The following is a 429,619-nucleotide window of genomic DNA, read 5'->3' as shown; positions in this document are numbered from 1 at the left end:
GGGGGAGCGGTTCGTCGGTCGGTCGACCGACGGGATCGGCCCTCGCGTCGTGACCCTGACGCCCGACGCGGAGCGACGGCGACGCTAACAGCCCCGTCCACAGCCCGGCAACGCCGTGGCCGATCCTGCGGCGGGTCGCTCCCGGCGGCCGGTGCGTGCGGGGTCCGGATCCTCCGGCGCGCCGGAGCGGCCTCGCGGGTCCGGCGGGGAGATCATGGGTGGTCGCGCCCGCGGGTGGTCGCCGGGACGTCGCGATCCTCGGCTATGCTGGGCCGAGTCTGTGGACGGGTCTGCCCGTCCTCGTCCGCTGCAGCGTGCCTGCGCCGGTCGGGTGCCGGTCGTGGCCGTCCGCAGTGTCAGCTTCCGGGGTTCCGGGGAGGGCCGTCGTGCCGCTCCGCCACCCTGCGCGCGCCCGTCCACCGACGGGGGCGCACCGCCGATGTCGTGTAGTGGGAGTACCTCGTGAGCAAGCGCACGTTCCAGCCGAACAACCGGCGCCGGTCCAAGGTCCACGGCTTCCGGCTGCGGATGCGTACCCGCGCGGGCCGGGCGATCCTCGCCACCCGTCGGCGCAAGGGCCGCGAGAAGCTCTCCGCCTGACGTGCTGCCTGCGCAGGCACGCCTGCGCCGGCGTCCGGAGTTCACCGCCGTCGTCCGTTCCGGCCGACGCGCCGGGCGGCCGACCATGGTGCTGCACTACCTCCCCGAACGGCCCGAGCAGCCGGCCGGCGACTCCACGTCGCCGGCGGTTGCGCGGGCCGGTTTCGTGGTCGGCAAGAGCGTGGGCAACTCGGTGATCCGCCACCGGGTGACCCGGCGGCTGCGGGCCGTCGTCCGTACCGAGCTGGATCGGCTGCCGGCCGGTGCGGACCTCGTCGTGCGGGCCCGCCCGGAGGCCGCCGCGGCCGATTCGTCCACGCTGCACCGCGATCTGTCCGCCGGCCTGGACCGGTTGCTCGGCGACCGGGCCCCCGCCCGATGAACCCCGCTCCCGGAGGGGCCCGGCGGCCCTCGCCGACCGCCCGCGCCCTCCTGGGCGTGGTCGGTTTCTACTCCCGCGCGGTGAGTCCCGCCCTGCCGCCGCGCTGCCGGTTCCACCCCACGTGCAGCGCCTACGCCGCCGAGGCGGTGGCCGTGCACGGCGCCGGGCGCGGCAGCCGGCTGGTGTTGATCCGCCTGCTCAAGTGTGCGCCGTGGCACCCGGGGGGCGTCGACCTGGTGCCGCCCGCGGCCGTGGTGCGCGGAACCGGTGGGGCCGCCCGCTCGTCCAGCTCAGGGGCACGCCCGTGCGGCGCGCTGTCCGATGATCCCGGCCGCGAGGCCACCGTGCCGGCCACGTGCCGGACCCCGCAGGAGGAGTCCTCCGTTGTTTGACCCGCTCTACACTGCCATCGCCTGGGTGATGGCCCGGTGGCACTCGCTGTGGAACCTGGTCTTCGGTGATCCGGCGCCCGAGACCGCCCTCGGCGGCCTGAGCTGGGTGCTGGCGATCGTGTTCCTGGTCATCACGATCCGGGTGATCCTCTTCCCGCTGTTCGTGAAGCAGATCAAGTCGCAGCGGGCCATGCAGCAGCTCCAGCCGGAGCTGGCCAAGCTGCGCAAGCAGTACGGCAGCGACCGCCAGGGCATGGCCGTCGCGATGCAGCAGCTCCAGAAGGAGCGCGGGGTCAATCCGCTGGCCGGCTGCCTGCCGATCCTGCCGCAGATCCCGGTCTTCTTCGCGCTCTTCCACGTGCTGCGCTACATCGCGCCGGGCGCGGAGGCGCACTACAGCCTGAGTGCCGAGCAGATCGCGGAGGCCGCCCGGGCGCAGCTGTTCGGGGCACCGATCTCGTCGTCGTTCAACATGGACGGCGCCAAGGAGCAGGCGATCCTGGGCATCCAGGGCGTCACCTACACGAACATCCGCATCGTCGCGTTCGCGCTGATCGTGGTCATGTGCTTCACGACCTACTTCACGCAGAAGCAGATCATGGCGCGCTCGGGGCCGGTCGAGGGCCAGGCGGCGATGGTGCAGAAGCTGATGCTCTACGGCATCCCGATCAGCCTCTTCATCTCCGGGTTCATCTTCCCGATCGGTGTGCTCATCTACTGGATGACCAACAACCTCTGGACCATGGGCCAGCAGTTCTTCGTCCTTCGCAAGATGCCGCCGCCCGGGTCCGACGCCGCCAAGGCCAAGGCCGCCGCCGAGAAGCCCGCGATCGACCCGAAGACGCTGGCCCCGAAGCCCGGCGCCAAGCCGGTCCGCCCGAAGCAGGGCCGTCCGGTGGTCGACCCCGAACCGGTCACCGACGTCACCGGCAGCACGGTCGACGGCAACGGTGCCGGTCCCGCCTCCGGCGGCAACGGTGCCGGCCCCGCCTCCGGCGGCAACGGCGGCTCCACCCGCGCCGGTGGCGGCTCCCGCCCCGGTGCCGGCCAGGGCCCGGCCAACCGCGGCAAGCGGAAGCGTCGCTGAGCTCCGTCCGACCGCACCCCCCGCCGGCCCGCCGGCACACCGACCACCGGGGCAACCCGGCCGCCGCACCGAACTGGGAGGAACACCCGTGAGTGCTCCGCAGCAGCCCGTGACAGAGAATCCGCCCGCTCTGCCCGATGACGACGCCGCCGGCGACGACGCGGTCGTGGAGCCGATCGAGGTCGTGACCACCGGGGCCCGTGGGTCGGGTGGGGTCGGTGACGATCTGCTCGTGCGTGAGGGCGACGTGGCCGGCGACTACCTCGAGCGCCTCCTGGACATCCTCGACGTCGACGGCGACATCGATCTCGACGTGGAGGGCGACCGGGCATCGGTGGCCATCGTCGGAGGCCGCCTCACCGACCTCATCGGTCCCGACGGCGCCACCCTGGAAGCCCTCCAGGAGCTCACCCGGCTCGCCGTCGCCCAGTCCACGGGCGTGCGGAGCCGGCTGATGCTCGACGTCGGTGGCTACCGCGCCAAGCGCCGGGCGGACCTGACCGCGCTGGCCGCGGAGACCGCCCGACGGGTGTCCGCCAGCCGCCAGCCGGAGCGGCTGAGCCCGATGAACCCGTTCGAGCGCAAGGTCGTCCACGACGTCATCGCCTCGGTGTCCGGGGTGCACAGCGAGTCGGAGGGCGAGGAGCCCAACCGCCGCGTCGTGGTCCTGCCCGACGCGTGACGGTGGGGCGGCCGGCGTCCGGGCCGGCTGAGGGAGCACCTCCGGCGCCGCCGGCCGCGGCGGCGGAGGTGTTCGGCGCCGCGCTCCCGGCGGCGGAGCGCTACGTCGCCCGGCTCGCGACCGACGGGGTGACCCGGGGCCTGATCGGGCCCCGGGAGGTGTCCCGGCTCTGGGAGCGGCACGTGCTCAACAGTGCTGCCGTCTCGGAGGCCGTGCCGGCCGACGCCCGGGTGGTGGACGTCGGGAGCGGCGCCGGCCTGCCCGGCATCCCGCTCGGCCTGGCGCGGCCCGACATCGCCCTCACCCTGGTCGAGCCGATGGCCCGGCGGGTGGAGTTCCTCGAGGAGACCGTGGCCGAACTGGCGGCTGACGCCCGTCAGCCCTGGCGGGTGATCCGCGGCCGCGCCGAGGACCGCTCGGTGGTCTCGTCCGCCGGCAGGGTCGACGTGGTCACCGCGCGGGCGGTGGCGCCACTCCCCCGGTTGGTGAGCTGGTGCCGCGGGCTCCTCCGGCCGGGTGCGCAGCTGGTGGCCCTGGTCGGCTCCCGCGCCGTGGAGCAACTGCCGGCGCTCCTGCCGGAACTCCGCGCCGCCGGGATGGAGAACATCGAGGCGCGAGCCGTCGGTTCATCTCTGGGGGACGCTGCCACTACCGTGGTGGTCATGACGCGTGGACACCGCTGACGATGCTCTCGCGCGAACGCCCCGTCCTGTTCCACGTGGAACAGGCGCAGCTGCCCGACCCGTTCCACGTGAAACGCCGGCACAGGAAGGATCCGCGATGACCGACCCGGGCGAGCGGCTACGGAGCAGTCTGGCCGCTGACCAGTCGCCGACCGCGTCGTCCGCGTCCTCCGGGGGTCTGGCGGACTTCGACAGCCCCATCGCGATGGAGGCGCTGCGGGCCACCCGCGTCCTGCACGCCTCGGACCAGGAGCCCTTCCCGGCTCCCGGCCGGATCCGGGTCATCACCATCGCCAACCAGAAGGGCGGCGTCGGGAAGACCACCTCCACGGTGAACCTCGGGGTTGCTCTCGCCCTCTACGGGCTCCGCACGCTGGTGATCGACCTCGACCCCCAGGGGAACGCGAGCACGGCCCTCGGCGTGGACCACACCGTGGGGACGCCGTCGATCTACGACGCCCTCGTCGGGGACAGCACGCTGTCCGAGGTGGTGCACCCGACGACGGCCAGCCCGAACCTGCTCTGCGTCCCGGCCACCATCGACCTGGCCGGTGCCGAGATCGAGCTGGTCTCGGTCGTCGCCCGTGAGCACCGGCTGCGCCGGTCCATCGAGTCCTACGTGGCGGCCCTCCCCCAGGAGCGCCGGCCGCACTACGTGCTGATCGACTGCCCGCCCTCGCTCGGGCTGCTCACCCTCAACGCCCTCGTCGCCGGGGACGAGGTGCTCATCCCGATCCAGTGCGAGTACTACGCGCTCGAGGGCCTGGGGCAGCTGCTCAACAACATCGACCTGGTGCGCCAGCACCTCAACCCGGGGATCGCCGTCCGCACGATCCTGCTGACCATGTACGACGGCCGGACGAAGCTCGCCGACCAGGTCGCCGACGAGGTGCGCAACCATTTCGGCGAACTGGTCCTGGGCGCCGTGATCCCGCGGAACGTCCGGGTCTCCGAGGCCCCCGGTTACGGCCAGTCGGTCCTCACCTACGACCCGGGCTCCCGCGGCTCCACCAGCTACGTGGAGGCCGCACGCGAGCTCGCACACCGTGGTTCCGCCCTGCAGCCGCTCGACGGCGCCGCGGGCAGCAACGGAGCCACACCGGTCGGGGCGCTCTCCTTCGGTGAGACGGCCGTCCCCTTCCGCACCCAGGATTCCCAGTGAGCACCCGGTCCAGCGAGGAGCAGTCATGACGAAGCGAGGCGGTCTGGGTCGCGGACTGGCGGCGCTCATCCCCACCGGTCCGGCTCCCACGCCACCCCCGGCCGTGTCGCCGATCGTCGCTCCGGCCGTGGAGCCCGCGGACCGCGACGACCGCCCTGGCGAGCAGTCGGCGCCGGTGTCGGGCCCGGGTGCCGACGCAGCCGCCTCGGCGCCGTCCTCGCCGGTGAGCCTGGTGCCTCCCCCGGTGACGCCGCCGGAGACCGGGGCGGTGGGCGTGCCCGGTGCTCAGCTGCGCGAGGTCGCCGTCGACGACATCGTCCCCAACCCGAAGCAGCCCCGGCAGGTCTTCGACGACGAGGCGCTGGAGGAGCTCACCCACAGCATCCGGGAGTTCGGGCTGCTCCAGCCGATCGTCGTCCGCGAAGCGGGCGAGGCACGGTACGAGCTCATCATGGGCGAGCGGCGGTTGCGCGCCGCGCGGGCGGCCGGGCTGGAGAGCGTTCCGGCGATCGTCCGCGACACCACCGACGACGCCATGCTCCGCGACGCCCTGCTGGAGAACATCCACCGGGTGCAGCTGAACCCGCTGGAGGAGGCAGCCGCCTACCAGCAGCTGCTCGAGGAGTTCGGCGCGACGCACGAGGAGCTGGCCGGCCGCATCGGCCGCAGCCGGTCGCAGGTCACCAACACGATCCGGCTGATGAAGCTGCCGGTGAAGGTGCAGACCCGCGTCGCCGCGGGCGTCATCTCCGCCGGCCACGCCCGTGCCCTGCTCGGGCTGCACGACGCCGACGCGCAGGACGCCCTCGCCACCCGCATCGTCGCCGAGGGCCTGTCGGTCCGGGCCACGGAGGAAGCGGTCGCCATGGCTGCGGCCGAGCAGCCTGCCGCCAAGCGGCGGGCGCGCAACATCAGCGCCCCCGGCGTGGAGGAACTCGGCTCGCGCCTTTCCGACATGTTCGAGACCAAGGTCAAGATCCAGATCGGCCGGGCCAAGGGGAAGATCGTCGTCGAGTTCGGGTCGGTCGATGACCTGCAGCGGATCATCGGCGTCATGGCGCCGGAGATCACCGGGCGCCATCCCGACGCCTGAGCGGGATCACCACGGAAGGGCGGGCCACCCTACGTCACTGACGAAATTCAGTGGTTGTCGTGCGCGGGATGCGTGCCGTCCACTGTCATGGGATTTGTCCGATTGATCGGTGAGCTCAATGGTTGGAGCGGGTCGCCCGCGGCAGTCCTCTCCGCACCATGAACTCCACCGGGCCAGCCATGCCGAGGGGTACGACTGTCGTCCGGGGATTCTGCGACGGCCAGACCCGGAACACTTCGTCGACGAAGCCTTGGCCCACCTCCTCGACGCCGGCGAAATCGACGCGGACCTCGCGAAAGCGTTCCAGTCCCCGGAGCAGTCGCTTGGCTTCGGAGCGGCTGACGAACCGGACCCCGTAGCCGAACAGGCGGACGGTGGTCCTTGTCTGCGTGAAGGCGTGGTCCTCGTCGGTGTACTCCGCGAAGACGTCCGTCAGGGATCGGTCGGTAGCCGGGTCGAGTTCCCATCGCACGCGGGTCCCGCGGGCTACGTCGCTCACTCCCACCGCCTGGTCCTGTCGGACATTGTCCACCGTCCAGACGATCCCGTCAGATTCGAGGCTGAACACGTCGACTGCTCTGGATGTGAAGAAGATGCCTTTCCCGGTGTGGCGATCCGGGTCGGTGGTCGTCTTGCCCTTGGTCAGGTCTCCTAGGGCGTCATACAGGTCCGGAAGGCCGAAGACCTCGCGGATGTGCCCTGTGCCAACGCTCCGCGGCCGGTGTCCCGGATCTCGAAGCGAGCCTCGAACCGTCCGACCCAGGCAGACACTGTGACTCGCTCGGCCTCCGAGTGGTCGATCGCGTTGTTGAGCATCTCGGTGAACGCAAAGCCCACGATGGAGCGCGCCTCGGTTCCGAGACGGTCCTGGACCAGGTCGGCGGCGAGGTCACGCCACACGAGGTCCTCCCGCAGGTCTGACAGGTCCAGAGACCGCTGCCAGTCCGGACTCGACCACCGTCCTTCGACCACCACACTGGTAGCGACGCGCGTCAAGGCCCTACGAACCTGGCCGGGATCGAACACCCGATGGCCGCCGGGTGAGCGCTCGAACGGGATGACGCCGGTATCGGCCAGTTGCCGCACCTGGGATGGTGACAGGCCGAACTCACGACCGATGTCTCCGATCCGGACGAGGCGCGCCATATCGCAGGATCTACTCGAGAAAGCAGAATCTCAGCGTCGTCACCGGCAAGAATCTCTCCGGTGACGCAGATTCCGTCTCACTCAGCCCGCTGAGAATCTCCGTTGCGGTACCGGTTTCCGCCCAGCGGTCCTCAGCGGGCCCCACTTACCGCCCGGCGGACGCCCGGCGGGCGAGGAGCCGCGCGAGGACGTCGCCCAGCTCGTGGCCGGCCGCCTCGACGGCCATGGGGAACATCGACGTCTCGGTCAGGCCGGGAGAGACGTTGACCTCGAGGAAGTGGACCTCCCCGTCGGGGGTGACGATGGCGTCGGTCCGGGAGAGGTCGGCGAGGCCCAGCACCTGGTGCACGCGGACGGCGACCTCGGCGGCCCGGGCGGCCGTCTCGTCGGGGATGCGGGCGGGTGCGTGGTACTCGGTGAGTCCCGGGGTGTAGCGCGAGGCGTAGTCGAAGACGCCCGACTCAGGTTCGATCTCCACGGCGGGCAGCGCCTCCGGCCCGTCGCCGAGGTCGACCACGGCGATGGCCAGCTCGACCCCCTCGACGAACCGTTCCACCATCACGGTGTCCCCGTAGGCGAAGCAGCTGACCATGGCCGCTGGGAGGTCCTCCACCCGGCTCACCTTCTGCACGCCCAGGGCCGATCCCCCGGATGCGGGCTTGACCATCAGGGGCAGCCCCAGCCGCGCCACCATCAGGTCGAGCACCGCGCCCGCACCCAGCTCGCGGAAGGTGCTGTGCGGCAGCGCGACCCAGTCCGGCGTCGTCACTGCGGCCGACCGAACCACCGACTTGGCCGCGGGCTTGTCCCACGCCAGCCGGCAGGCGGCGGCGGGCGACCCGACGTACGGCACCCCGGCCAGGTCGAGGACCGCGCGCAGTGCTCCGTCCTCCCCCGTGGCCCCGTGCAGGGCGATGAAGACGGCGTCGGCGGGTGCGGCGGCCAGCCCCGGCAGGAGCTCGGCGTCGGCGTCCCGCAGTTCGGCATCCAGCCCGGCGCGGGTGAGCTCTTCGACGACCTGGGTCCCCGAGGAGAGGCTGACCTCCCGCTCGAAGGTCAGCCCACCGGCGAGGACGACGGCGCGCAGCGGGTGCGGTGCGGTGCCGCCGGTGGTGTCGGGTGCGGGGGCCGTCTCGCTCATCGCGGGTCCTCGTAGGTGTCGCTGTTGGCGGGTCCGACGATTCGCTCGGCCTCGCGCCCAGGTGTGCCGCGGACCGCCCGGAACGTGCCGGTGTCCACCTTGTCGAAGGTGGAGTGCAGGTCCAGCTCGGCCTCGACCACACGGGCCAGCCGCCGTACGCCCTCCCGGATCTGGTCGGGCTCGGGGTAGCAGTAGGACAGGCGCATGTACTCCTGGCCGTTCCCGTCGGCGAAGAAGCCGATACCGGGCACGTACGCCACGTGGGCGGCGACGGCCCGTGGCTGCATGAGCTTGGCGTCCAGCCCGGCCGGCAGCTTCAACCACACGTAGAACCCGCCCTCGGGCTTGGTCCACGCGGTGCCGGCGGGCATCAGCGCGGCCAGGGACTCCAGAGTGGCGTCGCGGCGCTCGCGGTACAGCTCGGTGAACGTCTTGATCTGCTCCCGCCAGGGCTGGGTGTCCAGGTACCGGGCGACGGCGTACTGGGTGAGCGACGGCGGGCAGAGCACCTGCGCCTCGGTGGCGAGCACCAGCTTCTCCCGGACGGCGAGGGGCGCCAGCACCCAGCCCACGCGGAGGCCCGGGGAGAAGGTCTTGGAGAAGGAGCCCAGGTAGATGACCCGCTGGCTGTTCCGGGCCCGCAGGGCGCGCAGCGGCTCGTGCTCGAACCCGAGCAGGCCGTACGGGTTGTCCTCGATGATCAGCAGGTCGTGCTGCTCGGCCAGCGCCATGACGGCCTCGCGGCGCGGCTCGGACAGGGTGACGCCGGCCGGGTTGTGGAAGTTCGGCACGGTGTAGAGGAACTTCACCCGGTCACCGTTGGCGCGGCAGTCGGCCAGCGCCTCCTCCAGCGCCTCCGGGATCAGGCCGTGCTCGTCCATCGCCACGTGTCGGACGCGGGCCTGCGCGGCCTGGAAGACGCCCAGGGCACCGACGTAGGACGGGCCCTCGGCGAGGATGACGTCACCGGGGTCGACGAAGACGCGGGTCACCAGGTCCAGCCCCTGCTGCGAGCCGACGGTGACGACGACCTCGCTGGCCGAGGCGTCGGTGATGCCCTCCAGCGCCATGACGTCGCAGATCCGCTCACGCAGCCGCGGGTCGCCCTGACCGGAGCCGTACTGCAACGTCTGGGCCCCCATGCCGGACACCAGGTCGCCGATCATCAATCCGACGGCGTCCAGGGGCAGCGCGGTGACCGCGGGCATCCCGCCGGCCAGGGAGACGACCTCCGGCCGGCTCACGACGGAGAACAGGGCCCGGATCTCCGAGGACTTCATCCCGTGCGTCCGTGCCGCGTAGCGGTCGGCCAGCGGGTCCAGCCGCGGGTGACGCGGGACGACGTGGGGATGGGCACCGTGGGTCAGGTGCGTCCCCGGCTGACCGGGACCGGCAGGCGAGCCGGGCGGAGGAGTGACCACCCTGTCGAGTGTAGGCAGCGGGCCGCGCAGCGTTCGCAGGGACGGACCCGTCCTCCCGCTCCCGGGCATAGGAACCTATGCATACGGTTTCGACCGCGAATCCATATGCATAGGTTCCTATGCCGGTGATGGGTCAGGGCAGGACGAACGTGCCCGTGGGCGGGTCCGCGTCGGCGGGCAGGTAAAGCCGCTGGACGGCGGCCAGGACGCCGTGCGCGATGGCGCTGCGCACCCGGGCGTCCAGCAGCAGCAGCCGGTCGACCGGGTGGGAGAGGTAGCCGCTGTCGAGCCGGACCGACGGCATGCGGGTCATGCGCAGCAGGTCCCAGGTCTTGGGGTGCGAGCCGAGGTCGAGCATGCCGGTGCGGGCCACGACCTCGCGGCGGACGAGGTTGGCGAACTGCTCGCCCACGGTCGAGGACGCACCCGACCCGGTGCCGTAGTAGTAGCTGGCCACTCCGCGCGCGTGCTCGGAACTGTGCGCGTCCATGTGCAGGGAGATGAAGAGGTCGGCGCGGGCGTCGTTGGCGAAGGCGGTGCGCTCGGCCAGCGCCGGGCCCTGCGCGCGGCCCCGGGTCAGGTAGACCGTGGCGCCGGCGGCGGCCAGCCGGCCCTCGATGCGGGACGCGAGGTCGAACACCAGGTCCGCCTCGGTCGTCTCGCCCTCCGTGAAGCCGGTGTCGTCACCCCCGTGTCCGGCATCGACGACGATCCGCCGGCCGATCAGGTGCGGTCCGCTCTCCACGAAGGAGGCGCTCTGGCGGAGGAGCTGCGGTCGGCCGCCGGTGACCTTGCGGCCGAGCTGCCGCAGCGCTCGGAGGGTCGCAGGGCCGCAGGTCCCGTCGGCGGTCAGCCCGTAGTCGCGCTGGAACGCGCGCAGGCCCGCCTCGGTCTCCGGGCCCAGGATGCCGTCGGCGCGACCGGCGTCGTAGCCCAGCTCCAGCAACCGCTCCTGGAGGTTGGTGACGTCGTCGCCGCGCATGGGGCGCTCGGGGTCGTAGCGCAGCAGCCGGTCCCCCAGCGACCAGCGTGCCTCGCTGAGCGCCCGGTAGGTCTCCTCGCCGACCCGTCCGTCGACGGAGAGTCCGCGCACCTGCTGGAAGTGGCGGACGGCGAGCTCGGTCCCCGAGTCGTACTCCGCGGACTCCAGGCCCGGCTCGAGGCCGTCGGAGCCGGCGGGCGGGAGGAGGCCCAGGCTGCGCAGGGCGGCGTGCACGTCGGCCACCGCCGGTCCGCGGTCCCCCGGCCTCAGGGGCTGCATGCGGCTGTCAGTTCCCATTCACAGCTCCGCTGGGGAACCGGAAAGCTTCGCCGTTGTCATCATCGTGTCACCGATTGTCGCCCGTCCGGCCGGGGATGGCCCACCGGGGGCAGGGGCATCCTGCTCCCGGTCGCGGCGAAGGCCCACCCGTCCGGTGGACGAGTGGGCCTTCGGCCTACGGAGCGTGACTGGATTCCCGTGGCGGGGCTCCGGATCCCCAGCGGAGCTGCGATCGACAGGAATTCCGGTTCCCCAGCGGAGCTGCGTTCAGATGTAGTCGGCCAGGTCGCTGAGGATCGCGCCCTTCGGCTTGGCGCCGATGATGCTCTTGACCGGCTTGCCGCCCTGGAACACCGTCATGGTCGGGATCGACATGACCTGGTAGTCGCGGGCGATCTGCGGGTTCTCGTCGATGTTGAGCTTGGCGATGGTGAGCTTGTCGCCGTGCTCGGAGGCGATCTCCTCCAGCACGGGGGCGACCATCTTGCACGGGCCGCACCACTCCGCCCAGAAGTCGACGAGCACGGGCTTGTCGCTGCCCAGCACGTCGGTGGCGAAGCTGGCGTCGGTGACCGTCACGGTGTTGCCTGCCATGGTCGTTCTCCCTCTCGGTCGACTGGCTCGTGGGTGATGCTGACGAGGTTGCCTGCCGGCATAACCGGCGCCCGGCGCCGGTTATGCCCGGTTCAGCGCTCGTCGAAGGTGTCGGCGAGCCACCGCTCGGCGTCGATCGCCGCGGCGGCACCGGTGCCGGCCGACGTGATCGCCTGGCGGTAGATGTGGTCGACGACGTCGCCGCAGGCGAAGACGCCGTCGATGGTGGTGCGGGTGGTGGGGTGGTCGACGACGATGTACCCCGCATCGTCCAGCTTCAGCTGGCCGGCGAACAGCTCGCTGCGCGGGTCGTGGCCGATGGCGATGAACAGGCCGGCGGCCGGCATCGTCTCGGTGCCGCCGGTGGCGGTGTCGGTGAGCTCGACGGCGGAGACGGTGTTCTCACCGATCACGTCCGTGACCTGCTTGCCCAGGGCCCAGCGGATCTTCGCGTTGTCCTGCGCGCGCTTGATCATGATCTTCGAGGCCCGTAGCTCATGCCGCCGGTGGACGACGGTGACGCTCTTGGCGAAGCGGGTGAGGAAGGTGGCCTCCTCCATCGCGGAGTCGCCGCCGCCGACGACCACGATGTCCTGGTCGCGGAAGAAGAAGCCGTCACAGGTGGCGCAGGCGGAGACCCCGCGGCCGAGCAGTCGCTCCTCGTTGTCCAGGCCCAGGTACCGGTACTTGGACCCGGTGGCCACGATCACCGCGTGGGCGCGGAAGACCTCGGCCCCGACCTTGACGATCTTGGGCTCGGCGGTGAGGTCGACCTCGGTGACGTCACGCGGCTCGAGCTGGGCACCGAACTTCTCGGCCTGCGTCCGCAGGTCGTCCATCAGCTGCGGGCCCTGGATCCCCTCCGGGAAACCCGGGAAGTTCTCCACTTCGGTGGTGGTCATGAGGGCGCCGCCGAACTGGGAGCCCTCGAACACCAGCGGGTGGAGGTTGGCGCGGGCGGCGTACGTGGCCGCCGTGTACCCGGCGGGCCCGGACCCGATGATGATGAGGTCACGGACGCCGTCGTGTTCTGCCGGCGGGATCGTGGGGTGCTCGATCTCCTCCGTCGTCACAGCGGGGCCAGGGGTCGGGGAATCACTCACGGGCGGCACAACCTCTGATCGTAGGGTGCCCATTCCCGTGCGGTCCCGTCCCGGGGCCGTGCTCAGCCGGCGGTGCGGACCTCGACCTCGTCCACCTGCGCGGAGAACCCGTTCGGCACGTCGACCAGACCGGTCAGCCACACGAGGACGTAGCGGGCGGTCACCGGCTCGTCGAAGGCGAGCTCGGCGGACTCCCCGAGGGTCCCGTCGGCGGCGACGGCGAAGTCCTCGAGGGTGGCGCCCGCGGACTCGCTGGTGCGCACCTCGACGGTGGCGCCGGTGGAGGGGCTGTCGAGGGCGACGCCGGCCAGTTGCTGGACGCTGCCGAGGTCGTAGACCACCCCGACGCCGGGCTTGAGGTTCCCGAAGGCCGGCGATCCCCGGTAGGTCAGCGTCGACCAGCCGGTTGCCGGGTCGCCGTCGTAGGACAGCGGCACGCTGCCGTCGTTCTCCGGCTCACCGTCGCCGAACGGGTCGAACACCTCGGCGGCCGCGATCGTGGCTGCCGGACCCGGGGCGACCGGACCCGGGGCGGCGGCCTCCGGCGTCTCCTCACCGGTGGCGGGAGCGCTGACCGGCGGAGGCGTGGAGCCTTCGATGCCCCCGTCGACGGAGTCGGCGACGGACAGGACGCTGGAACCGAACCACCACGCGAGGGCGATCACGACCGCGACGGCCAGCAGGGGCAGGCCGACGACGAACAGCCGGTGCCTGCGGGCGGCGTCCGCGTCCTCGCCGTCGGCGTCCGGCTCGGCCGGGTAGTCCCCGTACTCGTCATCGGCGCCCGGGTCGTCGGCATCCAGCACACCGAACGGGTTGTCCTGGTCGGGGGCACCGGGCGCGCCCCCGGCGACCGGTCCGACCGTGCCGGCGCTGACGGTGTCCACACCGAGTACGGCGGCGGAGAGCGGCTGCGGGACCGGGCGGACGGGCGGCACCGGGGGCAGCGCGCCCGGCTCCAGCCGGACGGGTGCCTCGGCGTCGCCCCGGCGGTCGCGCGGACGTCGCCGCCGGCCGCCGTCGCCCTCTCCGGAGCGGGAGGGGGTGATCGACTGGGTCGGGCCGGTCCGCGGTCGCTCGGCGAGGAGGGCGGCCATGGCGGCCACGCTGGACAGCCGCTGTCCGGGCTCGGTCGAGCGCGCCCGGCGGGCCAGGGCGACCAGGTCGGACGGGCCGGACATGGGGCGTGCGCCCGGGCCGACCCCGGACAGGCACGCATCCAGGAGCGCGCCGAGGGCGGCGATGTCGCCGTCGATGGTGCCGGCTGCGGCGGGAACCGCACGCAGCCCGACCAGGCCGTTGGGCCGCAGGACGACGTTCTCGAGCGACAGGCCGCCGACCGCCAGACCGACCCGGTGCGCCTCCGCGACCCCCTCGGCCAGACGCCGGAGGACCAGGCGCACCTCGCGCTCGGGCATGGGGCCCGAGCGCAGCCGGTCGGCCAGCGTCTCGCCGTCGATCCACTCGTTGACGACGTACGCGGCGGAGACGTCGACCTGCTCGTCCGCGCCGTCGTCGCCCGGCCGCCCCACGCTGCCCTCGGAGGCGTCGTAGACCATCGCCAGCGCGGGGGTCGCCAGGCCGCCGGCGGTGAGCGCCCGGGTGATCCAGGCGTGCGCCGCGGGACCGGCCGGGATGTGCACCCGGATGGCGACGTCCCGGTTGAGCACGCGGTCCTTCGCCCGCCAGCTCTGGATGATGCCCGTGGGGGTGACCTCGTCGGGACCGAGCTGGTCCAGCGGCCGGTAGCGGTCGGGCAGGCCGGTGGTCGTGGACGCCATCGACACTGTCGACTCCCTGTGCTGCTCCTGCCGCCGAGGCGGACGCTCCGGCACGGTCGGCCCCGGTGGGCGGTCGTCGGTCACCCGCGTCCCAGCCGGGCCTTGACCGCGGTCAGGGGCTCTCGGACTTCCGGAACACGGGCCACCACCAGACCGACCAGTGCGACGCCGCCGATGACCACGGTACCGATGAGCACCTGCAGGAGCGACCCTGTGGTCGACCGTCCGAGCAGGTCGTCGGTCACGATCTGGACAAGACCGCCCACCAGGCCCGCCGCCAGGGCCACGGCGGCGATCCGCACGACCGGGCCGAACGTCTCCCTCGTGCGCAGGCCTCCGAGCCGGCGGCGCAGCGCCAGGTCCCCGAGGGCCCACCCGGCGACGTAGGTGAGGCTCGTGGCCAGCATCAGCCCGGCGACGACGTGCTCGGCCTCGACGACAGCCGGCACCAGCAGCAGCAGCGGCACGCGGACGGCGACCATGCCGATCTGGATGAGGGTCGGCGTCCGGGCGTCCTTCATCGCGTAGAAGACCCGTAGCTGCAGCAGCGTCACGGCCATCGGCAGCAGGCCGAACGCCCCGACGGCCAGCGCGGTCCCGATCGCCTGCGCCTCGTCGACGGAGGTGTTCCCGCGGGCGAAGGCGAGGACGCCCAGCGCCGGGCCGAGGACGGTGAGCAGGGCGGTGACGGGCAGCAGCCCGACCGCCGACAGCCGCGTGCCCAGGGCCAGGTCCTCGATGACGCCGGGGACGTCCGAGCGCGCCGCGGCCCGGCTCATCCGCGGCACCAGCGCGGTGAGCAGCGCGACGCCGATGATCCCGTAGGGCATCTGGAAGAGCAGGCTGGCGTACTGGAAGGCCGACGAACCCAGGCCGCCGTCGCGCTGTGCCTCGTTGGCGATGCGGAGGGCCACGAGTACCCCCACCTGGCTCACGGCGACGTAGCCGATCACCCACAACCCGAGCGTGCCCGCCTCGCGGAGCCCGGTGTCGCGCACGCCCCAGCGGGGGCGCAGCGGGATGCCGGCCCGGCGGAGCAGCGGCACCAGCACCAGCGCCTGAACCGCGATGCCCAGCACCGTGCCCGCGCCGAGAAGCCAGACGAGGCCCGGCGCGATCGTGGCCGGCTCGAGGGGGCCGGGGCCGCTGGCGGCGAGGAACACCAAACCGGTGGCGATGACGACGACGTTGTTGAGCACCGGGGCCCAGGCGGGGGGCCCGAAGACGCCCCGGGAGTTGAGGAGTGCCTGGGCGAAGGCACCGAGCCCGTAGAAGACGATCTCGACCAGCAGGATCCGGGCCAGCCAGTTGGCCAGCTCGTACTGCGCGGGGTTCTCGTCGAGGCCGTACAGCGAGGTGAGCAGGGGCGCGGCGAGCACGGCCAGCACCGTCATGACCAGCAGGCCGGCCATCGCGAGCGTGGCCAGCCGCTGCGCGTAGCCGACGCCGTCGTCGCGGTCGCGCTCCTGCGCGTGCACCAGCAGCGGCACGATCACCGAGGTGAGGACGCCGCCCAGCAGGAGTTCGTAGACGATGTTCGGCAGCGTGTTGGCGGTGTTGTACGCATCGGCGACCAGACCGACGCCGAGCGCCGCGGCCAGCACCATCGTGCGCAGCAGCCCGGTGATCCGGGAGACCAGCGTCGCGACCGCCATCGTCCCGGCGGCCCGCAGGATGCCTCCGCTCGCGCCGGGGGCGCCCTCGCGCCGCTCGACGTCCTCATCGGTCTCCTGCTCGGCCCGGGGCACCGGTGGGAGCACCGGCATCGGGAAGACCTGGGTCTCGTCCGCGGCCGGCACCCAACGGTGCCGCAGCGGCGGGAGCGGCGGGACCGGGGTCGCCCGCCGCGGCGGCGCGGCCCGGTCCGCCGCAGGTGGGGGGACCGGCGGGAGCGCGGGCGAGGCCCGCACCGGCGGCGGGACGGCGCTGTCGGTGGCCGCCTCGGCCGGCCCGCCGTCGGCGACGGGAGGTGCGGCGAACACCGCGTCGCTCGGCGGGGTCGCCAGGTAGGGGGCGGGCGGCAACGGCGTCGCCGTTCCCCACGGACGACGCTCGCCCGGGGTACGGGGCGGCGGAGGTGGCAGGCGGGCCGGCTGCGGGCGCACGGGAGCCTCGGTACGGGGCGGTGCGGAGTCGTCTGCGGAGGGCCGGGAGTCGTCGCTCACACGGGGCTCCGTGCCGGCGGCGCCGCCAGGCCGGGCGCCACGGGGCCGGACGCGTCGGCGCCGGCGGCCGCCCCCCGGCGCCGGCGGAGGACGAAGTGCACGAGTCGGCGCAGGAACAGCAGCCCGAGCAGCGACGCGGCGCCGACGGTGATGATCAGCGTGATCGGGCCGTACGCGGTGCTCTTCACCTGGATCTCGACCGGATCGCCCAGCGGTCTGCCCGACGGCGTCGTGACCTGGGCGGTGACCGAGAAGCCACCCGAACGCCGCAACTCGGTGGGCACCTGGAGCGTGGTGAGCTGCTCGGGGGCCAGCGTCTGGACGCCGATGTCGCCGACGGAGAGCCCACGGTTGCCCGGCGTCTGCACCTGCAGGCGTACCTGGACCGGAAAGGGGAGCGGGTTGTCCACCGTCAGCACCAGCGGTGCGTTGCTGGAGGCGAGGCTGTACGTCCCGTCGACCGGTGCGACGACGGTGACCTGCTCCCGGAGAGCGGCCACGGTGGCCCGTGCGTCGACCGCGGCCTCGGCGAACTCCTCCGGGGCGTCCCGCCGGAGCACCGACGCGGCCCGGGCGATGCCCGCGTCGTAGGGCCGCAGCGCCAGGTCGCCGTCCCCGGCCACCGCTGCGGCGAGGTCCTCCCGGGCCGCCACGGCCTCGCCGAGAGTGGCCATCCCCACGCCGCCCAGCCCGGTCTCCTCGGCCGGTTCGGCCAGCGACCCGGCATCGGCGGGCGGGACGTCGCCGAGCCCGGCCACGCTGCCCGCGCGCAGCCACGGCAACCCGACGGTGTCGGAGATCATCGCCCCGGCGCCCTCCAACCCGGCCACGAGGTCGCGCGGCGGGGCGACCAGCACGGTCTGCTCGCTGCCCGGGGGCCCCTGCAGGGTCAACGCGGCCAGCTCGGCCAGGTAGCGCTGCTCGGCGATGCGCGGGCCACCGGGCGTCACCCCGGCCGCGCCCACGACCGCGCTGAGCGTCGGATCGGCGACCAGCACGTCCAGGGCGTCATCCCCCTCGCCGACGGCGGTGCGGGCCACGGCGTCCGAGCCGTCGAGGCCGACGGCGGAGTTCCCTTCGGAGAGCGCGCCGCTGCCCAGCACCACCCGGTCGATCCCGCCGTCGCGGAGGATGTCCAGCGTCTGCAGCTCGTAGGATCCGTCGGCGGCCCAGGCCAGGTCGGTGACGGGGGTGACGCCCAGGACGTCGGCGAGGATCTGCGCCCCGGCACCGGTCGTCGGCGGCTCGACGGGGGTGGGAGGAGTCGCACCGTCCCCGGCCGCCGGGTCGGGCCAGGGGGCCGGCCGGGCCTGCGCGGTGCCCTCCGGTGTTCCGGGCAGGCTGCGGGTGATGACCTGTCCCAGCCCCGCGGACTGCAGGCCGTCGGCGTCGACGTCGCCGTAGGGCAGTGCCACCACCGGGTGGCCGGCGGTGAGGGCGCGCAGGCGCTCGAGGAAGGCCTGGGCCTCCTCCGTGCCGGTGCCCGCGCCCGCCACCCCACCGACGGCGTACGGCCCGTCGGCCATCAGGGCCAACTCCTCGACCAGCGCCGGGTCCAGGGCCAGGGTGACCGGCAGCCGGGTCGCCTCCCCGGTTCCGCCGGCGGGCGGGCCGGCGGGCAGCCGCTCGAGGACGGTGAGGGCGCGGTCGAGCCGGCCGCCCGAGCTGATCTCCTCGGTCAGTCCGTCGTCGACGAAGGCCCCCGCCGCGTTCCGGTGGCTGGGCTCCGACAGGGGCCACAGCCAGGCGACGGTGGTGCGGGACGAGGGGACCACCGGCTGCTGCACCAGGAAGGTGGACAGCTCCCCGACCCGGCGTTCGAGGTCGCCGCCGACGGTGCCGTTGACGTTGAACAGTGCGGGGTAGACGCCGTCCTGCTCGAGCCGCAGTTCGGCGGAGTCGAGCGTGTAGCTGAACTCCATGCTGGCGCCGGGGGCGAGCGCGCCGGGCAGCGGGACGAAGGGGGGTTCGACGGTCGTGGCCGGATCGGGTTCACCGACCGCCTCGGCGAGGTCCTGCCGGCCGGTGAGCACGGAGCCGCGCTGCAGCCGGACGGCGAGGTCGGTGATCGGCTCGGTCCCGGTGTTGGTGAGGGTGCCGGTGACGGTGATCAGCGATCCGGGCGTCACCGTCCGCGGCTCGAACCGCGCGACGTCGATGCGGACCTGGCGGTCGGCGTCGGTCACCTGCTCCGCCGCCGTCGAGCCCGGTGCGGCGGCCGCCGTGGCGGGCACGGTGACGGCGGCGAGCCCGGACCCGGCGACGGCCAGCGCTCCGGCCAGCAACGGGGCGAACGCGGCCGCACGCCGGGCGGCACCCGGCCGGGCGGACGATGCGGCGGCGGGGCGGCCGCCGGCGCGTGCGGCAGCCGGCCGTGTCACGCGCTGTCGGCCAGGAGTCCGGGCGCGCGCTCGACCAGCGCCCGCTCGTCGGCGTAGGCCAGCCGGGTGCTGAGCTCGTCCAGGGGCACCCAGGCGACCTCGGTGACCTCGACGTCGGCATCGGAGAGCGCGCCGCCGACCGCCCGGAGCAGGAAGTGGTGCACGGTCTTGTGCACCCGCCGGCCCTCGGCGACGAACCAGAAGTCGATGATCCCGAGGGGCGCGACCACTTCCCCGATGATGCCGGTCTCCTCGGCCACCTCGCGGACGGCGGTGTCCTCGGGCGTCTCGCCCGCCTCGATGTGCCCCTTCGGCAGCGACCAGAGCAGCCGGCCGCGGCGGTCGGTGCGGCCGATCAGGGCGGCACGGGGCCCGGTCACGCCGTCGTCAGCCACCACCAGGCCCCCGGCGGAGGTCTCGTCGACCCGGCGCAGCCGGCGGCCCGGGCGTCCTCGCCCGCCCGATCCAGCCATGTCCAGGAGGGTAGCGCGGCTCTGCCATCAGCTCCGGGAGCACCGCAGCGGCGAACAGGCGCAGGGCAGCCGACCGGCGGCGCGGCGCACCGGACGAAGTCGCTCCGCCGCCGCACTACGCTGGCTCGTCGTGTCCGCCACCCCGCCGAGCCCCGCCGACCCCGACCCGGTGCCGCCCGCGGTCCAGGAGACCGTCCGGAAGCTCGTGGAGTTCTCCCCGGTGCTCACCGAGCTGGGGGAACGGTTCGCGGCCGCCGGTCACCAGGCCCACCTGGTCGGCGGCTCGGTGCGGGACGCGCTGCTCGCCGCCGGTGCCGGTGGGCCGGGCGTTCCCGGGGATCTCGACGTCACCACCGACGCGCGCCCGGAGCAGGTCCTGGAGCTGCTGCGCGGCTGGGCGCGTTCCACGTGGAACACCGGCATCGCGTTCGGGACCGTGGGAGCCGACGTCCGCGGGACCCGGGTGGAGATCACCACCTTCCGGGCCGACCGCTACGACCGCGAGTCGCGCAATCCGGAGGTGGCGTGGGGCGACTCCCTGGTCGACGACCTGGCCCGCCGGGACTTCACGGTCAACGCGATGGCCGTCTCGCTGGGACCGGACCGCACCGTCACCGACCCCTTCGGTGGCCTCGGGGACCTGCTCGCCCGGAGACTGCGCACGCCGGCGGCGGCCGTCGAATCCTTCGCCGACGACCCGCTGCGGATGCTGCGCGCGGTCCGGTTCGTGGCTCAGCTCGGCCTCGCACCGGACGACGCGGTCGTCTCCGCGATGACCTCGCTGGGGGGCGACCTGGCCCGGATCACTCCGGAGCGGGTCAACGCCGAGCTCTCCAAGACGCTGCTGCAGGACTCACCGCGCGCCGCCCTGGAGCTGTTCGTCTCCACCGGGCTGGCCGACGTCGTCCTGCCCGAGCTGTCGGCGCTGCGCATGGAGATCGACGAGCACCACCAGCACAAGGACGTCTACACCCACTCCCTCACCGTGCTGGACCAGGCGATCGCCCTGGAGCTGGCCGATCCGGAGCACGAGTCACCGGACCTGGTGCTGCGCCTGGCGGCGCTGCTGCACGACATCGGCAAGCCGGCGACCCGGCGGCACGAGCCGCGGGGGCGGGTCTCCTTCCACCACCACGAGGTGGTGGGCGCCAAGCTGGTCCGCAAGCGGCTCACCGCCCTGCGCTACCCCAAGGACGTCGTCGAGGCCGTCGCCCGGCTGACCTTCCTGCACCTGCGCTTCCACGGGTACGGGGAGGGCCACTGGACCGACTCCGCCGTCCGCCGGTACGTGACCGACGCCGGGAACCTGCTGCCCCGCCTGCACAAGCTCGTCCGGTCGGACTCGACCACCCGCAACAAGCGGCGCGCCGCGGCGCTGTCGGCCACGTACGACGCCCTGGAGCAGCGGATCGCCGAGCTGGCCGAGCAGGAGGACCTCGCACGGGTCCGGCCCGACCTCGACGGCAACGCGATCATGGAGCTGCTCGGCCTGCCTCCCGGCCCCGAGGTGGGGGCGGCCTGGCGCTTCCTCAAGGACCTGCGGCTCGAACGCGGCCCGCTGGACCGCGACGAGGCGGAGGCGGCGCTGCGGGAGTGGTGGGCCGGCCGCGCCGGCTGACGTCCGCCGCCGGCGCGGAACGGGCGGCCCGTCGTGGGCGTTGCGCGCTCCAGGAGAGGGGGGCGGTGCCGACATGACGGGTGTGCACCCGCAGGAGCCCGGGAACGACGTCCCCCGGATGCCGACGTCGCCCAGCGGGCGGACCCCGCAGTGGGTCGTGGCCGAGGCGACCGGCACGGTGACGCCCGTGGCGGCTCCGCTGCCCCGCCGTCGTCGGCGGGGCCGCTGGGCTGTTCCGCTGGTCGTCGCCGCCGTGGCCGCAGGCCTCGCGTTCTCCGACCCGCCGGCCTGGTCCTGGACGCCGGGCGCACCGGCGGCCGTCCAGGCCCCACCGGCCGCCACCGCCCCGGCGAAGCCGACCGACCGGCCCACGCCGGCCGGGGCGACGACCCCGCTGGGTCGCCCGCCGCTCCCCCCGCCGGCCGGCGGGGCGTACGCCTACGCCTCCCTGCAGGACGACGGGCTCACCCCCGTGAGCTACGACCCGTGCCGGGAGATCCACTACGTCCTGCACCCCGAAGCGGCTCCGCCGGGCACCGACGGGCTGGTGCACGACGCGGTGGCCCGGATCACCGAGCTCACCGGGCTGCGGTTCGTCTTCGACGGCTACACCGACGAGCCGCTGTCCGCGGAGCGCCCGCCGTTCCAGCCGGAGCGCTACGGCGACCAGTGGGCCCCGGTGCTGATCGGCTGGCAGGACGAGGCGCAGAACCCCGCGCTGGTCGGCGACGTGGTGGGCGAGGGCGGCAGCACCGCCGTGTCCCTCGGGGACGGGCCGCGGGTCTACGTGACCGGCACGGTCAGCCTGGACGCCGTCCAGGTCCCCGACATCCTCGCCGAGCCGGACGGCGCTGCCACGCTGCGGTCGGTGGTCCTGCACGAACTGGCCCACCTGGTGGGGCTCTCCCACGTCGACGACGACCGCGAGCTGATGTTCCCCGAGGCGCGCCGGGGGGTCACCGACTTCGCCGACGGGGACCGCACCGGTCTGGCGACCCTCGGCCAGGGGACGTGCGTCCCCGAGCTGTGACCGGTGTTCAGCGGCGGACCATGCGGCCGTGCAGGACGGCGGTGGCCACGTATCCGACGCCGACCACGAGGAGCAGCGGGCGGGAGACCCCCGACGCCGGCAGCACGAACGCGCCGGCCATCAGGGCCACGACGTACCCGACGTTGACCAGCGTGTCGTAGACGGAGAACACCCGGCCGCGGTGGTCGTCGTCGATGCACTCCTGCAGCGTGGTGTCCACGCAGATCTTGACGCCCTGGCCCATGAAGCCGAGGACGAACCCCGCCGCCACCGCGGCCGGCGGCTGCAGCAGCAGCCAGAGCCCCACCTGAGCGACACCGCCGGTGGCGAGGAGCAGCCCGATCCAGCCGGCCTTGCCGATCCGGTGCACCGCCGCGGGCGTCACCGCGGCGGCGGTGAGGGTGCCCACGGCGCCCGCGGCGACCACCAGGCCGAGGCCCACCAGCCCACCGGGGAACGGTCCGGACGCCTCGACGAAGGTGTTGCGGTAGAGCAGCAGCGCCATGAGGGTGAGGAAGCCGTACCAGATGCGGTGCAGGCTGATCGCGGTCAGCGCGGCCGCCGCGGGGCGGTGCTGCCAGGCGTGCCGCGCGCCCGAGGCCATGCCGGCCAGCACCTGCCCGGCCGAGAGCCGCGCGGAGCGGGCCATGTGGTCGGGGCCCAGGTGGCCGCGGGAGAAGCCGGCGACGACGACGGCGGCCGCGAGGTAGGGCAGGGCGGCGGTCAGCGCCAGGGCGGCGTAGCCGGCGTCGTCGGAACCCGTCCACTGCAGGAGCCCCAGGGCGGCCCCACCGCCGGCCACCGTGGCCACCGCGCCCGACGTCGTCGACACCGCGTTGGCCGAGACCAGCGACGCCTCGTCGGTGGTGTGCGGGAGGCCGGCCGACAGCGCGGCCAGGATGAACCGGTTCACCGAGAAGACGGCGAGCCCGGCCGCGTAGAAGGCCGGGCCCTGCACCCCGGCCAGGACGAGGGCGGCCACCACCGCCACCAGGCCGGCGCGCAGCACGTTGGCGCGCAGCAGCACCTGGCGCCGGCTCCACCGGTCCAGCCACACGCCGGCGAACGGCCCGACGAGGGAGTAGGGCAGCAGCAGGACGGCGAAGCCCGCGGCGACGTCGACCGGGTCGGCGGCCCGCTGGGGGTTGAACAGCACCGTGCCGGCGAGCGCCGCCTGGAAGACCCCGTCGCCGAACTGGGACAGCAGCCGGGTGCCGAGCAGGCGGCGGAAGTCGGGTCGCACCAGCAGGCCGCGCACGGTCGTCCCCGCCTCGGCCACCCCGTCACCCTAAGGCGATCCGCGCCGCCCCCACGGTCACCGCCACCCCGGACGCCGGGGCGACCGCGCCGCCGGCACGCAGGCGGGCGCCTGCGGCGGCGGGCCGGGCCCGCGGGCGGGCAACCCGGGCCCGTCCCCGCCGGCCTCATCTGGGGCACACTGGGAAAGATGTCGTCGGTGCCTGCGTCGCCCGAACCCGAGTCCGGCCCGCCCGTGCGGCCCGCGGCAGGACGTCGACGTGCCAGGGCGGTGCCGGCGCTGTCGGTGGGCGGTCTGGACGACGTCGCCCAGGGGTCCCTCCTGGTGGCCATGCCGGTCCTGACCGACCCGACGTTCGCCGGGGCGGTCGTGTTCGTCCTCGACCACTCCGACTCCGGGACGGTCGGCGTCGTGCTCGGCCGGCCCAGCCAGGTCGAAATCCGGGACGTCCTGCCCGGCTGGTGCGATCTCGCCGTCCCGCCCGGCGTCTTCCACGTGGGAGGTCCGTGCGAGACCGACACCGCGCTGTGCCTGGCGACCGCGCCGTCGGGGGACCCGGCGGCCGGCCTGCGCCCGGTGGCCGGCGACGTCCACCTCGTCGATCTGGACGGCGACCCGGAGGCCCTGGTCGGGCACCTGCAGGGGCTCCGCGTGTTCGCGGGCTACGCGGGCTGGTCCGCAGGTCAGCTCGCCGGTGAGATCTCGGAGGGAGCCTGGGCGTGCGTCCCCAGCCGGCCCGGCGACGTGCTCAGCGAGCTCCCGGGGCCCGAGCTGTGGCGCCGGGTGATGGGCCGCCAGACCGGCCGGCTGGCGGTGCTCTCCTCCGCGACGGCGGACCCGACGGTCAACTGATCCCGGCGCGCCGAGCGGCGTGATCTCCGGCGATCTGGTAGGAAAGAGCCCGGGAAGGGGCGGTCTGGGGAAGAGGCCGCCCCTTCCCGCTTGTCCGGGCGCCGTTCTCGGTCCCGTCCCGGGTACCGCCCCGAGCGGGCGAGGGGTGGCGAGGACGGGGTCCTTCCTCTAGATCCCGAACGTGCCGGCGATCCCCGGGTGGTCCGCCGCCGCAGCGGTCTCCTCCTCGGTGGGCAGCGCGAGCCTGCGGTCGCCGTGGTCGGCCAGCGTGATCGTCAGCTCCGGTCCGCCGTCGCGGAGCGGGCTGCGGTACTGCACCAGAGTCGCGTCGACGTCGTCGACCGCGACCGTGCGCCCCTCCCGCAACCGGTAGACGGTCGTGGGCCGGCCGTCGATCGCCTGATCGCCCTGCCACCGGTACGGGCCGGCCAGGAACGTCTCCGGCTCGTCGGCGGTCTCGGCGGTCAGGTTCTGCAGCGCCTGCACGACCACGTCGATCAGCGGGGACTCCGGCGTTCCGGCGGGCAGGGGCCGGCGGAGGTAGCTGGCCGCCGGTGCGCCGTCCCCGGCCAGGGCCTCGGTCAGTCCGGGCAGGTCGCCGGTCCAGAGGCCGTCCCGGTCGAAGAAGAGGGTGCGGGTGTCGACCTCCTCCTCGTCCACCGTCGTCACCGCCTGCGCCTGCCCGGCCCCGCGGCGGAAATCGATCTCACCGGTGAGGGTCAGGAGCGCGTCCTCGGAGAACGGCACGGTGGCGACGAAGTCCGCCCCGCCCTCCTCGTGGTTGTGGTGCAGCAGCTCGGCCAGCACGGCGGCGTCCTCCGCCGTGATCGGCTCGCCGGCCCGCCGTTCCTCGGAGCCGCAGCCGGAGAGCAGGACGGCGGCCAGCCCGGCCGCGCCCACCCGGCGCAGGAGCGGTCGGGAGGCGGGCATGGGGTGCAGCGTATGCAGCCGATCGTCCCGGACCGGGCCCGACGCGACGGAGGCATAGGAGGCTTTACCTACGTCTCTGGGGGCCAGGACGTAGGTAAAGCCTCCTATGCCCGGTCAGGCCTCAGCGCTCGGCGTCGCCCGCGATGAACGCCTCGACCATGTCGCGGGCCTCGCTGTCGCGGTACTGCACCGGCGGGCTCTTCATGAAGTACGCCGACGCCGACAGGATCGGGCCACCGATCCCCCGGTCCTTGGCGATCTTCGCGGCGCGGACGGCGTCGATGATGATCCCGGCGGAGTTGGGCGAGTCCCAGACCTCGAGCTTGTACTCCAGGCTCAGCGGGACGTCGCCGAACGCACGGCCCTCGAGACGCACGTAGGCCCACTTGCGGTCCGACAGCCACGGCACGTGGTCCGACGGGCCGATGTGCACGTTGCCCACGCCCATGTCCCGCTCGATCTGGCTGGTGACGGCCTGCGTCTTGGAGATCTTCTTGGACTCCAGGCGCTCTCGCTCCAGCATGTTCTTGAAGTCCATGTTGCCGCCGACGTTGAGCTGCATGGTGCGGTCCAGCTGGACGCCACGGTCCTCGAACAGCTTGGCCAGCACCCGGTGCGTGATGGTGGCGCCCACCTGGCTCTTGATGTCGTCACCGACGATCGGCACACCGGCGGCGGTGAACTTGTCCGCCCACTCCTTGGTGCCGGCGATGAAGACCGGCAGCGCGTTCACGAAGGCGACACCGGCGTCCAGCGCGGCCTGGGCGTAGAACTCGGCGGCCTGCTGCGAGCCGACCGGGAGGTAGCAGACGAGGACGTCGGCCTGTGCCTGGCGCAGGGCGGCGACGACGTCGACCGGCTGCTCGTCGGACTCCTCGACCATCTCGCGGTAGTACTTGCCGAGTCCGTCCAGGGTGGTGCCGCGCTGCACGGTGACGCCCAGCGGCGGCACGTCGCAGATCGTGATGGTGTTGTTCTCGCTGGCGACGATGGCCTCGGAGAGGTCGCGGCCGACCTTCTTGGCGTCGACGTCGAACGCGGCGACGAACTCGATGTCGGAGACGTGGTACTCGCCGAACCGGACGTGCATCAGTCCGGGCACGGACGCCGTCTCGTCGGCATCCCGGTAGTAGTGGACGCCCTGTACGAGCGAGGCGGCGCAGTTACCGACGCCGACGATGGCGACCTTGACTGACCCCATGACTCCCCTTCTCCTGGACCGCGGTGGTCCGGTGGACCGGACCGTGACCGGTCCGGTGATGTGTGCGGACGCAGGCCGTGACCCCGTCGCCTGCTCAGGTGGTGCCCGGCGGATCCCCGTCGGGCGGATCGGGCAGCGCTGCTGCACCCGACGTTCCGGACGCCTCCCGGCGCGCTGTGCCGGGCTCCGACGCCTCCCGGCGCTCGCTGTCGATCAGTTCCGAGAGCCAGCGGACCTCCCGGTCCACCGACTCCAGGCCGTGGCGCTGGAGCTCGAGGGTGTAGCGGTCGAGCCGCTCGCGGGTCCTGCTCAGCGAGGACCGCAGCCCCTCCCGCTGCCGCTCGACGGTGCGCCGGCGGCCCTCGAGGATCCGCAGCCGCGCGTCCTGGGCGGTGTGCCGGAAGAACGCCAGGCGGACGCCGAAGAGGCCGCCGTCGTCGTACGCCTCGGGCCCGGTCTCGCTGACCAGTTCGTGGAAGCGCTCCTTGCCGTCCGCGGTGATCGTGTAGACCACCTTTCCCCGCCGGCCGGTGAGCGGCGGGGCGTCGGCCGGCAGCAGTGCACGCGGTGCGGGCTCATCGGTGGTGATCAGCCCAGCCGCCTGCATCCGCCGCAGCGCCGGGTACAGCGACCCGTAGGAGATGCTGCGCAGTCCCCCGAGCACCTGGGCCAGCTGCTTGCGCAGCTCGTAGCCGTGCATGGGGGCCTGCTGCAGCAGGCCGAGGATGGCGAACTCCAGCATCTCGCCGTCCCCCTCCCCTGGCTGCGCCGATGTATCGAGACGATACATCGGATGCGCGGGATGCGTTCACCCGGAGTCGTGGGACGGGTGGGCCGGGCGGGACGTCGATCCTGCTCGGGAACCGCACGGACGGAGGGCCGGTGCGTACATTGGCCGCCGTGCCCGGACGTCGTTCCGTCGTGGACTACTCGCTGCAGCGGCGAGCCGTCCTCGCGGGAGTACATGCCGGTCGCACCGGGTTGTTCGAGGTGTGCGACGCCAGCCCTTACCTTTCCCGGGCCGCCAAGTACCACGGGCAGCCGACCGATGTGGCCTGCCCGGTGTGCCGCAGGGAGCGCCTCACCCTGGTGAACTACGTGTACGGCGAGCACCTCGGGCCGGTGGCCGGTCAGGCCAAGACCGAGGCTGAGCTCGCCCGCATGGACGCCGCCCAGGACGAGTTCTCCGTGTACCAGGTCGAGGTGTGCCGCGGATGCGGCTGGAACCACCTGGACTGCTCGTACGTCCTGGGTGCCGAGCCGGAGCCGGGGCGGCAGCCCCGCCGCGGCCGGCGCCGGACGGCCACCGAGCAGTAGCCGGTCGACCGGCAGACGGCCCGCGTGACGCGCGGGCCGGGGATCGCACCTGGCGGTCCCGCCCGCTCCGCACAGCTGAAGAGAACCGCGCGTCCGGGCAGGTGCCCGGCGTCGACCGAGACAGTTCAGGAAGGGGTGTGTTCGTGCCCAGCCACGACGAGACCTCGCCCGTAGCACCGCGGGCCGGCTCGGTCCGACGGTCGCCGACCGCCCGTACCCGCAGCACCGGAGGCGGAGGCGGCTCCGGCCGTCCCCCCGCCGGCGGCTCGGGTCGTTCTCCGGTCCCGGGGCGCCCGGCCTCGCGTGGTGGCACCTCCGCCTCCCGGGGCGGTGCTCCCGCCTCCCGCCGCCCGCCGGCGTCCCGCGGTGGCAGCGCCGCCGGCCGCCCGGCCGGCAAGGGCAAGGGCACGGCGGCCCGCAGCAAGAAGCAGCGCCGCAACCGTCGGCTGAAGATGGCCGCCGGCGTCATGGGTGGCCTGTTCGCGCTGCTCTGCGTCTTCGTCGGCGTCGTCTACGCCACCACCGAGGTGCCGAGCCCCGACTCCGTCTCCACCAAGCAGACCACGGTCCTCCACTACGCCGACGGCGTCACCGAGATGGCCCGCCTTGGCGACGAGAACCGGACCAACGTGCCGCTGGCCCAGGTGAGCGAGGCGGCGCAGCGCGCGATGCTGGCGGCGGAGAACCGCAGCTTCTACACCGACCCGGGCATCTCCTTCACCGGCATCGTCCGGGCGGCCTGGAACAACCTGACCGGTGGCGAGACCCAGGGTGGTTCGACGATCACCCAGCAGTACGTGAAGAACGCCTTCCTGACGCACGACCAGACGTTCAGCCGCAAGTTCCAGGAGCTCTTCCTCGCCATCAAGCTGGACAACAACTTCTCGAAGGAGCAGATCCTCGAGAACTACCTCAACACCATCTACTACGGCCGCGGCGCCTACGGCATCGAGGCCGCGGCCAACACCTACTTCGGGGTTTCCGCCGCCGAGCTGACCCCGCAGCAGGGCGCCGTGCTCGCCGTCCTCGTCCGCAGCCCGTCCGGCTACGACCCGGAGACCAACCCCGAGGGTGCGCAGGACCGCTGGGGACTGGTGCTCGACGCGATGGTCGAGGAGGGCTGGCTGACCCCGGAGGAGCGGGCGGCCTCGGTGTACCCCGCCGTCCTGCCCCGGACCGGTAGCTCCCTGGGCATCCCCGAGGGCCCCGAGGGCCTGGTCGTGCAGCAGGTGATCGAGGAGCTGCTCGGGAAGGGCTACGACGAGCAGCAGATCAACGCCGGCGGCATGCAGATCACCACGACGATCAGCAAGCCGGCGCAGGATGCCGCGGTGGCCGCCGTGCAGCAGGTCATGGAGGGCGAGCCGGAGAACCTGCGGGAGGCGCTGGTCTCCGTCGATCCGCGCACCGGCGCGGTCATCGCGTACTACGGCGGCCAGAAGGGTGCCGGCCAGGGGGTCATCGACTACGCCATGGCGCAGCGGCAGCCGGGATCGTCGGTGAAGCCCTACGTGCTGGCCGCCGCCCTGGAGCAGGGGATCGGCATCCAGGCGCGCCGCGACGGCAGCTCGCCGCAGGAGTTCCCCGACCGGCCGGGCCTGCCGGTGACCAACTCCGGCGACGCCAGCTGCGCGGCGTGCACGCTGACCGAGGCCATCACCAAGTCGCTCAACACCACCTTCTACGGCCTGGCCTTCGAGGTGGGCCCCGAGAAGGTGCGCGAGGTCATCCGCACGGCCACCGGCCTGCCCGATGTCTGGGAGTCCGGGATCCTGGCGGACAGGAAGGTCCTGGTGAGCGGTGAGGGCTCGACCGGTTCCTCGATCGGCATCGGGGAGTACGAGCTCCGCCCGTTCGACCAGGCGCAGGGCTTCGCCACCCTGGCCGCCGGCGGCGTCTTCCGCGACGCGTACTTCGTCTCCAAGGTGACCGACGGCGCCGGCACGGTGCTCGACCAGCAGCCGGGCCAGGCGGGTGAGCAGGTCCTGCCGGCGAACGTCGTCAACGACGTCACCGTGGCGCTGAAAGAGGTCGCCTCCTACTCCCGTCGGGACCTGGACGGTGGCCGGGAGGTCGCCGCCAAGACCGGTACGCAGGGGCTCGACCGGGAGAACAACTCCGACGCCTGGATGGTCGGATACACCCCGTCGGTCGCCACCGCGGTGTGGATGGGCAACGACTCGCCTCAGGACCCGATCATCGACTCGAGGGAGCGGATCATCTACGGCGCGGGCCTGCCCGGCGCGATCTGGCAGGAGTACATGAACGCCGTCCTCGCCGGGACGCCGGAGGAGGACCTGCCCGACAAGGCGCTGATCAAGGGTGACACGGGCGACGGCGTGGAGCTGCCCGAGCCCGAGCCGGCGCCCCGGCCGGCGCCGGAGCCCGCGCCCAGGCCGGTGGTCGTCGACACCGACGGGGACGGCGTCCCCGACAGCAGGGACTACTCGCCGCGAGACCCCTCCGTGACCACGAAGCCGGTGGACACGGACGGGGACGGCGTCCCGGACGACAAGGACTTCGCTCCGAACGACCCGACGGTGACCAAGAAGCCGGAGCCGAAGCCCGAGCCGGAGCCCGAGCCGGAGCCGGAGCCGGTCATCGACGCCGACAAGGACGGCGTGCCCTTCGGCACGGACCCCGATGACAACGACCCCGCCGTTCCCGGGACCGCACCCGGCTCCCCCGCCCTGCCCCCCAACGGCAACGGCAACGGCAACGGCAACAACGGTGGCTGACCGGCGCACGGCAGACTGATGCCGTGACCGGGCCGCTCGACGAGGGCACCCCCACGGACCCCTCCGGAGTTTCTCCGGAGGGGTCCGTGGTCGTTCCACGTGGAACGCGGCCACCCGAGCGGCGGGACCGGGTGATCCCGTCGTGGGACGACCCGGTCGCCCGCCAGGCCAGCGAGGCCGTGGGCGGGCCATGGGGCCGGTTCGCCGTGACCGGCCGCGCGCTGTTCTGGACGCCGCTGCGGGTGTGCCTGCTCCTCACCACGCTCGCTGCGGCGGTGGCCTGGCTGAAGCAGGCGCCGTGCTCCGACGGCAACTGGGCGGGCTTCGTGCAGTACACCCATCTCTGCTACTCGGACGGGGTCCCGCTGTTCGCCCTGTACGGGCTGGACGAGGGGGCGGTCCCGTACCTGGACTCGGCCGTCGAGTACCCGGTCCTCACCGGTGGGTTCATGGCCGTCGCGGCCGCGCTGTCCGGCCTGTACGACCGCGCGGCGGCAGCGTCCGGCCTGCTGCCCGCCGTCCCGGCGGTGCAGAGCTACTACGCCGTCACCTGCCTGCTGCTGACGGCGTGCGCCTTCCTCGTCGTCCGGAGCACGCTCGCGCTGGCCGGTCGCCGACCCTGGGACGCCGCCATGATCGGGCTGTCCCCGCTGGTGGTGGTGCACGCCTTCACCAACTGGGACTTGTTCGCCGTGGCCCTGGCCGGACTGGGCCTGTGGGCCTGGGCCCGCTCTCGCCCGGTGCTGGCCGGCCTCCTCCTGGGGCTGGGTGCGGCCGCCAAGCTCTACCCGGTGTTCCTGCTGTTGACGCTGTTCCTGCTCTGCCTGCGGGCCGGCCGGCTGCGCACGTGGGTGCGGACTGCCGCGGCGGCCATGGCGGCCTGGTCGGCGGTCAACGTGCCGGTCGCGCTGGTGGCACCGGAGGGCTGGTCCCGCTTCTTCACCCTCAACCGCACCCGGCCGGTCGACCCGGACAGCCTCTGGAACATCGCCCTGCACCTGAGCGGGAACCGGCTGCTCGACGGCCCCCTGGCGGAGGGGGAGGCGCCCACCGTGCTGAACGCCGTCGTCGCCGTCGCCCTGCTGGCGGGCGTGGCCGCGGTGGCGCGGCTGGTCCGCGTCGCACCGGTCCGTCCGCGGGTGGCCCAGGTGGCCTTCCTGCTCGTCGCGGTGTTCCTGCTGACCAACAAGGTCTGGAGCCCGCAGTACTCGCTCTGGCTGCTGCCCCTGGCGATCCTGGCCCGCCCCCGGTGGCGGTCGCTGCTCGCCTGGCAGGCCACCGAGGCGCTGCTGTGGGTGCCCCGCATGCTCTGGTACCTCGGCACGGAGAACAACGGCGTCGCCGTGGAGTGGTTCTTCGTCGCGGTGACCGTGCGGGACGTCGCCGTCGTCGTCCTCATGGCACTGGTCGTGCGCGACGTGCTCGACCCTGACCGGGACGTCGTCCGCACCAGTTGGCCCGGCGTCGACGACCCGGCCGGAGGGCCGCTGGACAGGGCACCCGACCGCGTCCTCCCGCGGACGGCTCGCCGGGACCAGGTCACCTGGTCATCGATGGTCCTCCCTCGGCGTGGACCGTGAGGGTGGACGCCCCCAGGTGAGGAAGGACGGAGGCTAGGCCAGCGCCGCGCGCAGCAGGGCGATCTCCTCGGCGTGGCTCGCCGCGTCGCCGGGCGTCTCCAGCACGATCGGGCAGTCGGCGCGCCGTGCGACGTCGAACAGCAGGTCGGCCGGGATCTCGCCGTCGGTCAGGGGTGCGTGCCGGTCCCGCCCGGAGCCGGCGGGATCGCGGCTGTTGTTGAGGTGCACCAGATCGATGCGGCCGGTGACCGCGCGCACCGCCTCGACCACGGTGGACAGGTCCCAGCCGGCGGCCCAGGCGTGGCAGGTGTCCAGCACGAAGCCGGCACCGAACTCGCCGACGGCGTCCCAGAGCCTGCCGATGGCGTCGAGGTCCCGGGCCATGGCGTTCCCGCCGCCCGCCGTGTTCTCGATCAGCACCGGCACCGGGAAGCCACCCTGCTCCACCTGGCGGGCGAACGTCTTGCGCCAGTTGTCCGCGCCGGCCGACGGGTCGTCCTTCGCCAGCACGTGCCCGCCGTGCACGACCAGGCCCCGGGCGCCGACGGCGGCGGCCGCCCGCGCGTGCTGGTCGAGCAGCTTGCGGCTGGGGATGCGGATGCGGTTGTTCGTCGACGCGACGTTGAGCAGGTACGGCGCGTGGACCACGACCATCACGTCACCGGAGCTCAGTTCGCCGGCATCGGGGCGGGGCTCCGGCGCCGCGTAGCTCTGCGGATCGGTGAGGAAGATCTGGACGCCGTCGGCGTCCACCTCCGCCGCGCGGGCCAGGGGACCCCCGTGCTCGAGCTGACCCTCATCGCTGAGCCCGGCGCCCACGTGTACGCCGATCGGGTGCAGACCCATGCTCGACTCTCCCTCTTCGGATCGGTTCGGGTTTACCCGTATCGCGTGCGTCACATCATCGTTTCCACCGTGACGAGGCTTACTCACCGGTAGGGGTGGGACGTCGACGTGGAGGTAGCGAAACATGGCAACGGGTCGCATCCGTCGCACGGCCCGCCGCGGCATCGCCGTGGCGGTGCTCGCCTGGCTGGGCGTTGCCGGGGCCTCCCTCGTGGCTCCCCTCGCCGTCGCCGCTCCCTCGGTCACCGTCCCGATCCGGGACGTGACCCCGCCGGTGGTGTCCGTGGACGCCGGCGGCTCGGTCACGTTCGTCAACGAGATCCAGGACAAGACGGTCCAGGTCGGTGGCGGGGGGCTGCTGCCGGCGCTGGTGGACGTCACGGCGTCCACCGAGGTCACGCTGGGTCTGCCCTCGGGCACGAAGGTGCTCACCGCACCCGGGACCCCCGGGGCCTCGGTCACCGAGCGGTTCGACCGCAGCTGCGCCACCTGCACCCTCACCTACACGTACGCGTTGACGAGCAACGGCTCGCTCACCGCGCCTCTCACCGACGCCGCGCTCGAGGCCCTCCCGTCGCTGCCCGCGCCCACGCCGTTCGTCGTCAACACGATCCTGCCGGACGTGCCGGATGTGCAGGGGGCGAACCTGCCCCCGCTGCCGGCGGTCACGCTGCCGCCCCTACCGGTCCAGCCGCCCGCGCCCCCCGCGCCGCCCGTCCCGGGCGAGGACCGGGAGGAGACGGTCGTGGACACCCCGCCGGCCGCGCCCCCGGTGATGCAGGACCCGCCGGGCGACCCGTACACGTACGGCGCCGGTGCCGGTGCGGTCCGGCTCTCCCCCTCGAGCACCACGGCGGCGGCGGCCTTCGACCCCTCGCGCTTCGCGGTGCCGGGCCAGGGCCCCGGCGGTGCCGGCCGGGCCGGCTCGTCCGGCGCCGGTGGGGTCGCCGGTTCCTACGACGGCGCATCCGTCCCGGTCTTCGGTCAGCTGGCGGGCCTGGACTTCGCGGCCCTGGACGAGGGGAGCGCGAGCGAGGTCGTCACGGCGTCGGAGGCCCGGCCGCTGACCCTGCCGGCCGCCGCGCTCGCCGCCGTCGTCGCCCTGGCCGCGGTCACCGCCGCCCTGGTCCGGACCTCGGCGTCGACACGGCGCCCGGGGGGTGACGGCAACACGGTCGTTTGGTTAGGACGATCGCGCTGATCTCTCAGAGGTGACCCCTGAGAGATTGGAGAAGACTAGTGGTTGCCACCGTTGAAAGGTCGGGGGTCGGTGGTGCAGGCGGTGGGGTCGTTGAGGCAGAGGCCGCAGGCGCAGTCGAGGGCTTCCTCGGCGGTGCCGCTGGATGAGCCGGTGGGCAGGAAGTTGTCCTCGTAGTCGTCGTGGCTGGCGCGGTAGATGGCGAAGCCCCAGGTGGTGGCGGAGCCGACGTATCGCAGCCGGCACAGTGGCAGGATCTCGCCTCCGGAGAGGATGCCGTCGACGTAGGCGAGGCCGGTGCGGTAGCGCATGCGGACCTCGGCCAGGTCCGGCCAGCGTTCGCGGGCGCGGGTGGCCAGCCGCCAGTGCAGCGAGTCCTTGGTGGAGTCCGGGATCTTCGGCATCGCCTCATCCTCGCCGTCGGTCGGCGTGGCGCCGACCGAACCAGCGTCGGCGGGGAGACAAACGGCGATGGCGATGGTGACGCCCTACCTGATGGAGTTGACCGACGCCGACCGTCGCGTGCTTGAGCCCCCTGGCAGCGCAACTACGGGCTCCCGAATGTCATCACGGTCGCAGCCACCAACTCCGACCGGAAGTTGGCCCGGTTCTCCAACTTCGGCTCCGGAGTCGAAGTCGCCGCTCCTGGAGGCGTGCAGCCACACGACCCAGAGGGTGGCATCTGGAGCACCACCATCGGCGGCAAGGGTGTCGCGGACATCGGCATCGTGCCTGATGCTCCCGGCTGTCGGCGGCCACGGCATTCTGCCCGGAGACGGCCACGAAGTTGCCCGCTGGCGGACATGAGAACTGCCCGCTGATGGTCACGGGATCTGCCCAACACGACGTCGTCTGCCTCGCCGCCTGCGGCGGTTGAGGCCCCTTCTCGGGTGCGCTGGCGGTGCTGAAGCGCCGCTCACCCGAGAAGGGACACCGTGAAGTCTGCAGGGGAGATCATGGAAATTCTGGAAGCGTTCGACCTGACCGGGTCCTACCGCGATGCCGGCGAGCTGGCCGGCTGCTCGCATCACACCGTCGCGCACTACGTCGGGCGGCGTGAGGCCGGCGGGATCAGCGATCGGCCGGCGGCGCGCCCGCGGCTGATCGATGAGTTCCTGCCCAAGGTCGAGGAGTGGATGGAGCGCTCGAAGGGCACGATCCGCGCGGACAAGGCCCACGAGAAGCTCGTTGCCCTCGGCTACACCGGCTCGGAGCGCACCACCCGCCGCGCGGTCGCGGAGGTGCGGACAGCGTTTCGGGCCGGGCGGGTGCGGGTGCACCGGCCGTGGGTGACCGAGCCGGGCATGTGGCTGCAGTACGACTTCGGCGACGGCCCGCTCATCGGCGGGGCGAGGACCACGCTGTTCTGCGCGTGGCTGGCCTGGGCACGGTTCCGGGTGGTGCTGGCGATCCGGGACAAGACCACCGCCAGCGTGTTCGCCGCGCTGGACGTGACGCTGCGCCGCCTGGGTGGGGCGCCGACGTACGTGCTGACCGACAACGAGAAGACCGTCACCGTCGAACACGTCGCCGGGATGCCGGTGCGCAATCAGCAGACCGTCGCCTTCGCCCGGCACTACGGGATCACGATCCACACCTGCGAGCCGGCCGACCCCGCCTCCAAGGGCGGCAGCGAGAACACTGTGAAGCTGGCCAAGGCCGACCTGGTGCCCACCGACACCAACCTGCGGGAGGCCTACGGCTCCTTCGCCGAGCTGGAGGCCGCCTGCGAGGCGTTCTGCGACCAGGTCAACGCCCGGATCCACCGGGTGACCCGCCGTGCTCCGGTGGACATGCTGGCCGAGGAGCAGCAGCGGCTGCACCCGATCCCGGCCGCGCCGCACACCGTCGCGCTCGGGGTGACCCGCACGGTGGCGGTGAACACGCCGCTGGTCACCTTCGACGGCGGGCAGTACTCGGTGCCGCACACCCTGCTGAGCGCCACCGTCTGGGTCCGGGTCCACGGGCAAGGCTCCGGTGAGCGGGTGGTGATCGTGCACGTCGGTGACGCCGGGCCGGTCGAGGTTGCCCGCCACGCCCGCGCCACCCCGGGCAGCCCGCAGCTGATCGATGAGCACTTCCCGCCCGCACCGGTCGGCGCGCTGGACCGCCAGCCCAAGCCGAAGACCGCCGCCGAGGTGGAGTTCCTGGCTCTGGGCGACGGGGCCCGGCTGTGGTTGACCGAGGCCGCCGCGGTGGGCACGACCAAGATGCGGGTCAAGATGGCCGCCGCGGTGACGATGGCCAAGCTCGTCGGCTCGGGCGAGGTGGACTGGGCGCTGGGGCACGCCGCGGTGCATGCCCGCTTCGCCGAGGCCGACCTGGGCTCGATCCTCGAACACCGGTCCGCCGGCACGAACGGGACCAGGCATTCCGCGGCCGAGGACCGCAGCCTGACCCAGGGCACCGCGGGCTGGGCCGCCCTCGGCGCCGCACCGACCACCGGTCCCAGCGCCAAGCCAGGCGCCGCCCCCGACACCGACGCCGACGCCGAGGTGACCCGATGACCGCCGCCACGAGGTCGGCATCCGCGGTGGCGGTCGGACCGGCGGTCGGGACGCCGGCGGCACCGGCGCTGCCGGATGATCTGGAGACGCTGCTGCGCCGGCTGCGGCTGCCCCACGTCCGCCGGCATGCCGCTGACGTGCTGGCCACGGCCAAGGCCCAGCGCTGGGACCCGGCCGAGGTGCTGCGCGTGCTGCTCGGGGAGGAGGTCGCCGGCCGGGACCGCTCGGCGTTGGCCACCCGGCGGGCCGCCGCCGCGTTCCCCACGGGGAAGACTTTCGACGCCTGGACGCCGGAGGCCAGCAGCATCCCTGCCCCAACGCAGCAGGCGCTGCGGACGTTGGAGTGGCTGCACCGGCGGGAGAACCTGGTCATCTGCGGTCCCTCCGGCACCGGGAAGACGTTCCTGCTCGAGGCGCTGGGCTCCTCCGCGGTCGAACAAGGGCTCAAGGTCGCCTGGTTCACCCTGGAGGACCTCGGGCTGCTGGTCCGCCGGCACCGCGCCGATGACACCGTCACCAAGGCCATCGCCCGCGTGCTGCGCGCCGACCTCGTGGTGATCGACGACATCGGCCTACTCCCGGTCGCCACCGACGCAGCCGAAGGGCTCTACCGACTCGTCGACGCCGCCTACGAGAAGCGCTCGGTCGCCGTCTCCAGCAACCTGCACCCGGCAGCCTTCGACGAGCTCATGCCCAAGACCCTCGCCACCGCGACAGTCGACCGGCTGCTGCACCACGCCCACGTCTGCCAGACCAGCGGCGACAGCGTCCGCCTCTCCCAGGCCCTGGCCGGGCAGGGGGTGAGGCCACTGACCTGACACCGGACTGGTGATGGCCAGCCTGGGCAGATCCCATGGCCATCACCGGGCAGAGCGAGTGACCGTCAGCGGGCAGGTCTCACGACCGCCGCTGGGCAGAACCTCATGGCCCTTGACACCCGGCTGCGGCTTCTTCGGCCCGGCGATCTGCGGGACCTACCACCAGACCTACGGGATCTCCATGGCGGCACCTTTGGTCGCCGGTGTGGCGGCGCTCGCCCGCAGCGCCAATCCGGAACTGTCGGCGGCGGACATCGGAAGTTGCATCGTCTCCACCGCTGGTCGCCGGACCGGCACCGTAGCCGAGCGCGGGACCGTTCCCGGAACCGGAAACGCCGTCCTCGACTTTCCGGTCGTAGGTGCGCCGTCGCTGCCGATCGTGGATGCCGAAGCAGCCGTGAAGTGCGCCCAGGGAGGATTGGACGGCGGCGGAATCCTCGTCCTCGGGGCAGGTGACCGCACTGGTTCCGGGGATGGCAGCGACCTCGGCGACCTCACCCAGCGGCTCACCGAGGAGGGCTACGAGGTCTCCACGTCGCAGACCATGCCCGCCGACCTGAGCGGGTTCGACCAGGTGTGGCACATCGACACCCAACCGCTGACCGGCAGCGAGGTCGACCGGCTGGCGGCGTTCGTGGAGTCCGGCAGGTCGGTGTATCTGACCGGCGAGTGGGGCTGCTGCCCGATCGACCAGTCCACCATCGGACTGATCAACCGGCTGACCGGCGGGAACGTCGGCCATGGCGGTGAGAACGGAACGAACACCGTGCCGGTCAACTCTGACGCGATCGGCAACATCGACGGCACCGACACCCCCAACCAGGTGTCCACGCTCCAGGTCGCTACCTCCGGCTCCCTCCGGGGAGTGCCTGCGAGATCCATCGTCGCCGCCGTGCCCGGTGACCCGACCAGGGCTGTCTGGGCCGCCTGGGACTCTTCCCAGGTGACCGGGGGCGGGAAGGTCGTCGCCCTGATGGACATCAACTGGTTCGCCCACCAGTACCGCGGTGACACCTGGGACGAGGTGACGGCGAACATCGCCAAGTTCCTGTCCTGACCTTCCTGGCCACCCCCATGCAGGCACCCAGGCAGGTGGCGGTCCTGGGTGCTTCATGGATTTCAGAAGCGTGAGCGCTGGTCGCACCCCTTACGGGATGACGAGGCGCGCCAGTTCTCGTCGGAGTCGGTGATCAACTCCGAAGAGAACTGGCGGCGTCCCGCCCATGCGTCAAGCAAGGCTGCATTGCAGCAAGACTGCTTGACGGCAGGGTAGGAAACCCTGACACTGGGTGCTATGGCTGTCAGGACGCGTAGGGCCGAGAAGGCTGAGGAGTGCTTTCACGGCTACGTGACCGTGCAAGGACGCGGCACCGTCGCACTCCCCGTGGGCCTTCGCAAGCGCTACCACCTGGACCGCCCGGGCGCCCAAGTCGAGATCACCGAGCGGGAGGACGGCGTGCTGGAACTCCGGCCGACCCTCGCGGTGCCTGTGGCTGAGGCGTGGTTCTGGGAGGAGCGCTGGCAGGCCGGGGAGCGCGAGGTAGACGCGCACGTCGCCGCTGGCGCGACCACGCAGCACGAGACGGTCGACGACTTCGTGGCGCACCTCGACGCGCTCGACGACGAGTGAGGTTCGAGACCACCCCGCGCTTCGACTCGGACTACAAGGACCTGAAGGCCGAGCACAAGCGGCAGTTCCGCGAGGTCCTGCCTGACTTCATCAGGGCGTGTGATGCCTACGCCGAGGCGTACGCGGTCTCCCGGGACAAGGACGCGGTGAAGGAGAAGGTCCCGGCCTATCGGTGGCCCGCGGCCCTGCGGGTGTCGCCAATGAAGTCAGCGCCCGGCATCTGGGAGATGACCTGGAGTTTCGCCAGCCCGGACGGGCGTGCGACGTTCGAGTTCGTCAGTGACGACCAGGGCTTGATCCTGCGGTGGCGGCGGATCGGCGATCACAGCATCTACAAGCGTCCCTAAGCCGCGTGATTGGAGGCTGTGGCCACGCACAGCCCCCAGGGCCCTCGCTTCGATCCTGCTGCTCGCCGACGAGCACGAGTACGTCCGCTGTGTCGCCGATTGGCTGCAGACCGCCGAGGACCTGGCCGAGGAGCCCGCTCTGACCGGCCAGCCGGTGATTGATGCGCTGGTGGCTGCAGCGGCGGAGCATGCGGCAGCGCAGGCCGAGCGTCCACGGCCGGAGTGGACGCGCACGCGGGCCCGTGTCCGTCGGCGTCCGTGGTGGGCCGGGAGGGTGATCGATCGGCGCTGGCTGCGCTGGGCCTTGGAGCGTGCGCCGAAGCGCGTTCTCCCCGCGGCATGGCGGCAGCGAAAAGCCCGAGCCCACCTCTACCGATGGTGCAGGGCGACCACGCCGGTCGCAGGCGGCCCGCGAGCCGCGCTGAGCCGGGCAGCTCCCTCCCCGCCCCGCGGCGCTGGTAGGGTGTCGACAGCGCGTTCCGGCTCCTGCCGGGGCGCGCGACGCGTGTACGACCCTCCTGCTGCAGATTCCCTGCAGCCGCTGAGACCAGAGGAGGTGGGGTTCTCCGTGCGTCACTACGAACTGATGGTCATCCTCGACCCCGATCTCGAGGAGCGCACGATCGCGCCCTCGCTCGACCGGTTCCTGACCGTCATCACCAAGTCCGGTGGAACGGTCGCCAAGGTCGACATCTGGGGCCGTCGCCGCATGGCCTACGAGATCCAGAAGCAGGCCGAGGGCATCTACGCGGTCATCGACATCGATGCCGAGCCCGCCGCCGTCTCCGAGCTCGACCGGCAGCTCAACCTGAACGAGTCGGTCCTGCGCACGAAGCTGATGCGGCCCGAGGTCCACTGACCATGGCCGGCGAAACCGTCATCACCGTCATCGGCAACCTGACCGCCGATCCGGAGCTGCGCTTCACGCCGTCGGGCGCTGCCGTCGCGAACTTCACCGTGGCCTCCACGCCGCGGACCTTCGACCGTCAGTCGCAGGAGTGGAAGGACGGCGAGGCGCTGTTCCTCCGCTGCAACGTCTGGCGGCAGGCCGCGGAGAACGTGGCCGAGTCGCTGACCCGCGGCTCGCGGGTCATCGTCAGCGGCCGGCTGAAGCAGCGTTCCTTCGACACGAAGGAAGGCGAGAAGCGCACCGTCATCGAGCTCGAGGTCGACGAGATCGGCCCGTCGCTCCGCTACGCGACCGCGAAGGTCACCAAGGCCTCGCGCGGCGAGGGCGGCGGCGGCTTCGGCGGAGGCGGCGGCGGTGGCGGTGGCGGCTTCGGTGGTGGCGGCGGCGGGGCGAGCGACCCGTGGTCGACGCCCGCCGGTCCGTCCGACGAACCGCCGTTCTGATCCCCCACTTCCTCTTTCACTGAATCTCTCTGGAGAACCAGGTGCCCAAGCCCCCTGTTCGCAAGCCCAAGAAGAAGGTCTGCCAGTTCTGCAAGGACAAGGCGACCTACGTCGACTACAAGGACACGACCCTGCTGCGGAAGTTCATCTCCGACCGCGGCAAGATCCGTGCCCGCCGCGTCAGCGGCAACTGCAGCCAGCACCAGCGTGACGTCGCCACGGCCGTCAAGAACAGCCGTGAGATGGCGCTGCTGCCCTACACCTCGACGGCGCGCTGATCATGAGCACCATGAAGCTGATCCTCACGCAGGAGGTCACCGGTCTCGGGTCCTCCGGCGACACCGTCGAGGTCAAGGGCGGCTACGGCCGCAACTACCTCCTGCCCCGCGGGCTGGCCATCCAGGCCACCCGGGGTGCCGAGAAGCAGGTCGAGTCCCTGCGCCGGGCGCGTGCCGCCCGCGAGGTGGCCTCCCACGAGGAGGCGCAGGCCCTGGCCGGCCGCCTCACCGGCCTGACCGTCCAGGTGCCGGCGCGCGCCGGTGACGGTGGTCGCCTGTTCGGCCGCGTCACCACCGCCGACGTCGCTGCTGCGGTCACCGCGGCCGGTGGCCCGGAGCTCGACCGTCGCCGGATCGAGCTGCCCAGCAGCATCAAGACCACCGGCCAGCACACGGTCACCGTGCGCGTGCACCCGGAGGTCACCTCTCAGCTGACGATCGACGTCGTCGCCGGCTGAGTCGAGGACCCTCCTGCCCCCACCGCTCGCACGCTCGCGGCGGGACCCTGCAGGAGGGCCTGACGCGCCCTGGTGGCGCATCGTCCCCGAGGGGCGTCGGACTGCGGTCCGGCGCCCCTCGCGGCGTTCTGAGCCGTGCAGACGCGTCGCGGGTCAGGGCGGGGTCCGGGCGGCGCGTCGAGGGCCGAGCGGTGGAGCTGGGGGCGTTCGTGGGACGTGGAGGTCCTGCCCGCACACCCACCTGGGCGAGCGACGCCCACAGAGCGGGCCCGGACCGCGCCGGTCGCCCTCTGCGCACCGCTGTGACTCGTGGTGCGATGCGGCCGGAATTTTTTCGGGAAATTGTGCGTCCACACCCCGCGGGCGGCGTCCGTGCAGGTCAGCCGGGTCACCGGTGCACCGGCCTGCTCCGCGTCCCCCGACCTGTCCACATGTCGACACGCCTCCGTCCACCGACTTGTCCACAAGTTGTGCAGATCGGGGTGCACAGCGGTGGTGGACTCCCCCGCCGCAGCTTCCTAACGTCCTCCCTGGCCGCCGGCGGGACGGAACTGTCAGTCCCCTCCGGTAGGCACTGATCGAACGAACGTTCGGTCCGGCGTCGCCCGCCGAGCTCGCGTACTTCCCCTGCGCGCAGTGGTGATGCGAGCGCGCCCGCAAGGAGATGGAGGTACCCCCGTGGCGGTGGCCGACGAGTTCAGCCGACCGTCCCCGACGGCGCCGGAGTACGACCGGCAGCCGCCGCAGGACGTCGCGGCGGAGCAGTCGGTGCTCGGCGGCATGCTGCTGAGCAAGGACGCGATCGCCGACGTCGTGGAGGTCTTGCACGGCAACGACTTCTACCGGCCCGCGCACCAGGTGATCTTCGACTGCATCCTCGACCTCTACGGGCGGGGTGAGCCGGCGGACGCGATCACCGTGGCCGCGGATCTCAACCGCACCGACCAGCTGTCGAAGATGGGCGGCGCGGTCTACCTGCACACGCTGATCGCCTCGACGCCGACGGCGGCCAACGCCGGCTACTACGCGGCGATCGTCGCCGAGCAGGCGGTGCTGCGCCGCCTGGTCGAGGCCGGCACCCGCGTGGTGCAGCTCGGGTACGGCGCCGCCGGCGGCAAGGGCGACGTCGACGACATCGTCGACCGCGCCCAGCAGGAGATCTACGACGTCACCGAGAAGCGAATGAGCGAGGACTACTCGCGCCTCGAGGACGTCCTGCAGCCCACGATGGACGAGCTGGACGCCATCGCGTCCCGCGGCGGCACCGCCCGCGGTGTGCCCACCGGCATCCGCGACCTGGACGAGCTGACCAACGGCCTGCAGGCCGGCCAGATGGTCGTCATCGCGGCCCGGCCCGGTGTCGGGAAGGCCCTCGCGCTCGACACTCCGGTCGCCACGCCGTCCGGCTGGACGACGATGGGCGAGATCCGAGTCGGTGACCAGGTCATGGGGTCCGACGGCCGCCCGACCACGGTCGTCGCTGCCACGGACGTCATGACCGACCGGCCCTGTTACGAGGTGCACTTCTCCGACGGTTCGGTGATCGTCGCCGACGCCCAGCACCAGTGGCTGACCGAGACCCGGGCCAGCCGGAAGTCCGCCCAGGCGGCGGCTACCGGCTACAACGGCTACCGGAACCAGCGGACGTTCGCGGAGGTGCGGACCACCGAGGAGATCGCGCGCACGGTTCGCTGCGCCACCAAGGACGCCCGGCTCAACCACTCGGTGACGAATGCCGAGCCGCTCGATCTGTCGCCCGCCGATCTGCCGTTGCCTCCCTACGCGCTCGGTGTGTGGCTCGGCGACGGCACGTCCGTATCGGCGCACTTCACCAGTGCGGACCCCGAGATCGCCGTCTACATCGAGAGTGATGGCCTGGTCGCGCAGGCGACGGGGACGTATCGCCGGTACGCGTTGCGGCTGCCTGCCCGGATCACGGCCGACTCGCGAACCTGTCCCTTGTGCGGCGAGCACTTCCTGCCGCGGACGTCGCAGGTGCAGACCTGCGGCGACAGGTGCGGGGCCGGTCTGCGCGCCAGCGGCGGTTGGGGGCGCCAGGCGACCTGCGCCGACTGCGGCGGGCCGTCCTCGGGGCTCGTGCAGTGCAGGACGTGCCGGGCCTTCCACGGCACCGTCACGGCCCTACTGCGTGGTCTGGGAGTGCTGGGCGACAAGCACATCCCCGTCCGATACCTGCGGGCGTCGATCGCGCAGCGGAGGGCGCTGCTCGCCGGGCTGCTGGACACCGACGGCACGGTCGCTCCCAACGGCGTCGTGCAGTTCGCGGTCACCAGCCGGCGACTGGCCGAGGACACGCGGGAACTCATCGCGAGTCTCGGCCACCGGGTGCGCATGACTACCCAGCGTGTCCGTGGCCGCAGCGAGGAATCGTCGACCTGCTACACGCTGAGCTTCAGCACGGACGACGAGGTGTTCCGGCTGGAGCGCAAGAAGCTGCTCCACAAGGAGCGAGGTGCGCGCACCTTCACGGCGCGCGGGGTCAGGTTCATCACCGACGTCCGGCCGATCGACAGCGTGCCGGTGCGGTGCATCCAGGTCGATGCCCCGGATTCGCTGTTCCTGGCGGGGCGGAGCTTCATCCCCACCCACAACTCCACGCTGGGACTGGACATCGCGCGGTCGGCCACGGTGAAGCACCAGATGCCGGCCGTCATCTTCTCGCTAGAAATGAGCAAGCACGAGATCACCATGCGTCTGCTCTCGGCCGAGGCGAAGGTGCCGCTGCACCACATGCGCGCCGGTACCTTGTCCGACGAGGACTGGGCGAAGTTGGCCCGCCGGATGGGCGAGGTGGCCGACGCGCCGCTCTACATCGACGACTCGCCGAACATGACCATGATGGAGATCCGGGCCAAGGCTCGGCGGCTCAAGCAACGCAACGACCTCAAGCTCGTGGTCATCGACTACCTCCAGCTGATGACGTCGGGGAAGCGCGTCGAGAGCCGCCAGCAGGAGGTCTCGGAATTCTCCCGTGCATTGAAGCTTCTCGCCAAGGAATTGGAAGTTCCGGTCATTGCGATGAGTCAGCTTAATCGTGGCTCAGAACAGCGACAGGACAAAAAGCCAATGCTTTCCGACCTTCGCGAATCGGGTTCGATCGAACAAGATGCCGATATGGTCATGATGATTCATAGAGAAGACATGTACGAGAAGGAATCCCCGCGGGCGGGCGAGGCCGACATCATGCTGGTCAAGCACCGTAACGGTCCCACGGCCAACGTCACGGTCGCCTTCCAGGGCCACTACAGCCGCTTCGTGGACATGGCCAACTAGCGCCGCAACTCCGAATCCCAGAGGCCCAGAACCGGAATCGGTTCTGGGCCTCTGCGGTTCATCCACCGCTCGGAGCGGCGTCCGTGGCGGTCGGGGGTCAGCCCATGGCGACGTCCCCGGCGGGGACCTCCAGGTGGTAGCCGAGCTCGGTCAGCGCGGTGGCCTGCTCCTCGGGCAGGCCGAGCTGCTCGACGAAGCCGTCGGCGTTCGGGACCAGCTCGGCGGTGAACGACACCAGGTCGTCCGGATTGATGTTGATGGGCGACTCTCCGGCCTCGGTGAGCTGGACCCAGATGCGCTCGGTCTCCGTGCCGATCCAGAAGCCCTCGTCAGCGGGGACCGCGAGCACCGGAACGAGGGTTGCCGTCACCGGCTCGCTGGCCAGCGGCTCGAGCTCGGCCGCGGGATCGGCCGCCCCGAGGGCGTCGAAGACGGAGGCATCCCCGGCGAGCAGGGTGCCCGGCTCACCGGCGGCCGGATCGGCCGCGGCCGCGTCCTCGTCGGCCATGGCGTCGGTCTCCTCCGCCGCGGTGTCATCCTCCAGGACGTCCGTCTCCTCCTCGACGACGGCGGCTCCGTCGTCGACGGCCGCCTCCTCGTCGCCGCAACCGGTGAGCACGAGGGCCAGCGCGGCGGCGCCGGTGACCGGCACGGACACCAGGCGGCTGCGGCGGCTGGTCGGGGTGGAACGGCGGAACAGTCGGGTGGAACTCGACAAGACGATCTCCTCACTACGGCCCGCGGAGCAGGCCGGACGTACGTCGATGCGGTGCTGGAGCGGCCGTCCGGTCATCGGCCGCCGCTACCGGAGTGCCCACTGCCCACCGTCGTCGCCCCGAGGACAGCCCGACGTCATCGGATCGACATCCGTCGACACGGGCCTCCACCACGGCCCTCGTGCGGGACCTCAGCGTCTCGTTCGACGACGTCCGCCTGGCCGTCGAGGGCTACTACGTCTCGGCCGGCATGGGCCCCGACGTGATCAGCGCACGTGAGTTCACCGAGATGGTGGCCGAGACAACGGGCGACATGGAACGGATCGCCCGTGCGGTGCCCGTCGGCGCTGTCGTGAGGCGCCGGCTGAACCACCTGGTCTGGCGGTCGGAGCCCGGCGAGGTCGGGAGGCAGTGACGGCAGAGGCCCAGAACCATGGCGGTTCCGGGCCTCTGCCGTTCAGCGGTGCTGCTGGGTCAGGCGGCGCGCATCAGCTGGCGGCGGACCTTCTTGCCGCCGGTCGTCATGCGGACCAGCTTCACGACCTGCGCCGGGGCGTTCTTCGGCGTGGTCTCGGCCAGCCAGCCGTTGGGCAGCGACAGCCGGATGACCTTGTGCCAGGCGCTCGCGACCTGCTTGTAGAGCGGGGCGGAGTGGTAGGTCAGGCCGTAGCGGTCGAAGATCTCCTGCGCCCGCGGGGCGATCTCGGCGTACCGGTTGCTCGGGATGTCGGGGAACAGGTGGTGCTCCACCTGATGCGACAGGTTCCCGGTCATGATGTGCATGGCCTTGCTGCCGGAGATGTTGGCGGAGCCGAGCATCTGCCGGACGTACCACTCGCCGCGGGTCTCGCCGTCGATCGAGGTCTTCTCGAAGGTCTCGACGCCCTCGGGGAAGTGGCCGCACATGATCACCGAGTGCGACCAGAGGTTGCGCACCACGTTGGCGGTGAAGTTCGCGGCCAGGGTCGGCAGGAACGACGGGCCGGACAGCAGCGGGTGGACGACGTAGTCCTTGGCCGCCTGGTTGCGGATCTTCTTCAGCACCTGCTTGGTGGCGGCCTTGAACTTCGGGTCGTTGCGGCGCTTCTTGGTGGCCAGGTTCTTGCCGAGCTCGAGGTCGTAGGCGGCGATGCCGTACTCGAAGAAGCAGGCGTTGATGAAGTTCCACAGCGGCTGCGCCAGGTACATCGGGTGCCACTTCTGGTCCTCGTCGACGCGCATGATGCCGTAGCCGAGGTCGTTGTCCTTGCCGATCACGTTCGTGTAGGTGTGGTGCAGCTCGTTGTGCGAGTGCTTCCACTGCTCGGCCGGGCTGGCCATGTCCCACTCCCACGTCGTGGAGTGGATCTTCGGGTCACGCATCCAGTCCCACTGACCGTGCAGGATGTTGTGCCCGATCTCCATGTTCTCGAGGATCTTGGCCACCGAGAGGCCGGCGGTACCGAGCACCCAGGCCGGCGGGAACTTCGAGAACAGCAGGACGGCGCGGCTGCCCAGCTCGAGCTTGCGCTGGACGTCGATGACCGTGCGGATGTACTTCGCGTCGTCCTCGCCGAGGCTGTCGCGGATCTCCTGGCGGATGGTGTCGAGCTCCTTGCCGATGAGCTCGATGTCCTCACGGGTGAGGTGCTCGATCGGGCTCTCGGGCTTCTTCTGGATGACGGTCATGTGTCTCGCTCCTCTTCTCGGGGCGGTCAGTGGTCGGGGGAGCTGGACTCGGCTCAGTGGTCCACGGTGCAGGCGCCGGCAGCGGCGCTCACACAGGTCTGGATGAGGACGCCGTCCCCGGGAGCGGCGGTGGTGATCTCGCCGTTGCGCAGGTCGCGGACGGCGCCCTCCCGCATGGGGAGCACGCAGCCGTAGCAGATCCCCATCCGGCAGCCGCTCGGCATCAGGACGCCGGCGCCCTCGGCGGCGTCGAGGATCGGCGTCGCGCCGTCGGCCTCGATCGTCGTGCCGTTCTTCGTGAACGTGACGGTGCCGCCCTCGCCGGTGACCAGGATCCGCGGGCGGAACCGCTCGGTGTAGAGCCGGTCGGAGATGCCCACCGACGCCCAGTGCTCCTCCAGCGCCTCGAGCATCCCCACCGGGCCGCAGGCCCAGGTGGCGCGCTCGTGCAGGTCGGGCACCAACTCGGCGATGGAGCGGGCGTCGAGCATCCCGGCGGTGTCGGTGTGCTGCTCGATGAGCCGGATCTTGCCCTCGGCGGCCAGGCGGCGCAGCTCCTCGCCGAAGACGACGTCGTCGGCGGTGGGGGACGAGTGGACCAGCACCGTGTCGGTCAGCTGCTCGGCGTGGTTGCGCAGGATGCCCATGACGGGCGTGATCCCCGATCCGGCGGTGACGAACAGCGCCTTGGCCGGCGCCTGCTCCGGCAGGCAGAACTCCCCGGTGGCCTGGTCGAGCTGGATGATCGTGCCCGGGCGCGCCCGGCGCACCAGGAAGTTGCTCACCAAGCCGCTCGGGATGGCCTTCACGGTGACCGTGAAGCAGCCGTCGGCCCGGTCGAGGATCGAGGTGATCGAGTAGGCGCGCCACTGGCGCACGCCGTCCACGTCGATGCCGATGCGGACGTACTGGCCCGGCACGTGGGGGAGCCAGTCGCGGCCGGGGCGGATGACGATCGTCGCCGCGTCCCGGGTCTCCGGCTGGATGGCCTCGATCCGGCCGCGCAGGGCGGCTCCGGAACGGAGCGGGTCGAACAGGTCGAGGTAGTCGACGGGCAGCAGCGGGGTGGTCACCAGCTCGGCGAACTTGAGCACCCGGTCGCGCAGCGCGCTCCGCGCCGGCGGACGCGGGGCAGCGGGACGGGGGGCGGTGGCTGTCATACACATAGCTTTCCCAGGGCGGCAGCCAAATACCTGTGCCCCCGACGTGAATCGGCGGGTAGGTTCTGTTCGCCGAGGACAAAGGAGCCCCGATGACGCCGGACCTCGCTCCGTTCCCCGAGGCGGTGGCGGAGGCGATGCGTGCCGAGCTGCCGAAGGTGGCCGAGCGCGCGGTCGAGGAGATCATCGTCGCGGTGCCGAGCTACGCCGACGCGTTCCTCGGCCCCATGGGCCGGAAGATCTCCTCCGCCGTCGAGCTGACCCTGCGCGGCTTCCTCCAGCTGGCGGCCGCCGGTGGCAACGCGGACGCGGCCACCCCGGGCGGGTCGGTGGTCGAGGCCGCGTACGCGCTGGGGCGGGGCGAGGCGCGCAGCGGCCGGTCGATGGACGCCCTGCTGGCCGCCTACCGCGTCGGGGCGCGGGTCTCGTGGCGCGACATGAGCGCCGCCGCGGTCGCCGCCGGCCTTGGGCCGGAGCCGGTGGCCCGGTTCGCCGAGCTGGTGTTCGCCTACATCGACCGGCTGTCGGCGGCGAGCGTCGCCGGGCACGCCGACGAGCTCGCGTCCAGCGGCCGGGCCCGCCAGCGGTTGCTGGAGCGCCTGGCGCACGGCCTGCTCACCGGCAGCCCGCACACCGAGCTGGCCGCGATGGCCGAGCGCGCCGAATGGGTCCCGCCCCGCACCCTGACCGTCGTGCTGCTCCCGGAGGGCAGGGCACGCGGCGCGCTGGTGTCCCTCGACCCGCGCACCCTCGTCGCTGCCGAGGACGTCCCGGACCTCGACCGCACCGGCGATCTCGCGGTGCTGCTGGTGCCCGACGCGGAAGGCGCCGCGAGAGGCGCCCTGCTGCGGGGTCTCGGGGGCCGCGAGGCGGTGGTCGGGCCGGCCCGGCCCTGGCGGAACGCGCAGGCGTCCTACGGCCGGGCGCTGCGCGCGCTGCGCCTCGGGATGATCTCCGTCGACGCGGGGCCGCTGGACACCGACGCCCACCTCGCCGAGCTGGTCCTCCGTGCGGACGAGGAGGCGCTGGCCGACCTGCGGGCGCGGGTGCTCGCCCCCTTGGAGTCGGTCGGGCCCACCGCGCGGGAGAAGCTCACCGAGACGCTGCGCAGCTGGCTGATGCACCAGGGCCGGCGGGACCAGGTGGCCGCGGCCCTGTTCGTGCACCCGCAGACGGTGCGTTACCGGATGACGCAGCTGCGCGAGCTGTACGGGTCCAGGCTGGAGGAGCCGCGCACGGTCCTGGATCTCACCGTCGCCCTGGGAGTCGCGCTGCCCACTGCGGCGCCGCCGGACGACGTCCGATGACGCGGCCCCTCCCGCCGGCCGCCGCCCGCCTGGTCGACGAGGTGGCTCGGGCGGTCGGCGGCGGAGCGTGGGAGGACCGTCCGGTCACCGTGGACGGCGGTACGGGTCTGGCCGGGCCGCTCGCCGTCCCCGAGCTGGCACTGGGTGCGGTGGCCGCCCAGCTCATCGCCGCCCGCAGCTCGGCCGAGACGCCGCGCGGCGCGCTGCGGCTCGACGCCGGGCACGTGGGCGCGGCCTTCGCCAGCGAGCGGCACGTGCGGTTCCACGGGAAACATGTGGGTCCCGGCTTCGCCCCGCTGTCGCGGTTCTGGCCGACCGCCGACGGCTGGCTGCGGCTGCACGGCAACTATCCGTGGCACCGGGCCGCCGCTCAGGCAGTCCTCGGCGACGACGTCCCTGCGGCCGCCCGGGAATGGCCGGCCGAGGAGCTGGAGACGGCGGTGGTCGCCGCCGGTGGCGCGGCCGCGGCGGTGCGGAGCGCGGCCGGGTGGGCAGCGCACCCCCAGGCTGTGGCGGTCGCCGGGCTGCCCCTCCTGGGCGTGGACCGGCCGGTGGCCGGCCCCGCGCGCCCCGTGACGCCCGCCGGACTGCGGGTGCTGGACCTGACCCGGGTGATCGCCGGGCCGGTCGCCACCCGGGCACTCGCCGCGCAGGGCGCCGACGTGCTGCGCGTCGACGGGCCCCGGCGGCCCGATCACCCGGGCGGGCTGCTGGACACCGGGGCGGGCAAGCGGCACGTCGTGCTGGACCTCGCGCGTCGGCACGACCGGCGGCTGGTCGAGGAGCTGTTACCGCAGGCGGACGTCGTGGTGCAGAGCTACCGGCAGGGAGCGCTCGACGCCTTCGGGCTCGACCCCGCGGCCCTGATCGAGCGGCATCGCCACCTGGTGGTCGTCCGGCTGTCCGCCTGGGGGCTGGTGGGCCCGTGGCGGCAGCGCCGGGGGTTCGATTCGCTGGTGCAGGCGGCCACGGGCATCGCCGACCGGTACGGCGACTTCCGGGCCCCCGGCGCGCTGCCCGTGCAGGCGCTCGACCACGCCACCGGATACCTCGCGGCGGCCGTGGCGCTGGGTCTGCTCGGGCGGGTGCGCGACGAGGGGGGTGGCTGGACCGGGGAGCTGTCTCTCGCCCAGACGGCGCACTGGCTGCTCGGCTCCGGCGACGCCGGTGGCGAGCCCGACGCGGCCGCTGTCGACCCGGCGCCGTACCTGGTGGACCTGCCGGCCGCTGGCGGGCCGGTCACGGTGGTCGGGCCACCGGGCGCGCCGCCGTGGCCGACGGCGGCGCGACTACCGCCGGACACCCGCCCGGTCTGGTGCTGAGCGGGCACCGGGCGGCAGGGTGACGTGGTGACCGTCGACCTGGCCGCCGCCACCGAGTTCCTCGCCACCTCCGCCCGGGTGCTGGACCGCCGCCGGTTCGACCTGCTGACCGGTGCGGGCGGGCCCGAGCCGGTCCTGGCCGCCCTCGACGGCTACCGGAACCCCGACGGTGGGTACGGCTGGGGCCTCGAGCCGGATCTGCGCTCGGCCACCAGCCAGCCCGGCGGGGCGCTGCACGCGCTCGAGGCGTTCGCGGACGTCGTCCCGGCCACGACGCCGCGGGCGGTCGCGCTGTGCGACTGGCTGTCCGCGGTGAGCCTGCCCGATGGCGGACTGCCCTTCGCTCTCCCGGTGCCCGATCCGGTGGCGTGCGCCCCGTTCTGGGCCGGAGCGGACGCCGGCGCCTCCTCGCTGCAGATCACCGCCGTCGTGGCCGCGGCCGCGCACCGGGTCGCGGCGGTCGATCCCGCGGTGGCCGGGCACCCGTGGCTGGCCCGGGCGACGGAGTACTGCCTGACCGCCATCGGCGGGCTCGGGGACGATCCGCACGCGATGGTGCTGGCCTTCAGCGCCCAGTTCCTGGACGCCGCGGCGGCGAGCGAGCCGCGTGCGGCCGACGCCGTCGACCGGCTGCGGAGCCACCTTCCAGCCGACGGCGTCCTGCGCGTGCCCGGTGGAGCCGAGGACGAGTGCATGCGGCCGCTGGACTTCACGCCTCTCCCGGGCGGGCCGGCCCGCGGCCTGTTCGCTGCCGACGTGGTCGAGGCCGAGCTGGACCGGCTGGCAGCGGCTCAGCAGCCGGACGGCGGGTGGTCGGTCGACTTCGTCAGCTACTCGCCGGCGGCGACGCTGGAGTGGCGTGGGCACCGCACCGTGCAGGCGCTGGTCCTGCTGCGGGCCAACGGCCGCCTCTGAGGTCCGCGGCCCGGCGCTGGTGAGGGGAGAGCCGTGCCGGGCTCAGGCGGGTCGGAGAACGGCGACCAGGAAGTCGGAGGCATCGGTGAACGGCCGCAGGTCCCAGCTGGCCAGCAGCAGGTCCGCCTCCCAGCCGGACGCGCGCGCGTCGGCCAGGAACTCGTCGAACTCGTAGCCCCGGCCGGCCCCGAATCCGATGGCCGCCCGCCCCTCGGGCAGCAGGTGGGCCCGCATGCGGCGGAGCACCTCTCGCCGCGTGGAAGGCGCGAGGAAGGTCATGACGTTGCCGGCGCAGATGATCGCGTCGAACGGCTCTGCGATGCCGCGCCCCGGCAGGTCGAGTTCGGCCAGGTCGCCGACCAGCCAGCGACCCCCGGGGTGCACCGTCTCCGCCTCGGCGATCAGGGCCGGGTCGCCGTCGACCCCGACGACCTCGTGACCCGCGTCGACCAGGAACCCCGAGACCCGGCCCGTCCCGCATCCCGCGTCGAGCACCCGGGCGCCGCGCGACAGCATCGCGTCGACCAGCCGGGCCTCACCGGCCAGATCCATCCCCTGGGCGGCGAGGTCCTTGAATCGCTGGATGTAGGCGGCCGAGTGCTCCGGGTTCTCCTCGGTCAGCCGCGTCCACATGCTCGGTTCGGTCATGACGCCGTTCTACACGGCGTCGATCAGCACGCCCGGGTTGAGCAGCCCGGCGGGGTCGAGAGCGGCCTTGGCGGCCCGCAGCGCCACGGCGAACGGCTCCGGCCGCTGCCGGTCGTAGCCGGGCCGGTGGTTGCGGCCGACGGCGTGGTGGTGGGTGATCGTCGCGCCGAGGCGGCCCAGGGTCTCCATCGTCGCCGTCTTCACCTCGTCCCACATCGCCACCTCCGAACCGGGCCGGCCGGTGGCGACGACGGTGAAGTACGGCGCCGCCCCGTCCGGATAGACGTGGGTGAACCGGCAGGTGATCCGCCCCGGGCCGCCGGTCACCTCGCGCACCGCGGCTCCGACCTCGGCGCCGACCGTCGCGTAGAGCTCGGCCACCCGGTCCCAGGTGCAGGCCGTCTCGAACGTCTCCACGATCGCGCTCATCCGGGCCAGCCCGTCGCGCACGTAGGGCATCCGCAGGAAGGCCGTCCGCCAGGTGTCGGCGGCGGTGTCGCCCCCACCCACCCCGCCGGCGTCCCGGCCGCCATCGGCCACCGCTCCCCCGCAGCCTCGGGCCAGGTCGGTCAGCTGGTCGAGCCGGTTCGCCACCGGGTGCGCCGCCGACTCGACCCCGAGCACCAGCACCCACTCCCCGGTCGACGTCCCCGCCAGCTCCGCCTCGCCCGGGTCGAGCAGCCGGCAGTTCGCCGGGTGCAGCCCGGACTGCGCGATGGTCCGGACGGCGTCCAACGCGGCGCCGGCCTCGCGGAACGTCACGGACGCCGATGCCTTGAACCGGGGCCGGCCCTGCAGCCGCATCCAGGCCTCGGTGATCACGCCCAGGGTGCCCTCCGAGCCCAGGAACAGCCGGTCCGGCGACGGGCCGGCCCCCGAGCCCGGCAGCCGCCAGGACTGGCTCACGCCGGCCGGGGTGACGACGCGCATGGACTCGACCAGGTCGTCGATGTGGGTGTGCAGCGTGGCGTAGTGCCCACCCGCCCGCGTGGCCAGCCAGCCGCCGAGCGTGGAGAACTGGAAGCTCTGCGGGAAGTGCCGCAGCGTGAGGTCGTGCGGCCGCAGCTGGTCCTCCAGCACCGGGCCCAGCGCGCCGGCCTGGATGCGGGCCGCCCGGCTCACCGGGTCCACCTCGAGCACCCGGTCCAGGCCGGTGAGATCGAGCGACACCCACGGCCGCTCCCCGCGGTACTCCACGCCCCCGACCACCGAGCTGCCGCCACCGAAGGGCACGACGACGACGCCCGCCGACCCGGCCCAGTCGAGGACGTCGACCACGTCGCGCTCGTCCCGCGGGAAGGCGACGGCGTCCGGGGCGCCTGCCAGCTCGCCCGAGAGCGCGCGGACGACGTCGCGATAGGCCTTGCCGTAGGTGTGCCGGGCCCGGTCCGGCACCGAGCCGGACAGCGGCAGGGACGACGGCGGGGACAGCCGCGACGCCGGCAGGGCGAGGTCGCTCAGGGTCGGCACCGGTCGCGGCCGGTCGGGGAGGCCGGGCAGGAGCGCCGCCGTCGCGGCGCACTCGTCATCGCCCAGCGCCCGGTCGGTGGTGCCCCAGCCCCACCAGGAGCGTTCCGCGGTTCCGGTCACTCGGTCGTCCTCCAGTCGGGTGGCTCGGCGGGTTGCAGCAACGCGTCGTCGGCGGCCAGCGTGCGCACGGGCCCGGGCGCCGTCAACGGCCCCTCGAAGCGGACCGTCACCCGCCCGAGCCCCCGGCCCCACACCCAGCCGGCCCCGAGCTCCTCGTGGCGCACGTCCTGTCCCGGCCACCAGCGCTTCTCCGTGGGCAGCTCGGCCGCCTCCGGCGCATCCTCCGGCTCCGCAGTGGCAACGGCCTCCGGCTCCGGCCCGTCGTCGGCCGCGAACAGGTCACCCTGCGCGTAGAGCGACAACCCCGAGACACCGACGCCGAGCAGCCGCAGCCCGCCCGCGGCGCCGGCCTCGGCGAGCAGCCGGCGGGCCGTGGTGGCGATCAACCGGGCGTCGTCGGTGGGCTGGGGGAGCGTCTGCGAGCGGGTGAGCGTCGTGAAGTCGTAGCGGCGCAGCTTGACGGTGACGGTCCGCCCGGAGTACGCGGACTTCCGCAGCCGGGCCCCCACCCGCGCGGCCATCGAGTCGATCTCCCGGCCCAGGACGTCGAGGTCGGTGAGGTCGCGCTCGAACGTCTCCTCGTGCGAGACCGACTTCACCTCCCGGTCGGGGACGACGGCGCGGTCGTCCTCGGCACGGGCCAGCGCGTACAGCCCGGCGCCGTGGGCCCGGCCGGCCAGCGCCACCAGATCGGGCAGCGACTTCGCCGCCAGGTCGGCGACCGTCGTCACCCCGACCTGGTGCAGCCGCTCCGCCGTCGCGGGTCCGACGCCGCCGAGGCGGGTCACCGGGAGCGGGTGGAGCACGACGAGTTCCTGGCCCGGCGGGACGGCGACCAGCCCGTCGGGCTTCTGCAGGTCGGAGGCGATCTTGGCCATGAGCTTCGAGCTGCCGATGCCCACCGACCCGGTGACCCCACCGGTGGCCGCGGCGATGCGCTCCTTGAGCCCGCGGGCCAGTTCCGTCACACCGGAAACCGACAGGTCGTGCCGGGAGCCGGCGGCGAGGTCGACGTAGGCCTCGTCGATGGAGACCGGCTCCACCAGGGGCGAGAGCTCCCGCAGCAGTTCCATGACCACGTCGGAGGTGCGCCGGTAGGCGGTGAACCGCCCGCCGAGGAACGCCGTCCCGGGTGGGCAGCGGCGGCGGGCCTCCGCCGTCGACATCGCCGAGCGCGCCCCGTACGCCCGCGCCTCGTAGGAGGCCGTGGCGACCACGCCGCGCCCGCCCACGCCGCCGACGACGACCGGCCGGCCGCGCAGCGACGGTTTGTCGCGCTGCTCGACCGCGGCGAAGAAGGCGTCGAGGTCCAGGTGCAGGATGCTCGCCTCCCGCCGCATGCCTCCGATGATCGCCCAGCGGCCCGTCGGCTGGGCGTAAGCCCCGCCGTTCGCCCCGGCGAGCGACGTCCGCGCCCGGACGGTCACTGACCTGCCAGGCTGCCGTGGACGACGACGAGGCTCCGGGGTGGACGGGCAGGGACGAGGTGATGCGGCGGTCCGGGCGGGCCGGCATCGCTTGCCACCGCCGGGGACCCCGCGCACCCTGGGCCGATGACGCACAGCGGCACGAGCGTGGGCACGGTCATCCGGTGGGACGACGACGAGTGCGCCGGCCTGATCGAGGCGCCAGATCTCCCGGGCGGCTGCTGGGTGGAGGCGACAGCGCTGGATCCCAGCGCCAACGGCGGCCTGCGCTCGGGACAGGTCGTGGAGGTGGACTGGACCGAGACCGGGGCCGGCAGCCATCCCGTGCGTGCCGACCGCGTGACGCCACGGGACGATCTGCAGGCCACCCCCGGCGCCTGACCCCCGGTGGCCCACCCTGGGCGGTCAGGCGTCGGTGAGCGCGGCGGCGGGCAACCAGTCGGCCTCGAGCAGCTCGGCGATCTCCCGGAGCGAGGCGGTGGAGCCGCTGACCGCCAGCCGCTCCACCATCACCCGGGCCACCTGCTCCTCCACGGTGTCCGCCGCGAACGCCACGCGCCACGGCGAGGTCTTCCCGTCCCGGTGAGTGCGGCCGGTGACCTGCCGGGCCTGGATCCCGGAGAACCGCGGCTGGTGGAACAGCCCCACCCGCGGCGCCTCCGACGCCGTCGCCCCGTCCGGCAGCAGCTCACCGGCGTGCAGGCTGATCGACGCGGTCACGGTGAACACGCAGACCGCCGCCTCCCCCCGCTGGAACCGCAGCCGCTCGGCCTCGACGTCGAACCGATCGCGGCCGTAGATCCCGGCGACCGGGATCCCCGCATCCAGCAGCGCCGCCCGGATGGGGTCGGCCGCCGTCTCCACGAACTCCACCGACACCGCCACCTGCCGCTCGGCCTCCACCTGCGCCTTGATCCAGTCGACCGTGGCCTGCACCCGGATCAGCCCGGCCTTCTGCCGGAACCGCAGCAGCGCCGCCCGGCCACGGGCGGTCTGCCGGCCGCGCCGGGCCAGCTGCATCTCGGCCCGGAACTCCGACCACTCGGCCTCGTACTGCGCCCGCTCGGCGGGGGTGAGCAGCACCGGGGTACCGGTGACCGAGACCGGGCCCCACGGCGCGGGCCGGTGCAGGGTGGCCGGCGGGTCCGCCCGGGCCAGCCACTCCTGCAGCCGGGCGAGGTCGGCCCGGCGCTCGTCGGCGTCCTCGGTCCACTGCCAGCCGTAGCGGCCACGTTCCACGTGGAACCTGTGCCGGTCGAGGGCCGTGGGCAGGTCGGCCCACTCCTTGATCGACTCGCCGTGGCGGGCGGCGAACTCCGGCGCCAGGTAGGGCAGCTCGAGCGGGGTGTGCGCCGGGGTCGCCGTGGCGGCGAGGACGTACGGCGTCCCCTTCACGCGGGCGGCGCCCGAGACGGCCTTCCAGTGCTTCCAGCGCCGGGTCGTCGTGTGCCGGACCATGTGCGCCTCGTCGGCGACGACGACGTCGAACCGCAGCTTGGCCACCTTGCCCAGCCGGTCCCACGTGGTCACGCACCAGCGCAGCCCGCCGTCGCCGAACCCGGCGATCGACCGGGCCCAGTGCGGGATGGTGATCGCGGCCGGCCGGTCGGCGATGACCAGGACGGTGCGGACGTCGCGCTGCTCCGCGACCGCCTTCACCGCGAGGATCGCGGTGCCCGTCTTGCCGACCCCGGGGTCGTCACCGAGCAGGAACACCCGGCCACCGGCCGCGGCGTGCGCGGCGATCACGTCGGCGCCGTCGCACTGCTGCTCCCGCGGGGTCAGCGGACGCGCCGGCGGGATCGGGCGGGGCTCGACGTTCAGCTCGTCCTCGAGGAACCGCTCCAGGCTGTACGGCGGCGGGTCGTAGGGCACCAGCTCCGGGGGCAGCTCCCGGCCCACCCACACGTGGGCCTGCAGCCCTGCGTGCCAGACGGCGCCGGGCGCCGGCGCGCGGAACGGCACGGCCAGCACCCACACCCGCTCCCCCGGCCCCGCGGTGGGCAGCTCGGGCGCGGCCTTCGTGGGTGCGGCCTTCCGCGGGGACGCCTTCCGCGGCGCGGCCCTCGTCGTCGTCCCTCGGGTGTGCGCGGTGCGGCCGCTGCCGGCCTTGCGGCGTCGTCCTGGCATCTGCGCCCCCTTCGTCGGTCCTCCGGCACGGTAGAGGTGGGGAGTGACGCCGCGGCGGAGGCACCGAGCGCGCCGCCGGTCCATCGTCGCCGGACCCCTTCCGGCGTGGGGTCCGGATGCGGTAGACCAGTCCGTGTCAGAAGCTGGTGCCGACCGATCGGTGGGTGATCCGCCCCACGCCGGAGGGCCTCGTGACCCGAGCCGCTCGTCTCTTCCTCGCCGTCCTCGTCGCGCTGGCGGCGGTAGTGCTTGTCCCGTCCGGCGCCTCGGCGGCGGAACGGACGGTGACCTACACGGTGTCTTCGCGCGGTGGGGTGGCCGGCGACCTCGGCCACTTCGCGGCCGTCGCCCGCGAAGCGCTCACCGATCCCCGCGGGTGGAGCCTCGGGGGCTCGCTGGCGTTCCAGCAGGTGGGGTCGGGCAGCGACTTCGACCTGATCCTGGCCTCGCCCTCGGTGATCGCGGCGGCATCTCCCGGCTGCAGCGCCCAGTGGAGCTGCCGGGTGGGGCGCTCGGTGTACATCAACGACGAGCGCTGGCGGTTCGGCACGGGCGCCTGGCCGCACGGGCTGGGCCACTACCAGCGCTACGTGATCCTGCACGAGGTGGGGCACTGGCTCGGTGTCCCGCACACCGACTGCCCCACCCCCGGCCGCACCGCCTGGGTGATGCAGCAGCAGTCGATCTCCCTGCAGGGCTGCCGGGCCAACGTCTGGCCGGTGATCGCCGAACGCGAGCGGGTCGCGCGCACCCAGGGCGTCGGGGTGATCTGGACCGGTATCGAGCACCGGTACCGGCAACTGGGGCAGGAGGCCGGGCTGCTCGGGGTGCCGGTGACGTGGATCCGGCCGGTCGGCGACGGGAGTGGCTGGTTCCAGACATTCGCCGGGAGCCACGGGGCGTCGATCTTCTGGTCGCCGCGCACGGGCGCTCAGGAGACGCACGGCGCGATCCGCGCGCTCTACGGGCAGCTCGGCTGGGTGTGGGGGCCGCTCGGGTACCCGACCAGCCCCATGGTCCAGGTCGTCGACGGCGGTTGGTACCAGCACTACGCCGGCTCCGGAGGCGGCTCGATCTTCTGGACGTACGGCACCGGCGCCCATGAGGTCTACGGTCCGATCCGGGATCGCTACCGGCTGCTGGGTTGGCACCGGGGCGAGCTCGGCTACCCGGTCAGCGGCGTGTACGCCGTCGACGGTGGCAGCCGCACGGACTTCCAGCGCGGATACATCCGCCTCGACGCCTCGACAGGGCAGACGGAGGTCGTGCGCACCGGCTGACCACCGGGTCTGGTGGAATCGTCGGGTGACCGAGCAGCGCGAGAACGACGAACGCCTGGCCGCACGCACCCTGGGCGAGGCCGGTCCGCGCGTCGTCTTCGTGCACGGGCTCTTCGGCCAGGGCAAGAACTGGACGACGATCGCCAAGGGCCTGGCCGACGACCACCGGGTGACGCTCCTGGACCTGCCCAACCACGGCCACTCCCCCTGGACCGAGCGGGTCGACTACGTGGACATGGCCCAGCTGCTCGCCGCGGAGCTGGCGTCCTACGGTGAGCCGGTCACCCTCGTCGGGCACTCGATGGGCGGCAAGGTCGCGATGCAGCTGGCGCTGCGCCGGCCCGAACTGCTGCGGGCGCTCGTCGTCGTGGACATCGCGCCCGTCGAGTACCCGCTGCAGGGCGGGCGGACCGAGGACCCGGACGAGGAGGCCTCGCCGTTCGCCGCCTTCATCGCCGCCATGCGGGAGGTCGACCTCGCCGCGCTGGAGTCCCGTGCCGACGCCGACGCCGCGCTGCGCGCCGCCGTCCCCAGCCGCATGGTGCGCAGCTTCCTGCTGCAGAGCCTGAGCCGGGAGGATTCGGGGGAGGGCTGGCGGTGGCGGCTGAACCTCGAGCTGCTCGAGCGCGATCTCGGCGAGCTGCGCGGCTTCCCCGAACCCCCGCCGGGCGCCACCTTCGACGGCCTGGTGCTCTGGGTGGGCGGGGCGAACTCGCACTACGTGCTGCCCGAGGACCGGCCGGTCATGGACGCGCTGTTCCCCAGCACCCGGCTGGTGAAGATCAAGAACGCCGGGCACTGGGTGCATTCGGAGCAGCCGGAGGTCTTCCTGGAGACGCTGCGTCGGTTCCTGGACCAGGTCGAGGAGTGACGGTCGCCCGGTCACTGGCCCTGTTCGCGCTCGCCGCACTCGCCGAGATCGGCGGTGCCTGGCTGGTGTGGCAGGGCGTCCGTGAGCACCGGGGGTGGGCCTGGATCGGCGCCGGGGTGATCGCGCTGGGGCTGTACGGCTTCGTCGCGACCCTGCAGCCCGACGCCAACTTCGGCCGGATCCTGGCCGCCTACGGCGGGGTCTTCGTCGCCGGCTCGCTCGCCTGGGGCATGGTCGTCGACGGCTTCCGGCCCGACCGGTACGACGTCGGCGGCGCGCTGATCTGCCTCGTCGGCGTCGCGGTCATCATGTACGCCCCCAGAGGCGCGTGACCGGGCCCGGTGACGGGCGGGTGCCTGCAGTCAGAAGCCGGAGTCGCCACAAGGAGTGGTGCGCTGGTTACGGGACGATCCGGGTCATATCGTGTGCGGCGGTATGACAGGCACGGGGGAGGACATCCAGCTGACGGCGGAGCAGCGCGCCCGCGTGCTCATCGACCGGCAGCTGCGCGCGGCCGGCTGGGCAGTGCAGGACAAGGCGCAGGCCAACCTCACCCTCCCCGGTGTGGCCGTCCGCGAGGTCATCATGGCCGGCGGGCACGGGCGCGCGGACTACGTGCTCTACGTCGACAAGCGCGCGGTCGGGGTCATCGAGGCGAAGCCCGAAGGCTCGACGCTGTCCGGCGTCGAGTGGCAGTCGGCGCGGTACGCCACCGGCCTGCCGCCCGAGGTCCGCCTCCGAGCGCTCACGCTGGACGACCGCCTGCCGTTCGTCTTCGAGGCGTCGGGCTCCGAGGTGCACGCCACCTTCGGCTACGACCCCACGCCGCGGGCGCGCAGGCTCTACACGTTCCCGCGGCCCGAGACGCTCGCACGGACGATCCGCGACGCGGAGACGGATCCGTCAGCGGCCACCTGGCGGGCGAAGGTGCGTTCCATGCCGGTGCTCATCACCGAGGGGCTGCGGCCGGCCCAGATCACCGCCATCGAGGGAATCGAGCGGTCGCTGGCCGACCAGCGGTACAGCCGGTCACTCGTGCAGATGGCCACCGGCGCCGGGAAGACGTACACCGCCGTCACCACCTGCTACCGCCTGCTGAAGCACGGTGGCTTCCGGCGCATTCTCTTCCTGGTCGACCGGAACAATCTCGGCTCGCAGACGCTCGCGGAGTTCCAGAACTACGCGACGCCGGACGACGGTCGGCGGCTCACCGAGATCTACAACGTCAACGCGCTGACCAGCGCCGGGATGCTGGACTCGTCGTCAGTGGTCATCTCGACGATCCAGCGGGTCTATGCGGCTCTGCAGGGCCGGACGGTCGAGGACGTCGACGACCCCGGCATGGACAACTACGTGCCCGATGCACCGGTCGACGTCTCGTACAACCCGCAGATGCCGCCGGAGTCCTTCGACCTGGTCATCGTCGACGAGGCGCACCGGTCGATCTACGGCGTCTGGCGAGGGGTGCTCGAGTACTTCGACGCGCACGTCGTCGGGCTGACGGCCACGCCGGTGAAGCAGACGTTCGGCTTCTTCCAGCAGAACCTGGTGTCGGAGTACACCTACGCGGAGTCCGTCGCGGACAACGTGAACGTCGACTTCGACGTGTACCGGATCAAGACGCAGATCTCCGACGCCGGCTCGACGATCGAGGCCGGGACGGTGGTGCCCAAGGTCGACCGGCGGACGCGCGTCCAGCGATACGAGTCCCTCGACGAGGATGTCGTCTACACACCCGGGCAGCTCGACCGGGCGGTGACCGCGAAGAGCCAGCTCCGCCTGGTGCTGGAGACGTTCCGGGACCGGCTGTTCACCGAGATCTTCCCGGGCCGGTCGACCGTGCCGAAGACGCTCATCTTCTGCAAGGACGACAACCACGCCGAAGAGGTCGTGACGACGATCCGCGAGGTGTTCGGCGAGGGCAACGACTTCGCCGCCAAGATCACCTACAACGCGAAGGACCCGAAGGGCGCGCTCAAGGCCTTCCGGACGTCGCCGACGCTTCGCGTGGCCGTGACGGTCGACATGATCGCCACGGGAACTGACGTCCGCCCGCTGGAATGCGTCTTCTTCATGCGCGACGTGCGGTCGGCCTCGTACTTCGAGCAGATGAAGGGCCGCGGGTCGCGGACGATCTCCTCGACGGACTTGCAGCTGGTCACGCCGGACGCCACGACCAAGGACCGGTTCGTGCTGGTGGACGCTGTGGGGGTCACCGAGCACCCGCACGTCGATGCGACGCCGCTGGAGCGGCGGAAGTCGGTCTCGCTGGATCGGCTGCTCGACAAGGCCGGGATGTTGACGCTCGACGAGGACGAGACGGCGTCGCTGGCCTCGCGGCTGGCCAAGCTGGAACTGGACCTGACCCCGGCCGAGCGGGCGGAGCTCGACGAGGTGGCCGGCGGCTCCTTGCGGGCCATCGTGCAGGGCCTGGTGCGGGCCGTGGACCCCGATGAGCAGGCGAAGGCGGTTGCTCTCCGACCCGAGGACCCTGCGTCCGCTGTGCAGGAGCTCGTCGACGCGGCGGTGGAGCCGCTGGCCGCGCGGCCGGAACTACGGCAGCGGATCAAGGAGCTGCGCAAGCAGCACGACCAGGTGATCGACGAGGTCAGCGTCGACGTGCTGCTGGGTGCGGGCGGGGTGGTCGACACCGACAAGGCGCGCTCGGTGGTCACCTCGTGGGCGCAGTACCTGGAGGAACACCGCAGCGAGATCACGGCGCTGGAGCTGCTGTACTCGCGCCCCGAGGGCAAAACGGTCACGTTCGCCGAGCTCCGGGAGCTGGCCGACCGCATCAAGCGGCCGCCGCACAACTGGACCCCGGACCTGATCTGGCAGGCATACGAGGCCATCGAGATCGGCAAGGTGCGGCACGCCGACCGGCATACGGTGACCGACCTCGTATCGCTGGTGAGGTTCACTCTGGGCGCGGACGAAAGGCTCGAGCCCTTCGCCGAGAAGGTGAGTGAGCGCTACCAGGCCTGGCTCGCGCAGCAGGAGCAGGCCGGTGCCACGTTCACCGAGCGGCAGCGCTGGTGGCTGGACCGCATGGCCGACGTGATCGCCGCGTCGGCAGGCATCACGGAGGACGACCTGGACAACGTGCCCTTCACCGAGCACGGCGGCGTGGACGGCTTGATCCGCGACCTTGGCGACAAGGCGGGGGTCTACCTCGCCGACCTCAACCGCGAGCTGACTGCGTGAGCATGCTTCCGGAGGGCTGGCGGGAGCTGTCGCTCTCGCAGATCGGCGAAGGCGGTCTATTCAGCGACGGTGACTGGGTCGAGACGAAAGACCAAGATCCCCATGGCCCGGTCCGCCTGACTCAACTCGCGGACGTGGGCATTGCGCGCTTCCGAGACAAGTCGGACCGCTGGATGCGCCGGGATCAGGTGGCGGCTGTGGGGGGAACGCTCCTGAAGCCTGACGATGTGCTGATTGCTCGGATGCCAGACCCGATTGGTCGAGCCTGCCTATTTCATCCGGGCTGGCATATGACGCTGTTACCGCGGTTGACGTCTCGATCCTGCGAATCACTCGTTCAGACATCGATCCCGCGTACGTCATGTGGGCTATCAACTCTCCCGGCTTTCATGCACGCGTGGTCGCTCAACAGTCGGGTACGACGCGGAAGCGGATCGCACGAAAAAAGCTCTCAGCGTTGACCTTGCCCGTACCGTCGCTGCCCGAGCAGCGGCGCATTGTCGACCTGCTGGAGGACCACCTCTCCCGCCTCGACGCCGCCACAGCTGGCCTGGAGAGCGCATCACGTCGTCTGGCCGTTTTCGGTCGAGAGTCGGTCCAGCGGGCGGTCACGGCAGGGACGACCACGGAAGTCGCACTGGGGTCGTTGATCGAGCGCGTGGAGGCCGGCAAGTCGTTCGGTGGCTCGGCGCCACCCGCGACGAATGATGACTGGGGCGTCATCAAGGTGAGCGCCATGACGTGGGGTGAGTTCCGTCATCAGGAGAATAAAGCGGTCCCAGCGGCCCTCGTGAATCAGGCTTACGAGATTGCGCCTGGTGACATTCTCGTCAGTCGAGCCAATACGACGGCCTACGTGGGCGCACCCGTGCTCGTGAGGTCGACCCCGCGTCGCCGACTCCTGAGCGACAAGAGTCTCCGTCTGATCCCGCGTAACGAGGTGAACCGCGAGTGGTTAGTTGCGGTCCTGTCTGCACCGAACACCCGTCGGCAGATCTCCGCGATCGCCACCGGAACGAGCGACTCGATGCGTAACGTCTCGCAGAAGAATCTGCTGAGCGTTCGAGTCCCATTGGCGTCGCCAGAGGAGCAGCGGAGCATCGTTCGGCGGCTTGCCGATGTACGGGTTGGCGCCGACCGCCTTGCCTATGAGCTCAACCGGGGACGAGCACGGGCGGACGTCCTTCGTCGGGCCGTACTGGAAGCTGCCTTCTCGGGGCGGCTGACCGGGCGCAGCGCCGACGCCGAGGTCGTCGGGGAGTTGGCCGAGGTCGCCCCGTGATCCCCGATTTCCAGTCGTTGATGCGCCCGTTGCTGGAGGCGCTCAGCGACGGTTCGGTACAGCGGACCCGCGAACTTGTCGACCTGATGAGCGACCGCTTCGGACTCACAACCGAGGAACGCGACGCGATGCTGCCGAGCGGTCGCCAGCGCCTGATGCACAACCGGGTGGGCTGGTCGATCACCCATCTCTTCCAGGCAGGTCTCCTCGAGCGGCCAACTCGCGGCCACATCGTCATCACAGAGTCCGGACGGGAGGCCTTGGCGACCCACCCGGACCGCGTGGACATGTCTGTTCTCCGCGGATTCGCGTCCTACCGCGAGTTCCGTGCCCGCAGCAGCGCCCGGGATTCGCCCGACGACGGGTCGGCCACCGCCGAGCCCGATGTGGATGCCGCTTCTCCGCAGGATCTTCTGGCGCAGGCCGTCACCGAGAACCGAGCGGCCGTCGAGGGAGAACTGCTCAAGCGAGCGCTGGCTCTGTCTCCCACCGAGTTCGAGCGACTCGTCCTCCGGCTTCTGGAGCGGATGGGGTACGGCCGCTCGGGTGGCGTCGAACATTCGGGTCGTAGCGGGGACGCCGGGATCGACGGCATCATCAGCCAGGACCCGCTCGGGCTCGACCGCATCTACCTGCAGGCCAAGAGGTACGCGCCGGACCAGTCGGTACAGCGGCCGGCGATCCAGGGATTCGTCGGTGCGCTCATGGGCGCGCAGGGCGACCGTGGCGTCTTCATCACCACGAGCAGCTTCTCAGCCGGAGCCCGAACAGAGGCAGAACGCGTCAACGCACGGATCGAGCTCATCGACGGGTCACGGCTCGCCGAGTTGATGCTCCGGCACGGCGTCGGCGTGCAGGCAGAGGTCACCGTAACGCTGCACCAGCTGGACGAAGACTTCTTCGAGACCCTGTGATCCGGCGGATTCCGGTCTTCGGCGTCTACACGGGCCAGCTGAGACTCGCCAGGCTCTCGCAGCGGACGACCTGCTCGGACTCCACGACCCAGTAGCTGCAGACGACCACCCTGCCGTCGTCGTGGAAGGTCCCGGGCACGGCGCCCCACCACAGGTTCGTGAACTCGGGGAGTAGCTGCAGACGACCACCCTGCCGTCGTCGTGGAAGGTCCCGGGCACGGCGCCCCACCACAGGTTCGTGAACTCGGGCTCCCGTTTTCACGCCCTGGTACGGATCGTAGAGCCGGCTGAAGATCCACTCGACGACGAACAGGCGGAGGTCATCGTCCGGGCGTTCGAAATCATCCCAGGTCTGCAGACACTGCTCGAAGCCCTGCGGCGTCCAGGTGGCGCCGCGCTCAGCCACGACGGGGAAGGTAGCGCCGAAGGCCCTCGACCGTGTCCTGGGGCTTGGGACGTGTGGCGTTCTCCGGATCGACGCCTGCCAGCCAGTTCCGCACCGACTGAGAGTCGGGTGGCGGCGTCGCGTCGTCGTCCTCGCAGTCGTCCGACGCCTCGAAGTAGCTGCGCAGCGCCTGCTCGGGGATGCGAACGCTCTCGTGCGGGCGCCGGTCGCGGTCGGCGTCCAGCCACGGGCTCTCGCTGTGCGTCAGGTGCTCGAGGTCCGTACCTGACAGGGCGCCGTACCGGCTGACGACGTAGCCGATGGTGTTGAGCTGCGCCTCCGTCAGCTCCTCGGACATCGTCGGGAGCGACGGGACACCCGTCTTCTCCTCGTACCAGAGCTGACCGACGACCGGCCCCATGTCCCACGCGGAGACGGACTCGCGGAACAGCGGCTTCCCGACGGCGGCCAGGTGGTGCCCTTGGCAGTAGTAGAGGAGCTTGTGCTGCTTCTTGCTGCCCAGACCCGGGACCCGCCGGCGCAGTTCGGCTGCGACCGTGCGGGCGCTGACCGGCATGGACGAACGGTACCGCCGCACGACATCCGTATCCGTTGCCCATAGAGACATGGCTTCGCTGATCGTCATCCCGGCACCGTTACCTTGGCGGGAGCACCTCAGGGCCTGTCAGGGGTCACGGGCAGCAGTGAGTGACCGGTCGCGGTCGCGACACGTCAGCACACGCGCTGGCAGGGCGGCGGCAGGGCCGCCAGGTGGTCAGGGACCGGCTCGGCTGAGGACCTCGCTGCCGTCGGGCCGGTAGGTGTGCCAACGGCCGGTACCGGGATCACGACGGATCGTGAACCCGCCCTCGTGGCAGCAGGTGTGGTGCCGCTCGCAGAGAAGAGCGCCGTTGTCGCAGCTCGTGGGCCCGCCGTGCGCCCAGTGGACGACGTGGTGGTAGTCGCACCACTCGGGCGGGGCGTCGCAGCCGGCGAAGATGCAGTGCCCGTCGCGGATCTCGATCGCCCGGCGGATGGCCGTGCTGGAGCTCCGCTGCGCGCGGCCGACGTCCAGCGGGAGCCCGTCCGGGCCGGTGATGATCCGCGCGACGCTAGCGTCGCAGGCCAGTCGGCGCGCCGTCTCCGGGTTGATCGGCCCGGCCCATCCCAGGGAGCCGCCCGCGACGCCCGGGGCGCCACGCTCGGCGCACAGCGCCATCCAGTCGATCGTCACGCGGACGTGCGGCCGTTCTCCGCGTACATCCGGCAGGGATCCGCCATCCAGGGCGCCTCGTGCGAGGGCGACGAGCGCGTCGGCCTGCCGCTCGGCGTAGCTGCGGGTGTCGCCCGCCGGGCGGTCGCCGTTCATGAAGGCGGTGAGTGCGCTGTGCAGGTACTCGCCACCGGTGGCGTCGAGGTCACCGCGCAGGTGCACCCGGCCATCGAGGCCCGACGCCATGGTGAACCGGCGCCGGGTGTCGGCGGCGTCGTCCAAGGTTCCGTCGGGGTCCACCCCGGCGACCCACTGCTTGACGCCACGGGCAGTCTCGTGCGGCGCCGTTGCCCGGGCCAGACCGGCCAGGATGCGGTCGGTCTCGCCGAGGTCGATGCCGGCCTCGGCGGCCTTGGCGATCCGGCCGGGTGTCATGGCCATGGTGATGACGTGGGCATGCGCCGCGCCGATCTCGCCGGCGGCGAACGCCGCTGCGGTCTCCGGCAGGTGCTCGAGCCGCCGCCCCGTGGAGACCGTCGCCGTCGCCTGCTCGGGAGCCATCCGGCAGCTGCCGCGCAGCCAGGCCTTCATGGAGACCGCGCCGTCCCGCCGGTAGGCCTCGCGCCGGTCGGCGGCGCGCACGGCGGACGTGAGTGCCGCAGCGACGCGGTTGGCCGTGGTGCTCAGCTCGCCGACGAGGTCGAGCAGCGTGTCGTCCGACAGTTCGGCGAGGTCGATCCCCGCAAGGTCATCGAGGGCGGAACGGAGCTCGGACACGTGCTCGCTCCCTTCCCGAACGGCCTTGCCGACACCCCGACTCTAGAGCGGGGGTACGACAGAAAAGTGCAGCTCAGAAGCGATATGCCGCTACCTCTCGATGAGTTGGAGGCTCGGTCCGACGCGCCGGGCCGAGCAGCGCGGTGCGACGGCTCGGCAGCGTGCGAGCATCGACGGCGGCACGCGGGCAACCGGCCCCGCCGACACGGGGAGTGCAGTGACCGAGGCGCGGCGGCTGGTCGACAAGCTGTGGAGCTACTGCAACGTGCTCCGGGACGACGGCGTCTCGACCATCGAGTACACCGAGCAGCTCACCTACCTGCTGTTCCTCAAGATGGCGCACGAGCGCGAGACCCGGCCGCTCAAGGCTGAGCGCATCGTGCCCGCGCACTGCTCGTGGCAGCGGCTGCTCGACGCCGACGGCGACGACCTCGAACTGACCTACCGGCACATGCTGGAGGACCTCGCCCGGCAGCCCGGCGTCCTCGGTGTGGTGTTCCGCAAGGCGCAGAACCGGATCCAGGACCCGGCCAAGCTCAAGCGCCTGGTCGTCGACCTCATCGACAAGGAGAACTGGTCGGCGTCCGGCACCGACATCAAGGGTGACGCCTACGAGTCGCTGCTGGCCAAGGGCGCCGAGGACATCAAGTCTGGCGCCGGCCAGTACTTCACCCCTCGGCCGCTGATCCAGGCGATGGTCGACTGCCTGCAGCCCTCGGCGTCCGACACGGTCATCGACCCGGCCGCCGGCACCGGTGGCTTCCTGCTCGCGGCGCACGAGTACGCCGCCCAGCACGCGCAAGCCATGACGCCGGAAGAGCGCGACCACCTGCGCGACGCCTTCGTGCACGGCGTGGAGCTCGTGGACGGGACGGCTCGCCTGGCCGCCATGAACCTGATCCTGCACGGCATCGGGAAACCGAACGGGCAGAGCCTCATCGAGGTGAAGGACGCGCTGCTCGCTGACCCGGGTCAGCGCTACTCCGTCGTCCTGTCCAACCCGCCGTTCGGCCGCAAGTCCTCGATGACCATGGTCGGCGCGGACGGCCGGGAGGCGCGGGAGGACCGCGAGATCGAGCGCGCCGACTTCGTCGTCACGACGGCGAACAAGCAGCTCAACTTCCTGCAGCACATCGCCACGATCATGAAGATGTTCGGCCGGGCGGCGGTCGTCCTGCCGGACAACGTGCTCTTCGAGGGTGGTGCCGGCGAGACGATCCGTAAGAAGCTGCTGCGCGACTACGACGTCCACACCCTGCTGCGCCTGCCGACCGGCATCTTCTACGCCCAGGGCGTGAAGGCGAACGTGCTCTTCTTCGACAAGCGGCCGGCCGCTGACCATGCCTGGACCGAGCGGCTGTGGGTCTACGACCTGCGGACCAACCAGCACTTCACGCTCAAGCAGAACCCGCTGCGGCGCAGCCACCTGGACGAGTTCGTGGAGTCGTACCTGCCGGGGCGTCCGCGCACCGAACGTGTCGAGAGCGAACGGTTCCGCTCCTTCTCCTACGACGAGCTCATCGCCCGGGACAAGGCCAACCTCGACATCACGTGGTTGAAGGACGCCTCGCTGGAGGATCTCGACGACCTGCCGGCTCCGGAGGTCATCGCCCGGGAGATCGTCGACGACCTCACCGCCGCGCTCGCCGAGTTCGAAGCCGTCGCGCTGGCCCTCGAGGAGGCCGGTGGTCCGACCGTGCCCGCGTCCCTGGAGACCTGAGCAACCGGCTGCCATCCTGGCCGCATGCGGCAGGAGTCGGTGGGGCACCGCCCGCACCCCGCGCTGCGCCCGTACGTCGCCGCCGCGGTCGGCTACCGGCACGAGGGCTTCCCGCCCGGGCAGCACCTGGGCCTGCCCTCGCCCTGGCTGACCGTCGTCGTCACCCTGGACGACCCGCTGGAGATGGCCGCCCACCCGGACCCGGCGCAGCCGCCGGGCCGGTTCGAGGCGCTCGTCGGCGGGCTGCACACCCGGCCGGCCCGGATCGTGCACCCCGGCCGGCAGGCGGGCATTCAGCTGTCGCTCACGCCGGCCGGCGGCCGGGCGCTGCTGGGCTGCCCCGCCGGGGCGCTCGCATCGCTCGACGTGTCGCTGGCCGATCTCCTGGGGGCGGCCGGTGGCGAACTGGTCGAGCAGGTCCGGTCCGCGGGGAACTGGCCGGCCCGATTCGCGGCGCTGGACGGCGCCCTGCTCGAGCGGCTGCGCCCGGACCCCGGACCGCCGGCGGAGGTGGCGGAGGCCTGGCGGCTGACGACGGCGACCGGGGGCCGGCTGAGGGTGGCGGAGCTGGCGCGCAGCGTCGGCTGGTCGCCTCGCCACCTGGAGCAGCGGTTCCGGGCCGAGACCGGCCTGGGTCCGAAGCAGGCGGCCCGCGTGGTCCGCTTCGACCGGGCGCGGCGCGCGCTGGCGGCACGGGTGGCCGCGGGGAGGGCACCCGACCTGGCGGGCCTGGCGGTGGCCGGTGGCTTCGCCGACCAGGCGCACCTGACCCGCGAGTGGCGGGCCTTCTCCGGCCTGCCACCCACCCGGTGGCTGGCCGCGGAGTTCGGATACGTACAAGACACCCGGGCCCTGACCACGGCACTCTCGGCGCCATGACGACCTCCCAGGAGACGACCACCCAGCAGACCGCGCCGCCCCCACAGGTGTGGCCGGCCTTCCGCGCCCGCGACGCCCGCACCCTCATCCGCTTCCTCGTCGACGCCCTCGGCTTCGAGGAGACCGCCGTGTTCGGCGAGGGCGACCGGGTCGACCACGCCCAGCTGTCCTGGCCCGAGGGTGGTGGCGTCATGTTCGGCTCCGTGCGCGACGACCCCGACGACGCCTGGCCGGCCCGGCCGGGCACCGCTGCGTGCTACGTCGTGACGGCGGACCCCGAGGCGGTGCACTCGCGGGCGGTCGCTGCCGGCGCCGAGATCGTGCGGGACCTCTCGGGCACCGACTACGGCTCGCGCGAGTTCTCCGCCCGGGACCCGGAGGGCAACCTCTGGTCGTTCGGGACCTACCGGGGAGAGCCCCGCCGACTCCGCTGACCTCCGGCGGGGAACGTGGTGCACCACCTGCGTCGCGCCGCCGCGGGGGAGACCATGGACTGCTGCGTCGCGCTCGTGCCATAGTCGGCCGCCGGGGGCTCGCGGGAGCTGCCGCGCCACCCGTCCGCGGTCCGTCCCCGGGAGATGTCCATGCGCGTGCGCCGACTGCTGACCTGTGCCCTCGCGGTGGTGACCGTAGGAGCGCTGGGCACCTCGCCGGCGGCGGCGATCGCCAACGGTGCGGTTGCAGAGGAGGGGCAGTTCCCCTACGCGGTCAAGCTGACGATGACCGGCATCCAGCCCACCGGAGGGACGGCCTACGACAGCGCCTGCTCGGCGGCGTTGATCTCGGAGACGTGGATCATGACGGCCGGGCACTGCTTCCACGACGGCGACCGGAACCGGGTCAGCGGCGAACCCCGATACGGGGTCACGGCCACCCTGGGGACCGCGAACACGGCGTCGAACCCCGGCCAGACCCGCTCGGTCACGTGGGTCGAGCAGTCGCCGGAGAACGACATCGCCGTGGCCCGGCTCTCCGAGCCCGTGACGGACCTCGCGCCGGTCGCCCTCGGCACCCGGCAGCCGGGCAGAGGGCAGGTGCTGTCCTTCGCCGGTTGGGGCGCCACCTCCAGCAGCGGCACCTGGAGCGAGCAACTGCACTGGGGAGAGGTGAAGGTGAGCAGCGTCCGGCCGACGACGGTGCTGGTCAAGGGGTACTGGCCGGCCAAGGACACCAGCGCCTGCCCCTACGACTCCGGCGCCCCGTACGTCGACACGTCGGGGCCGGCGCCCGTGCTGGTCTCCGTGGAGAGCGCCGGCCCGGCCTGCCCGCACCGGCGGGACGAGACCACCGCGCGCGTCGACGTCGTCGTCGACTGGGTGCGCACGGTCGTCACCGACCTGCGCTGAGGACCGCCTCGATCGGGTGCGGCGGCCGGTCCCCCGGCGCCCCGCACCGAGGGACGGGCGGGGGGCTTCGGGTCGCGGCCGAAGCGGTGAGCACGCCAAGATCCACGGCATGAGCGACGCACGTGCCGGACAGCCCGCCCAGCCCTCCGACCTCATCGACGTCGCCGCGCTGGTCACCGCCTACTACACCCGGGAGCCGGATCCGGCCGATCCGGCGCAGCAGGTCGCGTTCGGCACCAGCGGGCACCGCGGGTCGGCGTTCGACTCGGCGTTCAACGAGGCGCACATCCTGGCCACCACGCAGGCCATCTGCGAGTACCGGAAGACGCAGGGCTTCGACGGGCCGCTGTTCCTCGGTCGCGACACCCACGCGCTCTCCGAGCCCGCGTGGTCCAGCGCACTGGAGGTGCTGGCCGCCAACGACGTCCTGGTGCTCGTCGACGCCGCGGACCGCTACACGCCGACGCCGGCGGTCAGCCACGCCATCCTGCGCGCGAACGCGGGCCGCACGTCGGGTCTCGCCGACGGCATCGTCGTCACCCCGTCGCACAACCCGCCGCGGGACGGCGGGTTCAAGTACAACCCGCCCAGCGGGGGCCCGGCCGACACCGACGCCACCGGCTGGGTCGCCGACCGGGCGAACGCGCTGCTGCGGGCGGGGCTCAGCGGCGTCCGCCGGGTGCCGCTCGACCAGGCCCGCGCGGGTGCGGAGACCTACGACTTCCTCGGCAGCTACGTCGACGACCTGCCCGGGGTGGTCGATCTGGAGGCGATCCGGCGGGCGGGCGTGCGCATCGGTGCCGACCCGCTCGGTGGGGCCAGCGTCGACTACTGGTCGGCCATCGCCGAGCGCCACGGCCTGGACCTGACCGTGGTGAACCCGCTGGTCGACCCCACCTGGCGGTTCATGACGCTGGACTGGGACGGCAAGATCCGGATGGACTGTTCGTCGCCGTCGGCGATGGCCTCGCTGGTCGACCGGCGGGCGGAGTTCCAGATCGCCACCGGCAACGACGCCGACGCCGACCGGCACGGCATCGTCACCCCCGACGGCGGGTTGATGAACCCCAACCACTTCCTCGCCGTCGCCATCGCCTACCTGCTCAGCCACCGTCCGGGCTGGTCGAAGGAGACAGCCGTCGGCAAGACGCTGGTGTCCAGCTCGCTCATCGACCGCGTGGTGGCCGACATGGGGCGCCGCCTGGTCGAGGTGCCGGTCGGCTTCAAGTGGTTCGTCCCCGGTCTGCTCGACGGTTCGGTCGGCTTCGGCGGCGAGGAGTCGGCCGGGGCCTCCTTCCTGCGCCGCGACGGCAGTGTCTGGACGACGGACAAGGACGGCATCCTGCTGGCGCTGCTGGCGAGCGAGATCCAGGCGGTGACGGGCCGGTCCCCCTCGAAGCTGCACGCGCAGCTCACCCAGCACTTCGGGAAGTCCGCCTACGCACGGATCGACGCGCCGGCCACCCGCGAGCAGAAGGCGGCGCTGGCCAAGCTCTCCCCGGAGGACGTGACCGCCACGGAGCTGGCCGGCGAGCCGATCGTGGCCAAGCTGACGCGGGCACCGGGCAACGACGCCCCGATCGGCGGTCTCAAGGTGGTCACCGAGAACGCCTGGTTCGCCGCGCGGCCGTCGGGCACCGAGGACGTGTACAAGGTCTACGCCGAGTCGTTCTCCGGCCCCGAGCACCTCGAGCGGGTGCAGCAGGAGGCGCAGGCCGTGGTCAGCGCGGCGCTGGGTCGCTGAGGTGGCAGCCGCAGGCCTGGACCGGGTCGCGCTGCTGCGGGAGCTGGTCGGCCGGGTCACCGTCTCCGGGGACTCCGGGGCGCAGCGTGACGCCATGGGGATGGTCACCGAGGTCGTGCGGGAGGGGGCACCGCACCTGGAGGTCACCACGGGTCCGGACCGCCATCACCCGTGGACGCTGCTGAGTACGCCGACCGATCCGGCCCGTTCCCGTCTCCTGCTGGCCTGTCACGTCGACACCGTCCCGGCGGCGGATCCCGGCAGCTGGCAGCGCGACCCATTCGGGGCCGACCTCGACGGTGGCCGGGTGTGGGGCCGCGGGACGAGCGACATGAAGGCGGGCGTGGTGGCGGCCGCCGCGGCCCTGGCCGCAGCGGACCCCGAGACGCCACTGGCACTCCTGTTGACCAGCGACGAGGAGATCGGCTCGCACGGGGCGGCGGCCGCGGCGGCTGCTCTTGCCGGGCACCGTGTCGGCGCGGTGGTGATCCCCGAGGCCACCGGCAACCAGGTGGTCCTCGGCCATCGCGGAGCGCTCTGGCTTGCGGTCCGGACGGCCGGACGGGCTGCGCACGGCAGCACTCCCGAGCGCGGCCACAATGCCGTCCTCGACCTGGTGGCGTTGCTCGCGCGCGTCCAGGGTGCGCTGCCGCTGCGCACGGATCCGTTCCTGGGGAGCGAGACGTGGAACCCCGGGGTGGTGGCCGGAGGCAGCGTCCCCAACGTCGTCCCCGACGGAGCAGAGGTGCTGGTCGACATGCGCACCGTGGGGGACGGGCGGCAACTGCTCGCGTGGTGGCGCGACCAGCCGGAGGTCAGCGATGTCGAGGTGCGCGTCGACCTGCCTCCCGTGCGCACCGCTGCCGATGACCCCTGGGTCTCCGCTCTGCCTGCGCCGGTCCTGGCGGATCCGGCTACCTACTTCACCGATGCCTCCGTGCTCGCACCGGCGGTGGCCGGCGCACCGATCGTGGTCTGGGGTCCGGGCACGCCGGCGGTCATGCACGCCCGGGACGAGTACGTCGAACTGGCTGAGCTGCACCGGGCGACCGCGCTGTTCGCCGAGGTGGCCGCCCGCTGGCCCGGCTGAGCCACGCCCGGTCGCCCGGAGCGTCGCTCAGTCGCCGCGGCCCGTGCTGGCGCGCACCACGAGCGAGGGCGCGAGGGCGATCCGTTCGTGCGGACCCTCGCCCGGGCCCAGGGCCCGCTGCAGCAGCCGGACGGCCTCGGCGGCGATCTGCTCCTGGGGCTGGTGCACCGTGGTCAACGGCGGTGCGGACAGGGCCGAGAAGGGGATGTCGTCGAACCCGGTCACCAGGACGTCGCCGGGGACGTCGATCCCGGCCGCCGCGCAGCCTTCCAGGACGCCCAGGGCGATCAGGTCGTCGGCGCAGATGACGGCATCCGGCAGCGGGCGGTGCTCGACGAGCAGGGCGGCGGCCTCGCGGCCCCAGGCGATGGAGTACTCGCCCAGCAGGATCTGTCGCTCGTCGACGGCGATGCCCAGCCGTGCCGAATGCCGTCGTAGCCCCGACAGGCGCAGTTCCGTGGAGGAGTTCGTCAGCCGGGAGCTGACGAACGCCGCCGTCCGGACCCCTTGCCCGGCGAGGTGGTCGGCGATCAGGCCGAGCGCCGCGTCGTCGTCGACCCCGACCCAATGGCTGTCCACGCCGGTCACGTAGCGGTCGACCTGCACGAGGGGTAGCCGGCCGGCGGCCCAGGCCACGGCCGCCGTGCTCTCGGTGCCGTGCACGGGGCTGATGACGATGCCGTCGACCTGACGGGCGACCAGGGTGCGCAGCCGCTGCGCTTCCAGTCCGGGGTCCGAGCGGGACGAGCAGAGGAACAGCTGCTGGCCGGCCTCCTGCAAGGCGTGCTCGGCGCTCTCCACCAGGGCGGTGAAGAAGGGGTTGGCGATGCTCGGGACGACCATGCCGACGGTGTCGGTGCGGCTCCGGCGCAGCGCGCTGGCGATGCCGTTCCCGGAGTAGCCGAGCTCTTCGGCGGACCGGCGCACCTGCGCGACGACTTCCGGCGACACCGGACGAGCCCCAGACAGGGCCCGGGACACCGTCGCCGTGGAGACCCGGGCGTGGCGGGCGACGTCTCGGATCGTGACGCGCGGCACGGGCCTCCTCGGGCGGGTGGAGCGCTGGGTGCGCGAGGGGGCACCGCAGTCGCAACCGGAATGTAATCGATTGCTCTTGACGTGTCCTGCGTCACGGGCGTTAGGTTCAGCACCTCGGTAATCGATTACATGGAGCCGCCGCGTGTCCCAGCCATTCGGGGTCTTCCCGTCCAAGCCCTCTGCCATGGGCAGCCTCTTCGGGGACGGCACCACCCTGATCGGTGCGGTCCACCTGCCGCCGCTCCCCGGCAGCCCGGCCTACCGCGGGCAGGCCGTCGCCGACCTGTGCCGGTTCGCCATCGAGGAGGCGCACGCCTACGTCGGCAACGGGTTCGACTCGGTCATCGTCGAGAACCACGGCGACCTGCCCTTTCTCAAGCCCGGCCAGCACGGGTACGAGGTGGCCGCCACGATGGGCGTGGTCACCGCCGCCGTGGTCGCCGAACTCGGGCCTCGGGTGGGCGTGAGCGTGCTCTCGAACGCTGGGGAGTGCTCCGTGGCGGCCGCCTGGGCGGCCGGGGCGGGATGGGTGCGGGTCAATCAGTGGGCCAACGCCTACGTCGCGAACGAGGGCATCATCGAGGGCCAGGCCGCCCGCACCACCCGGTACCGGCACGGCATCGGCGCCGACGACATCAAGGTCTTCGCCGACGTCCACGTCAAGCACGGCGCCCACGCGATCGTCGCGGACCGCACGCTGGCCGAGCAGACGGAGGACGCGGAGTTCTTCGACGCCGACGTGCTGATCGCCACCGGGTCGCGGACCGGCCACGCCACGTCCGTGGACGAGGTGGTCGGCATCCGCGACCACACCCAGCTCCCGGTCATCATCGGGAGCGGGGTGGACCCGACCAACGTGGCCGCGCTGCTGGCCGAGTGCGACGGCGCGATCGTCGCCTCGGCGGCGAAGGAGAACGGCCGCTGGTGGGGCCGTGTCGCGCCCGACAAGGTGCGCACCCTGGCGCGGGCGGCTGGCCGGTGATCGTCTTCTGCGGGTACGCGAACCTCGACGTCGTCGCGCGCGTTCCCGAGTTCCCCCGCCCGGACGGGCGGGTCCACGCGACCGGGATGGAGCACCTGCCCGGCGGCATGGCGGCCAACGCAGCGGTGGCCGCCGCTCGCGCCGGCGCCGGCACGGTGTTCTCGGGGGCGGTCGGTGACGACGTCCTGTCGCGTCGGTTCCTCGAGCAGCTGGTCGGCGAAGGCATCGACGTGAGCTGGACCGACCGGTCCTCCTTCCTGTCGACCGCCGTGGTCCTGGTCGACCTCGAGGGCCGCCGGGCCGTGATCAGTCAGGACGACGCACTCGGGGCCGAGCACGTGCTGGCCACGGCCGAACGGCTGGGCGCTGCGGGGGGCGGGCTGCTCTATCTCGACGGCTACCGCGCCGAGCAGGTGGGCGTGGCCGCGCGCCCGGGGGTCACCGTGGCCGTCGACCTCGATGGCTGCGAGGACCGCACGCAGGCGCTGGCTGCGATCGGGTCGGCGGGACACGTCGTGATCGGCCGGCGCAGGCTCGAGGAGCTGCTCGACGTCCCGCGCGAGACCTGGGCCGGTCTGGCCGCGACGACCGGCACCCACCTGGTGGTCACCGACGGCGCCCGCGGCTGGATGCTGCACGAGCCGGGCGGGACCGTGGTCACCAGCGCGGCCCTCCCCGTCGCCGTGGTAGACGACACCGGCGCAGGGGACTGCTTCACCGGCACGTATCTGGCCGGTATCGACGCCGGGCTCTCCCCCGCGCGAGCGGCCGCCCGCGCGGGGGTGGCGGCGAGCCTGTCCTGCAGCGTCCACGGCGCGCGCGGAGCCCCCCGCCCGGCGGACGTCGACACCTCCCTCCTGCGCGTCCCCACGACGGACCGGGAGGAGGTCCCGCGAACCGGATGACCGGCACGGCACGGCATCAGACGCCCGCGCGGCGCCCGGCGCACCACCGCCCCGGACTGGGCGACAGGCATTCCCACGTAGGCCCCTGCAACTGCACCGTCACCCTGGAGGAACCATGAGAAGGACCCTCGCCCTGGCCGCCGGCATGTCGATGCTGGCCCTGAGCGCGTGTGACAGCGCCCCCCCGGAGGCGGCGAACCCGGCGACCGCGGAGGGAGATGCGGCCACCACCGGCAGCTCGCTGCCTGAACCGAGCATCCAGCCGGAGGGCTGCGAGAACGTCGACGAGTTCGAGATCGGGCTCGTGACCATCAACCTGCAGGCGCTCTTCTTCAATCAGATCAACGACGCGGCCCAGGCGATGGCCGACGAGTACGGCGTCGACCTGCAGATCATCAGCGGCAACGACGACTCCGTGACGCAGGCCAACGCCATCAACACCCTCGTGGCCGACGGAGCCGACGCGATCATCGTGGCGGCGGTCGACACCGAGGGCATCAAGCCCTCCATCCGGGCCGCCGACGCGGCCGGCATCCCGGTGATCGCCGTCGACGCGATCGTCGAGGACCCGGCGGTCGACGCCCAGGTCGGGACGGCCAACGCCGAGGGCGGCGCCCAGATCGGGGAGCTCCTGCTCGAGCAGGCGGGTGGGCAGGGCGAGGTCGGCATCGTCGGCGCTCTCAACAGCACCATCCAGCTCGAGCGCCAGAAGGGCTTCGAGGAGGCGGTCACCGCCGGTGGGATGACCATCGGGACGGTCGTCGACGGCCGCAACATCCAGGAGAACGCCCAGACCGCCGCGGAGAACCTGCTCACCGGCAATCCCGACCTGGAGTACGTGTACGCGACCGGTGAGCCGGCGCTGGTCGGCCTGGCCGCCGCAGTGCGCAGCCAGAACGCGCAGGACCGCATCACCGTCGTCGGCTGGGACCTGGCCGAGCCCGTGGTGGAGGGGCTGGAGGCCGGCTGGATTGCCGGCGTCGTGCAGCAGAACACCTACGAGTTCGGCTACCAGGCGATGGCTGCGGCCATCGATGCGGCCTGCGGCAACCCGGTGCAGGAGGAGTACCCGGTGGACACGCAGATCGTGACCCCCGAGAACTACGAGGACTACCTCTACTACCTGGAGGGCTGAGACATGGCTGACGAGACCGAGGGCCTCCTCGTCGAGCTCAGGGGCATCACCAAGTCCTACGGGCCGGTGCAGTCGCTCCGAGGGGTCGACCTGACCCTGCGTCGCGGGGAGGTTCTCGGCCTCGTCGGCGACAACGGGGCCGGCAAGTCCACGCTCATGAAGGTGCTGGCCGGTGCCGTGCAGCACGGTGGCGGGGAGATCCGCGTGCACGGCCGGCCGGTCCGCTTCGCCAACCCCGCGGACGCCCAGGCCGAGAAGATCGGCATCGTCTACCAGGACCTCGCGCTGTGCGACACGATCGACGTCGCCGGGAACCTCTTCCTCGGCCGGGAACCCCGCAAGGGCCCCTTCATCGACCGCCGGACGATGCACCAGCGGGCCGCTGAGATCCTGTCCGACCTGCATGTCAAGGTGTCCTCCACGCACCAGGAGATCGGGACGCTCTCCGGGGGGCAGCGGCAGACGGTCGCGATCGCCCGGGCGGTCTCGTTCGATCCCGACGTGCTGATCCTGGACGAGCCGACGGCGGCCCTCGCGGTCGCCGAGGTGGAGTCGGTGCTGCGCCTCATCACCGACGTCGCAGCCCGAGGGGTGGGGGTCATCCTCATCACCCACCGCCTGCAGGACCTGTTCCGGGTCTGCGACCGGATCACCGTGATGTACGAGGGGGAGAGCGTGGACGACGTCCCGATCGACCAGCTCGACATCGAGAAGCTGGTCGCCCTCATCACCCGCTCGGAGCCGCAGAAGGCACGGAAGGAGGTGTCGTCATGACGGCGACCACCGCACCGGCGTCCACGGAGACCAGCCGGCAGCTCGCCCGGCAGCAGTCCTGGTGGGAACGGTCGAACAAGGCCACGATGGTCATGGCCGGCGTGACGGCGGCCGTGTGCGTCTTCTTCGCGCTCGCGTCGGACACCTTCCTGACGTTCGCCAACGTCTCCAACCTGGCGACCCAGGTGGCCCCGGTCCTCATCGTCGCCGTGGCGATGACGTTCGTGATCACGGCGGGTCAGATCGACCTGTCCGTGGGATCGATCATCGCGTTCGTCTCTGCCGTGTCCGCCCAGTTGCTGGCCGCCGGGTGGGACTCGTCGCTCGTGCTGATCGCGGGCCTGGTCATGGGCGCCGGCTGGGGGATGGTCAACGGCTGGTTCGCCGCCTATGCCGGCATCCCGGCGTTCATCGTCACCCTCGCGACGCTGTCGGTCATCCGGGGCATCGCCCTGCTCACCACGCAGGGCTTCTCGGTGCCGATCGACTTCGACACCTTCTTCGCCCAGCTCGGTTCGGCGCGGTGGCTCGGGCTCTCCAGCAGCGCCTGGATCGCCCTGGTAGTGGTCGTGCTCGGTCTCGTGGTCCTCCACCGGACGCCGTTCGGCCAGTACATCGTCGGCACCGGCGCGGCCGAGGAGTCGGTCCGGCGAGCCGGGGTGAACGTCCGCCGGGTGAAGATGATGGCGCTGACACTGTCCGGCCTCGCCGCCGGTATCGCCGGGATCCTGGTGGCCGCGCGGCTCGGCTCCGGGTCGGCCAACTCCGCCCAGGGCTTCGAGCTGACAGTCATCGCCGCCGTCGTCCTCGGCGGCACGAGCCTCTTCGGCGGCCGGGGCACGGTGGTGGGCACGCTCATCGGCGCCATCCTGATCACCGTCATCGCCAACGGCCTGACGCTCGTCGGGGTCAGCCCGTTCCTGACGCCGATCATCACCGGCACCGTGCTCCTCGTGGTGATCTGGGTCAACCTCCGCGGCAAGGACATCGGCCAGGCGCTCCGCTCGCTGGTCGCCGGGAGATGACCGTCGTCCGGACGGTGCTGGGCGACGTACCGTCGTCCGACCTGGGGATGGTGCTGCCGCACGAGCACCTGGCGAACGACAACGGAGCCGCGTTCCGGCCGGCCGCCGACCCGTGGGTCGCCGCCCTGCTCGACCGACCCGTCACGGCCGAGCTGGCGTGGCTGCTCGCCGACCACCCGTACGAGTCGCGGGACAACTGCCGCCTGGACGACGACGACGCCATGGCCGTTGATCTTCGTTCCTTCGCCGCAGCTGGGGGCCGGACGGTGATCGATCTGACGCCGCCCGGCATCGGCCGGGCACCCGAGCGGCTCGCTGCGCTCTCCCGGGCCACCGGGGTGCAGGTGGTGATGGGCTCCGGGTGGTATCTGGGGCACACCCACCCGGACCACCTGGTCAGGGCGACGGAAGATGGGCTCGCGGCAGAGCTCGTCGCCGAGTTCGACCACTCCCGCGACCTGCGGCCCGGCGTGATCGGGGAGATCGGGGTCTCCCCCTCGTTCACGACTGACGAGCGGAAGGCCCTGCGCGCGGCCTGCGCGGCGCAGCGGGTCGTCGGCGTGCCGCTGTTCATCCATCTCCCAGGCTGGCAGCGGTGGGCGCACGAGGTGCTCGACGTGGTGGTGGACGAGCAGGGCGTGGCACCCGCGGCCGTGGTCCTCTGCCACCTGGACCCATCGGGAGCCGACCGTGGATACCAGTCGTCGGTGGCCGACCGTGGGGTGTCGCTGGCCTTTGACATGATCGGGATGCCGTTCGACTTCCCTGGCGAGGGCCTCTCCCCCACTCCCGCGGAGAGCGCGCGTGCGGTCGTCGAACTGGTGGCGGCCGGCCACGCCGAGCGGATCCTGCTCTCCCACGACCTCTTCCTCAAGGCCATGCTCACCCGCTTCGGCGGCAACGGGCTGGCCTACGTCCCCGTGGTTTTCGCCGACCGTCTCCGTCGGGCGGGTCTGCCGGCGGACCTCGTGACCGCACTGATGACCGACAACCCGCGACGGCTATTCGAAGCCGCCACGGCCACCCCCGCACCGGAAGGGCCCTGAGCTACCCATGGCACGCATCCTCATCGCCGGCGAGAGCTGGATGACGACCTCCACGCACGTGAAAGGGGTCGACGAGTTCTCCGTGCACTCCTACGTCGAGGGAGTGGGGCCGCTGCGGGATGCGCTGACCGCCAGCGGCCACGAGGTCGTCCACCTGCCCGCGCACCTGGTGCCCACGGACTTCCCGGGCACCGCCGACGCCCTGTCCGCCTACGACCTCGTGGTGCTGTCCGACATCGGCGCGAATTCCATCCAACTCGCCCCCGCGGTCTTCGAGCACTCCCGGCCGGGCCACGACCGGCTGGCCGCACTGCGGGACTGGGTCGAGAGCGGCGGAGCTCTGCTGATGATCGGGGGCTACCTGTCCTTCAGCGGCTTCCAGGCACGAGCCGCCTTCCGGCAGACGCCGATCGCCGATGTCCTGCCGGTTCTCATGCTGCCCGAGGACGACCGCGTGGAGTGCCCGGCCGGCGTCCGTCCCGCTGTGGTCGATGCCGAGCATCCGGTCGTCCATGGCACAGGCGGCGACTGGCCCCTGCTACTCGGTTACAACCGGGTCGTCGCCAAGGAGAACGCCCAGGTGCCCGTGCGGGTCGGTGCCGACCCCCTCGTCGCCGTCGCCGACTACGGGCGCGGTCGCGCGGGTGCCTTCACCTCGGACTGCTCCCCGCACTGGGCGCCCCCGGCCTTCTGCGAGGAGTGGCCCGGTTACGGGCGGTTGTTCGACGGCCTCGTGCGCTGGCTGGTGAGGCAGTGACCCACGCCCAAGGTCGATCAGCCGCCCTCGTGGCGAGGCAGGCCGGTGCGCTGGACGCCGCCTGCGGCTGCCGATTCATCCGTGACGCCGTCGGCGGCACCCTCTCCGATGACGACTTCGCTCGGTACCTCCTCATCGAGGAGTCCTTCGTGCTGACCGCGGCACGCGTTCTCGGGCGGGTGGTGTGGGACTCGACCACCTGGGAGACGCTCCTCCCGAGCGCTCGGTCACTCACCAATCTCGTCACCGACCAGCGGTCCTACTTCGGTGCGCTGCGTGACCGATGGCCGGTATCCGAGGATGAGGCGACGAGGACGGCGGCGCGTGCAGCGGTGCTCTCCGACGTCGTTCTGGCCCAGGTGCGCGAGGGCGGCCGCCCGGCCGCGGTCACCGGGATGCTCGCCGCGGAAACCATGTACGCCCGGTGGTGCACAGCCGCCGCTGCTGCTCCGCAGGCCGCCCGGTCGCGGAGGCAGCCCGACCTCCAGGCATGGATCGATCTGCACACCCAGCCGGAGTTCCTCGGGCAGGTGACCGCGCTGGAGGCGGATGTCGACCGGTTGGGCGAGGACGTGGCGGACGACGGTGACCTCGACCGTTGGTTCGCCGGTGTGCTCGAGGCCGAGATCGCATTCCACGACGCCGTCCGCAGCTGAGTCGCCCGGCGGCCGCGGCTCTCCGGCTGCCGCGGCCTCGTCGGCGACGTGCCGTCCTCGTAGACCTGCTCCGGTTCTTCACAGCCCTGCGCCGGGGCCCGCTACCGCCGGCAGGTGACCATGGGGTCGGACGCCGGATCGTGGGTAGGGCGGAGGAATGTTCGATCCGGCCGTCAGCGACCAGTGGTGGAAGAACGCCGTCGTCTACTCCGTGGACGTCGAGACGTTCATGGACTCCGACGGCGACGGGATCGGCGACTTCCGGGGCCTGACCCATCGCCTGCCCTACCTGTCCGGTCTGGGCGTGACCTGCCTGTGGTTGCTGCCCTTCTATCCCACTCCGGGTCGGGACGACGGCTACGACGTCAGCGACTACTACACGGTGGACCCTCGGCTGGGCACGCTGGGCGAGTTCGTCGAGTTCGTCCGCACCGCCCGGGACCTCGGGATCCGGGTGGTGATCGACCTCGTGGTGAACCACACCTCCAGCGAGCACCCGTGGTTCCAGTACGCGCGTCGCGACCGGAACTCCCGGTACCGGGACTGGTACGTCTGGGTCGACGAGAGGCCGGAGGACGAGGACAAGGTCATCTTCCCGGACAAGGAGGACAGCAACTGGGAGTGGGACGAGGAGGCGGGGCAGTTCTACCTGCACCGGTTCTACTCGTCGGAGCCCGACCTCAACATCGCCAACCCCGACGTGCGCGACGAGATCCACCGGATCATGGGGTTCTGGCTGGAGCTGGGCGTCTCCGGTTTCCGGGTGGATGCCGCGCCCTACCTCATCGGCGGCACCGGGATCGAGAACGAGATGCCGCAGGACCCGCACCTGATCCTGCAGGACATGCGCGGCTTCCTCTCCCGCCGGCGCGGGGACGCGGTGCTGTTCGGCGAGGTGAACCTCGACCCCGGTGATCGCGAGACCTTCTTCGGTGACGACGGCGACGAGATGACCGGGCTGTTCAACTTCATCCTCTCCGGCGCCGTCTTCACCGCGCTGGCCCGGGGCGAGGCCACGCCGCTGGCCGAGCACCTGCGACGGACGCCGTCCCCGCCCCGGACCTCGCAGTGGCTCAACTTCCTGCGCAACCACGACGAGCTGAACCTCTCCCGGCTGCCGGCCGACGAGAAGGACGAGGTGATGGCCGCCTTCGCACCGGACCAGGACATGCGGATCTACGGCCGCGGCATCCGGCGGCGGCTGCCACCCATGCTCGGCGGCGACCGCCGGCGCCTCGAGCTGGCGTTCAGCCTCCTCCTCACCCTCCCCGGCACGCCGGTGCTCCTCTACGGGGAGGAGATCGGGATGGGTGACGACCTGGCGGTCGAGGGGCGGAAGAGCGTCCGCACGGTCATGCAGTGGACCGACGGACCGAACGGCGGCTTCTCCAGCAAGCGGGACGGCGATCTCGCCGCGCCGGTCGTCGACGACGGACCGTTCCGCTACCAAGAGGTCAACGTGGCCGAGCAGCGACGCCGCGAGGACTCGATGCTCAACCGGGTGGAGCGGGCGATCCGGGTGCGCAAGGAGTCCCCGGAGTTCGGCTGGGGCGCCTGGACGGTCCTCGAGTCCGGGGACCCGCGGGTGCTCGTCCACCGGTGCGACTGGCTGGACGGCACGGTGCTCGCCGTGCACAACCTGTCCGGCGACGACGTGGAGACCCGGATCGACCTGGCCGACGGCAACCGGCTCGAAGAGGTCAGCGACATCTTCGGCAACGACCGCTACGAGCCGCTCGACCTGGACGATCCCCGCGTCCCCCTCGCGCCCTACGGCTACCGGTGGCTGCGCGGGAGGCGCCCGGGTACGGGAACCGCCCTGTGACCGGACGGCAGGGCCCCGGTGAGCCGGCCGCCCCGTGGTGGCGCAGCGGCGTCGTCTACCAGGTCTATCCCCGGTCCTTCGCGGACGCCTCCGGGGACGGCATCGGGGACCTGGACGGGATCCGGAGCCGGCTGGACCACCTGAGCTGGCTGGGCGTCGACGTGCTGTGGCTCTCCCCGATCTACCGCTCCCCCATGGCCGACGCCGGCTACGACATCGCCGACCACTGCGAGATCGATCCCCTGTTCGGCGACCTGGCGGCCTTCGACCGGCTGCTGGCCGACGTCCACGACCGTGGCATGCGGCTGATGCTGGACTGGGTGCCCAACCACACCAGCGACCAGCACCCCTGGTTCCTCGACTCGCGCAGTTCCCGGAACTCCGCCCGCCGGAACTGGTACCTGTGGCGGAACGGCGACCCGTCCACGCCACCGAACAACTGGCTGGCCCAGTTCACCGGCGGCCCGGCCTGGACCTGGGACGACGACACCGCGCAGTGGTACCTGCACCTCTTCCTCCCGGAGCAGCCCGACCTCAACTGGGCCGAGCCCGCCGTGCAGGAGGCGATGCACGACGTCCTCCGATTCTGGCTGCGTCGCGGGGTGGACGGCTTCCGCGCGGACGTCGTCCACCTGATCGGCAAGGACCCGGACCTGCCCGACCACCCGCCCGAGCTGGTCGGTACGAACATCGTGCACAGCCACGACCTGCCGGTGACCCACGAGCTGCTGCGCGGTATCCGGGCGGTGCTCGACGAGTTCCCCGGGGACCGCGCGATGGTCGGTGAGGTGAACCTGCGCTCCCCCGCCCTGATCGCTCCCTACTACGGCGCGGGCGACGAACTGCACCTGACCTTCAACTTCGTCCCGCTGTCCGGTCCGTGGGAGCCGTCCTTCTGGCGAGCGGCCATCGAGGAGACCCTGGCGGCGCTGGGGCCCGGCGGTTCCTGGCCGACCTGGGTGCTGTCCAACCACGACAACCCCCGGCACCGCACCCGTTACGGCGGCTCGGAGGCCCGGGCTCGCGCCGCCGCGGCGCTGCTGCTCACCCTGCCGGGAACGCCGTTCCTGTACGCGGGCGAGGAGCTGGGGCTCGAGGACGCCGTCGTCCCGCCGGACCGGCAGGTCGACCCGGGGGGCCGCGACGGGTGCCGGGCGCCGATCCCGTGGACGGCGGACGACGGCCACGGCTGGCCTCCCGAGCCGTGGCTGCCCTTCCCTCCGGACGCCGCCGCACGCAGCGCCGCGGCACAGCGGGAGGACCCGGCCTCGATCCTGCACCTCTACCGCCGGCTCCTGGCCGCCCGCCGTCGCTCGCCCGCGCTCTCCGCCGGTGCCTGGAGGGCCGTGCCGGCTCCCGACGGGGTGCTGGCCTACGAGCGGCAGGCCGGCGCCGACCGACGGGTCGTCGCGGTGAACTTCACCGATGCGCCGGCCCGGTTCCCGCTGGACGAGCCCGCGACCGTGGAGGTCTCGTCGACCGGTACCGCGGAGGGTGCTGCCTGGACCGGCGCTCTGGGGCCCGACGAGGCCGTCCTGCTCGCCCCGGCGAGGACGGGCACCGGGTGACGGCGTCAGCAGCTCAGCTGACGTCCTCGTCCACCCAGTCCAGCGACTTGGTCACCGCCTTCTGCCAGTTGCGGTAGTTCCGCTCCCGCTCCTCGGCGGGCATCCGCGGCTCCCAGCGCCGGTCCTCCGACCACTTGGCGGTCAGCTCGTCCAGGTCGGACCAGAAGCCGACGGCCAGGCCCGCGGCGTACGCCGCCCCCAGTGCGGTGGTCTCCGCGATCCTCGGCCGGATGACCGGGACGTCGAGCAGGTCGGCCTGGAACTGCATGAGCAGCTCGTTGCCCACCATCCCGCCGTCGACCCGGAGCTCGGTCAGGTCGACGCCGGAGTCGGCGTTCATCGCGTCGAGCACCTCGCGGGTCTGGTACGCGGTGGCCTCGAGCACCGCCCGGGCGAGATGCCCCTTGGTGACGAAGCGGGTCAGGCCGACCACCGCGCCGCGGGCGTCGGCGCGCCAGTGCGGGGCGAACAGCCCGGAGAAGGCCGGCACGACGTAGGCGCCGCCGTTGTCCTCGACGGAGCGGGCCAGGTCCTCGATCTCGGGAGCCGCCGAGATCAGCCCCAGGTTGTCGCGCACCCACTGCACGAGCGATCCGGTGACGGCGATCGAGCCCTCCAGCGCGTACACCGGCTTGGCGGTCCCGAGCTGGTAGCACAGCGTGGTGAGCAGGCCGTTCTCCGACCGGACCGCTTCCTCCCCGGTGTTGAGCAGCATGAAGTTGCCGGTGCCGTAGGTGTTCTTGGCCATCCCGCGCGCGAAGCAGACCTGCCCGAACGTCGCCGCCTGCTGGTCGCCCAGCGACCCGGCGATCGGCACCCCGGCGAGGAAGCCGGAGGGGCGCCCGCGGCCGTACTCCTCGGAGTTGGAGCGGATCTCCGGGAGCATCGACACCGGGATGCCCATCTCCTCGGCGATGGACTCGTCCCAGGCCAGCGTCCGGTAGTCCATGAGCATGGTGCGGGAGGCGTTGGAGACGTCGGTGAGGTGCTGCCCGCCGTCGGGGCCGCCGGTCATGTTCCAGATCAGCCAGGAGTCGATGGTCCCCATGAGCAGCTCGCCGCGCTCGGCGCGCTCCCGGACGCCGTCGACGTTGTCCAGGATCCAGCGGACCTTCGGGCCGGCGAAGTAGGTGGCCAGCGGCAGGCCGACGGTGTCCTTGTACCGGTTCGCGCCGCCGCCCAGGCGGCCCAGCTCCTCGATGATCGTCGTGGTGCGGGTGTCCTGCCAGACGATCGCGTTGTGGACCGGCCGGCCGGTCGCCCGGTCCCAGACCACCGCCGTCTCGCGCTGGTTCGTGATGCCCACGGCGACGACGTCGGCCGGTCCCACGTCGCTGCGCGCGAGGGCCTGGCCGACCACCTCCCGGGTGTTGCCCCAGATCTCCAGCGCGTCGTGCTCCACCCATCCGGCCCGCGGAAAGATCTGCTGGTGCTCCTTCTGGCCGACCGACACCACCGCACCGTCGTGGTCGAAGATCATGCACCGGGTGCTGGTGGTGCCCTGGTCGATCGCGGCGACGTACTGGCTCACGGGGCGTTCCTCTCGGCCGGGTCGGAGCTCGACGGGTGACAGGGCCGCGCCGATCAGCGGGCCGACGGAGAGGGTGGCCGACGCCGGCGCGTCAGCGGCGCCGGGTCCGACGGCGGCGCGACTTGTCGGTGTACATGTCGTCGTCCGCCTCGCGCACGACCCGCTCGTACACCGTCTCGGGCTCCTCGCCGCCCCGCACCGTGCCGATGCCGATGCTGATGCCCACGGGCACGCGGGTCCCGTCGAGGTCGAGCGGCTCGGTGACCGTGGTGCGCAGCCGGTCGGCCAGCGCCACGGCGTCGGCCCGCTCGGTGTTCTCGCAGACGATGCTGAACTCGTCGCCGCCCAGGCGGGCCGCGGTGTCGCTGGCCCGCAGCACCGACTGCAGCCGCTCGGCGAAGGAGACGAGCACGCGGTCACCCATCGGGTGGCCCAGCTCGTCGTTGATCGCCTTGAAGCCGTCCAGGTCGATGATCAGCACGCAGGTCGGGGTGTCCTCGCGGTGTCCCCGGTCCAGCGCGTGCCGCAGCCGGTCCTGGAACAGCAGCCGGTTGGGCAGCCCGGTGAGCGGGTCGTGCAGCGAGCGGTGGACCAGCTGGGCCTCCAGCGCCTTGCGCTCGGTGATGTCCTCGACGATCAGCACCAGGTGCGCCGGCTGCCCCTCGGGGTTCTCCGGCACCCACGACGCGGTGATCTGCACCGGGACCTCGGAGCCGTCGGCACGGACCAGCCGGGTCTCGAGGCGCAGCGGCCGATCGGGCGCGGCGGTGAAGACTGCGTGCGCCTGCCGCGCGGCGGCGACCACGTCCCGGTGCACGAAGTCCAGGACCGAGCGGCCGCTCAGCTCCTCGGGAGCCCGCCCCGTCATGTCCGACAGCGCCGGGTTGACGTCGACCAGGAGACCGGCAGGGGTCGTCAGCGCGATCCCCATCGGCGCGTTGGCGAAAGCACTCCGCCGGTCCGCCGGGGGTAGCGCATCCGCCACCTCCACCACTTCCCACCTCCCGTACCTGCACACATCTTGGTGGACCGGGCGCCGGATGTGCTCCCCGGGCGGGTCGGATCCGACCCGGAACGCCTGATCGAGGGAACGACCGGGGCGGGGTGGAGGATTGCGGGCGTAGCCGATCGCCGCACCGAGGAGACGCAGATGTTCGAGTTCGACCTGGTCCTGCCCACCTCGGTCGACGTGCGCGAGGTGGGCATGCGCGACGGGCTCCAGCTGGAGGCCCCCGTGCCGCTGGAGGCCAAGCTGGCGATGCTGGAGGCCCTCGTGGCCACCGGGGTCCGCCGCATCGAGGCGACGTCGTTCGTGTCCCCGAAGGCCGTGCCCGCGCTCGCCGACGCCGACCAGGTGGCGGCCGAGCTGACCCGTTGGCCGGAGGTGCACTGGTCGGCGCTGGTCGCCAACCCGCGCGGTGCCGTGCGGGCCGTGGACGCCGGCGTCGCCCACCTCGAGTACGTCGTCTCCGCCTCCGACGGGCACAGCCGGGCGAATGCCGGGCGCAGCACCGCCGAGGCGGTCGCCGCGGTCAGCGAGATCGCCGGCCTGGCGCACGGCGCCGGGGGATCCCTCGAGGTCATCATCGCGACGGCGTGGGACTGTCCGTTCGACGGCCGGACCCCGGTGGCCCGCACCGTCGACGTCGCCCGGGCGGCGGTCACGGCCGGCGCCGACCAGCTCTGCCTCGGCGACACCATCGGGACGACGACGCCGCTGCGCGTGGTCACCCTGGTCGGCGCCGTCCGGCGCGCGTGCCCGGGCATCGCCGTGGGCGTGCACTTCCACGACACCCGCGGCACCGGCCAGGCCAACGCGCTGGCGGCGGTGCAGGCCGGCGTCACCCAGCTCGACGCGTCGGTGGGCGGGCTGGGCGGCTGCCCGTTCGCCCCCGGAGCCAGCGGCAACATCGCCACCGAGGAGCTGGTCTACATGCTCGAGGAGTCCGGCGTGCGCACCGGCCTGGACCTGGATGCGCTGCTGGCCGCCGCCCGGGTCACCGAGGACGCCGTCGGCCACGAGCTGCCGAGCTCGCTCTACCGGGCCGGTGGCCGGTCGGTCCCGCGCCCGGCCGGGGCGAGCTGATGGTGGCCGACGGAGCCGCGGGGCCGACCCGGATCGTCGACCCCCGGCTGATGCGCGAGGTGCTCGGCCACTTCGCCTCCGGGGTCACCGTGGTCACCGCCGACGCCCCCGAGGGGCCGATCGGGTTCACCTGCCAGTCGTTCAGCTCCCTGTCCCTGGACCCGCCGCTGGTGGCCCTGGCGCCGGCCCGGACCTCCCGCACGTGGGCCCGGCTGCGGGACATCGGCCGGTTCTGCGTCAACGTGCTGGCCGAGGGGCAGGACGCCGTCTCGCAGAACTTCGCCCGGTCGGGCGCTGACAAGTTCGCCGGCGTGCGGTGGACGCCGAGCGCGCACGGTTCCCCCGTGCTGGAGGACGTCGTGGCCTGGATCGACGGCGAGCTGTGGGCCGAGTACGACGGCGGCGACCACACCATCGTCGTGGCCCGGGTGCTCGACCTCGATGCCGCACCGGACCGCCGTCCCCTGCTGTTCCACCGCGGCGCGTACGGGCTGCTGCGCAGCGACGAGGCCTGACCGGCGGTTCCTGACGCCGGATCCGGGGCACCTCCGGCACCAGGTTCGCGTGCCACCGACGCGAGGAGGGACTCCGATGGGACTGCTCGACCGGCTCTTCGGCCGCAGGCGGCAGCACGACGACCGGCGCTACGCGGGCTACGACGACGGGTCCGAGCCGGGCTACGCTCAGCCCCCGCCGCCGTCGGCCGACCAGCAGGCGATCGAGCGGTACCGGTACCTGCTGCGGACCGCCCCGCCGGACCAGATCGAGCAGGCGCACGCGGAGGCGTTCGCGCAGCTCACCCCCGACCAGCGGCGGGAGGTGCTGGCCCAGCTCAGCGACGCCGTCCCCGCCGGTGAACGGCCGACCGGCGACGACCCGCGGACCCTGGCCCGGACGGCGACCCGCGCCGAACTGCGGCAACCCGGCTTCATGGAGCGCACGTTCAGCGGTCCGGCCCGCGGCGGCTACGGTCCGGGATCCCGCGGTCCCGGCATGGGCGGGATCATCGGCGGCAGCATGCTCGGCACCATCGGCGGGCTCGTCGTCGGCACCGCGGTGGCCGACGCGCTCTTCGACACCGGCCTGGGTGACAGTGGGCTGTTCGGCGGCGGCGACGAGGAGGCCAACGCCGCCGGTTACGAGGACGGCGCGGGTGCCGGCGGCTACGAGAGCTACGACGGCTACGACGGGGGCTTCGGCGGCGGCGACTTCGGGGGCGGGGCTTCGGGGGCGGGGACTTCTAGTCCGCGGTGCCGCGCCTGCGTCGCAGCAGGAGCAGGCCCAGCACCGGCAGGACGAGCGGGATGAACAGGTAACCCTGCCCGTAGGCCGACCACACCGTCTCGTCCGGGAACGCCGCCGGGTCGACCACGGTGAGGGTGCCGACGCCCAGCACGCCGGCCAGCTCCACGCTGATCGCCACCAGCGCCGTCCGCCGGCCGCCGTTGCCGCCACGGGCCAGCCCGGCCGCGGCCACCAGGTAGACCGCGGCGGCGAAGGCCGACAGCAGGTAGGCCAGCGGCGCGACGTCGAACCGGGTGCTCAGCTGCACGACGGACCGGGCGCCGGCCGCCAGCGCGAACACGGCGTAGACGACGACGACCGCGCGGGCGGGCCCGGCGCCGGATCCGCCGCGGGCGGCGGGGGCGCCCAGCAGGTTCCGCTCAGGCACCGGTGGCCTCCCAGAGCTGCAGCAGCCGCCACACCATGACGCCGGCCGCCGCCGAGGCGACGGCGAGGATCGTGCCGGCCCAGCGGGTGGGCTCGGACCGCGCCCACAGCACACCGGCCACCGGGATCAGCAGGACGCCGAACAGATAGCTGAGGAACGTCGGGGTGTCCGCTGGTGCGTCGCCACCGGCCATGGCGATGCCCGCCACCACCGCCTGCACCACCAGCAGCGCCTCCAGCACGCCGGCCCCCGCGAGGTGCAGCAGGCCGATGCGGCGGCCGGCCACCGTCGAGGCCAGGCCGAGGAGGGTGACCACGCCGGCGACGACGGTCGCGGCGACCACGAGCACGAGCGTCACCGCGCCCGCCCGGGACGCGAGGAGAGGAGCGGCACGCGCTCATCCTCCCGTCGGGTGCACCCGCGGCCCGATGCGGGGCCCCGGTCCCGGGACGGCGCCGGCGGGTTCGCGCGTGCGCACCCGGCTCCCTGCGGGGTTGCCCCCTCCCCACCATTCCGGGGCCCCCGACGTGGACCGCGCAGGGCCGGTCTGGCAGGTCAGGGCCGCCTCACCACCGTCGGCCTGGTCATCGCCACGGCGATCGTGGTGGGTCTGCGTGGCAGATGCGGATGCTGCGCGGCATGGCCGACGAGCTCGGCCGGACCGTGGTGCTCGTCGTCCACGAGGTCGACGTCGCCGCCGGGTATTCCGACCGGATCGTGGCGATGCGCGACGGGCACCTGGTCGCGGTCCCCTGGAGGTGACCGTAACTCCGCAGTAACCCCTACGGCGCAGCCTCGTTGTCCGGGCACGTCCGCCGGATACCGCGAGGAGCGCTCATGAACCCGTCGTCCCGCCGCCTGCTCGGGGTGGTGTCCGGCGCCGTCGTCGCCGGCGCCCTGCTCGCCGCCCCCGCCCAGGCCCAGCCCTCCGGTCCGCCGCTCGCCCCGGTGCAGGAGTTCCTGGCCCACCAGCTCACCTCCCTCGCCGCGGCGACGCCGACCACGGTGCTGGTGCACGGCACGGACATCACCGCCGCACGGGCGGCCGTGACCGCCACCGGCATGCGCCCGGTCACCGAGTTCGAGCGGATCGGCGTCGTGGTCGCCTCCGGCACCGCTGCCCAGATCCAGGACGCCCGCAGCCGGCCCGGCGTCACCTATCTCGAGGGCAACACGCCCATCGAGTTCACCCAGGAGACCTCCGGCACCGCCACCCGCGGCGCGGAGGCGGTGGCCACGCTCACCGGCGCGAACGGTCAGCCCCTCGACGGCAGCGGCGTCTCGGTGGCCGTCATCGACTCCGGCATCGACCCGAGCCACCCGTACTTCCGCAACCCCGACGGCAGCAGCGCCGTCGTCGCCAACCTCAAGAGCCTGTGCCTCGTGGAGGCCGGCGCCACCCTCGACTGCGTGGTCCCGGTCCCGGGCGTCGTCGACACCGACACGCTGGCGGTGGGCGGGCACGGCACGCACGTGAGCGGGATCGTCGCCGGCCGGCCGACGACGCTGACCGACGGCGGGCAGCTCACCGGCGCGGCCCCCGGCGCGAGCCTGGTCTCCATCTCCACCGGGGCCGTGCTGCTGATCGTGGGGGCCGACTCGGCGCTGAACTGGGTGCTGGAGAACCACGAGGCGCCCTGCGGCGACGGCGTCCCGGCCGAGGTCTGCCCGCCGATCAAGGTGACCAACAACAGCTACGGGCCCAGCGGCGGCGGCGAGTTCGACCCGGACTCGGCCACGGTGAAGCTGCAGCGCGCCCTGGCCGCCGAGGGCGTCGTCACGGTCTGGGCGGCCGGCAACGACGGCGGCGACGGGTCGGCGTCGCTCACCAACCCGCCCGGCCAGGACCCGACCGGCGGCATCCTGTCGGTGGCCTCGTACCACGACCAGGACACCGGCACCCGCGACGGCGTGGTCAGCGAGTACTCCTCCCGCGGCGCCGCGGCCGACCCCTCCACCTGGCCGGACCTCGCCGCGCCCGGCGAGGACATCACCTCCGCCTGCCGCCCGTACCTGCCGATCTGCTCGACCGGCCTGGACTTCCGCAACGGTCCGGGGCTGCTCGATCTCGGCACCTTCAACACGATCAGCGGGACGTCGATGGCCGCCCCGCACGTGGCCGGCATCGTGGCCCAGTTGTTCCAGGCGGACCCGACGGCCACCCCGGCCGAGATCGAGGTCGCGCTGAAGAGCACCGCCCACCGGTTCACCGACGGCGCGGCCTACCAGTCCGTCGGCGGCTACAGCAGCTCCTACGACAAGGGCACCGGCCTGGTCGACGTCGTCGCCGCAGCGCAGGCGCTCACCGGGTCCACCGATCCGGCGGCCCAGCAGCAGGGACGGCGACCGGCGCACGCCGGGCCGAAGCCCCGGGGTTGACCGCCTGGGCCCCCGCCGTCGTTCCACGTGGAACCGTGAGTGACCTGCGCCACGCATCCCCGATCGGAGGCACCCCCCCGTCGCGGGGACCGAACGACGCGAGTTAGATCGTTCCGTATGTGCGGCCTCAGTGGCGAGATCACGTTCGACGGCTCGATGGCCGATACCGCAGCGGTCGTCCGCATGGTGGAGTCGATGGTTCCCCGCGGCCCCGACGGGCAGGGGTTCTGGAGCACCGGCCGGGTCACCTTCGGGCACCGCCGACTCTCGGTCATCGACCTCTCCACCTGCGGCTCCCAGCCGATGGTCGACTCCCAGCTCGGCCTGTCCGGGGTCTTCAACGGGTGCATCTACAACTACCGGGAGCTGCGGGCCGAGCTCGAGGGCCACGGCTACCGCTTCTTCTCGCAGAGCGACACCGAGGTGATCCTCAAGGGTTACGCCCACTGGGGCACCGACGTCCTGCGCCGGCTGCACGGGATGTTCGCCTTCGTGATCCACGAGCGGGACACCGACCGGATGGTCATGGCCCGCGACCGGCTCGGCATCAAGCCGCTCTACGTGTCGGAGACGCCGGGCAAGCGGCTCCGGTTCGCCTCCACGCTGCCGGCCCTGCTCCGTGCCGGGGACGTCGACACCTCCATCGACCCGGTCGCCCTCCACCACTACCTCACCTGGCACGCGATCGTCCCGGCGCCGCGGACGATCCTCAACGGCGTCCGCAAGCTGCCCCCGGCCACCGTGCGGGTGATCGAGCCCGACGGCACCAGTCGCGAGCACCGCTACTGGGAGGCGGCCTACGAGCGCCGGCCCGAGCACGCGAACTGGTCGGCCCGCGACTGGGAGGACGCGATCGAGGAGGCGCTGCGGGTCGCCGTCCGCCGTCGCCTGGTCGCCGACATCCCGGTCGGCGTGCTGCTCTCCGGCGGGCTGGACTCCAGCCTGATCGTGGGCCTGCTGGCTCAGGAGGGGCAGACCGGCCTGGCCACGTACTCGATCGGCTTCGAGTCGGTCGGTGGCCGGGAGGGCGACGAGTTCCAGTACTCCGACGTCATCGCCGAGCACTTCGGCACCGACCACCACCGCATCCGGGTCGGGTCCGACGAGCTCGCCGGTTCGCTCGGGCACGCCATCAGCGCGATGGCGGAGCCGATGGTCAGCCATGACGCGGTCGCCTTCGACCTGCTGAGCGAGCGGGTGTCGCAGTCGATCCGCGTCGTCCAGTCGGGGCAGGGCGCCGACGAGGTCTTCGCCGGCTACCACTGGTACCCGCCGCTGGCCGGCGTCGGCCGCGAGCAGGCGGTGCAGACCTACGCGAAGGCGTTCTTCGACCGCGACCACGCCCAGATGGGCCGGGTGGTCTCCGACCGGTACGCGTTGGCCGAGGACCCGAGCCTCGCCTTCGTCCGCGCCCACATGGAGGCGCCGGGCGCGGAGACCGCCGTCGACGCCGCGCTGCGCCTCGACAGCGAGATCATGCTGGTCGACGACCCGGTCAAGCGGGTCGACAACATGTCCATGGCCTGGGGCCTGGAGGCGCGGGTGCCGTTCCTCGACCACGACCTGGTCGAGCTCGCCGCGATGTGCCCGCCGGAGCTGAAGCTGGCCGACGGCGGCAAGGGTGTGCTCAAGGCGATCGGGCGCCGGATCATCCCGCCGGAGGTCATCGACCGGCCCAAGGGCTACTTCCCGGTCCCGGCCATCACCCACCTCGAGGGCAAGGTGCTCGGCCTCGTCCGCGACGCCCTGTCCAGCGACGCCGCCCGCGACCGCGGCCTGTTCCGGCCGGAGTACGTGCGCGAGCTGCTCACCGACCCCAACGGCGAGCTCACGCCGCTGCGCGGCAACAAGCTGTGGCAGCTGGGCCTGCTGGAGCTGTGGCTCCAGACCCACGGTGTCTGAGGAGCGGACCATGGCACCCCGGTTGGCCGGTCACCGCCGCCGCACGGCGGTCCCGTCCACGCCCGAGCTGACCAGCCGCTCCTGGCACGAGCCCTCGGCGCACGAGATCGAGGGGATGGCCCAGGACGTCGTCCTGGACCTCGGCTGGGGGCAGCTGGCCTTCGGCCAGACCTTCCGCGACCTGCGCCGCATCGTCGACGTGCTGCGCGCCGAGGAGACCGGACGGCGGGACATCTGCGTCTACCCGCGCGACCCGCAGGTGCTCGTCGGGATGGCGCCGGACGAGCTGTTCATCGACCCGTCGCTCACCTACCGGCTGGACCTGCACCGCTACCGCCCGCGGGCCGAGGTCATCCGCGGCGTCTTCGTCCGGACGGTGACGTCGCAGGCCGAGATGGTCGCGATCAACGAGCTGTACGCGCGCAACGGCATGGTGGCCGCCGACCCCGCGACGATGTGGGCCAACCACCGCACGCGCACCTTCACCTACCTCGTGGCCGAGGACACCCGCACCGGCAAGATCGTCGGCACCGTGACGGGTGTCGACCACCCGCTGGCCTTCGACGACCCGGAGGGCGGCACCAGCCTGTGGTGCCTGGTGGCCGACAAGCAGGACGCCCCGCCGGGGACCGGTGAGGCGCTGGTCCGGGTGCTGGTCGAGCGGTACGTGGCGCGCGGCCGGGCCTACCTGGACCTCTCCGTCATGCACGACAACACCGCGGCCATCACGCTGTACCGCAAGCTCGGTTTCACCCGGGTCGCCGCCGTCTGCGTGAAGCGCAAGAACCCGATCAACACGCCGCTGTTCGCCGCACGGCCCCCGGGCCTGGAGCAGCTGAACCCGTACGCGCTGATCATCGCCGAGGAGGCGCTGCGCCGCGGGATCCGCGTGGAGGTCACCGACGCCGACTGGGGCGAGATGAGGCTGACGCTGGGTGGCCGGTCGGTGCTCACCCGGGAATCGCTGTCGGAGTTCACCACCGCGGTGGCCCTCAGCCGCTGCGACGACAAGCGGGTCACCCGCCGGATCATGCGGCGCGCCGGGGTGCGGGTCGCGCAGGGCGCGCTGGCCTGCGAGGGCGACCTCGACGACGCGACGACGCTGCTGCACGCCGCCGGCGACGTCGTGGTCAAGCCCGCCCGCGGGGAGCAGGGCCGCGGGATCACCGTCGGTGTGAAGGACGAGGCCGGGCTCGAGCGGGCGGTCGCGCTGGCGCTGCAGTTCTGCCCGGACGTGCTGGTCGAGGAGCGGGTGGACGGCCAGGACCTGCGGGTGGTCGTGATCGACCGGGAGGTCGTCGCCGCCGCCGTCCGCCGACCGGCGGAGATCGTGGGCGACGGCCGGCACGCCGTCGCCGACCTGGTGCGGTCCACCAGCCGGCGGCGGGAGCGGGCCACCGGTGGGGAGTCGCGGATCCCGCTGGACGAGGCGACCGCCGAGGTGGTCGCCGAGGCGGGCTACGCGATGGACGACGTGCCGCGCAACGGGGAGCGGGTGTCCGTCCGGCGGACGGCGAACCTGCACACCGGCGGCACGATCGAGGACGTCACCGACCAGCTGCACCCGAACATCGCCGAGGCGGCCGTCCGCGCGGCCGAGGCGCTGGGCATCCCGGTCACCGGCATCGACTTCCTCGTGCCGGCGGTCGACGCTCCGGAGTACGTGTTCATCGAGGCCAACGAGCGCCCCGGTCTGGCCAACCACGAGCCGCAGCCCACGGCGGAGCGGTTCGTCGACCTGCTGTTCCCGGAGACCCGCCGCCGCTGAAGCCCTGGTCTTCAGTCACGTTGAACCGCCTGATCGACCGGTAGGCCGCACCATGGCGCGGTTCCCCGGTCGGGCGAGCGGCTTGACCCCGTCCTGCGGCGGCGGCCGGCGGTCCCGCCACCCCGGGCCGGACCCGCCGCCGGGAGCGGGGTCGTCTCCTGCGCGGACGGAAGCCGGTCTGCACGGGTGGTGGCAGCATCAGGACGCCGCTCGACAGCCAGCATAGCACTTGTGCTACATTCGACTGATGGACGTTGTGGGACTGCGGGAACTCCGCCAGCAGGCATCCGAGTTGGTGCGGCGGGTCGAGGCCGGGGAGGAGGTCACGATCACCGTTGCCGGTCGAGTCAGCGCGCGGCTGGTTCCGGTGCCTCCGCGTGCCTGGCGGCGGTGGAGCGAGGTGGCCGAGCTCTTCACCGGCCCGGCAGATCCCGCGTGGGAATCCGACCGTGCCCGCGTGGACCAAGAGCTTCGCGATCCCTGGGACGCCGGGTGAGAGCGCTCCTGGACACCAGCGTGCTCATCGCCACCGGCGTGGGTCCACTGGAGGGTGAGCTGGCGATCAGCGCCGTCACGTTGGCCGAGTTGCACTTCGGCGTCCTGGTGGCGGGCGAGCCGGCGGTGCGGGCCGAGCGTCTTCGCAGGCTCTCCGTGTTGCAACGGAAGTTCGACGCGCTACCCGTGGACGATGCGGTGGCGGTCAGCTACGGCCAGCTGGCCGCCGCCGTCGTGGCTGCCGGCCGACAACCTCGCGTTCGCGCTATGGATCTGCTGATCGCCGCGACGGCGCATGCGCACGAAGCCCGCCTGTACACCCGTAACGCAGCAGACCTCGTCGGGCTCGACCACCTGCTGGACGTGGTACCGGTCTGACACACCGCTCGTCGCGGCGCGCCGAGGCAGAGCACAGCGGGGCCCGGCGGACCGACTCGGGCCGTCCGGCAGCATCGCGGAGTCAGGCGTGGCCGATCGCGCGAGGCGGTCGCCCCGAGGTTCGTCGGCTGTCCAGATCGTCGACCAGGACGTCGGCGACCCGCTCCTCCTCGACCACCTGGCCGTAGGCCGTCATCGCATCCGTGAGGGTTGGGTCCCACCCGGCATCGACCGGCCTGCCGGCGAGGGCTCGGCCACCCTGTCGGCCATCCAGCCGGGCGCCCGCGGCGGCGATCGGCATCCCCGCAGGGCGTGGCGCGGACTCCCGTCGTCGTCCGTCCCAGCGCCAGTGCGATACCAGCACCTCGGTGGCGTGGATGCGAACAGTAGAAGAGCGGGCTGACAGTTTCGCCCGACTACCGCAGTCCCAGCTCCGCGAGGATCTCCTCGTCGTGCTGCCCCGGCGCGGGAACCGAGCCCACGGCACCCGGGGTGACCGAGAAGCGGGGGGCGACGGCGGGCTGCCGCACACCGTCGACCTCGACGAAGACCCCACGCTCGGTGTTGTGCCGGTCCTCGGTCGCCTCCAGCAACGACCAGACCGGCGCGACGCAGGCGTCGGTGCCCTCGAACACCTGCCACCACTCCGCGCGGGTGCGGGCCGCGAACGCGTCGGTGAACCGCTCGCGCAGCGCCGGCCACTGGCGCGGGTCGTTCCGGTCGGGCAGCGACTCGTCGCCGCTCAGGCCCAGGCCCTCGAGCAGCGCGGCGTAGAACTGCTCCTCCAGCGCACCGACGGCGAGGAACTGCCCATCGGCGCAGCGGTAGACGTCGTAGAACGGGGCGCCGGTGTCGAGCAGGTTCCGGCCGCGCTCGTCGGTCCAGGCGCCGGCGCCGAGCATGCCGTGGATCATCGTGGTCAGGACGGCCGTGCCGTCGACGATCGCCGCATCCACCACCTGTCCCTCCCCCGTCGCGCGGGCGCGGATCAGCGCCGCGAGCGCGCCGAGCGCGAGGAACACCCCCCCGCCGCCGAAGTCGCCGAGCAGGTTCAGCGGCGGTGCGGGGCGCTCGTCCGGGCGCCCGCTGGCCCCGAGCACGCCGGTGAGCGCGATGTAGCCGATGTCGTGGCCGGCGCTGTGCGCGAGCGGTCCGGTCTGGCCCCACCCGGTCATCCGGCCGTAGACGAGAGCGGGGTTTTCTCCCAGCAGTTCGTCGGGACCCAGCCCCAGCCGCTCCATGACCCCGGGACGGAAGCCCTCGAGCAGGACGTCGGCCCGCCGCACGAGAGCCCGCACCACATCGACGTCGGCGGGGTCCTTGAGGTCGAGCGCGATCGACCGCTTCCCGCGGTCGAGCAGGGAGGTCGCGCCGAGCGAGCCGAGCAGCCCGCCGCGGGCGCCCCGGCGGTCGATCCGGACGACGTCGGCACCCAGGTCGGCCAGCAGCATCCCGCAGAACGGCCCCGGTCCCAGCCCGGCGAACTCGACGACCCGCACACCCGCCAGCGGTCCCACGGCGTCCTCCCCTGCCCCGGGCCGACGGCGTGCGACCCTCCCGGGGGCACTCTGCCCGACGCCGGCAACCGAGGGAGGGCCAGGTCACAGATGGCGTATCTGCTCGCGGCGCTGGGCGGCGCCCTCGGCGCGCTGGGGCGGTGGGCACTGGCCGAGGTGCTGCCCTCCTCCCCCGCCGGCTGGCCGTGGGCCACGCTGCTGGTCAACCTGATCGGCTGCTTCCTGATCGGCGCCCTGCTCGCCGTGCTGGCCGCCCGCTCCCCCGAACCGACCTGGGTGCGGCCGTTCCTCGGCGTCGGTGTTCTCGGCGGTTTCACGACGTACTCCGCCTTCGCCGTCGAGGTGGTCCGCCTCGTCGACGGCGGCGCCCTCGTGCTCGGCGCGGGGTACGTGCTGGCCTCGGTCGTCGGGGGGATCGCGGCGGTCGTGCTGGGGACGTCGGTCGTCCGGCGGCCGGCCCGGTGACGCCGCTCCTGGTGGCCCTCGGCGCTGCGGTCGGGGCGCCGCTGCGCCTGCTGGTCACCCGGGTCGCGGGCCGGGACGGGCGAGACCCCGCGCCGGGCACGCTGGTGGTCAACGTCGTCGGCAGCGTCGTGCTCGGCGTGCTGCTGGGACTGGCCGACGTCCCGGCCGCCGTGCTGGCGCTCGTGGGCGGCGGCTTCTGCGGTGCGCTGACGACCTTCTCGACGTTCGGGGTCGACGCCGTCCGGCTGCGGACCGAGGGAACGTCGGGCCGGTCGCTGGCGTACGTGGCGACGACGCTCGTCCTGGGCATCGGTGCCGCCGCCGCCGGCTACCTGGTCGCCGGCGCGCTCTGACGGGGGTACCGGGGCATCCCACCGCCGGCCACCGCGCCGACCCGGAGGGCGGAGTCGCGACCCGATGGATAGGGTCAAGACGGTATGGCCGAGAACACGGATCAGAGGGTCGGGGCGGACAGCCCCGTCGTCGTGGTGGCCAACCGCCTCCCGGTCGACCAGGTCACCGACCCGGACGGCACCGTCCGTTGGCAGCGCAGCCCCGGCGGGCTCGTCACCGCCCTGGAGCCGTTCGTGGCGGGGCGAGGTGGGGCCTGGGTCGGCTGGTCGGGGTCGGCCGGCGAGGCGCCGGAGCCGTTCGAGTCGGGCGGGATGTCGCTGATCCCCGTCCCACTCACCGAGGAGGAGGTCGACCGCTACTACGAGGGCATGTCGAACGCCTCCCTGTGGCCGCTCTACCACGACGTGGTGGAGAAGCCGGAGTACCACCGGCACTGGTGGGACACCTACGTGCAGGTCAACAAGCGGTTCGCCGAGCGCGCCGCGGCCGTGGCGGCCGAGAACGCCATCGTCTGGGTGCACGACTACCAGCTGCAGCTGGTGCCGGCCATGCTGCGGCAGGCCCGGCCCGACCTGACCATCGGCTTCTTCCTGCACATCCCGTTTCCGCCGTACGAGCTCTTCACCCAGCTGCCCTGGCGGTCGGCGATCATCGAAGGGTTGCTCGGCGCCGACCTGGTGGGCTTCCAGCGGCCGTCCGCGGCGGCGAACTTCGTCCAGCTCGCCCGCCGGCTGCACGACCTCGACTGCCGCCGGAACCAGATCGACTACGACGGGCGGGTGGTCATCGCCCGGGCCTTCCCGATCTCCATCGACGTCGCCGCCTTCGACGACCTGGCCCGCTCGCCCGAGGTCATCGCCCGCGCCGAGGAGATCCGCAAGGAGCTGGGCAGCCCGAGCAAGATGATCCTCGGGGTGGACCGGCTGGACTACACCAAGGGCATCAGCGTCCGGCTGGAGGCCTTCCAGGAGCTGCTGGAGGACGGCGCACTGGAGGCGCCCGACACCGTGCTGGTCCAGGTGGCCACCCCCAGTCGCGAGCGGGTCGAGCACTACGTCCACATGCGGGAGACGATCGAGCAGCAGGTCGGCCACATCAACGGGGTCTACGGATCCATCGCCGGGCCGGCGGTGCACTACTTCAACCAGTCGATGCCGCGTGAGGAGCTGGCCGCGCTCTACCGCGCGGCTGACGTCATGCTCGTCACGCCGTACCGCGACGGCATGAACCTGGTCGCCAAGGAGTACGTGGCCGCGCGCGGCGATCTGCGCGGTGCCCTGGTGCTCTCCGAGTTCGCCGGCGCCGCCGCGGAGCTCAAGCAGGCATTCCTGGTGAACCCGCACGACATCGCCGGGGTCAAGAACCAACTGGTCCGGGCGCTGCGCATCGAGCCCGCCGAAGCGGCGAAGCGGATGCGGGCCATGCGCCGGCACCTGTTCAAGAACGACCTGGAGCACTGGGCCGGGTCCTTCTTCGATGCGTTGCGCAGGCAGGCGTGACCTCCTCCCCCGCCCTCGACGACGCCGTCGCGGCCATCGCCGGTCGACGGCCGCTGCTGGTGGCCAGCGACTACGACGGCGTCCTGGCCCGGCTGCGGGACGACCCTGCGGCCGCGGTGCCCGAGCCCGGTGTCGCCGAGGTGCTGGCGCGGCTCGCTGCGGTGGAGGGAGTCACGGTCGCCCTGGTCAGTGGTCGCGGGGCGGACGACCTGCGTCGGACCAGTGGTCTGTCCGGTCCGTTCCGCTGGATCGGCAGCCACGGCGCGGAGTACGACGGCCCGCTGGTGGGCGAGTTGGCCGGACGCCGGGACGAGCTCGCCCGGCGGCTCGAGCCCCTGGTCGCCGGCACGCCCGGCGCCCGGCTCGAGGTCAAGCCGGTCGGCGTCGCCGTCCACGTCCGGCAGGTCGCCGACCGCGAGCGGGCGGCCGCTCTGCTGGCCGAGGCCCGGCAGCACGCGGATTCGTCACTGACGATGAAACCGGGCAAGGACGTGCTCGAGATGGCGGTGACCGACGCCGACAAGGGTTCGGCGCTGCGCCGGCTGGTCGTCGACCTCGGTGCGGCTGCGGCGGTCTACCTCGGTGACGACGTGACCGACGAGGACGGATTCCGCGCCCTCGGGCCCGACGACGTGACGGTCAAGGTGGGCGCCGGGGACACGGCGGCCCGGTTCCGGGTCGCCGGCCTCGCGGACGCCGTCGCGCTGCTCGGGAAGCTGGCCGACCGACTGGTCTGACGCGGGGGCCCGGCGCGGCGGCGTAGCGCCGGACCGGACATGGCCGGCGCCGTCGCTCGCGGTCGGTGCACCGGATGTGTCGACAATCCCACCGGCGCACTCCCACGCAGCCGACGAGGCGTCGGAATAGCGATCGGTGACCATTCCTGCCGTGTCGACACATCGGCTGTGCACATCGGCTGATGCGGCTCATGCATCACGATGTGGAAATGGCGCGCGTGGACTGCGTCATTCCGAGAGTGGAGTCACCACACTGACCACGACGTCACATCCGGTGCAACGACCACTTCCTCTTATTGGACGGTAACTCGTGAACAGCCCTCCCCCTTCTCTCGCCGCCCCTCGGCGCTCCGGATGGTTCGCCGACCGCCCACTCGCGGTGAAATTCGGCATCCTGGTCGGGGTCGTGGTCCTCGCGTTCAGCGGTTTGGTCACCGCCGTGCTGGTCGGCAACGCCTCGGTGCAGGACGCCAACACCGAGCTCCGGTACCTCAACGAGGCCGAGGAGCTGGTGCTGCAGCTCGACACCCGGGCCAGTGAGCTCAAGGTGGACGGCTTCAAGACCATCGTCCGAGCGGACCCCGAGGCTCAGCTCGCCGAACTCGCCGACGACATCGCCACGCCCGAGGGCATGCTCGCCGAGCTGGCCACGATCCCGATCACCGGCCCCGCCGCCGAGTCGGTGGCCGGCCTGGCCGACAGCTTCCGCGCCTACACCGACGCAATCTCCGCCTGGGTGGACCTGGCCGTCGTCGACCCCGTGACGATGCGGGGCCGCTGGGAGGAGATCCAGGCGGCGAACGATCTGACCGACGGTGCCGTCAGCGAGGCCAAGGACGTGCTGGCGAGCGAGAGCGACGCCGCACAGGTGCGCCTCGACGACGCTCTCGCGCAGGCCGAGCTCATCGCGATCGCGGCGGCGGTCGCCGGGGTGCTGGTGATCATCGGGATCAGCGTCCTGACCATGCGCTCGGTCACCCGGCCGGTCGCGCGGGTCAAGACCTCGCTGGACGCCCTGGCGAAGGGGGACCTCACCGTCGTCACCGGAGTCACCTCCCGCGACGAGGTGGGCCAGATGGCCGCGTCCCTCGACGCCGCCCAGGCGAACCTGCGGGCGGTGCTGGCCTCGGTGTCCGACTCGGCGACCGCCGTGGCCGCCAGCTCCGAGGAGCTGTCGGCCTAGTCGGCGCAGATCTCGGCCTCGGCCGAGGAGACCTCGGCGCAGTCCGGTGTGGTGTCCGGTGCCGCGGAAGAGGTCTCCCGCAGCGTGCAGACCGTCGCCGCCGGCGCGGAGCAGATGGGTGCCTCCATCCGCGAGATCGCCAGCAACGCGGCCGAGGCCAGCCAGGTCGCCGCCCGTGCGGTGGACGCCGCTGCGGCCACGACCGCCACGGTCGCCAAGCTCGGTGACTCCTCGGCCGAGATCGGCAACGTCGTCAAGGTGATCACCTCGATCGCCGAGCAGACGAACCTGCTCGCGCTGAACGCCACGATCGAGGCGGCGCGTGCCGGCGAGGCCGGCAAGGGCTTCGCGGTCGTCGCGAACGAGGTGAAGGAGCTGGCGCAGGAGACCGCGAAGGCCACCGAGGACATCGCCAAGCGGGTGCTGGCCATCCAGGGTGACACCACCGCGGCGGTGGCCGCGATCGAGGAGATCAGCTCGATCGTCGCGCAGATTCTCCGACCGGCAGACCACGATCGCTTCGGCGGTGGAGGAGCAGACCGCCACCACCAACGAGATGTCCCGTTCGGTCCAGGAGGCCGCCGGCGGCACCACGCAGATCGCCGAGAACATCACCGGTGTCTCCGAGGCGGCCGGCTCCACCACCCAGGCGCTGAGCCAGACGCGGGTGGCGGTGGACGAGCTGTCCCGGATGGCCGCCGACCTGCGCACGAACATCGGGCAGTTCACCTACTGATCGCGCGAGGAGCGAACCGGCGCTGATCCGGACACCGGAAGGAGCGCACGACCGTTCGGGTCGTGCGCTCCTCCTTCATGCCCGGCATGGCCGCCGCGGCCCGGCCACGACTGCTCAGACGCGCAGCAGGTCAGCGGCGGGCAGCCCGGTGGCCGCCGGGCCCGGCCGGGCGAAGAGGAACCCCTGGGCGTACCTGCAGCCGAGCCGCCGCAGCACGTCGGCCTGTTCGGGCCGCTCGACCCCTTCGACGACCACGTCCAGCCCGAGATCACCGCCCAGGGCCAGCAGCGCGCGCATGAACCGCTCCGTGACCGGGTTGGTGTCCAGGTCACCGGTGAAGCCGCGGTCGATCTTCAGGTACTGCATGGGGATCTCGCGCAGGTGCACCAGCGAGGAGTATCCGGTGCCGAAGTCGTCCAGCGCCAGCCCCGCGCCGAGGCTCCGGAGGCGTGCAGCCACCGCCCGGGCGACGGGTAGGTCCGCCAGCAGGGAGTCCTCCGTGATCTCCAGGACCAGCTGTTCCGGGGCCAGCCCGTGCCGGGAGATGACGCCGGCCACGGCGTCGGGGAAGGCCGGGTCGGCGATGATCGCCGGCGGGATGTTGACGCTCATCCTCAGCCGTCGGTGGCCGACCTCCACCGACCAGCGGGCCAGTTGGGCGCCTGCCACCTCGAGCACGTGGGCCGTGAGCTCCGGCAGCAGGTCGGCGCGGGCCGCCATCGGCACGAACACGTCCGGAGGGATGTCCTCGCCGTCGTGCCGCCACCGGGCGAGCGCCTCGAAGGCGACCGCTGCACCGCTGACCAGCTCGATGATCGGCTGGTAGACGACGTCGATCTCGCCCGCGCCGACCGCTCGTTCGAGGGGGCCGCGCAGCGCCAGGTCCCGCGCTCCGGGCAACGTCATGATCGGGTCGTAGCATGCGATGCGGTGCTTGCCGGCCCGCTTCGCGGAGTACATGGCGATGTCGGCGTGGCTGAGCAGGACCTCGGCGGTGACCGGTTCGTCGTGCCCGGCCAGGTCTGCCACGCCCATGCTCACCGCGGCGGTGACCTGCGCACTGCCCTGGGCGATCACGAACGGCTCGCGCATGCTGGCGAGGATCCGCCGCCCGGTGACCAGCGGATCGCCGCCGTCCTCGAGCAGTACGGCGAACTCGTCCCCGCTGAGCCGAGCCAGGGTGTCCCCCGCACGCAGGGCGCCCAGGACGCGTTCCCCTACGCGCACGAGCAGGTCGTCGCCCGCGGCGTGGCCCAGGCGGTCGTTGACCGCCTTGAAGTCGTCCAGGTCGAAGAGCAGGACCGCCACCGGCCGGTGATCCCGGCGGTGCAGCTGCACCGCGTGCTGCAGGCGGTCGAGGAACATCGCCCGGTTGGGCAGGCCCGTGAGCTGGTCGTGCAGGGCGAGCCAGCGCAGTTCCACCGACCGGTCCTCGGCTTCTGCCCGAAGGGCCTCGGCCTCCAGCACCCGGCCGAGCAGGTCGGCGAGGAGCCGGAGCACGGGTGCGTGATCCAGCAGGCTCGCGGGCTGGATCTCCGGGTCCAGCCCGCAGATGGTGCCGAAGAGGCTGCCGTCGCCCGCGCGGATGGGGACGCCGACGTAGGCCCCGATCCGCATCTTCCGGGTGACGCCGGCGGCGGCGAACGGGGAGACCGCCATCGCATCAGGTGCGATCTGCGGGGCTTCACCGGTCACCATGAACTGGCAGTAGGAGTCGGACCAGCCGTGGGAATCGCCGACCGTCCGGCCGTACACGTCGTCCTGCACCGAGACGTAGACCTGCCGCCCGTTCTCCTGCCGGCTGACCGACCAGAACCCGAGGGGAACGGACGCCTTGAGGTAGCGGACCACCTCTGCGCACGCTTCCTCGAAGCTCATCAGCGGCAGCGACGACTCCAGCCGCATGGCACTCTCCCCTGTCGTTGGGGACCCGGGAACATCCCGCATCCGGAACGGAATCGGCCTCTGCGGGCGGCTGGTTGAGCGGAACCACCCCGGGGGAGGGAGCCGCGCCCACGAGCGGTCCTGAACGGCCGCCGACCTGCGCACCACCGTGGGGGCTTCACCTACTGGGCCGCCGGCACTCCATCAGCTCCATCGCACGAAGGCGCGGTGACCGGATTCCCGGTCACCGCGCCTCTCTGCCCCCGCATCACTCGGGCAATTCCGTCATCCTGTCATTCCGTCGCAGCACCGACGCATTCGATGGTCGCCACCCGGTGCCGCCAAGTCGACACGAAGAATCCGGTCACCGACCTTTCTTCCCGCCGACGCCGACACGCCGGAATTGCGGCCGATCTCGGTCCAATTGCCGCTCTACATTTCTGTTGTCACTACCGCCCCGGACCGGCGATGAGCGTCGGGCGAGTTCGGTGCCGAACACCCTCTTTCTTCCTGGAGCACCACCATGTCTGCATCCACCACCGCGCCACGCGCCGGGCGCGCCGGCTGGTTCGCCAGCAAGCCGGTCGGCCTGAAGATCGGCGCAGCGCTGACCGTCCTCGCACTCGTCGCGGTCGGCCTCACCACGCTGGCCGTCCAGCGCATCGGCACGCTCGCCGATGCGGGCGACACCCTGTACACCGACTCCATCGAGCCCCTGGTCCGGCTCAACGAGGCGCAGCGCACGTTCCAGGGCATCCGTGCCCGCAACAACATCTACGGCCCCGCCGACCAGGCGACGCGGGACAGCCTGCGCGCCGACATGCAGGACCGGCGGGATCAGTTCGAGGCGGAGGTGGAGACCTACGTCGGCACGCTCGGCAATCCGGCCGACTTCGCGCCGGTCCACGAGGCCATCGACGCCTACTTCGCGGTGGTGGACGAGCAGTACCACCCGGTTGCCGATGCCGGTGACACGGCCGGAGCGCTGGCGCTGGCCACCGGTCCCCTCGCCGACGCCGGACGGGCGCTGTCGGACGCGTTCGGCGCCGAGCAGACCCGGCAGGCCGAGGACGCCGAGGCCGACGCGGCCGCCGGCCAGGACCTCGCGACCACGGCGACGTACACCCTGTGGACCGCCCTGGCCATCGGCATCCTGGCCGCCGGCGCCCTCGCCATGTGGGTGATCCGGCAGATCGTCCGCACGGTCCGCTCGGTGCAGGCCTCGGTGGACGCGCTGGCCAAGGGTGACCTGACCGTGCGGCCCGAGGTCAGCTCGGACGACGAGCTGGGGCGGATGGCGCAGTCGCTGGCCTCGGCGCAGGACAGCCTGCGCACGGTGCTGGGTTCCGTCGCCGAGTCGGCGGACGCTGTTGCCGCCTCGTCGGAGGAGTTGAGCGCGTCCTCGGCGCAGATCTCGGCGTCGGCGGAGGAGACCTCGGCGCAGTCGGGTGTGGTGTCCGGGGCGGCGGAGGAGGTCTCGCGCAGCGTGCAGACCGTCGCCGCCGGCGCGGAGCAGATGGGTGCCAGCATCCGGGAGATCGCCAGCAACGCGGCGGAGGCCAGTGAGGTGGCGGCGCGTGCGGTGACGGCTGCGGAGACGACGACGGCGACCGTGGCGAAGCTGGGCGAGTCCTCGGCGGAGATCGGCAACGTGGTGAAGGTGATCACGAGCATCGCGGAGCAGACGAACCTGCTGGCGCTGAACGCCACGATCGAGGCGGCGCGTGCCGGCGAGGCCGGCAAGGGCTTCGCGGTCGTCGCGAACGAGGTGAAGGAGCTGGCGCAGGAGACGGCGAAGGCGACCGAGGACATCGCCCGCCGGGTGCTGGCGATCCAGGGCGACACCACGGCGGCGGTGGCGGCGATCGGGGAGATCAGCCAGATCGTCGCGCAGATCTCCGACCGGCAGACCACGATCGCCTCGGCGGTGGAGGAGCAGACCGCGACGACCAACGAGATGTCGCGGTCGGTGCAGGAGGCCGCCGGTGGGACGACGCAGATCGCGGAGAACATCTCCGGGGTCTCGACCGCGGCGGATTCCACCACCCAGGCGCTGACCCAGACCCGCACCGCCGTCGACGAGCTGTCCCGGATGGCCGCCGACCTGCGCAGCAGCGTCGGGAGGTTCACCTACTGACGCCCAGCGGCCGTTCCCCGGCCGGGTGGTCGGTCGTGGGCTCCTGACTGCCGATAGCACCACTGGCGAGCGCCGCCGGCGGGTTCACCTGGACTCGCCGGCGGCCTGCCGATGACCCCATGGGGCCGACTGCGCCCCTTGCAACCAGAGAGAAGGCAACACAGTGGACGGTCTGGACGACATCGTCGAGGAGTTCCTCGTCGAGAGCCACGAGAACCTCGACCAGCTCGACACCGACCTGGTCGCACTCGAGCAGGAGCCCAACTCCCGCGAGCGGCTGTCCAGCATCTTCCGGACCATCCACACGATCAAGGGCACCAGCGGCTTCCTGGCCTTCAACCGGCTGGAGGAGGTCACCCACGTCGGGGAGAACATGCTCTCCCGCCTGCGGGACGGCGAGCTGGCGCTCACCCCGACCCGGACGAGCGTCCTCCTGCAGATGGTGGACACCGTCCGGTCGCTGCTGACCTCGATCGAGGCGACCGGTGGCGAGGGTGGCGTCGACGTGTCCGCGGTCGTCGCCGCGATCAGCGCCGCGATGGAGAGCGACGCGGCTCCCGCGGCCGCCGAGCCCGCACCCGCGGCCGCCCCCGCGCGGAAGGCGCCGGCGAAGGCCGCCGCCACGAAGGCACCCGCCAAGGCCGCCGCCCCGGCCAAGCGCGTGCCGCGCGCCAAGGCGGCCCCGAAGCCCGCTCCCGTCGTGGAGCAGCTGGTCGAGGATCTGCACGATGACCTGACCGTCGAGCCGGCTGCCGCCGCCGAGGAGCACCCGGTGCCCGAGCCCGCCGTCGTCGACCTCCCTGAAGGGGAGGCCGCCGCCCCCGACGCCGCCGGTGGGCAGACCCGCCGCGCCGTCGCCGACAGCACGATCCGGGTCGACGTCGACCTGCTCGACGAGCTCATGCTGCTCGTCGGCGAACTGGTGCTCACCCGCAACCAGATCGTGCAGAACGTCGCCCGGCAGACCGACACCGACCTGATCCGCGCCTCCCAGCGGCTGAACCTGATCGCCAGCGAGCTGCAGGAGGGCGTCATGAAGACACGCATGCAGCCCATCGACCACATCTGGTCCAAGCTGCCGCGGGTCGTCCGCGACCTCGGTCTCCAGCTGAAGAAGTCGATCCGCCTGGAGATGGAGGGCCGGGACACCGAGCTCGACAAGACGCTGCTCGAGGCGGTCAAGGACCCGTTGACCCACCTGGTGCGCAACTCGGTCGACCACGGGATCGAGATCCCCGAGGACCGCAAGAAGGCGGGCAAGCCGGCCGAGGGCGTGCTGGCCCTGCGTGCCCGGCACGAGAGCGGGCAGGTCGTGGTCGAGGTGGCCGACGACGGCGCCGGCATCGACCCGGTCAAGCTGGGTGCGAAGGCGGTGCAGCGCGGGCTGCTCACGCAGGACGCGCTGAACCGGATGAGCCCGGCGGACGTCCTCCAGCTGATCTTCCTGCCCGGCTTCTCCACCGCCGCGGCGGTTACCAACGTCTCCGGCCGCGGCGTCGGCATGGACGTCGTGAAGACCAACATCGAGTCCATCGGCGGGACCATCGAGGTCGAGTCCGACGCCGGCGTGGGCACCGTCTGCCGGCTGCGCATCCCGCTGACCCTGGCGATCGTCCCCGCGCTCACCGTCGAGTGCGCCTCCGACCGGTACGCCATCCCGCAGATCAGCCTGCAGGAGCTGGTCAGCCTGGACGCCGAGAAGGCCGCCAACGCGGTGGAGGAGGTCGGCGGCGCACCGGTCTACCGGCTGCGCGGCGAGCTGCTGCCGCTGGTCCGGCTCACCGACGTCCTCGGGCTCACCTCTGAGCGGCACGACGGCCACGTGGTCATCGCGGTGCTGCGCTCCGAGGGACGGCGCTTCGGCCTGGTCGTCGACCGGGTGATCAACACCGAGGAGATCGTGGTCAAGGCCGTCGGCGGCCAGCTCAAGGCGATCGGGCTCTACTCGGGCGCCACCGTCCTCGGCGACGGCACCGTCGCGCTCATCCTCGACGTGCAGGCGCTCGCCCGGCGCGCGCTGCGCACCGAGACCACCGACCGCCAGGAGGCCCGCGCCGGCTCGTTGCAGACCGCGGCCACCGAGACCGACCGGCAGCGGATGCTCCTGGCCGCCATCGGCGGCGGCCGCCGGGTGGCCATCCCGCTCGACACCGTCACCCGCCTCGAGCAGGTCCGCACCGAGGCGGTGGAGAAGGTGGGCAACCGCGAGGTGGTGCAGTACCGCGGCGCGATCCTGCCGATGGTCCGGCTCGACCGGCACCTGGGCGCCTACGGCGAGAGCGATCGCGAGGTGCTGGAGGTCATCGTCTACGCCGACCGCGGGCGCAGCGTGGCCATCGTGGTCGAGGAGATCCTCGACATCGTCGACGGCGAGGCCGCAGTGCGCAGCGACATCGACGACATGGGCCTGCTCGGTTCCGCCGTCCTCGGCGACAAGGTCACCGAGCTGCTCGACGTCCGCGCCGCGATCCTGGCGGCCGACCCGCAGTTCTACTCGGCCGGCCCCACCGCCCTCGCCCACCCGACCGCCCTCCACCCCACCTCGGCGCCGTCCGGCGTCTCCGACTCCCTGCTGGAGGTCTGACGTGACCGCCCCGACCGGTGCCCTCTCCCCCAAGAGCACAGCCCCCGCCATCAGCGGGCAGCTGGCCACCTTCCGCCTGGACGGTGACCTCTACGGCATCGAGGTCGAGCACGTGCAGGAGGTGCTGCGCAGCCAGCAGCTCACCCGCGTGCCGCTCGCCCCGACCGCCGTCGCCGGGCTGATCAACCTCCGTGGCCAGGTGGTGACCGCCATCGAGCTGCGCGAGCGTCTCGGCCGGCCGCCGCGGCCGGAGGGCACCGACCCCGTCGTCATCGTCGTCCGGCTGCACGGTGAGGCCGTCAGCATGCTGGTCGACTCCATCGCCGACGTGGTCGACGTGGACGCCGGCGACTTCGAGGCACCGCCGGACACCCTCGAGGGCCAGGCGCGCGACCTGATCCGGGGCGCCTACAAGCTCGACGGGAAGCTGCTGCTGGCCCTGGACGTCCAGAAGGCAGTCAGCGCGTAACCCAGGCGGGTCGTGCGGACGGAACGAACGCCGAAGCGGCGGGGGGAGCACGACTCCCGCCGCCGCTCAGCCGTTTCCGGCCCCGAGGGACATCGTGACGGTCAGCCCGCCGTCCGGGCCGCTGCCGGCCGTGACCGCCCCGCCGTGCGCGGTGGCGACCGCGGCCACGATGGCCAGCCCGATGCCGGCGCCGCCCCGCTCGTGCCGGGCGTCGTCCACGCGGCTGAACCGGTCGAACAACCGCGGCAGCCGGTCGGGCGGCACGCCGGGGCCCGTGTCCTGCACGGCGATCTCCGCGCTGTCCGGGCCGGTGGCGCGCACCTGGACGGTCACGGTGCCGCCGTCCGGCGTGTGCCGCAGGGCGTTGTCGACGAGGTTGGCCACCGCCCGCTCCACGCCCGCCGCGTCGCCGCGCACGACCGCGGCCCCCTCGGCCCGCAGCCGCACTCCCCGCCGGGTCGCGAGGGTGCCGAACCGGGCGACCACCCGGTCGACGAGGTCGTCCAGGTCCAGCGGCCGGGACGCCTCCAGGTGGCCGGTGTCGGCCCGGGCCAGCACCAGCAGGTCGTCGACCAGGCCCGAGAGCCGGCCCGCCTCGGCCAGTGCGGTGTCCAGGCCCCGGCGCACCGACTCGTCCGCGGACCGGTCGCGGGCCAGCTCCACCTCCGCGGCGAGGATCGCCAGCGGCGTACGGAGCTCGTGGCTGGAGTCGGCGGTGAACGCCCGTTCCCGCGCGACGGCGGCCGCCAGCCGGTCGAGCATCCCGTTGAGGGTCTGCACCAGCCGCCCCACCTCGTCCGGGTGCGCGGGCGGTGACAGCCGTCGGGACAGGTCGGCCGCGCTGATCGCCAGTGCCTCCGCGGTCGCCCGCCGGACCGGTGCGAGCCCCCGGCGGGCGATGCCGTAGCCGAGGAACCCGGCGAGCACGGTGGCCAGGCCGGCGGCCGGCACGAACCCGGCGACGAACGCCTCCTGGGCGTCCGACACCTCCTCGAGCTCGGTGGCGACGACGGCGACCGCGTCCCCGTACGGGACGGCGAGGACGCGCAGCTGCTCGCCGTCCGCACGGACCGTCCGCAGCACGGCGTCACCGTCGCGCGCCCGGGCGAGGGGGGCGGCAGCCAGCAGCGGCCGGCCGGCCACGTCGTCGCCGGCCGCACCCACCACCCGGCCGCCGTCGACGATCTGCACCGTGCGGTCGTCGAGGTCGAGCCCCAGCCCGTCCTCGCCGACCTCCCGCCCCACCAGGTCCTCCGGCAGGGCGGCCGCCAGATCGGCGAGCCGCTGGTCGACCCCCTCGCGCAGCGCGGTGCCGAGCAGCAGGTGCACGACCACCCCGACCAGCACCAGCAGTGCGGCGAGCGAGGCGGTCGACAGCGCCGCCAGCCGCACGCTGATCGGCAGCCGGGAGACGGCACTCACTCCGCGCACGCCACCCGGTAGCCCGTGCCGCGCACGGTCTGCACCAGATCCAGGCCGAACCGCCGGTCGATCTTGTCGCGGAGGTACTTCACGTAGACGTCGACGACGTTGGACTGGCCGTCGTAGTCGTGGCCCCAGACGTGCTCGAGGATCTGTGCCCGGGAGAGCACGTGCCCGGGGTGGCGCAGCAGGAACTCCAGCAGCGTGAACTCGCGGCGGGAGAGCTCCACGACCTGGCCGCCGCAGCGCACCACGCGGGCCGCCGGGTCCAAGGAGAGCGGGCCGCAGCCGAGCACCGCCGGCCGTGGCGGTGCGCCGCGGCGCTGCAGGGCCCGCAGCCGGCCGAGCAGCTCGGTGAAGGCGAACGGCTTGACCAGGTAGTCGTCGGCGCCGGCGTCCAGCCCGTGCACCCGGTCCGGCACGGCGTCCCGGGCGGTGAGCATGAGCACCGGCGTCCACACCTGCCGGTCGCGCAGCGCCGCGCAGACGGCGAAGCCGTCCATGCCGGGGAGCATCACGTCGAGCACCACGGCGTCGTAGCTGCCGGTCGCGGCCCGGGCGAGCCCACCGGGCCCGTCGGCGACGGCGTCCACGGCGTGCCCGGCTTCGGTCAGGCCGCGCACGAGGACGTCGCGCATGTTGCCGTGGTCCTCGACGACCAGCACCCGCATGACCGCAAGGCTGGCACGGCCCGATGAGGGGACGGTGAGAGCGGCACCCGCCGCCCTCACCTCGCGGTCGCCGTCCTCGCGCTGCACCGTGAGGACGGCGGTCCCGCGGTGCGGATCGCGGTGCCCGCCCGGCGGACACCGCGTCGGCGATGAGAGGGCGGCTCAGGTGCGGCTCATCGGATCCTCATCCGGGGCGGGCACCGTGGTCGACGCACCCGGCACGTGGCCGGATCGTCGAGGAGGAACTCTCATGCGCATCACCAAGCGAGCTGCCGTCATCACCGCGAGCACCGCCGTCGTCCTGGCCGCAGCCGGCGGTGTGGCGGTCGCCACCGGCGGCGGCGACGAGGGCGAGGAGCTGAGCCGCCCCGGCACGGTGACGGTCGACGAGGCGGACCTGCCGGAGGACGACGCCGCCGAGCAGGAGGCGCTCGCGGAGCTCGCCACGGTCGACGAGGCGGACGCGGCGGACGCGGCGGTCGGGTCCCTGGGCGGCGGCGAGGTCGTCGGCGCCGAGCTGGAGGACGAGGACGGGTACGTCGTCTGGGAGGTCGAGGTCCGCGCCGCGGACGGCTCCCTGCACGAGGTGACCGTCGACGCCGGGGACGCCGGCGTGCTGGGCAGCGAGCTCGAGGACGACGACGAGGACGAGGCCGAGGACGACGGTCAGGACGACGACTGACCCACCACCACAGGGCAACGCCCCGTCACACAGCGTCATGCATCGCTGACCGTGCATGGCGTGACACGCGCAGTAGGGGGAATGGCCCTCCAGCGAACGGGTGACGGACGCATGGTGCTCCGGGGGCAGGGCAGACAGCATGGGTCCGTCCCGTTCCCGGAGCCCGTGGAGGCCTGCCGTGCCCTACTCGCTGGTGAGTGCCGCCACCCTCGGCTTCGATCTGGTGCGCCTGCCCGCAGGCCGGGCCGTGGCCGAGGTCCTGCTCACCGGCCTGGGGGCTGACGAATCCGCCCTCACCCGGCTGGCCGCCACCCATCCCTGCCGCGGGCTGGACCGGGACCAGCGCGGGGTGCGCGCCGTCCGGTCGCGCCGGGCACGCGAGATGGCCGCCGGCGTCCCGCACATGCGCTCCGCCGCCGAGGCCGGCCAGGGCGGTGGGGATCGCGTCGCCCTCCTGGTCGCCCAGCTCGAGCAGGGCACCATCGGGGACGCCCCCACGCTGGAGCGGTTGCTCCGGGAGGACGTCCTCGGCCACGAGCACGGGCTCCACGGGCAGACGGACGCCGACGAGTGGGACGAGGCCGCGGACGTCCTGGCCGACGCGGCCGTGGGCTTCTGGGCGGCAGGGGTCCTGCCGCCGCTGGTCCGGCGGGACCTGACCGCGGCGTTCGACCGCGCCCTCGACGCCGGCCCGCTGGCGGCGCCCGGCGCCTGGGGCCTGGGGCCCGCCGCCGACGAGCTGACCGCCTTCCTCGCCACCGTGCGCGACCTGGACGAGGCCGGCCGGGCGCGCTGGCGGGTCGCCGTCGACGAGAACCGGGCCGGGCACCGCCCGTGGGCGACCGCCATGCACGAGGCCTCGTGGGGGGCGCACGTCTCCGGGCGGATCCGGCCACTGGCCGCCGCTCAGCTGCTCGCCGTCCAGGCCTTCCTCGACGGGGGGTTCGACCTCCACGACGGCGCCGCCGGGGTGTGGAACGCCGTCGCCGGGTGCGTCCAGGTGATCGTGCTGGACGACCTGCTGAACGGGGACGCCGTCGCCGTGCTGCGTGGCCCCGGACGCCGGGTCGCCGCGCTCTCCTGACCCACCCGCGGCCCGCGCGGCCAGGTGCCAGGCGCGCCGCTCATCCGAGGGCCGTGCCGACAACGGGAGAACGGGTCGCCGCCCCCGACGTCGTCGATCTCCACCGATGGCCGAGAGATAGGGCCACGCCTTCTGCGTGTCGGCTGTAGTCAGACCGTTCCCCGCCGAAAATCTCCAGGTCGCACCAGCCCGCCCGAGCCGCCGGCAGCGCGGCCGCGCGGCGCTGGGGCGTCCCAGAGCACGGCGTTCCACGCCGTCCGGATCCGGCCTGCCGCCATTCCCCGGAATGTCGGTCACGGTCGCCGGCCGGCAGTTCCGTCGCGTCCTGCCGCCATGCCGCGGCATCCCCTGTCGTCCACCTTCCGCCCGGCCGGGAGTTGCCGGGTGCCGTACCGCCGGAGGGCTCAAGCCCGACGCGGAGATGCCGATACAGAACAACGAGCCCGCCGGTCGACGGGGGCAGGGGCCAGGAGGACGTGTGAACCCGATCAGGGTGATGGTGGTCGACGACTCGGTCGTCGTCCGCAAGATCGTCACCGATGTGCTCTCCGCGGACCCGGGGATCGAGGTCGTGGGCACCGCCGTCAACGGCAAGGTCGCCCTGGCCAAGCTCGAGCAGCTCAAGCCCGACCTGGTGACCATGGACATCGAGATGCCGGAGATGAACGGCATCGAGGCGGTGCGGGCCATCCGCGGCGGCGGCGCGGGACGAGGGCACAGCCGCCTGCCGATCATCATGTTCAGCACGCTCACCGAGCGCGGCGCCACCGCGACCCTCGACGCCCTGTCGGCAGGGGCCAACGACTACGTCACCAAGCCGGCCAACGTCGGCAGCGTGGCCCAGTCGATGGAGAGCGTCCGCGAGCAGCTGATCCCCAGGATCAAGGCGCTCACCGGCCGCCCGGTGACGACGGTGGCACGCGCGGCCGCACCCGTGGCACCGCCGCGCCCGGCCGCCCCGCGCACCGCCCCCGGCAAGAAGCCGGCCGTGCTGGTCATCGGTTCCTCCACCGGCGGCCCCGAGGCGCTGGCCCGCGTGCTGCCGGCCCTGCCGGCCAACCTGCCGGTGCCGGTCCTGCTGGCCCAGCACATGCCGCCGGTGTTCACCCGTCAGTTCGCCCAGCGCCTGGACCGGCTCTGCGCGCTGCGCGTGGTGGAGGCCGTCGACGGGACGCCGCTGGTGCCCGGCACCGTGCACCTGGCGCCCGGCGACCACCACCTGGTCGTGCGCGCCAACGGCCGGGCGTCCTACGCCACGTCGCTGAACCAGAGCCCGCCGGTGAACTTCTGCCGGCCCGCGGTCGACCCGCTCTTCCGCTCGGCCGTCGCGGCCTACGACGGTGCGGTGCTCGGTGTGGTCCTCACCGGCATGGGCGCCGACGGCCGCAACGGCTGCGGGGAGGTCCGCGACGCCGGCGGCACCGTCGTCGTGCAGGACCAGACGACCTCGGTCGTGTGGGGCATGCCGGGCGCCGTCGCCCAGGCCGGCTACGCCGACGAGGTCCTGCCGCTCGACCGGGTCGCCGAGGCCATCCAGCGGCACCTCGCCGGTGCCGCGCCGCTGAACGCAACAACCGCTATGGCCGTGGGAGGTCGTCGATGAGCCTGACCGCGACCAGTTTCGACTGGGTCCGTGAACTCGTCCGCAAGGAGAGCGCGATCGTGCTCCAGCCGGGCAAGGAGTACCTGGTGGAGGCCCGTCTCCTGCCGCTCGCCCGGCAGATGGGCCTGACCGACGTGTCGAAGCTGGTCGAGACGGTGCGGATCCGCCCCGATGCCGACAACAACCGCAGGATCGTCGAGGCGCTCACCACGAACGAGACGTCCTGGTTCCGTGACGGCGACCCGTTCACCGCGCTGACCTCCACGGTCCTGCCGTCGCTGCTGTCGGCCCGCGGGGCGAACGAGCGGCTGCAGATCTGGTCGGCGGCCAGCTCCAGCGGCCAGGAGCCGTACACGATCGCGATGCTGCTGGACGACGCCCTGCCCAACGCGACCTCCCGGGTGTCGATCACCGCGACCGACCTCTCCCGCGAGATGGTGCAGCGCACCCGTGCCGGCCGGTTCAGCCAGCTCGAGGTCAACCGTGGCCTGCCGGCGCCCATGCTCGTCCGGCACTTCAGCCGGGTCGGCAACGAGTGGGAGGTATCGGCCAACCTCCGCCGGATGGTCAACGCCGGCGAGTGCAACCTCGCCGCTCCGCTGCCGCGGATGGGCCCGTTCGACGTGGTCTACCTGCGCAACGTGCTCATCTACTTCGACCTGCCGACCAAGCAGACGATCCTCCGCCGCGTGCGGGACCTCATGCGCCCCGACGGGTGGCTCTTCCTCGGCGCCGCCGAGACCACCCTCGGCGTCGACGACTCCTGGGAGCGGGTCGTGATCGGCCGCAGCTCCGCCTACCGCCCACTGAAGGGGGCCTGACATGCGTGCCCTGGTGATCGACGACTCCCGCGCCATGCGCCGGATCGTCACCAGCATCCTCACCGGTCTCGGCTACGAGGTGCGCGACGCCGGCCACGGCCGGGAGGGGCTCGACGTCCTGGACGAGGGCTGGATGCCCCAGCTGGTCTGCGTCGACTGGAACATGCCGGTGATGGACGGGCTGCAGTTCGTGTCCGCCGTCCGGTCCAACCCGGCCTGGCGCTCCGTGACGATCATGATGGTCACCTCGGAGAGCGAGCACACCCAGATCGTGCGGGCGCTCGCCGCCGGCGCGCACGAGTACGTGATCAAGCCGTTCACCGCCGACGCCATCCGCGACAAGCTCGCGCTGCTCGGCCTGCTCCCCGAAGAAGCGCTCGTAGGGCATCAGGTTCCCCTGCGGAGCAGTGACGAAGCGCGCGTAGTGGTTCCGGTTCCCCTGCGGAGCAGCGACCAGGAGGTCGCCCTGTGAGCACGATCGACACGAGGAAGCGTCGCCGCGCGAGCGACGCCCGTCCGGTCATCACCGATCTGATCGACGAGGCCACCGTCCTCTCGATCGCCGAGGAGACCTGGGTCGCCCTCGTCGGTGAGGACGAGGTCCTCGTCCCGATCCCCGGTGCGGCCCCGGTGGACATCGTGTCCAGCTGGGTGGACGTCGTCGGCCCCTGGACCGGCAGCGTCGTCCTCACCACCGGCCGTGGCACGGCGGAAGAGCTGTCCCGCGCCCTGCTGCGCGAGGCCGTTCCTGAGGTGCTCGAGCACGAGGACGTCGAAGACGCCTTCGGCGAGATCGCCAACGTCGTCGGCGGCAACGTCAAGGCCGCGCTGCCCGGCCCGTCCGGCCTGAGCCTGCCCCAGGTCGGGAGCGCCCCGGTCGTCCGCAACCCCGTCGACGTGTGCCGCGTCGACGTGGTCTGGCGCGGCGAGCCGGTCTCCATCTCCGTGCAGGGCGCCCTTCCGCCACTGCCGGTGTCCTCCCCCACGCGCGAGAACGAGGTGTCACTGTGAAGATCCTGATCGCCGACGACAGCCGCGTCATGCGGCAGATCGTCATCCGCACGCTGCGTCAGGCCGGGTACGACGACCACGACATCGTCGAGGCCGAGGACGGCGCCGACGCGCTGGCCAAGGTCGGGTCCGAGAGGCCGGACCTGGTCCTGTCGGACTGGAACATGCCCAACATGACCGGCATCGAGTGCCTGCAGGCCCTGCGGGCCAGCGGTTCGGCCGTGCCCTTCGGGTTCGTCACCTCGGAGGGCTCGCCGGAGATGCGCGAGAAGGCGGCGAACGCCGGTGCGATGTTCCTCATCGCCAAGCCGTTCAACGAGGACATCTTCAAGGAGCACCTGGACGGGGTGATCGCATGACCGCCGCCGCCGTGCAACTGCCCGCCGCCAAGGACGTCCGCGACATGCTGACCGGTCTGGTCGGCAAGCCGGTCGCCGTCTCCCCCGGTGCACCGGTCACCCCGACGCCGGACAAGCCGGTGTCCGTGGCCGTCTACGTGGACCCGTACATGAACGTCAACGCCCTGTGCCTGATGGACCTGGGGGCGTCGGCCTACACCGGCTCAGCCCTGGCCCTGCTGCCGCCCGGCGGCGCCCAGGACGCGGTCGAGGAGGACGGCGAGCTCACCGGCATGCAGGTCGAGGCGCTGCACGAGGTGGTGAACGTGCTCTCCGCGCTGTTCAACACCGCCGGTGCCCCGCACTCGAAGCTGCACAAGCTCTACGCGGCCGGTGAGGACCTGCCCGGTGACATCGAGGGCATGCTCGCCGCCTTCAACCGGGTGGACCTCGCCATCGAGGTGCCCACCTACGGCAAGGGAGCGATCTCCTTCGTCATCCCGTGAGGATGAGCGCCGAGCGCTGAACGACGGAGGCCCAGGACCGGACCGGTCCTGGGCCTCTGCGGTGCACCGCACTCCGCGAGCCGGTCAGGCGATCGCCCGGGCCTGCTCGTCGCCGCTGGTGGGCAGGCAGGCCCAGACGTGCTTGCAGCCGTCGTCGACGTACCAGCCGTGCGCCACCGACAGGCGGGCCACCAGCTGCAGCCCCATTCCGCCCTGCGCGGGGTCCCGGTCGACGGTAGGGGCCGGCATGGCCTCCGGAGCGCGGTCGCTCACGTCGAGCAGCCAGCCGCCGCTGCCGGCCACGACCGTGGCCACCACCGGTGACTCGCCGTGGCGCAGGGCGTTGGAGGCCAGTTCGTCGAACGCGAGCACCAGCTGCTCGCTGCACTCGTCGGCCGGGTCGTCGGGGAAGCCGAGGCCCCCAAGATGGCTGCGGAGGGAGGCGCGGGCGGGGGGCAGTTCGGCGAGTGCACCGAGTCGCCACCGCCAGACCTCGCCACGCCCATCGGGCAGCGGGCGCAGCGGCCATGCGAGTCGCGCCATGCTCTCCCCCTCGAGTCCTGGTCACCGACGGATCCAGGGGTGCCCCGGTCCGGGCGGTGTCAACCCCGCATGCGTCCGGTTCCGCAGATCGCCGCGTCGAAGGCGGTTGATTTCACGCGGTGAATCCGTCAGGCTGGCTCGTCGGGCTGCAGGCCGGTACAACCCCGTGGGGCGGGGCCGACGCCGGGTAGCCACCTAGTCCGGATGGCGCAGCAGGTAGCGGCCGAAGTGCGGCACGGTGAAGGCGATCTGGCCCCGCTCGGCCGAGTAGACCAGCCCCTTCTTGATCAGCGAGTCGCGGGCCGGGGAGAGCGAGGCGGGCTTGCGCCCCAGCGCGACGGCGACCTCCGACGTCGCCACCGCCGCGCCGGCGTCCCCGCCCAGCTCCGCCATGGCGTGCATGTACTCGCGCTCGGCGGGGGTGGCGCGGTCGTACCGCGACCCGAAGAAGCCCACGGCGAGCTCGGCCTCGGCCACCGGCGCGGCCATAACGACGTCCGCGGCGGTGATGGGGGAGGAGGCGGCGACGTCCCAGGTGACCTTGCCGTAGGCCTGGACGAAGTAGGGGTAGCCGTCGGCGGCGTCGTAGAGCGCATCCAGGGCGTCGGGCTCGAAGGTGACGTCCTCGCGTTCCGCGGGGGCCAGCAGGGCCCGGTCCGCGGCCTCCCGGTCGAGCCGGTCGATGCGCAGGTAGCGGAAGAGTCGCTCGGAGTAGCTCTTGGACGCGGAGAGCACCGCCGGCAGGTGGGGGAGGCCCGCGCCGACGACGATCAGCGGGGCGCCCTGCTGGGAGAGCTCGTGGCAGGCGGCGCAGATGGCCGAGACGTCGTCGGGCTGGATGTCCTGCATCTCGTCGATGAACAGCGCGATACCGCTGCCGATGTCCGCGGCCACCCCGGCGGCGTCGGTCAGCAGCTCGACCAGGTCGATCTCCATGTCGCCGGAGTCGGCTCGCCCGCTCGCCGCGGGGACGTCGATGCCCGGCTGCCAGCGGTCGCGCACCTTCGCCTCCGCCGGATTCACCCTCTGGGCGAACGCCTTCACCACACCCAGCACCTCGGCCACCGACTCCTGGTCGCCGTGCCGCGGCCCGAGTTCGCGCAGCGCCATGTGCAGCGCCGAGGAGACCGGCCGGCGCAGCGACTGCTCGGGGCGCGCCTCGATCTTCCCGGTGCCCCAGCCGCGGGCGATCGCCGCCGACCGGAGCTGGTTCAGCAGCACGGTCTTGCCGACGCCGCGGAGCCCGGTGAGCACCAGGGAACGCTCGGGGCGCCCGCGCGCGATGCGTTCCAGGACGACGTCGAACGCCGACAGCTCGCCGTCGCGGCCGGCGAGCTCGGGCGGCCGCTGCCCGGCGCCAGGGGCGTAGGGGTTCCGCACCGGATCCATGTCGACCACCGTATGGGCTTCTCTAGCGTCCCGTCTAGAGACCGGTAGAACGGCCTAGCGTGTCGGGCGGAGCCGCCGATCCAGCGATCGGGGGACCCGTCGACCGCTGTCTGGAGATCTCTAGCTCGATGTCTAGAAATCGGTAGAGCAGGTGAGCGTCGAGGGTGCGCTGGTCGGTACGTCGCCGGCGGGGTGTTCCCGCTCTCCTGATCGGAGGACAGGTCCATCTGCAGTTCTCTAGCTCCGACGCTAGACCGGGATAGACCCGGCGAGATCCCCCAGTCGGCGACGTCGCGCCGCTAGCGTCGCCGCCGTGATCAAGTTCCTGCTCAAGGTCGTCGTCTTCGCGGCGGCGTTCTACGTGCTGACCTCCTTCGACGTGCTGCCGGGGCTGGAGGTCGTGACCGACCCGGGCGGCCCGCTGGGGGAGTACGGCGCCTACCTGTGGATCGGCCTGATCTTCGGCGTGGTCAACGCCGTCGTCGGCCCGGTGCTGCGGCTGCTGTCGCTGCCGTTCCTGCTCCTCACCCTGGGCCTGTTCCTGCTGGTCATCAACGCTGCGCTCCTCGCGCTGACCGCCGCGATCACCGAGCACCTCAGCGTCGACGGCTTCGGGACCGCCGTGCTCGGTGGCCTGATCTTCGCCGTCGTCGGCTGGGTGGCCGACCAGCTGCTCGACCACTGACCGCGGCCGGTCCGGCGTCGCCGTGACGCGCGTCTCGGGGAGCAGTAGCGTGGCCTGGCATGGCGAGTGACACCGGTGTCGTCCACGACGCAGCCGTCGGGGAGCGGGACGGTGGTCCCGCGGGCGGCTCCCTCACCGGACTGGCCGCCCTCGAGGCCGGCCGGGACGAGAAGGCTCAGCTGCTGCGGGCGGCGGCAGGGGCGGCCGTGGCCGACGCCGAGCGCGGGGCGGCCGTGCTGCCCGCGGGGTGCGGTGCCGGGGAGCTGCCGGCGTTCTTCCGTCGCTACTTCTGGAGCGAGCCCGCCGAGGAGGTCCTGGCCACCGACCCGGCGCACCTGGCCGCGCTCGCCCTCGGGCACCTCTCCCTCGCGGCGGAGCGCCTGCCCGGGGCGGCGGTCATCGATGTCCAGCCCGTCCCGCGGGAGCGGGAGGCCGCCCGGACGGTGATCCGGCTGGTCACCGACGACATGCCCTACCTGGTCGACTCGGTCACCGCCGAGGTGGTCCGGCAGGGGTTCCGGCTGGAGCACGTCGTCCACCCGCTGCTCGTCGTCCGCCGCGACCTGCGCGGAGGGATCACCGCGCTGTGCGACAGCCTGGACGCCGCTGCCTGCGGCGACGGCGCCGTCGCCGAGTCATGGATGGCCGTCGTGCTCGACGGCCCGCTCGACGAGGAGGCGGCCGGCGACCTGGTCACCGGGCTGCGCACCGTCCTCGACGACGTGCGGGCGGTGCACGAGGACGGCGACCGGATGCGCGCGCGCATGGTCGACCTGGCCGCCGAGCTCGACGACCTCGCCACCGGGGACGGGAACCGGTCCGGCCCGGTCGAGGACCCGGCCGACGACCCGGCCGAGGCCGCGGCCCTGCTGCGCTGGCTGGCCGACGGCAACTTCGTCCTCCTCGGCGCCCGCGACGTCGAGATCACCGAGGACGAGGAGGGGACCGTCGCCCGGCCGGTGCCCGGGACGGGCCTCGGGGTGCTCCGCAGCGACACCGACGTGGCCCGCTCGGCGACCGCACCGCCCGAGGCCCCCGGGGTCACCGGGCGCCACCGGCTCACCGTCACGAAGGCCGACACCCGTTCGTCGGTGCACCGCCGGGCGTGGCTGGACCTGGTCGCCGTCACCCTCCCGCACAGCCAGGGCGTGACCCGGCGCCGCCGGTTCGTCGGCCTGTTCCCGTCGACCGCGTACGGGACCAGCGTGCTCGACGTGCCGCTCGTGCGCCGCCGCGTCGGCGAGGTGATCCGCCGCTCCGGCGTGCCGGCCGACAGCCACACCGGCAAGCAGCTGCTCGACGTCCTGGAGACCTATCCCCGCGACGAGCTGATGCAGGTCGGGGCGGACCGGTTGCTGCCGGTGGCGATGGCCGTGCTGCACCTGCAGGAGCGGCGGCAGACCCGGCTGTTCCTGCGGCAGGACCCGACCGGGCGGTTCTGGTCGGCGCTGGTCTACCTGCCGCGGGACCGGTACACCACCGCCGTCCGGCTGGCGATGCAGCAGCTGCTGCTCGAGCGGCTCGGCGGCTCCGGCATCGAGTTCACCGCGCGCTCCACCGAATCGGTGCTGGCCCGGCTGCACTTCGTCGTCCGGCTGCCGGTGCGCCGGCAGGGCGCGCCTGCGACGCCGCCCGCCGACGTCGACGTCGAGGGGCTGCAGACCGAGCTGGCCGCGGCGGCGCGCAGCTGGACCGACGACCTGGCCGAGGCCCTCGCCGCCCGGCACGGCGCGGATGCCGAGACGGTGTTCGCCCGGGTCGCCGACGCCTTCCCGGCCGCGTACCAGGAGGACTTCCCCGCCGCCCGGGCCGTGGAGGACCTGGTCCGCCTGGAGTCGCTGACCCCCGGCGACCTGGGGCTGCGGCTGTGGACGCCGGCCGGTGCGGCCCCCGGGGAACGGCGGCTGTCGGTGTACCGGGTCGGTGAGCGGCTGCTGCTGTCGCAGATCCTCCCGGTGCTGCAGCACATGGGCGTCGACGTCGTCGACGAGCGGCCCTACGAGATCGACCGGATCGGTGCGTCCCCCACCTGGATCTACGACTTCGGCGTGGCCGTCCCGCCGGTCGAGCTGCCGCTGCTCCGCTCCCTGCCGGAGCGGTTCACCGAGGCCGTGGGCGCGGTCTGGCGCGGGGAGGCCGAGGACGACGGCCTCGGCGCACTGGTTCTGCTGGCCGGGCTCAACTGGCGGCAGGTCACCGTCCTGCGCGCCTACGTGCAGTGGCTGCGCCAGGCGGGGCTGCCGTTCAGCCAGGCCTACGTCGAGGCCACGCTGGCCGCGCACCCCGGGGTCGTGGCCCGGATGGTCGCGCTCTTCGAGACCCGGTTCTCCCCCGGCCGCGCCCGCGGGCGGGAGCCCCGGCAGGCCGAGCTGGTCGAGGCCCTGCGCCAGTCCATCGGCGAGGTGGCCTCCCTCGACGCCGACCGGGTGCTCAGCTCGCTGCTGGCCGCGATCACCGCCACCCAGCGGACCACGTACTACGCCGGTGGACCCCTGGCGCTCAAGCTCGACCCCGCCGCGGTCCCCGACCTGCCCGAGCCCCGGCCGGCGCACGAGGTGTGGGTCAGCTCCCCGCGGGTCATGGGCATCCACCTGCGTTTCGGCAAGGTGGCCCGCGGTGGGCTGCGCTGGTCCGACCGCCGCGAGGACCTGCGCACCGAGGTGCTCGGCCTGGTCAAGGCGCAGATGGTGAAGAACACCGTCATCGTCCCGACCGGCGCCAAGGGCGGGTTCGTGGTCAAGAACCCGCCGCCGGACGGGGCCTCCCGCGAGGAGGTGGTCGCCGAGGGGCAGGCCTGCTACAGGCTGTTCATCGGCGCGCTGCTGTCGCTCACCGACAACTGGGAGGCAACGGACGGGGTGGCCCCCGGCGCCGTCGTCCCGCCGGACAACGTGGTCCGGCACGACGGCGACGACAGCTACCTGGTCGTCGCCGCCGACAAGGGGACGGCGACCTTCTCCGACCTGGCCAACTCGGTGGCGCTCGAGCGCGGGTACTGGCTGGGCGATGCGTTCGCCTCGGGCGGCTCGGTGGGCTACGACCACAAGGCGATGGGCATCACCGCCCGCGGCGCCTGGGAGTCGGTGACCCGCCACTTCCGTGAGCTCGACCTCGACGTCCAGCGCGACGATTTCACCGTCGTCGGCGTCGGCGACATGTCCGGTGACGTCTTCGGCAACGGCATGCTGCTCTCGGAGCACATCCGGCTGGTCGCCGCCTTCGACCACCGGCATCTCTTCGTCGACCCCACGCCCGACGCGGCGACGTCCTTCGCCGAGCGCCGCCGGCTGTTCGACCTGCCGCGCTCCTCGTGGGCCGACTACGACCCCGCGCTGATCAGCGAGGGCGGCGGCGTCTGGCCGCGGACCGCCAAGTCCATCCCGGTCTCCGGGCAGATGCGCGCGGCCCTCGGCCTCCCCGGGGACGTCACGGCAGCCACCCCGGTCCAGCTGATGCGGGCGGTGCTGCTGGCGCCGGTCGACCTGCTGTTCAACGGCGGCATCGGCACCTATGTGAAGGCGGCGACCGAGAGCCACCTGGAGGTGGGGGACAAGGCGAACGACGCCGTGCGGGTGGACGGCGGGCAGGTGCGCGCCCGGGTGGTCGGCGAGGGCGGCAACCTCGGGCTGACGCAGCGCGGCCGGGTGGAGTACGCGCTCACCGGTGGCCGGGTGAACACCGACGCGATCGACAACTCCGCCGGCGTGGACACCTCCGACCACGAGGTCAACATCAAGATCGCGCTCAACCGCGTCGTCGACGAGGGGCGCATCGACGCCGACGGCCGGGCGGCGCTGCTCGGGGAGATGGCCGACGACGTCGCCGCCGCCGTCCTCACCGACAACCACGCGCAGAACGCCACGCTCGCCGTGGAGACGTCGTCGGCGCGCAGCCTGCTGGACTCCCACGAGCGGTTCATCCGGTCGCTGGAGCGGTCGGGCCGGCTCAACCGCGCGGTCGAGGCGCTGCCCGACGCCCGCGCCCTGGCCGAACGGCGGCGCGACGGGCAGGCGCTGACCAGCCCGGAGCTCTCCGTGCTGCTGGCCTACGCCAAGCTGCAGGCCGGGGACGCGGTGCTCGCCTCCTCGCTGCCCGACGATCCGGCGCTCGATGACCTGCTGGTCGAGTACTTCCCGGCCCCGCTGCGGGAGCGGTTCCCGGCCGCCGTGACCGGCCATCCGCTGCGCCGGGAGATCATCGGGACCGCGCTGACCAACCGGGCGGTCAACGTCGCCGGCGCGACCGGGCTCTTCCGGCTGGTCGAGGAGACCGGGGTGCCGCTGCCCACGGTGGTGCGCGCGCACGCCGTCGCCCGGGCCGTCTTCGGCGTCGACCGGATGTGGGACGCCGTCCGGCCGCTGGACAGCCGGGTGGCGGCCGCGACCCAGATCGAGGTGCGCACCGAGGCGACCCGGCTGGCCGAGCGGGCCACCCGCTGGCTGCTCCGCCAGGCCGATCTCACCGCCGAGGCCCCGCCCCCGCTGGCCGACGTGACGAACCGGTTCGCCCCAGCGGTGGGCGAGGTGCAGGCCGGGCTGCCCGGCTGGCTGCTGGGCAGCGAGGCGGAGGGGTTCGCGGCGCGGGGAACGCGGCTGGAGGAGGCAGGCCTGCCCGCGGAGCTGGCGGCGCAGGTGGCGGCCGCGCCGCTGCTGCCGGCTGCGCTGGACTTCGCCGTCGTCGCCGAGCGCACCGGGGCGCCGGTGGCGCTGGTCGGGCAGGTCATGCAGCGGCTGGCCGAGCGGCTGGGGCTGGTGGCCCTGCGCGAGCTGGTGACCGCCCTGCCGCGCGACCGCCGGTGGCCGTCGATGGCGCGGGCCTCGCTGCGCGACGACCTGGCCATGGAGCAGTCCTCCCTGACCGAGGACGTGCTGACCCTGCGCGCCTCCGACGAGGAGGCGCCCGGCGACCTCGTGGGGCGGTGGGAGGAGGGCTGGGACGCCGCGCAGCGCCGGGCCGCGGCACAGCTGGCCGACATCACGGCGGGCGACCGGCAGGAGCTCGCCGAGCTGCTCGTCGCCGTCCGCACCCTGCGCGGCCTGCGCCGCCGCCGCCAGGCCCGCCGGCTGCCGCGTCCCGGGGACAAGTAGCCCGACGCATCCGTCACGGCACCGTCATGCCGGCGGTGATTGGCCGTCATGCTGCGGGGCACGGTCGGGGAGACCCCTGCCCCCGACGCGAGGACCGATCCCGTGCCGTTACGCCCGCTCACCCGCACCGACGGCTACCTGCCCATCGAGGACCACGGCCTGATCGGGGACGGCGTCACCTGCGCCCTGGTGGCCCGCGACGGCAGCATCCCGTGGCTGTGCCTGCCGAACTTCGACAGCCGGCCGTTCCTCGCCGGCATCCTCGACACCGATCGCGGCGGCCGCCTGGACGTCACGCCGGTGGGGCTGCGCGAATCGGCCCAGCGCTACCTGCCCGACACCGGCATCCTGGTCACCGAGCTGCAGGGGCCCGACGGCCGGCTCGAGCTGACCGACTGCCTCACCCTGCGCAAGGGCGCCGACCTCGCCGAGCCGGTGCCGTCGGGCCGCGGGGAGCTGCTGCGGCTGGCACGCGCGGTCGGCGGCGCGGTGGACGTCGACGTCACGCTGGCGCCCATGGACGGCGTGTTGGTCCGCCCGGAGCTGGGCTCCTGGCGGATCCAGTGGGCCGCCGAGCCGGGCCTGGAGATCCTGTTCTCCTGCTCCTCCCCGGTGACCGTCGCCGGCGACGGCGCCATCCGCGGCCGGGTACGGCTCGAGGACGGCGAGCGGCTCACCGTCGCCCTGCAGTGGTCCGGCCAGACCCACACCCGCATCGGCACCGAGCCCGAGGTGCTCATCGACCAGACCGCTGCCGCGTGGCGCGAGTGGGCCGGGCGGCTGCAGTACAGCGGCCCGCAGAACGACCTGGTCCGCCGGTCGGCGCTCACCCTCAAGCTGCTCGACCACGCCCCCACCGGCGCGATCATGGCGGCGGCGACGTCGTCCCTGCCCGAGGAGATCGGCGGCAGCCGCAACTGGGACTACCGGTTCACCTGGGTGCGGGACGCCGCCTTCTCCAGCTACGCGCTGCGGCGGATCGGCATGCAGGACGAGTCCAACGCCTTCCTGGCCTGGACGCTGCGCAACGTCGAGCGGGACGACCGCGCGAGCATCTGCTACACGCTCGACGGGAAGCGCCCCGGGATGGAGTGGACCGATCTGGCGCTGTCCGGGTACCGCGGCTCCGGGCCCGTCCGGTGGGGCAACGGCGCGGCCCGCCAGATCCAGAACGACGTCTACGGCGAGCTGCTGGACGTCGCCTACCAGTGGGTGCGCAGCGGAGGGGTGCTCGAGCCGCCGCTGTGGCGGGCGCTGCAGGAGCTCACCGAGGAGGCCATCAGGCAGTGGCGGACCCCGGACAACGGCATCTGGGAGATCCGCGACGCCGGCCGCCCGTTCACCTACTCGGTCGGGATGTGCCACGTCGCCGTCGACCGGGCGATCCGGATCGGGGAACTCTGCGGGCTGCCGTTCCCCGAGGACCGGTGGCGACGGGAGGCGGAACTGATCCGGAGCACGCTGCTGGAGCGGTCCTGGGACCCGGAGCGCGGCACGTTCACCGAGCACCTCACGCCGCCGGGCGAGACCGGCCACGGCGGGCTGGACGGCTCGCTGCTCACCCTGCCGCTGCGCCGGCTGATCGCCGCCGACGACCCGCGGATGGTGGCGACCACCGAGGCGGTGCGCCGGCACCTCGACGCCGGCGACGGCCTGCTCTACCGGTACCTGCACACCGAATCCCCCGACGGGCTGGCCGGCGGGGAGGGCGCCTTCCTGCTCTGCAGCTTCTGGCTGGTCGACAACCTCACCGGTCAGGGCCGGCTGGACGAGGCGGTGCAGCTGTACGACTCGCTGTGCGGGCGGGCCACCGAGCTCGGGCTGCTGGCCGAGGAGATCGACCCGTCGACCGGCGCGTTCCTCGGCAACTTCCCGCAGGCGTTCAGCCACGTGGGCGTGATCACCAGCGGCTGGAGCCTCGGCCGGGCGCTCGCCGGCCGGGAGGGGAACGCCCGATGAACCGGTCCTTCCTGATCCTCGGCGGCACCGGCGACCTCACCGGCCGGCTGCTCCTGCCCGGCCTGGCCGAGCTGGTCGACGCCGGCGTCCTGGACGAGCCGGTCGCCGTCCTCGCGGTGAGCCAGCAGGACTGGTCCGACGACCAGTACCGGGAGTGGGCCCGCGCGCGGCTCACCGAGCACGCCGGGCACGTGCCGGAGAAGTCGCGGGACCGGCTGGTGGGGTGGCTGGGGTACCGGCACGGCGACGTCACCCTCCCGGCCGACCTCCGGGCCGGCCTGGACCGGGCGGGCGGCGTGCCGGTGGTCTACCTGGCGCTGCCGAACACGGTCTTCCTGCCCACCCTGGAGGCGCTGGCCGAGGTGGGGTTGCCCGAGGGCGCCGTCGTCGCCGTCGAGAAGCCGTTCGGCCGGAACCTGGCCGACGCCCGGAAGCTCAACGAGGTCTTGCACCGGCTGGTGCCCGAGGAGTCGGTCTTCCGGACCGACCACTTCCTGGCGATGCAGACGGTGCTCAACATCCTCGGGCTGCGGTTCGCCAACCGGATGTTCGAGCCGGTCTGGAACGCCCAGCACGTCGAGCGGGTGGACATCGTGTTCGACGAGACGCTGGGGCTGGAGGGTCGCGCCGGCTACTACGACACCGCCGGCGCGCTGCGCGACATGCTGCAGAACCACCTGCTGCAGATGCTGGCCGTGGTGGCGATGGAGCCGCCGGCCGCGCTGGACGCCCGCAGCCTGGCCGCGCGCAAGGCCGACGTCCTGCGCGCCGTCCGCCCGCCGGGCGACATGCGCCGGGACACGGTGCGCGCCCGCTACACCGCGGGGACCGTCGGCAACCGGGAGCTGCCCGACTACACGGCCGAGGACGGCGTCGAGCCCGACCGCGGCACCGAGACCTACGCCGAGTACACCGTGGAGATCGACAACTGGCGGTGGGCGGGCGTGCCCTTCCGGCTGCGCTCGGGCAAGGCGCTGGGCGCCGACCGGCACGAGATCGTGCTCAGGTTCAAGCCGGTGCCGCACCTGGCGTTCGACCGGGGCCGCGAGGACGGCGGTAGGCCCGAGCCGGACCTGCTGCGGCTGCGCCTGCTCCCGGACGGGATCAGCCTGGAGGTCAACCTCAACGGTGCCGGCGACCCGTTCGACCTGGAGCGCCGGTCGCTGGAGGTCGACCTCCCGCCGACCCGGCTGTCGGCCTACGGGCTGCTGCTGAACGAGCTCCTCGCGGGGCAGGCGGCGCTGTCGATCAGCGACGTGGAGGCGGAGGAGTCCTGGCGGATCGTGGAGCCGATCCTCGCCGCCTGGGCGGCCGACGAGGTGCCGCTGCTGGCGTACCCCGCCGGCTCCGACGGCCCGGCCCGCGGCTGACCGAGGCGCCCCGCCCTTCCTCGAGTGCTACGGAGTCGTGGCCATCAGCCGCTGATGGCCACGACGTCGTATCACTCGGCGCGTGTCCTGGATCTCGCGGCGCATGGACTCCTCTAGCTCGAGTGCTAGAAAGATCTAGAGGACTTCAGAGGGCGGGGCGACGGCGGCCGAAGCCGGTGGCCTGCTCGAAGGCGTGCCCGACCTCGAGCACCCGCCGGTCGGCGCGCGGCGGCCCCACGACCTGCAAACCCACCGGCAGCCCGTCGGGGGTGAACCCGCCGGGCACCGACAGCGCCGGGCAGCCGGTCGCCGAGATGACGGTGCACGAGCGCATCCACTCCAGGTAGTTCTCCTGGTGGACGCCGGCGATCTCGGTCGGGTACTCGATCTCCACCGGGAAGGGCAGCACCTGCGTCGTCGGGGCGAGCAGCACGTCGTAGCGCTCGAAGAAGGCGACCATCCGCTCGTGCAGCTTCGTGTGCAGCTGCTCCGCGCGCGCCAGGTCGGCGCCGCTCAGCTGCGCGCCCAGCCCGGCGTTCCAGCGGATCGACTCCTTCACCTGGTCCGGGTGCCGCCGCGCCAGCTCGGAGAAGTTCGTGTCGAACAGCCAGGCCCGCAGCGTCCCGAACACCTCGTCGGCACCGGACAGGTCGGGGCAGTCGTCCTCGACGGTGGCGCCCAGGTCCTCGAACACCCGTACCGAGGCGGCGAGCACCGAGACGATCGCCGGGTCCACGGTGACGCGGCCGCCGAGGTCGGGCGCCCATGCGACGCGCAGGCCGTCGAGCCGTTCGGGCAGCGGAGCGGCGAGACCGGCCGGGTCGTCGTCCAGCGCGATCGGCACCCGGCGGTCCGGCCCGGCGAGGACCGACATCTGCAGCGCGACGTCGGCGACCGTCCGCCCCATCGGGCCCTGCACGGACAGCTGCGACCACGCCATCGGCGCCGGCCAGGTCGGCACCCGGCCCGGGGTCGGGCGCAGCCCCACGACGTTGCAGAAGGCGGCCGGGTTGCGCAGCGAGCCGCCCATGTCGCTGCCGTCGGCCAGCGGGACGAACCCGGCGGCCAGCGCGGCCGCGCCCCCGCCGGAGGAGCCGCCCGCCGACAACCCGTGCCGGTAGGGGTTGTGGGTGGCGCCGAACAGGGTGTTGAACGTGTGCGAGCCGGCCGCGAACTCGGGCACGTTGGTCTTGCCGACGCGGATCGCTCCGGCGGCCGCCATGCGGGCCACCACCAGCTCGTCGCGCAGCGGCACCGTGTCGGCGTGCAGGGGCGAGCCCCAGGTCGTCCGCATGCCGCCGGTGGCGTGGGTGTCCTTGTGCGCCACCGGCAGGCCGTGCAGCGGACGCAGCGGCTCGCCGGCGGCCTGGGCGGCATCCGCCGCGTCGGCGGCCGCCCGCGCGCCCTCCGCGTCGAGGGTCACGACGGCGTTCACCTGCGGGTTCAGCCGCTCGATGCGGGCCAGGTGCGCCTCGAGCAGCTCCCGGGCCGAGACCTCGCGGTCGCGTACCAGGGCGGCGAGCTCGGTCGCCGGGCGGGTGCAGAGGTCGTCGTCGGCGGTCATCCCGGCAGCGTGCCAGACGACCGGATGCGCGAGGCCGCGGCGTCCGGGGAACGATGGGTGGCGATGACCGACGAACGAGCCACTTCCGGTGACCACGTGACGTTCGAGGACCTGGGCCTGCGTCCGGAGCTGCTGAACGCACTGACCGCCCTGGGCTACGAGGAGCCCACCCCCATCCAGCAGGAGGCGATCCCGCCGCTGGCCGAGGGGCGCGACCTGCTGGGCCAGGCCGCCACCGGCACCGGCAAGACGGCGGCCTTCTCGCTGCCGGTGCTGCAGCGGCTGCCCGCGCACCGCACCGATCGACCGCCCGTGGCGCTGGTGCTCGTGCCCACCCGCGAGCTCGCCGTGCAGGTGTCGGAGGCGCTGCACCGCTACGGCCGCGAGCTGGGCGCCCGGGTGCTCCCCGTCTACGGCGGCGCCCCGATCGTCCGGCAGCTGCGCTCGCTCGAGTCGGGGGTCGACGTCGTCGTCGCCACCCCGGGCCGGGCGCTGGACCTGCTGAACCGCGGCGCCCTGCAGCTGGGCGAGATCGCCACCGTGGTGCTGGACGAGGCCGACGAGATGCTCGACATGGGATTCGCCGAGGACCTCGAGGCGATCCTCGACGAGACGCCCGAGCAGCGGCAGACCGTGCTGTTCTCCGCCACGATGCCCCGCCGGCTCGACGCCCTGGCCCGCCGCCACCTGCGGGACCCGGTGCGGATCGCCCTCGGCCGGGAGAAGGCCGCGCCGGGGGAGGCGCCGCGGGTGCGGCAGACCGCCTACGTCGTGCCCCGCGGCGCCAAGCCGGCCGCGCTGGGCCGCATCCTCGACGTCGAGGCGCCCACCGCGGCGATCGTCTTCTGCCGCACCCGCGAGGAGGTCGACTCGCTCACCGAGACCCTCAACGGCCGCGGCTACCGCGCCGAGGCCCTGCACGGCGGGATGAGCCAGGAGCAGCGCGACCGCGTGATGGGCCGGCTGCGCGGTGGGACGGCGGAGCTGCTGGTCGCCACCGACGTCGCCGCGCGCGGTCTGGACATCGAGCAGCTCACCCACGTCGTCAACTACGACGTCCCCTCGGCGCCGGAGTCCTACGTGCACCGCATCGGCCGGGTGGGCCGCGCCGGGCGCGAGGGTGTGGCGATCACGCTGGCCGAGCCGCGCGAGCACCGGATGCTCAAGACCATCGAGAAGGTCGCCGGCGCTCCCATCGCCGTCGAGAAGGTGCCGACCGTCGCCGACCTGCGGGCCCGCCGGCTGGACCTCACCCGGGGTGCGCTCCGGGAGAGCCTGCTCACCGACGACCTGGACCGCTTCCGGGTGGTCGTCGAGACGCTCACCGACGAGTTCGACCTCATGGAGGTCGCGCTGGCGGCGGTGAAGCTGGCGCACGAGGCGGCAGGCCCGGTCGACGACGACGAGGAGATCCCGCAGGTCTCCTTCCGCCCCGAACGGGACGGTGCCAGGGCACCGGCCGGCCGGGGCGGCGACCGGAAGCCGCCGGCCCGGGCGCGGTCGGGGGGCGGCGCCGCCACCCGTCTCTTCGTCGGGGTCGGACGGGACGCCGGTATCCGCCCGGGGGACCTGGTGGGCGCCATCACCGGGGAGACCGGCCTGACCGGGCGGGACGTCGGGTCGATCGAAATCCACCAGCGGTTCGCGCTGGTCGAGGTCCCCGAGTCGGCGGCCGACGAGGTCGTGCAGGCCCTCCGCGCCACCATGATCAAGGGGCGCAAGGCCCAGGTCCGGCGGGACCGCGCGTGATCTGGCCACAGGCGTAGGAAGCTATGCATATGCATGTGCCGCCGATTCCGTAGGCAAAGCTTCCTATGCCTACGTGGCCGGGTCCAGACTCAGCCGGGGAAGGGCTCCGGCGGCACGGTCGGGGGGACCCGACGGGGCCCCGCCTCGGCGGGGCGGGGCCGGTCCTGCGGGTGCAGCCGGACGGCGACGAGGGCGACGTCGTCCTCGGGCCGGCCGTGCACCAGCCGTTCGATCAGCTCGTCCAGCAGGTCCTGGAGCGGCAGGTCGGCCAGCTCGACCAGCGCCTCCCGCAGCCGCAGGATCCCTGCGTCGAGGTCGGAGTCGCGGCGCTCGACGAGGCCGTCGGTGTACAGCAGCACCGTCGAGCCACGCCGGAGGGTGACCACCGATTCCCGGCGGCGGGTGCTCGCATCGACCCCGAGCAGCAGGTCGCCGGTCCACTCGGCCAGCTCCGACACGGCGCCGTCGGGCTCGATCACCAACGGTGGCAGGTGCCCGGCGTTGGCCCACCGCATGCGGGTGACGCCGCTCCGGAACTCGTCGGCGGTCTGCTCGAACCGGGCCACGGCGGCGGTCGCCAGCGTCGGGATCTGCAGCGTGGTCATCGAGGCGTCCAGTCCCCGCAGCACCTCCATCGGCCCGGCGTCGCTGTAGGTGGCCACCCCGCGCAGCAGCCCGCGCAGCTGGCCCATGGCGGCCGCGGCCTCGGTGTCGTGGCCGACGACGTCGCCGATCACGAGCATGGTCGCCCCGCCGGGCTGCAGAAAGGCGTCGTACCAGTCGCCGCCCACGCGGGCCGCCTCGGCGGCCGGCAGGTACCGCACCGCGATCTCGGCGTGGTCGGGCTCGGGCGGCTCGGTGAGCAGACTGCGCTGGAGGCCCTCGGCGAGCTGCTGCTGCGTGCTGTAGAGCCGGCTGTTGTCCAGCGCCAGGCCCGCCCGATCGGCCACTTCCTGTGCGGTCGCCACGTTGTCGGCCAGCATCGGAGTGTTCTGGCCGTAGTACATGGTCAGCAGACCTAGCGTGCGGTTGCGGCCGCGCATCGGGAGGATGACCGCCTCCCGCGGCGCCAGCCGGGCGAGCAGGTCGCGTGCCTCGCCCGGGGCCATCAGGTCGAGCACGGCCGGGCCGGGGGTGCGGTTCTGCTGGCCGGTGCGCAGGGACATGGCCGCGGGGGAGCCGGCCGGCATGGCGTCCAGGCGGACCTGGGTGTAGCGCTCCAGCACCGGCCGCATCTCCGGGTCGCGGTGCCAGCACCCGACGTCCTGCGGGCGGCCCTCGGGGTCGACCACGGTGACGATGCAGAAGTCGGCCAGTGCGGGGACGACGAGCTCGGGCAGGTGCGCCATCGCGACCTGCTGGTCGAGACCTCCCGCGAGGTCGGCGCTGATGTTGGCCAGCAGCGCCAGCCGCTGGGCGGACCGCTCCGCCTGCTCCTGCATGCGGCGGCGCGCGGTGACCTCGAGGAAGTAGACCGACAGGCCGTCGGGGCTCGGCCAGGCGCGCAGCTCGTACCACCCGTCCAGCGGCGGCGGGTAGTAGGCGTCGAACGAGACGGGCTGGCCGGTGCGCACGGCCTCGCGGTAGCCGTCCTCGAAGACGCTGTTCAGCGCGGCGGGGAAGGCTTCCCAGAGCACCCGGCCCAGCAGCTCGTCGCGGCTGGCCTGCAGCAGCCGCTCGGCCTCGGCGTTGACGTGGGTGAACCGCCACTCCCGGTCCAGGCTGTAGAAGCCGGCCGGCATCGCCTCGAGCGTCCGGGTGACCAGGGTGGCGGCCTCGCGCTCACCGGTGATGTCGAACGCGGCGCCGAGCACCCGGACCGCGGAGTCGCGGTGGTCGGGCAGTGCCCGGCCGCGGGCGTGCACCCAGCGCATCTCGCCGTCGGGCCGCACCACGCGGTACGTCAGGTCGAGGTCGCCGCACGTCTCGATGGCGTGCTGCAGGGCCTCCCCCACCCAGTCGCGGTCGTCGGGGTGCAGCCGCTCGTGGAACGCCTCGATCGTCTGGTCGAAATTCTCGACGTCGTAGCCGAACATCGTGATCAGCTGCTCGTCCCAGATCAGCTGGCCGCTGTCCAGGTCCCAGTCGAAGGTGCCGACCCCGCCGGCCTCGGTGGCCAGCTCCCAGCGCACCCGGTCGTTCTCGTACCGGCGCAGCAGGGCGGACAGCTCCAGCTCGGTCACCACCGAGGCGGCGAGCTGCCGCAGGAGCGCGATCTCCGAGGTTGCCCACGGGCGCGGCTCCGGGTCGAAGACGCAGAGCGCGCCGATCGGCCGGCCGGCCGCATCGGTCAGCGCGGTGCCGAGGTAGGAACCCACGACGCCGTTCCGCACCGGCGGCAGGTCGTTGACGCGCGCATCGCAGCGGGCGTCGGTCACGACGAGTGCATCGCCGGCCGGCAGCGCCGCGGTCACCGTGCAGAGGGACTCTTCGAGCGGGCCGGTGCAGCCCACGGCCGCGTCCCCCGTGCCGGCGGCCACCAGTTGCACGTCGCTCAGCAGCGAGACCTGGCTGCCCGAGGTGCCCAGCAGGCGGGCGGCCAGCGCGGCGAGCCGGTGCAGCCCGTCCCGGTCGGTCCGGGGGAGCAGCTGCTGTGCGGCCTCGACCCGCTTCCGGTCAGCGAGCAGCTGGGCCGCCGCGCGGTCGCCGAGGCGATGCCCGACGTCGACCGTGCGGTCCGTTCCGTTCACCGAAGCCCTTCTGCCCCGGCCGTCGCCGGATGCCTGCACCAGCGCACCGCGGATGTTCGGGTGGCGTGGTCCCCGCAGTTATGTCACGGCGGGACGGTTGCGCGCAACCGACCGCGGGGCCGGTCGGCGAAATCTCGGCCTCAGTCGGCCGGGACGACCAGCACGAGCGCGTCGCCGCCGTCATGTTCCACGTGCAACCCCGCCCGCCTCAGCAGCCTCCTGAGCCGCACGACGTCGTCCGGCTCGGCGGTGGTGGTGGCCAGCAGGCGGGCCAGCCGGCCCTTGTGCGCCTTGTTGAAGTGGCTGACCACGGACCGGGTGCCGTCGGCCCGCTCGCTCAGCACGGTGACGGTGACCGCGCCCGGCACCGGGGCCAGGGCGGCGTAGGAGCCGCTGCGCAGGTCGACGACCAGACCCCCGGTGCCGGCGAGCACCGGTCCCAGCGCCGGCTTCCAGAGGGAACGCAGGGTGGGCAGGCCGGGCAGCGCCGACCCCGCCGACAGGCGGTAGGCCGGGATCCGGTCGGCCGCGCCGACCAGTCCGAACAGCGCCGATCCGACGGCCAGCCGGCGGTCGGCCCGGGCCCGCTGCGCCCGGGTCAGCGAGCTGACGTCCAGGGCGTCGTAGAGCACCCCGGTGTACCGCTGCAGGGCCGGCAGCGTGCCGGCCGTGAGCAGGGTGGCGTTGCGGGCGATCTCGTCGTCCTGCCTCGGGGACAGGCCCAGCGCGGCGCGCGAGGCCGGCACGTCGCCGGCGAGCGCCACCAGAACGCCGGCGAGTTCCGTGCGCACCGGCGTCAGCTCCGGAGCCGTCAGCGCGGGGAGGTCCAGTGGCGGGCCGTCCCCGCCGGGGGCCTTGGTCTCCGACGGGGGGAGCAGGACGAGCACGCCGACCCCTACCTGAGGTCGACGACGACCGGGGCGTGGTCGCTGGCGCCCTTGCCCTTGCGCTCCTGGCGGTCGATGAACGCGCCGGTCACCCGCTCGGCCAGGGCGGGTGAGCCGAGCACGAAGTCGATCCGCATGCCCTCACGGCGGGGGAAGCGCAGCTGGGTGTAGTCCCAGTACGTGTGGGTGGGGGTCACTGGCCAGGGCCTTTCGCGAGATTGTGCTGCTGACCTGCAAAGACACACTCCATCCAATCAGTGTCCAGCAGTGCCAATCGGAGCGTCATGTGCCCCGTTTGTGCCCCGTGGCGACGACGGCCGCCCAACGCAGCCGGCCGAGCTGCCGGATCCGGCGAGTTGCCAGAAGGGCACTGCGCGTTCCCGCGGGATGGGTCTGCGGCTCACCCCTTCCCCCGGCCCGCCGCAGCCGGGAGCAAGCCGGATTCCGGGGAGCGGCCAAGGTGCGGCCCCGCGCTGCGCGGCTTGGCCGCGAGCGGCGCGTAGGTCGGTGTGTTCCTCGGGGGGAACCCAGACTGTCACAACGTTGGAAACCCAGGGGGAAGTCTGGTGGGATTGCGCTCCAGAACCGGGTGCGGATTGCCGTACATCCCCCTATGGTTGAGTCGTCACCCCTGGAGGAGGGACCCGTGCCCGTCACGAACAAGGAGAAGATCGCTCGTGCACATGAGCAGGCGGTCTCGTTCAACATCGCCGACACAGCACGATTTCTGCAGGATGTGCTGGGTCAGCGCCTGACCGCGTACATCGCCAACATCAAGGACTCGAGGACGGTGGGGACGTGGGCCTCGGGGCAGAACAAGCCGCGGCAGGACGCCGAGGATCGTCTTCGGCACGCCCAGATGATCGTTCACCTGTTGCAGGGTGACGAGAGCGTGCACGTCGTACGCGCATGGTTCGTGGGCCTCAACCCGCAGCTCAACGACGAGGCCCCGGCTGATGTGATCCGGGAAGGACGCTTCAAGGAGGCGCTCACCGCCGCCCGGGCGTTCATCGCGGGTGGTTGAGCCGGCGTCAGTGTTTGCTCCGCCCGACGGCATCTGGCGCGTCGGGCGGGGCGACGCACCGCACCTTCCTCGCCGGCCGGCCGACGGCACCGCAGGAGACAACCGGTTCGACTCCCAGGACGGCACCTTCAACGTCCTCTACTTCGCCACCACGTTGGACGGCTGCTTCGGCGAGACCCTCGCCCGATTTCGGCCCGCGCCACATCTGCGTACCTTGCTGCAGGCCGACTGGCGCACCAATGGCTTCATGGAGGTCGGGGCGATTCCGGCCGACTGGCGCTTCCACCGAACGGCCGTGCGCGTGGTCGAGGCGCAGGCGCCGCTACCCTTCCTCGACATCGACGCCGTCGAGACCCTCCAGTTCCTGCGCTACGAACTCGCGCTCGGCCTCGGCTCTCTCGGCGTGCACGACCTCGACACCTCGGTGGTCCGCGGCGGCGACCGGCGCATCACGCGGCTCATCTCGTCGTGGACCTACAACGCCACCGACCCCGAGACCGGCGAGTCGTCCTATGCCGGGATTCGTTACGCCTCGCGGCTGAACAGCCAGTGGGAGTGCTGGGCTGTCTTCGACCGCGTCCCCCTGCTGCCGCTCGAGTTCATACCGATCACGCCAGACATGCCGAGCCTCCGGACGATCGCCCAGCTGTTCGATCTGCGCGTCCACTGATCTACGCTCAACCCATCGGGGTGAGAGAACACCGCCGCCACGCAGGGGACCGGCGGCCTCTTCGTCGCTCCCGCTACCGCGACAGGAGGTAGTGCTCGTCGCCCGCCGGCGACCGGGCCGGTCAGGACGGCCGGCGCGGGCGGAACAGCCGGTGCACGACCAGGTGCCAGGCCCACCCGGTGCTGTCCGGTGCAGCTATCGGAGCCGGGCCGGCTGCCCCCGAGTAGGAATCCGGCCCGGCGATCACCGGCGCAGGGAGGACGACGACCGCACCTGGGCGGTTCGGCAGCGCAATCCCGCCCGGCAGGACCGCGTCGGCCGCGTGGCGCCCGTACCGCTCCCACCCCCGGCGCAGGACCACCGTGTGATCCGGGTGTGTCGGTCCGAGCGGCTCGGGGGCACGGTGACGTCCCTGCTGTGCCGCTGGCGCGGAGGGTGACCGCAGGCTCTCAGGGTGCGCCAAGACCGTGACACCGAACACGGCTTCTCCATCGGCAGCCCGTGTCGTCGCCGGTACCGTCGGCAACCTGATAGGCAGATTCGGTTCGGGGCTCCCACTTGTCCAGCTGGACGTCGACACCGGCCGGCTGCGCTGGGTCAACGCCGGCCACCCGAGCCGCTCATCGTGCGCGGCTCCGGACCTGGCAGGGCCCTCCCCCGTCCTCGTGGCCGGCGTAGGGATCGCCGCAGCGTCGGCAGCGGATCACTGGTCGTTCGCGTCGTGGGACCTGGCCAAGGTCCTGGCGGGGCCGGGGAAGGATCCGCCCGTGTACAGGATGAAGGATCCCTCGGCGAGGACGGAATCGTGGTATCTCTGCATCGACCGCGGGGGACCAATCCGCATCAGCCAGCTGCCCGTCATCCCCGAACTGTAAGTGAGACGGATCTTTGTCGCCGGAAGCACTGCGACGATGTTGCGCGCGGGCAGGGTTGCTGCGTTGGAAAGTCCGAACGACGGGCTAACCGGCCAGAGCCCGTCGAGGTGACGTCGCAGCGGGGAGCATGTGGGAAACGGGGGTGCCGGCAGCGGTGAGTCTGCCGGGGATCGTAATGCCGTGCGAGACGCAGCGGGTGAGGTCGGCCCGGTTGGTGCTGGGGCGGGCAAGCAGGTATCCCTTGGACGGCAGCACCCCCGAGGCTGCGGGCGGTGTCGAAGTCCGCGGGGCGCTCGACGATCGTCTACCCGCTCTTGCGTTCGATCGACGCCAGCAGACCCCCTAGACACTGGCGGGCGTGCATCCCCGATCTTGGGTGGAAAAACGAAGGTCAGATACGGCCCTCTTTCGCGTGATGTCAGTGCGCGAGAACTGTGAGGAATGTCTGGGCGAGCATCGCCAGGCTCATGTGTAGATGTCAGGCGTTATAGAGCCGAACCCGATAGTTGTTGAGCCCTGTAGTACTAGAGGCTAATCGCCTTCTGAGTGAGCGGGTGTTGCGGCTTCCGATGGTCGAAGCCGGATGATTGTCGACATGTAGCCGCGTCTCCTGAGTTGGCACGGTGACCTACTCATTTCGGTGTCGTACACCCCGTTTCGCGGTGATTGGCCTGGATCCTCGGCCGCAGGGGCCGATGACGTCCTCGCCCGCCGGATCAGCCCACAGCCGCAGCACCATCACCGGTCTCACTCAGGAGAACGCCATGCCCAATACGCCCAGCCCCCTTTCCGCCGCGCGGGAATCCCGCGCGTGGTGGGGTGTCAAGGGCCATGAGGTTCTGCCCAGCGGCGGTCGTGAGACCTGCCCGCTGACGGTCACTCGCTCTGCCCGGTGATGGCCATGGGATCTGCCCAGGCTGGCCATCACCAGTCCGGTGTCAGGTCAGTGGCCTCACCCCCTGCCCGGCCAGGGCCTGGGAGAGGCGGACGCTGTCGCCGCTGGTCTGGCAGACGTGGGCGTGGTGCAGCAGCCGGTCGACTGTCGCGGTGGCGAGGGTCTTGGGCATGAGCTCGTCGAAGGCTGCCGGGTGCAGGTTGCTGGAGACGGCGACCGAGCGCTTCTCGTAGGCGGCGTCGACGAGTCGGTAGAGCCCTTCGGCTGCGTCGGTGGCGACCGGGAGTAGGCCGATGTCGTCGATCACCACGAGGTCGGCGCGCAGCACGCGGGCGATGGCCTTGGTGACGGTGTCATCGGCGCGGTGCCGGCGGACCAGCAGCCCGAGGTCCTCCAGGGTGAACCAGGCGACCTTGAGCCCTTGTTCGACCGCGGAGGAGCCCAGCGCCTCGAGCAGGAACGTCTTCCCGGTGCCGGAGGGACCGCAGATGACCAGGTTCTCCCGCCGGTGCAGCCACTCCAACGTCCGCAGCGCCTGCTGCGTTGGGGCAGGGATGCTGCTGGCCTCCGGCGTCCAGGCGTCGAAAGTCTTCCCCGTGGGGAACGCGGCGGCGGCCCGCCGGGTGGCCAACGCCGAGCGGTCCCGGCCGGCGACCTCCTCCCCGAGCAGCACGCGCAGCACCTCGGCCGGGTCCCAGCGCTGGGCCTTGGCCGTGGCCAGCACGTCAGCGGCATGCCGGCGGACGTGGGGCAGCCGCAGCCGGCGCAGCAGCGTCTCCAGATCATCCGGCAGCGCCGGTGCCGCCGGCGTCCCGACCGCCGGTCCGACCGCCACCGCGGATGCCGACCTCGTGGCGGCGGTCATCGGGTCACCTCGGCGTCGGCGTCGGTGTCGGGGGCGGCGCCTGGCTTGGCGCTGGGACCGGTGGTCGGTGCGGCGCCGAGGGCGGCCCAGCCCGCGGTGCCCTGGGTCAGGCTGCGGTCCTCGGCCGCGGAATGCCTGGTCCCGTTCGTGCCGGCGGACCGGTGTTCGAGGATCGAGCCCAGGTCGGCCTCGGCGAAGCGGGCATGCACCGCGGCGTGCCCCAGCGCCCAGTCCACCTCGCCCGAGCCGACGAGCTTGGCCATCGTCACCGCGGCGGCCATCTTGACCCGCATCTTGGTCGTGCCCACCGCGGCGGCCTCGGTCAACCACAGCCGGGCCCCGTCGCCCAGAGCCAGGAACTCCACCTCGGCGGCGGTCTTCGGCTTGGGCTGGCGGTCCAGCGCGCCGACCGGTGCGGGCGGGAAGTGCTCATCGATCAGCTGCGGGCTGCCCGGGGTGGCGCGGGCGTGGCGGGCAACCTCGACCGGCCCGGCGTCACCGACGTGCACGATCACCACCCGCTCACCGGAGCCTTGCCCGTGGACCCGGACCCAGACGGTGGCGCTCAGCAGGGTGTGCGGCACCGAGTACTGCCCGCCGTCGAAGGTGACCAGCGGCGTGTTCACCGCCACCGTGCGGGTCACCCCGAGCGCGACGGTGTGCGGCGCGGCCGGGATCGGGTGCAGCCGCTGCTGCTCCTCGGCCAGCATGTCCACCGGAGCACGGCGGGTCACCCGGTGGATCCGGGCGTTGACCTGGTCGCAGAACGCCTCGCAGGCGGCCTCCAGCTCGGCGAAGGAGCCGTAGGCCTCCCGCAGGTTGGTGTCGGTGGGCACCAGGTCGGCCTTGGCCAGCTTCACAGTGTTCTCGCTGCCGCCCTTGGAGGCGGGGTCGGCCGGCTCGCAGGTGTGGATCGTGATCCCGTAGTGCCGGGCGAAGGCGACGGTCTGCTGATTGCGCACCGGCATCCCGGCGACGTGTTCGACGGTGACGGTCTTCTCGTTGTCGGTCAGCACGTACGTCGGCGCCCCACCCAGGCGGCGCAGCGTCACGTCCAGCGCGGCGAACACGCTGGCGGTGGTCTTGTCCCGGATCGCCAGCACCACCCGGAACCGTGCCCAGGCCAGCCACGCGCAGAACAGCGTGGTCCTCGCCCCGCCGATGAGCGGGCCGTCGCCGAAGTCGTACTGCAGCCACATGCCCGGCTCGGTCACCCACGGCCGGTGCACCCGCACCCGCCCGGCCCGAAACGCTGTCCGCACCTCCGCGACCGCGCGGCGGGTGGTGCGCTCCGAGCCGGTGTAGCCGAGGGCAACGAGCTTCTCGTGGGCCTTGTCCGCGCGGATCGTGCCCTTCGAGCGCTCCATCCACTCCTCGACCTTGGGCAGGAACTCATCGATCAGCCGCGGGCGCGCCGCCGGCCGATCGCTGATCCCGCCGGCCTCACGCCGCCCGACGTAGTGCGCGACGGTGTGATGCGAGCAGCCGGCCAGCTCGCCGGCATCGCGGTAGGACCCGGTCAGGTCGAACGCTTCCAGAATTTCCATGATCTCCCCTGCAGACTTCACGGTGTCCCTTCTCGGGTGAGCGGCGCTTCAGCACCGCCAGCGCACCCGAGAAGGGGCCTCAACCGCCGCAGGCGGCGAGGCAGACGACGTCGTGTTGGGCAGATCCCGTGACCATCAGCGGGCAGTTCTCATGTCCGCCAGCGGGCAACTTCGTGGCCGTCTCCGGGCAGAATGCCGTGGCCGCCGACAGTGGGGTGACCGCGGTGTCAAGACCAAGATCCTGGCGGCGGTCGCCGTGCCCGCTGCCGCGGCCGGCGTCATCGGGATCCTGGGCATGCAGGCGATGGGCGAGGCCACTACCCAGGCCAATTCTCTTTACGAGAACAACGTTACGGCCGTCGCGGCCACCGGGGACATGAACCGGCTGATCAGCGAGATGCGCATCGTGGCCCGGGATGCCCTGCTGGCACCTACTCCGCAGGAGACGCAGCTCGAGCTTGAGCAGCTGGACAGGCTCCGGGCGGAGTTCGACGCCGTCGCGGAGACGTACACCGCGGGTGGGTTGGGTGAGCGGCGCCAGGTCGCCTTCGATGAGCTGGCCGCGGCGCTCGGCGAGTACGAGCTGAATCAGGAAGAGTTGTTGGCGCCGTTGGCGGCGGCCGGTGACATCCCGCAGTGGATCGCTGTGAACGAGGCTGAGGTCTCGCCCTTGACAGAGGCCATGACCGAGGCCGTCCTGAGGCTGCGTGAACTCGAGGGCGAGGAGGCGCAGACGGCCGTCGCGGCCATCGACTCCTCCGCCGCGACGCAGACGACCATCTCCTTGATCATCATGATCGTTGGCCTTCTCATCGCCGTCGGCGTGGGCCTGGTCGTCGCTACGGGGATCGCCCGGGCCACGCGCAAGGTTCGGGACGTCACCGACGCCCTCGCCCAGGGCGATCTGACGCACAGCACTGGGCTCACCACCCGCGACGAGCTGGGGCAGATGGGTCAGGCGCTGGACTCCGCGGTTGCCGACCTGCGGTCGGTGATGGCATCGGTCGTCGGATCGGCCGATGCGGTGGCGGCGTCGTCGGAGGAGCTAAGCGCCTCGTCGGCGTAGATCTCGGCGTCGGCGGAGGAGACCAGCGCCCAGTCCGGTGTGGTCGCCTCGGCGGCCGAGGAGGTCAGCCGCAACGTGCAGACCGTCGCCGCAGGTGCCGAGGAGATGGGTGCCAGCATCCGGGAGATCGCCACCAACGCCGCCGAGGCCAGTGAGGTGGCCTCCCGCGCGGTGACCGCGGCGCAGGCGACGACGGCGACGGTGACCAAGCTGGGCGAGTCCTCCGCCGAGATCGGCAACATCGTGAAGGTCATCACCAGCATCGCCGAGCAGACCAACCTGCTCGCGCTCAACGCCACCATCGAGGCGGCGCGCGCCGGCGAGGCCGGCAAGGGCTTCGCGGTGGTGGCCAACGAGGTCAAGGAGCTGGCCCAGGAGACGGCCAAGGCGACCGAGGACATCGCCCAGCGGGTGCAAGCCATCCAGGGCGACACCACCGCGGCGGTGACCGCGATCGAGGAGATCTCGATGATCGTGGGTCAGATCAGCGACCGGCAGACCACCATCGCCAGCGCGGTGGAGGAGCAGACCGCCACCACGAACGAGATGTCGCGCTCGGTCACCGAGGCCGCCGGCGGCTCGGGGCAGATCGCCGACAACATCGTCGGGGTCTCGACCGCCGCGGAATCCACCACCCAGGCGCTGACCCAGACCCGCGTCGCGGTCGACGAGCTCTCCCGGATGGCCGCCGACCTGCGCAGCAGCGTCGCCCGGTTCACCTACTGAGCACGTTCGTCGCCACTGGCTCACGGGAGCGACACAACGCGGCCGTCCTCCGCCCACCGATGGGGGGCGGAGGACGGCCGCAGCCCGCATACAGCGCACGACCGACCGGCTGATCCCTGAAGGAGGCGCCGTGCCCTACACGCTGACCAGCGCCGCCACGCTCGGCTTCGACCTGGTCCGGCGACCCGCCGGTCGCCGCGTCGCCGAAGTGATGCTCACCGCGCTGGCCGCCGATGGCGACCTGTTGCATCGGCTCGCGGACGCCCATCCCGGCTCAGGGCCCGCCTACGCCGTGGACACCCGCCGCAGCCGAGAGGTCGCGGCCGACGTTCCGCACGTGGGAGCGGTTCCACCACAACCGGCCCGGATGCCGGGGACATCTAGCGCATTGGTCCGGTACCTCACCGACAGCACGATCGGCACCGCCGCAGCCGTGGAGCGGCTGCTGCGTGCCGACATCCTCGGCCCCGAGCATCTCGCGGCAGCCGCCACCGACGACCGCGTCCGGGAGCGCGCGGCCGACGTGCTGGCCGACGCCGCCATCGACATGCTCCCGGCCTGCGTTCATCACCGACTCACCGCGCCCCTCGACGCGGTGACCGCCAGCTGCGGCCACGGATGGCCGGACGTCGGCCCCGCAAGTGCGCACCTGACCACGCTGTTCACCACCGTGGCCGGCCTGCGCACCGAGGAGCGACATCGCTGGCGCCACGCCGTTGACCTCGGACGAGCACAGCGACGCCCCTGGGCTGAGGCCATGCACACCGCCTGCTGGGCCGCCCACCTTTCCGGCCGCACCCGAGCCCTGGCCGGCGCCCAACTGCTCGCCGTGGTGGCCTTCGGCCACGAAGGGTTGAGCGCGGCCGATGCCGGCTACGGCGTGTGGAACGCCCTCTCCGGATGCGTTCAGGGCCTCGCGCTGGCCGACCTGTTGGACCAGACAACCCTCGACACACTCACCGCGCCGCGGCAGTGTGCCACTGGGCGCGCGCTTCCCCCAGCGGCCTAAGAAGCTCCCACCGCGACCCGCTGGCCGCCGTCTGCGTCGTGCCCGTGCCCGCCGAAGTCGAGCGGCAGGGCCTTGGTTGTTCTGCCCCGCGCCCGGAGGGAGACAGTAACCCCTTAAGGGTTAAATGGGGAATCGGCACACAAACACTCAATTCTTCGCATCAAGCTTTGCATGCCTGTGTCGATCACATTCACGTGTCCGCTCTGTCGCGATATTTGCGCAGCGGCGGTGGACGTCGAGCGAAGGTAACCCAGGCCGTGACGACGAGCTACATATACCCAGAGCCACCAGAGGTATTCTTGTCCTTGGCCGCTCTGCGGACCTCCGGCGGTGTCGACGGTGAGTCGTGGCCCGGGTGCACACCGAGTCTGTGCGGTCACAGACCCCCCGGAACCGGCGTGCGGCCAGGGGAGTGGCTTCTCGGCGTGGCCCGCGAGGTCGTAGGACTGGATTTGACCTTCGATACCGGCGCTGCCGTCAGCGCCGGCGCAGCGGTGGTCGTGCGGCTGCCGGACCAGACGGTCGTCGGCATGCTGCGCGGGGTTCCCGTCGACGGGCCGGGACCCCTCAGCGCTTGCCAACGTCAGGGCATGGCCATCATCGCCGGCCTGATCGGGCGCGAACTCGACCAGCAGCGCACGCTGGAGCGGAATGGAGCCCAGCGGCGTGACGCTCTCCGCCATTTGTTCACCGGCGATGGCACCTCAGTGGTCGTGCAGCCCATTCGCCGGCTCGCTGGAAACATCATCGTCGGCTATGAGGCGCTGTCCCGCTTCGGCGGAGGGCAGCGCGGTCTCATCCCAGCGGACACAGTGTTCGAAGAAGCCCGGCAGCTCGGGCTCGGCGTAGAACTCGAGCTGGCCACCGCACGATCGGCCCTGGGCCTGCTTCCCTACATCGCCGCGCCGAGCTATTTGTCGGTGAATCTCTCCCCGGCGGCCCTGGTCGACCCGCGGACCGCGGACCTGTTCGCCGGTGTCAAGACGAGGCGTGTTGTTCTCGAACTGACCGAGCACGAGCAAGTCGAGGACTACGCCGCGCTCAGCCGAGCCCTGCGGTCCCTGCGCAAGCGCGGTGTGCGCTTGGCCGTCGACGACGCCGGGGCCGGCTTCGCCAGCCTCCAACACATCAGCCTGCTCAACCCCGATCTGATCAAGCTCGATCGGGCCCTGATCCGGGCCGTCCAGGAAGATCCCAGCCGCCGCGCGCTGGTGCGAGCCATGGTGCAGTTCGCTCACGAAACGTCGGCCACCCTCATCGCCGAAGGCATCGAACACGAGGCCGAACGTCGCCAGCTCATCGAACTGGGGGTAGAGCTGGGACAAGGCTTCCTCCTCGGTCACCCCGCCCCGCCGGACCAGTGGCTGCACCGGCGCTCGCCACTGGGCACCTATGGAGTGGCGCGACAAAGGACCCGTGCCAACGCCTGAGCCGCGCCCGCTCCAACTCTGACGCCGCACCGTCGGCGTCAGGTGCCCTGACCAGCGGGGGAAGGCCCTGCGAGGCCAGCGATCGGCACTTAGGCTGCCCTAATATGATTTGGAACAGCGACGAACTCGGGCTTCTGCGTGTCCTCGCGATGACCGATGAGCCCGTCGGCATGTTCGACGTCACCACCGCGATCAACCCAGAACCCAGGGATCAGAAAGAACGCGAGGCCTGGCTAGCCCGACAGCTAGAACTCATCGACACCTTCCTCGGCCTCTACCGGCGGGGATTGGTTCACGAAGTCGTGCCAGCAAACGGCCACACCGGCGACCGATATGCCCTGACCCAGGAGGGGCAGGAGGTCACCGGGCGCCGGCTGGGCAGGTGACCTCTTGGCTAGCTTGCCGTCGCACTTCCGCCGACCTGTCTCGCCCCGTGAACAACGGCGTGGATGAGCCCTCTACCCAAACGTCGCTGCCGTGTCGCTGCCACGGTCCCTGGCTTGCCGCTGCAGCCCGTGCCCGCACCTGCTCCAGATCAGTCACGCTCTTGAGCGTGACACGGCGAGCGGGTGACAGTGGCGCCCGACGCGAGCAGCGGGGTCCTGTGTCTACTGCTCGCGGGCGGCCGGAGGCCTACCGCGCCGGCTCCTCCGCCGGGGCCACGGTGGGGGTGGTGCGCGTGGCGACCGGAACGACGAGGGGTCCGCCGGTCGCCGGGTCGGTCAGGATGTGGCTGTCGATGCCGAAGACGGTGCGCACGGTTTCGGTGGTGACGACCGTCTCCGGCGGCCCGGCGGCCACGATCCGCCCGGCTCGCATGGCGATGAGGTGGTGGCCGTAGCGGGCGGCTTCGTTGAGGTCGTGCAGCACCATGACGACGGTCCGCTGCTGGACGCGGTTGAGCTCGGCCAGTAGTTCGAGCACCTCGAGTTGGTGGGCGATGTCGAGGTGGGTGGTCGGCTCGTCGAGCAAGAGCACCGGGGTGCGCTGGGCGAGGGCCATGGCGATCCAGACCCGTTGGCGTTGGCCGCCGGAGAGTTCGTCGACCTGCCGGTCCCGCAGCTCGCCGGTGCCGGTCGCGGCGAGCGCCTCCTCCAGGGCCGTCTCGTCTTCGGGGGACCAGGAGTCGAACAGGCGGCGGTGCGGGAAACGACCGCGGGCGACCAGGTCGGCCACGGTGAGGCCCTGCGGCGCGACGGGTGCCTGCGGCAGAAGGCCGACGGAGCGGGCGACCTGCTTGGTCGGCAGCCGGTGGATCATCTGGCCGTCCAGCAGGACCGCTCCGGAGGCGGGCCGCAGCAGCCGGGCCAGCGCACGCAGCAGCGTGGACTTCCCGCAGCCGTTGGGCCCGATGATGCAGGTGATCCGTTCGTCGGGTACGGCGAGGGACAGCTCGTCGACGACCGGGTGACCGTTATCGTAGGCGAGGGTGATGGCGTCGACGGTCAGGCGGGTCAGGAGACACCTCGGTTGGTTCGCCAGAGCAGGAACAGGAAGTAGGGGGCGCCGACCGCGGCGGTGACGACGCCGACCGGCAGGCTCACCGGGGAGAACGCGTGCTGGGCGATCAGGTCGCTGGCCAGCACCAGCACGGCGCCGAGCAGGCCGGTCGCGGCGAGGACCCCGCCGGTCAGCGGGCCCAGCAGCATCCGGGCGGCGTGCGGCACCATGAGCGCCACGAACCCGACGGGTCCGGCGGCGGCGACCCCGACCGCGGCCAGCGAGGCGGCGACCAGGAGCGCTGCGGCCCGCGCCGGCTGGGTGCGGATGCCGAGCGCGGCGGCCGAGTCGTCGCCGAGCTCGAGCACCTGCAGCCGCGGCGTCAACGCCAGCGCCGCCGGCAGGAGGACCAGGAGGCCGGTGGCCAGCCAGCCGACCTGCTGCCACGTGCTGGCGTAGAGGGTGCCGGTGAGCCACAGGACCGCGGAGCTGACCAGTTCGATCGGGAAGCGGACGAGGATCAGCGTGGTCAGCGCCGTGAGCAGGGCGTGGATCGCGATGCCCACGAGGACCAGCCGGTGGCCGGCGACCCCACCCCGCCAGGTGAGCCCGTACAGCAGCGCGGTGGCAGCCAGGGCGCCGAGGAAGGCCCCGACCGGAACGACCGCCGGCGTGCCGAACAGCACGATCAGCACGACGGCGGCCAAGCCCGCTCCGGCCATCACTCCGATGATGTCCGGGGCGACCAGCGGATTGCGGACCAGGGACTGGAAGATCGCGCCGGAGACGGCCAGCGCGACCCCGACGCCGAAGGCCGCCAGTGTCCGCGGCAGGCGCAGGGTCAGCACGACGAAGTCGTGCTCCCCGGAGCCGAACCCCAGCGAGGTCGCGAGCACCTCCGCCGGCGCGATGCGGATCTCACCGAGGGTCATCGTCCAGACCATGAGCCCGGCGGCGAGCAGGGCCAGGAGGAGCCCGGTGATGACGACGCGCGGGCGGTAGCGCACCGAGATCCGGACCGGCCGGATCCGCCGGACGGTGCGGAGCCGGGAGGGCCCGGCCCGCCGGCGCAGCGTGGTTCCGGTGCTCACAGCTCGCTCAGCCTCCGGCTCCGGACCAGATGGACGAGGAACGGGGCGCCGACGATCGCGGTCATGATGCCGACGTCGATCTCGCTGGGCCGGGCCACGATGCGCCCGAGCACGTCGGCGGCCAGCAGCAGGACGGCGCCGTAGATGGCGGAGTAGGGCAGCAGCCAGCCGTGGCTGGGGCCGACGACGGCTCGGACGGCGTGCGGCACGGCCAGCCCGATGAAGGCGATCGGACCCGCGGCCGCGACCGCGGCGCCGGCCAGCAGGACCACGGCGAGGACGGTGGCGGCACGGACTGCCCGGGTCCGCTGGCCCAGCCCGGCCGCGAGGCTCTCGCCGAGGCTCAGCGTGTCGAACTGTCGCGCCATGGCCCCGACGAGGGCCAGGCCCACGACCAGGAAGGGGGCGACCTCGGCGAAGGCCGCCAGATCCCGGCCGACCAGCGACCCGGCGAGCCAGAACCGCACCTGGTCCAGGGTGCGCTCGTCGAGCACCAGGATCGCCGAGATCCACGAGCCCAACAGCGCCGTGACCACGGCGCCGGAGAGCGCGAGCTTCACCGGGGTCGCACCGTCGCGGCCGGCCGAGGCGATCAGGAACACCAGGGTCATCGCCACCAGCGCTCCGGCGAAGGCGAACCAGATGTAGGCCGACGGGGAGACGATCCCGAACAGGTGGACGGCGGTCACCACCGCGAAGGACGCCCCGGCGTTGAGTCCCAGGATCTCCGGGGATCCCAGCGGGTTGCGGGTCACCGCCTGCAGGCCGACCCCGGCGACGGCCAGCGCCGCGCCGACACCCAGCCCGATCACCGTCCGGGGCAGCCGCGACTTGCGGACGATGAGATGCTCGGTCGAGCCGTCGAACGTCGTGAACGCCTCGATCGCCGTCGCGGTCGACAGCGGGACCGAACCGAACCGCAGACTCACCAGGATGGTGGCGACCAGCACGCCGAGGCTGGCCAGCAATCCCACTGACAGCAGGGCAGGTCGCAGGCCGCCGGCCCGGCGGGAGGCGACCGGAGCCGGCCGCTGGTCAGGACGGACGGTCTGGGACACCGGAGCCGGTTGCCGGTCGGAACGGGCGGTGCGGACCATCGGGGGCACCCCGATCTCGGAGGAGGAGGGCAACGGCGGAGGCTCCGGCTGGGATGGAACGCCGCGGCCGGCGGGCGCGGCGGCGGCCACCAGCCGCGCCCGCCGGCCCATCGGTCACAGACAGCTGCCCTCAGCCAGGAACGATTCGACGTCGTCGAGGACGATCTCGGCTCCGATCAGTCCGATACCGAGCATCCACTCGTCGTCCTCGACGTCGAACTGGCAGTCGGGAACCGCTTCCAGGTTCTCCCACAGGGCCGTGACCGCACCTTGGGTGGTCGCCGCCGGGTCGCCGTAGGTGGTGGAGAAGATCACGTCGGCCGCGGCCTGCTCGATCTGCTCAGGGCTGATGTAGGCCATCGAGTACTCGTCGTAGCCCAGCTCGGGAAGCTCGAACCCGACGTCGGTGAGCACGCTGCCGGCGAAGGTCTCCGGGCCGTAGATACGGGTCTCGTCGGGCAGGAACCGCACGAGCGAGGCGGTGGCCCCCTCGGCGCCGATGGCTTCGCCGACCTCGTCGGCCTGCTGCTCGTACTCGGCCAGCGCCTGCTCGCCCTCCTCGGCCAGCCCCAGCGCCTCCGCGGAGGTGTCGAAGATCGCCTGCCAGCCTTCCTCGTAGTCGGTGAAGACCGTCGGGGCGATCTGGCTGAGCTGGTCATAGATCTGCTCGTGGCGCACCTGCGAGGACAGGATCAGGTCGGGGTCCAGCGCCGCGATGGCCTCCAGGTCGGGCTCCTCGATCGTCCCGACGATCTCGATGCCCTCCGTGCGGTCTCCGAGGTACCCGGGAAGGCCCTCGGCGACGCTGGACTGCACCGACCCCACCGGGGTCACCCCCAGGGACAGCGCCGTGTCCAGGTGCGGGGTGTCGAGGACCACCACCCGCTCCGGATCGGCCGGGACCTCGGTGGCCCCCATCGCATGCTCGACCAGCCGGGGCTCGGCCGCGTCGACCTCCTCCTCGACCGCCGGCTCATCCGCGAGCTGCGGCTCCTCGGCGACGTCCTCCGCCGAGGAGCCGCAGGCGCTCAGAGCCGCCACGGTGAGGACGGCGGTGGTAAGGGATCGTAGGCGCATAGGGGGATCCTTCCGGGAGTCAGCGACGAAGTCGCAAGGCCGATCGGTGCCCCCAGAGCCGAGACGCGAGCGGGTCAGCTCAGGACCACCCTGGTAAGGCAAGGCTGACCTTACTCGACCGCGCGGGATCACGTTGGCGCACGGCCGCCGCGCCCTGCAAACCCCCGCCCAGGTCAACCCGCGTATTCAGAAGATCGTGTGCTCACGCCATCTGTGGCGGTGCGCGGTGGCCGTGGTCGTGTCCGTAGTCCCGGACGTCGGCGTCGAGGCCTCGGAGATGCGCAACCCGCAGAAGGTCAGCACCGACACCAGCGCGGCCGAGCGGGCAGAGTGCGCCGTCGCCACGGCGAGCAGCTGGCGGAGCTCGCGCCGGCGGTCAGCCCGACGGGCCTGGTACTCGTCGGAGACCCTGGGCCGGCGCACGATGCGATGGGGGAGTAGGTGACCACCTGGGCGACCGAGGCGGCCACAGCCGGCCGGTCGGTACGCGGCTGGGGCTCGGTGGTCAAGTGGCGCACCCAGGCGTCGACGTGGCGGCGCTCAGCGGCCAACGGGTGGATGCCGAGGGGCGTGCACCAGCGCGCCCACGCCTCCAGGTCGCGGCGGTAGGCGGTGGCCGTCCTGGCCGGGTGGCCCACCAGCCAGCCGGCGGCAAGGCGCAGGAGCGGGTCGTCGCCGGGGGTGCCGGGAAGGCGGTCGAGCGGAGCGGGGCGGACGGCTGGGACGGGGGCCGCAATCGCGGCTGCCATCGGCAGAAGAGCTGTCATGCGTCGCCTTCCTCTTCCTCGAACTCCTGCAGTGCCCGCAGGACCGACGTCATCAGCAGGCAGGCCACCAGGGCGTTGCCGTGATTGAAGTGCTCGGCGTCGGCGTAGTGGACCGTCACCTGGCGGTTGAGCGCGTCCGGTCTGTCGCCGTCTCCGGTGAAGTAGGGCGCCTTGAAGTTCGCCAGGGGGGCGACGGCCGCCTGAACTCGGACCTCCTGGATCGACACCTCCTTGGAATTGAAGTGAACGGCCTCGGCGACCGACCTCGTACTTGCCGGGAAGCCAGCTGGCGATGACCGCATCGGTCACGACGACTGCGAGAGCCTGTGCCGCCTCGTGATGGCCGGCCTCGAAGGCATCGAGAACGCGCGGCGCGAGGGGCAGCTGGGTGACGAGGCGTTCGGCGTTGACCTCGGCCAGGACGCGGCGGCAGTCCTGCACCAGCTCGTCGGCGTGGTCGAGCAATACCGCGACACGGGCGTCGCGGTGCGGGGCGGCGAGGACGGCCGCGACGACCTCGGCCGGTGGAACCCACACCAGAGGCAGCCCGTCGCCCTGGATGACCTCGGTGACCCGCTCGAGCCTGAGGCCCCGGCGGGGCCAGTTCTCGGGCAGCTGCTCGAGCAGCCGGTCGATCGCGGCGATCAACTGCGGGTTGGCGGCGAGCCCTGCGGCGATCTGCTCCGCGATGGGCCGGACCCAAGTGGTGACCGCGTCCTGTAACTGGCGCCGGATGACCACCCGCCAGTCCTCGGCGGACTTCCCCTCGTCGTCCACGGTCACGCCCCGACGCTAGCCGCGGGGTGGGACAAGGACCCTCAGATAGCGTCCTATATCTGCGGGTCAGACTCGGCCCAGGGGTGTCCCGGTTGGGGCACCCCAGGTTCTATCGGTCGACGCAACGCCTTCTTTGAAGGCGGTCATTGGTGCATGCGCGACGGGATTCCGCTGCTGGTATCCGGTTCCTGGCGGCGGTCAAGGAGGGGCGGGGTCTCAAACCGTCCGCCCGCGCCGCCGGGATCGGCAAGGAGACTGGCTACCGGTGGCTGCGGGAGGCGTTCCTCGCGCTGCGGGACGAGGGCCTCAGCGTCGAGCAGGCCGCGGCCGAGCTGGGCTACTGCTCCCCACTTATGGTCGACTGGGAACGGCAGCGACCGGGCCCCCGCGGGCGGCATCACCTGGCCGTCGACGCCGGGGTCGAGGACGCCTTCTGGCGCCGCTTCGCAGGCGGCGACTCGATCGGCGCGGCAACTCGAGCCGCCGGGGTGGGTCGTTCGACGGGCTATCGGTGGTGGCGCGGCCGCTACGGGCAGCTGCGCAAGCAGGGCCTGACCGCGCGGGCCGCCGCGCTGCGGCTGCGGATACCGACGCCCCTGGCCAGGCAGTGGGAGGACCAACGGCGCCGCGCCGATGAGCACGCCCGCCGGGAGCGGGAGGCTCTTGAGCGGCGTGCGCTTCGCACCTCGGCACGCCATGCCGAGGAACTCACCCGCCGGCGGGCACCGCGCTCGGACGTGCTGGCGCGCGACACGCGCTACTGGGAGCTGATGCGTGCCGGGCTGAGCAACACCGCCGCCTCCACGATCCTGGGCGTGCACAGGAAAACCGGCGCACGCATCCGCGCCCGCCGCCACCAGCAGACCGCCCCGCCGTCCCGGCCCACCGAGCGCTCAAGCCGCTACCTGTCGCTGCGCGAACGGCTGCAGATCGCCGACCTGCTGCGGCTGGACTACTCGATCCGGGTGATCGCCGCCGAGCTGGGCCGCTACCCCTCGACGATCAAACGGGAGCTGGACCGACACCGCGACGAGCACGGCCGCTACCTGCCCCACCACGCCGATCACGTCGCGGCCCAGCAGCGCCGCCGGCCCCGACAGCACAAGCTAATCGCCCACCCGAGGCTGCGCACGCTCGTGCAGCGCAAGCTCAACCGGTGCTGGTCACCCGATGAGATCAGCGGCTGGCTGCGCCGCACCTACCCGACCGACCCGACGATGTGGCTGTGCCCGGAGACGATCTACCGGGCGCTGCTGGTGCCCGGCGGCCAGGGACTGCACAAGCGCTACTGCCGCAAGCTGCGCACCGGCCGGCGGATCCGCAAGTCCCGCTGGCTGACCCGATCCGGGCACGGCGCCGCCGTCCGCGACATGACCATGATCGACCAGCGGCCAGCCGAGGTGGAGACCAAACAGCAGGCCGGGCACTGGGAAGGCGATCTCATCCTCGGCGTGGGGTGCGCCTCAGCGATGATGACCCTGCGCGAACGCACCACCCAGTACGGCATCGTGATCAACCTGCCGGTCGATCACACCGCCGAGACGGTCAACGCCGCCGCCACCGCCGCGTTCGCGCCCCTGCCCGCGCACATGAAACGCACCCTGACCTGGGACCAGGGCGTGGAGATGGCCCGACACCGCGAGCTGGCCCGAGCCACCGGCGTGGCGATCTACTTCGCCGAGCGCTGCAGCCCCTGGCAGCGCGGCGCGAACGAGAACTACAACGGCCTCCTGCGCCAGTACTTCCCCAAAGGCACCGACCTGTCCGTGCACACCGACGCCCACGTCGCCGCGGTCATGCACGAACTGAACACCCGCCCCCGCAAAGGCCTGAACTACGACACCCCAGCCGCCCGCTTCCGCGCCGAAATGCGAAGCCCTTCCCTCCCACCGTCACACGGCTAGGCTCTGCAACGAAGATCAACACGGGCTCGCGTTGCGTCGACCGCTGGAATTCACCGCACCTGTGCGGGACCGGCCACCGGGCGGGTCTTGCGTGGACAGCCGTCACCCGATGCCTTCGGTGACGTGGCGCCGTCATCACCGGACCCGAGGTTCCCCAACCGGGACAACTACCGGCTACGCATGCTCCTGATCGGCGGCGGGCACACCAGCCCCCACCTCAAGTAAGAAGAGTCAGTACAGGTAGCGGTCGATGTCGGAGCCGTGCGTCCACAGGTGGTTCATGCGGTCGGCGGTGCCCTGTGCGTCAGGCTGACGTGAGACACCTCGGGTAGTTCTTTCTCCCTCCGCACAGGGCGAGACAGGTTGATCACGATGACGATGACGACGGCAGACCTTTCCGCTGCGCCAGTGACCGACGATGGACAGGTGAGTCCTCGAGCCGAGCGTCCCCGGCGGCGTTCCTTCACCGCCGAGTACAAGCTGCAGATCCTGGCCGAGTACGACGCCACCGAGCCCGGCCAGCGGGGCGCGCTGCTGCGCCGGGAAGGCCTGTACTCCTCGCACCTGGTCGAGTGGCGCCGCGCCCGCGACGCCGGCGCCCTGGCCGGGCTGGAGAGCCGCCCGCGGCCGGCCAAGCGAACGCCGGAGCAGGTCGAGCTCGAGCGGCTGCGGGCCCGCGCGGAGCGGGCCGAGGCCGAGCTGGCCAAGACCAAGGCCGCCCTGGACGTTGTGGGAAAAGCACACGCGCTCTTGGAACTGCTCTCCGAGAGCGCGGACACCGACAAGCCGTCGAAGAAGTGATCGCCCCAGCGGTGGCCGAGCTGGCCGCGCACACCTCGACCACGCAGGCGTGTGCGCTGCTGGGCTGGTCACGCGCAACGCACTACCGCGCCCAGATTCCACCGGCGCCCCGGCAGGACAAGCCGCCGCGGTCGGCACCGCCGAACGCGCTCACCGACGCCGAGCGGGAGCAGGTGCTGGCCACGCTCAACAGCGCCCGGTTCGCCGACAAGTCCGTGGCCCAGTGCTGGGCGACGCTGCTGGACGAGGGCAGCTACCTGTGCTCGATGTCGACCATGCACCGGCTGCTGCGCACGGCCGGGCAGTCCCGGGAGCGGCGCCGGCAGGCCACCCATCCGCCGCGGGCCAAGCCCGAGCTGCTGGCCACCGCGCCAGGGCAGGTGTGGAGCTGGGACATCACCAAGCTGCGCGGACCGCAGCGCGGCGTCTACTACGACCTCTACGTCGTGCTCGACATCTTCTCCCGCTACGTCGTGGGCTGGACCGTCGCCGCCCGCGAGGACGCCGACATCGCCAAGGCCCTGATCGCCGACGCGGTCGCCGTGCACGGCGCTCCGGGCAGCGTGCACGCCGACCGCGGCACCTCAATGACCTCCAAGCCGGTCGCCCAGCTGCTGGTCGACCTCGGCGTGGCCCGCTCCCACTCCCGGCCGCACGTCTCCAACGACAACCCGTTCAGCGAGTCGGCGTTCAAGACGCTGAAGTACGCCCCGGTCTTCCCCGACCGGTTCGGCTGCCTGGCCGACGCCCGCGCGTTCTGCGAGGCGTTCTTCGCCTACTACAACCACGACCACCGCCACTCCGGGCTCGGGCTGCACACCCCGGCCTCGGTGCACCACGGCACCGCCGGTGAGGTCCGCGCCCAGCGGGCCGCGACCCTGGCAGCGGCCTACGCGGCCAACCCCACCCGCTTCGGCCACCGGCGCCCCACCCCGCCACCGCTGCCGACCGCCGCCTGGATCAACCAGCCCAGCAGGGAGGCCCTCATCCAGAACAACTAACGCGATCTTGTCTCAACCGGCTTGACAGGTTCCGGTGCGGGCGTGGGCGGCCTCCTCGGCGTCGCTGAGCACGCAGTCGGTGGCAGGCGGGGTCCCCTGCAGCCGGGCGCTGAGTAGTCGGGTGTCGTCGGTGGGGGAGAGGTCGAGCAGATCGGCCAGCCGTGCGAGGAGCGAGACCAGGTCTGTGCGGTCGGCCCGGCGGTAAGTGTCGGCGAGCTGCTCGGCGTGGGCGTCGACCAGCTCGGCGATGTCGGAGTCCAGCCGGGGGTGGCCGAGGGCGGCGGCGGTTGCGGAGAGAAGGTCGATGTCGGCGGCGGGCAGGATGAGCGCGGTCATCGGCGCGTGCTCGTAGCGGCCGTCCGGGGCGAGCAGCCGGCCGCACCCGGGTCCCCGGGACTGGCTGGGCGCCAGGGCGGTGAGCAGGCGCTGCACGGCGGCGAGCGCTATCCGGCCGGCCAGCGGCGGCGGCACCCTCAGCGGCTCCGGGGTGGTGTCCGGATCACGCCGGTCGTCGTCGTCTTCCCAGGTGCCCAGGCGCAGCAGGATCTCTTCCAGGGCGCGCAGCGGCGCCAGCGGCTCCCCATCGAGGTCGACGACAAGCACGGTCCGCTGCCCCGGCGGGGTTCCCCCGCTCGGTCCGGGCTGGCCGGTCGCCTGCTCAGCCACGGGCGGACCATCGCTCGGTGGCCGACCGGCCGGTCAGGCCGGTGGCTCGGCCGATGTCGGCCCACGAGGCTCCGGCTGCGACTGCGGCACGTACAGCCTCGTCCAGCGCGCGGGCGGCGGCGGCCTGCCGGGCGGCGGCCGCCTCGACGTCTTCGAGGGCTTGCCATCCGGCGATGTGCCGGCGCCACTCGCGCATGACCCGCGTCTCGTCGGCGGCCTCCAGATCGGCCCACGGGCCGGCTACGGCTAGCCGCCGCGCCGCCGGGTCGGCCAGCTCCCATGCGGTGACGCGGGCCCAAGGAGTGCCGCGCCAGCCGCAGGTGCAGCCGGCGACCCAGCCGACCACCTCCGCGTCCGGGCGCCACTCCTCGGCCTGCTCCACTACCTCACGGCGAACCTGGCCGCTGGTGTGGGCATGCACGATCCCGTCGCCGCGGATCAGCGTGCCGTCCTGCCAGACGCCCTCGGCGGTGGAGCCGTCGCGGTAGGTCAGCCGCACCCGGTCGCCGTTGCACGGCCTGTCGTCGGGTTGGCGGGCGACCAGCACACCGCGGGCGCTGCTGGTGCCGGCGCCTTGCGCGCCGTCGGCGAACAGCGGCACCACCCAGCCCTCGTGCTCCTGGTCGTCCACGACCGGGCCCATCCATCCCATCGCTGCTCCTCTCGGTGCGTGTGAGCAGCGTCGCCGTTGCGGCGCTGCCGCTGGCTTGTCCCGGTCGGTTCTGTGGACGGCCGTCGTTGTCCACACACGGGGGGTGGCCACAGGGCCTCACCGTGTGCCGGAAGTCGGAAGGGGCCCGCGCCCGGTCGAGCCGCTCTCCGGAGGCGCGGGGCTATCGGCGCGTGGACTGGTCTGCTTGTGCGTCGATCCAGGAGCGCAGGTCGGCGCGGCGGTAGAGGACGCGCCGGCCGAGGCGGAAGCTGTTCGGGCCGGTGCCGAGGTGTCGCCAGTACCGGAGGGTGGCGACGGGTGCGCGGAGCACGTCCGCAGCTTCGGTGATGGTGAGCAGCTCGGGCTCGTGTTCGGCGGTGGGGTCGGGCATGGCTGGCTCCCGGGGGTCATCGGTGGTGGGCGGTGCCTTCACCACAGAAGGCGCTATTTCGGGCCCGGTGGTGACACTTCACAGTCAGCCTTGTCTGACGATCTCCGGTTGTTCTCCTGTAGCGGCCGCCGCTGGCGTCATCTGCCAGCGGCGGAGAGCCTTCGTCTGCCGACGCTGGGAGGCGGCGCCGGGACAGCGGGCGGCAGCCCCCGTACTGCGGCTGGGGTCGGCCCGGTCCCGATAGGCAGTCGCCCGGGACGGCCGTCAGTTCCCCTCCGGCCGATGCCCGGGTTGTCCGCCGCGACGCTGTCCCCAACCGCCCTGCGCCGCCCGCGCTTGTGAAGCACGTTCTCCGGTAGGCCGGCGACAGCCGGCCCGACCAGCCCCGCTACGGACAGGAGGACTACAGGAGGTCCGCTGCTGACCTGGGGGCCTCCAGTCAGCCGTTGCAGGCCGTGAGCATCGGAACGCTCCTGCGCTATCGGTTCCTGTGGACAACGGATGCTGTCCACAACATCCGGACGGACACCCTCGGGCGGGCGCCGGCCTGGCCATCCTCGACTCATGGCGCTGGACACCGCACCCGGGGCACGGCGAGACCGCGGAGCCCGTGACTGGTCCGCCAGGGGCCTCCGCGATGTGTCGGGTCACCGAAACTCCCCGGCCGGTGGGGACGCCGTCGACGTCGTCGTGCCGCAAACGCTGGGCCGGGCCAGGGGCACCCTTCGGGCCACGCTGCGCGTGGCGCCGGCTGCGCCGTCGTCAAGGTCCGCCTGCGGCGGGCTGTGCATGCTGATCCCCCGACCCGTCCGGCAGCTCAGCGTAGGGGCCTCCCGCGCCGTCTCCTCCCGACCGGACCAAGATCCTTCCGCCCTTCGGGCGCTCCGCTGCGGAAGCAGTCTTGGTCCGGTCGTCCCCCGCCGTCGCTCCCGGCCCCTGAGCAGAGCTCTGTGCCGGACGGGCCGGGGGAATGGGTGGCAGAACACCCGTTCCGCAGTTCCTCCCGTACCGGTTTCGGCTCCAGCTCCGGGAGGGTCCAGATGACCACCACCATCAGCAGCACACGCAGCAGCGCGGCCAACGGCACGGGCAGCAGGGGGAGCCGGAGTCGGCGGTCGAAGCTGAGTCCGGCGCAGCGGGAGGCAGCCGACGCCGCCCGGGCGGCGAGGATCGCCGCCCTGCATGACCAGATCGGCGAGCAGGTCGAGGCGCTCACCGCCGATCCGCAGTGGCGGGCGATGCTCGATGCCGCCGCGAAGTTCCACACCTACAGCCTGGGCAACCAGCTGTTGATCGGGCTGCAGGCCGCCCGGCTGGGCATCAGCCCGACCCGGGTCGCCGGGTTCGGCACCTGGAAGGCGCTGGGCCGCAGCGTGCTCAAGGGGTCCACCGGGCTCGCGGTCCTGGCCCCCTGCACCTACACGCCCAAGAAGGCAAGCGCCGACCTGGCCGCACCCGCCCCGGGGGCGGCGGGGGAGCCTTCCGGTGGGGACGCCGACCGGCCGGCCGGGGCGCGGGTGCTGCGCGGGTTCCGCGTCGCGCACGTCTTCGACATCTCCCAGACCGAGGGCGACCCGCTGCCCGACATCGTCCCCGAGCTGCTGACCGGTGACGCCCCCGCCGCCCTGTGGGACGCGCTGGCCTCCCAGATCGCCGGCCACGGCTACACGCTCACCCGCGAGGACTGCGGGCAGGCCAACGGCCTCTCCGACCCGGCCGCCCGTACGGTCAGGGTGCGTCCGGATGTCGCCGACGCGCAGGCGGTGAAGACCCTCGCCCACGACCTATTGACCGCACCAAGCCGGGTCGGTGAGCGTGCGCGGCCGGTTCGCGCGCAGCGGACTCGCCGTCGCGGGTTCGGTTGCGATCATCCGGGCTGGTTGGCTGCTGCGCTCTCTCCACCGATGTGGGGAGGAGCCGCTGTGGCGAGGGCCGGGGAGTGTGATCCGTCACGGGACGTGACGGGGTTGACGGTGGCCGCGGTTGGCGGGATCCGGGTGAGCGACGAGCTGCCCGGGGTGGCGGTGCTCGACGCTGCGGGGGTGCCGGTGCCGGCGATCGCGGACTACCTGTGCTCATTGCTGGCCAGCGGCGCTGCCACCGGCAGCGTGCGGTCCTACGCGCTCGCGCTGCTGCGCTGGTGGCGGTTTCTGGCGGCCGTGGAGCTGGGCTGGCAGCGGGCGAGTCGGGTCGAGGCCCGCGACTTCGTGCTGTGGATGCGGCTGGCCGCGACGACTGCCGGCGGCGCGACGCGCGCCGGCCGGGTGGGAGAGCGGGTCGGGTACGCGCCGGCGACGATCAACCACAACCTGGCGGTGCTGCGCGGCTTCTACGCCGACCGGATGGCGGCCGGGGACGGTCCGGTGGTCAACCCGGTGCCGGAGGCGGTCGGCCGCGGCGGGCAGCGGGTGGGTGCGCACGCCAATCCGATGGCGCCGCCGGAGCGGCACCGCCGCGCGCCGCTGCGGCAGAAGACGCCGGCCCGGCTGCCGCGCAGCCTGCCAGATCACTTGTTCGACACGTTGTTCGCGGCGATGCGCAGTGACCGGGACCGGGCGCTGCTGGCCCTCTACGTCAGCACCGGCGCCCGGGCCAGCGAGCTGCTCGGGGTGAGCGTGGACCGGGTCGACGTGGGCGCTCAGCGGATCGGGGTGCATCGCAAGGGCAGCGGTCGGCTGCAGTGGCTGCCCGGGTCGGCGGACGCGTTCGTGTGGCTACGGCTCTATCAGCAGCGGCAGGACCGGCCGGCCGGGCAGCAGGCGTTGTGGCTGACCCGCCGGGCACCGCACCGGCCGCTGACCTATTCGGCGATGCGGCGGGTGCTGCAGCGGGCCAACGAGGAGCTGGGCACCGGCTGGACGCTGCACGATCTGCGGCACACCGCGGCCTTCCGGATGGCCGAGGATCCGCGGCTGACGCTGACCGACGTGCAGTGGGTGCTCGGGCACGCGCAGCTGGCCACCACGCAGATCTACCTGCGTCCACGCGAGGACGCGGTGGTCGCCCGGGTGCTCGAGCACCACCGGGCGCGCGGTGACCGGCCGGCACGGCAGCCGGCAGCGCCGCCGTCGGGCGGCTACCGCCCGGACTCGCTGCGCGAGCTGCTCGGGCAGGCCCGCGATGCGCGCTGAGACCACCGGCCGCCAGTCCGGTCAGGAGCTCGTAGAGCAGGGCGTCGATTCCGGGGCGGACCGTTACGTCGATGCGGTGCCGGCGCCGCGCGGACGTGGCCCGCGCACCGCCCGCCGGCCGTCCGAGCAGCACGACTTCCGCACGCCGACGCTGCCGACCCCGATCCTGGCGCGGCCGAGCGTGTGGCCGGAGACCGCCCGCAGCCGCAGCGAGGTCCTCGCCGCGCTGGACGAGCTGGGCGGTGGGGTGCCGGTCAAAGAGCGGCGCCGCCGTCGCGCCGCGGTCGGACTGCTGCTGGACTGGCTGCAGACCTTTCCCGGCGGGTCCTGGCAGCAGCGCTGGCAGGCCTGCGGCGCGGACGCCGCCGGCTCCGACTGGGCCGACCTGGTGGACGTCGACGGGCTGCAGACCGGCCCTGACCGCCGCGCACAGCTCACCGGGGCGGTCGGCCGGCTGATCGTGCTCGGCGCGCTGCGGCCGAGCTACGCCTGGCTGTATGCGCTGCGCTCGGCCAGCGTGCTGGAGCGGTTCCGCGCCCGCCACGACCCGGACGGGTTCGCCGCGCTGGACGCCCTGTTCACCGAGGACGACACGCGGTTGACCCCGGCGGATCGGCGGCTGGCCTTCTGTCAGCTGACCCGCATCCTCATCCACAACGGCGGCCGGCTCGCTGACGTCACCCTTGCCGACTGCGTGGAGGCCTACCGGGCGCAGGCCGGATACAGCCAGCGCCAGCACAGCTACTGGTACGTGCTGTTGCTGCGGGCCGGCATCCTGCCGCCGGGCAGCCCACCGAGCATCTGGGCGGCCAGCCGACGCGGGCAGCTGACCGTGGAGGAGCTGGTCGACGGCTACGACGTGGAGTGCCGTCCGGTCCGCGACCTGCTGGTGGACTACCTGCACGAGCGGCAGGCCGGCATGGACTACGCCTCGCTGCGCCAGCTGGCGACCAAGCTGGTGCTGCTGTTCTGGCGCGACCTGGAACTCCACGAACCGGGCATCGACTCGTTCCAGCTGTCCCAGCAGATGGTGCGGGGTTGGAAGAGCCGGCTGGGCGAGATCCGCTATGGCAACCACCGGATCGGGGAACGCCGCGAGGACCCGCACGCGATCCTGATGGCGGTGCGGGCGTTCTACGCCGACCTGACCCACTGGGCGCTGGAGGAACCGCTCCGTTGGGGGCGGTGGGTCGCTCCCAACCCGGTCAGCGCCAACGACCTGCGCGGAATGGGCAAGCAGCGCACCCGCACCACCGCCCGCATGCACCAGCGCACCCGCACCCAGGCCTCGGGGCTGCCCGCGCTGGTCGACGCCGCCGAGACCGGTCGGCGGACTGCGGCGGCGCTGCTACAGGCCGCCTCCGCCGTCGCTCCCGGCGAGACCTTCGACCTCGACGGAGTGCAGCGGCGGCGCTCGGCGGTCGCGACCGGCCAGCGCGCCGCCAGCACCCGGCGACCTGGCGTCGTCTACGTCGACGACCCCGACGGCGGCCCGCGGTGCAACCTCACCCTCGCCGAGGACAACGCGTTCTGGACCTGGGCCATCGTCGAGGTGCTCCGGCACACCGGGATGCGCATCGAGGAGATGCTCGAGCTCACCCACCGGGCCTTCGTCGCCTACACCGTGCCCGACACCGGCGAGGTGGTGCCGCTGCTGCAGATCGTGCCATCGAAGACCGACCGGGAACGGCTGCTCGTGGTCAGCCCCGAGCTGGCCGACGTGCTCGCCGCCGTGATCGCCCGAGTGCGCGCCGGCCACCAGCAGATCCCGCTGGTCTCCCGCTACGACCACATGGAACGCGTGCACAGCTCCGCGCTGCCGTTCCTGTTCCAACGCTGGTGGGGCGCCTCGGCGCACTGCCTGACCCACCACTACGTGCGGGTGCTGCTCGACCGGCTGGTCACCGCCGCCGGGCTGACCGCTCCCGACGGCACGCCCATGCGGTTCTCCCCGCACGACTTCCGGCGGCTCTTCGCCACCGAAGCCGTCGCCGCCGGCCTGCCGATCCACATCGCGGCGAAGATCCTCGGCCACCAGACGCTGGCCACCACCCAGATCTACGTCGCCGTCTATGACTCCGACGTCGTCGAGCACTACCGCGGCTTCCTCGCCCGGCGCAGGGCGGTGCGACCCAGCGAGGAGTACCGCGAGCCGACCGACGCCGAATGGGACGAGTTCCTCGGCCACTTCCAACGGCGCAAGGTCGAGCTCGGCGTCTGCGGGCGCGCCTACGGCACCCCCTGCCAGCACGAGCACGCCTGCATCCGCTGCCCCATGCTGCGGCCCGACCCCGCGCAGCAGCACCGGCTGGAAGAGATCAGAGCCAACCTCCACGCCCGGCTGGCCGAGGCCAAGGATCAGGACTGGCTCGGCGAGGTCGACGGCCTGGAGACCAGCCTCGCCGCGGCCGAACAGAAGCTCGCCCAGATGCGCCGCAGCCGAACGACCACCGACCTCGGCCTCCCCGCCATTCCAGCCACCCCAGCGGCCATCACACCGCCATGAGTACGGAGACGACGATGAGAAACGGTCCCTAGCGAGAGGGCCGCGAGCGACGGCTGCTCCGCGGCGGCTTCGGGTAGCCGCGACCGATCTTCCAGGTCCCGTCATCGCGATAGATCAGGCCGAGGTACTGGCCAACCCTTCGGAGCCAAGACGCCACGTCAACACGTTAGTGCGCCCTGCGCTGCACCGGTCCGGCCGGTCACCGCGATCGTCTGCACACAACGATCTTGGTGCGGAAAAGAGCTCGCGCACATCGAGTGCGGGCACACCGCCGAGGGCTACGACTACACCGGCTGCCGCGGGCGGGCGGAGGCCGAAGCCGAGTCGGTCGCCTACATCGTCACCGCTTGGGCCGGGCTGGACTCCGGCGCCTACACCGTCCCCTACGTCGCCGCCTGGTCGGCCGGGGACACCGAGGTCGTCCGCGCCGCCGCGGCCACGGTGACCGGCGCCGCCCGCCGCATCGTCGACCACCTCGAAGGCGCCGAGAGCAGCGAGAACGCCGCGGGGGGCGGAGAAGCCGCCCCACATGCCGGATCGACCGGGCCGACCGCCGGCGCCCGCGTCCTCGCCACCACCTGAGCGGAGAGAGCGCGATATGACTACTACCAGCATCCCGGCCGACAGCACCCCCAGCGAGAGCACCTCCACCGAGAGCACCGCCACCCCGCAGAGCATCGAAGGAGAACCCGCCATGACCACGACAGTTGGTGCTCGGAAACACCGGCCGCGAGAGCACCCACGACGAGCGCTCCGCAACCGAAACGCCGCGCCCAGGACGCCGCCGCTGCCGACCTCAGCATCGACGCCCCCGGCCAGTGGTGGACCACCCGAGACAAGCCCGCGCCGACGCTGACCAGCGGCGAACAGGTGCCCGACGCCCGGCACGCGGTAGCGCTGCTGGCCCACATCGCCGGGGCCATCGAGTCCGGGCTGCACCGCCAGTCCCGGCGCCGGCGATGCCCGCTGGCTGCGGTTCCTGGCCTCCTGCGGCTACACACTCGCCGACATCGAACGGCAGATCATCGACGACGCCGAGCAACCCACCGCCGATCCCGCACCCGACCCGACCTGACCGGCGTCCGGCCGTCCCCGCACCCCTGCGGGGGCGGCCACGCCCCGGGGGGCGGTTCGGGGTGGCCGGCCGGCGGCGGGGGCGCGCGAGGCCTCGCCGCTGGCGCGTCGAGGCCAACCGTCAGCGAGCTGCCGGCGGGCCTGCCGGCCCGACGCGCTCACCAGCCCCTCGACCGCCACCCGACACCCGTCACCGGCCGCGCCTGTCAGACCCCACCGGCACACTCAGCCCCGACCCACGCCGGCCGGGAGAGGGAGAACTTAGTGATCTTCAAACCTAGAGCCGCCGATCTCGACCCGGTCGACGTGGAGAACGCCCTGCTGCGCGCCGCCCTGGGCGACTACTCCGACGAGGCCGCGGTCCTGCTGCTGATCACCTCCGGCCACTGGCTGCCCCAGCTGCAGCACAGAGGGCTGATCACCGTCGACGGAGACGTGGAAGGGGAGGGGCTGTGGGCCCACATCGCCTGGCCCGACCTCGACGGGGCCCTGCGGATCGGCACCATCACCGGCGGGAGCAGTGACCATCAGGTCCTGCGGGCGGCCGCCAGCATCGCCGACGGTCACCCGGTCGACCTCGGTGACCTCGCCGCCGGCCTTGACCGCCACGCTCTGACCCTTGTCCTCGCCGCGATCGCCCACGCCGCCGGCAGCCACGAACCCCGCAGCATCACCCACGCCCCTGACGGAGTCCCGCACCCGGGTGACCGGGTGTCCCCGCTGGTCGCCTGGCCGACGCCTGGCACGGGGTAGATCGAGGCCGACGGATGCCGGGGGTGGCTCCTACCCGATGAGTGAGGCGGCGGTTGCCGACGAGCGACTGGCCGTCAGTCCCTCGGTCGAGACCAGTGCGCCACCATGACCTCGGCGGCGCACTGCAGCGTCATGCCGGCGACCTCGCTTTCAGGGACCCCGGCCATGTGGATGAGCTGGTAGACCAGATCGGCCGGCAGGGCGTTGGTGGGCGGCTCGCCGGCACTCGTTCCGCGGTCGGGCCGGATTTTGTTCGAGACGCAGGCCCAGAACTGGGGCTCGGTGACCTGCAGTTGGTCGGTCAGGATCGTTTTCCAGAGCCGGGGGCCGTAGGTCGCGTTGTTCGGCGGCCGCGAGATGCGGGTCCTCAGGATGCGCCCGTCGGGCAGCGATAGTTCGTAGGTGAGGTGGTGGCTGACTGTCCCGCCGCGTGCGTTGCGGACCTCTGTCCAGCCCTCCAGTTGGCAGAAGCGGTTGTGGTCGCGGCGGCTGCCGGGCGCGTTCACGTGCGGGCGAGTGCGCCGGCTGTGTCGGTCACGGCATCGGTGCGTCCGACGAGCCACTCGCGCAGCTGTTCGTCGTCGGAGAGCTCGACGAGCTCCACCAGGCTGTGATGCTGGCCGTGGTTAGGTGCGCTGTGCAGCCGGTCGTTCCAGTCGTCGGCGTAGTCGCGCAACGCGTCGATGAGGTCGCCGATCGCGTCGTCGAAGCTGTCGGCGTCGCCGTGCACAGGAACGCCGGGGATGAATGCGGCCCAGCCGCCGCCCTCGGAAACCACGACCGCCTGCGAGGGTAGTAGTCGGCGAAGCTGCTCGCGCAACGCGTCGGCGGACACGACCACGAACCGCTCCTTGTCGCGGGTCACGGTGGTGACCACGCCCTTGCGGGCGGCGTCCAGCACGCCGCGGAAGTTGTTCCGCGCCGATGTGAAAGTGTCGAAGTGGCGCACGGTCGCCATTGCGGTCCTCCTCCGGTCATCCGCGCCGAGGGCGCAAGCCATCATCCCGATCGTGGTGTGTCGTGCCGATCGTGGCCTGTCGTGTTGCGTCGCGCCTGTCATGGTCCATAAGTACGTCAAGTACGTCAAGTACGTCTTCACTCCCGCAGCTGAGCACACCGCCGGTCGGAATGCGCCGCGTTGCACTGGGCGGTGGATTCCCCTGGAGGCCAGGCGCTCGAGGCCGCGCCCGGGTAGCACCAACTGGCGGCGGAGCATCCTCGGAGCAGGCGGAGTGCCCTCGGAGCGCACGCCTGAGACCGAACGGTGCAAATCGGCACACGGAGAGGCCGGGGCGTGATCCGCAACCGGCAACCAGGTGTCGGCGTTGCCCCCTGGTCCACTCGGTGCGCGTATCGTCGACGTCGATCGAGGTCTCCTCGAGTGAGCCTTCCCACGCGGCTCACCGTCCCCGGTGAACGACGGTGAGCGGCGCTCGTTGAGGCTGCGGAATTGAAGCAGTCATGGTCCGGCCAGCGGATGACTCCGGCATCACAGGCAGCGCCGATGCACGAGTCGATCAGAGCGCGCTGCAGGAACTGATCCTGAGCACCCAGGGCATGACCGAGTTCCTCGACGAGCTGGTGCAACTGGCAGCGGCCGGCCACGGGCCGTGTGCGATCACCGTGCGCCTGGACGACAAGTCGCGGACCGTGGCCAGCAGCGACGCACTGGCCGCACGGGTTGATGAGATCCAGTACGCCCAGGGCGAAGGTCCCTGCTTGGAAGCCATGAGGACCGGCACCGTGGTCTACGCGCCGGACCTGGCCGGCGACGACCGGTGGGGCAACTACCGCAGCTACGCCCTGGCCCAAGGGGTGCGGTCGGTGCTGTCCAACCCGCTGGGCGTGGAGGGCCAGCACTTTGGGGCGTTGAACATGTACTCGACCGAGGCGAACGGCTTCGACGACGCGGCCCGTGAGCAGGCCGAGCGCTGGGCGCAGCAGGCTTCCGGTGCCGTTGGGGTTGCCCTGCGCCTGGCCGAGCGCACCCGCCACGGTCAGCAGCTGGCAGAGGCGTTGGACTCTCGTTCGATCATCGACCAGGCCATCGGCATCCTCATGGCCCAGCAGCGTTGCTCCTCTGGGGTGGCCTTCGAGATTCTGCGCAGCGCCTCGCAGGGCCGCAATGTCAAGCTCCGGACGATCGCCGCCGACATCGTGCGCGCTGTCGGCGGCGAACCCGCCGACGACAACACCCGCGGCTGATCGGGGGGCGATCCCATCCGCAGCGCGTTGCGGGGCGTTGCGTCGTATCTGTCCGGCGCCGTACGTTGGTGTCCAGCGGTTAGGCCTCAGCCGCGATCAGAACCGCCCGCCGGCCAGGCGCGCCAGATCGGTACCGGATCGTCTCCTGTACCGGATCGACGCACGATCTGTCGGCCGGGCGCTGATCGAGAGGCCTCTCACCCGTGGACCGCACCCAGACCCGAGACAGCGGCGACACTTCCGGCGTCCGACAGTTCGTGGCCGATGATCTGCTCGGCGTCGAGGTCGCACCCTCCAACGGAGGCGCCATGGTGACCGTGTCGCCCACCGGAGAGGTCGACTTTCTCACCGCGGCAGTGCTCCGTTCGGCCCTGCTGAGCTGCCTGCAACCACCATGCACACACGTGATCGTGGACCTGGACGAAGTCACGTTCCTGAATTGCGCCGGCCTCACCGTCCTGGCCGAAGCCCGCCACCTCGCCGAGGCCGACGGGATCCGCCTCACCCTGCGCGGTGGTCAGCTGGCCGTCCGCCGACCACTGCAGCTCACCGGTCTCTGGGCCCGGCTGACCGCCTCTCCCGGGTGACGAACAGGCGCCGACGCCCGCGCCGTGCTTCCCTGGAGGGCGCCAGTTCCTTTTTCTAGGCGCTACACAAGGCCACGTGGCCAGTTGCCGACGGCGCGAGAAGCGGGGGGTGGGATGGGCGTAACAGGTTGGCCTTCGGCTCGCCCTCCCGCTGGCTTCGACAAGGTGTGGCACCAGGAACCCACGCGGTTGGCTGACCTTCCGGGTGTCCGGAGCCGTATCCGCACGTTCATGGCGGCGACCAGCGGGCCCGTCTCCCTATCCGCGGACTGGATCGAGCTGTTCGTCCTGGTGATCGACGAGATCACCTCCAACGCCCTCCGCCACGGCGCCACCCCCATACACCTTTGCCTCGGCACCGACAGGACCAGCTGGCTGGTCACCGTCACCGACCGTGCCCCCGGTGCACCCCCGGTCCCCGCGGTCGGCCGCGCCCCCGGCGCCGGTGGCTACGGGCTCTACATGATCGCCGACCTCACCAGCGACCACGGCTGGCACAGCCAGGATCATCACAAGACCGTCTGGGCGCTCCTCAGTGTCAGCAGGGACGAGAATCGGACCACCGCCCGATAGCACCCGTCGATGAGGCGGGCGTCGAGATTGCGGATTACTGGCGGCTGTCGGACGCTAGCTAGCTAGGTCCAGTGCTGAATCTCGAGATCCTGGCAGGCGGAGGTGATGGCGTCGGCGTGGTCGGCCCGCCGGGGGCATAGGATTACGCGGGATCCGGTCAAAGTGGGTGACACGAATCCATCCTCTGCAACGCCAAGGCGGGGGAACCGACACGGGTTCGGCTTCCGCCGTCGCCCTACGCAATCACAAACTCGGGGAGGGGGGCGCTGACTCCGGCCCCGAGCGCCTCGGGCGTCGCCGTAGCGAGATCCCTCACCGGGATCCTCGTGCCGAACGACCTCGGCAAGTCCACCACCCTGTGAGCGCAGACGCGCGTGGCTCGTCAGTTGGCGGCGTCGTATGCCTGGACGATTGCGCTGGGAACGCGTCCACGCTCGGAGACTTGGAGTCCGTTCTGCCACGCCCATGCGCGGATCGCGGCGGTGTCCTCGCGGTTGCGGTGCCGACGTGGGGTGACTTGTCTTGCGCGCCCCACCTTTCGGCCGGCGGCGACGTACCGCTTGAACACCTCCCTCAGGGCGTCGGCATTGTCCTTGTTCAGGTCGATCTCGTAAGAAGTACCATCGAGCGCGAAGCTGATCGTCTGCCCCTGTCCGTCGGGCAGGAGTTCGCCGGTCAAGTCATCCATAAATTATAATTCGTAACTCTTGAGCCATGTCGCCGTCCTCAGGTCAGTTGCTTTGCGCGTGCATTGTATGGATGAGGCCGCAGCGCAGGCGCGCCTGCCTCTAGCGAGTCGTGTCGCCAACTTGTCAGCCGCCTCAGCTCGGCCTTGCGGCTGCATATGCCGCCTGGCGTCGCATTGCCGCACCCGTCGCCGAAGTGAAGCGGCTGACGACCGCGAAGACCATCAGTTCCAAGAAGGGGTGGACCGTGACTGTAGAGCCACAGACGTGGGAGGTCCCAGTGACCGGTCAGCGTACGAGCGTCGGACTGGATGTTCACGCCCGTTCGTTCGTCGGGTGCGGACCGGACGTGCAGAGATCGTCGCGTCGCGGTTGACGCCCGCTCATGAGCAGGTGATCGGCTGGCTGCGGTCGTTCCCGGAGCCGATCAGGGTGACCGGGGTCGGGCCGGCCGCCTCCACTCCGTGGTCTGGGCCGTCCGTTCCGCGGACACCGCTCGCCCTTGACTACGGCGTCGCCTGTTCGGCCGGGACTTCGGCGATGAGGCTGATCGCTCCCAGGTGGTGGCGGTAGCGGCGGAACAGTGCCCGCATCTCGAGCACCCGTCGACGTGCCACCGAATCGCTCGCGACCCGGATGAGGATGCGGGCCAGTCCGCGCACGCCCTCGTCGCGCAGCAGGCGGGAGGGTTCGAGCAGGCGCATCGGTGCCCGCGCCTCGTGCACGACGGTCAGGCCGGCGGACTCGAGCAGCGCTCGCCATTCGGGAACGGTGAGCGGGCGGGCGCCGATGCGGATCGTCTGCGACAGCTCGGTCCGGATCCGGGCGACGGTGTCGGCGTCGATGTCGTCGGGCACCAGGCTGAGTTCGTGGATGCCGTACCGCCCACCGGGGCGCAGCACCCGGGCCGCCTCCTGCACGATCCGGGTCTTGGCCGGGTCAGGTTGCATGGTCAGCATCGCCTCGCCGAACACCACCGTCGCACTGTCGTCGTCGAGTCCGGTGTCCTCGGCGTCACCAACCCGACAGTCGATGTCGGGGCCGGTGGAAAGCCGGCGCACGTGATCGGCGGCCGCCCGGTCGCGCTCGACACCCGTGTACGCGGCGGGATGACGAGCAAGTACCAGCCGGGTGGTTGTGCCGAGCCCGGGTGCGAGTTCGACGACGCGGTCCCGCGGGCCGATGGCCAGCGCGTCGAGCATCTGGGCGGTCAGCTCGCGCCCGCCCGGGCGGAGTACCCGCTTGCCCAGCCGGGCGAGCAGCCAGTGCCCCGGCATCCGGGCGGGGTCGAGGTCGGCTCCGGGAATCGGCAGAGAATCGGGCATGGTGGCCTCTCAGGGGTGCTCGTCGGGGGTGCAAGGAATGCGGCGTCCGGGCGGGTCCGGGTACCGCGCGGCGAGACCGGTGGTGGGGCCGTCTTCGGAGGCGCCCGGCCGTGGGAAGGGCAGCACGACGGCCTCACGGCCAAGCGGCGCGCGGCAGGCAGTGGCGTAGGCGCAGGCCTCGACGCTGATCTCGCCGTGATCCCCGAGGCGCACGGCAGCGGCTTCCACCCGATAGGCCACCCGACCGCTTCCGTCCCGGTCGGGCAACCGCCGGGTGACGCCGTAAAGGCTGACCCGCGCACAGCCCTGCGGCGCAACCTGCAGGACCGCGAAGGGCCGGGCCAACAGCTGCTGGGCAGCTGGCGAGTCGGGCCGAAGCAGAACGACAGCGCTGCCGTCATCGCCGGCGCTGACCGTCACCGTCGTCAGACGCGGAGCAGCTGACAGTCCGTCGGGATAGGTGAGCAGCGCGGCCACACGGGCGCGCGCCAGCGAAATACGCGCGAGAACAGCCGGATCAACGGAACCCATGGTGCTTCCCGGCCGGCCGGCCCAGCAGGAGGAGCAGAGCAGAGATCACAACACCGACGCCGACGGCCACCGGCACCGCTACCGGGGCGGCCGCCCCGGCCAGGAACGGTAGGCAACACACGCCAGCAAGCACCGCCGCCACCGCGGCGCGAGCTGGAGGCAGTCCTCGCACGATGCCCTCACAGACGCCGGCCATCATCGGATTAGGGAAGGCTAACCTCCGAACCCACCCTGGGGAAGAGCGCGGGCTGGTCGGCGAGACCGCCCACCGCGGCACCCCCGCGCCGATCCAGGTCGGCCGCCGCTGGGTCGTCGAGCGCGCCAACTCCTGGCTCAACGACTTCGGCAGACTGAAGAAGTTGGCTGTGGGCTGTCACCAAGGGTCGTGAAACGGCGCCTTTAGAAGTGCGCGACGTGACCTTCCCGCCAACCTGGAGACAGCCATGACCGAGCACACCGCCGAGCAGCCCGACCTGTTTACCATCAGCGAGGCCGCCGAAGTGCTACGCGCTCCCGTCGCCACCCTTCGGTACTGGCGTCACCTCGGCACCGGGCCGCACAGCTTCCGCCTCGGCCGCCGCGTCCTCGGCCGCCGCGACGACCTCCACGCATGGGTCCAGGCCCGTCGTGGGCAGGCTGGCTGAATGTAGCCACGCCGCGCGCCGCCGCGTCCGCGGAAGGCCAACGCCGTCGGCGAGATCGTGCGATGCGCCTCCTGCTCTGTCGACATCAGGCTGACGGTCGAACGAAACCGGAGGCTACCTCGTCGCTCAGCGCGTCGAAGGGCCCGGCCGGGATCAAGTTCCATGTTGGGACTTGATCCCGGCCGGGCCCTTGCATCCGTCAGGTGGGGTCGGGGTCGGCTGGGCCCTGGCGGGAGCCAGTGCCAGCTGTCAACTCGCTGGCGTACGGCTCACGTCGCCGACCGGCATGGGCCTCGCTCTGCAGCCGTTCCCTGAGATGGGGGTAGTGCGCCTCGAAAGCCGGGCGCTCGGACCGGATCTGCGGGATCTCGACGAAGTTGTGTCGCGGCGGGGGTGAGGATGTGGCCCACTCCAGGGAGTTCCCGGCACCCCACGGGTCGTCGCGCAGCGCGAGCTGGCCGTGCTTCCAGGACTTCGCCACGTTGAACAAGAACGGGATCATCGAGGCGCCTAGCACGAACGAGAAGATCGTCGACGCCACGTTCAGGGTGGTGAAGCCGTCGGTGGGCAGGTAGTCGGCGTAGCGCCGCGGCATGCCCTTGTTGCCTAGCCAGTGCTGCACCAGGAAGGTGCCGTGGAAGCCGATGAATGTCATCCAGAACTGCAGCTTGCCCAGTCGCTCGTCCAACATCCGGCCGCGGATCTTGGGGAACCAGAAGAAGATGCCGGCGAAGACGGAGAAGACCACGGTGCCGAAGACGACGTAGTGGAAGTGGGCGACGACGAAGTAGGTGTCATGGACGTGCCAGTCCAGTGGTGGGCTGGCCAGCAGGACCCCGGTGAGCCCGCCGAGCAGGAAGGTGACCATGAAGCCGATCGACCAGAGCATCGGCGTCTCGAAGGTCAGCTGGCCGCGCCACATGGTGCCGATCCAATTGAAGAACTTCAGCCCGGTGGGTACCGCGATCAGGTAGGAGAGGAAGCTGAAGAAGGGCAGTAGCACCGCGCCGGTGGCGAACATGTGGTGCGCCCACACGCCCAGTGAGAGGAAGCCGATGGCCAAGGTCGCGCCGATCATGCCCTTGTAGCCGAACAGCGGCTTACGGGCGAATACGGGGACGATCTCGGTGACGATGCCAAAGAACGGCAGCGCGATGATGTAGACCTCGGGGTGCCCGAAGTACCAGAACAGGTGCTGCCATAGCATCGGACCGCCCATCTCCTCGGAGTAGATGAGGGAGCCGAGGTTGCGGTCGGCGAGCAAGGCGAAGAGCGCGGCGGTCAGGATCGGGAAGACCAGCAGGACGAGCAGGCTGGTGATCAGCGTGTTCCAGGTGAAGATCGGCATCCGGAACATCGTCATGCCGGGTGCGCGGAGGCAGACGATCGTGGTGATGAAGTTGACCGCACCGAGAATCGTGCCCAGGCCACTGACAGCCAGGCCGCCGATCCAGAGATTCCCGCCGGCGCCCGGGGAGTGCACGCCGGTCGAGAGCGGGGTGTAGGCCGTCCAACCGAAATCCGCCGCCCCTCCGGGAGTCAGAAAACCAGAGAGCACGATCAGGCTGCCGAACAGGAACAGCCAGTAGGAGAGGGCGTTCAGCCGCGGGAAGGCGACGTCGGGAGCGCCGATCTGCAGCGGCATGATGAGGTTCGCGAACGCGAAGAACATCGGCGTCGCGAACAGCAGCAGCATGACCGTGCCGTGCATCGTGAACAGCTGGTTGTACTGCTCCGGCGATAGGAACTGCAGCCCCGGCCGGCTCAGCTCGCCACGGATCAGCATGGCCATCAGACCACCGACCATGAAGAACGCCATCGACGTAGCCAGGTACATCAGGCCGATGGTCTTGTGATCGGTGGTCCGCAGCAGGTTCGACAGCCGCGAGCCCTTATTCGGCTCGTGCGCCGGGCTTGGCCGACTCACGATCGGCCGCGGCGCGATGGCCGTCATGCCAGCGGACCTTCGGCTAGCTCTGTCGGAGCAGTAGGCGCCCAACGGCCACGGGCTCTGTTGGGTTCGGCTGTCACGTTGGCTCCTCGGACGTGGGTGCGGGGACTACCTCGGAACACCGAGAGGTCCGATGCGAACCGCAGGACGTGCACGACCGGTCGTCCCGCGCCGTCCACACTCCGCGACAGGGCCGACGCTAGCCCTACCCGTTTTTACTAGCAAGGATAGTGAGAACGAAAGAGGAGGGTCGAGCTGCAGGGGCCTGGCGCCTCGCCGTCCGGACGAACAAGAGGGCATCCTCGTCGTCATCCGGGCGTCCCCCAATACTCGTGTAGCCCGCCGCTTACCACGATCTGCGGCCTGTTGGCCGGCCGTGTCACCGATGGGAAGCGTCGGGCTCCGGCGCCAGATGGGCCACGCACAGGGACGGCTCGACGAACGGTCGCAGCCGGTGGGTGGTCACCGGCGCCCGCATCTCGGCCAGCGCGCCCTGCATAAGGCCCAGGTGGATGGAGCAGATCACCTCGCGGTGTGCCGTGGCGATCTCCAGGAAGGGGCAGTGGGGCACCAGAACCTGCCGCTGGTCGTCCGGTGCCAGCTCGGGAGCGAAGCCGACCTCCTCCAGGAGGCCGAGCAGACGGATCACCGCCTCTTCTTCGGTGATGCGCTGGAACGGCACCGATCGCTCGGTGAGGTAGTGCCCCCACGCACGTCCCGCCTCGACCGAGGCCTGGACCGGATCGGCCGCCGTCCCGGTGACATAGCTGATCAGGATGTCGGCAAGCAACCGATAGTTGCGCCTATCGGGGGGCGGGTCCGGCCGCGGCACGGCCGCCGTGAAGGTCAGCCGTGGGCGACCGGGTTCGCTGCGCTCCTCGGTCTGACGCTCCGCCAGCCCCTCGCCGACGAGGCGCTCGAGGTGGAAGCGCACGGTATTGGCGTGCAGTCCGCTCTGCTGAGCCAGATCCTGCACCCCGAGACCACCGGGAGTTGCCCGCAGCAGCGCGAGAATATGCTGCCGACTGACGCCCGCGCGGGCAGGTTCCTGCGCGGGCCGGCCATCGGGCGGCACGTCCATCGTCCCAGTTTCACAGATTGCCAGGGTGTGCCGCCGAGGGAAGTGGCCGCAGCCTGAGCCGTCGTGATGGCCTGGAGGTCCGCACGCGATCTACCGACCCCTTCTTCATGACGACTCGGTGCCTCGCCACCTCACTGCGGACGCCGGCGGGTGATCTCGGCCCGCCACCGGTTCGGCCCCTCTTCCAAACAGGTCCAGCCGTAGTCGGCGGCCCATCGATTGGCCACCGACGCCCGGAGAACGGTGAGCGCCCGGCTGGAGGAGACCTCGACGACCTCGCCCTCCGACAACCGGGCCAATCGCTGCATGGCGACCCGTGCGGCGTGCTGCTCGGGCAGGACGTCGAGGTCCAGCACCGGCCCCTGGGTCAGCGGGTACCAGTCCCGTGACCACGTCGGACGCCGCCGCCCCTCGACTCCTTCGAGGGTGACGGCGGCCAACATCCGCTCCTCTCGCACCAGGTGCGCGTCCAGCAGGTTATGCAGGTGCCGCAAGAACGTCGCCAGCTCATCGCTGTCCCGCTCCTCGGGCCCGGCTGCCACCTCCTCGACCAGCCGGTCGGCCGCATCCCGCAATGCGACGTGATCGTCGACGAGCTGCTCGATCTCCGCGTTGCGGAAGCCGCCGGCCGCCAAGGGGAAGAGCAGCCGCTCCTCGTGGACGGTCTGGTCGAGCAGCTCGTAGCGCAGGTAGTCCAGCAGATCCTGCAGCTCCGTCCGCGGCCAGTGCCCGTCACCCAGTGCACCCAGGATGGGGTCCATACGCGCCTTGACCTGCTGCAACACCACCGCGTGCTCGTCGACCAACAGGTGTCCGTCCGGCATGTCTGCCTCCGCGTGGTCTCCAGTCCTACGTTTCTCTCATCGACAGTAGGAAGAACATGCGCGTCTGTCGATGAGGTCTGTGCGCCGACGTCGAACCGTGCTCCCTTACGTCGGCGGTGTGGGAGGGATCCTCATGGTGGACATCGGGACCGGCGCGAAGGCGCTGTAGTGGTTCACCCCTCTCCGTGTCACCCCGCCCGGCGTGGAGCGGAGCTACACCCCCGCGTTTCTCCAAGCAACACTGGTAAAAACTCGTCGTGTGGATCAGAGTGGGTGGGGCAGCGGGCACCCGCCATCGTCGGTGGACGCCCATCATTGTCCTGAGAGGAGAACGCGGTGGCCTACGTGATCGGTGAGCCCTGTATCGACGTACTCGACCGGGCGTGCCTCGACGAATGCCCGGTGGACTCCATCTACGAGGGAGCCCGGGCGCTCTACATCCACCCCGACGAGTGCGTCGATTGCGGCGCCTGTGAGCCGGTCTGCCCGGTCGAGGCCAGCTACTACGAGGACGACCTCCCGAAATCCCTGGTCCCGTTCCTCCAGGACAACGCGCGCTTCTTCGCAGAGCCGCTGCCCGGCCGGGAGGCCCCCCTCGGCTCACCCGGCGGTGCCGCCAAGACCGGCGTGGTCGGGGCCGACACCGAGCTGGTGGCCGGCCACCCTCCGCGCGAGTAGGCGCTCGTGCCCGACGCGGTGACCCTGGCCTTGACCTGGTTGCTGATCCTCGCCGCCGCTGTCTGGGTGGGCGGCCTGGTCGCGATCTTCGTCGTTGCTCGAGTTGCCAGCCGGACGCTGCAACCGGCCGCGCGGGTGTCGTTCTTCCGCGCGCTTGGCCGCGCGTACGGCATCGTCGGCACCGTGGCGTTGGCCATCGCCTACGGCACCGGAGCCGCGCTGCTCGTCGGTCGGCCGTGGGATGCGCTGCTCGTGGCGACCGTCATCGTCGCCGCAGTCCTGGTGGTGACGACAACGGCCGGCGTAGTACAGGCCCGTCGGATGCGCCGTCTGCGGCAGCGTGTGCTGGCCCAGCCCGACGATCCCGTCCTGGCGGCAGGAGTACGCCGGGGCGCCGTGCGCGCCGCCGGGCTACGCGGCCTTCTCGCACTGCTGAGCCTCGCCCTGCTCACCCTCGCCGTGCTGCTCGGTGGCTGACCCAGGACTTCCACTCACGACCGCAGGAGAAGCGATGCCCGATAGCGACATTCTGCTCGATGTCCGCGAGGAGGCCCCAGCCCGACGGCACGAGTTGATCTTCGGGGCCTACGATGACCTGCCGCCTGGGAACGGATTCGTGCTGGTCAACGACCACGATCCCAAGCCCCTGTACTACCAGTGGCGGCGGAGCACCCCGGGCAGTTCGAGTGGAACTATCTGGAGGACGGGCCCGAAGGTCTGGCGGGTGCGCATCGGCCGCACCGCGGCCCCGGTGTCATCGAAGCGCGCGGACGAGCCGCCACGCTGATGAGTAGCTGAAAATGGCCCGGAGGCCCAGCGTGACGCCGACACGGTCCTGTGCCGCTGCTCTGCGACGTCGGGCATGACGACGAAAAAGACCAGAGAATGCGCGCTCCGTCCGACATCTCGACATTCACTGGCATGGGCCGACGCGCGATGGCGAGCGGCGGTACCATTCCTCCTCCTGGGATTCGCCGCCATCATCGCCGGTGGTCTCGTTGCCGCCGTCACGGGTCCTACCGGCTTCACCGACGGTTCGTGGGTAGCGGCCTACTTGGTCTTGGTCGCCGGGGTGGCCCAGCTCGGCTTGGGCGTCGGGCAAGCTCTGCTCGCCGCCGTCCTACCTTCCGGTCGGCTCCGTGGTCTGCAGTTCGCCATGTACAACGGCGCCAACGCCGGTGTTCTCATCGGCACCCTGACCGATGTGGTGCCAGTGGTCATGGTCGGCGGCGGGCTGTTGCTGGGCGCCTGCGCGTTGTTCCTCAGCGCGGTCCGCCACACCCGTGCGCGTCCGTGGCAGCTGCGTGTCTACCAGTCTCTTCTCGCCATACTCGCGGTCAGCGTTCCGGTCGGGTTGACCCTGTCGGCTCTAGGTAGTGGCTGAGCCTCGATTCTCCGGCCCAGTCCAATGCTCTCGCGGGCATATGTCTGAGCTCACCGGGCCGGCCGCTGACCTCGCGTACGCGTCATGCTCGCCCAGCGCGCCGGGGGGCTAATCATGGCAAGCCGGTCACCTCAGATATCGGCACCGCGCAGTCCCTGCCTGACCGGCCTAGAGTGCTAGCAACCGCATCAGTACCGCGGACAACACGAGTCGAATGGGGACCGAGACTGCTCCATAGGAGGAACCCGTACCGGGCGCCGCGGACGTCGCCCATCGGCTCGGCGGGTGACCACCGCAAGGGATCCCTCTACGCGCACTTCTCGCGGCAGGGGAGCTGGCAGCCATTTCGGCTGGGGATGGCGCGGGAGGTTAATTCATCGGGACCTCGGTAAGGCCGGAGGAGCGGCTGCTGGTCCGCGACCAGCGCTGCGGTGACGGCTGGGACGCCCCGGCTACTTGCGTCGTCGACTGGAGGGTGTCTGCGGGCGCGCCGCCCGAGACGCCGACCACCCGGTGCCTACGGTGCGCCCATGTCTCGCCATGCCTCACGGCGTCACCCGCACGAGGCCGTGCGCGCCGCGCTCGGCGTCGGCCATCGCGTGGGTCACGAAGGGATAGGTGCCGGCCTCGGGGAACGTGAGCTCGACGAACCCGCCCTGGGCCGGCGTCAGGCCCAGCGCCTGGCTGCCCCCGGTCCCGCCGGGCCCGGGGCGCAGGTCGTAGGCCCCCTCCCGGTAGACCGTGTCGAACTGCCCGCCGACGACGTGGAACGAGCTGCCCCGGTTCGGCCCGGCGGCGAGCACCCAGATGCGCACGCGCTCCCCGGCCCGGGCCGCCAGCGGTGCCGCGTCGTACTGCCGAGCGTAGCCGTTGAAGACCACCAGATCGGGAGCGCCGGCGGCGATCCGCTCCGGATCGGCGACGCCACCCTGCGGCCCGAGGTAGAACTCCGACTGCACGAGCAGGTACTCTCGGTCGACCGGCGCGAGGTCCGGAGGGTCGATCACCACGGCGCCGAACATCCCGTTCGCGACGTGCAGCGACATCGGCATCGTGGCGCAGTGGTACAGCCAGATACCGCTGCGGGTGGCGGTGAAGCGGTAGGTCAGCGACTCGCCCGGCGGGATCGTCCGCATCGGGCCGTCGGGTGCCAGCGCGCCGGCGTGGAAGTCGATCGAGTGGCCGATCGACCCGTCGTTGACCAGCGTGATCTCGAAGACGTCCCCGACGCGCCCGCGCAGCGTCGGCCCCGGAGCGGTCCCGCCGAACGTCCACAGCGTCTGGGTGACGCCGGGCGCCACCTCCCGCTCCACGTCGGTGACCGGCAGCGTGATCCGGTGCGTCCGCTGGTCGCTCGCCGGGGGGAGCGCCGCGTCGAACGGCTCGAAGCCGGGATCCGGCTCCGCGGCGGGATCGATGTCCAGCGCGGCCGAGGGCCCGTCGTCCTCACCGGCCCGGTGCGGGTCGTGCCCGGCCGTTGATCCGCCGACCACGCGGACCTGCAGCTCCATGCCCATCTGCCGGTGTCCCACGAGCGAGCACCAGCCGTCCAGGTCGCCGCCGATGACCCCGGCGTCGAGCTCTGCCCGCTCGCCCGGGTCGATCCGGTCGGTGCGGGCTCCGTTGGCCAGCACCAGGTCGTGCGGCTGGTCACCGGCATTGGTCAGGACGACGACCAGCCGGTCGCCGGCCGGGACATCGATCACGTCCGGCACGAACCGCATCCCTTCGGCGCGCACCTGCACCGTCGTCGTCCGACCGGTGGCCGCGACATCGCCCGGGGTGGCTGCGGTCGCGACGCCCAGCGCCGCGGGATCGGCGGCCACGCCGGCGGCCGCGGCCAGCAGCACGGCGGCCAGCCCCGCGACGGCCAGGCCGGGAACCCGGCCCGGCGCGGGGGAGGGCGCCGGCGACGGCTCTGCGGCCGGGGCGCGGCGGGCGAGGCGGGCAGCGCGGATGGCCAGGAACAGCAGCGGGACAAAGGTGGCCAGGCCGGCGAGCACCAGCAGCGAGCACGCCACCCGGACGATGCTCGGCACCGGGAGCGCGCAGACCAGCAGGCCGGCGTTCACCACGACGATCCGGAAGGCGCCGCCCCGGTCGAGGGCGGCGTTCGCCGCGCGCACCGGCCCGGCGCCACCGCCCAGGGCCACCGGAACCAGGTAGGACAGCGCCCCGAGCAGTACCTGCGTGCCGAACCCGGCGGCCAGGAACGGGGTCAGCCAGCCGAACCGGTCCCCGGCCTGCGCCCAGGAGCCGGCGGTCCCCACCCCGACGGCGGCGGCGGTGAGGCAGCCGGCCAGCCACAGCAGGCCTGCGGCGACCGACCAGGCCGGGTACGACGACGGCGGCCGGCTGCGGGCCGTGACGACGAGCACGCGCGCCACCATCGAGAGCCCGGCGACGTAGCCGGCGAGGCCGACGGCGGCGACCGGCCGCGATCCCAGCAGGGCGCCGGTCGCCGCGACGACCACCGCGAGCGCCAGGACCGGCAACGCCCGGCGGGCCGTCCGCTCGGCGGTGTCGGCGATCCGGGTCCGGAGCATCGTCGGCCACAGCGTCACGAGGGTGCCGACGACGGTCAGCCCCATCCAGCCGAGCAGGTTGATCACCGCGTGGGCGAGCGTGGCGCGCTCGTGCAGGTCGCCCAGCCCGCGGGCCAGCAGCGTGCCCAGCAGCGCGCCGGTGGGCAGGAAGCAGGTCGCCGCGACGTAGTAGCGCACGGTCGACCGGAACCGGCCGGGCAGCGCCCGGCGCAGCTGTCCCACGAGGGCGGCACCGTGCCAGCCGACGGCACCGGCCACCCCGCCGGCCCCGGCGACCGTCAGCGGCCAGATCCCGCCGGCCACACCGGTGAGCACGAGCAGGACGCCGCCGTTGAGCAGCAGCAGCCGCATGGACTGGACCCGCCGGTCGCCGTCCCTGGGAGCCGTGTGCAGGAGCGCGTCGGCGAAGTGCCGGCTCCACACCAGGATCGCGTGGCTCACCGCACCCAGCAGGACTAGGTGGATCAGCAGCCAGCGCGGGGCGGGCACGAACGGATGCACCAGGGCGGCGACGACCGTCGCGACCAACCAGACCACCACCGGCAGGTCGCGCAGCGGCCAGAATGCGCGGGAGCGGCTCGCCTGCCGGGTCATCGGACTGCCCCGCCCGGGCGCCGGACGGACGCCGCCGACCACGCCGCCACGGCGGCGAAGAGCAGGACCGCTCCGATGCCGAGGAGCCCACCCAGCTGCCAGGCGACCTCGATGCCGCGCACGTCGCCCAGCACGACCCGCACCGCCAGGGAGGCGTGCAGCAGGACGGCCGGCACGACCATGGCCGGCCGGTAGGGCAGTGGACGGCGCAGCACCGCGGGGAGGATCACCGGCGCGTGCGCCATCACCATCGACAGCACGAAGCCCAGGAACACCGCGTGCACGACGACGTCGTAGCCCGCCCCTGCGGTCACCGGCCCGACGAGCAGCCAGACCGCACCGGCCACCAGCAGCCATGCGTAGCCGGCGAGCAGGCAACCGGCCATGAACCGCGGCAGCCCGGTGGACCGCACGGTGTGCCGGGCGATGTCGTAGCGCAGCAGCCAGCCGGCCAGACCGAGGAGGGCGCCGCCGAGGAGCGGGTGGCCCACCGCCGGCCACATCAGCGCCGCGAGCGCACCGGCCGCCACCGCCGCGGCCAGGCCGACCGCCATGCCTTCCGCTCGCGGGGCCAGTGCACCGACCCGGGCCAGTTCGAGCCGCTCACCGACGATGGTGAGCACCAGGAAGCCCGCCAGCCACGGCAGCAGCCGGGGCACCGGCACGCCGCCCGCCCAGAGCAGGGCGGCTCCCGTGCCCAGCACGGCACCGAGCGCCTGCACCGCCACCGCCCCGGCCGGTTGCCGCCGCCACAGCGGCACGTAGACGGCCACGAGCGCGCCGGTGCCCAGCACCAGGGCCGTGGCGCCGACGGCGATCGGCAGCGGCGAGATCAGCAGCAGGGCTCCGGCACCCAGGCCGGCGGGCGCCGTGAAGCCCCAGCCGCGGCGGAGCGCGACCGCCCGTTCCAGGGCCACCAGCGTGCCGACGAACCCCAGCACCAGGAGGATGCCGTGCACCTGCGGCAGCCGCTCCACCCGCAGCGGTGCGGGCAGCCCGAGCAGCACCAGCGCGGCGTCGAGCCCGGCCAGCAGGGCCACACCCCCCGGCAGCAGGAGCAGCACCCGGCCGAGCGGCAGCCCGCGCTCGGCCGGCTGCTGCCGGAGCGGTGACGCCGCCCGCTCGGCCGTGAGCTCAGACATCCGTGGCGCCCCGGGCAACCGCCGCAGTGTCCAAGTGCAGGCGGCACGCGCCGGGCTCGGCGAAGGGCAGCAGGGCGGTCGCCTCCGGATCGCCGCCGGAGTGTTCCAGCGCGCCCCGGACGATCCCGAGATGCACCTGGCAGACCACCTCGGGGTACTGGCGGGCGGCGTCCAGCAGCGGGCAGCGGCGCAGCGCCACGGTGCTGGCCGCGGCGTCGGCCTCCGGTGCGAAACCCAGCTCGTCGAGCAGGCCGACGACGCGGTGCCGGGGCGTCGCTCCCGCCCGTGCGGGCTCCGCCGGGCGGCCGCTCGCAAGGGTGCGTCCCCACTCCCGGCCGGCGGCCAGACCCTCGGCGGCGGGGTCGGCGGCGGTCCGCGCGAGGTGCCCGGCCAGTGCGCCGGCCAGCGCCGCATAGTCACGGACCCGGACGTCGGGTTCGAGCCGGTCGGCCGCCGCGGTGTAGCGCCACGCCGGCCGGCCGCGGCCCTCCGCGGGAGCCCGCTCCCTGATGGCCAGGCCCCGCTCGACCAGCGCGTCCAGGTGCTCGCGCGCGGTGTTGGGGTGCACACCCAGCTCCGCGGCCAGGGCGGCGATCGTCACCGGCCGCGCGTCGCGCTGCAGCCGCTCCAGCACCGTGCCGCGGGCGCCGGACAGTGGCGGGCCGACCGAGCCGCGGACCGGTGCGGCACCGAGCTCGGGAGCGTCGCTCTTGTTTTCCACGGTATGCACCGTAGTAAATTCTGCGGCAGTCGGCCAGCGGGGCCGTCGAGAAGGAGGAATCCGTGACCACCACCCTGCCGCCAGGCGCCATCGACATGGTCCTGGCCTCCGATGCTGACGACGCCGCTGCCATCGAGGCCGTCCGGCAGCACCACGCCGAACTGGCCGGCCGGCTGGCCGTCCACGTCGACGCCCTGCTCGCCGCCGCCACCGCGCCCGGTGCCGCCGGCTTCCGCCAGGCCCGCGCCGCCGCGCTGGGCTTCCTCGGCGGCGACCTGCTGCCGCACGCCGCGGCCGAGGAGCGGGCGCTCTACCCGGCCGCCGCCCGGTCCGAGCGGCTCCGGCTCCTCGTCGAGGCGATGACCGCCGAGCACCGGGTGCTCGAGGAGCTGGTGCGGGAACTGGACCGGGCCGTGGAACCGGCCGCCGCGGCGGCCGGCGGTCACGCCCTGCGCGTGCTCTTCGACGCACACCTGGCCAAGGAGAACGACCTCGTGCTGCCGGTGCTCGCCGCCGATCCGGCCGTCTCGCTCGCCGGCGTCCTCGCCGGGATGCACGAACTCCTGGGCGAGGGCGGCCACGATCACGACCACGACCACGATGCCGCCGTCCCGCCGGTGCCGGCGAAGGGCAGCTGCGGCTGCGGCGGCCACGACGACGACGACATCCCGGTCCTCGACGTCCGGGCGGTACCGCACGCCATCCGCCACGCCACGGTGTTCGGGGCCTTCGACGCCGTCCCCGACGGCGGCTCGTTGCTGCTGGTGGCGCCGCACGACCCGCTGCCGCTGCTCCGCCAGCTCTCCGCCCGCGCGGGCGGCGCCCTGGCCGTGGACTACGAGGAGCGCGGTCCGGACGCGTGGCGGCTCCGGCTGACCCGTGCCTGACGTCGAGGTCGGGGGCGGCTCGGCGGGGGCCCGCCGAGCCGTCGGGCCGTGGTCGGCGACCGCCGGACGGCTGCTCCTCGGCGGCGTGCTCCTCGTCGCCGGAGCGCTGAAGGTCCCCGACCCGGCGGCCGCCGTCCGTGCCGTCCGTGCCTACCAGCTGCTGCCCGAGCCGCTGGTCGCGCCCGTGGCGTTCGGCCTGCCGGTCCTCGAGATCGCCGTCGGCCTGGCCCTGCTCGCCGGGGTGTTCGTGCGGACCGCCGCGCTGTCGGTCGCCCTCCTGCTCGTCGTCTTCATGGCCGGGGTCGCCTCCGCCTGGGCACGCGGGCTGCGGATCGACTGCGGCTGCTTCGGCGGCGGTGGTGTGGTCGCGACCGCCGACACCCCCTATCCCGGCGAGATGCTGCGCGACCTCGCACTGCTGGGCATCGCCCTGCTGCTGGCCCGCCGGCCCCGGTCCCGTCTCGCCCTGGGCGGCGCGCCGCCCGCACACCCACGTCCGGACGACGCCGAGTCTCCGGTTCCCCTCGCGATCTCGGAGAACACCCGTGTCCGTTGACCAGCTCGCCCACCGACCCCCGCACGGGAAGAAGGCCACCGCTCGTCAGCGGATCGCCGCCAGGCGGGCCGAGGAGGCCGCGACGCGTGCCCGTGCCGCCCGGCGCCGGAGGACCCTGGCGGGCGCGATCGTCGGCTCGGTCCTGCTCGTCGCGGCGGTCGTCCTGGCCATCGTCGCCCAGTCGTACCGGACCTCGTCGTCGCCGGACGCCGCCGTGCCGGCGAACACCGTCGACGGCGGCACGGCGATCGAGGTGGGCCGGGCGGACGCCCCGGTGACCTTCGACGTCTACGAGGACTTCCAGTGCCCGGCGTGCGCCCGGTTCGAGGCTCTCGACGCCGAGACGATCGCGCAACTGGTCGCCGACGGCAGTGCCCGGGTGCGGTACCACCCGATGGCCTTCCTCGACCAGGTCTCCCCGGACCGGTACTCGACCCGCTCGCTCAACGCCGCCGGGGTCGTGGTCGACGCCGCCGGCCCGGAGGCCTTCGTCCGGTTCGCCGGGATGCTCTACGAGCGGCAGCCGGTCGAGGGGACGCCCGGGCTCACCGACGACGAGCTGATCGCGCTCGCCGGGCGAGCCGGAGCCTCGGGTGCGGACGTCGAGCGCGGTATCCGCGACCTGGTCTACGAGGACTGGACCCGCACGGTCACCGACCAGGCTAGCCGGGACGGCGTCACCAGCACTCCCACCGTTCTGCTGGACGGCGAACTGCTCGGCCCGGCCCAGCTGCAGCCGGCCGCGCTCGTCCAGGCGGTGCGCGCCGGCGCCTGACCCTGGATGCTCGTCGAGCGCGACGCTCGTCGTGCCAGGTCCGATCGGAGGCCCCATGCCGGTGTACGAGCTGCCCTCGCCCTCACCCCGCGCACGCGAGCTGCGCGAGGCCATGGTCGCGTTCATGCGGGAGCAGGTGCTGCCGGCCGAGACCGAGTACCTGGCCCACCGTCGGGCTGCCGGCGCCGACGACCACGAGGCGCCGCCGATCATCGAGGTGCTCAAGGACCGGGCCCGCGCCCGGGGGTTGTGGAACCTCTTCCTGCCCGCCGAGTCCGGCCTCACGCAACTGGAGTACGCACCGATCGCGGAGCTGTCGGGATGGAGCCTGGAGCTTGCCCCCGAGGCGATCAACTGCGCCGCACCGGACACCGGCAACATGGAACTGCTCCACCTGCTCGGCACCGACGAACAGAAGCGGGGGTGGCTCGAACCGCTGCTGGCCGGGGAGATCCGCTCGGCCTTCGCCATGACGGAGCCGGACGTGGCCAGCAGTGACGCGACGAACATCGCCACGCGGATCGACCGCGACAGCGACGAGTACGTGATCAACGGCCGGAAGTGGTGGACCAGCGGCACCATGGACCCGCGGTGCGCCTTCTTCGTCCTCATGGGGAAGACCGACCCGGGTGCTCCGCCGCACCGGCAGCAGACGATGGTGCTCGTCCCGCGGGACACCCCCGGCGTCACCGTCGTCCGCGACTACCCGGTGCTCGGGCACCACGACCAGCACGGGCACGCCGAGGTGGTCTTCTCCCAGGTGCGGGTGCCGGTGACGAACGTGATCGGCGAGGAGGGTGGGGGCTTCGCCGCCGCCCAGGCCCGGCTCGGTCCCGGCCGGATCCACCACTGCATGCGGGCCTTGGGCGCCGCCGAGCGCGCCCTCGCGCTGATGGCCGCCCGGGCCAAGGAGCGGGTCGTCTTCGGCCGGCACCTCGCCGAGCATGGCGTCGTCCAGCAGCAGATCGCCGAGTCCCGGCTGGAGATCGACCAGGCCCGGCTGCTCTGCCACCACGCCAGCCACGTCATCGACACCGAGGGCAACAAGGCGGCCCGTTCCCTGGTCGCCATGGCCAAGGTGGCGGTTCCCCGTGCCGCCACCCGGGTGATCGACCGGGCCATCCAGGTGCACGGCGGCGCCGGGATCACCGACGTGACCCCGCTGGCGGCGATGTACGCGTGGCACCGGGCGATGCGCATCTTCGACGGGCCCGACGAGGTGCACGTCCGGTCGATCGCCAAGGCCGAGCTGCGACGGGAGCCGGAACTGCCGCCGCACCTGGTCACGCCCTGTGGGCGGCCCCCCAGGCGGCGTCAGCGCGCAGAGCCTGCGGAGGGGGCCCTCACCGGGCGGCGGCCCTCGCCGTCCCCACGATCTCGGGAACGTCCTCCACGAGCGCGGTCAGGTTCACTCCCGCGTCGGCGAGGGCGGGCAGCAGGTACCGGTTCTCCTGGTGGACGCACACGTCGTACAGCACGACCAGCGCTCCTGCGGCGAGGGCGACGTCGATGCCGTCGGTCGCCTGCTCGATCTCGCGCACCAGGGCGCCCATCATCCGGTGCTCGTCGAGCATCGCGGCCACGAGCAGCGCGGTCCGGTCGTTCTCCCCGGCGGTGTACACGAGGCCTTCCTCGACCTCGGTGTGCGCGAGCAGCTCGTCGTTCAGGAAGTCGACGAGGTCCTGGCGTGCCGGCTCGTACGGCCAGTGGGCGGTCACCGCCGTGATCACCGACTGGGTGTGCCGGACGAGCCGGTCGCGGAGGTCCTCGTGGTGGATCTCGGCAGCGGCGGTGATGAGGTCGAGGCTCGTGGTCATGGCGGACTCCTGGCGGTGCGTCGTTGGGTCACACCTTTTCTACAACATGCGCCGTGAGAAAAACAGGGTCGCCGGGACGCCCGGTCAGCGAGTACCGGTGGGCGCGCGTTGCGGGATCGCGACGCTGAGCAGGACGACCGAGTCCTCGTCGGCGTGGAGGCTGTGCCGCCGGTTGGGGATGGGGCTGATCTGGTGCGCGGCGAGGACCTCGGTCTGCTCGCCCGCGACCAACCGGACCCGGCCGCGGAGCACCAGGAGCGTCGCCGGTCCCGGGCTCTCGTGCTCGGCCAGGTCCTGATTCCTGATCAGGGCGATCACCGTCTGCCGCAGACCGTCCACGGGGTGTGGGAGCGTGTGCGCGGCGCGCAAGGCGTTCTGCATCGCGGCGTCGGCGAGCAGCTCGGTGGCCAGTTCGTCCAGGTTCACGGGTCCTCGGTCATCCACCAGCCCATGGTGGCCCAACGACCCGCCGACGGCGAACGGGCCGTCGTCCGGCGGATCCCCGGGTACGGGCGCGCGGCGAGCGGACGTCCCGGTTCCCGACCAGAATGGTGATCATGTCCGACCGCCCGCCCGCGGTCGTCATCGACGACCTCGCCGAGCCGCGGCACGTGGCGCTCGCCGTGCGGTCCCGCCGGCGGATCGTCGAGGTGCTGCGCTCGGCCGGCCGGCCCGTCGCCGTCGGCGAGCTGGCGGCCGCGGTCGGCCTCCACGTGACGACGGCGAGGACCCACCTCCGCGTGCTCGAGGCGGCGGGGCTCGTCGTCCGGACGCCGCAGCTGCCGGCAGGGCCGGGTCGGCCCCGGCACTGGTACGCGGCGGTGACGGAGGGCGGACCCGGTCAGGGGCACCGGGAGCTCGCCGAACTGCTCGCCGGTGCGCTGGACACGGGCGGAGAGGGTGGCCGACAGCGAGCCGAGGAGGCCGGTCGACGGTGGGCCGAGCGCCAGGTGCCCGAACCGGCGGAGCTCACCTGGGAGCAGGCCGTCGGCGGCCTCGACGAGCTGTTCGGCCGACTCGGTTTCGCGCCGCGCCGGGTCGACGCGGAGCCGAACCGGTTCCGGGTGGCGCTCGAGCGGTGCCCGTTCCGGGACGTGGCCCGGGCCCACCCTGAGGTCGTGTGCTCGGTGCACCTCGGCCTGATGCGGGGAGCTCTGTCCCGCTTCGGGTTCACCGTGATCGCCGACTCTGCCCTGCTGCAGCCGTTCGTCGCCCCCGAGTTGTGCATGGCCGAGGTCCCTGGTCCACCGGCACCGGACCGGCGGCAGCGGGTGGAGTCGCTGGGCAACGAATAAGGAGGGCGGCTACGCTCCGAACCGACGGCCACGCTGCGGGACCCCGAGGAGCGTCGGATGACATACGTGATCACCGAACCGTGCATCGATGTCCTCGACCGCGCCTGCGTCGACGAGTGCCCGGTCGACTGCATCTACGAGGGTGAGCGGGCGCTCTACATCCACCCCGACGAATGCGTCGACTGCGGCGCCTGCGAGCCGGTCTGCCCGGTCGAGGCCATCTACTACGAGGACGACGTCCCCGACCGGTGGTCGGTCTTCACCGCCGACAACGCCCGCTTCTTCGCCGAACCGCTGCCCGGCCGCGCCGAGCCCCTCCACTCGCCCGGCGGGGCCGCGAAGCTCGGCGTCGTGGGCGCCGACACCCCCCTGGTCGCAGGCCACCCCCGTAGGAGCTGAGCAGGATCGCGGCCGCGGGTGTGGGGACACGCCGGTGGCCGCCCGTCGGGATGCGACTTCACCCGGGGACCGGTGGGATGCAGGAGAGCGGGCGGTATGGCCGGGAACAAGACGGACACGACCGAGAAGGAGAGCCGTGACTCTCGCACCTGAGGGCAGCCGGCAGAACACCGACGGGCACGCCGGATTCGACGGCGGCGTGTCCGAGGCGCTGGTGAAGACCTCACGATTCTTCCGCAAGGGCGAGGTCAGCGCCGACCTGCGGTCGCTGCACCAGATCGGCGGACGGGACGCCGACAGCTTCTACCGCGACCGCTGGTCGCACGACAAGGTCGTCCGCTCCACGCACGGCGTGAACTGCACGGGCTCGTGCTCGTGGAAGGTGTACGTCAAGGACGGGATCATCACCTGGGAGGCCCAGCAGACCGACTACCCGTCCACCGGGCCCGACCGCCCCGAGTACGAGCCGCGCGGCTGCCCTCGCGGCGCGGCGTTCTCCTGGTACACGTACTCGCCGACGCGGGTGCGTTACCCGTACGTCCGAGGCTCGCTGCTGCAGATGTACCGCGAGGCCCGGCAGCGCCTGGGCGACCCGGTCCTCGCGTGGGGCGACATCGTCGACGACCCCGAGAAGGCACGCACCTACAAGTCACAGCGCGGCAAGGGCGGCCTCGTCCGGGCGTCCTGGGACGAGGCGACCGAGATGATCGCCGCCGCCCACGTGCACACCATCAAGAAGTACGGGCCGGACCGCGTCGCCGGCTTCTCGCCGATCCCCGCGATGTCGATGGTCTCGCACGCGGCCGGAGCCCGGTTCATGTCCCTGATCGGGGCTCCGATGCTGTCGTTCTACGACTGGTACGCCGACCTGCCGGTCGCCTCGCCACAGGTGTTCGGCGACCAGACCGACGTCCCGGAGTCCGGCGACTGGTGGGACGCCTCCTACCTGATCCTGTGGGGCTCCAACGTCCCGGTCACCCGTACCCCTGACGCGCACTGGATGACCGAGGCCCGGTACCGCGGCCAGAAGGTCGTCGTCATGAGCCCGGACTACTCCGACGCGACGAAGTTCGCCGACGACTGGCTCGCCCCGCACCCGGGCACGGACGGCGCCTTGGCGATGGCGATGGGCCACGTCGTCCTCAAGGAGTTCTTCGTCGACCGGCAGGTCCCGCGGTTCCAGGAGTACGTGAAGCGGTACTCCGACCTCCCGTTTCTGCTCACCCTGACCCCGCACGGGGACAGCTACGTGCCGGGCAAGTTCCTCACCGCCGCCGACCTCGGTGACCTGGAGGAGGGCGCGGAGTTCAAGACCGTGCTCGTCGACTCGGCGACCGGCGAGCCGCACGTCCCCAACGGCTCGCTCGGCTTCCGCTTCGGTGAGGCCGGGAAGGGCAGGTGGAACCTCGATCTCGGTGACGTCGACCCGTTGCTGAGCCTCTACGACGGCGCGGCGGAGACGGTGACGGTCGACCTGGCCCGCTTCGACACCGCCCGAGGCGAGGGTGCCACCCTGCGCCGCGGCGTGCCGGTGCGCCGGGTCGGCAAGCACCTGGTGACCACGGTGTACGACCTGCTGCTCGCCCAGTTCGGCGTCGACCGGCGGGGTCTGCCGGGGGAGTGGCCGGCCGGGCTGGACGACGCCTCGCAGCCGTACACCCCGGCCTGGCAGGAGCAGTTCACCGGAGTGACGGCGGCCGCCGCGACGCGGATCGGCCGGGAGTTCGCGCAGAACGCCGAGGACTCCGGCGGCCGCTCCATGATCATCATGGGGGCCGGACCAACCACTGGTTCCACTCCGACACGATCTACCGGGCGTTCCTGACCCTGACCACGTTGACCGGCTGCCAGGGCGTCAACGGTGGCGGCTGGGCGCACTACGTCGGGCAGGAGAAGGTCCGGCCGATCACCGGCTACTCGACCGTGGCCGCGGCTCTCGACTGGGCGCGCCCGCCGCGGCAGATGATCCAGACGGCCTACTGGTACCTGCACACCGACCAGTGGCGCTACGACCAGACGACGCTGGACGGGTTCGCCTCGCCGCTGGGCACGGGTCGCTTCGACGGCAAGACGCCGGCCGACGTCCTCGCGCAGTCGGCGCGCATGGGCTGGATGCCGTCCTATCCCACGTTCAACCGCAACCCCCTGGACCTGGCCGACGACGCCGCCGCCGCCGGGAAGGCACCGGGTGAGCACGTGATCGACGGCCTCCGCGACGGGAGCCTGCGGTTCGCCGCCGAGGATCCCGACGCCCCGGAGAACTTCCCGCGGGTGCTGACGATCTGGCGGGCCAACCTGCTGGGCTCCTCGGCGAAGGGCAACGAGTACTTCCTCAAGCACCTGCTCGGCACCGACAACGCTGTCCGGGCCGAGGAGGCGCCGCCGGAAGCCCGGCCCAAGGACCTGGTCTGGCGGGAGGAGGCGCCCACCGGCAAGTTGGACCTGCTGCTCGCGCTGGACTTCCGGATGACCAGCACGACGATCTACTCCGACATCACGCTGCCGGCGGCCACCTGGTATGAGAAGCACGACCTCAACACCACCGACATGCACCCCTACGTGCACTCGTTCAACCCCGCCATCGCGCCGCCGTGGGAGACCCGCACCGACTTCGAGGCCTTCGGCACCATCGCCCGCCAGTTCAGCCGGCTGGCCGCCAGGCACCTCGGCGTCCGCAAGGACCTGATGGCGCTGCCGCTGCTGCACGACACCCCCGACGCACTGGCCAACCCGCGCGGGGTGGTGCGGGACTGGAAGGCGGGGGAGTGCGACCCGGTCCCGGGGAAGACGATGCCGAAGTTCGTCGTCCATGAACGGGACTACGGCGCGGTCGCGCAGAAGTGGGCGGCGCTGGGGCCACTGGTGGAGGAGCTCGGCCTGACGACCAAGGGCGTCACCACCATGCCGGACAAGGAGGTCGAGTACCTCAAGCACAAGAACGGCGTCATCCGGGACGGCGTCGCGGCCGGCCGGCCGGCCTTGGCGCGGGACGTGCACTGGTGCGAGGCGATCCTGGCGCTGTCCGGGACGACGAACGGACGGCTGGCCACCCAGGGTTTCCACCGGTCGGAGGAACGCACCGGGATGCGGATGGCCGACCTGGCCGCCGAGCACGAGGGCAAGCTGGTCACCTTCGCCGACACGCAGGCGGCGCCCACCCCGGTGATCACCTCGCCGGAGTGGTCGGGCAGCGAGCACGGCGGCCGCCGGTACTCGCCGTTCACCATCAACGTGGAGCGGCTGAAGCCCTGGCACACCCTGACCGGCCGGCAGCACTTCTTCCTCGACCACGACTGGATGACCGAGGCGGGGGAGAACCTGCCGGTGTTCCGGCCGCCGCTGGACATGCACACGCTGTTCGGTGAGCCGCAGGTCGGTGAGCAGGGCGAGCTGGGCATCACCGTCCGGTATCTCACCCCGCACAACAAGTGGTCGATCCACTCGGAGTACCAGGACAACCTGTTCATGTTGTCGCTGTCGCGTGGCGGCCAGACGATCTGGATGAGCGTCCAGGACGCCGCCAAGGTCGGGGTGAAGGACAACGACTGGATCGAGGCGGTCAACCGCAACGGCGTCGTGGTGGCCCGGGCGATCGTGTCCGCCCGGATGCCGGAAGGGACGGTCTACATGCACCACGCGCAGGACCGGCTCATCGACGTCCCGCTCACGGAGACCTCCGGCAAGCGCGGCGGCATCCACAATTCCCTGACCCGGCTGTTCCTCAAGCCCACACACCTGATCGGCGGTTACGCGCAGCTGGCGTTCGCCTTCAACTACCTGGGGCCGACCGGGAACCAGCGCGACGAAGTGACCGTGATCCGCCGCCGCAACCAGGAGGTGCAGTACTGATGCCCAGGGCTGCCGCAGAAATGGCCATGAGTGCGGGGAAGGGGAGCGTCTGATGCGCGTCATGGCTCAGATGGGCATGGTGATGAACCTCGACAAGTGCATCGGGTGCCACACCTGCTCGGTCACCTGCAAGCAGGCGTGGACCAACCGCAGCGGCGTCGAGTACGTGTGGTTCAACAACGTGGAGACCCGGCCGGGTCAGGGCTACCCGCGCACCTACGAGGACCAGGAGAAGTGGAGGGGCGGCTGGCAGGTCGGCCGGAACGGCAAGCTTCAGTTGCGTACCGGCAGCCGGCTCTCCCGCTTGCTCACCATCTTCTCCAGCCCGAAGCTGCCCTCGATCGAGGAGTACTACGAGCCCTGGACCTACGACTACGAGACCTTGACCAACGCTCCGGTCCAGGAGCACACCCCGGTCGCGCGGCCCCGCTCGCTGCTGACGAACAAGCCGATGAACATCGAGTGGAGCGCCAACTGGGACGACAACCTCGGTGGGGCGCCCGAGCTCACCCAGGACGACCCGGTCCTGAAGAAGATCTCGGCGGAGATCAAGGAGAAGTTCGAGCAGACCTACATGTTCTACCTGCCGCGGATCTGCGAGCACTGCATCAATCCGTCGTGCGCGGCCTCCTGCCCGTCGGGCGCGATCTACAAGCGGGAGGAGGACGGGATCGTCCTGGTCGACCAGGACCGCTGCCGCGGCTGGCGGCAGTGCGTCACCGGGTGCCCGTACAAGAAAGTCTACTTCAACCACCGCACCGGCAAGGCCGAGAAGTGCACGTTCTGCTTCCCGCGGACCGAGGTCGGCATCCCGACGGTCTGCTCGGAGACGTGCGTCGGCCGGCTGCGCTACATCGGCATCGTCCTCTACGACGCCGACCGGGTGCTCGAGGCGGCGTCCACGCCGGACGACCAGGACCTCTACATGGCCCAGCGGTCGATCATCCTGGATCCGCACGACCCGCAGGTGATCCACGCCGCCGAGCAGGCCGGCATCTCCCGCGACTGGATCGAGTCCGCGCAGCGCTCGCCGATCTACTCGCTCATCACCAAGTTCGAGGTGGCCCTGCCGCTGCACCCGGAGTACCGGACCATGCCGATGGTCTGGTACATCCCGCCGCTGTCCCCGGTGGTCGACGCGCTCACCGACACCGGGCACGACGGGGAGGACGCCGGCAACATCTTCGGCGCCATCGAATCGCTGCGGATCCCGGTCGAGTACCTGGCGGAACTGTTCGCCGCCGGCGACACCAACCTGGTCACCGGTGTGCTCAAGAAGCTCGGGGCGATGCGCGCCTACATGCGCGACCTGAACCTCGGCCGGCCGGCGGACGAGTCGATCGCCACCGCGGTCGGCATGACCGGGCAGGACATCCAGGACATGCACCGGCTGCTCGCCATCGCCAAGTACGACGAGCGCTACGTGATCCCGACCATCCACGCCGAACAGGGCCCCGAGCGCGAGGAGTTCGACAGCGGCTGCTCGCTGGACTACGACGACGGTCCCGGCATGGGGGGCTGGGGACCGTTCGGGGAAGCCTCGGGCGGCACGACCCCGATCGCAGTGGAGAACTTCCACATGCTCGCGGCGCGGCAGACCAGCGACACCATGGCGGCACCGGGGGACAAGGCGCAGCGGGTCAACCTGCTCAACTGGGACGGCAAGGGCGCTCCGGAAGGGCTCTTCCCGGACCGTCCCGACGGTCGCGGGGGCGTCGACGCGGACTCCCCAGCGGTCACGGATCCCAAGCCATGAGCCCCCGGCTCCTGTCGCGCCGGTCGGAGCCGGCCGCCGCCCAGGTGGCCACCGCCCGGCAGGCCGCGTCCCTGCTCCTCGGCTACCCGGACGAGGACCTGCTCGCCCGGTTGCCGCTGCTGCGGGCGGCGGTCGCACCGCTGCCGGCGGAGTTGGCGGGGCCGCTGGGCCGGTTCCTCGACCACGTGGAGACCACGCCGCTGGAGCAGCAGCAGGCCGAGTACGTGGAGACGTTCGACCTACGGCGACGCTGCTGCCTGTACCTGACCTACTTCACGCACGGGGACACCCGCAAGCGCGGCATGGCGCTGGTCCAGTTCAAGCACCTGTACTCGCGTGCGGGGATGACGCTGTCGGACGAGGAACTGCCCGACCACCTGGCTGTCGTGCTCGAGTTCACCGCGACCGGTGACGCCGCCCGCGGTGAGCGGCTCCTGACGGAGTACCGACCCGGCCTCGAGCTGATCCGGCTGGCCCTGGAGGAACGGAGCTCGCCGTACGCCGCGGTGCTGCAGGCCGTATCGGCCACCCTTCCGCCGGTGGAGGCCGCCGACCGCGCGGCGGTGCTGCGGCTGGCCCAGCAGGGCCCGCCCGGTGAAGACGTCGGCCTCGATCCGTACGGCGCGCTGCCGTTCGCGCCACCGGAGTTCATACCCCAGCCCCCGCCCGGTGCGTCCGCAGGAGCCCCCGCATGAACGCCGTAGAGATCCTGCTCTGGGTCGTCGTCCCGTACGTCAGCCTGGCGATCTTCGTCGTCGGGCACTACTGGCGGTACAAGTACGACAAATTCGGCTGGACCACCCGCTCCAGCCAGCTCTACGAACGACGGCTCCTGCGCTGGGGCAGCCCGCTGTTCCACTTCGGGATCCTGTTCGTGCTCATGGGACACGTCATGGGGCTGGGCATCCCGAAGTCCTGGACCGACGCCGTGGGGCTCTCCGAGAGCGCGTATCACGCCCTGGCGATCGGGGTGGGGGCGATCGCCGGATTCGGCACCCTGGTCGGGCTGGCGATCCTGATCTACCGGCGGCGCACCGTCGGGCCGGTGTTCAGCGCGACGACCAAGAACGACAAGTTTATGTACCTGGTCCTGACGGTGACCATCCTGTTCGGGATGAGCAACACCGTGCTCGGAGCGATCGGGCACGAGGGCGTCGACTACCGCGACACCGTGTCCCCGTGGTTCCGCAGCATCTTCTACTTCAACCCGCAGCCAGAGCTCATGAGCGAGGCAGGCCTCGGCTTCCAGCTGCACGCGCTCTCGGCACTGGTGCTCTTCGCCATCTGGCCGTTCACCCGGCTGGTGCACGTGTTCAGCGCGCCGCTGGGCTACTTCACCCGGCCCTACATCGTCTACCGCAGCCGCGACCCGCACATCGGGAACCGGGCCACACCGCGCGGTTGGGACCGGGTGGGAGATCCCCGGAAGTGACTGCGACACCGGCTCCTGAAGCATCCTCCGCCACCCCGGCCGGCGGGGCGGCCGTGCCTCGGCAGGCCTGGATCATCCTGGCCGTCGCGACCATTGGCTTCACCGTCAACTTCTGGGCCTGGGCCCTGATCAGCCCGCTCGGCGGCCTCTACACCCAGCTGCTGGAACTCAGCTCGCTGGAGACCGCGCTCATCGTGGCCGTGCCGGTCATCGTCGGCTCCCTCGGACGCATCCCCGTCGGCGCACTCACCGACCGGTTCGGCGCGCGGGTGATGTTCCCGCTGATGAGCGCGCTCACGATCGTGCCCGTCCTGTTCGTCGGCTACCTGGGCACCGAGTCGTTCCTGCTGCTCGTGGTCGGTGGCTTCTTCCTCGGTCTGGGTGGCACGACCTTCGCCGTGGGCGTGCCGCTGGTCAACGCCTGGTTTCCACCCGCCAAGCGCGGCACCGCCATCGGAATCTTCGGTGCGGGGACGGCCGGTACCGCTATCGCGGCGTTCACGACCGTCGGTCTCAAGGACGCCTTCGGCGTGCCCTTCCCGTTCACCGTGGTGGCGGTGCTGCTGGTCGTGTACGCGGTCCTCTCCTACCTGCTGCTGCGGGACGCGCCCGGCCGGACGGTTCCCACCGGGAGCGCAGTGCGCCGGGCGTGGGAGACGGCCAAGCTCCCCATCACGCTGCAGTTGTCATTCCTGTACGCGGTGGGCTTCGGCGGCTTCGTCGCGTTCAGCGTGTACCTCCCGACCTACCTGCGGACGGTGTTCGATCTCTCGCCCGGTGACGCCGCCTTCCGGACGGCGGGATTCGTCGTACTCGCCGTGGTCATGCGGCCGGTCGGTGGCTTCCTGTCCGATCGGTTCGGCCCGATCCGGGTGCTGACCGTCTGCTTCGTCGTCGTCACCGTCTTCGCGGCGGTGTCGGCGCTGGAGCGGTCGCTCGAACCCCTCGGCACGATCGCGTTCCTGGCCATGGCCGCCGCCCTGGGCGCCTCCTCCGGTGCTGTCTTCGCGCTGGTGGCGCTGGTCGCCCCGCCGGGCAAAGTCGGCGGGGTGACCGGCATCGTCGGTGCCGCCGGCGGTCTGGGCGGCTTCGCGCCTCCGCTGCTGATGGGCACCATCTACGGCTGGCAGGGGAACTACCAGCCGGGTCTGTGGCTGCTCGCCATCACCGCGGCGGTCGCCGCGTGCTACACGGCCTGGGGCATGCGCATCCCGACGGCGTGAGCGCCGGGGCCGGGCTCGAATCGGCGGCGAGCAGGATTGCTCGCCGGCCGCGCGGTCAGGTCAGTACGTGCTCGCGTCACTGCGCCGTCCGGCGTAGCCGACGCCGGCCCGGGTGGCACTGACCACCATCGCGGCCAGCACGAGGCTCCACACCGCGAAGGCGCCCCAGATGCCGACCGCGCCGACGACGCCCACCAACGGCAGGTCGTCGGCCCGGCTCAGATAGGTCGCCGCGACCGCGTACATCCCCATCGGGAACACCATGCTCCACAGCGACGGCTCGTAGCGCAGTGGCACCCGGTGGGTGTGGTGCCGCCACCAGCCGGCGGCCACGAGGACCGGGATCAGCCACGTGCCGAACGCCCAGATGCTCACCGAGACGCCGGCGACCAGACCTCGCGTGGCCTCGACCATCGGCGTGTCGACCATCTCGACGATGCGTGCCCCGGCGAGCACGGTGATGGCGCTGGCGCCCATCGCCACCCAGTACGGCGGTGTGAGATCGGTGGGCCGCAGCTCGTAGATGAGCAGTCGAGCGGACACCATGACGCCGACGGCGGCATACAGGAACAGGCTCACCGACCACGAGAACACCGCCACCACCGCCAGCGCGTCGCGCAGTGCGGGCAACGCAGGCTGCAGCGTCGCGGCCGACGTGGAGACCGACTGTCCCGCCACCACCCAGATGAACCACGTGCCGTTGGCCTTCGTCAGCACCGGCCGTTCGGCCCGGCCCAGCACGGCGGTCCAGGGGATGACGTAGCCGAGCAACAGCCAGGCCATGAAGCCGACGCCCCCCAGGACTGCTGCGGCGGCATGGTGGCCGTCCATGGCGAGCCGGACGCCGAGGACGTTGCCGCCGGCGATGAAGGTGAAGAACCCGAAGCCGCGTGCGGGATCGAGGAAGTCCTCCCGCACAGCATCGCGGTAGGCGATCAACCGCCAGACGTTCAGCACCACGAGGACGACGAACGAGACGGCGCAGACGGCCAGCAGGAGCACCGACACGGCGACGTGCCCAGCCAGCCGCATCCCGACCGAGATGATCCCGCTCGCCATGACCAGGGCGAAGTAGCCCGGCGTCAGCCCGCGGACCGTTGCCCGTACGTCGCCGGGCCGGCGGTCTGGGGACCCGGCGTTCGCCACGTGTCCACGGTGCCGGAGGACGTCGGCTCTGGCCAGCGACGGCGGCGTGGCGACGTGGCCGGTGCATGTCTCAGCGGCTCGTGACGGACGTCATCCAGGGCCGGGAATCTCTTGCGCTCGTCGGCCGCTTCCACGAGTTTCGGCGTGGACCACCGCCGTCCACACCGCGGGGGACACGAGTCTCGCGACCGGAGGGATGCCGTACATGTGCGACCACTGCGGATGCCGTGAACTCACTCCCGTCGCCCGGCTGATGGACGAGCACGACCGGCTCCGCGAACTCAGCGAGCACATCCGCAGGCACCTCGCCGCCGGGGACGATGCCGCGGCCGGCGACCACTTCGCCGAACGGCTCGTCGTCCTGAGTCCGCACGTGGCCACCGAGGAGGGCTCGGCGTTCCCGATGCTGCGGAAGAGCGAGGAACTCGTCGCGCGTGAGCTGGCCGACGCCGAAGGGGCCGAGGCGCGGCGGGCGGGCGTCTTGCGCGTGCTGCACGACCTCGCCGAGCACATGTACATGGACGACTCGGCCTGTTCCCGGCCGCCCTCGTGACGCTCGGCGGTGCCCAATGGGATGCCGTGGACCGCTGGGCCGAGAGGCACCTGGGCGCGACGACCGCGGTCAGGGGTTGAGCGACGCAACTCCCGCCAGAGGTGGTGCTCGGCAGAGGGAGTGGCTGACCTCACTCCTCAAGATGTGTTGGAAGGGCGACGTACACGTCATCGCCCATGATCTCGGGGGGAAGGCTGCGACGTCTTTGATGGCCGGAGGGCCCAGCGCACGGCCGGTCCCGAAGTCGAACCGGGACCCGTGCATGTAGCACTCGATGGTGCCGTCCTCGACACTTCTGTCTTATTCCGTCATTACCAGCTGTTAGACCGCCTCCCGGAGCCTTCACTAAAGAACGGCACGAATGCTACCTTCAGGGTAGCTCGGGCCCCGCTTCGCGGGGCCCATCGGCGTTTCTAGGGGTGACTTGTTGGTCATTGTCGGGTGGCGTTGAGAATGCACGGTGGAATGAAGGTCTACGCCGGCGCACCGGCGGCTGCCCGGCACTACGTGGAGGCCGACCGCGGCCGGGCGGACGACTACTACCTCACCGAGGGCACCGGGATCGCCCGCCGCTTCACCGCCACGGATGGTCGCGTGGCCGAGCTGGCGCCTTTGACCGGCGACAGCTACGAGACGTGGGTGGCCGGCCGCAACCCGGAGACGGGTGAGCCGCGAGGGCAGCTGCGCGGCGACGAGCACGCCGTTCGGTTCGTCGAGGTGGTGGTCAACGGGCCGAAGACGTGGTCGCTGGCCGCCGCGCTGCACCCGGACATCGCGGAGGCGTATGAGGCGGCGCAGGACCGGGCCGCCGAGCAGATCATCGGCTGGCTCTCGCAGCACGCCACCACCCGGGTCGGCCCGCGCGGCGGACAGGTGCAGGTCCCGCTGGAGGTGCTGGAGGCGGCCACGGTGCGGCACTACACCTCCCGGGCGAACGACCCGCACTGGCACCTGCACCTGCAGCTGCTGTCCCGGGTGTTCGCCGCCGGGAGAAATGCGCGGCCTGCACACCGTCGGGGTCCGCGACTTCCTGGGCGCCGTCAACGGGATCGGGCACGCCGCGATGGCGTGTGACCCGGAGTTGAACGCCACCTTCGCCGCGCACGGCTACCGGAAGGACGGTACGGGAGAAATACGGGAGCTCGCCGAGTACACGGGTCCGTTCAGCGCACGGCACGCGCAGATCGCCCGGAATGTGGACCGCTACGAACGCGAGTGGACCGCGGCGCACCCCGGCGAATCCCCCGGCCCTGCGTTGCGCCGGACGTGGGATGCCCGGGCGTGGGCCGACGGCCGCCCGGACAAGGTCACTGCCCAGCCCGGGGTCGGGCTGGGCGAACGCTGGCGGACCGAGCTGTCCGCCCTCGGCTACCGCGACCCGGGCAAGCCGGTCGCCCTGGCGCCCACCCCGATCGGGGCGCTGGATCGAGACGAGCTGGTGCAGCGCGCGCTGACCCGGCTCGCGGCCGGGCGTTCGGCGTGGAACGCCGCCGACATCCGCGGCGAGGCCGAGCGGGGAATCGCCGCCGAAGGCGTCGTCGCCGACGCCGCGGTGCGCATCGAGCTGGCCGAAGACCTCACCGCCCGCGCGATGGACCGCTGCCTGCCGCTGCTGGACCGCGACGGGGTGCCCGAGCACATCCGGGCCTGGACCTCCCAGCCGGTGCTGGACGTCGAGGCCGACCTGACCGCCCGGCTCGCCGCCCGCGCCGCACTCGGCGTGCCGGGCACCGACCTGACCCTCCCGGTCGAGGGCGCGGCGCCCGCCGGCGGTCTGGATGCCGGTCAGGCCGCGGCGGTCGCCGCGCTGGCCGGTGACCGGCGGCTGGTGGTGGTCGAGGGCGCGGCGGGGGCGGGCAAGACCACCACGCTGGCCGCCACCCGCGGCCTGCTCGAGGCGCGGGGCCGCCGGCTGGTGGTGGTGACTCCCACCCGCAAGGCGGCCAAGGTGGCCGCCGGCGAGGTGGGGACGGCGGCCGGGTCCGCGGCGTCCCTAGCCTTCGGCCACGGCTGGCGCTGGAACGACGACGGGCGTTGGACCCGGCTCACCGCCGGCGAGGTCGACCCGGCGACCGGCCGGCTCTACGCCGGGCCGAGCGAGGCAGCGCGGCTGCGGCCCGGCGATCTGCTGCTGGTGGATGAGGCCGGCATGCTCGATCAGGACACCGCCCGCGCCCTGCTGACCGTCGCCGACGAGTGCCAGGTGCCGGTGGCGCTGCTCGGCGACCGGTACCAGTTGTCCGCGGTCGGCCGCGGCGGCGTCCTGGACCTCGCCATCAGCCAGGCCGACCCCGCGGCACATCTGACTCTCGACGCGGTGCACCGCTTCACCCGAACCGACGAGAAGGGCCGCACAACACCCGACACCGGCTACGCCGAGCTGACCCTGGCCATGCGTACCGGAGAGGACCCCGGCGCCGTCTTCGACGCCCTTCTCGCCCGCGGTCAGATCCAGCTGTTCCCCGACGCCGCCGCGCTGCAGGACACGATCGCGGCGACCGCCGCCTCGTCATATGCCGACGGCCGCCGGGTGGCCGTCGTGGTGGACACCCGCGACCAAGCCGCCGAGCTCAACACCGCCATCCGCGACCGGTTGATCGTCGCTGGCCGGGTCGATGACCGGACGGTGGCCGTCACCGGGGCCGGCGAGCGGATCGGCGCCGGGGACCGGATCGCCACCCGGCGCAACGACCGCCACCTCGACGTCGCCAACCGCGACGTCTGGGTGGTCACCGCCGTCGGCCGCCGCGGCGGGCTGCTCGTCACCCCCGCTGTCACCCCCACCGGCACCGTCCCCGGGAACGGGCCCGACAATGTCACCCCGGACCCGGGCGGGCGGCGGATACTGCCCGCGGACTACGTCACCGCGCACGTCGAGCTCGCCTACGCCTCCACCACCCACGGCGTGCAGGGCGACACTGTCACGGCGTCGCACGTGGTGGTCGGCGAGCACACCGGGGCGGCGTCGGCCTACGTCGGCATGACCCGCGGCCGGGAAACCAACACCGCCCACTTCGTCGCCGCCGACGCCGACGAGGCGCGGGAGCAGTGGCTCGCCGTGTTCGCCCGCGACCGGGCCGACCTCGGCCCCGCGCACGCCGCCGGGCTCGCCGCCGCCGAGGCCGCCCGCTACGCCCCATCCCTCCCGCTGGCCGACGTGCTGGTCGAGCTGCATGCGGCGTGGACGGCCGAGCAGGGCTGCCTTCAGCGACTCGCCTACTGGGAGCCGCAGCGCGACACGCTGCGCGAGGTGGTCACGCTCGAAGCTTCCCACGCCGGCGAACTGGCCAACCTCCAGGCCGCCCGTGAGCAGACGGCGATCACCGCCGAACAGGCCAAGCAGCAGGCCGCAGCCAGCGGCGCGGCCCTCACCGACCACGCCGACCGGGTCCGCGACACCCTCCTCGCTCGCTGGGACGGCGAACGCCCCGCTACACGCGCGGCGGCAAGGACCGTGCTCGACGGCCCAGGCCGGCTTGGACTCCGGCGAGGCGCGGTGGCCCGCGCCGTCGAGCAGCTCGCCGACTGGGCCGACCGGTGGCGCCCCCACGTTCCGTCCCTGCCCACCGACCCGACCGACCTCGCGAAGGTTGTCGACCGGCCCGACGACCGCCCGGCCCTGTGGAGGGCGCTCGACGACTCCGCCCACCGGGCCGCCGAACAGGCCCACCCCGAACACGCCCAGCTCCGCGCCGCAGCCGACACCGCCAGGAACGCGCACGAGCAGGCCCGGCTCGCACTGGCCGAGGCCGGCCGGCGGCGCGGCGAACGGCTCGACTCGTTCGGGTCCGCGGCCTGGACCCCCGACCCGGCCGGCCGGCTCACCGACCTCGACCGCGACATCGCCGCCACCCGCCAGGAGCTGACCGACGCCCGGGGACGCATCGCGGCCCTCACCGCCGAGCCGGCTCTCCGCGCCCAGCCGCCCGACCGGCTCGATCGCGAGCGCGAGACCTGGCGCACACAGCGCGCGGCCGGCCCCGACCAGCGCGGATCGACGCGACCGCGGCCGACCGCCCCGGGGCGGGACGTCCCCCGGCCCGAGACCGAGCGCCTCGGCCCGTCCCTCGCCCGGCGTGGCAGCGCCCCAGGCATCGGCCGATGAGCAGCGTGGCTCGGCCGGCGACCGGGCTCGGACAGCCGGGAGCAGGAGAACAACTGGAGGTTTTCGGCAGCATCTGGCGATCGGCTGTCAGTAGGAGCTCCGAATCGGCGCCTTCTCAGGTCACGGAGCCCAGCCCACCCGACCAGATCGGAGCCAGCCATGCCCGACCATCCCGCCAGCCACGAGCCCGAACTGCTCACCATCACCGAAGCCGCCGAGCTACTCCGTGCCCCGGTCGCCACCCTGCGGTACTGGCGCCACCTGGGCACCGGCCCCCGCAGCTTCCGCCTCGGCCGCCGCGTCCTCTACCGCCGCGGCGACCTCCAGGCGTGGGTCGAAGCGCAACTAGGTCGAGGCGCCACCGGATAGCGACCCGGCGAAGGGTCGCAATTCCGTGGGGTGCCGCCCTGATCTCGTCGGATCCGTTCGGCATGCTGCGTGCCGATCCGTTCCGTCCCCCAGAAGCGAAGACGCGGACCGAGCCCGGCCGCGTCTGAGACGTCGAGGAGTCAGTCATGGCGAGCGTCGAGAAGTTGGTCCGCAATGGGCGGACGACCTACCAGGCGCGGTGGCGAGACGACCAGGGCAGGCAGCGCAAGAAGTCGTTCGCCAGGAAGGGCGACGCCGATCGCCACGCGGCCACGGTCGAGGCGGACAAGGTACGCGGCACCTACATCGAGCCCTCGAAGATCACGGTCGCCGAGTACGCCCGGAGCTGGGCGGACACCCGCCCGCACCGGCCGACCACGGCACGACGGACCGAGATGATGATCCGGCTGCACATCGAGGGGACCCGTCTCGGTGGCCGCAAGCTCGCCGACGTGCGTCCGTCCGAGGTCCAGGCGTGGGCCACCGACCGGTCCAGGGTGCTGGCCCCGACCACCGTGCGACAGGCCGTGGGACTGCTCCGGAGCGTGTACGGGGCCGCAGTCCTCGACCGGCTGGTGGCCTCCTCCCCAGTCGTCCGCATCCAGCTCCCCCGCTACGAGAGGGAGCGGGTCCTGCCGCTGTCGGTCGACCAGGTCGCGGCACTCGCCCAGGCCATGCCGGAGCGCTACCGGGCCATGGTCCTCACCCAGGCCGGGCTCGGGCTCCGGATCGGCGAGCTGCTCGCCCTCCGCGTTCAGGACGTCGACTTCCTGCGCCGCACCGTGCGGATCGAATGGCAGTTCACCCAGGGGTCGAAGGGCGAGCGGAGCGAGCCGAAGACTCCCCGGTCGAGGCGGAGTGTCCCGCTGCCCCGGACGGTCGCTGACGCGCTGGCTGCGCACCTGGCGGCATACCCGGCGGCCAACGACGGGACAATCTTCACCACGGGCAAGGGCGCGCCGCTCGGCCACGTCTACTACGGCCACGACCTGATCGGTCGGGCGGTGACCGAGGCGGGGTTACCGAAGGGGACGACGAGCCACGACCTGCGGCATCACTACGCCAGCGTCCTGCTTGCCGCCGGCGAGTCGGTCGTGGCGGTCGCCGAGCGGCTGGGGCACGAGGACGCCTCACTGGTCCTCAGTACCTACGGGCACCTGATGCCGGACTCGGACGACCGGACACGGAGCGCCATCGACGCGGCGTGGGGCACAGCCGGCGCCTTGTGTGCCCCGGATGTGCCCCAGGACGCCCAGACGGTCCGCTAGTCGGTCAGCTCCACCACGACCGGGGCGTGGTCGCTGGCGCCCTTGCCCTTGCGCTCCTCGCGATCTACCAGGGCATTCGTCACCCGCGAGGCGAACGCGGGGGAGCCGAGCACGAAGTCGATCCGCATGCCCTCGCGACGGGGGAAGCGCAGCTGGGTGTAGTCCCAGTACGTGTAGACGCCCGGCCCGGGGGTGTGCGGACGGACCACGTCGGTGTACCCGGCGTCGACCACCGCCTGGAACGCCGCCCGTTCGAGTGCGGACACGTGCGTGGCGGAGCTGAACACCGACATGTCCCACACGTCGTCGTCCTGCGGCGCGATGTTCCAGTCGCCGACCAGGGCCACCGGCGTGGCGGGGTCCTCCGCGAGCCAGCCCGCCGCGGAGTCCCGCAGGGCGCCGAGCCACTCCAGCTTGTAGGTGTAGTGCGGATCGGCGAGCGTGCGGCCGTTGGGCACGTACAGGCTCCACACCCGCACGCCGCCGCAGGTGGCCGCCAGCGCGCGGGCCTCGCAGCTGGTGTCGTCGGCCCAGCAGGGCTGGCCGGGGAACCCGAGCGTGACGTCGTCCAGGCCGACCCGCGACAGGATCGCCACGCCGTTCCACTGCGAGTGGCCGACGTGCGCCACCTCGTACCCGAGGGCGGAGAACACCATCTCCGGGAACTGGTCGTCCCGGCACTTCGTCTCCTGCAGCGCCAGCACGTCGACGTCGTGCCGCTGCAGGAAGGCCGCGACCCGGTCGGCGCGGGTGCGGATCGAGTTCACGTTCCAGGTCGCCAGGCGCACGGGCACCGAGCTTACGGAGGCTCCCGGGCGGCCTGCCTCACCCGCCCGACACGCCGTGTCCCCGGATCGGGCGGCCGGAGGCGCCGGAACGGCCGCCGGCCCACCGACCTGGCGAAACGGTGGGAAGATGTCCTGATGACGAGGCCACGGCGGACGGGAGCGGCATGACCGCCGAGGCGACGCCCCCGGCCCCGGACGGCGGGGCGGGGGCTTCCGGGACGGGCGGCCCGCGGTCCGCGCGCAGCTTCCGTGCCGCGCTGGGGTGGACCGTGCTCGGTGCCCTGGTCCCCGGGACAGGCCTGCTGGCCGCCGGCCGCCGGTGGCTGGGCGCGGTCGTGCTGGCCGTGTTCCTGCTGCTCGTCGCCGGCGGTGCCTGGCTGGCCACCGGTGGGCGCCGGTTCGCCGCGCGCACGGCCGTGGACACCGACGTCCTGCTCTGGGCCACGGTCGGCCTCGGCGTGCTCGTGCTGCTGTGGATCGTCGTGGTGGTCGCCGGCTACCGGATGCTCGTGCCGCCGCGCACCCCCGGCGGCCGGCACGCCGTCGGCGGGCTGGTCGTCGCGGTCCTGGTGGCGGCCATCGCCGCCCCGGCGCTGTTCGCGGGGCACCTGGCCCTCACCTCGCGGGACCTCATCGACGGCGTCTTCGCCGACGGCCGCAGGTCGGCCACCGTGCCCGAGACCGCCGACCCCTTTCCCAGCAGGGAGCGGGTGAACGTCCTGCTGCTCGGTGGGGACGGCGGGGAGGGGCGGGAGGGTGTCCGCACCGACACGGTCATCGTCGCCAGCATCGACACCGACACCGGGGACACGGTCCTGTTCAGCCTGCCGCGCAACCTGCAGGACCTGCCCTTTCCCGAGGACAGCCCGCTGGCCGAGGTCTACCCCGACGGGTTCGACGCCGGAAGCGAGAGCGAGAGCCTGCTCAACGCCGTGTACCGCAACGGGCCGGCCTGGTACCCCGACGTCCTCGGCCCCACCGACGACCCCGGTGCCGACTTCCTGAAGCTCGGGGTCGGTGAGGCGCTGGGCCTGCGGATCGACTACTACGTGCTGGTGAACCTGGAGGGGTTCAGCCGGCTGGTCGACGCGCTCGGCGGTATCACCGTGAACGTCAACTACTACGTCCCGATCGGCGGCGAGCCGACGCTGGGCATCTTCCCCGACGCCTACATCGCCCCGGGCCCGGACCAGCACCTGGACGGCGCCACCGCGCTGGACTTCGCCCGCGGCCGCTTCGGCCTGACCGATTACGACCGGATGGCCCGGCAGCGCTGCGCCATCTCCGCGATCGTGGACGCCGCCGACCCGATGACGGTGCTGCAGCGCTACCAGGAGCTGGCCGCCACGACCGAGGACATCGTCCGCACCGACATCCCGCGCTCGGTGCTCGACGACTTCGTGGATCTCGCGTTCCTGGTCCAGGACGCCGAGATCCGCAGCGTCGTGTTCGACGACACGGTGATCGATCCGGCGTACCCGGACTACGACCGGATCCGGGAGTTCGTGGACGAGGCGCTCGGCCCGTCGTCCGCGTCGCCGTCGCCGTCGCCGTCGCCCCCACCGGCGTCCCCGCCGTCCCCGCCGTCCCCGCCGTCCGACGGAGAGCGGGCCGAGCCGCCGGCCGTCGACCCGGTCACCGACATCGCCGACGCCTGCGCCTACGATCCGGTCCGCGCCGCCGAGGCCCGTGCCGAGGGGCAGCCGCCGACCCGCCAGGGCTGAGCCCCGGGGGCCGCGGCCCGGGTGCGGGAGCGGAGAATAACCGTGTGCCCGCCGCCGTCGTAACCCCCGTCAACTCCGTCGACGACGCGCTCCGCGGGGAGCTGCTGCGCTGCTGGGTGGACGTCACGAACGCAGGGGGCTCCGTCGGGTTCGTGCCGCCGGTGACCGAGGACGACGTCACCCCGCTCCTGGACAAGCTGCTGGAGGGGGTCCACTCCACCCGCGACGTGCTGGCGCTGCTCACCGTCCGCGGCGACGTCGCCGGTTTCGCCAGCGTCGTCGGCTCGCTGAGCCCGCTGCGCCGCCACTGGGGCACCGTGCTGCGGGTGCAGGTGCACCCCTCGCGCCAGGGTGCGGGCCTCGGCCGGGTGCTCATGGACGGGGTGCACCGGATCGCCCGTGAGCGGGGCTGGGAGTTCCTCCACCTGACCGCTCGCGGCGGCACGGGCCTGGACGCCTTCTACCGGGGCCTGGGCTACCAGGAGGTCGGCCGGCTGCCCGGTGCGATCCGGGTCGCTCCCGGTGACGACCGCGACGAGATCGTGATGGCCTGCCGGCTGTAGGCGTCGCGCCGGAGGCCCTCCGTCAGACTTGGATGGGAACCTCCCCCTTGGCGGCCATGCGGGCCCGCATCCGCTCGCGGCTCGCCACGAACCTGGTGGCCTCGGCGTCGAGACCGATCAGGAACGCGGCCAGCTGCTCACGGGCCTGCTCGCCCTCGGGCCCGAAGTCGCTGCGCTCGAAGACCTTCCAGGTGCGCAGGATCGGGCTGACCACCTCGTCGTGGTGCAGGCGCAGGTCGTAGATACCGGCCTTCGCGATGATCGTCGAGTTCTTCCGGAAGTTGGCCATGTTCGCGCCCGGCATCTCGAAGTTCATGACCTCCTTGGCCACGGCCTTCATCATCTCGTCCGGGTCGATGTCGAACGCCGCGGTCACCAGGTTCCGGTAGAAGATCATGTGCAGGTTCTCGTCGGTCGAGATCCGGGCCAGCAGCTTGTCCGCGATCGGGTCGCCGGTGGCCTTGCCGGTGTTGCGGTGCGACACCCGGGTCGCGAGCTCCTGGAACGAGACGTAGGCGACGGCCTCGAGCGGGGTCTTGTCGCCGGAGTCGTAGCCGGTGGTCATGTAGTCCATCCGGGCTCGCTCGAGCTCGACCGGGTCGACCCCGCGGGTGACGACGAGGTAGTCGCGCAGCGCGACGCCGTGCCGTCCCTCCTCCGCCGTCCAGCGGCCGACCCACTGGCCCCAGGCGCCGTCCCGGCCGAAGCGGGTGGCGATCTCGCGGTGGTAGCTGGGCAGGTTGTCCTCGGTCAGCAGGTTCACGAACATCGCGGCCTTGGCCGTGGCGTCCAGCCGGGACTGCTCGGGCGACCAGTCCTCACCACCGAGGAAGGCGAAGTTCCGCCCCTCGTCCCAGGGGACGTAGTCGTGCGGATGCCATTCCTTCGCCATCCTGACGTGCCGGTCGAGGTTCTCCGCGACCACGGGCTCGAGCTCGGTCAGCACGGCTGCCTGCGGGGACGTCTGGGGCATGGGGACCTCCGGGTCGACTCGACCTGCGTCGTCGTAACCTACGCCGACGTAGCCTTCGGTCGTGCTCGTACGGCAGTTCCCCGTTCGGCCTGCCGCTACCCCTCGTCCGCCGTCGCTGATCGCCGCGCGGGCCGGTTTGGCAGGGTGAGCGCATGGCCGACCCGCCCTCCGGCACCCCCGTCTCCCGCAACGCCCGCCGCGAGCGCCTGGCCGGACTGCTCGTCCTCGGCGTCGCCCTCGTGCTCCTCGTGTCGTCACCGACCTGGTTCGCCAGCGACCAGGCCGCGGTGGGGATCGGCCAGCTGGTGCTGGCCCTCGCGCTCGGGGCCGTGGGCGGCTTCCTCGTCCGGCGGTCCGGGCGGGGCTGAGCGCCCGGACCGTGGCCGTGACCCGGTCGCGACGTGGCGGCTCCCGCCGGACCGCCGTTGCGACCTGCCGTGATGCGCACCACACTCGCCAGGACGCCCGACGGGCGGTGGACGGAGGAACCGGTGAAGCTCGACAAGCAGGAGTTGGTGCGCATGCTGCGCACCGAGGGGGACAACGACACGGCCGACCAGGTGGCGGAGCGGTTCGCCGACCAGATCGACACGGATCGGGACGGTGACGCGCTGGCCGCGGTGGGCCTGGACCGCACGCAGCTCATGAGCAAGCTGGCCGGCGGCGGGTTCGGGAGCACGCTCACGCCCTGACGGCGGCCCCTGCGGGCAGGCGCAGACGCCGCCGACCTCGCCGCACGGTCGCGGTCCTCGCGGTACAGCACGAGGACGGCGACGCGACGGTGAGGCCGGCGGACGGCGGCGGAGGAGCCGCCACATCGCTCAGCCGGTGTAGGGGCGCTCCCGGGCGAGCTCCTCCTTGGCCACGCCGCGGATGTGCACCGCGTCGGGGCCGTCGACGATCCGCAGCGTGCGAGCGCTGGCGTAGAAGCGGGCCAGGACGGTGTCGTTGCTGACGCCGGCCCCACCGTGCACCTGGATCGCCCGGTCGATCACGTCGAGGGCCACCTTCGGGGCGGCGACCTTGATCGCGGAGATCTCCGTGCGGGCGCCCTTGGCGCCGTACTTGTCGATCAGGTCGGCGGTCTTCAGCACGTAGAGCCGGGCCTGGTCGATCTCGATGCGCGAGAGCGCGATGGCCTCTCGCACGGTGCCCTGGTCGGCCAGTGGCCGGCCGAACGCCACCCGGTTCTTGCTCCGCTCCACCATGAGCGCCAGCGCCCGCTCGGCCATGCCGATGGCCCGCATGCAGTGGTGGATCCGGCCCGGGCCCAGCCGGGCCTGGGCGATCATGAAGCCGTCACCCTCGCCGGACAGGATGGAGCTGGCGGGCACGCGGACGTCGGTGAACCGCAGCTCGGAGTGGCCGTGCTGGTCCTGGTACCCGAACACGGGCAGGTGCCGGATGATCTCCAGCCCAGGGGTGTCGCGGGGGACGAGGATCATCGACTGCTGCCGGTGCGGGGGGCCGTCGGGGTCGGTCTTGCCCATCACGATGAAGATCTCGCAGCGCGGGTCGGCCGCACCGGAGGTCCACCACTTGCGACCGTTGATGACGTACTCGTCGCCGTCGCGCACGATCGACGTCTGGATGTTGCGGGCGTCGGAGCTGGCCACGTCGGGCTCGGTCATCGCGAACCCGGAGCGGATCTCGCCCTCGAGCAGCGGGTTGAGCCACCGCTCCTTGTGCTCGGGCGTGCCGAACAGCATGAGCGTCTCCATGTTGCCCGTGTCGGGCGCCCCGACGTTCATCGACTCGGGGGCGATGGCCGGGGACCAGCCGGTGATCTCCGCGAGGCTGGCGTACTCGAGGTTCGAGAGGCCGCCCACCTCGTGGTGGAAGAGGTTCCAGAGCCCGCGCTTGCGGGCCTCGACCTTGAGCTCGTCGATGACGGGCGGGTGCTCGTGGTTGTCGTGGCCGCGTTCGGCCCGCCATGCCTCGTACACCGGCTCCGCGGGGAACACGTGCTCGCGCATGAAGTCCCACGCGCGTGCGCAGACGTCCTCGGCCTTGGCGGAGAGAGCGAAGTCCATACCGGGCAACGTAGCGCCGGACGTGACCGTCGTCGCACCGGGGTCTCCGGGGCCGCGTCAGACGGGGGGAGCCGGGCCCCGCCGTCCCCGGGGGGACGACGGGACCCGGCTCCTGCGGGTGGCCGTGTCAGACGGCCGGTACTGCGGGCGTCAGGCGCGCGTACGGCCGGAGACGGCGTCGCGGACCGGGCCCAGGGCGATGACCAGGCCCGCCGCAGCGGAGAGGATGTGCAGGACGTTGTCCGCAGCGTTGATGCTCAGGAAGTCCCACTCCTCGCCGATGGCGATGAGGCCGTAGATGAACGCGGCCCCGTAGCCGATCGCGAGCAGCCATCCGTAGGTCCGCGCGCCGGCCAGCGTGCGCGAGAGCGCGATGCCGGCGATGCCGATCAGGATGTGCACGACGTTGTGCATGCCGTTGATCTCGAACCAGAGGATGTGGTCCTCGGTGTTGTGCGCGAAGAAGTCGTCGAACCCGGTGATGAAGAAACCGACGATCCCGACGAGCAGGTAGATGACGCCGAACGCGAGCGCCCCCATCTGCGGCCAGGTCATGCCCCGTCGGTCCGCACCGGTGTTGCCGGCTGCTGCAGACATCGTTGTCCTCCCATGGTGGTCGACCCGCCAGATCCTGGCGGGGGCTGCGCGAGAGCTACCCGAGCCGGAACAGGAGTAACGGTCGTCCCCCGTCCGGGCGACGGGTGTGTCCGAACCGACACCTGCCGGCAGCCGCTGCGGGAATCCCTCGACCGGTCTTCGTTCGCGACCGCCCCCGCGGATTCACCACGGCGGCGCACGTACCCCCGGAAGGGCACGTCGGTGGGCTCGTCAGGGCGCCTCCGCGTCGGCCGGGGACCGGGCGCGGGAGGCTCAGCCGGGGCGGGGGGTCGGCTTCGGCCGGCGGACGACGAACGGGCCGATGGCCAGCAGGTCGACCGGTGCGGAGCCGAAGCACTCGAGGGCGTCCCGCGGGTCGTCGACCATCGGGCGCCCGGCGGTGTTCAGGCTGGTGTTGACCACGACGGGCAGCCCGGTGCGGCGCTCGAAGGCCGAGATCATCCGGTGCACCAGCGGGGATGCCTCCGGGTCGATGGTCTGGATCCGCGCCGTCCCGTCGACGTGGGTGACCGTGGGGACGCGGTCCCTCCACTCCGGGGCCACGTCGTGCACGAAGAGCATGTACGGCGAGGGGATCGGCCCGCGGCTGAAGATCTCCGGAGCCCGCTCCAGCAGCACCATGGGCGCCACCGGGCGGAACTGCTCGCGGCCCTTGACGTCGTTCATCCGCTCCAGGTTCGCCTCGTAGCCGGGGTGGGCCATGAGCGACCGGTGGCCCAGGGCCCGCGGGCCGTACTCGCTGCGGCCCTGGAACCAGGCGACGATGCCGTTGTCGGCGAGCACCTCGGCCACCGTCTCCGCGACGTCGTCGGGGCGCTCGTAGTCGATCGCCGCGGTGATGAGCACCTGCTCGATCTCGTCGTCGCTCCAGCCGCGGCCCAGCGCCGCGCCGGGCATCGGCTGGGTGTCCTCGCCGAGCTCGCGGGCCACGTGCAGGGCGGCGCCCAGGGCGGTGCCGGCGTCGCCGGCGGCCGGCTGCACCCACACCTGCTCGAACGGGCTCTCGGCGAGGATGCGGGTGTTGGCCACGCAGTTGAGCGCGGTGCCACCGGCCATCGTCAGTGTGCGGTCGCCGGTCTGCTCGTGCACCCAGCGGGCGAGGTCGACCAGCACCTCCTCCAGGCGCTGCTGCACCGAGGCGGCGAGGTCGGCGTGGTCCGCGGTCCAGTCGTCGCCCTTGCCGAGGCGGGGGGCGAACTCGGCGAAGTCGATCTCCTCGGTGCGGAAGCCGCCGTCGTCGGTGGCGCGGATCAGCTCCGACAGCTCGCCGACGAAGCGCGGCTTGCCGTAGGAGGCCATCGCCATCACCTTGAACTCGTCGGAGCTGCGCAGGAAGCCCAGGTGGTCGGTGAGGTCCTCGTACAGCAGGCCGAGCGAGTGCGGCAGCGACTGCCCGGCGAGCACCTCCAGCCGGCCGTCGACGTAGCGGCCGGCCAGGTGGCTGTGCGCCTCGCCCCGGCCGTCGAGCACGAGCACGGAGTTGTTCCGCTGCGGCGCGGCCAGCCCGGCCGAGGCGGCGTGGGCGACGTGGTGCTGCACGAACCGCACCGTGGCCGGGTCCAGGCCCGGGAGTGCGTGGGCCAGGAAGTCCGGCGCCATCTCGGCGTACTTCTTGCGCATGACGTCGCCGTCGTCGAAGAGGCCGGTCTCCTCCGGCGTGGTCATCAGGCCGGGGTCGAAGGAGTAGGCGACGGCGTCGAGCTCCTCGGGGCGGATGCCGGCCTCCTTCAGGCACCACGCCGCCGACAGCTCGGGCAGCTCCCAGGCGCTCCAGGGGAGCGGGCGCTTGCCGTGCTTGCGCCGGCTGAACCGCTCCTCCTCCGCCGCCGCGACGACCTTCCCGTCGACGACGAGCGCCGCCGCGGGGTCGTGGTAGATCGCGTTGATGCCGAGGACCTTCACGCGTGCACTCCTTCTCCTGGGTTGGTGCCCGTCTGCTCCAGGCGTCGACCCACCGTCCTGCTGATGATCATGAACCCGGCGGCGCCGTCCCGCAGGTCGAGCGGCCGCCCGTCAAGGCCTCACCCGCGCGGGTGCAGCAGGTCCTGCTCGAGGACGGCGGAGAGCGCGAGGGTCTTGTAACCGACCTCCTCGAACAGCACGGTGATCCGGTCGTCCTCGACCCGCATCACGATCCCGGGGCCCCACTCGCGGTGCTCCACCGGCGTCTCCACCGGGAACGGGGTGTCCTCGTCGGCGTCGGAGTGCTCCGAGGCGGTCCCGGCCGAGCAGTTGTCGCAGTTGCCGCAGGGCTCGTCCAGCTGCTCGCCGAAGTACCCGAGCAGGAACTGGCGCCGGCAGTCGGTGGTCTCGGCGTAGCCGCGCATCATCTCCACCCGGCTCTGGTCGACCTTCTCGTGGTGCTCGGCGAGCTCCCGGGCCGCGGCGGCCGCCTCGCCGGGCGCGGGGGCGCCCTCGGCGGGGTGCGCCGCCCCGTCCTCGTCCAGGACGACGGCGGAGACCTGCTCCAGGAGGTTCAGGTCGCGGGCCAGGGGAGTGGCGGCGCGGCCGGTCTCCTTGCGCAGGGTCGGGACGTCGACGCCGTCCGCCAGGCCCGCGGCCGGGGCGGCGGCGACCAGACCGGCGACCTGCTGCAGCTCCTCCTCGGCGGGCGCGCCCGCGGCGAAGAACCGGCGCAGGCCGAGGTCCTCCTGGCGGTAGACCAGGACGGCCAGCGCCGGGTCGCCGTCGCGGCCGGCCCGGCCGATCTCCTGGTAGTAGCTGTCGACCGAGTCGGCCGGCTCGGCGTGGACGACGAACCGCGTGTCGGGCTTGTCGATGCCCATGCCGAAGGCGGTGGTGGCGACGACGACGTCGAGCTCGTCCTCCATCCAGGCCCGCTGGGTCTCCTCGCGGTCGGACTTCTTCAGCCCGGCGTGGTAGTGGCGGGCGCGCAGCCCGCGCCCGGCCAGCTGCTCCGCGATCTCCTCGGCGCCCTTGCGGGTCGCGCTGTAGACGATGCCCGGGCCGCGCCCCTCCCCGAGCTCGGCGAGCACCCGGTCGAGCACCCCCTGGTCCTTGCTGTGCGCGTCGGCGTAGTGGTCCACCTCCAGCCGGATCCCCGGCCGGTCGAACCCGGCGACGACGACCTCGGACTTCCGCATGCCCAGCTGCTCGACGATCTCGGCGCGCACCGGGGGAGCGGCGGTGGCGGTGAGCGCCAGCACGGTGGGGTGGCCGAGCTGCTCGATCACGCCGCCGAGCCGCAGGTAGTCGGGGCGGAAGTCGTGGCCCCAGGCGGAGACGCAGTGGGCCTCGTCGACGACGAACAGCGCCGGCTCCGCCTCGGCGAGCGTGTTGACGACCTCGGGCTTGGTCAGCTGCTCCGGGGCGAGGAAGAGGAAGCGGACCGTTCCGTCACGGATCCCGTCGAGGGCCTCCCGCTGGTCGCCGGCCGACAGGCTGGAGTTCAACTGGGCGGCCCGGCCGGCCCGGTCCTCGAGTTCGGTCAGCCGCTCCACCTGGTCGCGCTGCAGCGCGATGAGCGGGGAGACGACGATGACCGGGCCGTCGAGCAGCTGCCCGGCGACCTGGTAGATCGCCGTCTTCCCGGCCCCCGACGGCAGGACGGCGAGGGTGTCGCGTCCGCCGACGACGGCCTGCATCGCCCGCTCCTGGCCCGGGCGGAAGTCCTCGTGGCCGAGGACGTCCCGGGCGAACTCCCGGATGCGGCGGGTGCGGACGGAGGCGGAGCCGCCGGCGGGGTTGTCCTTCGTGGGGGAGGCCGTCACCGGCTGCCTCTCCCCGGTGCGCCGGCACGGCAAACGCCGACGCTGGTCACCCGGCGACGGTCACCCGAGCGCCGACCGCAACATAGGTGGACCTGGCCCGGGCGCCAAGCAACGGGACGGCGACGCTCGTGTCGACCGCCACGACGGAGCTCACCGCCGGCCGGAGTCGATCAGGTGGAAGACGTCGTCGTCGTCGATGGTGGTGTCGCCCGTGACGACGAGCGCCCCCTCCTCCTCGACCAGGCGGGCGGTGCGTCCGGTCGGGACCAGCGTCAGGCCTGACCCGTAGCGCGAGATGTCGACGGTGGACCCAGCGCGCAATCCCAGCGCATCCCGGAGGGGCTTGGGGACGACGATGCGCCCGACCGAGTCGACCGTTGCCTCCACTGGGAAGACGCTACCAGTGGGATCCCCAGCGCGGGGCGGTCCGAACACAGCGCTCACTGCGGGACCGCATCCCGGCCGGATCCCAGATCCGCCGCGTCGGCGGCGAGCCTGCCGGCGTGCCAACCACGAGCGTTCCAGGCCCTGGTCGTGATGGCATGGGTGGTCGGGAACAACTCGTCGAAGACCTCGTCCACCGCCTCCCGTCGCTCCCGCATGATCGGCACGAGTGCCGCGCCTCGACTCGACTCCGCCGCCTGGGTCGCCTCGCTCCGCGCCTCCTCCAGCCGCTCCCGGATCCGCGCCGCGTAGGAGATCAGGAACGAGCGCCGGAAGGACGGCGCGCGCGTGCCCGGGCCACCGGCCCTGCCGGCTGCGCCGAGTGCCCGGGTCGCCTGGACGAGCAGCGAGGTGAAGAGCACGTCGATGAGGTCGAGATCGACCGGCAGCCCGACCACCGTCGCGATGCCGAGCGACTCGAGGTAGATGACCCGCACGCCGTTCGCCGATCCGACCGCGTCCAGCAGCCGCAGCTTGGCCTCGGGATAGGGGTTCTCCAGGTGTACTCGCCGGGAGCTGACCTCGTCGGTCAGCGATCCGCCACGTTCGGCGTCCAGCACCGCCTCGTCCACCGCGTAGCGGGTCATCAGCTCCTGCGCCTTCGCGGTGAGCGCGTCCGCCTCTTCCGGGTAGTCGGTGCCCTCCGCCTTCGCCAGCAGCCCCCGGATCCGGCCGAGCACCCGCGGGTCGGCATGGTGCGCTCCGGACCGGACCTTGGGCGCCGTCCGCCGGCCGGCCACGTGCCGCCACTGCGACGGCGGTGGGCACAGCCGCGGCAGCTCCCCGCGCCCGGCCAGCAACCGCAGCAGCCGTAGGGCCTCGGCCCAAGCGTCGGCAGCCGCAAGTCGCTCGCCTCTCCCCCAGGCGGAGATCAGCGCCGCCGGAGGATCGTCGGGGAGCTCGAGCCCGAGCAGCTGCGCCCGCCATTCCTCCGGGGCGAGCGAGGCCACGTCGGCGAGCTGTGCCTGGCGGGCGATCGCGGCCAGGGCGAGCCGGGTCATGCGGGGGCGGCCCTGCCGGCGCACGACGTGCGCGACGTCCGCCGGTTGCCAGCCGTGCTCCCACAGCGAGTCCAGCAGCGTCATGAGCAGGCGCGTCAGGTGACCATGGCTGTCCACCTCGGGATCGAGGGCGGCCAGGTCCGCGCAGACCCGGGTGAGTCCTTCTTCGTCGGGCGCCTCCGCCCCCTGGGCGAGCAACCGGGCGACCCGGCGTTCCGTGTTCTGCGCCGCCGAGACGTGCTGCGTCCACAGCAGCTCCGGTTGATCCGCCGCCTGCGCCGCCTGCGCGGGCCTCCGCCCGGCCCGCTCCTGCTCCTTGCGCTTGCGAGCCGCCCGTCGCTGCGCCGCCGTCTTCGCCATGCGGCCATGCTTCCCGACCGGCGAGGTGCCAGGCGAGCCGTGGTGCGAACCTGTGGACGGAGTACGGCGACCCGTACGGGTCTGTCCACGCTGTCGAGGACGAGGAGGGGCCGATGACCGGTGGCCGGCGGCTCATCGGCCGCGGGGGGCGCACCGATCAGGTGGTCGTGATCGTCGTCGCCCTGCTGGTCCTGGCCGGCGGCTGGTGGGCGCGGGCGCGGTGCCTGGGCGGCGGCTGGGCCGACGGGGAGCAGTACTACGGGTACTGCTACTCCGACGTCGCTCCGCTGTGGTTCATCCGCGGGCTGGACGAGGGCGCGGGCCCCTACGGGGCCGATCCGCTGGAGTACCCGCCGGTGCTCGCCGTCCGCATCTGGCTGGCCGCGGTCCTCGCGCACGCCCTGCCGGGCACCGCCACGGTGACCACGTTCTTCGCCGTCAACGGCCTGATCGTCGTGGCGGAGGTGCTCGGGGCCCTGGCCCTGCTGCGGCGCCTCGGCCTGTCCCCGGTCCGGCTGCTGTGGTGGGCCGCCGCGCCGGCGCTCTTCCTCTACGCCTTCTACAACTGGGACACCCTGCCGGTCCTCCTGCTGCTCGGGGCGGTGCTGCTCCACCAGCGGGGCCACCACACCGCCTCCGGCCTCCTCGCCGGACTGGGCGCGGCGGCGAAGGTCTTCCCGGGGTTCCTGGTGCCGCTGGTCGTCCTGGCGCTCCTGGCCCGACGCCGGCCGCGGGCCGCCCTGCTGCACGCCGGCACCGCGGCGCTGGTCTTCGTCGCGGTGCACGTGCCCGGCTACCTGCTGGCCCCGGGGGCCTGGGACCGCTTCTACGAGGTGAGCCGCAGCCGGGGCATGCACGTCGACAGCCTCTGGTACCTGCTCGCGCAGCTGGGCGGCCCGGAGCTGGACCGGGGCGCGCTCGGCGTCGTCAGCCTGCTGGTGTTCGCCTCCGGCGCCGTCGGAGTCGTCGCGCTCGGGGTGCGCCGTCGTCGCCCCGAGGACTGGTGGCAGCTGCTGCTGCCGGTGCTGGTCTGCTTCGTGCTGGCCAACAAGGTCTACTCCCCGCAGTACACGCTGTGGCTGGTGCCGCTCATGGCCCTGGTGCTGCCCCGGGCGGCCCCGTTCGTGGCCGTGGTGCTGAGCGACGTCCTGGTGCACGCGGTGGAGTTCCCGTTCCTCGCCGGCCGGGCCGGCTACGGCGACGGGCTGCCCTATCCGGTGATGGGCGTGGCCGTGGCCCTGCGGGCCGCCGCCCTGGTGTGGGTGGCCGTCGAGGTGCTGCGTCGGCCGGCGGAGTCACCGCCAGGAGGGCAGCCAGTACCGGAGGTCCAGCGAGTCCCGGTCCAGCGGGATCCCTAGCCAGATCGGGGCGAAGAAGGCGAAGGCGGCCACCGCCAGCACGGCCAGCGCGGCCCCGACGAGGCGTGGCTTCGGTCCCACCTGGACGGCCCGCACGAGGCCGAGGGCGATGAACGGCACCGCCGGGACGAGGTAGAAGAAGTAGCCGGGCTTGCCGGCGGCCAGCCAGGGGACCCAGAGCAGGGCGAGCGGGACGAGGATCGTGGCCGCGACCCCGTCCCGGCGGACGGCGGACCGCCACAGCAGGACCGGATAGGCGATCAGGGCGGGCCACCAGAGCGCGGGGCTCCCGACCAGCGTGATGCGGGCGGCCGTTCCCGGCGGGACCTCGCACTCCCCCGCCTCCTGCTGCGCCGACGTGCAGCTCTCGGCATAGACGAGCACCGGTCGCTCCAGCCACGCCCAGCCGGCGGGGTCGGAGCGGTAGGGGTGGGTCGCCTCGAGTTCCTGGTGGTAGCGGACGAGGTCGACCTGGTTCTCCCACCACGTCTCCAGCCGGTCCCCGGGGCCGGCCGCGCAGTCGCCGGCCTCGCAGGCGCGTGACCCGGCGTAGCTGTCCGCGTAGTGGGCGAACCAGCCGGCGTGGGCGGCCACGTAGACGGCGGCGGGGAGGACGACGAGGCTCAGTCCGCCACCGGCGGCGACGACGGCCGCCCGGCGCGTGCCCCGCCGCAGGCCCTCGCCGCGGGCGGCCAGTTCCGTGCCCAGCACCAGCAGGCCCGCGGCGGCGATGGCCAGCAGCCCCGACCACTTGGTCGCGACCGCCAGCCCCAGCGCCAGCCCCGCCAGCCACCGGTACCGGGAGCCCAGGAGGGACCGGCTCAGCGGCTCGTCGGGCCCGCGCGCGTGCCGCCGGGCGTCCCGGTCGAGCAGGACGAGCCAGAACGCGAGGACGACGAACAGCCCCAGCGTGGCGTCCAGCATGGCCATGCGGCTGGTCGTCACCGCCAGGCCGTCCAGCGCCACCAGGAGCGCCGCGAGGGCGGCCGGCGCGGTGCGCCGGAACAGCCGCAGGCCGCACAGGTGGACCAGCAGGACGGTCAGCGACCCGGCCACGGCGACGCCGATCCGCCAGCCGAACGGCGTGTAGCCGAACACCTGGATGCCGAGGGCGATGACCCACTTGCCCAGCGGGGGGTGGGCCGGACGCTCCTCCTCCACGCCGCGGGTGACGTAGTCCAGGCCGTCCCGGCCGTAGTACTTCTCGTCGAAGAACAGCCGGTCGGGGTCGCCGAGGTCCCACAGCCGCACGGCCGCGGCCAGGCCCAGCAGTACGAGCGGTACCACCCACGTCGACTGCGGGCGGCGCCAGGAGGCGCCGCCCGCGGTCTGCTGCTCCGCCGAAACGGCGGTGCTCACCCGGTCAGTCGATGATCTCGTCGTCCTCGGCGTCGGGCTCGACGAACTCGGTCTCGGTCTCCACGACCTCGACCTCGGTCTCGGTCTCGACGACCTCGGTCTCGACGTCGACCTCGGTCTCGGTCGGCTCGAGGGTCTCGGTGACCTCGGTCTCGATCTCCTCGGTCTCGGTGACCTCCTCGGTGACCTCGACCTCCACGGTGCCGTCCTCCTCCCCGCAGGCCGCGAGGCCGAGGGCGAGGAAGCCGGAGAAGGACGCTGCGGCGATGCCGCGGGTGAGCCTGTTCATGTCGTACCCCTGTCACGTTCGGTTGTCGGCGGAACTCTTTCCATGTCCGCTGGGGGCCCGGCTACACGGCCCGACCTCGTAACGAATTGGTCACAACGATGTCGTGCGGCGGGGGTGCGGCGGCCGATTGCCCCGCACCTGCGGCTGGAACTGTGCTAAGACTCCGCAGGAGCGGGACTATGCTGGATCCGTGCCTCCCGATTACCGGATCGCCGAAGCAGCCGCGTTGCTCGGTGTGAGTGACGACACGGTGCGCCGCTGGATCGACGCGGGGCGGCTGACGGCCTCCCGGAGCGGCGGCGGGCCGGCCGTCGTCGACGGCGTCCAGCTGGCCCGGGTGGCGACGGAGCTGCGCGACGCCCCGCAGCCCGGGACGACGCCGTCGTCGGCCCGCAACCGGCTCACCGGGATCGTCACCCGCGTGGTGCGCGACACCGTGATGGCCCAGGTGGAGCTGCAGGCCGGGCCGTTCCGGCTGGTCTCGCTGATGTCGCGGGAGGCCGCCGACGAGCTGGGGCTGGAGCCGGGGGTGCGGGCGGTGGCCACGGTCAAGGCGACCCAGGTGAGCGTGGACGTGCCGTGAGGCGGTCGTTCCTGGCGCTCACCGCGCTGGCCCTGGTCTCCGGCTGCAGCGGGAACGGCGGGCACGAGGACGGCGGCGGCACGGTCACCGTCCTCGCCGCGGCCTCCCTGGCCGACGTCTTCGACCGGCTGGCCGAGCGCTTCCGGGCGGAGAACCCCGGCGTCGACCTGCGGATCAGCTACGGCGGCAGCGACGGCCTGGCCGCGGCGGTCACCCAGGGCGCGCCGGCCGACGTCTTCGCCGCCGCCGCCGAGGAGCAGATGGCCGTGGTCACCGGGGCGGGTCTGGCCTCGGAGCCCGAGATCTTCGCCGGCAACGTCCTGACGATCGCGGTGCCCGAGGGCAATCCGGCGGGGATCACGGGCCTGGCCGATTTCGCCCGGGAGGACCTGACCCTCGCCGTCTGCGCGCCCGAGGTGCCCTGCGGGGCGGCGGCGGAGGAACTGCTCGGGATCGCCGGCGTCCAGGCCCGTCCGGACACCTACGAGGAGGACGTGCGGGCCGCCCTGAACAAGGTGGGGCTGGGCGAGGTGGACGCGGCGCTGGTCTACGCCACCGACGTCGCCGCGCGCCCGGACCGGGTGGACGGCGTGGAGGTGCCCGAGGCGGACTCGGTGGTCAACGACTACCCGGTCGCCGTCCTCGACGACGCCCCCAACCGGGCGGCGGCCCGGGCCTTCGTAGAGCTGCTGCTCTCCGACGTGGGGCAGCAGGTGCTCACCGAGGCCGGGTTCCGCGCGCCGTGAGCCGATCGCCGGAGGGCACCCGGGTCCCGGCACCGCTGCTCCTCCCCGCTGCCCTCGGGGTCGCCTTCCTGGTGCTGCCGCTCCTCGGGCTCCTGGTGCGCACGCCGTGGTCGCAGCTGGGGGCCCAGCTCGCCGCCCCCGGCGTCGGTGCGGCGATCCGCCTCTCCCTGGTGTCGGCCACCCTGGCCACCGCGCTGTCGCTGCTGCTCGGCGTCCCGCTGGCCTGGGTGCTGGCCCGATCCCGCGCCCGTGGGATGGCGGTGCTGCGCGCGGTGGTGACCGTGCCGCTGGTCCTGCCGCCGGTCGTGGGCGGCGTCGCGCTGTTCCTGGTGCTCGGGCGGCAGGGCGTCGTCGGCGCCTGGCTCGACCAGGCCTTCGGCATCACGATCCCCTTCACGACGGCGGCCGTGATCATCGCCGAGACGTTCGTGGCCATGCCGTTCCTCGTGATCAGCGTCGAGGGCGCCCTGCGCGCCGCCGACAGCCGCTTCGAGGACGTCGCGGCCACCCTCGGCGCCGGCCGCTGGACGACCTTCCGCCGGGTGACGCTCCCGCTGGTGGCCCCGGGCGTGGCCGCCGGCGCGGTGCTGTGCTGGGCGCGGGCGCTGGGCGAGTTCGGCGCCACCATCACGTTCGCCGGCAACTTCCCCGGCACCACCCAGACGATGCCGCTGGCGGTCTACCTGGCGCTGCAGCGCGATCCCGAGGCGGCGGTCGTGCTCTCCGTCGTCCTGCTGGCCGTCTCGCTGGCCACCCTGCTGCTGCTCCGCGACCGCTGGCTCGGCCGGGGGGCGGCGTGAGCGAGCGTGCGAGCTCACCAGGGGGTACAGCAGCGCCGCGAACGCGGCCGACGAGCGCCAGCGAGGAGGGCCCGTGAGCGTCGACGCGTCGGTCGACACGGTCCGGGGCAGCCTCCGGCTGCAGGTCGAGCTCACCGTCGCCGACGGGGAGGTGCTGGCCCTCCTCGGCCCGAACGGCGCCGGGAAATCGACGTTCGTCCGGATCCTCGCCGGGCTGCTGCGCCCCGACCGCGGCCGGGTCGTCGTCGACGGCGAGGTCTGGGACGACGGCGTCACGTTCGTCCCCGCGCACCGCCGGGGGCTGGGCATGGTGTTCCAGGACGCGCTGCTGTTCCCGCACCTGAGCGTGGCCGACAACGTCGCGTTCGGGCTGCGCACCCGCGGCACCCGCCGCGGAGCCGCACGGGAGAGGGCGACCGATTGGCTGGCCCGCGTCGGGCTCGAAGGGCTCGGGGACCGGCGCCCGGCGGAGCTCTCCGGCGGCCAGGCGCAGCGCGCGGCCCTGGCCCGGGCGCTGGTCGGCGACCCGTCGCTGCTCCTGCTCGACGAGCCGCTCTCGGCCCTGGACGCGCGCACCCGGCTGGCCGTGCGGGCCGAGCTGCGCCGGCACCTCGCCGGGTTCGCCGGGAGCACGGTGCTGGTCACGCACGACCCGGTGGACGCGCTGGCGCTGGCCGATCGGGTCGTCGTCGTGGAGGAGGGGTGCGTCGTGCAGACCGGCACGCCGGTCGAGGTCAGCCGCCGTCCCCGGACCGACTACGTGGCCCGGCTGGTCGGGCTGGCGCTGCTGCCCGGCACCGGGGACGGCACGCTGGTCCGGCTCGACGGCGGCGGCACGGTGGCCGTGGCGGAGGAGACGTCCGGCCCGGTGTTCGCCGCCGTCCGGCCCGAGTCCGTGGCGCTGTACTCCACCCGGCCCGAGGGCAGCCCGCGCAACGTGTGGCCGGCCCAGGTGGTGGGGGCCACCCCGCACGGCGCCACGGTGCGCTGCGAGCTGGCCGGTGAGGTGCCGCTGGTCGCCGACGTCACCGCCGCGTCGTTCGCCGAGATGGGGCTGGCTCCGGGCGCCGAGGTGTGGGCGAGCGTCAAGGCCTCCGAGGTCGCGGTCTATGCGCGCTGATCCTCGCGCGGCAGGGCTGGGAGGGTGGGGGAGTGAGTTCACCGATCCTCGCCGCCGTCGTCCTCGCCGCCGGGGGCGGCCGCCGCTACGGGATGCCGAAGGCGCTCGTCGAGTACGGCGGCAGCCTGCTGGTCGAACGCGCGGTGGCGACGGCCCGCGAGGTGTGCGACCCGGTGCTCGTCGTCCTGGGTGCCCAGGCGGTGGACGTCTGGCGGGCGGCCGACCTCTCCGGCGCCACCGTGCTGGCGAACGAGGACTGGGAGACCGGCATGGCCTCCTCGCTGCGCACCGGGCTGGACGGGTTGCGCGGTTATCCCGCCCGCGTCGACGCGGCCCTCGTCACGCTCGTCGACATGCCCGGCATGACGGTCGACGCCCTGCGGCGGATGGCGGAGCACGCCTCCCCGGACGCGCTGGCGGTGGCCACCTACGACGGCGTCCGTGGTCATCCGGTCCTGCTGGGCCGCGAGCACTGGGCGGGGGTGATCGAGACGGCGACCGGCGACGAGGGCGCGCGCCGGTATCTCGCCGCGCACGACGTCAGCGAGGTCGACTGCACCGGCCTGGCCGATCCGGCCGACCTCGACGTCCCGCCACCCGGGGTACCTTCGGCCCCGTGATCGCCCGGGTCGTCGATGCGCCGCTCTCCGTCGCCGAGCACGAGGACGCGGTCGCGGACAAGGCGGCCGGTGCGGTCGTCTCGTTCGCCGGCGTCGTCCGCGACCACGACGGCGGCCGCTCGGTGACCGAGCTCGAGTACGTCGGCCACCCGAGCGCGGCCGACGTCATCACCGAGCTGGCCGAGGAGTTCGCGGCCCGTCCCGGCGTGCACGCCGTCGCCGTCAGCCACCGCATCGGCCTGCTCGGCATCGGCGACGTCGCCCTGGCCTGCGCGGTCAGCACGTCGCACCGCGGCGAGGCGTTCACCGCCTGCGCCGAACTCGTCGACGAGGTGAAGAAACGGCTGCCGATCTGGAAGCGGCAGGTCTTCACCGACGGCGAGGAGGAGTGGGTGGCCTGCCCCTGAACCCCGTCGTCTGCCCCTGAGTCCTTCAGCGGGCCGCCGGCGGGGGCCCGCTGACCCGCTCAACCCGCGCCGGCGCCCGGCTGCCGGTCGTCGAAGGTCGCCAGGAGGGTGCTCAGCATGCGCGCTGACGTCTCCACCAGCGGGAGGTCACGGGCTGCACTGCGCGGCCTGGCGCGGAAGGCCACGGCGCACAGCGTCCCGTGCAGCTGCCCCTCGCGGGTGACGAGCGGCACGCCGATGTAGGCGGCGACGTCCTGGATCAGCCCGGTGGTGCGGCTGGCGTACTCCGGGACGGCGGCGGTGACGGTGGCCACCCGCGGCGCCCGGCCCTCGATCATCTGCCGGCAGAAGCTGCGCTCCCACGCCAGCTCGGTACCCGGCCGCACCGCGCCGTCGGGGTGGGCGTGCACCACCCGTTGCACGTCATCCTCGACGTGGGTCACCAGCCACACGTCCCAGCCGAGGTAGTCGTGCAGGAAGCGGAGGGTGCCCCGGGCCGCGGCGTCCCAGTCGCGCCACGGTGCCACGTCGGCGATCCCTGCCGGAACCATGCCGATCGGTATTCCCTGCGCGGCCCCTGGCCAATCGCCGTCGAGGGATCAGCGCGCGCCGGCGAGTCCGTCGTCGTCCTGTCCCTCGGCCCGCTCGAGCTCGGACTCCTGGGCCTCGGCCTCCAGCCGGCGCGCCTCGCCGTCGACCTGCGCCGCCGCATCGCCGTGGGACTCGCCGTACAGCTGTTCGGCGCGGCCGTACAGCTCCTCGGCCTTGGCCTTCACCTTGTCGAAGATGCTCATGGGCCCCATCCTCGCGGGCCGATCAGCCCACGGCCAGACGGTTCTGCTCCCGGGCCTGTCAGCCTCCGGGCACATGGGTCGGCTTCCGCGGCCCGGTCCGCTCCTCGCTCGTTCCTCGCTGCGATGCTCCCGGGTCTGTCAGCCTCCGGGCACATGGGTCGGCTTCCGCGGCCCGGTCCGCTCCTCGCTCGTTCCTCGCTGCGATGCTCCCGGGCCTGTCAGCCTCCGGGCACATGGGTCGGCTTCCGCGGCCCGGTCCGCTCCTCGCTCGTTCCTCGCTGCGATGCTCCCGGGCCTGTCAGCCTCCGGCGAAGGGCGGCAGCACGTCCACCACCGAGCCCGGTGCCAGCGCCGTCGCCCGGTCGCGGGTCTGGGTGCCGTCGACGAGGAACGAGCAGGCGGTGAGCACCCGCTCGAGCCGCTCGCCGTGGTCGGCGACGATCTGCCCGACCAGCTGGTCGAGGGAGGCCGCGTCGCGGGTCTCGGTGTCCACACCGGAGGCGGCGCGGGCGCCGGCGAAGTAGCGCACGGTCACGGTGGTGGCCCTCACCGGGGTGGTGGGGTGGGTGGACAACTCAGCCCCCGATGGCCGACATCGGCCGGTTCGGCTGCAGGAAGCTCGGGTCGTCGATCCCGTGGCCGGGCAGTTTGCCGAGGGTGGCGATCCGCCAGCGGTCGGCCAACTCGGCGTCGGTGGCGCCGTCGCGCAGCGCCGTCCGCAGGTCCGACTCCTCCCGGGCGAACAGGCAGTTGCGGATCTGCCCGTCGGCGGTGAGCCGGGTGCGGTCGCAGGTGCCGCAGAACGAGCGGGTGACCGAGGCGATGACCCCCACGGTCGACGGGCCGCCGTCGACCAGCCAGCGCTCGGCCGGTGCGGAGCCGCGCTCCTCGGTGTCCGGGGTGAGCGAGTGGGCCGCCGAGAGCCGCTCCAGGATGTCCTCGGCGGTGACCATCTCGCCGCGGGTCCACGCGTGGTGGGCGTCCAGCGGCATCTGCTCGATGAACCGCAGCTGGTAACCGTGCTCGAGGCAGTAGTCCAGCAGCGGGACCGCGTCCTCCTCGTTGAGGCCGCGCATCAGGACGGCGTTCACCTTGACCGGGGTCAGCCCGGCGTCGCGGGCGGCGGCCAGGCCGGCCAGCACGTCGTCGAGCCGGTCGCGGTGGGTCAGCTGCTTGAACCGTGTCCGGTCGATGGTGTCGAGGCTGACGTTGATCCGGTCCAGGCCCGCCTCGGCCAGCGCAGGCGCCACCCGGGAGAGCCCGATGGCGTTCGTGGTCAGGCTCACCTCGGGCCGCGGCGAGAGCGCCGTGGCGGCGGCGACGATGCCGACCAGCCCGGGCCGCAGCAGCGGCTCCCCGCCGGTGAAGCGCACCTCGCGGATGCCCAGCTCCTCGACGCCGATGCGCACGAGCCGGCCGATCTCGTCGTCGGTGAGGACCTCGGTCTTGGGCAGCCAGTCCAGGCCCTCCGGCGGCATGCAGTAGGTGCAGCGCAGATTGCAGCGGTCGGTCAGCGACACCCGCAGGTCGGTGGCGGTGCGGCCGTAGCGGTCGACCAGACCGCCGCTGCCCGGGGCAGGCGCGGCCGGGTCGCGCCGGACCGTGGGGTCGGGGAGCGCGGCGCTGGTCATGGCCCGAATGTAGCCGCGCCCTGCGACGGGCGCGGGCCGGCGGGGCGCGGCGGCGTTGCTACCGTCGCGGTCGCCACCCGAGAGACCGGCGGAGGACGTCCCGCACTCGCCCGTGGCCAGGAAGCGCGAGAGAGCCGTGTCCGCCGGAACCGTCTTCAGTCCCTACACCCGGCTGTTCGCCGTCCCCGGCGCGGCCTCCTTCTCCCTGGCGGGCTGGGTCGGCCGGCTCCCGGCACCCATGCTGGGCCTCGGCGCGGTCCTGCTGGTCGAGCAGGAGACCGGCAGCTACGGCCTCGCCGGCGCCGTCTCCGGCACGCTGGCGCTCAGCTACGGCGTGGCCGGGCCGCAGTGGGCCCGGGCCATGGACCGGCGGGGCCAGGGGCCGGTGCTGCGCGTGGCGATGGCCGCGTTCCTGATCACCGGCGTGGCCTTCGTCGCGGCGGTCGTCGCCGGCGGGCCGGGGTGGAGCTGGTTCCTGCTCGCCGCCGCCGTCGGTGGCAGCAGCCCGAACATCGGTTCCCTCGTCCGGGCCCGCTGGTCGGCGGTGCTGGACCCCGCCGGCCGGCAGACCGCCTTCGCCTTCGAGGCGGTCGCCGACGAGGTGGTGTTCGTCATCGGCCCGGTGCTGGTGACCCTGCTCGCGACCCTGGTCGCACCGCCGGTCGGTTTCCTCACCGGCGTGGTCCTCGGCGCGGTCGGCGGCCTGTGGCTGTCGGCGCTGCGCGACACCGATCCGCCGGGGCACCCGCTGCGGGCCGACACGCCGACCCGGCGGTGGGCGGTGCTCACGCCCACGCTGCTGGTCGTCGTCGTCACGTACCTGGGCGTGGGCACGGTGTTCGGTGCGATCGACGTCGTGGTGGTGGGCTTCGCCGAGGCGGAGGGAGCGCAGGCGCTCGCCGGGGCGGTGCTGGCCGTCTTCGCCGGTGGGAGCCTGGTCGCCGGGCTGGCCTACGGGCTGGTCCGCCTGCCTGGCACGCTGGCCGCTCGGTTCGTGGGGACGACGGTGGCCTTCGGGCTGGCCGCGCAGCTGCTGTGGGGCGTCGGTTCCCTGCCGGTGCTCATCGGCTGCGGGTTCCTCGCCGGGCTGACGATCGCGCCGGTGCTGGTCTCGGGCACCTCGCTCGTGGAGTCCCGCGTCGCTCCCGGGATGCTCACCGAGTCCCTGGCCTGGACCATCTCGGGCCTCACGCTGGGCGTGACCCTGGGATCCGCGCTGGCCGGCGCAGCCGTGGACGCCTGGGGCGCCCAGGCGGCCTTCGCCGTGCCCGCCTGGGCGGCGGCCGCGGCGGCCCTGCTGGCCCTCGTCGGGAGCCGGGCCGTCCGGGCGCGGCCGGACACCGGCGTCCCGGGCGTCGTCCGGGTTGAGCGGCCGATCGACGGGTAGGCGGACCGGAGGCCGATCGCGCGCAACCGATCGCGCGGCGCCCCCCGAGCGGAAGGAATGCCTGTGGCTGCAACGCCCGCCCCCGGAGTGCCCACCATCGCCCTCAACAACGGTGTCGAGATCCCCCAGCTGGGCTTCGGCGTCTTCCAGATCCCGCCGGACCAGACGGTCGAGGCGACCCGGACCGCCCTGGAGATCGGCTACCGGCACATCGACACCGCCCAGATGTACGGCAACGAGGCCGAGGTCGGGCAGGCGGTGCGGGAGTCGGGCCTGGACCGGGGCGAGGTCTTCGTCACGAGCAAGCTCAACAACAACCGGCTCGAGCGCGACGACATCCTGCGCTCGTTCGACCGGAGCCTGTCCGACATGGGCTTCGACCACCTGGACCTGTTCCTCATCCACTGGCCGCTGCCGGCCGCCAGCGACTACGTGGCGCGGTGGAAGGTGATGGAGGAGATCTACGCCAGCGGCCGGGCCAAGGCCATCGGCGTCTCCAACTTCAACCCGCACCACCTGCGGAACCTGTTCGCGTCCTCGGAGACCAGGCCGGCGGTCAACCAGATCGAGGTCCACCCGTACCTGACCCAGGACGACGTGCGCGCCTTCGACGCCGACCACGAGATCGTCACCGAGGCCTGGGCACCGATCGCCAAGGGCAAGGTCACCGGCGAGCCGGTGATCGGGCGGATCGCCGAGCAGCTCGGGAGGACCGCGGCCCAGGTGACGCTGCGCTGGCACATCCAGCGCGGCGACGTCGTCTTCCCCAAGTCGGTCACCCGCAGCCGGGTCGAGGAGAACTTCGCAATCTTCGACTTCGAGCTCGACACCCAGCAGATGGGTGCGATCACCGCGCTCGGCCGCGGCGAGCGCACCGGTCCGGACCCGGACGGCTTCAACTGGATCCCCGGCTGAGCCGACGCGTGGGCCGCATGGCGATCGCCTTACGGACTCCTTACGGCGGGCGCCGGATCGTTTCCCGGGGCCCTCCCCGGACACCCCTGCAGGGTCCGCAGCAACGGGAAGCCTGCAGAGGAGAACCACGATGATCGACACCGCCAGCATCGCGGAACTGGGCCATCGCGACGTCTACGACGCCACCGGCAGCCGGATCGGCGAGACCTCCGAGGTCTACCTGGACGACGCGACCGGCATGCCGGAGTGGGTGACGGTCACGACCGGGCTCTTCGGCACCAAGGAGTCCTTCGTCCCGCTGCGGGACGCCGAGCTCACCACCGACGGGCTGCGGGTCCCGGTGGCCAAGGACGTCGTGAAGGACGCCCCGAAGATCGATCCGGACGGCCGGCTGTCACCTGCCGAGGAGCGGGAGCTCTACCGGTACTACGGGCTCGAGCGGGACGTCGTGGCGGAGTCGGCCCCGCGCACGGCGACCGAGCCCGCGCACCCGGTCGACGCCGTGCGGCTCGAGGTGACCGACGACGTGGTGGTCGCGCGGGACGAGGCCCACGACGACGACCGGGTGGCCGCGCCGCCTGCGGAGAAGCCGCTGCTGCGCCGCTACGACGAGCGCTGACGCTTCCCGCGATCCTTGCCACAGGTGTGGCATGGCCCGGCGCGCGGCGGCGGAGCCGCGGTCGCGGGGGCGCGCCTGGGGATCGGCGCCGCCTGGCTGGCCCGCCTCCTGCTGTTCGCGGTCGGTGGTGTGCTGGTCCTGGTCGCGACCCTGACCGCGACCGCGCTCGCACTGGCCGACGCCCGGCCCGACCTGGCGACGCTCGCCGCGATCGGGGCGGCGCCGCACACCCGCCGGTTCATCGCCATGGGCTCCGCGGCGGTGACCGGCGTGGGGGGCGCCCTGCTCGGCCTGCTCGTCGGCTTCGCACCGGGCGTCGCCGTCGCCTACCCGTTGACCAGCACCGACTACGGGGCGGGAGCGCGGCCGTTGATCGACGTGCCCTGGCTGCTGCTCGTCGGCATCGCGGTGGCCGTCCCGATCCTAGCCGTGGTGGTCACCGGGCTCACCGTCCGTTCCCGCCTGCCGATGGTGTCCCGCGTCGCGGGCTGAGCCGGTGCTTCCCCTACGTCGCCGGCTGCGCCGCCGTCCCAGGGGAGTCCTGCCCGTCCCGCGATTCCTCCGAGGCGGGGGTGGCGTCCCCGGAACCGGTGCCCCCGGCGGTGACGGCGGGGATCTCCGGCCACGGCGCGTCGGTGCCGTTGCGCGGGATGGCGTCGGGATCGTCGTGCGTCAGAGGCCGCATGGCCGGGCTCACCCTTCTCTTCCCCCGTGCTGGACTGTGGTCCGGAACACAGTGCCCGGTGCGCGGGCGAGTCATTCCCGGAAGCGCTCAATCCGTCGTGACGAAGTCGATCAGCTCCTCGACCCGGCCGATGAGCGCCGGCTCCAGGTCGGTCCAGGTGCGGACACGGGCGAGGATGCGCTGGGCCCACACGTAGCCGGTGTCGTCCTCCCAGCCCAGGCGCCGGCAGACGCCGCCCTTCCAGTCCTCGCCCTTCGGTACGGTCGGCCAGGTCGTGATCCCGACCACCGAGGGCTTCACCGCCTGCCAGATGTCGATGAACGGGTGGCCGACGACGAGCGCGTGCTCGCCGGTGATCTGCTGGGCGATCCGCGTCTCCTTGGACCCGGTCACCAGGTGGTCGACGAGCACGCCGAGCCGACGGCCCGACGACGGGCGGAACTCCCGCACGATCCCCGGCAGGTCGTCGACGCCGTGCAGCGGCTCGACGACGACGCCCTCGATCCGCAAATCGTGGCCCCAGACCTTCTCGACCAGCTCGGCGTCGTGCTTGCCCTCGACGTAGATGCGCCCCTCGCGCGCCACGCGGGCGCGGGCGCCGGCCACGTACGTCGAGCCGGAGGCGCTCCGGGCGGGACCGGCGGGCGCGACGGGCTTCGGCCGGACCAGGACCACGGGCCGGCCCTCCACCCAGAACCCGGGCCCGAGGGGGTAGGCGCGGACGCGGCCGCGGCGGTCCTCGAGGTGGACGACGTCCTTCTCGCAGCGCACCACGGCGCCCACGAACCCCGAACTCGGGTCCTCCACCACCAGGTCGCGCTCGGCCTCCACCTGCGGGCTCGGCTTCTTGACGGTGCGGGGGTGGACCAGGTCGTCGTACGGCGAGCGGGGTGGCATGTCTCCATGCTGAGCACGACGCGCCCGCCGCTCCAGGACGACGCGCCGAGCCGGGGCCGGCGACGACAAGTTCCGTCGGGTGGCGACACGCCCGGCCGGGGCGAAACTCCGGAATGTCACGGCCGATACGGCCGCCGACCCGCCCCGGCCAGCAACCGGGTCGTCCGCGACCAGTACCCCTGTGACCTGCGGTTACACCGGCCGTCGGGTGGTGCGGTGGGTTCCGGTCCCACGGTCGGGCTGCATTGCGCCGACGTGACGATCGAGGGCTGGTCGTTTGTCGTCGCCCATCCCGGTCACCCATCTCCGTGACGAACGCAACCCCGAGCTCAGATAGGAGCGACAAAGACCATGATCGGCACCGAGACCATCAGCCGCGTGATCGGCCAGGACGTCTACGACACCGAGGGCCAGAAGATCGGGTCGGCGTCCGAGGTCTACCTGGACGACGAGACCGGCCAGCCGGAGTGGGTGACGGTTCGCACCGGCCTGTTCGGCACCAAGGAGTCCTTCGTCCCGATCCGGGACGCCGACCTGACCAACGACGGCGTCCGCGTCGCCGTGACCAAGGACCGGGTCAAGGACGCTCCGAAGATCGACGCCGACGGGCACCTGTCCCCGGCGGAGGAGCAGGAGCTCTACCGCTACTACGGCCTGGGCACCGAGCGTCCCGTGGGGATGGTCGAGACCACCGACACCCGCGGCACCGAGACCCGCGGCACCGTCGGCCACGACACCTCCGGCCCGAACACCGACGACGCCATGACCCGCTCCGAGGAGCGGCTCAACGTGGGCACCCGGTCCGAGGAGATCGGCCGCGCCCGGCTGCGCAAGTACGTCGTGAGCGAGAACGTCACCGAGACCGTCCCCGTGACGCGGGAAGAGGTGCGGGTGGAGCGCGAGCCCATCACCGACGCCAACGTCGGTCGCGCCACGGACGGCCCGGCGATCAGCGAGGAGGAGCACGAGGTCACCCTCCACGCGGAGCGCCCGGTGGCGGAGAAGGAGGCCGTGCCGGTCGAGCGCGTCCGCCTCGACAAGACCACGGTCACCGACCAGGAGCAGGTCTCGGCCGACGTGCGCAAGGAAGAGATCGAGACCGAAGGCGGGGACGACGCCCGTCGCATGTGACCCACCCCCCGGCGTCCGCGCCGGGAGCCGACGCACGGCGGCCGACCGAGACCAGACTCCGGTCGGCCGCCGTTGTCGTGCGCGGGAGAGCTCAGTCGCCGAGGCAGGCGGCGAGCGCGCCCACCATCAGCGGGACGTCGAGCGCGGAGGCGAGTTCCCGGCAGGAGTGCATGGCCAGCATGGGTGCCCCGATGTCGACGGTCGCGATCCCCAGCCGGGTCGCCGTCAGCGGGCCGATGGTGCTGCCGCACGGCAGGTCGGCGCGGGTGACGAACCCCTGCACCGGCACCGACGCGTCCGCGCACCGCTCGGTGAACCAGCCGCCGGTGGCGGCATCCGTCGCATAGGCCTGGTTCGCGTTCACCTTGAGCACGGGCCCGCCCCCGAGCTGCGGCTGGTGGGCCGGCTCGTGCCGGTCGGCGCGGGTGGGGTGCACGGCGTGGGCCATGTCGGCCGAGACGAGCACGGAGCGGGCGAGGGCGCGGTGCGCCGCCTGCGGGTCGGCCGGGTCGGTCACCGCGGCCAGCCGCCGGACGACGTCCTCGAGGAAACTGCCGCGCGCACCGGCCATCGAGCCGCTGCCCACCTCCTCGTGGTCGTTGCAGACCAGCACCTGGGTCCGCTCGCCGGCGGGCGCGGACAGCAGGGCCAGCAGCCCGGAGTGGCAGCAGGCCAGGTCGTCCAGCCGGGGTGCGGCCACCCAGCTGCCGTCGGCGCCGGCCCGCGCGGCCGGCTGGGTGTCGGCCAGCACCAGGTCGTGACCGACGACGTCGTCGGCGGCGACGCCGGCGGTGTCGGCCAGCGCAACCATCAGCCCCGGCTCGTCGGCCAGGTCGCGCGACCAGACCGGCACCAGGTGCCGCTGCGGGTCGAGCGTCAGCCCTTCGCGGACCGAGCGGTCGAGGTGGATGGCCAGCGAGGGCAGCCGCAGCGGCGCGCCGGGCAGCCGCACGAGGGCGGTGGCGCCACCACGCAGCACCAGCCGCCCGGCCACGGTCAGCTCCCGGTCCAGCCAGGTGTGCCACAGGCCGCCGCCGTAGGGCTCCACGCCGACCAGCCGGTACCCGGCCTGCCGGACGTCGGAGCGGGGCCGCACCTTGAACGTGGGGGAGTCGGTGTGCGCGCCCACCAGCCGCATCCCGGCCTCGGCCAGCGGGGCGCTGCCCATCCGGAAGGCGACCAGGCTGCCGTGCCGGACCACGAAGTGCTGACCACCGGGGGACGGCGCCCAGGCGTCGCCCTCGGCCAGCTCGGTGAAGCCGGAGGCACGGAGCCGGCGCACCAGCTCGGCGACCGCGTGCGCGGGGGACGGGGAGGCGTCGACGAACGCGCGCAGGTCGTCGCCGAGGGCGAGCTCGTCGGGAGAGGCGGCATCCGGCGTCGGCATGCGGCCATCGTGCCCGACGCCTGCGGCACGGGGCGTGCGCGGGAGGAACCACGCAGGTGGGATGCTCGCGGTGTGAGCGAGCACACGGTCCCCGGCAGCCCTGACGAGCTGGCCGCAGCGCTCGACGCGACCGGGTACCTGCCCGACCAGGGTCTGGCCACCGCCGCCTACCTGGCCCTGGTCATGCACCGCCCGCTGTTCCTGGAGGGCGAGGCCGGCGTCGGCAAGACGGCGCTGGCCCAGGCGCTGGCGCAGATCACCGGCCGGCCGATCTACCGGCTGCAGTGCTACGAGGGGCTGGAGGCCAGCCAGGCGCTCTACGACTGGGACTTCGGCCGCCAGCTGCTGCACCTGCGCGCCGCGGAGGCCGCCCACGCGGCCGACGACCCCGCGCGGCTGGAGGCCTCCCTCTACGACCGCCGGTTCCTGCTGGCCCGGCCGCTGCTGCAGGCGCTGGAGGACTCCCCGAGCGTGCTGCTGATCGACGAGGTCGACCGCGCCGACGACGAGTTCGAGGCCTTCCTGCTGGAGGTGCTGAGCGACTTCACCATCTCCATCCCCGAGCTCGGCACCGTGCGGGCGCAGACACCGCCGCTGGTGGTGCTGACGTCCAACCGCACCCGCGAGGTGCACGACGCGCTCAAGCGCCGCTGCCTCTACCACTGGCTGGCCCACCCCGACTTCGACCGCGAGGTGGCGATCCTGCGCCGCCGGCTGCCGGAGGTCACCGAGCAGCTCGCGCACCAGGTGGCCCGGGCGACGGCGACGCTGCGCACCCTGGACCTGCTCAAGCCGCCCGGGGTCGCCGAGTCCATGGACTGGGCGACGGCGCTGCACACCCTGGGCGCCCGCGAGCTCGACCCGGACCTCGCGGCGCGCACGCTCGGCGCGGTGCTGAAGTACCGGGAGGACACCGAGCGGGTGCAGTTCCTGCGTCCGGAGGCCCTCTTCGGTGGCTGAACTCGTCGGCGCCTCGGGCATAGGAGGCTTTGCTCCCGAGAACGGGGCCCGGGACGTAGGTAAAGCCTCCTATGCCGGGGGGCCGGGGCGCGACGTCGTCGACACCGTGCTGGGCTTCGCGCGCACGCTCCGGCACGCCGGGGTCGGCGCCTCCCCGGACCGGGTGGAGGCGATGCTCGCTGCGCTCGGGCACCTGGACGTGCTGGACCCGGCGGCGGTCTACTGGGCCGGCCGGCTGACCCTCTGCGCCGGGCCCGACGACCTGGACCGCTACGACGTCGCCTTCCTCGCGTGGTTCTCCGGGCAGCGCGCCCGGACCCCGCGCCCCGCCGCCCAGCCGGAGGTCCGGCTGGCCGCGAGCGCGCCGCTGGACGCCGGGACCGGCGAGGGCGACGACGACAGCGACGCCCCCGACCTGGCGGCGCAGGCCAGCGCCGACGAGGTGCTGCGCCACCGGGACGTCGCCGGGCTGACCGACGCCGAGCGGGCGCACCTGCGCCGGCTGTTCGCGCTGCTCGTGCCGGCGTCGCCGATGCGCCGGGCCCGGCGCCGGCGGCCGGCCATCCACGGCGCCGTCCATCCCGGCCGCACGGTGCGGCGGGCGCTGCGGGACGGCGGCGAGGTGAGCCGGCTGATGCACCGCCGGGCGCGCCCGCGCCCCCGCCGGGTGGTGCTGCTGATCGACGTATCCGGCTCGATGACCCCGTACGCCGACGCGCTGCTGCGGTTCGCGCACGCCGCGGTGCGGGCCCGGCCGGCGTCGACCGAGGTGTTCACCATCGGCACCCGGCTGACCCGCGTCACGCGCGAGCTGCGGCTGCGCGATCCCGACCGGGCGCTGGCCGCCGGCGGCCAGGCGATCCCCGACTGGTCCGGCGGCACCCGGCTCGGCGAGGTGCTCAAGGCGTTCCTCGACCGGTGGGGGCAGCGCGGGACGGCGCGGGGCGCGGTGGTCGTCGTCTGCAGCGACGGCTGGGAGCGCGGCGGCACCGACCTGCTGGCCGCGCAGATGGCGCGGCTGCGCCGGCTGGCGCACGCCGTCGTCTGGGTGAACCCGCACAAGGGCCGGACCGGCTACGAGCCGCTCACCGGCGGGATGCAGGCGGCACTGCCGGCGATCGACCACTTCGTCGCCGGGCACAGCATGGCCGCTTTCGAGGAGCTGTCTGGAGTGATCTCGCGTGCGTGACGTACTGGACGACCTGGTGGGCTGGTGGCAGGCGGGGGAGACCGTCGGCATGGGCACGGTGGTGGGCACCTGGCGCTCCGCGCCCCGCCCCGCCGGTGCCTCGATGCTGGTCGGGCCGGACGGCACCGCGGTGGGCAGCGTCTCGGGCGGCTGCGTGGAGGGCGCGGTCTACGAGGAGGCCAAGGACGTCGTCGAGACGGGCGAGCCCACGCTGCGGCGCTACGGCGTCAGCGACGACGACGCCTTCGCCGTCGGGCTGACCTGCGGCGGGATCCTCGACGTGTTCGTGGAGTCGGTCTCCCGGGAGTCGTTCCCGGAGCTCGGTGAGGTCGCCGAGTCGGTGGGCCGGCACGAGCCGGTCGCCGTCGTCACCGTGGTGGCCGGGCCCGACGACCGGCTGGGCCGCCGGCTGGTGGTGTGGCCCGACCGCGCCGCGGGGACGCTCGGCTCGCAGCGCCTGGACGACGCCGTCGCCGACGACGCCCGCGGCATGCTCGCCGCCGGGCGCACAGCCCTGCTGCACGTGGGCCACGACGGGGAGCGGCGCGGCGACGACCTGACGCTCTTCGTGAACTCGTTCGCGCCGGCGGCCCGCATGGTGGTGTTCGGCGCGATCGACTTCGCCGCCGCAGTTGCCCGGGTGGGGGCGTTCCTCGGCTACCGGGTGACCGTCTGCGACGCCCGCCCGGTGTTCGCCACCCCGAAGCGGTTCCCGGAGGCGCACGAGGTGGTGGTCGAGTGGCCGCACCGCTACCTGCAGGGTGAGCTCGACGGCGGGCGGATCGACGAGCGCACCGTGCTGTGCGTGCTCACCCACGACCCGAAGTTCGACGTCCCGCTGCTGGAGGTCGCGCTGCGCGCGCCGGTCGCCTACGTGGGGGCGATGGGCTCCCGCCGGACGCACGACGAACGCCTGGACCGGCTGCGCGAGGCGGGGCTCACGGCCGACGAGCTCGGCCGGCTGTCCTCGCCGATCGGGCTGGACCTGGGCGCACGCACACCGGAGGAGACCGCGGTCTCGATCGCCGCGGAGATCATCCAGGGCCGGTGGGGCGGTAGCGGCCGGCGGCTGGCCGCCATCGACGGGCCCATCCACCGGACGGCCGACCGCTGAGCCACTCCGAGCTCCCCTACCGGTACGACGTCGAGATCGTCGCAATGCTGGCCTCCCCGGAGCACCGCTACGCCGGCCGGCCCGGGACGACCGTGCCGGACCGGGCGGCCGATCGGCGGATCCGGCTGGAGGTCCGCGCGGGCGTGGGCATCGTGGGCGACCGCTACGCCGGGAGGCCGGCGCACCGCGACGCCCAGGTGACCGTGCTGGCCGTCGAGTCGCTGGAGTCGCTCGCGGGGGAGCTGGGTGCCGCGCCGTTCGACCCGCTGCTCCCCCGGCGGAACGTGGTGCTGCGCGGGGCCGAGGTGGAGGCGTTGCGCGGGCAGGAGTTAGTCCTGGACTGCGGCGCCGGGCCGGTCCTGCTGCGGGGCGGGCGGCCGGCCCATCCCTGCGCGTGGATGGACACGGTGCTCGCGTCCGGCGCCCATCGGGGCCTGCGCGGGCGGGGCGGGGTCCGCTGCGCCGCGCTCTCCGACGGCGTCCTCCGGCTGGGCGCCGCCGTCCTGCGCTCGGCCGTGCCGCTGGACGCCGCCCGCGCCGGCGAGCCCGTCCGGCCCGCGACACGCCGCGGGGCCTGACCGCGCCGACACGCCGGGCGGGCCGGCTGCCGGTCGTTCGGGCCGGCGCACCCGCAGGATCTCCCCGGCCGGACGTACGGGTTCCGGGAACCAGTCCTCCGGGAGGAACTCCATGCGCATCCCCCAGCTCTCCGTGGCCGCGGCCGCGGCGCTCCTGCTCACCGCCTGCGGCAGCGGTCCGCTCGACGGCAGGACCGGCCCCGAGGTCGCCGACGCGGCGGCGGACGCCCTCGAGGAGGCGGGCTCCTTCCACGTCTCCGGCGCCCTGACGTCGGACGGCGAGGAGGGGGAGGTCGACCTGCACGTGCAGGGCGACGACGTCACCGGCTCCATCACCACCGACGGCGTCGAGCTCCAGCTGCTGAGCGTCGACGGTTCGGTGTACCTGCAGGCCCCGCCGGACTTCTGGGCCTCCTTCGGCATGCCGGAGGAGATGGCAGCCGCGTTCGAGGACAAGTGGGTGGTCGTCCCGGGGCAGGCCATGGCCGAGTTCGACGACTTCTCGCTCGACGGTTTCGTGGAGCAGTTCCGCAACCCGGAGAGCGAGGTCCAGGAGGAGGTCACCGAGGACGAGATCGACGGCCAGGAGGTCGTCGTCGTCGAGCAGGAGGACGGCAGCACGCTGTCCGTCGCGAACGACGAGCCGTCCTACCCGGTCCGGATCACCAACGACGGCGACTCCTCCGGCACCGTCACCTTCAGCCGGTTCGGCGAGGAAGAGGACATCTCCGCCCCCTCCGACGTGATCGACCTCATGGAGATGATGGGCGGCGCCTGATCGCCGTCCGTCCGGAACGTGGCGCGCGGCCGGCCGGGATCTGCGGCAGGGCAGACGCCTGCGGGCGCGCACCGCGGAGTGGTGACCGCGGCTTTGCTCCGCGGCGTCACCCGTCAGCCCAGTAGCTCGCGCACGGCCGCGGGCGCCCGGGAGGGGCGGTCCAGCAGGGCGACCCCTCCCCCTCCGGCCGCGGCCAGGGCAGCGCAGGACGCACTCGCCTCCTCCTCGGCCGAGAGGGCCATGACCTGCAGCCGGGCGGGGACGCGGGCCAGCGCCCGCGCGGCGTCGACCGGGTCGGGGCTCTCGGTGGGGAGGCCGTCGGAGAGCAGGAGCACCTGCCGGTCGGCGGCGCGGGAGCGGGCCAGTTGGACCGCGGCGGTCCGCAGTGCCAGCTCCAGGTCGGTCGTGCCCCCGCCACGCAGGTCGCTGAGACGGTCCACGACGAGATCCACCCGGGGGGCGGCCGACAGCGGACGCAGCACGACGGCGCTGGACCAGAACGCGACCACGCCCAGCTCGTCACCGGGTCGCATCGCCTGCGCCAGCGCCGAGGCGGTCAGGATCGCCGTGGCCAGCTGGTCGCCGGCGACCGAGCCGGAGGCGTCGACCAGCAGAACGACGGCCCGCCCGGTGGACCGCCAGCCGCGGGTGTGCAGGTGCTCGGCCCGCCAGTGCGGCTCGGCGCCGCGCGCGGCGAGCGATGCGTCCAGGTCGACATCGGACCCGGTGGGCTCCCGGCGGGTCACCAGTCGGCTGGTGCCCGGTCGGTCCGCGGTGCCGCTCCTCGGGCGCCCGACGGGCAGCCGCGCCGCCAGGGCGCGCGCCGCGGAACGCAGTGCCGGGTCGAAGGCGCGAGCGGCTGCCGCCAGGACGCGCGCCGCTGCATCCGGGTCGCGGGCGGCCAGCTCGGCCACCGCCGCGGCATCCAGCTGCCCCGCCTGCGGCGAGATGGCGTCGAAGTCGGGGTTGCTGCGGGAGAGCTGGTCGCGGCTGGCGCGGTGAGCGACCTGGCTGCGCAGCAGCTGCTCGACCGCGGCGGGATCGCTGACCACCTTCGGCCGCGACCCACCCGGCGGCTCGGTCCCGGGCCCCGGCGGCCCGGGCCCCGGATCGGTGGCCTCGGGCGTCAGGCTTTTCCCAGCTCCTCACCCGCCTGCCGCCAGATGTCGGTGATGACGCCCTCGACCGCCCGGGACGCGCCGTCGCCGAGCGTGACCTTGCCGGTCATGGCGGCCAGCGCCGCGTCCAGGCCGGTGTCCTCCTCGACGGAGCCCGCGTCCCGGACCGCCGCCAGCTCGACGGCGATCAGCACGGTGTCGATCGCGCCGCGCACGGAGGCGCCGATGCGCAGCTCCGGGTGGTCGCGGGTGATCCGGACGGCGCGCACAGCTCTCGCGACGAGCTCGGGCGGCCCGTCGGTGACCGAGGTGACGACGGCGAGCTCGGCGTTCTCGTCCTGGTAACCCATGGCCACCCGGCACGACCTGTCGTAGAGCGCGGGCGTCACCCGAGCGGTGCCGACCGCGTCGAACGGGTTCATTGCCGCGACCAACCGGAAGGTCGGTCGGGCGGTCACCCGGCCGAACCGGGGGACGTGCATCTCGCGCTCGGACAGCACGCCGAGCAGGACGTTCATCGTCTCCTCGGGGACCCGGTTGAACTCCTCGACGTACAGCAGCGCGCCCTCGGCCATGGCACGGGTCAGCGGTCCGGGTACGAAGTTCTCGGGTCGGTAGTCCTCGGTGAGCACCCGGGAGGCGTCATGGTGGCCGACCAGCCGGGTGGGCGTCAGCTCGGCGTTGCCCTCCACCAACACCAGCGGGACGCCGGCACCGTCGGCCAGCGAACGCAGCAGGGTCGTCTTTCCCGTGCCCGGCGGGCCCTCGAGGACGACGTTGCGCCCAGCCGAGAGCGCGGCGGCGACCACCTCGGCCTCGCGGATGCGGGCGACCACGCGTTCCCGGGCCAGCCGCACCATCCCGCCGACGTCCAGGTGGGCGGCCGAGCGGGTGGTGGTCACGTAGTCGTCCTCGCTGTCCGCGCGTCCTGGATCACTTCCGGTGGTCCTGGCTCACCGTCCACCGTGAGCCAGGACCCCCGATGATCAGGTGACCTGATCATCGGGGGCGGGCGGCTCAGTCGTAGATGATCACACCGCGGATGTTCTTGCCCGCGTGCAGGTCCTCGTAGCCCTGGTTGATGTCGTCGAGCTTGTACCGCTTGGTGATCAGCTCGTCGAGCTTGAGGTTCCCCTCCTGGTAGAGCCGCAGCATCTTCAGCATGTCCGCGCTGGGATTCTGGTCCCCGAACAGGGCGCCGCGGATCTCCTTGGTGAAGAGCGCGAGCATGCTGGGGTTGATCGGGATGCCGACGTCGGTGAGGTCGCCGAGACCGGTGATGACGACCCGGCCGCCCTTGCCGAGCGCCTCGACCCCCTGGGCGACGTGCTCGCCCTTCAGCACGCCGACGGTGATCAGCACCTTGTCCGCGCCCTGCCCGTTGGTGACGCTGCGGCCGAACTCGGCGGCTTCGTCGATGCTCGCGAACGAGTGGGTGGCGCCCAGCTCCATCGCCTTCTCGCGCTTGAAGTCGATGGGGTCGACGGCGATGACGTGGCTGGCCCCGGCGTGCGCCGCACCCTGGACCGCGTTGATCCCGATGCCGCCGATGCCCATGACGATCACCGTGTCGCCGGCCCTGACCTCGCCGGCCTGCACGGCCGTGCCCCATCCGGTGCCGACGCCGCAGCCGACGAGACAGGCGACGTCGAGCGGGATGTCGTCGGGGATCTTGACCGTGGAGCGGACGTCGACGGTGGTCACCTCGGCGAACGTGCCCAGCCCGCACATCTGGCCGACCGGGGTGCCGTCGGAGGTCTGGAAGCGGAAGCTCTCGGCGTCGTCCCAGCGCGAGCCGACCAGGAGGTTGGCGCCGGAGTCGCAGATGTACTGCTGGCCGTTCGCGCAGTACCGGCAGCGGCCGCAGCCGGGGAGGAAGGAGAAGACCACGTGGTCGCCCTCTTTGAAGTCCTTGGTGCCGGGGCCGACGGCGGTGACCACGCCCGCGCCCTCGTGGCCGCCCAGGAACGGGTAGTGGCCGACCGGCATGTCACCGGTGGCGATGTGGTCGTCCGAGTGGCACATCCCGGATGCGGCCAGCTTGACCTGGAGTTCACCGGTCCGAGGGTCGTCGGCGACCAGATCGGTGACTTCCCACTGGCCGGGGGCGGAGCGCAGGATCGCGCCGCGGGTGTTCACGGGCACAGGAAACTCCTTGTCGAGGGCTGTTCACGCATGCGCGAACGCGCACGTCCGGGTCGTACGCTATGCCCCACGTCACATCGGGCAAAGAACATGCAACGTTGTTCCGTCGCGCTGCAACGCGCGGCGGGCCTCGGGGAAGATGGCGAGGTGTCCGGCGCCCCGGTGGTCGTGGTGGGTGCGGGCCCGGTGGGGCTGACCGCCGCCCTGCTGCTGGCTGGGCGGGGGTTGCGGGTCGTCGTCCTCGAGCGGCAGGCGGCGCCCTACCCGCTGCCCCGGGCGGTGCACCTGGACGACGAGGTGTTCCGGGTGCTGCAGGCCGCCGGGGTGGCCGACGAGGTGGCCGCGGCCTGCCGGCCGATGGCCGGGCTGCGGGCGCTGGACGGCGCCCACCGCGTGCTGGCGGAGTTCCGGCGCGCTCCCGGCGCCGGCAGCAACGGGTGGCCGCAGGGATCGCTCGTTCACCAGCCCGACCTGGAGGCCGTGCTCGCCGGTGCGGTGTCGGCCGCGCCGGTGATCGACCTGCACCGCGGTGTGGAGGTGACCGGGCTCGCGCAGGACGGGGGCGGGGTCACCGTGCGGGCGACCGACCGGGCGACCGGAGCGGACCGGTCCGTCCGCGCGGCGGCCGTGCTGGGCTGCGACGGCGCCAACAGCAGCGTGCGCGGCCTCATGGGGGCCCGGATGCGGGACCTCGGTCCGGCCGACCGCTGGCTGGTCGTCGACGCGCGGTCGGCCGAGCCGCTGCCGATCTGGCCGGGGGTGCACCAGGTCTGCGACCCCCGCCGGGCGGCGACGTTCATGCCGGTGACCGGCGACCGGTACCGCTGGGAGTTCCGGCTGGCGCCGGGGGAGACCGCCGCGGAGCTGGCCGAGCCGGCCCGGCTGGCGGCGCTGCTGGCGCCGGTCGTCCCGGCGGACCGCGTGGAGGTCGACCGCGCCGTCGAGTACACGTTCCGGGCGCAGGTGGCCGACCGGTGGCGGGACGGGCGGGTGCTGCTCGCCGGGGATGCGGCCCACCTCACCCCGCCGTTCGTCGGTCAGGGGCTGGGCCTGGGGCTGCGTGACGTGCACCAGCTGGCCTGGAAGCTGACCGCCGTCCTCCGCGGGGAGGCGGGCGACGACCTGCTGGACACCTACCAGGCCGAGCGGGAGCCGCACGCCCGCGCGCTGATCCGGGTGGCGTTGCTGCTCGGCGTGCTCATGACCGGCGGCGGGCGGAGCGGCGCCGTCGCCCGCCGCGCGGTGCTGGCCGCCGTCCGGCGGATCCCGGCGGTGGCCCGGCTGGCCACCGACAGCCGCACGCCACCGCTGCGCCGTGGGCCGCTGGTGGACCGACGTGGCCGGGCCGGGCGGCGGCTGGCCGGCACGCTGGTGCCGCAGCCGGACGTGCTCGTCGACGGCCGGCGGTGCCGGCTGGACGACGTCCTGGGGGACGGCGAGGCCCAGCTGTCCGCGGACCTGGAGGTGCGCCGCGCGGACGGGACGTCGGTCCGCGTGGAGGACCCGAGCGGCACGCTGCGCCGCTGGCTGGGAGCTGCCACCTCGGTGCGGATCCGCCCCGACCGCATCGTGGCGGCCGCCCGGAGCTAGCGCGGCCGGCCGATGCCGCGCTGCGTCAGGCCTCGCGGCGCCGCCGGGCGGGGGAGGTGGCCAGCAGCGCGTTCTCCACGGCGGTGTCGCCGAGGGCCCGCTCGAAGCCCGGGGGGACGACGAGGTCGTCGCGGGACAGGTCGGCCACGTCCGGGCGCCCCAGGCCCACCATGGCCGACCCCAGCCCGTCGCGGAGCAGGTCCAGCACGTTCTCCACGCCGGCCTGGCCGTTGGCCGCGAGGCCCCACAGGTAGGCCCGGCCGATCAGCACGGCCTTCGCGCCCAGGGCGAGGGCCTTGGCGACGTCGCCACCGCGGCGGATGCCGCCGTCGAGGAGCACCTCGATCTGGTCGCCCACCGCATCCGCGACGGCCGGCAGGGCGCGGACCGAGGCGGGCGTGCCGTCGAGGTTGTTCCCGCCGTGGTTGGACACCGAGATCGCGGTGACGCCGGCGTCGACGGCGCGCTTGGCGTCGTCGACTCGCATGACGCCCTTGAGCAGGAACGGCCCGTCCCACTGCTCGCGCAGCCAGGCGACGTCCTCCCAGGTGGGCATGGGCGACTGCATCCACATGCCGTAGGCGCCGAAGAACGTGGGCGCCGGGTCGCCCGGCGTGGGCACCATGTTGGGCACGGTCAGGTCGGGGATCGTGCCGGTCCTCGCGAAGTCCAGCAGCCAGCGGGGCTTGACCAGCACCTGCGGCGCGTACTTCCGGGCGGCCTCGAAGTCGATCTTCTCCGGGATGAACGGGCTGCCCCAGTCGCGGCCGTAGGCGAACGACCAGTCGAGCGTGGCGATCAGGCCGACGGCGCCGGCCCGCTTGGCCCGCTCCATGCGGCCGAGCATCTCCTCGCGGGTGCCGACCCAGTACATCTGGAAGAACGTCTGCGGGTTGGCCGCGACGACCTCCTCGATGGGCTTGCTGGCGAACGACGAGAGCCCCATGGCCACCCCGCGGGCGGCGGCCGCTCGGGCGACGGCGACCTCACCGTCGGGGTGCACCGCCTGCACGCCGGTCGGGCTGATCAGGATCGGCATGGACATCGGCTGGCCCATGACGGTCACGCCCATGTTCCGCTCGTTGGCCAGGCCTGCGGTGTGCGGCGAGAAGCCGAGCTCGGCGAACGCCGCCAGGTTGTCCTCCAGGGTCAGGCCCCGCTCGGACCCCGCGACCAGCGCCCCGTAGACGCCCTTGGGTAGCCGCTTCCTGGCCCGGCGCTGGGCCTCGGCGACGGACTCGAACCAGGCGTTCGCCATGGGAGACCTCCCTTGTCCGCCCGGGCTCACCCGGGCCGCTGCGCCGGCCACGACGGCCGCTGGCACCGAGTGCCAGGCTAGCGGTCCCGCGGGAGACCCGGGTCACAGGACGGCGTCCCCCGGCCCGGAGGGGTCAGGCGCGCAGGCTGGGAAACCCCGCCGCCATCTCGCCGAAGGCCGCGTGCAGGTGCTCGGCGAGGGACGAGCGGTCGTCCCCGAGCCAGCCCTCGAACGCGGTCGTGGCCGCGGCCCGCGTGCTGGCGGCCACCAGCCGGGGCAGGAGCCCGGTGGGGGAGTCGCCGGTCCGTGCGGCCACGTGGCCGGCGACCACCCGGTCGATCTCCGCGAACCGCAGCTGGCTGTGCGCCAGCAGGGCCGGCTCGGTGAGGATCAGCCGCATGCGTTCCCGCAGCAGCGGCAGCTCCGCCTCCGGGTAGTCGTTCACCTCGACGTAGGCGGCGCAGACCGAGGTCAGCACCGGCTGGGCGGGGTCGGCGTCGGAGAGCAGCTCCTCCAGCCGGGCGACGTGCGCGGCGAAGTCGCCCCAGACGGCGTCGGCCTTGGTGGGGAAGTAGCGGAAGAAGGTCCGCCGGCTGATCCCCGCGGAGTCGGCGACCTCGTCGCTGGTGACGTCCTCGAACCCGCGGGTCCGGAAGAGGTCGAGCGCCGCGCGCTCCACCCGAGCCCGTCCGGCCGGACCGGCGGTCGGCGCCGTCCTCGTCTCGGTCACGGCCGCATTCTGCCCGGTGACCCGCGCGTTCCGGCTCCGCCGGACCCGGTCTTGCTCCTGGCACCCGGTGTCACTAACGTCCGGCTGGTCCATGTGACCGCGTTCACGGAGGCCCTCATGCCCGAGCCCACCCAGTCCGACGTCCCCGCCGTGGAGTTCCGGGCCCCCGAGGCGCCCGCCACCGAGGAGGCCCTCGTCGAGGAGGCCCTCGTCGAGGAGGTCTCGATCGACGGCATGTGCGGCGTCTACTGAGGGCGGAAATGGCCACGCCCGCCCCGGCGACCGCGTTCGATCCCGCGCTGGCCTGGCGGCGGGCCCGTTCCGTCGCGCTGCGGCCCGAGCCGTTCGGCGCGCTCGTCTACCACTTCGGCAACCGGAAGCTCTCCTTCCTGAAGTCGAAGACGCTGGTCGCCGTCGTCGAGGCGCTGGGTGACCATCCCAGCGCCGAGGCGACGCTGACCGCCTGCGGCGTCCCCGACGCCCAGCGCGGTGCCTACGTGAAGGCGCTGGCCGACCTCGCCCGCTCGCAGATGATCGAACGCCAGGAGATCCCGTGACCGCCGTCCTGCCCGACCGTCCCGACCGGCCCGTCGGCGGAAGGCTGATCGACCAGTTCGAGTACGGACTGGACGCCCCGATCTGCCTGACCTGGGAGCTCACGTACGCCTGCAACCTGGCGTGCGTGCACTGCCTGTCCTCCTCGGGACGGCGCGACCCCCGCGAGCTCTCCACCACCGAGGCCGAGCGCGTCATCGACGAGCTGCAGCGGATGCAGGTCTTCTACGTCAACGTCGGCGGGGGCGAGCCCACCGTCCGGCCGGACTTCTGGCACCTGCTCGACTACGCCATCGGCCACGATGTCGGCGTCAAGTTCTCCACGAACGGCGTGAAGCTGGACAAGCGGCGGGCCGCGCAGCTGGCGGCCACCGACTACGTCGACGTCCAGATCTCGCTGGACGGCGCGACCGCGGAGGTCAACGACCGGGTTCGCGGCGCCGGCTCGTTCGCGACCGCCACCCGGGCGCTGGAGAACCTGGCCGAGGCCGGGATGAAGGACTTCAAGGTCTCCGTCGTCGTCACCCGGGAGAACGCCGGGCAGCTCGACCGGTTCAAGGCGCTCACCGACTCCTTCGGCGCCCAGCTGCGGATCACCCGGCTGCGCCCGTCCGGCCGCGGGGCCGACGTCTGGGACCAGCTGCACCCGACGCAGGCCCAGCAGCGCGAGCTCTACACCTGGCTGCTGGCCAACGGTGACGACGTGCTCACCGGCGACTCCTTCTTCCACCTCTCGGCGTTCGGCGAGGCCCTGCCCGGGCTGAACCTGTGCGGCGCCGGGCGGGTGGTCTGCCTGATCGACCCGGTGGGCGACGTCTACGCCTGCCCGTTCGCCATCCACGAGAACTTCCTCGCCGGCAACGTCCGCGACGAGGGCGGCTTCCAAGGGGTGTGGCAGTCCTCCGAGCTGTTCGCCGACCTGCGCAGCCCGCAGACCGGCGGCGCCTGCACGAAGTGCGCCCACTTCGACGCCTGCCGGGGCGGGTGCATGGCGGCGAAGTTCTTCACCGGACTGCCGCTGGACGGCCCGGACCCCGAATGCGTGCAGGGCTACGGCGAGACGGCGCTGGCCGCCCGCGACCTCGAGCTGGTTCCCCCGCGCAGCCACGTCGACCACTCGCACACCGGCCCGGTGCGCGGGCAGCCCACCCTGCTGGGCATGCCGGCGCTGCCGCCGGCGAAGGCCTGCGACGAGTCCCCGCTGGCCGGGCTGGACCGGCGCTGAGCCGCCGGCCTACAGGTCGACCTTCGCGTTGTCCCCGGCGTCGATCCGCTCACCGGTCGCCCTGGCCTTCACGAAGCTGAACGCGGTGGCCAGCCGGCCGCCGGGGCTGTCCCAGTACTCCGCGGAGTCGCCTTCCACCTTGATCAGCACGACGTCGGGGTCCTCGGGGCCGTTCGGGAACCACGCCTCGACCCCGCTGTTCCACAGCTCCTTCTTCTTCGCCAGGTCGTCCACGACGCGGGCGGAACCGGTCAGCGACACCCAGGTGCCGCCGGAGCCGATGCCCACGTTGACCTGCGGGGTCGCCGTCACGTGCGTCACCGGGTGGGAGCCGCGCTCGGCGAAGAACCACAGGTCGCCGTCGAACTCGACCTCCTGCAGCGTCATCGGCCGGCTGGTCAGGTTCCCGCCGGGAGCGATAGTGGTGAGGAAGCCGAAGCGCTCCCCCTTGATCAGCTCGGCGACCCTGCGGGTGTCCTCTGCGCTCATGCCGGTGCCGTGCCCACGGCGGCCGCTGCCGACACGCGTCATAGCGCGTCGAGGTACCGCCAGGCGCCGTCCCCACGCACGAACCGGCTGATCTCGTGCTGGCCGCCGGGCGCCCCGCCCGACCGCCAGTGCGCCCGGAACTCCACCGTGCCCTCGCGGTCGAGCAGTCCACCGCCGGCGGTGCGGAGCACGTCCAGCCCCGTCCAGCGCACCGCCGGGTCGAGCTCCACGGACGGTGGGCGGGTGGTGGGGTGCCAGGTGGCCAGCAGGTAGCCGGCGTCGCCGACGGCGAAGGCGCTGTAGCGCGACCGCATGAGCTGCTCGGCGGTCGCGGCCGGCGCCGAACCGTCGTGCCGGGGTCCGCAGCACTCGTCGTAGCGCAGGCCGGTGCCGCAGGGGCAGCGACGAGGGGTGGTCGCGGGGGTCATGCCGATCGAGTCTGCCCGCCACCGCTGCTGGCTACGCTGCGGCGGTGTTCTCCCTGGTCGGCGCCACCTGGCCCGAGCTGCCGGCGCGGCCGCTGCTCGTCGTCCCCCTGGGCGCGGTCGAGCAGCACGGCCCGCACCTGCCGCTGGACACGGACACCGTGATCGCCACGGCTGCCGCCGCGGCGGTGGTGGAGCTGCTGGACGACGCCCTGCTGGCCCCCGCGCTGGCGTACGGGGCCAGCGGTGAGCACGAGGACTTCCCCGGCACCGTGTCCCTCGGCACCGAGGCGCTGACCGGCCTGCTCGTGGAGTACGGGCGCTCCGCCTGCCGCTGGGCGGGCCGGGTGCTGATCGTCAACGGCCACGGCGGCAACCTCGACGCGCTGCGGGCGGCCGTGCCGTGGGTGCGGTCGGAGGGGCGGGACGTCGCGTGGTTCCCCTGCGGCTTCCCGGGCGCCGACGCGCACGCCGGTCGCACCGAGACGTCGCTGATGTTGCACGTGGAACCGGATGCGGTCCGGGGCGACCGGGCCGGAGCCGGTGAGACCGCGCCGATCGAGGAGCTGCTGCCACGGCTGCGGGCCGAGGGGGTGCGGGCGGTGAGCCCGAACGGGGTCCTCGGCGATCCGGCCGGCGCGAGCGCCGACGAGGGGGCCGACCTGCTGGGCGCGCTGACCGCCCGGCTGGCCACCGCCGTCCGCAGCTGGGACGTCGACGGAGCCGGGCGGCTGCGCGGCTGACTCCCCCCGCTGGATGATGTGCGCTGGCGCCCAGTCCCCGCGCCGAGAACTGGGCGTCAGCGCACTTCGTCGGCGGGCCGGTGATCAGCCCAGGGCGTCCGCGAACTGCGGGACGGCGTTCTCGATCGCGTACTGGATGCCCAGCGGCGAGCCGCTGGAGAAGGCGCTGATCAGGTCCGGGTCCTCCAGGACGACGGCGCGGCCGTCCTGCACCGAGTCCAGCGACTGCCACAACGGGCTGGCGGTGAACTCCGACGCCTCGACGAAGATCGGGAAGGCGACGGTCAGCTCGGCGTCGAGCAGGGACAGCTGCTCCTCGCTGACCGGCACGAAGAAGTTGTCCGTCGCGATCTCCTGGATGGCCGGCGCGTTCTCGAAGCCTAGCTGCTCCATGAAGTCGACCCGGGCGTCACCGCGGACGTAGGCGCCGTAGCCCTCCGAGGTGAAGGCGCCGACGGCGACCTCGGTGCCCTCGAACTCCGGGTGCGCCGCGGCGGCGTCGGCGAAGGCCTGGTCGACCTCGCCCTGCAGCTCGTCGGCCTCCTCGCTCCTGCCGAGCGCCTGGCCGATCATCTCCAGCTGCTGCTCCCACCCGGTCTGGTACGGCCCGACACCCTCGGGCTGGCTGATGGTGGGTGCGATCGCGCTGAGCGCCTCGTGCCGCTCCGGGGTGGCGGCCGACTTGGTGTCGAGGATCAGGTCGGGGTCCAGTGCGGCGATCGCCTCGTAGCTGGGCTCCAGCGTCTCGATGATCTCCGGGGAGGTGTCGTAGCGCCCCTCGGCCCACGGGCCCACGCCGTCGCCGCCGAAACCCAGCCAGTCGCTGGCGCCGACCGGCTGGACGCCCAGGGCGAGCGCGGTCTCGGCGTCGCCCCAGCCCAGCGCCACCACGCGGGCCGGCTCGTCCTCGACGGTGACGTCGCCGAAGGCGGTCTCCACGGTCACCGGGAAGGCGCCGGACGACGAGGTCGTCCCCTCGGGCGCCGCGCCCTCGGTGGGCTCGTCGCCGGCGCCGCAGCCGGTGAGGACGAGAGCGGTGGCCGCGACGGTGGCGGCGCTGCGGAGGGCAGGGTGGCAACGCATGGGTTCTCCTCGGTCGAACAGGTAAGGCTCACCTAACCAGATGACGAGGTCGGGCGGCCGGGCGGGGCGGTTAGGGTCGGGGGTGCCGGGACCACCGGTCGGGGACGACGGGGGCAGAGGGGTGGACCGCGTGGGCACGGGGGGTGCAGGGCCGGAGGGCTGGCTGGTCGTCGTCGACCTGCAGCACGTCTTCGGCGACGAGGACTCACCGTGGACGGCGCCGCGGTTCGAGGAGGTCCGGCCCCGGATCCGCCGGCTGGTCGAGGCCTTCGGCGACCGGGTGGTGTGGACCCGCTTCGTGGCGCCGGCCGAGCCGGTGGGCGCATGGAAGGAGTACTACGAGGAGTACGACTTCGCGCTGCAGCCGCCGGACGCGCCGTGCTACCAGCTCGTCGAGGACCCGGGCGCGCACCCCGTCGTCGATGCCACCACGTTCGGCAAGTGGGGGCCGGAGCTCGCCGGCCTCGTCGGTGAGGGGCCGCTCACCGTGGCCGGGGTGGCCACCGACTGCTGCGTGGTCTCCACCGTGCTGCCGGCCGCGGACGCCGGCGTGCACGTGCGCGTGGTCACCGACGCCTGCGCGGGCGCCGGCGACGAGGAGCACGCGCGGGCGCTGCAGGTGATGGGCGGCTACGCCCCGCTGGTGACGTTCGCGACCACCGACGAGGTGCTGGCGGGCGCGTGATCCCGGCCGCGCCGGCCGACCGGCTGCCCGACGGGTTCGCCGTCCGGCTGGACCCGCGGGTCCGTCGCCGCGACGGCGGCGCCACCCTGCTCGGCGGCTCGCCGCTGCGGCTGCTCCGGGTTGCTCCCCGCGCGGCCGGCCTGCTGGCCGGGGACCGGCTCGCGGTCGATGACGCGACGAGCGCCGCCCTGGCCGGCCGGCTGCTCGACGCGGGGCTCGCGCACCCGGATCTGCCGCCGGACCCCCGCACGGACGGCGTCACCGTCGTCGTCCCGGTCAAGGACCGTCCGGCCGCGCTGGCCCGGCTGCTGGCGGCGCTCCGCGCCGACCCCGGCACCGCCGCGCTGCCGGTCGTCGTGGTCGACGACGGCTCCGCGCGGCCGGTGGCCGTCCCCGACGGCGTCCGGGTGCTCCGGCACGCGACCGCGCGCGGCCCCGCGGCCGCGCGCAACGCCGGTCTCGCGGCGGCCGGCACCGAACTCGTCGCCTTCCTCGACTCCGACTGCGTGCCGCTCCCCGGCTGGCTCGCCCGGCTGCGCCCGCACCTGGCCGATCCCCGGCTCGCCGCCGTCGGCCCGCGGATCGTGCCGCTGGCCGGCGCCGCCCGCGGCTGGACCAGCCCGTACGAGGACGTCGCGGGCGCCCTGGACATGGGGACCGTCCCGGCGGCGGTCCGCCCCCTCTCGGCGCTGTCCTACCTGCCCAGCGCGGCGCTGCTGGTGCGCCGGCCCGCCCTGGGGACCGGCTTCGACGAGGGCATGCCGGTCGCGGAGGACGTCGACCTCGTCTGGCGGCTCGCCGGGGCGGGGTGGCGGGTGCGGTACGAGCCGGCCGCCGCGGTGGCGCACGAGCACCCGGCGCGCACCGCCGCGTGGCTGCGCCGGCGTGCCTTCTACGGCACGGGGGCCGCGCTGCTGGCCGCCCGGCACGGGGCTGCGGTCTCCCCGCTGGTCCTCGCGCCGGAGACCGCCGCGGCGTGGGCGCTGCTCCTGGCCGGCGGGCGCCGGGGCGGGTGGGCGGCGTTCGGTGTCGTCGCCGTCACCGCCGGCCGGCTGGCGCACCGGCTGGCTCGGCCGGGGGAGCGGCCCCCCGTCGGCCTCGCCGCGGTGCTGGCGGTGCGTGGCATGGCGTCGGCGGGCCGGGGGCTGACCCGGTCAGGCGACGCGGCACCACTGGCCGGTGGCGGCCGCCGCGGCGGTGGTCTCGCGGCGGGCCCGGCGGCGGCTGCTCGCCGCCGCCGTGGCCGATGGGCTACTGGCCTGGTGGCCGCACCGGGCAGCGGTCGGACCGGTCCGTTCCGTCCTCGCCCGGCGGCTGGACGACCTGGCGTACGGGACCGGGCTGTGGGCCGGCGCACTGCGCGCCCGCGACGTGCGCGCGCTCCTGCCGGCCCGCCCTCCGGGCTGACGCGCCGTCGTCCGGAATGCCCGGGGCGGCTGCGCGCTTGTCGGCTCCGTACTGCGGTCCCCATCGGTTCCGCTCTTCCCGATCGACGAGGACCCGCACATGACCGCCGTCCAGGACCGCGCCGACGTGCCCGCGGTCGCTCCGGCCCCCGCCGTCGCGCGCCCCGGCGCCGCACGGATCGCGCTGACGCTGGGCGCGTTCGTCGCGCTCGGCCCGCTCACCATCGACATGTACCTGCCGGCGCTGCCCCGCATCGCCGACGACCTGCTGAGCACCTCGGCCACGGTGCAGCTCACGCTGACCGGCACCCTGATCGGCCTGGCGCTCGGCCAGCTGGTGATCGGCCCGCTGTCCGACGCGTTCGGCCGCCGGCGGCCGCTGCTGGCCGGCACCGCGCTGCACGTGCTGGCGTCCCTGCTCGTGCTGGTCGCGCCGAACATCGCCGTCCTCGGCTCGCTGCGCGTCCTGCAGGGCGTGGGCGCCGCCGCCGGTTCGGTGATCGCCCTCGCGGTCGTGCGCGACCTGTACGTCGGCCGGTCCGCGGCCACGATGCTCTCCCGGTTGTTCCTCGTGCTCGGCGCCGCGCCGGTGCTCGCCCCCACCATCGGTGGGGAGGTCCTGCGGTTCACCGACTGGCGCGGCGTCTTCCTGCTGCTCGCCGCGTACGGCGTGGGCATGCTGGCCGTCGGGTGGAAGACGCTGCCGGAGACCCTCCCGCCGGAGCGGCGGCGGAGCAGCGGCGTACGCGGCACGCTGCGCACCTACGGCAGGCTTCTGCACGACCGCACCTACGTGGGGCTGGTTCTCGTGGCGGGGCTGACGATGGCCGGCCTGTTCAGCTACGTGTCGGGCTCCTCCTTCGTCTACCAGGGGCAGTTCGGCCTCGACGAGCAGCAGTTCGGGCTGCTCTTCGGTGCCGGCGCGTTCTGGCTGATCGCGGCCACCCAGCTCAACCCGCTGCTGCTGCGCCGCTGGTCGCCCCAGCAGCTGCTCGTCGCCGGCACGGTGCTCGGCGCGCTGGCCGGCGCCGCGCTGGTGGCACTGGCGGGGACGGGCACCGGCGGTCTGGTCGGCGTCACCGGCGCGCTGTGGGCGGTGCTGTTCGCCTGCGGCCTGGCGCTGCCCAACGCCCCCGCGCTGGCGCTCTCCCGGCACGGCGACGCCGCCGGTAGCGCCGCGGCGCTGCTCGGCGCCATCCAGTTCGGCGTCGGCGCCCTGGTCTCGCCGGTCGTCGGGCTGCTCGGCAACGACGCCGTCGCGATCGGGCTGGTGGTCGTCACCGCGCTGAGCCTGGCGATCGCGGTGCTGGTGACCGTCGTCCGGCCGTGGCAGCTCCCGGTCGCCGACGAGGTGCCGGCCGCCTGATCTCTGGTGGAAAGCCGCGTCACCGGTCACGATGACGGGGAGATGAGCCCCCTTCCGCGGACCGGCCGGTGACGACCGCCGTCAACCCCTGGCTGGCGCTGCCGGACGGCGCGCCCACCGCCGCGCGCACCCGCCGGCTGCGTGCGGCGCACGAGCGCCTGGTCACCACCAGCGACCTGCCCGCCGACGGCGCCGTCCGCGGCGTGGTCGTGGAGTCCTGGCGCCGCTCCCTCGGCAGCGGGGTGGACCCCGACGGCGGCCTGCCGCCGGTGGAGCTGCTCGACGCCGACCTGCTCGCCTACCGTGCCGCGCACCCGCTGGCCCCGGTGCTGCCGGTGATCCGCCGGCTGCTGGTCCAGGACGCCGAGGCGGACCGGATGATCGTCGCCGTCACCGACGCCTCGGGCCGGATGCTGTGGGTGGAGGGCGACCGGCAGCTGCGCGCTCGCGCCGAGGGCATGAACTTCGTCGAGGGCGCCCGGTGGTCGGAGGACGTGGCGGGCACCAACGCACCCGGCACCGCCCTGGCCGTCGACTCCCCGGTGCAGATCTACGGCAGCGAGCACTTCCGCCGCACGGTGCAGCCGTGGAGCTGCTCGGCCGCGCCGGTGCACGACCCGGTCACCGGCGCGCTGCTCGGTGCGATCGACGTCACCGGGGGCGACCACGTGGCCAGTCCGCACGTCCTCACGCTGGTGCGGGCCACCGTCGCCGCCGTCGAGGCCGAGCTGCGCTGGCTGCACCGGGAGCGGCCGCCCGGCGCAGCGGCGGCCGCGGCCGCGGGCCCCGCGCGGCTGGAGGTGCTGGGGCACGACCGGGCCCGGCTCTCGCTGCCCGGTGGACACCTGGAGCTCTCGGTGCGCCACTCGGAGCTGCTGTTCCTGCTCGCCGAGGCGGCCGCCACCGGGCGCGGCCGGACCGCGGCGGAGCTGGCCGTGGAGTGCCACGCCGGGGCGGCCGCGACGGTCACGGTGCGCGCGGAGCTCTCCCGGCTGCGCCGGCTGGTCGGGGCGGACCTGCTCGGTTCCCGCCCGTACCGGCTGGTCGGCCGGCTGGCCACCGACGCCCAGCAGGTGCGCCGGCTGGTCGCGCGCGGTGAGGTCGGCCCGGCGCTGGAGCGCTACCGCGGGCCGGTGCTGCCCGGGTCGCTCGCCCCCGGCGTGGTCCTGGCGCGCGACCGGCTGGCCGCCCAGCTGCGCCGGGCCGTGCTCTCCGGCCGCCGTCCCGAGCACCTGCTGCGCTACGTGCAGCTCCCCGACGGGCAGGGGGACGCCGCGGTGTGGCATGCGCTGCAGGAGACCCTGCCGGTGGGCTCGCCGCGCCGGGCGGCGGCCGTCGCGCACCTGCAGCGGCTGCGCGGGGGTGCCGGCCGCCTGCGGTGACCTGCCCCACCGGCGCGCCGACGGCGGGAATGCCGACCCCGAGCCGGCACTTGGCAGTCCGAGTGAGTGCCGCTCCCCCCGCCGTCGATGCCCCGTCCCTCAGCCCGGTCCGGGTCGTGGTGGCCATCGTGGCGCTGGCGCTCGGCGGGTTCGCGATCGGCACCACCGAGTTCGTGACCATGGGGGTGCTGCCCGACATCGCCGAGGGCGTGGGGGTCGACATCCCCTCGGCCGGCCACGTCATCTCCGCCTACGCCCTCGGGGTCGTGGTCGGCGCTCCGGTGATCGCGGCGATGAGCGCCCGCCTGCCCCGGCGCGCGCTGCTGGTCGGCCTGATGGCCGCCTTCCTGGCCGGGAACGTGCTCACCGCCCTGGCGCCCGGCTACGGAACGCTGCTGGGCGCCCGGTTCCTCGCCGGCCTGCCGCACGGCGCGTACTTCGGCGTGGCCTCGCTGGTGGCCGCGTCGCTGGTCGCCCCGCACCTGCGCGGTCGCGCGGTCAGCTCGGTCATGCTCGGGCTCGCCGTCGCACTCGTCGCCGGCGTCCCGGCCGCGACCTGGCTGGGCCAGGCGGCCGGCTGGCGCTCGGCGTACTGGCTGGTGGTCGTCCTGGCCGCGGCCACCGTGGTGGCCGTGCTGGTCGTCGTCCCGTCGTCGCCGGGGCGGCCCGACGCCACGGTCCGCGGCGAGCTGGGTGCGCTGCGCCGGCCGCAGGTGCTGCTCACCCTGGCGGTCGGCGTCGTCGGCTTCGGCGGCATGTTCGCGCTCTACAGCTACATCGCCCCCGTCGTCACCGACGTCGCGGAACTCTCCCGCGGCACCCTCCCCGTGGTGCTGCTGGTCTACGGGGTCGGCGGGGTCATCGGGACGGCGCTGGCCGGGCGGCTGGGCGACTGGGCGCTGTTCCGCTCGCTGGGCGGCTCCCTGGTCGTGCTGATGGCCGTGCTCGCCGCGACCGCGCTGGTGGCGCCGTGGGCGCCCGGCCTCGTGGTCGGGGTCTTCCTCGTCTCGGTCAGCGGTTCCACCCTGGCGATCCTGCTGCAGCTGCGGTTGATGGAGACCGCCGGGGAGGCCCAGATGCTCGGGGCCGCGCTCAACCACGCGGCGCTCAACCTCGCCAACGCCCTCGGCGCGTGGGTCGGCGGGCTCGTCATCGCCGCGGGCCTCGGCTACCGGGCGCCCAGCGCCGTCGGCGCCGGGCTGGCCGCGGCCGGGCTGATCCCGCTGGCGGTCTCCGCCGTCCTGCGGCGCCGCGAGCTGCGCGCCCCGGTGGCCGAGGTGCCGGCCGAGCGGGTCTCCGCGGCCGTCTGAGGACGTCGGCTCCCCAGGTTGCAACCGCCGTGCAACGTCCCGGATCCGCTCGAACAGGGCGCGATCGGGGCCCGAACAGCCGGTTCATCGAAATTTAGCGTGGCCTAAGTCACTGCTTTCGGGTGAGACTCCGCTCCGGGTCCACGGTCGGCCGTGGGCGCAGTTCCCCCTGCAACGAGGGACCCCTGCAACGAAGCGGAGGACTGATGACGCGGATCAGCGTGCGGGTGGACGGGGCGTCGTACGACGACGACGTCGAGCCCCGGACCCTGCTGGTGCACTACCTGCGCGAGCAGCTCGGCAAGGTCGGCACGGTCGTCGGCTGCGACACCAGCAACTGCGGCGCCTGCACCGTGCACCTCGACGGCGAGGCCGTGAAGAGCTGCACCGTGTTCGCCGTCCAGGCCGACGGCGCCGAGGTGACCACCATCGAGGGGGTCGGCCAGGGCGGGGAGCTGCACCCGGTGCAGAAGGCCTTCCACGAGATGCACGGGCTCCAGTGCGGCTACTGCACCCCCGGCATGATCATGGCGTCGATCGACCTGCTGGGTGAGAACCCCGACCCCAGCGACGACGAGGTGCGCGAGGGCATCGAGGGCAACCTCTGCCGCTGCACCGGCTACCAGAACATCGTGCGCGCCGTGCGGCACGCCGCCGCCGAGATGCGCGGCAATGGCTCCGGCCCACCCACCAACGGCTCCGTCGCGCCCGCCGAGGTCGACACCGCCGCGGCTCCGCACGTGGTGGAGGCACGATGACCGCCGTCGAGGAGCGCACCGGCACCGAGGGGCCGGAGAAGGAGATCGGCAAGGCCCGCCGCCGCAAGGAGGACGCCCGGCTGATCACCGGCCGGACGACCTGGACCGACAACATGGTCCTGCCCGGCATGCTGCACCTGGCCGTCGTCCGCAGCCCGGTCGCCCACGCCCGGATCACGCACGTGGACGTCAGCGCAGTGCGGGAGGCCCCCGGCGTCGTCGCCGTCTACACCGGCCAGGACCTGGCCGAGGAGCAGGGCTCGCTGCCGTGCGCCTGGCCGGTCACCCCGGAGATGGTCAACCCCGGCCACCCGTCGATCGCCGTCGACCAGGTGAACCACGTCGGCGAGGCGGTCGCGGTGATCGTCGCGCGCAGCAAGGTCGCCGCCCAGGACGCCGTGGAGCTCGCCGACATCGACTACGAGCCGCTGCCGGTGGTGCTGGACATGGAGCAGGCGGTCGCCGCCGGCGCCGACCTGGTCCACGACCACCTGGAATCCAACACCAGCTACCACTTCGTCTTCGACGCCGGCGAGATGGGCACCGGCGGCGACACCGAGCAGGCGTTCGCCGACGCGGACGTCGTCGTCAGCCGGCGGTTGGTCCAGCAGCGGCTGATCCCCGCCTTCATGGAGCCGCGCTCGGTCGTCGTCCAGCCGCAGGGCGACAACTACACGATGTGGTCGGCGACCCAGATCCCGCACATCCTGCGGGTCATGGCCGCGATGGTCACCGGCATCCCCGAGCACAAGCTGCGCGTCATCGCCCCCGACGTCGGTGGCGGCTTCGGCGGCAAGCTGCAGGTGAACCCGGAGGAGATCCTCTGCCTCCTGATCGCCCGGCGGCTCGGCAAGCCGGTCAAGTGGACCGAGACCCGCAGCGAGTCGCTGATGACCGCGCACCACGGCCGTGACCAGATCCAGTACGTGGACATCGCAAGTGATCGCGCCGGCCACGTGAAGGGCCTGCGCGTCCGGCTGCTGGCCGACATGGGCGCCTACCTGCGGCTGATCACGCCGGGTGTACCGGCGCTGGGCGCCTTCATGTACCCGGGCATCTACAAGTTCCCGGCCTACCGGTTCGAGTGCGACGGCGTGTTCACCAACAAGGTGCCCACCGACGCCTACCGCGGCGCCGGACGCCCGGAGGCCACCTTCGCCATCGAGCGGATCATGGACGAGCTCGCCGCCGAGCTGGGCATGGACCCGCTGGAGCTGCGGCGGAAGAACTGGATCAACGCCGACGAGTTCCCCTTCACCACCGTGGCGGGGCTGGCCTACGACAGCGGCGACTACGAGACGGCGACGCAGCAGGCGCTGGAGCTGCTCGGCTACGACGAGCTGCGCGCGGAGCAGCAGTGCCGCCGGGAATCGAACGACCCCGTCCAGCTGGGCATCGGCATCTCCACGTTCACCGAGATGTGCGGCCTGGCCCCCTCGCGGGTGCTCGGCTCGCTCTCCTTCGGTGCCGGTGGGTGGGAGCACGCCTCCATCCGGATGCTGCCCACCGGCAAGGTGGAGGTCGTGACGGGCTCGACCCCGCACGGCCAGGGCCACGAGACGGCGTGGAGCCAGCTGGTCGCCGACTCCCTCGGCGTCCCGTTCGAGGACGTCGAGGTGCTGCACGGCGACACCGCCATCTCCTCGCGGGGGCTGGACACCTACGGCTCCCGGTCGCTGGTGGTCGGCGGCTCGGCGGTGGTGAAGGCGGCGGACAAGGTCATCGCCAAGGCCCGGAAGATCGCCGCCCACCTGCTGGAGGCCAGCGAGGACGACCTCGAGTTCGCCGGCGGGAAGTTCTCCGTGCGGGGGACGCCGGGCGCCTCCCTGGGCATCCAGGAGATCGCGCTGGCGATCTTCGCCGCGCACAACTATCCGGAGGGCATCGAGCCCTCGATCGACGCCGATGCGACGTTCGACCCGGAGAACTTCTCCTTCCCGCACGGCACCCACCTGTGCGCGATGGAGGTCGACACCGACACCGGGTTCGTGAAGATCCGCAAGTACGCCTGCGTCGACGACGTCGGCACGATCGTCAACCCGCTGATCGTCGAGGGCCAGGTGCACGGCGGCCTGGCGCAGGGCATCGCGCAGGCGCTGTACGAGGAGGCCGTCTACGACGCCGACGGCAACCTCACCACCGGCACCTTCGTCGACTACCTGGTGCCGGCGGCCTCGGACCTGCCGCACTTCGACACCGGCAACACCGTGCACACCGCGCCGGGCAACCCGATCGGCGCCAAGGGCGTGGGCGAGGCCGGCTGCATCGCCTCGACCCCGGCGGTGGTGAACGCCGCCCTGGACGCCGTCCGGCACCTGGGCGTCACCGACATCCGCATGCCGTTGACACCCGAACGCGTCTGGCGGGCCATCCACGACGGCGGCGACGGCGGCGACCGGGCGACCGCCCGCACCAACGCCCAGGCCGTCGACTCCTCCGACGCCCCGTCCACCACCGGAGGTGCGCTGTGATCCCCGCGCCGTTCGAGTACGCCCGCCCGACCACCGTCGACGAGGCGCTGCAGGCCATCGCCGAGGGCGGCGAGGACGTGAAGATCCTGGCCGGCGGGCAGTCGCTGATCCCGGTGATGCGGCTGCGGCTGGCCGCGCCGGAGACCGTGGTCGACCTCGGCCGGGTCGCCGAGCTCCGCGGCGTGCGGGAGGAGGACGACGCGATCGTCGTCGGCGCGATGACCACGCACTCCGACGTCCTCGCCGACCCGCTGATCCGGCAGTACGCCCCCCTGGTCGCGGAGGCGACCGCCACGGTGGCCGACCGGCAGGTGCGCCACCGCGGCACGTTCGGCGGCGCCCTGGTGCACGCCGACCCCGCCGGTGACCTGCCCGCGGTGGCGCTGGCACTGGACGCCGAGTTCGTGATCGTGGCCCCGGGTGGGCGGCGGACCGTCGGGGCCTCGGACTTCTTCGTCGACTACCTGACGACGGCGGTCGAGGAGGGGGAGCTGCTCGTCGAGGTCCGGCTGCCCAAGCTCGCCGGGTCCTGGGGCATGCACTACGAGAAGTTCAACCGGGTGGCCCAGGCGTGGTCGATCGTGGCCGTCGCCGCCGCGGTCCGCCGCGAGAACGGGCGGATCGCCGAGGCGCGGATCGGGCTGACCAACATGGGCCCGACACCGCTGCGCGCCCGGCAGGTCGAGGAGGCGCTGGCCGGCGCGGAGGCAACTTCCGAGGCCGTGGCGGCCGCCGCCGCGCACGCCGCCGAGGGCACCGAGCCGAGCAGCGACCTCAACGCGCAGGCCGACTACCGCCAGCACCTGGCGACGGTCCTGACGCGCCGCGCGGTGAGCACCGCCGCCGGGCTGTAGCGTCGGGTTCCCGCCCGGTCAGAACCCGTCCGTCCCGGCGTCCCGTCGGTCGCTCCTCCTGGAGGTCCTGCAGTGCAGCTGGAGAACTCGTTCACCGTCCCGGTGCCCATCGACGAGGCCTGGCGGGTGCTGCTCGACATCGAGCGGATCGCGCCGTGCATGCCCGGTGCCGCGCTGGACTCCGTGGAGGGTGACGACTTCACCGGCCGGGTGAAGGTCAAGCTCGGCCCGATCAACCTGACCTACCAGGGCAAGGCCTCCTTCATCGAGAAGGACGAGGCGGCGCACCGGGCGGTCATCGACGCTCGGGGCAAGGACCAGCGGGGCAACGGGACGGCGGCCGCCGTGGTCACCGCGAAGCTGGCCGCCGAGGGGTCGATCACGCGGGTCGACGTGCTGACCGACCTGAACATCACCGGCCGGCCGGCGCAGTTCGGCCGGGGCGTGATGACCGACGTCGGCAACAAGCTGCTCGGCCAGTTCGCCGACAAGCTCGCCGCCCAGCTCGGCGAGGGCGACGCGCAGGGCGACGCCGACCGGGCCAGCGCCGCGGCCGGAGCCGGCGCCGCGGCGGATGCGGGCACGGCGGCGAAGGCGGCGGCGACGGCCACGGGCGCGGTCGAGGAGATCGCCGCGTCGGCCGAGCAGGCCGCGGGCGACAGCACCACCGGCACGACCGTCAAGAAGGCTGCGGCGGCCACGAAGAAGGCGGCCGCGTCGGCGACCGACAAGGTGTCCGGGCAGGGGGCCGCTCCGGGCGAGGCCCCCGAGCAGGAGTCTGCGACCACGGAGACGCCGGCCAAGGAGACCGCGGCGAAGGCGACCGCGGCCAAGGCCACGCCGGCCAAGGCCACGCCGGCCAAGAAGGCTGCTGCCGGCAAGGGCGCCGCGGGGAAGGAGTCGGCGACCACGGAGACGCCGGCCAAGGAGACCGCGGCGAAGGTGACCGCGGCCAAGGCGGAGCACGCCGACATCCCCGGAGCCGACGCGGCGGCGGCCGGCACCGCGCCCGCTGCTGCCCGGGACACCGCGCCCGCCGGGAAGGCGCCCAGCACGCCACCGAAGGGCACCACCGCCCCGCCGACCCGGCCCGCGACGGGTGCCCCGCTGCGCAGCGTGCCGGGTACCGGGCCGTCGGCGGACCGCCCGAAGCCGAAGCCGGCCGAGCCGGAGCCGATCGACCTGCTCGAGGTCGCCGGCGGCGCCGCGCTGTCCCGCTACGCGGGGCCGGCGGCCGGAGCGGCGATGGTCGCCCTGGTCGTCACGCTGCTGGTCCGTCGCCGGCGGAGTCGCCGGCGCGGCTGAGCGGGGTCCGCGCGGGCGGGCGTGCATCGGAGTGTCGCGGCACAGCGAGCGGGTAGGCCAGCAGCCGCCGCTCCGTCGACGCAAGGAGACCTCGGATGGGACACACGCAGCCATGAACACCCCGGACCCCCGGTACGGCGGCAAGAACCCCAGCCCGGCTCAGCTGTCGCGGTACCTGCGCACCGGATCCGACCCCGACCTGGGCCGGCGCCGCTGGCTGGTCGGGCTGTCGCTGGCCGGGGTGACCATCGGTCAGGTCGTCGGCGCCTACCAGGTGGGCCTCCTCCGGCACCTGCCCGATCCGCCGGTCGGCCCGTTCGACTCCGACCGGGTCGACGCCTCGGAGTACGCGTACGAGCGGGCCTCGACGCCTGACGGGCTGATCATGATCGTGACCTACGCGTTCACGGCCTGGCTGGCCGGCGCGGGCGGCGCGAACCGGGCGCAGCACCGGCCGATCCTGCCGCTGCTGATGGCCGCGAAGGTCGCCTCCGACGTCGCCATCGACGTGAAGCTCGCCCGGGAGGAGTGGCAGGAGAACAAGGCGTTCTGCGCCTGGTGCCAGACCGCCACCGCGCTGTCGGGCGTCTCGCTCGCCCTCGCGCTGCCCGAGGCACGGAGGGCCTGGCGGCAGCTGCGGAAGAGGTAGCCCTTGACAGGGTGCGCGGATGCGCAGTTCTGTTCGCTAAGACTGCGCATCGGCGCTCACCGTCGAGCTGCTCAGACGACCTCGGACAGCCAGGATGCGGCGGCCGCGCCGACGACATCGGGGTTCCGCTCGAGCGAGTGGTCGCCGGGCACCGCGTACACCGATGCACTGGCGCGGCCGGTGAGCACGGCCGCCACGTCGGCCGGCGCGCCGAGCGCGTCCCGCTCGCCCTGGATCACCACCAGGGGCAGCGCGACGGCGGTCAGCTCGCCGGCACGGCTCTTCTCCGGCCGGCCCGGCGGGTGCAGCGGGAAGGCCAGCGCAAGCACGCCGTCGGCGCCGACCTGCGCCGCGGTGCGGCAGGCCACCCGCGCGCCGGCGGCGGCCGCCGACGACCAGCGGCCCCGTCAGGTGCCCGGTCCCGGACAGGTGCGCGAGCACCGCCCGCCAGCCCTCGTCCAGCCGCGCGGGCGCCGGCGCGATCCTCTTCCCGGCCACCCGCCACGGCTGCTCCACCAGCAGCACCCGCCAGCCGGCCTCGGCGGCGTCCCGGGTCACCGCCACCAGGTCGGCCGACTCCACGCCACCCCCGGCGCCGTGCCCGAGCAGCAGCGTCCCGCGCCGCCCGCCGTCGGTCAGGTGGGCGCGGGCGGGGCCGTGCGGGGTGCCGATGCCGAGGGCGCTCACCGCGGCGGCAGCGCCAGCAGCGCGTCCACCGCCCCGGCGAGGTCGGCGGCCACGACGTCCGCCTGGCCGTACACGGTGGGGAAGATCCGCTCGCTGCGCGGGAACCAGGCACCGGTGAGGCCCGCCCGCTGCGCCCCCTGCACGTCCCAGCCGTGCGCAGCGACCAGGGCCATCCGCTCCGGCGCGACGTCGCAGCTGCCGGCCGCCCACACGTAGACCTCGCGAGACGGCTTCCAGACGCGGATCACCTCGCTGGACAGGCTCCGCTCGACCAGCGGGGTCACCCCACCGCGCTCCAGGCCGGCCTCGGCCACCCCGGGCGAGCCGTGCGTCAGCGTGATCACCCGGACGCCGGCCTCGGTCAGGCGGCGCAGTGCCGGCTCGACGTCGGGGTGCGGCGCCAGTTCCCCGAAGGAGTCCGCCACCGCTGCACGCCGGTCCGCGGACAGGTCGGCCTCCTGGGCCAGCGCGTCGTCGAAGGCATCCCGGAAGCGGCACCACGAGCCGACGGCGGCCGCGGCGAAGCCGGTCAGCAGCGTGCGCGCGAACACCGTGCTCAGCAGCGACTCGGGCTCCCCGGCCTCCACGAGCGCCGCCCGCACCGGCGCCAGGTCCAGCAGGGTCTCGTTCACGTCGAAGGCGACCACCTCGGGCCGGGCGCGGGTCATGGGCGTCATGCTGCCGGGCGGCCGGTGTCCCCGCTCGCCGTTCCCCGACGGTCCGCGGTCGCCGTCCCCTCACGGTCCGCGGTCGCCCGTGCTCGGCGGTGCCGGCGGACGTCCTTGGCCCGCTTCCAGACCAGCCAGCCGATACCGAGCGCGGCCGCTGCGTAGATCAGGTAGTCGACGTACTCCAGGTACTCGTTGACCACGTCGCCGAGGGCTACGCCCAGGCCGATGAGCACGCCGTTCCAGATGAGGCTGCCCGCGGCGGTGTAGACGATGAACTGCAGGAACGGCATCCGGACCACGCCCGCGGGCACGGAGATGAAGCTGCGCACGATCGGCACCATCCGGCCGAAGAAGACCGCCCCCCGGCCGTGCCGCTCGAACCAGGCGAAGGTGCGGTCGACGTCCGCGGTCTCCACCAGCGGCAGCCGGTCGAGGAACGCGTGCGCCCGCCGCGGACCCAGGGCCCGGCCCACGTAGTAGAAGAAGACGGCGCCGATGATCGAGCCCAGGGTGGCGAAAAGGATCACCGGGAGGAGCGACATCCGGCCGTCGTTGATCAGCACCCCCGCTGCACCGAGGACGACCTCGCTGGGGATCGGGGGGACGACCGTCTCCAGCAGGATGGCCAGACCCACGCCGACCGCCCCCAGGGTGTCGATCAGGTCGAGCAGGAATCCGGTGATGCCACCCTCGTCGGAGGCTGCAGCGGCGAGGAACGACATGGGCTCCACGGTATCGGCGCTCCCGGCCCGCCGCCGGGCCCCCGGGCGGCGGCGCGGCTAGGTTCGGACCCATGCGGCAGCGCTTCACCGCCCGGGCCGTCGTCGTCGGCGACCGCGCGGGCACCGTCGTCCCCGATGCGGTGGTGGACGTCGCCGACGGCGTCGTCGACTGGGTCGGTCCGGCCGCGGAGGCCCCGCCCGCCGGCGACGCCGACGTGGTGGCGCTGCCCGGTGTCCTCACGCCCGGCCTGGTCAACGCGCACTCGCACGCCGCGATGGTGCTGTTCCGCGGGCAGGGCGAGGGGCTGCCGCTGGACCGCTGGCTGCGCGAGGTCATGTGGCCGCGGGAGGCCCGGCTCACCCCGGAGGACGTCGAGGTGGCGATGATCGCGGCGTCCGCCGAGATGCTCGCCGGCGGCATCACCACCAGCGTCGAGATGTACTTCCACCCCGAGCGGATCGCCGCCGCCGTCACCGCCACGGGCGCCCGCGCGGTGATCGCCACCCCGCTGCTGCCCCTGCCGGGCATGCCGCCGGTGTCCGAGCAGCTCGACGCCGCCGTCACCCTGGCCGCCGGCGCGCCCGGCGACGGCACCGTCGAGTACGGCATCGGACCGCACGCCGCCTACACCGTTCCGCTCCCCGTGCTCGCCGACGCGGCGCGGGCCGCCCGTGAGCACGGCCTGCTGCTGCACCTGCACGTCGCCGAGACCGCCACGGAGGGCGCCGACCTGCTCGCCGCGCACGGGCTCTCGGTGCCGGCGCTGCTGGCCTCCTACGACGTGCTGGGTGGGCGGGTCCTCGCCGCGCACTGCGTGCACCTGGACGACGGCGACCTCGAGCTCTGGCAGGAGTACGACGTCGCCGTCGCCCATTGCCCGGCCAGCAACGCCAAGCTGGCCAGCGGCGTCGCGCCGGTTCGTCCCATGCTGGACTGCGGCATCCGGGTGGGCCTGGGCACCGACGGGCCGGCGTCCAACGACTCGCTCGACCTGTTCGCCGACCTGCGGCTGGCCGCCGGGATGGCCCGGCTGCGCGAACGGTCGGCCACCGCGCTCACCGCCGCCGAGGCGTTCTGGCTGGCCACCGGCGGGGCCGCGGACGCGATCGGCCGCCCCGACCTGGGACAGCTCGCCGTCGGCCGGCGGGCCGACCTGGTGCACGTCGACACCCGCGACCTGGTCTTCGAGCCGGTCGGCGACCCGGCCGACGTGCTGGCCCACCTGGTGTGGTCCGGTGCGGGACGGCACGTGCGGGACGTGTGGGTGGGCGGCCGGCCGGTGGTGCGCGACAGCGCCTCCACCACGGTCGACGTCGACGCCCTGCGCACGGACGTCGCCGCCCGGGCCGCGCGGCTGGCACAGCCGTGACCCCCGCCCGGCGCGTCCTCGTCGTCGGCGGTGGGCACAACGGGCTGGTCGCGGCCTGCTACCTCGCGCGGGGCGGTGCGGACGTCCTGGTGCTGGAGCAGTCCGGCCGGCTCGGCGGCGGTGCGCGGACGGAGGAGGTCCTCCCGGGACACCGGTTCGACACCCATTCCGCGGCGCACAACATCATCCAGGCCACCGGGATCGTCGAGGACCTGGAGCTGCCCGCAGCCGGGCTGGAGTACCGGGAGATGGACCCGTTCTCGGTGGCGGTCTTCCGGGACGGGCGGATCGTCCGGTTCTTCCGGGACGTCGAGGCGACCGTCGACTCCATCGCCGAGGCCGACCGCGACGAGGCCCGCCGGTACGCGGCCTGGATGCGCGAGGCCATGCCGGTGGTCACCGCCATGCGGGGCGCGCTCGACGGCCGGCCGTCCCGGCTGCCCGCCCGGGCGTTCGCCGGCCTGCGGGCCGTGGCGCGCAACGGGGGTCCGCTCGGTCTGGCCCAGGTGCTGCTCTCCCCGTACGGGAAGCTCCTGGAGCAGCGGTTCGCCTCGGACCTGGTGCGCGCCCCCGTCTCGGCCTTCGCCGCGCACGCGTCCGCGGCGCCGGACGCCCCCGGCAGCGCCACCTTCGCGATGTGGCAGGCCTTCTACCACCAGGTCGGCCAGTGGCACGCCGTGGGCGGGTCGCAGGGACTGATCGACGCGCTCGCCGCTCGCCTCGCCGCCCTGGGCGGGTCCTGGCGCACCGGCGCGGCGGTCGCGCGGATCACCCGGCGGGGTGACCGCGCGACGGGGGTGGAGCTCGAGTCGGGCGAGCGACTGCCGGCCGACGCCGTCCTCACCGCCCTCGATCCCGGGACGGCGCTGCTCGACCTGCTCGACCCCCCGTTGGACGGGCCGGAGGCCGACCGGCTGGGCAGCACCACGCGGAGCAACGCCGTCCAGATGCTCGTGCACGTCGCGACCACCGGGCTCCCGGCCTACCCGGGAGCCCGCCCGGGGGACTGGTCCGGACTGCAGTCGTTCGTGGACGGCCTGGAGTCGCTCTCCGACGGGTTCGCCGCGGCCGGGGCCCGATACCTGCCCGACGACCCGGTGCCCACCTACGCGTTCACCCCGAGCGCGATCGACGACACGCTGGCCCCGCCCGGCCGGCACACCGTCTACCTCGCCTGCCCGTGCGCGCCGTACCGGGTGCGTGGCGGGTGGGCCGCCGTCGCCGAGGAGTTCGCCGACCGCATGGTCGCGACCGTGGAGGCCCGGGCGCCCGGGTTCACCGCCTCGATCACCGGGCGCGCGGTGTACACCCCGGAGCAGATGGCGGCCGACCTGCGCTGGCCGGGGGCCCACCCCATGTACGGCGATCTCAACCTCGACCAGCTCGGCCGGTTCCGGCCGACCCGTGCGCTGGCCCGGCACCGGACGCCGGTGCGCGGCCTGGTCGTCGCCGGGGCCGGGACCGCGCCGGTGGGCGGCATCGCCGGGGCGAGCGGCCGCTCGGCCGCCCGGGTGCTGCTGCGCGACCTGGGCTGAGGCGATCGGTGGCGGGCGACCGATCGGGATGGGAGCGTCGGGGGATGGCGCCCCGGGGTGCCGCGACGCACACCGAGGAGGACGGCATGGGACGGCGCCGCGAACTGCGCGCACGGTGGCAGGAGCTGCGGGAGCGCACCCGCCCGGTCCACCCGGAGACCGAGCGAGCGCTCGCCGAGCGGTGGGCCGCGCTGCCGGACCATGTGCGCACGCCGGCGCAGAGCCTGGGCCGGCACGCCGTCGGCTGCGAGGGCACCCACGGCGTCTTCCCGAAGTGCAACCTGACCTGCACGCCCTGCTACCACTCGGCCGACGCGAACAAGGTGCGGATCGACGGCGGGCACACCCTCGGTGAGGTCACCCGGCAGATGGCCTACCTGCGCGAGCGCCGCGGCCCCTACGCCCACGCCCAGCTGATCGGCGGCGAGGTCAGCCTGCTGACCCCCGACGACCACGCCGCCGCGCTGCAGGCCATGCGGGACGCCGGCCGGTCGCCGATGTCGATGACGCACGGTGACTTCGACCCCGAGTACCTGCGGGCGCTGGTCACCGGACCGGACGGCGCGCTGCGGTTCGACCGGGTCAGCTTCGCCGCGCACGTCGACTCGTTGATGCGCGGCCGCCGCGGCGCCGTCCGCCCGCGCAGCGAGGCCGAGCTGAACCCGTTCCGCGAGCGGTTCGTGCAGATGTTCCGCGACCTGCGGGCCGAGACCGGCCTGCGCTACTACCTGGCCCACAACATGACCGTCACGCCGGCCAACGTCGGGCAGGTCGCCGAGACCGTGCGCGAGGTGATCGGCATGGGCTACTCGATGATGAGCTTCCAGCCGGCCGCGCACGTCGGCGACGAGCGGCGGTGGAAGGAGTCCTACACGGCGGTCGACGCCGATGCGGTCTGGACCGAGCTGGAGAAGGGCATGGGACAGCCGATCGCCCACCAGGGCGTCGATTTCGGCGATCCGCGCTGCAACCGGCTCGCCTTCGGCTTCCTGCTCGAGCGCCGCTGGCACCCGTTCGTCGACCCGGAGGTGCCGGCCGAGACCGCTGCCCGCGACGCCTTCTTCGCCCACTACGGCGGCATCGCCTTCAGCAACACCCCGCCGGCCCTGCTCCTGGTCAAGGTGCTGCGCGCCGCGCGCCACCACCCCGGCGACCTGCGGATCGCGCTCCGCTGGGCGCGCAGCCTGCTGCGCCGGGCCGGCGGGGTGCGGCGGCTGGCCCGGGGCGCCCGTGCGGGGCGGCTCGGACTGATGACGTTCGAGGTGCACAGCTTCATGGACGCCGCCGACGTCGGGCCGGCCTGGGAGCTGATGCAGCAGGGCGTCGAGGCCGGCGACCCCCGGATCCGGGCGACCCAGGAGCGGCTGGCCGCCTGCACCTACTCGATGGCCCACCCGGAGACCGGGCAGCTGGTGCCCGCCTGCGCCCAGCACTCGGTGCTGGACCCGGTCGAGAACGCCGGGCTGCGGAAGCTGCTGCCGCTCACCCCTGTCTAGGCGGGTGGGGCGTCCCGGCCGGCCTCCCGCGCGGGCGGGGAGGTGGCCTCCACCGCGGTGAGCGCCTCGACGATCTCGTAGGTGTGCTCGACGCCGGCCGGCACGACCCACGAGTCGCCCGGTCCGAGGTCGAGCGTGTCGTCGCCGGTGCGCAGCCGGGCCCGCCCGGAGACGACGTACCCGACCGTCTCGTAGTCGCGCGCCGCCTGGGGCTTGCCCTCGCTGGTGGGCTGCTCGTCCCACAGCCGCATGGCCACCCGGGAGCCGGAGGCCAGGTACCGCTGGCCCATCTCGCCGGTGCTCGCCGCGGTCACCGTGATCTTGTCGACGCCGTCGTCCGTCTGCTCGCTCACGGTGAGCGCGCTACCCGTGCCCGTTGCCGTCCATGCCCGGGATGTTCTGCGGGTGCCGCGGTCGGTCCGCGGACGGCGGCGAGCCGGCGGGCGCGCACTCGCTCACGGCAGCCTCCAGAGATCGGGCGTTACGCTGCCGGGGTGTTCGAGCCTCTCGTCGCGGCGATCGAGCAGGATCTGGTCGATCTACGTGAGCGCGGACGCATGGCCGGTGCGGAGGCGCTGAGTCGGCACGTGGGGCGACACCTCAACGCGGCAACGAGCTCAACGCGAGCTGTCACCCAGCCATCCCGTGCGGCTCAGCTGTGGTAGACGTCACCTTCGGTGATCGATGTCGAGCACGTAGACGATGCCGTTCGCATCATCGATGCGATAGCGGACGCGGTACTCGCCTCGGCGCGCGCGCCATTGACCGGTGAACGGGGCACGCAGCGGCGCACCGACGCGATGCGGCTCGTCTGCCAACGGGCCGAACAAGAACTCGACGCATGCTGTGGCAGCTGACTCCGATAGGCGTTCGGCGAGCTGCCGTCCGGCCGTCCGGGTCACCACGATGTAAAAGGTCACCCAGTCGATCCGGACCGCCGCGCGGTGAGCAGCGCGCGCACCTGGGCCTCGTCCAGCACGTTCCCCCGCTCGATGTCCTCCTCGGCGCGGGCCACGCGCGACCGAGCATCGTGGTCGCTGAGCAACTCGAGGGTGGCCTCGATGGACTCGAGGTCCTCGGCGGCAAGGAGCACCACGTAGTCGCGCCCGTTCTTGGTGATCTGGACACGCTCATGCGTCGTCGCTACGCCTTCGGCGATCTCCGACAGGCGCGCCTTCACCTCGGACAGCGGCAGGGTAGTCATAGACCAGAATATTAGTCGACGACTGGCCGGCCGCGCGCCGCAGGTGCTCCCGGAGTCAGGCGTCGCTGGGCGATGGCACCGGCTGCGCCGGCGCGTCGTGGTCCACTGGCACGACCCAGCGGTCGGCCACCGGCAGCCGCAACCCCACCGTGCGGCCCGTGGCCACGTCCTCGCCCGGGCCGAGCTCGGCGTCCACCGTGGCCGTCCGGCCGTCGCCGGTCACCTCGACGGTGACCAGGGCGCGCAGCCCGCGCGGGCGCACCCGGACCGCGGTCCCGACGGCGTCGGCGGCGGGATCGGCGGCGGTGGTCACTCGCACCGCCTCGTGCCGGACGACGAGCACGGCGGGGCCGTCCGGCACCGGCGCAGCGAGGTCCAGCGCCCCCAGCGGTGACTCGTGCCGCCCGTCGCGCACCACGCCCGCGACCTCCGTGCGCCCGCCCAGCAGCCGGCTGACCGCCAGCGAGGCCGGGCGGGCGTAGAGCTCGCGCATCGGCCCGGCCTGCAGCAACCGCCCACCGTCGAGCACCGCGACGCGGTCGGCCAGCGCGGCGGCCTCCGCGTGGTCGTGGGTGACCAGCAGGATCGTCGGGTCCAGGCGCATGCGCAGGCCGGCCAGCAGCTCGTGCATCTCCTCGCGCAGCCGGGCGTCGAGCGCGCTGAACGGCTCGTCGAGCAGCAGGACCCGAGGTTCGGCGGCCAGCGCCCGGGCCAGGGCCACCCGCTGCTCCTGCCCGCCCGACAGCGCCCGCGCCGGCCGGCCGCCGTAGCCGCCCAGCTGCACCAGCTCGAGGAACTCCTCCGCCCGCCGCCGCGCCGCCCGCCGCGGCGCCCCGCGTACCCGGTCGGCGAAGGCCACGTTGTCCCGCACGGACAGGTGCGGGAACAGCAGCGGCCGCTGGAAGACCATCGCCATCCCCCGGCGCTCGGGCAGGACGCCGGCCAGGTCCACGCCGTCGAGGTGGACGCTGCCCGCGGTCGGCTCGTCCAGACCGGCGGTGAGCCGCAGCACCGTGCTCTTGCCCGACCCCGAGGGGCCGAGGACGGCCACGCAGGAGCCCGCGGGCACCTCCAGGTCGACGTCGGCCAGCGCGGGCACCGAGCCCTTGCCGTGCACCCGGGTCAGCCCGGTCAGCCGCAGCGCGCCGCCGCTCACCGGCGCCCCCTCCGTCCCAGTGCGCCGACGATCAGCAGCAGCGCGACCGGCGGCAGGACCGAGGTCAGCGACAGGGTCGCCACCTGGGCGTCGCTCCCGGTCGCCGACGCAGCGGACGCCACCAGCAGCGGCAGCGTGGTCAGCCGCCCACCGCCGACCAGCACGGTGACGATGTAGTCGCTCCAGCCGACCAGGAACGCGAGGAAGGCAGCCCCCGCCAGCGCCGGGGCGACCAGCGGCAGCTGCACCGAGCGCACGGTCTGCCATCGGGTGGCGCCGAGGACGCGCGCCTCGTCCTCGAAGCCCCGGTCGTGGGCGGCGTAGGCCGCCCGCATGGTCAGGGTCGTGTACGGCAGCGCGGCGACGACCAGCAGGACGACGACGCCCGCCGCCGCCGGGATGCCCAGCCGCAGCAGCAGCACGTCCAGGCCGAGCGCCACGGCGAACGGGGGGAGCGCCAGCGGCGAGAGCAGCACGGCGAGGACGGCGGTGCCGCCGGGCACCTGCCGTGCGGCCAGCGCCCGCCCGGCCATGGCGCCCAGCGGCGTGGCCAGCAGCGCGACGACGGCGCCGAGCAGCGTCGAGGTCAGGAACGCCCCACCGGCACCCGCGGCCAGCGCCTCCTCGGCCCCCCGGGTACCCCACTCCTGCGGCAGGACGGCGGGGAAGGTCCACCGGTCGGCGAAGGCCCACAGCAGCAGCGGGAGCAGCGGCAGCACCAGCCACAGCGCCAGCAGCGCGCGCCCGGCCCGGGAGGCGGCCAGCACCGCCGGTGGAGCCGTCACTGCTCGGCCGCCAGCCGCCGCAGCGCGCGCAGCGAGAGGAGGACGACGACCAGGGCCAGCCCCGCCGTGGTGAGCGCCACCGCGGCGGCCTGCGGTCGCGCGGCCAGGTCGATGGAGGTGAACAGCCGGTAGGCCAGCACCGGCAACGGCTCCGGATGGGCGCGGCCGAGCAGCGCGGCCACCTCGTAGGAGCCCAGCGTGTACACGAAGCTGACCGCGGCCGTGCCGCCCAGCGCAGGGGCAGCCAGCGGCAGGGTGACGTGCCGCAGCCTGGCCCAGCGGCCGGCGCCGAGCAGCGCCGCCGTCTCCCCGTAGGACGCCGCCCGGGAGGAGAGCACCCCCGCGACGACGAGGGCGACGAACGCCGACTCCTTCCAGGCGTACTCGGCGACGACCGCCAGCCACAGCGGGCCGCCCACCAGCGGCGGCCACGACGACGGGTCGACGCCGAGCAGCCGGGACAGGAAGCCGGCGTCGGCGAGCAGCAGGCCCATCGCGGCCGCCCCGACCAGGTGCGGGATGGGGATGGTGAGCGCGGCCAGCGCGCCGAGCAGCCGGCTGCGGCGGACGGCGGCGGTCGCGGCCAGGGCCAGGCACAGCCCGACCACGGTGGCGACGAGGGTGGCGGTGGCCGCGATGCCCAGCGAGAGGCCGATGCCGGTGCCGAGGTCGCCGGCGGCGTCCCGGTAGGCGTCGAGGGAGAGCCGCGGTTCGCCCACCAGGGGCGCGAGCCCCAGGCTGAGCAGCGCGGCGGAGACGAGCGCAGCACCGACGACGGCGACGACGGGGACCAGCGCCGGGAGCACCAGGAGCACCGCGCCCCTCCGCGGGCCGGTCGGGCGCTCGGTCGACGTCACGGGGGGCCGCTCAGCCGGCGGCGATCTGCCGGCGCCAGCCCTCGTCCAGGGCGGTCACCCACTCCGCCTCCACCTCGGGGTCGGCGCCGTCGCTCAGCTCGGCGTACGGCGGCAGGACCTCCGACTGCGGCAGCTCGGCGAAGCGGGCCCCGAACTCCTCGGGGAGCAGGTCCGGGTCCAGGACGGTGTACTGCCCCCACACCTCCGGCCGGGCCTTCTGGAACTGCTGCTCGGGGGAGAGCGCCAGGTTCGCCACCGCCATGGCGCCGGCCCGGCTGCCGGACGTCGCCGGGATGGCCAGGAAGGACACGTTGCCGATCGTGCCGTCCTCGACCAGCAGCACCCGGGTGGTCTCCGGGAAGGTGCCGTCGGCCACCAGGTCGGGCAGTGTCGCCGGGCCGTAGGTCATGGTGAAGTCGATCTGGCCGTCGGCGTACAGCTGGTCGAGCGCGCCGAGGTCCTGCGGGTAGGTCTCACCGCCGCGCCAGAGCTCGGGCTCGATCTCCTGCAGGGTCTCGAACAGCTCCGGGGTGAGCTCCTCGTACGCCTCCTGCGAGAACTCCAGCGGCACCTCGTCGACCCCGCCGGACACCTCGTACAGCACCTGGCGCACGAAGACCGAGCCGGTGAAGTCCGGCGGAGCGGGGTAGGTGAAGCGGCCCGGGTTCGCCTCGATCCAGGTCAGCAGCTCCGCGACGCTGCCCGGCGGGTCCTCGACCCGTGCCGCGTCGTAGACCAGCGCGAACTGGGCCTTGTGCCACGGTGCCTCGCAGCCCTCCACGTCGCGCCCGAAGTCGGTGCTGACCAGCGGGTCGTCGGGGTCGACGTAGGCCATGTTCGGCAGCATCGACGTCCAGCCGCACAGCCAGGCGCCGGCCTGCTGGCCGGTCGCGAAGTTCTCCCCGTTGATCCAGACCAGGTCCACCTCGCCGTCGGTGACGTCGGCCTGCCGCTCGGAGAGCACCCGGTTGACCGCGTCGGCGGTGTCGGCGATCGGCACCCGTTCCAGGGTCACGCCGAGCTCGGCGGCCGCGGGGGCGAGGACGTCGTCGACGTAGGCGTTGCCCTTGTCGTCGCCGCCGTACATCCACAGCCGCACCGTCTGGCCCTCCGCGTCGGCGAGGACGTCGTCCCAGTCGCGGTCCGCGGCGGTCGCCGGCTCGCTCGCCGGTGCCGAGCACGCGGTCAGCGCCAGGGCGAGCGCGCAGGTCGCCGCTGCCGCCCAGCGGGCGCGTCCGTTCGCGGGGCGTCGTCGGGCCATGAATCGGGGACCTCCTCCTCCGGAGCGGCGCCTTCGGATGTGGCCGCGACGGGTTCGCTACGACAGGATCGTGCCCGACCTAGATCGCGTCCGCCAGGCGGGCGCCCGGACCCCGGGGACGGTGGCGTGCTCGATCCTGCGGCGCGGCGCGTGCTCGACGCGCCCCTGGCGCGCGCCGCGGGCGCGCTCGACCGGCCGTGGCTGAGCCCCGACCGGCTCACCGCCGCGGGGCTCGTCCTGGGCCTGGGCAGCGCGCTGGCCGCCGGCCTCCAGGCGTGGACGGCGGCGCTGGTGCTGTGGCTGGTCTCCCGGCTGGCCGACGGGCTGGACGGGCCGCTCGCCCGGCGGCGGCATGCGGCTGGTGCGCCGGGGGGCGCCGGCAGCGGCGGGTTCTTCGACATCACCGCCGACTTCTGCGTCTACGGCAGCACGGTGCTCGGCGTGGCCATCGGCGCGACCCGCGGCTTCGACGCCCCGTGGGAGCCCTTCGCCGTCGTCCTGCTGGCCTACTACGTGAACGGCACGGCCTTCCTGGCGTTCTCCTCCATCGCCGAGCGCGCCGGCCGGCAGCTCGACGACGGCCGGTCGCTGTCGTTCCTCGGTGGGCTGGCCGAGGGCACCGAGACGATCGCCGTCCACGCGCTGTGGCTGCTGCTGCCCGCGATCGCCTGGCAGGTGGCATGGGTCTGGGCGGTCGTGGTGGCGATCAGCGCCGCGCACCGGATGTGGATCGGCTACCGCTCGCTGCGCTGAGTGCCCCGCAGACGCCCGCGCACCCACACCGCGGCTCTCAGCGCGCCGCTGATCAGGGGGTCGGCCAGCCGGGCGCGGAGGTCCTCGACTGCGGCGTCGACCAGCGCGTCGTTGTAGGTCGGATAGGCGTGGGTGGTCCCGGCGAGGTCGGAGGTGGTGAGCCCCTTGCGGATCGCCAGGGTCAGCTCCCCGAGCGTCTCGCCCGCGCGCGGGCCGACGACGACGCCGCCGACGAGCCGGCGACCGTCGACGACCAGGGAGGTGAACCCGTCCGTTCCACCCTCCGCGACGGCGCGGTCGACCGTGGCGTGCTCGACGCGGCGGACGGTGAGCCCCCGCTCCCGGGCCTCGGCCGGGCTCACGCCCACCGAGGCCACCTCGGGGGAGGTGTAGGTGACGCGGGGGACCACCGGATCGACGGTGCGGCGCAGCCCGAGGACGGCGTTGCCCGCCGCGATGCTGCCGTGCATCCCGGACAGGTGGGTGAAGAAGGGCGTGCCGGTGACGTCACCGGCGGCCCACACCCGCGGGTTGCTGGTGCGCAGCGAGCCGTCGACCGCGACGGCGCCGTGCTCGTCCAGCTCCACCCCGGCGGCCGCCAGGCCGAGGTCGCTCGTCCGCGGCCGGCGACCGACCGCGACCAGCAGCCGGTCGAAGGGCACCGAGCTGCCGCCGTCCAGGTGCAGCAGGCCGGGCTCCACCCGGGTCCCCTCCGCGCCGAGCCGCAGCTGCACGCCGTCGCGGCGCAGCGCCGCCGCGACCAGGGCGGCGGCGTCGGCGTCCTCGGGCCCGAGCACCCGGTCGAGGCCGTCGACGACCGTGACCTCCGACCCCAGGCGGGCGAAGGCCTGACCCAGCTCGCAGCCGATCGGGCCGCCGCCGAGGACGACCAGCCGGCGAGGGAGCTCCTCGAGATCCCACAGCGTCTCGCTGGTGAGCGCATCGACGGTGTCGATGCCCTCGATCGGTGGCACCAGCGGGGCGGCACCGGTGGCCAGCAGCGCGGCGCGGAAGCGGACCGGCCGCCCGTCGACGAGCGCGGTGTCGGGCCCGGTGAGCGCCGCCCTGCCGAGGACGACGCGCACCCCGGCCGCGGTGAGCGCCTCGGGGGAGTCCTGCGGCTGGATGGTGGCGATGGCCTCGGCGACGTGGGCGCGCACCCGGGCGAAGTCGACGGTGACCTTCCCGGTGTCGACGCCCAGGCGACCGGCCGCGCGGGCGTCGGCGGCGGCGGTCGCGGCGGCGAGGACGGCCTTGGAGGGCACGCAGCCGGTCCACAGGCAGTCGCCGCCGGTGCGGTCCTGCTCGACCAGCATCGTGCGGGCCCCGAGGGTGGCGGCGGTGTGCGCCCCGACGAGCCCGGCGGTGCCACCGCCGACGACCAGCAGGTCGACGGTCTCGCTCGTCGGGGGCTTCGGCACGGGGCGGCTCCTGCGGGTCTGCGGCGGCGACGGGGGATGCCCCCGCCCAGGTGGGTGTGGATCAGGCGCGCAGGCTGATCGTCTCGCCGCGGTAGGCGGGGCGCACCGTGCCCGGCAGCTCCCGGCGGGCGACCTCGGCGACGAACTCCCCGAGTGGGCTCTTGAACAAGCTGTAGTCGTCGTAGTGCACCGGCACGGTCACCGGCGGCTTCAGCAGCTCCACCAGGTCCGCACCCTGGCGGCCGTCCATGGTGACCGTCAGCCCCAGTGCCTTGGTGCCGCCCAGGTGCGGGATGACGACGTCGAGCGGGCCGCACCGCTCCAGCACCTCGCCGAGGAACGGCCGGTACAGGGTGTCGCCGCTGATGTATCCCCGCCACGTCACCTCGTCGTCGCGCACGAGCTCCAGCACGCTCCCCATCACCTGGGGGAGGATCCGCGCGAGCGGGCCGGGCCCGTGCACCCCGGGCACCGAGGTCACCCGCAGCGCCTCGCGGTCGCGGGAGAAGACGTGGGTCTGCCAGGCCTGCAGGTCGGCGGTGCCGGTGAACCCGCGGTCGGAGAGGCACGTCGCCGCCTCCGGGGTGGTGACGACCGGCGTCTCCTTCGGCAGCGACTTCGTCGCGACGCGGTCCCAGTGGTCCCCGTGCATGTGCGACAGCAGGATCCCGTCGAGCGCCGGCAGCTGGGCCGGCAGCAGCGCGGGCTCGGTCAGCCGCTTGCTGCGCAGGCCGTAGCCCAGGCGCGCCCGCTGGCCGCGGTGCAGGAAATTGGGATCGGTCAGGAGCGTGAACCCGCCGATGCGCAGCAGCATCGTGGCGTTGCCGCCGAAGGTCATGGTCACGTCGTCCGCGCGCTCGGCCATGGCAGGCGCTTACCCGGGGCGTGCCGCCTCACCCGTGCCCCTTCCGCTGGTAGACAGGGGTTCGTGCCAGCACCCCGCGCCATCGACGAGGCGTTCCTCGCGCTGCCGCTGTCCGCGCTCACCGACGCCGCGCTGACCCGCGCGGTCGACCTCGGCTGCGAGCACGCCGACCTCCGGGTCGAGCGGATCCGCACCCAGACGATCAGCCTGCGCGACGCCCGGCCCGAGTCGTTCACCGACGGGGAGGACCTGGGTCTCGCCGTCCGCGTGGTGCACGAGGGCACCTGGGGGTTCGCCGCGGGCGTCGTCCTCACCGCGGCCGAGGCGGTGCGGCTGGCCGAGGAGGCCGTGGCGGTGGCCCGGGTGGCCGCCGCGCTCAACCAGGACCGGGTCGAGCTGGCGCCCGAGCCGGCCTACGACGGCACCTGGATCTCCGCCTACGACGTCGACCCGTTCACGGTGCCCGACGCGGAGAAGTCGGCGCTGCTCACCGAGTTCTCCGAGCAGCTGCTGTCCGCCGACGGCGTCGAGCACGTGCAGGCCACCTGCCTGCTGGTCAAGGAGCAGAAGTACTACGCCGACACGGCCGGGACGCGCACCCGCCAGCAGCGGGTGCGGATCAACCCCGACGTCACCGCGCTCGCCGTCGACCGCGCCACCGGCTCGTTCGAGAGCATGCGCACCCTCGCCCCCCCGGCCGGCCGCGGCTGGGAGTACCTCACCGGCACCGGCTGGGACTGGCGGGCCGAGCTGGCCGAACTCCCCGACCTGCTGCGCGAGAAGACCACGGCGCCCTCGGTGCAGTCGGGCCGCTACGACCTGGTCGTCGACCCGTCGAACCTCTGGCTGACCATTCACGAGTCGATCGGCCACGCCACCGAGCTGGACCGGGCGCTGGGCTACGAGGCCGCCTACGCGGGCACCTCGTTCGCGACGCCCGACCTCCTCGGCAGCCTGCAGTACGGCTCCGCGCTGATGGACGTGACGGGCGACCGCACCGCCCTGCACGGACTGGCCACCGTCGGCTGGGACGACGAGGGCGTCGCCGGCCAGCAGTGGGACATCGTCCGGGACGGCGTCCTGGTCGGCTACCAGGTCGACCGGAACATGGCCCGGCGGCAGGGCATGGACCGCTCGAACGGCTGCGCCTACGCCGACTCGCCGGGGCACGTGCCGGTGCAGCGGATGGCCAACGTGTCGCTGCAGCCCGCGCCCGACGGCCCCTCGACGCAAGCGATCATCGCCGGGGTCGAGCGCGGCATCTACGTCGTCGGCGACAAGAGCTGGTCGATCGACATGCAGCGCTACAACTTCCAGTTCACCGGGCAGCGCTTCTACAGGATCGAGGGCGGGAAGCTGGCCGGCCAGCTGCGCGACGTCGCCTACCAGGCGACGACGACGGACTTCTGGGGTTCGATGTCGGCGGTCGGCGGCCCGCAGACCTACGTGCTCGGCGGTGCCTTCAACTGCGGCAAGGCCCAGCCCGGCCAGACCGCGGCGGTCAGCCACGGCTGCCCGACGGCGCTGTTCGAGGACGTCAGCATCCTCAACACCGTCGAGGAGGCCGGCCGATGAGGTACCAGCGTCCGCAGGAGGTCGTCGAGCAGGCGCTGGCCGCCTCCACCGCCGACGGGCAGATCACCGTCGTGGTCGAGGGCTCGGAGGCCAACCTCCGGTGGGCGGGCAACAGCCTCACCACCAACGGGGCCATGCGCTCGCGCCAGGTCGTGGTGATCTCGTTCGTCGACGGCGGCGCCGGCACGGCCGTCGGCACGGTGACCCGCAGCGGGACGCCGGACATCGCCGAGCTGGTCGCCGCCAGCGAGCAGGCCGCCCGCGACGCCGGCCCGGCCGAGGACGCGATGCCGCTGATCGCCCCGGATCCGGACCGCGGCGTGCCGCCGGGGGACGGGAACTGGGCCGCCGACCCGGCGGAGACCTCGATCGGTGTCTTCGCCGACTTCGCGCCCGCGCTGGGACAGGCGTTCGGTGAGGCGCGCGACCGGGGGGAGCTGCTGTTCGGGTTCGCCGAGCACACGATGCGCACCACCTTTGTGGGCAGCTCCACCGGGCTGCGGTTGCGGCACGACCAGCCCACCGGGCGGGTGGAGCTCAACGGCAAGACGCCGGACTTCGGCCGCTCGGTCTGGGCCGGCACGGGCACCCGGGACTTCAGCGACGTGTCGGTGGCCGACCTGGCCGCCGACGTCGAGCGGAAGATGGCCTGGTCCCAGCGGCGGGTGGACCTGCCGGCCGGGCGCTACGAGACGCTGCTGCCGCCCTCGGCGGTCAGCGACCTGATGATCTATCTCTACTGGACGATGGAGGCCCGGGACGCCGACGAGGGTCGCAACGTCTTCGCCAGGCCGGGCGGGGGCAACCGGGTCGGCGACCGGCTCGCGGCGCTGCCGCTGACCCTGCGCAGCGATCCGTGCTTCCCCGGCCTGGAGGCCGCGCCGTTCCAGGTGGTGGGCTCGTCGTCGGGCTCGGCGTCGGTCTTCGACAACGGCATGGCCACCCCGGCGGTCGACTGGATCTCCGAGGGCGTGCTCGCCAACCTGATCCGTCCCCGGGCGTGGGCGCTGACGACCACGGCACCCGCCATCGCCGCGGTCGACAACCTGATCCTCGAGCAGCCGGGCGTCACGGCCACGCAGGAGGAGATGGTGGCGGCCACCGACCGGGGCCTGCTGCTGACCACCCTGTGGTACATCCGCGAGGTTGATCCGCAGACCCTGCTGCTCACCGGGCTGACCCGCGACGGCGTGTTCCTGGTCGAGAACGGCGAGGTCACCGGCGCGGTGAACAACTTCCGGTTCAACGAGTCGCCGGTCGACCTGCTCGCCCGGGCGGTGCAGGCCGGCGTCACCGAGCGGACCCTGCCGCGGGAGTGGAACGACTGGTTCACCCGTACCGCCATGCCGGCCCTGCGGGTGCCGGACTTCAACATGAGCAGCGTGAGCCCGGCCAGCTGAGCGCGGCGGCGAATGACAACGGCGTAGTTCTCGACAAGTGGATCGTGAACCGCTGGCGGAAAGTGCCGGGGACGAAACGTATCGACGGAATTACGCTCGGTTGCGGAAGTGCTGGTGACTGAGAGCTTCACCCCGGGCCTGGATGTGCCGAAACCTCTCGCACCCCAGTTCTTCTGGGAAACCGAACACAAGCCCCGCTTCCCACGGGGTTGTCGAGGGGAGGACTCCGTGAGCAGGAGTCGCAAGCCGTCCGTCTTCCAGGTGGGCAAGGTCCGCGACGACGGGCACACCGTCGTGATCTCCGGCTGGGGCCTGGGCCTCTGCGCCGCGGCCTGCGCCTGCCACCGCCACCCGGCCGCCGGGCACCTCGCCATCGCCGAGGACCAGGCCGGCGGGTCCATCGGCCTGGTCACCTTCAGCGAGGGTGGCTGCAACTGCTGCGAGCCGTGGACCTCCGAGGAGCTCGCGGCGATCCTGCGCGACTTCGCGGCCGTGGCCGGCATCGAGGTGCAGGAGCGCCTCCCCGGCTGAACGACGGGCTCCGCCGGCCCGTCCGCGCGCAACCACCGCCTGCACTGGGGCACCGACGTCGCCGTCGGTGCCCTTCGTGCGTCTGGGCGGCGACCGGGCTGCGCGGCCGGGGCACCTCCGGCGTGGCACACCGCGGCGCGGTCCCGCCCGGGGCGGGTGAGCGCCGGTGGGACGCATGTGACGAGCGGGGCATCCCACGGTCCCCGCTCCGCGCGCCGTCCACTACTCGTCGACACTGCATCCCTACGTTCCGTCCTGACGCGCATGAGTGCGGCCCCTTCCCCGGGCCCGGCGCGAGTGATCGGAGGTCACGGTGCAGTCGCAGCGCAGGATCACTCATCGCCGTCCGCGTGCCGCTCTCGCTCTCGCCGCGGCCCTGGTCGCCGGCGCCACCGGCGTCCTCACCCCCACGACGGCCGCTGCGACACCCGGCACCGTCGCCGAGGCCGCCGCGCTGGTGGCCGAGGCCGCTCAGCAGCTCACCCTCGTCGAGGCCCAGGTGCACGAGGCGGAGGAGATCGTCGCCGCCCAGCAGGCGGCCGCAGCCGAGGCGGCCGCCCAGGCCGAGGCGGCCCGGCAGGCGCTCGCCGTCCACGAGCCGCAGATCCGGGCGATCGTCCAGAGCAGCTTCACCGGCACCTCGACCTCTCGGCTGGCCGCCTTCCTCACCAGCGACTCCGCCGACGACCTGATCCGGCAGATGACGACGCTGGACATGATCGCCTCGCACACCAATGCGGTCATCGCCGAGGTCGCCGCGGCCCGGGCCGCCGCCGAGCAGACCCAGGTGGCCGCCGACCAGGCGACCGCCACCGCCCGGGCCGGCCTGACGGAGCTCCAGGGCCAGCAGGCGGAGGTCGAGCGGCGGGCGGCCCAGTACGAGTCCGACTACGCCCGCCTGTCGGCCGAGGAGCAGGCCCGGGTCTCCACCGTCGTGGCCGGCCCGAGGCTGCCGACGCCGGCGGTCGACGAACTGCCGGTCGTACCGGGCAGCGCCGCGGCAACCGCGATCCAGGTGGCGCTGGCCCAGGTGGGCTCGCCCTACCGCCGGGGCGCGACCGGCCCCGACGCCTTCGACTGCTCGGGGCTGACGTCCTACGCCTACGCGGCCGCCGGCATCGCGCTCCCGCGGACCAGTGGCGGCCAGTCCACGATCGGCCCGCAGCTCTCCCGGGGGGAGCTGCAGCCCGGTGACCTGGTCTTCTACTACTCGCCGATCAGCCACGTGGCCCTCTACATCGGCAACGGGATGATCGTGCACGCCCGGACCTACGGCACGCCCCTGTCGGTGACGAGCGTCGACCAGGGCGGCTTCCGGTTCGGCGTCCGCCCCACCGGCTGACCCGCGCTCCCACGGAACCCGGCACCGGTCCGGGGCGACCTGCTCCATCGCGATCCGGCCCCGCCCCGTACGTTGCTCCCGTCGGAACGTATGGAGCGAGGAGGCCTGATGAGCGGCGAGGTTCCTGCCACGGTGCTGGGCATCTACGACGAGGTGCTGCGGCGCAACCCTGGTGAGACCGAGTTCCACCAGGCCGTCCGGGAGGTGCTCGAGTCCCTGGCGGTCGTCCTGGACCGGCACAGCGAGTACACCGAGATGAAGACCGTCGAGCGGATCTGCGAGCCCGAGCGGCAGATCATCTTCCGCGTCCCGTGGCAGGACGACCGCGGCGACGTGCAGATCAACCGCGGTTTCCGGGTGGAGTTCAACTCCGCCCTCGGCCCGTACAAGGGCGGCCTGCGGTTCCACCCGTCGGTGAACCTCGGCATCGTGAAGTTCCTCGGCTTCGAGCAGATCTTCAAGAACGCGCTCACCGGCATGCCCATCGGCGGTGGCAAGGGCGGCTCGGACTTCGACCCGAAGGGCCGGTCCGACTCCGAGGTCATGCGGTTCTGCCAGTCGTTCATGACCGAGCTCTACCGGCACCTGGGCGAGTACACCGACGTTCCCGCCGGCGACATCGGCGTGGGGTCGCGTGAGATCGGCTACCTGTTCGGCCAGTACAAGCGGATCACCAACCGCTACGAGTCCGGCGTCCTCACCGGCAAGGGACTCGGCTGGGGCGGAGCCCTCGTGCGCACCGAGGCGACCGGCTACGGGGCCGTCTTCTTCGCCGAGGCCATGATGGCCGCCCGCGGCGAGGACTTCGCCGGCAAGCGGGCCGTCGTCAGCGGTTCGGGCAACGTCGCCGTCTACGCGATCGAGAAGGTGCACCAGCTCGGCGGCACCGCGGTCGCCTGCTCCGACTCCAGCGGCTACGTCGTGGACGACAAGGGCATCGACCTCGAGCTGCTCAAGCAGGTCAAGGAGGTCGAGCGGGGGCGGGTGGCCGACTACGCCGAGCGGCGGGACGGCGCCACCTTCGTGCCCGGCGGGAGCATCTGGGACGTCCCGTGCGACGTCGCGATCCCCAGCGCCACGCAGAACGAGCTGGACGGCGACGCCGCCACGGCGCTGGCGCGCAACGGCTGCCGCTACGTCGTCGAAGGGGCGAACATGCCGGCCACCCCGTCGGCGGTGAAGGTCCTCCGCGAGGCGGGCGTCGGTTTCGCGCCCGGCAAGGCCGCCAACGCCGGCGGCGTGGCCACCTCGGCGCTGGAGATGCAGCAGAACGCCTCGCGCGACCGCTGGACCTTCGAGCACACCGAGGACCGGCTGGCCGAGATCATGCGGGACATCCACACCCGCTGCCACGAGACGGCCGAGGAGTACGGCTCGCCCGGCGACCTGGTCCTCGGCGCCAACGTGTCCGGGTTCATGCAGGTCGCCGAGGCGGTGCACGCGCACGGCCTGATCTGACGCCGGGGGCTACCGCTCCGCGCGCAGCACCGCGGCGGCCAGCGCCAGCGACCGCATCTTGCCCGCCGCGGACTCCCGCGGCAGGTACTTGAGCCCGCAGTCGCTGGTGAGCACCAGCCGGTCGGCGTCCACGTCGTCCAGCGCGCGGCGCACCCGGTCGGCCACGACCTCGGGGCTCTCGACCTCCGGCGTGGACAGGTCGAGGACCCCGAGGGCGATGCCCTTGCCCCGGAGCGGCCGCAGGGTGGCCGGGTCGAGGTGCGACTGCGCCGTCTCGACGGCGACGGTGTGGACCGGGGTGTCGGCGAGCTCGGGCAGGAACGAGTAGCCCTCGGGGCGCTCGGACACCATCGCCGCGTAGCCGAAGCACAGGTGCAGGTGCACCGGACCGGGAGCGCCCTCCACCGCCCGGGTCACCGCCTCCGCGCCGTACTTCCGGGCGACGTCGGGGCGGGCCTGCAGCCAGGGCTCGTCGATCTGCACGATGTCGGCGCCGGCGGCGAAGAGGTCGGCGATCTCCGCGCGGACGACGTCGGCGTAGGCCAGCGCCAGCGCGCGGTCGTCGCCGTAGTGGTCGTCCTGGGCCTGCTGCGCCATGGTGAACGGGCCGGGGACGGTGATCTTCACGGTCCGGTCGGTGTGCGCCCGCAGGAAGCGGACGTCGTCGGCCTGGATCGGGGCGGGCCGGGAGATCGCGCTCCGCACCCGCGGCACCGGGATCGGCTTCCCCGACCGGTTCAGCACGGTGCCGGGGTCGTCGACGTCCACGCCGGTCAGCGCCGTCGCGAAGTGGTTGGAGTACGACTCCCGCCGGATCTCGCCGTCGGTGACGATGTCGAGCCCGGCCTCCTCCTGCGAGCGGATCGCCAGCCGGGTCGCGTCGTCCTGCGCCTCGGCGAGCAGCTCGGGTGCCACCCGCCACAGCTCCCGCGCGCGCACCCGCGGCGGGAACTGGTGGGCGAGGCGGTCGCGGTCGATCAGCCAGCCCGGCTGGGGCAGGCTCCCGACGATCGACGTGGGAAAGGGAGGGAGGGACGCCGGCATGCCGGCGAGTCTGCCGGGCCCGGCCGGTGCGCGTCACGCGGGCCTGTGCTGTGCTGGGCGACGTGGCGGACAACTACATCGCAGAACTGCCCTTCGGCGCCCCGGCGATCGCCGACGACGCCTTCGTCGCGCCCACGGCGGTGGTGGTGGGCGCGGTGACCATGGGCCCGCGGTCGAGCATCTGGTACGGCGCGGTGGCCCGGGCCGACGCCGAGGTCATCGAGATCGGCGCCGACTCCAACATCCAGGACGGCTGCACCCTGCACTCCGACGAGGGCTTCCCGCTCGTGGTGGGGCAGCGCGTCTCGGTGGGGCACCGGGTGGTGCTGCACGGCGCCCGGATCGACGACGACGTGCTGGTGGGCATGGGCAGCATCGTCATGAACGGCGCGCACATCGGGTCGGGCTCCATCGTCGCCGCGGGCGCCGTCGTCACCCAGGGCAAGGTGTTCCCGCCCCGCTCGCTCATCGCTGGCGTCCCCGCCAAGGTGCTGCGCGAGGCCACCGACGACGACCAGCTGCACATCCAGGGCAACGCGATCAGCTACACCGACCGGCTGGAGTCGGCGCGCACCGTGCGCCCCGTCGTCCGCGGGAAGCTGCCTCCGGCCGGGCACCAGCCCGGCGACGACATGACCTGATCCAGGCATAGGAGGCTTTGCCTATGGGTCGTGAGCCGAAACCGTAGGCATGGCTTCCTGTGCCGGAGGCAGCGTCAGGCGGCGAGCCACTCGCGCAGCCCGGCCAGCAGCCGGTCCACGTCCTCGGTGTCGCTGTAGGGGGCCAGGCCCACCCGCAGGCCGCCGGTGTCGCCGAGGCCGAGCCACCGGCTGGCCTCGACGGCGTAGAAGGAGCCGGCCGGCGCGTTGACGCCCCGGTCGGCGAGGAACCGGTAGGCGTCGGCGGCCGCATGCTCGGTGGCACCGCGCCCCTCGAAGGTCAGCAGCAGCGTCGGGGTGCGGTGCGCCGCCCCCGACCACAGCCGGACCCCGGGCAGCTGCGCCAGCCCCGCCTCCAGGCGCTCGCGGAGCCGGTCCTCGTGCTGCGCGATCGCGGTCATCGCCGCCACCAGCCGCTCCCGGCGCGTTCCGGAACCCCCGAGGTCGGCCAGGAAGTCCACCGCCGCCGTCGTCCCGGCCAGCAGTTCGTAGGGCAGCGTGCCCAGCTCGAAGCGCTCGGGCACCGCGTCCGACGACGGCAGCAGCTTGGCCGGTTGCAGGCGTGCCAGCAGCGCGGGGTCGGCGGCCAGGACGCCGCAGTGCGGGCCCAGGAACTTGTAGGGCGAGCAGAGGAGCACATCGGCGCCGAGGGCGGGGACGTCCACCGGCGCGTGCGCGGTCAGGTGCACGCCGTCGACGACCAGCAGCGCGCCGGCCGCGTGCACCCGCTCGGCGATCGCGGCGATCGGCGGGCGGGTGCCGATGAGGTTCGACGCCCCGGTCACCGCGACCAGCCGGGTCCGGTCGGTGAGCACGGCGGCGACGTCGTCGGCGGTCAGCTCGCCGGTGGCCGGATCGAAGGCGGCCCACCGCACGGTCGCCCCGGCCGCGCCGGCGGCCAGCACCCACGGCCGGATGTTCGCGTCGTGGTCGAGCCGGGTGACCACCACCTCGTCGCCGGGGCCCCAGCCGGCCGCCAGCGTGCGGGCCAGGTCGAAGGTGAGCTGGGTGGCGCTGCGCCCGAACACGACGCCGCCCGGGTCGACGCCGAGCAGGTCGGCCATCGCCGCCCGCGCCGCCAGCACCGTCGCGTCGGCGAACCGTTCCGCGCTGGTCACCGGGCCGCGGTTGCTGATCGGCGCGGTCAGGGTCGCGGCCACCGCCCGGCCCACCGCGTCGGGCACCTGGGTGCCGCCGGGGCCGTCGAAGTGTGCGGTGCCGCTCACCAGCGACGGGAAGGAGGCGCGCAGCGCGGCGACGTCGTAGCTCATGCGCCCGGACGCTACCGACGGCGCGAGCGTGACGAACTCGTGGCCATCAGCCGCTGATCACCACGAGTTCGTCGCCCTCGCCGACGATCAGGCGAGCAGCTCGCGCAGCAGCCCGTCGACGGCGGCGGTCTCGAGCAGGAAGCCGTCGTGGCCGTACGGGGAGGAGATCAGCCGCAGGGGCACGCCGAGAGCGTCGGCGACCCGCTGCTGCTGCTCGGGCGGGTAGAGGCGGTCGGTGTCCACGCCGGCGACCAGCGCACGCGCGGTGATCCGTCCCAGCGCGGCCTCGACCCCGCCCCGGCCGCGGCCGACGTCCCAGCTGTTCATGGCCTCGGTGAGCAGCACGTAGCTGCCGGCGTCGAACCGGCGGGCCAGCTTGCCGGCGTGGTGCTCGAGGTAGGAGGCGACGGCGAACCGGTGGTCCTCCTGCACCCGCGAGCCGAACCGGGCATCGAGCTCGAGGGCACTGCGGTAGGTGAGGTGGGCGATCCGCCGGGCGATGCCCAGACCGTCCTCCGGAGCCGCGTGGAGTGGGTAGTCGCCCCCGGACCAGCGGGCGTCGGCGCGGATCGCGGCCTGCTGGGTGGTCTGCGTGCCGATCTGGTCGGCCGAGGAGACCGCGGCGGAGGCCAGGAAGAACAGCGTGTCCACGCGGGAGGGCAGCGCCACCGCCCACTCCAGGGCGCGCATGCCACCCATCGATCCGCCGATGACGCAGGCCCAGCGGTCGATGCCGAGCGTGTCGGCCAAGGCCTCCTCCGCCCGCACCTGGTCGCCCACGGTCACCTCGGGGAATCGGGCGCCCCAGCGGCGGCCGTCCGGCGCCCGCGACGACGGCCCGGTCGTCCCCTGGCACCCGCCCAGGACGTTGGCGCAGACGACGAAGAACCGCGCCGGGTCCAGCGCGGCGCCCGGGGCGACGAGGCCGCTCCACCATCCCGGCGTCGGGTGCCCCGGCCCGGCGCTGCCCGTGACGTGGCTGTCGCCGGTCAGCGCGTGCTCCACCAGGACGGCGTTGTCCCCGCCGGGCGCGAGCGTCCCCCAGGTCTCGTAGGCGATGCGCACGCCCGGCAGGCGGCCCCCACGCTCCGGCTCGAACGGGCCGGGCAGGTCGAGGAACCGGCGGTCGCCCACCGGATCGCCCTCGACCCACCCGCCCATCTCTGCGGCGCTCCCTGTCCTCGGCCGACGTGGTTCCTAGGCCGACTTGGCGGCGCGGAAACCGGCCTCCAGGTCGGCCAGGATGTCCTCGATGCCCTCCAGGCCCACGGCCAGCCGCACCAGGCCGGGGGTGACCCCGGTGGTGAGCTGCTCCTCGGCGGTGAGCTGCGAGTGCGTGGTCGAGGCCGGGTGGATGACCAGGCTGCGCACGTCACCGATGTTCGCCACGTGGCTGTGCAGTTCGAGCGCCTCCACGAACCGCTGCCCGGCCTCCCGCCCGCCGTGCAACTCGAAGGTGAGGACGGCCCCGGCGCCCTTCGGCGCGTACTTCTGCTGGGCCGCGTGCCAGGGCGAGGACTCCAGGCCCGGGTAGTTCACCCGGTCCACCTCGTCGTGCCCCTCGAGGAACCGGGCCACCTCCAGGGTGTTCTCGACGTGCCGCTCCATGCGCAGCGACAGGGTCTCGATGCCCTGGACCACGAGGAAGGCGTTGAACGGCGAGATCGCCGGGCCGAGGTCGCGCAGCAGCTGCACGCGGGCCTTGAGCGCGAACGCGGGCGCGCCGAGGTCGGCGTAGACCACGCCGTGGTACGTCGGGTCGGGTGTGGTGAAGCCGGGGTGCTTGCCGGCGGTCCAGTCGAAGCCGCCGCCGTCCACGATGATCCCGGCGATCGCCGTGCCGTGCCCGCCCAGGTACTTGGTGGCGGAGTGCACGACGACGTCGGCACCGAACTCCAGGGGCCGGATGAGGAACGGCGTCGCGATGGTGTTGTCCACGATCAGCGGGACCCCGTTGCGGTGCGCCGCCCCGGCCACGGCCTCGATGTCGAGGACGTCGCCCTTGGGGTTGCCGATCGACTCCCCGAAGAACGCCTTGGTGTTGTCCCGCACCAGCGCCTGCCATGCCTCCGGGTCGTCCGGGTCCTCGACGAAGGAGACCGTGATGCCGAGCTTGGGCAGCGTGTGGTGCAGCAGGTTGTAGGTGCCGCCGTAGAGCGAGGCGGAGGCGACGACGTGGTCACCGGCCTCGGCGATGTTCAGGATCGCCAGCGTGGTCGCCGACTGGCCGCTGGCCACCGCGAGCGCCGCGACGCCGCCCTCCAGGGAGGCGACGCGCTGCTCCAGCGCGTCCTGCGTGGGGTTCATGATCCGCGTGTAGATGTTGCCCATCTCGGCCAGGCCGAACAGGTCCGCGGCGTGCTGGGTGTCGCGGAACTGGTAGGCGGTGGTCGCATAGATCGGCAGCGCGCGGGCGCCGGTGGCCGGGTCGGGGCTCGTGCCGGCGTGGATCTGCCGGGTCTCGAAGCTCCAGGCTGCAGGGTCGGTCATGCGCCGTCTCCTCTCGCTCGCGGAGACCCGCGGCGCACGGGAGCTCCGTCCTTGCCGGGCGGCGGGCGCCGTCCAGCCGGCTCTTCCCCTGGAGCACCTCAGACGGAGTAGAGGTTGCCGGGCAGCCAGCCAGGTGCTTCGCGCTGCCCCTCAGGAGCCAGGCCCGATCCTAGGACGCCGTTGTCCCACGTGAAACACCGGTACCGCCGTACCCGGGCGCGACGTCCCGTCAGCCCGTCGGGGAGTCGGGGACGCTGCCGCCGCCCGTGCCGCCGGTCGGCGCGGGTGCGGTGGTCTCCGGCGTGGTCGGCTCGGTCGGTTCGCCATCCGGGGACGGGCCCGTGGTGGGCGGCGCCGTCGGCGAGGGAGAGCCGGTCCTCGTGGGCGGCGGCGTGGTCGGTGCCGTGGGCCCGGTTCCCGTGGGCCCGGTCTCCGTGGGCCCGGTCTCCGTCGGCTCGATCTCCGTCGGCTCGATCTCCGTCGGCTCGTCCTCCGTCGGCTCGGTCGGCTCCGTCGTCGTCACCGGCTGCTCGACGGTGTCGCCGGGTGCGGCCGGCGCCCGGCCGGGGTCCGGCGGGCGGACGTTCAGGTAGAGCGCGAAGACGCCGACGAACAGCAGCCCGAGGACGACGGTCGACGTGCGTGCCCGGCCCAGGTTCCGGGGGATCGCCGACCACCAGCGGTGACCCGGCGCGACGTCGGGGGACGTGGTGCCCGCGGCGGCCGGGGCGGTGCTCACCGTGGGGGCGGGGGGTGCCCCGCCGTCGGCCCGGTCCTGGCCGGGCGCGCTCATCGGACTCCTTCCTGCACGGCGGTCGCGCCGTCGTCCGCGGGGTCGTGGACGGTCGCCGCCTGCGGCACCTGCATGCCCTGGCTCCGGAAGGCCTGGACCACGCGCGCCCGCAGGTCCCGGCCCACCTCGAACTGCTTGCCCGGCAGCGTGCGCGCGACCACCCGGATGTTGACCTGCTCGAGGTCCAGGCTCTCCACGCCCATCACGCTCGGCGGGTCCAGCAGCAGCGGCCGCAGCGCCGGATCGCGGAAGGCCGCACGGCCCACCTCGCGCAACACCTCGTTCGCCCGGTTGACGTCCACGCTGGTCGGGACGGGCACGTCGACGACCGCCCGCGCCCAGTCGCGGGACAGGTTGATCACCTTGACGATCTGCCCGTTGGGCACGGTGACCACCTCCCCGTCGGGGGACCGGAGTCGGGTGACGCGCAGCGTCACGTCCTCCACGGTGCCCGACGCGGGCTCCATCCCGCCCAGGACCTGGATGGCGACGACGTCGCCGAACCCGTACTGCCGTTCGGTGATGATGAAGAAGCCGGCCAGCACGTCACCGACGATGCGCTGGGCGCCGAAGCCCAGGCCGACGCCGAGCACGGTGGCCGGCGCGACCAGGCCGGTGATCGGGACGCCGAGGCGGTCGAGGGCGAAGAAGACCGAGATCGAGTAGATGAGCACGATCGCCGCCCAGGTGAGCACCTGGGTGAGCGAGTGCCGGTGCTTGGCCGCCTCGGAGCGCACGAGCGCGTCGCCCCCGGTGGCGTTGCGGTCGATCCGGTCGGTGATCCGGGTGCCGGCCCAGCCGACGAACCGGGCCAGCAGCACCGACCCGAGGATGATCAGCACGACCTCGAGGCCGCGCCCGGACAGCCAGCCCAGCACCTCTCTCCACGCGTCCACTGCGCTGAGCTCCAATCGTCGGGGGAAGCGACCCTTCCACAGTGGCAGGCGGCCGGTGCGGGCGCGGAGGCACCTCTTCCGTCCGGGGCGGACCGGTCACCGCGGCTCCACGAACAGCGACTGGCTGGACCGGCCGATCGGCCCGTCGGCGTCGAAGAGGAGCGCGTTGCACTGGGCCGCCCCCGTGCCGCCGTGGACGGTGGCGGCGTCCATGCCGAGCCACTCGCCGCGCGGTGGCCGGTGCAGGGCCACGGAGAGGTCGACGTTGGCGAACGTGGCGCGGGTCCAGTCCAGCGTCGCGGAGATGCCACTGGCCGCGTCGGTCATGACCAGCAGGTGCTGCAGCGGCGTCATCGTCTCCCCGGCGACCAGGGCGCACTCCGGCCGGGTCCAGGCGATGGCCGGGCCGGGCCCGTTGAAGGTGCCGGCGGCGAACCGCCACTCCAGCGCCCGGTGGTAGGCGACCTCGGTGGTGAAGAACGCCGCCCGCTCGGGGCGGCTCTCCTCCGGACCGGCCGGTGCCGGGTGCGTCAGCGGCGTCGCCGGTGCGGCGTCCCCGCGCGAGCGCATCCGCCAGGCCGACAGCCGCATCAGCGGGCGGTCGTTCCCGGCGGACAGCGCCGCCTCGACCAGCTCGACCCGCCGGCCGGGGCGCAGCACCGAGGTGCGCACCTGCACCGGTCCGACCGGCACCGGGCCGAGGATGTCGTAGGCCAGCCGCACCGTCTGGCCGCCGTCGATCCCGCTGGCCTGTTCCGCGGCGCGCAGCAGCAACGCCGCCGGCGGCCCGGCGTGCTGGTGCGCCGCGTCCCAGGGGCCGATGGTGAGGGCGGTGGCCGTGAAGCCGTCGCCGTCGGGCAGGTAGAGGGCCTCGGGCACGTCCATGACGGGCAGTCTGTCGCCGCCGGTCAGCCCTCGTGCCGCCGGGTCTGCCACACCGCGTAGGCGGTCCAGCCGGCGGCGGCCACGGCGGTCAGCGACCACAGCCGGCGCAGCTCCGCGGACGTCGAGAAGAGCAGGAGGACGGCGACCACGAGGACCGCGCCGGCCAGCGGTGCGGTGCGGGCCAGGGTGCCGGCGGTCCCGGGCCCCGGGACGACGACGAACACCACCGCGGCGGCCACGAACAGGAACGCGCTCAGCGCACCGATCGCGGCGGCGGTGAGGCCGAACTGGTCGGGCAACGCGAGCGCGCCCAGGCCACCGGCGACGCTGCCGATCGCCAGCACGAGCAGGGTGCGGCGCCGGCGGTCCGACCACGGCGGGCGACGCTCCACGCAGCCTCCTCTCCTCCGACCGGTCCGCCGCTGCCCGCGATGACCAGGCCCCATGGCCGGACCCAGCGGAACGGGCCCGTCACGTCCGGTGAGGGGCGCGGCGTGGCGGCCGATCCGGTGCCGGAACCCGTCCTACCCCCTGGTCGCCGCACGTACCGTCCGGCCCGACGGGGCGGAGTCCCCGGTGACCGGGGGACGACTGGGCATGGTGCGGGCGCACGAGTGGGACGTCAGCCGGCGGCTGGCGCGGCCGCCGGGTGGGCGCCGCCCGTGGTGGGTCACGCACCCCGCGCCCGAGGCGCCGGCACTGCGCCTGGAGTGGGAGACCGCCGGCGGGCACGCCCGCGTCGCGGTGGACGGCGACCTGGACCTGGTCACCGCACCGCAGCTGGAGGCGTTCGTCGCCGCGCGGCCGCTGGCCGGCTGCACCGTCCTGGAACTGGACCTCGGCGGCGTGCCCTCCCTCGGCTCCGTGGGGCTCTCGGTGCTGCTCACCGTGCGGCGCTGGTGCCTGCAGCGAGGCATCGCGCTGCAGCTGTGCGACGTGCAGCCGTCGGTGTGGCGGGTGTTCGAGGTGACCGGCCTCGATGCGGTCTTCACCGCCTCCGGGCCGGCCCCGCGCCCGCCCGTGCAGGACCTCGCGCTCTTCTAGGCGTCGTAGGTGGCTCGGGGGAGCTAGCCCGCTACCGTGCCGGAGTGCACCGCAACGCCCGCCCCGCCCTCGGCTACGGCCTCACCCTCGCCGCAGCCGGGTTCTTCGCCGTCAACGGCACGGTCTCGACCCTCGCGCTCGAGGCGGGGATATCCGCACCGCGGCTGACCGCCCTCCGGTGCACCGGGGCCGCCATCGGGCTGCTCGCCGTCCTGCTGGTGACCGCACCCGGCCGCTTGAAGGTCGCCCGCCGGGAGCTCCCGCTGCTGGCCGTGCTCGGCGTCATCGGCATCGCCATGACGCAGTACCTGTTCTACGTGGCGATCGGCCGGCTGCCGGTGGGCATCGCGCTGGTGTTCGAGTTCACCGGGACGGTGCTCATCGCCCTCTACGTCTGGCTGGTCCGGCGCGAGAAGGTGCGCAGCCGGGTGTGGCTGGCGCTCGTGCTGTCGCTGTCGGGGCTGGCCCTGGTGACCGAGATCTGGACCGGTGGCGGATCGCTGGACGTGCTGGGCGTCGCGGCCGGGCTCGGTGCCGCCGTCGCCCTGGCGACCTACTACCTCATCGGCGAGCGGGGGACGGTCACCCGCGATCCGGTGACCCTCACCTGCTGGGCCTTCGTGGCCGCGGCCATCTTCTGGTCCGGAGCCGCGCCGTGGTGGCAGTTCGACGCGGGGGTGCTCGGCCGCAGCGTGCCGGTCTCGATCGGCTCGCTGGAGCTGCCGCTCTGGGTCCTGGTCGCGTGGATCGCGGTGATGGGCGCGATCATGCCCTTCTGGTTGTCGATCGCCGCCCTGCGCCACCTGCCGCCCACGGCGGCGGGGCTGGTCGCCACGGCCGAACCGGTGTTCGCCTCGATCGTCGCGTGGCTGTGGGTGGAGCAGGTGCTCACCGGCTGGCAGATCGTCGGTGGCGTCGTCGTCCTCACCGGGATCCTGCTCGCCCAGACCGCTCGCACCACCGAGCCCCTGGTGCCGGAGACCCCGGCCCCGCTGTCGTCGTGACGCGGAGCCGGGGTCGCGGGTATCAGGGCGTGACGTCCTCGGCCTCGGAGAGGTAGCCGGCCAGTTCCGCCATGTAAGCGGCCTGGGAGACGTAGTCCGGGCCGATGTACTTCCACGGGCGCAGCTGTCCCGCCTGCACGGCGGGCAGCAGGGCGGCGGTCGGCTGCGCGGCGATCTCCTCGGGCGTCATGCTGAACCGCAGCGAGTACAGGAGCACGTCGCTCGGGTGGCCGGGGACCTCTTCCCAGCCGACCGAGTGCCAGAAGTAGCCGTCGCCGCCCGGCTCGACGAAGGTCACGCCCAGGTCCTGGTAGAGGGCCAGCTGGGGGTCGTCGGACGCCTTGGCCATCCACCAGCCGTCGGCCGGCGTGGCGAACACCGGGAGCACGGTGACGCCGCTGGCGGCGGCCTCGGTGAGCTCCGCGGAGGCCGCCTCGAAGTCGGCGCGCGCCGCGGCGACCTCGCCGCCCTCGGTGTCCACGCCGAGCGCGTCGGCCAACTCGACCACGCGCTCGATCACGTCGGCGGCCGAGCCGCGGTAGGCGATGTGGATGATCGGCGCGATCTGCGCGACCTGCTCCTGCTGCGCCAGGTCGTTGAAGCCGTAACCCGCCTTGTCCGCCGGGATCTCGCCGGAGGAGTCGTCGGGGTAGATCGTGGTGACGATGACGTCGGGGTCGGCGGCGGCCAGCGCCTCCAGGTCGATCTCGCCGTAGGTGGAGCCCACGATCGCCACGTCGTCGAGGTCGCGGCCCTCGAAGGCGACGTCGTCGTCGGCCGAGGTCTGCCCGAAGGTGGCGACCGGCTCGATGCCGTAGTTCCACAGCGAGGCGGTCAGGTCGTTGAGGCCGGCGATCCGGTCGGGGGCCTCGTCGAGCGTGACGGTCCGGCCGAGGTCGTCGGTGAACGACCAGCTGCCCTCGGCGGCGGGCTCGGGGTCGGTGGCCGGGTCGTCGCCGCAGGCGCTGACGCCGACGGTCATGCCCAGGGCCAGGAGGCCGCCCGTCAGGCGGCGCGCGGTGTGGTGCAACGGAACTCCCTCATCGGGGATGCATGATCATCCCGGTCGTGAGGAAGGTTAGCCTGCCCTAAGTGGCTGCGGCGAGGGGGTGGTCCGCCGCAGTCGGCGCACGGGGACGACCATCGGGGTGCCGGCCACCGGGTCCGGCAGCACCCGCGCCTCGAGCTCGAAGACGTCGGCCAGCAGCCGCTCGGTGAGCACCTCCTCCGGCGTCCCGGAAGCCACCAGGACGCCGTCCTTCATGGCCACCAGCCGCTGGGCGTACCGGGCGGCGAGGTTGAGGTCGTGCAGGACCAGGACGACCGTGCGGCCCAGCTCGGCGTGCAGCCGGCCCACCAGCTCCAGGACGTCGATCTGGTGCGAGAGGTCGAGGTAGGTGGTCGGCTCGTCGAGCAGCAGCAGGTCGGTGCCCTGGGCCAGCGCCATCGAGATCCAGGCCCGCTGCCGCTGCCCTCCGCTCAGCGTGTCGACGGGGCGGTCGGCGAGGTCGGCCATGTCGGTCCAGGACAGCGCCTCGGCCACCACCGCCTCGTCGTCCCGGGACCACTGGCGCAGCCAGGTCTGGTGCGGGTGCCGGCCACGGGCCACCAGGTCGCCCACGGTGAGCCCCTCCGGCGCCACCGGGGTCTGGGGGAGGAGGCCCAGGATCCTGGCCACCTCGCGGGTGGGCGTGCGGGCGATGGCCCGGCCGTCCAGCAGCACCTGCCCCGACGTCGGCCGCATCAGCCGGCCGAGGGCGCGGAGCACGGTGGACTTGCCGCAGCCGTTGGGCCCGACGATCGCCGTGAACGAGCCCTCGGTGAGCTCCAGGTCGAGGCCGTCGACGACGACCCGGTCGTCGTAGGCGAGGCGCACCTGTTCGGCGCTGAGACGGACCCGTCCGGTGCGCGCCTCCGTCCGGGGGGTCAGGAGCTGGGTCATATCGTGGACCGCCGCCTTCCGCGGATCAGGAGCCAGAGCAGGTACGGGGCGCCGATGGCGGCGGTGAGGATGCCGACCGGCAGCGCCTGGGGCAGCACGGTGCGGGTGACCAGGTCGGCGGCCACCACGAGCAGTGCCCCCAGGACGCCGGAGGCCAGCAGCGGCGGCCGCGAGCCCCCGGTGAGCCGCACCGCGATTTGCGGCACGACCAGCGCGACGAAGGTGATCGGTCCGGCCGCCGACACCGCGAAGCCGACCAGGCCCACGGCCAGCAGGACGACGGCGGTCTGCGTGCCGGCCAGCCGCAGCCCCAGCCCGCGGGCGGTGTCGTCGCCGAACTGCAGGACGCCGAGCGCCCGCCCGGCGGCGAGCGCGAGCGGGAGCAGGACCGCCACGGCGAGGGCGAGCGGCAGGGCGTGGTCCCAGGTGCGCGCGTTGAGCGACCCGGTGATCCACACGTAGGCCGATGCGGCGTCGTAGATCTCGGCGTTGGTGAGCAGCCAGTCGACCAGGGCGGCGCCGACCGACCACAGGGCGATGCCGATCAGCACCAGCCGGTACCCGTCGACCCCGGCCCGCCAGGTGAGGGCGAACAGCAGGGCCCCGGTGAGCAGGGCACCGAGCAGGGCGGCGACCGGGATGCCCAGCCCGCCCAGCACCGCGCCGGCGGACGATCCGCCGCTGAGCACGATCGCCGCCACGGCACCGACCGAGGCGCCGCTGGTGATGCCCAGGGTGTCCGGTGAGGCGAGCGGGTTGCGGGCGAAGGTCTGGAACAGCGCGCCCGAGACGCCGAGCGCCAGCCCGACCAGCGCCCCCACGACCACGCGCGGCGCCCGGAGCTGCAGCACGACGAACTCCTGGGGGTCGTCCGCCAGGCCGGCCAGCGTGCGCAGCACCTCGCCGATGCCGATCGGGTAGTCCCCGCGGCCCATGCTGAGCGCGGCGGCCAGCACCAGCAGGGCGAGCGCGGCCACCGGGACGGCCAGCTGCCGCCAGCGCAGCAGGGCCGAGACCGGGCCCACGCGCACCGTCCGGCCGCCGCGGACGGGTGTCCGCGCCCCGCTGTCCGCGCCGGGCCGGCGGGCCGGCGCCGCGACGCTCACAGCCCGGCCGTCCGGCGCCGGCGCACGAGCGCGACGAAGAAGGGTGCGCCGATCAGCGCCAGCACGATGCCCACCTGCAGTTCGCCAGGGCGGGCGACGATCCGGCCGAGCACGTCGGCGACCAGCAGCAGGGTCGCGCCCAGCAGCGCCGAGCAGGGCAGCAGCCAGCGGTGGTCGGGGCCGGTGAGCGCGCGGACGGCGTGCGGCACCACCAGGCCGACGAACGCGATCGGCCCGGCAGCGGCGGTGGCGGCGCCGGCGAGGAGCGTGACGGCGGCCAGCCCCACCGCGCGGGCCAGCCAGATGCGCTGCCCCAGCCCGCGCGCCACGTCGTCGCCCAGGCCCAGCAGGTTCAGCGCGGGCGCGTTGACCAGCGCGAGGACGAGGCCGGCGGCGAGGGAGGGGGCCACCTGCCAGGCCACCGCGGCGTCCCGGCCGGCCAGTGAGCCGACCACCCAGAAGCGGAAGCTGTCCAGCGTCTGCTCGTCGGCGACCACGATGGCCCGGACAAGCGCGAACAGGAGGGCCGACAGCGCCGCCCCGGCCAGCGCGAGGGTGACCGGCGTCGCCCCGCCTGGCCCGGCCGAGCCGATCGCGTAGACCAGCACGGTGCCGGCCAGCGCCCCGGCGAAGGCGAACCAGACGTAACCGCCCGGATGGGTGATGCCCAGGGTCGAGATCGCCAGGACGACGGCGAGCGAGGCGCCCGCGGTGACCCCGAGCAGCCCCGGGTCGCCCAGCGGGTTGCGGGTGTGGCCCTGCATGAGGGCACCGGCCAGGGCGAGGGCGGCCCCGACCATGAGCCCGAGCACCGTCCGCGGCACCCGGAGCTCGCGGATGATCACTGCTTCCTCGGTGTCCAGCGAGGAGTCGAGCAGCGCGCCCCACACCTCGCCCAGCCCGATGGCACGGGTGCCGACGGCGATGCTGGCCAGCGCGGCGGCGACCACGAGCACCAGCAGCAGGAGCAGCGTGCCCAGCCGGCGGGCGCGCAGCGGACGCGCGCTCGGTCGTGCCGCGCCCCGGGCCGGGACGTCGACCGTGGTGGCCACGAGCAGCTCCCGGGACGGACGGCGAAAGGTCAGATAAGGCTTACCTTAGCTCGGCTCCCGGCCCGGTGGGTCAGCGCTTCTGCCGCCGGCTGCCGCCGTGCCAGTCCTCCTGCGTGCCCGCCTCGCCCGGCCGCACGCCGAAGGCCGGCAGCTGCGGCCGCTCGCGCAGGCTGCGCTTGAGCTCGGCGAACCCCGGGAACGAGGCGAGACCCACGACGTGGTCCCACAGCGCCACGGCCTCCTCCTCGCTGGGCAGCCGGCTGATGACCGGGCCGAAGAAGGCCACGCCCTCCGGCGGCCGGAAGTGCAGGATCGGCGTCCCCACGTCCTTGCCGGTGAGCGCCAGCGCCTCGTCGGTCTCCGCCCGGATCTGCTCGTCCCAGGCGGTGTCGTCCAGGGCATCCGCCAGGTCGGCCGGCAGGCCCACCTCGGCCAGGACCGGCTCGAGGAACTCGCGGGTGCCCCGCCGGACCTCGTCGCCGGGCTCGTTCGGCGTCTCGAAGATCTGCGCGCCCAGCGCCGCGTACAGCGGGCCGACGGCGTCCGGGCCGTGCTCGGCGCGGGCGCGGGCCGCCACGCGCAGCAGCCGCAGGCCCGCGGTGTGCCCCGCCTCGTACTCGGGCGGGAAGTGGGTGTCGTAGTCGATGTGCGCGTTGAGCAGCCGCAGCGAGATGAACCGCCACTCCACGGCGTACTCCCGCTGGGCCGACACCTGGCGGACCCACGTGCTGGTCATCCAGGCGAACGGGCAGACCGGGTCGAACCAGAAGCGGAGGTCGGGAGAGGCCATGGGGCGAACGTAACCCGCTCAGCCGGGGAGCACCGACTCGATCGCGGCGCGCACCTCGGGGGCGTCGGGCTCGGTGCGCGGCCGGAACCGGGCGACCACCTCGCCCTGGCCGCTGAGCACCCACTTCTCGAAGTTCCACTGGGCGTCACCGGCCGTCCCGTCCACGTCCGGGACGCCGGTGAGCTCCTGGAACAGCGGGTGCGCCCCCGGGCCGTTGATCTCGAGCTTCTCGGTCATCGGGAAGGTGACGCCGTAGGTCGCGGAGCAGAACTCGGCGATCTCCTCGGCGGTGCCCGGCTCCTGCCCCTTGAACTGGTTGCACGGCACGCCGATCACGGTGAAGCCGCGGTCGCGGAACTCCTCGTGCAGCGCCTCCAGGGCCGCGTACTGGGACGTGAGCCCGCACCGGCTGGCCACGTTCACCACGAGCGCCGGTGCGCCGCCGGTCAGCTCCCGCAGCGTGGTCGGCGTCCCCTGCAGCGTGGTCACGGGCAGGTCGAGGAGATCGGTCATGCCGGCGCCAGCACCCGGCGGCGCGGGTTCATTCCAGGCCGCTGGCGTCGTCGGGCACGTCGACGGCGTACCGGCGCAGCGCCTCCAGCGGGACGACCTCCAGTGCGCGGGCGTTGGTGGCGGCCAGCACGACCCCCGACGCCGCACCCGCCTGGTAGGCCTGCAGCCAGCGGACGGCGACGACGCACCACCGGTCGCCGGGCCGCAGTCCCGGGAAGCCGTACTCCGGCCGCGGGGTGGTCAGGTCGTTGCCCAGCTCCCGCTGCATCGCCAGGAACTCCGTGGAGACGACGGCGCAGACGGTGTGCCGGCCGAGATCGTCCGGCCCGGAGGCGCAGTGCCCGTCGCGGTAGAAGCCGGTGACCGGGTCGGTGCCGCAGGGTTCCAGCGGGCCGCCGAGGACGTTGCGCTCGTCGGCGGGGTCGGGCAGCACGCCGCTCAGGATGCCGCCAGGGAGCCCCGTCGGCCAGGTGGATCGGTCCGCGCGAGGAGGAGCGCGGCGTGGACCCTGCCGGCCGGGAGTGGCATCGTGCGGGCGTGCCCGATCCCGAGGTCCTCTGGCAGCCCACCCCCGAGACGATCGCCGGTACGCGCATCGCCGCGTTCGCCGCCTGGGTGGCCGAACGGCGCGGGCTGTCCTTCGGCGATCCGGTCGACTACGACCGGCTGTGGCGCTGGTCGGTGGAGCACCTGGACCAGTTCTGGGGCGACGTCGCGGAGTGGACCGGGGTGCTGCCCGGCGTCCCGGACGAGCAGGTGCTGCCCCGCCGGCAGATGCCCGGCGCCGTCTGGTTCCCGGGAACAGGAGTCAACTTCGCCCAGGAGGTGTTCCGCCAGGCCGCCGCCGACCGCCCGGCGCTGGTCTCGGTGGCCGAGGACGTCGAGCCGGAGGAGATCTCCTGGGCCGCGCTGCGCGGTCAGGTCGGCGCGTTCGCCGCCACCCTGCGCCGGCTGGGCGTGCGCCCCGGCGACCGGGTGGCCGGCTACCTGCCGAACGTGCCGGAGGCGATCGTCGCCTTCCTCGGCGCGGCCACGGTGGGCGCGGTGTGGTCCTCGTGCGCGCCCGACTTCGGCACCCGCGCGGTGCTCGACCGGTTCGCCCAGATCGAGCCGACGGTGCTCGTCGCCGTCGACGGCTACCGCTGGAACGGCCGGGAGCACGACCGGCGGGACGTCGTCGCCGAGCTGCGGGAGGCCCTGCCCACCGTGCAGACGACGATCAGCCTCCCCCGGCTCTTCCCCTCGGAGGTGCCGGACGGTGCGCTGTCCTGGGCCGACGCGGTCGCCGACGCGCAGGACCCGGAGTTCGAGCCGACGCCGTTCGACCACCCGCTGTGGATCGTCTACTCCTCGGGCACCACCGGGCTGCCGAAGGGCATCGTGCACGGGCACGGCGGGGTGGTGCTGGAGCAGCGCAAGCAGGCGGCGCTGCACATGGACGTCGGCCCCGGGGACCGCTTCTTCTGGTACGCCTCCACCGCCTGGATCATGTGGAACATCTCCACCTCCACCCTGCTCTGCGGGGCGACGGTGGTGGTCTACGACGGCGCGCCGACCTACCCGGCCGTCGATGCGCTGTTCGCCCTGGCCGCGCGCACGGGCATCACCTACTTCGGCGCCAGCCCGGGCTACCTCGGCGCCTGCGAGAAGGCCGGCCAGCGGCCGGGGGAGCGCTACGACCTCTCCGCCGTCCGGTCGATCGGCGTCACCGGCTCGCCGCTGCCGGCGTCGACGTTCCGGTGGGTGTACGACGCGGTGTCCCGCGAGGTCTTCCTGGGGTCGCTGTCCGGCGGCACCGACGTCGCCACCGGGTTCATCGGCAGCTCGCTGCTGCTGCCGGTCACCGCCGGCGAGCTGCAGCGGCCGATGCTGGCCGTCGCCGCGGCGTCGTGGGACGAGCGCGGCGAACCGGTGACCGGCGAGCTCGGGGAGCTGGTCATCACCGAGCCGATGCCCTCGATGCCGCTGCACTTCTGGAACGACCCCGACGGCGCCCGCTACCGCGCCGCCTACTTCGAGCCGTGGCCCGGCGTGTGGCGGCACGGCGACTGGCTGGAGATCACCGAGCGCGGCACGTGCCAGATCACCGGCCGGTCGGACTCCACGCTCAACCGCGGCGGCGTCCGCATGGGCACCGCCGACATCTACGCCGTCGTGGAGGCCTTCCCCGAGGTCGTCGACTGCGTGGTGCTCGGGGTGGAGCTGCCCGACGGCGGCTACTGGATGCCGCTGTTCGTGCAGCTCGCGCCGGCCGACGAGCTCACCGGCGAGCTGGTGGACCGGCTGAAGGCGGCGATCCGGTCCCAGGCCTCGCCGCGGCACGTGCCCGACGAGGTCATCGCCGTCCCCGGCGTGCCGCACACCCGCACCGGCAAGCGGCTGGAGGTGCCGCTCAAGCGGCTGTTCCAGGGCGTCGACCCGGCGAAGGCGGTCAACACCGGCACGGTCGACGACGCGTCGCTGGTCGAGCACTACATCACGCTGGCGCGGCAGCGCGGCGGGTCCTGACCGGTCGCGGGACTCGCGGCCGGAGCGCGAACCTCGCGCTGCAGCACGAGGACGGCGCCCGCATGGTGAGGTCGGCGATCACGTGGCAGCGCGACAGCGGAGGAGAGACCCGACGATGACGTCGAGCGCGAAGGAGACGTGGCAGCCCGAGCCGCCGGCGCTGCTGCCGCCGTGGCACACCCCGGAGCGGGAGAAGCTGCAGGAGCAGGCGCGCCGGTTCGCCATGGACGAGGTCCTCCCGGTGGCCGACGAGCTCGACCCGCAGAAGGGCGAGATCCCGGCGTCCCTGCTGGCCCGGCTGGCCGAGCTGGGCTGGTTCGGCATCACCGTCCCCGCCGAGCACGGCGGCCTGGGGCTCGGCGTCTTCGAGTACTGCATGGTCAGCGAGGAGCTGGCCCGCGCGTGGATGTCGACCGCGAGCATCCTGGCCCGCTCGCAGGGCCTGGGGACGGCGGTCCTCGACGCCGACCGGCGGCACGAGCTGCTCCGGCGCAGCGCGCGCGGCGACTGGATCGGCGCCATCGCCCTGTCCGAGCCCGACGCCGGGTCCGACCTCGCCGGCGTCTCCACCCGTGCCGTCCTCGAGGGCGACGAATGGGTGGTCACCGGGCACAAGCGCTGGTGCGGCAACGCCAAGGCCGCCGACTTCATCCAGGTGCTCGTGCGCGAGCGCGCCGCGGAGGAGGGGGAGTCGCGCTCGGCCGGCCTGCTCAACCTGCTGCTGGAGAAGGAGCGCGGCGAGTTCCCCGAGGGCCTGTCCGGCTCCCCGATCGACAAGATCGGCTACCACGGCTTCCTCACCTGGGACCTGCAGTTCGACGGCGTCCGGATCCCGCGCGAGAACGTGATCGACCAGGCCAAGGCCGCGCAGGAGGACAGCGACGCCGACGGCGAGGCCGCCGAGCAGGCAGGGTTCGCCGAGGCGCAGAAGTTCCTCAACACCGCCCGGGTGCACACCGCCGCCCGCGCGGTGGGCCTGGCCCGCGCCGCGCTGGAGGACTCGATCCGCTACCTGCAGGAGCGCGAGCAGTTCGGCCACCCGATCGCCGACTTCCAGGCGCTGCGGTTCACCATCGCCGAGATGGCCGCGCAGATCGAGCAGTCCCGCGCCTTCTACCGGCAGGTCGCCCACCTGCTCGACCTCGGGCTGCCCTGCGCGAAGGAGGCCTCGATGGTGAAGCTGGAGGCCACCGAGATGTCGGTGCGGGTGACCAACCAGGCCATGCAGCTGCACGGCGGCAACGGCTACACCACCGAGCGGCAGGTGGAGCGGCACTGGCGCGACGCCCGGCTGACCACGATCTTCGAGGGCACCAGCGAGATCCAGAAGCGGATCATCAGCGACCGCCTGCTGCCGCGCAGCCCGCTGGGCTGAGCCGTCCGGCCCGCGAGTGCGCGGTGGGCGTGGTCATGAGCGGGCCGGAACCACGATCAGCGCGCGATGGTGATGTCGCCGCAGGGGCGGGTAGGGGCTCCCGATGACGATGGCCGCGCACCGCGCAGGATCCGGACCTCCGCTCGTCCTCGTGCACGGCCTCGGGGGCTCATGGCGCACGTGGCAGCCCGTGCTCCCCGGGCTGTCCGCCGAGCGCGAGGTCGTCGCCGTCGACCTCCCCGGCTTCGCGGGGGACACCCCGCCGCTGGCCGACCCGACGCTCGCCGGGCTCAACGACGCGCTCCAGGAGTGGCTGGTCCGGGAGGGCTTGGCCGACGCGCCGCTGGTCGGCACCTCGCTGGGCGCCCGCATGGTGCTGGAGCTCAGCCGCCGGGGGGTCGGGCGGGACAACGTCGCCCTCGATCCGGGTGGCTTCTGGACCGACCGGGAGGCGGCCGTTTTCCGCACCAGCATCGCCGCATCCGTGGCCCTGCTGCGCCGCATCCGCCCGGTGCTGCCCGCGCTGCTGGGCAACCCGGCCGGCCGGACGGCGCTGCTGGCGCAGTTCTCCGCCCGCCCGTGGGCCCTGGACGCCGACGTCGTCCGCACCGAGCTCGAGGGCTACGTCGCCTCGCCGTCCTTCGACGTGGTGCTCGACGACCTGGCTCGTGGTCCGAAGCAGCAGGGAGCGCCGGCCGGCACGCTGCCCGGGCGCCTGACCATCGGCTGGGGCCGCCGCGACCGGGTGACCCTGGCCCGCCAGGCGTCCCGGGCCACCGCGGCGTTCCCCGACGCCGAGCTGTACTGGTTCACCGGGTCGGGGCACTTCCCGCTGTGGGACCGACCGGCGGAGACCGTCGGGCTGGTGCTGGACCGGACGTCTCGCTGAGCTGACCGCCGCGCAGGCACGAGCAGGCCGGCGCCGTCGTGGTCGAGGGTCAGGCGTCGTGGACGGTCGGACGCACCGCGGCCAGCGACCGGCGAACGTTCTCCACGATGTTCCCGGCCTCGAACAGGTCGTCGTCGGTGGTGGCTCGCGCCCGGCGCAGCTCCGCGGTGAACGCCTCGACGGCGGCGTCCGCCCGGCCGATCGCGCCGGGGTCGGCCGCCGCCCCGTCGACCGACCGCAGCGCACCGGCCAGCGCGGCGAGGGTCTGCCCCGCCGCCGGGCGCAGGTGCGGCCCGAGCGCCACCCGCTCGTTCTCCGCGATCTCCGTCTCGGCGATCACCAGGGTGAGGTCCTCGACCAGGAGCGTGAGGCTCTCCAGCGCGCGGGCCTGCCGGTACAGCCGGTCCGCGGCGAGCCGGTACCGCCCGGCGCGGCGGTTACCGCGCCGGGCCTCGTCGGTCTGCTGCACCGCCGAGCGCATCTGGGCGAGCAGCGGGTCGATCGTCCGCCTCCGCCCGCGCCACTCGTCCTGCGTCGGCGGGTGCTCCTGCCGCAACCCGTCCACCACGTCGTCGAGCTGCCCGGCGAGGGTGTCGCGCAGCGCCGCCAGGGTCTGCTCCGCGGGCACCAGCGGGAGCGGGGGGAACGCCGCGGCCACGGCGACGCCGACGAGTGCGCCGAGGAAAGTGACCCCTCCGAGGCCCAGGACGTAGGCGGCGGGGTTGTCGTGGCCGAGGATCAGCACGAACAGCGCCGAGGTGGGCAGCCAGCTGCTGGGGCTGCCCAGCCGCTCCCAGCCGGCCAGCAGCACGCCGGCGGCCACGACCACGGCCACGGTGACCAGCCGGTGGTCGAGCACCGCGTCCCCGGCAACGGCGACGGCGGCCCCGAGCGCGATCGAGGCGACCGTCTGCGCCGACGTCCGCACCGATCCCGCGAGCGTGGTGGCGGTCGTGGCGATGACCGCGCCCAGGGGGGCGTAGTACGGGTAGTCGGCCAGCGGGGCGGGGAGCAGCTGGGCCAGCCCCCAGGCCGCCGACGCGGCGACGGCCGCCCGGACGGCCAGCCCGAACCGCGGGTGCCGGGCCCACGTGCGCTGCACCGACCCCCACCCGCGGGGACGGCGAGGGAGTGCGTCGCCGGAGCGGGAGCTGTGGTCCTGCATCTCGTCCTGTCCCGTCCCTGGTGCCTCGGCCGGCCCGCCTCGCATTGCACCACGGGCCGCGCGGGTCCGCCCGGATCCCATGCTCACTCCACGGGCGCGGGCGCGGGCGCGGGCGCGGGCGCGGTCTCGTCGGCGTGCGCGATGTGAGCCAGCTCCCGCCAGATCAGCGCCAGGATGACCGCCGACCCGACGAAGGCGAACCAGAAGGGCGCGGTAAGGCCCCACGCATCGGCGAGCAGCCCGCCGATGAGCTGGCCGAGCACGATGCCGCCGACGACGCCGATCAGGTAGACGCTGCCCACCCGGCCCTGCAGGGAGGGCGGGACCGCCCGCATGCGCACCGTTCGCGACGTCGTCCCCCAGACGAAGGCGTGCGCGCCCGAGCGCGACGAGGAACGGGTCGGAGGTCTGCGAGGCGACCAGCAGCGGCCCGGCGGCCAGGGCGATGCCGTCGCCGAGGTTGCGCACCCACGAGGAGCCGACCAGCCAGCGGAACGGCGTCCCCATGCGGGCGGGCAGCACCGCCTCGACGACCCGCCCCACGGAGGAGGACCTTAGGTCAGCGAACGGTCGTCACACGCGCAGCACGCGGGCCTCCCAGGGGCGCAGCTGCGCCGGGTCGTCGTCCGGCAGGTTGCCCAGCACCAGCTCGGCCCCCGGCGCCTCCGGGAGCAGCTCGGCCAGCCGGTACGGCGTCCGGGACAGGTTGCAGACGACCAGCAACGTGTCGCCGTCCAGGGACCGGGTGAAGGCGTACACCTCGTCGTGGCCGGGCAGCAGCATGTGGAAGTCGCCCAGGGCGACGACGTCGTCGGTGTGCCGCAGGGCGATCAGCCGCCGGTGGTGGGCCAGCACCGACTGCTCGTCGTCCCGCTGGGCGGCGACGTTCCATTCGGCATGGTCGGGGTTGACCGCGATCCACGGCGTCCCGGTGGTGAAGCCCGCGTTCGGAGTGGCGTCCCACTGCACCGGCGTGCGCGCGTTGTCCCGGCCCATGGTCCGCAGGGCGGCGAGCACGTGCGCCGGGTCGTCCCCGGCCGACACCGCCTGCACGTGGTGGTTGAGCGACTCGATGTCGCGGAACTCCTCCAGGGCGGTGAACGGGAAGTTCGCCATCCCGATCTCCTCGCCCTGGTAGACGTACGGCGTCCCGCGGTGCAGGTGCAGCAGCGTGGCCAGGCAGGTGGCCGAGTCGCGGCGGAACTCGGGGGAGTCGTCGCCGAAGCGGGAGACCGCGCGCGGCTGGTCGTGGTTGTCCCAGTAGAGAGAGTTCCACCCCACCTCGGCCAGTCCCGCCTGCCAGCGGCCGAACGACGCCTTGAGGTCGCGCAGCCGCAGCGGGTGGACGTCCCACTTCGACGTCCCGTGGTCCAGCCCCACGTGCTCGAACTGGAACACCATGTCCACCTCGCCGCGGGCCGGATCGGTGAACAGCCGTGCCTGCTCCACCGTCACGCCCGGCATCTCCCCCACGGTCAGCAGCGCGTCCGAGCGCCCGGTGAACACCTCGCGGTGCATCTCCTGCAGGAACTCGTGGATCCGCGGCCCGGAGAGGTAGGACGCCGAGCCGTCACCCAGCGAGGATCCGGGCAGCGGCGGGCCGTCGTGCAGGTGCCCGTCCGGTCCGACGTCCTTGCTGATCATGTTGATGACGTCCATGCGGAAGCCGTCGACCCCGCGGTCGAGCCACCAGCGCATCATCGCGTAGACCGCCTGCCGGACGTCCGGGTTCTCCCAGTTCAGGTCCGGCTGGCGGCGGTCGAACAGGTGCAGGTAGTACTCGCCCGACGGCTCGTCGAGCTCCCACACGGGGCCCGAGAAGAACGACTGCCAGTTCGTCGGCTCGGCACCCGGCTCGCCGGCCGCCATCCCGGCGCGCGGCGGCCGCCACCAGTACCAGTCGCGCTTGGCGGAGTCCGTGGACGACCGGGCCTCCAGGAACCACGGGTGCTGGTCGCTGGTGTGGTTGACGACCAGGTCCATGACCAGCTTCATCCCCCGCGCGTGCATCGCGGAGATCAGCTCGTCCAGCTGCTCCAGCGAGCCGAAGAGCGGATCGATGTCCTGGTAGTCGCTGATGTCGTAGCCGTTGTCGGCCTGCGGTGAGGGGTAGACCGGCGAGAGCCAGACGACGTCGACGCCGAGGTCGGCCAGGTGATCCAGCCGCAGCAGGAGGCCGCCGAGGTCGCCGACCCCGTCGCCGTCGGAATCCATGAAGGAGCGCGGATACACCTGGTAGACGACGGCACGGGTCCACCATGCGACCTGCCCGCCCTCCTGCTGGTCAGCGGCCATGGGCCCAGCCCAGCACGCCGGGCGGCCCCGCGCACGGCGATCGGGGCGGCGGGAGGGCTCAGCGCGCCGGCCTCACCGACCGGTCGCCGACCTCGTGCTGCACCGCGAGGACGGTGACCGCGGCGCGTGGGCGGCGACGGGCTCGGCCGACCCCGGCCCCGAGCCGGTGGCCCCTACCACTGCTTGGATGGAGCCCGACGGCGTCGGGAGAGCCCCGGCGCGGGAGGGAGAACCGGTGACCGAGCTTGCGAGGGCACGCATGAGTGGAGCGCCGTCGGCGACCCGGCCGACGAGCGCCGGCGAGGAGGTCTCGTGGCCGAGCTGACCCGACCGGACGTCGAGCCGCCCACCGGGCCCGCCCCCGACGACCTGGTGATCGAGGACCTCGTCGTCGGCGACGGTCCCGAGGCCGAGGCCGGCGACCTGGTGAGCGCCCACTACGTCGGCGTCACCCACGACGTCGGCGAGCAGTTCGACGCCTCCTGGGACCGCGGCGACCCGTTGGAGTTCCGGGTGGGCGTCGGCATGGTCATCCAGGGCTGGGACGAGGGCATCGTCGGCATGAAGGTCGGGGGCCGCCGCCGGCTCACCATCCCGCCGCACAAGGCCTACGGCGAGCGCGGCGCCGGTGGCGTCATCAAGCCGGGCGCGACGCTGGTCTTCGTCGTCGACCTGGTGGGCGTGCGCTCCTTCACCGGAGGCTGACCGCCGCGGCCGGCGGCCGGCTGCCGGGAATCGGTGGACGGCGCGACGGCGTTGGGCCGGGCATGCAGGTAGAGGTCTGGTCCGACGTCGTCTGTCCCTGGTGCTTCATCGGCAAGCGCCGCCTGGAGACCGCGCTGGCGGAGTTCCCGCACCGCGACCGGGTCGAGGTGGTGTGGCGCTCCTTCCAGCTCGACCCGTCGGTGCCCGAGGGCGAGACGCACTCGACGCTCCCTGCGCTGGCCCGCAGGTACGGCGCCAGCGAGGAGCAGATGCGGCAGAACATGACGCAGGTGGAGCAGTTGGCCGCCGCCGAGGGGCTGGAGTACCACCTGGCCGACGGCGTCAGCGGCAACACCCTGCTCGCCCACGAACTGCTGCACCTGGCCGCCGAGCACGGGAAGCGCAACGAGCTCAAGGAACTCCTGCTGCACGGCTACTTCGAGGAAGGCCGGCCGGTCTTCGACGTCGAGTCGCTGGTGCCGTTCGCGGTGCAGGTCGGCCTCGACGAGGCCGAGGTGCGTGCGGCGCTGGCCGACCGCCGCTACCTGGCCGCGGTCCGCCAGGACGCCGCGACCGCCCAGGCGCTCGGCGCGACCGGCGTCCCGTTCTTCGTGGTGGACCGGAAGTACGGCGCCGCCGGCGCCCAGCCGGCCGATCTGCTGCTCCAGGTCCTCGAGCGGGCGTGGGCGGACGCCCACCCGCTGACCACGGTGCCGGCTGCCGAACGCTGAACTAGTCGACCAGCTCCGACACGCTCCGCAGCGCCTGCTCGGCGTCCGCGCTGAGGCCGCGGACGACGTCGGTGGCCGAGCGCTCGTCGGTGACCAGCCCGACCGCCTCGCCGGCGTAGAGCGGGCCCTGGTCCAGGTCGTCGGTGCGCCGGGCCTCCACGACGCGCCCGCGGGCGTCCGGATCGGCGGCCAGCTCCTCCTCGCGCCCGTGCCAGGTGCGGGAGAAGTCGTTCACCAGGGCGCGGCCGGGCCAGCGCTCGGGCCAGGCCAGCCCCTGGGCGACGTCGAAGGCGCGGGTGAGGACGGTCTCCTCCCCGGCCGCCGCCCGCACGCGGGCCCGGGCCCGCGGGGTGTTCAGCGCCTCGGGGCAGGCCAGCAGGGCCGTTCCGATCCACACGCCCGTCGCACCGGCGGCCAGTGCGGCCGCCATCCCGCGGCCGGTGGCGATCCCTCCGGCGGCCACCACCGGCCGGTCGGCGAGGGCGAGGACCTCCTGCAGGAGGGGCAACGTGGCGCGGGCGCCGGTGTGCCCGCCGGCCTCGCTGCCCTGCGCGACCAGGAGGTCCACCCCGGCGGCCTGGGCGCGGTGGACGTCGGCCACGGTGTTGACCTGGGCCGCCACGGCGATCCCGGCCGCACGCAGCGGGCCGACGTACGGTGCCGGGTCGCCGAAGGAGATCGACACCAGGCTGGGCCGCGCGGCGATGGTGGCGTCCAGGAGATCGGGCCGGTCGGGCAGCACCCACGCCATCAGGCCGACGCCGAAGGGCACCGCCCGCGCCGTGGGGACGGCGCACTGCCGCGCGAGGAAGTCGACGGTGGTGCTGCCCGCGACGCCGATCATCCCGAGCCCGCCGCCGAGCGAGACCGCTGCGGCCAGTTCGCCGCCGGACACGCCGGCCATCGGGGCGCCGATGACCGGCGTGGTGAGGTCGAACCGGCGGGTCAGCGCAGTGCGGATCACCCGCCCATTCTGGCCTGCCCGCTACTGGGTGGCGGGGCCGCCTTGCCCGGTGCCCTGCAGCCGGCCCAGCAGCTCGTGGCAGCGCTTCGCGCGGGCGGAGTCCTCCGCCATCACGTCGCGGAAGAAACTCGCCACGTCGTCCAGGCCCGCGTTCTCGGCGTCCCGGACGTACTGGCCGTAGTCGTGCCCGGCCTTGAGCGAGTGGTACTGGACGGAGATGAGGTCGTAGTAGACGTCCTCGAAGCCGGTCTCACCGGTGGACATCGGTCCTCCTCGGTGCGTTGCCGTGCGGGTACGGCCCCGGCCCTACCCGGAAGGACCGATCCGTCACACACTCAGGTGGACGGGCCGTCGGAGAACGCGCCGCCGGTGACGTCGCCGCCACCGGCCTCGTCCGAGCGCGTCTGGCCGGTGGCCAGTTCCTCCTCGCCGGTCGCCGCCGGGTCGTCGACGGCCGATGCGAGGTCGGCGCCCTCGCCGTAGGCGCCCGGATCGGCCTGGGTGGTGCGCGGGTCGTTGAGCGGGTCGGGGACGTCGGGATCTGTGACGGTCATGGCGACCTCCTTTCCCGGCGCACCGCGCGGCAACCCCTGGACGGATGCGTAACCGTCCTGTTACGTCTCTCCCGTGGAGGCGCTGCAGGTGCTCGGGGACCCGACGCGACGGGAGCTCCTCGCCGTCCTGGCGGGCGGCGACCGGACGGCGGGTGAGCTCGCCGACCGTTTCCCGGTGAGCCGGCCGGCGATCAGCCGGCACCTGCGGGTGCTGCGCGAGGCGGGGCTGGTCACGGCACGCACCGAGGGCCGGCGGCGGCGCTACGCGCTCGACCCGCGACCGCTGCGGGAGATCGACGACTGGCTGGAGCCCTACCGCGACCTCTGGGCCCAGCGGCTGGACGCACTGGACACCGAGATCGCCCGCGGACGGCGGGCGCCCAGGAGTGGGGGACCGGCATGACCGCAGACGGCACGGACCCGGACCCGGTGACCCGGCGGGGAACCGTCACGCGGACGGCGGACGGGCGGCAGCGCCTGGAGTTCCGGCGGTCCTGGCCGGATCCCGTCGAGGACGTCTGGGCGGCGCTGACCGAACCGGGCCGGATGGTGCGCTGGATCGGCACCTATGACGGCGAGCGCGCGGTCGGCGCGACGGGCACGTTCACGATGACGCAGGAGGAGGAGCAGGTCGGTGAGCCGATGACGATCCGCGAGTGCGATCCGCCGCACCGGCTCGTCGTGGAGTGGACGCAGCAGGAGACCGAGGACTGGTCGGTGGCCCTCGACCTGTGGTCCGAGGGCGGGCGGACGTGGCTGCGGTTCGTCCAGGTGTTCCCGGCCGACGCCGACGTCACCGACTTCGCGATGGGCTGGCACTGGTACCTGGAGAAGTTCGGCGCCGAGGTGAGCGGCGATCCCGCGCCCGGCGACTGGGACGCCTTCCTCGCCGGGACGGGCCCGGTCTACGGTCGCGGCTGAGGTCGGCCCAGCAGCGCCATCGCGACGGAACCGGCCCAGCCGGCGACCACGACGGGTGTCTCCACCGGGTCGAAGCCGGCCGGGGTGACCCGTCGCCGGCAGGGCCGCTCGGAGAGGTACCCCGCGGTCATCCCGGTGCCGAGCACGCGCAGCGCCCAGCGCGCACGGTCGTCCGGACCGCGGAGCAGGCGGGCGATGGCCCACACCTGCGTCCCGAGCATGTACGACGGGGCGCTGATCGCGGTGCCGAACCACCAGGAGTCACGCCCCACGTGGTCCGGACTGCCCGTCATGAACGGGATGTCGTAGGAGCGGCGCCGGCGGAGGGCGACCACCTGGCCGGCCAGGCCGGCGGCCAGCTGCAACGTGGCGGCGCGGACGAGGGCGGAGGGGTGCGCCATGCCGGCGCACCCTAGGACTCCGACCACCGCCGTGGAGGCGTTCCGTGCGCCCGCTGCCGGCGGCCTGGTGGCCGTCCTCCGTCAGGCGGGCTGCACCTGGACCGGCTCCGGGCCGGTCCACGGTCCCAGCGTGCCCAGCAGCCGGTCCCGGGACGCCAGCCGCGGCCCGGCCTGCACCGGGTAGGCGTCGTAGGCCGCGGTGAGCTCGCGGAGGGCATGGACGGCGAAGTTCGGGTCGTCCTGCGCCTCCCGGGCCACCGCGACCAGGTCCGCGGCGCCGCCGGCGACGACCGCCTCGGCCTGCCGGGCGTCGACGATGAGCCCGACGGCCATGGTCGGGATGCCGGCCTCGGCGCGCAGCGTGGCGGCGAAGGGCACCTGGTAGCCGTAGCCGATCGGGTGCTCCCAGCCGCTGCCGATCCCGCCGCCGGACACGTCCACGGCGTCGATCCCGCGGGCCGCCAGCTCCCGGGCCAGTGCCACGGTGTCCTCGAGGGTGAGTCCGTCCAGGGAGCCGTCGACTGCGGAGACCCGCACGACCAGTGGCTTCTCCTCGGGCCAGACCGCGCGCACGGCGTCCACCACCTCCAGCGGGAACCGCATCCGCGCCTCTCGCGAACCGCCGTACCCGTCGTCGCGCCGGTTGGTCAGCGGGGACAGGAACTGGTGCAGCAGGTAGCCGTGCGCGGCATGCACCTCGACGACGTCGAACCCCGCGGCGTCGGCCCGGCGGGCGGCCGCGACGAACGCGTCGCGCACGCCGGCCAGCTCCTCGACGGTGAGCGCGGAGGGGACCGGCCACCCGTCCCCGGCCGGGACGGCGCTCGCCGAGACCGTCGGCCAGGGGTGTTCTCCCGGACGGGCGTTCTCCTCGGTGACCGGGCCGCCGCCGTCCCAGGGCCGCCGGCTGCTCGCCTTGGCTCCGGCGTGCGCCAGCTGGATGCCCGCCGCGGCGCCCTCGGCGTGCAGGAAGTCGACGACGCGGGCCAGCCCGGGGACGTGCTCGTCGGACCACAGGCCGACGTCGCCGTGGCTGATCCGTCCCTCCGCCGTCACCCCGGTGGCCTCGACGAGCACCAGCCCGAAGCCCCCGAGAGCGAATCGGCCCAGGTGGACGAGGTGGTAGTCGGAGACGAAGCCATCGGTGACCGAGTACTGGCACATCGGGGCGACGACCAGGCGATTGCGCAGGGTGACCCCACGGAGGCGGAGCGGCGTCGCGAGCGCGGGAGTGTTCACGGAATGTGGCGAACAACGCGGCCCAGGGGGCTGTTCCGAGCTGAGGACAAGACGTCCTATACGTAACATTCGTCTCGGTTACAGACGCATGTCGGCGCTTGTACCCTGACCCGATCCGGTCGGCCGCTCAGGCGGTCGCGGTTCGTATGGCACCACCGCCGGTGCAGGACTCCGCCCCGGCAACCCATGAGGATGGAGACGCCGTGACTTCCGTGGCCACCCCCGGTCTGGAGAACGCCCCCACCACGCACGCCCGCCTGCTGGCGTGGGTGCGCGAGATGGCCGAGCTGACGACGCCGGACCGGGTGGTCTGGGTCGACGGCAGCGACGAGGAGTGGGAGCGGCTCACCCAGCAGCTGGTCGACGCCGGCACCTTCACCCGCCTGGAGAAGAAGCCCAACTCCTTCCACTGCGCCTCCGACCCCAGCGACGTCGCGCGCGTCGAGGACCGCACCTACATCTGCTCGGTCGACGAGGCCGACGCGGGTCCCACCAACAACTGGATGGACCCGAACGAGATGAAGTCGATCATGACCGGGCTGTACCGGGGGTCGATGCGCGGCCGGACGATGTACGTCATCCCGTTCTGCATGGGCCCGGTCGAGGCCGAGAACCCGATGTTCGGTGTCGAGCTCACCGACTCCGAGTACGTCGTCGTCTCGATGCGGGTCATGGCCCGCATCGGCCAGTACGTGCTCGACGCCATGGGCGAGGACCGGCCCTTCGTGCCGGCCATGCACTCCCTCGGCGCCCCGCTCGACGAGGGCCAGCAGGACGTCCCGTGGCCGTGCAGCGACACCAAGTACATCGTGCAGTTCCCCGAGGAGCGGGCCATCTGGTCCTACGGCTCGGGTTACGGCGGCAACGCCCTGCTGGGCAAGAAGTGTTACTCGCTGCGCATCGCCTCGGTCATGGCGCGCGACGAGGGCTGGCTGGCCGAGCACATGCTGATCCTCAAGCTCACCAACCCGCAGCAGAAGACGTACTACATCGCCGCGGCCTTCCCCTCGGCCTGCGGCAAGACCAACCTGGCGATGCTCGAGCCGACGATCCCGGGCTGGAAGGTCGAGACCCTCGGCGACGACATCGCCTGGATGCGCTTCGGCGAGGACGGCCGTCTCTACGCCCTCAACCCCGAGTTCGGCCTCTTCGGCGTCGCGCCGGGCACCGGCTGGGACACCAACCCCAACGCCATGCGCACGATCGACAAGGGCAACTCGGTCTTCACCAACGTCGCCCTGACCGACGACGGCGACATCTGGTGGGAGGGCATGACCGACGAGCCGCCGGCCCACCTGACCGACTGGAAGGGCCGGGACTGGACGCCGGACAGCGACGAGCTCTCCAGCCACCCGAACAGCCGCTTCTGCACGCCGATCACGCAGTGCCCGATCCTGGCTCCGGAGTACGAGGACCCGAAGGGCGTGCCGATCTCGGCGATCCTCTTCGGTGGGCGCCGCAAGACCACGATCCCGCTGGTCAGCGAGGCCCGGGACTGGAACCACGGCGTCTTCATGGGGGCCACGCTGTCCTCGGAGACGACCGCCGCCGCCACCGGCGCCGTCGGCGTCGTCCGCCGCGACCCGTTCGCCATGCTGCCGTTCATCGGCTACAACGCCGGTGACTACTTCGGTCACTGGGTGGACACCGGCAAGCAGCACGACGCCAGCAAGCTGCCGAAGATCTTCTACGTCAACTGGTTCCGCCGGGACGAGGACGGCGGCTTCCTGTGGCCGGGCTTCGGCGAGAACAGCCGGGTGCTCAAGTGGGTCATCGAGCGGCTGGAGGGCACCGCGGCCGCCGTCGAGACCCCCGTCGGCCACGTGCCCACCGTCGACTCGCTCGACGTCTCGGGCCTGGACATGACCCCGGAGCAGGTCGAGGCCGCCCTCGCCGTCAAGCCCGACGAGTGGCGCCAGGAGATCCCACAGATCACCGAGTGGTTCGAGAAGTTCGGTGACAAGCTGCCGAGCACCATGTGGGACGAGCTGGAGATCCTGAAGAGCCGGCTCGCGTAAGGCGACCGACCTCGAGGGCCCGGACCGCAGCTGCGGTCCGGGCCCTCGCCGTCCGCGCCCCGCCCATCGTTGATCAGGTGACCTGATCGTTCCGGGTCCTGGCTCACCACCGGTGCTGAGCCAGGACCCCGTTGGATCAGGTGACCTGATCACGACGGAGGTCGGTGTCCCGCCTCGGTCACGGCGTGCCGGGCCCGGTTCGGTTAGCGTGGCGACGCACCTTCCCGCTTCCGGAGGCTCCTTCGCTCGTGCCCAATCCCTACCTGCAGGTCCTCCGGACGCCGCACGCCCTGCCCATGGTGCTGGCCGCGTTCGTCGGCCGGCTGCCCCTGTCGATGGTGGGCCTGGGATCGGTGCTGCTCATCGCGTCGGAGACGGGTTCCTACGGCCTCGGCGGCGCGGTGGCCGCGGTGGGTGCGGTGACCACGGCGATCGCGGGGCCGCTGCTCGGCCGCTGGGCCGACACCCACGGCCAGCGCCGGGTCCTGCTGCCGGTGCTGCTGGTCTTCGTCGCCTCCGGGCTGGTCTTCCTCTTCTCCGTGCGCGAGGCCTGGCCGCTCTGGATCGTCTTCGCCTCCGCCGGGCTGGCCGGGGCCTGCATCCCGCCGGTCTCCTCGATGATCCGCGTCCGGTGGACCTACCTGCTGCGCGGCAGCCACCGGCTGCCCACGGCGCTGGCGTTCGAGTCCGTCGTCGACGAGTTCGTCTTCATCGTCGGCCCGGTGCTGGTCACGTTCCTCTCGACCACGGGGCACGCGACCTCGGGCGTGGTCACGGCTTTCACGCTCGCCACCGTGGGCAGCCTGCTGTTCGCCGCCCAGCGGCGCACCGAGCCCGAGCCGCACGGGCACGCGAGCCGGCAGGGCCCGTCGGCCATCCGGACCACCGGGCTGCGGGTGCTGTTCGTCGTCGGGGCCGCGGTGGGCGCCATCCTCGGCACGCTGGAGATCGCGCTGGTCGCGTTCGCCGACGAGCTGGGCCACAAGTCCTTGGCCGGCGTGCTCATCGCGGGGCTGGCGCTCGGTTCCATGGCCAGCGGCATCGGCTGGGGCATCGTGCACTGGCGCGTGCCGCTGCGGCTGCGGCTGGCCGTCGCCCTGGTGGTCCTGACCGTGCTCACCGTGCCGCTGCTGCTGGTCCGCGACATCTGGCTGATGGTGCCGTTCGTGATCGTCGCCGGGATCGCGGTCTCGCCGTCGCTGATCAGCTCGTTCACCCTCGCCGAGCTGCTCGTGCCGCGGGCCGCGGTCACCGAGGCCTTCACCTGGATCGGCACGGCCCTGGGGCTGGGCGTGGCGCTGGGTGCCTCCGTGGCCGGCAAGCTCGTCGACGTCCACGGCGCCAACACGGCGTTCCTGGTGGCCACGGTGGCGGCCGGGATCGCGGCGGTCGTCGTCGCGTGCTTCCAGCGGCTGCTGCACGTGCCCGCCGAGCACGTCGCCGAGCCCGCGCTGGCCGGCTGACCCGGCGGTGACCCGGCCACGACCGGCGCCCGGCGGTGGCCGGCAGCTCGGGGTGAGCCCCGAGCGGCTGGGCCGCTGGCTGGACGGCGTCGCCAGCCGGCACGGCGCCTTCACCGAAGTGACGCCGGCCGACGACGGGCTGCGCATCGCCTGCGCGGACACCACCGCCGTCACGCTGCGGGCCCCGTTCGGCTGGACGCCCGAACCGCCGCTGCTGGCCGGCTTCACCGCGGCCGCGCAGCGGGACCGGCGGGCCGCCGTGCTGCTCGTGCGGCGCGGCCGGTGGGCCGTCGGCGTCTTCGACGGCGACCAGCTGGTCGTGTCCAAGGTCGACGCCCGGCAGGTGCAGGGCCGGACGGCCGCCGGCGGCTGGTCGCAGCAGCGGTTCGCCCGCCGTCGGGCCAACCAGACCGACGCCGTGGTCGGCCACGCCGTGGAGACCGCCGCCCGGGTGCTGCTGCCACACGCCGAGGGGCTCGCGGCGCTGTTCACCGGCGGCGACCGCGGCCTGGTCGACGACGTCCTGGCCGACCCGCGGCTGCGCCCGCTGGCCGCCCTCCGGCGGGACGACGCCGTCGACGTGGGGGAGCCGACCAAGGCGGTGCTGCTGGAGACCCCCAAGCAGTTCCGCGCCGTCGCCGTCACCATCGTCGAACCGGGCGACCGCCCCGCCTAGCGCCGCGCCAGGGATCGTCGGCGCCGTGGTCGTCTCGGCGAGCCTCGCCGTACGGCCGCCGCCCTCACTCTGCAACGCGAGGACGGCGACCGCAGGGTGAGGATGGCGAGCTGCCACCCGCGGTGTCGCCCCTACGGCGTGATCACCAGGCGGATGGGGCTGCCCTCCTTGTTCGCCAGCCGCTGCACCCCGTCGGCCGCCTCGGTGAGGGGGAGCGTGCCGGAGATGGACCGGGACAGGTCGAGCCGGTGGTGCCGCACCAGGGCGACGAGCTCCTCGACGTGGCCGGGCTCGGAGCCGTAGTGGCCGAGGATCCGCTGCCCGAAGTAGCTGAACTGTGTGCCGTTCCGGATGCTGAGCGGCTGGTCGGTCAGCCCGACGAGCACGAGCGCGCCGTCGCGCTCCAGGCAGCGGACCGCCTGCTCCCGCACGGCCGCCACACCGGCGAAGTCGAAGGCGAACGCCAGGCCCGCCCCACCGGTGAGCTCGCGGACCCGGGTGGCGATGTCGTCGGCCGGGTCCAGCGCCAGGTCGGCGCCGAACTCCAGCGCCCGCTGCCGGGCCGCGGGGACCGGGTCGACGGCGATGATCGGCGCAGCCCCGGCCAGCCGCAGCAGCTGCACCGCATGCGCACCGAGCCCACCGATGCCCCAGACGCCCACGGGCTGCGCGGGTCGCACCTGTGCCGTCCGCACGATCGAGGCCCAGGGCGTCGAGACGGCGTCGGGGACGATGCAGGCCTGCTCGAACGGCAGCTCGTCGGGGATGGGGACGACGGTGCCGGCGGTCGCCAGCGCGTACTCCGCCCAGCCGCCGTCGTAGTCGACGCCGCGGGTGTGCACCCAGCCGGCTTTCTCCTCGCCGGCCTGCAGCAGCACCCGCCGGCCCTCGCTCCACTCCTCGACACCGGCGCCGAGGGCCGCGACCGTACCCGCCACCTCGTGCCCGAGCGTCACCTCGTCGCCGGACAGGAACAGCGGCGACAGCTCGCCCTCGATGAGGTGCACGTCGGACAGGCAGATGCCGGCGGCGGCCACCTTGATCAGCACCTCACCGGGGCCGGGGGTCGGCTTCGGGACCTCCTTCACCGTGAACTCGCGGGTGCGGACGTTCAGCCGGCCGGCCAGCATCGATTCAGACATGGGCCCATCCAACCGCGGCCGGTCGGCGCGCACCGCGCGCTGGACGGCCGCCTCGTCGTGCTGCACCGCGGGGACCTCCCGGCACCGCTCCTCCGGGACGGCGGGTAGCGGGTGGGACGGGCGGGTCCCGGGAGGCGGACGGGACGGTTCCGGTTGTGCCCTCGCCGCGAGGATGCTTGTGGCGCGTGATCATTCCTGCTGAGCTGGCCGCTCGGAGCGGTAGGAGGGTCATGGAGTCGCGCACGGGCACGGGCCGAACGCTGCTCCGACTGACCGGCGCGGTCCTGCTGGCCGGCGCGGTGCTGGCCGGATTGCTGCTGCCCTGGGTGGGTGGCCCGGCCCTGGCCGCCCGGCAGTCCTCGGCCCTGCTCGGTGATCCGCCGCGCGAGTTCTCCGTCGACGTGCCGCCCCGCAACACGGTCATGCTCGCCGCGAACGGCGAGGTCATCACCTCCTTCTACCGGGAGAACCGTGCCCCGGTCCGGTCCGACCAGATCGCCGAGGTGATGCGCCAGGCGCTGATCGCGGTCGAGGACGCCCGTTTCCACGAGCACGGCGGACTCGACGTGCAGGGCACCGTGCGCGCACTCCTCACGAACATCGCCGCGGGGGAGGTGGAGGAGGGTGGGTCCACCCTCACCCAGCAGTTGGTCAAGCAGACCCTGCTGCAGGCCGCCCGGACCGAGGCCGAACGCGATGCGGCCACCGAGAAGACGTTCGGCCGCAAGCTCCGGGAGGCACGGCTGGCGCTGGCGTTCGAGGACGCCTACACCAAGGACGAGCTGCTCACCCGCTACCTCAACATCGTCTACTTCGGGCGGAACGCCTACGGCGTCCAGTCGGCCGCGCAGGCCTTCTTCGGCGTGGACGCCGCCGCGCTGACCCTGCCGCAGGCCGCGCTGCTCGCCGGCCTGGTGCAGAGCCCGCTGGATCACGACCCGTTCAGCGACCCCGAGGGCGCGACGGTGCGCCGCAACCAGGTGCTGGCCCGGATGGCCGACCAGGGCTACATCACCCCGGAGCAGCAGGGCGAGGTGTCGGCCGCCCCCCTCGGGCTGTCGCCCGCCCCGGCACCGCCCCGCGGGTGCGCGGAGGCGACCGTGGGGGCCTACGTCTGCGACTTCGTGCAGGGATACCTCCTCCAGGACCTCGGCCTCACGCAGGAGGACCTGGACGTCGGCGGCTACGTCATCCAGACGACGCTGGACCCGGAGCTGCAGCGCGCCGGGGACGCCGCGGTGGTCGCCACCGAGCCGCTGGAGAGCTCCCGGGCGGCGACCTTCACCGCGGTGGAGCCGGGGACGGGTCACCTGCTGGCGATGAGCGCCAACCGGATCTTCGGCCACGACGAGACCGACCCGAGGCAGGAGTCGGTCAACCTCAACGCCGAGCCGAGCCGCGGCGCCGGGTCCACGTACAAGGTGTTCGTCGCCGCGGCCGCGCTGGCCCGGGGCTACTCCACCGAGTACACCCTGACCGCGCCCAGCCCGTACTACTCCCGCGTGTACGAGAAGGACGGCGGGCCGTACCCGGTGCGCAACTCCGGGAGCTACCGCGACACCCTCGACCTGACGACGGCCCTGTACCAGTCCTCCAACACCTACTTCCTCGCGCTCGAGGACGCCCTGGGCAGCGTGGCCGAACCGGTGCGCATGGCCGAGCGCATGGGGCTGTACGCGCACGGGCCGGCCGGGCTCGCCCAGCGGACCATCGACGAGAACAACGGCTCGTTCGCGTTCGGTCCCGAGGCGACCAGCCCGCTCGGGCTGGCCAGCGCCTACTCGACGCTGGCCGCCGGTGGCACCCGGTGCGACGTCGTCCCCGTGACCGGGTTGCTCGACCGGCACGGCGACCCGGTCGTCGGCGACGACGGAGCGCCGCTCGTGGACGGCGACCGGTGCACGCCCGAGGCGATCCCGGCCGGGGTGGCCAACACGCTGAACCAGATGCTCCGCAAGGACGTCGAGCCCGGGTACGCCGGCCAGACCGGCCGGCGTGCGTACGTGCCCGGGCACCAGATCGCCGGCAAGACGGGAACCACGCAGGGGAACGTCTCGGTCGCGTTCGTCGGCTACACCCCCGAGGTCGCCGCGAGCGTGATGGTGTTCGACCCCAAGGTGGCCGAGGACGTCGGCGGCTTCGGCGGTGACAAGGGCGCGACGATCTGGCACGACGCGATGGCGCCGATCCTGACCGCGCGGGGGAGCAGCGACTTCCCGCCCGCCGATCCGGCCGTGGTCCGGGGCAACACGATCCCGGTGCCGCGCTGCTCGGAGCCGGCCCACTGCCAGGACGTGCTGAGCCGGGCCGGTTTCGTCGACTGGGTCGTCCGGGTGGACAGCGCCCTGCCGGCGGGGGAGCTTCTGGGCACCAGCCCGCCGGCGGGGGGGCGCGCCGTCCCTGGTCAGGTGGTCTCCGTCCTGGTCAGCAACGGCTCCCGGTACGTGCCGCCACCGCCACCGCCACCGCCGCCACCACCGCCGCCGCCACCGCCACCGCCGCCACCACCGCCGCCGCCACCGCCGCCACCGCCGCCACCACCCCCGGTCGTGCCGCCGGCGGGCCCGCCACCACCGCCCACCCCGCCGGGGCCCGTCGCGGACGGCCCCCCGCCGCCGGAGTCCCCCGACCTAGCCGAGGTCCAGGCCTGGGTCGACCGGCGGCTGGCCGACCGCCTGCCCCCGCGCTGAGCCGCGGGCAAGCTCCTGGTCCAGGGACTGGGTGGCCAGCCAGCCGCACAGCACGACGAGGTGCAGCGCGAACAGCCACAGGCCCAGCGCCACCACCCCGCCGACGACGTCGAGCCCGCCGAACGGTGCGCCGAGGTCGAGGGGCAGCGCCAGGAAGAGCACGAACCCCTGCAGGAACCCCGACAGGCAGGCAGCGGTGAAGAGCGCGCCCGCCGTCAGGGCCGGCCAGCGCACCCGGCTGCCGCCCACGACCCGGAAGCCCCAGGCCAGCGGCACGGTGAGCGCGGCCAGGACCGCGTAGTAGCCCAGCGCCACCTGGCCCGTCGTGGCCGCGAACCCGCCGCGGGCGGCGAGGTCGGCCATGAGGGACGCGGCGAGCAGCAGGGGGTACAGCAGGACCGGGGTGAGCAGGAGCAGCGGCACGGCGGCGAGCCGTCCGCGCCAGCCGGTCATGCCCTCGTGCCGGGAGCTGAAGCGCAGCAGGGCCCGCCGGAGGCCTTCGCCGTAGAGCGACATGGGCAGCAGGGCCAGCAGCGCTCCCACGAGGTCCAGCTCGGCTCCGGCGTCCACCAGCCGCGCCACCGCGTCGGGTGCGCCGAGCTCGTCCGGTAGCAGCTCGGCCAGCCGGGTGCCGAGCTGCTGCACCCGCTCGGCGGAGGTGAGCCAGGCGGTCAGCCCGAAGGCCAGGACCAGCAGGGGTACGACGGCGATGCCGGCGTAGAAGGTGAGCCCGGCCGCGATCAGGGCCAGGTCGCGGCCCACGAGCCGGGCGCGGACGCCGGGGACGACGCCGCGGAGCGCGGCCCGGAGCCCGCGGCCGCCGTCAGGGCCGGCGTCGTCCCAGGACCCCTCATCGGCCCCCGGCCGGACCGCCCGGCTCACCTGGGCCCGGTCACTCGGCGTCGTCGCCGGCGCCGGGCGCCCGGCAGCCGGCGTCGTGCGGCACCACGGGTTCGCGCAGGTCCATGCCCCCGTACGTGTCCCCCGGTCCGTCGGCGAAACCGGTGGGACGGCATTGCTGCCCAGGGTGTCACGGCGAGTGGGTGGTGCCCTGACCGAGCCGGGGACCGCGGGCGGGCGCATCGGGACGAGGCGCGCAGGCGAAATGACACGAATGTTGTTCGGGGCATTGTCACGGCCGGGTCACGACGCTTACGGTGAGTATGCCCGCCGGGGCGTTCAGTCACTGAATGAGTGACACCCGTGGGCGCCGTCGAGCCGGTCTCCCCGCACAGGTTGCGGTCAGCGGGCGACGGGCCGGCTCGTGGAAGAGATCGGAGAGCCGCCGCACCATGGCGACCCCCCTGCGCACCACCGCCCGCCGCACCGTCCGGCGGGCCGGTGTGGCTCTCGTCGGCACCATCGGCATCCTGCTCGGCACGGTGCCCGTCTCCGCGGCGCCCGGCTCGCCGGGCACCTCCGCCGAGGCGGCCCGGCTGGTCGCCGAGCGCGGCCACCAGCTCGAAATCGTCACCGAGCAGTTCAACGAGGCCCAGGACACCCTCGCGGCGCAGCAGGCGGCCGCGGCGGGCGCCGCCGCCGAGCTGGAGAAGGCCACGGCGACCCTGGCGCAGGCGCAGCAGTCGGTCCGCGGCATCGCGCGGAGCGCCTTCACCGGCGAGGGCCTCGGCTCCTTCCAGGCCCTGCTGACCAGTGAGTCCGCCGACGAGTTCGTCAACCGGGTGGCGATCCTCGAGACGATCGCCGGGCACCAGAACGGCGTCCTCCAGCAGGCGGCCCAGGCGAACGTCGCCGCCGCGCAGGCCCAGGCGGCCGCCCAGCAGGCCGCCGCGCAGGCCCAGGCCACCTATGACACCGCCCTCGGCCAGCAGGCCGAGCTCGAGCAGCAGATCGCCGACTACCGGGCGCAGTTCGAACGGCTCAGCGCCGCGGAGCGCCAGGCCGTCCTGGCCGCGCACCACCCCGCGGAGCCCTCCGCCGCCGAATCCTCCGCCGCAGAGCCCCCGGCCGAGCCCGAGCGCGCGAGCCGCAGCGAGCGGCAGGCCCCCGACCCCTCGGCCCCGGTGGTGGCCGGCAGCGGAGCGGTGCAGGTCGCCGTCGACACGGCCCTGGCCCAGCGCGGCAAGCCGTACGTGTGGGCGGCGACGGGCCCCGGGTCCTTCGACTGCTCGGGCCTGGTGCAGTACGCCTACCGCGCCGCAGGGATCAGCCTGCCGCGCGCCAGCCGCAACCAGGCCTCGATGGGCACGCAGGTGTCCCGCGCCGAGGCCCGCCCCGGCGACCTGGTCGCCTTCTACAGCCCGGTCAGCCACATCGGGATCTACCTCGGCAACGGCCAGATGGTGCACGCCCCGACCTCGGGCGACGTCGTGAAGATCGCCAGCGTGGACGGCATGGGCGCCACGCCGAAGTTCAACCGCATCGCCGGCTGACCAAGGACGCCGCCGGACGTCGGGCCGTGCACGGCATCACGGCACCGTCTCCACGGCGTCGGCGACCACGAAGCTCCGCACGATGCCTGTGACCAGCACGTCGTCGCCCTTGTCGACGGCGGGCTCGGTGGCGCTGAGGATGAGCGTGTCGTCCTCCCCGACGGTGAAGGCGAACGGTCCGACGATCTCCTGGACCTCGGCCTCGACCGTCACGGGCTCGTCCTGGATCACCGCGACAGCGGCAGGACCGCCCTCCTGCACCGCGGTCTCCTCCCCGCATCCGGCCAGGAACAGGGTCCGCCCAGCAGGGCGGCGTAGGGGGCGGCGGTCGAAGTGCGTCGACGCTGGAACATGAGTGGGGCCTCTCTCGACGTTCGGCCAGGATGTCCTGCTGGTGGAGCGCTTGCCCGGAGCGAGGGAGACGAGGCCGGTCGAGGGGTTGCAGTCGTGTGACGACGGTAGGTCTCAGCGTCGTGCATGGGCCCGGAGCCGTGGGCGGTCGCCGCCGCCGGCTGATCCGGTTGTGGCTCGTACGGTGCAGGAGCTGCCACCTGGATACCGGGTCTTCGGCCGTGCGCGGTCAGGACAGGGGAAATCGAGCGCCGCAGTAGGCTCCGCCGGGTGCCCAGCCCTGCGGAGCCGGATCCCGACCGCGAACTCGCCGAGCTGACGAGCGAGTTGCGTGTGCTGCTCGCGGCCGCGACGGTCCTCTTCGCCTTCCTGCTCACCGTGCCGTTCAGCTCGCGGTTCGCCCGGGTCGAGGACCTCGACGTGGTCGCCTACTTCGTGGCCTTCCTGTCCACTGCTTTCGCGATCGTCCTGTTCCTCGGGGAAACGGCTTACCACCGCCTGACTAGCCGGTCCTACGACAAGGAGCGCCTCGTGGCCACTGCCTCCCGGCAGGCCGTCGGAGGGATCGCGCTCCTCGGGATCGCCCTTCCGGCGGTGGTCTTCCTGGTGACTGACGTGTTGTTCCCGACCGCGGCCGCGGTGGCCGCCGCGACCGCACTCTTCGCCGCCGTGGCGACCACGTGGTTCCTCCTGCCGCTGCTGAGGAGGCGGCGCTGATCGTGACCACGTCCGTGGTCGGATCGGGTCAGTCCCCGATGGTCCGAGGACGTCGACGTGTTCGGCGACGAGACCCGACCGTCACGCAGCCACTGCAGTGGAGGTCACACCCGGTCCGGGCACCCCGCGCCGGGTCCGGTCGTCGACGATGAGGAGACCACCACCGAGCCGAGGACGTCCGTTGAACCCGCGTACCGCCGCCACCGCCTTCCGCATCGTCGCCGTCGCCGAGGCGCTGTCCTGGATCGGCCTGCTCGCCGGCATGTTCGTGAAGCGGGTCCTCGACGCCTCCGAGATCGGTGTCCAGGTCTTCGGCCCCATCCACGGCGGGATCTTCGTCCTCTACCTGCTCGTCGCCCTGGTGGCCGCCCGGGTGCTCGGCTGGTCACGCGGTACGACGTTGCTGGCCCTGGCCGCCTCGGTGCCGCCGCTGGCCACCGTGTGGTTCGAGCGGCGCGCCACCCGCACCGGTCAGCTCCCCGGCCGGGAGGCGCTGGCCGCCTGATCCGGGAGCCGCGCGGGGTCGCTACGGTCGCCGTCATGCCCGAGCCCGTGCTGCCCTCGACCGCTCGCCTGCTGCTCGCGCGGACCGCGCGCGTCCAGCGCGACGGCCGCGCCCCCGGCCTGGTCGCCGGTGTGGTGCGGGAGGGCGGGCTCGTGTGGTCCGCCGGCCGCGGCGAGGTGCCCGAGCCGCACACCGACGTCCAGTACCGGCTCGGCTCGATCAGCAAGACCGTGACGGCGGTCGTGGTCCTGCGGCTGCGCGACGAGGGGCGGCTGCACCTGGACGACCCGCTGGACCGCCACCTCCCGGGCACGCCGTTCGGCGACCGGACGGTCGGCCAGCTGCTCTCCCACCTGGCCGGCGCCTCGGCGGAGAGCCCCGGCGGCTGGTGGGAACGCACCCCCGGCGGCTCGCTCGACGACCTCGGGCTCGGCGGGACCGACGTCGTCCTCGGGGCCGCCCGCCGGTTCCACTACTCCAACCTCGGCTTCGGCCTGCTCGGCGAGCTGGTCGCCCGGCAGCGGGGCACCTCCTGGGACGACGTGGTGCGAGCCGAGATCCTCGCGCCGCTGGGGATGGACCGCACCACCCCGCGCCCGGTGGTCCCCGCGGCCGAGGGCCGGGCGGTGCACCCGTGGGCCGACGTCGCCCTGGCCGAGCCAGAGCACCACGCCGGCGTGATGGCCGCCGCCGGGCAGCTGTGGGCAACACTGACCGACCTCGGCCGGTTCGCCGCCTTCCTGCTCGGTGACACCGCCGACGTCCTCGACCCGGCGACGCTGGAGGAGATGACCGTGCCCGCCGGCGTGGACGCCTCGGCGCCCGGCTGGTCGGCCTACGGGCTGGGGCTGCAGGTGCTGCGGGTCGACGGCCGCACGCTGGTCGGCCACGGCGGCTCCATGCCCGGGTTCCTCGCCGGGGTCTTCGTCGACCGGGACGAGCAGACCGGAGCGGTCTCGCTGGCCAACACCACCAGCGGCCTGGACCCGCTGGTCTTCGGGCTGCTGGCCGACCTGCGGGGCGCCGAGCCGCGCATCGTCGAGCCGTGGCGGCCGTCGCCGTCCCCGGTCCCGCTGGAGAACCTGGGCGTGTGGTTTTGGGGGCCGGCGCCGTACGTGCTGCGCTCGGTGGCCGGCGGCCTGCTGCACCTCGGTCCGATGCCCGGCCGCAGCGGCCGGGCCAGCCGGTTCTCCCGTCGCGACGACGGCACGTGGGGAGGGCTGGACGGCTACTTCGCCGGCGAGACCCTGCGCATCGCCGCCGACCACCTGGACCTCGACACGTTCGTCTTCACCCGCACGCCCTACGACCCCGCGGCCCCGGTGCCGGGCGGGGTGGACGGACGCGGCTGGCGCTGATCCGGGGGTGGCTCGTGGGTCAGGGCCGGTCGAAGGCGTCGATCGTGTTCTTGACGACCACGCCGTACGCCAGGTGTGGCACCACATCGCTCAGCCAGGACGATGCGGACCAGTTGCGAGGGTCGGTGACCCCCAGCACGGTCATCGGTCCGTTCCCCGCCACCATCGCGCCCAGCGCGGTCAGCACTATCCCGACCGGCTTCGCCGAGAGCAGACCCGACGCGCGGGCCAGCCCGCCGACGACGCCGACGCCGACCCCGGCCACCAGTCCGGTCATCGGGCCGAGCCCCTGCACGCGGTTCTGGCGGGTCTCCTCGTCGCCGGGGATGGGTACGTGCGCCTTCTCCGCGAGCTTCTCGACGGTCTGCTCGGGCGTGGAGCTGCTACCGCGCCCGCGCACCACCATGTCCAGATAGGTCACGGCGTTGAGCGCCGTTGTCCCCGCCGCGCCGGCCGCCGCTCCCCGCAGCGCCCAACCGAGCGTGCTGATCCCGCGCTTGCCCTTGCCGGCCGTGCCCAGCCGAGTCCGCTTCGCCATGGGCCACCCGTACCCACTCGCCGCGGTGCTACCCGGAGTCAGGAGCCCGGCGTCGGGCGGCGCAGGTACTCGGCGACCAGCCGGGCGCAGCGGTCCACCGCGTCACGGTGCTGCACCTCGTAGCCGTGGGTGCTCAGGGTGGGCAGCGAGACCAGCCCGGCCAGGGGTGTCTGTCCCTTGCTCTTGGCCTGCGACCCGTCGGAGCCGAACGACTCGTAGACGGCCGACTGCGGGGCGAGGTCCAGTTCCCGGCCGAGCGCGAGCAGATGGTCGGCGACGACCTTGTCGTAGACGACGTAGTCGTCGGCGTAGACGATCACCGGGCCGTCCTCGATGGCCACCTGGTACTCCGCCTCGGCCGGGCCGATGTCCAGCGCCAGGGTGACGTCGCCGGGCAACGCCCGGCTGGCGTAGCTCGCGCCGATGCCGCCCATCTCCTCGCCGGTCGTGCACACCAGATAGGTGTCGGCCGGCGGCCGGCCGCCGCGCCGCAGCTGTCGGGCGGCCGCGATGACGGCGGTGAGCGCCGAGCGGTCGTCGAGGAAGTAGCTGCCGACGAAGTCGCCGACGTCGACCAGGGAGCGGCGGCTGCGGTCCACTCACACCCGGCTGCCGGCGTGCACGCCGGCAGCCGCCAGCTGCTCGGGCGACCGGCCGGTGAACGCGTAGACGTCGTTCCACTGCATCGCGCGACCGCCGCCGTCGGGCTTGGTCTGCCACACCTGCGGCGTCTCCTGGGTGGTGTGCTCCGAGCCGAGCAGGAGGACCGCGGTCACCGGCTCCACGTCCCCGAGGACGGTGAGGGGGCCGAGTCCGAAGTTCGCCGGATACATCTCGCCGAGCTGCGAGAGGTGCAGGGAACCGTCCGGCTCGACGCGCTTGACGATCATCGAGAGCTCGTCCATGTGCGCCATCACCCGCACCACCGGCCCATCCGTGGCACCGCTGCCGTGGATCAGGCCGACCAGGTTGCCGGCCGGGTCCTCCCACACCTCGTCGACCAGCGGCTCCAGCTCGCGGCGGCAGACCTCGCGGACGGCCGCCTCCTGCCCGCCGGGCCCGTAGGCGTAGAGCAGCTCCTGCAGCAGGTCACGGTCGGTGGGGGACACACGGCTCCTCGGGGGGCGACGGAACGGCCGCGGAACCGACTACCCGAGCGGCGTCCGGCGGCTAACGGTGGCGGGGAGCCCGTCGCAGGATCGTCATGCGGGGATCAGCCGCGCGGCGTCCTGCCGTGGCCGGACCGGTGCCGCCACCAGCGGCCGAGCAGCAGCGCGATCCCGCCCAGCGCGAGCCCGGCGACGAGCAGCTGGATCGTGCCCGGTCCGCTGTCCGCGAGCTCGGTGCCGGCCGCGCCGGGTCGGGGAGCCGTCTCGCGGGGTGCCTCCTCCCGGGGAGCCTCCCCGGTGCGGCGAGCGCCCGCAGCTCGGCCTCCAGCGCCGGGGTCAGCTCGGTGGTGCCGCCGCAGAGGAAGGCGGCGTACTGGCCCTCGGCCAGGGGGGTGAAGGGTGTCTCGCCGAGGGTGGCGTCGCGCGTGGCGAACACGGCGAACTGCCCGTCGCCGGTCAGCTCGAGACCGCAGCTGGCGCCGGACTCCGGGGAGACGACCCCCTGCCGTTCGGACGCCGTCCCCTTGAACACGGTGTCGACGGCGAAGACGTGCAGCGCCGGATCGGTGCTGGAGCCGATCGGCCCGGGTGGCCGGTCGACGCTCCGCGAGCCCAGGGAACCGGTGAAGACGGCGTCGGCGCGGGCGAAGAACTCCGCCGTCGTCCCGCCCGTGCAGCTGCAGGCCGACGCCGGGGCGGCGAGGACCCAGCCGGCCAGCACGAAGACCAGGCCGGTGAGCAGGGTCGCGGCGGTGCGGAGCACGTCTGCAGCATCCCCGGTTCCCGCTCTCCTGGCCACGGTGACACGGGTGGGCATAGGAAGCTATGCCTGGGTCTCGCGGCCCCAATGTGTAGGCATGGCTTCCTGTGCCTGGTGCCGCTGGTCAGTCCGGGCGCTCGCCGGCCGCCCGCTCGAGCAGCGGCGCCACCCGGCGCTCGACGAAACGGCGCATCGCCAGTGCGGTGTCCACCCGCTGGATCCCCGGGATGGCGAGGACCGTCTCGGTGATCCGCCACAGGTGGTCGGCATCGGTGGCGACCACGTGCACCAGCAGGTCGGTGGCCCCGGAGAGCCCGGTCACCTCCAGGACCTCCGGCACGGCCGCGAGCGCCTCGCTCACCTCGGCCAGCCCGCGCTGCGCCACCTGCACCGACATGTAGGCGCCGAGGCGGTAGCCGAGAGCCTCGGGCCGCACCCGCTGGTCCAGCGGGGCGAGCACGCCGTTGCCCTCGAGGCGCACCAGACGGGTCTGCACCGTGTTACGGGCGAGCCCCAGCCGCTGCGACAGGGCCATGACGCTCGCCCGCGGGTCCTGGGTCAGGGCGAGCAGGAGCCGCGCGTCGGTGGCGTCGATCTCGGGCACGTTGGGCAGTCTGACACCTCTCGAGGAGGAGAGGGATGCTGTCTGCCTAGTTTCTCCGAGAGTGTCTGTGCAGATCGTTGTCGCGGAGGGGTGGTACCCAGGCGTCCCCCGTGCCAGGATGGCTGTGAGCGTCGCCACATCCGGCGGTGCCGACGTCCAGCCCCACCGATCGCGGTGATCCCGCGGCAGTGGCCGACGGCGAGGAGCGACCCGTGACAGCGTTGCCCGAGACCACGGAGATGGTCGACCCCGTACCAGGGGCCGCCGCGCCCCACCTGCCGCAGCGCACCGAGCTGGTCCAGCTGCTCACGCCCGAGGGTGACCGGGTCGCGCACCCGGACTACTCGCTGGACATCTCCGACGACGAGCTGCGCGGCCTGTACCGCGACCTCGCGCTGGTCCGGCGGTGGGACGTCGAGGCCACGGCCCTGCAGCGCCAGGGCGAGCTCGGCATCTGGGCCTCGCTGCTGGGCCAGGAGGCCGCGCAGATCGGGGCGGGCCGGGCCATGGCCGAGTCCGACATGGCCTTCCCCACCTACCGGGAGCACGGCGTCGCCTGGACCCGGGGCGTCGACCCGCTGCACGTCATCAGCCTGTTCCGCGGGGTGGACAACGGCGGCTGGGACCCGGTGGCCACCGGCTTCAACCTCTACACCGTGGTCATCGGCGCGCAGACCCTGCACGCCACGGGCTACGCCATGGGCCTGCAGCGGGACGGGGCCGAGAACGCGGCCCTGGCCTTCCTGGGCGACGGCGCCACCAGCCAGGGCGAGGTCAACGAGGCGATGATCTGGGCGGCGAGCTTCTCGGCCCCCGTCGTCTTCTTCTGCCAGAACAACCAGTACGCGATCAGCGTCCCGCTGGAGCGGCAGTCGCGGGTGCCGCTCTACCAGCGGGCCGCCGGCTTCGGCTTCCCCGGCGTCCGGGTCGACGGCAACGACGTCCTCGCCGTCCTGGCGGTGACCAGGGCCGCGCTCGCCGCCGCCCGCGAGGGGCAGGGCCCCACGTTCATCGAGGCCTTCACCTACCGCATGGGTGCGCACACCACGTCCGACGACCCGACCCGCTACCGGCTGGCCAGCGAGCTCGAGGAGTGGAAGCTGCGCGACCCGGTCGCCCGGCTGAAGGCGCACCTCTCCCGCACCGGCATCGCCGACGCCGCCTTCTTCGCCGGCGTCGACGCCGAGGCCGACGAGCTGGCCGCCCGCATCCGCAGCGGGACGCTGGAGATGCCCGATCCGGCGCCGACGGGGATGTTCGACTTCGTCTACGCCGAGCAGACCCCGCAGTTGGCGCAGCAGCGGGCCGACTTCGTGCGGTATCAGGCGTCGTTCGAGGAGGCCGGCGAATGACCACCGAGACGCTCACCATCGGCAAGGCCCTCAACCTCGGCCTGCGCAAGGCCATGGAGGACGACCCGAAGGTCGTGCTCATGGGGGAGGACATCGGCAAGCTCGGCGGGGTCTTCCGGATCACCGACGGCCTGCAGAAGGACTTCGGCGAGGCCCGCGTCGTCGACACCCCGCTGGCGGAGGCCGGCATCCTCGGGACCGCGGTCGGGCTGGCCATGCGCGGCTACCGCCCGGTCTGCGAGATCCAGTTCGACGGCTTCGTCTTCCCGGCCTACAACCAGATCGTCACCCAGGTCGCCAAGATGCACGCGCGGTCCCGGGGGAAGCTGCCGATGCCGGTCGTCATCCGCATCCCCTTCGGCGGCGGCATCGGCGCGGTCGAGCACCACAGCGAGAGCCCGGAGGCGTACTTCGCGCACACCGCCGGGCTCAAGGTCGTGGCGGTCAGCAACCCGGTCGACGCCTACTGGGGGATCCAGCAGGCCATCGCCTGCCCCGATCCGATCGTCTTCCTCGAGCCCAAGCGCCGGTACTGGGAGAAGGCCGAGGTCGACGTCGACGCGACGCCCGATCCGCTCTTCGCCTCCCGTGTCCTGCGCGGCGGCGACGACGTCACGGTGCTCGCCTACGGGCCGATGGTGAAGACGGCGCTGCAAGCCGCCGAGGCCGCGGCCGAGGAGGGCCGGTCGCTGGAGGTCGTGGACCTGCGGACGGTCTCCCCGCTGGACCTGGAGCCGGTGTTCGAGTCGGTGCGCCGCACCGGCCGCTGCGTCGTCGTGCACGAGGCGCCGGTGACGTCGGGCCTGGGCGCCGAGATCGCCGCCCGGGTGACCGAGACCTGCTTCCACTCGCTGGAGGCGCCGGTGCTCCGGGTCGGGGGCTACGACACCCCGTACCCGCCGTCGAAGCTCGAGGAGGAGTACCTCCCCGACCTCGACCGGGTGCTGGACGCCGTCGACCGATCGATGGGGTTCTGAAGCCATGACCCAGACGTCCGCGCTCCGTCAGTTCAAGCTGCCCGACGTCGGTGAGGGGCTCACCGAGGGCGAGATCCTGCAGTGGCTGGTCGAGGTCGGCGACACCGTCACGGTCAACCAGGCGCTCTGCGAGGTCGAGACGGCGAAGGCCGCCGTCGAGCTGCCCTCGCCGTGGGCCGGCACCGTGGTGGAGCTGCTGTTCGAGGCCGGCACGATGGTCGACGTCGGCACCCCGATCATCACCATCGACACCGGCGGAGGGAGCGGTGGCGCGCCGTCCCCCGAACCCGAGCCGGCCGAGGACGGCGAGCCCGCCGCCGGGCTGATCGGCGGCACTGCGCCCGGCGGCCGGACGGCGGTGCTGGTCGGCTACGGCCCGCGCACCACCGAGGCCCGGCGCCGGCCGCGGCGGTCGGGCACCTCCGCCGCCACCCGGGCGACCGCGCTGCCCGGCGCCGACTACGGCTCCGGCGGCCCGCCGTTGCCCGCCGACGACGGCCCGCCGCTGCTCGCCACCGCCCCGGACATGCGCAGCAAGCCGGTCCGGCACGGCGGCCTGGAGGTGGGCCGGCAGGCCGAAGCGGCGGCGCTCCGCGAGGACGCCGCTCCCGCCCGGGGTGTCGCGCCGGGTCGGCGCGGGCCGCGCCCGCTGGCCAAGCCCCCGGTGCGCAAGTACGCCAAGGACCTCGGCGTCGACCTGAGCGCCCTCACCGGGACGGGCACCGGCGGCTGCATCACCCGGGCCGACGTGGACGCCGCCGTGGCGGGGGCAGAGACGGCCGTTCCTGCCCCCGTCGAGGCAGGCCCCGGAGGCGGAGGGGAGCGGATCCCGGTCAAGGGGGTGCGCAAGGCCACCGCGGCCGCCATGGTGGCCAGCGCCTTCACCGCGCCGCACGTCACCGAGTTCCTGACCGTCGACGTCACGCGGATGATGAAGCTGCGCGACCGCCTGGCCGCCCGGCCGGAGTTCGCCGGCGTCAAGGTGAGCCCGCTGCTGTTCGTCGCGAAGGCGCTCCTCCTCGCGGCGAGGCGGCATCCCATGGTCAACAGCTCGTGGGACGAGGCGGCGCAGGAGATCGTCGTCCACGGTCAGGTCACCCTGGGCATCGCCGCGGCGACCCCGCGCGGCCTGATCGTCCCGAACATCAAGGACGCCGGCCGGCTCGCACTCCCGGAGCTGGCCGCGGCCCTCGGCGACCTCACCGAGACCGCGCGCGGGGGACGCACCGCACCGGCCGACATGGCCGGCGGCACGATCACGATCACCAACGTCGGCGTCTTCGGCGTGGACACCGGCACCCCGATCCTGAATCCGGGGGAGTCGGCGATCCTCGCCTTCGGGGCGGTGCGGGAAATGCCGTGGGTGCACAAGGGCCGGATCCGGGTGCGGCAGGTGACCCAACTGGCGCTGTCGTTCGACCACCGGGTGGTGGACGGCGAACTCGGGTCCCGGTTCCTGGCCGATGTCGGCGCGGTGCTGCACGATCCGGGGAGCGCCCTGGCCTACTGACGGTGATCGCCGTGCCCGACCGGCGAGGGAGTCCGCCCGTGGACCGTCGTGCCCGGGCGCTCGTCGCCCTGCTGCTCATGGCCGGGCACGCCGACCGGGGGCGGCAGGTGGGTGCAGTGGTCGTCGCCGCGGCTGGGGTCATGGCCCTGGCCGACGCGATGGGCATGCTCGCCGACGAGGGTGCGGCGAACATCGGGCCCGGGCGGCGTCCAACTGGTCTGCCTGGTCGATCGGCGTGGCCACCGCCCGGCTGGCGGTCGCCGTCGCCGGGTCGCGCCGCTCCGCCCGCTAGGCACTGTCGCCCACGAGCGTGCGCGTCCCCCGGTCAGCCGCCGGGCTGGACAGCTTCCACGGTCTCGGCGAGGAGGAGCGGCGCGCCTGCGTACTCCTCGAACAGCGGGTCGTCGAGCCCCAGGTCCTGCACCTGCTCGCCGGTACCCACCTCGAGGGCGTCCTCGAGGGTGCCGGCCACCCGCACGGGGACGCCCGCCGCGATCTCCGGCATCGGCTCGCTGTTCACCACCAGGATCGGCGGGACGCCCGGGTCCTCGGCCGCGCTCATCGCGAAGACGCCGTCGGTCAGCACGTCCACGACCTCGCCGGAGAGAACGACCGGGCGCTCGAGGTAGAAGTCGATCTCGGCCAGGAACTCGTCGTCGTACAGGCCGTCGAACGCAGGCTCGACGAGCTCGTCGCCGGGGATCTCCTCGAACGGGATATCGGGCTCGTCCCCGGGCGACTCGCCCTCGGCGACGTCGTCGAGGACGTCCTCGATCGGTTCTTCCGCCGCCGGCGCGTCGGTCGCCGGCTCGTCTCCACCGCAGCCGGCGAGCAGCAGCCCGGCGGCTGCGGCGAGGGCCGCGGCGGCGGCTCGGCTCGTGGCGGTGCGGCTACGGATCGCTCGCATGGCTATACCCCTTCCCGGATCAGCCCTCGCTGTGATGCCCGGATCCACGGTCGGCCATGGCGCGGTCGGCTGCTTCGTCACAGAGCTGACACGCGACCGCCGTGGCCATCGCCGTCCGCGGTGCGGCGTGATAGGTCAGGGGCGTGACGGACCTCGACCGGCTGCTGGGCTGGGCCGCCCGTTCACGGCTGCCCGACGGATTCGGCTGCCTGGGGCTCCGACGACGCCGTGCTCGCCGAGGTCACCGGGGAACCGCGGCACCGGGTGCTGGCCGCGCGCTGACGGGCGCACGGCGAGGCCCGGTGCGCGGCAGCATCGCGGCGGCGCTGCGCTGAGGGTGGGTCCGTCGCGGGGCCGCGGTGTGGGTCGAACGGTGGGCGCGGATGCGCAGGAGATCGGCCGAGACCTGCACATCAGCGCACACCGTTCCCGGTGAAGAGTCGCGGGTGTCCGACGGCGTGGTCGGGGGTAGGCCGACAGGCAGCTACCACCGAGAAACGAGGAGGTCCCCATGGCCAGCGTGCAGGAGTCCGTCGACGTCGACGTCCCGATCCGGGTCGCCTACGACCAGTGGACGCAGTTCGAGTCGTTCCCCCAGTTCATGGGCGGGGTCGAGAGCATCACGCAGATCGACGAGACCCACACCCACTGGGTCACCAAGGTCGATGGCGTCACGCGTGAGTTCGACGCCGAGATCACCGAGCAGCACCCCGAGGAGCGGGTGGCCTGGACCAGCACCGGCGGCGAGGCCAAGCACGCCGGTGTGGTCACGTTCCACCGCCTCGCCGACGACAAGACCCGGGTCATGATCCAGATCGACTGGGAGCCCACGGGTCTGGTCGAGAAGGCCGGCGCGGCGCTCGGCTTCGACGACCGGCAGATCAAGGCGGACGCGAAGAAGTTCAAGGAGTTCATCGAGAACCGGGGCACCGAGACCGGTGCCTGGCGCGGGGACGTCCAGCGGCCCAGCTGAGGCCGTCCCGGCCATTCACGACCGACGGCGCCCGTTCCCTGCTTCGGGGGCGGGCGCCGTCGTCGTCCGCGCGAACGGCTGGGTGCGGAGCGGCACGTGGGCTTGCCTGGTGAGGACTCTCACCCCGACGGATGAGCAACCTTAGGCCCGCCCTCAGGTTCACCGACGTTTCGTCGGATTAGAGTGGTGGACGCCTGCGTTACTACGGCTGCAGGCGCATCACTTCGACGAAAGAGGCAGCACCATGAACAGCGTGACGACCAGCTGGCGGAAGCGTCGGCAGGTGGCGCGTACCCGGCGGGCGCTGAACAAGGCGCTGTCGCGCAGCAGCAGCCCCGCCATGCGTGACGAGCTCCTGACGATGGCCAACGGCGCCCACTTCATCGGCCGCTGAGCCCGGCCGCCGACGCGGCCCGCGAACCCCCGACCCCGGTCTGCGTCGAGATCGGGGTCGAGTGCGTTCGGAGGCTCCTTGTGACCGGTCGCGGCCGGTGGCATTCTGTAGCCGTGCATGCACGAGGGGTGTCTACCCGTCGGTGCAGCGTCCCCCGAACGAGGGGAGCTGCTCCACTGGCCGGGCCGCCCTGCCGATCAGAGCACGTGCGCACCCACAGGATGCCCGGCGCCGGGGCCGGCGATGACTGAGGCCGCCCCCGCTCGCGACACCTCCGGCGCCACCACCGGGGGCGTGCTCCGCTACGTCCGCCGCCGGGCAGGTGAGGACGCCGTCGCCGAAGTGCTGCGGCGGGCCGGCGTGGCCGCGTCCGCCGCCGAGCTCGAGGACCAGTCCCGCTGGTGGAGCTACGCCACCCGGATCCACCTGTTCGCGGCCGCGACCGAGGTCCTCGACGACCCGCGCACGATGTATGAGGTGGGGGCGGCCGCGCTGCAGACCGGCCTGGCCCACTCCCTGGTCCTCCTGCTGCGCGCCATGGGCTCGCCCCGCCAGGTGTTCCGGCAGCTGCCCCGCGCCGTCCAGAGGTACAGCACCACCTCCACCATGGAGATCCTCGAGGCGACCGCCACCACGGCGACCATCCGCTACCGGTTGCACGACGGCTTCCCGCACTCCCGGCTGGACTGCGACTACACCCAGGGCCTGCTGAGCGTCGTCCCGGAGATCTTCTCGCTGCCGCCCGCGCGCGTGACGCACCAGGAATGCCAGTCCGACGGCTACCCGGCGTGCCTGTACCACCTGGCGTGGCACCGCCGGTCCCGCCTGCCGGTGCGCCGCCGCGTCCGCCAGATCGACCCGGAGCTGCAGGCGCTCCGCGGGCAGCTGCAGATCCTCCAGTCGGCGGCGACCGATCTCGTGGCCAGCGACGACGTGGACACCGTGCTGGACCGCATCGTCTCCCGGGCCGCCGAGGCGGTCCTCGCGCCCGCGTACCTGCTCGCCGTCCACGATCCCGGCGGCGGGCCGCCGCTGGTGCACGGGACCGGCGTCGCGCCCGACCTGATGCCCGAGCTCGCCGCGGCGCTGCTCGACGGCGGGGACCTCGGCCCCGACGCCGTGGTCGTGGACGTGGCGTCCGCCCGGCGGTCGCACGGCCGGCTGGCCGCGCTGTACCGCTCCGGTGACGCCGCCATGGGTGACGAGGGAGCCATGCTCGCCGCGTACGCCGGGCACGCGGCCGCCGCCCTCGACCTGATCATCGCCCTGGAGGACGCCCGCACGGAGGCCGACCGCGCCGGTGTGCTGCTGGGCCTGTCGCACGAGCTGGCGGCCGCGACCGACGCGGTCGAGGTCACCGAGCTGGTCACCTCGGCGCTGCCGCGCGTCGTCGGCTGCACGCGTTCCAGCCTGCTGCTGTGGGATCCGGGCGCCGGGGTGCTGCGCGCCTCGTCGGCAGTCGGCATCTCCGACGACCAGTGGGCGGTGCTGCAGGCGGCCGAGCTGCGTCCGGAGGACACCCCCGAGCTGGTGGGCATGCTGACCGACCGCAGCCCGATCGTCATCGACGACACGACCAGCAGCCCGCTCCTGAGGTCTGTGCTGCAGGCCATCGGCAGCGCCGTCGTCGTCGTCGTGCCGCTGCTCGCGGGCTCGACGTTCCTCGGTGTGGCGACGGCCGGCTGGCGGGCCGGCGAGGCCGTGCTGCCCCTCTCCGGCGACGTGCTCGTCCGGCTCCGCGGCGTGGCCGACCAGGCGTCCACCGCGTTGCAGAAGGCCCGTCTGCTCCAGACGGTCCGGTTCCAGGCCACCCACGACGCCTTGACCGGGCTGCCCAACCGCGTGCTGTTCCTGGACCGCCTCACCACCGCGATCGCCGAAGCCGGCCCGCGGGTCCACCTCGCCGTGCTGTTCTGCGACCTGAACCGGTTCAAGCAGGTCAACGACACCCTCGGGCACGCGGCCGGCGACGAGCTCCTCCGCCAGGTCTCGGCCCGGTTGCGCGCCGCCGTGCGTCCCGGGGACACCGTGGGCCGGCTCAGCGGGGACGAGTTCGCGGTGATCCTGCCGGGGCTGACCGAGCCGGGTGACGCCGACGGGCTGGCCGCGCGGGTCGTCGACTGCTTCCGCGAGCCGTTCCGGCTGGACGGGGTCGACGTGCCGGTCGGCACGAGCGTCGGGGTCGGCGTGCTCGGTGCCGACGGCGGGACCGCCGACGAGCTGCTGCGCGCAGCCGACGCGGCGATGTACCGGCACAAGCACGAGGGCCGGCCCACGTCCGCGCGCGGATGAGCGAGCACCGGATCACCCGAACCGGTCAGGCCGGTTCAAGTGGCTCGCGGGTCCGGCCGATCGTGGTTCCCATGGGCACGGGAGCAACCGGCGAGGATGGCATGACCGCGTCCCCGCCGGAGGAGGCGCGCGAGACATCGGGCGCCACCATCGCCGGGCTGCTCCGGTACGTCGCCCGGAAGGGTGGGGACGACGCGCTCGCCGAGGTGGTCCGGCGCGCCGGCCTCACCGCCCACGTCGAGGAGCTCACCGACCAGGCCCGGTGGTGGAGCTACGACACCCGCCTCCGCCTGTTCGCCGCGGCCACCGAGGTGCTCGACGACCCGGGCACCATGTTCCGTGTCGGCGCCTCCGCTGTGCACAGCGGCGTGGCCCATTCGCTGCTTCTCGTGCTCCGGGCGCTCGGCACCCCGCGGCAGGTCTTCCGGAGCCTTCCCCGGACCACCGCCAAGTTCACCACCGTCTCGACCATGGAAGTGGTCGAGACGACGGCTACGTCGGCGACCATGGCCCTCCGGCTGGCGGAGGGGTACTCCCACTCCGATCTGGACTGCGCGTACGCCCGGGGCCTGGCGATCACGGTGCCGGCCATCTTCGGCCTCCCCCCGGGGGTCATCGCCTCCGCGGAGTGCCAGGCCGGTGGCAGCCGGGTCTGCACCTACCACGTCACCTGGGAGCGTCGCTCGCGCCTGCGCCACCGTCGCCGCGACCGGCATGCGGACGACCCCGAGCTGCGGGCCCTGCGGGGGCAGCTGCGGACCCTGCAGTCCGCGGCCACCGAGCTGGTCGCCAGTGACGACCTGGGCACCGTGCTCCACCGCATCGTGGCTCGGGCGGGCGAGGCCGTCCTGGCCCCCGCCCATCTGCTCGTCATCTCCGCACCCGGCGGTGGTCCGCCGATGATCCACAGCGCCGGCATCCCCGGGCACCTGGTCGACGGGCTGGCCACCCGGCTCCTGGCCGGCGAGGACCTCGGGCCCACCGCCGTCGTGGTCGACATCGCCTCGGCGCGCCGGCGACACGGCCGGCTGGCCGCGATCTACCCGTCGGGTGACGGCTCCGGGACCGACGAGCAGACCATGCTGGCCGCCTACGCCGGCCACGCCGCGGCCGCCGTCGACCTGCTCATCGCGCTGGAGGACGCCCGGCTGGAGGCGGACCGGGCCGGTGCGCTGCTCGAGCTGGCACACGAGCTGGCCGGGGCCTCCGACGCCACCGCCGTCTGCTCGGTCGTCGCGGAGGCGCTGCCGCTGGTGATCGGTTGCAGCAGCGCCTCGGTCATGCTGTGGGACCCGACGCGGGGCCAGCTCCAGGCGCGGGCGTCGGTGGGTCTGGGCGAGGCGGAGGAGTGGTTCCTCGGCGCCCCGCTGCGACCGGAGGACACCCCTGAGCTGGTCGGGATGCTCACCGACCGGGAGCCGCGGATCGTCCGCGCCGCCGTGAGCAGCCCCGCCCTGCGAGAGCTGCTCACGACCATCGGGGTCTCCGACGTGGTCGCCGTACCCCTGCTCGCCGGCAGCACGTTCCTCGGGGTGGTCACGGCCAGCTGGGAGGCGGGGCAGGCGCCCGTCGAGCTGGGCGGCGACGTCCTCGCGCGGCTGCGCGGCGTGGGCGACCAGGCCTCCACCGCGCTGGAGAAGGCACACCTCCTGGAGACCGTGCGCCACCAGGCCACGCACGACGCCCTGACCGGCCTGCCCAACCGGGTGCTCTTCCTGGCGCGGCTGGAGACGGCCATCTCCGACACCGGCCGGGCCGAGTCACCCGGCGTGCTGTTCTGCGACCTCGACCGGTTCAAGGAGGTCAACGACTCCCTCGGCCACGCGGCGGGGGACGAGCTGCTGCGTCAGGTCGCCGCCCGGTTGCGGGCCGTCGTCCGCCCGGGGGACACCGTCGGGCGGCTCAGCGGCGACGAGTTCGCCGTCGTGCTGCCGGCGCTGACCGGCGCCGACGACGCGCGCCGGCTCGCCGACCGCGTCGCCGGCTGCTTCGCCGAGCCGTTCCGGCTCGACGGCCGTCCGGTGCGGATGGGGACGAGCGTGGGGATCGCGGTCCTGGACGCCGGGCTCAGCCGCAGCGCAGACCAGCTGATCCGCCAGGCCGACGCGGCGATGTACCGGGAGAAGCAGCGCCGCGCGACGGCCCGGACCGCCCGTGCGGGATCAGTCCCGCAGCCGCGCGCGTAGCGCCGCCTGCTCGGCCGCACCGAAGCCGTGCGCCTCGAGCCAGCCCGACGGGCCGCCGAAGCGCTCGTCGAGCAGCGTCAGCACCCGGTCCATCGTCTCCGCCCGTGGGGTGTGGCTGCCGACGTCACGGGTCTCCATGTCCTGGGCGTAGGTCGGGGACGCGGCGAGCTTGGCGACGAGGGCGTCGATGATCTGGGCGGTCAGTGCGTAGTCGGCGACGATCTCCTCGTGCGGCACCCCGGCGACGCCGAGGGCCAGGGCGCACACCACGCCGGTGCGGTCCTTGCCCGCCGCGCAGTGCACCAGCGAGGCGCTGTCCCCGGCCTCGGCGATCGCCCGCAGCGCCGCGACGACGTTGTCCCCCCGCTGGCCGAGGTAGCCGAGGTAGGAACGCACGGCCGGTGGCTCCTCCTCGTCGTGCGCCGCGACCTGACGGGGTAGCAGCGACTCGGCCCACCCGGCGGCCGGGAGCTCGATCCCCGGCTCGTCCTCCTCCACCGCGAACACGTCGGTGTGGTGACCGCGCTCGGGCAGCAGGGTGAAGTGCCGGTGGGTGACGTCGGGGTGGCTCCGTAGCGGTCCCCGTCCTTCCAGCAGGATCTCCGCGGTGGTGCGCAGGTCGACGACCTGGCGCAGCCCGATCTGCTCGACCAGCCGCGCGACGTCGGCGTCGCTGAGCGTCTGCAGGTTGTCGCTGCGCAGGATCCGCCCGGGCACCGTGCGCCCGCCGTCGGTGGTGGGCAGCCCACCGAGGTCCCGGGTGTTCGTGGTGCCGTCGAGCCGGATCCAGCGGTCGGTGTGCGGAGGGGTCACGGCCCCGACGGTACGGCGTCGGACCCGACCGCTCCGCCGCACCTCCGGCTCAGCAGAGCAACCGGTCGCACAGGTCGATCAGTCGCGCCCGCAGCACCGCGCCACGCTCGGCGAACCCCCGCTGGGCGGCCACGTACTCGGCCTTCCCGGCCGGTGTCTCGATCGGCACGGTCTGGTAGCCGTGGGCGCGCAGGTCGTAGGGCGAGGCCCGCATGTCCAGCTCGCGGATCTCCACGGCCAGCTCGAAGCAGTCCGCGACGAGGTCCGCCGGCGTCGCCGGGCTCAGCTTGTAGGCCCACTTGTAGAGGTCCATCCCGGCATGCAGGCACCCCGGCTGCTCCAGCTCCGGCTGGCTCTCGCGGCTCGGCCGGACCAGGGTGCGCTCCACCGCCGGCGGGGTGAAGAAGCGGAACGCGTCGACATGGGTGCACCGGATCGGGTGCGCCTCGACCACCGCATCCGTGCCTTCCGGGCCCAGGCGCAGCGGGATCTCGTGCCGGGGGGACCGGTCCCGGTACACCATCGCCCACTCGTGCAGGCCGAAGCAGCCGCTGAACGCCGGGCGCGCGGCGGTGGCCGCGATCAGCCGGCGGACGAAGCGCACAGTGTCGCCGCGGTCGGCCACGAACGCCTCGACGTCGAGGCGCACGGCGGCACCGTCGGTCGCGTACCAGCGCCAGCCGGCGTGTGGAGCGGACCCGGAGAGCGCGACGTCCGGACCGGGGTGCCAGCGGCGCAGCCTGCCGGGGGTCTCTGAGTAGTAGGTGAAGAGGAAGTCCAGGACCGGGTGCGTCCGGCCCTGGCGACGGCGTTCCCGGTGCGGCGCCGTCCACCGGTCGATGCGCGCCTCGTGGGCGGCGGAGCGGGCGAGCCACTCCTCCGCCGCCAGGGTCCGCGGCGGGCGGGTCGGTGCGGCAGACACCGCCCCAGCGTAGGTGGGGTCCTGCCCGGCTCCGGTGGAGGTCAGCCGCTACTCAGTCCCCGACCGCGCGGGTGAGCCGGTGCAGCTGCAGCGCCAGCTGGACCTCCAGGGCGCGCCCCGGCGAGGACCACTCCTTGCCCAGCAGCCGGCCCACCCGGTCCAGGCGCTGGGTCACGGTGTTGACGTGCACCCCCAGGGCGTCGGCCGCCCGCGCCGGGGAGTTGCCGGCGTCGAAGAACGCCTCCAGGGTGGCCACCAGATCGGTGCGCCGCTTGGCGTCGTACTCGAGCACCGGGGCCAGCGTCGCCTGCACGAAACCGTCGACGTCCCGTCCTTCCCCGACCAGCAGGCCGAAGAACCCCAGCTCGTCGGCGCTGGCCGAGCCACCGGTGCGGCCGAGTGCCACCAGGGTCGCCGCGCAGCGCGCCGCCTCGGCGTGCGCCGTCGCCACGTCACCCGGGCCACGTGCCGGGCCGGCGCCGCCGACGGTGACGACTCCGGAACCCGCGGCCGCCAGCTCACGGCGCACCATCGCCGCCGCCGCTCCCGGCGCCAGGTCCGGGAGGCAGAGCACCACGCAGCCGTCGTAGACACCGGCCAGCCCGCTCCTGGTGGCCGCCAGGTGGGTCGCCGCGGCCAATGCCCGCGGCCGGCAGCGGGCCTCCACCCGCGCGACCACGACGGCGTGCGCCCGGTCCAGGTCCGTGCCCAGCCGGCGGGCCCGCTCGCGCAGCCCGTCGGAGTCCCGGAGCGCCGTGCTCAGCAGCTCCTCCAGCAGCTCGCCGCGCACCCGGTTCTCCGCCTCGCCGGCCGTCCGGCGGGTCAGCAGCAGCAGCGCCGTGACCAGGGCGGCCCGTTCGAGGACGCGCTGCTCCCAGTCGGACAGCTCCTCCTCGCGGTGCAGCACCAGCCCGCCGAGCAGTTCGCTGTCGACCGTCACCGCGGCGGTCCACCAGCTGCCGTCCCGCACGGTGCGGCCGGTCGAGCGGGCCAGCGCCAGGGCCGCGGCCGGGTCTGGCGGCAGCCCGGGTGCGGCGGTGTCGGTGCCCGTCGTGCCGCTGCGGCCGTCCTCGTCCAGCACCGTGATGCTGCCGCCCAGCGCCTCGGTCACGGCCGCCGCCACGTCCTCCACACCACCGCCGCGGAGCACCACGTCGATGAACCTGTCGTGCGCGCCGGCGGCCCGCTCGACCGACGCGGTGTGCGCGCGCAGCTCACGGCTGGCCGCCGACAGCTCGTCCAGCGCCGCCCGGGTCTCGTCCAGCAGCCGGGCGTTGTCCAGCGCGATCGCCGCGTGGGCGGCCAGCGATCCCAGCAGGGACACCTCCGACCGGTCGAAGCTGCGCTCGGTCCGGTCGGCGGCGAAGAGCACGCCGATGACCTGGGAGCCCCGGATCAGCGGCACCCCGAGGATGGCGACCAGGCCCTCGTCGCGGACGCCCTTGTTGATCTCGTCGGTGTGCCGGAAGCGGGAGTCGGTGAAGTAGCTGGACGTCGCGTACGGGGCCGCCGTCTGGGCGACCAGCCCGCCGAGCCCGGCCCCCATCGGCAGCCGGAGCGCCTGGAAGCGGGCGGAGACCGAGCCGGCGGTGACCCGCATGCTGGTGTCGCTCCGGGCGGGGTCGTTCAGGGTCAGGTATGCCACGTCGCTGCCCAGCAGCTGCCGGGCGCGCCGGACGATCGCGCCGAGGACCGAGTCCACCCCGCGCAGGGCCGCGAGGTCACTGGCGGTGTCGAAGAGCGCCGACAGCTCCGATTCCCGGCGGCGGCGGGCCGCGAAGGCCGCCCGCACCGTCAGGGCCAGCAGCTTGATCCGCTCCAGCTCGGCCAGCTCGTCGGCGCCGGCCCCGGCCGCACGCGCGCGGACGAGGGGCCGCTCGTACTCGATCGCCGCTGCGTCGTCGAGGAGCAGTTCGAAGTACTCGGCGGCGTGCGTCGTGGCCGGCCGCGAGCTATGGCCGATGGCGGGCGGGACCGGTGACCGGGGCACACCCGGCATTCTGGCCGGTCGCGCGCTCAATGCGCGCCCCAGCCGCCGTCCATCACCAGGGAGGTGCCGGTGACCGAGGCGGCCGCGGGTGAGCAGAGCCAGGCCACGGCGTCGGCGACCTCCTCGGGCTCGATCAGCCGCTTCACGGCGGCGGGGGCGAGCATCACCCGTTCGACGACCTCGTCCGCCGACATCCCGTGCGCCTTCGCCTGGTCGGCGATCTGCCCCTCCACCAAGGGTGTGCGCACGTATGCGGGGTTCACGCAGTTGGAGGTGACCCCCTTGTCGGCGCCCTCGAGCGCGATCACCTTCGACAGCCCCTCCAGGCCGTGCTTGGCCGTCACGTACGCGGACTTGTACGCCGAGGCGCGCAGGCCGTGGATGGAGCTGATGTTCACCACCCGCCCCCAGCCCTCGTCGTACATGTGCGGCAGCGCGCCACGCGCCAGCCGGAACGGGACCTCGACCATCAGCCGCAGGATGTAGGCGAACCGGTCCACGGGGAACTCGTGCACCGGGGCCACGTGCTGCAGGCCGGCGTTGTTCACCAGGACGTCCACGTCGAGATCGAGCGCATCGACGGCCGCCAGGTCGGAGAGGTCCACGGCCACCGCGGTGCCCCCCAACTCCGCGGCCACGGCCTCGGCAGCCGCCGCGTCCCGGTCGACGACGACCACGTCGGCCCCGTCGGCGGCGAGCCGGCGCGCGCAGGCCCGCCCGATGCCCGACGCCCCTCCGGTGATGAGTGCCCGGCGACCGACCATGGGCCCTGTGACCGTCATGGTGGGAACGCTAGGCCGTGGACGTGACGCCCCCCACGGCGGCTGGGCACACAGCTGCCGCAAGGTCTGTGGTGCACCGCCACACCGGCCGCACGGTCGGGGGTCAGTCGGACTGGTTCCCGGGGCGCGCCACCGCGTCGTCCTGCTGGGCGTCGTCGTCGGTGGTGAGAGTGACCTCGTCGTCGCGGCGGCTCTCGGTGGAGCCGTCGTCGGCGGTGTCGGGGGACTCCCGGTAGCCGGTCGGCTCGGACTCGCTCATCGGCCGTCATCTCCTGCTCGGTTGGTGGGCGCCCCGACCTCGCCGGAGGCACCGGCCCGCCGCGCCCGGGCGATGTCGCCGTCGGCTCGCGCGGGCAGGTCGTCGCCCTGGGCGGCGTCCCGCTCGATGGCCTCGTCGGCGGTGAGGGGCACGTCGTCGAAGGACGAGGCCAGGTCGCTGTTGGCGCCGGTGCCCGACGCGGTCGGGACGTCCTGCTGGATGCGGTCGCTGCCCTGTGGGTCGCTCACGGGTCCTCCTGGGGGATCGACGTCCCTGGCCCATGCCCGGCTCCCCGGCGCCGAAACGGCCGGCGGTCGCCTCCCGTGCGGGAGACGGCCGCCGGTTCTCCGTCGTCTGCTCAGCTTGTCGTTTAACCCCGCCCGGGCCTGATGAGTTACACGGATGTGTTTCCGGCTGGCATGAGGGCGGCCACCGCGTGATCCTTTGAAGTTGCGACGCTTCAAGGAATCGGCGGTGGCCGTCATGGACAGTCTGGACCCGGTCGACGCGGTTGGCCAGAGCACGGCGGCGATGGACAGGCTGCGGGTGTTCCGCGGAGAGGTGTACCAGTGCCTGGGTCGGCGCCGAGATGTGCTGTTCGAGTTGACCGACGCGTTGTTGTGCACCGAGGGTCCGGTCAAGACATTGGTCGGGCTCTGTCTGGCCCCGGAGCATCGCCGTGGTCACGGTGCCCTGTACGACGGGGTCAACTGCGGGCAGGTCGATGCCGACCGGCTGCGGGAGACGTTGGCGGAGCTGCCGGTACCGCGGATGTTCGGCGGACGGATCGTGTTGGCTATCGACGTCTCGCCGTGGCTACGCCCGGACGCCGAGACCTGCCCGGATCGGCTGTTCTGCCACGTCTACGGGCGCGGACGCAACGCCGATCAGCGGATCCCGGGCTGGCCGTATCAGGTCGTCGCCGCGCTGGAGAGCGGGCCGACCAGCTGGACCGCGGTGCTGGATGCGGTGCGGCTGGGACCGGCCGATGACGCGACCGCGGTCACCGCCGATCAGCTGCGCGCGGTCGTGAACCGGTTGCAGGCGGCCGGGCACTGGCGTGCCGGCGACCCGGCGATCATGGTGATGCTGGACTCCGGCTATGACGTGACCCGGCTGGCGTTCGTGCTGGCCGACCTGCCGGTGCACCTGGTCGGGCGGATCCGCGCCGACCGGGTCATGCTCGGCCCCGCCCCGTCGCCGGGCGTCGACCCTCGCGCCGGGCGGCCCCGCCGGCACGGCGCGGTCATGGCGCTGGCCGATCCGGGCAGCTGGCCGACCCCGGCCACGCAGACCCAGACAGCCACCACCCGCTACGGGCAGGCCGCGGCCACCTCCTTCGACCGGATGCACCCACGGCTGGCCTCCCGCGGTCCCTGGGCCGACCACCCCGGCCGGCTGCCGATCGTCGAGGGCACCGTGATTCGTCTGCAGGTCGAGCACCTGCCCGGCCAGCGTGAGGCCAAGCCGGTGTGGCTGTGGTCCGCGACTACCGGCGCCGACGCCGAGGAAGTCACCCGCTGCTGGCAGGCCTACCTGCGCCGCTTCGACCTGGAGCACACCTTCCGCCTCTGGAAGCAGACCCTCGGCTGGACCGCCCCGAAGATCCGTTCCCCGCAGGCCGGTGACCGCTGGACCTGGCTGGTGATCGCCGCGCACACCCAGCTCCGCCTGGCCCGCCACCTCGCCGTCGACCTGCGCCGGCCCTGGGAGAAACCCCTGCCCGCCGAGCGACTGACCCCCGCCCGGGTCCGGCGCGGGTTTCGCCACCTGCGGGCGAAGACCGGTCAGCCGGCCAGCGCACCGAAACCCTCCCGGCCGGGCCCGGGCCGCCCTCCGGGCGTGCCGAACCGACACCGAGCCACCCGCCACGACGTCGGAAAGACCCCGCGAGACCCCCACGACCAACAACTCAGGGGTTAAACGACAAGCTCAGAAGGCCGCTTCGTCGATCACTTGGCCGCCGCCTGCTCCGGGGCGAAGGGCTGGTCCTCGGCCCAGTCCAGGATCTCCTCGTTGGCCTCCCTCGCCTCCTCGAGGATCACCGCGTGGGATCCGTCGTCGATGATCTCCAGGTCGGCTCCGGGGATGGCCTCGGCCATCTGCTGGGAGATGCTCACCGGGTAGATCGTGTCCTGCAGGCCCACCAGGACCAGGGTCGGCACGTCGATCTCCGGCAGAAGTGGCCGGAAGTCAGGCCGCGTGGCCAGCGCCTCCGCCCCGGCGATGTACGCCTGCTTGGAGGCCTCGTCCATGAGCCCGGTCACGTAGTCGACGAGCTCGGGCTTCTCCAGCCGTGCCTCGCCGGTGAGCATCTCGTCGATGATCAGCGGCGGTACCGCTTCCGTGCCCTGCTGGTTGACGACCTCGATCAGACCGCGCCAGGTGCCCACCTCGGGCGGGGGAGCGGGGGCTGCAACTGTGTCGATGAGGAGGATCCCGTCGAAGCGGTCCGGCGCCTGCTGGTACATCGAGAAGACGATCGGGCCGCCCATCGACATGCCACCGATGACCGCCGACTCCACCCCGAGCTCGTCCATGACGGCGAGCACGTCACCGGCGTAGCTCTCGATGGACCCCTCGGGCTGCTCGCCCAACGCCTCGCTGCGGCCGTAGCCGCGCAGATCCACGGTGATCACCCGGTAGCCCGCCTGGACGAGCGCCTCGCGGTTCTCGGCGAAGAGGTCACCGGTCAGCGGATAGCCGTGGATCAGGAGGATCGGCTGGCCCTCGCCCTGGGCCTGGGCCTGGGCCTGGTAGAAGATGCGCGCGCCTTCCACCTCGACGAATCCCTCCTCGCCGGCGAACGTGCTCTCGACCGGACCCGGCCCCGCCTCTGGTGCGGGGTCGGTGCCGGCCGCCGCCATTCCGAGCGGGGCCAGGCAGGCAGTGGTCAGGCCGACGGCGAACAGGCTGCGGCGCAGCAGCATGGGGACTCCTGGATCGGGATGGCCGGCGACAGGCATCGGTCACCGGATGGGAGGACTCCCGATCTACCCCTTGCCCCCACGAGCGAATACGACGTTCTGATGACGTCGGCGGGCGCGGCAGCAGGCCGCTTCCGCCGACGACGGGGAGCGGCCTGCCGCCCGGCTGTCAGAAGGCCGCTTCGTCGATCTCCATGAGGGCGTTGTCGGTGTTCTCGACGATGGCCCGCTCCGAGGCCAGCCGCGGCAGCACCTGGGTGGTGAAGAAGCGGGTGGCGGCGAGCTTGCCCTCGTAGAAGTGCCGGTCCTTCTCGGAGACCGGGCCGGCCAGGGCGCCCAAGGCCACCTCCGACTGGCGGACCAGCAGCCACGCGGTGACCAGGTCGCCGGTGGCGAGCAGCAGCCGGCTGGTGTTCTGGGCGACCTTGTACAGCGCCGTCATGTCCTGCTGGGCCTCGGTGAGGTGGCCGAACATGGTGGTCAGCATGCCCTGGACGTCGGCCAGCGCGGTCGCGAGCAGGCCGCGCTCCTCCTTGAGCCGGCCGTTGCCGGCCTCGGCGTCGACCGTGGCCTGGACCTGCGAGGCCAGCCAGGTCAGCGCGACGCCGCCGTCCTTGACGATCTTCCGGAAGAAGAAGTCCTGGCCTTGGATCGCGGTGGTGCCCTCGTAGAGGGTGTCGATCTTGGAGTCCCGGATGTACTGCTCGATCGGGTAGTCCTGCAGATAACCCGACCCGCCCAGGGTCTGCAGGGACTCGGCGGTGAGCAGCTGGGTGGCCCGCTCGGAGCCGAAGCCCTTCACGATGGGCAGCAGCAGGTCGTTGAGCCGCTCGGCCAGCGTGGCCCGCTCGGCGTCGCCCTCGGCCTCGGCCTCGGTGACCTGGTCGCGGAAGCTCGCCGCGTACAGGTACAGCGCGCGCATGCCCTCGGCGTAGGACTTCTGCAGCATCAGCGAGCGGCGCACGTCCGGGTGGTGGGTGATGGGAACCCGCAGGGCGTCCTTGGACGTCGCGGTGAGGTCGGCACCCTGCACGCGGGTCTTCGCGTAGTCGAGCGCGACCTGGTAGCCGGCCGACAGCGTCGCGATCGCCTTTGCGCCCACGAACATGCGGGCGTGCTCGATGACCTTGAACATCTGGGCGATGCCGTCGTGCACCTCGCCGACCAGCCAACCCTGCGCGGGCACCGGGCCGTCGCCGAAGGTGAGCTCGCAGGTGGTGGAGACCTTGAGGCCCATCTTCTTCTCGACGTTGGTGACGTAGGCGCCGTTCCGCTCGCCGAGCTCGCCGGTCGCGAGATCCACGTGGAACTTGGGGACGACGAACAGCGACAGCCCCTTGGTGCCGGCCTTCGCGCCCTCGGGGCGGGCCAGGACCAGGTGCACGATGTTGTCGCTCAGGTCGTGCTCAGCGGAGGTGATGAACCGCTTCACACCGTGGATGTGCCAGGAACCGTCGGGCTGCTGCACGGCCTTGGTGGTGCCGGCGCCGACGTCGGAGCCGGCGTCGGGCTCGGTGAGCACCATCGTGGCGCCCCAGCCCTTCTCCAGCATCAGCTCGGCCATCCGCTTCTGGTCGGGCGTGCCCAGCTCGTCGAGGATCGCGGCGAAGGCGGCCCCCGAGCCGTACATGAACGCCGCCGGGTTGGCGCCGAGGATCATCTCGAAAGCGCCCCAGGTCAGGGCGTGCGGTGCGCCGAAGCCGCCCAGGTGCTCGGGCAGGTCGAGGCGGTACCACTCGCCGTCCTCGATGGCCTTGACCGACTTCTTGAACGACTCGGGGAGCGTCACCGAGTTCGTCGCCGGGTCGAACACGGGCGGGTTGCGGTCGGCGTCGACGAAGGACGCCGCGACGGGGCCCTCGGCCAGCCGGCGGACCTCGCCGAGGATCCCGCGGGCGGTCTCGACGTCCATCTGCGCGAACGGCCCGGTGCCGAAGCGGTCCTTCGTGTCCTGGAACTCGAAGAGGTTGAACTCGAGGTCCCGAAGGTTGGCGGTGTAGTGCGTCATGGCGCTCAGGCTCCCGTGCTCCGTGCCGGCGTACGGCATCGTGCTACTCGCGAGTAACAAACGCTATTACTCGCGGGTAGCAACGGCAAGCGTCGGGATCCTCGACACGCCCCCGGCGGGGCATCTGACCCGGAGGGGTCAGCGCTTGCGGCGCCGGGCGCGGCGAACCAGGCCGGCCAGCCACACCAGCAGCCCGCCCAGGGCCGCGCCGATCAGCAGCGCCAGCACCAGCGGCGCCTGGACGTCGGTGAAGACGAGGCTGATCTGCACCGTCTGGCCGTTGAAGACCACGAAGAGCACCAGCAGGACGGTGACGAAGATCAGCAGCGCCAGGGCCAGCGTGCGGCCGATGGCGCGGCCGGTGTGCCGCTCGCGCACCGGCTCCGGGGCCGGCTGCGGCGGTGCGGGCGGTGGCGCAGCAGGCTCGCTGTCAACGGGACCGGTGGGGCCGGTCGCGCGGTCCCCCAGGCCGACGTCGAGCGGGTCGCGGGGCGTACCGGGCGGCGGCCGGTCGGGCCCGGTCATCGGGCGTCCGGCTCGGTGTCGGCCGGCGGGTACGCCGGCCCGGCGATGCCGTCGGCCGGTCCCTCGGTGGCGCCCAGGGAGTTCCGGTCCTCGCTCGGCGCCTTCTGCGCCCCGAGCGGCTGGGCCTCGCGGTCGGCTCCTGCGTTGTTCTCGTCGGGCATGGTCATTGTCGAGGACTGCCCGTGTCCGGGGTGCCGGAAACCGCCCGGGTCGGTCGTCCCCGGGCCCGCGACGTCGCCTGCTGCCGCGCCAGTGGGCTCACGACGCCCGCTGGCCGCGACGAAGTGCGCTGGCGCCTACTTCTGGGCGCTTGGGTTCAAGGAGTCGACGCAACACCTCGATGAGACGGGGTGGTGTCGATGGGAGCAACGGGACATGTACCGCTGCCGCAGGAGGTGCGTCGGCGGTTCTGGCAGCTGATCGCCGCGGGATCCTCGACCGAGGACGCCTCGGCAGCCGTCGGGGTCACCGGCAGCACCGGGCGGCGATGGTTCGTCGAGGCCGGCGGCATACCCCCTGTGCAGCTGGCCGAGCCCAACGGCCGCTATCTGTCCGTCAGTGAGCGTGAGGAGATCGCGCTGGATCGGGCGGCCGGTCTGGGCGTCCGCGAGATCGCCCGGCGGTTGGAGCGCAGCCCCTCGACGATCAGCCGGGAACTCGCTCGCGGCTGTCTGACGCGCCGTCCGGCCGGCCGCTACAAGGCATCGGTCGCCCAGGCCCGCGCCGAGGCCCGGGCGCGCCGGCCCAAGCCGGCCAAGCTGACCCAGCATCCGGTGCTGCGCGACTGGGTGGCCGACAAGCTCGAGCACCTGCAGTGGAGCCCGGAGCAGATCAGTCATCGGCTGCGGCTGGCGTTCCCCGACGATGAGTCCATGCGCATCAGCCACGAGGCGATCTACCAGTCCCTCTACGTGCAAGGCCGGGGTGCGCTGCGCCGTGAGCTGGCCGTCTGCCTGCGCACCGGCCGGGCGCTGCGCAAGCCGCGGCGGCGAGCCGATGGCCGCCGTGAGCGGATCAAGGACAAGGTGATGATCTCCGAGCGGCCCGCCGAGGTCGCCGACCGCGCGGTGCCCGGACACTGGGAGGGCGACCTGATGGTCGGCAAGGACAGCGGCTCGGCGGTCGGCACGCTGGTCGAGCGCACCACCCGGTTCACCATGCTGCTGCATCTGCCAGCCGATCACGGCGCCGAAGCCGTCGCCGCCGCAATCACCGCCAAGATCACCACCATGCCGGTCGCGCTGCGCCGCACGCTGACCTGGGACCAGGGCATCGAGTTGGCCCGGCACGCCGAGATCACCATCGCCGCGGACCTGCCGGTCTACTTCTGCGATCCGCACAGCCCCTGGCAGCGCGGCAGCAACGAGAACACCAACGGCCTGCTGCGCCAGTACCTGCCCAAGGGCACCGACCTGTCCGGGCACAGCGCCGCCGACCTGGACGCCATCGCCGACAAGCTCAACGGCCGCCCTCGCAAGACCCTCGGCTTCCACACTCCGGCCGAGGAACTCGCTCGACTATTGTCTGATGATCAACTAGCCGGTGTTGCGTCGACCAGTTGAATCCGCCGCGCTCGAACCGGGCGTCCGCGCACATCCTCCAGACGGCCGTCGACGCGCGGCTCAGTCGGTCAGGGCGGGCCCGGCCTCGTGCGCGGGGTGCCCGGCGGTGCGTTCGCGCTGCTTCATGCGGGCCTCGAGGACGTGCCGGTCGCCGCCGGCGAGCTGCTCGCGGGCGCGGGCGTCGTACCCGCGGAAGGCGGCCCAGTAGTTCTCGTCGAAGTCCTCGACGATCTGGAAGGTCCAGCGCTCGGCGATGACGTTCCGCCCGACGAGATCCCGCTCCAGGTCCGCGGCCAGCTGCGCCGCGCCTGCCTCGTCGAACAGGTCGACGGACTCCTGCAGCAGCCGGTCGGCCTTGCCGGTCAGCTGGTGGAAGGCGTAGAGGAAGCCGCGGGCCTGGTCCACGGTCTCCAGGGCCTCGGAGAGCTTGCCGAGCGCTGCCACGGTCGTGTCGTCGAGGTCGGGGCGGGTGCGGTCGTTCGTCACCGGCCCATCCTGCGGTCAGCCCTGGTCGACCGCGATCTCGATGAGCCGCTCGGCCAGCTGCCGGCCGTGGGCGGCGGGCCCGTCGGGGCCCAGCAGGCCGCCGGACAGGTACATGCCGTCGATGATCAGGTGGATCTGGGCGGCCAGGTCGTCCCCGTCTCCGGGCACGATCCCGTCGGCCAGGCGCTCCAGGCGGGCGTGCAGCTCGAACTTGTAGTCGGCCGCCGCGCTGCGCGCCGGGTGCTGCGGGTCGTCGTACTCGCTGCTGACGTTGGTGAACGGGCAGCCGCGGAAGCCGGTGCGGGTGACGTCCCGCTCGACGGCGTCGACCACGGACAGCAGCGCGGCGCGCGGGTCGCCCTCGAGCCTGTCCAGCTCGGCGTCGATGAACGCCAGTACCGTGGCCGCCTTGCGGGTGAGGTAGGCCCCGACGAGGTCGTCCTTGCTCTTGAAGAGCCGGTACACCGTCATCTTGCCCAGGCCGGTCTCGCGGACCAGCTCATCCATCCCGACGCTGCGCGAGCTGCGACCGGCGAAGAGCCGCTCGGCGGTGTCCAGCACGATCGCCTGCCGCTCGGCGCGGCTACGGCGGACCGGCGCCGAGCTGTCGTCGGCGGGAACGAGATCCAGGGCGGCGGTCACGTCAGCGAGGATGCACCAGTCCCGTGACGGAGCAGTTCGCGGCACGCCGACGTGGTTGCTCTGGGTGACGAGAGGCAGCCGGGTCGGGCGTGGTTGCGGGGAACGGTGAGATCCTTGTGGCAACCGACCGTCACCACACGGTGACGTGCTGGAGCGGCCCCCTGCAGGGGGGTCCCGCCGCGAGCTTGCCAGCGGTGCGGGGCAGCGGCCCTTCGTCAGTCGCGGCGGGTGCGGCGGGGGTTGGCCAGCAGCCGGGCGACGGCGCGGACCGCGGTCTCGGCGGTGGACTCCTCGCGGGCCCCGGATGACTCGTCGGTGGCCTGGCGCTGCTTTCCGGTCTCCTCCATGTGCCGCATCGTGCCCGATGCGGCACCCAGGGAAACAGGTGCGCCGCTCGCCCGGGTGAGACTCCGATCACCTGGTGCGGCCCCGTGCGGTTCAGACGTCGGGAGTGTCCGCGCCGCCCCCGGCGGTGTCGTCCCGTCCCTCGGCCGGCTCCTCGGGGTGCGGCGTCCGGCCGCTGCCGGCCTCCTCGCCGGCCGGGTCGCCTTCCGCGCGCTCGGCACTGCGGGGGGTGCGGTGGGCTTCGCTCATGTCGCTCCTCCTCGGGACGGGGGTCGCAGGCCCCTGTGCCCGATCCTCCGGGCGGTGAACCGCCGGTCAGCCGACCGGGGTGGCGGCCGGGACCCGGGGCAGCAGTGCTCGAACGGTCTCGTCGTCCGGGAGTGCCCCGCGCGCGCCGGGACCGGTGGTGGACAGTGCCGCGGCGGCGACGGCGTACCGGACGGCATCCGGGAGCCCGGCGCCGGCGGCCAGCGCCTGACCCAGCGCACCGCTGAAGCAGTCGCCCGCCCCGGTGGTGTCGACGACGGCCACCGGCGGCGGCGCCTGCAGCAGTGCCGGACCGCCGTCCGCCGGGACCACCAGGACGCCCCGCGCGCCCAGCGTGACGACGACGGCCCCACGCGTCACCTGGCGGGCCAGGTCGGCGAGCGCGGCGGGGGAGCGGTCGCCGGGCCCGGCGCCCGCCAGGTGCACGAGCTCGTGCTCGTTCGGCAGCAGCACGTCCACCCGCTCGAGCAGCGCGGCCGGGAGCTCCCGGGGCGGGGCGGGGGTGAGGACGACGGTGCCGGTGGCGGCCCGTGCGGCCGCCTCGACGGCGTCGAGCGGGACCTCCAGCTGGAGGAGCAGCACCTGAGCCTCGCGGACCGACGGGACGTCGACGTCGGCGGCCGTCAGCAGCGCGTTGGCTCCCGGTACGACGACGATGAGGTTCTCCCCGCTGCCGTCCTCCACCGGGATCGTCGCGCTCCCGGTCGGGACGCCGGTGGTGCGCAGCACCCGGCGGACGTTGACCCGGGACGCGGCCAGGGCGGCCAGCTGCCGGTCGCCGGCCGCGTCCTCGCCGAGCCGGCCGACCATGTGCACCCCCGGCCCCAGCAGCCCGGCCGCCGCGGCCTGGTTCGCGCCCTTCCCGCCCGGCGCGAAGGTGGCGGTGCGGGCGACGACCGTCTCACCGCGCCCGGGCAGCCGGCCGACGGCCAGCAGCACGTCCTCGTTCAGGCTGCCGACGACGGTGACGGACACGGGTACCTCCGATGGGCGTGCGGACGACGCCGTTCCCCGCGATCATGGCCTGGTGAACCCACTGACGGCCGGCAGGGTGGTCCGCGAGCCGTGATCGCCCTGGAAGCGGAGACGGACCTGCGGCGCAACGACCCGGCGCAGTACGACCAGCTGGCCGACCAGTGGTGGGAGGCGTCCGGGGGCTTCGCCGCCCTGCACTGGCTGGCCGCGTCCCGCGCCGAGCACATCCCGCCCGCGGCCACGCCGGGAGCCCTGCTGGTCGATCTCGCCTGCGGCGGCGGGCTGATGGCACCGCACGCGGCCCGCCTCGGCTACCGGCACGTCGGCGTCGATCTCGGCACGGAGGGGCTGCGCGTGGCGCGCGGCCACGGGTTGCTGCCGGTGCGGGGATCGGTGCTCGCCGTGCCGCTGGCCGACGGGTGCGCCGACGTGGTCGTCGCCGGGGAGATCCTCGAGCACGTCGACGACGACGTCGCCGTGCTGGCCGAGTGCGCCCGGCTGCTCCGACCGGGCGGCACGCTCGTGATCGACGCGCTGGCGGCGACCCGGCTCAGCCGCTTCCTCATGGTGACCGTCGCCGAGAAGCTCCCGGGCGGGCCGCCCCCGGGCATCCACGACCCCGCCCTGTTCGTGGACCGGGAGCGGCTGCTGGCCGCTGCCGACCGGCTGGGCCTGGACCTCCGGCTGGTCGGCCTGCGGCCCTCGATGCGGCAGGCCGTAGCCTGGGCCCTGGGACGGCGCGAGTCGGTCCGGATGAAGCCGATCCGGTCCACCGCCGTCGTGTTCGCCGGCTACGGGCGGAAAAGGTGAGCGAGCAACGACGTCGCGCCGGACGTACCGTCGGGGCCATGACCCCGACCAGGCGTTCCGCGGAGCGGCGCAGGTGAGCGCCGCCGTCGTCACCGGTGCCGGATCGGCCCTACCCGCGACCCTGGAGCAGCAGGCGGCCTGGGACGGGTTCTTCGCCCGCCACTACGAGGGTGTCCGCGCCGCCGAGCGGATCTTCCTCGGCGCGGGCGTGCGCCGACGGCACGCCGTGGCCAACCCGATGGACGAGGACCTCAGCGGCTGGGGCACCGGCGCGCGGATGGCCCGCTACATCCAGGAGGCCCTCCCGCTGGGCAAGCAGGCGGTGGCCGGCGCGCTCGACGCCGCGGGGCTCGCGCCCGGCGACGTCGGGCTGTTCGCCGTCGCCACCTGCACCGGGTACGCCACCCCGGGGCTGGACATTCGGCTGGCCAGCGACCTGGGCATGCCGCCGGGGCTGCAGCGGCTGCTCGTCGGTCACATGGGCTGCTACGCGGCGATCCCCGGGCTGGCCGCCGTCGGTGACTTCGTCACCGCGCGGTCGCGCCCGGCCGTGCTGCTCTGCTGCGAGCTGACCAGCCTGCACGTGCAACCGGCCCAGCCCGACCTCGAGCAGGTCGTCGCGCACGCGCTGTTCTCCGACGCGGCGGCGGCCGTCGTCGTCGAGCCCGGGGCGGCCCGCGGCCACCGGCTGGCCGGCATCGTCGCCCGCACCGACGCCTCCACCGCCGACCACATGACGTGGGACGTCACCGACCTGGGGTTCCGCATGGGGCTGTCCCCCCGGGTGCCCGACGTGCTGTCCCGGCACGTCGGCGAGGTCGTCGACGAGTTGCTCGCCGAGGCAGGGCTGCGCGTGGAGGACGTCGCCGGCTGGGCCGTGCACCCGGGTGGCCCCCGGATCATCGACGTGGTGCGCGACGAGCTCGGCCTGGCCGAGGAGCAGGTCGGCGCCTCGCGCCGGGTGCTGGCCGAGCACGGCAACTGCTCGTCGGCCACCGTGCTGCTCGTGCTGCAGGAGCTCGCCGACGTCGACGGTCCGATCGTGGCCATGGCGTTCGGTCCCGGCCTGACGCTGTACGCCGCGCTGCTGCTGCCCGCCTGACTATCGGGCCACCGCCCGCCGCCCTACGCTGAGTGACGAGCGTCACAGTGCGTCAGGAGGTGGGCCCGTGGATCCTGCGCCCGCGCCCGTTCGCGTGTTCCTCGTCGACGACCACGAGGTGGTGCGCCGGGGTGTCGCCGAGGTGCTCGAGGACGATCCGGGCATCACCGTGGTCGGGGAGGCCGGGACGGTCGCCGAGGCGCGGGCGCGCGTTCCCGCCGTGCGCCCCGACGTCGTCGTCCTGGACATGCGGCTGCCCGACGGGGACGGCGCCTCCCTCTGCCGTGACCTCCGTGCCCGGGTCCCCGGACTGCGCTGCCTGGTGCTCACCAGCTATGCCGACCAGGACGCACGGGACGCGGCGCTGCGCGCGGGCGCGGCCGGTTTCCTGCTCAAGCAGGTGCGGGGCCCGGCGCTGGTGTCGGCGGTCCGCACCGTGGCGGCGGGCGGCGTGCTGCTGGCCGATGGCCCGCGCCCGGGGCGGGCGGGGGACGACCGGCTCTCGGTCCTCACCGACCAGGAGCGCTCCGTCCTGCGGCTGATCGGGGAAGGCCTGACCAACCGGCAGATCGGGGAACGCATGGGACTGGCCGAGAAGACGGTCAAGAACTACACCAGCCACCTGCTGGCCAAGCTGGGGTTCGAACGCCGTACCCAGGCCGCGATCCTGGCGACGGAGCTGCGCGACGACCGGCCGCACGGGCGTTGAGGGTCAGCCGGGCAGGGGCACCGCCCAGGTGACCTCGGTCCCGGACGAGCCGGTGGCCACGGTCAGCCGCCCGCCCCGCCGCTCCGCCCGGTCGGCCAGATTGGCGAGTCCGCTGCGAACGGTCGGGGTCGGCAGACCGCGCCCGTCGTCGGTGACGACGGCGCGGAGCGTGTCGGCGACGGCCACGGTCACCATCAGGCGAGTGGCGCCGGCGTGCCGCACCACGTTGGTCACCAGTTCGCGGACGACGGCGACCAGCTCGGTGGCGACGTCGGCGGGCAGCTCCTCGATGTCGCCGCGCACCCGCAGCGCCGGTTCCAGCCCGTGGCCGTCGGTGACCGACCGCACGACGTCGGCCAGCCGGCTGCGGAGGACCGTCGAGGCCGGATCCGGCGCGGCGTGCAGCTCGAAGATCGACGTCCGGATACGGGCGATCGTGCCGTCCAGCTCGTCGACCCGCTCGGCGATCCGGCCGGCGACCTCGGGCGCCGACTCCTCCAGCGAACGGCCGATGCGGTCCAGCGCCAGCGCAGTGGCGAAGATCCGCTGCACGACGTGGTCGTGCAGGTCGCGCGCGATCCGGTCACGGTCGGTCTGCACCTGCAGGCGCTGTTCCCGCTGCTGACTGCGTACGAGTTCGAGCGCCACCGCCGCCTGGGTGGCGAAGGCCGACGCCAGCTCCAGCACCGCGGGGTCGAACGCGGGGCGGTCTCGTGTCCGCGCCGCGACCAGCGTGCCCAGCGGAGCCGACCCACCGAGCGGGACGAGCAGGGTCGACCCGTAGGCGACGGCGAGGTCGCCGATCTCCCGGGACGGGGCGGGGGCACCGGGCCCGGTGGCGACCGCGTCGAGCAGCCGGGGTGCGCCGGACCGGTGCGCCGCCCCGAGCCGGGTATCGGCCAGCGGGATGCGGACCCCCTCGGCGTCCTCGGCCGCCGGGCCGACCGCGGCCGTGACGGTGAGCGTCTCCTCGTCCTCGGGCAGCGGCACGAGCACGGCGACCGCGTCGGCCCCGGACAGTTCGGCGACCCTGGCGGCGGCGGTGCGCAGCACCGCGTCGGCAGGTGAACCGGACAGCAGTGCCGTGGCGATCTCCGTGCCCGCCTGCGACCAGGCCCGGCGGAGTTCGGCGCGCTCGAGCAGTCGGGCGTTCTCGATGGCCAGGCCGGCCACGGCCGCCAGTGACCGCGCCACCGCGACGTCGGCCGCGGTGAACTCCGCGCCGGCGCGGGTGCGGCTCACGGAGAGAGTCCCGAACGCGGCGTCGCGCACCCGCACCGGCACGGTGATCGACGACCGTGGCGACGGGTGCGCCGGAGCGGGCACCACCGGGCCCACCGTGACGAACCGGTCCACCCCGACTCCGTCCGGGGTCAGCACGCTCAGCGCACCGGAGGTCGCGTCCAGGTGGCGGACGGCCGTCGTGACCACCTCGTGGAGCGTCGTCTCCAGCGGACCGCCCCGGGTGGTCGCCGGCAGCACGGCGGCGTCGTCGGTCACCGGGAGCGCCGTCGATCGGGCGGGGGCACGGCCTGACCGTAGGAGCGGCACCTCCCGGGAGGAAGGGCTGCGCTCATCGTGGCGTGCCCGGCAATCGTGTTCCAGGGACGAAAGACCCCGGACGCGAGCGAGGCCCCGGTCGGTGGACCGGGGCCTCGCTCACGGATCGTCCGCGCCGTGGAGCGGGTGACGAGAATCGAACTCGCACTGTCAGCTTGGGAAGCTGATGTTCTACCATTGAACTACACCCGCGGACGGCGACGAGACTACCTGGTGGCCCTGCCTCCGCGGCAGCCACCCCGCTCAGCGGCGCATCTCCGCGAGGAGGCCGGTGGCCTCCGAGCGCAGCCGACACCGCGCCCCGTCCGTATGGGGAAGCCGGACGGGGCGCGGTGGCTCAGCGGACGCGCCGGGACGGCGCGGTGGACGGCGTCAGATCGCGACGCCGGTGCAGCTGGCGGAGCAGTTCACCGACCAGATGGAGCCGAGCGCGGAGAACCGGTCCGACCGCACCAGCCGCTCACCGTGGGGGCCGGTGCGCACTGCCGCCGGGACGTCCGGTGCCGTGCCGCCGTCGGGCGTGGAGCCGCCCGGGGCGCTCGGGGCAGGGCTGCTCGGAGCGGGGCTGCTCGGCGCCGGGGCGGTACCGCCGGGCGTCGTCCCACCGGGCGTGCTGCCCGACGGGTCGCTGCCGACGGCTACGGCGTAGGTGAGCGCTGCGGTGAGCACCGTCGACCGGCCGTCGCGAGCGTGGACGGTCACGTCGTAGGTGCCTGCCGTCCGTGCCGGGACCCGCACCACGAGGCTGGTGGTGCTGCTGCGGACCACCGTCGCGGTGGCCGACGTGCCCACCCGCACGGTCGGGAGGCTCGGCAGCGCCCGCCCGGTGATGGTCACCAGCGTTCCGCCGGCGGTGTCGACGACGTTCGGGCTCAGCGACGCGATGCCGAACGGGCCGACCTCGGGGTAGGTCGTCGTCCGCGGTGCCGACGGCGTCGTTCCCGGGCTGGTGCCACCGGGTGCGGTGGTCCCCGGCGTGGGCCCGGGCGTGCTCGGGCTCGGCGCCGTGCCACCCGGGGCCGGACCGCCGGGAGAGGTGCCCCCGGGCGGGGTCGTGCCGGGGGTGGGGCTGGGCGACGTGGTGCCGGGCGCCGGTGTGGTGCCGTCGGGTGAGGTGACGCCCGGCTGAATGCCGGGAGCCGGGATGGTGGCCCCCGGCGGAGTGCTCCCTGGCGGGGTGCCGGGGGCCGGGCTGGTGCCGCCGGGCGGCCGGGTGCCCGGGGTGCCGGGGGGAGGGGTGGTGGTGGTGCCGCCGGGCGGGGTGGTGGTGGTGCCGCCGGGCGGGGTGGTGCCCGGTGTGGTGGTGCCCGGCTGGCTGTCGGGGGCCGGGGTGGCGCCGTCGGGGGAGGTGGTGCCCGGCTGGGTGCCCGGCGTCGTCCCACCGGGTGCGTCACCGCCGGAGCTCTCCGGCGCGGACACCAGCAGGGGAGCGGCGCGCATGCGGCCCAGCGGCTCACCGTCGCGGTAGAGCTGCACGGTCAGCACGTAGCGGCCGGCGGCGAGCTCCACGGCCGGGGACAGGGCGATGCCGTCGGAGTCGGTGATCGCGCCCAGGTCGAACCGGGCGTCACCGGCGTCGTCGGTGGGAACCGTGACGCCGTCGAGGGTCACCGGCTGCTGCGACAGCGCCCAGACCTCACCCTGGGACTCCATACCCAGGCCGACGTCCACCGAGTAGCGGCCGCTGCCGGCGGGGGTGCTGATGCCGACCGTCGGGGTGACGGTCCCCGCGCGGGCGGTCATCGACGTGAACGCGTGGCGCACCGTGTCGTCGGCGTGGGCCCCGATGCGGGCCAGCGACAACCGGCCGCCGGTGACCGACCGGCCGGCGAAGGCCGCGACCCGGTCGGTGCCGGCGAGCAGCGCCTGCTTGAGCTCGGCGACCGACGCCGTCGGCAGGACCGCGCGGTAGAGGGCCACCGCGGCGGCCACGTGCGGCGCGGCGAACGACGTCCCGTCGACCAGTCGCATGCCACCGTCGTTCCACGGCGCCGCCACCCGGGTGCCGGGGGCGAAGAGGTCCACCGTCGTCGCGCCGTAGCCCGAGTGGCCGGCGATGGTGTCGGCGGCGGTGGAGCTGCCGACGGTCACGACGTTGGGCTCGGGGAGGCTGGCCGGGTACACGATGCTGGTGTCCCGGTCCCCGCCGTCGTTGCCGGCCGCGGCGATCACCAGGACGCCGTGCGCCTCGGCGTACGCGATCGCCGAGCGGAGCGCGTCGAGGGGCGGGCCGCTGATCCGACCACCCCACGAGGCGTTGACCACGTCGGCGCCGTGGTCGACGGCGTACCGGATGGCCTTGGCGCACAGGTAGATGTCGACGGTGCTCCCGCCGCCCGCGACCAGCGGCATGATGGACACACCGGGCGCGACGCCGGCGGACCCGGAGCCGTTGTCCGCCCGCGCTCCCACCACGCCCGAGACGCTGGTGCCGTGGCTGCCCAGGCTGCCGTTGTCGATATCGGCGTTGTTGGCGTAGAAGTTCCAGCCGTGGCAGTCGCCGGGCAGGCCGTTGCCGTCGGTGTCGGCCGAGCCGCAGCGTTCCGCGGGGTTCGTCCACAGGGCGCCGGCCAGCTCGGGGTGGTCGGAGTCGAAGCCCGAGTCGACGACGGCGACGACGCGGCCGATGCCCGTGCCGGTGTCCCAGCCGGCGGTGGCGTCGACGTCGGCGTCTGCCACGGCGGCCTGGCCGTAGGCGTTGCTGCCGGTGTTCTCCAGGTTCCAGCCGTACTGCGGGAACAGCGGGTCGGTCACGGTGCCCAGGACCGGCACGGACGTCGACAGCGCCACGTCGGTGATGCCCGGGACGGCGGCCAGCCGCTCGGGGCTCAGGCCGTCGGCGGCCACCAGGGCCCGGTCGACGTCCACCCACTGCGCGCTGGCCACACCCGGGACCGACTCCAGCTCCGCCAGCAGGTCGCCGGCCGTGGTGTCGGCGGTCAGCACGTACCGGGTGAGGCCGTCGCCGTCGCCGAAACCGGTGGCCTGCTCGATCGGCGGCGCTGCCCACGCCGACCAGACCGCCGCACCGGCGTACCCGGCCACGACGGCGGAGGTCAGGGTGACGCCCAGAACCCGCTTGCTGGTCATTCGCACATGCCTTCCGGCGCGGCCTGCCCGGCCGGTCCGGGAAGGGCCGGCGACCGGTCGGACCGGACGCCGGCAGGCGTTCTCCCGGCTCGCTTCGGCAGGGCCGCCGGTGCGGTTGAGGTCCGGTGGGCCCGATTCACCCGGAGGGATGGCGGCCGGCACGTTCCCTAGACTCCGCGCCATGCTGCTGAGCGACCGGGACATCACGGCTGCGATCGCGGAGGGCCGCCTCGGCGTCGAGCCCTACGACAAGGGCCTCGTGCAGCCGTCGAGCATCGACGTCCGCCTGGACCGGTACTTCCGGGTGTTCAACAACGCCCGGTACACCCACATCGACCCGGCGAAGCAGCAGGACGACCTCACCACCCTGGTCGAGCCCGAGGGGGACGAGCCGTTCGTGCTGCACCCGGGGGAGTTCGTGCTCGGCTCGACCCTGGAGGTCGTCTCGGTCCCCGACGATCTGGCAGCGAGGCTCGAGGGCAAGAGCTCGCTCGGCCGTCTGGGACTGCTCACGCACTCCACGGCGGGCTTCGTCGACCCCGGCTTCTCGGGGCACATCACGCTGGAACTGTCCAACGTGGCGAACCTGCCGATCACGCTCTGGCCGGGCATGAAGATCGGCCAGCTCTGCCTGTTCCAGCTCAGCAGCCCGGCGGAGCACCCGTACGGGTCGGCCGTCTACGGCTCCCGGTACCAGGACCAGCGGGGGCCGACGCCGTCGCGGTCGTTCCGCAACTTCACCCGGGCGGAGACCCGCCGCCCCGGTTCGTCGGAGAGCTGACCGGAGGCTCTGCGCCGGCGACCTCCAGGACGTCGTCGCAGTGCCGCGCTGACGACCAGCCGGGAACCTCGTCGTCGACGTAGCGCTGCCGGGTGACCAGCCAGCCGGTTCCGGCCAGTCCCGCGACACCGGTGAGCACGAGGAGGAACATCCCGGTGTAGTCGCCGGTCGCGCCTCGGAGCACGCCCACCAGCAGCGGGCCGGCCGCCGAGAGCACGTATCCCCATCCCTGGGTGACGGTGGACAGTGCGGCCGTCGTCTCCGGGGTCCGGGCGCGCAGCCCCATCAGCGTGAGGACCATGGCGAAGGTCCCCATGCCGAAGGCCAGCAGGATCATCCACAGCCACGGGGCGGCGAGCGGGGTCAGCCACAGCCCGAGCCAGCCGACGACGTAGCACGCCAGGAACCCGCACAGCAGCGGGCGCTGGAGCCGGGGCCGGACGGTGAGGGCAGGCACGATGGCACTGAGCGGGATGCCGACGATCGAGTTGAGCCCGAGCAGCAGCCCGGCCGCCGCCGCGGAGAGCCCCGTGTCCCGCAGGTACTGCGCCGACCATCCGATGATCACGTAGGCCTGCATGGACTGGAGCCCGAAGAAGACGGCCATCGCGAGGGCGAGCCGGCTGTGCACGAGCTCGCGCATCCGGACGGCGACGTGGGTCTCGCGTGAGGCGCCGGCCGTCGCCCGGACCGCGAGCCACGGCGTAGCGGCCGCGAGCGCGAAGACCGCCCAGACGCCGAGCGCCCACCGCCAGCCGCCCGGTCCGGTGACCGCGGCGATGGGCGCGGTCGACACCGCGGCGACCGCAGCGCCGACCGACATCGCGGTGCTGTAGGCGCCCACCAGCAGACCGGTCCGCCCGGGGAAGTGCCGCTTGACCAGGCTGGGCAGCAGCACGTTGCCCAGCGCGCCGCCCACCATCGCCAGCACGGTGCCGACGAGGAACAACCAGAACGCCCCGGCGGTGCTGCGCAGGACGAGCCCGGCCGACATGGCCAGCAGCGCCCCTGCCAGCACATGGGAGTCCCGGAAACGGGCGGACAGGGACGGGCCGGTGAAGCCGATCAGGGCGAAGCAGAGCACCGGCATGGTCGTCACCAGGCCCAGGAGGCCGCTGGAGATGCCCAGCCCCTCCTGGATCTCCTCGAGGACAGGGCCGACGCTGGTGACCGCCGTCCGCAGGTTCAGGCCGGTGAGCACGATCGCCACCGCGACCAGCCCGAGGCCGTGGCGGGACGCCCCCTGGACCGGTGCGGGGGCGGACGGGGCGGCGCGGCTCACCCGGAGAAGCGTCCTCCGTGATCGGGGGCACATCGACCCCGGGGCGGTGCGGGAAGCAACCATCGCGGCCGACCTGGTCGTCCGACGGCGACGGCGCGCGCCCCCCTCGCGGGGAACGCGCGCCGTCGCTCTCGGCCTCCTCGCAGGGGCCCGTCGCGGGCGTGCGGGCGATGGGGGCGAGGAGGTCCTTTCTCAGTCCTTCGGGTCGTGCTGGGTGTTGGCCGAGTCGAGCCCCACGACGTCGTCGGCCTTGGTGCCGACGTCGGCACCGGACTCGGCGCCCGGGGCGCTGACCCCGACCGGGGTCAGCGAACGCAGCAGGATCTGGCTGACGTCGAGGACCTCGACGTGCTCGCCGGCCTCGCCGCTCTGCTTCTTGGCCGTGAGCGCGTCGCTCAGCATCGTGATGCAGAACGGGCACGCGGTGGAGATGACGTCGGGATCGAGCTCGAGCGCCTCCTCGGTGCGCTCGACGTTGATCCGCTTGCCGATCTTCTCCTCCATCCACATGCGGGCGCCGCCGGCGCCGCAGCAGAACCCGCGGTCCTTGCAGCGGTGCATCTCCTGCGTGGAGAGGCCCGGAACGGAGTCCAGGATCTCCCGCGGCGGCGTGTAGACCTTGTTGTGCCGGCCCAGGAAGCACGGGTCGTGGTAGGTGACCTTGCGGTCGATCGGCGTGACCGGGGTCAGCCGGCCCTCCTCCACGAGCTGGCCGAGCAGCTGCGTGTGGTGGACGACCTCGTACTCGCCGCCGGCCTGCGGGTACTCCTTGCCCAGCGAGTTGAAGCAGTGCGGGCAGGTGGCCACGATCTTGCGGGTGCCGGGCACCCGGCCCTCGAAGACCCCGTCGAGGGTCTCGATGTTCTGCATCGCCTGCATCTGGAACACGAACTCGTTACCGAGGCGTCGCGCCGGGTCACCCGAGCAGGTCTCGCCGTCGCCGAGGACGGCGAACTCGACCCCGGCCGTGTGCAGCAGCTCGGCGACGGCCTTGGTGACCTTCTTGGCGCGGTCGTCGATGGCACCGGCGCAGCCGACCCAGAACAGGTACTCCACCTCGTGGGGCAGCGGGCCGTCGGCCACGCGGACGTCGAAGTCGAGCTCCTTCATCCAGTCGGTGCGCGCGCTGCCGCCCATGCCCCACGGGTTGCCGCGGTTCTCGATGTTCCGCAGCATGACGCCGGCCTCGGACGGGAAGTTGGACTCGATCAGCACCTGGTAGCGGCGCATGTCCATGATGTGGTCGACGTGCTCGATGTCGACCGGGCACTGCTCGACGCAGGCGCCGCAGCTGGTGCAGCTCCACAGGACGTCGGGGTCGATGACCCCGCCCTCCTCGAGGGTGCCGACCAGCGGGCGGTGGGCCTGGGCGTCGTTGGTGCCCTCGATGCGGGCGTAGCCCGACGCCCAGACCTGCTCGTCGCTGGGCTTGAGGACGTCGTAGTCCGGTGCGGTCTCGCTCGCCGTCTTCTCACCGAGGAGGTAGGGCGCCTTCGCGTAGAGGTGGTCGCGAAGATCCATGATCACCATCTTCGGGCTGAGCGGCTTGCCCGTGTTCCACGCCGGGCACTGGCTCTGGCATCGCCCGCACTCGGTGCAGGTGGTGAAGTCGAGCATCCCCTTCCAGGTGAAGTCCTCGATCTTGCCGCGACCGAAGACGTCGTCCTCGCCCGGGTCCTCGAAGTCGATCGGCTTGCCGCCCGAGGTCATCGCCGGCAACGGACCGAGCGCCTGGCGGCCGTCGGCCTCGCGCTTGAAGTAGATGTTGAAGAAGGCGCTGAACCGGTGCCAGGCCACACCCATGTTCAGGATCCGGCTGATCACCACCAGCCAGACCAGGCTCACCACGATCTTGATGAATGCGACGATGCTGAGCAGGTCGGGGCTGTCGGGCAGCACGGTGGCCAGGGCCCCGGAGATCGGGTGCGACCAGGCCGGCGCGTCGGTGAGGTCGGAGGAGACCTTGAGCGCGCGGATCAGCAGGATGGCGATGCCGACGGTCAGGACGACGGCCTCGACGAAGTAGCCGCGGCCCTCGTTCGTGCCGGCGAAGCGGCTCGACCGGCCCTGCCGGCGCGGGTGGTCCTTCTGGCGCCGGTAGATCAGGTACAGGATCCCGAGGATCGTGCCGGTGCCGATGATGTCGGCGAACAGGTTCCACAGGAACCACTCACCGATCAGCGGCAGGTGGAACGCGGGGTTCCACACCTCGCCGAACGCCTCGACCAGCGTGAGGAACAGGCCGTAGAAACCCAGGAAGACGAACCAGTGGGCGACGCCGATCGACGACCACTTGAGCATCCGGGTGTGGCCGAGCGATTCGACCAGCAGTGTCTTCAGCCGGCTCTTGACCGGCCCGGATCGACTGTCGTCGGGCTGGCCGGTGCGGATGATCCGGATCATCGCGCGCACGGCCCGGTAGGCCATCACGCTCGCCACGATCAGGAACAGGATGCTGATCGTCCCCAGGACGATCTGCAGCGGGCCCGTCATCTCTTCCCCTCCCGTACGCCTGGCGGCGTCGGCTGTCCCCGGCCCGCCACGGAGGGGACCGGAGCTGTGTGTGGTGCGCGCACCAACGGCCCCGGCTCTGGAGCCGGCGCCCGGACCGCGTGCGGGCAGACTCGCCGCACTGGGTCGCACGATAGCGGGCGCGCCAGGAGGCTACTCGCGGGTAACCGGGGCGCTGCGCCTCGATGTCCACCGCTCCCGTGGTGCGCCGCGCCCACCGGCGGGTGCCTGCGGTTGCTGAGGCCCTCCTCCGGCCGCGTATGACACAGCTGTCATCCGATGCGCCGGCTGTGTCGGCGGCCGCAGCGGCGAGGCCGGCTCCGGAATCAGAGACACGCCGGTTCCGCCGTCGGACACGCCGATGAGGAATTCGGGGCGACAAAGGATAGGGGGGCGATGCGTGCTGCTGCGCCCCGATCAGTGGGCTCGTCATGTGATCGTCATCCAGCGGATTTGGGTGTGACAGATCGGCGTCCTACCGAATCTTGTGCCACTGAGCTGGGCAGTTTGGGGAGGGCCGCTGCTCGTCCGGGGCGCGGCATTCGAGCAGAGGATGTCCGATGCGCACGAGATACCTGTCCGCCGCCGCACTCGCCGTTCCCTTCGCACTGTTCACGGCCGGCCCGGCAGCCGCGGCCGAGTCCGCGACCATCGACCTGGGGGCGCTGAACAACAGCGGCGCCTCCGGTACCGCAGAGCTGTACCTCGACGAGGAGGCCAACACCCTCACCGTCAACATCGACACGATGGGTGTCGTGCCGGGCCTGCCCCACGCCCAGCACATCCACATCGGCGGCCAGAACATCTGCCCGCCCATGTCCGCCGCCGGTGACGACGGGGTCCTCAGTACTCCCGAGGGGCAGCCCTTCTACGGCGGCATCCAGCTCTCGCTCACCACCGAGGGCGACTTCGGGCCCGACAGCGCGCTCGCCGTCGAGCGGTTCCCCGTGGCCAGCGGTAGCGGTGAGGTCTCCTACGAGCGCACCTTCGACCTGAGCCAGATCGACGGCGACATCAACCTCGCCGACGTCTCCGTGGTCCAGCACGGCATCGACACGATCAGCCCGAACGGCCAGTACGGCCCGCCGCCGCCGGTCAGCGAGATCGACCCGTCGCTGCCGCTCGAGGCGACCGCACCGGCTCTCTGCGGCGCCACCGACCAGATGGGTCAGATGCCCTCCGGCGGCGTCGACGCCGGTGGCGGTGGCACCGCCGGTGTCGAGAACGAGGCCCTGTTCGCCCTGGGTGCGGCCGGTCTCGCCGGCGCCGGTGCCCTGGCCTACCGCCGTCGCACGGCCCGCGGGGACGTCTGACCTTCCCCGATGGCCAAGCACGTAGCACGCGCCGATGGCCGCCCTCGCCTCGCGAGGGCGGCCATCGCCGCGCTCTCCGTCGGCGGCGCCTCGCTGATCGGCGTCGGGCTGGCCACCCAGGAGTCGGTGCCGATCGTGCCGTCGGCCGCCGCCGCTCCGGCGCCGTCCTCGGTCACCCCGTCGCCCGCCGTGCCGCCTTCCGTGCCGCCTCCCGGGCCGTCGTCCGGGGTGACGGCGCCGCAGGCCCCGGCACCTGCACCGGCCGTCGTGGGCCCGGTCCTCCCCGAGGCGGTCCCGCTCTCGGTGACCATCCCCTCCATCGACACGACGACCCCGCCGCTGGCGTCGCTCGGGCTGCTGCCCGACGGCTCGCTCGAGGTGCCGGCGGACTACGACGTGGCCGGCTGGTACCGCGGCGGCCCGGCCCCGGGCGAGCTGGGCCCGGCGGTCATCGCCGGGCACGTCGACTCGGCTGCCGAGGGGCCGGCGGTCTTCTTCCGGCTGGCCGAGCTGCAGCCGGGTGACGAGATCCACGTCGACCGCGCGGACGGCACGACGGCGGTCTTCGCCGTCGACCGGGTCGCGCGGTACCCCAAGGACGCCTTCCCGACCGTCGAGGTCTACGGCGACACCGACCACGCGGCACTGCGCCTGATCACCTGCGGCGGCTCGTTCGACCCTGCCAGCGGCAACTACCGGGACAACGTCGTCGTCTTCGCGCGGCTCGCCGGGGTTCGCTGACCGCGCCCCCACCGGTGCCGCGGTGTGGTGGCCGGGGCCGCTCCGCAGCGCGGTACCGACGTCCGTGCCGCGGACCTCACCGAACCCGGGCGACCCCGCGCCGACGGGGGACGGCACAGAACCTCCGGACAGCGGGTGGTCGCCGGGACAGGAGTCTGCCCAACCGCTCCTCCACGGCCGGCCATCCGGGGCCGAGGTCGGCATCGGCGATCCGGACGACGGCGATGTCGAGGGCGCGCAGCTCGTCCTCGCGCCGCTTCTCCTCCCACAGCACCCGCGCGGGATCCCGCCACGGGTCGGTGTACTTCACCCGCCCGTCGAACTCGACCGCCACCGCGGCGTCGTCGAACCACGCGTCGACGACGCCGACGAACCGCCCACCGGTGCGGATCTCCACCTGCAGCACGGGTTGCGGGAGCCCGGCGCCCACCATCCGCAGACGGCCTCGGGTCTCCAGCGGTGACTCCGCGCGTCCGTCGGCGAGCGACAGCGCGCGGCCGGCCCGTGGCGCGCCGGGCCAGCCGCGCGCCCGTGCGACCGCGTCGACGAGCTGCTCCCGGGTGGTTCGGTCAGCGAGCAGGGCTGCGTCCATGGCGACGACGGCGTCCTCGAGCGGCCACTCCCGCGCGCAGTCGACGAGTGTCCGTGCGGGAGCGGTGAGCCGGAGGGGCTCCCGGATGCTGATCTCCGAGGGATCCAGCGGCCCGCGGGACACCACGAACCCTTGCCCCGTGCGCCCGTGCGCCGGATCGGTGAGCCGGACGACGGCGTCGCGCCGGCGACGGACGGGCAGGCCCATGAGTCGCGCGGCCGTGTGGTGACTGAGCGCCGCGGCCGGCCGGTCGAGCGCCAGGAACACCGCGACGCAGTCGAGCAGGTGCCGATGGTCGCCGTCGACCCCGTCCAACGTCTCGGCGCCCACGTAGATCCCGCGCCGGAGCCGGTGCCACCGGCCCGAGTTGCACAGGTGCCGGATCTCGGCGTGGGCGTAGCCGGCGCGGTGCGCGTCGACGGCGGTGAAGAGGCCGTGCTGCCGTTCGGCGACGGCCCGGAGGAGCGGGTGCACCGGGGGAGTGTGGAGCAGCCGGGCCCGACGCCGGGGCCGCGGGCCGGACGTCTGTGGACGGACCGCGCGCCGAGTGCCGCGGTGTGGACTGCCGGGCCGCGCCATGGAGCGGCACCGGCGACCACACGCCGGCACCTCGGCAAGGAGGAACGATGAACACGGGCCCCGGGAACACGACCGGCCGGACTGCCGTTAGGGTGGGCAGGAAAGTTGAGTGGACCCAACGCAAGGGCGGCCACCGACTCCCCAGACGGACCAGAACCACCCCAGCACACGGAAGAGAGGCCATCTCCATGGCTCGAGCGGTCGGTATCGACCTCGGCACCACCAACTCCGTCGTCACCGTCCTGGAGGGCGGCGAGCCGACGGTCATCGCCAACTCCGAGGGCTCCCGCACCACCCCCTCGGTCGTCGCGTTCGCCAAGAACGGCGAGGTCCTCGTCGGCCAGTCGGCGAAGAACCAGGCGGTCACCAACGTCGACCGCACCATCCGCAGCGTCAAGCGCGAGATGGGCACGAACTGGAAGTCCGCCGACATCGACGGCAAGCAGTACACCCCGCAGGAGATCTCCGCCCGGGTGCTGCAGAAGCTCAAGCGGGACGCCGAGACCTACCTCGGCGAGCCGGTCACCGACGCCGTCATCACCGTGCCGGCCTACTTCGAGGACGCGCAGCGCCAGGCCACCAAGGAGGCCGGCGAGATCGCGGGCCTCAACGTCCTGCGCATCGTCAACGAGCCGACCGCGGCCGCGCTGGCCTACGGCCTGGACAAGGGCGAGACCGAGCAGACGATCCTCGTGTTCGACCTCGGTGGCGGCACCTTCGACGTCTCGCTGCTCGAGATCGGCGACGGCGTCATCGAGGTGAAGGCCACCGCCGGTGACAACCACCTCGGTGGTGACGACTGGGACGAGCGCGTGGTCAAGCACCTGGTGCAGACCTTCAACGCGCAGAACGGCATCGACCTGTCCAAGGACAAGTTGGCCATGCAGCGGCTCCGCGAGGCCGCCGAGAAGGCCAAGATCGAGCTGTCGGGCGCCCAGTCGACCAACCTCAACCTGCCCTACATCACCGCCGGCGCCGAGGGCCCGCTGCACCTGGACGTCACGATCACCCGCGCCGAGTTCCAGCGGATGACCCAGGACCTGCTCGACCGCGCCAAGGCGCCGTTCAACCAGGCGATCCGGGACGCCGGCATCTCCGTCGGCCAGATCGACCACGTCGTCCTCGTCGGTGGCTCGACCCGCATGCCCGCCGTGTCCGACCTGGTGCGCGAGCTGACCGGGGGCAAGGAGCCCAACAAGGGCGTCAACCCCGATGAGGTCGTGGCCATCGGTGCCGCGCTGCAGGCCGGTGTCCTCCGCGGTGAGGTCAAGGACGTCCTGCTCCTCGACGTCACCCCGCTGTCCCTGGGCATCGAGACCAAGGGTGGGATCATGACCAAGCTCATCGAGCGCAACACCACGATCCCGACGAAGCGCTCGGAGATCTTCACGACGGCCGACGACAACCAGCCGTCCGTGCAGATCCAGGTGTTCCAGGGCGAGCGCGAGATGGCGATGTACAACAAGAAGCTCGGCATGTTCGAGCTGACCGGTCTGCCGCCGGCGCCGCGGGGCGTCCCGCAGATCGAGGTCGCCTTCGACATCGACGCCAACGGCATCGTCCACGTCCACGCCAAGGACCTCGGCACGGGCAAGGAGCAGTCGATGACCATCACCGGTGGCTCGGCCCTCCCGAAGGACGACATCGAGCGGATGATGAAGGACGCCGAGGCGCACGCCGAGGAGGACAAGCGCCGCCGCGACGAGGCCGAGACCCGCAACCTCGCCGAGTCGCTGCAGTACCAGACCGAGAAGTTCCTGGCCGAGAACGGCGACAAGATCCCGGCCGAGAAGAAGGACGAGCTCGGCGAGGCGCTGACCGAGCTGCGCTCGGCCCTCGGTGGCTCCGACATCGAGGCCATCAAGTCCGCGCAGGAGAAGGTCGCCCGTGTGTCGCAGGAGGTCGGCGGGGCCCTCTACGCCCAGCAGGCCGAGACGGCCGGTGGCGCAGGCGCATCCGGCGCGGAGGCCGGTGACGGCGCGGCTCAGGGCGCGACGACGAACGACGACGACGTCGTCGACGCCGAGATCGTCGACGAGGACGAGAACCGCCGACCATGACGCACGCCGGGGACGAGCAGCCGCGGGTCGTCATCCGTGACAAGCGGCGGATCGACCCCACCACTGGTGCAGTACGGACGCCGGCCGGCGAGCAGCCGGCCGGCGTCCGGCCCGGTACCGACCTCCCAGGGGAGCAGATGAGCGAGCACGAGACGCCGGTGACCGAGCAGCCGGCGACGGCACCGTCCGGAGACGGCGCCGCCGAGGGCGACCTCGCCCGCCAGCTGGCCGAGCGCACCGAGGACCTGCAGCGGGTCACCGCCGAGTACGCCAACTACCGGCGGCGGATCGACCGCGACCGGTCGATGGTCGTCGACCAGGCGGCGGAGCGGTTCGCCACCCAGCTGTTCCCGATCGTCGACGACATCGAGCGGGCTCGGGACCACGGCGATCTGACCGGGGCCTTCAAGCTCGTCGCCGACCGGATCCTGGGCCTGCTCGACGGCCTGGGCGTGGCGGCGTTCGGCGTGTCGGGCGATCCGTTCGACCCGTCGCTGCACGAGGCCGTCATGCACGACACCTCCGCGGACGTGGAGGTGCCGACGGCCACGACGGTGCTGCGACAGGGCTATCGCCGGGGCGACCGGGTGCTGCGGACGGCGATGGTGGCCGTCACCGAGCCGGAGTCCCCCGCGCCGGCCGAGCCGGCCGAGTCCACCGACCCGGCCGCCGGCTGACCGGCCTCCGACCGAGCGCGAGAGGGGGCCGGATGAACCAGCCGGAGGATTCCGGTTCCGCAACGCACCTCCGGTGTGCCATCGGTGCCTGCGGCGCTGCCCAACCCAGGAGGCGGGTCTGGTGAATGAACCGAAGGTTTCGAGTTCCCCTGCGGAGCAGTGATGAGCACCCGTGACTTCATCGAGAAGGACTACTACGGCGCGCTCGGCGTCCCGCAGGACGCCGACGCCGCGGCGATCAAGAAGGCATACCGCAAGCTGGCCACCGAGCTGCACCCGGACAAGAACCCGGGCAACGCCTCCGCCGAGGCCCGGTTCAAGGAGGTCTCCGAGGCCTACGACGTGCTCTCCGATCCCAAGCGGCGCGGCGAGTACGACGACGCGCGGCGGCTGTTCGGCTCCGGTGGGGCCGGCGCCCGGGCCGGGTTCCCCGGCGGCTTCCCCGGCGCGGGCCCGAGCGGTCAGCCCTTCGACCTCGGCGACCTCTTCGGGGGCGCCGGAGCCGGGGCGGGCGCCCGCGGGGCCGGCGGGCTCGGCGACATCCTCGGCGGCCTCTTCGGCGGCGCCGGGGGTGGCGGGGCGCGGGCGCGTAGCCAGGCGGCGTCCGGCCCCGCGCGGGGCCAGGACGTGGAGACCGAGGCGACCCTTTCCTTCGAGGAGGCCGTCCTCGGGGTGACGGTGCCGCTGCGCATGCAGAGCCCGGGCAGCTGCCCGACGTGCGCCGGTAGCGGCGCCCGCCCGGGCACCTCGCCGCACACCTGCCCGGTGTGCCAGGGGGCCGGGGTCACCAGCCGCAGCCAGGGGGCGTTCGCCTTCTCCGAGCCCTGCCGCAACTGCCGCGGCAGCGGCCAGGTGGTCGACGACCCGTGCCCCACCTGTTCCGGCAGTGGCGTCACCACGCAGACCCGCACGATCACCGTCCGGATCCCGGCCGGGGTCAGGGACGGCCAGCGCATCCGGCTGACCGGCAAGGGAGCACCCGGACGGCGGGGCGGCCCCGCCGGCGACCTGTTCGTCGTCGTCCACGTCTCCGAGCACTCACTGCTCGGCCGCAAGGGCGAGGACCTGACGCTCACCGTGCCGATCACCTTCGCCGAGGCGGCGCTGGGCACCACCCTGACGGTGCCCACGCTGGACGGCACCGTCTCGCTCAAGGTGCCCGCGGGCACCGCGAGCGGCCGGACCCTGCGGGTGCGCGGGCGCGGGGTGCCGGGCAAGGGGCGCTCGGGTGACCTGCTGGTCACCCTCGAGATCGCCGTCCCGGTGCGGCTGACGCCCGCGCAGCGGAAGGTGATCGAGACGCTGGCGGAGGAGATGGACGAGGACCCGCGTCCGCAGATCACCGCTGCGGTGCGCGGCGGAGGTGCGGGATGAGCGTGCGAGCGGGAGGGCCCCTCGGGCGGGCGGTGGCGGAGGACGCGCCGGTCTTCGTGATCTCCGTGGCGGCCGAGCTGGCCGGCATGCACGCGCAGACGCTGCGGCAGTACGACCGGCTCGGCCTGGTCAGCCCCGGCCGGACGCCCGGCGGTGGACGGCGGTACAGCCCGCGCGACGTCGCGCTGCTGCGCGAGGTGCAGCGGCTCTCGCAGGAGGACGGCGTCAACCTCGCCGGCATCAAGCGGATCATCGACCTGGAGTCCCAGGTGGAGGCGCTGCAGGCGCGGGTGCACGAGCTGCTCGCGGAACTCCAGCACTCCGAGAACCGGCGGATGGCCGCCGAGGCTGCCGTCCCGGCCGCCTACCGCGCCGATCTCGTGCCGCACCGCCGGCCGAGCTCGGCGCTGGTGGTCTGGCGGCCGGGGGGTGGCCGGTGACCGACGCGGACCCGGCCTTCGTGGCCCTCGAGCGGGAGATCGGGCTGCTGCTGCGCAGGTCGCGGGCGATCTCCGCCCGGCTGGCCCGTGAGCTGCACCCCGACCTCGACGGCGCCGCGTACGGGCTGCTGGCGCTGCTCGAGGACACCGGCCCCCTGCGGGCCAGCGATCTCGTGCTCCGGCTCGGCCTGGACAAGAGCACGGTGAGCCGGCAGGTCGCCAGCCTGGTCGAGCTCGGCCTGGTCGACCGCGCCGCCGATCCCGACGACGGGCGCGCCCACGTGCTGACGCCCTCGGCGGAGGGCTCGGCCCGGCTGCTGCGCATCCGCGCCGCCCGCCGCGCCCGCTGGGAGACCGACCTGGCCGGGTGGCCGGCCGACGACGTCGCCACGCTGGCCGTGCTGCTCGAGCGGCTCAACCGGATCGGTGAGGCGCGCGAGGCCGAGGCCGGCGGGGTCGCGCCGCCCGCTACGGGCTGAGCTCCGCCGCGGCGGGCTGCCGGGGTGCGCGTTGCAGACCGCAACTTTCCGCGCCTATGGTTGCGGTCTGCAAGCAGGTGATCATCGCAAGGACGCCGTCATGCCCCTCAGCTCCGCACCCCGGGACCGCCTCGTGGTGAGCGTTCCCCGGCTCCTCCGCGCCGCCGTCCCGGCGCACGGTCGCCCGGCGGCTTCCCGGTGACCGCGGGCCCTCGGGCTGCTCCCGCCGCCGCCGCACGCCGACCGTCCGGGAGCCCCGTGCGGGCGTCCGTGCCGCAGGCGCCGGCCGCCCAGCCGGGGAGGATGACGCACCGCCAGGTGCTGGAGGCCATGTCCGGCCTGATGCTGGCGATGTTCGTGGCGTTCCTGTCCTCCACGGTCGTGTCCAACGCCCTGCCGACGATCATCACCGACCTGCGGGGCACGCAGAACCAGTACACCTGGGTGGTCACGGCGACGCTGCTGTCGTCCACGGCCTCCACGCCGATCTGGGGCAAGCTCGCCGACCTGTTCAGCAAGAAGCTGCTGATCCAGCTGTCGATCGTGGTGTTCATCGCCGGGTCGATGCTGGCCGGGCTGGCGCAGACGGTGGAGACGCTCATCGCCTGGCGGGCGCTGCAGGGTCTGGGCCTGGGCGGCCTGCAGGCGCTGGTGCAGATCGCGATCGCGGCGATGATCAGCCCGCGCGAGCGGGGGCGGTACGCCGGCCTCATGGGCTCGGTCTTCGCCGCGGCGACGGTGGGCGGGCCGCTGATCGGCGGGGTGCTGGTGGACACCAGCTGGCTCGGCTGGCGCTGGTGCTTCTACGTGGGGGTGCCCTTCGCCGCCATCGCGCTGGTGCTGCTGCAGCGGACCCTGCACCTTCCGGTGATCCGGCGGGACGTGACGATCGACTACCTGGGGACGGCGTTCCTCGCCGCGGGGGTCTCGGCGCTGCTGATCTGGGTCACCCTGGCCGGCCACGGCTTCCCGTGGGTCTCGGTGCAGAGCGCCCTCTTCCTCGGCGGCGCGATCCTCGCGGTCGTCGCGTTCCTCGTCACCGAGTCGCGGGCGGCCGAGCCGATCGTGCCGCTCCGGCTCTTCCGGGACCGCACCACCACCCTCGCGATCATCGCGAGCATCGCGGTGGGCGTCGCGATGTTCGGGTCCACCGTCTTCCTCGGCCAGTACCTGCAGATCTCGCGCGGTTTCTCGCCCACGGAGGCCGGGCTGCTGACCATCCCGATGGTGGGTGGCCTGGTCCTGTCCTCGACCGTCTCGGGGCTGCTCATCACCCGCTTCGGCCGGTGGAAGGCCTACCTCACGGCCGGCTCGGTGCTGGTGATGGCGGGCTTCGGGCTGCTGGCCACCATCGACCACGAGACGGACATGGTGCTGCTCTGCGTGTTCCTGTTCGTCCTCGGGGCGGGCATCGGCATGAGCATGCAGAACCTGGTGCTCGCGGTGCAGAACACGGTCGCGGCCGCCGACCTGGGCGCGGCCAGCTCCGCGGTGGCCTTCTTCCGCAGCCTCGGCGGCACCGTCGGCGTCGCGGTGCTGGGTGCGGTGCTGAGCAACCACGTCGGCGACCTCGTCCAGGACCGCCTGACCGGGATGCCGGGCGCCGCCCAGGCGGCGGGCGGTGGTGCGGTGGGACTGGCCGACCTGGCCGACCTGGCCGACGCGCCGGCTCCGGTCGAGGCGCTCATCCGCATGTCCTACGGCGACGCGACGGGGCGGATCTTCCTGGTCTCCGCCGTCGTATCGGTGGTCGCCGTCCTCGCGGTCCTCTTCATCCGGGAGGTCGCGTTGCGCACCGAGACCGGGGACGAACGCGAGCGGGCCGAGCGGTCCGACGCCGTACGCATCGACACCGACCGCATCGAAGGCCGGGATGCCGACGGCGAGCGCACCGACGAGGTCGCTCGCCCGAGGCAGCCCATGGTCCGCTGACCGGCCGCTGACAACACGACGGCGGCCCGTCTCCCGGGGGAGACGGGCCGCCGCCGCGTCAGGAGAGGCGCTCCTGCAGGGTCCCGCCGCGAGCGTGTGAGCGGTGGGGGCAGGAGAGGGTCCTCCTACTGCTCCAGGGAGGCGTCCACGGTGATCTCGGTACCGGTGAGGGCCTTGCTGACGGGGCAGCCGACCTTGGCCGCCTGCGCGGCCTTCTCGAAGCCCGCGGCGTCCAGGCCGTCGACCTCGCCGCGGACGGTGAGCGTGATCCCGGTGATCGCCGGGGCGCCGTCCTTCTGGCCGAGCGTGACATCGGCGGAGACCTCCAGCGACTGCGGGGTGCCGCCGGCCTTGCCGATCTCGTTCGAGAGGGCCATCGCGAAGCACGCCGAGTGGGCGGCGCCGATGAGCTCCTCGGGGCTGGTCGTCCCTCCGGCCTCGTCAGCGGCGCGCTTGGGGAATGAGACCTCGTAGGTGCCGACCTTGGAGCTGCTGAGCTCCACCTGGCCGGAGCCCTCCTGCAGGGTGCCGTTCCAGGCGGTACGAGCGGTACGAGTGGGCATGCTGCCCCTTCCGGGCCGTGGCCGCCTCTGGCTCGGGCGGCGCCGTGGGCAGCTCCTACCCGGAGAAGGTGCCGCCTACCGTCCGGCGGTCGACCGGTCCGCGGCCGCGGCCGCGCCGTTGACCCGGTCGGTGAGCAGCCGCAGCCGGCTCTTGAGGTCGTCGAACTCGCGGGTGTCGAAGCCGATGGCCCCGATCATCTCCTCGGAGATGGCGATGGCCTTCTCCTGCAGGGCACGCCCCGCGTCGGTGAGGGCGATGGACACCGAACGCTCGTCCTCGACCCGCCGGTTCCGCGTCACCAGGCCGGCGGTGGTCAGTCGCTTGAGCAGCGGGGAGAGGGTGCCGCTGTCCAGGGCGAGCCGCGAGCCCAGCTGGCCCACCGTCTGGTTGTCCGACTCCCAGAGCAGCAGCATCACGAGGTACTGCGGGTAGGTCAGCCCGATGGCGTCCAGCATCGGGCGGTACCGCGCGGTCACCGCCCGCGAGGCGGCGTACAGGGCGAAGCACAGCTGGTCGTCGAGCGCCACGCTCGGCGCCGGCAGGGCGGTCATGGCCACAGTCTAGGCCGATGTTGCTGTGACGCCGGGACACCACCGCCGCCTCTCGTCCGGACGGGCGGATGACGTGCGTCGACGCCGGGCTGTGCGGCCGGCCGGGGTCATGGCAGAGTTGAGCGGAACAGACTCAACCCATGCGTCGTTGGAGCAGGCAGCGCGCCCGCCACGGATGGACGGCGGAGACGACAGAGACGAAAGGACGTGCGCCCGAGCATGGAGAGCAAGCTCACGACCCGCTCGCAGGAGGCCGTCGCCGGCGCCCAGCGCCTCGCCGTCGGCCGGGGTCAGGCGGCACTGGAGCCGCTGCACCTGCTCGTCGCCCTGCTGGAGCAGACCGACGGCATCGCCGGCCCGCTGCTGACCGCGGTCGCCGCCGACCCGGTGGACGTGCGCAGCAAGGCCGACGCGGCGCTGCGCCGGATGCACAGCGTCAGCGGCGCCACCGTGTCGGCGCCCTCCCCGTCCCGCGAGTTCCTCCGGGTGGTCAACGCGGCGGGTGAGCAGGCCGGTGCCCTCGGGGACGAGTACGTCTCCACCGAGCACCTGCTGGTCGGCCTCGCCGGTTCCGAGGGCGAGGCGGGTGCGGTGCTGACCGGCTCCGGTGCCACCCCGGATGCGCTCGTGGCGGCCTTCCGCACCGTCCGCGGCAACCGCAAGGTGACGACGGCGGACCCGGAGAGCACCTTCCAGGCGCTGGAGAAGTACGCCGTCGACCTCACCGAGCGGGCCCGCGAGGGGAAGATCGACCCGGTCATCGGCCGGGACACCGAGATCCGCCGGGTCGTGCAGGTGCTGTCGCGGCGGACCAAGAACAACCCGGTGCTCATCGGTGAGCCGGGCGTCGGCAAGACGGCGATCGTCGAGGGCCTGGCCCAGCGGATCGTGGCCGGCGACGTGCCCGAGAGCCTCAAGGGCAAGCGGCTCATGGCGCTGGACCTGGGCTCGATGGTGGCCGGCGCGAAGTACCGCGGTGAGTTCGAGGAGCGGCTGAAGGCCGTGCTCCAGGAGATCACTGAGGCCGAGGGCCAGGTCGTCACCTTCATCGACGAGCTGCACACCCTCGTGGGCGCCGGCGCGACCAGTGACTCGTCCATGGACGCCGGCAACATGATCAAGCCGATGCTCGCCCGCGGCGAGCTGCGCATGGTGGGCGCCACCACGCTGGACGAGTTCCGCAAGCACATCGAGAAGGACGCCGCGCTGGAGCGCCGTTTCCAGCAGGTGTTCGTCGGCGAGCCCTCGGTCGAGGACACGATCGGCATCCTGCGCGGGCTCAAGGAGCGCTACGAGGTGCACCACGGTGTCCGGATCACCGACGGCGCGATCGTCGCCGCGGCCACCCTGTCCGACCGCTACGTCACGTCCCGGTTCCTGCCGGACAAGGCCATCGACCTGGTCGACGAGGCCGCCAGCCGGCTGCGCATGGAGATCGACAGCCGCCCGGTAGAGGTCGACGAGGTGGAGCGGGCGGTGCGCCGGCTGGAGATCGAGGAGATGGCGCTGGGCAAGGAGGACGACGCGTCGTCCCTCGAGCGGCTGGCCGCACTCCGCGAGGACCTCGCCGACAAGCGCGAGGAGCTCGCCGAGCTGACCGCCCGGTGGCAGCAGGACAAGAGCGCCATCGTCCGCATCCAGCAGATCAAGGAGGAGCTGGAGCGGGCGCGCCTGGAGGCCGAGCGGGCCGAGCGGGACGGCCGGCTCGCCCAGGCGGCCGAGCTCCGCTACGGCCGGCTCCCGCAACTGGAGAAGGCGCTCGCCGAGGCCGAGTCCTCGGTCGAGACCGGCGACTCCATGCTGAAGGAGGAGGTCGGCCCCGACGACATCGCCGAGGTCGTCCAGGCCTGGACCGGCATCCCGGCCGGCCGGCTGCTCGAGGGCGAGACGCAGAAGCTGCTGCGGATGGAAGAGGGGCTCGCCGCACGGGTCGTCGGCCAACCGGATGCGGTCCGAGCTGTTTCGGATGCCGTGCGTCGTGCGCGCTCCGGCGTGGCCGACCCCGACCGGCCGACCGGTTCCTTCCTGTTCCTCGGGCCCACGGGTGTCGGCAAGACGGAGCTCGCCAAGGCGCTGGCGGAGTTCCTGTTCGACGACGAGCGCGCCATGGTGCGCATCGACATGAGCGAGTACTCCGAGAAGCACTCGGTGGCCCGGCTGGTGGGTGCTCCTCCGGGCTACGTCGGCTACGAGGCCGGCGGCCAGCTCACCGAGGCGGTGCGCCGGCGCCCGTACACGGTCGTCCTGCTCGACGAGGTGGAGAAGGCGCACTCCGACGTCTTCGACGTGCTCCTGCAGGTGCTCGACGACGGCCGGCTGACCGACGGCCAGGGCCGGACGGTGGACTTCCGGAACACCATCCTGATCCTGACGTCGAACCTGGGCTCGCAGATCATCGCCGACCAGTCGGTGCCGGAGGAGCGACGGCGAGACGCCGTGCTGGAGGTGGTCCGGTCGCACTTCAAGCCGGAGTTCCTCAACCGGCTGGACGACGTCGTGGTGTTCCGTGCCCTCGGCAGTGACGAGCTCACCGGCATCGTCGACATCCAGGTGGGCGTGCTGGCCCGGCGGCTGGCCGCCCGGCGGCTCACCCTGCGCGTCACGGACGCCGCCGAGGAATGGCTGGCGCTCAACGGGTTCGACCCGGTGTACGGCGCGCGGCCGCTGCGCCGGCTGGTGCAGTCGGCGATCGGCGACCAGCTGGCCAAGGCGCTGCTCTCCGGCGAGATCCGGGACGGCGACGAGGTGCTCGTGGACTGGACGGCCGCCGTCGCCGGTGAGGGCGACGCCGGGCTGAGCGTCACCCGCGGCTGAGGCCGCGGGCGCCCGCCGGGCCCGACCGGGTGCGGCGGGCGCCCTTCTGATCGGGTGGCACCGCGTGCCGTGCTGGTTCCCGTCGGTACGGTCCGCCATGATCGCGGAGACGGGGAGCGACGAGCGGAGGCGTGATGACGGCGGGTCAGGACGACCAGCACGGCCAGCAGGGACAGCCGGAGGGGCAGGGCGGGCAGCAGCCGGGCTGGCCACCGGCGTCGCCGCAGGGCCAGCCGCCGCAGGGACAGCCTCCGTACGGCCAGCCCCCGTACGGGCAGCCTCCGTACGGCCAGCCGCAGCCGGGGCAGCCGCCATACGGGCAGCCTCAGTACCCCCAGCACGGCCAGCCCCAGCCGGGCCAGACGCCCTACGGCTACGCGCCGGCGCCGAGCGCGCCCAGCGGCTGGGGCCCCGACGCCCCGACGCCCATGGAGCGTCCCGTCACCGTCCGCGCCGGCATCGGCGCCTTCCTGGCCGCGCTGGTGCTCAGCGCCGTGGGCACCCTCGCGCTGGTGCTCAACTGGGAGGAGTTCCGCGACTGGACGCTGTCGGAGGCCGGTGGACAGTTCGGCGACCCGGAGCTCGAAGGGATCGACGCGGAGGCCTTCGCCGAGCTGACCCTGCAGCTGGGTGTGGCGTTCAGCCTGCTGATCCTGCTCCTGCAGCTGCTCTTCATCTGGTTCGCCTGGAAGGGCCGCAACTGGGCCCGGATCGTCCTGTGGGTGCTCGGCGGCCTCGCTCTGCTGTCGGCCCCCTTCGCGGGCGCCTCCAGCGGTCCCCTGCCGTTCGTCACGGCCCTGACCTGGTTCCAGATCGTCCTCACCGCGGTCGGCGTCGTGCTCCTGGCCCTGAAGCCCTCCAACGACTGGTACCGCTTCCGCAAGTGGCAGCGGGCCACCGGCCAGGGCTGACCGGATCCCGCCCGGGCCTCAGCCGCGCGCCGACAGCACTGACTGCGGCAGCGAGACGGCCGTGACTGCTCCGGCGGTCACCATCGTGGGGATCACCAGCAGCGCCGGCACGCTGCCGGCCGCCCGGTCCACCGGGCCAGGGACCGGCGGGAGGACAACCTCCCGGGCCGAGACGGCGTAGCGCAGGTAGCGGACGAGCGGCGCGGTCGAGTCGGCGAGCACTCGCCGCAAGTGGACGCCGACCTGGGGCGGCAGTGGATGCTGCCCTACGACGTCGCTCCCGGCCGCTCCCGCAGCCGGCGCACCATCCCGACCGATCGCGACACCGTCCTCGCCCTGGACCCGACAGGAGCACCACCGATCATGAACCGCATTCGTACCCGCGGCGTCCTCCTCACCGCGGTCTCCGCGCTCGCCATCACGCTGAGCGCCTGCGGCTCGGACGACGCCGCCGAGACCCCCGCCGCGGACACCAGCACCGGCACCAGCGCCCCGAGCGCGTCCCCGGTGCCGGAGACCTCCGCCATGCCGGTGTCCGAGGGGCCGTTCGGCGAGGGCTGCGCGGCCGTGCCCACCGAGGGCGCCGGCAGCTTCGAGGGCATGAGCACCGCCCCGGTGGCCACCGCGGCCGGCAACAACCCGGCGCTGTCGACGCTGGTGCGGGCCGTCCAGGCCGCCAATCTGGTGGACACCCTGAACACCACCCCGGACATCACCGTGCTGGCCCCGGCCGACCCGGCGTTCGCGGCCGTCCCGGCCGATGCGCTGAACGCCCTGCTGGCCGACACCCCCGCGCTGACCACGGTGCTCACCCACCACGTCATCCCGGGGCGCCTCGCCCCCGACGAGCTGGCCGGGACGCACCCCACGCTGAACGACGACCAGGTCACCATCGCGGGCTCCGGTGAGGACTTCTCCATCGCCGCGGACGGCACCGTCGTCGGCATGGAGGCCTCGGTGATCTGCGGCAACGTCCAGACCGCCAACGCCACCGTCTACATCATCGACCAGGTCCTCGAGCCGGCCGGCAGGTGAGCGAGGCCCCCTCGCCGGCCGCGGCCGCAGGGGGAACGCAGGACCGTCGTCCCACTCCGGTCGGACGGCCGCCCCGCGTCGGTTCTAGGGTCGGGCCCATGACGGCTGCGCCTGCCCTGCCCGACCGTGACCGGCTGCACCGGCTGATCCTCGACCTGGCCGTGGTGCACGGGAAGGTCACGCTCTCCTCGGGGCAGGAGGCCGACTGGTACATCGATCTGCGCCGGGTCACGCTCCACCACGAGGGCGCGCCGCTGGTCGGCCGGGTGATGCGCCAGCTCACCGGCGACCTGCGCTACGACGTCGTGGGTGGGCTGACCCTGGGCGCCGACCCGGTGGCGACGGCGATGCTGCACGCGGCCGCGGCGGGGGAGGGCTTCCTCGACGCATGCGTCGTCCGCAAGGCGGACAAGGCCCACGGGCTGCAGCGGCGGATCGAGGGCCCCGACGTCGCCGGCCGCGCCGTCGTCGTCGTCGAGGACGTCTCCACGACCGGTGGCAGCCCGCTCACCGCCGCCCGGGCCCTGCAGGAGGCCGGCGCCGAGGTGGTGGCCGTCGCGGTCATCGTCGACCGCGGCGGCCGTGCGGCGGTCGAGGAAGCCGGCTTCGAGTACCGGGCCGCCTTCGCCCTCGCCGACCTCGCCCTGGGCTGACCGCCCGGAATGATCAGGTGAGCTGATCATTCCGGGTCCTGGCTCACCACCGGTGCTGAGCCAGGATCCTTGACGATCAGGTGACCTGATCAACGCGGCGGGGTCGTACGGTGTGACGGTGACCACGACGACGGCGACGTGGCTCGCCGAGCTGACCGACGCCCTGGGCGCTGACTCCGTCCTCACCGACCCGGACGTCACGGCCGGCTACGCCCGTGACCAGGCCATGCTGGCGCCCGCCGGCACGCCCGCCGCCGTGGTCTTCCCCCGCTGCACCGACGACGTCGTCGCGGTGATGCGGGTGGCGGCCCGGCACGGGCTCCCGGTTGTGCCCCGCGGCGCCGGCTCGGGGCTGGCCGGGGCCAGCAACGCCGTCGATGGCGGCATCACCGTGGTCATGACCCGGATGGACGCCGTCCTGGAGATCTCCCCGGCCGACCGGCTGGCCGTCGTCCAGCCGGGGGTGGTGAACAAGCAGCTGCGGGACGCCGTCGCCGGTGCCGGCCTGTTCTACCCACCCGACCCGTCGAGCTACGACTGGTGCACGATCGGTGGCAACCTCTCCACCAACTCCGGCGGCCTGTGCTGCGTCAAGTACGGCGTCACCACCGACTACGTGCTCGGGCTGGAGGTCGTGCTCGCCGACGGCCGGGTGCTGCGCACCGGGCGGCGCACGGTGAAGGGCGTGACGGGCTACGACCTGGCCCGGCTGTTCGTCGGCTCCGAGGGCACGCTGGGGATCATCACGGAGGCGACCCTCGCGCTGCGGCCGGCGCCGAAGAAGCCGGTGACGCTGGCCGCCACGTTCGCCACGACCGCGCAGACCGGCCAGGTCGTCGAGCGGGTGGTGACCAGCGGGCTCGTGCCGAGCCTGCTGGAGGTCATGGACAACACCTGCATCCGCGCGGTCGACGACCTGCTCAAGGCCGACCTGGACCGCGACGCGCGTGCCCTGCTGGTCGCGCAGTCCGACGCCGGGGGAGAGGCGGCCGCCCAGGAGATCGCGGCGCTGGAGGAGCTGTGCCGGGAGGCCGGTGCGGAGTTCGTCCACTCCACCGACGACCCCGCCGAGGGCGACCTGCTGCTCGCCGCCCGCCGGATGGCCCTGCCGGCGCTGGAGCAGCTGGGCAGCACGCTGATCGACGACGTCGCCGTACCCCGTTCCCGCATCGCGCAGTTCCTCGACGGCTGCGACACCGTCGCCGCGGCCCGGGCGCTCACCATCGGCGTCGTCGGGCACGCCGGTGACGGCAACATGCACCCGACCATCTGCTTCGATCCGGTCGACGCCGACCAGCGGGAGCGGGCCTTCGCCGCCTTCGACGACATCCTCGAGTTGGGCCTGGCCCTCGGGGGCACCATCACCGGCGAGCACGGGGTCGGCGTGATCAAGGTGGACTGGCTGGAGCGGGAGATCGGCCCGGTGGCGCTGGACGTGCACCGCTCGATCAAGTCCGCGCTGGACCCCGCCGGGTTGCTCAATCCGGGAACCGTGTTCCGCGCCGCGCACCGCGATGCCACGCTGGGGCGATGAGCACGGAACGGTTCCTCGTCATCGGCGGCGACGCGGCAGGGATGTCGGCGGCGGCCCAGGCCCGCCGGCTCAGGACGGCCGACGACCTGGAGATCGTCGTGCTGGAGCAGGGCGACGTCGTCTCCTACTCCGCCTGCGGCATCCCGTACTGGGTGGGCGGTCAGGTCGAGGACCGGGACGCGCTGATCGCCCGGACGCCGGCGGAGTTCGCAGCCCGGGACATCACCGTGCACACCCGCACCCGCGCGGTCGAGATCGACGCCGGCGCCGGGAAGGTCGTCACGGACACCGGCGAGCGGATCGGCTACGACCGACTTCTCGTGGCCACCGGAGGGCGCCCGAACCGTCCGCCGATCCCGGGCCTGGACGCCCCGGGCGTCTTCGGCGTCCACCGGCTCGACGACGGCGCCGCCATCCGGGCCGCCCTGGACGCCGGCCCGCGCCGTGCCCTGGTCCTGGGCGGCGGCTACATCGGGCTGGAGATGGCCGAGGCGCTGCAGCGTCGCGGGCTTGAGGTCACCGTCGTCCTCGCCGACCCGCTGCCGATGCAGCTGCTCGACGCCGACATGGCCGAGCGGGTCTGCGCCGGCATGGGCGCCATGGGCATGGAGATGCATCCCGACCAGGCGGTCCGCGAGATCCTGGTGGACGAGTCGGGCCGGGCGCGGGGGGTGCGCACCGACGCGGGCAGCTACGACGCCGACCTGATCGTCCTCGGCCTCGGCATGGGTCCGGAGGTGGCGCTGGCGGAGCGGGCCGGCATCCGGCTCGGCACCACCGGCGCCATCGCCGTCGACCGCACCCAGCGCACCCGCTCGCACCCGGAGATCTACGCGGCCGGCGACTGCTCGCAGACCTTCCACCGGGTCACCGGCGAGGCCACCCACGTTGCGCTGGGCACCCATGCGAACAAGCAGGGGCGGGTGGCCGGCTCGGTCATCGGCGGACGGGCCGCCCGCTTCGCCGGGGTGCTGGGGACCGCGCTGACCAAGGTGGGGGAGCTGGAGATCGGCCGCACCGGGCTGTGCACCACCGAGGCCGAGCAGGCGGGATTCGACTACCGCTCCGACACCATCGAGGCGACGACGAAGGCCGGCTACTACCCCGGCGCCGAGGAGGTCGCGATCAAGCTCCTCAGCGAGGCCGGGTCGGGGCGGCTGCTCGGTGCCCAGATCGTCGGCGGCCCCGGCTCGGGGAAGCGGATCGACGTGCTGGCCGCCGCGATCTGGGCGGGGATGACCGCCGAGGACCTCGCCGGCTCCGACCTCTCCTACGCGCCGCCGTTCTCGCCGACCTACGACCCGGTGGTCGTCGCCGCGCGGGTGGTCAGCCGCATCGAGCAGGGCTGAGCTCGGATGCCTCCCGGCCGTGCCGCCCCGGCTCCGGACACCGACGTCCGGGACGCGGACTGGTACGGCGAGGACCTGTCCGGCCGGGAGCACACCGGCGTGGCCTTCAGCGGGGTGGACCTGACCGAGGCCACCGGCACCGGGGCCGTCTTCACCGACTGCACGTTCCACGACTGCCGGTTCAATCTCGCCGAGTTCACCGACACCGCCTTCGTGAACTGCGCCTTCACCGGCTGCTCGTTCTTCTCGGCGACCCTCACCGGCTGCAAGCTGGTCGGCGCCACCTTCGACCGCTGCTCGTTCGACCAGCTCACCGTCGACGGCGGGGACTGGTCGTTCGCGGCCCTGCCCGGGGCTGACCTCGGCCGGGCGACGTTCCGGGGCACCCGGCTGCGCGAGGCCGACCTCACCCGGGTGCGCGGCTCCGGGGCCACCCTGCGGCACCTGGACCTCTCCGGGGCGGAGCTGCACGACGCCGATCTGAGCGGCGCCGACCTGCGGGGGTCCGACCTCAGCGCGGTCGACCCGCGCAACGTCGACCTCGCCGGCGCGCAGGTCGACATCACGCAGGCGGTCGTGCTCGTGACCACCTTGGGGTTGCAGGTCCGCCCCGACGCCCCGGCGTAGCACCCGAGGATGCGGGGGAGGCCGCGACGCCTGCTGGCGGCCCACGTGCCGGGCGGTCTGCGCGGCCGCCGCCGCGCCCGGTGTCGCCCGGTCGGGGTCGGCTGCGGCCCACGGTGTCGCAGCCGGCGGGCGCGGCGCGATACTGATCACGACGTCAGCCGTACAGCGCCGTACAGCCGCAACCGATGCGAGGAGTGCACGCTCATGCCCATCGCGACCCCTGAGGTCTACGCCGACATGATCAACCGGGCCAAGGAGGGCGGCTTCGCCTACCCGGCGATCAACTGCACCTCCTCCGAGACGGTCAACGCGGCGCTGCGCGGCTTCGCCGACGCCGGCAGCGACGGGATCATCCAGTTCTCCACCGGGGGGGCGGAGTTCGGCTCGGGCACCCGGGTCAAGGACATGGTCACCGGTGCAGTCGCACTCGCCGAGTTCACCCACGTCGTCGCCGAGAAGTACCCGGTCAACGTCGCGCTGCACACCGACCACTGCCCCAAGGACAAGCTGGACTCCTACGTCCGCCCGCTGATCGCGCTGTCGAAGGACCGGGTCGACGCCGGTCAGGAGCCGCTGTTCCAGTCGCACATGTGGGACGGCTCGGCCATCGAGCTCACCGAGAACCTCGACATCGCCGAGGAGCTGATGGAGAGGGCTGCGGCGGCGAAGATCGTGCTCGAGCTGGAGATCGGCATCGTCGGCGGCGAGGAGGACGGCGTCGTCGCCGAGATCAACGAGAAGCTCTACACCGCCGACGGCGACTTCCTGCGCACCGCGCAGCAGCTGGGGCTGGGGGAGCGGGGGGTCTACCTGCTCGCCGCCACCTTCGGCAACGTGCACGGGGTCTACAAGCCGGGCAACGTGAAGCTGCGCCCCGACGTGCTGCAGCGCGGCCAGGCGCTGGTGGCCAAGGAGTTCGACCTGGGCGAGGGCGCCAAGCCGTTCAACCTCGTGTTCCACGGCGGCTCGGGCTCGGCGGAGTCGGAGATCCGCGAGGCGCTGTCCTACGGCGTCGTGAAGATGAACGTCGACACCGACACCCAGTACGCCTTCACCCGGCCGATCGCCGGCCACATGCTCAGCAACTACGACGGCGTGCTCAAGATCGACGGCGAGGTCGGCAACAAGAAGGCCTACGACCCGCGCAGCTACCTCAAGGCCGCCGAGACGAACATGGCCGCCCGCGTCGTCGAGGCCTGCGAGCACCTGCTGTCCGCCGGCCAGTCGCAGGGGGCGTGAGCATGAGCCACTCCCACGGCAACCTGCTGGGCGAGCCGCCGGCCACCCTGCTCCCCCCGACCCCCGAGGCCGACGCCGAACTCGCCGAGGGCGCCACGCTGGCCGAGGTCGCCGCCCACCACCCGACGGTGAGCGCGGTCTGGGCGGGCCTGGCCGAGGAGTCGCTCCACCGCACCGAGCGGGCGCTCGGCGACACCGTCCAGGCTTACGCCTACGCGCGCACCGGCTACCACCGGGGGCTGGATGCGCTGCGCCGCAACGGCTGGAAGGGGTACGGCCCGGTGCCGTGGTCGCACGAGCCCAACCGCGGGTTCCTGCGCTGCGTCACCGTGCTGGCGGCGGCGGCCGAGGCGATCGGCGAGACGGCGGAGGCCGAGCGCTGCCGGCAGCTGCTCCGGGACTGCGACCCGGCACTGGGAGCCTGACCTCACCTACGGTGACCGGACGTCCGCTCCGAAACCTTCGCTCACCCGTATGAGCAGGGGATCGGCCGGACAGGTTTGTCATCGAATCGTCATGGTCACCACTCTCCGTACTCGGCGCCGCTGGGCGCCTGGAACAGAGAGGGAGTCACATGGCCACGCTGCTCTGGATCCTCGCCGTCGTCCTGGTGGTCGCCGGCATCGTCGCGCTCGTCCGCAAGCAGATCGTGCCGGGGGTCGTGCTCATCGTGCTCGGCCTCCTGGTCGGCCCGGGCGGCGTCAGCATCTTCACCTGACCACCCTGCACCCCGAGCTCCGCGACCGCCCTCAGCGGTTGCCGAGTTCGGGGTGCAGGGCGGTCAGGGCGTCGGTCAGGGTGTTCAGCCGCTCGCCGCCGGCCATCAGGGCGGTCAGGATGTCGGCGTCGACGTCGTCCCGGGTGAGGTTGCCGGCCACGTGCCCGTGCGCGAGCAACAGGAACCGGTCCCCGATGAGGTGGGCGTAGCGCGGGTTGTTCGTGACCACCACGACCGCCAGCCCCTGCGCCCGGGCGGCGAGGATCGCCTGACCGAACAGCGTCTGCCGTGCGACCGTGACGGGGGTCTCCGGCTCGTCGATGATCAGCGCCCGGGCGCCGAAGTGCAGCGCACGGGCCACGGCCAGGCTCTGCCGCTCCCCGGCCTGCAACGCACTCGCCGGCTGGTCGGGGTCCAGCCCGGTGACGCCGACCCGGGCCATCGCGCGCACGGTGGCCTCGCGGGCCCCGTCCACGTCCAGCCGGCGCAGCGGCCACACCCCGCGGGTCGGCTCCGCGCCGAGGAAGAAGTTCCGCCAGACCGACAGGAGCGGGGCGACCGCGAGGTCCGGCCAGACGGTGGCGATGCCGACGTCCCGCGCCTGCCGGGGTGAGCGGAACCGCACCGGCTGCCCGTCGACCAGCAGTTGCCCCTCGTCGTGCCGGAGCAGCCCCGAGAGCACCGCGACCACGGTGGACTTCCCCGACCCGTTCTCCCCGAGGATGCACGTGATCTCGCCGGCCATCAGAGTCGCGCTGACCCGCGCCAGCGCGGCCACGTTCCCGTGCCGGACGGTGAGCCCGCGCATCTCCAGCCCCGGCGTGGGGGCGACCGGCTGCACTGCCGAGGAGGCGGTGCTCATGACCGGGGTACCGCCTTCAGCCGGCGGCGCACCACACCGTTGGCCACCAGTGCCACCAGCAGCAGCGCGCCCAGCAGTGCCTGGAACCACCGCGGATCCCAGCCGGCGAGCGTGATCCCCTGCCGGGCGACCGCGTACAGCAGCGCGCCGACGGCGGCGCCGATCGCCGAGCCGTAGCCGCCGGTGAGCAGGCACCCCCCGATCACCGCCACGACGATGAAGTCGATGCCGCTGAGGATGCCCACGGTGCCGCCGGCCTGGACGCTGCCGAACCGCACGAGCGTGATCGTGCCGAGCAACCATCCTGCGGAGGCGGTGAGGCAGAACAGCGCGACGGTGGTCCGGCGCACCGGTACGCCCAGCTCGTGCGCGGCCTGACGGGCGCCGCCGCACGCGAAGATCGCGTTGCCGAACTTGGTCCGCCACAAACCCCACGCGGCCAGTGCGGTCAGCGCCAGCCACCACAGGATCGACACGCTGAACCGGCCGTTCCCCACCTGCACCGCCCCGTCGAAGAGGGCGACCACCGACGACCAGCCCCGCGCCTGGTCGAGGCCGCCGACCCGGGTGGCGCCCGCGACCGCCTGGGACCCGGCCTGGGAGGTGCCCTGGAGGATCAGGAAGGTCGCCAGGGTGACCAGGAAGCTGGGCAGGCCGGTGTTCACCACGAGCACGCCGTTGACCACCCCGATCGCGAGGGCGGCGAGCAGGGAGACGGTCAGGGCCGGAACGGTGCTCCAGCCGGCGATCTCGATGAGCAGCGCGGTGAGCAGCGAGCTGGAGACGGCGATCACCCCGACCGAGAGGTCGAACTGGCCGGCGACGAGCAGCAGCGCGACCGCGACCCCGCCGATGCCGAGCAGCGCGGCGGTGTCCAGCACCGTGGCCAGGCCGAACGGGCTCACCAGGTCCGGCGCGGCGAAGGCGAAGAAGAGGACGACCACCACGAGGCCGACGACCGCGGGCAGGCTCGGCCGGGCCAGGGCGCGGGCGAGGAACGACCGCCCCTGGGGCGCCCGGGCCGGGAGGTGGCCGAACGCGGGCAGGCGGTCGCCGATCACCGGCACGGCGACCCGACGGGATGACAGGGCATCGGCAGCGGGTCCTCCTCGGCGGTCGGGTGGCCTCCCAGTGTCCACGACGCGCACGCCGTCCTGCAGGGTCGTTCCACGGTGGGGGGAGGGCACTAGGGCTGCAGCCGCCACCGCACCCGGTCGTCGGCGTACCAGGTCCACCGGTGGACCGGCCGCACGTAGGGCACCCCGTCCCGCACGATCCGCGCCGGGTCGGAGGCGACCTGCAGGGCGCGCCCGCTGGTGTGCCGGGTCGGGCGGAGCGGCTGCGTCATCACGGTCACGCCGATCGTGTCGACGGCGGTCCAGTCGGGGCGGACGTCGATCCGGGTGATCTCGCCGTCGGCCACCTTGATGTCGTCGTGGTGCGCCTGCAGCCCCAGCCGCCGCGACAGCGACCGGCGGCCCTGGCCGGCGGCCTCGATCCGGCCGTGGTGCAGCAGGACGCCGCCGTGGTCGTCACGGACGAGGGTGAGGTCCCGCGGCTCGCCGCTGCCCACCCCGAGGTCGCGGGCCAGGCCGACCGAGGCCTTGTCCGCGGCCGGCTCCCAGGCCACCGGCACCTCCGCCGTCCGCCCGGCCTTGAGCAGGGCCGCGAGCACCGCGGACAGCCCGGCGACCGGTCCTCGCACCATCAGCGACGCGGCGGTGGGCACCGCCTCCAGCTGGCTCGCGCGGGGTGCCTCCCCGGGCTCCAGACGGCGGAGATCCAGCTCGACCGACGACATGCCGATACCCTGCCACCTGGCCCTCCCGGGAACCGCCGGGTGGCAGGGAAGCGACCCGTCCACCCGACGGACAGAGGAGACCCAGGACCCGATGCCCGCTGTCGTGCTGATCGGTGCCCAGTGGGGCGACGAAGGCAAGGGCAAGGCCACCGACCTGCTCGGCGGCCGTGTGCCCTACGTCGTCCGCTACCAAGGCGGCAACAACGCCGGCCACACGGTGATCACGCCGGACGGGGAGAAGTACGCCCTGCACCTGATCCCCTCCGGGATCCTGACGCCGGGGTGCACCCCGGTCATCGGCAACGGCGTCGTCATCGACCCCGAGGTGCTGATCGGCGAGCTGGCGGGCCTGGAGGAGCGCGGGGTGGACACCTCGCGGCTGGTCATCTCGTCGGACGCGCACTTGATCATGCCGCACCACCGGGCCCTCGACAAAGTCACCGAGCGGTTCCTGGGCAAGCGGAAGATCGGCACGACCGGTCGCGGCATCGGCCCCGCCTACGGCGACAAGGTGGCCCGCGTCGGCATCCGGGTGCAGGACCTGCTGGACCTCTCCATCCTCCGGCAGAAGCTCGAGGGCACGCTGCAGGAGAAGAACCAGATTCTGGTCAAGGTCTACAACCGCAAGGCCATCGACGTCGACGAGGTGGTCGCTGAATACGAGGCGTACGCGCACGAGTTGAAGCACCGCATCGTCGACAGCCGGCTGCTCCTGGGCAAGGCGCTCGACGCCGGCGAGTGGGTGCTGCTCGAGGGCTCCCAGGGCACCCTGCTGGACGTCGATCACGGCACCTATCCGTTCGTGACGTCGTCGAACCCGACCGCGGGCGGCGCCGCCGTCGGCGCGGGGGTGGGCCCGACCCGCATCGAGCGGGTGGTCGGCATCCTCAAGGCGTACACGACCCGCGTCGGCTCCGGCCCCTTCCCGACCGAGCTGTTCGACGCGAGCGGGGAGTACCTGCGCAAGCAGGGCGGCGAGGTCGGCGTGACCACCGGCCGCGACCGGCGCTGCGGCTGGTTCGACGCCGTCGTCGCCCGGTACGCCAGCCGGGTCAACGGGATCACCGACTATTTCCTCACCAAGCTCGACGTGCTCTCGGGCCTGGACACGGTGCCGATCTGCGTCGCCTACGAGGTCGACGGCGTCCGGCACGAGGAGATGCCCATGACGCAGACCGACTTCCACCACGCGAAGCCGGTCTACGAGGAGATGCCCGGCTGGTTCGAGGACATCCGGCACTGCCGGGCCTTCGACGAGCTGCCGGCCAACGCCCAGGCCTACGTGCGGCGGCTCGAGGAGCTCTCGGGCGCCCGGATCAGCGTCATCGGCGTCGGCCCCGGCCGGGACGAGAACGTGGTCGTCCACGACCTCATCGGCTGATCCTCCGGATCAGCACCGCGGCCAGGTGCCGTACCCCTGCTGCGTCGAGCCGTTGCCGGCCGCTCCTCAGGGAGCCTCCGGCCCCCGTCGTCGCGACCGCCTCGCAGGGCGGCCTCCGTCGGGATCCGCGGCTCTGTGCCTGCTCCGGGAGTCCTCGCGGCTCGTGGTCTTCCTCGGGGACCCTGCGGGCCCCGCTCGTCAGACCAGCTGGGCGCTGACGGCGGTGCGGGCCCGGACGGCGTGGTCCGGGGAGTCGGTGATCAGGCCGTCGACGCCGAGGTTCAGCAGCGTGACGGCGTCCGCGACGGCGTCCCCGTGGGCCTCGGGTGCGTCGCCGCGGCGCAGGTGCGCCGGCAGGAAGGCGTTCTCCGCCCGCAGCGTCCAGCAGAACACCGCCAGCTCGGCCGCGTGCGCCTGGTGCACGAGGTGCGGCGTGCCGGTGAGCGCGTGCGCGGCGGCGCTGGCCAGGACGCGGTCCCGGCTCGGGGCGACCGCCTGGGCGTAGGTGGAGATCTCACGCAGTCCGGAGGGGGACACCAGCGCGTCGCCGGCGGGGGCGTCGCCGACGAGCTGGGCCATCTGCGGCCCGTCGTCGCCGAGGCGGGCGCGCAGCTCGCGGAGCACCGACGCGTCGAACGCCTGGATCATGACCGTGCCGTCGGCGGTGTCGGCGCCCAGCCGGCCCAGGTCACCGGCCACCAGCTCACCCATCGGCAGGCCAGCTGCGGCCGCCCACTCGGGGTGCTTCAGCTCGGCGAGCACGCGCACCTGCCGCTCCGCGGTGGAACGGCAGCGGGCCAGCTCGATGACGTCGGCGAGGGTGAGGATGCCGAAGCGGCCGTCGTAGGCGGTGTTCGTCGGCCGCAGCGCCGGCATCCGCTCGACGGCGCGGAGGGTGCGCAGCTCGGCGTAGGTGAAGTCCTCGGTGAACCAGCCGGTGCACAGCTCCTCGCCGATCACCCGGGCGGTGCGGCGGTCGGCGAACTCCGGGTGCTCGGCGACGTCGGTGGACAGCGAGAGCTCGTTCTCGTGCCGGACGACGAGCACGCCGTCGCGGCTGACCACCACGTCGGGCTCGATGAGGTCTGCTCCGAGGTCGATGGCCAGCTCGAAGCTGGCCGCGGTGTGCTCCGGCCGGTAGGCCGGGGCTCCGCGGTGTCCGATGACGACGGGCCGGGCAAGGCGTGCCACTGGCGTGCTCGCCAGCGACTCGGTCGCGCGCATGACACCCACAACACAGGAATCGGATGAATCAGGGGCGAACTGAAGGAGACGGATTGCGCACGATCCAGCGGCCGCCGAGCTGACCAGCGAGCTTGGCGCCGGGTCGTGATGGAGATCACCCGCCATGTCTGTGACTGGTGGGTTTGAACCGCCGGGGCAGCACGTCCCCGGCGGCGGCGTAGGGTCGCCGCTCGTGCGCGTGCTGGTGATCGGCTCCGGTGCCCGGGAGCACGCCCTGTGCGTGGCTCTGCAGTCCGACCCCGCGGTGGGTGCGCTCGCCTGCGCGCCCGGCAACGCCGGGACGCGGGCGGTGGCCCCGCCGCCGCCCGGCGGGGAGACGCTGGCGGTGGCCGACCCGGTGGCGGTGGCCGGTGTCGCCCGCGACTGGTCCGCCGATCTGGTGGTCGTCGGGCCGGAGGTCCCGCTGGTGGCCGGTGCGGCCGATGCGGTGCGGGAGGCGGGGATCGCCTGCTTCGGGCCGTCGGCGCAGGCCGCGCAGCTGGAGGGCAGCAAGTCCTTCGCCAAGCACGTGATGACGGCGGCCGGCGTCCCGACGGCCCGGTCGTGGGCCGTGGGCGGGACCCCCGAGCTGGAGACGGCTCTCGACGAGGTCGCGGCCCTCACCGGGGGCGCCCCCTACGTGGTCAAGGACGACGGGCTCGCCGCGGGGAAGGGCGTCGTCGTCACCCCGGACCGGGAGCAGGCCGCCGCCCACGGCCGCCGGGTGCTGGACGCCGGCGGCTCGGTGCTGGTGGAGGAGTACCTCGACGGGCCGGAGGTGTCGTTGTTCGCCGTCGCCGACGGGACGACGGTGCTGCCGCTCCTGCCGGCCCAGGACCACAAGCGCCGCGACGACGGCGACGCCGGCCCCAACACCGGTGGCATGGGGGCGTACGCGCCGCTGCCCTGGGCGCCGGCCGGCCTGGTCGACGAGGTGCTGGCCACGGTCCTGCAGCCGACCGTCGACGAGATGGCCCGGCGTGGCGAGCCGTTCTCCGGCCTCCTCTACGCCGGGCTGGCGCTGACCTCGCGGGGCGTGCGCGTGGTGGAGTTCAACGCGCGCTTCGGCGACCCGGAGACGCAGGTCGTGCTGCCGCTGCTGGAGACCCCGCTCGCCGGGCTGCTGCACGCCGCCGCCACCGGTGGGCTGGCCGGGCACCCGCCGCTGCGCTGGCGGCCCGGGGCGGCGGTGACGGTCGTCGTCGCCGCGCCGGGGTACCCCGAGGCGCCGCGGACCGGCGACCCGGTCACCGGGGCGGACGGCGACGGCGTGCTGCACGCCGGGACCGCGACGACCCCTGACGGCACGGTCGTCTCCGCCGGCGGCCGGGTCCTGGCGGTCACCGCGGTGGGGGCGGACCTGGCCGCGGCCCGGCAGGCCGCCTACGAGCGGGTCGCCGGGGTGCGGTTCGCCGACGCGCACTGGCGCACCGACATCGCGCTGGCCGCCGTCGAGGGCCGGCTCGCGCCGTCGTAGGCCGCCGCGACGTCTTCCCTCACCTCAGCGCGTCCTCCCTCACCGTCCGCAGTGAGGGAAGACGCGCCATGACCAGGTCACCGGATCGTCGCCGTCCGTGAGCGGTGCTCAGCCTGCGCCGACCACCGGGCGGACACGGCCGGGACGGGGCTCGGGCGGCCGCGGCCCCTCGTGGCGGCGGCTCAGGTAGGTGCCCGCCACGTTGGCGCAGGCGATCACCGGCACCGCGATGAGGGCCCCGAAGATGCCGGCGATCAGCAGCCCGGCCGCGATGGCGAGCACGACCGCCAGCGGGTGCACGTGCACGGCCCGGCCGAGCAGCAGCGGCTGCAGGACGTGCCCCTCCAGCTGCATCACCAGGACGACGACCGCCAGTGCGATGAGCGCCTTGATCGGGCCGACGGCGACCAGTGCCACCAGCACCGCGACCGTGCCGGCGAGGAAGGACCCGATGATCGGGATGAACGCGCCCAGGAACACCAGCGCGGACAGCGGGATGACCAGCGGCACCCCGAGAACTGCCAGCCCGATGCCGATGCCGACGGCGTCGACCAGGGCCACCACCGCCGTGGCGCGCACGTAGGAGATCAGCGTGCGCCACGAGCGCCGGGCCGCCTCGTCGATGTAGGCGCGGGAGTCACCCGGGAAGAGGCCGACCAGCCACAGCCAGATGGTGCGGCCGTCCTTGAGGAAGAAGAAGAGCGTGAACAGCGCCAGGACGATGCCGGTGAAGACCTCACCGACCGTCGTCGCGGTGCTGATCGCCCCGGTGGCGAGCTCCTGCTCGTTGCTGACGAGGAACTCCTGGGCCTGGCTGACCGCGTCCTCGAGCTGGTTCGCCGTGATCGGGAAGCTGCGGACGACGAATCTCTCGACCTGCTCGAGCCCTTCGCTGACCTGGTCGGCCAGGTCGCCGAACCCGGCGATGACCCGGTTGACGACCAGCGTGATGATCCCGGCGACGACGCCCAGGCCGACGAGCAGCATCGTGAAGGCGGCCAGCGATCGCGGCCAGCCGTGCCGCACCAGCGCCGCCGCCCCCGGCTGCAGGAGCGCGGCGAGCAGCAGCGCCACGATCACCGGCACGATGACGACGGCGACGTAGGCCATCGCGTAGAGCAGCGCGTACAGGCCGGCCAGCACGACCAGCAGTCGCCACGACCACGCGGCCGCCGTGCGCAGCGCCGTCGGCACGCCGTCCTCGACGTGGCCGCGACGCCGGGTGGTGACCAGGCTGCGGTCGCCCTCGTCACGGCGGAGCGCCCGCCCGCCCGCGGGCGGGCCGCTGACCCCGCGGGGGCCCAGCGGCCCGTCCAGGTCGGGTGCCCCGGGCTCGGGGCTGCCCAGCGGCAGCCGGTCCCCGCCGACGGACTCGGGGTCGTCGCCGGGGAGGACGTCGGTCACCGGCTCGCCGTCGTGGTGGGCAGGGATGTGCTCGTGGGCCACCCTGTCGTACCAGGCGTGCGGATCGTGCTCCCGGGCAGCGCGGATGCGTTCCCGCGCCCGCGCGGTCAGGTCGTTGGCGCGGCGCAGCATCGCGCACCTCCGGGGCGGGCAGTAGGGACCGGGAGGATCATCGCAGCCCCGCAGCGGGGTCCCCGTCAGCCCTGCGGGAGGATGTCCCCGTGGTGCGACGAGCTGAGCAGTGGCAGGCGGTACCCGCATGATCGAGCGCTACACGCTCCCCGTGATGGGGCGCGTCTGGAGCGACGAGCACAAGTACGAGCTGTGGTGCCGGGTCGAGACGCTGGTCCTCGAGGCGCACGCGGCCGCCGGACGGGTGCCCGCCGACGTCGTCGAACCGGTGCGCAACGCCCCGCCGCCGTCCCCCGAGCGGGTCGCCGAGATCGAGGAGACGACGCAGCACGACGTCATCGCCTTCCTCACCGCGTGGGCCGACGACACCGAGCCGCGCTCGGCGGCCGCGTACGTCCACCACGGCATGACCTCGTCGGACCTGCTGGACACCGCGCTGGCCGTGCAGCTCACCGACGCCACCGACGTGCTGCTGGCCAAGGCCGACCGGCTGGTGGCCGTGCTGCGCGACCACGGGCTGGCGCACCGGGACACGATCAAGGTCGGCCGCACCCACGGCGTGCACGCCGAGCCGGACGTGTGGGGGCACCGGGTCGCCGACCTCGCCTTCGCCGCCGCCCGGTCCCGGGACCGGCTGCGGGCGGCCCGGGAGCGGGTCGGCGTCGTCGCCATCTCCGGCGCCGTCGGCACGTACTCGCTGATCGACCCGTCGGTGGAGGTCTTCGTGGCCGATGCCCTGGGACTGCGGCCTGCCGAGGCGTCGACCCAGGTGGTGCTGCGCGACTCGATCAGCGAGTGGGTCTCCGCGCTGGCGATCATCGCGACGGTCTGCGAGGCGATCGCCCTGGAGGTCCGGCACGGCCAGCGCACCGAGGTGCGCGAGCTGTCCGAGGCGTTCGGGTCGGGCCAGAAGGGCTCGAGCGCGATGCCGCACAAGAAGAACCCGATCCGCTCCGAGCGGATCGCCGGTCTCGCCCGTGTGGTGCGGGCGGCGATCGTGCCGGTGATGGAAGGCATCCCGCTCTGGCACGAGCGCGACATCTCGCACTCCTCGACCGAGCGGGTGTTCCTGCCCGACGCCGCGATCACCACGGACTACCTGCTGGACCTCACCGCCGGACTGGTCGAGAACCTGGTGGTGGACACCGCGCGCATGCGCGCCAACCTGGAATCCACCGGCGGGCTGATCTACACCTCCTCGGTGCTGCTGGAGCTGGTGGAGAGCGGGTCGTCCCGCGAGGACGCCTACGCGCTCGTGCAGTCGGCCGCGATGGAGACCTGGAAGAGCGGGACGCCGTTCCGCGAGACGCTGCGGGAGCGCGCCTCGTCGTCCGGCCTGACGCTGGACGAGGCACGGCTGGACGAGATCTGCCGGCCGGAGCAGTACGTGGCCAACCTCGGTCCGCTGTTCGACCGGCTGGCCGCACTGTCATGACGGTGGACCTGCCCCTCGTCGCCCGCGGCAAGGTGCGGGAGATCTACGCCGCCGGCCCCGACCGGCTGCTGCTCGTGGCGTCGGACCGGATCTCGGCCTACGACCACGTGTTGCCGACGCCGATCCCGGACAAGGGCGCCGTGCTGACCCGGCTGTCGGTCTGGTGGTTCGAGCAGCTGGCGCCGGTGCTGGCGTCGTTCGGAGCCTCGCACCACCTGGTGTCGGCGGCTCCGGGGGCGGACGACGGGGTACCGGCCTCGGTCGCCGGGCGCGGGATGCTCGTGCGGAAGCTGGAGATGCTGCCCGTGGAGTGCGTGGCCCGGGGCTACCTCTCCGGCTCCGGGACGGTCGAGTACTCGAGGTCCGGCTCCATCCGCGACGTGGCGCTCCCGTCCGGACTGGTGGAGGGCTCGCGGCTGCCCGAGCCGGTGTTCACGCCGTCGACCAAGGCGGAGCTGGGGGAGCACGACGAGGCGATCGACTTCGCCGCCGTCGTCACCGCCGTCGGCGCCGCCCGGGCGGAGGAGCTGCGGGAGCTGACGCTGGCGCTCTACCGGCGCGGTGCCGAGATCGCGGCCGCCGCGGGCATCCTGCTGGCCGACACCAAGTTCGAGTTCGGGGTGGACCCGGACGGCGGCCTGGTGCTGGGTGACGAGGTGCTCACCCCCGACTCGTCGCGCTTCTGGCCGGCCGACACGTGGTCGCCGGGCACGGTGCAGCCCTCGTACGACAAGCAGTTCGTACGCGACTGGCTGACGTCGTCGGGCTGGGACCGCGTCTCCGAGCCGCCCGAGCTGCCCGCCGACGTCGTCGCCGCCACCCGCGAGCGCTACGTCACCGCCTACGAGCAGCTCACCGGAAGCCCGTTCTGCTGACCCTCGCCGAGTGCTACGAAGTCGTGGCCATCAGCCTCTGATCACCACCATTTCGTCGCACTCGTCGGGCCTGTGGACGAGCCCAGCGGGCGACGGCCGCCGCCCGGCAGGCTGCGCCCGTGCCGACCCCGCCCGTCCCGCCGCGCGTGCTCGCGCCGACCAACCGCGCGGGGGCCCGCTCGGACGGCATCAGCGACTGGCAGCTGCGCCACACGGGGGTCGTCCGCCTGTCGCGGGACACCTACCTCCCGCGAGCGGCAATCAGCGTGCTGCGGCAACGCATCGACGCTGTGCTCCTCGGTCCTGGTCACCTCGCCCCGCCGGACCTGGATCGACCTCGCGGCGGTGCTGCCGCCGGGGGCGCTGCTCGCGGTCACCGACCAGATGCTGGCCCGGCGCTTCCCGGCGGACGAGTTCCCGAGCATCGTCGCTCGGTCCCGCGGACGGCGAGGGGTCGCCCGGGCGCGGGCGGTCATGGCCATCGCCGACCCGCTGGCCGGCTCGCCGATGGACTCGGTCTCCGGTGGCTGATCCACGAGGCCCGGCTGCCGCGACCGGTCCTCCAGCACGTCATCTCCGACGACGCCGGCCGCTTCCTGGCGGCGGTGGACATGGCGTGGCCGGAGCGCCGGGTGCTCGTGGAGTTCGATGGCGACGTCCACCGTGAGCGACGGGTCTTCGTGAACGACCTGCGTCGGCAGAACGGTGGGGGCCGGGTGGCGGGTGCTGCGCTTCAGCTCCGCCGACGTCCTCGGTCGTCAGGCCGCGGTGCTCGGGCTCCTCGGTGGCGTTCTGTCCGGCGACTGACCTCCGAGTGCGACATCGTCGTGGCGATCACGGCCCGATGGCCACGTGTTCGTCGCAGTGGATGGGTGGTGAGAGGGAGAGGAGGGTCACGGGGGTGCTCCCCGCGGCCCCCGGTACCCTCGTCGGCGTGTCCCGGGTGGTCGTCGACGTGGTCCTCAAGCCGGAGATCTCCGACCCCCAGGGGCAGGCGGTCCTCGGTGCGCTCGGCCGGCTCGGCCACGACTCCGTGCGGAGCGTCCGCCAGGGCAAGCACTTCGTGCTCGAGGTCGACGGGACGCCCGACGAGGCCGAGCTGAAGCAGATCGCCGAGACACTGCTGGCGAACCCGGTCATCGAGGACGTCGAGCTGCACCTCCCCACCGACTGAGAGAGACCGCTGTGCGCATCGGTGTCATCACCTTCCCGGGCTCCCTGGACGACGTCGACGCCGCGCGAGCGGTGCGCCTGGCCGGCGGGAACCCGATCAGCCTGTGGCACGCCGACCACGACCTGAAGGACGTCGACGCCGTCGTCCTCCCGGGCGGGTTCTCCTACGGCGACTACCTGCGGGCCGGGGCCATCGCGGCGCGCGCGCCCCTGATGCAGGACGTCGTCGACCGCGCGACGCGGGGCATGCCCGTGCTGGGCATCTGCAACGGCTTCCAGGTGCTCTGCGAAGCAGGCCTCCTGCCCGGCGCGCTCACCCGCAACAGCCACCTGCACTTCCGCAACCGCGACCAGGTGCTGCGCGTCGAGCGGGCCGACACCGCCTGGACGCAGGACTACGCGAGCGGCCAGCGCATCGTCATCCCGGTCAAGAACGGCGAGGGTCGGTACGTGGCCGCCGACGCCGACCTCGACCGTCTCGAGGGCGAGGACCGGGTGGTGTTCCGCTACGTGGGCGGCAACCCCAACGGGTCCAGCCGGGACATCGCCGGCGTCACCAGCGGGAACGGCCGCGTGGTCGGCCTCATGCCGCACCCCGAGCACGCCGTCGAGGACCTCACCGGTCCGAGCACCGACGGCCTCGGCTTCTTCACCAGCATCCTGAAGGCGGTCGTGAACGCGTGACTGAGGACGGAACGGCGGGGCAGGCGAGCGCGACCGCGGGCCTCTCCGACCTCGACACCGGCCCGGGCCGGCTGGCGAACCGGCTCGACACCGTCGACCTGGCGGCGAGCACCCCCGGCGACGAGCAGCCCTATGCCGAGCTCGGCCTCCGGGCCGACGAGTACGTCCGGATCACGGAGATCCTCGGCCGCCGGCCCACCACCGCCGAGCTCGCGATGTACAGCGTGATGTGGAGCGAGCACTGCTCCTACAAGAGCTCCAAGGTGCACCTGCGCCAGTTCGGCGACCTCCCGCCCAGCGACGCGCTGCTGGTCGGCATCGGCGAGAACGCCGGCGTGGTGGACGTCGGCGACGGCTACGCGGTCACCTTCAAGGTCGAGAGCCACAACCACCCGAGCTACGTCGAGCCCTACCAGGGCGCGGCCACGGGTGTCGGCGGCATCGTCCGCGACATTCTCACCATGGGCGCGCGCCCGATCGCCGTCATGGACAGCCTCCGCTTCGGCCGGGCCGACGCCCCCGACACCGCCCGGGTGCTGCCCGGCGTCGTCGCCGGGGTCGGCGGCTACGGCAACTGCCTGGGGCTGCCCAACATCGGCGGCGAGCTGGTCTTCGATGACTGCTACGCCGGCAATCCGCTGGTCAACGCGCTGTGCGTCGGCGTGATGAAGCACGAGGACGTCCGGCTGGCGAAGGCCGAGGGCGTCGGCAACAAGGTGATCCTTTTCGGCGCCCGCACCGGCGGCGACGGCATCGGCGGGGTCTCCGTCCTCGCGTCCGAGACCTTCGACGCCGAGGGCCCGGCCAAGCGGCCCAGCGTGCAGGTCGGCGACCCGTTCACCGAGAAGCTGCTCATCGAGGCCTGCCTGGAGATCTTCGCCGCCGACCTCGTCACCGGCATCCAGGACCTCGGCGGCGCCGGGCTGTCCTGCGCCACCAGCGAGCTGGCCAGCGCCGGTACCGGCGGTATGCACGTCGACCTCGACACCGTCCCGCTGCGGGACAGCACCCTGACGCCCGCCGAGATCCTGATGAGCGAGTCGCAGGAGCGGATGTGCGCCATCGTCGAGCCGGGCAAGGTCGACGCGTTCCTCGCGGTCTGCCGCACGTGGGACGTCCTGGCCACCGTCATCGGTGAGGTGACCGCCGGCGACCGGCTGACGGTCGACTGGCACGGGGAGCGGATCGTCGACGTCCCGCCGCGGACGGTCGCGCACGAGGGCCCCGTCTACCAGCGGCCGATGCAGCGCCCGGCCGACCTCGACGCGCTCCAGGCCGACGACCCCGCCCGCCTGCCGCGGCCGCAGACCGGGGCCGAGCTGCAGGCGCACTGGCTGGCCGTCGTCAGCAGCCCGGACGGCGCGGACAAGACCTGGGTCACCGAGCAGTACGACCGCTACGTCCGCGGGAACACGGTGCTGGCCCAGCCCGACGACGCCGGTGTCGTGCGGATCGACGAGGAGTCCCACCGCGGCATCGCCCTCTCCCTGGACGGCAACGGCCGCTACGCCCGCCTCGACCCCTACACCGGGACGCAGCTCAACCTCGCGGAGGCGTACCGCAACGTCGCCGTCTCCGGGGCGAAGCCGCTCGCCGTCACCAACTGCCTGAACTTCGGGTCGCCGGAGAGTCCCGAGGTCATGTGGCAGTTCGCGGAGGCCGTCCGCGGCCTCGCCGACGCCTGCCGGGAGCTCGGCCTGCCGGTCACCGGCGGCAACGTCAGCCTCTACAACCAGACCGGCGACGTCGCCATCAACCCGACGCCGGTGATCGGTGTCCTGGGCGTGCACGACGACGTCCGCACCCGCGTGCCGTCCGGCTGGCGCGTGCCCGGGGAGACGGTGCTGCTGCTCGGGACCACGGAGGCCGAGCTCGGTGGGTCCGCATGGGCCAGCGTCGTGCACGGCCACCTCGGCGGCCGTCCGCCGGCGGTCGACCTGGCCGCCGAGCGGGCGCTGGGAGACCTGCTGGGCGCACTCGGCCGCGAGGGCCTGATCAGCTCCGCGCACGACCTGGCCGACGGTGGGCTGGCGCAGGCGCTGGCCGAGTCGGCGCTCCGCTACGGCGTCGGCGCCCGGCTGGCGCTGGGTGAGGACCCCTTCACGACGCTGTTCAGCGAGTCCGGCGCCCGCGCGGTCATCACGACGTCGGACCCCGGCGGCGTGAAGACCACCGCGCGATGGGCCGGCGTGCCCGTCACCGAGCTGGGGACCACCGGCGGCGGCGCGCTCGTCGCCGAGGATCTGCTCGAGCTGGACCTCGACGAACTGCGAGCCGCCTGGAGCGCCACGCTGCCGGCCCTGTTCGGCAGCCCCGAGGTCGCGGTCGGCTCCGTTCCGGCGGGCACCGTCCCGACCAGCTGATGCCCGCACAGCCGATCCCGGCCGAGGAGCTGCGGGCGGCGGTCGAGCCCGTGCGGGCCTGGCTGGCCGGGGAGGCCGAGCAGCCGCCCCGCGCGGCCGTGGGTGCCGCGGTGAAGACCAGCGCCCGCTGGCTGGCCCAGCAGGCGCCGGGGCGCTCGGTGGAGGTGCGGGTGCCCCCGCACGTCGCCGTCCAGTGCATCGCGGGCCCCCGGCACACCCGGGGGACGCCGCCGAACGTCGTGGAGACCGACGCGGCGACCTGGCTCCGCCTGGCGACCGGCACCCTCGACTGGGCCACCGCCGCCGCGGACGGGAAGCTCACCGCCAGCGGAAACCGGGCCGACCTGTCCGGTCACCTTCCGCTTTCCCCTCTGTCACCCTCCGGGCGACACCGCGGCCAGAAGCCGTCCCCCGGCTGAGCCGAGCCGCTCCGTCACGCCTGCGCGGAACCCTCCGGGCCCCACTCGGCGCGACCACGCACCGGAAGACGACGACGGCGGGGACCCCCGGAGGGATCCCCGCCGTCGCGGGTGGTCAGGTGGTTCAGCCGCCGAAGAGCGCGCTGGCCGCCCTCGCAGTGTTGTAGAGACCGTAGATCAGCGGGATGCCGACCAGCGCCCAGGCGAAGGCGACGAGGCCCGTCGGGGTGCTCGAAGCCGGCTGCTCACCGGTGGAGGACGTCGAGCTCATCGGGTGGTGCTCCTCTCGGGTTCCGCCGCAGCGGTGGGGATGTCGGTGTCCTTCGGCTCGAACCACTTCTCGGCGACCGGCTTGATCATGAGGTTGGCGACGAAGCCGACGGCCAGGATGCCGACCATGATGAACAGGGCGGGCCGGTAGTCAGAGGCAACCAGGTTCCCCGGCTCCCCCTGCATGTCCAGGATGCCGTTGATGATCAGCGGCCCCGCGATGCCCGCGGCCGCCCAGGCGGTCAGCAGCCGGCCGTGGATGGCGCCGACCTGGTAGGTGCCGAACAGGTCGCGCAGGTACGCCGGGACGGTCGCGAACCCACCGCCGTAGAAGCTGATGATCACCGCGGCCAGTGCGACGAACAGCCAGACGGCGCTGCCGCCGATGGTGGCCAGCGCGATGTAGAGGACGATGCCGACGCCGAGGTACACCATGTAGATCGGCTTGCGACCGATGTAGTCCGACGTGGTCGACCACGCGAACCGGCCGGCCATGTTGAACAGCGACAGCAGCCCCACGAAGCCTGCGGCGGCGGCGGCCGCCACCGCGGAGGTCCCGCCCTCGCGGAAGAAGTCCTGGATCATCGGGGCGGCCTGCTCGAGGATGCCGATGCCCGCGGTCACGTTGCAGAACAGGACCGTCCACAGCAGCCAGAACTGCGGCGTCTTGATCGCGTTGCTGGCGGAGACGTTCTCGGTGGTGACCAGGGCCTTCTGCTTGACCGTTGCCGGGTCGAAGCCGTGCGGACGCCAGTTGGGCGCGGGCACCCGCACGATGAGGGCGCCGAACAGCATGAAGACCAGGTAGAGCACGCCGAGGGTGAGGAACAGGAGGGCGACGGAGTTGCCGCTGGCGACCTCACCGGCCGCGCCGGTGTAGTCCTCGTCGTACCAGTTCATCAGCTGGCGGGACAGCGGCGAGGCGACCATCGCACCACCACCGAAGCCCATGATCGCCATGCCGGTGGCCAGGCCCGGACGGTCGGGGAACCACTTGATCAGCGTGGAGACCGGCGAGATGTAGCCGATGCCCAGACCGATGCCGCCGAGGAAGCCGTAGCCGAGGTAGACCAACCAGAGCTGGTTGGTGAAGATGCCGAGCGAGCCCACGAGGAAGCCGGCCGACCAGAAGACGGCGGCGGTGGCCATCGCGGCACGGGGGCCGTTCTTGTCGACCCACGTGCCGAAGAGCGCGGCGGAGACGCCGAGCATGACGATCGCGAGCGAGAAGATGATGCCGATCTGGGTGAGGCTTGCGTCGAAGTGCTCGACGAGCGCCACCTTGTAGACGCTGGTGGCGTAGGCCTGGCCGATGCTGAGGTGCACGGCGAGGGCCGCGGGTGGGATCAACCACCGGTTGAAGCCTGGCTTGGCGATGATTCGCTCGCGAGCCAGGAAGCTGGGAACTGCCACGGGGACAACCTCCGGGGACGGGAACCGGTACGGCCGGACGGCCACAACCAGGACGCGCCCGATGATCTGTGATCTGGGTCGCTATCGCGTGGCACCGTACGTCGTCGAGAAGAACATTGCGCGCTCAACATGCGAACGTGACCACGCCGTGACGAACAGTTACCACATCAGAGCACTCGAACCGGCCCAGCGGCGGACGCCTAGGCTCGCCGCATGGCATATGAGGTGCGGGGCGTCGTAGCCCGCGGCAAGGGACAGCCGGTCACGGTGGAGACCATCGTGGTCCCCGACCCGGGGCCGGGTGAGGCGGTCGTCGACGTGCAGGCCTGCGGGGTCTGCCACACCGACCTGCACTACCGCGAAGGCGGCATCAACGACGACTTCCCGTTCCTGCTCGGCCACGAGGCGGCCGGCGTCGTCTCCGCCGTCGGCGAGGGTGTCACCAACGTCGCAGTGGGCGACTACGTCGTCCTGAACTGGCGGGCCGTGTGCGGTGAGTGCCGTGCCTGCCGCAAGGGTCAGCTGCAGTACTGCTTCAATACCCACAACGCCGCGCAGAAGATGACCCTCGCCGACGGCACCGAGCTCTCCCCGGCGCTGGGCATCGGCGCCTTCGCCGAGAAGACGCTGGTGCACTCCGGCCAGTGCACGAAGGTGGACCCGGCCGCGCCGCCGACCGCTGCCGGACTGCTCGGCTGCGGCGTCATGGCCGGGGTGGGCGCGGCGGTCAACACCGGCGGCGTGCAGCGCGGCGAGACGGTGGCCGTGTTCGGCTGCGGCGGCGTCGGTGACGCCGCGATCGCCGGGGCGAAGCTCGCCGGGGCGACGACGATCATCGCCGTCGACATCTCCGACCGGAAGCTCGAGTGGGCCAGGCAGTTCGGCGCCACCCACACGGTCAACTCCACGGACACCGACCCGGTGGAGGCGATCCGGGCCCTCACCGGCGGCTTCGGCGTCGACGTCGCCATCGACGCCGTCGGCCACCCGGAGGTGTTCGAGCAGGCGTTCTACGCCCGTGACCTGGCCGGCCGGGTCGTCATGGTCGGCGTCCCGACGCCGGGCATGGAGGTCACCCTGCCGGCGATCGAGATCTTCGGCCGCGGCGGGTCGATCAGGTCCTCCTGGTACGGCGACTGCCTGCCCAGCCGTGACTTCCCGATGCTGGTCGACCTCTACCTGCAGGGCCGCTTCGACCTCGACGCCTTCGTCAGCGAGACGATCGGGCTGGACGACGTCGAGGTGGCCTTCGAGAAGATGCACAAGGGCGAGGTGCTGCGCAGCGTCGTGGTGTTCGAGAAGTGACCGCGAGAACGACGCGCGAGCGAGCATCGCAGGGAGCGCCAGCGACCGAGGAGCGGAACGAGTGCGGAGTCGAGCAATGAGCGGCGCCCGCATCGACAAGGTGGTCATCCCCGGCGTCTTCAGCCTCGACGGCCAGGACTTCGACGTCGAGAACAACGTCTGGCTCGTCGGGGACGACGACGAGGTGCTCGTGATCGACGCTCCGCACGACGCCGCGCCGATCGTCGAGGCGATCGGTGGCCGGACGGTGACCGCGATCGTGCTGACGCACGGGCACAACGACCACATCACCGCCGCGCCGGCGCTCCGTGCGGCCACCGGCGCGCCGATCTGGTTTCACAGCGCCGACCGGATGCTCTGGGACATGACGCACCCGGACACCGCACCTGACGAGTACCTGCGGGCCGGCACCCGGTTCGACGTCGCGGGCACCCGGCTCGTCGCGCTGCACACGCCGGGTCACTCCCCGGGCAGCACCTGCCTGCACGCGGCGGACCTGCGCACGGTCTTCACCGGCGACACGCTGTTCTGCGGCGGGCCGGGGGCGACCGGCCGGTCGTTCAGCGACCACCCGACGATCGTGAACTCGATCCGGGCGCAGTTGCTGAGCCTGCACGGCGACACGGTCGTGAGGACCGGCCACGGGGACGACACGACGATCTTCGCGGAGCTCCGCAACGTGCACTGACTCCCCGGCGCGGCGGCATCCACAGGCATAGGAGGCAATGCCTATGGATGGGGTCGCGACACCGTAGGCAGAGCCTCCTATGCCGGGGTCGGTGCGGAGGCCGACCGGCGTGGTGGCGCCCGCGAGGTGACGCGGTACACCGGCTGGGCGCTCTCCGGGTGGCGGGCGCCGGTACGCTCGACCCCGTGCTTCGCGGTGATGGACGGCTGACGCACGACCTCGATCCCCAGTCCCCGGCACCCCAGGACGCCTGTGGCGTCTTCGGGGTCTGGGCACCTGGTGAAGAGGTCGCGAAGCTGACCTATTTCGGTCTGTACGCGCTCCAGCACCGCGGGCAGGAGGCGGCGGGTATCGCGGTGTCCGACGGCGCCTCGGTCGTCGTCTTCAAGGACCTCGGTCTCGTCAGCCAGGTGTTCGACGAGGCGACGCTCGGCAGCCTGCGCGGCCACCTCGCCGTCGGCCACACCCGGTACTCCACCACCGGCGCGTCCACGTGGGAGAACGCCCAGCCCACCTTCCGCACCACGGAGGCCGGGACCGGGCTGGCGCTCTGTCACAACGGGAACCTGGTCAACACCGCCGAGCTGGCCAGCACGGCCGCCGACGCGGGGGTGCCGGGCGCCTTCGCCGCCACCACCGACTCCGACCTGGTGACGGCGCTGATCGCCTCCTACCAGGACATCTCGGTGGAGGCCGCGGCCATGGAGGTGCTGCCGCAGCTGCGCGGGGCCTTCTCCATCACGTTCATGGACGAGGACACGCTCTACGCCGCCCGTGACCCGCAGGGCGTCCGCCCGCTGGTGCTGGGCCGGCTGGAGCGCGGCTGGGTCGTGGCCAGCGAGACCGCGGCGCTGGACATCGTCGGCGCCTCCGTGGTCCGCGAGGTCGAGCCCGGCGAGCTGATCGCCATCGACGAGAACGGCCTGCGCAGCCAGCACTTCGCGCCCGCCGAGCCCAAGGGCTGCGTCTTCGAGTACGTCTACCTCGCCCGCCCGGACACCACGATCTCCGGCCGCAGCGTGCACGCCGCCCGGGTCGAGATCGGCCGCCGGCTGGCCAGGGAGCACCCGGCCGACGCCGACCTGGTCATCCCGGTGCCGGAGTCGGGGACGCCGGCCGCCGTCGGTTACGCGGAGGCCAGCGGCATCCCCTACGGGCTGGGGCTGGTCAAGAACTCCTACGTCGGCCGCACCTTCATCCAGCCGTCGCAGACCATCCGGCAGCTGGGCATCCGGCTGAAGCTGAACCCGCTGCGCGACGTGATCCGCGGCAAGCGGCTGGTCGTCGTCGACGACTCGATCGTCCGGGGCAACACGCAGCGCGCGCTGATCCGGATGCTGCGCGAGGCGGGGGCGCTGGAGGTGCACGTGCGCATCTCCTCCCCGCCGGTGAAGTGGCCGTGCTTCTACGGCATCGACTTCGCCAGTCGGGCCGAGCTGATCGCCAACGGGCTGGACATCGACGGCGTGCGCGCCTCGATCAACGCCGACTCCCTGGGCTACGTCTCCGAGCAGGAGCTGATCGCCGCCACCGAGCAGCCGCGGAACCGACTGTGCACCGCCTGCTTCACCGGCGAGTACCCCATCGACCTGGGCGCGCCCGAGGTGCTGGGCAAGCACGTTCTCGAAGGCATAGAGCAGCGGGCGGTGACCGGCTGGACGGGCCAGCAGGCCGGCAGCGCGGCGGTGCCCGGAGGTGCTGAGGACGCGCTGAGGCGGCCGTGAGCACCGAGTTCACCTACGCCGCCTCCGGCGTCGACATCGACGCCGGGGAGCGCGCGGTCACGCTGATGCGGGCCGCGGTCGAGCGGACCAACCGGCCCGAGGTGGTGGGCGGGCTGGGCGGGTTCGCCGGGCTGTTCGCCCTGGACACCGCCAAGTACCGCAGGCCGCTGCTCGCCTCCTCCACCGACGGCGTGGGCACGAAGATCGCGCTCGCCCGGCAGCTGGACCGGCACGACACCGTGGGGATCGACCTCGTGGCCATGGTCGTCGACGACCTGGTCGCCTGCGGCGCCGAGCCGCTGTTCCTCCAGGACTACGTGGCCTGCGGAAGGGTGGTCCCCGAGCGGATCGCCGCGATCGTCACCGGTATCGCCGCCGGCTGCACCCGGGCCGGTGCGGCCCTGGTGGGCGGGGAGACCGCCGAGCACGGCGACCTGATGGACGCCGACGAGTACGACCTCGCCGCGACGGCGGTGGGGGTCGTCGAGGCCGACGCCGTCCTGGGCCCGGAGCGCGTGCACGAGGGCGACGCGGTGATCGCGATGGCGTCGTCGGGCTTCCACTCCAACGGCTACTCCCTCGTGCGCCGGGTGGTGGGCGCGGCAGGCCTGGACCTGCACGCGACGCCGGCCGGCCTCGATCGCGCGCTGGGCGAGGAGCTGCTCGAGCCCACCCGCATCTACGCGCTGGACTGCCTGGCCCTGGTCGAGGTGCTGGGCGTCGAGGGCGTGCACGCCTACGCGCACATCACCGGCGGTGGGCTGGCCGGGAACACCGCGCGCGTGGTGCCCGACGGGCTGCAGGCGGTGCTGGACCGCAGCACGTGGGCGCTACCGGTTGCCGTGCGCCTGATGGAGGAGCACGGGGTTCCCCGGGCGGAGAGCGAGCGCGCCTTCAACTGCGGGGTCGGGATGATCGCCGCCGTCGCCCCGGACCGCGCCGACGCCGCCGTCGCACTGCTGACCGCCCGCGGGGTGCCCGCGTGGATCGCCGGGACCGTGCGGGAGCGGTCCGACGGGGACGCCCCGGCCGCGGAGCTCGTCGGCTCCTACCGCTGACGTCGCCCCTGGCAGCTGTGGCGGTGCCTCGCCCCAGATCCCGTGATCGCCGCCTGAGCGCTACAGCTCCGGGGTGGCGACGACGAGCGCAGGGTCACGCGGGCTGGGGGCGCGCCTGAGCCCGTCCCGCCACGTCGATCCCCGCACGCGACACCACGACACCGCCGCCCCGGAGGGCCGCGGTGTCGTGGTGACCGACGTTCCGGAGAGCGGTGCCGCGGGTCAGCGGCTGGCCGCCCAGTCGTCGTCGGAGTCGTCGTCCGCCCAACGATCGGCGTACGCGTCGTCCTCGTCCTCGTCCTCGTCGTCCACCGCGCTGGGCGGGGTGTACGACGACGACGAACCGGCCAGCTCCCGCTGCAGCGCGGTGAGGTCGGTGTTGGGTGAGCTGTACTTGAGCTCACGGGCCACGCGTGTCTGCTTGGCCTTCGCTCGGCCGCGCCCCATCGGCTCGACCCCCTCGTTACGGAGTGCGGAGGCTCAGCCAAGCGGCTGATGCGGCCCGCGTGGCGACCCCGACTGAGTGACTATGTCTCGGACAACACTACGACACCGATCGCCGGCGGGCACACGCCCTCCCCCTTCCGGTGGTGCGCGGGCCGCCGGATCAGCGCGGCAGCCGGATCGTGGCCAGCCGGCCGACCGAGCGGATGCGCTCCTCGGCCAGCCGATCCGCGGCTCCCGCCGGGGAGATCCCCGCGGCGTCGGCGAGCGCGAAGACCCGCAGGGCGACGTCGAAGATGCCGGAGGCCTTGGCCTGCGCGCGCCCGAACGAGAAGCCGTGCCGCTCGTCCTCCACCTGGATGACCCCGCCGGCGTTCACCAGGTAGTCGGGCGCGTACAGGATCCCGCGCCCGCGCAGCTGCTCGGCGACCTCCGGGGTGGCGAGCTGGTTGTTCGCCCCGCCGCAGACGATGCGCGACGGCAGCACCGCCACGGTCTCCTCGTCCAGGGCGCCGCCGAGGGCGTTGGGCGAGTAGACGTCGTGCTCGGTGCGGACCAGCGCGGCGGTGTCGGCCACGGCCGTCACCTGGGGGTGGCGGGCCCGGATGCGCGCCACCGCCGCCGGGTCGACGTCGGTGACCACGACGGCCGCGCCGTCGTCGACCAGGCGGCCGATCAGGTGCGAGCCCACCTTGCCGGCGCCGGCCACGGCCACGGTCCGACCGGCCAGGGACCGCGAGCCCCAGCAGTGCTGCGCGGCCGCCTGCATTCCGAGGAAGACGCCGTAGGCGGTGAGCACCGAGGAGTCCCCGCACCCGCCCTGGGCCTCCGACCGGCCGTGCGCGAAGCGGGTCTCCCGCGCGACGACGTCCAGGTCGGCGTTGGACGTGCCCACGTCGCAAGCGGTCAGGTACCGGCCGCCCAGCGCCTGGACGAACCGGCCGTAGGCGCGCAGCAGCGCCTCGGTCTTGCCGGTGCGCGGGTCGCCGATGATCACCGCCTTGCCGCCGCCCAGGTCGAGCCCCGCGAGGCTGTTCTTGTACGACATCGCCGTCGACAACCGGAGCGCGTCGGCGACGGCGGCCTGCTCGCTGGCGTAGGGGTAGAAGCGCGTGCCACCCAGCGCGGGCCCGAGGGCCGTGGAGTGGATCGCGATCACCGCCCGCAACCCCGATTCGGGGTCGCTGCAGAACACGACCTGCTCATGACCGGATCCCAGGACGTCCACGACCGGAAGCCTAGATCGATCCGGGCGTGCCGCCCGGTCGGTGGAGTGCGCACCGCGCCGGGCCTCCTGCGGCACCCCCGGTGGGCACGAAGGGCATGATCCTGGGCGAAGCGAACGTCCGGGCCCCGGCCCGGCAGCACAGGAGGATCCTCGATGGCCGCACCGAAGCGACTGCTGGCACTGGTCTTGGCCGCGCCCCTCGTCCTGGCCGCCTGCACCACCGACGGTGGCGGAGGCGGGGGCGGCGAGGACGCCGGGAGCGGCACGGCGGCCGACGGGGAGCTCGCCTTCTCGGTGATCACCCACGGCTCGGCCGGGGACGCCTTCTGGGACGTCGTGCAGAACGGCGCCGAGGCGGCCGGCGAGGACCTCGGCATCGACGTCGACTACCAGAGCGACGGCGACCCCCAGCGCCAGGCGCAGCTCATCGACGCGGCGGTGAACTCCGACGTCGACGGGATCGTGGTCTCGATGGCCAACCCCGACGCGCTGCAGGAGTCGATCGAGGGTGCGGTCGAGGCCGGGATCCCGGTCGTCACCATCAACTCCGGAGGTGAGCGCTCGGCGGAGTTCGGTGCCATCGGCCACGTCGGGCAGGACGAGCGGATCGCCGGCCAGGGCGCCGGGCAGCGGCTCGCGGAGAACGGCGCGGAGAACGTCGTCTGCGTCATCCACGAGGCCGGGAACATCGGCCTGGAGCAGCGCTGCGCCGGGGCTGCCGAGGCGCTCGGCGGGGACATCAGCACGGTGCAGGTGGACATCAACGACCTGCAGGGGGCGCAGTCGACGATCACCTCGCAGCTGCAGACCGACCCCACCATCGACGCCGTGCTCACCCTGAACTCCGCCGTCGCGGCCGTGGCGTCCGACGCCGCGGCGGACGCCGGGTCCGACGCGCAGGTCGCGACGTTCGACCTCAACGAGGACGTCATCGGCGGCATCCAGAGCGGCGACATCGCCTTCGCCGTCGACCAGCAGCAGTACGAGCAGGGCTACCTGCCGGTCGTGATGCTCCAGCTGTACGCCGAGAACCTGAACACCGTCGGCGGCGGCCGGCCGGTGCTGACCGGCCCGGGGATCGTGGACGCCGACAACGTCGACGCGATCGCCGACCTGGCCTCGGCCGGCACGCGCTGAGCGCCCAGAGGACCGCCGCGCCGGCGGAGCGGCGGGCCGACGAGCGGCTGGGTGCGGCGGGACCGCTGCGCCGCCTGCTGGCGAAGCCCGAGCTGGGCGCGCTGGTCGGCGCGGTGGCGGTCTTCACCTTCTTCGCCGTCCAGTCGGAGGTCTTCCGGACGCCGCGGGGCATCGCCAACTGGCTGGACCCGGCGTCGACGCTCGGCATCATGGCGGTGGCGGTCGCGCTGCTGATGATCGGCGGCCACTTCGACCTGTCGGCCGGGGTGATGACCGGGACGACGGCGCTGACCGTCGGCATCGTCGCCGTGGAGTTCCGGCAGCACCTGTGGGTCGCGATCGCGGTGGCGCTGGTCCTGGCCCTGGCGATCGGCTTCTTCAACGGCTGGCTCGTCACCCGCACCGGGCTGCCCAGCTTCATCATCACGCTGGGCACCTTCCTGATGCTGCAGGGCCTGAACCTGGGCCTGACCAAGCTGTTCACCGACACGGTCACCGTCGGCGGCATCGACGAGGTCCCCGGGTACGGCGCGGCCGAGTGGGTGTTCGCCTCGCGGGTGGAGATCCTGGGCGCGGAGCTCCGGGTCGCGGTGCTCTGGTGGCTGTTGTTCACGGCCCTGGGCAGCTGGGTCCTGCTGCGCACCCGCTTCGGCAACTGGGTGTTCGCCACCGGCGGGGACGAGGTCGCCGCCCGGAACGTGGGCGTCCCCGCCCGGCGGACGACGATCGCGCTCTTCATGACGACGGCGGCGGCTGCCTGGTTCGTCGGGACGACGCTCGCCGTGCGCCTGACGTCGGTGCAGGCGAACACCGGTATCGGCCAGGAGCTGATCTACATCGTGGCGGCGGTGATCGGCGGCTGTCTGCTGACCGGCGGTTTCGGTTCCGCGGTCGGCGCCTCCCTGGGGGCGCTGATCTTCGGGATGACCCAGCTGGGCATCCCGTACTTGCGCTGGGACGCCGACTGGTTCTACTTCTTCCTGGGCGCGATGCTGCTGCTCGCCGTCCTGGCCAACCGGCTGGTCCGGCGCTCCGCCGAGGCGGCCCGGCGATGAGCGGGGCGGGCGGGGCGCCGGTGGATCGGGCGGCGCGCACGACGCCGCTGCTCGAACTGCGCGACGTCGGCAAGGACTACGGCTCGGTCATCGCCCTCGACGGCGTGAGCGCGACCGTGCGCGCCGGGGAGGTCACCTGCGTCCTGGGCGACAACGGCGCCGGGAAGTCGACGCTGATCAAGATCCTGTCCGGGGTGCACCGGGCCGACCGCGGCGCGGTGCTGCTCGACGGGCGGCCGGCGGACTTCGGCTCCCCGCGGGAGGCCCTGGACGCCGGCGTCGCGACGGTCTACCAGGACCTGGCGATGATCCCGCTGATGTCGATCTGGCGGAACTTCTTCCTCGGGGCGGAGCCCACGCGCGGCTGGGGACCGTTCCGCCGGTTCGACGCCGCACGCGCCAAGGAGGTCACCCGGCGGGAGCTGGCGGCGATGGGGATCGACATCCGCGACCCCGACCAGCCGGTGGGCACCCTCTCCGGCGGAGAGCGCCAGTCGGTGGCCATCGCCCGCGCGGTGCACTTCGGCGCGCGCGTGCTGATCCTGGACGAGCCGACGTCCGCGCTGGGCGTCAAGCAGGCGGGCGTGGTGCTCCGCTACGTCGCGCAGGCCCGCGACCGCGGGGTCGGCGTCGTCCTCATCACGCACAACCCGCACCACGCCCACCCCGTGGGGGACCGCTTCCTGGTGCTCAACCGGGGACGCAGCATGGGGGAGTTCGCCAAGGCCGACATCAGCCGCGAGGAGCTGACCCGCCTGATGGCCGGCGGCGCCGAACTCGATGCGTTGAGCCACGAGCTGGAGCGACCGGGGAGCTGACCGGCGGAACGCCGAGGGGTGCCGTTCCGCGTCCGTGTCGACATACCGGCGGCGACCAGGCGGTCACTGACCGTTCTCGCTACGGCGCGCCACGAGTGCCGCGTGTTGCCTTTGTGACGACCGGTGACGGTGGGACGGTTCGCGGGCCACACCCCGCACACCCTCTTCCCCAGGGAGCGCACACATGCCCCAACGCCGCCCGTCCGGACCGGCGACCCCGCGGACCGGCCGCCGCCGGCCCGGCGTGGGCCGGCGTGCCAGTCCGCTGCGCACCGCCGTCCTCGGCGTGGTCACCGGCGCGACGCTGCTGGTGACGGCCGTCCCGGCCGTCGCCGCGCCGCCTCCGCCGGTGAACCCGAGTGACAGCCAGCTCGGGGAGGCGGCGACCAGGCAGCAGGCGGCCGCGGCCGAGGTCGGCCGGATCGCGGCCCTCCTGGCCGCCGCGGAGTCCCAGCTCGAGCGGGTCGGTGTCGAGGCGGAGGCCGCGGGCACCGCCTACCTCATCGCCGAGGAGGAGCTGATGCTCGCCCAGCAGGCCGCGGACCGGGCGGCCGCCGAGCTGCGCGCCGCCGCCGACGCGGTCGCCGTCGCGGAGGCCCGGATCGCGGCGTTCTCGCGGGACAGCTACATGAACGGGTCCTCCCTGACCAGCTCGGCGGCCCTGCTGGACTCCGAGGGGCCCGGTGAGCTGATCCGGCGCGCCGCGATGCTCGACTACGTCGCCGAGACCCAGCTCGACGTCCTCGGCGGCCTCGAGGTGGCGCGCGTCCGCCAGGCGAACGCCGACTCGACCGCCCGCGCCGCCCGGGATGACCGTGCCGCTGCCGAGGACGCGGCGGAGGCGGCCAAGGAGGCGGCCGACGCCCAGCTGGCCGTGCACGAGGCCGCCTACGCCGAGGTGGCGACCCAGAAGGCGCAGTACGAACAGCAGTTGCAGGCCGCTCAGATCCACCTGCTGGAGTTGCAGGGCGCCCGCAACGCCTACCAGCAGTGGGAGGAGCAGAAGCGGGCCGAGGAGGCCGCCGCCGCGGCCGCGGCCGAGCGCGCCGCCCGTGAGGCGGCGGCCGCCGCCGAGGCCGCCCGGCGGGCCGCCGATGAGGCCGCGAACAGCGGGGGCGGGGACGACGGGAGCGACGACGGCGGGAGCGCCGGCGGCGGGGGCGGCGGGGCGGCGCGCACACCGGCTACGTGAAGCCGACGTCGGGCCGGGTGTCCAGCTGCTTCGGCTGGCGCTGGGGCGCCCTGCACGGCGGCGTGGACATCGCCGCGCCGATCGGTACGCCGGTCTACGCCGTCACCAGCGGTGTGGTGCGCCGGGCCGGCACCGCGACCGGCTTCGGCTACGCCGTCTACATCGAGGGCGACGACGGCGCGGTCACCGTCTACGGCCACGTCCACCGCTACTTCGTCTCCGTGGGGGAGCGGGTGACGGCCGGCGAGGAGATCGCCGAGGTGGGCAACCGCGGCCAGTCCACCGGCCCGCACCTGCACTTCGAGGTGCACCCGAACGGCCGGATGTACGGCGGGCAGGTGGACCCGGTGCGGTGGCTCAACGGCCGGGGTATCTACCTCGGTGGCTGCGGCGGCTGAACGCGCCCACCACCGCACAGCTCTGCGGCCCGCCACCTCGGGGATCGGTGGCGGGCCGCAGCTGTGCGAGGACGCGTCGGGAGCTCAGCTCGACGGCGCGCTCTCCTCGACCGATCCCCCCACGCCGCACTCCTCGGCCAGATAGTTCTGCACGCTCGTCGACGCCGCGTTCAGCTCCTGCTCGAGCGGGGCCAGCCGCTCCTGCAGGGTGGCGAGCGCCTGGGGATCGGTGAGATCCACGTCACCCAGGGTCGACGCGAACTCCTCGGCCCCCTCGGCCAGGGCCGTCCAGTCCTGGGCGATCTCCTCCGGCGGGTCGATCGCGCGGATCTCGTCGGCGGCCTCGCGGAAGAGCTGCGGCAGCTGGCCGGGGTCCCCGCTGGAGGCACTGCCGCTGATCCGCTCCTGGATGCTGACCGCCTCGGTGCAGAACGCCGAGTCGGCCGGCTCCTCGGTGGGGGTGTCGGTGGGGGTGGTGGTCTCGGCGGCGGACGTCTCGTCCGTGGCGGTGGGTTCGTCCTCCGCGGAGTCGGTGCAGCCGGCGAGCAGGACGACGGCGGCGGATGCGGGGAGGACGGCGCGGCGGAGCACGGATCGGCGCATGCGGGTGACGGTAGCCGCCGGATGCGCGTCGTGGGTGGGTCACGGCTAGCGTGCCGGTCGTGGCCATCCCGATCGATCCCCGTGGTTCCTGGGGTCTGCCCGTACCCGGCGCGCTGCCCCGCACGGCCGATCTCGAGCCGCTGGTCGCGCGGGTGCTGGCGCCCAACCCGTCCCCGATGACCCTGGACGGCACGAACACCTACGTCGTCGGTGCACCGGGCAGCGGTCAGGCGGTCGTCGTCGACCCGGGGCCCGACGAGCCCGGCCACCTGGCGGCCGTCGAGGCGGCGCTGGCCGCGCGCGACGCGCGGTGCGTGGCGGTCCTGGTCACCCACCACCACGGCGACCACGCCGACGCCGCTCTCCCGTGGGGAACCCGGTTCGGGGTGCCCGTCGCCGCTGCGGCGCCGGATGTCGCCGGCGCCGGTGGGCGGGTCCTGGCGGCCGGGGAGCGGCTACGGCTGGCGGGCACGCCGATCGACGTCGTCCCGACCCCCGGGCACACCGCCGACCACCTGGCGTTCCGGCTGGAGTCGGGGGCCGTGCTCGTGGGCGACCACGTGCTGGGCCGCGGCACCTCGGTGGTCACCCACCCCGAGGGCGACGTCGTCGCGTACCTGGAGTCGCTGCGGCGCGTGCACGCCCTGGGCCCCAGCGCCCTCTACTGCGGCCACGGCCCCGAGCTGACCGAGGACCCGGGCGCGGTGCTCGACTTCTACCTGGCCCACCGGGCCCACCGTGAGCAGCAGCTGCTCGACGCGCTGGCCGCCGGTGCGGGGAGCGTCGACGAGCTGGTCGCCGTCGTCTACGCGGAGGTGTCGCGCGCCGTCTGGCCGGCGGCGGCGCAGTCGACCCGCGCCACGCTGGCCAAGCTGGCCGCCGAGGGGCGGGTGGAGCTCCTCGCCGACGGCCGGGTGCGACCGGCATGACCGCCGTCCCGCTCGTTCCCGCCGCCGACAGCGAGCGCGATCAGCGGCGCGCCGCCGCGGGGCTGGCCGCGGCGGGTCTGCGGCCCGGGGACCGGCTGCTGGTCTCCGCGGCCGCCTCACCGGCGCTCCTGGCCGCCGTCCTGGGCGCGCTGCGCACCGGGATCGTGCCGGTGGTGCTGGACCCGGCGCTCCCGTCCGGCGAGCGCGCCGAGCTGGCCGCCGACGCCGCCGCCGCCCTCGACATCGGCGGCGAACCGGCCCGGCTGCTGGGGGAGGCCGAGGCCGAGCTGGCGCCGGTGCCCCTGGGCCGGCCCATGCACTACACGTCGGGCACGACCGGCCGGCGCAAGGGCGTGTGGTCCGGGGTCCTCGCCGAGAGCGACGCCCGCGCCCTGGCCGCCGAGGAGATCGAGCTGTGGGGCTTCGGTCCGGGCGACCGGCACCTGGTCCTCTCCCCGCTGCACCACAGCGCACCGCTGCGGTTCGCGATGCACACCCTCCTGGCCGGCGGTGAGGTGCTGCTCCCCGGGCCGTTCGACGCGGCCCGCGTGGCGGAGACCATCTCCACGCGCCACCCGACCACGGCCTTCTGCGTGCCCACGCACCTGCAGCGGCTGCTCGCTGTCCCGTCCCCCGCCCACCCGGTCGACTGGTCGTCCTTCCGCCGCCTCGTGCACGCCGGCGCCCCCTGTCCCGAGCCGCTCAAGCGCGCCGTGCTGGCGGCGCTGCCCGAGGGCAGCGTCTGGGAGTTCTACGGCTCCACCGAGGCCCAGTTCACCGTCTGCTCGCCCGAGGACTGGCTGGCGCACCCCGGCAGCGTCGGCCGGGCGCGGCCGGGCCGCCGGCTGGAGACCGACGAGCGCGGCCAGCTGTGGTGCGCGGTGCCACGCTGGGCGCGGTTCGAGTACTGGCGGGCGCCGGAGAAGACGGCCGCGGCGTGGCGCGGGGACCGCGTCACCGTGGGCGATCTGGGCCGGGTCGACGACGACGGCCTGGTCTGGCTCGACGGCCGCCGGGAGGACCTGGTCATCTCCGGCGGGGTCAACGTCTACCCCGCGGAGGTGGAGGCGGTCCTCGACGCCCACCCCGGGGTGGTCGAGAGCGCGGTGTTCGGCGTGCCCGACCCCGACTGGGGGCAGCGGCTGGTCGCCGCCTACGTCGGGGACGCCGACGCCCACGAGCTCGCCGTCTGGGCCCGGGACCGGCTGGCACCCGCCAAGCGGCCGAAGTCGCTGCACGCCCTGGCCGATCTACCGCGTACGTCGACGGGCAAGGTGCGCCGGCTCGATCTGCCGGGGGTGCTCGGGCTCGCGCGTGGCTGAGCACTGGGACGTCGTCGTCGTCGGGGCGGGCACCGCGGGGTGTCCGCTGGCGGCGCGGCTGGCCGACGCCGGCCGGCGGGTGCTGCTGCTGGAGGCCGGCGCCGCGGAGCCGCCGGACGAGCTGCGGGACGCGACCAGCCTGCGGGCGGCGGTGCCCGGGCATCCTGCCAACTGGGACCTGACCGGCGTGCTGCCCGGGGGGCGGGAGATCCGGGTGCCGCGGGGCCGGGTGGTGGGCGGGTCCAGTGCGGTGAACGCCGGCTACTTCGTCCGGCCCACCCCCGCGGACGCCGCCGGCTGGGCCGCGGCGGGCAACGACCTGTGGTCCTACGACCGGCTGCTCCCGGCGATGCGGCGGCTGGAGAGCGACCGGGAGTTCGGGGACCGCCCCGAGCACGGGGCCGACGGGCCGGTACCGGTCCAGCGGCCGACGTCCGGGCCGCCGCTGGCCGACGCGCTCGGCCGGGCAGCGGAGGAGCTGGGGCTGCCCGCGGAACCGGACAAGAACGCCGGAGGGGCGCCGGGCTACGGGCCGTTGCCGCGCAACGTCGTCGACGGTCGGCGGATCAGCGCCGCGGACGCCTACCTCGCCCCGCGCCGCGGGCACCCCGGCCTGGCGGTGTGCGGCGGCGTGCGAGTGCTCCGCGTCCTGCTGGAGCGGGGGCGTGCCGTCGGGGTCGCCACGACCGGGGGAGACGTCCGGGCCGACGAGGTGGTGCTCAGCGCCGGGGCGGTCGGCTCGGCCCATCTGCTGGTGCTGTCGGGGATCGGGCCGGCGGACGTGCTGCGGGCGGCCGGCATCCCGGTACGCGTCGATGCGCCCGGGGTGGGGACCAGCGCCTCGGACCACCCCCTGGTCTACCTGCCGTTCCGCCCGGCCGGGAACGTGACGGCGGCGCCCGGGCAGGCGCCGCTGCACGGCGTCCTGCACGGGACGTCGGCCGGGGCGGAGGCGCCCGGCGACCTGGAGGTGCTGCCGTGGCTGGCGCCCTTCTCTCAGGTGATGACCGGCCGGGCCGCGCCGCCCGGGGACGTCGTCGAGGTCGGGGTGGCGCTGCTGCGCACCGTGGGCCGGGCACGGCTGGTCCTGACCGAGGGCGATCCCGCCCGGCCGCCGGTGGTCGAGTACGGGCACCTGGTGGAGGCCGCCGACCGGCGGCGGATGCGGGAAGGGGTCCGGCTCGCCGCCGAGCTGCTGCGCACCCGTGCGCTGGCCGCCGTGGGGCGCCCCGGGGACGACCTCTCCGCCGTCGTCGCGGCCGGGGACGCGGCGCTGGACGGGTGGATCCGGGAGCGGCTGACGACCGCGGTCCACCTCTCCGGCACCGCACCGATGGGCCCGGGGACCGACCCGATGGCGGTGGTGGACCAGCGGCTGCGTGTGCGGGGGACGGAGGGGTTACGGGTGGCCGACACCTCGGTGCTCCTCCGCGTGCCCAGCCGCGGCCCGGCCGCCACGGCGGTGCTCGTGGGGGAGCGCGCCGCCGAGCTCATGACCGGAGACTGAGACGCGACCGGGCCGCGCGCAGGACACCGACCGCCGGCGTGCACGATCGTCGGGCAGTGTGAGGATGCTCACCGCATCCGCCGTCGTTTCCGCCCTTGGAGGATCAGTTGCCGACCGAACCCACCGTCCAGACGGTCACCGGCCCCCTGCCCACCGCCGAGCTCGGCCAGACGCTCATGCACGAGCACGTCTTCGTGCTGAACGCCGACGTGCAGCAGAACTACCCGGAGGAGTGGGGCAGCGAGGACGACCGCGTCGCCGACGCCGTCGAGAAGTTGACCAAGCTCGCCTCCGTCGGGGTGCGCACCATCGTCGATCCGACCGTCATCGGCCTCGGCCGCTACATCCCGCGCATCCAGCGGATCGCCGAACAGGTCGACCTCGCCATCGTCGTGGCCACCGGCTGCTACACCTACGACGACGTCCCGTTCTTCTTCCACTACCGGGGACCGGCCCTGAACGCGGCGGTCGGCGCCGAGGTGCCCGACCCGATGGTGGACATGTTCGTCGGCGACATCGAGAACGGCATCGCAGGGACCGGGGTGCGCGCCGCCTTCCTCAAGTGCGCCATCGACCACCAGGGCCTGACTCCCGGCGTCGAGCGGGTGATGCGGGCCGTCGCCAAGGCCCACCGCGCGACGGGCGCCCCGATCACCGTGCACACGCACCCGACCAGCCAGCAGGGCCTGGCGGTGAAGAAGGTGCTCGACGACGAGGGCGTCGACCCGCGGCGGGTCGTGCTCGGGCACAGCGGTGACACCACCGACGTCGACCACCTCAGCGAGCTCGCCGAGGCCGGGTTCATCCTCGGGATGGACCGCTTCGGCATCAACCTGGAGACCACGTTCGAGGCCCGCGCCGACACCCTGGTCGAGATGTGCCGCCGTGGCTACGCCGAGCAGATGGTCCTGTCGCAGGACGCCTCCTGCTACATCGACTGGCTGGCCCCCGGCGTCATGGACCTGCTGCCGCAGTGGCGCTACACGCACATCCACGAGGAGGTGCTGCCCTACCTCCGCGACCACGGGGTCACCGACGACCAGATCGAGACCATGCTGGTGACCAATCCGCGGCGGTACTTCGAGAACGTCGGCACCTACTGATGGTGCTGCGACCCTTCGACGAGACCGGCGTCGAGCGCGACGAGGCCGGAATCAAGCGCTACGTCGACCTCCCGGACTCGGTGGTAGCCATGCTGCGGGCGTCGGTGCACCGGGATCCGGACGCCGAGGCGGTGGTCGAGGTGGACGGCCCCCGCCTCACCTACCGGCAGCTCTGGGACGGCGCCGCCCGCGTCGCGGGTGGCCTGCGTGCCGGCGGCGTGGAGCGCGGTGACCGGGTGGCCATCCGGCTGGGCAATGGCGTGGACTGGGTGCTCGGCTTCCTCGGCGCCCTGATGGCCGGCGGGGTCGCCGTCCCGGTGAACATTCGCTTCACCGACGACGAGGCGCGGTACGTCATCGAGGACAGCGGGTCCCGTCTCGTGCTGGCTCCGGGGCGGCCGCTGCCCCAGGGGGAGCCCTACGTCGAGGAGGGGCTGCGGCGGGACGAGCTCGCGGCGATCTTCTACACGTCCGGGACGACCGGCTTCCCCAAGGGGGCGATGACCAGCCACGAGAACTTCCTGACCAACATCGAGAACGCCCGCCGGGTGGTGGGGCTGCCGCGGGAGGACCCCACCCTGCGCAACCTCATCTCGGTGCCGCTGTTCCACGTGACCGGCTGCAACAGCCAGCTGCTGCCGACCCTGCAGTGCGGCGCGGCGGCGGTGATCATGCCGACGTTCGAGGTGGGACGGTTCCTGCGGGTGATTCCCGAGGAGCGGATCGCCATCGTGACGACCGTGCCGGCGATCTTCTGGCTGGCCATCAACCAGGCGGAGTTCCCCCGGATCGACGTCAGCGGCGTCCGGTACACCACCTACGGTGGCGCTCCCATCGCCCCGGACCTGGTGCAGGCCATTCAGCGCAGCTTCCCCGAGGCCCGGGTGGGCAACGGGTTCGGCCTGTCGGAGACGTCGTCGATCTCCACCTTCCTGCCGCACGAGTACGCCTCCACCCATGCGGACTCGGTGGGCTTCCCGGCTCCCGTCGTGGACCTCGACCTCGCCGACGCCGATCCGGAGACGGGCGTCGGGGAGCTGCTGATCCGCGGTGCCCAGGTGGTGCAGGGCTACTGGAACAAGCCGGAGGCGACGGTGCAGGCCTTCACCGACGGCTGGCTCCACAGCGGGGACCTGGCCCGCATCGACGACGACGGCTTCGTGTACATCGTCGACCGCGCCAAGGACATGATCAACCGGGGCGGCGAGAACGTGTACTGCGTCGAGGTGGAGAACGTGCTGGCCGCGGCACCCGGCGTCTTCGAGGTGGCGGTCGTCGGCGTGCCGGACCAGATGATGGGGGAGAAGGTCGGCGCGGTCGTCGTACCTCAGCCCGGGATCGACTTCGACGTCGACGAGTTCCTGGGCTTCGTGCGGACCCGGCTGGCCGACTTCAAGGCCCCGCAGTACGTCGTCGTGCGGTCGGCCGCGCTGCCGCGCAACCCCGGGGGCAAGGTGCTCAAGCCGGTGCTGCGCACGGAGACCGAGTGGGGTTCCCCGCTGCGGTGATCCCGGGTCCGACCAGCCCCGCCGCCCGGTCGCGACCGAGGGGCCCTGAGAGCCGGAAGGTCCCGGCGGCGCGCTGTCGCAGCCGCCGGGACCCCGGGTCCAGGGGTCAGCGGATCGCGGGGATCTCGCTGGTAGGGGTGGAGGTGAGGGGCGACCAGGCGTCGGGGTGCGGGCGCCCGGCATCGGCGACCCAGCCGGGCGAGCGCGGAGCGGCCTGCGGGCCGCGGCTCGTCGTCGCCGGGCGGGCGCTGAGGCTCACGATCACGGCCAGGAGCACGAGTAGGCCGACCAGCACACCACCGATGACCAGGAGCGTCGAGAGCATGCGCTCACAGTAAGTGTGGGACTGCTCCGTGTCACCCGGCAGATGTCTCCGAACATCGGCCCCGACATGGACAGAGTTAGCGGCACCACGCAGCAGTGCATCCCGCGCTGTCCAGCAGTTCCCGCCAGTCGGGGCGGTCCGCTGCGGGCGACCGGTCCGCGTGGCTGACGGATGCCGGGGTAGGCGACGGTTCGCGAGGACGGGGAGGACGCGTGACGGGACCGGTGCAGGTGGCGGGGCGGCTGGTGGCGGTGCCGCTCGGTGCCGTGGCGCGGTGGCGCCGCGGCAAGCCCATCCATCCCCGTGGGGTGGTGCTCGACGCGGTGCTGGAACGGCACGGGGGTCGCCCATCCTTCGGCGTCCCGTGGCTCGATGCGGTGGGCACCGATGACGTGGTGGTCCGGATGTCGCGGGGCGCCGGCTTCCCGGCGCCGCTGCCCGACGTGCTCGGCCTGGCCATCCGGATGCCCGGCGACGACGGCACCCCGGTCGACATCCTGCTGTCGACCACCGGACGCGGACCGATCACCCGTCTGATCCCGGTGCCGCGCAGCGGCGCGGCGGTGACCTACAGCTCGATCATGGCCTACCGGTCGGCCGCCGGACCGGTGCGCATCGCGGCCTTTCCGGACGTCCCGGCCCTGCCGTCGGACCCGGAGCCGGTGGCCCGGGAGGCCGCCGAGGGCGGGGTCGTCTTCCGCCTCGCGGCGGCCGTGGGCGCGGGGGGTGGCGGCCGTTCGCCCGGCTGCGCGCCACGGGGGGCCGCCGGTCCGTGGACCCGGCGTTCCGCTTCGACGCCGTCCGCCACGCGCCGCCGGGTCTGGCGGCGACCGGTCCCATGGCGCGCTTCCGTGAACCCGCCTACGCCGCCGCCCGGGAGGTCGGCCGACCGTGCGGAAGGTGACTCGCCGGGCAGGTCGGCTCACCCGATGGAGTCGATCACGTGTTGGTGCGGCGGTGGGTGGGGTAGGACAGTTCCCCTGATCGGCTCGAATCCTGGGCTTGGTCCTGACGTCGAGCCGCACGGTGGTGCCGTGGCTGCGCTCCACCGTACGAGGAGACGCACCGCCGCGTGACGCATTCAGAACGACCGCAGCCCGGGCTGCTCCCGGCGCCGGGGGACGGCATCCGGGTGGCGTCGATCCCGTACGCCGACCCCTACGTGGACGCGGTCCTGCCGCGCGGCGTGGTCCGGATCGGGACGGCGGACGAGCCGAGCCCGTGGCTGGACATCAGGCATCTGGCGGCGCACGTGGACGCGGTCGACGTCGTGCACCTGCACGTCGGCTACGGCCACCTGGACGCCGCCGCGCTGGAGGCGTGGGCCGAGGAGCTGCAGCGGCTGGGCGTGCCGCTGGTCGTCACCGTCCACCAGCTGCGCGACCCGGCCCAGGTCTCCCCGGGTCGCCGCGACGCCTCGCTGGCCGCCGTGCTCGCCACTGCCGAGGTGGTGTTCACGCTCACGCCGGGCGCGGCGGACGAGATCGCCGAGCGGTACGGGCGGACGGCGATCGTGGTCGCGCATCCCTCGATCACCGTCGCCGATCCCGAGCTGGGTGCCGAGCGCGGCCTCGTCGGCGTGCGCGTGGGCGCCGCGTCCGGCGCGGTGCCCGATCCGCCGGCTCTCGTGCGAGCCGCCCTCTCGGGCGCCGTGTCGGGCGGGGGGCGGCTGCGGATCCTCGTCGAGGACGTGGCGGCGCCGGGGCTGGACCCGGCGATCGTCGCGCTGGCCGACGAGGGCGGGGTGGAGCTGGTCCGGTACCGGGCCGGCGAGTGGACGGCTGCGCTCCAGCGGCTGCACGTGGCGGTGCTGCCCGAGCGGTACGGCACCCACTCGCGGGACGTGGAGATCTGCCGCGACGTGGGAACCCGCGTGGTCGCCCCCAGTTGCGGCTGGTTCGCCGACCAGTGGTCCGAGGTCGTCCCGTACGCCAACGACGAGCACGGTGGCCTGGACCCGGTGTCCCTCGCCGCCGCGATCGGGGCGGCACTGACCCGCCCCATGCCGCGGCCGGCGGACCAGGTGTGGCGCGAGGGCCAGCGGGCGGCCGTGCAGGACGTGCACGCCGAGATCTACGTGCAGGTGGCGGGCGACCGCACCTGGGCGTGAACGCGAACGGGCCCGGCGGATGCCGGGCCCGTTCGTGCAGGTGAGGGTGGGCAGGGGCGGGGTCGAACCGCCGACCTCTCACTTTTCAGGCGAGCGCTCGTACCGACTGAGCTACCTGCCCCTCCCGGCGTCTCCGCCGGAAAAGCGACCCTGACGGGACTCGAACCCGCGACCTCCGCCGTGACAGGGCGGCGCGCTAACCAACTGCGCTACAGGGCCTTGCGTACTGCTGGTGGTGCTGATCATGCGTGCCCCCAACGGGGTTCGAACCCGTGCTACCGCCTTGAAAGGGCGGCGTCCTGGACCGCTAGACGATGGGGGCTCGTGTTCGCCGGGGGCAGCGAGAACAATACATGGCTGTCGTGGCTCCCCGTCACGGGGGTGTCCGGATGCGACGCTGTGCCGTGTGCGCGCCAGCTCCCGGGTCCTCCCCGTCCTCGTGATCCCGTTGATCGCCCTGTCCGGCTGCGCCGGTAGCGGGAACGTCGATCCGGCGTCGGCCGGTCCGGATGGCGGCACGAGCAGCCCGCCGCCCGCGCCGTCCTCCGTGGAGCCCGGACCCGAGCCGGACGCGCCGGTGACCGGGACGCCGTTCGAGGCCGACACCGAGCCCGACGTCGCGGAGCCGTCCGCCGACGCCCGGCTGACCGTCAGCGACATCCGGGTCGCAGCCCAGGACGGGTACGACCGGGTGGTGTTCGAGCTCGGTGGAGAGGGCACCCCCGGCTGGGACGTGCAGTACGTCGACCAGGCCTCCGAGCCCGGCCGAGGCCAGGCGGTCGAGGTGGCTGGGGACGGCATCCTCGAGTTCCGGCTGACCGGTGCCGGCTACCCCTACGACACGGGGGTCGACGAGTACCCGCGCCGGGAGCCGCTCCGCGCCCCGGAGACCTCAGCGGTGACCGAGGTGGTCTTCCAGGCCACGTACGAGGGCACGACGACGGCCTTCATCGGTACCCGCGACCGGGCGCCGTTCCGCGTCTCCTTCCTGGAGAACCCGGCCCGGGTGGTGGTGGACGTCGCCCACGGCGGCTGACGCCGGCGGCCGCTAGTTCAGACTGGCCGTCAGCTCGACCGAGTCCTCGGTGACGCCCGAGCAGGACACCTGCAGCGGGCCGGCCGCCACGCTCTCGCCCTCTCCGCAGGAGACGTTCACCCCGGCGACCGTCAGGGAGGCTCGGCCGTCCTGCACGCCTCCCAGCGACAGCGTGGTGCCGAGGATGTCGGCCTCCGCGCCCTCGCCGGAGAGAGTGACGGTGCACGAGCCCGCCGTCGAGCAGGACACGTTGTCGGAGCTGAAGCTGCACCCGGTGAGGGCGGCGAGGGACAGGCCCGCGGCGAGCAACCCTCCGGCGAGCCGGGAGGTGCGGATCGTCGACGACATGGCACCAGCGTAGGTGCGGCCGGTCACCCGGTCGGGGACCCCGGTGAGACGGGAACCGCTGCGCCCTCGCCCACGGGGGCGGTCGCGCTGCCCTCCCCGGCCGTGCCGGTGGCCTCGGCTGCGTCGTCCGCACGGACGAGGACGCGCTCCACGGTCACCTCGGTGGCCCCGAGCCCGCCGAGGGTGATCTGGTCGTAGGCCTGCAGCGCCCCCGTCGCGGGGTCCAGGTACAGCACCGTGCAGGTCAGCGGCTCGGGATACTCGCCTTCGAGTGCGCGCAGCCCGGCGCCGCCGGTGGAGCCCTGCACCATGAGCAGGGTTTCCTCGGAGAGCTCCTCGACCTCCCGCTCGTGGGTGTGGCCCGCCAGCACCAGGGGGACGGCGCCGTCCAGCGGCGGCGCCTGCTTCGGGTCGTGCACCAGGGCGATCGCCGGCTCGTCGGCCAGGGTCCCGATGACGTCCGCGAGTTCCGCGCCGGACTTCTCGAGGACGTCGGACCCCGCCTCGTCGTCGCCGGAGTTCTTGTCCGGGGTGAACCGCGGATCGGGGGTGCCCACGATCCGGATGCCGGCGACGGTCACCGCGGAGTCGTCCAGCACGGTGACGTTGGACTGGGCGGCGAGGATGCCGGCGGTCGTGGCGGAGTCGTGGTTGCCGCGGATGTAGACGTAGGGGACGTCGAGGTCGCCCACGGCGGTGATCAGCCGGTTCTCCGGCTCGCTGCCCCAGTCGGTGATGTCCCCGGTGTCGAGGATGCCGTCCACCCGGAACTTCTCGGCGACCTGCCGGACCAGGTCGAACCCGGCCGGGTTGAGGTGGATGTCGGACACGTGCAGCAGCGCGACCGACTCATTCCCGCCCCCGGGGGCGGGCAGGGCGGAGAGCGACGCGTACAGGGTGCCGACGTTGGCGACGAGGTCCTCGAGCGACGCCCGGTAGGCGTCGAAGCGGGCGACGATGTCCTCCGCGCTGCCGATGAGGCTGTTGGCGTTGACCAGCAGCCCGGTGTACGTCGGCTGGGACAGCGCCTCAGGCCGCCACGTCGCTGCGCCCAGCGCGCCGGTGGTGGCGAGTACCGCGGTGGTCAGGCCCAGGGCGATCAGCGGCTCGCGCCGGCGGCGCAGGACGGCCCAGGAGGTGAGGGCGGCGCCGGCCAGCGCGACCAGTGCCGTCACCCACACCAGGCGGACGACGGCGGACTGCAGGTTCGCCGTCACCCGGTCGACCACCCCGGCCAGGCGCACCGGATCGGTGGCCAGCGCCCGGGCGCGGTCCTGGTCGACGCTCTGCAGGGAGATGTCCAGCCGCAGCGGCCCGTCGTAGACGTCGACGGCCAGCGAGCCCAGCGGCGGGAGGTCGACCTGGGCGCCACCGGCGGCGGGCTGGAAGGAGAGCGTGGCGTCGAACGGGCCGATCGGCGCGGAGACCCGCGCGAAGAGCAGCACGGCGATCAGCGCGCCGCCGAGGGCGAGACCGAGCCGCGCGGCCCAGCGGCCGGCCACCCGGACCCGCCCCGGCCACGGGGACGTCGTCGGGTTCGGCTCGCTCATTCCGACCACGCTAGCCAGAACGGGACCGTCCCCGGCGGAGGCCCGGCCGGGAAGGGGTCTGCGGAGTCAGGCGGGGGCGGGGCGGAAGATCCAGCGCAGGGCCACGAACCGCAGGAGCCCGATGGCGGCGGTGACGGTGGCGACCGTCGCGATCTGCAGTCCGGGATGGGTGCCTCCCGTGACCGCGTCGAGCCAGCCGAGCGCGGTGCTGGTGGCCAGCAGGCCCAGGACGGTGATGCCCCCGGCCTCCCACTGGGCGGTGAACCAGTGCACCCGTTCGTCGGCGCGGAAGGTGAGCCGGCGGTGCAGTTCGTTGGCGAGTGCGGTGGAGACCGCGGTCGCGACC

410 protein-coding genes, 4 tRNA genes, 8 pseudogenes and 1 riboswitch (1 of these 423 cut by a window edge) are annotated in these 429,619 nt (G+C 73.2%); of the genes and pseudogenes, 243 read left to right on the top strand and 179 right to left on the bottom strand.

The genetic code is table 11. The annotated features are described in order from the left end of the window. Positions 1-462 precede the first annotated feature (462 nt). The 8 genes from rpmH (at position 463) to BLASA_RS23060 (ending at position 6,081) form a co-directional block, all read left to right on the top strand. Positions 463-600 (top strand): 50S ribosomal protein L34, encoded by a 138-nt coding sequence (gene rpmH, locus BLASA_RS23095; protein ID WP_014378710.1) that lies wholly within the window; start codon positions 463-465, stop codon positions 598-600. A 1-nt stretch (position 601) separates the two neighbouring features. After that, a complete protein-coding gene (rnpA, locus tag BLASA_RS23090) occupies positions 602-982 on the top strand; it encodes a ribonuclease P protein component (protein ID WP_014378709.1) in 381 nt (126 codons plus the stop codon). After that, positions 979-1,374 (top strand): membrane protein insertion efficiency factor YidD, encoded by a 396-nt coding sequence (gene yidD / locus BLASA_RS23800; RefSeq protein WP_014378708.1) that lies wholly within the window; start codon positions 979-981, stop codon positions 1,372-1,374. The genes rnpA and yidD overlap by 4 nt, the downstream gene beginning before the upstream one ends. Further along, positions 1,367-2,461 carry a membrane protein insertase YidC gene (gene yidC / locus BLASA_RS23080; protein WP_014378707.1) on the top strand — a complete coding sequence of 365 codons (1,095 nt, stop codon included), beginning with the start codon at positions 1,367-1,369 and terminating at the stop codon, positions 2,459-2,461. Before yidD ends, yidC begins: the two co-directional genes overlap by 8 nt. Positions 2,462-2,549: 88 nt before the next feature. Continuing rightward, positions 2,550-3,143: a protein jag gene (locus tag BLASA_RS23075; protein WP_014378706.1), complete on the top strand. Its 594-nt coding sequence runs from the start codon at positions 2,550-2,552 to the stop codon at positions 3,141-3,143. Positions 3,144-3,211: 68 nt separating this feature from the next. Next, complete coding sequence (gene rsmG / locus BLASA_RS23070; protein ID WP_231839516.1) at positions 3,212-3,826, top strand: 16S rRNA (guanine(527)-N(7))-methyltransferase RsmG; 615 nt, start codon at positions 3,212-3,214, stop codon at positions 3,824-3,826. A 97-nt stretch (positions 3,827-3,923) separates the two neighbouring features. Further along, complete coding sequence (locus BLASA_RS23065) at positions 3,924-4,988, top strand: ParA family protein (RefSeq protein ID WP_014378704.1); 1,065 nt, start codon at positions 3,924-3,926, stop codon at positions 4,986-4,988. Between the two features lie 25 nt (positions 4,989-5,013). Then, the gene (locus tag BLASA_RS23060; protein ID WP_014378703.1) at positions 5,014-6,081 is read left to right on the top strand and encodes a ParB/RepB/Spo0J family partition protein; all 1,068 of its coding nucleotides are present in this window, start codon (positions 5,014-5,016) and stop codon (positions 6,079-6,081) included. A gap of 115 nt (positions 6,082-6,196) precedes the next feature. On the opposite strand, the gene BLASA_RS23055 is transcribed toward BLASA_RS23060, so the two are convergent. From BLASA_RS23055 to BLASA_RS23005, 11 genes are all read right to left on the bottom strand, one after another. Further along, positions 6,197-6,649, bottom strand: a complete 453-nt coding sequence (locus tag BLASA_RS23055; protein ID WP_014378702.1) for an STAS-like domain-containing protein — start codon at positions 6,647-6,649, stop codon at positions 6,197-6,199. 83 nt (positions 6,650-6,732) lie between these two features. Continuing rightward, positions 6,733-7,227, bottom strand: coding sequence for a MerR family transcriptional regulator (locus BLASA_RS23050; RefSeq protein WP_014378701.1), 495 nt, complete (start codon positions 7,225-7,227; stop codon positions 6,733-6,735). 145 nt (positions 7,228-7,372) lie between these two features. Then, on the bottom strand, positions 7,373-8,368 hold the full coding sequence (locus BLASA_RS23045; RefSeq protein WP_014378700.1) for a D-alanine--D-alanine ligase family protein: 996 nt from the start codon (positions 8,366-8,368) through the stop codon (positions 7,373-7,375). After that, the gene (locus BLASA_RS23040) at positions 8,365-9,789 is read right to left on the bottom strand and encodes a PLP-dependent aminotransferase family protein (RefSeq protein WP_014378699.1); all 1,425 of its coding nucleotides are present in this window, start codon (positions 9,787-9,789) and stop codon (positions 8,365-8,367) included. Before BLASA_RS23040 ends, BLASA_RS23045 begins: the two co-directional genes overlap by 4 nt. 133 nt (positions 9,790-9,922) lie before the next feature. Next, positions 9,923-11,068: an N-acetylmuramoyl-L-alanine amidase gene (locus tag BLASA_RS23035; protein WP_231839515.1), complete on the bottom strand. Its 1,146-nt coding sequence runs from the start codon at positions 11,066-11,068 to the stop codon at positions 9,923-9,925. A gap of 249 nt (positions 11,069-11,317) precedes the next feature. Continuing rightward, positions 11,318-11,644, bottom strand: a complete 327-nt coding sequence (trxA, locus tag BLASA_RS23030; protein ID WP_014378697.1) for a thioredoxin — start codon at positions 11,642-11,644, stop codon at positions 11,318-11,320. A gap of 92 nt (positions 11,645-11,736) precedes the next feature. Beyond that, complete coding sequence (gene trxB, locus BLASA_RS23025) at positions 11,737-12,717, bottom strand: thioredoxin-disulfide reductase (protein WP_014378696.1); 981 nt, start codon at positions 12,715-12,717, stop codon at positions 11,737-11,739. A 92-nt stretch (positions 12,718-12,809) separates the two neighbouring features. Next, positions 12,810-14,528 carry a hypothetical protein gene (locus BLASA_RS23020; RefSeq protein WP_041776909.1) on the bottom strand — a complete coding sequence of 573 codons (1,719 nt, stop codon included), beginning with the start codon at positions 14,526-14,528 and terminating at the stop codon, positions 12,810-12,812. 80 nt (positions 14,529-14,608) lie between these two features. Then, positions 14,609-16,633, bottom strand: a complete 2,025-nt coding sequence (gene murJ / locus BLASA_RS23015) for a murein biosynthesis integral membrane protein MurJ (protein WP_231839513.1) — start codon at positions 16,631-16,633, stop codon at positions 14,609-14,611. A 56-nt stretch (positions 16,634-16,689) separates the two neighbouring features. Further along, entirely contained in the window at positions 16,690-19,074 is a 2,385-nt protein-coding gene (locus BLASA_RS23010) for a DUF6049 family protein (protein WP_014378693.1), read from the bottom strand. Then, positions 19,071-19,547, bottom strand: a complete 477-nt coding sequence (locus BLASA_RS23005; RefSeq protein WP_014378692.1) for an NUDIX hydrolase — start codon at positions 19,545-19,547, stop codon at positions 19,071-19,073. The genes BLASA_RS23010 and BLASA_RS23005 overlap by 4 nt, the downstream gene beginning before the upstream one ends. Positions 19,548-19,677: 130 nt before the next feature. On the opposite strand from BLASA_RS23005, the gene BLASA_RS23000 reads away from it, so the two are divergent. Then, positions 19,678-21,165 carry a CCA tRNA nucleotidyltransferase gene (locus BLASA_RS23000; protein WP_014378691.1) on the top strand — a complete coding sequence of 496 codons (1,488 nt, stop codon included), beginning with the start codon at positions 19,678-19,680 and terminating at the stop codon, positions 21,163-21,165. A 73-nt stretch (positions 21,166-21,238) separates the two neighbouring features. After that, on the top strand, positions 21,239-22,195 hold the full coding sequence (locus tag BLASA_RS22995; protein WP_014378690.1) for a matrixin family metalloprotease: 957 nt from the start codon (positions 21,239-21,241) through the stop codon (positions 22,193-22,195). A gap of 7 nt (positions 22,196-22,202) precedes the next feature. On the opposite strand, the gene BLASA_RS22990 is transcribed toward BLASA_RS22995, so the two are convergent. Next, positions 22,203-23,474: an MFS transporter gene (locus tag BLASA_RS22990; RefSeq protein ID WP_014378689.1), complete on the bottom strand. Its 1,272-nt coding sequence runs from the start codon at positions 23,472-23,474 to the stop codon at positions 22,203-22,205. Between the two features lie 249 nt (positions 23,475-23,723). Here BLASA_RS22990 and BLASA_RS22985 point away from each other — a divergent pair, with 249 nt between their 5' ends. Beyond that, positions 23,724-24,305: a YqgE/AlgH family protein gene (locus tag BLASA_RS22985; RefSeq protein WP_014378688.1), complete on the top strand. Its 582-nt coding sequence runs from the start codon at positions 23,724-23,726 to the stop codon at positions 24,303-24,305. A gap of 168 nt (positions 24,306-24,473) precedes the next feature. On the opposite strand, the gene BLASA_RS22980 is transcribed toward BLASA_RS22985, so the two are convergent. From BLASA_RS22980 to BLASA_RS22970, 3 genes are all read right to left on the bottom strand, one after another. Further along, complete coding sequence (locus BLASA_RS22980) at positions 24,474-25,235, bottom strand: hypothetical protein (protein WP_014378687.1); 762 nt, start codon at positions 25,233-25,235, stop codon at positions 24,474-24,476. A 121-nt stretch (positions 25,236-25,356) separates the two neighbouring features. Further along, positions 25,357-26,436 (bottom strand): inositol-3-phosphate synthase, encoded by a 1,080-nt coding sequence (locus BLASA_RS22975; protein ID WP_014378686.1) that lies wholly within the window; start codon positions 26,434-26,436, stop codon positions 25,357-25,359. Positions 26,437-26,530: 94 nt separating this feature from the next. Then, positions 26,531-27,178 (bottom strand): PadR family transcriptional regulator, encoded by a 648-nt coding sequence (locus BLASA_RS22970; protein ID WP_014378685.1) that lies wholly within the window; start codon positions 27,176-27,178, stop codon positions 26,531-26,533. 158 nt (positions 27,179-27,336) lie between these two features. Between BLASA_RS22970 and BLASA_RS22965 the strand changes: the two genes are divergently transcribed. The 3 genes from BLASA_RS22965 to BLASA_RS22955 all read left to right on the top strand — a co-directional run bounded on the left by BLASA_RS22965 (position 27,337) and on the right by BLASA_RS22955 (position 32,071). Then, positions 27,337-27,753, top strand: a complete 417-nt coding sequence (locus BLASA_RS22965) for a DUF5318 family protein (protein ID WP_014378684.1) — start codon at positions 27,337-27,339, stop codon at positions 27,751-27,753. A 143-nt stretch (positions 27,754-27,896) separates the two neighbouring features. Then, the gene (locus BLASA_RS22960; RefSeq protein WP_231839512.1) at positions 27,897-30,491 is read left to right on the top strand and encodes a transglycosylase domain-containing protein; all 2,595 of its coding nucleotides are present in this window, start codon (positions 27,897-27,899) and stop codon (positions 30,489-30,491) included. A gap of 86 nt (positions 30,492-30,577) precedes the next feature. Further along, positions 30,578-32,071, top strand: coding sequence for a glycosyltransferase family 87 protein (locus BLASA_RS22955; RefSeq protein ID WP_051005101.1), 1,494 nt, complete (start codon positions 30,578-30,580; stop codon positions 32,069-32,071). A gap of 33 nt (positions 32,072-32,104) precedes the next feature. Here the strand turns inward: BLASA_RS22955 and BLASA_RS22950 are convergent, their stop codons facing one another. Further along, a complete protein-coding gene (locus BLASA_RS22950) occupies positions 32,105-32,917 on the bottom strand; it encodes a deoxyribonuclease IV (RefSeq protein WP_014378681.1) in 813 nt (270 codons plus the stop codon). Positions 32,918-33,041: 124 nt separating this feature from the next. Between BLASA_RS22950 and BLASA_RS22945 the strand changes: the two genes are divergently transcribed. Next, positions 33,042-34,118 (top strand): hypothetical protein, encoded by a 1,077-nt coding sequence (locus BLASA_RS22945; protein ID WP_041775922.1) that lies wholly within the window; start codon positions 33,042-33,044, stop codon positions 34,116-34,118. Positions 34,119-34,153: 35 nt separating this feature from the next. Here BLASA_RS22945 and BLASA_RS22940 read toward each other — a convergent pair whose 3' ends face one another. Beyond that, complete coding sequence (locus tag BLASA_RS22940; protein ID WP_014378679.1) at positions 34,154-34,519, bottom strand: hypothetical protein; 366 nt, start codon at positions 34,517-34,519, stop codon at positions 34,154-34,156. Positions 34,520-34,681: 162 nt separating this feature from the next. On the opposite strand from BLASA_RS22940, the gene BLASA_RS26645 reads away from it, so the two are divergent. The 11 genes from BLASA_RS26645 (at position 34,682) to dnaB (ending at position 44,800) form a co-directional block, all read left to right on the top strand. Then, positions 34,682-34,936, top strand: coding sequence for a hypothetical protein (locus BLASA_RS26645; RefSeq protein ID WP_419761021.1), 255 nt, complete (start codon positions 34,682-34,684; stop codon positions 34,934-34,936). Between the two features lie 114 nt (positions 34,937-35,050). Then, positions 35,051-36,622: an IS21 family transposase gene (istA, locus tag BLASA_RS22935; RefSeq protein WP_014374933.1), complete on the top strand. Its 1,572-nt coding sequence runs from the start codon at positions 35,051-35,053 to the stop codon at positions 36,620-36,622. After that, a complete protein-coding gene (gene istB, locus BLASA_RS22930) occupies positions 36,619-37,440 on the top strand; it encodes an IS21-like element helper ATPase IstB (RefSeq protein WP_014374932.1) in 822 nt (273 codons plus the stop codon). The genes istA (BLASA_RS22935) and istB (BLASA_RS22930) overlap by 4 nt, the downstream gene beginning before the upstream one ends. A 112-nt stretch (positions 37,441-37,552) precedes the next feature. Next, on the top strand, positions 37,553-38,497 hold the full coding sequence (locus tag BLASA_RS22925) for a S8 family serine peptidase (RefSeq protein ID WP_014378677.1): 945 nt from the start codon (positions 37,553-37,555) through the stop codon (positions 38,495-38,497). A gap of 327 nt (positions 38,498-38,824) precedes the next feature. Next, on the top strand, positions 38,825-39,070 hold the full coding sequence (locus BLASA_RS22920) for an AbrB family transcriptional regulator (RefSeq protein ID WP_197536249.1): 246 nt from the start codon (positions 38,825-38,827) through the stop codon (positions 39,068-39,070). Continuing rightward, the gene (locus tag BLASA_RS22915) at positions 39,067-39,417 is read left to right on the top strand and encodes a hypothetical protein (RefSeq protein WP_014378674.1); all 351 of its coding nucleotides are present in this window, start codon (positions 39,067-39,069) and stop codon (positions 39,415-39,417) included. The genes BLASA_RS22920 and BLASA_RS22915 overlap by 4 nt, the downstream gene beginning before the upstream one ends. Positions 39,418-39,985: 568 nt before the next feature. Further along, positions 39,986-40,276 (top strand): 30S ribosomal protein S6, encoded by a 291-nt coding sequence (gene rpsF / locus BLASA_RS22910; protein WP_041776903.1) that lies wholly within the window; start codon positions 39,986-39,988, stop codon positions 40,274-40,276. Positions 40,277-40,278: 2 nt separating this feature from the next. Next, positions 40,279-40,770, top strand: a complete 492-nt coding sequence (locus tag BLASA_RS22905; protein ID WP_014378672.1) for a single-stranded DNA-binding protein — start codon at positions 40,279-40,281, stop codon at positions 40,768-40,770. A gap of 41 nt (positions 40,771-40,811) precedes the next feature. Then, complete coding sequence (rpsR, locus tag BLASA_RS22900) at positions 40,812-41,048, top strand: 30S ribosomal protein S18 (RefSeq protein ID WP_014378671.1); 237 nt, start codon at positions 40,812-40,814, stop codon at positions 41,046-41,048. Positions 41,049-41,059: 11 nt separating this feature from the next. Beyond that, positions 41,060-41,506: a 50S ribosomal protein L9 gene (rplI, locus tag BLASA_RS22895; RefSeq protein ID WP_041776902.1), complete on the top strand. Its 447-nt coding sequence runs from the start codon at positions 41,060-41,062 to the stop codon at positions 41,504-41,506. 642 nt (positions 41,507-42,148) lie between these two features. Then, positions 42,149-44,800, top strand: coding sequence for a replicative DNA helicase (dnaB, locus tag BLASA_RS22890; RefSeq protein WP_331371109.1), 2,652 nt, complete (start codon positions 42,149-42,151; stop codon positions 44,798-44,800). Between the two features lie 97 nt (positions 44,801-44,897). Here the strand turns inward: dnaB and BLASA_RS22885 are convergent, their stop codons facing one another. Continuing rightward, positions 44,898-45,518, bottom strand: a complete 621-nt coding sequence (locus BLASA_RS22885; RefSeq protein WP_014378668.1) for a hypothetical protein — start codon at positions 45,516-45,518, stop codon at positions 44,898-44,900. Positions 45,519-45,610: 92 nt separating this feature from the next. Between BLASA_RS22885 and BLASA_RS22880 the strand changes: the two genes are divergently transcribed. Next, complete coding sequence (locus BLASA_RS22880; protein ID WP_419761013.1) at positions 45,611-45,931, top strand: DUF7715 family protein; 321 nt, start codon at positions 45,611-45,613, stop codon at positions 45,929-45,931. Between the two features lie 59 nt (positions 45,932-45,990). Here the strand turns inward: BLASA_RS22880 and BLASA_RS22875 are convergent, their stop codons facing one another. Continuing rightward, the gene (locus BLASA_RS22875; RefSeq protein WP_014378666.1) at positions 45,991-47,184 is read right to left on the bottom strand and encodes a fatty acid desaturase family protein; all 1,194 of its coding nucleotides are present in this window, start codon (positions 47,182-47,184) and stop codon (positions 45,991-45,993) included. Positions 47,185-47,237: 53 nt separating this feature from the next. Beyond that, entirely contained in the window at positions 47,238-48,344 is a 1,107-nt protein-coding gene (locus BLASA_RS22870) for a ferredoxin reductase (RefSeq protein WP_014378665.1), read from the bottom strand. 92 nt (positions 48,345-48,436) lie between these two features. On the opposite strand from BLASA_RS22870, the gene BLASA_RS22865 reads away from it, so the two are divergent. From BLASA_RS22865 to BLASA_RS22855, 3 genes are read left to right on the top strand one after another with little or no spacing between them, the layout of a single operon-like run. Continuing rightward, positions 48,437-49,651 carry a PucR family transcriptional regulator gene (locus tag BLASA_RS22865; RefSeq protein WP_014378664.1) on the top strand — a complete coding sequence of 405 codons (1,215 nt, stop codon included), beginning with the start codon at positions 48,437-48,439 and terminating at the stop codon, positions 49,649-49,651. Beyond that, positions 49,648-50,973: a CoA transferase gene (locus BLASA_RS22860; protein WP_014378663.1), complete on the top strand. Its 1,326-nt coding sequence runs from the start codon at positions 49,648-49,650 to the stop codon at positions 50,971-50,973. Before BLASA_RS22865 ends, BLASA_RS22860 begins: the two co-directional genes overlap by 4 nt. A 27-nt stretch (positions 50,974-51,000) precedes the next feature. Beyond that, a complete protein-coding gene (locus BLASA_RS22855) occupies positions 51,001-51,888 on the top strand; it encodes a hypothetical protein (RefSeq protein ID WP_014378662.1) in 888 nt (295 codons plus the stop codon). A 42-nt stretch (positions 51,889-51,930) separates the two neighbouring features. On the opposite strand, the gene BLASA_RS22850 is transcribed toward BLASA_RS22855, so the two are convergent. Genes BLASA_RS22850 through BLASA_RS22840 form a run of 3 tightly spaced genes read right to left on the bottom strand, consistent with a single transcriptional unit; the run spans position 51,931 to position 55,553 of the window. Next, positions 51,931-52,536 carry a class I SAM-dependent methyltransferase gene (locus BLASA_RS22850; RefSeq protein WP_014378661.1) on the bottom strand — a complete coding sequence of 202 codons (606 nt, stop codon included), beginning with the start codon at positions 52,534-52,536 and terminating at the stop codon, positions 51,931-51,933. A 9-nt stretch (positions 52,537-52,545) separates the two neighbouring features. Further along, positions 52,546-54,126, bottom strand: coding sequence for an FAD-binding oxidoreductase (locus BLASA_RS22845; RefSeq protein WP_014378660.1), 1,581 nt, complete (start codon positions 54,124-54,126; stop codon positions 52,546-52,548). After that, positions 54,123-55,553 (bottom strand): DNA polymerase IV, encoded by a 1,431-nt coding sequence (locus tag BLASA_RS22840; protein ID WP_014378659.1) that lies wholly within the window; start codon positions 55,551-55,553, stop codon positions 54,123-54,125. Before BLASA_RS22840 ends, BLASA_RS22845 begins: the two co-directional genes overlap by 4 nt. 126 nt (positions 55,554-55,679) lie before the next feature. Between BLASA_RS22840 and BLASA_RS22835 the strand changes: the two genes are divergently transcribed. Further along, complete coding sequence (locus BLASA_RS22835) at positions 55,680-55,934, top strand: hypothetical protein (protein ID WP_014378658.1); 255 nt, start codon at positions 55,680-55,682, stop codon at positions 55,932-55,934. Positions 55,935-55,958: 24 nt separating this feature from the next. On the opposite strand, the gene BLASA_RS22830 is transcribed toward BLASA_RS22835, so the two are convergent. Then, positions 55,959-57,683: a helicase gene (locus BLASA_RS22830; protein ID WP_014378657.1), complete on the bottom strand. Its 1,725-nt coding sequence runs from the start codon at positions 57,681-57,683 to the stop codon at positions 55,959-55,961. A 191-nt stretch (positions 57,684-57,874) separates the two neighbouring features. Here BLASA_RS22830 and BLASA_RS23795 point away from each other — a divergent pair, with 191 nt between their 5' ends. From BLASA_RS23795 to BLASA_RS22800, 6 genes are all read left to right on the top strand, one after another. Next, complete coding sequence (locus BLASA_RS23795; RefSeq protein WP_014378656.1) at positions 57,875-58,963, top strand: DUF3152 domain-containing protein; 1,089 nt, start codon at positions 57,875-57,877, stop codon at positions 58,961-58,963. Between the two features lie 25 nt (positions 58,964-58,988). Then, positions 58,989-59,834 (top strand): alpha/beta fold hydrolase, encoded by an 846-nt coding sequence (locus tag BLASA_RS22820; RefSeq protein WP_014378655.1) that lies wholly within the window; start codon positions 58,989-58,991, stop codon positions 59,832-59,834. Then, positions 59,831-60,166, top strand: a complete 336-nt coding sequence (locus tag BLASA_RS22815; protein ID WP_014378654.1) for a YnfA family protein — start codon at positions 59,831-59,833, stop codon at positions 60,164-60,166. Before BLASA_RS22820 ends, BLASA_RS22815 begins: the two co-directional genes overlap by 4 nt. A 103-nt stretch (positions 60,167-60,269) precedes the next feature. Further along, complete coding sequence (locus BLASA_RS22810; protein WP_014378653.1) at positions 60,270-63,038, top strand: type I restriction-modification enzyme R subunit C-terminal domain-containing protein; 2,769 nt, start codon at positions 60,270-60,272, stop codon at positions 63,036-63,038. Between the two features lie 397 nt (positions 63,039-63,435). Then, entirely contained in the window at positions 63,436-64,320 is an 885-nt protein-coding gene (locus tag BLASA_RS23790) for a restriction endonuclease subunit S (RefSeq protein ID WP_166486635.1), read from the top strand. After that, complete coding sequence (locus tag BLASA_RS22800; protein WP_014378650.1) at positions 64,317-65,234, top strand: restriction endonuclease; 918 nt, start codon at positions 64,317-64,319, stop codon at positions 65,232-65,234. Before BLASA_RS23790 ends, BLASA_RS22800 begins: the two co-directional genes overlap by 4 nt. Positions 65,235-65,259: 25 nt before the next feature. Here the strand turns inward: BLASA_RS22800 and BLASA_RS22795 are convergent, their stop codons facing one another. The 3 genes from BLASA_RS22795 to BLASA_RS22785 all read right to left on the bottom strand — a co-directional run bounded on the left by BLASA_RS22795 (position 65,260) and on the right by BLASA_RS22785 (position 67,609). After that, positions 65,260-65,640: a hypothetical protein gene (locus BLASA_RS22795; protein WP_014378649.1), complete on the bottom strand. Its 381-nt coding sequence runs from the start codon at positions 65,638-65,640 to the stop codon at positions 65,260-65,262. Beyond that, positions 65,633-66,196, bottom strand: a complete 564-nt coding sequence (locus tag BLASA_RS22790) for a Panacea domain-containing protein (protein ID WP_166486634.1) — start codon at positions 66,194-66,196, stop codon at positions 65,633-65,635. The genes BLASA_RS22795 and BLASA_RS22790 overlap by 8 nt, the downstream gene beginning before the upstream one ends. A 198-nt stretch (positions 66,197-66,394) precedes the next feature. Further along, positions 66,395-67,609 (bottom strand): HNH endonuclease signature motif containing protein, encoded by a 1,215-nt coding sequence (locus tag BLASA_RS22785; RefSeq protein ID WP_014378647.1) that lies wholly within the window; start codon positions 67,607-67,609, stop codon positions 66,395-66,397. Between the two features lie 217 nt (positions 67,610-67,826). Between BLASA_RS22785 and BLASA_RS22780 the strand changes: the two genes are divergently transcribed. The 6 genes from BLASA_RS22780 (at position 67,827) to BLASA_RS22755 (ending at position 74,388) form a co-directional block, all read left to right on the top strand. Then, a complete protein-coding gene (locus BLASA_RS22780; RefSeq protein ID WP_014378646.1) occupies positions 67,827-69,329 on the top strand; it encodes an HsdM family class I SAM-dependent methyltransferase in 1,503 nt (500 codons plus the stop codon). Between the two features lie 24 nt (positions 69,330-69,353). Then, positions 69,354-70,208 carry an AraC family transcriptional regulator gene (locus BLASA_RS22775; protein WP_014378645.1) on the top strand — a complete coding sequence of 285 codons (855 nt, stop codon included), beginning with the start codon at positions 69,354-69,356 and terminating at the stop codon, positions 70,206-70,208. After that, complete coding sequence (locus BLASA_RS22770) at positions 70,205-70,642, top strand: VOC family protein (RefSeq protein ID WP_014378644.1); 438 nt, start codon at positions 70,205-70,207, stop codon at positions 70,640-70,642. Before BLASA_RS22775 ends, BLASA_RS22770 begins: the two co-directional genes overlap by 4 nt. A gap of 150 nt (positions 70,643-70,792) precedes the next feature. Further along, positions 70,793-71,554 carry a trypsin-like serine protease gene (locus BLASA_RS22765; protein ID WP_014378643.1) on the top strand — a complete coding sequence of 254 codons (762 nt, stop codon included), beginning with the start codon at positions 70,793-70,795 and terminating at the stop codon, positions 71,552-71,554. Between the two features lie 109 nt (positions 71,555-71,663). Next, on the top strand, positions 71,664-73,298 hold the full coding sequence (gene pgm / locus BLASA_RS22760) for a phosphoglucomutase (alpha-D-glucose-1,6-bisphosphate-dependent) (protein ID WP_014378642.1): 1,635 nt from the start codon (positions 71,664-71,666) through the stop codon (positions 73,296-73,298). A gap of 1 nt (position 73,299) precedes the next feature. Next, entirely contained in the window at positions 73,300-74,388 is a 1,089-nt protein-coding gene (locus BLASA_RS22755) for a M20 family metallopeptidase (protein ID WP_014378641.1), read from the top strand. A 27-nt stretch (positions 74,389-74,415) separates the two neighbouring features. Here the strand turns inward: BLASA_RS22755 and BLASA_RS22750 are convergent, their stop codons facing one another. Next, entirely contained in the window at positions 74,416-75,426 is a 1,011-nt protein-coding gene (locus BLASA_RS22750; protein WP_014378640.1) for a LacI family DNA-binding transcriptional regulator, read from the bottom strand. A gap of 142 nt (positions 75,427-75,568) precedes the next feature. On the opposite strand from BLASA_RS22750, the gene BLASA_RS22745 reads away from it, so the two are divergent. The 10 genes from BLASA_RS22745 to BLASA_RS22700 all read left to right on the top strand — a co-directional run bounded on the left by BLASA_RS22745 (position 75,569) and on the right by BLASA_RS22700 (position 86,099). After that, positions 75,569-76,408: a BtpA/SgcQ family protein gene (locus tag BLASA_RS22745; protein ID WP_041775919.1), complete on the top strand. Its 840-nt coding sequence runs from the start codon at positions 75,569-75,571 to the stop codon at positions 76,406-76,408. Then, positions 76,405-77,313, top strand: a complete 909-nt coding sequence (locus tag BLASA_RS22740; protein WP_014378637.1) for a carbohydrate kinase family protein — start codon at positions 76,405-76,407, stop codon at positions 77,311-77,313. Before BLASA_RS22745 ends, BLASA_RS22740 begins: the two co-directional genes overlap by 4 nt. Before the next feature lie 115 nt (positions 77,314-77,428). Continuing rightward, positions 77,429-78,448, top strand: coding sequence for a substrate-binding domain-containing protein (locus tag BLASA_RS22735; protein WP_014378636.1), 1,020 nt, complete (start codon positions 77,429-77,431; stop codon positions 78,446-78,448). Positions 78,449-78,451: 3 nt separating this feature from the next. Then, positions 78,452-79,222 carry an ATP-binding cassette domain-containing protein gene (locus tag BLASA_RS22730; protein ID WP_014378635.1) on the top strand — a complete coding sequence of 257 codons (771 nt, stop codon included), beginning with the start codon at positions 78,452-78,454 and terminating at the stop codon, positions 79,220-79,222. Continuing rightward, complete coding sequence (locus BLASA_RS22725; protein WP_014378634.1) at positions 79,219-80,247, top strand: ABC transporter permease; 1,029 nt, start codon at positions 79,219-79,221, stop codon at positions 80,245-80,247. Before BLASA_RS22730 ends, BLASA_RS22725 begins: the two co-directional genes overlap by 4 nt. Then, a complete protein-coding gene (locus tag BLASA_RS22720) occupies positions 80,244-81,293 on the top strand; it encodes a phosphotriesterase family protein (protein ID WP_014378633.1) in 1,050 nt (349 codons plus the stop codon). Before BLASA_RS22725 ends, BLASA_RS22720 begins: the two co-directional genes overlap by 4 nt. Positions 81,294-81,300: 7 nt before the next feature. Then, positions 81,301-82,050, top strand: coding sequence for a glutamine amidotransferase (locus BLASA_RS22715; protein WP_014378632.1), 750 nt, complete (start codon positions 81,301-81,303; stop codon positions 82,048-82,050). Between the two features lie 29 nt (positions 82,051-82,079). Continuing rightward, positions 82,080-82,706: a TenA family protein gene (locus tag BLASA_RS22710; protein ID WP_197536248.1), complete on the top strand. Its 627-nt coding sequence runs from the start codon at positions 82,080-82,082 to the stop codon at positions 82,704-82,706. Between the two features lie 157 nt (positions 82,707-82,863). After that, the gene (locus tag BLASA_RS22705) at positions 82,864-84,531 is read left to right on the top strand and encodes an alpha-amylase family protein (RefSeq protein WP_014378630.1); all 1,668 of its coding nucleotides are present in this window, start codon (positions 82,864-82,866) and stop codon (positions 84,529-84,531) included. Next, positions 84,528-86,099, top strand: a complete 1,572-nt coding sequence (locus tag BLASA_RS22700) for an alpha-amylase family glycosyl hydrolase (RefSeq protein WP_051005263.1) — start codon at positions 84,528-84,530, stop codon at positions 86,097-86,099. Before BLASA_RS22705 ends, BLASA_RS22700 begins: the two co-directional genes overlap by 4 nt. Before the next feature lie 13 nt (positions 86,100-86,112). On the opposite strand, the gene glpK is transcribed toward BLASA_RS22700, so the two are convergent. Together glpK and BLASA_RS22690 are read right to left on the bottom strand one after the other, a co-directional pair. Next, entirely contained in the window at positions 86,113-87,630 is a 1,518-nt protein-coding gene (gene glpK / locus BLASA_RS22695; RefSeq protein WP_014378628.1) for a glycerol kinase GlpK, read from the bottom strand. Between the two features lie 91 nt (positions 87,631-87,721). Next, positions 87,722-88,621: a GGDEF domain-containing protein gene (locus tag BLASA_RS22690; RefSeq protein ID WP_231839511.1), complete on the bottom strand. Its 900-nt coding sequence runs from the start codon at positions 88,619-88,621 to the stop codon at positions 87,722-87,724. A gap of 159 nt (positions 88,622-88,780) precedes the next feature. On the opposite strand from BLASA_RS22690, the gene BLASA_RS22685 reads away from it, so the two are divergent. From BLASA_RS22685 to BLASA_RS22675, 3 genes are all read left to right on the top strand, one after another. Next, positions 88,781-89,716 (top strand): hydroxymethylglutaryl-CoA lyase, encoded by a 936-nt coding sequence (locus BLASA_RS22685; RefSeq protein ID WP_014378626.1) that lies wholly within the window; start codon positions 88,781-88,783, stop codon positions 89,714-89,716. Continuing rightward, the gene (locus tag BLASA_RS22680; protein ID WP_014378625.1) at positions 89,716-90,231 is read left to right on the top strand and encodes a flavin reductase family protein; all 516 of its coding nucleotides are present in this window, start codon (positions 89,716-89,718) and stop codon (positions 90,229-90,231) included. The genes BLASA_RS22685 and BLASA_RS22680 overlap by 1 nt, the downstream gene beginning before the upstream one ends. Before the next feature lie 76 nt (positions 90,232-90,307). Then, positions 90,308-91,024 carry a hypothetical protein gene (locus BLASA_RS22675; RefSeq protein ID WP_014378624.1) on the top strand — a complete coding sequence of 239 codons (717 nt, stop codon included), beginning with the start codon at positions 90,308-90,310 and terminating at the stop codon, positions 91,022-91,024. Here BLASA_RS22675 and BLASA_RS22670 read toward each other — a convergent pair. Together BLASA_RS22670 and BLASA_RS22665 are read right to left on the bottom strand one after the other, a co-directional pair. Beyond that, positions 90,957-91,388, bottom strand: a complete 432-nt coding sequence (locus BLASA_RS22670) for a hypothetical protein (RefSeq protein ID WP_014378623.1) — start codon at positions 91,386-91,388, stop codon at positions 90,957-90,959. The genes BLASA_RS22675 and BLASA_RS22670 overlap by 68 nt on opposite strands. Continuing rightward, positions 91,381-91,746 carry a hypothetical protein gene (locus BLASA_RS22665; protein ID WP_041775918.1) on the bottom strand — a complete coding sequence of 122 codons (366 nt, stop codon included), beginning with the start codon at positions 91,744-91,746 and terminating at the stop codon, positions 91,381-91,383. Before BLASA_RS22665 ends, BLASA_RS22670 begins: the two co-directional genes overlap by 8 nt. A 281-nt stretch (positions 91,747-92,027) precedes the next feature. Between BLASA_RS22665 and BLASA_RS26395 the strand changes: the two genes are divergently transcribed. The 6 genes from BLASA_RS26395 (at position 92,028) to BLASA_RS22640 (ending at position 98,310) form a co-directional block, all read left to right on the top strand. After that, entirely contained in the window at positions 92,028-92,150 is a 123-nt protein-coding gene (locus tag BLASA_RS26395; RefSeq protein ID WP_269446678.1) for a hypothetical protein, read from the top strand. A gap of 75 nt (positions 92,151-92,225) precedes the next feature. Next, positions 92,226-93,767 (top strand): S8 family serine peptidase, encoded by a 1,542-nt coding sequence (locus BLASA_RS22660; protein ID WP_014378620.1) that lies wholly within the window; start codon positions 92,226-92,228, stop codon positions 93,765-93,767. A 117-nt stretch (positions 93,768-93,884) separates the two neighbouring features. Next, on the top strand, positions 93,885-95,669 hold the full coding sequence (locus BLASA_RS22655) for an N-acetylglutaminylglutamine amidotransferase (protein WP_014378619.1): 1,785 nt from the start codon (positions 93,885-93,887) through the stop codon (positions 95,667-95,669). A gap of 10 nt (positions 95,670-95,679) precedes the next feature. Next, the gene (gene ngg, locus BLASA_RS22650; protein WP_041775917.1) at positions 95,680-97,437 is read left to right on the top strand and encodes an N-acetylglutaminylglutamine synthetase; all 1,758 of its coding nucleotides are present in this window, start codon (positions 95,680-95,682) and stop codon (positions 97,435-97,437) included. Between the two features lie 247 nt (positions 97,438-97,684). Continuing rightward, complete coding sequence (locus BLASA_RS22645; RefSeq protein ID WP_041775916.1) at positions 97,685-97,933, top strand: type II toxin-antitoxin system Phd/YefM family antitoxin; 249 nt, start codon at positions 97,685-97,687, stop codon at positions 97,931-97,933. Then, a complete protein-coding gene (locus tag BLASA_RS22640) occupies positions 97,873-98,310 on the top strand; it encodes a type II toxin-antitoxin system VapC family toxin (protein WP_419761012.1) in 438 nt (145 codons plus the stop codon). The genes BLASA_RS22645 and BLASA_RS22640 overlap by 61 nt, the downstream gene beginning before the upstream one ends. A gap of 82 nt (positions 98,311-98,392) precedes the next feature. Here the strand turns inward: BLASA_RS22640 and BLASA_RS22635 are convergent, their stop codons facing one another. Beyond that, complete coding sequence (locus BLASA_RS22635) at positions 98,393-98,611, bottom strand: DUF2399 domain-containing protein (RefSeq protein ID WP_014378615.1); 219 nt, start codon at positions 98,609-98,611, stop codon at positions 98,393-98,395. 115 nt (positions 98,612-98,726) lie between these two features. After that, on the bottom strand, positions 98,727-99,827 hold the full coding sequence (locus BLASA_RS22630; RefSeq protein ID WP_014378614.1) for a CaiB/BaiF CoA transferase family protein: 1,101 nt from the start codon (positions 99,825-99,827) through the stop codon (positions 98,727-98,729). Positions 99,828-99,917: 90 nt separating this feature from the next. On the opposite strand from BLASA_RS22630, the gene crcB reads away from it, so the two are divergent. The 5 genes and pseudogenes from crcB to BLASA_RS26640 all read left to right on the top strand — a co-directional run bounded on the left by crcB (position 99,918) and on the right by BLASA_RS26640 (position 104,801). Continuing rightward, entirely contained in the window at positions 99,918-100,292 is a 375-nt protein-coding gene (gene crcB, locus BLASA_RS22625; protein WP_014378613.1) for a fluoride efflux transporter CrcB, read from the top strand. Next, on the top strand, positions 100,289-100,645 hold the full coding sequence (locus BLASA_RS22620; protein WP_014378612.1) for a fluoride efflux transporter FluC: 357 nt from the start codon (positions 100,289-100,291) through the stop codon (positions 100,643-100,645). The genes crcB and BLASA_RS22620 overlap by 4 nt, the downstream gene beginning before the upstream one ends. An 84-nt stretch (positions 100,646-100,729) precedes the next feature. Further along, a complete protein-coding gene (locus BLASA_RS22615) occupies positions 100,730-102,145 on the top strand; it encodes an alpha,alpha-trehalose-phosphate synthase (UDP-forming) (RefSeq protein WP_014378611.1) in 1,416 nt (471 codons plus the stop codon). Next, a complete protein-coding gene (otsB, locus tag BLASA_RS22610; protein WP_014378610.1) occupies positions 102,142-102,882 on the top strand; it encodes a trehalose-phosphatase in 741 nt (246 codons plus the stop codon). The genes BLASA_RS22615 and otsB overlap by 4 nt, the downstream gene beginning before the upstream one ends. A 310-nt stretch (positions 102,883-103,192) precedes the next feature. Further along, positions 103,193-104,801 (top strand): annotated as a pseudogene (locus BLASA_RS26640) (methyl-accepting chemotaxis protein). 114 nt (positions 104,802-104,915) lie between these two features. Here the strand turns inward: BLASA_RS26640 and BLASA_RS22600 are convergent. Beyond that, the gene (locus tag BLASA_RS22600) at positions 104,916-106,706 is read right to left on the bottom strand and encodes an EAL domain-containing protein (RefSeq protein ID WP_014378606.1); all 1,791 of its coding nucleotides are present in this window, start codon (positions 106,704-106,706) and stop codon (positions 104,916-104,918) included. Between the two features lie 502 nt (positions 106,707-107,208). Here BLASA_RS22600 and BLASA_RS22595 point away from each other — a divergent pair. From BLASA_RS22595 to BLASA_RS22585, 3 genes are all read left to right on the top strand, one after another. Beyond that, positions 107,209-108,822: a methyl-accepting chemotaxis protein gene (locus BLASA_RS22595; protein ID WP_014378605.1), complete on the top strand. Its 1,614-nt coding sequence runs from the start codon at positions 107,209-107,211 to the stop codon at positions 108,820-108,822. Positions 108,823-108,985: 163 nt separating this feature from the next. Continuing rightward, the gene (locus tag BLASA_RS22590; RefSeq protein ID WP_014378604.1) at positions 108,986-111,406 is read left to right on the top strand and encodes a chemotaxis protein CheW; all 2,421 of its coding nucleotides are present in this window, start codon (positions 108,986-108,988) and stop codon (positions 111,404-111,406) included. A gap of 1 nt (position 111,407) precedes the next feature. Then, on the top strand, positions 111,408-111,875 hold the full coding sequence (locus BLASA_RS22585) for a chemotaxis protein CheW (protein ID WP_014378603.1): 468 nt from the start codon (positions 111,408-111,410) through the stop codon (positions 111,873-111,875). Between the two features lie 66 nt (positions 111,876-111,941). Here the strand turns inward: BLASA_RS22585 and BLASA_RS23785 are convergent, their stop codons facing one another. Together BLASA_RS23785 and BLASA_RS22575 are read right to left on the bottom strand one after the other, a co-directional pair. Next, a complete protein-coding gene (locus BLASA_RS23785) occupies positions 111,942-113,297 on the bottom strand; it encodes an ATP-binding protein (protein ID WP_014378602.1) in 1,356 nt (451 codons plus the stop codon). Then, positions 113,294-113,968 carry a response regulator transcription factor gene (locus BLASA_RS22575; protein WP_014378601.1) on the bottom strand — a complete coding sequence of 225 codons (675 nt, stop codon included), beginning with the start codon at positions 113,966-113,968 and terminating at the stop codon, positions 113,294-113,296. Before BLASA_RS22575 ends, BLASA_RS23785 begins: the two co-directional genes overlap by 4 nt. A 250-nt stretch (positions 113,969-114,218) precedes the next feature. Here BLASA_RS22575 and BLASA_RS23780 point away from each other — a divergent pair, with 250 nt between their 5' ends. The 8 genes from BLASA_RS23780 (at position 114,219) to BLASA_RS22535 (ending at position 120,013) form a co-directional block, all read left to right on the top strand. Continuing rightward, complete coding sequence (locus BLASA_RS23780) at positions 114,219-114,650, top strand: PepSY domain-containing protein (RefSeq protein ID WP_014378600.1); 432 nt, start codon at positions 114,219-114,221, stop codon at positions 114,648-114,650. Positions 114,651-114,828: 178 nt separating this feature from the next. After that, a complete protein-coding gene (locus tag BLASA_RS22565) occupies positions 114,829-115,734 on the top strand; it encodes a hypothetical protein (protein ID WP_014378599.1) in 906 nt (301 codons plus the stop codon). A 478-nt stretch (positions 115,735-116,212) separates the two neighbouring features. After that, the gene (locus BLASA_RS22560) at positions 116,213-117,337 is read left to right on the top strand and encodes a protein-glutamate methylesterase/protein-glutamine glutaminase (RefSeq protein ID WP_014378598.1); all 1,125 of its coding nucleotides are present in this window, start codon (positions 116,213-116,215) and stop codon (positions 117,335-117,337) included. Then, positions 117,334-118,158 carry a CheR family methyltransferase gene (locus BLASA_RS22555; RefSeq protein WP_014378597.1) on the top strand — a complete coding sequence of 275 codons (825 nt, stop codon included), beginning with the start codon at positions 117,334-117,336 and terminating at the stop codon, positions 118,156-118,158. The genes BLASA_RS22560 and BLASA_RS22555 overlap by 4 nt, the downstream gene beginning before the upstream one ends. A 1-nt stretch (position 118,159) precedes the next feature. Further along, positions 118,160-118,630: a response regulator gene (locus BLASA_RS22550; RefSeq protein WP_014378596.1), complete on the top strand. Its 471-nt coding sequence runs from the start codon at positions 118,160-118,162 to the stop codon at positions 118,628-118,630. Then, complete coding sequence (locus tag BLASA_RS22545; RefSeq protein ID WP_014378595.1) at positions 118,627-119,169, top strand: chemotaxis protein CheX; 543 nt, start codon at positions 118,627-118,629, stop codon at positions 119,167-119,169. The genes BLASA_RS22550 and BLASA_RS22545 overlap by 4 nt, the downstream gene beginning before the upstream one ends. Next, on the top strand, positions 119,166-119,528 hold the full coding sequence (locus BLASA_RS22540; protein ID WP_014378594.1) for a response regulator: 363 nt from the start codon (positions 119,166-119,168) through the stop codon (positions 119,526-119,528). Before BLASA_RS22545 ends, BLASA_RS22540 begins: the two co-directional genes overlap by 4 nt. Next, positions 119,525-120,013, top strand: coding sequence for a hypothetical protein (locus tag BLASA_RS22535; protein WP_014378593.1), 489 nt, complete (start codon positions 119,525-119,527; stop codon positions 120,011-120,013). Before BLASA_RS22540 ends, BLASA_RS22535 begins: the two co-directional genes overlap by 4 nt. Positions 120,014-120,097: 84 nt before the next feature. Here the strand turns inward: BLASA_RS22535 and BLASA_RS22530 are convergent, their stop codons facing one another. Together BLASA_RS22530 and BLASA_RS22525 are read right to left on the bottom strand one after the other, a co-directional pair. After that, positions 120,098-120,556 carry an ATP-binding protein gene (locus BLASA_RS22530; protein WP_014378592.1) on the bottom strand — a complete coding sequence of 153 codons (459 nt, stop codon included), beginning with the start codon at positions 120,554-120,556 and terminating at the stop codon, positions 120,098-120,100. A 195-nt stretch (positions 120,557-120,751) separates the two neighbouring features. Further along, positions 120,752-121,945 carry an ATP-binding protein gene (locus BLASA_RS22525; RefSeq protein WP_014378591.1) on the bottom strand — a complete coding sequence of 398 codons (1,194 nt, stop codon included), beginning with the start codon at positions 121,943-121,945 and terminating at the stop codon, positions 120,752-120,754. 313 nt (positions 121,946-122,258) lie between these two features. Here BLASA_RS22525 and BLASA_RS22520 point away from each other — a divergent pair, with 313 nt between their 5' ends. The 4 genes from BLASA_RS22520 (at position 122,259) to BLASA_RS22505 (ending at position 131,046) form a co-directional block, all read left to right on the top strand. Next, complete coding sequence (locus tag BLASA_RS22520; RefSeq protein ID WP_014378590.1) at positions 122,259-122,630, top strand: phage holin family protein; 372 nt, start codon at positions 122,259-122,261, stop codon at positions 122,628-122,630. A 59-nt stretch (positions 122,631-122,689) separates the two neighbouring features. Beyond that, positions 122,690-127,717 carry an NAD-glutamate dehydrogenase gene (locus BLASA_RS22515; protein ID WP_014378589.1) on the top strand — a complete coding sequence of 1,676 codons (5,028 nt, stop codon included), beginning with the start codon at positions 122,690-122,692 and terminating at the stop codon, positions 127,715-127,717. Positions 127,718-127,819: 102 nt separating this feature from the next. After that, a complete protein-coding gene (locus BLASA_RS22510) occupies positions 127,820-129,676 on the top strand; it encodes a glycoside hydrolase family 15 protein (RefSeq protein ID WP_041775915.1) in 1,857 nt (618 codons plus the stop codon). Next, the gene (locus BLASA_RS22505; protein ID WP_014378587.1) at positions 129,673-131,046 is read left to right on the top strand and encodes a glucose-6-phosphate dehydrogenase; all 1,374 of its coding nucleotides are present in this window, start codon (positions 129,673-129,675) and stop codon (positions 131,044-131,046) included. Before BLASA_RS22510 ends, BLASA_RS22505 begins: the two co-directional genes overlap by 4 nt. 145 nt (positions 131,047-131,191) lie before the next feature. Here the strand turns inward: BLASA_RS22505 and BLASA_RS22500 are convergent, their stop codons facing one another. Beyond that, on the bottom strand, positions 131,192-132,610 hold the full coding sequence (locus tag BLASA_RS22500) for an amidase (RefSeq protein WP_014378586.1): 1,419 nt from the start codon (positions 132,608-132,610) through the stop codon (positions 131,192-131,194). Positions 132,611-132,673: 63 nt separating this feature from the next. Between BLASA_RS22500 and BLASA_RS22495 the strand changes: the two genes are divergently transcribed. Next, positions 132,674-134,359, top strand: a complete 1,686-nt coding sequence (locus tag BLASA_RS22495; RefSeq protein WP_041776882.1) for a DEAD/DEAH box helicase — start codon at positions 132,674-132,676, stop codon at positions 134,357-134,359. An 89-nt stretch (positions 134,360-134,448) separates the two neighbouring features. On the opposite strand, the gene BLASA_RS22490 is transcribed toward BLASA_RS22495, so the two are convergent. The 3 genes from BLASA_RS22490 to BLASA_RS22480 form a co-directional block, all read right to left on the bottom strand. Further along, complete coding sequence (locus BLASA_RS22490) at positions 134,449-137,049, bottom strand: SpoIIE family protein phosphatase (RefSeq protein WP_014378584.1); 2,601 nt, start codon at positions 137,047-137,049, stop codon at positions 134,449-134,451. Positions 137,050-137,189: 140 nt separating this feature from the next. Then, complete coding sequence (gene yaaA, locus BLASA_RS22485; RefSeq protein WP_014378583.1) at positions 137,190-137,936, bottom strand: peroxide stress protein YaaA; 747 nt, start codon at positions 137,934-137,936, stop codon at positions 137,190-137,192. 8 nt (positions 137,937-137,944) lie between these two features. Further along, positions 137,945-138,133, bottom strand: a complete 189-nt coding sequence (locus BLASA_RS22480) for an exodeoxyribonuclease III (RefSeq protein ID WP_014378582.1) — start codon at positions 138,131-138,133, stop codon at positions 137,945-137,947. A gap of 449 nt (positions 138,134-138,582) precedes the next feature. Between BLASA_RS22480 and BLASA_RS22475 the strand changes: the two genes are divergently transcribed. Both BLASA_RS22475 and BLASA_RS22470 read left to right on the top strand, forming a co-directional pair. Beyond that, positions 138,583-138,960 (top strand): hypothetical protein, encoded by a 378-nt coding sequence (locus tag BLASA_RS22475; RefSeq protein WP_014378580.1) that lies wholly within the window; start codon positions 138,583-138,585, stop codon positions 138,958-138,960. After that, positions 138,953-139,630, top strand: a complete 678-nt coding sequence (locus BLASA_RS22470) for an RES family NAD+ phosphorylase (protein WP_014378579.1) — start codon at positions 138,953-138,955, stop codon at positions 139,628-139,630. The genes BLASA_RS22475 and BLASA_RS22470 overlap by 8 nt, the downstream gene beginning before the upstream one ends. 1,813 nt (positions 139,631-141,443) lie before the next feature. Here the strand turns inward: BLASA_RS22470 and istB (BLASA_RS22460) are convergent. Together istB (BLASA_RS22460) and istA (BLASA_RS22455) are read right to left on the bottom strand one after the other, a co-directional pair. Continuing rightward, complete coding sequence (istB, locus tag BLASA_RS22460) at positions 141,444-142,265, bottom strand: IS21-like element helper ATPase IstB (RefSeq protein ID WP_014374932.1); 822 nt, start codon at positions 142,263-142,265, stop codon at positions 141,444-141,446. Continuing rightward, positions 142,262-143,833: an IS21 family transposase gene (istA, locus tag BLASA_RS22455; protein WP_014374933.1), complete on the bottom strand. Its 1,572-nt coding sequence runs from the start codon at positions 143,831-143,833 to the stop codon at positions 142,262-142,264. The genes istB (BLASA_RS22460) and istA (BLASA_RS22455) overlap by 4 nt, the downstream gene beginning before the upstream one ends. Before the next feature lie 130 nt (positions 143,834-143,963). Between istA (BLASA_RS22455) and BLASA_RS26135 the strand changes: the two genes are divergently transcribed. The 5 genes from BLASA_RS26135 (at position 143,964) to BLASA_RS22435 (ending at position 148,429) form a co-directional block, all read left to right on the top strand. Beyond that, complete coding sequence (locus BLASA_RS26135) at positions 143,964-144,878, top strand: MCP four helix bundle domain-containing protein (RefSeq protein ID WP_014378574.1); 915 nt, start codon at positions 143,964-143,966, stop codon at positions 144,876-144,878. Positions 144,879-144,917: 39 nt separating this feature from the next. Next, a complete protein-coding gene (locus BLASA_RS26130; RefSeq protein WP_014378572.1) occupies positions 144,918-145,604 on the top strand; it encodes a methyl-accepting chemotaxis protein in 687 nt (228 codons plus the stop codon). A gap of 130 nt (positions 145,605-145,734) precedes the next feature. Further along, positions 145,735-146,613, top strand: coding sequence for a hypothetical protein (locus tag BLASA_RS22445; protein WP_014378571.1), 879 nt, complete (start codon positions 145,735-145,737; stop codon positions 146,611-146,613). Between the two features lie 425 nt (positions 146,614-147,038). Beyond that, positions 147,039-148,043, top strand: a complete 1,005-nt coding sequence (locus BLASA_RS23775; protein WP_014378570.1) for an EAL domain-containing protein — start codon at positions 147,039-147,041, stop codon at positions 148,041-148,043. Between the two features lie 104 nt (positions 148,044-148,147). After that, entirely contained in the window at positions 148,148-148,429 is a 282-nt protein-coding gene (locus BLASA_RS22435; protein ID WP_014378569.1) for a hypothetical protein, read from the top strand. Between the two features lie 247 nt (positions 148,430-148,676). Here BLASA_RS22435 and BLASA_RS22430 read toward each other — a convergent pair whose 3' ends face one another. The 6 genes from BLASA_RS22430 to BLASA_RS23770 all read right to left on the bottom strand — a co-directional run bounded on the left by BLASA_RS22430 (position 148,677) and on the right by BLASA_RS23770 (position 153,742). After that, positions 148,677-149,435 carry an ABC transporter ATP-binding protein gene (locus BLASA_RS22430; RefSeq protein ID WP_269446708.1) on the bottom strand — a complete coding sequence of 253 codons (759 nt, stop codon included), beginning with the start codon at positions 149,433-149,435 and terminating at the stop codon, positions 148,677-148,679. 62 nt (positions 149,436-149,497) lie between these two features. Further along, positions 149,498-150,574, bottom strand: coding sequence for a FecCD family ABC transporter permease (locus BLASA_RS22425; RefSeq protein WP_014378567.1), 1,077 nt, complete (start codon positions 150,572-150,574; stop codon positions 149,498-149,500). Beyond that, positions 150,571-151,704 carry a FecCD family ABC transporter permease gene (locus BLASA_RS22420; RefSeq protein ID WP_197536246.1) on the bottom strand — a complete coding sequence of 378 codons (1,134 nt, stop codon included), beginning with the start codon at positions 151,702-151,704 and terminating at the stop codon, positions 150,571-150,573. Before BLASA_RS22420 ends, BLASA_RS22425 begins: the two co-directional genes overlap by 4 nt. Positions 151,705-151,785: 81 nt before the next feature. After that, positions 151,786-152,748 (bottom strand): ABC transporter substrate-binding protein, encoded by a 963-nt coding sequence (locus BLASA_RS22415; RefSeq protein ID WP_014378565.1) that lies wholly within the window; start codon positions 152,746-152,748, stop codon positions 151,786-151,788. A 186-nt stretch (positions 152,749-152,934) separates the two neighbouring features. Then, a complete protein-coding gene (locus BLASA_RS22410) occupies positions 152,935-153,171 on the bottom strand; it encodes a hypothetical protein (protein WP_041775914.1) in 237 nt (78 codons plus the stop codon). Positions 153,172-153,511: 340 nt separating this feature from the next. Continuing rightward, the gene (locus BLASA_RS23770; protein ID WP_051005097.1) at positions 153,512-153,742 is read right to left on the bottom strand and encodes a hypothetical protein; all 231 of its coding nucleotides are present in this window, start codon (positions 153,740-153,742) and stop codon (positions 153,512-153,514) included. 112 nt (positions 153,743-153,854) lie between these two features. Between BLASA_RS23770 and BLASA_RS23765 the strand changes: the two genes are divergently transcribed. The 3 genes and pseudogenes from BLASA_RS23765 (at position 153,855) to BLASA_RS22390 (ending at position 157,998) form a co-directional block, all read left to right on the top strand. Beyond that, entirely contained in the window at positions 153,855-154,238 is a 384-nt protein-coding gene (locus tag BLASA_RS23765; RefSeq protein ID WP_166486632.1) for a hypothetical protein, read from the top strand. Positions 154,239-154,441: 203 nt separating this feature from the next. Beyond that, entirely contained in the window at positions 154,442-156,196 is a 1,755-nt protein-coding gene (locus BLASA_RS22400) for an IS30 family transposase (protein ID WP_014378562.1), read from the top strand. A gap of 378 nt (positions 156,197-156,574) precedes the next feature. Continuing rightward, positions 156,575-157,998, top strand: a pseudogene (locus BLASA_RS22390) (IS3 family transposase). A 12-nt stretch (positions 157,999-158,010) separates the two neighbouring features. Here BLASA_RS22390 and BLASA_RS22385 read toward each other — a convergent pair. From BLASA_RS22385 to BLASA_RS22375, 3 genes are all read right to left on the bottom strand, one after another. After that, positions 158,011-158,664 carry a hypothetical protein gene (locus BLASA_RS22385; RefSeq protein WP_014378561.1) on the bottom strand — a complete coding sequence of 218 codons (654 nt, stop codon included), beginning with the start codon at positions 158,662-158,664 and terminating at the stop codon, positions 158,011-158,013. Beyond that, the gene (locus BLASA_RS22380; RefSeq protein ID WP_014378560.1) at positions 158,657-159,316 is read right to left on the bottom strand and encodes a hypothetical protein; all 660 of its coding nucleotides are present in this window, start codon (positions 159,314-159,316) and stop codon (positions 158,657-158,659) included. Before BLASA_RS22380 ends, BLASA_RS22385 begins: the two co-directional genes overlap by 8 nt. 181 nt (positions 159,317-159,497) lie before the next feature. After that, entirely contained in the window at positions 159,498-159,707 is a 210-nt protein-coding gene (locus BLASA_RS22375) for a helix-turn-helix transcriptional regulator (RefSeq protein ID WP_014378559.1), read from the bottom strand. 1,040 nt (positions 159,708-160,747) lie between these two features. Between BLASA_RS22375 and BLASA_RS23760 the strand changes: the two genes are divergently transcribed. The 4 genes from BLASA_RS23760 (at position 160,748) to BLASA_RS22360 (ending at position 167,171) form a co-directional block, all read left to right on the top strand. Further along, positions 160,748-162,838 (top strand): tyrosine-type recombinase/integrase, encoded by a 2,091-nt coding sequence (locus BLASA_RS23760; RefSeq protein WP_014378557.1) that lies wholly within the window; start codon positions 160,748-160,750, stop codon positions 162,836-162,838. Next, on the top strand, positions 162,828-165,344 hold the full coding sequence (locus tag BLASA_RS22365) for a tyrosine-type recombinase/integrase (protein WP_014377664.1): 2,517 nt from the start codon (positions 162,828-162,830) through the stop codon (positions 165,342-165,344). The genes BLASA_RS23760 and BLASA_RS22365 overlap by 11 nt, the downstream gene beginning before the upstream one ends. A 441-nt stretch (positions 165,345-165,785) precedes the next feature. Continuing rightward, positions 165,786-165,926 (top strand): hypothetical protein, encoded by a 141-nt coding sequence (locus tag BLASA_RS25325; RefSeq protein WP_166486631.1) that lies wholly within the window; start codon positions 165,786-165,788, stop codon positions 165,924-165,926. Positions 165,927-166,682: 756 nt separating this feature from the next. After that, positions 166,683-167,171 (top strand): hypothetical protein, encoded by a 489-nt coding sequence (locus BLASA_RS22360; protein WP_014378556.1) that lies wholly within the window; start codon positions 166,683-166,685, stop codon positions 167,169-167,171. A 74-nt stretch (positions 167,172-167,245) separates the two neighbouring features. Here BLASA_RS22360 and BLASA_RS22355 read toward each other — a convergent pair whose 3' ends face one another. Together BLASA_RS22355 and BLASA_RS22350 are read right to left on the bottom strand one after the other, a co-directional pair. Next, positions 167,246-167,677, bottom strand: a complete 432-nt coding sequence (locus tag BLASA_RS22355; RefSeq protein WP_014378555.1) for a hypothetical protein — start codon at positions 167,675-167,677, stop codon at positions 167,246-167,248. Next, on the bottom strand, positions 167,674-168,129 hold the full coding sequence (locus BLASA_RS22350) for a prevent-host-death protein (protein ID WP_014378554.1): 456 nt from the start codon (positions 168,127-168,129) through the stop codon (positions 167,674-167,676). Before BLASA_RS22350 ends, BLASA_RS22355 begins: the two co-directional genes overlap by 4 nt. Before the next feature lie 503 nt (positions 168,130-168,632). Between BLASA_RS22350 and BLASA_RS22345 the strand changes: the two genes are divergently transcribed. From BLASA_RS22345 to BLASA_RS22335, 3 genes are all read left to right on the top strand, one after another. Then, a complete protein-coding gene (locus BLASA_RS22345) occupies positions 168,633-169,376 on the top strand; it encodes a GAF and ANTAR domain-containing protein (protein ID WP_014378552.1) in 744 nt (247 codons plus the stop codon). A gap of 203 nt (positions 169,377-169,579) precedes the next feature. After that, entirely contained in the window at positions 169,580-169,963 is a 384-nt protein-coding gene (locus tag BLASA_RS22340; protein WP_014378551.1) for an STAS domain-containing protein, read from the top strand. 114 nt (positions 169,964-170,077) lie between these two features. Further along, a complete protein-coding gene (locus tag BLASA_RS22335) occupies positions 170,078-170,536 on the top strand; it encodes an ATP-binding protein (protein WP_014378550.1) in 459 nt (152 codons plus the stop codon). Positions 170,537-170,918: 382 nt separating this feature from the next. Here the strand turns inward: BLASA_RS22335 and BLASA_RS22330 are convergent, their stop codons facing one another. From BLASA_RS22330 to BLASA_RS22320, 3 genes are all read right to left on the bottom strand, one after another. Then, positions 170,919-171,224 (bottom strand): histone-like nucleoid-structuring protein Lsr2, encoded by a 306-nt coding sequence (locus BLASA_RS22330; RefSeq protein ID WP_014378549.1) that lies wholly within the window; start codon positions 171,222-171,224, stop codon positions 170,919-170,921. 504 nt (positions 171,225-171,728) lie between these two features. Further along, on the bottom strand, positions 171,729-172,547 hold the full coding sequence (locus BLASA_RS22325; RefSeq protein WP_014378547.1) for a class I SAM-dependent methyltransferase: 819 nt from the start codon (positions 172,545-172,547) through the stop codon (positions 171,729-171,731). Positions 172,548-172,556: 9 nt separating this feature from the next. Continuing rightward, positions 172,557-173,078: a hypothetical protein gene (locus BLASA_RS22320; protein ID WP_166486630.1), complete on the bottom strand. Its 522-nt coding sequence runs from the start codon at positions 173,076-173,078 to the stop codon at positions 172,557-172,559. Positions 173,079-173,341: 263 nt separating this feature from the next. Here BLASA_RS22320 and BLASA_RS26125 point away from each other — a divergent pair. Together BLASA_RS26125 and BLASA_RS22315 are read left to right on the top strand one after the other, a co-directional pair. Then, a pseudogene (locus BLASA_RS26125) lies at positions 173,342-173,437 on the top strand (IS5/IS1182 family transposase); the annotation flags it as partial. 84 nt (positions 173,438-173,521) lie between these two features. Continuing rightward, positions 173,522-173,722: a helix-turn-helix domain-containing protein gene (locus tag BLASA_RS22315; protein WP_014378544.1), complete on the top strand. Its 201-nt coding sequence runs from the start codon at positions 173,522-173,524 to the stop codon at positions 173,720-173,722. Positions 173,723-173,921: 199 nt separating this feature from the next. On the opposite strand, the gene ctaD is transcribed toward BLASA_RS22315, so the two are convergent. The 3 genes from ctaD to BLASA_RS22300 form a co-directional block, all read right to left on the bottom strand. Continuing rightward, positions 173,922-175,676, bottom strand: coding sequence for a cytochrome c oxidase subunit I (gene ctaD, locus BLASA_RS22310; protein ID WP_014378543.1), 1,755 nt, complete (start codon positions 175,674-175,676; stop codon positions 173,922-173,924). A 376-nt stretch (positions 175,677-176,052) separates the two neighbouring features. Continuing rightward, positions 176,053-176,754, bottom strand: coding sequence for a helix-turn-helix transcriptional regulator (locus tag BLASA_RS22305; RefSeq protein WP_014378542.1), 702 nt, complete (start codon positions 176,752-176,754; stop codon positions 176,053-176,055). A gap of 131 nt (positions 176,755-176,885) precedes the next feature. Beyond that, positions 176,886-177,578, bottom strand: coding sequence for a hemerythrin domain-containing protein (locus tag BLASA_RS22300; RefSeq protein ID WP_014378541.1), 693 nt, complete (start codon positions 177,576-177,578; stop codon positions 176,886-176,888). Between the two features lie 336 nt (positions 177,579-177,914). Here BLASA_RS22300 and fdxA (BLASA_RS22295) point away from each other — a divergent pair, with 336 nt between their 5' ends. From fdxA (BLASA_RS22295) to BLASA_RS22280, 4 genes are all read left to right on the top strand, one after another. Beyond that, the gene (gene fdxA / locus BLASA_RS22295) at positions 177,915-178,256 is read left to right on the top strand and encodes a ferredoxin (protein WP_014378540.1); all 342 of its coding nucleotides are present in this window, start codon (positions 177,915-177,917) and stop codon (positions 178,254-178,256) included. Between the two features lie 6 nt (positions 178,257-178,262). Next, positions 178,263-178,733, top strand: coding sequence for a hypothetical protein (locus tag BLASA_RS22290; protein WP_014378539.1), 471 nt, complete (start codon positions 178,263-178,265; stop codon positions 178,731-178,733). Positions 178,734-178,767: 34 nt separating this feature from the next. Beyond that, positions 178,768-179,043 carry a DUF2249 domain-containing protein gene (locus BLASA_RS22285; protein ID WP_197536245.1) on the top strand — a complete coding sequence of 92 codons (276 nt, stop codon included), beginning with the start codon at positions 178,768-178,770 and terminating at the stop codon, positions 179,041-179,043. Between the two features lie 75 nt (positions 179,044-179,118). Continuing rightward, positions 179,119-179,640: a hypothetical protein gene (locus tag BLASA_RS22280; RefSeq protein ID WP_014378537.1), complete on the top strand. Its 522-nt coding sequence runs from the start codon at positions 179,119-179,121 to the stop codon at positions 179,638-179,640. Between the two features lie 545 nt (positions 179,641-180,185). Here the strand turns inward: BLASA_RS22280 and BLASA_RS22275 are convergent. The 3 genes from BLASA_RS22275 to BLASA_RS22265 are packed head-to-tail and all read right to left on the bottom strand — an operon-like array spanning position 180,186 to position 184,643. Then, on the bottom strand, positions 180,186-182,780 hold the full coding sequence (locus BLASA_RS22275) for a multicopper oxidase domain-containing protein (protein ID WP_014378535.1): 2,595 nt from the start codon (positions 182,778-182,780) through the stop codon (positions 180,186-180,188). Further along, positions 182,777-183,922, bottom strand: coding sequence for a hypothetical protein (locus BLASA_RS22270; protein ID WP_014378534.1), 1,146 nt, complete (start codon positions 183,920-183,922; stop codon positions 182,777-182,779). The genes BLASA_RS22275 and BLASA_RS22270 overlap by 4 nt, the downstream gene beginning before the upstream one ends. Then, positions 183,915-184,643 (bottom strand): helix-turn-helix transcriptional regulator, encoded by a 729-nt coding sequence (locus tag BLASA_RS22265; protein WP_014378533.1) that lies wholly within the window; start codon positions 184,641-184,643, stop codon positions 183,915-183,917. Before BLASA_RS22265 ends, BLASA_RS22270 begins: the two co-directional genes overlap by 8 nt. Positions 184,644-184,705: 62 nt before the next feature. Between BLASA_RS22265 and BLASA_RS22260 the strand changes: the two genes are divergently transcribed. The 4 genes and pseudogenes from BLASA_RS22260 to BLASA_RS24455 all read left to right on the top strand — a co-directional run. Next, positions 184,706-185,530, top strand: coding sequence for a DUF2249 domain-containing protein (locus BLASA_RS22260; protein WP_014378532.1), 825 nt, complete (start codon positions 184,706-184,708; stop codon positions 185,528-185,530). Then, on the top strand, positions 185,523-186,086 hold the full coding sequence (locus BLASA_RS22255) for a MauE/DoxX family redox-associated membrane protein (protein ID WP_014378531.1): 564 nt from the start codon (positions 185,523-185,525) through the stop codon (positions 186,084-186,086). Before BLASA_RS22260 ends, BLASA_RS22255 begins: the two co-directional genes overlap by 8 nt. Further along, the gene (locus BLASA_RS22250) at positions 186,076-186,861 is read left to right on the top strand and encodes a DsbA family protein (protein WP_014378530.1); all 786 of its coding nucleotides are present in this window, start codon (positions 186,076-186,078) and stop codon (positions 186,859-186,861) included. The genes BLASA_RS22255 and BLASA_RS22250 overlap by 11 nt, the downstream gene beginning before the upstream one ends. 55 nt (positions 186,862-186,916) lie before the next feature. Continuing rightward, positions 186,917-188,050 (top strand): annotated as a pseudogene (locus BLASA_RS24455) (acyl-CoA dehydrogenase family protein); the annotation flags it as partial. A gap of 154 nt (positions 188,051-188,204) precedes the next feature. Here BLASA_RS24455 and BLASA_RS22240 read toward each other — a convergent pair. Further along, positions 188,205-188,678 carry a hemerythrin domain-containing protein gene (locus tag BLASA_RS22240; RefSeq protein ID WP_014378528.1) on the bottom strand — a complete coding sequence of 158 codons (474 nt, stop codon included), beginning with the start codon at positions 188,676-188,678 and terminating at the stop codon, positions 188,205-188,207. An 84-nt stretch (positions 188,679-188,762) separates the two neighbouring features. Then, entirely contained in the window at positions 188,763-189,122 is a 360-nt protein-coding gene (locus BLASA_RS22235; RefSeq protein WP_014378527.1) for a hypothetical protein, read from the bottom strand. A gap of 113 nt (positions 189,123-189,235) precedes the next feature. On the opposite strand from BLASA_RS22235, the gene BLASA_RS22230 reads away from it, so the two are divergent. The 8 genes and pseudogenes from BLASA_RS22230 (at position 189,236) to BLASA_RS22200 (ending at position 198,632) form a co-directional block, all read left to right on the top strand. After that, positions 189,236-189,973 (top strand): helix-turn-helix transcriptional regulator, encoded by a 738-nt coding sequence (locus tag BLASA_RS22230; RefSeq protein ID WP_014378526.1) that lies wholly within the window; start codon positions 189,236-189,238, stop codon positions 189,971-189,973. Positions 189,974-190,030: 57 nt separating this feature from the next. Further along, positions 190,031-190,372 carry a ferredoxin gene (fdxA, locus tag BLASA_RS22225; protein ID WP_041775909.1) on the top strand — a complete coding sequence of 114 codons (342 nt, stop codon included), beginning with the start codon at positions 190,031-190,033 and terminating at the stop codon, positions 190,370-190,372. 559 nt (positions 190,373-190,931) lie between these two features. After that, positions 190,932-192,946 (top strand): annotated as a pseudogene (locus BLASA_RS26635) (molybdopterin-dependent oxidoreductase); the annotation flags it as partial. Then, positions 192,920-194,221: a molybdopterin dinucleotide binding domain-containing protein gene (locus BLASA_RS26630; RefSeq protein ID WP_419761020.1), complete on the top strand. Its 1,302-nt coding sequence runs from the start codon at positions 192,920-192,922 to the stop codon at positions 194,219-194,221. The pseudogene BLASA_RS26635 and the gene BLASA_RS26630, both read left to right, overlap by 27 nt. A 52-nt stretch (positions 194,222-194,273) precedes the next feature. Then, a complete protein-coding gene (gene narH, locus BLASA_RS22215) occupies positions 194,274-195,977 on the top strand; it encodes a nitrate reductase subunit beta (protein WP_014378522.1) in 1,704 nt (567 codons plus the stop codon). Beyond that, complete coding sequence (gene narJ / locus BLASA_RS22210) at positions 195,974-196,672, top strand: nitrate reductase molybdenum cofactor assembly chaperone (RefSeq protein WP_014378521.1); 699 nt, start codon at positions 195,974-195,976, stop codon at positions 196,670-196,672. The genes narH and narJ overlap by 4 nt, the downstream gene beginning before the upstream one ends. Next, positions 196,669-197,409 (top strand): respiratory nitrate reductase subunit gamma, encoded by a 741-nt coding sequence (narI, locus tag BLASA_RS22205; RefSeq protein WP_014378520.1) that lies wholly within the window; start codon positions 196,669-196,671, stop codon positions 197,407-197,409. Before narJ ends, narI begins: the two co-directional genes overlap by 4 nt. A gap of 53 nt (positions 197,410-197,462) precedes the next feature. Further along, positions 197,463-198,632 carry an MFS transporter gene (locus BLASA_RS22200; protein ID WP_014378519.1) on the top strand — a complete coding sequence of 390 codons (1,170 nt, stop codon included), beginning with the start codon at positions 197,463-197,465 and terminating at the stop codon, positions 198,630-198,632. A gap of 60 nt (positions 198,633-198,692) precedes the next feature. Here BLASA_RS22200 and BLASA_RS22195 read toward each other — a convergent pair whose 3' ends face one another. After that, positions 198,693-199,778 carry a tellurite resistance/C4-dicarboxylate transporter family protein gene (locus BLASA_RS22195; protein ID WP_014378518.1) on the bottom strand — a complete coding sequence of 362 codons (1,086 nt, stop codon included), beginning with the start codon at positions 199,776-199,778 and terminating at the stop codon, positions 198,693-198,695. Between the two features lie 205 nt (positions 199,779-199,983). Between BLASA_RS22195 and BLASA_RS22190 the strand changes: the two genes are divergently transcribed. Beyond that, positions 199,984-200,331: a hemerythrin domain-containing protein gene (locus tag BLASA_RS22190; RefSeq protein WP_166486629.1), complete on the top strand. Its 348-nt coding sequence runs from the start codon at positions 199,984-199,986 to the stop codon at positions 200,329-200,331. Positions 200,332-200,400: 69 nt separating this feature from the next. On the opposite strand, the pseudogene BLASA_RS26625 reads toward BLASA_RS22190, so the two are convergent. Beyond that, positions 200,401-200,610, bottom strand: a pseudogene (locus tag BLASA_RS26625) (hypothetical protein); the annotation flags it as partial. A gap of 186 nt (positions 200,611-200,796) precedes the next feature. Here BLASA_RS26625 and mobF point away from each other — a divergent pair. The 3 genes and pseudogenes from mobF to BLASA_RS22175 all read left to right on the top strand — a co-directional run bounded on the left by mobF (position 200,797) and on the right by BLASA_RS22175 (position 206,073). Beyond that, positions 200,797-204,436: pseudogene (gene mobF / locus BLASA_RS22185) on the top strand (MobF family relaxase). A 159-nt stretch (positions 204,437-204,595) separates the two neighbouring features. After that, positions 204,596-204,805: a helix-turn-helix transcriptional regulator gene (locus BLASA_RS22180; RefSeq protein WP_014378514.1), complete on the top strand. Its 210-nt coding sequence runs from the start codon at positions 204,596-204,598 to the stop codon at positions 204,803-204,805. Between the two features lie 146 nt (positions 204,806-204,951). Next, entirely contained in the window at positions 204,952-206,073 is a 1,122-nt protein-coding gene (locus BLASA_RS22175) for a tyrosine-type recombinase/integrase (protein ID WP_014378513.1), read from the top strand. On the opposite strand, the gene BLASA_RS22170 is transcribed toward BLASA_RS22175, so the two are convergent. Beyond that, positions 206,070-206,861: an exodeoxyribonuclease III gene (locus BLASA_RS22170; RefSeq protein WP_014378512.1), complete on the bottom strand. Its 792-nt coding sequence runs from the start codon at positions 206,859-206,861 to the stop codon at positions 206,070-206,072. The two genes, BLASA_RS22175 and BLASA_RS22170, sit on opposite strands and share 4 nt — an antisense overlap. A 164-nt stretch (positions 206,862-207,025) precedes the next feature. On the opposite strand from BLASA_RS22170, the gene BLASA_RS22165 reads away from it, so the two are divergent. Together BLASA_RS22165 and BLASA_RS22160 are read left to right on the top strand one after the other, a co-directional pair. After that, on the top strand, positions 207,026-208,585 hold the full coding sequence (locus BLASA_RS22165) for an LCP family protein (protein ID WP_014378511.1): 1,560 nt from the start codon (positions 207,026-207,028) through the stop codon (positions 208,583-208,585). 44 nt (positions 208,586-208,629) lie between these two features. Then, positions 208,630-209,148 carry a GNAT family N-acetyltransferase gene (locus tag BLASA_RS22160; protein WP_014378510.1) on the top strand — a complete coding sequence of 173 codons (519 nt, stop codon included), beginning with the start codon at positions 208,630-208,632 and terminating at the stop codon, positions 209,146-209,148. 22 nt (positions 209,149-209,170) lie between these two features. Here BLASA_RS22160 and BLASA_RS22155 read toward each other — a convergent pair whose 3' ends face one another. After that, positions 209,171-210,121, bottom strand: coding sequence for an acyl-ACP desaturase (locus BLASA_RS22155; protein ID WP_014378509.1), 951 nt, complete (start codon positions 210,119-210,121; stop codon positions 209,171-209,173). Between the two features lie 152 nt (positions 210,122-210,273). Here BLASA_RS22155 and BLASA_RS22150 point away from each other — a divergent pair, with 152 nt between their 5' ends. Next, positions 210,274-210,489, top strand: coding sequence for a hypothetical protein (locus BLASA_RS22150; protein WP_014378508.1), 216 nt, complete (start codon positions 210,274-210,276; stop codon positions 210,487-210,489). A gap of 123 nt (positions 210,490-210,612) precedes the next feature. Further along, entirely contained in the window at positions 210,613-210,813 is a 201-nt protein-coding gene (locus tag BLASA_RS22145; protein WP_014378507.1) for a hypothetical protein, read from the top strand. A 129-nt stretch (positions 210,814-210,942) separates the two neighbouring features. Here the strand turns inward: BLASA_RS22145 and BLASA_RS22140 are convergent, their stop codons facing one another. The 6 genes from BLASA_RS22140 to BLASA_RS22115 form a co-directional block, all read right to left on the bottom strand. Further along, a complete protein-coding gene (locus BLASA_RS22140; RefSeq protein ID WP_014378506.1) occupies positions 210,943-212,154 on the bottom strand; it encodes an acyl-CoA dehydrogenase family protein in 1,212 nt (403 codons plus the stop codon). Positions 212,155-212,304: 150 nt separating this feature from the next. Next, positions 212,305-212,751 carry a DUF4383 domain-containing protein gene (locus BLASA_RS22135; RefSeq protein WP_014378505.1) on the bottom strand — a complete coding sequence of 149 codons (447 nt, stop codon included), beginning with the start codon at positions 212,749-212,751 and terminating at the stop codon, positions 212,305-212,307. A gap of 273 nt (positions 212,752-213,024) precedes the next feature. Beyond that, positions 213,025-214,674: a carbamoyltransferase gene (locus BLASA_RS22130; protein ID WP_014378504.1), complete on the bottom strand. Its 1,650-nt coding sequence runs from the start codon at positions 214,672-214,674 to the stop codon at positions 213,025-213,027. A gap of 119 nt (positions 214,675-214,793) precedes the next feature. Continuing rightward, positions 214,794-216,503 (bottom strand): RecQ family ATP-dependent DNA helicase, encoded by a 1,710-nt coding sequence (locus BLASA_RS22125; RefSeq protein ID WP_014378503.1) that lies wholly within the window; start codon positions 216,501-216,503, stop codon positions 214,794-214,796. A 150-nt stretch (positions 216,504-216,653) separates the two neighbouring features. Beyond that, positions 216,654-216,890 carry an AbrB/MazE/SpoVT family DNA-binding domain-containing protein gene (locus BLASA_RS22120; protein WP_014378502.1) on the bottom strand — a complete coding sequence of 79 codons (237 nt, stop codon included), beginning with the start codon at positions 216,888-216,890 and terminating at the stop codon, positions 216,654-216,656. Between the two features lie 53 nt (positions 216,891-216,943). Continuing rightward, positions 216,944-218,308: a DUF2786 domain-containing protein gene (locus BLASA_RS22115; protein WP_014378501.1), complete on the bottom strand. Its 1,365-nt coding sequence runs from the start codon at positions 218,306-218,308 to the stop codon at positions 216,944-216,946. A gap of 113 nt (positions 218,309-218,421) precedes the next feature. Between BLASA_RS22115 and BLASA_RS22110 the strand changes: the two genes are divergently transcribed. Further along, positions 218,422-219,666 (top strand): glycosyltransferase family 87 protein, encoded by a 1,245-nt coding sequence (locus tag BLASA_RS22110; protein WP_014378500.1) that lies wholly within the window; start codon positions 218,422-218,424, stop codon positions 219,664-219,666. Here the strand turns inward: BLASA_RS22110 and BLASA_RS22105 are convergent. Both BLASA_RS22105 and BLASA_RS22100 read right to left on the bottom strand, forming a co-directional pair. Further along, a complete protein-coding gene (locus BLASA_RS22105) occupies positions 219,604-221,025 on the bottom strand; it encodes a phospholipid carrier-dependent glycosyltransferase (protein ID WP_014378499.1) in 1,422 nt (473 codons plus the stop codon). The two genes, BLASA_RS22110 and BLASA_RS22105, sit on opposite strands and share 63 nt — an antisense overlap. A gap of 4 nt (positions 221,026-221,029) precedes the next feature. Then, positions 221,030-221,314, bottom strand: coding sequence for a hypothetical protein (locus BLASA_RS22100; RefSeq protein WP_014378498.1), 285 nt, complete (start codon positions 221,312-221,314; stop codon positions 221,030-221,032). A 190-nt stretch (positions 221,315-221,504) separates the two neighbouring features. On the opposite strand from BLASA_RS22100, the gene BLASA_RS22095 reads away from it, so the two are divergent. From BLASA_RS22095 to BLASA_RS22070, 6 genes are all read left to right on the top strand, one after another. After that, complete coding sequence (locus BLASA_RS22095; protein WP_014378497.1) at positions 221,505-221,897, top strand: TOBE domain-containing protein; 393 nt, start codon at positions 221,505-221,507, stop codon at positions 221,895-221,897. After that, the gene (gene modA, locus BLASA_RS22090; RefSeq protein ID WP_014378496.1) at positions 221,894-222,643 is read left to right on the top strand and encodes a molybdate ABC transporter substrate-binding protein; all 750 of its coding nucleotides are present in this window, start codon (positions 221,894-221,896) and stop codon (positions 222,641-222,643) included. The genes BLASA_RS22095 and modA overlap by 4 nt, the downstream gene beginning before the upstream one ends. Then, positions 222,640-223,443, top strand: a complete 804-nt coding sequence (locus tag BLASA_RS22085) for an ABC transporter permease (protein WP_014378495.1) — start codon at positions 222,640-222,642, stop codon at positions 223,441-223,443. Before modA ends, BLASA_RS22085 begins: the two co-directional genes overlap by 4 nt. Before the next feature lie 73 nt (positions 223,444-223,516). Further along, positions 223,517-224,563, top strand: coding sequence for an ABC transporter ATP-binding protein (locus BLASA_RS22080; protein WP_014378494.1), 1,047 nt, complete (start codon positions 223,517-223,519; stop codon positions 224,561-224,563). Positions 224,564-224,595: 32 nt separating this feature from the next. Next, positions 224,596-225,183: a nucleotidyltransferase family protein gene (locus BLASA_RS22075; protein WP_014378493.1), complete on the top strand. Its 588-nt coding sequence runs from the start codon at positions 224,596-224,598 to the stop codon at positions 225,181-225,183. Further along, entirely contained in the window at positions 225,180-225,590 is a 411-nt protein-coding gene (locus tag BLASA_RS22070; RefSeq protein ID WP_014378492.1) for a molybdenum cofactor biosynthesis protein MoaE, read from the top strand. The genes BLASA_RS22075 and BLASA_RS22070 overlap by 4 nt, the downstream gene beginning before the upstream one ends. Before the next feature lie 59 nt (positions 225,591-225,649). Here the strand turns inward: BLASA_RS22070 and BLASA_RS22065 are convergent, their stop codons facing one another. The 4 genes from BLASA_RS22065 to moaA form a co-directional block, all read right to left on the bottom strand. After that, positions 225,650-226,117, bottom strand: coding sequence for a GAF domain-containing protein (locus BLASA_RS22065; RefSeq protein WP_166486627.1), 468 nt, complete (start codon positions 226,115-226,117; stop codon positions 225,650-225,652). 72 nt (positions 226,118-226,189) lie between these two features. Continuing rightward, positions 226,190-226,384 (bottom strand): hypothetical protein, encoded by a 195-nt coding sequence (locus tag BLASA_RS22060; protein ID WP_014378490.1) that lies wholly within the window; start codon positions 226,382-226,384, stop codon positions 226,190-226,192. A gap of 298 nt (positions 226,385-226,682) precedes the next feature. Further along, positions 226,683-226,934 (bottom strand): MoaD/ThiS family protein, encoded by a 252-nt coding sequence (locus BLASA_RS22055; RefSeq protein WP_166486626.1) that lies wholly within the window; start codon positions 226,932-226,934, stop codon positions 226,683-226,685. Between the two features lie 25 nt (positions 226,935-226,959). Next, positions 226,960-228,015 (bottom strand): GTP 3',8-cyclase MoaA, encoded by a 1,056-nt coding sequence (gene moaA / locus BLASA_RS22050; RefSeq protein ID WP_014378488.1) that lies wholly within the window; start codon positions 228,013-228,015, stop codon positions 226,960-226,962. Between the two features lie 136 nt (positions 228,016-228,151). Here moaA and BLASA_RS22045 point away from each other — a divergent pair, with 136 nt between their 5' ends. The 4 genes from BLASA_RS22045 (at position 228,152) to BLASA_RS22030 (ending at position 231,428) form a co-directional block, all read left to right on the top strand. After that, complete coding sequence (locus BLASA_RS22045; protein ID WP_014378487.1) at positions 228,152-229,402, top strand: MFS transporter; 1,251 nt, start codon at positions 228,152-228,154, stop codon at positions 229,400-229,402. Between the two features lie 63 nt (positions 229,403-229,465). After that, positions 229,466-230,317 carry an aldo/keto reductase gene (locus BLASA_RS22040; protein WP_231839510.1) on the top strand — a complete coding sequence of 284 codons (852 nt, stop codon included), beginning with the start codon at positions 229,466-229,468 and terminating at the stop codon, positions 230,315-230,317. 130 nt (positions 230,318-230,447) lie between these two features. Continuing rightward, on the top strand, positions 230,448-230,936 hold the full coding sequence (locus BLASA_RS22035; protein WP_014378485.1) for a PRC-barrel domain-containing protein: 489 nt from the start codon (positions 230,448-230,450) through the stop codon (positions 230,934-230,936). Between the two features lie 24 nt (positions 230,937-230,960). After that, complete coding sequence (locus tag BLASA_RS22030; RefSeq protein ID WP_014378484.1) at positions 230,961-231,428, top strand: FtsX-like permease family protein; 468 nt, start codon at positions 230,961-230,963, stop codon at positions 231,426-231,428. Positions 231,429-231,441: 13 nt separating this feature from the next. Here BLASA_RS22030 and BLASA_RS22025 read toward each other — a convergent pair whose 3' ends face one another. Continuing rightward, a complete protein-coding gene (locus BLASA_RS22025; RefSeq protein WP_014378483.1) occupies positions 231,442-231,621 on the bottom strand; it encodes a hypothetical protein in 180 nt (59 codons plus the stop codon). An 87-nt stretch (positions 231,622-231,708) separates the two neighbouring features. Further along, positions 231,709-232,518 (bottom strand): DUF3097 domain-containing protein, encoded by an 810-nt coding sequence (locus BLASA_RS22020; protein WP_014378482.1) that lies wholly within the window; start codon positions 232,516-232,518, stop codon positions 231,709-231,711. Positions 232,519-232,869: 351 nt separating this feature from the next. Here BLASA_RS22020 and BLASA_RS22015 point away from each other — a divergent pair, with 351 nt between their 5' ends. Further along, entirely contained in the window at positions 232,870-233,649 is a 780-nt protein-coding gene (locus BLASA_RS22015; protein WP_014378481.1) for a DUF2382 domain-containing protein, read from the top strand. Positions 233,650-233,740: 91 nt separating this feature from the next. Here the strand turns inward: BLASA_RS22015 and BLASA_RS22010 are convergent, their stop codons facing one another. Beyond that, a complete protein-coding gene (locus BLASA_RS22010; protein ID WP_014378480.1) occupies positions 233,741-235,036 on the bottom strand; it encodes a M18 family aminopeptidase in 1,296 nt (431 codons plus the stop codon). Positions 235,037-235,108: 72 nt separating this feature from the next. Here BLASA_RS22010 and BLASA_RS22005 point away from each other — a divergent pair, with 72 nt between their 5' ends. The 5 genes from BLASA_RS22005 (at position 235,109) to BLASA_RS21985 (ending at position 239,655) form a co-directional block, all read left to right on the top strand. Then, positions 235,109-235,996, top strand: a complete 888-nt coding sequence (locus tag BLASA_RS22005; protein WP_014378479.1) for an AAA family ATPase — start codon at positions 235,109-235,111, stop codon at positions 235,994-235,996. Next, positions 235,989-237,185, top strand: a complete 1,197-nt coding sequence (locus BLASA_RS22000; RefSeq protein ID WP_014378478.1) for a vWA domain-containing protein — start codon at positions 235,989-235,991, stop codon at positions 237,183-237,185. The genes BLASA_RS22005 and BLASA_RS22000 overlap by 8 nt, the downstream gene beginning before the upstream one ends. Further along, positions 237,178-238,299, top strand: coding sequence for an XdhC family protein (locus BLASA_RS21995; RefSeq protein WP_014378477.1), 1,122 nt, complete (start codon positions 237,178-237,180; stop codon positions 238,297-238,299). Before BLASA_RS22000 ends, BLASA_RS21995 begins: the two co-directional genes overlap by 8 nt. A gap of 44 nt (positions 238,300-238,343) precedes the next feature. Next, positions 238,344-238,877, top strand: a complete 534-nt coding sequence (locus tag BLASA_RS21990; RefSeq protein ID WP_014378476.1) for an MOSC domain-containing protein — start codon at positions 238,344-238,346, stop codon at positions 238,875-238,877. Between the two features lie 112 nt (positions 238,878-238,989). After that, positions 238,990-239,655: a hypothetical protein gene (locus BLASA_RS21985; protein ID WP_014378475.1), complete on the top strand. Its 666-nt coding sequence runs from the start codon at positions 238,990-238,992 to the stop codon at positions 239,653-239,655. Between the two features lie 113 nt (positions 239,656-239,768). On the opposite strand, the gene BLASA_RS21980 is transcribed toward BLASA_RS21985, so the two are convergent. The 3 genes from BLASA_RS21980 to BLASA_RS21970 all read right to left on the bottom strand — a co-directional run bounded on the left by BLASA_RS21980 (position 239,769) and on the right by BLASA_RS21970 (position 242,918). Beyond that, positions 239,769-240,707, bottom strand: a complete 939-nt coding sequence (locus BLASA_RS21980) for a vWA domain-containing protein (RefSeq protein WP_014378474.1) — start codon at positions 240,705-240,707, stop codon at positions 239,769-239,771. Between the two features lie 74 nt (positions 240,708-240,781). Further along, entirely contained in the window at positions 240,782-241,675 is an 894-nt protein-coding gene (locus tag BLASA_RS21975; RefSeq protein WP_014378473.1) for an AAA family ATPase, read from the bottom strand. Between the two features lie 115 nt (positions 241,676-241,790). Next, positions 241,791-242,918: an NDMA-dependent alcohol dehydrogenase gene (locus tag BLASA_RS21970; protein WP_014378472.1), complete on the bottom strand. Its 1,128-nt coding sequence runs from the start codon at positions 242,916-242,918 to the stop codon at positions 241,791-241,793. 147 nt (positions 242,919-243,065) lie between these two features. Here BLASA_RS21970 and BLASA_RS21965 point away from each other — a divergent pair, with 147 nt between their 5' ends. Further along, positions 243,066-244,508 (top strand): bifunctional 3-(3-hydroxy-phenyl)propionate/3-hydroxycinnamic acid hydroxylase, encoded by a 1,443-nt coding sequence (locus BLASA_RS21965; protein ID WP_014378471.1) that lies wholly within the window; start codon positions 243,066-243,068, stop codon positions 244,506-244,508. 25 nt (positions 244,509-244,533) lie between these two features. On the opposite strand, the gene mftD is transcribed toward BLASA_RS21965, so the two are convergent. Further along, positions 244,534-245,766: a pre-mycofactocin synthase MftD gene (gene mftD, locus BLASA_RS21960; RefSeq protein WP_014378470.1), complete on the bottom strand. Its 1,233-nt coding sequence runs from the start codon at positions 245,764-245,766 to the stop codon at positions 244,534-244,536. Positions 245,767-245,899: 133 nt separating this feature from the next. Further along, a complete protein-coding gene (locus BLASA_RS21955; protein ID WP_014378469.1) occupies positions 245,900-246,496 on the bottom strand; it encodes a TetR family transcriptional regulator in 597 nt (198 codons plus the stop codon). A gap of 117 nt (positions 246,497-246,613) precedes the next feature. On the opposite strand from BLASA_RS21955, the gene mftA reads away from it, so the two are divergent. The 3 genes from mftA to mftC are packed head-to-tail and all read left to right on the top strand — an operon-like array spanning position 246,614 to position 248,276. Then, positions 246,614-246,748, top strand: coding sequence for a mycofactocin precursor MftA (gene mftA, locus BLASA_RS24450; protein WP_083878196.1), 135 nt, complete (start codon positions 246,614-246,616; stop codon positions 246,746-246,748). 8 nt (positions 246,749-246,756) lie between these two features. Further along, entirely contained in the window at positions 246,757-247,053 is a 297-nt protein-coding gene (gene mftB, locus BLASA_RS21950) for a mycofactocin biosynthesis chaperone MftB (protein ID WP_014378467.1), read from the top strand. After that, complete coding sequence (gene mftC / locus BLASA_RS21945; protein WP_014378466.1) at positions 247,050-248,276, top strand: mycofactocin radical SAM maturase; 1,227 nt, start codon at positions 247,050-247,052, stop codon at positions 248,274-248,276. Before mftB ends, mftC begins: the two co-directional genes overlap by 4 nt. A gap of 9 nt (positions 248,277-248,285) precedes the next feature. Here the strand turns inward: mftC and BLASA_RS21940 are convergent, their stop codons facing one another. Together BLASA_RS21940 and BLASA_RS21935 are read right to left on the bottom strand one after the other, a co-directional pair. Then, positions 248,286-248,765, bottom strand: coding sequence for a pyridoxamine 5'-phosphate oxidase family protein (locus BLASA_RS21940; RefSeq protein WP_041776861.1), 480 nt, complete (start codon positions 248,763-248,765; stop codon positions 248,286-248,288). Positions 248,766-248,803: 38 nt separating this feature from the next. Next, positions 248,804-249,193 carry a YchJ family protein gene (locus BLASA_RS21935; RefSeq protein WP_014378464.1) on the bottom strand — a complete coding sequence of 130 codons (390 nt, stop codon included), beginning with the start codon at positions 249,191-249,193 and terminating at the stop codon, positions 248,804-248,806. A 44-nt stretch (positions 249,194-249,237) separates the two neighbouring features. Here BLASA_RS21935 and mftE point away from each other — a divergent pair, with 44 nt between their 5' ends. Beyond that, the gene (gene mftE, locus BLASA_RS21930) at positions 249,238-249,933 is read left to right on the top strand and encodes a mycofactocin biosynthesis peptidyl-dipeptidase MftE (RefSeq protein WP_014378463.1); all 696 of its coding nucleotides are present in this window, start codon (positions 249,238-249,240) and stop codon (positions 249,931-249,933) included. An 84-nt stretch (positions 249,934-250,017) separates the two neighbouring features. Here the strand turns inward: mftE and BLASA_RS21925 are convergent, their stop codons facing one another. Continuing rightward, positions 250,018-251,016, bottom strand: a complete 999-nt coding sequence (locus BLASA_RS21925) for an iron-siderophore ABC transporter substrate-binding protein (protein WP_014378462.1) — start codon at positions 251,014-251,016, stop codon at positions 250,018-250,020. Between the two features lie 130 nt (positions 251,017-251,146). Between BLASA_RS21925 and BLASA_RS21920 the strand changes: the two genes are divergently transcribed. The 11 genes and pseudogenes from BLASA_RS21920 to BLASA_RS21875 all read left to right on the top strand — a co-directional run bounded on the left by BLASA_RS21920 (position 251,147) and on the right by BLASA_RS21875 (position 263,202). After that, entirely contained in the window at positions 251,147-251,701 is a 555-nt protein-coding gene (locus BLASA_RS21920; protein ID WP_014378461.1) for a cysteine hydrolase family protein, read from the top strand. After that, positions 251,698-252,780 (top strand): annotated as a pseudogene (gene mftF, locus BLASA_RS21915) (mycofactocin biosynthesis glycosyltransferase MftF); the annotation flags it as partial. The gene BLASA_RS21920 and the pseudogene mftF, both read left to right, overlap by 4 nt. Before the next feature lie 100 nt (positions 252,781-252,880). After that, positions 252,881-253,108 (top strand): hypothetical protein, encoded by a 228-nt coding sequence (locus BLASA_RS26110; RefSeq protein ID WP_014378460.1) that lies wholly within the window; start codon positions 252,881-252,883, stop codon positions 253,106-253,108. Positions 253,109-253,207: 99 nt separating this feature from the next. Next, positions 253,208-254,473, top strand: a complete 1,266-nt coding sequence (locus BLASA_RS21910; protein ID WP_014378458.1) for a multidrug effflux MFS transporter — start codon at positions 253,208-253,210, stop codon at positions 254,471-254,473. Positions 254,474-254,541: 68 nt separating this feature from the next. Then, positions 254,542-255,855: a GAF domain-containing protein gene (locus BLASA_RS21905; protein ID WP_014378457.1), complete on the top strand. Its 1,314-nt coding sequence runs from the start codon at positions 254,542-254,544 to the stop codon at positions 255,853-255,855. 62 nt (positions 255,856-255,917) lie between these two features. Continuing rightward, the gene (locus BLASA_RS21900; RefSeq protein ID WP_014378456.1) at positions 255,918-257,165 is read left to right on the top strand and encodes an MFS transporter; all 1,248 of its coding nucleotides are present in this window, start codon (positions 255,918-255,920) and stop codon (positions 257,163-257,165) included. A gap of 206 nt (positions 257,166-257,371) precedes the next feature. Next, complete coding sequence (locus tag BLASA_RS21895) at positions 257,372-257,923, top strand: (2Fe-2S)-binding protein (protein ID WP_014378455.1); 552 nt, start codon at positions 257,372-257,374, stop codon at positions 257,921-257,923. After that, a complete protein-coding gene (locus BLASA_RS21890; RefSeq protein WP_014378454.1) occupies positions 257,920-260,394 on the top strand; it encodes a xanthine dehydrogenase family protein molybdopterin-binding subunit in 2,475 nt (824 codons plus the stop codon). Before BLASA_RS21895 ends, BLASA_RS21890 begins: the two co-directional genes overlap by 4 nt. Beyond that, on the top strand, positions 260,391-261,248 hold the full coding sequence (locus BLASA_RS21885; protein ID WP_014378453.1) for an FAD binding domain-containing protein: 858 nt from the start codon (positions 260,391-260,393) through the stop codon (positions 261,246-261,248). The genes BLASA_RS21890 and BLASA_RS21885 overlap by 4 nt, the downstream gene beginning before the upstream one ends. A 72-nt stretch (positions 261,249-261,320) precedes the next feature. Then, entirely contained in the window at positions 261,321-262,553 is a 1,233-nt protein-coding gene (locus BLASA_RS21880) for an SRPBCC family protein (RefSeq protein ID WP_014378452.1), read from the top strand. A gap of 112 nt (positions 262,554-262,665) precedes the next feature. Next, on the top strand, positions 262,666-263,202 hold the full coding sequence (locus BLASA_RS21875; RefSeq protein WP_014378451.1) for a vitamin K epoxide reductase family protein: 537 nt from the start codon (positions 262,666-262,668) through the stop codon (positions 263,200-263,202). Positions 263,203-263,273: 71 nt separating this feature from the next. Here the strand turns inward: BLASA_RS21875 and BLASA_RS26105 are convergent, their stop codons facing one another. From BLASA_RS26105 to BLASA_RS21860, 3 genes are all read right to left on the bottom strand, one after another. After that, on the bottom strand, positions 263,274-263,570 hold the full coding sequence (locus BLASA_RS26105) for an alpha/beta family hydrolase (protein ID WP_014378450.1): 297 nt from the start codon (positions 263,568-263,570) through the stop codon (positions 263,274-263,276). Between the two features lie 315 nt (positions 263,571-263,885). Then, complete coding sequence (locus BLASA_RS21865; RefSeq protein ID WP_041775905.1) at positions 263,886-264,557, bottom strand: HAD-IA family hydrolase; 672 nt, start codon at positions 264,555-264,557, stop codon at positions 263,886-263,888. A 5-nt stretch (positions 264,558-264,562) separates the two neighbouring features. Next, positions 264,563-265,282, bottom strand: a complete 720-nt coding sequence (locus BLASA_RS21860) for a DedA family protein (protein ID WP_014378448.1) — start codon at positions 265,280-265,282, stop codon at positions 264,563-264,565. 71 nt (positions 265,283-265,353) lie between these two features. On the opposite strand from BLASA_RS21860, the gene BLASA_RS21855 reads away from it, so the two are divergent. The 3 genes from BLASA_RS21855 to BLASA_RS21845 all read left to right on the top strand — a co-directional run bounded on the left by BLASA_RS21855 (position 265,354) and on the right by BLASA_RS21845 (position 269,683). Then, on the top strand, positions 265,354-266,652 hold the full coding sequence (locus BLASA_RS21855) for an amidohydrolase family protein (protein WP_014378447.1): 1,299 nt from the start codon (positions 265,354-265,356) through the stop codon (positions 266,650-266,652). Then, positions 266,649-268,187, top strand: a complete 1,539-nt coding sequence (locus tag BLASA_RS21850; RefSeq protein WP_014378446.1) for a phytoene desaturase family protein — start codon at positions 266,649-266,651, stop codon at positions 268,185-268,187. Before BLASA_RS21855 ends, BLASA_RS21850 begins: the two co-directional genes overlap by 4 nt. Before the next feature lie 86 nt (positions 268,188-268,273). Further along, entirely contained in the window at positions 268,274-269,683 is a 1,410-nt protein-coding gene (locus BLASA_RS21845; RefSeq protein WP_041776856.1) for a hypothetical protein, read from the top strand. Here BLASA_RS21845 and BLASA_RS21840 read toward each other — a convergent pair. The 7 genes from BLASA_RS21840 to BLASA_RS21810 form a co-directional block, all read right to left on the bottom strand. Next, a complete protein-coding gene (locus tag BLASA_RS21840; RefSeq protein WP_014378444.1) occupies positions 269,680-270,036 on the bottom strand; it encodes a cupin domain-containing protein in 357 nt (118 codons plus the stop codon). The two genes, BLASA_RS21845 and BLASA_RS21840, sit on opposite strands and share 4 nt — an antisense overlap. A 315-nt stretch (positions 270,037-270,351) precedes the next feature. Then, positions 270,352-270,603, bottom strand: a complete 252-nt coding sequence (locus BLASA_RS21835) for a type II toxin-antitoxin system RelE family toxin (protein WP_014378443.1) — start codon at positions 270,601-270,603, stop codon at positions 270,352-270,354. Then, a complete protein-coding gene (locus tag BLASA_RS21830; RefSeq protein WP_014378442.1) occupies positions 270,600-270,887 on the bottom strand; it encodes a type II toxin-antitoxin system Phd/YefM family antitoxin in 288 nt (95 codons plus the stop codon). The genes BLASA_RS21835 and BLASA_RS21830 overlap by 4 nt, the downstream gene beginning before the upstream one ends. A gap of 55 nt (positions 270,888-270,942) precedes the next feature. Further along, positions 270,943-272,043 (bottom strand): ABC transporter ATP-binding protein, encoded by a 1,101-nt coding sequence (locus BLASA_RS21825; protein ID WP_014378441.1) that lies wholly within the window; start codon positions 272,041-272,043, stop codon positions 270,943-270,945. Continuing rightward, entirely contained in the window at positions 272,040-272,828 is a 789-nt protein-coding gene (locus BLASA_RS24680) for an ABC transporter permease (protein WP_197536244.1), read from the bottom strand. Before BLASA_RS24680 ends, BLASA_RS21825 begins: the two co-directional genes overlap by 4 nt. Continuing rightward, a complete protein-coding gene (locus BLASA_RS21815) occupies positions 272,825-273,643 on the bottom strand; it encodes an ABC transporter permease (RefSeq protein ID WP_014378439.1) in 819 nt (272 codons plus the stop codon). The genes BLASA_RS24680 and BLASA_RS21815 overlap by 4 nt, the downstream gene beginning before the upstream one ends. A gap of 52 nt (positions 273,644-273,695) precedes the next feature. Then, on the bottom strand, positions 273,696-274,946 hold the full coding sequence (locus tag BLASA_RS21810) for an ABC transporter substrate-binding protein (protein ID WP_014378438.1): 1,251 nt from the start codon (positions 274,944-274,946) through the stop codon (positions 273,696-273,698). Positions 274,947-275,072: 126 nt separating this feature from the next. Here BLASA_RS21810 and BLASA_RS21805 point away from each other — a divergent pair, with 126 nt between their 5' ends. Continuing rightward, positions 275,073-275,699 (top strand): CDP-alcohol phosphatidyltransferase family protein, encoded by a 627-nt coding sequence (locus BLASA_RS21805; protein ID WP_014378437.1) that lies wholly within the window; start codon positions 275,073-275,075, stop codon positions 275,697-275,699. Here the strand turns inward: BLASA_RS21805 and BLASA_RS21800 are convergent. Beyond that, positions 275,681-277,120: a dihydrolipoyl dehydrogenase family protein gene (locus BLASA_RS21800; RefSeq protein WP_014378436.1), complete on the bottom strand. Its 1,440-nt coding sequence runs from the start codon at positions 277,118-277,120 to the stop codon at positions 275,681-275,683. The two genes, BLASA_RS21805 and BLASA_RS21800, sit on opposite strands and share 19 nt — an antisense overlap. 61 nt (positions 277,121-277,181) lie before the next feature. After that, positions 277,182-277,985 (bottom strand): MBL fold metallo-hydrolase, encoded by an 804-nt coding sequence (locus BLASA_RS21795; protein WP_014378435.1) that lies wholly within the window; start codon positions 277,983-277,985, stop codon positions 277,182-277,184. 63 nt (positions 277,986-278,048) lie between these two features. Here BLASA_RS21795 and BLASA_RS21790 point away from each other — a divergent pair, with 63 nt between their 5' ends. The 5 genes from BLASA_RS21790 (at position 278,049) to gdhA (ending at position 284,291) form a co-directional block, all read left to right on the top strand. Further along, positions 278,049-279,560, top strand: coding sequence for a TldD/PmbA family protein (locus tag BLASA_RS21790; protein ID WP_014378434.1), 1,512 nt, complete (start codon positions 278,049-278,051; stop codon positions 279,558-279,560). Beyond that, positions 279,557-280,960: a metallopeptidase TldD-related protein gene (locus tag BLASA_RS21785; RefSeq protein ID WP_014378433.1), complete on the top strand. Its 1,404-nt coding sequence runs from the start codon at positions 279,557-279,559 to the stop codon at positions 280,958-280,960. Before BLASA_RS21790 ends, BLASA_RS21785 begins: the two co-directional genes overlap by 4 nt. Positions 280,961-281,188: 228 nt before the next feature. Then, positions 281,189-281,491 carry a hypothetical protein gene (locus BLASA_RS21780; protein WP_014378432.1) on the top strand — a complete coding sequence of 101 codons (303 nt, stop codon included), beginning with the start codon at positions 281,189-281,191 and terminating at the stop codon, positions 281,489-281,491. Positions 281,492-281,804: 313 nt separating this feature from the next. After that, a complete protein-coding gene (locus BLASA_RS21775) occupies positions 281,805-282,833 on the top strand; it encodes a C40 family peptidase (protein WP_014378431.1) in 1,029 nt (342 codons plus the stop codon). Positions 282,834-282,941: 108 nt separating this feature from the next. After that, positions 282,942-284,291 (top strand): NADP-specific glutamate dehydrogenase, encoded by a 1,350-nt coding sequence (gene gdhA, locus BLASA_RS21770; RefSeq protein ID WP_014378430.1) that lies wholly within the window; start codon positions 282,942-282,944, stop codon positions 284,289-284,291. A 9-nt stretch (positions 284,292-284,300) separates the two neighbouring features. Here gdhA and BLASA_RS21765 read toward each other — a convergent pair whose 3' ends face one another. After that, entirely contained in the window at positions 284,301-285,335 is a 1,035-nt protein-coding gene (locus BLASA_RS21765; RefSeq protein WP_014378429.1) for a uroporphyrinogen decarboxylase family protein, read from the bottom strand. Positions 285,336-285,397: 62 nt separating this feature from the next. Between BLASA_RS21765 and BLASA_RS21760 the strand changes: the two genes are divergently transcribed. Then, on the top strand, positions 285,398-285,976 hold the full coding sequence (locus BLASA_RS21760) for a gamma carbonic anhydrase family protein (protein ID WP_051005252.1): 579 nt from the start codon (positions 285,398-285,400) through the stop codon (positions 285,974-285,976). A gap of 74 nt (positions 285,977-286,050) precedes the next feature. On the opposite strand, the gene BLASA_RS21755 is transcribed toward BLASA_RS21760, so the two are convergent. The 7 genes from BLASA_RS21755 to BLASA_RS21725 all read right to left on the bottom strand — a co-directional run bounded on the left by BLASA_RS21755 (position 286,051) and on the right by BLASA_RS21725 (position 292,721). Then, positions 286,051-287,265: a cysteine desulfurase-like protein gene (locus BLASA_RS21755; protein WP_014378427.1), complete on the bottom strand. Its 1,215-nt coding sequence runs from the start codon at positions 287,263-287,265 to the stop codon at positions 286,051-286,053. Positions 287,266-287,352: 87 nt separating this feature from the next. Next, positions 287,353-288,426: a homoserine O-acetyltransferase MetX gene (metX, locus tag BLASA_RS21750; RefSeq protein WP_014378426.1), complete on the bottom strand. Its 1,074-nt coding sequence runs from the start codon at positions 288,424-288,426 to the stop codon at positions 287,353-287,355. 36 nt (positions 288,427-288,462) lie between these two features. After that, positions 288,463-289,755, bottom strand: a complete 1,293-nt coding sequence (locus BLASA_RS21745) for a bifunctional o-acetylhomoserine/o-acetylserine sulfhydrylase (RefSeq protein WP_014378425.1) — start codon at positions 289,753-289,755, stop codon at positions 288,463-288,465. A gap of 42 nt (positions 289,756-289,797) precedes the next feature. Further along, positions 289,798-289,913, bottom strand: a riboswitch (SAM riboswitch). Positions 289,914-289,984: 71 nt separating this feature from the next. Then, complete coding sequence (locus tag BLASA_RS23755) at positions 289,985-290,548, bottom strand: hypothetical protein (RefSeq protein WP_051005092.1); 564 nt, start codon at positions 290,546-290,548, stop codon at positions 289,985-289,987. Continuing rightward, positions 290,545-291,444, bottom strand: coding sequence for a mechanosensitive ion channel family protein (locus BLASA_RS21735; protein ID WP_166486625.1), 900 nt, complete (start codon positions 291,442-291,444; stop codon positions 290,545-290,547). Before BLASA_RS21735 ends, BLASA_RS23755 begins: the two co-directional genes overlap by 4 nt. A gap of 96 nt (positions 291,445-291,540) precedes the next feature. Continuing rightward, entirely contained in the window at positions 291,541-292,329 is a 789-nt protein-coding gene (locus BLASA_RS21730; RefSeq protein WP_014378422.1) for a thioesterase family protein, read from the bottom strand. Between the two features lie 23 nt (positions 292,330-292,352). Beyond that, complete coding sequence (locus BLASA_RS21725) at positions 292,353-292,721, bottom strand: hypothetical protein (RefSeq protein ID WP_014378421.1); 369 nt, start codon at positions 292,719-292,721, stop codon at positions 292,353-292,355. 184 nt (positions 292,722-292,905) lie between these two features. Here BLASA_RS21725 and BLASA_RS23750 point away from each other — a divergent pair, with 184 nt between their 5' ends. Together BLASA_RS23750 and BLASA_RS21715 are read left to right on the top strand one after the other, a co-directional pair. Continuing rightward, positions 292,906-293,373 (top strand): STAS domain-containing protein, encoded by a 468-nt coding sequence (locus BLASA_RS23750; RefSeq protein WP_166486624.1) that lies wholly within the window; start codon positions 292,906-292,908, stop codon positions 293,371-293,373. Between the two features lie 44 nt (positions 293,374-293,417). Then, positions 293,418-294,377, top strand: a complete 960-nt coding sequence (locus BLASA_RS21715; protein WP_014378419.1) for an EamA family transporter — start codon at positions 293,418-293,420, stop codon at positions 294,375-294,377. 22 nt (positions 294,378-294,399) lie between these two features. Here BLASA_RS21715 and BLASA_RS21710 read toward each other — a convergent pair whose 3' ends face one another. The 7 genes from BLASA_RS21710 to BLASA_RS21680 all read right to left on the bottom strand — a co-directional run bounded on the left by BLASA_RS21710 (position 294,400) and on the right by BLASA_RS21680 (position 300,213). Continuing rightward, complete coding sequence (locus BLASA_RS21710) at positions 294,400-295,407, bottom strand: ABC transporter substrate-binding protein (protein ID WP_014378418.1); 1,008 nt, start codon at positions 295,405-295,407, stop codon at positions 294,400-294,402. A 48-nt stretch (positions 295,408-295,455) separates the two neighbouring features. Then, positions 295,456-296,319 carry an ABC transporter ATP-binding protein gene (locus tag BLASA_RS21705; RefSeq protein WP_014378417.1) on the bottom strand — a complete coding sequence of 288 codons (864 nt, stop codon included), beginning with the start codon at positions 296,317-296,319 and terminating at the stop codon, positions 295,456-295,458. Further along, positions 296,316-297,425, bottom strand: a complete 1,110-nt coding sequence (locus BLASA_RS21700; protein WP_014378416.1) for a FecCD family ABC transporter permease — start codon at positions 297,423-297,425, stop codon at positions 296,316-296,318. Before BLASA_RS21700 ends, BLASA_RS21705 begins: the two co-directional genes overlap by 4 nt. Beyond that, positions 297,422-298,477, bottom strand: coding sequence for a FecCD family ABC transporter permease (locus tag BLASA_RS21695; protein ID WP_014378415.1), 1,056 nt, complete (start codon positions 298,475-298,477; stop codon positions 297,422-297,424). Before BLASA_RS21695 ends, BLASA_RS21700 begins: the two co-directional genes overlap by 4 nt. Positions 298,478-298,547: 70 nt before the next feature. Continuing rightward, positions 298,548-299,267, bottom strand: coding sequence for a hypothetical protein (locus tag BLASA_RS21690; protein WP_014378414.1), 720 nt, complete (start codon positions 299,265-299,267; stop codon positions 298,548-298,550). Positions 299,268-299,285: 18 nt separating this feature from the next. Beyond that, positions 299,286-299,780, bottom strand: a complete 495-nt coding sequence (locus BLASA_RS21685; RefSeq protein WP_014378413.1) for a glutathione peroxidase — start codon at positions 299,778-299,780, stop codon at positions 299,286-299,288. A gap of 28 nt (positions 299,781-299,808) precedes the next feature. Next, a complete protein-coding gene (locus BLASA_RS21680) occupies positions 299,809-300,213 on the bottom strand; it encodes a DUF2237 family protein (protein WP_014378412.1) in 405 nt (134 codons plus the stop codon). 104 nt (positions 300,214-300,317) lie between these two features. Between BLASA_RS21680 and BLASA_RS21675 the strand changes: the two genes are divergently transcribed. The 3 genes from BLASA_RS21675 to BLASA_RS21665 all read left to right on the top strand — a co-directional run bounded on the left by BLASA_RS21675 (position 300,318) and on the right by BLASA_RS21665 (position 304,552). Beyond that, entirely contained in the window at positions 300,318-302,288 is a 1,971-nt protein-coding gene (locus BLASA_RS21675; protein WP_041776848.1) for an acetoacetate--CoA ligase, read from the top strand. 115 nt (positions 302,289-302,403) lie between these two features. Beyond that, the gene (locus BLASA_RS21670; RefSeq protein ID WP_014378410.1) at positions 302,404-303,663 is read left to right on the top strand and encodes an acyl-CoA dehydrogenase family protein; all 1,260 of its coding nucleotides are present in this window, start codon (positions 302,404-302,406) and stop codon (positions 303,661-303,663) included. A 103-nt stretch (positions 303,664-303,766) separates the two neighbouring features. Beyond that, positions 303,767-304,552, top strand: a complete 786-nt coding sequence (locus BLASA_RS21665; protein WP_014378409.1) for an alpha/beta fold hydrolase — start codon at positions 303,767-303,769, stop codon at positions 304,550-304,552. Positions 304,553-304,601: 49 nt separating this feature from the next. Here BLASA_RS21665 and BLASA_RS21660 read toward each other — a convergent pair whose 3' ends face one another. The 3 genes from BLASA_RS21660 to BLASA_RS21650 form a co-directional block, all read right to left on the bottom strand. Further along, positions 304,602-305,654 (bottom strand): hypothetical protein, encoded by a 1,053-nt coding sequence (locus tag BLASA_RS21660; RefSeq protein WP_014378408.1) that lies wholly within the window; start codon positions 305,652-305,654, stop codon positions 304,602-304,604. Positions 305,655-305,800: 146 nt separating this feature from the next. Continuing rightward, complete coding sequence (locus tag BLASA_RS21655; protein ID WP_041775902.1) at positions 305,801-306,052, bottom strand: hypothetical protein; 252 nt, start codon at positions 306,050-306,052, stop codon at positions 305,801-305,803. 238 nt (positions 306,053-306,290) lie between these two features. Continuing rightward, positions 306,291-308,012 carry a glycoside hydrolase family 13 protein gene (locus BLASA_RS21650; RefSeq protein WP_014378407.1) on the bottom strand — a complete coding sequence of 574 codons (1,722 nt, stop codon included), beginning with the start codon at positions 308,010-308,012 and terminating at the stop codon, positions 306,291-306,293. Positions 308,013-308,324: 312 nt separating this feature from the next. Here BLASA_RS21650 and BLASA_RS21640 point away from each other — a divergent pair, with 312 nt between their 5' ends. After that, positions 308,325-308,717: an FKBP-type peptidyl-prolyl cis-trans isomerase gene (locus BLASA_RS21640; protein ID WP_014378405.1), complete on the top strand. Its 393-nt coding sequence runs from the start codon at positions 308,325-308,327 to the stop codon at positions 308,715-308,717. A gap of 62 nt (positions 308,718-308,779) precedes the next feature. Beyond that, entirely contained in the window at positions 308,780-309,448 is a 669-nt protein-coding gene (locus tag BLASA_RS21635) for a DsbA family oxidoreductase (protein WP_014378404.1), read from the top strand. A 1-nt stretch (position 309,449) separates the two neighbouring features. On the opposite strand, the gene BLASA_RS21630 is transcribed toward BLASA_RS21635, so the two are convergent. The 3 genes from BLASA_RS21630 to BLASA_RS21620 all read right to left on the bottom strand — a co-directional run bounded on the left by BLASA_RS21630 (position 309,450) and on the right by BLASA_RS21620 (position 310,966). Beyond that, positions 309,450-310,412, bottom strand: coding sequence for an NAD(P)H-dependent flavin oxidoreductase (locus BLASA_RS21630; protein ID WP_014378403.1), 963 nt, complete (start codon positions 310,410-310,412; stop codon positions 309,450-309,452). A gap of 21 nt (positions 310,413-310,433) precedes the next feature. Continuing rightward, complete coding sequence (locus tag BLASA_RS21625; RefSeq protein WP_014378402.1) at positions 310,434-310,676, bottom strand: hypothetical protein; 243 nt, start codon at positions 310,674-310,676, stop codon at positions 310,434-310,436. Between the two features lie 71 nt (positions 310,677-310,747). Continuing rightward, complete coding sequence (locus tag BLASA_RS21620) at positions 310,748-310,966, bottom strand: hypothetical protein (protein ID WP_014378401.1); 219 nt, start codon at positions 310,964-310,966, stop codon at positions 310,748-310,750. Between the two features lie 73 nt (positions 310,967-311,039). Here BLASA_RS21620 and BLASA_RS21615 point away from each other — a divergent pair, with 73 nt between their 5' ends. Further along, positions 311,040-311,369, top strand: coding sequence for an ArsR/SmtB family transcription factor (locus BLASA_RS21615; protein ID WP_014378400.1), 330 nt, complete (start codon positions 311,040-311,042; stop codon positions 311,367-311,369). Then, a complete protein-coding gene (locus BLASA_RS21610) occupies positions 311,366-311,887 on the top strand; it encodes an SRPBCC domain-containing protein (protein ID WP_014378399.1) in 522 nt (173 codons plus the stop codon). The genes BLASA_RS21615 and BLASA_RS21610 overlap by 4 nt, the downstream gene beginning before the upstream one ends. Here the strand turns inward: BLASA_RS21610 and BLASA_RS21605 are convergent. Then, positions 311,872-312,288, bottom strand: coding sequence for a hypothetical protein (locus tag BLASA_RS21605; protein WP_014378398.1), 417 nt, complete (start codon positions 312,286-312,288; stop codon positions 311,872-311,874). The two genes, BLASA_RS21610 and BLASA_RS21605, sit on opposite strands and share 16 nt — an antisense overlap. 81 nt (positions 312,289-312,369) lie before the next feature. Continuing rightward, positions 312,370-313,527, bottom strand: coding sequence for an NADH:flavin oxidoreductase/NADH oxidase (locus tag BLASA_RS21600; protein WP_014378397.1), 1,158 nt, complete (start codon positions 313,525-313,527; stop codon positions 312,370-312,372). A 203-nt stretch (positions 313,528-313,730) separates the two neighbouring features. On the opposite strand from BLASA_RS21600, the gene BLASA_RS21595 reads away from it, so the two are divergent. From BLASA_RS21595 to BLASA_RS21585, 3 genes are all read left to right on the top strand, one after another. Then, entirely contained in the window at positions 313,731-315,545 is a 1,815-nt protein-coding gene (locus BLASA_RS21595) for a phosphoenolpyruvate carboxykinase (GTP) (protein ID WP_014378396.1), read from the top strand. 248 nt (positions 315,546-315,793) lie between these two features. Next, positions 315,794-317,008 carry an MFS transporter gene (locus BLASA_RS21590; protein WP_014378395.1) on the top strand — a complete coding sequence of 405 codons (1,215 nt, stop codon included), beginning with the start codon at positions 315,794-315,796 and terminating at the stop codon, positions 317,006-317,008. 7 nt (positions 317,009-317,015) lie between these two features. Continuing rightward, positions 317,016-317,684, top strand: coding sequence for an acVLRF1 family peptidyl-tRNA hydrolase (locus BLASA_RS21585; protein ID WP_051005091.1), 669 nt, complete (start codon positions 317,016-317,018; stop codon positions 317,682-317,684). A gap of 131 nt (positions 317,685-317,815) precedes the next feature. Here the strand turns inward: BLASA_RS21585 and BLASA_RS21580 are convergent, their stop codons facing one another. Continuing rightward, a complete protein-coding gene (locus BLASA_RS21580) occupies positions 317,816-318,826 on the bottom strand; it encodes a zinc-binding dehydrogenase (protein ID WP_041776847.1) in 1,011 nt (336 codons plus the stop codon). A 230-nt stretch (positions 318,827-319,056) separates the two neighbouring features. On the opposite strand from BLASA_RS21580, the gene BLASA_RS21575 reads away from it, so the two are divergent. Then, the gene (locus BLASA_RS21575) at positions 319,057-321,516 is read left to right on the top strand and encodes a penicillin-binding protein (RefSeq protein ID WP_014378392.1); all 2,460 of its coding nucleotides are present in this window, start codon (positions 319,057-319,059) and stop codon (positions 321,514-321,516) included. On the opposite strand, the gene BLASA_RS21570 is transcribed toward BLASA_RS21575, so the two are convergent. Beyond that, positions 321,457-322,398 carry a YhjD/YihY/BrkB family envelope integrity protein gene (locus tag BLASA_RS21570; RefSeq protein WP_014378391.1) on the bottom strand — a complete coding sequence of 314 codons (942 nt, stop codon included), beginning with the start codon at positions 322,396-322,398 and terminating at the stop codon, positions 321,457-321,459. The genes BLASA_RS21575 and BLASA_RS21570 overlap by 60 nt on opposite strands. Before the next feature lie 410 nt (positions 322,399-322,808). Here BLASA_RS21570 and BLASA_RS21565 point away from each other — a divergent pair, with 410 nt between their 5' ends. Then, on the top strand, positions 322,809-323,909 hold the full coding sequence (locus BLASA_RS21565; RefSeq protein ID WP_014378390.1) for a C40 family peptidase: 1,101 nt from the start codon (positions 322,809-322,811) through the stop codon (positions 323,907-323,909). Between the two features lie 36 nt (positions 323,910-323,945). On the opposite strand, the gene BLASA_RS21560 is transcribed toward BLASA_RS21565, so the two are convergent. Beyond that, the gene (locus tag BLASA_RS21560) at positions 323,946-324,122 is read right to left on the bottom strand and encodes a hypothetical protein (RefSeq protein ID WP_166486621.1); all 177 of its coding nucleotides are present in this window, start codon (positions 324,120-324,122) and stop codon (positions 323,946-323,948) included. Positions 324,123-324,530: 408 nt separating this feature from the next. On the opposite strand from BLASA_RS21560, the gene BLASA_RS21555 reads away from it, so the two are divergent. From BLASA_RS21555 to BLASA_RS21545, 3 genes are all read left to right on the top strand, one after another. Continuing rightward, complete coding sequence (locus tag BLASA_RS21555) at positions 324,531-324,977, top strand: DUF6328 family protein (RefSeq protein WP_014378388.1); 447 nt, start codon at positions 324,531-324,533, stop codon at positions 324,975-324,977. Between the two features lie 181 nt (positions 324,978-325,158). Beyond that, complete coding sequence (locus BLASA_RS21550) at positions 325,159-325,482, top strand: DUF3817 domain-containing protein (protein WP_014378386.1); 324 nt, start codon at positions 325,159-325,161, stop codon at positions 325,480-325,482. Between the two features lie 35 nt (positions 325,483-325,517). Continuing rightward, the gene (locus tag BLASA_RS21545) at positions 325,518-326,840 is read left to right on the top strand and encodes a serine hydrolase domain-containing protein (RefSeq protein WP_014378385.1); all 1,323 of its coding nucleotides are present in this window, start codon (positions 325,518-325,520) and stop codon (positions 326,838-326,840) included. A 19-nt stretch (positions 326,841-326,859) separates the two neighbouring features. Here BLASA_RS21545 and BLASA_RS21540 read toward each other — a convergent pair whose 3' ends face one another. The 5 genes from BLASA_RS21540 to BLASA_RS21525 form a co-directional block, all read right to left on the bottom strand. After that, positions 326,860-327,378 carry a hypothetical protein gene (locus tag BLASA_RS21540; RefSeq protein ID WP_014378384.1) on the bottom strand — a complete coding sequence of 173 codons (519 nt, stop codon included), beginning with the start codon at positions 327,376-327,378 and terminating at the stop codon, positions 326,860-326,862. Between the two features lie 38 nt (positions 327,379-327,416). Beyond that, positions 327,417-327,977 carry a putative aminopeptidase gene (locus tag BLASA_RS25660; RefSeq protein WP_014378383.1) on the bottom strand — a complete coding sequence of 187 codons (561 nt, stop codon included), beginning with the start codon at positions 327,975-327,977 and terminating at the stop codon, positions 327,417-327,419. After that, entirely contained in the window at positions 327,978-328,487 is a 510-nt protein-coding gene (locus BLASA_RS25655) for a M42 glutamyl aminopeptidase superfamily protein (fragment) (RefSeq protein WP_014378382.1), read from the bottom strand. It abuts the gene before it with no gap. A gap of 61 nt (positions 328,488-328,548) precedes the next feature. Beyond that, positions 328,549-329,250 (bottom strand): hypothetical protein, encoded by a 702-nt coding sequence (locus BLASA_RS21530; RefSeq protein WP_014378381.1) that lies wholly within the window; start codon positions 329,248-329,250, stop codon positions 328,549-328,551. Between the two features lie 121 nt (positions 329,251-329,371). Further along, positions 329,372-329,851 carry an Lrp/AsnC family transcriptional regulator gene (locus BLASA_RS21525; protein ID WP_014378380.1) on the bottom strand — a complete coding sequence of 160 codons (480 nt, stop codon included), beginning with the start codon at positions 329,849-329,851 and terminating at the stop codon, positions 329,372-329,374. 212 nt (positions 329,852-330,063) lie between these two features. Between BLASA_RS21525 and pdhA the strand changes: the two genes are divergently transcribed. The 3 genes from pdhA to BLASA_RS21510 are packed head-to-tail and all read left to right on the top strand — an operon-like array spanning position 330,064 to position 333,690. Next, complete coding sequence (pdhA, locus tag BLASA_RS21520) at positions 330,064-331,203, top strand: pyruvate dehydrogenase (acetyl-transferring) E1 component subunit alpha (RefSeq protein WP_014378379.1); 1,140 nt, start codon at positions 330,064-330,066, stop codon at positions 331,201-331,203. Then, positions 331,200-332,180, top strand: coding sequence for an alpha-ketoacid dehydrogenase subunit beta (locus BLASA_RS21515; RefSeq protein ID WP_014378378.1), 981 nt, complete (start codon positions 331,200-331,202; stop codon positions 332,178-332,180). The genes pdhA and BLASA_RS21515 overlap by 4 nt, the downstream gene beginning before the upstream one ends. A gap of 4 nt (positions 332,181-332,184) precedes the next feature. Further along, positions 332,185-333,690 carry a dihydrolipoamide acetyltransferase family protein gene (locus BLASA_RS21510; protein WP_014378377.1) on the top strand — a complete coding sequence of 502 codons (1,506 nt, stop codon included), beginning with the start codon at positions 332,185-332,187 and terminating at the stop codon, positions 333,688-333,690. Between the two features lie 325 nt (positions 333,691-334,015). Here BLASA_RS21510 and BLASA_RS21505 read toward each other — a convergent pair whose 3' ends face one another. Then, positions 334,016-334,597 (bottom strand): hypothetical protein, encoded by a 582-nt coding sequence (locus tag BLASA_RS21505; protein ID WP_014378376.1) that lies wholly within the window; start codon positions 334,595-334,597, stop codon positions 334,016-334,018. Between the two features lie 511 nt (positions 334,598-335,108). Between BLASA_RS21505 and BLASA_RS21500 the strand changes: the two genes are divergently transcribed. From BLASA_RS21500 to BLASA_RS21490, 4 genes are all read left to right on the top strand, one after another. Then, the gene (locus tag BLASA_RS21500) at positions 335,109-335,570 is read left to right on the top strand and encodes an SRPBCC family protein (RefSeq protein WP_014378375.1); all 462 of its coding nucleotides are present in this window, start codon (positions 335,109-335,111) and stop codon (positions 335,568-335,570) included. 253 nt (positions 335,571-335,823) lie between these two features. Further along, positions 335,824-335,964 (top strand): hypothetical protein, encoded by a 141-nt coding sequence (locus BLASA_RS25315; protein WP_166486620.1) that lies wholly within the window; start codon positions 335,824-335,826, stop codon positions 335,962-335,964. A gap of 243 nt (positions 335,965-336,207) precedes the next feature. Continuing rightward, positions 336,208-338,256 carry a GGDEF domain-containing protein gene (locus tag BLASA_RS21495; protein WP_014378373.1) on the top strand — a complete coding sequence of 683 codons (2,049 nt, stop codon included), beginning with the start codon at positions 336,208-336,210 and terminating at the stop codon, positions 338,254-338,256. A gap of 101 nt (positions 338,257-338,357) precedes the next feature. Next, positions 338,358-340,442, top strand: coding sequence for a sensor domain-containing diguanylate cyclase (locus BLASA_RS21490; protein WP_014378372.1), 2,085 nt, complete (start codon positions 338,358-338,360; stop codon positions 340,440-340,442). Here BLASA_RS21490 and BLASA_RS21485 read toward each other — a convergent pair. The 6 genes from BLASA_RS21485 to BLASA_RS21465 all read right to left on the bottom strand — a co-directional run bounded on the left by BLASA_RS21485 (position 340,419) and on the right by BLASA_RS21465 (position 345,456). Then, positions 340,419-341,255, bottom strand: coding sequence for a tyrosine-protein phosphatase (locus tag BLASA_RS21485; RefSeq protein ID WP_041775900.1), 837 nt, complete (start codon positions 341,253-341,255; stop codon positions 340,419-340,421). The two genes, BLASA_RS21490 and BLASA_RS21485, sit on opposite strands and share 24 nt — an antisense overlap. 49 nt (positions 341,256-341,304) lie before the next feature. After that, entirely contained in the window at positions 341,305-342,177 is an 873-nt protein-coding gene (locus BLASA_RS21480) for a 3-methyladenine DNA glycosylase (RefSeq protein ID WP_014378370.1), read from the bottom strand. Between the two features lie 52 nt (positions 342,178-342,229). Next, the gene (locus BLASA_RS21475; RefSeq protein ID WP_041775899.1) at positions 342,230-344,176 is read right to left on the bottom strand and encodes a helix-turn-helix domain-containing protein; all 1,947 of its coding nucleotides are present in this window, start codon (positions 344,174-344,176) and stop codon (positions 342,230-342,232) included. Between the two features lie 17 nt (positions 344,177-344,193). Further along, positions 344,194-344,949, bottom strand: a complete 756-nt coding sequence (locus tag BLASA_RS21470) for a 3-hydroxybutyrate dehydrogenase (RefSeq protein WP_014378368.1) — start codon at positions 344,947-344,949, stop codon at positions 344,194-344,196. 103 nt (positions 344,950-345,052) lie between these two features. Continuing rightward, positions 345,053-345,208: a hypothetical protein gene (locus tag BLASA_RS25310; RefSeq protein WP_014378367.1), complete on the bottom strand. Its 156-nt coding sequence runs from the start codon at positions 345,206-345,208 to the stop codon at positions 345,053-345,055. Beyond that, a complete protein-coding gene (locus BLASA_RS21465) occupies positions 345,205-345,456 on the bottom strand; it encodes a hypothetical protein (RefSeq protein ID WP_014378366.1) in 252 nt (83 codons plus the stop codon). Before BLASA_RS21465 ends, BLASA_RS25310 begins: the two co-directional genes overlap by 4 nt. A gap of 226 nt (positions 345,457-345,682) precedes the next feature. Between BLASA_RS21465 and BLASA_RS21460 the strand changes: the two genes are divergently transcribed. Beyond that, complete coding sequence (locus tag BLASA_RS21460) at positions 345,683-347,131, top strand: NF041680 family putative transposase (protein ID WP_014378365.1); 1,449 nt, start codon at positions 345,683-345,685, stop codon at positions 347,129-347,131. Positions 347,132-347,160: 29 nt separating this feature from the next. Here the strand turns inward: BLASA_RS21460 and BLASA_RS21455 are convergent, their stop codons facing one another. From BLASA_RS21455 to BLASA_RS25305, 4 genes are all read right to left on the bottom strand, one after another. Continuing rightward, positions 347,161-348,138, bottom strand: coding sequence for an alpha/beta fold hydrolase (locus tag BLASA_RS21455; protein ID WP_014378364.1), 978 nt, complete (start codon positions 348,136-348,138; stop codon positions 347,161-347,163). 166 nt (positions 348,139-348,304) lie between these two features. After that, positions 348,305-350,143: an acyl-CoA dehydrogenase gene (locus tag BLASA_RS21450; RefSeq protein WP_041776840.1), complete on the bottom strand. Its 1,839-nt coding sequence runs from the start codon at positions 350,141-350,143 to the stop codon at positions 348,305-348,307. 138 nt (positions 350,144-350,281) lie between these two features. Continuing rightward, positions 350,282-350,668, bottom strand: coding sequence for a lipopolysaccharide assembly protein LapA domain-containing protein (locus tag BLASA_RS21445; protein WP_014378362.1), 387 nt, complete (start codon positions 350,666-350,668; stop codon positions 350,282-350,284). Then, positions 350,665-350,835, bottom strand: coding sequence for a hypothetical protein (locus BLASA_RS25305; RefSeq protein WP_014378361.1), 171 nt, complete (start codon positions 350,833-350,835; stop codon positions 350,665-350,667). The genes BLASA_RS21445 and BLASA_RS25305 overlap by 4 nt, the downstream gene beginning before the upstream one ends. Before the next feature lie 192 nt (positions 350,836-351,027). Between BLASA_RS25305 and BLASA_RS21440 the strand changes: the two genes are divergently transcribed. After that, on the top strand, positions 351,028-352,230 hold the full coding sequence (locus BLASA_RS21440; RefSeq protein ID WP_014376903.1) for an IS30 family transposase: 1,203 nt from the start codon (positions 351,028-351,030) through the stop codon (positions 352,228-352,230). A 60-nt stretch (positions 352,231-352,290) separates the two neighbouring features. Here BLASA_RS21440 and BLASA_RS21435 read toward each other — a convergent pair whose 3' ends face one another. The 5 genes from BLASA_RS21435 to BLASA_RS21425 all read right to left on the bottom strand — a co-directional run bounded on the left by BLASA_RS21435 (position 352,291) and on the right by BLASA_RS21425 (position 354,945). Beyond that, positions 352,291-352,716 carry a hypothetical protein gene (locus tag BLASA_RS21435; RefSeq protein ID WP_014378360.1) on the bottom strand — a complete coding sequence of 142 codons (426 nt, stop codon included), beginning with the start codon at positions 352,714-352,716 and terminating at the stop codon, positions 352,291-352,293. 15 nt (positions 352,717-352,731) lie between these two features. Continuing rightward, entirely contained in the window at positions 352,732-353,358 is a 627-nt protein-coding gene (locus BLASA_RS21430; RefSeq protein WP_166486619.1) for a TetR/AcrR family transcriptional regulator, read from the bottom strand. A 215-nt stretch (positions 353,359-353,573) separates the two neighbouring features. Beyond that, positions 353,574-353,705: a hypothetical protein gene (locus BLASA_RS26390; RefSeq protein ID WP_014378358.1), complete on the bottom strand. Its 132-nt coding sequence runs from the start codon at positions 353,703-353,705 to the stop codon at positions 353,574-353,576. 91 nt (positions 353,706-353,796) lie between these two features. Beyond that, positions 353,797-353,952 carry a hypothetical protein gene (locus tag BLASA_RS25300; protein ID WP_014378357.1) on the bottom strand — a complete coding sequence of 52 codons (156 nt, stop codon included), beginning with the start codon at positions 353,950-353,952 and terminating at the stop codon, positions 353,797-353,799. Between the two features lie 66 nt (positions 353,953-354,018). Beyond that, entirely contained in the window at positions 354,019-354,945 is a 927-nt protein-coding gene (locus BLASA_RS21425) for a ribokinase (protein WP_014378356.1), read from the bottom strand. 90 nt (positions 354,946-355,035) lie between these two features. On the opposite strand from BLASA_RS21425, the gene BLASA_RS21420 reads away from it, so the two are divergent. The 3 genes from BLASA_RS21420 to BLASA_RS21410 all read left to right on the top strand — a co-directional run bounded on the left by BLASA_RS21420 (position 355,036) and on the right by BLASA_RS21410 (position 357,566). Continuing rightward, positions 355,036-355,755 (top strand): methyltransferase domain-containing protein, encoded by a 720-nt coding sequence (locus BLASA_RS21420; protein WP_014378355.1) that lies wholly within the window; start codon positions 355,036-355,038, stop codon positions 355,753-355,755. A 73-nt stretch (positions 355,756-355,828) separates the two neighbouring features. Next, entirely contained in the window at positions 355,829-356,857 is a 1,029-nt protein-coding gene (locus tag BLASA_RS21415; RefSeq protein WP_014378354.1) for a type III polyketide synthase, read from the top strand. A 67-nt stretch (positions 356,858-356,924) separates the two neighbouring features. Further along, a complete protein-coding gene (locus BLASA_RS21410; protein ID WP_014378353.1) occupies positions 356,925-357,566 on the top strand; it encodes a response regulator in 642 nt (213 codons plus the stop codon). Positions 357,567-357,569: 3 nt separating this feature from the next. On the opposite strand, the gene BLASA_RS21405 is transcribed toward BLASA_RS21410, so the two are convergent. From BLASA_RS21405 to BLASA_RS23745, 3 genes are all read right to left on the bottom strand, one after another. Further along, positions 357,570-359,066 carry a GAF domain-containing sensor histidine kinase gene (locus BLASA_RS21405; RefSeq protein WP_014378352.1) on the bottom strand — a complete coding sequence of 499 codons (1,497 nt, stop codon included), beginning with the start codon at positions 359,064-359,066 and terminating at the stop codon, positions 357,570-357,572. Positions 359,067-359,244: 178 nt separating this feature from the next. After that, a tRNA-Gly gene (locus BLASA_RS21400) sits at positions 359,245-359,318 on the bottom strand. Between the two features lie 180 nt (positions 359,319-359,498). After that, positions 359,499-362,216 carry a S8 family serine peptidase gene (locus tag BLASA_RS23745; RefSeq protein ID WP_014378351.1) on the bottom strand — a complete coding sequence of 906 codons (2,718 nt, stop codon included), beginning with the start codon at positions 362,214-362,216 and terminating at the stop codon, positions 359,499-359,501. Between the two features lie 181 nt (positions 362,217-362,397). Between BLASA_RS23745 and dcd the strand changes: the two genes are divergently transcribed. Further along, the gene (gene dcd / locus BLASA_RS21390) at positions 362,398-362,997 is read left to right on the top strand and encodes a dCTP deaminase (RefSeq protein WP_014378350.1); all 600 of its coding nucleotides are present in this window, start codon (positions 362,398-362,400) and stop codon (positions 362,995-362,997) included. Here dcd and BLASA_RS21385 read toward each other — a convergent pair. Both BLASA_RS21385 and BLASA_RS21380 read right to left on the bottom strand, forming a co-directional pair. Then, on the bottom strand, positions 362,954-364,279 hold the full coding sequence (locus tag BLASA_RS21385) for an MFS transporter (RefSeq protein WP_014378349.1): 1,326 nt from the start codon (positions 364,277-364,279) through the stop codon (positions 362,954-362,956). The genes dcd and BLASA_RS21385 overlap by 44 nt on opposite strands. Positions 364,280-364,471: 192 nt before the next feature. Continuing rightward, on the bottom strand, positions 364,472-366,772 hold the full coding sequence (locus BLASA_RS21380) for a heterodisulfide reductase-related iron-sulfur binding cluster (protein ID WP_014378348.1): 2,301 nt from the start codon (positions 366,770-366,772) through the stop codon (positions 364,472-364,474). A 578-nt stretch (positions 366,773-367,350) separates the two neighbouring features. Between BLASA_RS21380 and BLASA_RS21375 the strand changes: the two genes are divergently transcribed. Together BLASA_RS21375 and BLASA_RS21370 are read left to right on the top strand one after the other, a co-directional pair. Further along, the gene (locus tag BLASA_RS21375; RefSeq protein ID WP_014378346.1) at positions 367,351-368,103 is read left to right on the top strand and encodes a CHRD domain-containing protein; all 753 of its coding nucleotides are present in this window, start codon (positions 367,351-367,353) and stop codon (positions 368,101-368,103) included. Between the two features lie 9 nt (positions 368,104-368,112). Continuing rightward, positions 368,113-368,844, top strand: coding sequence for a class F sortase (locus tag BLASA_RS21370; RefSeq protein WP_014378345.1), 732 nt, complete (start codon positions 368,113-368,115; stop codon positions 368,842-368,844). Positions 368,845-368,920: 76 nt separating this feature from the next. Here BLASA_RS21370 and BLASA_RS21365 read toward each other — a convergent pair whose 3' ends face one another. Next, positions 368,921-369,910 carry a type IV toxin-antitoxin system AbiEi family antitoxin domain-containing protein gene (locus BLASA_RS21365; protein ID WP_014378344.1) on the bottom strand — a complete coding sequence of 330 codons (990 nt, stop codon included), beginning with the start codon at positions 369,908-369,910 and terminating at the stop codon, positions 368,921-368,923. 293 nt (positions 369,911-370,203) lie between these two features. Here BLASA_RS21365 and dnaK point away from each other — a divergent pair, with 293 nt between their 5' ends. From dnaK to BLASA_RS21335, 6 genes are all read left to right on the top strand, one after another. Continuing rightward, positions 370,204-372,075 carry a molecular chaperone DnaK gene (gene dnaK, locus BLASA_RS21360; protein WP_014378343.1) on the top strand — a complete coding sequence of 624 codons (1,872 nt, stop codon included), beginning with the start codon at positions 370,204-370,206 and terminating at the stop codon, positions 372,073-372,075. Then, positions 372,072-372,752, top strand: coding sequence for a nucleotide exchange factor GrpE (grpE, locus tag BLASA_RS21355; protein WP_014378342.1), 681 nt, complete (start codon positions 372,072-372,074; stop codon positions 372,750-372,752). Before dnaK ends, grpE begins: the two co-directional genes overlap by 4 nt. Positions 372,753-372,914: 162 nt before the next feature. Beyond that, entirely contained in the window at positions 372,915-374,126 is a 1,212-nt protein-coding gene (gene dnaJ / locus BLASA_RS21350; RefSeq protein WP_014378341.1) for a molecular chaperone DnaJ, read from the top strand. Further along, the gene (locus tag BLASA_RS21345) at positions 374,123-374,566 is read left to right on the top strand and encodes a heat shock protein transcriptional repressor HspR (protein WP_014378340.1); all 444 of its coding nucleotides are present in this window, start codon (positions 374,123-374,125) and stop codon (positions 374,564-374,566) included. Before dnaJ ends, BLASA_RS21345 begins: the two co-directional genes overlap by 4 nt. Next, complete coding sequence (locus BLASA_RS21340; protein WP_014378339.1) at positions 374,563-375,045, top strand: MarR family winged helix-turn-helix transcriptional regulator; 483 nt, start codon at positions 374,563-374,565, stop codon at positions 375,043-375,045. Before BLASA_RS21345 ends, BLASA_RS21340 begins: the two co-directional genes overlap by 4 nt. A gap of 303 nt (positions 375,046-375,348) precedes the next feature. After that, on the top strand, positions 375,349-376,977 hold the full coding sequence (locus BLASA_RS21335) for an MDR family MFS transporter (protein ID WP_014378338.1): 1,629 nt from the start codon (positions 375,349-375,351) through the stop codon (positions 376,975-376,977). Between the two features lie 125 nt (positions 376,978-377,102). Here the strand turns inward: BLASA_RS21335 and BLASA_RS21330 are convergent, their stop codons facing one another. Beyond that, positions 377,103-377,540 (bottom strand): OsmC family protein, encoded by a 438-nt coding sequence (locus tag BLASA_RS21330; protein WP_014378337.1) that lies wholly within the window; start codon positions 377,538-377,540, stop codon positions 377,103-377,105. 75 nt (positions 377,541-377,615) lie between these two features. Next, positions 377,616-378,092: a MarR family winged helix-turn-helix transcriptional regulator gene (locus BLASA_RS21325; RefSeq protein ID WP_014378336.1), complete on the bottom strand. Its 477-nt coding sequence runs from the start codon at positions 378,090-378,092 to the stop codon at positions 377,616-377,618. 219 nt (positions 378,093-378,311) lie between these two features. Here BLASA_RS21325 and clpB point away from each other — a divergent pair, with 219 nt between their 5' ends. Both clpB and BLASA_RS21315 read left to right on the top strand, forming a co-directional pair. Beyond that, positions 378,312-380,906, top strand: coding sequence for an ATP-dependent chaperone ClpB (clpB, locus tag BLASA_RS21320; RefSeq protein ID WP_014378335.1), 2,595 nt, complete (start codon positions 378,312-378,314; stop codon positions 380,904-380,906). 134 nt (positions 380,907-381,040) lie between these two features. Continuing rightward, positions 381,041-381,817: a hypothetical protein gene (locus BLASA_RS21315; protein WP_166486419.1), complete on the top strand. Its 777-nt coding sequence runs from the start codon at positions 381,041-381,043 to the stop codon at positions 381,815-381,817. 18 nt (positions 381,818-381,835) lie between these two features. Here the strand turns inward: BLASA_RS21315 and BLASA_RS21310 are convergent, their stop codons facing one another. Next, complete coding sequence (locus BLASA_RS21310; RefSeq protein ID WP_014378333.1) at positions 381,836-382,039, bottom strand: hypothetical protein; 204 nt, start codon at positions 382,037-382,039, stop codon at positions 381,836-381,838. A 9-nt stretch (positions 382,040-382,048) separates the two neighbouring features. Between BLASA_RS21310 and BLASA_RS21305 the strand changes: the two genes are divergently transcribed. From BLASA_RS21305 to BLASA_RS25295, 8 genes are all read left to right on the top strand, one after another. Continuing rightward, entirely contained in the window at positions 382,049-382,852 is an 804-nt protein-coding gene (locus BLASA_RS21305; protein ID WP_014378332.1) for a fasciclin domain-containing protein, read from the top strand. Between the two features lie 98 nt (positions 382,853-382,950). Then, complete coding sequence (pyrE, locus tag BLASA_RS21300) at positions 382,951-383,505, top strand: orotate phosphoribosyltransferase (protein WP_014378331.1); 555 nt, start codon at positions 382,951-382,953, stop codon at positions 383,503-383,505. A 118-nt stretch (positions 383,506-383,623) separates the two neighbouring features. After that, positions 383,624-385,039, top strand: a complete 1,416-nt coding sequence (locus BLASA_RS21295) for an FAD-binding oxidoreductase (protein WP_014378330.1) — start codon at positions 383,624-383,626, stop codon at positions 385,037-385,039. After that, positions 385,036-386,388 carry an FAD-dependent oxidoreductase gene (locus BLASA_RS21290; RefSeq protein ID WP_014378329.1) on the top strand — a complete coding sequence of 451 codons (1,353 nt, stop codon included), beginning with the start codon at positions 385,036-385,038 and terminating at the stop codon, positions 386,386-386,388. The genes BLASA_RS21295 and BLASA_RS21290 overlap by 4 nt, the downstream gene beginning before the upstream one ends. A gap of 6 nt (positions 386,389-386,394) precedes the next feature. Next, complete coding sequence (locus BLASA_RS21285) at positions 386,395-387,015, top strand: pentapeptide repeat-containing protein (RefSeq protein ID WP_014378328.1); 621 nt, start codon at positions 386,395-386,397, stop codon at positions 387,013-387,015. A gap of 204 nt (positions 387,016-387,219) precedes the next feature. Beyond that, positions 387,220-388,254, top strand: coding sequence for a class II fructose-bisphosphate aldolase (fbaA, locus tag BLASA_RS21280; protein WP_014378327.1), 1,035 nt, complete (start codon positions 387,220-387,222; stop codon positions 388,252-388,254). A gap of 2 nt (positions 388,255-388,256) precedes the next feature. After that, positions 388,257-388,679 (top strand): DUF3151 domain-containing protein, encoded by a 423-nt coding sequence (locus BLASA_RS21275; protein ID WP_041775896.1) that lies wholly within the window; start codon positions 388,257-388,259, stop codon positions 388,677-388,679. Positions 388,680-388,828: 149 nt separating this feature from the next. Beyond that, positions 388,829-388,972: a GPGG-motif small membrane protein gene (locus tag BLASA_RS25295; RefSeq protein ID WP_014378325.1), complete on the top strand. Its 144-nt coding sequence runs from the start codon at positions 388,829-388,831 to the stop codon at positions 388,970-388,972. A 31-nt stretch (positions 388,973-389,003) separates the two neighbouring features. On the opposite strand, the gene BLASA_RS21270 is transcribed toward BLASA_RS25295, so the two are convergent. The 3 genes from BLASA_RS21270 to BLASA_RS21260 all read right to left on the bottom strand — a co-directional run bounded on the left by BLASA_RS21270 (position 389,004) and on the right by BLASA_RS21260 (position 391,635). Further along, positions 389,004-389,834, bottom strand: coding sequence for an ATP-binding cassette domain-containing protein (locus tag BLASA_RS21270; protein WP_014378324.1), 831 nt, complete (start codon positions 389,832-389,834; stop codon positions 389,004-389,006). Further along, positions 389,831-390,895 (bottom strand): ABC transporter permease, encoded by a 1,065-nt coding sequence (locus BLASA_RS21265; protein ID WP_231839509.1) that lies wholly within the window; start codon positions 390,893-390,895, stop codon positions 389,831-389,833. Before BLASA_RS21265 ends, BLASA_RS21270 begins: the two co-directional genes overlap by 4 nt. A 125-nt stretch (positions 390,896-391,020) precedes the next feature. Next, entirely contained in the window at positions 391,021-391,635 is a 615-nt protein-coding gene (locus tag BLASA_RS21260; RefSeq protein WP_014378322.1) for a hypothetical protein, read from the bottom strand. Between the two features lie 91 nt (positions 391,636-391,726). On the opposite strand from BLASA_RS21260, the gene BLASA_RS21255 reads away from it, so the two are divergent. Further along, positions 391,727-393,016: an adenylosuccinate synthase gene (locus BLASA_RS21255; protein ID WP_014378321.1), complete on the top strand. Its 1,290-nt coding sequence runs from the start codon at positions 391,727-391,729 to the stop codon at positions 393,014-393,016. Positions 393,017-393,214: 198 nt separating this feature from the next. On the opposite strand, the gene BLASA_RS21250 is transcribed toward BLASA_RS21255, so the two are convergent. After that, positions 393,215-394,240: a glycerophosphodiester phosphodiesterase family protein gene (locus BLASA_RS21250; protein ID WP_014378320.1), complete on the bottom strand. Its 1,026-nt coding sequence runs from the start codon at positions 394,238-394,240 to the stop codon at positions 393,215-393,217. A 193-nt stretch (positions 394,241-394,433) separates the two neighbouring features. Here BLASA_RS21250 and purD point away from each other — a divergent pair, with 193 nt between their 5' ends. Further along, on the top strand, positions 394,434-395,717 hold the full coding sequence (gene purD, locus BLASA_RS21245) for a phosphoribosylamine--glycine ligase (RefSeq protein WP_014378319.1): 1,284 nt from the start codon (positions 394,434-394,436) through the stop codon (positions 395,715-395,717). Positions 395,718-395,825: 108 nt separating this feature from the next. Here purD and BLASA_RS21240 read toward each other — a convergent pair whose 3' ends face one another. Then, positions 395,826-397,253, bottom strand: a complete 1,428-nt coding sequence (locus BLASA_RS21240; protein WP_014378318.1) for an AI-2E family transporter — start codon at positions 397,251-397,253, stop codon at positions 395,826-395,828. A 127-nt stretch (positions 397,254-397,380) separates the two neighbouring features. Between BLASA_RS21240 and purB the strand changes: the two genes are divergently transcribed. The 7 genes from purB to BLASA_RS21205 all read left to right on the top strand — a co-directional run bounded on the left by purB (position 397,381) and on the right by BLASA_RS21205 (position 404,202). Continuing rightward, positions 397,381-398,688, top strand: a complete 1,308-nt coding sequence (gene purB, locus BLASA_RS21235) for an adenylosuccinate lyase (RefSeq protein WP_014378317.1) — start codon at positions 397,381-397,383, stop codon at positions 398,686-398,688. Further along, the gene (locus tag BLASA_RS21230; protein WP_014378316.1) at positions 398,685-399,563 is read left to right on the top strand and encodes a phosphoribosylaminoimidazolesuccinocarboxamide synthase; all 879 of its coding nucleotides are present in this window, start codon (positions 398,685-398,687) and stop codon (positions 399,561-399,563) included. Before purB ends, BLASA_RS21230 begins: the two co-directional genes overlap by 4 nt. Before the next feature lie 345 nt (positions 399,564-399,908). Next, on the top strand, positions 399,909-400,094 hold the full coding sequence (locus tag BLASA_RS21225) for a hypothetical protein (RefSeq protein ID WP_014378315.1): 186 nt from the start codon (positions 399,909-399,911) through the stop codon (positions 400,092-400,094). A 403-nt stretch (positions 400,095-400,497) separates the two neighbouring features. Beyond that, positions 400,498-400,737 carry a phosphoribosylformylglycinamidine synthase subunit PurS gene (gene purS / locus BLASA_RS21220; RefSeq protein WP_041776830.1) on the top strand — a complete coding sequence of 80 codons (240 nt, stop codon included), beginning with the start codon at positions 400,498-400,500 and terminating at the stop codon, positions 400,735-400,737. Between the two features lie 11 nt (positions 400,738-400,748). Further along, complete coding sequence (gene purQ / locus BLASA_RS21215) at positions 400,749-401,420, top strand: phosphoribosylformylglycinamidine synthase subunit PurQ (RefSeq protein WP_014378313.1); 672 nt, start codon at positions 400,749-400,751, stop codon at positions 401,418-401,420. After that, the gene (gene purL, locus BLASA_RS21210) at positions 401,417-403,783 is read left to right on the top strand and encodes a phosphoribosylformylglycinamidine synthase subunit PurL (RefSeq protein WP_014378312.1); all 2,367 of its coding nucleotides are present in this window, start codon (positions 401,417-401,419) and stop codon (positions 403,781-403,783) included. Before purQ ends, purL begins: the two co-directional genes overlap by 4 nt. Continuing rightward, positions 403,783-404,202, top strand: coding sequence for a sterol carrier family protein (locus BLASA_RS21205; protein WP_014378311.1), 420 nt, complete (start codon positions 403,783-403,785; stop codon positions 404,200-404,202). Before purL ends, BLASA_RS21205 begins: the two co-directional genes overlap by 1 nt. 124 nt (positions 404,203-404,326) lie before the next feature. Here BLASA_RS21205 and BLASA_RS25290 read toward each other — a convergent pair whose 3' ends face one another. Further along, complete coding sequence (locus BLASA_RS25290) at positions 404,327-404,473, bottom strand: MFS transporter small subunit (protein ID WP_014378310.1); 147 nt, start codon at positions 404,471-404,473, stop codon at positions 404,327-404,329. Further along, positions 404,470-405,885, bottom strand: coding sequence for an OFA family MFS transporter (locus BLASA_RS21200; RefSeq protein WP_014378309.1), 1,416 nt, complete (start codon positions 405,883-405,885; stop codon positions 404,470-404,472). The genes BLASA_RS25290 and BLASA_RS21200 overlap by 4 nt, the downstream gene beginning before the upstream one ends. 213 nt (positions 405,886-406,098) lie before the next feature. Here BLASA_RS21200 and BLASA_RS21195 point away from each other — a divergent pair, with 213 nt between their 5' ends. The 4 genes from BLASA_RS21195 to purM all read left to right on the top strand — a co-directional run bounded on the left by BLASA_RS21195 (position 406,099) and on the right by purM (position 410,660). Beyond that, the gene (locus tag BLASA_RS21195; RefSeq protein ID WP_014378308.1) at positions 406,099-407,190 is read left to right on the top strand and encodes an S-(hydroxymethyl)mycothiol dehydrogenase; all 1,092 of its coding nucleotides are present in this window, start codon (positions 406,099-406,101) and stop codon (positions 407,188-407,190) included. A gap of 76 nt (positions 407,191-407,266) precedes the next feature. Beyond that, the gene (locus tag BLASA_RS21190; protein WP_014378307.1) at positions 407,267-407,878 is read left to right on the top strand and encodes an MBL fold metallo-hydrolase; all 612 of its coding nucleotides are present in this window, start codon (positions 407,267-407,269) and stop codon (positions 407,876-407,878) included. 185 nt (positions 407,879-408,063) lie between these two features. Then, on the top strand, positions 408,064-409,602 hold the full coding sequence (purF, locus tag BLASA_RS21185) for an amidophosphoribosyltransferase (protein WP_014378306.1): 1,539 nt from the start codon (positions 408,064-408,066) through the stop codon (positions 409,600-409,602). Beyond that, the gene (gene purM / locus BLASA_RS21180; RefSeq protein ID WP_014378305.1) at positions 409,599-410,660 is read left to right on the top strand and encodes a phosphoribosylformylglycinamidine cyclo-ligase; all 1,062 of its coding nucleotides are present in this window, start codon (positions 409,599-409,601) and stop codon (positions 410,658-410,660) included. The genes purF and purM overlap by 4 nt, the downstream gene beginning before the upstream one ends. A gap of 222 nt (positions 410,661-410,882) precedes the next feature. Here the strand turns inward: purM and BLASA_RS21175 are convergent, their stop codons facing one another. Beyond that, the gene (locus BLASA_RS21175) at positions 410,883-411,107 is read right to left on the bottom strand and encodes a DUF3073 domain-containing protein (protein ID WP_041775895.1); all 225 of its coding nucleotides are present in this window, start codon (positions 411,105-411,107) and stop codon (positions 410,883-410,885) included. A gap of 160 nt (positions 411,108-411,267) precedes the next feature. After that, positions 411,268-412,332, bottom strand: coding sequence for a Glu/Leu/Phe/Val family dehydrogenase (locus tag BLASA_RS21170; RefSeq protein WP_014378303.1), 1,065 nt, complete (start codon positions 412,330-412,332; stop codon positions 411,268-411,270). A gap of 153 nt (positions 412,333-412,485) precedes the next feature. On the opposite strand from BLASA_RS21170, the gene BLASA_RS21165 reads away from it, so the two are divergent. The 5 genes from BLASA_RS21165 to BLASA_RS24445 all read left to right on the top strand — a co-directional run bounded on the left by BLASA_RS21165 (position 412,486) and on the right by BLASA_RS24445 (position 416,932). Further along, positions 412,486-413,469: a sugar ABC transporter substrate-binding protein gene (locus BLASA_RS21165; RefSeq protein WP_014378302.1), complete on the top strand. Its 984-nt coding sequence runs from the start codon at positions 412,486-412,488 to the stop codon at positions 413,467-413,469. Between the two features lie 113 nt (positions 413,470-413,582). Then, positions 413,583-414,524 carry an ABC transporter permease gene (locus tag BLASA_RS21160; RefSeq protein ID WP_014378301.1) on the top strand — a complete coding sequence of 314 codons (942 nt, stop codon included), beginning with the start codon at positions 413,583-413,585 and terminating at the stop codon, positions 414,522-414,524. Then, positions 414,521-415,342, top strand: a complete 822-nt coding sequence (locus tag BLASA_RS21155) for an ATP-binding cassette domain-containing protein (protein ID WP_014378300.1) — start codon at positions 414,521-414,523, stop codon at positions 415,340-415,342. Before BLASA_RS21160 ends, BLASA_RS21155 begins: the two co-directional genes overlap by 4 nt. A 184-nt stretch (positions 415,343-415,526) precedes the next feature. Next, positions 415,527-416,534 (top strand): coiled-coil domain-containing protein, encoded by a 1,008-nt coding sequence (locus tag BLASA_RS23740; protein WP_014378299.1) that lies wholly within the window; start codon positions 415,527-415,529, stop codon positions 416,532-416,534. After that, positions 416,531-416,932, top strand: coding sequence for a M23 family metallopeptidase (locus BLASA_RS24445; RefSeq protein WP_014378298.1), 402 nt, complete (start codon positions 416,531-416,533; stop codon positions 416,930-416,932). The genes BLASA_RS23740 and BLASA_RS24445 overlap by 4 nt, the downstream gene beginning before the upstream one ends. 84 nt (positions 416,933-417,016) lie before the next feature. On the opposite strand, the gene BLASA_RS23735 is transcribed toward BLASA_RS24445, so the two are convergent. Beyond that, the gene (locus tag BLASA_RS23735; protein ID WP_014378297.1) at positions 417,017-417,535 is read right to left on the bottom strand and encodes a hypothetical protein; all 519 of its coding nucleotides are present in this window, start codon (positions 417,533-417,535) and stop codon (positions 417,017-417,019) included. Between the two features lie 59 nt (positions 417,536-417,594). Here BLASA_RS23735 and BLASA_RS21130 point away from each other — a divergent pair, with 59 nt between their 5' ends. The 5 genes from BLASA_RS21130 (at position 417,595) to BLASA_RS21110 (ending at position 423,904) form a co-directional block, all read left to right on the top strand. Then, complete coding sequence (locus BLASA_RS21130; RefSeq protein ID WP_014378296.1) at positions 417,595-418,464, top strand: MBL fold metallo-hydrolase; 870 nt, start codon at positions 417,595-417,597, stop codon at positions 418,462-418,464. Further along, positions 418,461-419,786 (top strand): class I adenylate-forming enzyme family protein, encoded by a 1,326-nt coding sequence (locus tag BLASA_RS21125; protein ID WP_014378295.1) that lies wholly within the window; start codon positions 418,461-418,463, stop codon positions 419,784-419,786. Before BLASA_RS21130 ends, BLASA_RS21125 begins: the two co-directional genes overlap by 4 nt. Beyond that, entirely contained in the window at positions 419,779-421,293 is a 1,515-nt protein-coding gene (mftG, locus tag BLASA_RS21120; protein WP_014378294.1) for a mycofactocin system GMC family oxidoreductase MftG, read from the top strand. The genes BLASA_RS21125 and mftG overlap by 8 nt, the downstream gene beginning before the upstream one ends. A 107-nt stretch (positions 421,294-421,400) precedes the next feature. Continuing rightward, positions 421,401-422,396, top strand: coding sequence for a phosphotriesterase family protein (locus BLASA_RS21115; RefSeq protein WP_014378293.1), 996 nt, complete (start codon positions 421,401-421,403; stop codon positions 422,394-422,396). Continuing rightward, on the top strand, positions 422,396-423,904 hold the full coding sequence (locus BLASA_RS21110; RefSeq protein WP_014378292.1) for a class I adenylate-forming enzyme family protein: 1,509 nt from the start codon (positions 422,396-422,398) through the stop codon (positions 423,902-423,904). The genes BLASA_RS21115 and BLASA_RS21110 overlap by 1 nt, the downstream gene beginning before the upstream one ends. A gap of 106 nt (positions 423,905-424,010) precedes the next feature. Here BLASA_RS21110 and BLASA_RS21105 read toward each other — a convergent pair whose 3' ends face one another. Further along, positions 424,011-424,229 carry a hypothetical protein gene (locus BLASA_RS21105; RefSeq protein WP_014378291.1) on the bottom strand — a complete coding sequence of 73 codons (219 nt, stop codon included), beginning with the start codon at positions 424,227-424,229 and terminating at the stop codon, positions 424,011-424,013. A 212-nt stretch (positions 424,230-424,441) separates the two neighbouring features. Here BLASA_RS21105 and BLASA_RS21100 point away from each other — a divergent pair, with 212 nt between their 5' ends. Next, positions 424,442-425,305: a hypothetical protein gene (locus BLASA_RS21100; protein ID WP_014378290.1), complete on the top strand. Its 864-nt coding sequence runs from the start codon at positions 424,442-424,444 to the stop codon at positions 425,303-425,305. After that, positions 425,302-426,339 (top strand): glycosyltransferase, encoded by a 1,038-nt coding sequence (locus BLASA_RS21095; protein WP_231839508.1) that lies wholly within the window; start codon positions 425,302-425,304, stop codon positions 426,337-426,339. Before BLASA_RS21100 ends, BLASA_RS21095 begins: the two co-directional genes overlap by 4 nt. Positions 426,340-426,386: 47 nt before the next feature. Here BLASA_RS21095 and BLASA_RS21090 read toward each other — a convergent pair. The 3 genes from BLASA_RS21090 to BLASA_RS21080 form a co-directional block, all read right to left on the bottom strand. Beyond that, positions 426,387-426,460 (bottom strand) — tRNA-Phe (locus BLASA_RS21090). 24 nt (positions 426,461-426,484) lie between these two features. Next, positions 426,485-426,558 (bottom strand) — tRNA-Asp (locus tag BLASA_RS21085). Between the two features lie 30 nt (positions 426,559-426,588). Beyond that, positions 426,589-426,661: transfer RNA gene (locus BLASA_RS21080), tRNA-Glu, on the bottom strand. 84 nt (positions 426,662-426,745) lie between these two features. Between BLASA_RS21080 and BLASA_RS21075 the strand changes: the two genes are divergently transcribed. Next, a complete protein-coding gene (locus BLASA_RS21075) occupies positions 426,746-427,375 on the top strand; it encodes an AMIN-like domain-containing (lipo)protein (protein ID WP_014378288.1) in 630 nt (209 codons plus the stop codon). A 12-nt stretch (positions 427,376-427,387) separates the two neighbouring features. On the opposite strand, the gene BLASA_RS21070 is transcribed toward BLASA_RS21075, so the two are convergent. From BLASA_RS21070 to BLASA_RS21060, 3 genes are all read right to left on the bottom strand, one after another. Next, a complete protein-coding gene (locus tag BLASA_RS21070) occupies positions 427,388-427,723 on the bottom strand; it encodes a hypothetical protein (RefSeq protein WP_014378287.1) in 336 nt (111 codons plus the stop codon). 23 nt (positions 427,724-427,746) lie between these two features. Then, positions 427,747-429,273, bottom strand: coding sequence for a metallophosphoesterase (locus tag BLASA_RS21065; protein WP_014378286.1), 1,527 nt, complete (start codon positions 429,271-429,273; stop codon positions 427,747-427,749). 66 nt (positions 429,274-429,339) lie between these two features. Then, positions 429,340-429,619, bottom strand: partial view of a GtrA family protein gene (locus BLASA_RS21060; RefSeq protein WP_014378285.1) — the 3' portion only. Its footprint extends 227 nt past the window's final position; only the last 280 of its 507 coding nucleotides appear in the window; its start codon lies off the right edge, out of view — the gene reads right to left on this strand; its stop codon occupies positions 429,340-429,342.

Source organism: Blastococcus saxobsidens DD2, from assembly GCF_000284015.1.
GTDB lineage: Bacteria > Actinomycetota > Actinomycetes > Mycobacteriales > Geodermatophilaceae > Blastococcus > Blastococcus saxobsidens_A.
The sequence above is the reverse complement of the archived record's forward strand: the minus strand, read 5'-3'. Positions and strand labels throughout refer to the sequence as shown.

Bases quoted from the DNA above. Each gene is read 5' to 3' on its own strand.
- yidD (WP_014378708.1), top strand. From the start codon at position 979: ATGAACCCCGCTCCCGGAGGGGCCCGGCGGCCCTCGCCGACCGCCCGC.
- BLASA_RS23065 (WP_014378704.1), top strand. From the start codon at position 3,924: ATGACCGACCCGGGCGAGCGGCTACGGAGCAGTCTGGCCGCTGACCAG.
- BLASA_RS23060 (WP_014378703.1), top strand. From the start codon at position 5,014: ATGACGAAGCGAGGCGGTCTGGGTCGCGGACTGGCGGCGCTCATCCCC.
- BLASA_RS23050 (WP_014378701.1), bottom strand. From the start codon at position 7,227: ATGGCGCGCCTCGTCCGGATCGGAGACATCGGTCGTGAGTTCGGCCTG.
- BLASA_RS23045 (WP_014378700.1), bottom strand. From the start codon at position 8,368: ATGAGCGAGACGGCCCCCGCACCCGACACCACCGGCGGCACCGCACCG.
- BLASA_RS23035 (WP_231839515.1), bottom strand. From the start codon at position 11,068: ATGGGAACTGACAGCCGCATGCAGCCCCTGAGGCCGGGGGACCGCGGA.
- trxA (WP_014378697.1), bottom strand. From the start codon at position 11,644: ATGGCAGGCAACACCGTGACGGTCACCGACGCCAGCTTCGCCACCGAC.
- BLASA_RS23020 (WP_041776909.1), bottom strand. From the start codon at position 14,528: ATGGCGTCCACGACCACCGGCCTGCCCGACCGCTACCGGCCGCTGGAC.
- BLASA_RS23005 (WP_014378692.1), bottom strand. From the start codon at position 19,547: ATGGCTGGATCGGGCGGGCGAGGACGCCCGGGCCGCCGGCTGCGCCGG.
- BLASA_RS22995 (WP_014378690.1), top strand. From the start codon at position 21,239: ATGACGGGTGTGCACCCGCAGGAGCCCGGGAACGACGTCCCCCGGATG.
- BLASA_RS22980 (WP_014378687.1), bottom strand. From the start codon at position 25,235: ATGCCCGCCTCCCGACCGCTCCTGCGCCGGGTGGGCGCGGCCGGGCTG.
- BLASA_RS22975 (WP_014378686.1), bottom strand. From the start codon at position 26,436: ATGGGGTCAGTCAAGGTCGCCATCGTCGGCGTCGGTAACTGCGCCGCC.
- BLASA_RS22970 (WP_014378685.1), bottom strand. From the start codon at position 27,178: ATGCTGGAGTTCGCCATCCTCGGCCTGCTGCAGCAGGCCCCCATGCAC.
- BLASA_RS22950 (WP_014378681.1), bottom strand. From the start codon at position 32,917: ATGGGTCTGCACCCGATCGGCGTACACGTGGGCGCCGGGCTCAGCGAT.
- BLASA_RS22945 (WP_041775922.1), top strand. From the start codon at position 33,042: ATGGCAACGGGTCGCATCCGTCGCACGGCCCGCCGCGGCATCGCCGTG.
- BLASA_RS22940 (WP_014378679.1), bottom strand. From the start codon at position 34,519: ATGCCGAAGATCCCGGACTCCACCAAGGACTCGCTGCACTGGCGGCTG.
- istB (WP_014374932.1), top strand. From the start codon at position 36,619: ATGACCGCCGCCACGAGGTCGGCATCCGCGGTGGCGGTCGGACCGGCG.
- BLASA_RS22905 (WP_014378672.1), top strand. From the start codon at position 40,279: ATGGCCGGCGAAACCGTCATCACCGTCATCGGCAACCTGACCGCCGAT.
- rplI (WP_041776902.1), top strand. From the start codon at position 41,060: ATGAAGCTGATCCTCACGCAGGAGGTCACCGGTCTCGGGTCCTCCGGC.
- dnaB (WP_331371109.1), top strand. From the start codon at position 42,149: ATGCGAGCGCGCCCGCAAGGAGATGGAGGTACCCCCGTGGCGGTGGCC.
- BLASA_RS22875 (WP_014378666.1), bottom strand. From the start codon at position 47,184: ATGACCGTCATCCAGAAGAAGCCCGAGAGCCCGATCGAGCACCTCACC.
- BLASA_RS22870 (WP_014378665.1), bottom strand. From the start codon at position 48,344: ATGACAGCCACCGCCCCCCGTCCCGCTGCCCCGCGTCCGCCGGCGCGG.
- BLASA_RS22865 (WP_014378664.1), top strand. From the start codon at position 48,437: ATGACGCCGGACCTCGCTCCGTTCCCCGAGGCGGTGGCGGAGGCGATG.
- BLASA_RS22860 (WP_014378663.1), top strand. From the start codon at position 49,648: ATGACGCGGCCCCTCCCGCCGGCCGCCGCCCGCCTGGTCGACGAGGTG.
- BLASA_RS22850 (WP_014378661.1), bottom strand. From the start codon at position 52,536: ATGACCGAACCGAGCATGTGGACGCGGCTGACCGAGGAGAACCCGGAG.
- BLASA_RS22835 (WP_014378658.1), top strand. From the start codon at position 55,680: ATGACGCACAGCGGCACGAGCGTGGGCACGGTCATCCGGTGGGACGAC.
- BLASA_RS22830 (WP_014378657.1), bottom strand. From the start codon at position 57,683: ATGCCAGGACGACGCCGCAAGGCCGGCAGCGGCCGCACCGCGCACACC.
- BLASA_RS22810 (WP_014378653.1), top strand. From the start codon at position 60,270: ATGACAGGCACGGGGGAGGACATCCAGCTGACGGCGGAGCAGCGCGCC.
- BLASA_RS22790 (WP_166486634.1), bottom strand. From the start codon at position 66,196: ATGCCGGTCAGCGCCCGCACGGTCGCAGCCGAACTGCGCCGGCGGGTC.
- BLASA_RS22775 (WP_014378645.1), top strand. From the start codon at position 69,354: ATGCGGCAGGAGTCGGTGGGGCACCGCCCGCACCCCGCGCTGCGCCCG.
- BLASA_RS22770 (WP_014378644.1), top strand. From the start codon at position 70,205: ATGACGACCTCCCAGGAGACGACCACCCAGCAGACCGCGCCGCCCCCA.
- BLASA_RS22765 (WP_014378643.1), top strand. From the start codon at position 70,793: ATGCGCGTGCGCCGACTGCTGACCTGTGCCCTCGCGGTGGTGACCGTA.
- pgm (WP_014378642.1), top strand. From the start codon at position 71,664: ATGAGCGACGCACGTGCCGGACAGCCCGCCCAGCCCTCCGACCTCATC.
- BLASA_RS22735 (WP_014378636.1), top strand. From the start codon at position 77,429: ATGAGAAGGACCCTCGCCCTGGCCGCCGGCATGTCGATGCTGGCCCTG.
- BLASA_RS22730 (WP_014378635.1), top strand. From the start codon at position 78,452: ATGGCTGACGAGACCGAGGGCCTCCTCGTCGAGCTCAGGGGCATCACC.
- BLASA_RS22725 (WP_014378634.1), top strand. From the start codon at position 79,219: ATGACGGCGACCACCGCACCGGCGTCCACGGAGACCAGCCGGCAGCTC.
- BLASA_RS22720 (WP_014378633.1), top strand. From the start codon at position 80,244: ATGACCGTCGTCCGGACGGTGCTGGGCGACGTACCGTCGTCCGACCTG.
- BLASA_RS22715 (WP_014378632.1), top strand. From the start codon at position 81,301: ATGGCACGCATCCTCATCGCCGGCGAGAGCTGGATGACGACCTCCACG.
- BLASA_RS22705 (WP_014378630.1), top strand. From the start codon at position 82,864: ATGTTCGATCCGGCCGTCAGCGACCAGTGGTGGAAGAACGCCGTCGTC.
- BLASA_RS22685 (WP_014378626.1), top strand. From the start codon at position 88,781: ATGTTCGAGTTCGACCTGGTCCTGCCCACCTCGGTCGACGTGCGCGAG.
- BLASA_RS22680 (WP_014378625.1), top strand. From the start codon at position 89,716: ATGGTGGCCGACGGAGCCGCGGGGCCGACCCGGATCGTCGACCCCCGG.
- BLASA_RS22675 (WP_014378624.1), top strand. From the start codon at position 90,308: ATGGGACTGCTCGACCGGCTCTTCGGCCGCAGGCGGCAGCACGACGAC.
- BLASA_RS26395 (WP_269446678.1), top strand. From the start codon at position 92,028: ATGGCCGACGAGCTCGGCCGGACCGTGGTGCTCGTCGTCCACGAGGTC.
- BLASA_RS22660 (WP_014378620.1), top strand. From the start codon at position 92,226: ATGAACCCGTCGTCCCGCCGCCTGCTCGGGGTGGTGTCCGGCGCCGTC.
- BLASA_RS22655 (WP_014378619.1), top strand. From the start codon at position 93,885: ATGTGCGGCCTCAGTGGCGAGATCACGTTCGACGGCTCGATGGCCGAT.
- ngg (WP_041775917.1), top strand. From the start codon at position 95,680: ATGGCACCCCGGTTGGCCGGTCACCGCCGCCGCACGGCGGTCCCGTCC.
- BLASA_RS22645 (WP_041775916.1), top strand. From the start codon at position 97,685: ATGGACGTTGTGGGACTGCGGGAACTCCGCCAGCAGGCATCCGAGTTG.
- BLASA_RS22635 (WP_014378615.1), bottom strand. From the start codon at position 98,611: ATGCCGATCGCCGCCGCGGGCGCCCGGCTGGATGGCCGACAGGGTGGC.
- crcB (WP_014378613.1), top strand. From the start codon at position 99,918: ATGGCGTATCTGCTCGCGGCGCTGGGCGGCGCCCTCGGCGCGCTGGGG.
- BLASA_RS22615 (WP_014378611.1), top strand. From the start codon at position 100,730: ATGGCCGAGAACACGGATCAGAGGGTCGGGGCGGACAGCCCCGTCGTC.
- BLASA_RS22600 (WP_014378606.1), bottom strand. From the start codon at position 106,706: ATGCGGCTGGAGTCGTCGCTGCCGCTGATGAGCTTCGAGGAAGCGTGC.
- BLASA_RS22595 (WP_014378605.1), top strand. From the start codon at position 107,209: ATGTCTGCATCCACCACCGCGCCACGCGCCGGGCGCGCCGGCTGGTTC.
- BLASA_RS22575 (WP_014378601.1), bottom strand. From the start codon at position 113,968: ATGCGGGTGCTGGTCGTCGAGGACCACGGCAACATGCGCGACGTCCTC.
- BLASA_RS23780 (WP_014378600.1), top strand. From the start codon at position 114,219: ATGCGCATCACCAAGCGAGCTGCCGTCATCACCGCGAGCACCGCCGTC.
- BLASA_RS22555 (WP_014378597.1), top strand. From the start codon at position 117,334: ATGAGCCTGACCGCGACCAGTTTCGACTGGGTCCGTGAACTCGTCCGC.
- BLASA_RS22550 (WP_014378596.1), top strand. From the start codon at position 118,160: ATGCGTGCCCTGGTGATCGACGACTCCCGCGCCATGCGCCGGATCGTC.
- BLASA_RS22535 (WP_014378593.1), top strand. From the start codon at position 119,525: ATGACCGCCGCCGCCGTGCAACTGCCCGCCGCCAAGGACGTCCGCGAC.
- BLASA_RS22530 (WP_014378592.1), bottom strand. From the start codon at position 120,556: ATGGCGCGACTCGCATGGCCGCTGCGCCCGCTGCCCGATGGGCGTGGC.
- BLASA_RS22525 (WP_014378591.1), bottom strand. From the start codon at position 121,945: ATGGATCCGGTGCGGAACCCCTACGCCCCTGGCGCCGGGCAGCGGCCG.
- BLASA_RS22515 (WP_014378589.1), top strand. From the start codon at position 122,690: ATGGCGAGTGACACCGGTGTCGTCCACGACGCAGCCGTCGGGGAGCGG.
- BLASA_RS22505 (WP_014378587.1), top strand. From the start codon at position 129,673: ATGAACCGGTCCTTCCTGATCCTCGGCGGCACCGGCGACCTCACCGGC.
- BLASA_RS22500 (WP_014378586.1), bottom strand. From the start codon at position 132,610: ATGACCGCCGACGACGACCTCTGCACCCGCCCGGCGACCGAGCTCGCC.
- BLASA_RS22495 (WP_041776882.1), top strand. From the start codon at position 132,674: ATGACCGACGAACGAGCCACTTCCGGTGACCACGTGACGTTCGAGGAC.
- istB (WP_014374932.1), bottom strand. From the start codon at position 142,265: ATGACCGCCGCCACGAGGTCGGCATCCGCGGTGGCGGTCGGACCGGCG.
- BLASA_RS26135 (WP_014378574.1), top strand. From the start codon at position 143,964: ATGTCCGCCAGCGGGCAACTTCGTGGCCGTCTCCGGGCAGAATGCCGT.
- BLASA_RS22435 (WP_014378569.1), top strand. From the start codon at position 148,148: ATGATTTGGAACAGCGACGAACTCGGGCTTCTGCGTGTCCTCGCGATG.
- BLASA_RS22415 (WP_014378565.1), bottom strand. From the start codon at position 152,748: ATGCGCCTACGATCCCTTACCACCGCCGTCCTCACCGTGGCGGCTCTG.
- BLASA_RS23765 (WP_166486632.1), top strand. From the start codon at position 153,855: ATGGCCGGCCTCGAAGGCATCGAGAACGCGCGGCGCGAGGGGCAGCTG.
- BLASA_RS22380 (WP_014378560.1), bottom strand. From the start codon at position 159,316: ATGGGATGGATGGGCCCGGTCGTGGACGACCAGGAGCACGAGGGCTGG.
- BLASA_RS22375 (WP_014378559.1), bottom strand. From the start codon at position 159,707: ATGCCCGACCCCACCGCCGAACACGAGCCCGAGCTGCTCACCATCACC.
- BLASA_RS23760 (WP_014378557.1), top strand. From the start codon at position 160,748: ATGACCACCACCATCAGCAGCACACGCAGCAGCGCGGCCAACGGCACG.
- BLASA_RS22365 (WP_014377664.1), top strand. From the start codon at position 162,828: ATGCGCGCTGAGACCACCGGCCGCCAGTCCGGTCAGGAGCTCGTAGAG.
- BLASA_RS22350 (WP_014378554.1), bottom strand. From the start codon at position 168,129: ATGGCGACCGTGCGCCACTTCGACACTTTCACATCGGCGCGGAACAAC.
- BLASA_RS22345 (WP_014378552.1), top strand. From the start codon at position 168,633: ATGGTCCGGCCAGCGGATGACTCCGGCATCACAGGCAGCGCCGATGCA.
- BLASA_RS22335 (WP_014378550.1), top strand. From the start codon at position 170,078: ATGGGCGTAACAGGTTGGCCTTCGGCTCGCCCTCCCGCTGGCTTCGAC.
- BLASA_RS22330 (WP_014378549.1), bottom strand. From the start codon at position 171,224: ATGGATGACTTGACCGGCGAACTCCTGCCCGACGGACAGGGGCAGACG.
- BLASA_RS22325 (WP_014378547.1), bottom strand. From the start codon at position 172,547: ATGCCCGATTCTCTGCCGATTCCCGGAGCCGACCTCGACCCCGCCCGG.
- BLASA_RS22320 (WP_166486630.1), bottom strand. From the start codon at position 173,078: ATGGGTTCCGTTGATCCGGCTGTTCTCGCGCGTATTTCGCTGGCGCGC.
- BLASA_RS22315 (WP_014378544.1), top strand. From the start codon at position 173,522: ATGACCGAGCACACCGCCGAGCAGCCCGACCTGTTTACCATCAGCGAG.
- ctaD (WP_014378543.1), bottom strand. From the start codon at position 175,676: ATGACGGCCATCGCGCCGCGGCCGATCGTGAGTCGGCCAAGCCCGGCG.
- BLASA_RS22305 (WP_014378542.1), bottom strand. From the start codon at position 176,754: ATGGACGTGCCGCCCGATGGCCGGCCCGCGCAGGAACCTGCCCGCGCG.
- BLASA_RS22300 (WP_014378541.1), bottom strand. From the start codon at position 177,578: ATGCCGGACGGACACCTGTTGGTCGACGAGCACGCGGTGGTGTTGCAG.
- BLASA_RS22285 (WP_197536245.1), top strand. From the start codon at position 178,768: ATGCCCGATAGCGACATTCTGCTCGATGTCCGCGAGGAGGCCCCAGCC.
- BLASA_RS22280 (WP_014378537.1), top strand. From the start codon at position 179,119: ATGACGACGAAAAAGACCAGAGAATGCGCGCTCCGTCCGACATCTCGA.
- BLASA_RS22275 (WP_014378535.1), bottom strand. From the start codon at position 182,780: ATGACCCGGCAGGCGAGCCGCTCCCGCGCATTCTGGCCGCTGCGCGAC.
- BLASA_RS22270 (WP_014378534.1), bottom strand. From the start codon at position 183,922: ATGTCTGAGCTCACGGCCGAGCGGGCGGCGTCACCGCTCCGGCAGCAG.
- BLASA_RS22240 (WP_014378528.1), bottom strand. From the start codon at position 188,678: ATGACCACGAGCCTCGACCTCATCACCGCCGCTGCCGAGATCCACCAC.
- BLASA_RS22230 (WP_014378526.1), top strand. From the start codon at position 189,236: ATGTCCGACCGCCCGCCCGCGGTCGTCATCGACGACCTCGCCGAGCCG.
- fdxA (WP_041775909.1), top strand. From the start codon at position 190,031: ATGACATACGTGATCACCGAACCGTGCATCGATGTCCTCGACCGCGCC.
- BLASA_RS26630 (WP_419761020.1), top strand. From the start codon at position 192,920: ATGCACCCCTACGTGCACTCGTTCAACCCCGCCATCGCGCCGCCGTGG.
- narH (WP_014378522.1), top strand. From the start codon at position 194,274: ATGCGCGTCATGGCTCAGATGGGCATGGTGATGAACCTCGACAAGTGC.
- narJ (WP_014378521.1), top strand. From the start codon at position 195,974: ATGAGCCCCCGGCTCCTGTCGCGCCGGTCGGAGCCGGCCGCCGCCCAG.
- narI (WP_014378520.1), top strand. From the start codon at position 196,669: ATGAACGCCGTAGAGATCCTGCTCTGGGTCGTCGTCCCGTACGTCAGC.
- BLASA_RS22190 (WP_166486629.1), top strand. From the start codon at position 199,984: ATGTGCGACCACTGCGGATGCCGTGAACTCACTCCCGTCGCCCGGCTG.
- BLASA_RS22180 (WP_014378514.1), top strand. From the start codon at position 204,596: ATGCCCGACCATCCCGCCAGCCACGAGCCCGAACTGCTCACCATCACC.
- BLASA_RS22175 (WP_014378513.1), top strand. From the start codon at position 204,952: ATGGCGAGCGTCGAGAAGTTGGTCCGCAATGGGCGGACGACCTACCAG.
- BLASA_RS22165 (WP_014378511.1), top strand. From the start codon at position 207,026: ATGACCGCCGAGGCGACGCCCCCGGCCCCGGACGGCGGGGCGGGGGCT.
- BLASA_RS22155 (WP_014378509.1), bottom strand. From the start codon at position 210,121: ATGCCCCAGACGTCCCCGCAGGCAGCCGTGCTGACCGAGCTCGAGCCC.
- BLASA_RS22150 (WP_014378508.1), top strand. From the start codon at position 210,274: ATGGCCGACCCGCCCTCCGGCACCCCCGTCTCCCGCAACGCCCGCCGC.
- BLASA_RS22140 (WP_014378506.1), bottom strand. From the start codon at position 212,154: ATGGACTTCGCTCTCTCCGCCAAGGCCGAGGACGTCTGCGCACGCGCG.
- BLASA_RS22135 (WP_014378505.1), bottom strand. From the start codon at position 212,751: ATGTCTGCAGCAGCCGGCAACACCGGTGCGGACCGACGGGGCATGACC.
- BLASA_RS22115 (WP_014378501.1), bottom strand. From the start codon at position 218,308: ATGGCGAAGACGGCGGCGCAGCGACGGGCGGCTCGCAAGCGCAAGGAG.
- BLASA_RS22110 (WP_014378500.1), top strand. From the start codon at position 218,422: ATGACCGGTGGCCGGCGGCTCATCGGCCGCGGGGGGCGCACCGATCAG.
- BLASA_RS22100 (WP_014378498.1), bottom strand. From the start codon at position 221,314: ATGAACAGGCTCACCCGCGGCATCGCCGCAGCGTCCTTCTCCGGCTTC.
- BLASA_RS22060 (WP_014378490.1), bottom strand. From the start codon at position 226,384: ATGAGCATCTTCGACAAGGTGAAGGCCAAGGCCGAGGAGCTGTACGGC.
- moaA (WP_014378488.1), bottom strand. From the start codon at position 228,015: ATGACCAGCGCCGCGCTCCCCGACCCCACGGTCCGGCGCGACCCGGCC.
- BLASA_RS22035 (WP_014378485.1), top strand. From the start codon at position 230,448: ATGATCGACACCGCCAGCATCGCGGAACTGGGCCATCGCGACGTCTAC.
- BLASA_RS22025 (WP_014378483.1), bottom strand. From the start codon at position 231,621: ATGCGGCCTCTGACGCACGACGATCCCGACGCCATCCCGCGCAACGGC.
- BLASA_RS22020 (WP_014378482.1), bottom strand. From the start codon at position 232,518: ATGCCACCCCGCTCGCCGTACGACGACCTGGTCCACCCCCGCACCGTC.
- BLASA_RS22015 (WP_014378481.1), top strand. From the start codon at position 232,870: ATGATCGGCACCGAGACCATCAGCCGCGTGATCGGCCAGGACGTCTAC.
- BLASA_RS22010 (WP_014378480.1), bottom strand. From the start codon at position 235,036: ATGCCGACGCCGGATGCCGCCTCTCCCGACGAGCTCGCCCTCGGCGAC.
- BLASA_RS21990 (WP_014378476.1), top strand. From the start codon at position 238,344: ATGCTGGCCTCCCCGGAGCACCGCTACGCCGGCCGGCCCGGGACGACC.
- BLASA_RS21985 (WP_014378475.1), top strand. From the start codon at position 238,990: ATGCGCATCCCCCAGCTCTCCGTGGCCGCGGCCGCGGCGCTCCTGCTC.
- mftD (WP_014378470.1), bottom strand. From the start codon at position 245,766: ATGGCGAACGCCTGGTTCGAGTCCGTCGCCGAGGCCCAGCGCCGGGCC.
- mftA (WP_083878196.1), top strand. From the start codon at position 246,614: ATGCCCGAGCCCACCCAGTCCGACGTCCCCGCCGTGGAGTTCCGGGCC.
- mftB (WP_014378467.1), top strand. From the start codon at position 246,757: ATGGCCACGCCCGCCCCGGCGACCGCGTTCGATCCCGCGCTGGCCTGG.
- BLASA_RS21940 (WP_041776861.1), bottom strand. From the start codon at position 248,765: ATGAGCGCAGAGGACACCCGCAGGGTCGCCGAGCTGATCAAGGGGGAG.
- BLASA_RS21935 (WP_014378464.1), bottom strand. From the start codon at position 249,193: ATGACCCCCGCGACCACCCCTCGTCGCTGCCCCTGCGGCACCGGCCTG.
- BLASA_RS21925 (WP_014378462.1), bottom strand. From the start codon at position 251,016: ATGCGTTGCCACCCTGCCCTCCGCAGCGCCGCCACCGTCGCGGCCACC.
- BLASA_RS21910 (WP_014378458.1), top strand. From the start codon at position 253,208: ATGACCGCCGTCCAGGACCGCGCCGACGTGCCCGCGGTCGCTCCGGCC.
- BLASA_RS21895 (WP_014378455.1), top strand. From the start codon at position 257,372: ATGACGCGGATCAGCGTGCGGGTGGACGGGGCGTCGTACGACGACGAC.
- BLASA_RS21890 (WP_014378454.1), top strand. From the start codon at position 257,920: ATGACCGCCGTCGAGGAGCGCACCGGCACCGAGGGGCCGGAGAAGGAG.
- BLASA_RS21875 (WP_014378451.1), top strand. From the start codon at position 262,666: ATGAACACCCCGGACCCCCGGTACGGCGGCAAGAACCCCAGCCCGGCT.
- BLASA_RS21865 (WP_041775905.1), bottom strand. From the start codon at position 264,557: ATGACCCGCGCCCGGCCCGAGGTGGTCGCCTTCGACGTGAACGAGACC.
- BLASA_RS21860 (WP_014378448.1), bottom strand. From the start codon at position 265,282: ATGTCGTTCCTCGCCGCTGCAGCCTCCGACGAGGGTGGCATCACCGGA.
- BLASA_RS21855 (WP_014378447.1), top strand. From the start codon at position 265,354: ATGCGGCAGCGCTTCACCGCCCGGGCCGTCGTCGTCGGCGACCGCGCG.
- BLASA_RS21845 (WP_041776856.1), top strand. From the start codon at position 268,274: ATGGGACGGCGCCGCGAACTGCGCGCACGGTGGCAGGAGCTGCGGGAG.
- BLASA_RS21830 (WP_014378442.1), bottom strand. From the start codon at position 270,887: ATGACTACCCTGCCGCTGTCCGAGGTGAAGGCGCGCCTGTCGGAGATC.
- BLASA_RS21810 (WP_014378438.1), bottom strand. From the start codon at position 274,946: ATGGCCCGACGACGCCCCGCGAACGGACGCGCCCGCTGGGCGGCAGCG.
- BLASA_RS21795 (WP_014378435.1), bottom strand. From the start codon at position 277,985: ATGGCCGAGCGCGCGGACGACGTGACCATGACCTTCGGCGGCAACGCC.
- BLASA_RS21785 (WP_014378433.1), top strand. From the start codon at position 279,557: ATGAGGTACCAGCGTCCGCAGGAGGTCGTCGAGCAGGCGCTGGCCGCC.
- gdhA (WP_014378430.1), top strand. From the start codon at position 282,942: ATGAGCGGCGAGGTTCCTGCCACGGTGCTGGGCATCTACGACGAGGTG.
- BLASA_RS21765 (WP_014378429.1), bottom strand. From the start codon at position 285,335: ATGCCGGCGTCCCTCCCTCCCTTTCCCACGTCGATCGTCGGGAGCCTG.
- BLASA_RS21755 (WP_014378427.1), bottom strand. From the start codon at position 287,265: ATGAGCTACGACGTCGCCGCGCTGCGCGCCTCCTTCCCGTCGCTGGTG.
- metX (WP_014378426.1), bottom strand. From the start codon at position 288,426: ATGGGCGGGTGGGTCGAGGGCGATCCGGTGGGCGACCGCCGGTTCCTC.
- BLASA_RS21745 (WP_014378425.1), bottom strand. From the start codon at position 289,755: ATGACCGACCCTGCAGCCTGGAGCTTCGAGACCCGGCAGATCCACGCC.
- BLASA_RS23755 (WP_051005092.1), bottom strand. From the start codon at position 290,548: ATGAGCGCGCCCGGCCAGGACCGGGCCGACGGCGGGGCACCCCCCGCC.
- BLASA_RS21730 (WP_014378422.1), bottom strand. From the start codon at position 292,329: ATGGACGTGCCCGAGGCCCTCTACCTGCCCGACGGCGACGGCTTCACG.
- BLASA_RS21705 (WP_014378417.1), bottom strand. From the start codon at position 296,319: ATGACCCAGCTCCTGACCCCCCGGACGGAGGCGCGCACCGGACGGGTC.
- BLASA_RS21690 (WP_014378414.1), bottom strand. From the start codon at position 299,267: ATGGCCTCTCCCGACCTCCGCTTCTGGTTCGACCCGGTCTGCCCGTTC.
- BLASA_RS21685 (WP_014378413.1), bottom strand. From the start codon at position 299,780: ATGACCGATCTCCTCGACCTGCCCGTGACCACGCTGCAGGGGACGCCG.
- BLASA_RS21670 (WP_014378410.1), top strand. From the start codon at position 302,404: ATGACGTCGAGCGCGAAGGAGACGTGGCAGCCCGAGCCGCCGGCGCTG.
- BLASA_RS21665 (WP_014378409.1), top strand. From the start codon at position 303,767: ATGACGATGGCCGCGCACCGCGCAGGATCCGGACCTCCGCTCGTCCTC.
- BLASA_RS21655 (WP_041775902.1), bottom strand. From the start codon at position 306,052: ATGCGGGCGGTCCCGCCCTCCCTGCAGGGCCGGGTGGGCAGCGTCTAC.
- BLASA_RS21650 (WP_014378407.1), bottom strand. From the start codon at position 308,012: ATGGCCGCTGACCAGCAGGAGGGCGGGCAGGTCGCATGGTGGACCCGT.
- BLASA_RS21635 (WP_014378404.1), top strand. From the start codon at position 308,780: ATGCAGGTAGAGGTCTGGTCCGACGTCGTCTGTCCCTGGTGCTTCATC.
- BLASA_RS21625 (WP_014378402.1), bottom strand. From the start codon at position 310,676: ATGTCCACCGGTGAGACCGGCTTCGAGGACGTCTACTACGACCTCATC.
- BLASA_RS21620 (WP_014378401.1), bottom strand. From the start codon at position 310,966: ATGACCGTCACAGATCCCGACGTCCCCGACCCGCTCAACGACCCGCGC.
- BLASA_RS21610 (WP_014378399.1), top strand. From the start codon at position 311,366: ATGACCGCAGACGGCACGGACCCGGACCCGGTGACCCGGCGGGGAACC.
- BLASA_RS21605 (WP_014378398.1), bottom strand. From the start codon at position 312,288: ATGGCGCACCCCTCCGCCCTCGTCCGCGCCGCCACGTTGCAGCTGGCC.
- BLASA_RS21580 (WP_041776847.1), bottom strand. From the start codon at position 318,826: ATGTCTGAATCGATGCTGGCCGGCCGGCTGAACGTCCGCACCCGCGAG.
- BLASA_RS21575 (WP_014378392.1), top strand. From the start codon at position 319,057: ATGGAGTCGCGCACGGGCACGGGCCGAACGCTGCTCCGACTGACCGGC.
- BLASA_RS21565 (WP_014378390.1), top strand. From the start codon at position 322,809: ATGGCGACCCCCCTGCGCACCACCGCCCGCCGCACCGTCCGGCGGGCC.
- BLASA_RS21545 (WP_014378385.1), top strand. From the start codon at position 325,518: ATGCCCGAGCCCGTGCTGCCCTCGACCGCTCGCCTGCTGCTCGCGCGG.
- BLASA_RS21540 (WP_014378384.1), bottom strand. From the start codon at position 327,378: ATGGCGAAGCGGACTCGGCTGGGCACGGCCGGCAAGGGCAAGCGCGGG.
- BLASA_RS21515 (WP_014378378.1), top strand. From the start codon at position 331,200: ATGACCACCGAGACGCTCACCATCGGCAAGGCCCTCAACCTCGGCCTG.
- BLASA_RS21510 (WP_014378377.1), top strand. From the start codon at position 332,185: ATGACCCAGACGTCCGCGCTCCGTCAGTTCAAGCTGCCCGACGTCGGT.
- BLASA_RS21505 (WP_014378376.1), bottom strand. From the start codon at position 334,597: ATGCGAGCGATCCGTAGCCGCACCGCCACGAGCCGAGCCGCCGCCGCG.
- BLASA_RS21500 (WP_014378375.1), top strand. From the start codon at position 335,109: ATGGCCAGCGTGCAGGAGTCCGTCGACGTCGACGTCCCGATCCGGGTC.
- BLASA_RS21495 (WP_014378373.1), top strand. From the start codon at position 336,208: ATGACTGAGGCCGCCCCCGCTCGCGACACCTCCGGCGCCACCACCGGG.
- BLASA_RS21490 (WP_014378372.1), top strand. From the start codon at position 338,358: ATGACCGCGTCCCCGCCGGAGGAGGCGCGCGAGACATCGGGCGCCACC.
- BLASA_RS21475 (WP_041775899.1), bottom strand. From the start codon at position 344,176: ATGCCGGGTGTGCCCCGGTCACCGGTCCCGCCCGCCATCGGCCATAGC.
- BLASA_RS21470 (WP_014378368.1), bottom strand. From the start codon at position 344,949: ATGACGGTCACAGGGCCCATGGTCGGTCGCCGGGCACTCATCACCGGA.
- BLASA_RS25310 (WP_014378367.1), bottom strand. From the start codon at position 345,208: ATGAGCGAGTCCGAGCCGACCGGCTACCGGGAGTCCCCCGACACCGCC.
- BLASA_RS21455 (WP_014378364.1), bottom strand. From the start codon at position 348,138: ATGCTGCTGCGCCGCAGCCTGTTCGCCGTCGGCCTGACCACTGCCTGC.
- BLASA_RS21450 (WP_041776840.1), bottom strand. From the start codon at position 350,143: ATGACGCACTACACCGCCAACCTTCGGGACCTCGAGTTCAACCTCTTC.
- BLASA_RS21445 (WP_014378362.1), bottom strand. From the start codon at position 350,668: ATGACCGGGCCCGACCGGCCGCCGCCCGGTACGCCCCGCGACCCGCTC.
- BLASA_RS25305 (WP_014378361.1), bottom strand. From the start codon at position 350,835: ATGACCATGCCCGACGAGAACAACGCAGGAGCCGACCGCGAGGCCCAG.
- BLASA_RS21440 (WP_014376903.1), top strand. From the start codon at position 351,028: ATGGGAGCAACGGGACATGTACCGCTGCCGCAGGAGGTGCGTCGGCGG.
- BLASA_RS26390 (WP_014378358.1), bottom strand. From the start codon at position 353,705: ATGGAGGAGACCGGAAAGCAGCGCCAGGCCACCGACGAGTCATCCGGG.
- BLASA_RS25300 (WP_014378357.1), bottom strand. From the start codon at position 353,952: ATGAGCGAAGCCCACCGCACCCCCCGCAGTGCCGAGCGCGCGGAAGGC.
- BLASA_RS23745 (WP_014378351.1), bottom strand. From the start codon at position 362,216: ATGACCAGCAAGCGGGTTCTGGGCGTCACCCTGACCTCCGCCGTCGTG.
- dcd (WP_014378350.1), top strand. From the start codon at position 362,398: ATGCTGCTGAGCGACCGGGACATCACGGCTGCGATCGCGGAGGGCCGC.
- BLASA_RS21380 (WP_014378348.1), bottom strand. From the start codon at position 366,772: ATGACGGGCCCGCTGCAGATCGTCCTGGGGACGATCAGCATCCTGTTC.
- BLASA_RS21375 (WP_014378346.1), top strand. From the start codon at position 367,351: ATGCGCACGAGATACCTGTCCGCCGCCGCACTCGCCGTTCCCTTCGCA.
- BLASA_RS21370 (WP_014378345.1), top strand. From the start codon at position 368,113: ATGGCCAAGCACGTAGCACGCGCCGATGGCCGCCCTCGCCTCGCGAGG.
- dnaK (WP_014378343.1), top strand. From the start codon at position 370,204: ATGGCTCGAGCGGTCGGTATCGACCTCGGCACCACCAACTCCGTCGTC.
- grpE (WP_014378342.1), top strand. From the start codon at position 372,072: ATGACGCACGCCGGGGACGAGCAGCCGCGGGTCGTCATCCGTGACAAG.
- dnaJ (WP_014378341.1), top strand. From the start codon at position 372,915: ATGAGCACCCGTGACTTCATCGAGAAGGACTACTACGGCGCGCTCGGC.
- BLASA_RS21345 (WP_014378340.1), top strand. From the start codon at position 374,123: ATGAGCGTGCGAGCGGGAGGGCCCCTCGGGCGGGCGGTGGCGGAGGAC.
- BLASA_RS21335 (WP_014378338.1), top strand. From the start codon at position 375,349: ATGACGCACCGCCAGGTGCTGGAGGCCATGTCCGGCCTGATGCTGGCG.
- BLASA_RS21330 (WP_014378337.1), bottom strand. From the start codon at position 377,540: ATGCCCACTCGTACCGCTCGTACCGCCTGGAACGGCACCCTGCAGGAG.
- BLASA_RS21325 (WP_014378336.1), bottom strand. From the start codon at position 378,092: ATGACCGCCCTGCCGGCGCCGAGCGTGGCGCTCGACGACCAGCTGTGC.
- clpB (WP_014378335.1), top strand. From the start codon at position 378,312: ATGGAGAGCAAGCTCACGACCCGCTCGCAGGAGGCCGTCGCCGGCGCC.
- BLASA_RS21315 (WP_166486419.1), top strand. From the start codon at position 381,041: ATGACGGCGGGTCAGGACGACCAGCACGGCCAGCAGGGACAGCCGGAG.
- pyrE (WP_014378331.1), top strand. From the start codon at position 382,951: ATGACGGCTGCGCCTGCCCTGCCCGACCGTGACCGGCTGCACCGGCTG.
- BLASA_RS21290 (WP_014378329.1), top strand. From the start codon at position 385,036: ATGAGCACGGAACGGTTCCTCGTCATCGGCGGCGACGCGGCAGGGATG.
- BLASA_RS21285 (WP_014378328.1), top strand. From the start codon at position 386,395: ATGCCTCCCGGCCGTGCCGCCCCGGCTCCGGACACCGACGTCCGGGAC.
- fbaA (WP_014378327.1), top strand. From the start codon at position 387,220: ATGCCCATCGCGACCCCTGAGGTCTACGCCGACATGATCAACCGGGCC.
- BLASA_RS21275 (WP_041775896.1), top strand. From the start codon at position 388,257: ATGAGCCACTCCCACGGCAACCTGCTGGGCGAGCCGCCGGCCACCCTG.
- BLASA_RS25295 (WP_014378325.1), top strand. From the start codon at position 388,829: ATGGCCACGCTGCTCTGGATCCTCGCCGTCGTCCTGGTGGTCGCCGGC.
- BLASA_RS21270 (WP_014378324.1), bottom strand. From the start codon at position 389,834: ATGAGCACCGCCTCCTCGGCAGTGCAGCCGGTCGCCCCCACGCCGGGG.
- BLASA_RS21260 (WP_014378322.1), bottom strand. From the start codon at position 391,635: ATGTCGTCGGTCGAGCTGGATCTCCGCCGTCTGGAGCCCGGGGAGGCA.
- BLASA_RS21255 (WP_014378321.1), top strand. From the start codon at position 391,727: ATGCCCGCTGTCGTGCTGATCGGTGCCCAGTGGGGCGACGAAGGCAAG.
- BLASA_RS21250 (WP_014378320.1), bottom strand. From the start codon at position 394,240: ATGCGCGCGACCGAGTCGCTGGCGAGCACGCCAGTGGCACGCCTTGCC.
- BLASA_RS21240 (WP_014378318.1), bottom strand. From the start codon at position 397,253: ATGCTGCGCCGCGCCAACGACCTGACCGCGCGGGCGCGGGAACGCATC.
- purB (WP_014378317.1), top strand. From the start codon at position 397,381: ATGATCGAGCGCTACACGCTCCCCGTGATGGGGCGCGTCTGGAGCGAC.
- BLASA_RS21230 (WP_014378316.1), top strand. From the start codon at position 398,685: ATGACGGTGGACCTGCCCCTCGTCGCCCGCGGCAAGGTGCGGGAGATC.
- BLASA_RS21205 (WP_014378311.1), top strand. From the start codon at position 403,783: ATGCCCGCACAGCCGATCCCGGCCGAGGAGCTGCGGGCGGCGGTCGAG.
- BLASA_RS25290 (WP_014378310.1), bottom strand. From the start codon at position 404,473: ATGAGCTCGACGTCCTCCACCGGTGAGCAGCCGGCTTCGAGCACCCCG.
- BLASA_RS21195 (WP_014378308.1), top strand. From the start codon at position 406,099: ATGGCATATGAGGTGCGGGGCGTCGTAGCCCGCGGCAAGGGACAGCCG.
- BLASA_RS21190 (WP_014378307.1), top strand. From the start codon at position 407,267: ATGAGCGGCGCCCGCATCGACAAGGTGGTCATCCCCGGCGTCTTCAGC.
- BLASA_RS21175 (WP_041775895.1), bottom strand. From the start codon at position 411,107: ATGGGGCGCGGCCGAGCGAAGGCCAAGCAGACACGCGTGGCCCGTGAG.
- BLASA_RS21165 (WP_014378302.1), top strand. From the start codon at position 412,486: ATGGCCGCACCGAAGCGACTGCTGGCACTGGTCTTGGCCGCGCCCCTC.
- BLASA_RS21155 (WP_014378300.1), top strand. From the start codon at position 414,521: ATGAGCGGGGCGGGCGGGGCGCCGGTGGATCGGGCGGCGCGCACGACG.
- BLASA_RS23740 (WP_014378299.1), top strand. From the start codon at position 415,527: ATGCCCCAACGCCGCCCGTCCGGACCGGCGACCCCGCGGACCGGCCGC.
- BLASA_RS23735 (WP_014378297.1), bottom strand. From the start codon at position 417,535: ATGCGCCGATCCGTGCTCCGCCGCGCCGTCCTCCCCGCATCCGCCGCC.
- BLASA_RS21125 (WP_014378295.1), top strand. From the start codon at position 418,461: ATGACCGCCGTCCCGCTCGTTCCCGCCGCCGACAGCGAGCGCGATCAG.
- BLASA_RS21110 (WP_014378292.1), top strand. From the start codon at position 422,396: ATGGTGCTGCGACCCTTCGACGAGACCGGCGTCGAGCGCGACGAGGCC.
- BLASA_RS21105 (WP_014378291.1), bottom strand. From the start codon at position 424,229: ATGCTCTCGACGCTCCTGGTCATCGGTGGTGTGCTGGTCGGCCTACTC.
- BLASA_RS21070 (WP_014378287.1), bottom strand. From the start codon at position 427,723: ATGTCGTCGACGATCCGCACCTCCCGGCTCGCCGGAGGGTTGCTCGCC.
- BLASA_RS21065 (WP_014378286.1), bottom strand. From the start codon at position 429,273: ATGAGCGAGCCGAACCCGACGACGTCCCCGTGGCCGGGGCGGGTCCGG.